Genomic DNA, 461,373 nt, shown 5'->3' with positions numbered 1-461,373 from the left:
CTCACCCAGGTCAACCGCTCCTTCTATTATTCATTTATCGCCAGTATGCGCAACCATAACAAGCTGATGGTCGGCGTTATCCTGATCACACTGGCATTGCTGGCCGCCATGCTTTATATACCGCCGGTAGCTGGATTTTTCAGTATCACGGCGCTGGATATACGCTCTTTGCTGACCTGTGCCGCCGTTGGCGCGATATCTGTATGGTGGTTTGAGCTCTGGAAATGGGGCAAAAGACTAAAAAATACGGCAACAGAAAATCAATAAATGTTATGAAAATATTTGCGACAAGGGTAATCCCTCCCGACGGACTGGAGCTATTACAACGTGCAGGCCTTACTGTTACCCAATGGACCGAAAAGCGCGGGCTCTCCGCAACAGAACTGATTACCCACTGTCAACAGTACGACGCGCTGCTGCTGGCCAGCGACAACCACATAGACCGTGCTTTCCTGGAGCAATGCCGTCACCTGAAAATCATCGCTTTATTATCTGTTGGATATGATAAGGTAGATGTAGCCGCCGCCAATGAACTGCGTATACCCGTGACCAATACACCAGGCGTATTAAGCGCCGCCACCGCCGATACCGCTTTCCTGCTGATGTTGTCCGTGGCCCGCAAAGCGTTTTTCCATTACAAACGTATCCTGCGCGGCGAATGGAATTTCTCTGAACCGACGGCCAATTTGGGTATTGACCTGGAAGGGAAAACGCTCGGTATCTGGGGACTGGGGAATATTGGTCATGTGATGGCCAAACGTTGCGTCAGCGCATTTGGCATGAAAGTGATCTATCATAACCGTGGCCGCAACGAAGCCGCAGAAAAAGAGCTGGGCGCCGTCAGGGTTTCTTTCGAAGAACTGCTGGCGCAAAGTGATGTGCTCTCTGTTCATACCGCGCTGACACCGGAAACTACCGGTATGTTCAACAAAGATGTTTTCAGACAGATGAAGCCGTCTGCTATTTTTATCAACGCTGCCAGGGGCGCTATCCACAACGAAACCGATCTCATTGCCGCACTGCAGCAGGGCATTATCTGGGGCGCCGGGCTGGATGTGACCAATCCCGAACCTATGCAGCCTGACAATCCGTTACTGGACATGCCTACTGTGGCAGTATTGCCACATATTGGCTCTGCCACCGTGGAAACCCGCAATGCCATGTCAGTGATGGCCGCCAAAAACATACTGGCCGCTTATGAAGGGACGCCGCTGCCCAACCAGGTCACCAGCCTTTAACGGCATGGCCGCTTCTTTCATTTTAAGTACCTTTAAGTAAATGCGCTTTTATGAGAAAAGTGGCTGTTATCGGCGGGAAACGTATCCCTTTCGTTAAATCCTTCCGGGAATATAACCGGGTTTCCAACCAGGAAATGCTGACGGCCTGTCTGCACTCCCTTGTCAGCACCTATCAGCTGGAAGGCGTCCGCGTCGGTGATGTGGCGCTGGGCGCGCTGCTGAACCGTTCCACCGAATGGAACTTTGCCCGTGAATGTGTGCTGGGCACCGCCCTCGATCCACACACGCCGGCCTACAACGTGCAACGCGCCTGTGGCACCAGCCTTGATGCCGCTATCCAGCTGGGCCTGCGCATCGCAGCCGGACAGATAGAAACCGGCATCGCCGGCGGCAGCGACACCAACAGCGATCTGCCACTGATGCTGCAACAACAACTGTCCTGGAAACTCACCGCGCTCAGAGCCGCTAAAACACTGGGCGAAAGGCTACGGATACTCAGCTCTGTCCGTTTCCGCGAACTGTCACCGCTCTACCCTTCCATTGTGGAACCGCGCACCGGCCTCTCTATGGGACAACATACCGAAAAGATGGTACAGGAATGGGGCATCAGCCGGCAGGACCAGGACGCACTGGCCTATACCAGCCATATGAACGCTACCCGTGCCTATATCGCCGGTTTCTTTGAAGGCCTGGTCATCCCCTTTAAAAATGTCAGCCGTGATACCATTGTCCGCTCCGATACCACGCCCGAAAAACTGGCTACGCTGAAACCAGCCTTTGACCATACCGGCAAAGGCACGCTCACCGCGGGCAACAGCACCATTTATACCGACGGCGCCGCCGCCTTGCTGCTGGCGTCCGAAGAATATGCACAGCGCAGACAATGGCCGGTGCAGGCCTACCTCACAGACGGAGAGACCGCCGCGGTAGACTATGTACATGGCGAAGGACTGCTGATGGCGCCTACGTATGCCGTAGCAAGGTTGCTGAAACGCAACAATCTGCGCTTACAGGATTTTGATGTGTATGAAATTCATGAAGCATTCTGCGGACAGGTACTCTGTACCCTCAAGGCCTGGGAAGACGCCGCCTACTGTAAGAAACTGGGACTGGACGCACCGTTGGGAAGGATAGACCGCAGTAAACTGAACACCAAAGGGGGCAGTGTCGCCATCGGTCATCCGTTTGCTGCCACCGGGGCAAGGATTGTGGCACAAACGGCCAAAATACTCCAGGAACGCGGCGAAGGCAGGGCACTAGTGTCTATCTGTACCGCCGGTGGCATGGGCGTTACCGCGATCCTGGAGCGATAATCATCTATTATTGTAACAATTTGGCCAGCTCCTGCTGCAGCGCTTCGCCACGCAGGTTGGTAGCAATGATCTTTCCGTTAGGGTCTATCAGGAAATTCTGTGGGATGGAACGGATCATATACAATGCCGCAGCATCTGCTTTCCACCATTTCAGGTCACTTACATGATGCCATGCAAGACCGTCCTTTTCAATCGCTTCTGTCCATTTATCATGCTGTCCTTCACGGTCAAGGGATACGCCCAGCACCGTAAAGTTTTTGTCTTTATACTGCTGGAAAGCTTTTACCACATTAGGATTTTCCGCACGGCAAGGGCCGCACCAGCTGGCCCAGAAATCGAGCAGCACATATTTGCCTTTCAGGTCAGACAGTTTCAGCGTTTTACCATCCGGCGTAGTGGACGCAAAATCAGGCGCTGGTTGATTAATACCCAGTTTAGCTGAGGCTTTCAGCAAGTTCTGAACTGACAGCCCTAAAGACGATTGACGCAATGCAGGGCTGAATTTCGCAAAACGTTTTTCCGCAGCAGCCACATCTTTTACAGGGCTGCCGAGGTTTTCCCTGAAGTTGGCCAGACTGATATAATAGTCCGGATGTGCGTCGATAAAGGCATTCACCATTTCTTCCTGCTTATCAAACAGTACGTCCATACGCCTGCCACGAGCCATCATGCCGGCTGTATCTGTTTTGCCTTCAGGCGACTGCATCAGCTGCATGTATTCCTTGCGGGCGGAATCGATTTGCCGTCTTACGTCTTTCAATTGTTCCTGCAACTGTTCTTCCTGTGCATTGATCAGTGCTCCTTTAACGAGACTTTTCGCCAACAGGTTGCCGCCGCCTGTAGTATCTTTCACAGTCAGGGTAACTTTGTCGCCAGGTGCCAGATACAGCACCTTCACCCCACGGTAGATCTTGCTGTCTTCTTTTTTGGAGACACGTAACATTGCCTGAAGAGTGTCTTTCAACGGGTAGGATAACGAGAAGGCGCTTTTTTCCACTTTAGCGGAATCCAGCGGTGTAGAGCCTTTCATCAGATAGACATACTCATTGTTGAAAACAGGCGGTATTTTACCTTTGATCGTTACTCCTGTCTTTTGAGCGTACAGGTGGGTCATGCCTGCCATAGCAGCGCATACGAGAAAAACTTTTTTCATCAGTTGGTTTATGGTTGGTTGTGGCCGGAAAAGTATTAAAAAAACGGGAGAAATGATTTACCGTTCATCCCTATGGCGTAGTCTTTGTGACCGTTTTGGTAAAATCATGTGCTATGGCAAAAGAACGTAAACCTGCTGGTCAGCCCGATAATAATGAACATCATAGTGAACGGGAAGAGACCGGTGAATTCCATCAGACAGAAGAAACCAGCAACTATGGAGTTGTACAGCCCAACTCACCGGGCCAGGTGGACCAGGAAGACCAGGAAGAACTCGAATTCGACGAAGACCTCGATGAGCATTCACAGGAAGAAATTGATGAAGAAAACCCCTGAAGGAATTACGAATTACGAATTACAAATTACGAATTACGAATTACGAATTGTAGTCCTTTATAACTGAACGCTTATTAGTAATCGTTCTGTAAGTGAACTTACAATTCGTAATTCGTAATTCGTAATTCGTAATTCGTAATTCGTAATTCGTAATTATATTTTGTGAAGCTGGAAATAACCTAAATGCAGTTCGTCTTCCGGTACAGGTTCCGCTACCTGCGTAACTTTCAGCTGATACAATGTTCTCACCGGTTCTGGTAAGATATCTTTTACCGGAATGATATCATCTACATCTACTCCATATTTATCATCAACATGAGAAGTGGCAGCAGGGGAAGCATCGGAAGAAAAACCGGTGTGTTTATAAAAAGCGGTTTCTTTTGCTTCCCGGATAGCGGCGCCGATATCTTTGCTTACACTGAGCATCTTATAATGATACTCTTCCATTTCTCCCGGCTTATATCCACCAAGGTTCAGGAAATACAGCTGTTCCGGGTTATCTACCACTTCCTCACGGGGCACTACCGTAATATGATAGTTGCCAACGCTGGTCACTTCGCGCCAGGCATCAATATGCAATTTATCGCCGGCTTCGGGCCAGAAGGCTTTCATGGCTGGCACCAGGTCGCTCAGTTTATGCGCGATGCCGAAAAAAACGTCGTGTTGTTCCGTATGACGGCCGGGCGTTGTACAGCCCAGCAATAACATATATAGTTTCAGAGGTTCCATTAATAAAAGTTTTAACGAAAGCGCAAAACTACGAAATCATAGTTACCTGCAATGTTTCCCCTGCATGCAGGGTCACCGGCTGTTGCAACGTAACGGTCACGCGGCCGTTCTCGTGTGTGAACGTAGCAGGTAACTGCCGCGCACCGGCTTTTACCGCTACGGTGGCCGGCCTGGCCTGTTCAAAACAGCAGGTCAGCAATGACAGTCTCCCGTATTTCAGTGCCAGCCGGTATTCTCCACGGCCATGCTGTTGTTGCTGCGTAAAGGTGCCCCAGCCTTCAGCCGTAACAAAAGGCGCTTTGAATTGCTCCTTTTGCAGCGCAGGTGCAAAGCGGATGTACTGATGCGGGCCATGATAGGCAAATCCGCAGGCAGTGATAAACGTACCGTAACTGGTCATGGCGCGGGCGTAGTGGTCGCTGCACTCAATTTCATTGAACGGATTGCGTTTGGCCGCATGGTAACGGTCATGTACCGCTTTGGTGAGCGTCAGCGCTTCGATGGTCATGCCTTCGGCCATCATATGTGAAGCCACCTGGTGCTCAAAGCCGCTCATGCATTCATTGAAATATCCCAGCTGCCACGCGTCTTTCACGCCGAAAGGATATTCTTCCTTATATGGATTCGTATTCATGATCATGCCCCCTTCGCCCGGCAGGGCATAAGGACGGCCGCCCGGATGGGTGGCCAGGTATGGGCCTACATCTTCCATAAAATTATATTTCCACAAAGCCCGCAGGGCAGACAAGGTTTTTTCTTTGTCCAGTACCCTGTCCATACCTACCTGGAACGCCCAGCTCTGGCCATACACCTGGTCGATGTGACAGGTATTGTAGCTGCCAATAACGGAACGGCCCTTCACCTTGTCCGGCTGATGAATAAAGTATTCTCCGTTGTACAACTGTGATTCCATATTCCGGCGGCCTTTTTCCACATAGTCTTTACAGGTGGCGGCAAAAGCAGTATCGCCCGCTTCGGTGGCCATGAGGGCGGCCGCCTGCACCGCCGCGATGCACAGTCCGGCTATCCAGGCTATTTCCCCGTCCCATATGGCATCCAGCGTATTCTCCATGGGCGTGTCTTCCAGGCCGTCGCCATTCCGGTCCTGCCGGATGATAAACTGCGTGGCCTTTTTTATCTGCGGCCAGTTTTGCCGTAAAAAACGGTCATCAGTCGTCATTTGATGTTCCCGGTAAATACGCAGCACGGTGCCTGCCTGTCCGTCGATGGCCGGGCGTTTCTCTGCTTCTCCGCGGAAAAGGATGCCGCCATCGGGCTGCATGCCGATGCCCAGGTCCACCCGCTGCCGCGTGTCCCGCTCCAGCGCAGGGAATATCCTCCCTACTGCCTGTGCATATTGCCATACATGCGTACACGTGCCTTCGCAGGAGCCTACGCCCTCCCAGGCATAGAAACGGCCCGATTGAAAGCGGTGCGCGGTAGTGGTGGCGAGCGTGGAAATATTCATAAAGGTGCGTTCCATCAGCCACCAAGGCAGCGACGCATCGTACCAGGTGTTTTTCCAGAGGCGACTGTCGCCGGTCAGCCGGGCATGATGCTCCCGTACATAGTTTACTACCGCCGCAGCGTCGGAAAAGTGATTGGCATAATACCGGCCTTTGCCCTGTATGTCTTTAAACGAAAGGTTCGGAAAGTACCAGCCGATGGCAAAGTCAGTACGTATATCCTTTCCCGGTAGCAGGCGATATTTTACCATTACGCCGGCGGTCAGTTTTTCGTTGATGCCGTGTACGGCGGCCTTATCACGGGACTGGCTAAACGAAGCTGCGGTCAACGGTAATTCCAGTTGTGTAGCGATATTCGCTGTTGGATCAAGTGCGGCCAGGCAGAGGTTACCATAATCAGGGCTTTGCAGCAATGCCGCACCGGCAGCATCTTTGGCCCGTACGGCAGACAATACGCCTTTCCAGCCTTTGCCACCGGTAGCAGTGTTAATACGCTCATGCAGCTTGTCTTCCGCATGATATATGGCAGCCTTGTTTTCCAGCCATCCCAGCAAAGTGGCCTCCACCGGCACTTTGCCTTTATTCCGGATATGAAAGGAAAGCAGCGTGACCGGCAAGCCGGAATCATCTTCCTGCAATGGTATAAAAGGAGAAAATGCTTCCAGCGTTAGTTCCACCGGTAGCGCAGGGTCTGTATAACGGATGGTCGCTATCGGGTAAGTGGCTTCAAAAGCTATCTCCGGCCAGCTGGCTTCGTCCAGCGGCCGGATGATGGTTTCTTTTCCGATGGTGAGCTTGATCGCAATGCCCTGGTCCAGTGGACGGATATCTTTGGAAGGCTGAATGTAACAGGCGCCATCCCGGGAACGGACTTTTTTCGCCTGCCCGAGCACCGCCTCTTTCCAATCCACTTCTTTAGGCTCGATGCCTTCCTGGTTCCTGTTGAAAATATCCCACAGCCACAAACGGCCGTCACCACCAAGATATACCGTACCGCAAAGAATACCGCCCACCGGCATACCGATGTATTGCAATTCGTTCCTGCTTTTCAGGTAGGTAGTGGTTTGGCCACGGTCATATAAAGACGCCAGCCATGCCGTGTCCGGCTGTTTTGCCAGCAACAGGCCGCCATCCGGCACAACCGCCCGGCCCAATGCGGGTATCTTTATCAGCATAGTGCCGGCCATGGCCAGCCCGATATTCTGCAGGAATTTTCTGCGTGCAAGTCCCATAGGAGATCAATTGGTCAAGAGCAGAAAGATAATGAAATCAGGAAGGAATATTTTTCAAATATGCGGGTGTGGTGTAAGGCTCAAAAGGCTAAACTGAGTACCATGATCCACGTCCTACCCCATGTTTTTGAAGGTGTTTGCCATCAACAAGGTTTTCCAAATGCCGTTTTACTGTGTTACGATTAGCATTCGTCAATACTACAATTTCGCCGATTGATAGTCTTCCCTGGGATTTTACCAGTTCCAATATTTTCAAAGACAGGATTGGTAATTGTCCTAGTAGCAATTTCTCACGTTCTACTTTTACTTTCAAGCGATTTTTTTGCTGCTGCAAAGCGTGAAGAAAAAATGATAACCAGGGCATCCAATCTGGAGTATCCGTCTTTAATGAACTTTGAGTCTTCCTTAGTGAAAGATAATATGCATCTTTGCTTTGCTCAATAACGGCTTCTAATGAACTAAATGGAACATAAGCGTAACCGGCCCTCAATAACAATAACGTAGTCAGAATACGACTTAGCCGGCCGTTCCCATCCTGAAAGGGGTGAATAGCGAGAAATACAACTGTGAAAACAGAAATAATTAATAAAGGATGAAGTTCTTTATTCTCAAAAGCTTTCATTGTCCAGTCGACAAGCTCCTCCATTTTCAATGGGGTATCAAAAGGGGTCGCAGTTTCAAATATCACTCCTAAACTTTTACCATTTAGATCGAATGCCTCTACATGATTGGTAGATTTTTTATAATTGCCCCGATGCCACTCATCTTTACGGCTATACTTTAAGAGATCGCGATGAAGTTGTTTAATATGGCTTTCTGTTGGCGTAATATCACCAGCGCTTTCAAAGATCATATTCATAACGGCTGCATAACCTGCCACTTCTTCTTCATCGCGTGAGCCAAATTGTTGAATTGAAAGATTGCTCATTAGGATTTCAACCTCCTTATCTGTTAGTTTAGCACCTTCAATACGAGTTGAAGAACCAATACTTTCAATCGTCGCAACCCGTTTCAAACTATAAAGGCGATCCGGAGCGAGTTGTCCCAGGGCTTGCCAGGCTCCCTTAAACTCATCAATTTCAGCAATAAGTGATAAAATCTCAGGAGTGATAAAAATTTTTGAGACAGCGTGATCGAGACCCATAAAAATACCCAATTATACCCATAAAAATACCCAATTATACCCATAACAACAAATAATAAACGTAACGGATAAACACATTTAATAATTTATCGACATGAGGATAACGACATTCAATTTTTCTTCTACATTGTTCAATACGGATAAGTCATCAGGCTAATTTACGGTTGTGTGAAATGCAGCTCGTTACCCAGGAAATAATAGCTGACATGTCCCGAAGCTTCTACTGCCCGCAGGAAGGCAGGTAGCTTATTTTTTTCCAGTGGGCCGGTCACTTCAACATGCGCCATTTCGGGTGCATCGAAGATCACCTGTACAGCAAACCAGCGGTCCAGAATAGGTTTCAGGTCACGTAGCTTCTGGTTGCGGATAGCATAACCTTCTCCTTTCATCCATCCGCGGATAGTAGTAGTATCAAAGGGTGCGGTGCGGATGCCATTGTAATCGCCATAAACACATTCCATGCCCGGCTTCAGCGTCACGGCCTCATCAGATGCGCCCTGGACGGTCACGGCGCCCTGTACCAGCGATACCCTTACCCGTTCATCATCATAGGCGTTCACGTTAAAAGCTGTTCCCCTTACCACGATGGAGGTGTTGGGAGTATGCACTTCAAAAGGTTGTTGTGTATTAGGCGCTACTTTAAACCAGGCTTCCCCTTCGAGGTACACCTCGCGTTTATGGTCGGGAAAACTGAAAGGGAAACGCAGTTTGGAAGCGCAATTGAGCCATACTTCTGTTCCGTCTGACAGCGTGATGCGGTAATCCGCTCCGGGTGGTATCAGCAGGGTATTGAGGGCATAACCTTTGGCGTTACCGCTGTAATGCAGTCCGGTAGAATCGTTGCGCAGCTGTACCTGTCCCACCTGCCATATCTGAAAGGCGCTGTCGCCGGTGAGTGCCAGCGAAGCGCGGCCCGGCACCAGCAGTTGCACCGCATTTTTCACCGGCACAAAGTCACGCGTCCGTGCAGGAAATATGCTGTCATGCTGATGGGTATGATAAATGAAAAAGCTGCCGGCGGCCACCATCAACAGTAAAGCGGCAGCGGCCCACACAAACCACTGCCCTGAGAGGCGGCGTGGCGGCGCTGGAGGAGCTGCCTGCCGTGCTGCCTCCTGTTGCAACGCGTCCCATGTTTCACGGGCAAGCGGATCACTGTCCAGCAACTGTTTCAGCTGCTGTGCTGCAGATTCGGAAAGGGTACCGTTCCGTTGTTCGTCAAACAACGCCCGTATCAGATCACTACTGTTGGTGGCCATTAACATCAAAATAATAAAAAATAAACACCTGCCGGCGCATTTCTTTCTCCGCGGTGTTAAGCATGTTCCCGGATAAAGGCGAGCGCCCTTTGTTCTGACCAGTAGTAGGGCTCATTAAAAGTCACGAAGCCTACATGGCCTCCATTAAACGGTGTTTCCAGGAAAAAAGTATCGCTGTGACGCGCTATTTCGTAGGGGTAACAGGCAGGGCTGAGGAAAGGATCGTCTTTCGCATTGACTAACAGCGTGGGAATACTGATCTGCTGCAACACCCGCAGGGAACTACACTGTTCCCAGTATTCGAGGGCATTACGGAAACCGTGCATAGGCCCGGTATAGCGGTCATCGAACTGCCGGAAGCTGCGGATCTGCTCAAAACCCTCGAGGCTGATGCCATCGGGATATTGCTGCTTTTTCAGCTCCAGCTTTTCTTTCAGGTTACGAATGAACCGCTGCATGTAAATGATGTTATGTTTCTTTTCCAGTTCAGCGGAACTGCCTTTCAGGTCAACCGGCACCGAAATAGCCACCGCAGACCGGATCACCGGCAGGATACCACTTCCCCGCTCACCGATGTATTTCAGCGTGACATTGCCTCCCAGGGAAAAACCCACCAGGTGAACAGCCTTATACTTTCCCAGCGACACCAGGTATTGTATCACGGTATGCAGATCGTCCGTTTCTCCGCTGTGATAAAACCGCAGCAGTTTGTTGGGTTCCCCGCTGCATCCCCGGAAATTCATGGACACTGTATCAAAACCCGCTTCATTAAAAATATGCACCATCCCCAGCACATATTTCCGGGAGGCGTTGCCTTCGAGACCATGCAAAATCACCACCACCCTGTCGGCCCCCTGTTCGCTGAAATCCAGGTCCAGGAAATCGCCGTCGGGCGTCGTGATACGGCGCCGCTGATAGGCAGCCGGCCTCACCTTCCGGAAGAGGGAAGGATAGATGGTCTGCATATGACGATTGCGTAAAAGGAAAGGCGCTGCGTACTCCATCACTACTTTTATATCAGGACACAAAGATAAACAGTAAATTGCCGGTGATTATCATAATTTTATCATCATCCTGATATCATCCCTGTCGGATTAATTCATTTATCCTGTAACAGCAAATCATCATGGCGACCACCGGGCTAAAGACATTGGGCATCGAGAAAATTTTCAATCTCCCCTACCGGCAGGAGGATTTTAAACTGATGGTGCATGCGCCCATCAATATGCCTGTGATAGACGAAGCGCATAAACATGATTTTTTTATGCTGCTGATCATCGGCCACAAAGGCAGCGGCACCCATACGATCGATTTCAGGGATTATAAAGCAGCACCCCGTACCGTTTTTTTCCTGGCGCCCGGCCAGGCCCACCAGTGGGACCTTTCCGCCAGCACTACCGGTTACCAGGTGATGTTCTCCGGAAGTTTTATGTTGCAGAAAGGGCCGATGTGGCCGTTTTTCACACCTTCCGCCCATCCCTCGCTGAAGTTAAGCCCGGAACAATACGTCCAGCTCGATGCCGAGTTGCAGCTGATGCTGAAAGAAACAGCCGCCAATATCACGCAACACCGGCTGCAAATTATCCTGTTGCTGCTACAGCGCTGGTATGCGGTCGCTTATCCTTCCGAAACAGCCGCTGCCGGCAACCGGCTCATCAACCGTTTCCTGCAGCTGCTGGAAAAACAATATGCGCAACACAGCGAAGTGAGTTACTATGCCGCTAAACTACATGTCACCCCCAGTTATCTCAACACCGTCTGCCGCAGGGAATCCGGCATCACCGCCGGTGAATATATCCGGGAAAGGTTACTGCTGGAAGCCAAGCGCCTACTCATACTGACAGATATGGACGTCAAGGAAATCGCCTTCTCCCTCGGCTTCAACGACACCTCCTACTTCTCCCGCTTTTTCAGGAAGTATACCTCGCAAACGCCGTTAGACTTCCGCCGGCAGGCCGGACATCTATAAAAAGTACCCTTCATTCAATAATGAGTACCATTTTACCCCTTTCATCAATTTTACTTTTGCAGTAAAGGAATAATTGTATGGAAAATATGATAACACTGCCTGTCGAAAGGAAAGGCAGCCGGATATCAAACACGCTTGTAATACTGATGGCCGTCACCTGCGGAATGGTGGTAGCCAACATCTATTACAATCAGCCGCTGTTGCTGATGATGGCCGACACCTTCGGTGTCAGCGACAGCAAAGTAAGCGTGATTGCCACCATTACACAGGTGGGATATACGCTGGGGTTACTGTTGATCGTACCACTGGGAGATAAAACAGAAAGACGTAAACTGATATTATGGAAACTTGCCGGCGCCACGCTTTGTATGTGGGTGGCGGCAGCGTCCATGAACTATTATATGATGGTGGCCGCCAGCCTGTTCATCGGCTTCTTCTCTGCCGTGCCGCAGCTGTTGCTGCCCATGGCCGCCACGCTGGCACCGGATGAAGCCCGCGGCAGAATTGTCGGTAAAGTGATGAGCGGACTGCTGATCGGTATCTTGTTGTCCCGCACCCTCAGCGGTATCATCGGCGCCCATTTAGGCTGGCGCGCGGTGTTCCTGCTGGGCGGCGGCATGATGGCACTTCTACTGATGGTGCTTTATCGCCTGTTGCCTGCTGATCCGCCTACCTTCACTGGCAGCTACGGAAGCCTGATGAAATCACTGGTGTCACTGATAAAGACCTATCCGCCGTTACGACATGCAGCGCTGACCAGCTTCCTGACATTCGGCGCTTTCAGTGTGTTCTGGACTACGCTGGTATTTTTGTTGGAAGGCGCTCCTTTCTTTTATAAAAGCGATATGGTAGGACTCTTCGGCCTGATCGGCGCCTGTGGCGCACTGGCGGCACCGGCGGCCGGTAAGTCTGCCGACAGCAGAGGGCCGCAGTTCCCCCTGCGTATCGGCGTATTGGCCATGCTGGCCTCTTTTGTGATCATGGGCTTCTCCGCCGCTTCACTCACAGGGCTTATCATCGGCGTTGTCCTGCTGGATATCGGTCAACAGGTAGCGCATATCTCCAACCAGTCCAAAGTGTTTGCACTGCTTCCCGAAGCGCGCAGCAGGCTTAACACCGTGTACATGACCAGCGCCTTCTCGGGTGGCGCCCTCGGCTCACTGCTGGGCGCGCAGGTATGGAGCCACTGGCAGTGGACCGGCGTCTGTGCCCTCGGTGGCGCCTTTGTACTCGCCGCGTTTTTACTGAATTTTCAACAACGGAATAATACATCCTCATGAAAAAAAATATCTTAACAGTTCTCTCATTACTCGGCGTGATGACGGTCTCCGCACAACAACCCGCGGACCTGGTCATCTCTCCCGTAAAAGTGATCGATATCAAAACCGGGAAAATCACACCGGACCAGGCCATCATCATACGGCATGACACTATTCTGGCCGTTACCTCCCTGCAACGCGCACGACAATACAAGGCCACACAGACTTTCGACGGCGGCAACCAATACGCTATGCCTGGCCTGTGGGACAATCACATGCACTTCGGCGGCGGCGATACCCTTGCAGATGAAAACAAAAACTTCCTGCCGCTGTATCTCGCACATGGCATCACCGCTGTCCGCGACTGCTCCGCAGATATCAGCGCACAGGTATTAAAATGGCGTGACGAAGTAAACAAGGGATCATTGCAGGGGCCGACTATTTTTACGTCCGGCCCCAAACTGGAAGGATATAAATCCGTATGGCTCGGCGATATTGAAATAGGCACCACCGCAGAACTGAACCATGCGCTGGACTCACTGCAACGTATGCACGTAGATTTCGTGAAAATCACCGACAATACCATTAAACCGGAACTCTACCTGGAAGCCGTGAAAGCAGCCCGTCAACGCGGCATGATCATTTCCGGGCATGTGCCTTATGCACTAACGTTGCAACAGGTGACCGACGCAGGCCTTAGCTCTGTGGAACACCTGTCATACGTCTGGAAAGCAGGCGTAAAGGACGAAGCAGCCCTTTCCCACAGCATCGCCAATGGCGACATCAAAGGCCGCGATATTAACCGGTACATACTGGCCCATTTTGATACCACCGCCGCGCTGAAGGCCTATCGCCACATGGCAGCCAAAGGCACGGCGGTTACACCTACCCTTTCACTCGGTCAGGTCCTGGCTTATTTTGACCAGGACGATCATGCCCACGACCCTTACCTGGCCTATATCGGCAAAGGATTACAGAAAACGTATGAGATGCGGGTAAAGAGAGTAATGAAAGACGACAGCGCCGCTATCGCCTACCGGAAAGAACTATACGAAAAAGAATCCGCTATTCTGCCATTGCTGCAAAAAGCAGGCGTCATGATCATGGCAGGTACCGATGCAGGTTACCTGAACTCCTTCGACTATCCCGGCATCGGGCTTCACCGGGAGCTGGCACTGATGGTACATTTCGGGCTTACACCGTTACAGGCGTTGCAGGCTTCTGTGATCAACTCTCCCCTGTTCCTGCATCAGCAAGGCTATGGAGCGCTTGCCGCCGGTAAAAAAGCGGACATCCTGCTGCTTCGTGCCAACCCGCTGGAAGACATTCTCAATACAGAAAAAATAAATGCCGTAGTCACGAAAGGCCGCCTGCTGGACCGCTCCGCGCTGGACCAGCTGCTCAATAAAGTGAAAGCGGACAACGCCCGCTGATTTTCCCTGCTGTCGTACATACCAGGCGAGGCTACCTGAAGGTGGCTTCGCCTTTTTTATTTGATCAGCGTAAAAAACCTGCTCCAGCGGATATAAAAATCCTTATACGTTTTGTGAAAGCTGAACCATATCACCCAGGCTTTGCCGATCAGATGGTCTTCCGGCACAAAGCCCCAGAAACGGGAATCGATGGACTGGTGACGATTATCACCCATCATCCAGTAGTAGTTCATTTTGAAAGTATAGGCTTTTGTTTCCCTGCCGTTGATAAATATTTTATCCCCTTTCACCTCCAGCTGGTTGTGCTCATAGTTGACGATGACACGACGGTAAAATGGTAGTACACAGGTATCCAACTGCACCGTGGCACCTTTTTTAGGCACGTACACCGGTCCGTATACATCCTCGCTCCAGGCGTATTTGTCAGGGTCTCCGGGGAAAATGCCTTTGCGTGTTTGTATTTTGGGATCTGCATAGATGGTATCGCCCCATTTCTTTACCAGTGCCACTGCCTCTTTCGTAAGATCGTAGGTATAATAACGACTGGAATCTGTTCCCAGGCCATATCCGCCAGACAGGCCAAGGTCCTTTTCCTGTTTATCATTGAACGGTTTACCGCTTCTTGTTTTCACCCGGTAGCTAGTCAACGCGTTCGGTGGCTCAAATCCGGATTTGCCATTTACGAACAGCTGTCCGTCTGCCACCATGATGGTATCGCCACTGATACCTACACAACGTTTGATCCAGGTCTCACGTTTGTCTACCGGCCGGTAAATGGGATCGCTGTAAAACATTTTGAGCGTGTCGGGCGTCATGTTCCGTTTCATCACATAATAGTCTGCGTCATCACCCGATTTGCTGTACAACGCCGTGTCACCGCAAGGATAGTTAAACACGATCACATCGTTTCTTTCTATGTCACTGAAGCCGGGCAATCTTCTGTAAGGCCATTGTATCGCGGTGGAATAGGCTTTTGTGGTTTTGGTAAAGGGCAGGGTGTGATTCGCAAACGGGAACGCCAGTGGCGTCATGGGAATACGCGGACCATAGCTGATCTTACTAACAAAAAGATAGTCGTGGATTAACAGGGTCCTTTCCATAGAGCCGCTGGGGATCATAAAGGCCTCAAACAGGAAAGTCCGGATCAGTGTGGCCACCACGACGGCGAAAATGGCCGCATCTATCCATTCCCTGACTTTTGATTTCTTTTTTTGGGGTCCCCCGGCCGTTTTCCTCTTCCAGAAAAATAGCTTCATCGAGTTGGCTTTAGGATAATGAGTTGTCTAAACAATTTAACCAATTAAAACCATATCCGGATAAAAATTATTTAGCCGAAAACCCGCTGCAGTAAAGCAGCAGCAACATTTTCCGTGATGATAAAACCGTTTTTCTTAATTTCGGTCATTATCCACGTTGCAAACAATATTATTACATGCGTAACTCACGACGTTCGTTTATTCAACAGGCCGGACTACTAGCTGCCGGCATGATGCTTCCCGGCCATCTTTTTGCACAGACGGAAAAAAAAGGCCTCACCCGCAACATCGGGCTGCAATTGTACACGCTGCGCGACCAGCTGGACAAAGACGTTAAAAGCACCATCATCCGCGTAGCGCAGATCGGTTATAAAGAAGTGGAGACTTATTACGGCTATCAGGGTGAAAAAGACAAAGGCACTTTCTGGGGCCTCAAACCGTCGGAGCTGAAAGCCCTGTTCCAGGAATACCAGCTGGCCACTCCCAGCGGGCACTATCAGCTCAACGATTACCTGACCCGCGGCAACGGCAACCCCGCTGCCCTGCAACCACAGATCGACCTCGCAGCGGAACTGGGCCAACAGTATTTTATTGTGCCCGTACTGCCGCTTTCCCTGTGGGACAAAAAACTGAAAACGGACGATTATAAGTTCATGGCCGACCAACTGAACAAAGCCGGCGAACTGTGTAAGAAATCAAATCTTCATATCGGTTATCATAACCACTACTGGGAATTTAAAAAACTGGCAGACAGCGCCACCACCGGCTATGAGGTGATGCTTAAAAACACAGACCCAAAACTGGTGTCCTTTGAGCTGGACCTCTTCTGGGCCGTGAAGTCCGGCGTAGACCCGCTGAAGCTCTTCTCCGAAGCGCCCGGCCGTTTCGTAGCCTGGCACGTAAAGGACATGGATAAAAAGAACACTGCCAGTCTCACTGCCGCCGGCAATGAAAACAAGACATCCATGCAGTTATTGTCCGGCGTGTCTTTCGCAGAAGTAGGCACCGGCAGCATTAACTTCCGGCAGATCTTCGCCCAGGCGAAACAGGCCGGTGTGCAGCATATCTTCGTTGAGCAGGACAAAATCACCATTGATCCGTTTGACAGCATCACCACAAGTTACAATTACGTGAAAAACGTATTACTGAAATAAATTCCTCAGCCCCGGGCTAAAGCCCGGGGTATCAATCCCACCAGCAAAGCGGCATATAGTATGCCGAGCAGTACCCAGGACAATGTCATGGAAAACTGCCCGATTATGGCCGACATCCCCACCACACAAGCGATCAGGCCACTCGCAAAAATAATCTGCCAGGTAAGCCGCATCCGCATTCCGATACTTAGTAATATTCCCAGCTGCGCTGTCATCGTCAATGTGAAACAAATATGTACCGGCCAGTCATCGCGCCAGTTTCCCCCACCAGCCACCAGCAGCCTTATCCACCAATACTCCATTTCATACAGCCGCGATTCAAAGAAACTTCCGAAATACAACAGCAGGCTGCAACCTACCAGGCCTGTTTTTACCATGGGGACCAGGACGTTTTTCATAACATTTTTTTAATTCAGATGCCACCCCGCGGCTTTTTCCATAATGACGTACTTTCGCATTTCAAACAAAGCGTACCTAAGATATGTCGATGCATGAAATAGAATCCCTGGTGGAGATGTCCGTTTACTGCCTGCACGAAAGCCAGGATAATTCCCTGGACCGCAGAAGCCTTTTTTACAGCCTGTATGAACTGCAGTCGCAGTTTGATACCGGCTTTACCCATTTCCGGGTGATGGACATCCTGACACAACATCGTTTCGTGTATACGTTCCCGATAACTGCGCATCCTGCTTATGCCCAACACCAGGCATTCCTGGACAGCCTTGCCGCTGCCCGGAAGTTCAGCTTTATTTATACCGAACCGGAAAACGAATGGGACGCGGAAACCAACCCGGTAGCCGGTTACGCCCACTTCGACCAGCAACAGCAGCAGTATATCCTCTACTGTGATGCCGGTTCCACCCTGTGGGAGGCTTTTGTGGCCAACGGCACGCTGCAGGGCGCCGACGCTGTGCCGCCCCAGCTGTTCGATGTGTTCACCATGGCCCGCATCATTGCCGACTACGCCGCGCAACAACAATACCGCGATGTGCTCGCCAGCTGGTACCACCTGTTGCCCTACATGGTGATGGCCGCCGAACAGGAAAATGAACCCATCGACCAGGAAGCCCTGAAAACCATACTGGGCCACGTAGTCGCCAACGACGCCATCTATGAGGAAAACCTGCCACCCATCGACGAGCTGCCCGAAGGTGGTGAACTCGGCAAATTCTGCGAGTGGTGGTACGCTCCCGCCAAAGGGAAAATGAAAACAGCCGCGGAACTGGACAAAGACATAGCCCTGGACCTGGACGCCGTTCCTTTCACACAGGAAGTGGAGAAAACCGCCGCCTGGTATGACAACGAGGTGCGCAACCTTCTCGAGGGCATTCATCAAAGCATTTCCGATATGGAAGACAACGGCTATGATGAAGCCGCCCAAAAAAGTATTGAAACACGCCTGTTACAAGGGCTGCAATACGCCATCAAAGGCCTTGAGCTGGCCCCTGATGAACCCGGTCTGCTCGTCAATATGGGCTCTCTGTACATGCTGGCCGAAAACTATGAAGAAGCGCTGGCCTCCTATAACAAAGCGCTGGCCATTGCTCCGGACAACAGTTATGTACACCTCAACCGTGCCATCCTCTTCTATCAAATGGAAGATGTGCCCATGGCCATTGACTCGTTTGAAAAAGTGCTGGCCCTTGAACCAGGCAATGAATTTGCCCAACAATGGCTCTCCCATCTCAAAAACAATGGATAATATCCTCTCACAAATAACAACAGCACTCGGCATCACCCTGCCGGGTGCCTATGCCCGCTTCCTCGAAACGGAGCAACTACGGGAAAGCCGCCTCGTCACCGATCTGGTAAACCTCTATGGCACCAATGATATCGTGACCCGAAACCAGGACTATGAGGTACAACGTTACCTTCCCGGCTATCTCAGCATTGCAGACGACAGCGGGGGCTGCGGTATCTTTCTCAATACCGCGCAACCTTCGTTAACCGTGTACATCACCGGGTACGGCGCCCTGGACCCGGGATGCATGGACGTTCTCAGCGACGATTTCCTTCAATGGGCACAACAAGGCTATTCCCTGGAAGTATTACGGGAAGCCCCGGCTTTTATAGCCGCCCGCCAGTCACCGGAAAACCTGCTGCGCAACGAGCGGATCAAACTCCACCAGGCCCTTTCAGCACTGGAAGCTGAAAAATCCCGGATGGACCTCAAAACCTACCTCCTGCGGAAACGCCAGCTGCAACAGGAAATACAGGACTTTGAAGCCCGGAATGGCAAACCATAGTCCCGGGCCTTGGGACTAACGCCCCGGATTACAACCGGTAAAGGCTTCCATTGCCGCATCTCCTCTCCAAAGGTTCTGGCTTTTTTACCGATTTATCATGTTATCTTTGACGACCCCGGTTGCCATTTCTTTCATTACACTGTTATACCCGTCATTCATTTTATAGTAGTGACCTCGCCGGGGGCCAAATAATTGATTGATAAGTATCTGGACGCAGGATGCAGCACGACGTAGCACAGGAGACGATATTATTTGACCGGATCTCGGAAGGGGACGAAACAGCGTTTGAAGCACTGTTTCATCTTTATGTGCCCCGCATCAGGCCTGTCATCTTCCAGATTATCCAGGAAGAAGCGCCGGTAAAAGATATCATCCAGGAAGTATTCCTCGGCCTGTGGATGGGACGGGATAAGCTGTCCGCTGTCAGCAGCCCCCGTAACTGGATCTTCAAAATGACTTACCACCGTTCCTACAGCTGGCTCCAAAAACAAGGCGTCCGCGAAAAAGCCCGTCACCAGCTGTCCTGGAGCGAAGATGAATATACCAACGTCACGGAAGAAAACCTGTCCCTCTCCGAAACATCCCGCTTAATACGGGAAGCCATCGCTCAGCTGCCACCGCAGGCCATGAAAATATACCTCCTCAGCCGGGAAAGCGGCCTGAAGATCGCCGAAATTGCAGGCCAGCTGGACATCTCCGTGCAAACCGTCAAAAACTCGCTGGTACGCTCCCTCCGTGCCATCCGTGAATACCTCCTCAAACATGGTATTAGTATCCCTTTGATGCTGCTTTCTTACAGCCTCTCCCACTTTTTTTAAATTTTTTTTCAGACAGATAGGTACTATCGCATTGTTCACGGTACGTATAGGCAGGGACACCCCTGCAACCGGGTCATCCCGCACCAAAATCCAACGTTCACGCGATACTAAAACCACGTCATTGCCAGATACTGAAAGACTGATATATCTATTGTCACAGGCCCGCAAACGCCTCGCCACGCAGGAGGAATACACGGAACTGCTGGAGATGGTCCAGGCAGACGAAACGGGCATGGTCAATGCGCAGATAGAAGCCTTCCACGGCCCCACGGCCCCGGACAGCAACAACCCTGCGGAATGGCAACAACTGATGACCGATATCCTCGCGGCCGACAAGTCGCGGCCCGCCACCCGCATAAAACCTCTCCACTGGAGATGGATGGCCGCTGCCAGCCTGTTACTGCTGGCCTGCGCCGCCTGGTGGCGGTTGCAACCGGCTAAAGCACCGGTGCCGGTACACGCACAAGCCACACCCGATGTGGCCCCCGGCGGCAACAAAGCCATACTCACCCTCAGCGACGGTTCTCAAATAACACTCGACAGCGCCACCAACGGCGTACTGGCGCAACAAGGCAGCAGCAAAGTCACCAAACTGGCCAACGGCCAACTGGTATACGATGCCTCCGGCAGCAGTCAGGGCAAAATACTGTACAACACCATGAGCACACCGCTCGGCGGACAATACAGCCTTATCCTCCCCGATGGTTCCAAAGTATGGCTCAACGCCGGTTCGTCTATCACCTATCCCACCGCCTTCGCCGGCCAGGAAAGGAAAGTAAGCGTAACAGGCGAAGCCTTTTTTGATGTAGCAAAAAACGCTGCCATGCCCTTCCGCGTCGCAGCTCACAATACCACCGTGGAAGTATTAGGCACTCATTTTAATATCAACGCCTATACAGACGAAGCCACCATCAATACCACCCTCGTGGAAGGCGCCATCAGAGTGTCTGCCCACAACCGCCAAATGGTGCTGAAACCAGGCCAGCAGGCCAGGGTGGGACATACGGACGTACAAGTGGCCGACCAGGTGGACCTGTCCGCCATCACGGCATGGAAAGAAGGGTACTTTTCCTTCACCAACGCGGATTTACCGACTGTCATGCGGGAACTGGCCCGCTGGTACAACCTGGAGGTCAGCTATGAAGGAAAAATACCGGAGCGCGTGTTTAACGGGGAAATAGGCCGCAGCCTCACCCTCGCACAGGTGTTGAAAGGGCTGTCCAAAACAAGGATCAAATACAGAATAGAAGATGGCCACCGGATTATTATCCAGCCATAACCTTTATAAAGAACGATGAAAAACAAAACAGGAACAATGATCAATTCAGGCTAACATAGAGGCATTCCCATGTACTTTAATGAAATAAGCCGGGGATAAAGATTGGCGTCAGAACCCCGGCCTTAGTTCAGTTAAACCAACAAACAAGTCGGTAAACATTCTTCATTAATTCAACCAAACATTGCAAAAGTATGCAAGTAAAGGCTATTTGTAATTCCGGACCCGGTTGTCATCCAAAAAAGGCCGGGCTGTTCAACAAACTTTTGTTAGTTATGAAGCTAACTTCTCTACTGCTCCTGACGGCTATTTTACAGGTAAGCGCTGCCACCAGCGCCCAAACCGTCACCTGGTCCGCCCGCGCGGCCAGTCTCCAGAAAGTGCTGAACGTTATCCGCCAGCAAACCGGATATGCGTTCTTCTACGACCGGGAAGACCTGAAAAACACATCACCGGTAACCGTGGAACTGAAAAACGCGTCCCTGCACACCGCAATGGACATCGTGCTGCAACACCAGTCCCTCAGCTACGAGGTACAGGGAAATACGGTATTCATCACCCGTAATGAAAAAACAGAAAAAAATATAAAAGCGGAAGTAAGCAACACCCCTCCGCCGGTAACCATCTCCGGCAGGGTGACAGACGAAACCGGCACAGGTATCCCGGGCGCTTCCGTAATGGTGAAAGGCACTACCAAAGGCGCTATCACCAACCCCAACGGGGAGTTCCAGATCGCCGGCGTGGATGAAAATGCCGTGGTGACCATCACCAGCATCGGCTACACAGCGCAGGAAATAGCCCTGAAAGGAAAAACACATCTCAACATCGTCCTCCAGTCTGATGTGGCTTCCCTGAAACAACTGGTAGTAGTAGGTTACGGCGTCCAGAAAAAAGCCAACCTCACCGGCGCTGTCTCCAGCATCGGCAGCAAAGAACTGGCCAACAGGCCCGTTACCAGCGTGAGCAACGCGTTACAGGGCACCATGCCCGGCGTGACCGTAATGGCTGCCAGCAGCGGCCAACCCGGTGCCGACGGCGCTAAAATCCGTATCCGCGGTATCGGTACGCTCAATACCACCGATCCGGTGATCGTAGTAGACGGAGTAGTGACCAACGTGGCCAACCTGAACAATATCAACCCGGACGATATCGCCTCCATGTCTGTGCTGAAAGACGCCGCCTCCGCGGCCATCTACGGTTCCCGCGCGGCCAACGGCGTCATCCTCATCACCACCAAACAAGGCAAAAAAGGCGCACCGCAACTTAGTTACAATGCTTACGTAGGTAAACAAAAAGCGACCGGCCTGCCTGACTTTTTGCCTTCCTGGCAGGTAGCTGAACTGGAAAACCAGGCGTCCATCAATGAGGGCGGCGCAGCTAAATATACGCCGGCGCAAATCGCCAAGTACAAAGACGGTTCCGACCCTTACAACTACCCGAACACAGACTGGCTCGGCCTCTTCTACAAAGGCAGCGGTATCCAGCAAAACCATTACCTGGGCCTCACCGGCGGCACCGAGAAAACACAATACGCATTGTCCCTCGGTCTCTTCGATGAAAACGGCCTTGTAAAGAAAACTAACGCCAAAAGATATACGACGCGTCTCAACCTGACTTCCGAAGTGGCCAACCACGTGAAAGTAAATGCGAACATTGGCTTTACTTCTACCGGTCAGCAAGAACCCTCCAATCCTTACACCGGCGATTTCCAACAGCTGGTAAGACAGATCAACAGGATCAACCCGCGTATACCTTATAAATATGCCAATGGTCAATATGGCTCCATTGGCGACGGTAATCCCATGGCATGGCTGGAAGGCAACAGCCTGAACACGTATTCCTACTATGATCTAGTAGGTAACGTGGGCGTGGACTGGGAGATCGTAAAAAACCTGCACTTCAAGCCCTCCCTGGCTTATATCATGAAGATCAACCACATTAAGAAGTTCAGGGCTGATCAACAATATTACAATGCCAACGGGGACAAAACCTTCTACCAGGGCCCCAGCTCCGTTACCGATCAGAATAACTTCGGCAACACCGTTACCCAACAGGCATTGCTGGAATACGCCAAGTCCTTCAACAAGCACAACTTCAAAATACTGGGTGGTTTCTCCCAGGAACAAACAAAATACTCCTTTGATGAAGGATACCGTAAAGGCTATCTGAACAACGAACTGACCGATCTTAACCTCGGTGCTACTGAAGGACAATATGCACTCAACTACGGTTATCAACTGGGCCTGCGCTCCTGGTTCGGCAGACTGAACTATGACTTCGACGGTAAATACCTGCTGGAAGCTAATCTGCGTTATGACGGATCTTCCCGCTTTGCAAAGAGCAACAGATGGGGCACTTTCCCGTCTTTCTCCGCCGGCTGGAACATTGACAGAGAGGCGTTCTTCGAGGCGCTGAAACCAGTGGTGTCCAACCTGAAGCTGAGAGCTTCCTGGGGCATGCTGGGCAACCAGTACATCAAAGGAATAGATGACGCAGCTTATCCTACCTACCCGTACTATCCCTACATATTTACCGTTGTCGGCAACCAGAACTATGTATTAGGCGGACCGGCAGCCGGCGTAGTGCCAGGCGTGGCCCCGGTTAACGGCGCCAACCCGGACATCAAATGGGAAAGCACCACGGAAACAGGCGTAGGTATCGATGCAGGTTTCTTCAACGGTAAAGTGAATTTTTCTGCGGACTATTTCCATAAAATGACCAATGATATCCTGCTCGCCATTCCTGTAGCTGCAGCGTACGGCTTCAAAGCGCCTGCCCAGAATGCAGGCTCTGTGCTGAACCGCGGCTGGGAATTTGTGTTGAGCTATGCGGATACCAAAGGAGACTTTAATTACAGCGCCGCTTTCAACACCGCGTTTATTCACAACGAAGTGACCGACCTCCGTGGCTCCGGCCCTATCATTAACGGATATACCTTCCAGCAGGTAGGTTATCCTGTAAACTCCCTCTATGGTTATATCGCAGACGGTATCTTCCAGTCAAAAGATGAAGTAAAAAATTCAGCTACCCAGTTACCTACCACAGCACCTGGCGATCTGAAATACCGCGATATCAACGGTGATGGCAAAATCACCGGAGATGACAGGCAATACCTCGGCAGCTACTTCCCGAAAGTGACGTTCGGCCTGAACCTCAGCGCTTCCTGGAAAAATATTGACCTCGGTATCTTCTTCCAGGGTGCTACCGGTGTTAAAAACTACATCGATGCAGGTAAAATCGGCGCTGTCGGTGGCAACGCCAACAAACCGACTTCCGCATTGCTGGACACCTGGACAACAGACAACCAGAATGCATCCCTACCACGCGCCTGGTATAACTATAAACAAAATGATCCCAGCGGTACACCTTCTTCCTTCTGGGTGAAAGATGGTTCTTACCTGCGCCTTAAAAACCTGCAGGTAGGTTATTCACTGCCGGAAAAAATGATCAAACGCATAGGACTGACCAAACTGCGCTTCTACTACAGCGGCCAGAATATCCTCACGTTTGACCATCTCTACAAATGGATAGATCCGGAAGCGTCTATCACCAGCAGCATCTATTATTACCCGCAGGTGAAAGTGCACACTTTTGGCGTGAATGTTAGTTTTTAACCGTTACGAAAAATCATGATCATGAAAAGAAACCTTCTCTATATACTGCTTGCCGGCGTGCTGACACAGACCGCCTGCCAGAAAGATTTTCTCGACAAATCGCCTTCCGATGGTTACAGCAATGAATCCCTGTGGACCACCGAAGCTGCTGCATCCGCCGCGCTCAACGGGTGTTACAAAGGATGGGAAACCAGCACCAACATCCTCTACATGGATGCTGTAAGTGATAACAGCTACAGCCAGTGGGCGTGGGACAATTTCCAGCACCTGGGCAACGGCACCGCCACTGCTACCGATCCTCAGGTGGTAAGCCAATGGGATTATGTCACCATCCAAAAATGCAACTGGTTTATTGAAAATGTGGACAAAGCCACTATCGGCGATGACCTGAAAAATCGTTTCAAGGCAGAAGCCCGCTTCCTGCGCGCATACCGCTATTTCCTGCTGTCTCAGCTCTATGGCGACGTTCCGCTGGTAACCAAAAATATCAGCGTAGCTGAAGCCAACAGCATCAGCAGAACTGCCCGCGCAGATGTCCGCAAATTTATCACCGATGAACTCGCAGCCATTGCACTGATACTGCCTGATAAATACTCTGGCAGCGATGTGGGCCGCATCACCAAAGGCGCCGCTTTGTCACTGAGGGCACGCGTGGAACTGTTTGACAAAAACTATGCTGCTGCCATTGAAGACTGTAAAAAAGTAATGGCATTGGGATATAGCCTCTACCCCAACTACACCGATCTTTTCCGTCAGGATAAGAAAAACAACCAGGAAGTGATCCTGGATGTTCAGTACAAAGCCAACGAGAAAGACAATGCCAATACTGACCTGGGTATCCTGCCTTCCTCTGGTTATGGCGGATGGGCTTCTCTCAGTCCTACCCAGTCACTGGTAGATGCTTACGAAATGACCAACGGCAAAACCATCGACGATCCTGCTTCCGGCTATAGTGAAGACAATCCGTACGCCAACAGAGATCCTCGTTTAGCCGCCAACGTTGTATATCCCGGATTACAGTACAGCGGCAAGTTCTACGACCCGATCACTTCTGGCGGCGCCGACTATTACAGCGAAGGCAACAACTCTCCTACCGGTTACCTCGTAAGAAAGTTTGTTCCTTTCCTGTCTGACTTCCCTGACATGTGGAATACCGGTGTGAACATCATCGTGATCCGTTATGCGGAAGTACTGCTCACTTATGCTGAAGCACAGATAGAATCCGGCGTGATGGACAACAGCGTATATCAGGCACTGGACGATATCCGCACCCGCGCCGGCATGCCTGTGGTAGACCGCGCTGTGTACAACAACATCGCGTCCCTGCGTACGCTCATCCGTCGCGAACGCCGCGTGGAACTGGCGCTGGAAGGCCTCCGCTGGTATGATATCCAGCGCTGGCAGATAGGCACCACCGTTAGGACCGGCACCGTATATGGCACCCGCCTCGGCACTGTAGACGCCGGCACCGGTAAAGTGACGCTGACCGGCAACCATGTGGTAGTTGAGCAGCGTAACTTCAATCCGCAAAGGGATTACCTCTGGCCTGTTCCGCAGAAAGAAAGGGACATCAACAAAACCCTGGGGCAAAATCCTGGTTACTAAGAATTTTTTGACGTACAATTTTGATAAGAAGACCGAAGCGATTTAAACTCGCTTCGGTCTTCCTCTTTTTACCATCCCCAAAAATCGTAAATCGAAAAATTCCTAAATATTTGTACCTTATTGCTGAATAAAACCCTTGTGTATTATGTCACAAGCACCAAACGAAAACCCGTCCCGCCCGGGAAAAAAGGACAAACACGAAGCCAGGCGTGACTTCCTGAAGCAATCCTCCGCATTGATGGCCCTGGCGCTCACCCCGCCGCTGGTCGTAAAAGCAGGGGAACATGATGAAGCGATCGCCGGCCTGTTTGAAAAAATGCCGCTCAGCCTGGAAATCAACGGGAAAGCTTACCAGCTGTCTGTTGAGCCCAGGGTGACCCTGCTCGACCTCCTCCGTGAACAGTTGAACCTGACAGGCACCAAAAAAGGCTGCGACCATGGTCAGTGCGGCGCCTGTACAGTACATGTCAACGGTCAGCGGATCAACTCCTGCCTTACCCTCGCCGTGATGCAGGAAGGGAAAAAAATTACCACTATCGAAGGTCTTGCTCAGGGAGATACCTTACACCCTGTACAGGAAGCTTTTATTAAGCACGATGGCTTCCAGTGCGGTTATTGTACGCCCGGCCAGATCATGTCGGCCGTGGCCTGTATCCGCGAAGGGCATGCAGGTTCTCCGGAAGAGATACGCGAGTTCATGAGCGGAAACATCTGCCGCTGCGGTGCCTATGACAATATCGTAGCAGCTATTACGGAAGTAAAACAGGGAGGGCATATCGTATGAACCAGTTTTCCTATGTAAGGCCTGCCAGCCAACAGGCCGCTATTGACGCCATCACCAGAGACAGCGCTGCCAGGTTCATCGCCGGCGGCACCAATCTGCTCGACCTGATGAAAAACGGCGTGCTGGCACCGGAGAGGCTGGTAGACATCAACCGGCTGCCGCTGAAAAACATTGCGCTGAACAATAATATCCTGCATATCGGCGCCCTGGCGCTCAATAGTGAAGTGGCGGCGCATCCGCTGGTAAAAACACATCACCCGTTGTTGTCACAGGCACTGCTGGCCGGCGCTTCGCAGCAGCTACGCAACATGGCCACCATCGGCGGCAATATGATGCAGCGCACCCGCTGCAGCTACTTCTACGATATCACTATGCCATGCAATAAACGGACGCCCGGCAGCGGATGCAGTGCTATCGGCGGTATAAACCGGATGCATGCTATCTTCGGTGCCAGCGATCAGTGTATCGCCGTACATCCCAGCGATATGTGCGTTGCCCTTACAGCCCTCGATGCCACTGTGCTGGTGGCCGGCCCCAAAGGCAACCGCAGCATTCCCTTCGGTGAATTCCACCGGCTGCCCGGCAATACGCCCGACAAAGACAACAACCTCAGCAAAGGCGAACTGATCACCGGTATAGAAATACCAAACAGTCCCTTTACTAAAAACATATATTACCTGAAAGTGCGTGACCGTGCTTCCTATGCTTTTGCCCTTGTCTCTGTGGCCGCAGCACTGGACATCAGCAACAACACAATACGCGGCGCCCGCCTGGCAATGGGTGGCGTGGCCCACAAACCCTGGCGCCTGCACGAAGCGGAAAAAACACTGATTGGCAAAACACCGACGGCAGATAACTTCCGTATAGCCGCTACCGTGGCCACGCAGTCGGCCCGCACTTATCCACACAACGCATTCAAAGTGCCCATGGCACAAAACAGTATCGTCACCGCCTTACAAAAAGCAGCTGCCGTATGAAAAAGCAAGCAGTAGGACAATCCATGGACCGCGTAGACGGACGCCTCAAAGTAACCGGAGGCGCCCGCTACTTCGCTGACCATCAGCCGGAAGGCATGCTGTATGCCGCATTGGTATGCAGCCCTGTCAGCAGCGGCCGTATCACCGCTATTGACGCTACAAAGGCGCTCAGGGCGCCCGGCGTGGCGGATGTGGTGTCTCACCTCAACGCACCGCCCGTTCCCGGTTATAAAGCCGAAAACCCCAATCCTAAACAGGGGCTTAAAATATTCCATGACGACCATATCTATTCCAACGGCCAGCCAGTAGCCATTGTGGTGGCCAATACACTGGAGCGGGCGGTATATGCCGCCACGCTGGTGAAAGTCACCTATGCGCAGGAAGTACATCAGACAGATATGGCCCGCAGCATGGACCTGGCCTTTCAGAACAAAAACATGAAAGACTACCTGCGCGGCGAGGCAGATACATGGAAAAAAGCGCCGGTCAACCTGGAAGCGGAATATAATATCCCCATCGAAGTACACAACCCGATGGAACTGGCGGGCATCATCGCCCACTGGGAAACACCCGATAAACTAACGCTCTACGCCAAAACACAAGGTGTAAAAAGCGTACAACAGTCATTAAAAACACTCTTTCAGCTGCCGGAAACCCAGATCACCGTACACTCGCAGTTCGTGGGCGGCGCTTTCGGCATGGGCCTCCGCATGTGGCCCATGGAAGTGGCCACTATCATCGCTGCAAAAAAAATACGCAAACCAATAAAACTGGTCATCACCCGCAAAGACATGTTCACCCTGGTGGGCTATCGTCCTGCGGCTAAACAACGTATAGGCATTGGCGCTACTGCCGATGGCAAACTGACCGGCATCACCCATGAGGCCGTGGCCAACACTTCACCGTATGAAGATTTTACAGAAGGGATTGTGAACATAACCCGCATGATGTATGCCTGTCCCAATGTAAACACACACTACCAGCTGGTGCCGCTCAACCTCAGCACACCGGTATGGATGCGTGGCCCCGGTGAAGCCACCGGCGCGTTCGCGCTGGAATCCGCCATCGATGAACTGGCCCATAAGCTACAGATGGACCCGTTACAGTTGCGCATCATCAATCATGCCGACACAGACCCGGAAAAGAACCTTCCATACTCCAGCAAATACCTGAAAGAAGCCTACGAAATGGGCGCCGCTAAAATAGGCTGGCAGCAACGCAGCCAAACTCCCGGCAAACTGGAAGAAGACGGCTGGCTGGTAGGCTATGGTATGAGCAGCGGCGTATTTGGCGCGGGTCGTGGCAGAGCTACCGCCAGCGCCACCCTCAAAGCCGATGGCACCCTGGTGGTACGCAGCGCCGCCGCAGATATCGGTCCGGGCACCGCCACCGCCATGGTACAGATAGCCGCCGATGCTACCGGCATCGATGTTAAAAAAATAAAATTTCTGCTGGGAGAATCGGAATACCCCGAAGCGCCCCGCCAGGGCGGCTCTTCCACGGTATCCACCGTCGGCAGCGCCGTGAATGACGTATGCCGCAACCTGCAACAGAAACTGGGCGAAATGGCCATCGCCAACGTCCCGGCATTCAAAAACCTGAAAGCGGAAAACATTCAGCATGAAGACGGCCGGCTGGTAGCCGGCAACACCCGGCTGGATTATGCCGCAGTGCTGCAACAGCAGCAGCTGCCGGAAGTGGTGGTCACCACCACCTCCCAGGCCGGCGACGAACGGAAACAGTACGCCATGTACTCCTTCTCTGTTCATTTCACCAAGGTACATGTACATCCGGCCACTGGCGTGGTACGGATCAAACACATCGTCAGCGTGGCCGATTCAGGCACCGTCGTAAACAGTAAAACGGCCCGCAGCCAGATGATTGGCGGCGTGGTAGGCGGCATCGGCATGGCACTCACGGAAGAAGCCCTGATCGATCACCGCTTCGGCCGTTATGTCAACAACAACTATGCGGACTACCATGTTCCCGTGAATGCAGACACACCGCCAACAGACGTGCTGTTCATCAATAAAAAAGATCCTGTTATTAACCCGATGGGTGCCAAAGGCATGGGCGAAATAGCCCTGATAGGCTTTGCTGCCGCTGTTTCCAACGCGGTATTCAATGCTACCGGCAAACGGGTCCGCGACCTGCCCATCACTCCCGACAAACTGATTTAATACCATGCAGAAAGAGCTGGAAGATATTGTGAAGGCGTACCTTGCCGCCGTTGAGCAAGGCCTGCAAACGGCCCTCGCCACCGTTGTACATGTAGAAGGCTCGGCCTACCGCCAGCCCGGCGCACGCATGCTGATCACCGAAAACGGAGCGCTGACAGGCGCTATCAGCGGCGGCTGCCTCGAAGGCGATGCGCTGCGCAAAGCCCAACTGGCCATGATGCAACAAAAACCCATGCTGGTCACCTACGATACGACAGACGAAGATGATGCTGCCGTTGGCGTGGGACTGGGCTGCAACGGCGTTATACACATCCTCCTGGAACCGCTGGGGCCACACCTCGCCATGAACCCGCTCACGCTGTTGCAACAACATGCCGGCAGACGCGATACAACGGTCATGGTTACACTGTTTAATCTCGAACAACGTTCCGCTCCGCAGCCAGGCACCTGTATACTCGTCACCGACGGCGGTGAAAGACAGGTCCACCTTGAAGACGGCCCGCTGCGTACCGCCGTGCTGTCAGACGTATGTGCGGCCTTTTCGGCGCGGCGCTCCGCCGTGAAAACATACGACAATGGCAGGGAACAAATCACCGCGCTTATCGCCTGGCATCCACCGGCATTACAACTGCTCATTGCCGGCGCCGGCAACGACGTACAGCCACTGGTGAAAATAGCGGCGATATTGGGATGGCATACCATCGTGGTGGACGGCCGCCCGGCTTATGCCCAACGGCAACGTTTTCCGGAAGCCACCCGCGTGATTGCCGCTAAACCGGTAGAAGTGCTGCAACACCTGCAACCCGATGATTATACCGCCGCCGTACTGATGACACATAACTACAACTACGATATCGCCCTGCTTACGGCACTGCTGCCACACCACCTTCCTTATACGGGCGTCCTCGGCCCCGCCAGGAAACTGCAACGGATGCTACAGGAAATGGAAGATGCCGGCACCGTGGTCTCCCCTGAACAACAGGCACGTATATACGGCCCTGTTGGACTGGACATCGGCGCAGACGTACCGGAAGAGATAGCCCTTTCCATCATCAGCGAAGTAAAGGCTGTCATGGCCGGCGCACCCGGCGATTCCCTGCGCAACAATCCGTCCGCTATCCATCAGCGCGCCCGGCAACAGATTATCCAAAAACAGTTATAATGAGGCATACAGGTGCGGTCATCCTTGCTGCCGGCGCCTCCCGGCGTTTGGGCACACCCAAACAGCAGGTGCGCTTTCAGCAACAAAGCCTGTTGCAACGGATCATCCAAACTACGCGGCAGACCACCGCCAACCCCGTGGTAGTGGTGCTGGGCGCCTTTGCAGATACTATCCTGCCCGACCTGCAGGATAGTGAAACCAACATCGTCATCAACACTGACTGGGAAAGTGGCATGGGCAGCTCTATACAAAGCGGCGTGCGGGAACTGATACGTATAGACCATAACGTTAGTGACGTCCTTATCCTGCTGTGCGACCAGCCTTTTATCACCCCAGTCCTGCTGGAAGAACTGATCACCACTCACTACCGGCAAAACAAAGGCATCACCGCCTGTAGCTATGGCCCTGCCATTGGTACGCCCATAATATTCAGCAGCACCTTTTTTCCTGGCTTACTGGCGTTAACAGGACAGGAAGGCGCGAAAAAAATTATCCTGCAACACCAACAGGATGTAACAACCATCCCCTTTCCCGAAGGCATCATAGATATCGATACCCCGGAAGATCTCGAAAATCTCCGCTAACCCCATCATTATCAATCATCGAAAAAAAACATCAGGCCGTTGTATTTTTTATCAGATCTTTTTTCCTACATTTGTCTACAGAATTAGTAGACTAATAAAATCTACCATTATGGAAAATCATCATCGATATCTAAACCTGCGCCTGCAAAGGCTTCTGTCAGCCAGTCAACCTGCTGCCGGCTCCTGTTGTTGTTAATCCTGCTCCCCTCTGCTGCGGTCTTCCCCACCAACTTCCGCACGTATAGCATCATTTCAAATCTTCATTTTTTACTGTTACAAAATCTGCTCGTAATGAAAACGAACAACCAACCCGTATTTCATCTGGGGAAAACTGTCACTGCGCCACAACTGAACTACTTCCAGCAACATGGTATTATACAGTTTAAGAACTTCCTCGACAAAGAATCGTTGTCTCTTATTTTAAGCGAAGTGGCACAGGTACAGGATTTCCTGCTGCGCAACCAGGTACAGAAAGTAAACGGTATCCCATTGAAATTTGGCAGCGACATCAACGGTGCGCCACTGGTACAACGTATCGCATTTGCTTCTCATTACAGCAATGCGCTTCGCGAACTCCTGAAAGATGAACGCCTGCTCGCATTGACCAACCTGCTATCGCCCTATGACGGCCGCATCGGCGAAAATGAAAAAGACGGCCTCGTCATCAATCATTATGTAAATACCGACAACAGCCAGTTCCGGCAGTTAGGATGGCATACCGACAGTCCCCGTGACCTTTTCCTGGGATCACGGATACTGCCTATGCTCAACGTGGGCATCCACCTGGACGACTGCCCCCTGGAAAACGGCGGCCTGCGGGTGCTTGCAGGCACGCACCATCAAAGTCTTTTCCGGCTGCTGTTCCGCAAAAAATATTTCATCGATCATACGCCGGACGACCGGGAAACAGGCTTCGATATTGAAGCCGGCGACCTTACCGTGCATGACGGCCGGCTATGGCACCGTGTGCAACAGTCACCTTTCACCGGCGAAAAAAGCCGCCGCAGGGTGATGTACATCCCCGTGGTGACCGGCGCCTATCAGCCAAAACATGCTCAGTCCCCCACGCCATTTTATCACAAACTGGCGCAGCTGAAACAGCATCTCTACGGCGGAAAACCGCAATGGGCCGCTGTTAAGGCCGCCGAAGGCAAACTCGCAAAAGTTAACAGTACTGCTATCTAAAATATTATACGTATGTCTTACGCATTGGTAACCGGCGCAGCCAAGGGTATTGGCAAAGCCATTGCAGCCGAACTGGCACAAAGAAACTATCACCTGCTACTGGTAGACCTCGACGATACATCTTTGCAGGAAACTGCGACAGCATTAGTGGGGCTTTATCACGTCCATGTACACACGCTCCATCAGGACCTGTCGCAACCGGATGCACTGTCGAAAGTCACGGCATGGAGCAGCCGTTGGCACGAACAGTTAACGGTGGTAGTGAACAACGCCGGCTATGGTATCAACGGCGCTTTTGAAAATCTTTCCCTCGAAGAACAGTTCAACATCATCGATGTGAACATCAAAGCACAGGTGGGATTATCATACGCCTATATCCCGGTACTGCGCCGGTTTCCAAAATCATGGTTGCTCAACCTCGCCAGCACCACTGCCTATCAGACCGTCCCCTATCTCAATATCTACGCTGCTACCAAAGCCTTTGCGCTGTCGTTCACCAGAGGCCTGCGCTATGAGCTGCGCCACTCGCCTGTTTCGGTAAGCGCATTGAGCCCGGGCAGCACCGATACTGATTTCGTGAACCGTGCCCGCATGGGCAATAACACCCGCAGAATTGCGGACCGTTTCAACATGACGCCGGAAAGCGTGGCTAAAATAGCAGTGAACGGATTATTTAAAGGCAAAGCGGAAATTGTGCCGGGGTTCATCAACAAACTGAATGCATTCCTGCCGAAATTTTTCCCCAAACCACTGGTAGAAAAAATTGCCGGAAACATTTATGAACAACGGGAAGAAACACCGGCGGTAGCCATTACAACAGCCTGATCTGTAATGCCGGAACAGCTTTTGCACCCTGTTGCATATGGCAAAAAAGGGTACTTATATCGGCACTTCCGGCTGGAGCTATAAACACTGGAAGGATATTTTCTATCCTCCTGAATTAAAGCCGGTAGAGTATCTGGCGTTTTATGCACAGTCATATAAAACAACAGAGATCAATACCAGCTTCTATCATCTGCCCAAACCAGGCACTGTGGAAAACTGGGTACATAAGGTACCAAAACGTTTCTGGTTCTGTCCGAAACTCAGCCGGTACATTACACACATAAAACGGCTGCTGGACCCGGCAGAACCACTGGAACGCTATTTCAGTATATTCGACCCCGTGAAAAAGAGCCTGGGACCGGTATTAATCCAGCTACCGCCGTCCCTGGTTTTCGAACCGGAACGGCTATACGTATTTTTTGACCTCCTGAAAACCGTCTACCGGGATTATGAGTTTGCGCTGGAAGCCAGGCACGACAGCTGGTTACAGGAAGACGCCTTTAAGCTGCTGGAGAAATATAATATAGCGTGGGTCATCGCAGATTCCGGTGGCCGCTGGCCGTTTGCAGAAAGAATAACGGCAAAGCATATATACATCCGTTTCCATGGCCCTAACGGCCACTACGACACGGCCTACAACCATAAAACGATGACTGCCTACGCAGCCAAAATAAAACAATGGCATGATGACAAACACGCCGTATGGGCCTTTTTCAACAACGACGGTCATGGATATGCACTAAAAAATGCGACCGAGCTAAAATCTTTGCTACAAGTCTGAGAATATCAAAACAGCAAAATCATTTATACTCCACTTGTTCATTCGTGTAATACGTCTTACCGCCGGATGAAACATGCTGTATCGCTGCGCCACCAGGACTTTCCGTCAGCTTGTGGCTATGCACCAGCATATAGTCGCGTACTTCTCCGTTGATGATGTCAGGATGATGTTTGCGAATATTTTTCTCCGCGTTGGTCAATACCTTATGGATGGCTTTGTGCAACGATTTTACCGCCGCTGAAGGAATCTGGTTGGCAACGGAAAAAGGTGAGATACGCGCTTCCCACAGGATATCGTCTGCATAGGCGTTGCCGATGCCAAGAATGTTTTTTTGATCTGTCAGGAATTTTTTGATGGCCGTTCTCTTTTTGGCCAGTGCGGCTTTCAGCCACGCTTCGGTCAACTCTTTGGAAAGTGCATCAGGCGCCTCTTTGGGGTCAGGGTCCAGGAAGATGTTTGCCTGGCCCTGATAATCCGTCAGGGCCAGGCCTTTGCCATCTTTGAACAACAACGTGCAGATAGTATGTTTCTGCTCGTTTTGCCGGTCAAATAAATATAGTTTGCCATGCAGCATCAGGTGCATCCCCAGCACATGGCCATTTTTAAATTCGAAATGCAATTCCTTGCCCACACGCCGGATAGATTCCAGACGCTGCCCTTCCAGTGCAGCCTTCAGCTCTTTTTCAGGCGTACGCAGTTTCTTTTTTACGACCACCTCAATTGTCTCCAGCTGTTTGTGCAGCAGGGTTTTTTCCAGGTTGTGGCTGAACACGTTCAGGTCAGGTAATTCAGGCATGGCAATTTTTTTATAAAAGTAACGATTCGTTATTGCTGCAACAATTGGTCCGCAAAACGCCATTTGGTTTTAAAATCCGGTGTCAGTTGCTGGTTGGTGATAATAGCCCTGAACATCTCAATGGGGATGGCATTCTCATGAAGGAAAGCGTCGTGGAACTGTTTTTCCGTCATCTTTCCGCTGTCAATCAGCTCATGGTGCAAAGCCCGCAGCTGCAGCCCGCCCATCATGTAAGCGATCTGATACAGCGGGCCATAGTCGCCTTCAAAGGAGCGGCGCACTTCCGACGATGCGCTGAAACGTTCGTGGCCTACACGGTCAACGAGGAAATCGATACACTGCTGAGGAGTCCATTTGCCCAGGTGATAATTCAGGGAGAAGATAATGCGGGCGCAACGGTGCATGCGCCAGAACAGCGCGCCTACTTTCTGTTCGGGCGTACTGTGGAAATTTTTGTTCCACAGGAGCATTTCCCAATATAACGCCCACCCCTCTACGGAGAAAGGCGTGCTGAACATACGGCGGTAGGCTTTATTACGTTTGTTCATAAAACCCTGCAGGTTGTGGCCGGGTATCAGCTCGTGAAACACGGTGGCATGGGAAAATGCATAGTTGTTGCTGCGCAGGCTCATCGCCCGGGTAGCTTCATCCATATCATCTGTCGGGTAGGCTACCAGGATGGATTCGCCTCCCAGGAAAAACGGCGCAAAGCGTTGCTGCTCTTTAGACAGCATAAACATGCGCCAGGCTTCTTTGGCCAGTGCCGGTACTGTCACCAGGTTGCTGTCTTCCACAAATTTAATCGCCTCGTCTGCCAGCCGGTGTATCATTTCCGGTTGCCTGCCAGGTTCCACATGGTTTTCTTTCACCTTTTCCAGCGCCTTTTTCCAATCCTTCCCAAAACCCAGCGCAGCAGATGCTTTCAGCATTTCCGCATCACACCAGGCGAACTCTTTGTTGGCCATCTCCACCAGTTCTTCGGGAGAATACGGGATCATCTCGTACTGTAGTTGTTTGATGAGCGCTTCGCGGCCGATGGGGGTGCCTTTGATGCCGGAGGCATCCAGTGTTTTATCGGTTTTATCTGCCAGTTCATGACCCAGAAAGCGGCCGTACAGGCCCAGCAGGCTGTCTGTTTGCTGATAAGGCTGTTTCACCTGTTTGGTAAACGCAGGCTCGTAGCCATAATAGAAAGTATATACGTTTTTGAGGCCGTTACGCAGGTCATCTACGATCTCTGCTGCCTGGCGGGCCTGTGCCGGCGTCAGGGAACTTTTATTCTTCAATGCGGCCTGTGCAGCGGTGATTTGTTGCTGCACCGCGGCAAGGTCGGCCACGATCCTGGGCACGTCAGGATTGTCGCCGCGACGGCGCTTCACCTGCATGGTCATCAGTGTTTGCGCAAAGGGAATGACAGCCGGTTGCAGCACCTTGTACAATGCCTCATTTTCACTGATCTCCTGTAGCTCCTGTCCTATCTTGCGCTTCAGCAGGATATAGTCCACCTGGTCGCTCACCGGCAATGACGCAAATGACAATGATGCCAGCGATGCCAGTGTTTGCTGATAATACGTGCGCATACGGTCAAAATACTCCGGGCTGTACCGGAAAATGTATACCCGGTGCAGATCATCTACGTCTGAGGCCATCTGCTGGATCAGTTCTTTAACAGGCTCACCCGTATTAGCATGGGTACGGGCAAAAAGGAACAGCAAGGGAATAAGGACCAGATATCTTTTTATCATAACGCAAAAGCTGTTTTAAATCTGACATTAAAGATAATCATCCACCCTTGGCATCCTATGCTGAAATTGTCCCGTTTTTCACCAAAATTGCTCCATATCAACATTTTTTATGTATGTCAACATCTTGTTAAAATAGCCGGAAGCGAGCTGGAAGAGCCTTTTTTAGGGCAACATATCCCGGCGATATTCGTTATTTTCGTTTGATATGGATTAATCGTTATTCTCTAACCTTGATAAATATTTTACGGAGTGACATTGAAAGTGAAGAAGTTTATTAAACCGTTAATTTTTATTGCAACCATCGGTTTTTTTGTATTCCTGATTACCACCCTTACCTCAGCTGAAAAAAATCCTGCCACCGCATACCGCACCCTCAGACCGGCAGTGAACGACTCACTGCAGGAGGAAAGTTTGTATGAAAGCATGCGACTGGATACTACCGGCTTGTCCCGGGAAGCATTCGAAAGCGCACTGCAAGGCTACAATCAACTTGAAGGTAAAGGCAGGCTCAAAAACCCGGACATTCTTTCCATTATCGACTTTTCGCTGCCCTCCAGCAAAAAGCGGCTTTTTGTGATTGACATCAAAAACAGACTGCTGCTGTTTAACACGCTGGTATCTCATGGCAGGAATTCAGGTACGCTGCTGGCCAGCACCTTTTCCAACAAAACGAACAGCTACAAGAGCAGCCTGGGTTTTTATGTGACCGGCGACACCTATAACGGGGAGCACGGTTATTCCCTGCGCCTGGAAGGTGAAGAAGCCGGCATCAACGACAACGCGCTCAGTCGTGGGATCGTGATGCACAGCGCCGCCTATGTCAACGAAGCACTGATCAAAAGCCAGGGTTATATCGGCCGCAGCCTTGGTTGCCCGGCCATTCCGGAGGGCGTGCACCGCAAAGTCATTCAGCGCATTGCCAATGGCACCTGCCTGTTTTTGTACAGCCCGGACAAATACTACTCCATGCATTCCAGGATGCTGGTAAAAGACAGTGTGAACAGCTAAAACATTTTTTGTTTCATCACCGCATCGTGGCCGTAAACGTCCCGTACCAGATGTAACGCACCCTCCTCATCCGCCCAGGCGGTGAAGTAAGTGATAATCACCGGTACCGGATGTTTTACGGCCACATATTTTTGTTTACTGCTGTTCATGGCTTCATCGATTTTTTCGTCGGTCCATTGAGGTGAGTCCTCCAATATAAACCTGGCCATGGCGACAGGGTCTTTCAGCCGTATACACCCGTGGCTGTAAGCACGGTCGTCCCGGTTAAACAATCCTTTTTCGGGGGTATCATGAAAGTAGATATTAAAACTGTTGGGGAACAGGAACTTCACCCGTCCCAAAGCGTTGCGGGCGCCCGGCCTTTGCCGTACCACCGGTAATCCGTTCACATGCCCGGTGATCTCCATGTTCTTACGCGCCAGGTAGCCGCTGTTACGCGACATGGCCGGCAATATTTCCTTCCGCACAATGCTGCGGGGTATGTTCCAGTAAGGACTAAACACCACCTGGTTTAATTTCCCGGAAAACATCGTCGTGCTATGCCCTTCTTTCCCCACTACTATCGGCATGTCGAATACCTTTTTACCATCGTTGGTCACATGCAGCATAAAGGCCGGAATGTTCACCACGATCAGCTTTCCCTGCGGGGTGGCGGGCAACCACTTCATCCGCTGCATATTGATCAGCAACTGTTTTAAGCGCTCCTCCGCAGGCACGTTCATGGCGCGGATGACCGTGTCATTGACCACCCCGTTTTCCGAGTAGCCGTGACTGTTACGAAAGCGGTTCACAGCGGCCTCCAGTTCGTCCGTGAATACATCACTGCTGTCTTTTTCCTTTAGCTCCCCGGTTATCGCCAGCCTTTGTTTTATGGAGATGATCACGGGAGATGACTGCCCTTTTTTTATAGCCCGGGCCGATGAATCCACGGGCTTCCATCCGCCATTTTTGACGATATCGCGGTACTGCCGCAGGGCAGGCTTCAGGCCTGCGATGGCCGGGTACTGTTTCTCGCTGGTATGCAGCATGGAGTCCGCCATCTCCATCATGTCTTCTTTCTGCATGGGCACCATGTGCTCCATTTGTTCCACGCTGCCGCCGTTCTGCCGGAAATACCGCACCAGCCGCCACGTAAGCATCAGTTCCGTTTGTATCATATCAGGATCGGTCGCCTTCGCATGCAGCGTGTCTTCTTCCAGCAGCCGGTCCAGCTTATTGTTTAACGGCTTATCGCCGGTAGTGTCCGGGCTTTGGTTGAACAGGCTGCGGAAGGCGGCGGCTTCTTCTGTAAGGCCACGGCTGTCTATCCAGGCAAACTGATAGTTACGCGCGTTATAAAAACTGCGCAACCGGTTGGCCACGGCATCGGTCAACTGCCGCTTGTTAATAAACTGCTCAAGGGCGGTGGTGTCCAGAAAAAGGTCATTATAGGCTTTTTCGGCGGTGATCGCCGTGTTCCTGGGGGTGAGCACGTCAGCGGTCGCAACGTCGGCATGCTCAGGCGCTGAAGGGCTATTGCAGCCTGACAGGAGATATACCAGCAGGGTAAGCAGAAAAAGGTATCTCATGCCTTTTTCATATCAAAATAAACACCAGAACGAAAAAAGGCTGCAGCCGGCGGTATCGGCGCTGTGGCTGTGGCTGCAGCGACACAAAGCGTGGAAATCAATTACGAATTACGAATTACGAATTACGAATGAAAGGCTGTTGTATAAAGCGGCTACTAAATAACCTCTCCATAAACGAACCTTTCATTCGTAATTCGTAATTCGTAATTGGCTACGCCATGGCAGGGTCACTGATACTCTCCGCACCGGTTTCCACCCGGCCGGCAAAACGTTGCTCAAACTGGTCATGCCCCTCCACTTTTAGGGTGAAGTCATACCAGTGCTGACTTTTGCTGTTATCAATGATCATGGCGGCCTGTGTATTGGCGGCAATGGTTTTGCGCACCACTGCTTTGCCATAGGCATTATCAGTAATAGTCACTGTAATGGCTTTGTTGCTGCGGTTGGCGATATGCAGGTCTGCATTACCGGTAAGCTGTTTGCGGTTACGCAGTGAGCGCTGGTACTCGCAGGTAATGTCTACCTGCGGGTCCTGGGCGTTACCGGCGAATTCACGGTAAAAGCCATTGGGACCATACGTACGCAGGCGATATTGTTCACCTTCAAAAGAAGACAAAGGCCAGGCGTCTTTCAGCTGGTCGCCGGCCGTTACGGCATAAGACCAGGTCCGCACCGGTTCCATTTCACGGCTGTCTGCCTGCAGGTATTTGCCGGGCGCATACACGTTGAACGGCGAGCCGGCGGCTTTTTTGCCAAACACCTCATTGGAAGCGGCGAAGCTGATGTCAAATGTTTTTTTGTCAGCGCCCAGCTTACCGTTTACATACAACTGGTAAGGCAACGCACAGGACACACGGGTACCGGCTTCCTGCCGTGGCATCCATTCTGCCTTGGCCGGATTGGTATTGATTTTCTCAATTTCGGCAGCGGTGAGTTTTTTGAACTCGTCCGGCAGCTTTTTGAAACGCGCGTTGTAGACGCTTTCGATAAACTCATTTCTTTCCTGGAAAGGCACCTTCACTTTTTCGCCGTTGAACGGGCGGAACACAGACGTGAGGTCGCCACATACGGTACGGCGCCAGGCGGAAATATTTGTTTCTTTAATAGCCTTACCGGTTTTATGTTGCAGGAAATCTTCCATAAACTGAAGGATGGAAGTATGGTCAAACACCTGTGAGTTCACATAACCGCCACGGCTCCAGGGAGAAGCGATCACCAACGGTACGCGGTATCCCAAACCGATAGGGCTTTCCCGCACGGAATTTTTCCCTACGTGGCCTTTGGCCTGCTCCTGTTCTTTGGTGACGTATTCCACCGCGGTGTCTATCCCTTTGGAGACAAGGCCTGTACCGGGTTTGAAGGGCGCAACAAAAGGAGGCACATGGTCAAAGTATCCATCGTTCTCATCGTAACAGAGGATAAAAATGGTCTTCTTCCATACTTCTTCTTTCTGCGTGAGAATGTCCAGCACTTCAGACACGTACCAGGCACCATACCATGGAGAACCGGGGTGGTCGGAGAATTCGCCGGGGGCTACGAGCCAGGAAACCGCAGGCAGCTGGCCGTTATGCACATCGGTGCGGAACTGATGCAGGATATCGCCCTTGGGCACCTGTACAGATCTTTCCACATCGCCATCTTTGTACTGCAGCGTTTCCAGTTCATGATAGTCCTTGTCCGCAATGTTGGTGGTAAAGGCTTTGTTGTGCAGTTGCTGCGCCCGTTGGGCCAGTTTGGCGAAGTTGGCGGCGGTAAAGGTTTCCGCATCTTTCTTCGCTTTCTCCAGTTCCTGTTTTTTCTCATCCAGCTGCTGCTGCATTTTTTTCGCTTTCTCTCCTTCAGCAGCAGGAATGGCCGCTGTCAGCTTCGCGATTTCTTCCGGCAGCTGTTGTATGCGGCGTTGCAGATATTTTATGTGGCCGGTGGCAAACCGCACATTAAAAGCGGCAAACCATTCGATGGGATTGTCTGTAAAATTGGCGAGCATGCCGTCTTTTTCCCCTTCGAGGCCTGCGGCGCTGATTTCATTCTGATAAATTTTCCAGCTGATGCCATTGTCTTCCAGCCGCTCAGGGAAAGTGGTCCAGTGAGCTTCAGCGCCGTAGTCCACATCTTCGTTCCATACGTTGGCTTTGGCGCTGGCTTTCTGCTCATCACGCAGGGTGCCGGTCCAGAGATACAGACGGTTGGGCGTAGTGCCGGTCAGCGAGGAACAGAAGTTCTGGTCACAAACCGTAAAGGCGTCTGCCATGGCGTAATAAAAAGGGATATCCACACGGTTGTAGTAGCCCAGCGTCAGTGGCATCGGCGCCCAGTCCTTATTGCCGGACTGTTTTACCTGTAGCCATTTATCATAACGGCCGTTGTTGTGTGCATCTACCTGGTTGGCCCAGGAATGCGGCAGGCTGCTCATCCAGGTAGCTTTGGTGTCGCGGATGTTCAACCGGAAAGGCGCATATGTTTCGTTTTTGTCGTTGGTCTGCAGCCATACGAGATTATTGTTGGGAAGGCGGATAGCGCGGGGGTCATTATATCCTCTTACGCCCCTGAGGGTGCCATAGCAGTGGTCAAATGACCTGTTCTCCTGCATCAGGACCACGATGTGCTCTGCATCGCGGAAGGTAGTACCGGGATGGGGGTCTATGGCCAATGCACGCTGGATGGACCCGGGCAGGGTCCCGGCTACGCCGGCGGCACCAGACAGCAGGGCTGCTTTCTTGATAAAATCTCTTCTGGTGTTCATGAAATACTTTTTATTGTTCAGCTGTAAGCATCCAACAGGATTGCTTTAAGCGGGTTAAAATAACAAAAAGTATGTTATGCCACAATTAACAAAGGACGAAAGGTCAGATAAAGGCAATAAAAAAGGCTCCCGCATTGCTGCGAAAGCCCTTCATATTAAGTTCAAAAAATTTAAGACACGTTATTGGATGGTATGATCACAATTTTGAATTTCATGGTCACATTAGGCTTCTGGGCAACTGTATTGTTAGGCCCGCGAAGTTCTACCACCAGTTTACCAGTAGTGTGAATCACATTGTAGGATTCGTTGTTGAACACTTCCGGTAAAAGCTCGTAGAGCTCATAGCCTCCGTTCTGCTGACGGGCGATAGACACCACCACGCCATCATTCTGATTGGCGTTCTGGTCGAGTTCCGGGAGGTTGTTGAATTGAATGAAATACACACCGTTATTATCCAACGTCCATTGATCAGGCGTCATGGTGAAGAAGATCGTCTTGTTGGGAATAACAACTTCATTAGTGGTTTTGGTACAACTGGAGAATACCGCGGCAATCATGAGCAGGGGTAATAAGTATAGCCATCTTTTCATATACAAGGTGTTTGGTATGGATTTATTCAAATACAATGCCATAAATATTCCTCCTATAAATGGAGAAATCCTGATATTTGTAAAAAGCTTCATTTTTTTAATCTGCGTTGTATGTTGTATCGTTTACCGCAGGAATTTGGCAGTTTTCCGGGCATGTGTATTAACCGCGCCGGTAAATCTGCCCTGGCATGGTTTAAACTGGTGGAACGCCAGGCCAAAGCCGAAGGGTTCCTTACCGGAAATACCCTCGTATTCATCATTTCAGGCAGTAAACACATCCATCTGCCGGACGAGGAAATTGTAGCGGCAGCAGGCGATCTGATACTGCTCAAAAGAGGTACTTACTTCATGTCTGCCCTGCTGCCGGAACCGGAAGGCACCTTTCAGGGCCTGATGCTTTGTGTGGATGATCATATCCTCCGCTCTTTCCTGGAGGAAATGGACGACATCAAAAAAGCGCGTACAAATATCCCCATGGTGTTGCCCTGCTCTGAACAGCTGGTCAATGTGCGCAACAGTATCATCGGCTATATGGAACGGCCCAACGAAAATACCCGCAAACTGCTGGAGCTGAAAATACAGGAAGTATTCCTGTTATTGCTTGCAGGCCCTCATCGCGCGCAGGTACTGGCTTTCCTGCATCACATGTTCGATACCAGCACGGAAAATCTCACCCTCACTATCCGTGAACATTTGCTAAAACCATTGTCTCTTCAGGAATATGCCGCCCTGTGCGGATTAAGCCTCTCCGCCTTCAAAAGGGAATTCGCCAAAATATACCATGCGCCGCCTAAAAAATGGATCAACGATGAACGGCTGAAACATGCCGATTACCTGCTGCGGAATACACAGAAAAATGTGAATGAAGTAGCGGACGAATGTGGGTTTGAAAGCGCCTCCTATTTCATCAAACAATACAAAAGCCGCTACGGCGATACGCCTAAAAATGCGCAACGGGCCAAAATTGCTATTTTCTGAACGCTTTATGTTATCGTGCTGCCCCGGACCGCCCCTACCTTTGCCTTAAACACTCAACATTATGAAAACAATTCATTTGCTGCTTCCTTTGCTGGCCGCCGCCGGCAGCAGCTTTGGCCAGATGCAGCAGCTTAACCGCACGGCCATGAAAGCCCCTGAAAGTGTATACATTCACGGTAGCGATTATTACATTTCCGACACTGGTGGAGACCCTACCAAAAAAGACGGCGACGGTGTGCTGTACAAAATGAACAGCCAGGGAGAAGTCAAAGTATTCGCCAGCGGACTGGACTCGCCCAAAGGCACATGGATTCTGCATAATATCCTCTACACACCAGACGTGGACAAGCTCAGGGGATTTGACATATCTACCGGCAAAGAGGTCTTCACGCTCGACATGGCGGCCACCGGCAGCGTAATGCTCAACGATATCGCACCCATGAACGATTCCACCGTTTTTGTTTCTGCCACGGACATCAACAAAGTATACCTCGTACACCTGGGCGCACATCCCCGTTACGAAGAGCTGACATTCGACAATCCGGTAAAGGGCGCCAACGGCGTTATTTATGACAGTAAACGGAAACGCCTCTACGTATGCGGCTTTGGCTCCGCCGGCACGCCCAATGGTGAAATAGGCTACGTAGACCTGGCGCCGGCAAATAAAAAGTTTGTCCGCCTCACAGACCGCACCGGTTACTACGATGGCATCATGCTCACCAACCACAATACATTGCTGGTTTCTGACTGGGTGGCCTTTGAAAAGAAAGGAGTGGTCCTGGAAGTAGATCTCAAAACAGGAAAAACCACCACGGTCAATAAAGAACCCATCCCCGGCCCTGCCGATTTCACACTCGACAAAAACGGAGACGTGGTCACGCCTGCTATGATGGAAGGCAATGTCCTGCGCTTCTCTCCCGGGAAATAACGTGAACGAATATATTAAAACAAAAAAGGAGCAGGTCGTGGTCTGCTCCTTTTACTTTTTATAAAACACAAGCCAGTAATTACAATCGTACCTGCACTCCCAATGATCCGCCAATGTATGCGCCGTCAAACTTATCGTTTCTGCGATGTTTGGACCAGATGTAGTAAGGCGCCAGATCTTCGCCCACACCGTCTTTGGTATGTACCCAGTTAAAAGTAGGGCCGGCAAACACTTCTATGTTGTTGCCAAAGCGGTAGGCCGGGTAAACGCCAAAAGTACCTTTGTTGAAGACCACTTTATGAAAGTCGGTATTGGTGGTATGAACAGCTTCGATGTTAACGCGGAAGTGGGAGTTCACAAACAGGTGCGCGCCTATACCACCCTGAAATGCATAACGCGTAGCAGAATCATTTTTGAAGTTATATCCTACGCCCAGAATACCATACAGCACACGGCCACCGGACTTGAAGGCAAGGATCGTGTTGGATGTTTCATCGATGCTGAGGCTGATTTGTTTTTCGCCATGTTTCACGATGTTGATCAGCGCAATTGAATAGTCACTGCTATCGGCAATATTCAGCAAACCTGCTACCTGTACGCCTTTCACTTTTTTAGCGACGTTCAAAAGACCTCCTACCTGTACATTTGCATCTTTGGTCACATTAATAGCGCCCGCTATCTGTACCTTAGCGGAGCGATGGCTGTTGATAAAGCCCGTAACAGCCTCGCCCACGCTGTCGGTATGGTTTATAAAACCGGATATCTGTCCGCTGGTGGGATCGCTTTTGTATGCGAAGTTCCCAAAACCGGCCACCTGATATCCGCGGTGCATCTCTCCTCCCAGGTTAATGAAGCCCGTCGCCATTACACCCTGCGAAGTTTGTTTTACCGAGTTCATAAACCCTGAAATAGCGGCGCCATTCTGCAACAGGCCGATATGATTGGAAAAGCCGGCCACGGCGGCTCCTGTGGCACGTCCCTTGATAATGTTGGACACACCGGATATAGCAGCGCCAGTTTCGCCCCCGGACAGGCCGGCAATGGCATGCAGTGAAAAACGGTTGGTGTATTCGGCAGCCTGTGTGCCGTTGGTGCTGAGTGGGTAAACAATGCCCACGTGTGCTGGTCTGACAGCTGATTGTCCCAGTACCTTAACGGTTAAACTGATAACGGTCAGGAGGGATAAAACGGTAATTCTGGTCAAGGTATCTGTTCTCATATCTGTGTGTATTAATGCGTATTGATTAACGACACGTCAGAAAACAACTACCCCTATGCCAGTACAACAAAAATCAGAAAATAGTGATGCCGGCCTGCCATCCTATCCATCCATTGCCGGAATCCCCGAGCTTGAAAGGATGATAGGCTGGTCCCGGAATTTCAGGCAGGTAGCCCGGTTTGGGGTTCCACTTATCATACACATGAAGTGACAAAGAAGGTCCCGCAAAGATGGATATTTTATCAGAGATACGATAATTCAGCGAAGGGCGTACACGGATCAGCTGCGAGAAGTCTTCATCACTACCTGTATACGTGTTCTGAGCGGTGATCTCCACGCCGAGGAACAAATGTTTGTTGAAGTTGAATTCTCTTCCGATACCATATCCGAAAGAATATACTTTCCTGTCGCCGGTGTTCATCCCTGCGACCAAAATGCTGTACAGCTTACTGCTACCCGTTTTCCAGGCAACATTATAATTAATGACGTCACCGGTGTATATCGACAGCTTATGATAACCATGTTTGACGATGTTAACAAGACCGATAGTGTAACCGGAAGAAGTATCTGCGATATTGACGAGGCCAATCTGCACGCCTTTCAGATGTCTGGCATAGTTAAAAAGGACGCCGAGTTGCACACCTCTCACAGTACCATGACTGATATTGCCGAGGTCTGATATCTGTGCGCCATTGACATCACGGCCGGCATAGTTGTACACGCCGCTTATCTGTGCGCCGGACATGTTACCGTACGTGTGGTTACTCACGCCAGATACCTGCCAGCCAGCTACATTGCCTTTAACAATGCCCACTACGCCCTGTGCCTGCACTCCTTCCATGTCGCCGTGTATCTGGCCCACAACACCCGAAATCTGTACGCCGTTGGTGCTTCCCTCCACGATGTTGCTCACACCGCCTACCTGCACGCCACGCATGGAATCCAGCACCTGGTTGTGTACACCGGCCAGCTGCACGCCGTTGGTTTTTCCACCTACCACATTGAGAACACCGCCTATCTGCACATGCTGCATATTACCTTTCACTATATTGAACACGGTGCCCAGTTCAAAACCATCTACACCTGCGGTATAACCGCCAATAACATTGATTGAGAATTTATTGACCACCTGGCTGCTCATCCTGCCATGGGAGCCCAGTCCGGGCGTCAGTGAGGCCTGATAAGGTTTGTCTGCGAAGAAACTGCCGATGTTGAGGCTCTGCATTTTCTGACGGGAAGACAATATCGTGCGGCCCCACCAGGTCTTTTCCACCTTCGTATTATGGCCGGTGATTTCCACCACCCTTAACTGATAACTTACCGGTGAAATATTCACAGCCACTTCCTGGTCCTGCCCTCCATGCACCGTTACAGAGGTGTCGGTATACAGGTCCTTACTAATGCTGATGGCTGCGGTAGGGGTTTTATCCCGCAACCGCAGCCTGAAATATCCGTCGTTGTTCGTTAAAGTTGAAATGAGTTGCTGTCGTTCGTACACACTGGCATTGGGTACCCGTTGCCCTGTTTTACTGTCCGTGACGAACCCCGTGATCTGATAATAATTTTGTCCGGGAGATTTTTTAAAGAGAATGATATAGTTGCCCGATTCCTTGTAGAGATATTCTCCGTCCAGCAGCTGGTCAAGGGTTTGCCGGACCGTTTTGTTTTTTACCGATATGCTGACCAGGCTGTCTTGCGGGAGAATGTTGCTGATATAGGAGAAATAAAAACCACCCTGTCGGGAAATGATATTTAATACTTCCGATAACTTTTGTTTTTTCGCCTCCACCGTCACGGTCTTGTTGAGCAGGCCTTGTGCCTGTGTGTAAAACGGAAGGGTGATGATCAGTATCAATATTGTCAATGTTCTGCTAAACGGCATACACTTCAGCTACGATTATTTCAGGGTGATATTGGTTCCATTTTGTTCTACGGTGATACCGTAGGTGAGCCCGATGATATTCAGGGTACTGTCGAGCGAACTGTTACTGAAGGTAACGTTGATCGGCAGATCGCGCTTGCCGGCATTGGCGATTACGATATTAACACCGTACGCTTCATTCAGTATGTCCACCAGTTTCCACAATGGGGTATTGTTACATACGAATGTTTGAGTGCGGTAGTAATTATACAGCTCATCAGTGTTTTGTTGTTTCACCGGCGCGGCGTCCTGGTCTGTGACAACAGCTTTTTCGTGGTGCTGCAGTTGTACGCTGTGATGTTGTTTGGTTACTTCTACTGCGCCTGTTTCCACAATGACTTCTGTTTTACCGTTGGTGCTTTTGATGTTGAACGATGTGCCGAGTACCTTTACGGTCACGTCATTTACGGTGATCACAAAAGGGCGTCCCGGGTCCTGTGCCACATTGAAGAAGGCTTCGCCTTCCAGTTTCACCTGTCTTTCTTTACTGAAAGAGGTAGCATAACTGATAGAAGATTGTTTGTTCAGGGTAACGAATGATCCGTCGGGCAATGTGTCCAGTCTGACAGCATTGCTGGCGTAGATGGTATGTTGCGGGCGGGACGATTTCATGAACCAGAACCCTGCTGCTCCTAGCAGTACCAATAAAGTGGCTGCTATGGCCAGGTTACGGCGCCAGGTAGAGAAATCTGTTTTGATCACGCGGGCGCCGCCTGCGTCTTCGCTGGCGCCAACCCTTTGCTGGAAACGTTTCCAGGCGTCGTCTTCATTAACGGTGCTGACAGCGGCCAGCTTTTTACTTTCGTTCCAGATGAGCTGAAAATGTTCGTAATATTTGGCGTTGGCCGTATCGGCGGCCATCCATGCGTCCACCGCTTGTTTTTCTACCGGTGTGGTGATGCCCAGCATATATTTCACCAGCAGATCATCATTTATATGGTCAGTTTGCTTTTTCACGGTAGAAGGTTTAAAGATGGAGCAATATTAACAACAGGGGAAGGAAATCCACCAGGTTGAGCCGCAACAGCTTCAAGGCTTTGCCCATCTGGTTCTCGACTGTTTTTATCGAGATATCGAGTTTATCAGCGATCTCCTGGTATTTTAATTCTTCGAAGCGGCTCAACTGGAATACAGTCCTGCATTTTTCCGGCAGGTCGCGTAGCGCTTTGTCCAGTTTTTCTTCCAGTTCCCGCATGGTCACTTTGCCGGAAGTATTGCCGGTATCCCTGTTATTGCTCATTTGATATTGGGTATGTGCCTGATGCGTAGCTTTTACTTTCTGATGGCGCAGATAATTGATGCTCTCATGATATACTGCCCTGTACAGGTAACCGGAGATGGTTTGTTTGATCTTAATATCTCCTGATTTCTCCCATAGTTTGCAGAATACGTTCTGCACCATTTCCTCCGCCATTATTTCATCTTTCAATATGGTGCAGGCATAGGCGTGCAAGCCTTTAAAATGGGTTTTAAATGCCTGTTCAAAAGTTAATACGTCTTCTTTTTCCAGTAACGAAGTATCACCTGGATGTTGCAACTCCATGCGTAGGTTTTGATAACTATAGTCAAAGATAAGTCCTTCTGCCAATTGAAATGCTTTCATAGACGACACCCATGTTGGCTGTTACCCCTACGGGGAAACAAAAAAATTCACATAAAAGTGCCTGGCAGCAGCATCGCAAAAGTGCGGAAAAATACATTAACATTAATATTAAATTGTTAACAACGGGATATCAGCCCGCAAAAAAACACCCATCCAAGAGAGAGCGGTATCCGGTTAAATTATCAAGAGAAATGGCCTCATAAGCCCACACAACGACAATTTAACATTCTCTTATATATCTATTCCATAATATTGCTGAAAACTATATCATGAAATATTTTTGCGCTGTCACTTTGATGCTGCTGATGAGCACTGCAGCATTTTCGCAAAAGACTGCCTATATCAATTTCCAGCAACTGATTGCTGCTATGCCCGAGACTAAACAGGCGACTGACACACTGCAAAAATATCAGCAGGAGCTGGCGAAAGACGGACAATACCTCGTTGCGGAATATACGCGCAAACTGCAGGAATATGACAGTCTTGGCACCAAATGGAGCCAGCAGGTGAAAGAGTCGAAAGAAAAAGAATTACAGGACGCGCAGGCAAGCATCCAGGATTACCGCCAGCGGATGGAAGAGAAATTACAGCTCAAAGACCAACAGCTGTTAGTACCAATCATGGACAAAGCAAAAAAAGCGCTGAAAGCGGTTGCTGCTGAAAAAGGCTACACGCTGGTAATTGACAATTCCAAGGATGAAGTATTGATAGGCGCAGACGCCGACGATCTGATGACACCGGTGAAAGCCAAGCTGGGACTGAAATAGCCAATTTTCAAACCCTTAAAATTAAAACGGGCTGATTTATTTATTGGGTTCGTTGTAGCCATTTGAAGATACTCCTCTCCAACCGCCATTCGGAAAAAGTAACTTTTCCTGCAACAGCCCAATAAATAAACAGCCCGTTTAATTTAATAACCTTTACATCTCGGTATTAGATGTGGAGCCCATGCGCCAGCAGTGTTTTCCATTTAGGATTGCTGCGCACGTATTCTGCTACTTTCTTGCTGGAAGGGACCATCCGGATATTCTGTGCAGAAATTTCCTCCATCACTTTGCCCAGCATCATCGGCAGTACGCCTTGTTTTTCCAGTGTCGGAGGCACTTCTGCGCCTGTCAGGAAAATGCGGCTACCATTTCTCTCATAAATAACCTTTGCCATCTGTCCGGCGATATGCGCCTCAAACTGTCTGGCTTCTTTGTTGTCGATAATTTTGAAATCCTTCATGACTGTTCATTAGTTTATACACTTCAATGTTTCAGTAGCGTACTAAAGGGAAGTATTTATAAAGGGAAGTTGGATAAGATAGTGCTGCGAATGGTATTAAAATACCCTAAAAATGCCTGTTCATCCTTACAAATGTACGAAAAAAATACGATACTCCCGTGAAACATTTACATCTATGTTAAACTAATATTTAAAATGACTGACAGGCAGGCCTTTAAAAGGCAGCTTGGCGTGAAACACGTTTCCACTCATAGGATAGGCTTCAATCTGTTTGGGAGTCATATGCTCCCTCGCCGTCGTGATCAGCATTTCCTGCATGTCCGGCCCGCCAAAAACACAGCAGGACACATGCGGGGCAGGCACCTCTATTTTGCCCAATAGCTCCCCGTTGACCGGGTTCCAGCGGTATACGCCGCCACCGCCCCACTGGGCGATCCACAACATCCCTTCGCTGTCTATCGTCATCCCGTCGGGCGATCCCAGTTCCGCCGGAATGACCACGGCATTACGCAGGAAACGGATTTCCCCGGAGTTTACATCATAAGCAAACTCCTGTACCTTGTTGGTGACCGTATCATTAAAGTACATCCGGTCGCCATGCCATACCAGCCCATTGGAAATACTGACCTGCGGGATTTTGATTACCGGCGGGCGGTTATGGTCCAGGCAATACAAAGCGCCGTTGCCCTGCTGGTTGATCAGGTGCATGGTGCCTATCCACAGGCGGCCGGCGGGGTCGCACTTGCCATCATTGCAACGGAGGCTGGGGTTGCCGTCCAGAACGGCCAGCGTACGCCCTACGCCCTGCTCCGGTGAAAAACGCGCCACACGGCCATGAAGCCCCAGCAACAACTCATTACTGCCCTGCACCGGCACCATCATGCTCACGTACTCGCCTATATGATATTGGGTACGATGGCCTTTACTATCCATGATATAAAGAGAATGGCCCAGAATATCCACCCAGCACCATGCCGAACGTTCCGGCCACCAGAAAGCGCCTTCGCCCAATTCAAAAGGGCCGGCAGAAAATAATGTTGACTGATAAAGTTCCATAACCCCAAAATAGCAAAGAAATTATAAAATGTGCCTGTAATTCGTAATTTCACCCAATGAACATTGATACTTTCTCCAAACTCCAAAAAGAAGGATTGATCAGTGACGAGGAAATGCAACGTGTTACCCACACCGAAACCACCCGCCTTTTCTCCCTTCACTGGGAAATCAAAACAGCCCTGTACCTCGGCGTATTGCTGCTGAGCGGCGGCCTCGGCATCCTGGTTTACAAAAACATTGACACCATCGGCCACCAGGTTATTCTTCTTTTCATCGCTTTGCTATGCATCGGCTGTTACGCCTACTGCTTCAGGCATCGCCCTCCTTTCTCCCGCGAAAAAACGGAATCGCCCAATGCATTCTACGATTATGCGTTACTGTTAGGCAGCCTTACTTTCGTCACATTTATCGGATACCTGCAATACCAGTATACCGCTTTTGGTACGGCCTACGGCCTCGCCACCTTTATTCCCATGGTGGTATTATTTGCTACAGCCTACTACTTCGACCATCTGGGCATCCTGTCTATGGCCATCACCAACCTGGCCGCCTGGGCGGGTATCGCCATTACGCCATTCCAGGTGCTGTCGCAAAATGACTTCAGCAACCATTCGCTGATATATACCGGCGCAGTGCTGGGCGCAGCGCTGGTGGGCATGGCGGAACTATCGGAAAAACGTGATTTCAAAAAACACTTTGCCTTTAGCTATCGCAATTTCGGCGTGCATATCTTCTTCATCGCCACCATTGCCGGCATGTGCATTTTTGAAAAATGGTATTTTCTGTGGTTCCTGCTGGCGGCAGCAGGCGTATACCTCACCTGGTACCGCGCGTTCCGCGACCACTCTTTTTATTTCATACTGCTGGCGGTGCTGTACGGCTACATTGCCTTTACGATCCTCCTGACACGCACGGTGTTCCATCAACTGGGCGATATCTACGGAGGCTTCCTCTATGTGATAGCATCTTCAGTAGCGATCATCTTCTTCCTGGTTAACCTCAGCAAAAAAATCAAACAACAATGATTGCCTGGCCTACTACTACCCTCGATAATTTCGATATACAAAACGAGGCAGCCAAAGCACACCGGCAGGGCTGCATCAGCACCGAAACGCTGGAAGCTGTACGTGCCGCACACCCGGCTAAACTGTACACGCCCCACCCGATTACCCGTGTCGGCTTGTTCATCCTCACTACCATCGTGGCAACTTTCACCGCTGGTTTTCTCGTACTGCTGTCTATCACCAGCGAATCGATGTCCGTTTTCCGGGTGATGCTGGTCATAGCCTCCCTCCTGTGTATAGGAGCGTTGGAATTTGCGATCAGCCAGAAAGGCTCCTATCGGTCAGGGATAAACGAAGCGCTGTTGTGGAGCGCTGTCGGGCTGCTCTGCACCGGCATATTCCTCGAATCCCATAATACTTCTGAGAAGACCGTCGCCCTGGTGGTTTTCGGGCTTACCGTGCTGGGCACATTGCGCTACGCGGACATGGTTTCTTCTGCTGTAGCTTACCTGTCTTTCCTGCTGCTCATTTTCTGGCAGGCCCTGTATATTCCGTACGGCTTACAGGCATTGCCCTTTCTGCTTATGGCCTTGTCGCTGGCGGTTTACCTGATCGCTACCAAAATGGAAAAACGCCCGGCCCTCCGCCATTATGCCGATTGCCTCACACTACTGCGGGTACTATCGCTGATAACACTTTATATGGCGGGCAACTATTATGTAGTAAGGGAAACGACCAACTCCATGTTTATGCTGGAACTTAAGCCCGGCCAGGGTATCCCGGGCGGATGGATTTTCTGGATACTCACCGTTGTTATTCCGCCGCTGTATATATTCCTGGGCGTCAGGAAAAAAGATGCGGTGCTGCTGCGTACCGGCATTATTTTAATCGCTATGATCGTCTTTACCATCCGTTATTACCACAGCGTAATGCCATTGGAAACAGCTATGGTCATTGGCGGACTGGTGCTAACCGGTGGCGCCTGGGCATTGATCAGGTACCTGCATACGCCTAAAAACGGGTTTACCTATGCAGCTTCTGATGAACCTGGCATGGCAGACCGGCTGAAAGTGGAATCGCTGATCATCGCGCAGACGTTCACGCCGGGAGCACGGCCCGCAGACACCGGTACCAATTTCGGTGGCGGTTCAGGCGGTGGCGGCGGCGCCAGCGGTGATTTCTAAAAAACAAATGAAACTATGGATAAACGGCGCATCGGCAACGGTGCGCTTTTTTTATGGAGAATACCTAAAAGCACAGGACATAAAAAAAGCCTGACCATATTCATGATCAGGCTTTAGAGCGGAAGACCGGGCTCGAACCGGCCACCCCGACCTTGGCAAGGTCGTGCTCTACCAAATGAGCTACTTCCGCAATTTTGACTAAGAACTTTTTTTGACGGATGATGCTGTTAAAGCATTCCGGCTTGGAGCGGAAGACCGGGCTCGAACCGGCCACCCCGACCTTGGCAAGGTCGTGCTCTACCAAATGAGCTACTTCCGCAGGTGTTTTAAAACATAAAACTTTTAAGAACTTCCCGACTGTCGGCGCTTTCGGCGTGTTTGTTTTGCCGTGTGGCGTTTTCGTTGGGATTGCAAAGATAGGAAACGGACTGAAAACACAAAATATTTTTTCAAAGTTTTTAAAAAAATAGTTGCACACAATTGTAAATCATCTCCTAAAAACCAATACCATAGCCCATTTCAGAGAAACAAAAATTATTACAATTTTATACCGTATTCAATCGTGCAAGCGGTTTTACTGCTTTCTTTTTTGATTTTTTCTGTTTGCCCCACCACACATAGAAGCCTGTCACCGGCAGCGACGCACAGATAAAACTGATCACAAAGGCAATAATTTTCCCGGGTAGTCCGCCAATAGCACCCACATGAATATCATAATTCATCGCGATCAGTTTCTCCCCACGGTTCTTCTTTTTGTATTCGCTGTGCCCTACCATTTTACCTGTGTACTGATCAAACTGGTACTCGTCACTGCCAAAATAAATATCCTTTCCGCGGTAACCGCCAACAGTGTGCACTCCTTCCGGATACGCGGCCGGATATACGAAAACACGGGTGGCATCTTTTAACAGGGGCTGAGCGGTGGCAAAAGCGATATCCAGCGGATTGCCGGCGGCGGTAGCCGTGGCCGGGCCGGAAGCGACCTGTTTCACGGCCGGCGGCGTAGTAGTGCCCGCAGCAGCCACGTAAACGGCCTTTTCGAACCAGGTAAAGGCCCATACCATCCCCGTAAGGGCCAGTACCAGCGCTATGATGAGGCTGTAAAAACCAAGCACATTATGCAGGTCGTAATTGACCCGTTTGAAACCGGCTTTCCATTTAATCCTGAAGCTCTGGTCGCGGGCGGCCTTGGTCCAGCGTTTCGGCCACCACATCACCAGCCCGGTAATCAGCAAAATAACAAAGATGACCGTGCTCCAGCCCACTATCGGTTGACCGTAGCGGGTATTCAGCAGCAGGCTCCAGTGTATCATCTTCACAATGGGGAAGAAACTGTATTTGTAATTGATACGGCCGTTAATAGCGCCGGTGTAAGGATTTACCAGCACTGATTCATAATATTCCACACAGCCGAAATAGGTAAATGCCGTATCGTTGGCTTTATAGGCCATGAATTCCCAGGCACGGTCCGGCAAGCGCCAGGTGGTCACAGAAAGGATAGGTTTGTCACCCAGCGCCTGCTGCGCACGCGTCCGCAGCTCGCTCAGTGGCAGGACCTGTTCCTGCGGCGTCACAAACATCTCCTTATGGTAAATCATTTCATTGATCTCCCGCTGGAAAACAAACAGACAACCGGTGACGGCGATGATCAGCACAATAATGCCGGAGGCCAGCCCCAGCCACAGGTGCAGTTTATCGACGACCAGTCTTGCCACAGATTTTTTACCAGGTTTGCGCGCTTCTTTCTTTTTCCGTTGGACCATTGTTATCATAAAGCCATGCGGGGATTATCCGACGCTACAAAATTCCCCGCTTATCGGTTAACAGGCTACTCGCATCGGGAATATAATTTACGCGAAAGGGAAAAGCATCAAACGACAAGACCCAGATAAAATCAGGCAAAATCGTCAAAAACCACCAAAAACAGGGGCAAAATCAGAAAATTCCGGAAAATCAGGAGGGCTGAAAAAGAAAAACCTCCCGGCAAAACCGGGAGGCTGGATAATTATGTTTGGCAGTAAATAAGCGATCGCCTATGTTACTTATTTATATTTTGGATTATACAAGGAACTTTCCTGAACAGTCACATCAGGTTTGCCCTGGTATTTGTGTTTATACAGATTGTAGCAACCTCCCAGCATAAATGCCACTAAACAAAACAGACCCACATAATAAAAGAAACGGGAGCGGGAAACCCTGTCGCGGGTGATGTCATTCTTATTTTCTACGGTATTGTGTTCCATATTCAGTTTATTTCCGGTGCAAACCTAACAAATATTTTGGATTTATTTATTTAGTTATCGGGATATTTTAGCAAGAAAAACGGGCATATTCCCTGATTGTCATATCAGGTCCCTGAACTTCTTCCTCCGGAGGAAATAGTAGCGCCAGATCATAATTCCGTGGAAAACGCCCTTCATCTTCATCAGCTTCACTTCCGGCAGTTCGTATTTGTTGACATATGTTTTCCGCCAGCGGTAATAGTCGCGGTATGCGCGATAAATAGCCACCATGTCCTTTGGCTTGCCGGACACCAGGCTTTTAACACCAGCGAGAATATCCAGGAAAAAACGCTGGAACAGCACAATCCAACGGTCTTCACTATGCAGGTTTTTCCACAACATCATGAGGTTGTTGCGGAAATTAAGATAAAGCTTGCGTGGATTGCCTTGTGGCAAACTGCCGCCCCCTACGTGGAACACTTTGGAATCAGGGCAGTAACAAACGCGGTACCCGGCCCTTTGCAGGCGCCAGCAGAGGTCCACCTCTTCCATATGAGCAAAAAAATCGCGGTCAAAACCACCTACCTCCCGGAAACAGGCAGACCGGATAAAGAGCGCAGCGCCCGTAGCCCAGAAAATGTCCTGCGCATCATCATACTGGCCCTCGTCTTTTTCCGTGGTGTAGAGGATACGGCCACGACAGAAAGTATAGCCCAGCACGTCCATCCACCCACCGGCAGCGCCGGCATACTCAAACTCGTCCGGCTGGTGGTAAGCCCGCATCTTAGGCTGACAGGCAGCTATACGGGGATCGGACTCCATCAGCGCCACCACCGGCTCTATCCATCCCGGCTCCACCTCCACGTCCTGGTTCAGCAACACATAAATATCGGCCTCCACATGTGCCAGCGCTTCATTATAACCACCCGCAAAACCATCGTTGGAAGGATTACGGATAATCCGTACCGACGGGTAATGCGCTTCCACAAACGCCACACTGTCATCAGTAGAAGCGTTATCGGCCAGCACCAGCTGTAAATTACCATAAGTAGAGCGGCACACAGACGGCAGAAACTTCTCCAGGAAAGCCTTTCCGTTCCAATTTAATATAACGACAGCAACCGACGGCAATATGTGCAAATGATATTACGTTTATGCGTGAATAATAAAATAAAGAGATGCAAATATGCAACAAAGGATTCTAATATTTGCTAATCGTCCCGAATCATCAAAGCGGAATAAGGCTTAAATTAGTTATATGTTTAGACAATACATCGGGTGGAAGTTCGTACTGGCCTCCATAGCAGTGCTCATTATCGTGACCACGATATGGTTCGTCAGCAACCTGACAAAAAAAATACAGGATGAAGAACGGAAAAAGGTCGCCACCTGGGTAGAGGCCAACCGGGAACTGCTCAAATCAGCCCCCGACGCCAACCTTAACCTGGCCACGGAAATAGTGACCACCAACACCACCATCCCGCTTATCCTGACCGATGAACAAGGACATATCCTTGACAGCCGCAACATCGACTCCATGCGCATTGCACAAAACCCTGCCTACCTGCAGGAACAGCTGCTGATATTCAAAAAACAACATCCGCCCTTTATTATGGAGGTGGATGCCCGGCATAAACTATACAACTTCATCTATTACGGCGACTCCCTGATCCTGAAACAAATACGCTATTACCCCTACATACAGCTGGGCGTGGTCACGCTCTTCATTGCCCTCGTGCTCTTTGCCCTCTCCAGCACCAACCGCGCCACCCAAAACCAGGTATGGGTAGGCCTCGCCAAAGAAACCGCCCATCAGCTGGGCACCCCCCTTTCCTCCATGGAAGCCTGGCTGGAAATACTCCGCGAGAACGAAGCCAATACCATGATGGTGACAGAACTCGCCAAAGATGTGGACCGCCTTAAACTCATCACCGACCGCTTCTCCAAAATAGGCAGCGTGCCTAAACTGGAAGAACGCAACGTACTGGAACAGATAGAAAGCATGACCGCCTATATCCGGAAAAGAGCCCCGCAGAAAGTACGCTTCACCGTTCATTCCACCGAAAAGGAATTGCCCGTGATGATCTCCCCGCCGCTGTTTGACTGGGTGGTGGAAAACCTGCTAAAAAATGCGCTTGACGCCATGGAAGGCAGCGGCCGTATAGATATCAGTATCGAAAACCACCCCACCTTCGTGACCATCGATATCGCCGATACCGGCAAAGGCATTCCCAAAATGCATTTTGAAAAAGTATTCAAGCCCGGCTTCAGCACCAAAAAAAGAGGATGGGGCTTAGGGCTGTCTCTGGCTAAAAGAATCATCGAAGAGTATCACAAAGGGAGGCTTTTTGTAAAATCTTCAGAAATAAACAAAGGCACTACTTTCCGCATCCTGCTTAGGAAGTAGCCGGTTTTACCCCCGCCGGGAAAGACACATTTTTGAGAAAAAGCATAAATAAATTTGCTTATTTCTAAAAAGCCATTATTTTTGCAGCCCATTCTACCAGAAAAGATGCGAAGGTGGCGAAATTGGTAGACGCGCTACTTTGAGGTGGTAGTGCCTGAAAGGGCTTGGGAGTTCGAATCTCCTCCTTCGCACCAAACAAAAAATCCCTGCTCGGTGAGCGGGGATTTTTTGTTTTTGACAGCAGCGCTCACCTTTGCAGCAGTTGGCCATCACCGTAACAATTTTCCATTTGTTTTCCTGGCATGCCCATAAATACACCTGGTCCGCATCAGCTAACTGACAGCCAGACGCGCGGCCGCAGCTTAACTTTACAAAAAAAACAACCCATATGAAAAAGCTGCTCTTTTTAACCACTCTGTCCCTCTTTTTGGGACTTATTCCTTTTTCCACTGCACAGGATGCAAAAGCCACGGCCTATGTCAGGAAAGCCACCCAGGAGATCTGGTTCAATATCACCTACAGCTACAACGGACAATGGGTTAGCCGCGGACACATCACCATTCTGAGTTCCACCAGCGGAAGTCAGACCTATACTTTCTTCGCAGGAGGAATTGTCTTACAGGCAAACATTGGAGATTATTATTCTATTGTTTCAGATGACCTGTCACCTGCAAGTGGAGGCGGAATCATAACAGACACCAACATGAATGTCACAGTATCATAATCCAGGCCTCCAGGCATAAACGGCTGAATACCATTTTTTTAAAAACGATGTTCAGTCGTTTATCCACCCTTTCGCCGGCACCTCATTTCTTAACAATTCCATCATGATTTCTTAACGCCCAGCTAATAATAAAGAAGGAACTTAGCAATAGCCCCAGACAGGAAATTTAACTATCTTATTGAAAAACCTTATTGCTATTGTTTGTGCCGTTTATCCAGACCGGAAGGAAGTCATGTTCCTTCCTTTTTTTATTCGTACCCGCCAAACCTTTCTAAACCCTATCTTTACGTAATTTTTGTACTGAAATTATGGGAACATCTATTACCTGTCCCAATTGCAGACACCAGTTTGTCATGGAGGATGCATTTGCTGCAGACATCGAGAAGGAAATGAGGGGGAAAATGGAATCTGAATGGCGCAAGCGCCTCGATTCCCTGCAGGCCGAAAAGACCAGCCTGCAAACAGAAAAAAACCGCATGGCGCAGGAGCGCCAGCAGATAGAGATACTCCGGCAGCAGCAGGAACAGGAAGTTATCCAACGCGTACAATCGGAAAAAAAGCGCTTACAGGAAAGCCTGGCTGAAGAGCTGCGCAAATCCATCACTGCAGATTTCGACAACCAGCTGGCCACCCTCCGTGAAGCCAACCAGGAACAGGAAGCCCGGCTGCGTGAAGCCCGCAAACAGGAACTGGAATTCCTCCGGAAAGAACAGGAACTGAAAAATAAAGAAACGGAACTGGAGCTGGACCTGCAGAAAAGGCTGATGGAAGCCCGTGGCGAACTGGCGGAGAAAATACGCACGGAAGAAGCAGAACGCAATAAACTGAAAGATACCGAATACCAGATGCGCATGCGCGAACTGGAAAAACAACTGGAAGACCAGCGTAAACTGGCGGAAGAAATGAAACGCCGCGCAGAACAGGGCTCCACCCAATTGCAGGGCGAAGTGCAGGAACTGGTGCTGGAGGAAATGCTCCGCAGCACCTTCCCGTTTGACGAGGTCACACCGGTAGGCAAAGGGGTGCGTGGCGCCGACTGTGTGCAACTGATACGCAACTCCTTCGGTCAGGAATGCGGCCGCATTATCTACGAAAGCAAAAGGACCAAAGAATTTGCACGTGATTGGGTAGAGAAACTGAAAGCCGATATGCGCAGCCAGGGCATAGACGTGGCCATCCTCGTTACCCAGACCATGCCCCGCGATATGGAACGCTTCGGCGAAAAAGAAGGTATCTGGATCTGTACTTTCGCAGAAGTGAAATCACTCGCCTATGTGCTGCGGGACAGTATCATCAAAATCGCCGGGAGTATCCGCACACAGGAAAACAAAGGAGATAAAATGCATATGCTGTACGGCTACCTCACCAGCACAGAATTTGCTGAGCAATGGAAGGCTATCCGGGAGGGTTTCATGGCCATGAAGCTCTCCATCCAACGCGAGCGCGATGCCATGGAAAAACTATGGAAAGCCCGCGAAAAACAGCTGGAAAAAGTACTACTCAACGCTGCTCATATCAAAGGTTCCATCGAAGGTATCGCCGGCAGCGACTCCGTAGATCTCAAACTACTGGAAGACGCTGCTGATGAAATATCAGACAACCTTTAAACTCAATCGCTTTCTAATTGTCTCATTAACCTATGAAAAGCCAAACGAAGAACGTGTACGACACAATTATTTTTGATCTGGGATCAGTACTGATCGACTGGAATCCCCGTTACCTCTACCGCAAAATATTTGCGACAGAAGCAGAAATGGACAGTTTTCTGCAGAACATCTGCACATCCGACTGGAATGAAGAACAGGACGCCGGCAGAAGCCTGCAGGAAGCTACCGAAATGCTGGTGGCCAGCCATCCGGCACATGAAGCCCAGATACGCGCCTACTACGGCCGCTGGAAGGAAATGCTCAACGGAGAAATCCCGGGATCTGTACAACTGCTCCGCCAACTGAAAGACAGCGGTAAATACAAATTATATGCACTCACCAACTGGTCCAACGAAACATTCCCCCTCGCCCTGGTGGAATTCCCCTTCCTGCAATGGTTTGACGGTATCGTGGTGTCCGGCCGCGAAAAACAACGCAAACCCTCTCCCTCTTTTTATCAGTTACTGCTCAACCGTTATCAGGTAGATGCAGATCACGCGCTGTTTATCGATGACAATCTCCGCAATGTAAAAGCGGCGGAAGCACAAGGTATCGACAGCGTCCATTTCGTTCATCCGGAGCAGTTAAAAGATGCATTAGTTTCCAAAAACATATTAAATTAGTCATCTTTGTTAAAAGCTCATTTTGTTAACCCAATTTTCATTTTAAGATTCCCTTAACAATTAACGACTAAACTTCCTGTAACATCTTTCTATCCAAAGCGTTGAATAATAGGAATAAACGGAAACTTCCCTGCAGCCGCGTGCCAGCCGGCGTTATATGTTAACATTTGACACGCATTCCGCTGTTAACCTTTACGGAAGAGACCTATCATAAAAATTAATACGCGAGGATATGAAAAGAACAATGTATTTACTAAGTGCTGTTGCCGCTCTAGTGGCAATGATTTCCATCAGCAGCTGCCGTAAAGACCCCTTGAAAGACATGACAGACGAGGAGTCCAGGATTTATATCACCAACCACGACAGTACCGTTGATTTTACTTCCTATTCTACTTTCAGCATCGTTGACTCCGTGGCCGTGCTGAGCAGAAACAGTGATTCTGCCAAAAAAGCACTGACCACCTACGACCAGCAACTGATTGCTTCCGTAACGGCAGCCATGAAACAGAGAGGTTACACACTGGTGGACAAATCCGCCAAACCTGATCTGGGCATTAACCTTACCCGTATCGACAACTCCTATACAAGCATCGGTTGGAATCCAGGCTGGTGGGGCGGCCCGGGCTACTGGGACGCAGGCTGGTGGGGTTATCCCGGCGGTGGCTGGTACTGGCCTTCTTACTACACCGTGTACCAGGTAAACGAAAGACAGACAGCCATCGATCTCTTCGATCTGAAAAACGCCAAAAACGACAAGTTCAACGTTATCTGGAATGCGCTGTGGCGTGGCTCAGGCGTGTGGAACACCAGCAACGTAGACCCGATGGTACAGGCTTCCTTTGCACAATCAGCTTACCTGAGCAAAAGCAAATAAAGTCCATTCCGAAAATTTTAAATTGATAGAGAGATGAAAAAGATAAAAAACTGGCTGCTGATTTTTGCGGGATGTATCGCTGCACAGGCTGTGTCTGCGCAAAGCCGTCCGCCTTTGTCCATAGACCTCAACTATTCCATTGCCCAACCTTTTGGTTCTGTAAAGGACTATGCCAATAAAACCAGCTTCCGTGGCTGGTCCGCCGGCCTGTCCTATATGCTGAACGACCGCCTGTCTGTGGGCGTTCGCAGCGGATTCCAGGATTTCTACGAGAGACTGCCCCGCGCGGTATATCCAGATAAACAAGGAGACGTATCTGCGGTACAGTCCCGCACCTTGCAGGTAATACCGTTGCAAGCCACTGTGGGCTATGCCTTCACGCCTGCCACCAGCACAGTTATTCCTTATGGTGTGCTCGGTATTGGCGCGGCTAATATGAACTATGAAAAATACTGGGGCGAGTTTGTAGACAAGAAAAACAGCTGGCAGTTCATGGTCAGCCCGGAAGTAGGCATCAACGTGCCTTTCGGCCGCTACTCACCGGTCATGTTCAACGCCAATGTACGGTACAACTATGCGCCGTACAAGTTCAACGAGATCACCAGCTTTAATAGCATTCAGGGAAATATTGGTATTAAAGTACACATACACTAAAACTTTTTTTATCCATATTCATGAAAGAGAAATAGTGAGAATGTGCCCCGCTTCGTTTATACGGAGCGGGGTTTTTATTTTATGGCACAAAAAAGTACCGGCTGAAACCTTTGCTGTAAGCCTCTTTGATGCTGCCATCCGCAGCCTTGTAGATGTACAGCGCTTCCAGTCCGTACGCCGGATGTTGTGCTATAAATTTCAATCCTTTTTCCACTCCCATTAATATCAGGGGATTATCAAATGCATCTGCGGTAAAACAATCTTTCGCTATCACGGTCACGCTGATGATGTGATTGTGCAAGGCCACGCCCGTCACCGGATCAATGGTATGCGCAAAACGGGTACGCCCCTGGTCAAAAAAACGGCGATAGTTGCCGCTGGTGGCAATACCTTTATCCTTCAGTTCCACCATGGCCTGTATCGGTTCATACGTGGTGTCGCCGGGCGATGGCCGCTCAACGCCAATACGCCAGCTTTTACCCTGCTGGTTCACGCCTTTGGCACACAGCTCCCCTCCTACGTCCACGAGATAATTTTGAATGCCCTGCTGCTCCAGGAACCTCCCCAGCACATCTACCGTATATCCCTGCGCAATACCATTACAATCTATCTGTACACCTTTTTTTGTTGTAGTGAGATGATCACCTTTTACGGATAAATAACGGTAACCCACATACGATAATGCCTTTTTGATGCTGTCTGCCGGCGGTACACCTTTGAAAGAAGGTTTGGTCACACCGAACCCCCAGAGATATACCAGCGGTTTCACCGTAATGTCAAAAATGCCGTTGGTCGCTTTACTGGCATAGATAGCTTTATCCACTACGTTCCGCATATGCTCGTCCATTTTCACATCGCCGGAGGCGTTGAATTGGTTGATGAGGGAACCGGGCCTGTACAACGACAGCGACTGGTCAATCACCGCAAACACTGAATCAATACGGCCCTGCAGCGACGTCGTGTCCGGAGCCAGGTATTTCACGATGTAATAGGTGCCCTGCGCCTTTCCTTCACAAGCCACCAGTTTCAGCGGTCGCTCCTGCGCCTGTATTGCAGCCACAGTACACACGCTCATCAAAAGCAATAAAATCATCTTCATAAAAAAACAGATAACATGGATAACGGGCAGGTAAGATAATATTTTGTGGCGGGGTTTTCCTTCGGAACTATTATACAGCAGTATCCGGCGCAGGAACAAAAAACAACAGATAAACTACTACCATGAAGGCCATGCCGGCCGTTGCCAGGAAAGCGGCCACCGCTCCAAACTGGAACCATATCCAACCGGTGAGGGAACTTGCCGCCATAGTGCAAATACTCTGAAAACCGGTAAAAGTACCGATAGCCGTGGCCGTATCGGCTTTGCTCGTGATATTGCTGATCCAGGCTTTAGAAATTCCTTCCGTAGCTGCAGCATACAATCCGTATAGTAAAAACAAGCTGCCGTACCAATACCAGTTTCCGGTAATGCTCATTCCCGCATATACCAGCACAAACAACACCAGCCCTGCTATAAATATTTTTTTCAGGCCGATACGGTCTGCCAGTATGCCCAGCGGGAAAGCCGCCAATGCATATACGAGATTGTAAAAAATATAAATGCCAATAGTGGCGGTATCACCCAGACCGGCCTGTTTTATCCGCAACAGCAAAAAGACATCGGAGCTATTGCTTAAGGTAAATATCAGCAAACCCACTACCAGTTTGCGGTATATGGCAGGACTTTCTTTCCAGTAACCTAAAAAAGCAAAAAAACGGACAGGCTCGGTTTTCTCTTTGGGAGTAGCAGAACGTTCTTTGAGGTATAACGAAAAAACGATGGCCAGTAACCCGGGAATAAAAGCCAACAGGAACATATTGCGGTAACGGCCTGGGTAATAATAGAGGAACAACAGCGCCAGCGAAGGCCCCAACACCGCGCCCAGTGTGTCCATGGAACGGTGAAAGCCAAACACACGGCCTTTGGTAGCGGTGGTTGCCTCATCAGACAACAATGCATCCCTGGCGCCTGTGCGGATGCCTTTTCCCAGTCTGTCAACAGCCCGGGCGAAAAATATCCAGAGCGGGTAAACAAAGACCGCCATCATTGGTTTGGAGACGGCACTCAGACCATACCCCAGGCGAATAAACGGCGTACGCCTGCCGGTATGGTCTGATAACTTTCCGAAATATCCTTTACTTAAACCGGCAGTGGCCTCCGCGATGCCTTCCAGCACACCGATCAACAATACGGAAAAGCCGATGCTTTGCAGGTATATCGGCATAACGGGATAAAGCATCTCACTGGCAATGTCCGTTACCAGGCTAATACAGGATAATATCCAGACAGTGCGTGTCAGGTAAGTCATATTGCCTCCAGTTTACCTGCTCATAAAAACATGCCGTTATTTAAACGCGTCAAAGCCGGTAACATCCATACCTGTGATCAGCAGGTGGATCTCATGCGTTCCTTCATAGGTAAGCACGCTTTCCAGGTTCATCATATGCCGCATAACAGGGAATTCACCGGTGATGCCCATGCCACCTAAAATAGAGCGGGCATCGCGGGCTATTTTGGTAGCCACTTCACAGGAGTTGCGCTTGGCCATGGAAATCTGTGCCGGCGTGGCTTTTCCTTCATTCTTCAAGACCCCGAGGCGCCAGTTGAGGAGCTGCGCTTTAGTGATCTCCGTCACCATTTCAGCGAGTTTCTTTTGTGTAAGCTGGAAACCACCGATAGGGCGGCCGAACTGGTTACGTTCCTTTGAATAACGCAGGGCGGTGTCGTAGCAGTCCATCGCGGCGCCGATCACGCCCCATGCAATACCATAGCGGGCAGAAGAAAGGCAGCTGAGCGGCCCTTTCAGTCCTTTTACCAGTGGCAGAATATTTTCTTTGGGCACTCTCACGTTATCGAACACCAGTTCACCGGTAGCGCTGGCGCGCAGGCTCCATTTACCTTTCGTTTCCGGTGTGGTAAAACCTTCCATGCCACGTTCCACAATGAGGCCGCGGATAACGCCTTCGGGGTCTTTAGCCCATACCACCGCTATTTGTGCAAATGGCGCGTTGGATATCCACATTTTAGCGCCGTTGAGGATCACGTGGTCGCCGTCTTCGCGGTAGTTGGTGATCATGCCTGCCGGATTGGAACCGTGGTCTGGCTCGGTGAGGCCAAAGCAGCCCATCCATTCGCCTGAGGCCAGTTTGGGCAGGTATTTCTTTTTCTGTGCTTCACTGCCGAAAGTAAAAATGGGGTACATTACCAGCGAGCCCTGCACCGAAGCTGTGGAGCGGATGCCGCTGTCACCCCGTTCCAGCTCCTGCATCATCAGTCCATAGGCAATATGGTCCATGCCGCCACCGCCGTATTCCTGCGGGATAGTAGGGCCAAAACAGCCAAGTTCGCCAAGCCCTTTTAAAATCTGCGAAGGGAATTCGGCACGCTGGCAATAATCTTCAATAATGGGCGAAACCTCTTTCTTTACCCACTGCCTTACTGTATCGCGGATTAACAGGTGTTCTTCTGTCAACAAACCATCTACAGCATAATAATCCGGTGACTGGAATAAATCTTTAGACATCTGTTCATGTTTAATAACCCAATATAACCAATTACGACTTACGAACGGCGGGTGGCGCGCCGCCTATAACGGTAACGGCTAATGGCGGGCCTCGCTAACACATTAGGAATCAATCATTCATCATCATTTCTTAATTTAATTCTAATTCACAATTCGTCATTGATTGTCTACCTTCGGTGAAAATACCCGTATGGCAAGCAAAGTTATTCCTGCAATTTTTCTGCTGGGATTTCTGGTTATCGTGATAGTATCTTTTCATCCCGCTACTTTGCAATCACCATCTGTCCATGAAGCCAGGAAAGAGACAAGCGTCAACCCGAACATGAAACGTTACTGGATGGTCTTTTTGAAGAACGGCCCACACCGCGATCAGCCGGCAGTAGCAGCCGCCGGTATTCAGTCCGCCCACCTGCAGCATATACAACAACTGGCGCAGACCGGCAAATTGCTGGTAGCAGGCCCTTTTGATAATGATGGCGATATGAAGGGAATATTTATACTGGATTGCAGGGACAGTCTGGAAGCGGAGCAGCTGGTGAAGGAAGATCCGGCGGTACGTGCGGGGAGGTTGCGTTTTGAGGTGCTTCCGTGGTGGACAGAGAAGAACTGTGTATTCAAATAACTGCCTGAGTGGCGGTTAACTTTCAGCCTTATGGAAAAAATTTTCACAGCAGGCCAAAAGCTAACGCCAACGGCTATTGTCAGTATCAGAGGCTGACAGTTGTCTGATTGAGGTAAGTGGCCATTTCCTGCTGGTATTGCAGGGCGGCATTACGGGCATCGGTGGCAAAGTCTTCACCGTTGCCGGCATAGATAATACCACGGCTCACGTTGACGAGCAGGCCGCAGTCTTTGTTCATGGCCTGTGTGGATATTTCCTGCAGGCTGCCTCCCTGGGCGCCTACGCCCGGCACCAGGAAAAAGTTGTCTGGTGCCATTTTACGGATATAGCCCAGTTGAGCGGATTGGGTAGCGCCCACCACAAACATCAGGTTGTCCGGGGTGCCCCACTCCATCGCTGTTTTTATCACTTTTTCAAACAGCAGCTCATCTCCCGCCTGTTGCAGCTGGAAGTCCTGGCTGCCTTCATTGGAAGTAAGCCCGAGGAGAATGGTCCATTTCTCCGGGAACTGGAGGAATGGCAATACGCTGTCTTTCCCCATATAAGGAGCTACCGTAACGGAATCAAACTTATACGTATCAAAAAAAGTTTTGGCGTATTGGGTGGAAGTATTGCCGATATCGCCGCGTTTAGCATCGGCGATGGTAAAGATACCGGAAGGGATATATTCTACCGTACGCTGCAGGCTTTCCCATCCGCGGATGCCCATACATTCGTAAAAGGCCGTATTGATTTTATACGCCACGCAAAGGTCTTTGGTGGCGTCAATAATTGCCTTGTTAAAGGCAAACACCGGATCTGCGTGAGACAGCAGGTGTTTTGGAATCTTTTGCATGTCTGTATCCAATCCTACGCACAGATAAGATTGTTTTTCCTTAATAAGATTCACCAATTCCTGTCGATTCATAGTCGGTTTATTTGGGGCGCAAAGTTAAGTAAAACTTAAGCATTGCAGCAGTTTAAACATATTATGATTACCTCTAAAATATTTTACTGTGTGGTAGTTGTTGTGGTCGTTATGCTTTACCGACAATCATTTCGGAGGAAGATTCAACTAAAGATAAGGAAAAAAAGAATGAAGATTTTCCAAAAAAAACAGCGAAAATGCCGTGGCGACACCACTTCATTTTCGCTGTCAGGTATGACATCTAATTATTTGATTATTTAATCCTTAAAATAATTAAATAATCAAATATCTAAATGAACAAGTATTATACGATCACATCCACAATTTTGGTGGGTGCAATATTAGCGTTACGCATGGCTATGCTTCTGGCAGCGGCGCCGGCCACGTCCAGGAAGGCTTTGCGGGTAATTTTATCATCGCTGGCCATAGCGGGCTGACCGCTGTCGCCGCCTTCGCGGATGCTTTGTACCAGCGGGATCTGGCCCAGGAATGGTATTTCCAGGTCTTCCGCCAGTTTTTTGCCACCTTCTTTTCCGAAGATATAGTATTTGTTCTCCGGCAGCTCTGCCGGTGTGAAATAGGCCATATTTTCCACCAGTCCCAGGATAGGCACATTAATCTGCTGGCCGTTGAACATGGCGATGCCTTTCTGTACATCTACCAGTGCCACGTCCTGCGGGGTGGTCACCATCACCGCGCCGGTTACCGGTACGGTTTGTACCAGCGTCAGGTGGATATCACCGGTACCGGGAGGCATATCGATCACCAGATAGTCCAGCTCGCCCCAGTATACATCGGTGAGGAACTGGCGGAGGGCGCTGCTGGCCATCGGGCCACGCCAAACCACGGCCTGTCTTTCATCGATCAGCAGGCCGATAGACATCACTTTAATGCCAAATTTCTCTATCGGCTGGATCATGCCTTTACCTTCCACCTCTACCATCATCGGTCTTTCGCCACGGAGGCCAAACATAATGGGAACGGACGGTCCGTAGATATCAGCGTCCATCAGGCCCACACGGGCGCCATCACGGCCCAGTGCCAGCGCCAGATTGGCCGCCACGGTAGATTTGCCCACGCCACCTTTACCGGAAGCCACGACAATAATATTTTTAACGCCGGCCAGTACACCTTTACCTTCCGTACGGCGCGAGCTCACATTGGCCGTCATCACCACTTCCACTTCCGCGTCCTTGCTCACCATCATATGAATGGCATTGACACATGCGTTCCTGATAAGATCCTTCAACGGGCAGGCCGGTGTTGTCAGCACTACCGTAAACTTCACCTTATTGCCGTTTATCTCTATATCTTTTACCATGTTCAACGTCACCAGATCCTTTCCCAGATCGGGTTCTTCGACGTTGCTCAGGGCCTGTAAAATCTGCTCTTTCGTCATCATAAATTGTTGTTAAAATTCGATTCCTGCCTGCAAAGTTAACCCAATTGGAAGTTAATTTACAAACTCTTCTTCGCGTTCATCCGTCGCAGGGAGACAAGTAAATTAAATTTCTATATCTTAGGGCCGGCATGCATCACAAAAGATCCTACATACTGTCACTTATCCTGGTGTTCCTTTTATCTCCTTTCCTGTTGAAAGCCCAAATTGCGGATTTCAGGGACAGCGTAATTCAAATTTCAGGGATCACCATGACTGCTGACAGCCTGCGGGCCGTACCAGCCGTCAGCGTCCTCGTCAGAGGCCAGGGCCGCGGTACCATTTCCAATTCCGCCGGCGTCTTCTCTATCGTGGTTTTTAAAGGTGACACCCTCACTTTCAGCGCGGTAGGTTTCAAAAAGAAAGACTATAAAATACCAACCACACTCAAAGGCAATAATTTCTCCCTCATACAACTGATGGTGGAGGATACTACCTATCTTCCGGTAACCATCATCAAACCCTACCTCAACCGGCAGGAGTTTGAAAGAGCGTTCGCCAGCATGGACATCCCGGACGATGCATACGAAATAGCCCGTAAAAACACGGAAAACGCCCGTCTCAGGGCCATGACCCGCTTTACGCCCGTCGATGGTGCAGAAGGCACGAACATGTACCTCAACAAACAGGCGCAATCCCTGTACTACGCCGGCCAGCCACCACCACAAAATATTTTCAACCCTCTCGCCTGGGCACAGTTTATCCAGGCCTGGAAACGGGGTGATTTCAAACGAAAAGACGATTATTAATTACGAATAACAGATTAAGGGCTGTTTTATGGAAAGGTTATTTGGTAGCCGTTCTGTAAGACAGCCCTTCTTTCGTCATCCGTAATTCGTAATTGTTTATATTGCTCTATAATTCAGAACCAAAATAATCTCCATGCAAAAAGTAGCGGTTATAGGCGCGGGCACCATGGGCAATGGTATAGCGCACGTATTTGCCCAGAATGGCTATGCGGTAAACCTGATAGATGTATCAGCTGCAGCTCTCGAAAAGGCCATACAGACCATCAGCAAGAACCTTGACAGACAAGTGTCCAAGGGCACTGTTTCCGAGGTACAGAAAGCACAAACGATCGCCAATATCAATCCTCTCACTTCTATTCCTGATGGCGTAAGAGACGTATCGCTCGTAGTGGAAGCGGCTACTGAAAATGTAGCGCTGAAACTGAAAATATTCCAGGAACTCGATGAGCATGCACACCCAGACGCTATACTGGCCACCAATACCTCTTCCATCTCCATCACCAAAATTGCTGCCGCCACCAAACGGCCGGCAAAAGTAATCGGCATGCACTTTATGAACCCGGTGCCTGTAATGAAACTGGTGGAGATCATCAACGGCTATGCTACAGATAAGAGCATCACACAGGAAATTGTGGCCCTCTCCGAAAAGCTGGGCAAAGTGCCCTGCGTGGTGAACGACTATCCCGGCTTCATCGCCAACCGTATCCTCATGCCCATGATCAATGAAGCCATCTATTCACTTTTTGAAGGCGTGGCCGGCGTGGCAGAAATAGATACAGTGATGAAACTCGGCATGGCCCATCCGATGGGACCACTGCAACTGGCAGACTTCATCGGGCTGGACGTATGCCTGTCCATCCTCAATGTGTTACATGATGGCTTTGGCAATCCGAAATATGCGCCCTGCCCCCTGCTGGTGAACATGGTCACCGCCGGATACCTGGGCGTAAAGAGCGGGGAAGGTTTCTATAAATACACCCCTGGCAGCAAAGATCTTGTGGTTAGTCCCCGGTTTTAATTCCCGAGTTACAACCCAACAAACATAAAGGGCTTTCTTATAGAAATGTTAATAATTAACCGTTCTATAAGAAAGCCCTTCATTCGTAATTCCTAATTCGTAATTTGTAATTGATTTCGTGATTTTGTCCGGTTTTGGACGTTCGGCTTTCGTGTTCGGACAATCTTATCGACCTATCTGCTGTATAACTTATTCATTTTCAACAAATCTATTTCTGGCATATTCTTTTATCGTCCCTCGTTATCACCCTAATATTACAACTATGTTGAAACGTTATCGATTCTTCTTAATTGCAGCGGCCGCCGTGGCCACCGTGCTGTTATTAAAAAGAGCATGCGTTAAATTGGACACCCCGGAAGCCTCCCAATCGCCTTATCTCTGTTTTGAACTGTTTGCCGATTTTCATCTGACAGGGAAACATGCTGCCGCTATTTCAACGTCTTTATCTCCAGTCCGTGAATGTCGCGAAGGCGTAAAAGGCACAACTCTTCGTTCGCCCGGGGCACTCCTATGTCCATAGTACAAAAGAGCTGCAGTTCCTGCGCCAGCACGGTGCAATTATTTTGTTTCACAACGATCATCACGTCATTCATGATGGTGTAGTCGAAAGTGAGATGATATTTTGATTCTATGTTCTTCTGGACCGCCGGCACCAGCTGCAATACCATGGCAGCACTCATCTTATAGGCATTGATCAGCCCGGGAACACCCAGCAGGGTACCGCCAAAATACCGCACCACCACGATCAGCACATCCGTCAACTGTTTACTGTCTATCTGCCCGAGGATAGGTTTGCCCGCAGAACCGGAAGGTTCTCCGTCATCATTGGCACGAAACTGAAGTCCGTCCGTACCTAAGCGGTAAGCATAACAATGGTGGGTGGCTTTGGGATGCTCTTTTTTCACTTCCATCAGACAATCCTTCACCGCTTCAGGGGTCTTCACGGGAAACACATAAGCCAGAAATTTGCTGCCCCTGTCCTTGAATTCAGCAACAGCGGTTTTATCAATCGTAAAATAAACCTCCATCTATATATTTTAGAAAAACCAGAATATTCTTTTTTAACCACGACGGTAAATGTCGATACGGTCACCTTCCAGGTGTAAAGTCTCTTCCACCGCAGCCTGTCTTAGTACCGGCGCCGGCAGTCCATCAGACAGTGTATTCGTTCCCGTTATAACGCGCGCTTCGTCCCAAAGGTCTGTTTCCAGGAAACGTTGCAACACGTAAGGGCCGCCTTCCACCAATACGCTCTGTATCTGGCGCTGGTGGAGGTGTTGCATGAGTTGTGGCAGTAATGGCGCCGTAAAATCGAGTGTCAGCAGGTCTGCTTTTTCATCCGTTGTTTTTTCCGCCGTGATAAAGATGGTAGGAATACTGCCATCCCACAGGTGATGTGTTCGGGGAACCGCCAGCGTTCTGTCGATGACCAGTCGCACCGGGTCCTTACCGGGCCACAGCCGCGTATTCAGTTGAGGGTTATCGAGGATGGCCGTGCGGGTGCCTACCAGAATAGCCATCTCCTCACTGCGCCAGCGATGTACCAGGCGGTCGCTCCAGTGGTTGGAGATACGCACCGGCGCGCCGTCGGGACCGGCCATAAAGCCATTGCGGCTCTGCGCCCATTTCAGGATGATATAGGGCCGTTGCTGCTCATGAAACGTAAAGAAGCGGCGGTTGATAGCCCTGCAGGCTGTTTCCAGCACACCGGTATGTACTTTTATGCCTGCCTTTTTCAGTTTTTCGATCCCTTTGCCGGCCACCGCAGAGAAAGTGTCCACACAACCGATCACTACTTCCGGGATTTTTTCTGACACGATCAGATCTGCGCAGGGCGGCGTTTTACCATGATGCGCACAGGGTTCAAGGCTTACATACATCGTGGCCCGCTGAATGAGGGGCCTGTCTTCTGCCGTAACGCTGTTCACACAGTTCACTTCCGCATGTGCCTGACCATATTGCCGGTGGTAACCTTCCCCGATGATACGGCCCTGATGCACCAGCACCGCCCCTACCACCGGGTTAGGCGCCGCATGGCCACGACCCATGGCGGCCAGCTCCAGGCACCGCCTCATAAAAATTTCATGGTCTGTGCTATTCATGATACCCTGTTAAAGTAATATTTTTGCCAAAATTACGTTTTTAGCCGACGGAAAATGCCAATCACCTCCTGGTTTGTATTTTCCGGCTGATTCTTAAATCATCAAATTTGACAATACAAACAGCCTTTACCTATATCACAGGTGCCATAGGCGATTTATACGATGCGCGCGAAGCCGCCAATATAGCCCATATTGTGCTGGAGCATATAACGGGCATGAATAAACTGGACCGCCTTGTGCATAAAGCCAAATTATTGACGCCTGATCAGAATACCCGGCTCAAAAGCGCCATAGAAGCCCTGCAACGGATGGAGCCGGTACAATATGTCACCGGTTCCGGCTGGTTTTACGGCATGGAGCTGGCTGTCAACCATCACGTGCTGATCCCGAGGCCAGAAACAGAAGAACTGGTAGCCTGGATCATACAGGACCTGGCAGGGCATCCCCACCCGCATCTGCTGGACATCGGCACCGGCAGCGGCTGTATCCCGCTGGCATTAAAACAGAACATCCCCGCTGCTGTGGTATCCGCGATCGACATCAGCGAAGAAGCCCTGGCCGTTGCCCGTGGAAACGCTGTCAGGCTGCGGCTGGAGGTGGAATTCTCCTGCCTCAGCGCCCTCGATGAGCAGCAAATGGCCACATTGCCGGCCTTCGACGTGATCGTCAGCAATCCGCCCTACATCACACAAAGCGAACAGGCCACCATGCAGCAACAGGTATGGGGCTTTGAACCGTCCATCGCGCTTTTTGTGCCGGACAATGACGCGCTGCTGTTTTACCGGCATATCGCCCGTACCGCGCTGCAGAAGCTCAACCCGGGCGGCGCGCTTTACTTTGAGATCAATGAATCACTGGGACAGGAAGTAGTGCAACTGCTGCAATCACTGGGGTTCAGGGAGGTAACGCTCCGGCAGGACATGTTCGGCAAAGACAGAATGGTAAAGGCAATTACGAATTACGAATTACAAATTACGAATTGAGGGCTTTCTTATGGAAAGGTCATTTTAAGTAACCTCGCTATAAGAAAGCCCTCAATTCGTAATTTGTAATTCGTAATTCGTAATTATTTTTTAGCTGTTGCCAGCACCACTTTTGCGCCTATCTGCTTGGCCACCTCCATCACGTTCACCACATCTTCTATCGGCACTGATTTTTCAGCATTGATCACAATGGTGGGATCTACCTTTTCATTGGCGACAGCCGGGGCCAGCGCTTGTTTAAGGCCTTCAAAAGGCACTTTGGTGGTGCCTACGAAGAACTCATGTTTTTCGTTGATGCTCACCACCACCGTTTGTTTGGCTTTGGTATTGCTCTGGGCTTTAGGCAACATCAGCTTGATGACGTTGGGATTGGCCAGCGTGGAAACAATCAGGAAGAACAACAGCAGAATGAAAAGGATATCATTCAGCGCCGAGTTGTGCATTTCCACGTGTTTCTTATTTCTCCTGCGTAAATTCATGAGCCGTGGTTTTTAGCGGGTAGGTTCCTGCAGGATATCCGTAAATTCCGCTGCAGAGGCTTCCATCTTGTTAACAACCTTATCTATCTGTGCATTCAGGAAACTGTAACCGATAAAGGCCACAATACCGATAATCAGGCCCGTAGCGGACGTGATCATCTTCACATAAATACCGCCCGCAATAGTGCCCAGCGTAATATCAGAGGTGATGGAGATGTTGAAAAAGGTCTGGATCATACCCGCGATGGTGCCCAGAAACCCGAACATCGGTGCAATACCCGCGATGATGGAAAGGATCACCAGGTTTTTCTCCATCCGGTAGATCTCCAGTTTGCCCACATTCTCCATAGACTTCTCAATAGACTCGATCGGCTTACCGATACGCTGAAGACCTTTATCGATCATCCGCGCAATAGGCCCCTGCGTGTTTTTGGCGAGGGAACGGGCGCCCATAATATTGCCGGTGGTGATCTGGTCACGGATCATCGGCATAAAGTTATCTTCCAGGCGGCCAGCCTTTGCGATGGTCAGATACCGCTCCACAAACACAAATACGGCAATGACGGAGAGAATACCCAGCGGGATCATGAGTACGCCCCCTTTCATGAGCATATCTATCAGATGTATCTGTGGTGCCGGCGCCGCAGCTGCATTGGTGGCCTGTGCCAACGAATCGGCCTTCGAAAGCAATGTATCCTGCAATAATGTGATGAGCCCTAGTATCATGTGGATTTTCTTCTATTAACGGTTAAAATAGTAAAATAATTACGAATTAAGAATTACGAATGACAAACGGAGACTTTGTCATGCATCATTCGTAACCTGTTATTTGTAATTGATCAGGCCTTTTCCTCCCAAACTTGTGCCAGATATACAATTGTCTGCACTGCTTTCTGCATGTCCTGGATGCTGACATACTCCTGTTTGCTGTGGAGGGCCATCTCGCCGGTAAAAATATTAGGACAGGGCAGTCCCATGAAAGACAGGCGGGAACCATCGGTGCCGCCACGGATGCTCATCTTCAACGGCTGTACGCCGGCGCGGCGGATAGCTTCCGCCGCATGGGCCGTTACCTCCGGATGCAGGTCCAGCACCTCTTTCATATTGCGGTATTGTTCAGTGACTTTCAGCCTGGCGGTAGCATTGGGATAACGCTCCAGCACTTTTTCCATCTGGCGGCGCAGGAAAGCCTCGTGTAATTCCAGGTTGGAGGTTACGAAGTCACGGATAATAAAATCAATTTCTGTCTTCTCTACGGTACCGCTTATACGTACCGGATGAATGAACCCTTCCCTTTCTTCTGTTGTTTCGGGAGAAAGACCGTCTTTCGGCAGGGCATCCACGATTTCACCGGCAATCTTGATAGCGCTCACCAGTTTATCTTTCGCTGAACCGGGATGGGCACTTACGCCATATACCGTGATACGTGCGCCATCGGCAGAGAAGTTCTCATCTTCCAGTGAGCCCAGTTCACCGCCGTCCATGGTATAACCAAATTGAGCAGCGAGTTTTTTCATGTCCACTTTTTCCACGCCACGGCCTACTTCTTCGTCGGGCGTGAAGAGGATACGGATAGCGCCGTGTTTCACTTCCGGATGTGTCATCAGGAAATGGGCCGCGTCCATGATCTCCGCTACACCGGCTTTGTCATCAGCGCCCAGCAAAGTGGTGCCGCTGGCTGTGATGATATCGTCTCCTTTTTTGGAGGCCAGATAAGGGTGTTCACGGGGGCTGATCACCACGCTGCTGTCATCAGGCAATACAATATCTCCCCCATCATAAGCACGGTGCACGATAGGTTTTACGCCCGTGCCGCTACTGTCGGAAGACGTGTCCACATGGGAACAGAAACAGATGACCGGCACCTGTTTGTCGGTATTGGCGGGAATAGTGGCATATACGTAACCATGTTCGTCCAGTTCTGCATCTGTGACGCCCATCTCGTGTAATTCCTTTACCAGCAGGCGGGACAGGTCTTTCTGCTTTTCAGTGGTTGGAAAGCTCGTGCTTTGCGGATCGGATTGTGTATCTATCTGCGCGTAACGAATAAAGCGCGTATCAACAGTGTATGAATAATTTGTAAACATATTGCAAACGTAAGGAAAAAACCGGTGCCCCCTTTTGCCGTAAAATTTTCTGTTTTACCATCTCTCACAATAGTTGATTTAGTAAAATATTCTACAAAAAGATAAAACTCTTATACAAAACACCAATTTTTTCATTTTTAATAAAACAAACATACAATAATGATAGGTTTGTCGGGAATAAAAAACCATCCTGTATATGATTACCAATATTCCAGGCTACCCGAGAATAGGCAGCCAGCGAGAACTGAAGAAAGCCTGTGAAAACTACTGGGCAGGTAAAATTTCCCTGGAGAAACTGGAACTAACGGCCAGGCTTCTACGAAAAGAACACTGGGAAACCCTTCACCAGTCTGGCATAGATCTGATCCCATCCAACGATTTCTCTTTTTACGACCAGATGCTCGATATGAGCATAGCCCTGGGCGTAATACCAGAGCGTTTCCAGGAGCTGCGCCGCTCTTTTGCTAATCCCAACTGCCTGGAACTGTACTTCGCCATGGCCAGGGGTTACCAGAAAAATGGCTTCGATCTCACCGCCGTGGAAATGACCAAGTGGTTCGACACCAACTATCACTACCTGGTGCCCGAATTTGATGCCAGCCAGACTTACAGCCTGCAGTCACGCAAGGCCGTCCATGAATTCACCGAGGCGCTGCAACAGGGTATCCGCACCAAGCCCGTACTGATAGGGCCTGTCACCTATATTCTTTGCGGCAAAATAAAGACAGCCGGCGTAACACGGGCCGCCTTGTTACAACAGCTGTTGCCCGCCTACCTGGAACTGCTGGCCGCGCTCCGCGACGCCGGCGCCGACTGGATACAGCTGGACGAGCCCAGCCTGGTCACCGACCTGGAACCCGCCGATAAAATACTGTATCAACTGGCGTATACCGCTATCCGTGAGGCATTCCCTGATCTGAAACTGCTGCTCACCACCTACTTCGGTGCGCTGGAAGACAATACGGACCTGGCTTTGCAGCTGCCGGTGAACGCATTGCATATTGACCTCGTTCGCGCACCAGAGCAGCTGGACGCTGTTCTCCGGGCCCTTCCTGAAAACATGCAGTTATCACTCGGCGTAGTGGACGGCCGCAACATCTGGAAAAACGATTATACCGCATCGCTGTCGCTCATCAACCAGGCCGTACAGGCCATTGGCCGGGAACGCCTGATGCTGGGCACTTCCTGCTCGCTGCTGCATGTGCCTTACAACCTCAACGATGAAACAACCCTGAATACCGACATCAAACAATGGATGGCTTTTGCAAAACAGAAAGTGGAAGAAGTCATCTCCCTGAAACAAATCCTTGCCGGAGACACCAGGTTGCTGACCATCAACCAACAGGTGATGGAACAACGCAAAACCGCGCCGGGCATTCATGTGCCGGCCGTAAAAGCAAGACTGGCAAGTATTACAGCTGACGACTTTTCGCGGCAACATGAATTTGCCGAACGTCAGCCGCTGCAGCAGGCCAAACTGCAGCTACCGTTACTGCCTACCACTACCATCGGCTCCTTTCCACAGACAGTGGAAATACGGCAGTTGCGTTCCAATCTCAAAAAAGGCCATATCACAGCAGCACAGTACGATCAGGATATCAGCGCCGCTATCCGCGAGGCTATCTCCTGGCAGGAATCACTCGGCCTCGATGTGCTGGTGCATGGCGAGTTTGAGCGCAATGACATGGTGGAATATTTCGGGGAGCAACTGGAAGGTTTTGCTTTCACCCAAAACGGATGGGTGCAGAGTTATGGCTCCCGTTGCGTGAAGCCGCCGGTCATCTATGGCGACGTATGGCGTCCGCAGCCTATGACCGTTGCCTGGAGCCAGTTTGCACAGTCGCTTACCCACAAGCCGGTCAAAGGAATGCTCACCGGCCCGATCACCATTTTACAATGGTCTTTTGTAAGAAACGACCAACCACGCATGGATACAGCGTTTCAGATAGCGCTGGCTATCCGCGACGAAGTGAAAGACCTGGAAGATGCCGGTATTACAGTTATCCAGGTAGATGAACCGGCGCTGCGCGAAGGACTGCCCCTGCGTAAAAGCAAGCAGGACGCGTATCTCCGGCAGGCCGTCGACGCCTTCCGCCTGTCGGTAGCACCCGTGCAGGACACCACACAGATACACACGCATATGTGTTATGCAGAGTTCAATGATATTATTGCGCATATTGCCGCAATGGACGCGGACGTGATCACCATGGAAACATCGCGCTCTCAGATGGAGCTGCTGGAAGCCTTTGCGCGCTTCAGCTATCCGAATGAAACCGGTCCGGGCGTATACGATATCCACTCCCCCCGTGTGCCGGGCGTAGCAGAGATGGGCAAACTGCTGCACAGGGCAGCCACACTGCTACCGGTGCGCAACCTCTGGGTAAACCCCGACTGTGGCCTTAAAACCAGGAAATGGCCCGAAACGGAAATGTCATTGCGGAATATGGTGCAGGCAGCCCGTGAAGTGAGGAAACAACTGGCGTGATTTCATTCCTTCAGCATTTCGTACATTTGGTACATGCTGAAACATGAAATTGTCCCCTGCCCTCGCTGCAACCGGGCTTTTGAATGCCGGGTCAACAGTATTCACCGCTGCCAGTGCAGCGATGTACCGCTCACATTGGAAGAACGTTTCAGGATAAGCGAAAAATACCAGGGCTGCCTCTGCGAAAATTGTTTACGCGAGCTGAAGGCTGTCATGCAAGAGCAGCCTGACGCTCCACTATAAATCATAACATGGCATACGAAGAACAGATCGAGAAATCCGTTACACGCATTTTCAAAGCGGTATTTCCTAACACGGTAAACCATTACGACACGCTTTTCGGCGGCACCGCCATGCATCTTATGGACGAAGTGGCCTTTATCACCGCTACCCGTTTTACAAAAATGCGCACCGTCACCGTATCATCAGACAGGATCGATTTCAAAAAACCTATTCCGCATGGCACCATCATTGAATTGGTAGGCACTGTCATTCATGTGGGCAACACCAGCCTGAAAGTAAGGGTGGACATCTATGTGGAGCAAATGTACCTCGATCACCGGGAACATGCTATCTGCGGCACTTTCACCTTTGTAGCGATCGATGAAAATAAAAAGCCGATACCTATTAAAGTACCGGCTTAAAAATATTGTTATTTGGTTATTTGATCATTTTAATATTGAAATATTTGAATGATCAAATAACCAAATATTATACGATTTCCACGAGTTCCAGATCAAACACCAGGTCCTGACCAGCCAGCGGATGGTTAGCGTCCAGGGTGATAAATTCAGAACCTACAGCAGCTACTCTCACCTGGAACACATGGCCTTCAGGATTGCTCATCTGCAGTTCCATGCCCACTTCCGGGTTCAGATCAGGAGGAATATTTGCTTTAGGGAATTCCATGATCATTTCATCATTCTTCGGACCATATGCCTGATCAACAGGGATATGGATGGTTTTCTTCTCTCCCGGCGTCATATCCAGTACACCATTCTCAAAGCCTTTGATCACCATGTGGGCGCCTACTTTGAATTCCAGCGGAGCTCTGCCCTCTGAGGAATCAAACATGGTCCCGTCAGTCAAACGGCCCTGATAGTGCACCTTCACAGTATCCCCGTTTTTAACAGCTTGCATAAATTAGTTGTTTATAGTGAATAATAGCCGCAAGATACTAAAACAGACCATATCTCATCAATTTTTCTCACTGCCATAAGGGTTTTGCCGTATATTAAGGCCATGAACCGTCTATTAATCATCTGCACGCTTTTATGCGGCCTGCTGACATCTGCGCAGGCACAGTATGCCTCCCATGTTATACCGGGAGCCGCACAAACCAACCAGTACCTGCCACTGCTGAAAAACAAACGGGTGGCCCTGCTGGTGAACCAGACCGCCACTATTGGCACTACACACCTGGTAGACACCCTGCTGAAACTGCAGGTGCATATCTCTAAAATCTTCAGTCCAGAACACGGTTTCCGCGGACAAGCCGATGCCGGCGAAAAAGTAGGCAACAGCACCGATAAAAACACCGGGCTGCCGGTCGTATCACTATATGGCCAGCACCGTAAAGCCACTGCTGCGGATTTGCAGGACGTGGACGTGCTCATCTTCGACGTGCAGGACGTAGGCGCCCGCTTTTATACGTACATCTCTTCCCTGCAGGAACTGATGGAATCTGCCGCAGAAAACAACAAACCCATCATTGTGCTGGACAGGCCTAACCCCAATGGCGATTATGTAGACGGACCTGTACTGGACACCGCCTTCCGCTCTTTTGTAGGCATGCAGCCCATTCCAATCGTACACGGCATGACCGTAGGCGAATACGCTCAAATGCTTAATGGCGAAGGCTGGCTGAGCAAAGGCGTTAAATGCAAACTGACCGTCGTCCCCTGCGAAAATTACACCCATCACACGTATTACAGTCTGCCGGTAGCACCTTCCCCCAATCTGCCTGATATGGCCGCTGTGAACCTGTACACTTCGCTCTGTTTCTTTGAAGGCACGCCCATCAGCCTGGGACGTGGCACAGACAAGCCTTTCCAGCTGTTTGGCTCACCCCTGTTCCCAAAGAAAGGATTTTCCTTTACGCCCCGCAGTGTGGCAGGCGCCAAAAATCCACCGCTGAAGGACCAGCTGTGCTACGGATTTGACCTGAGCAGGTCACCGGAAGCATCTCCTGCGAAAGGCCGTAAAATAGCGCTCAAATGGCTGTTACAGGCATATGCGCTGTATCCTCAGAAAGATAAATTCTTCAATGCCTTCTTCAATAAACTGGCGGGCAATGCACAATTACAACAGCAGATCAAAAGCGGCGTATCAGAAGCCGACATCCGCAGGAGCTGGGAACCCGGACTGCGGCAGTTCAAAGCCATACGCGCAAAATACCTGCTGTACGAGGAATAATTCATTTACTTTTGCGTCATATGGACAAACAGCTTCGCATCGTTTTTATGGGGACGCCTGATTTTGCAGTAGCATCCCTCGATATACTGGTAGAGAATGGATTTAATATCGTTGGAGTGATCACAGCGCCCGACAAGCCAGCCGGCAGAGGCCTGCAGATGCAGGAAAGCGCCGTTAAAAAATATGCTGTCAGCAAAGGGTTGCCCGTATTGCAACCGGAGAAACTGAAAAACCCGGAGTTCATTGCCCAACTGACGGCCCTCAAAGCGGACCTCCAGGTGGTGGTGGCCTTCCGTATGCTGCCGGAAATTGTCTGGAACATGCCGCCTGAAGGCACTATCAATGTGCATGCTTCGCTGCTGCCCAACTACCGCGGCGCCGCACCTATCAACTGGGCGATCATCAACGGAGAAAAAGAATCCGGCGTGACCACCTTCAAACTGCAACATGAAATTGATACCGGTGATATTTTACTGGCAGACAAGGTAGTGATCCGCGATGATGAAACAGCCGGAGAGCTGCATGATGAACTGATGCATACCGGTGCCCGCCTGCTGCTGAAAACAGTGCAGTCCATTGCCGCCGGTACCGCCAAGGAAACGCCGCAGGCCAACATCGCGGCCGCTGATATCAAACACGCGCCTAAAATATTCAAGGAAACGTGCCAGATCAACTGGCAGGACCCGCTGGATAAAATATACAATCTTGTGAGGGGCCTCAGTCCCTATCCTGCCGCATGGACCACCATCCAGGATAAAAGCATGAAGATATACAAGGCGCACAAAGAAGCGGGAAAACCGTCCGTTGCTCCCGGTGAATTCGACACAGACCAGAAAACATATGTGCGGATCGCGGCGCCGGACGGATACCTCTATCTCGATGAAGTGCAGCTGGAAGGCAAGAAACGCATGGATATCTCCGCTTTCCTGCGGGGGTACCGGTTTTGACGCCCTTACATACATGACATAAACGAAAAGAGCGGGATATAATATCCCGCTCTTTTCGTTTATGTCCGGTGTTGTCCGGTGATTAATTATCATAGCTCAGTTCACAATAGAAACGGGCGTCCGTAGTGCCCAGTGCCTGCATAGCGCCATCGCTCAGTTTCACGATGAGGCCGGCGTTGGATTTCATTTGCGGGATCACGTCCAGCACCTTTGCATAGATCGCTTTACCGTTCAGCGGATTGGTCACTTTGATAATAGTGCCGCGGGCCGCGGTGTTATGCAGCGCGTAGTATTTACCTACCGCGTTGCTTTTAAACCAGGTGCCGGGGCCTTTCTCTGTTGTGGCTTTTTTACCGCCGTTGGTCTGTTGCTCATACAGTTTTTCGAAGTCGCCGTTAGCTACCACCGGTGCTGCCGTTTTAGGGGCAGGCGCAGGTGTTGTTGTTTCCGGCGCGTCTGTTACCGGGCGTGCTTCGGGTTCTTTCTTCACTTCTTTGCGGGGAGCTTCTGTAGCAGGCGGTGTTACAGGTTCTGCCGGAGGTGTCTGTTCCTTCGGTTCGTTTTTCACCACTTCCTTGCGTGGTGCCGGTGCCGGTGCGGAGGCCACAGCGCCGTTACCGCCTTTCAGGTAGCCGACAATGATGTAACCGTCTTTTTTCAGTCCATCGCCCTGGAAGTTGTTCCATTGGCGGATGTTGTCCAGGGGTACTTTGTTGTGGTTAACACTCACGCGGTATAAAGTTTCCTTATCGGTCACCTTGTGATACACCGGTGTTCCGCTGGCATCCGCTTTCTGGGAGAAATTGGAAGCTGTCAGCGGGATATGCAGCAGATGTCCTAACTGCAAACCCTGATCCATCGTTATCTTGTTGGCGGCAGCAATTTCTTTGGGGGGCACGCCATAAGCACGGCTGAGGCTATAGAAGTTCTCTCCTTTTTTAACAACGTGAGAGATGTAAAGAGCCGGTGTGGTACCCTGTACCAGCAGTGTGTCCTGCGCTTTTACCACTCCTGCACTTAAACCAAACAAGGCAATTGATAGAATCGATTTTACCATACTAACTCTTTTTATGATTGAATGACCGTCCTCTTTCGGGCAACGAATATATGCGATAAAATTGACAAAAATATTTAATAAAACAAACGAAAAAATATGCTTTTTGTTGTTTGCCATGATGTGGCGGGGTTAATCGCAACACACCGGCAAACACTTGTTGGCAGCCTATTTCACAAATATGTAACAGCGGGAACAAATAGCGCGGGCATTTTTTACAGCCCGCTGATATCTTTCAAAATACGGAGTTCTTTAGGATAATAATTATTTATGCGGTTGGGCAGTATTTTGGCCCATCCCAGGGGCATCTGACCGTAGCGCATCAACGCCCAGCCTCTGACAGGCGTATCGATGCCCGGGTCTTCCTTGCGGAGGTATTGCAACGCCGCTTTCAGTTCCAGGTCCACCACCGGTACTTCCGCCGCTACCATGGGGCTCATGGCCAGCTGGTGGTCCGGGATCAATTCCTTCTTTCCCGGCTGACCGGCTTTAACGCCCGCTTTGCGAATATACAACTGTTGTTGCAAGAATGCGATTTCTGTTGCCACCAGGGGCGACAAAATCAACATTTCATCCTGATGGGGCAGGTAACTATACCCGTCGGGCAACTGTATCCAGGAAGATAACAACTCCCGTTCCTTTGCACTGACAACGCCCTGTTTCGTCTCTTTGCGTTTTGCCGTGTGCGCCATGTCCCGCTTGCGGAAACAGCTGATAAAAAAGCCTTCGCCTTTCAGCCGGTTGGGATAAAAACGGTAACCGGTACAATTTCGTTTATCCGTTACCGTTGGTACTATCTGCCATGCTGACGGTACGTTCAGCGCAATATTTTCCAATTCAAAATGATCGGCCAGCCAGTCCAGTATTACTTCATCTTCTTCTTTTGAGAAAGAACAGGTCGAATAGATGAGTATACCATCTTCCTTCAGTGCAGGCAACACATCGGCCAGAATCCGCTGCTGGCGCTGGCTGCATAGCTCCACATTTTCAGGGGACCATTCAGGTATCAGTTCAGGGTCGCGGCGGAAAAGGCCGGAACCGGAACAGGGCGCATCAATCACGATCAGATCAAAATACCCCGGCAGCCGGCTGAAATCGCGCGGGTCGTTATTGCTCACCACCACATTGGCCGCTCCCCACTTGCTGAGGTTATCCGCCAGCAAAGCCGCTCTTGGCTTGATCACCTCATTGGCCACCAGCATGCTTTGTTCATTGAGCAACGATTGCAGCAAGGTAGATTTACCGCCCGGCGCCGCACAGAGGTCCAGCACCTTCAGTGGGCGGCTGAGGTCAACTGTTGTCCGCACCGCATGTTCGAGGAACATGGAAGAGGCTTCCTGCACATAATACGCGCCGGCATGAAAGTAAGGATCGAACGTAAAGGAAGGCCGCTGTGACAGGTAATACCCGGCAGAACTCCAGGGTATCTGCACAGCATCGCTGGCTGACAAGGCAGACAGGATATTTTCCTGCGTTTCCGCAGTACGTACTTTCAGTGGATTAAATCTCAGGGAAGTGATTTTTTCTGCTGCGGCATGCACCTGCTCAAACGGCGCCCGGTCAAAACCGGGAAGGCCTTCCAGAGAAGCGATCAGTGCTGCGGGTAAATGATTGGACAATGCTCTTTTTCCGCGAAATTACGAATTACGAATTACGAATTACAAATTGAGGACCCTCTTTTAAAAAGTTACTTAGTAACCGGTGTATAAAACAGCTCTCAATTCGTAATTCGTAATTCGTAATTTGTAATTTACACTTGTTTGATTTCTGCCACCAGCTGCTGCAATACCTGCTTGGCATCACCAAACAGCATGGATGTTTTTGGTTGAAAAAACAACTCATTTTCGATGCCCGCGTAACCAGGCTTCATACTACGTTTATTCACGATCACCAGTTTGGCATTTTCCACTTCCAGAATAGGCATTCCGTAAATGGGACTGGCAGGATCGCTTTTAGCGGCGGGGTTCACCACATCATTGGCCCCCAGTACCAGAACAGCATCAGTAGTAGGCATTTCCGCGTTGGCGTCTTCCATCTCCAGCAGTTTCTCGTAGGGCACGTCCGCCTCCGCCAGCAACACGTTCATATGACCGGGCATACGTCCCGCCACCGGATGGATCGCATATTTCACTTCCACCCCTTTATCTTCCAGCAGTTTTTCCAGTTCATGACAGGCATGTTGCGCCTGTGCCACAGCCAGGCCGTAACCTGGTACGATCATCACTTTGCTGGCATAAGCCATTACCACGGCCGCATCCGACAGGCTGATTTCCTTGTAGCTGCCCTGTTCCCCGCCACCTGCCGCCGCAGCGGCGGCACCGCCGCCAAAAGAACCGATCAGCACATTTTTCAGGGAGCGGTTCATCGCCTGGCACATAAGAATGGTCAGGATAGTGCCCGCAGATCCCACCAGGATGCCACCGGTGAGCATCACCGGATTGTTGTAAAGGAAACCGCCGCACGCGGCAGCTACGCCCGTAAAGGAATTGAGCAGTGATATTACCACCGGCATGTCGGCACCGCCTATCGGCAATACGAAGAGGATACCGTATATGAGCGCACAGGCCAGCACCAGGTAAAACAACAACTGAAAACTGAGCAGGGAATGTTCTGCCGCCGCTTCCACGCGTCCGTTGACAGTCCAGATCAACACCACGGCGCCCAGCAGCACCACGGCCATCACCACGAGGTTCACGATATGCTGCCCTTTAAAAGCAAAATCCTTGATACGGCCGTTCAGTTTTCCCCAGGCTATTACGCTGCCGGCAAAAGAAACGGCGCCAATGATGAGGCCGAGCAGAATGATCAGCAGATGCCCGCGTAAATCGTGGTCCATTGCCCGTGAAGCTGCCGCCCATATCTCACCTATCGCGCGTCCCAGGGCATCGCCGTCGCCAGAGATGTCCACATTTACCGTAAAATCGGGATGCAACAGATGATCAAACTCCACAATGGATATCAGGGCCGCGCAGGCGCCTCCCATACCGTTGAACATGCTCACCATTTCGGGCATGGCCGTCATCTTCACTTTTTTGGCGGCCATCACACCGATAACGGTGCCTATCAGGAGACCGGCCGCTATCCAGCCGTAATTATGCAGGTGTTTCCCTTCAGATTTATAGAGGAAGATAGTGCCCACAATAGCGAGCGCCATACCGGCTGCCGCCACCAGATTGCCCTTGCGGGCGGTATCCGGTTTGCTGAGCATTTTCAGGCCAAGGATAAACGTAACAGAGCCGATCAGGTAGATGATGGATAGTACACTGAGTCCCATAAACATTGCGCTTTAAACCATTATTTCTTTTTCTTTTTGAACATCTCCAGCATACGGTCTGTTACCACAAAACCGCCCACTACATTGACCGTACCGAGAATTACCGCCAGGAAGCCGAGTATCAGCGCGAGGTAGTTATCTTTCTCTGCCTGTCCCATGACGATGATCGCTCCAATGATCACCACGCCATGAATTGCGTTGGCGCCGCTCATCAGCGGCGTGTGCAATACAGACGGCACCCGTGAAATCACCTCCACGCCAAGGAAAATGGAGAGGATCACGATATAGATCAGCTCTATATGTTGTTGAAAAAAAGATAGAATATGTTCCATGCTTGCGGTATTTGATTAGTCGGTACGGTCCCCGCCATCAGCCTTGTACGCTGCTGGTGGCCGGTTTTGCGCTTTTCAGGCGCTCGTGAACGATCTCACCATTGTGGGTGATGCAGGCGCCCCGCACGATGTCATCCTCGAAATTCAACTGCAGGTTTCCCTCTTTGGTCAATATGAGCTTCAGAAAGTTAAAGACGTTTTTAGCGTATAATTTGCTGGCATCTGCCGGCATGGAGGCGGCAAGGTTGGAATCTCCGATGATGGTGACACCCTGATAGTGTACCGTTTCATTGTTCCTGGTGAGGGCGGTGTTACCACCGGTGGCGGCGGCCATGTCTACGATAACAGCCCCGCTGCGCATCTGGTCCAGCATAGGTTGAGTGACCAGTACCGGCGCTTTTTTGCCAGGTATCTGGGCGGTGGTGATCACAATATCTGCCTTGGCAATGCTTTCGGCTATTTTAGCCTGTTGTTTCTGTTGATAATCCTCGCTTTGTTCTACCGCATAACCACCGGCAGCGGAGGCGTCTGCGGCGCCGTCCACTTCCACGAAGCGGGCGCCGAGGCTCATCACCTCTTCCTTCACGGCCGGGCGGGTATCAAACACTTCTACCACCGCCCCCAGCCTTCTGGCGGTGGCAATGGCCTGGAGACCGGCCACACCGGCGCCCAGTATCAGCACTTTGGCCGGTGCAATACTGCCTGCGGCCGTCATAAACATGGGGAAATAACGGGAATAGGTATACGCTGCCAGCAATACCGCTTTATACCCGGCAATATTGGCCTGGGAGCTGAGCACGTCCATCACCTGCGCCCTGGTGGTGCGGGGAATGGCGTCGAGGCTGAGCGCAGTGATCTGTTGAGATGCCCAGAACGCCACCTCTTCCGGACGGAACAGCGGCTGTAATACGCCCAGTATCACCTTTCCGGCAGGTATCTGCGCAGCCAGCTCCCGCGGAGGTGGCTGCAACGTAAAAATGATGTCTGATTGGGAAATAATGTCAGCGGCAGTTTTGATCTGCGCGCCCGCCTGCATATAGGCGTCATCGTTATAGAAGGCCTGTGCGCCGGCACCCTGCTCCACCCACACGGTTACCGACATCTGCTGCAGCTGTTTCACGATTTCAGGCGTGAGGGACACCCGGGTTTCGCCGTTTTTTTCTTTTAAAATTCCTGCAATCATCTGGTGGAAATTTATAATGGAATTTAAAGAAAAAACGGCAACTACGGAACAAAATCGTTGATTAATTTTTCTTCAGCTTGTCCGCCAGTGATGCGGCATGCTGTATCAGCGCAGGTAACGCCACGCCCTGCACAAAGTTGCTCCGCAGCAGTATGCCGGGATAATTATGCTCCATGGCGGCAACAGCGCTGCGCAACTTTGCATGTCCGATGTTCAGTTGCGGGATCGCCTTCTGCATAAAACTGAAATGCTGCATCACAGGAGCGGCCTTCAGCCCCAGCAGGGAACGGATTTCTTTCACTACGGTTTCCTGTAACTGCGCTGTTCCCAGCTCATCGAAATAATGTTCCTGGCGGGAACCGCCTGTAAATACGGTCAGCAGCAGCTTTCCGTCGGGCGCTTTATGAGGGAAGATGGCCGAATTACAGATGGCGCCAAGGAAATGCAGCTTTTCCGCATGTGGCACAAGGAAACCAAAGCCTTCCAGCGGCTGCGGCAGGGCAGTGGCATCGAAACCCAGATGTAGCACGCCCATACGCGGATAATACACCTGTTGCAGCAAAGCAGCGAGGCTTTCATCCAACCCCTCCAGCTGTCGCCCTGCGGTATAAGCGGGCGTGGTAAGGATGATACGGTCTGCCTCCAGCACGGTCTCACCGCCCTGCTCTTCTGCGATCACCTGATAACCACCCACAGCGGAAACCGCAATATTTTTTACGGTACAATGAAAACGTACCGGTGTCTGTAACTTTTCCTGTAAACGCCTGGTCAGTGTTTGATTGCCACCAGCCAGACTAATGATCTTACGGCCGGCCATCACACCTTTTTCTTTCATCAGGCCTTTGGTGACGCTGCCATATTCCCTCTCCCAGCGCGGCAAAGCCGGCAACACTGCTGCAATGCTCATCTGGTCGGGGTTACCGGCATAGATACCGGACAATATCGGGTCGAATAAATAATCTGCTATTTCTTTGTTAAACCGGCGTTCCACAAAATGTGTCACCGTCTCTTCCTCCTGTACCGGTGCGGGTTTACGGAAACGTTCGGTAAACAGGCGCCATTTGCTGCCACGGCTGATATAGTCAGAACCCATGATCTTGAACGGGTGAGGCGACACAGCATGCAAACGGTTGTTTCTCACCAGGAAGCGGTTTTTGCTGGCAGCGGCGGCAGGCAGTATCTCCTGCTCCAGCCCTATCTCCTGCAGGAACGCCATCGTTTCAGGCGTAGCAGCAATGGTATTCGGACCAGCGTCCAGTTCAAAACCTTCCTTGTTGAATGACTGTATCACACCGCCGCTATGGCCGGCTGCTTCGAGCACCTGGTAAGGTATGTCTCTTTTTTGCAGCTCATAGGCGATGCTCAGGCCGGAAATACCGGCACCGATGATCAAAACGGGTTTCTGTGGCATATGGAACAAGATTATACGGTTTCCGCTTGCATGATCTGGTTACAGTACTTCACGATAGCGCTGACCCACATGGGATGTACATTCAGACAGGGTATCATCGTAAAACTGTCGCCACCATTGCTCATGAATGAATCTTTTCCTTCTACTGCAATTTCTTCCAGTGTTTCCAGACAGTCAGATACAAATGCCGGGCATACGACCAGCAGCTTTTTCTTTCCTTCCTTTGGCAATGTCTCCAACAGGCCGGCAGTGTAAGGTTTCAACCATTCTTCCCTGCCCAGGCGCGACTGGAAGGAGATACCCCATTTTTCGCGGGGCAGCCCCAGTTTAGCCGCTACCAGTTCTGCTGTAATCGTTACCTGATGCCGGTAACAGTACTGATGTGCCGCTGATTTCACATGGCAACAATCTGTCACCTTCAGGCAATGGCTTCCTGTAACATCGCCTTTGCGGATATGCCGCTCCGGTACACCGTGGTAGCTGAACAGCACGTAATCATAGCTCTGTTGCAGGAACGGGCGCATACTTTCTGCTACCGCATCGATGTAGGCAGGCTCATCATAGAAAGGAGGAATGATGGAAAGCTTAAACTTGTATTTTTTCTTTTTGTAAATTTCCTTTGCATACTCCGCCGCTGTTTCATAGGAAGACATTGCATAATGCGGATATAAAGGCAACACGATCACCTCTTTCAGCTGCGGGTTCTTTTTTAGCAGATTGTCAAAAGCCACTTCCGGATGCGGGTTTCCGTAACGCATGGCTACTTCCACCGGTACGTCCATATCATGTTGCACGGCCGCCTGTAGCTGTTTTGTCAATACGATCAGCGGGGAACCATCTTCCCACCAGATGGAGGAATAAGCTTCGGCAGATTTCTCAGCACGGCGCGGAACAATGATCCCTTCTATCAGTATTTTACGGAACAGCCATGGATAATCAATCACGCGCTTGTCCATCAGAAACTCCAGCAGATAACGTTTTACATCAGGAACGGCCGTACTATCGGGCGAGCCCAGGTTCATCAGAATAATGCCAACTTCAGATTTAGATACCATGTGCTTTATAAATTGCTGCAAAAGTAAATAACAAATCCACACAAAATGCTTTTTCGGAAAGGGGCCTGCAAGCCGTGCTGCCGGCCCAAATGTCATGTGTTTGTAATGTATACGGTGATATTTTTCGTATATTCGTGTTGTCATCCGCCACAGTACCCGAAGCATGCAAAACCTGATAAAAATCATTTTTTCATCGTAATGAACACCAGTAGGAGAAATGACACACTAATGACAGCCTAATCCCGTTTGTTTGCGGCGTATCCAAGTATTTTTGCAGCCGGAAGCTTATTCAACAACATGCAGGTCAGTCACTCAAAAGAAATAGCAAATTTTCATATCGTTGGGATCAACTATAAGAAAACAGACGCTGCTATCAGGGGATTATACGCCATTAATCAGGCCCAATACCAACAACTCCTGGAGCATGCCAGGACTGTGCAATTAGACGATCTCTTTGTACTTTCCACTTGTAACAGAACCGAGATATACGGGTTCGCCAATACACCTGGCGACCTGTTAGATCTGTTGTCCCGCGAAACAAACGGCGATCGTGTACAGCTGGAAGAACTGGCCTACATCAAATCCGGTGAAGATGCCATTCGTCATCTGTACCAGGTAGGCACCGGCCTCGACTCCCAGATCCTGGGGGACTACGAGATCATCGGCCAGATACGTATTGCCGCTAAATTCGCCAAAGCGCAACAATGCCTCGGCAGCTTCCTGGAAAGACTGGTCAACAGCGTATTACAAGTCTCCAAACTGATCAAGACGGAAACCGGCCTTAGCAAAGGCACTGTATCAGTAGCATTTGCCACGGTACGCCTGCTCGAACGCCGTTGCCCTGACATCCGCAATAAAAAAATCGTACTGGTAGGTGTAGGCAAAATAGGCCGCAACACCTGCAAGAACATGATAGAATACTTAGGCGTAAAAGAGGTGACCCTCATCAACCGCACCCTCCAGGTGGCGGAGGATTTCGCCGGTCAGCACGGACTGCGTTACGCGCCCTATGAAAATATGGTCGCTGAAATGCAGGCCGCCGATGTGGTGCTCGTGGCCTCCAACGCTCCCGAACCTACGGTACTGGCATCTCATTTCCATCAGTCTTCTCCCAAACTGATACTCGATCTCTCCATTCCCTTCAACGTAGAATCAGCAGTAGGCGATCTGGAACACATCTCCCTGATCAATGTCGACGAGCTCTCCAAAGTACAGGACGAAACCCTGCAAAACAGGCTGGGCGAAGTTCCCAAAGCCCTCGCCATCATCGAGGAGCATATGGCAGAATTCCTGTACTGGTACAAAATGCGTAAACATGCCGTTGTACTTAAAGCTGTAAAAGACAAACTGCAGGAGATCCATACCCGCGAAATACAACAACAGAAAAACGGCTCCGGTTATAAAGTGGAAGATATGGAACAGGTATCTTCCCGTATCATCCAGAAAATGATCAATCTCATGGCAGGCAAGGTCCGCAAGGAAACCGACAAAAGCGACCTGTATATCGCCATGATCAACGATATTTTTGAGACAGGCGTCAAGCAGGACTAATCATCATGGACAAAATTATCAGGATAGGCACAAGAGAAAGCCAGCTGGCCTTATGGCAGGCACACCAGGTTAACGACCTGCTCACCGCACAGGGCTATAAAACAACGCTGGTGCCCATCAAAAGCGAAGGCGATATCGACCTCGTTACGCCACTGTACGAAATCGGTGTACAGGGCATCTTCACCAAAAGCCTCGACCTGGCGCTATTGAACAACCGCATCGACATTGCCGTTCACTCTTTCAAAGACGTGCCCACACAGCTGCCGCAACAGATCGTACAGGCAGCCGTATTAAAGCGCGGACCGGTAAAAGACCTGCTGGTATATAAGAACGATACGTCTTTCCTCGATCAGCCGGACTATGTGGCCAACATCGCTACCAGCAGCGTACGCCGCAAAGCACAGTGGCTGCGGAAATACCCGAAACACCAGCTGCATAACCTGCGCGGCAACGTCAACACCCGCCTGCAAAAACTGGCAGCGGAAAACTGGGACGGCGCCATCTTCGCCGTGGCCGGACTGGAACGGATCAATGTACGCCCTTCCAACTCCATCGACCTGGACTGGATGCTGCCAGCCCCCGCACAGGGCGCTGTAGTGGCCGTATGCCGCGAAGACGACACCTTCTGCCGGGAAGCCTGCGCTGCCTTCAACGACACGGAAACAGCCCTGGCCACTTTTATTGAACGCGAATTCCTGCGTACCCTGATGGGTGGATGCACCACCCCTATCAGCGCGTATGCTCAAATACAAAATAACACCGTACACTTCAGCGGAGAACTCTGCAGCCTCGACGGCTCCCGGTTCTTCAGCATCAGCCGGGAAGCTTCAGTGGAACAGGCACAATACCTGGGCCAGTCCGCAGCGGAAGAAATCATGGCCCAGGGCGGCGCTGAAGTAGTAGCTGAAATCAGAAATGCCCGATAATGTCAAATACCGCGTACTGTGTACCAGACCCTTGTCTGGTAACCTGATCACCGAAGCGGGCGATCACGGTATTGCTATCGAAGTACAGGATTTTATCCAGATAAAACCAATAGCAAATAATAATCTGCTTGGTGATGAAAATATGAAAAGCGTCCTGGGCAATCCGGATATTCCGCTTGTTTTCACCAGCGCACATGCTGTAAAAGTATTTGTCGACTATTACTGGCATCAGGGCAGCACCTTCTATCTCATCAGAAATCCGTTTTGCTGTATAGATGGCAATACCAAAGCCCAGCTGCAAAAATGGTTTCCACACAATCCGATATTGGCGGAAGCGCCCTATGGCAAAGACCTGGCAGCCGCTATCATTGCATTAGGCAATATAAACGAAGTACATTTTTTCTGTGGCAACCAGCGCAGGGATGAACTGCCACAAAGCTTAAGGGATGCAGGTGTTGCGGTCAACGAATACGTGATCTACGACAACATCCCCACTCCCACTGTGGTGGCCGGCGAATACGACGGCATCCTGTTTTTCAGTCCCAGTGCGGTAAAGAGCTTTTTCTCCGTTAACAGGCTGGCACCCAACACTGTTTGTTTTGCGATTGGGACCACCACAGCCGCCCAACTGGAAGATTATACCGATAATAAAATCATCATGGCCCCTCATACCGATGCGGAATCCATGGTGAAAACAGCTATATTTTACTTTAACAACATTAACTGCTACGAATGAGCGCATTGAAGAATGATTTATTGCTGAAGGCCCTTAGAGGTGAAACTGTTTCCCGCACACCCGTATGGATGATGCGTCAGGCAGGCCGCTATTTACCGGATTATATCAAACTGCGTGATAAATATAGCTTCTTTGAACGCTGTGAAAATCCTGAACTGGCCACCGAAATCACCGTGATGCCGGTTGACCAGGTAGGTGTGGACGCCGCCATCATTTTCTCCGACATACTGGTGGTGCCGCAGGCCATGGGCATGGAAGTGCAACTGGTAGAGAAAGTAGGCCCCCTGCTGCCGCAACCGGTAAAAAGCGCGCAAGACCTTCAACGTTTATGCGTTCCCGATGTACACGAAAGACTGCATTATGTGTTCGATGCCCTGAAGCTCACCAAACAAACCCTCGCCGGCCGCGTGCCGCTGATCGGTTTTGCCGGCGCTCCCTGGACATTGCTCTGTTATATGGTACAAGGCAAAGGCTCCAAAACTTTTGATGAAGCCAAAGCCTTCTGTTACCAGCAACCTGCCGTAGCCCATCAGCTGCTGCAGATGATCACCGATACCTCCATCGCCTACCTGAAAGCACAGGTGGCCGCCGGCGCAGACACCGTTCAGATATTCGATTCCTGGGGCGGCCTGCTCAGCCCACAGGACTTTGAAGTGTTCTCCCTGCAATACATCCGCCAGATCGTGGCAGCGATGAAAGACGTTTGCCCGACCATCGTATTTGCCAAAGGCGCCTGGTTTGCGCTCGAAGACATGGCCGCTACCGGCGCCCATGGCCTCGGCATCGACTGGTGCATTAAACCGGAACTGGCCCGCCAGTTTGCCGGCAGCAACATCACCCTGCAGGGCAACTTCGATCCGGCCAAGCTGCTGGCGCCTATCCCTGAAATTGAAAAATCAGTGAAGGAAATGCTGAAAGGCTTCGGCCGTCAGCGTTATATCGCCAACCTCGGCCACGGCATCCTGCCTAATGTACCGGTAGACCATGCCAAAGCATTTGTTGAAACTGTTAAAGCACACGGCTAAACATACCATGAGCATCAAAAACGAATTCATCGCCTTTATACGGGACCTGCAGGATGAGATCTGCAACGCCTTTGAAAAAATAGATGGCAAAGCCACCTTCCGGGAAGACCACTGGGAACGCCCTGGCGGCGGTGGCGGCCGCTCCCGCGTGATCGCCGATGGCAACGTGTTTGAAAAAGGCGGCGTCAGCACCTCCGTGGTACATGGCGACCTGCCCGAAGTGATGGCCCAGCAGTTTGGTGTCAGCAACAGCAAATTCATGGCCTGCGGCATCTCCCTGGTCATCCATCCGCTCAACCCGTTCGTACCCACCGTGCACGCCAACTTCCGTTACTTCGAGCTGTACGACCAGGAAGGACAACTAAAGGACAGCTGGTTTGGCGGCGGCGCCGACCTTACGCCGTACTATCTCGAAGAAAAAGACGGCAGCCATTTCCACCGCACTTTCAAAGAGGCCTGCGACGCCTTCGGCACAGACCTCTACCCGAAATACAAACAACATTGCGACGAATATTTCGTGAACAAACACCGTAATAACGAAGCCCGTGGCATCGGCGGTATTTTTTACGACTACCTCCGTCCCAATGCGGAAAAAACAGCAGAAGACCTCTTCGCCTTCTCCAAAGCCAATGGCAAAGCTTTCCTGAAAGCATACCTGCCCATTGTGGAGAAAACAAAAGACATCCCCTATACAGAAGCCCACAGAAACTGGCAGGCGTATAGGCGAGGACGTTATGTGGAGTTCAATCTCATTCACGACCGCGGCACGCTGTTCGGACTGAAAACCAATGGCCGCACCGAGTCCATCCTCATGAGCCTTCCGCCCGTGGCCCGCTGGGAATACGATTTCCATCCGGCGCCCGGAAGCCCTGAAGCCCAACTGGTGGAATGGCTGAAGCCCCGCGACTGGATTAATATTTAGGACAACAGATGATCCACTATCATCTCAAAATAACAAACACAAAAACTTACCTAAGATGATCAGAAGAAACAGAATCATGAGAGTATCCCCTGCCATTCGTGCAATGGTAGCAGAAACAATATTGCGTCCCAGCGATTTCATCGCCCCGCTGTTTGTAACTGAAGGAGAAAATGTGCAGGAAGAGATCAGCTCGATGCCCGGCTATTTCCGGTATTCACTGGACCTCACCATCCGCGAGGCCAAAGAATTATGGAGCCTCGGCATCAAAAGTGTATTGCTTTTTGTGAAAGCGCCTGATAGTGTTAAAGACAATAAAGGCACCGAAGCGGTTAATCCCAACGGATTGATGCAACGTGCCATCCGTGGCATCAAGGATGCTGTTCCGGACATGGTGGTGATGACAGACGTAGCGCTGGACCCTTACTCTTCCTATGGCCACGATGGTATCGTGGAAGGCACGGAAATCGTGAACGATCCCACCGTGGAAGTACTGGCCCGTATGAGCCTCAGCCATGCACAGGCCGGCGCCGACTTTGTGGCACCCAGCGATATGATGGACGGCCGCATCCTCGCCATCCGCAATATCCTTGAACAAAACGGTTTCGACAAAACCGGTATCATGGCCTACAGTGCCAAATATGCCTCCTGCTTCTACGGTCCTTTCCGTGATGCACTGGACTCCGCTCCCGGCTTCGGCGATAAAAAGACCTACCAGATGGACTACGCCAATTCCCGCGAAGCGATCAAGGAAACACTGATGGACATTGAAGAAGGCGCCGATATCGTGATGGTGAAGCCCGCCATGGCCTATCTCGATATCATGCGCATCATTAAAGACCGTACTACCGTTCCCGTTAGCGCGTACCACGTGAGCGGCGAATATGCCATGATCAAGGCAGCAGCTGCCAACGGCTGGCTCGACGAGAACAAGGCCATCCTGGAAAGTATGACCAGCATCAAACGTGCCGGTGCCGACCTGATCGCCACCTACTTCGCTAAAGATGCAGTAAGACTGCTGAATGCTTAATTCAGTATCTTGCAATAAGAAAATAAAAAAATAACTAAATAAAACAGTTTCCTTTCATGTACAGCTACAGCAAAAGTGAAATGTTATTCGGGAAAGCCAAAGAGGTTATCCCCGGCGGCGTAAACTCCCCCGTGCGTGCATTCAAAAGCGTAGGTGGCGTACCGGTATTCATGCAACGCGCCCAGGGCCCCTTCATGTATGATGTGGACGGCAACAGGTATATTGATTATATCAACTCCTGGGGCCCAATGATCCTCGGGCACGCTTATGAACCCGTAGTAAAAGCCATCCAGGAATATGCCGCCTTCTCCACTTCCTTTGGCGCGCCTACAGAACTGGAAATAAAAATTGCGGAGCTCATTGTGAGCATGGTGCCCAATATCGACATGGTACGTATGGTGAACTCCGGTACCGAAGCCTGTATGACCGCCCTCCGGCTGGCCCGTGGCTATACCGGCCGCAATAAATTCATCAAATTCGAGGGTTGTTACCATGGGCATGCAGATGCATTCCTGGTAAGCGCCGGCAGTGGCGTGGCCACGCTCGGCATCCAGTCCGTTCCCGGTGTGACCGCTACCGTAGCAGACGACACGCTGACTGCCCCTTACAATAATCTTCCTGCGGTAGAACAGCTGATCGCCGGCAATCCGGAGCAGATCGCTGCCATCATCGTGGAACCGGTGGCCGGCAACATGGGCTGTATCCTGCCCCAGCCGGGCTTCCTGGAAGGACTGCGCCAGCTCTGCGATGCCAACGGCATCCTGCTCATCTTTGATGAAGTGATGACCGGCTTCCGCCTCGCCCGCGGCGGCGCACAGGAACTGTTCGGTATCCGTGCCGATCTCGTTACCTTCGGTAAAATCATCGGCGCCGGTATGCCTGTAGGCGCTGTGGCTGGCCCCAAAGCTATCATGGAGAACCTGGCCCCTGCCGGAAAAGTATACCAGGCAGGCACCCTGAGCGGTAACCCTATTGCCATGATCGCCGGCTATACGCTGTTACAGACACTGAATGAAAATCCGGTGATCTACCAACAGCTGCAGGAAAAAGCAGATTACCTCGTCAGCGGCCTCCGCGAAGCATTTGGCGCATCCGGCAGCGTTTACCAGATCAATACCCTGGGATCTATGCTCAGCGTACACTTTACCGAATATCCGATTATTGACTTCACCAGCGCCTCCGCTGCCAATAACGAATTGTTCAGACGCTTCTTCCATGCCATGCTCGAACGCGGCGTATACCTGCCACCATCAGCGTTTGAAAGCTGGTTCATGTGTAATGCGCTGACCACAGAAGAACTTGATGCCACTATCCAGGCAGCCAAAGCTGCTATGCAGGCCATCAAACAATAGTTAACAATTAAATCCTGTGCAGAGTGGGAGGGTTGGCTTACGCCAACCCTTTTTTACGCCGTTTTCAAAAAGGTAACATACCGGTTATCAAATAACCAAATAAGCAAATCAAAAAATAGGATTATTTTTGTGCGTAATGAGCATGCCGTCACCCATACTCAAACGTTGGATGTTTGTTTGTCTGCTGATGATAACACAGCTGACAGCAAGCGTGCTGCCCTCGTTGGCAGCACACAAACACCTGTTGTTTGAACAGATCTACCGGCAGGCCGCACTGGAAGACTCAATCGAAGACCTTGCCGCCAAACTGCCTCCCCAGCTGGAAGCAGATGATGTGGACGATGGTCACGAATGTATACATGCCACCAAACACCGCCGTAAAACACGGTACTATCTCAGCGCTTCTTCCCAACAATTCAGTATCGCCACCCGGGTGGCCTATATAGAGGGCGACAACCTTTCTCCCTATTGTCTTATCAAAGAAAATCTGCCCGGCGAATATGGCCGGCAAAAGGCTTTTTTACCCGCCTACTACAGTTTTCTCTTCCGGTTTACTCCATTCTGAGGACTTCCCCCCTTTCGTTTTACTGTTTTTCTTTTTTCTTTTTTTAGGGAGATGACAACCATCGCCGCTATTGACGCGGAATGAGCCTTCCTATGTGTGAACTAAACTTTCCGGCTTCCACCGGAAACAATACTATTATATCTATGCGTCAAAATACAGGGATTTACGCTTCGCTGCTCGCGTTATTCGTGGCAGGCTGCGTTACCAAAGGAGAAAGTACCGGAAATGAAGAACTGAAATCACTGCCTGTTACCAGTCTTGTGGTAAAGGACACCATACTGCACCGTACATATGTTACCGATATACAAGCCGTTCAGAACGTGGAAATACGTGCCCGTGTGAGTGGTTTCCTGGATAAAATTTATGTGGACGAAGGACAGGAAGTGAAAAAAGGACAACTGCTGTTTGGCATCAACGATGCGGAATACAGTGCAGAGCTGACCAAAGCCAAAGCCGTCCTCAGTAACATGGTAGCGGAAGCAAAATCCGCTTCGCTGGAACTGGAACGGGTGAAAATGCTGGTAGAGAAAAAAGTCATCGCGGCCTCCGAGCTGGAAGTGGCCAAGGCACGCCTTGCCGCTGCCCAGGCTAAAATCGATGAAGCCCGCTCCGCTGAAAGCAATGCAGCCATGCGCCTCTCCTACACCAGTATCCGCGCACCTTTCGACGGTATTATCGACCGTATACCACTGAAAAAAGGAAGCCTTATCAGTGAAGGCGCCCTGCTGACCACTGTGTCAGACACCCGTGAGGTATACGCTTATTTCAACGTATCCGAAACAGAATATCTCCAATACAGCAAAGCCATCGCCAAAGGCGACAACAGCTACAACCAGGTACAGCTGGTCCTCGCCGATGGCAGTGATTATCCGAACGTCGGCAAAATCGAAACCATGGAAAGCGAATTTGAAGAGAACACCGGTTCCATCGCTTTCCGCGCCCGCTTTTCCAATCCCGCCAAGCTCCTGAAACATGGCGCCAGCGGCAAAGTGCGGCTCACCACGGAAATGGACAGCGCTATCATCATCCCGCAAAAAGCGGTGTTTGAAATGCAGGACAAAAACTATGTCTTCGTGGTAGACGCTTCCAACAAGGTAACGATGCGGAATTTCGTTCCGCAGGCCCGGTTCTCTCATTTCTACATCGTAAAATCCGGCCTCAAACCCGGTGAACGTATCGTATGCGAAGGCGTGCGCAATATCCGCGACGGCGTACAGATCGCCCCCCGCACGGTGCCGATGGACAGTCTGCTGAGAATATAAATCACCCTGCTTATTAGCTGTAAAAGAGAGATCAATGTTTGAAATATTTATTAAAAGACCGGTGTTGTCACTGGTCATATCGCTTATTATCACACTGGTAGGCCTGCTGGCGCTTTTCACGCTGCCGGTCACCCAGTTCCCCGATATCGTGCCTCCCTCGGTGACCGTGACGGCCAAATACACCGGCGCCAACGCCGAAGTATCGGCCAAAGCAGTGTCCACCCCGCTGGAACGCGCTATCAACGGCGTACCGGGCATGACCTACATGTCGTCCGTGTCCAGCAACGACGGTATCACCGTTATACAGGTGTTTTTCCAGGTAGGCACCGACCCCGACCAGGCCGCTGTAAACGTACAGAACAGGGTGGCCACCATCATCGATGAATTACCCGAAGAAGTAATCAAAGCCGGTGTTACCACCGAAAAAGAAGTGAACAGTATGCTGCTGTATCTCAACGTGATGAGTGAAGACACCTCACTGGATGAACAGTTCATCTACAACTTCGCCGATATCAACGTATTGCAGGAACTGAAACGCATTGACGGGGTAGGCCGCGCTGAAATCATGGGCGCCAAGGAATATGCCATGCGCATATGGCTGAAGCCAGACCGCATGCTGGCCTACAACGTGTCTTCCGATGAAGTCATCGACGCTATCCGCAAACAAAACATCGAAGCCGCTCCCGGTAAAACCGGTGAAAGCTCCGATAAAAATCCCCTCCTGCTGCAATATGTGCTCCGCTATACCGGCAAGTTCTTTGAACCGGAACAATACAAGCAGATCGTACTGAGGGCCGGCGCCGACGGATCGGTGCTTCATCTCAAAGATGTGGCAGACGTGGAGTTTGGCTCCCTCACCTATAGCATGGTGTCCAAAACAGACGGCAAACCATCGGCCTCCATCATGCTCAAACAAAGGCCCGGCTCCAATGCCCGCGAGGTGATCAACAATGTAAAGAAAAAGATGGAAGAGATGAAAAACACCTCTTTCCCTCCCGGCATGACCTACAACTTCAACTATGACGTTTCCCGCTTCCTCGACGCCTCTATCCATGAAGTGGTACGCACCCTCTTTGAAGCGTTCCTGCTCGTGTTCATCGTGGTGTTCATCTTCCTGCAGGATTTCCGGTCCACGCTCATCCCCGCACTGGCAGTACCGGTAGCCCTTATCGGCACGCTCGCTTTCATGCAGATGATGGGCTTCTCCATCAACCTGCTTACCCTCTTCGCCCTGGTGCTGGCCATCGGTATTGTGGTGGACAACGCTATTGTAGTGGTGGAAGCAGTACACGTGAAGATGAGCGAAGACCATCTCCCGCCCATGGAGGCCACCATCGCCGCGATGCGCGAAATCAGCGGCGCACTCGTGGCCATCACCCTCGTCATGTCGGCGGTGTTCGTGCCCGTGGCCTTCCTCTCCGGACCGGTAGGCGTATTCTATCGCCAGTTCTCGCTCACGCTGGCTATTTCCATCGTGATATCCGGTATCAACGCGGTAACGTTAACGCCTGCACTCTGCGCTATCATGCTCAAAGCCACCCACGGCAAACCGCGTAAAAAGAGCCTGTTGCAGCGTTTCTTCAACGGCTTCAATAAAGGATACAGCGCTACGGAAAATAAATACGCCAGACTGGTAAGCTTTATCGCCGGCCGCAAAATCATCACACTGATTGCCCTCGCCGGCTTCTTCGTGGCCACCTGGGGCGCCAGCGCTATCCTGCCTTCCGGCTTTATCCCTACTGAAGACCAGGGCATGATCTATGTCAACGTAACGGCCCCTCCCGGCGCTACGGTAGAACGTACCGAAGAAGTGCTGGACCAGATACAGGCCCTCGCAGCACAGCTGGACGAAGTAGAATCCGTGTCCACCCTCGCCGGCTACAGCCTCGTAAACGAGGTGGCAGGCGCCTCCTACGGCATGGGCATGGTCAATCTCAAACCATGGGATGAACGTAAAGCTTCCGTCAACGATATCATCGCCAAACTGCAAAAGTTGTCTGCCGGCATCGCTGACGCCAGCATCGAATTTTTCCCGCCGCCAACAGTACCCGGTTTCGGTAATGCCAGCGGCTTCGAGCTGCGCCTGCTGGACCGCAGCGGTGGCGGCGATCTGCGGCAGACCGCCCAGATCACCAACAACTTCATCGAAGCCCTGAAAAAACGGCCGGAAATAGGCAGTGCCTTCACCAGCTTCGATGCAGAGTTCCCGCAATACCTCATCCACGTGGACCAGGGCATGGCTGCCAAAAAAGGCGTCACCACCGACAATGCCATGAGTAACCTGCAAACGCTGATGGGCAGCTATTATGCATCCAACTTCATCCGCTTCGGGCAGATGTACAAAGTGATGGTGCAAGCCGATCCTTCCTTCAGGACCAAACCCGAAGACCTGCTGAAACTGCATGTTAAAAACGACCGTGGAGAAATGGTATCCTATGCCGATTTCGTGAAACTGGAACGGGTATACGGACCGGAGCAGCTTACCCGCTACAACATGTACACCGCCGCCATGATCAATGGCGACGCCGCCCCCGGCTACAGCAGCAGCCAGGCTATTGAAGCCGTACAGGAAGTGGCCGCCAAAGAACTGCCCAGGGGCTTCAGCTACGAATGGAGCGGTATGACCCGTGAACAGATCCTCTCCGGTAACCAGGCGATATACATCTTTGCCATCGTATTGGTATTCGTATACCTGCTGCTGGCCGCACAGTACGAGAGCTTCCTGCTGCCTTTGCCGGTACTGCTCTCCCTGCCTGCCGGTATTTTCGGCGCTTTCATCTCCCTTAAACTGGTAGGACTGGAAAACAACATCTATGCGCAGGTGGCGCTGGTGATGCTGGTGGGCCTGCTCGGCAAAAACGCGATCCTCATCGTGGAATTTGCGATCCTGCGCAATAAACACGGCGCTTCTGTTCTCGAAGCTGCCAAAGAGGGCGCGGTGTCCAGGCTGAGGCCTATCCTGATGACCTCCTTCGCCTTTATTGCCGGCCTGATCCCGCTGTGTATCGCTTCAGGCGCAGGCGCCATGGGCAACCGCTCCATTGGCACCGCTGCCGCCGGCGGCATGCTGATAGGCACCCTCTTCGGTGTTATTATCATCCCCGGCCTCTATGTGCTGTTTGCCTCTATGATGCCGAAAAAGAAAGTTGAACTGAAAGCTTACACCAATGAATAAACGAATATATCAATATGCGCTGGGCGCCTGTCTGTTGACGGGCGCCGTCGCCTGCACCACACAGAAAGAACTGCAGCTGCCGGAACGTATATCCGCTTCCGTTACTACCGCTCCGGCTGCTGACACTATATCACTGGCGAGCTTTGACCGCATTTTCCAGGACCGGTACCTGAAAAATCTGGTTGACAGCGCGCTGCAAAACAACTACGACCTGCTGGCCGCCAGCCGCCGTATTTCTGCCGCACAGGCCAACCTGATGATGGCCCGGAACGCATGGCTGCCTTCTGTCAATCTATCATTGACAGCTGGTGTTGACCACTTTGCGGATTATACGATGACCGGCGTGGGCAACTTCGACACCAACAAATCGCCCAATATCAATGACGATCAACGGGTATCCGATCCTACGCCTGAATACTTTGCCGGTATCAGAAGCTCCTGGGAGATAGATCTGTGGGGTAAACTGAAACAGCAGCGGCATGCCACCATGGCGCGCTTCCTGGCCACCAGCGAGGCTCGCCGCCTGCTCACCACTCAAATCGTGGCCGGTATCACCGGCCTCTATTATGAGCTGCTGGCCATGGACAATGAACTGGTGATCATCCACCGCAACATCAAGCTACAGGAAGCAGCCGTGGCCACGGTACATATACAAAAAGATGCCGGTCGCGCTACCGAGCTGGCCGTGCAACAGTTTACCGCACAACTGCTGAGCACACAGGCGCTCGAATTTGGCGTAAAGCAGGAAATCGCATCCATCGAAAACCAGCTGAACGCGCTGATGGGCAGACTGCCACAACATATTGAGCGCAGCGCTGTATCAGACCTGGTAGATACCGCCAACCTGCCTCCCGCTGTTCCTTCCGGCATCCCGGCAAATCTGTTGCTGCACCGTCCGGACATCCAACGGGCCGAACTGGAGCTCAGCGCCACCAAGGCCGACGTAAAAGCCGCCAGGGCCGCTTTTCTCCCGGGACTCACCATTACACCTTATGCCGGCTTTAACGCCTTTAAGGCAGGACTGCTGTTTAAATCACCCGCCTCCATTGCCTGGGGCGCACTGGGAAGTGTCACCGCTCCCATTTTCAACAAAAAACAGCTGAAAGCACAGTACAACATTTCCACCGCTAACGCCTATACGGCATTTTACGAATACCAGCAGGCGATTGTGAACGGTTACCAGGAAGTGGCCACTGCACTTAACAAAGTAGAGAACCAGCACCAGGCATTTTCCCTCAAATCCAAAGAGGTGCTGGTATTACAGCAGGCCGTGTCTACTGCCAATATCCTGTTCACCACCGGCTACGCCAATTACCTGGAAGTGATCACCGCCCAGAAAAGCGTACTGGAAGCGGAACTGGCGCTGGTAAACACACGAAAAGGCGTGTACCAGGGACTGGTATCGCTATACCGGTCTTTGGGCGGCTCCGGCGCACGTTAATACCGGATTGTTTTAGACAGATGATAAAATGAAGATCAGAATGGCGGAAGGAGAATGGATGAGTGTGATGAATAAAACCTTCTTTTACCGGATGACAGTGTGATATTGGTTTGACCCGGAAGGTTTTATAGAGCGAAGCCCCTGGCCGTATGGCCGGGGGCTTTTTATTTTCACCTTTTAAAGAGGTATTATTTCTTTTTGTGAGAGAACAGCCAGCGGAAAAGGTCCGGTTCCACGAACACATTGTCCCAGCTATTATGGCCTACGCCGGGATATTCAGTATATCTGTAGTCCGCATGGAGGGATTTCAGTTTGGCATCATATGCACGGGAGCCTTCCACCGGTACTACACCGTCAGCCCCGCCATGGAATATCCAAACCGGCACTTTACGGGCAAAACGGTCGGCAGCCGCCACGTTGCCTGCGCCGCAGATAGGGAACGCCGCCGCAAACAATTCAGGTCTTTTGGTGATCATGTAGAATGTGCCCATGCCTCCCATGGACAGGCCGCCGATATATACTCTTTTCTTATCGATTTTTCCGCTGGACAACAGGCTGTCCAGCAGCACATTGAGCGCTGCCGTGGCCGGCGGAGCGGGGGCGTCCAGCGGAAAGTCCCCTCGGATGATTTTACCGGTGCTGTCCCGTTCGAGGCTCATCGGCGCCCAGGTGCTGCCCGTAGGGCATTGCGGCGCCAGTACAAAGGCCGGGTATTTGTTGCGCAGAGAATCCCGCAGGAACATGGTACCGCCATGCAGCAGTTGCGCGTTGTTATCATATCCCCGCTCACCGGCGCCATGCAGGAAAACGATCAGCGGATATTTTTTGTGCACATCGTAGTTGGCCGGTGTCAGCAGGCGGTAGCGCAGGGTGTCGCCATGATGGTAATAGGTTTCATAGCTGAACGCGTCGAGGTCCTGCGCCTGGCTGCATACAGCGGCCAGCAGGAGGCAACAGCAAAAAAGGAGGTATCTGCAGTAGTTCATATGAGGAATTTGTTTCCTAATATACTACCTGCGCAGCGGTATTTTTTAAATTTTTTTAATATTTCAGCGTGAAATGCTGTTTCACTTTGAAATCCTTCCGGAAAAAGACCAGCCCGATGAAAAACAGGTCGATGGTCATGGTCACCTGCGGATGCTCCTGGATAGTATGCCAGGCCGCTTCCATGTCCGGAGTCCAGTGGATATCATCAAAAATCAGGAGGGAGTGTTCATGCACGTATTGCAGGCATTGCTCAAAGTAGGCCAGTGTAGGCTCTTTGCGGTGATTACCGTCGATGTAGACCCAGTCGGGCCGTTGTATCTGGCGGAGCACGTCCGGTAATACCGTATCAAAATTGCCTGTCACCTGCGTGATATTATCGAGCTGCAGCGTATCAAAGTTTTTGCGGGCTCTGGCGGCGATATTGGGGCAGCCTTCAATGGTGTATACACGCGCATCGGGCGCCGCTTTGGCCATATAGGCGGTAGAAAGGCCCATTGAGGTGCCTAATTCGAGCAGCTGCTTCGGCTGAAGGTATTGGACCAGCCGGTAAAACAACTGCCCGAATTTAGGCTGTTTAGCGGCATAACGGGTTATGTCGCTGACTTTCCGTTCGTTGCCCGAAGAAATAAGGGAGCCGGCCCCCAGATCGGTGACCTGCAGGGTTTCGGTGCTGGCCAGCAGTTGTTTGCGCAGCTGTTCTATCTCGCCGAAGGCGGCATGACGGGTTTTATCCAGCAATACGTCTTCTATAAGGGAGAAAACGAACGGGGAATGGACATCATGACGGTTCCCGGAGGTAAAATAATACCGGATATATTTGGTAGCTAATCGATACTGCTGCGCTAAACTCACTGACTATACGAATTTTTTAATAAATCTTTCCTTTAAAAAGGCCCCACATATGCAAACGGTGCTGCAAAGACACCCTTAACACACCAAGGCCATAGATGGCGCTCCGTTTGAAGTTGATGCTGGACGCTTCTTCAAAGTACTTGGTGGGGCAGGTTATTTCCGCAATATCGTATCCTTTCATGAATATCTGCGAAATCATTTCATTATCAAAGACAAAGTCATCACTGTTGGCCATGTAATTGATGTTCTTCAGCACTTCTCCCGAAAAGGTGCGGTAACCGGTATGGTACTCGCTCAGCTTCTGACCGATCAGAATATTCTGCGTCAGTGTGAGCATACGGTTAAATATGTATTTGTACATGGGCATTCCGCCTTTCAGCGCGCCTTTGCCCAGGATACGGGAACCGAAAACAACCGGGTACAGGTCATTGGCGATGATGCTGCACATGGCGGTGATCAGCTTGGGCGTATACTGATAATCGGGGTGAAGCATCACCACTACGTCCGCTCCCAGCTCCAGCGCCTTGTTGTAACAGGATTTCTGGTTGCCGCCATACCCCTTGTTATTGTCATGGCGTATCAGGTGTTTAATCCCTAATTGTCTTCCTACTTCCAGGGTGTCATCCTTACTGGCATCATCTACCAGTACCACATCGTCCACGATGTCGAAAGGGATTTCCCGGAACGTCTTTTCCAGTGTAAGTGCTGCGTTGTAGGCTGGTAACACAACCACTATCTTTTTGTCATTCAGCATGAAAAGTGGATCAAATTTGGGTGCAAAGGTAAGTCACCTGCTGATAATTCAAAATATATTGCTCAAATGCCCATGTGTACCACCTATCATGATTTAATTTTAACTATTATTAATTATTTATCTTTGTAGCTTGATGATTTTGGCATCATATTTTCTAAAATTTTTGTTAACAAAAAGCAAAAAGAACATGTTAAAACACCTACCAACGGAAATGAAGCATGGTAATGGTCCAGAGGCCACCTGTAATTATTCATTGCCGTTAGTACAGCCCGGAAAAAATTCCCGGACTTTCAAATGGATGAAAGTGCTGCCTGCACCCTTTATCTTTTTGTTAACCTTTCAGGCCGCACAAGCCCAGGACCCGGAGTTAAAAGCCATCACCTCTCCAGTCATCAAAACACAGGACACCACTATAAGGAAACTGGTAGAAGAAATGCAGCGCATCACGGACAACGATAAAACGAACTCCAATGCTATTCAGGCCTTGCTGCAGGGTAAAGAGATCGATAATATGAGCAAGTACGATCTCATCAAAAATAATATCATCAACGCGAGTGAAACTTATTACCTGCTCAACAAAAAGATCATTGACCTGAAATCGCGTACCACCACCAATAACCTCGATGTATTCATTACCTCGCTCAACAACCCCGAAAGCAAGGCTTTAGGGTTTTCACTGAGCGACCGCATCGTGGAACTGGTGGAAAAAATCATCCTGAAAAACAAATCAGACAAGGGTGAAAAAAATTCCAAAATAGTGGAATCCACCAAATCCATTATCAACAGCCCTATCTTCCAGAGCTTCACCTCCCTGACACCACCGCTGGCCATCGCCAATTCAGTGATGAACTTCCTGCACAGTGTCAGCGTGAACAATAAACAGATCAATCAGAAGTCACTGCAGGATTTTGAAAAAGAACTGAATAAATATGTAGTGTACTATACAGCCCTGAACGATGCCAACCAGAAGTTTGAGTACGGCCTCAACTTCAATAAGGACCAACTCAGCCTGTTGCAGGACAACCTGTTCGACCACCTGTCGTTTACCGCTACTTCCCTGAAGTTCCCCGCTCCGCAGAAAGGCGCAAAACCGCTGAGCCAAACGATGAACGAATATTTCTATGAGTTCAAAAAGGAAAAGGTGGTAGATTATTTCGGACAGCTGGAAGCCAAATACACTAAAAACAAACGTATCGACTATGAATCGTTGCTGCGGGAAAACCCCAATCTGAAAGAGGTGAACAACCAGCTGGAAGACCTGGTGCTGCAAACCAAACGCTTCGAAAATCTTTACAACGAATACTTTACCCTGCTGGACTCTTATTACACCAAGGTGAACAATTCACTCAAGATCGCGCAGGACAACGGACTGGCCGAAAAAAATATTATCGACAACAAACAGGCAGAGTTCCGTAACCTGAAAACCGATGCCGTACAGGAAATCCAGGCATCTATCAACATCCGTGAGCTGTACAGCAATACTGAAAAAATCAAATATCGTTATCGTATATTCTAATTACAAATTACGAATTACGAATTACGAATTAAGGGCTTTCTTAAGGAGCGGTTACTTACTAACCGCTCTGTAAGGGAGCCCTTAATTCGTAATTGCCTATCTATAGATTTTATCAATACCTTTGCAACATGACAACGGTTCAATTGGAGTACATCGTTGCGGTAGACACCTACCGGAGCTTTGTGATCGCAGCGGAAAAATGCTTCGTTACACAGCCTACGCTAAGTATGCAGATACAAAAACTGGAAGATGAGCTGGGCATTAAATTATTTGACCGCAGCAAACTGCCGGTGGTGCCCACTGAAATAGGCATTGCTGTAGTGGCGCAGGCCAGGATCATCCTGAAAGAAAACGCCCGTATCCGGGAAATTATCGCAGACCAGAAAAAAGAAGTACAGGGCAACCTGAAAGTGGGCATTATCCCTACCCTTGCACCCTATCTCCTTCCCCGCATCCTGACGGGGTTCATGAAGAAATATCCCAAAGTAAAACTGGAAATATGGGAATACCCCACAGAACAGATCATTCAACAGTTGAAGCAGGAGCTGCTGGACTGTGGCCTGCTGGCCACGCCGCTGCATAATCCCCACCTGGAAGAGCATCCGCTGTTTTATGAGTCCTTTGTGGTGTATACCGCAAAAAGCAACCCGTTGTATGAAAAGAAAGTAGTGCGTGCAGAAGAACTGGAACTAAAAGACGTATGGCTGCTGAATGAAGGGCACTGCATGCGTAACCAGGTACTGAACATCTGCAAGGACAAGTTTACCATGGGCGAGCATAAAAACCTGGAATACAATACCGGCAGCGTGGAAACACTCAAACGGATGGTAGATCTGAATGAAGGATACACTATTTTACCGGAGTTGTCACTGCAGGACCTTTCCAGCCGCCAGCTGAATATGGTCCGTTATTTTAAAACGCCCGAACCGGTGAGGGAAATCAGTCTCGTTACCCATCGTCATTTTATCAAACAGGCCCTGATAGAAGCCTTTAAAAAAGAGATACTGGCGCATGTGCCGGAAAAGACCAAAGCGCAAAAGAATAAAAAGGTCATCGAAATAAACATGTAAGATTCAGGGATTTTTTGATTTACGATTTTTTGATTTCTGCGAGTTAAAAGCGAATAAATAAAAAGACCGAAGCAAATAATAATTGCTTCGGTCTTTCTATTTATTCATCTACGAAATCAAAAAATCGTAAATCAAAAAATCCCTGAATGCTATCTTGGCTTGTAGTACTTCATGGCTTCCGGCATCAGTTGCTGAAGCTGTTGCACACGTCTTGCATCGCTGGGGTGGGTGCTCAAAAACTCAGGTGGTTTCTGGCCGTTGCTCATGTTGGCCATACGTTGCCAGAACGGAATGGACTCCTGTGGGTTATATCCTGCCATGGCCATAAATATAACGCCGAGATGGTCCGCTTCCAGCTCATTCTGGCGGGAGAAGGCCATAATACCCAGGTTACCGCCTACGCCAAAGGCCTGGTTAAAGAGGTTTACAGCAGTGGGATTTTTGCCCAGGGCTACAGAGCCGGCCACCTGGATGCCTTGTGCCACCAGTCCCTGGCTCATGCGCTCATTACCGTGACGGGCGATGGCGTGGGCAATTTCGTGGCCCATTACGCAGGCCAGTGCCGTTTCGTTCTGGGTAACAGGCAACAGTCCTGTGTACACCACCACTTTACCTCCCGGCATACACCAGGCATTCACTTCTTTACTATCTACCAGGTTAAATTCCCATTTATAGTCAGCAATCTGGTTGCCCATGCCGTTCTGGTTCATATAAGCGGTAACGGCGCCGGCAATACGCTGTCCTACTCTTTTTACCATTTCCGCGTCTCTGTTGGTGCTTTGGGACACAACTTTGTTGGAAGAAAGAAATGATTGGTATTCCTGAAGTGCCATGGATTGCATGGTGCTTTCGGGGAGCAGGTTTAACTGGCTACGTCCTGTTATAGGTACACGGGTACACGCCGCTAACAGTCCGATGCCGGCAGTAAAGATAAGTGCGATCTTTTTCATGGGTGAATCAAATTTATAATGCAGAAAAGCTATAATGCAGAAAAGCATAAAGCAAAAAGCGTGCACACTTCAGTTGGCCGGCTTTTTACTTTATGCTTTGACGTTTATTCCTAAAAAGTTGAATTAATGTTTTTCTTTTCTGTTCCTGAACAGGGGAACTTTACTCTCGTTGCCTTTCAACAGACGGGTAATATTTTTCTGGTGTGTTAATACCACCATCAAAGCCACAGCGATAGCAAAGATGCGATAGTAAATTTCAGGTTCATTAAAGATATACAGGATCAGGACAGGAAATGCGATGCTGGCAATGATAGAACTTAAAGATACGTAACGTGTCAGGAAGAGGATCATCAGAAATACACCCACGCAGCACAAGGCCACCACCGGCTGAATGGCCAGTACCAGGCCGAACAGGGTAGCGATGCCTTTACCGCCCCGGAAGTTGGCCCAGATAGGGAAAATATGCCCAACCACCGCAGCCAGGCCCAGTCCGATCTGGAGGTTCACCAGCTGTGTCAGGTGCTCGGGATCATGATAGTAAGATGCAAGATATGCTAACCGTACAGCCAGTACACCCTTCAACATGTCTACCACCATCACAAAAGTTCCTGCTTTGGGGCCCAGTACCCGGAATGTGTTGGTAGCACCGGCGTTGCCGCTGCCATATTCCCTGATATCCATCCCGAAAACGCCTTTACTTACCCATACAGCTGTAGGTACAGACCCGATCAGATAAGCACAAAAAAGCAATAAAATTTCTGTCATCACTATAAGTTAGGATTGCTAAGATAACAAATTCTGTGTTAAAATTAAGCAAACATTAGAAAAGTTTATAACACAAAAGTTGGATTATCAGCACTTTTCATATAAAATTTTAAACTATTCCTTGCTACCCGCCTTCAGTTTCAGTGCCAGCCAGTTGTCTTTCTCAATTTTTTCCAGGAGCGTGAAGCCGGCCGGAACTGCCGAAGCCAGTATTTGCTGTTCGTCTGACGGCATAATGCCGCTCAACAGGAGGATGCCATCAGGTACCAGCAAACGGCGCATATCGTTCATAAACCTCAATAACACGTTCAGATTGATGTTGGCCAGGAGAATATCATATGTGCCCGTCACCGCGTCCAGGTTATCAGCCTGCCATACGGTCGTATGTTGGGTATGATTGGTTTGTATATTCTCCAGCGTATTGTTCACCGCCCACTCATCATAATCGATGGCATCGGTTTGCGCAGCCCCCATCATATCAGCCAGAATAGCCAGAATGCCCGTACCAGTCCCGAAATCGAATACTTTCTTTCCTTCAAACGAAAGGTGTTGCATCAACCGTATCATCGAAGAAGTAGTGGCATGATGCCCTGTACCAAACGACATTTTGGGCGTGATCACAATCTCATAGGTTGGCGCCGGCGTAAATGGCGGATGAAAACCGGCCCTGATGCCACAAAATCCATCTACCAGCACAGGCTCAAAATTGCTTTCCCACACTGCATTCCAGTTCGTCTGCTGAATCGTCTCTTTCGTATAGGTTATACCGTAAGATACCAGAATCGACTGCAATAACGCCTCATCAAAGTCAGCTTCCGGAATATAGGCGATCAGTTGGTCCGCTTGCTCCTCAAATCCCTCATAACCTGTATCTGACAGCTGCGCAATCAGCAGGTCGGCCTGTTCAGCGCTGGCCTGCAGCGTAATAGCAATATGTGACATATGCGGCAAATATAATCATTTGCCCGAAACATCCGCCAGCACCGGGAAATAGTAAGAAAATATTTACCATGGGCCAATTTATAACATTTATTATTAATATTACTATATTTGACATATAAAAATTAACCAATATTACCTATGAAAACATTACTGCTCCTGCTCACAGGTATCGCCTGCTCATGGGCCGCCACAGCACAAATAGTGATTAAAGTACAGCCGCCCTCAGAGCCGTTCAGAGACTCCATCGTATATCAGGGAGATAACGCCATCCTTATCTTCGACCGGCAACATCTGCTTGATTACATGATCACTATGGACACCACCCTGCGCAACAACAAAAACAGCAATAAGGTATTCCGTAACATTCAGTTTGCCCGGCTCAACAATAACGACATGGCCAACCACTTCCTGAAAGCCTACTGCTTCGTGGAAGATACGCTCAACAAGGAAATCAGCTTCCGCACAGACAAGATGAACCTGCTATGGGCAGAAGACTGTGGCATCCTGATGCCCTATGTGGAAGAAATATTGCCCGACCTGCTGGCGACCGGCAACCTGAAAATAGTGGAACGGGGCAGCAAAATCGTACAGCCGGCGTACAAACTCATCTTTGAGCCCATTAATAACAACAACTACCGCGTGTTCCGCATGAACAACGGCAAGGAGATTTTCCGGGAAAGCACTTTCTGCGTGGAACAGATCACGCATCGCTAAAAGTCCCGGGGCTGAAGCCCTGGGTTACAATTCAGTTTTTTCTGATAATGGGCTGTTTTGTTTGTGTTTAAGGACATTTAGTGGCGAATAGGGATATATACAGCAACCATTTCATACTTTCTTAAAATGAAAAAGCAGCTACTAGACAGTAGCTGCTTTTTCATTTATCTAATTTCAGTTATAAACTATTCTTCGTCGAAGGTAGGTTCCTGTGGTTTTTCAGGATAGTCCTGACGTTCCGGGCGAGGGCCACGGTCTTCACGGGGACCACGATCTTCACGAGGGCCGCGTCTGTCGCCACGGTCACCGCCGCCGCGCCTGTCGTCGCGAGGGCCACGGTCACGTCTGTCACCACGATCTCCGCGGTCACGGCGTTCGCCGCGATCACCTTCTTCGCGTTCTACATAACCTTCTGGTTTCGGCATCAGTACTTTACGGCTCAGCTTGAACTTACCGGTTTTAGGATCGGTACCGGTGAGTTTCACTTTTACCTTTTCACCTTCAGCCAATACGCCTTCCATTGTTTCGAGACGTTTCCAGGACACTTCGGAGATGTGCAGCAGGCCTTGTTTGCCAGGCATGAACTCTACGAAAGCACCGTAAGGCATAATGGATTTTACTACAGACTCGTACACCTCTCCTACTTCAGGAACGGCCACAATGCCTTTCACCCATGCCACGGCTCTGTCGAGGCCGTCTTTCTGTGCAGAGAAGATGCTTACTTCGCCGGTTTCACCAACTTCTTCGATGTTGATGGTAGTACCGGTTTCGCGTTGGATCTCCTGTATGATTTTACCACCCGGTCCGATCACAGCGCCGATAAATTCGCGGTCGATGATGATCTTCTCCATACGTGGTGCGTGTGGTTTTGGCTCAGGACGGGCAGCAGGTACAGCAGCGTACATGGCTTCCACGATGTGCAGGCGTCCTTTCTTGGCCTGGGCCAGTGCAGAGCGCATTACATCCATGCTGAGGCCATCCACTTTGATGTCCATCTGGATGCCCACGATACCGTCACGGGTACCGGTTACTTTAAAGTCCATATCACCGAGGTGGTCTTCATCACCCAGGATGTCGGTCAGTACCGCCCATTTGCCATCAGAAGCACGGGAGATAAGGCCCATTGCCACGCCGGAAACGTGTTTCGGCAGTGGAACACCTGCGTCCATCAGTGCCAGTGAACCGGCACATACGGTAGCCATGGAGGAGGAACCGTTAGACTCAAGGATATCGGACACTACACGTACAGTGTAAGGGTATTCGGAACCAGGCATCATTTGCTTCAGGGAGCGCATGGCCAGGTTACCGTGCCCTACTTCACGACGGCCGGGGCCGCGCATCATTTTCACCTCACCGGTGGAGAATGGCGGGAAGTTGTAGTGCAGGATGAATTTAACGTAATTGGAGACAGCAGCGCTTTCGATCAGCAGCTCATCTTCCGGAGTACCCAGGGTAACCGTAGTGAGAGACTGGGTTTCACCGCGGGTGAACAGGGCAGAACCGTGCGGGGAAGGCAGAATGTCTGTTTCCATCGCCAGCGGACGTACCTGGTCCAGAGAACGGCCATCCAGGCGGACAGACTCGTCCAGGATCATGTTACGGATCACTTCTTTTTCCAGCGCGTGGAAATATTCACCTACCAGTGGCGCATCTTCTTCCGGCAGTTCACCGAGGCTTTCTTTCAGCTCGTCAGCGATCTTTTTGAACGCATCGCTGCGGTCATGCTTGGCAGAAGCGGATTTCGCTACCTGGTAAATTTTATCTTTCGCAAAAGCGGTCACTTTTGCTTTCAGCTCTTCGTTTTGATGAGGCTGTGCGAATTCACGTTTGCCTTTCACGCCTTTCAGGTCGCGCAGTTCTTCCTGGGCTTTAACCTGTATTTTGATAGCGGCATGTGCAGCTTCAATAGCAGCGATCAGGTCTTCTTCCTGGCATTCCTTGCTTTCGCCTTCCACCATCATGATGTTCTTTTCAGTAGCACCAATGATGAAGTCCATGTCGGCTTTCGCCAGATCAGAACGGTTAGGGTTGATCACATATTTACCTTCGATGCGCGCAACGCGTACTTCGGAGATGATTTCCTGGATGGGAACGTCAGAAACTGCCAGTGCAGCAGATGCAGCCAGACAGGCCAATGCGTCCGGCATTACTTCAGCATCGGAAGAGATGAGTGTAACCAGTACCTGTACTTCGCAGAGATAGTTGTCGGGGAACAGGGGACGTAATGCACGGTCAATCAGGCGGGAGATCAGGACCTCAGAATCGGATAGTCTGCCTTCGCGTTTGAAAAAAGATCCGGGTATGCGGCCGGCAGAAGCAAATTTTTCCTGGTAGTCAACAGTAAGCGGGAAAAAAGACTGGCCGGGTTTAGGTTCTTTATTCGCTACCACCGTGGCCAGCAGAATTGCATTCCCCAAACGCACCGTTACCGCGCCGTCAGCCTGACGGGCCAACTTGCCGGTCTCGATGGTCACGATACGACCGTCTCCTATATCGAATTTCACTGAGATAGGTGTCAGATTCATAAAAAAGTGAGGATTAATTAGATAACGTTATCCATTTACAATCACAAGGATAACAAAACGTATACATACAAAAAAACTATTCCCAACATAAAAGTTGGGAATAGCGCTATAATTAAGTCATGGTTACTTCCTGATACCTAACTTCTCAATGAGGGCACGATAGCCGGTGAGGTTGGTTTTAGACAGATAAGCGAGCAGACGCTTTCTCTGACCTACCATTTTCATCAGACCACGATGAGTGGAGAAATCTTTTTTGTTTTGTTTCAGGTGACCGGAAATGCTGTTGATACGCTCAGTCAGCAGGGCAATTTGCGCTTCCACGGAGCCTGTATTTTTCTCGCTTCCACCAAATTCCTTAAAAATATTGGCTTTCTTTTCAACAGTTAAGTAAGACATCTTTAATAATAATAAGTAATAATAATGTTTTTTGTCGCTATTTTTCCGGTGCAAAGGTAATTTAAAAAATACGAATTACCAATAAAGCCGGAATTTATAATTAATTCCGAATATTTTATATCTGTAAGCTACTTGAAATCAATCAGGCAGAAAAATTCAGGGCGGCATTATCTGTTACATGCCCGTTTTCAGTGCGTAACACACGTGACGGGAATTTCTGCAAAACGATATAATCGTGCGTGGCCATCACAATAGCGGTGCCCTCCCGGCAAATACGGAACAACAGCTGCATAATACCATCAGAAGTCTCAGGGTCCAGGTTACCGGTAGGTTCGTCCGCCAGGATCAGCCGCGGCGAATTGAGCATCGCCCGCGCAATATCTATACGCTGCTGCTCTCCGCCTGACAGTTCATAAGGCATCTTAAACCCCTTGGTGCCCAGCCCTACCTTGTCCAGCACATCCGCAATTTTATCCTCCATCTGCTTGTTGTCCTGCCAACCAGTGGCCCGCAACGCAAATTTCAGGTTGTCATGCACGTTACGGTCGGTCAACAGCTGAAAGTCCTGAAACACCACGCCCAGATTACGACGCAGGTAAGGCACCTTCTTCCAGTCCATCTTCTTCAGATCAAACCCCACTACCTGGCCCGTTCCGTCCTTTAAAGGCAAATCCCCGTAAAGGGTCTTTAACAGACTGGACTTGCCTGTCCCCGTTTTACCAATAAGATATACAAACTCTCCTTTATTCACCGTGATATTCACATCAGACAAAATCAAAGAATTTCCCTGGTAAATACTGGCATTCGTTAACTGGATAATCGGCTGTTCGGGTGTCATGTACTTGTTCTGTTTAATGCTAAACTGCGTTATGGCGACAAAAATAACCAATTAAAAAATAATTCGTTGCGTCTTCCGGCAACAAAATTTAACCCATGATGGTCATGCCCGTACTTATCCTCCTGGTAAACGAAGAACGACAGGCATCCCCCTCCTCAAAAACAGCCGCCACGAATAAACACTTCTTCCTAAAAACTAAAAAAATAGTTTTCAAACTAAAAACTTAGTTGTAACTTAGGAACAATAATCCACCAGCCATGAAACAACTTACCAAAGCGGAAGAACAGATCATGCAGGCGCTCTGGCAAACGGGGCCTGCCTTCGTGAAAGATATCATCGAGGCCCTGCCGGAGCCCAAACCACATTACAACACGGTGTCCACCCTGGTGAAAATCCTGATCGAAAAAGGGTTTGTGGACTTTAAGGCATTTGGCAAATCCCATCAGTACTATGCCCTGATCACAAAAGACGCCTATAGCCGTAAAACACTCAACAGCCTGGCCAAAAGCTACTTTGGCGGCTCCTTCAGCAACATGGTTTCCTTTTTTGTGAAGGAAAAAGAAATGAGTGTCAACGACCTGGAACAGCTGATAAAACAAATCAAAGACCACGACAAACAATAACAACAGGACCGCTCACCTTTATCATCCGATTTAAAAGCATTCCACATGACAGCGCTTATCTACCTGGAGAAAGTCGTACTGTGCAGCGCCTTGCTATATGGCTATTACCATCTGGCCCTGCGTAACAACCGGTTTCACCAATGGAACCGTTACTACCTGATGCTCATTACCCTGGTATCGTTGGTCACCCCGCTGCTACAGATCCCTCTTCCGGACAATAATGAAAAAACGTCCGCCGTGCTGACTTACACCAGCAAAATGCTCACCCTGCGGGAACCTGTCGCCGCCACCCCCACAACCGATCCGACCACTTATTTACGTATAGTCCTTACCGTTATCTACGCTTTGGTAGTGGCCTTTTTCCTGTATCGTCTGCTCTCCGGCGTCCTGAGCATCCGGAAACTAATACGGCGCAGTACCGTGCAGGAAATCCCGCCCTTCCGTTTTGCCCGCCACCCACAGGTACAGGCGCCCTTTTCCTTCTTCCGGTATATCTTCTGGGACATGGACTCCAGCCTCGATACGCCGGACAACAAACAGGTGCTGCAACACGAGCTGGTGCACCTGCGGGAGAGACACAGCATCGATAAAATATTACTGGAAGTGATCACCTCCATTTGCTGGATCAATCCCTTCTTCCATCTGATAAAAAGGGAATTGTCCCTTGTGCATGAATTCATCGCTGACAGGAAAGCAGCCGGTAACGAAGTGACTGGTTACGCCGAAAACATTCTCCGGAACGCCCTTAACAGCCGGCAGTTTTCAATTACCAACGATTTTTTCCATCCGCCAATAAAACGACGAATTTTTATGCTCACACAATTCCACCAACCCAGGTTCAGTTATTTGCGCAGAATACTGGTGCTGCCTGTTGCGGCCACTATTTTCTGCTCACTTGCCTTTGTGGCCGACCAGCGCCCATCCGCCATTCGGGCGCTGGTGCCCACCGGCAGCATATTAAGTCCAAAGGCGCAACCGGCAGGGCCTGCGCAGGCTGCTCATACTACCGGCGACACCGTCCGTCCAAAACCCGGCGCCGTTCCATCCGTTACCGTGGTTACGGTTGATCCCTCACAGCTCTCCGTCCGCCCCGCTTACCCGGGTGGCGACGAAGCGCTGGCCATCTATCTGAGCCGCAACATCCGCTACCCAAAAGTGGCTTATGATAAGGGCATCCAGGGCACAGTTAAAATTCACTTCATCATTGATGCCCGCGGTAACGTTACCCATGCAGAAGCCACCAATAGTCCTTTGGGAGCAGGATTGGAAGAAGAAGCCATCCGGGTGGTCAAAGCCATGCCCACATGGAAACCGGCGGAGAAAGACGGGCAGAAAGTAGCTGTGGATTACCAACTACCGATACGGTTTCAACTGGAAAAGAAGCTGGGAACTGTTGTTATCGGTGAAAACAATCCTTCAGCAGGCGCGGCTAAAAATCCCCAGACAGGTTCAGACGAGATATTCACCTTTGTAGAAAAGCCACCTACCTATGATGGCGGTGAAGATGGGCTGGCGCGCTATCTGTCAGGAAATATCCTGTATCCAAAGGAAGCACAGGCAAAAGGGACCAGCGGCACGGTATTCGTCCAGTTTGTGGTAGACAAGGAAGGATTCGTTAAAGATGTTCATACAGTGGGTGCCCCGAAGGGCAATGGACTGGAGGAAGAAGCTATCCGTGTGGTGAACGCCATGCCCCGGTGGCATGCGGGTCAACAAAACGGCAAGAATGTCAATGTGCAGTTCAATCTGCCGATACGTTTTACGATACAGGAAGAATCGAAACATCAACACCAATAATCCATTTTTGCTAAAACTAAAACAACAACGCCGGACCTGAATGGTCCGGCGTTTATTTTATAATCTTAAAGCGATTTTTTACTGGTAGATAAAAGTGCCTGCCGGCGCTTTTACAGTGACCTGTTTCTGTGCGGCAGCTTCCACTCTTCCGATGATCTGTGCATCGATATTAAAGCTTTTGGAAATACTGATGATATCTGCCGCGATAGCTTCCGGTACGTACAATTCCATCCGGTGGCCCATGTTGAACACCTGGTACATTTCCTTCCAGGAAGTGCCGGACTGCTCCTGGATCAGGGTGAACAGCGGCGGAACGGGAAACAGGTTGTCTTTGATCACATGCAGGTTTTCGATGAAGTGCAGCACCTTGGTTTGGGCGCCACCGCTGCAATGTACCATGCCGTGTATCTGCGGACGGAACTGTTCCAGTACTTTTTTGATCACTGGCGCATAGGTGCGGGTGGGCGACAGTACCAGCTTACCGGCATCTATAGCGCCGAAGCCGGGAATATCAACTTTATCTGTCAGTGCCTTTTTACCACTGAACACCAGTTCAGCCGGGATACCGGGATCATAGCTCTCCGGATATCTGGCCGCCATGGCTTTATTGAACACGTCGTGACGGGCGCTGGTAAGGCCATTGCTGCCCATGCCGCCGTTGTATTCCGTTTCGTAGGAAGCTTGGCCGTAGGAGGCCAGTCCCACTACCACATCACCAGCCTGAATACGGTCATTGGAGATCACATCGCTACGTTTCATGCGGGCTGTCACCGTAGAATCCACGATGATGGTCCGTACCAGGTCGCCTACGTCTGCGGTTTCCCCGCCGGTGGAATAGATGCTGATACCGTGTTGGCGCAGTTCAGCCAGGATATCTTCGGTGCCGTTGATGATAGCAGCGATCACTTCGCCAGGCAACAGCTGTTTATTACGGCCGATAGTGGAGGATAACAGGATATTATCGGTAGCGCCTACGCAGAGCAGGTCGTCCATGTTCATGATGATAGCGTCCTGTGCAATGCCTTTCCATACGCTCAGATCGCCGGTTTCCTTCCAATACATGTAGGCGAGGGAGGATTTGGTGCCCGCGCCATCTGCGTGCATGATATTGCAATAAGCATCATCACCGCCGAGAATATCCGGCACTATTTTGCAGAAAGCCTTCGGAAACAGGCCTTTATCGATATTTTTAATGGCATTGTGCACATCTTCCTTGCCAGCTGAAACACCACGTTTGGCGTAAATATTATTATCCACCGGAAATCAAATAAATATGAAAATAAAGTAACAATCTGGCTGCAAAAGTAACAGATTCCGTGCATAATGCCCGCTGAATGTGTTAGATTTGCATGGCATTTTTGATGTTATTGAATTATATGCAGGTTCACAGGGACTTAAAGCATTTACCGGAATTCCGTAATGCGATTATCACGATAGGCACTTTTGATGGCGTACATGCAGGGCACCGCTTCATTATAGAACAATTGGAGCAGGCCGCTGCGGAGTGTGACGGAGAGACCGTGATCGTCACCTTTGACCCGCATCCGCGGGAAGTACTGATGCCCCGCCCCAATAATATCCGGCTGCTCACCACCCTGCCGGAAAAGATCGCCCTGCTGGAGCAGGCCGGTATTGATCACCTGGTAGTGGTGCCTTTCACCAAAGCTTTTTCTGAACTCTCCGCCCGCGAATACCTGGAAGACTTTCTGGTAGCGCGTTTCAAGCCACATACCATCATCATTGGTTACGACCACCGTTTTGGCCATAACCGGGAAGGTGGGCTGGAACTGCTGGAAGCGGAACAACAACAATACGGTTTCCGGCTGCTGGAGATCCCACAGCAGGTAGTCAATGATCTCACTGTAAGTTCCACCAAAATCCGTAAGAGCCTGCAGGAAGGCGAGGTATTACTGGCCAATGAACTGCTGGGATATCCGTATTTCCTGAGCGGCACCGTGGTACATGGCGACAAAATGGGCCGGCAGCTGGGTTATCCCACCGCCAACCTTCACCTGAACGACGAACGGAAACTGATCCCGGCGGAAGGCATTTATGCCGTAAGGGTAAAAGCCCCCGGTCATGAGGACCTCCTGCCCGCTGTAATGAGCATTGGCTTCCGTCCTACCTTCAACGGCACAGACCTCCGCCTGGAAGTACACTTGTTTGATTTTAATGAAGACCTCTACGGTCAGGAGCTGACTGTCTATTTTATAGCGTATATCCGCGCCAATCAGAAGTTTGACGATATTAAAGACCTGGTCGTACAGATGGACAGGGATTCTGCCCAGTCCAGAGAGATATTGGGAGCAAAAGCCTAAAGCTCTTCTCCCAGGAATTCGATTGGTTCCTCTTTCTTTGGCGGTTTCAGTAATTTATAGGCCCTGTAGAAGAAATAGCAGGCCAATGCCAGTCCGCCCAGCAACATTCCCCCAGACTGAAGCACATAGCTGGTGGTATAACCGCCGTTTTTCATGACAGGATGGAGCTTGACCATCATCCATATAAATGTGGCGCTGGAGTATAGTGCATAAAACCCGGCTATCAGTACCACTATACCAAGTATTATACGTAATACGGGATGCATCTCAGATGAATTTAATCAGTTCATTATTTTATACATCAGTTCCTTCATCAGTTCTCCGTCCTCCACACCTGCATCGTTGATACCGATGCTGCGCAGATTATAGTGTTGCAGCAGCAGGATAGCCTTTTCTGCGTTCTCGGGGCCATACTGGCGGGCCGCAGCCATATAGTCCTTCACAAAAAACGGATGCACGCCCAATGCCGAAGCTATTTCCTTTTCGCCGCCTTTCACGCCGAAGATGAGGTTCACTTTTGCGAAGAAGTTATAGAGGGCGGGCAGCGTCATCTGGATGGGCGCCGCTTTAGGGTTGGCCGCAAAGTAGGAGATGATGCGGAACACCTTGTCGGCGTTCTTTTGTCCGAGGGCGTTTTGCAGTTCAAATACGTTGTATTCCTTGCTGATGCCTACATATTTTTCGATATCGCCTTCATCGATTTTTTTGCCTGCCGGCAGATTGACCAGCAGTTTGTCTATTTCGTTGGCGATGCGGGAAAGGTCGTTACCAATATGGTCTACCAGCAGGATGGCCGCTTTCTGCGTGATGGCCAGTTCGCGGCTGCTGACATAGGATTCCACCCATGCCGGGAGCTGGTTATCGTACATTTTTTTAGTAGACAGCAGCACGCCTTTTTCCTTGATCAGCTTGGCCATTTTGCTGCGGCCGTCTATTTTGCCCTGTTTGTGGGCCACGACAAACACCGTAGATGGCATGAGGTTTTCAATATAGCCTTCCAGTTTGAGCAGGTCGCGCATGGACTGGGCTTCTTTTAGCACCACCACCTGTTTTTCGGCAAACATGGGATAGCGGCGGCAGGCGTTGACCACGGCAGTCCAGTCAGTGTCCTTGCCATATAATACGGTGAGGTTAAATCCTTTCTCTGCTTCATCCAGCAGGTCGTGTTCCGCGTAGGCAGTCACCTGATCGATAAAAAACTCTTCCTCACCTTCCAGCCAGTAGAGGGGCCGGAATTTCTTTTGTTTCCAGTCGCGTATAATGTCCTGATATTCCATGATCTGTTTTTGTGGGTTTGCCCGGTTATTTCACCAGGGTTACCTGTTCTTCCTTCAACAGGGGCAGTCTTTTAAACCGGAGCAGTAGCTGGGCCACGGCTGTTACATCTTTCTGGCAGTAGGCCACTATTCTTTCCAGGTCGTGGTTTTCCCAGTATACCTTCCCTACCATGCTGCCGTCGATATCGTCTTTGGGCGTTTCTATGCCCAATACAGCGGTGAGCAGTTTCAGGGAGATGTAATGCCTTGCATCACCGAAGCGCCAGAGCTGGAGGGTGTCCAGCATGGGCATTTCCCATGGTTTAAAGCCGTGAAGCTGCAAAGGTTTGGGCAAAGATAACTGATGAATAACAGACCGGCGGCAAATAAAAGGGATATCAAATTCTTTTATGTTATGCCCGGCAAACTGGAAGTGGGGATACTTCGTATGAAACTTATCCACTAATGCTAAAAAACCATTGAGCACAATTGCTTCATCGTCATTATAAAACGATTTCATCCGCAAATGATAGGCATTATTTTCCAGGCTGAAGAAGCCGACGGATATACATATAATTTTTCCAAATTCGGCGTAGATCCCAGCCCTGTCAGCGTATAGTTCCGCTTCATTTTCGGATTCTGGCGCAGTTTTTGCCATTTTCTCTCCCCAGAGCCGTTGCATGTTATCCGGCAACTGTTCCAATGCCGAGGTAGCCGGAGTTGTTTCTATGTCCAACAACAATAACTGATCTAATCCTGTATTAGGTAACACGTTTTGAAGACTTTTATGCGTTTGAGAAAATATATTCTATTATTATAGTAATTTTGAATAATGATTTTTAACCATATAACAATTAAACATAAAACAAACAACTATGACTGAGAACACTTTTAACACACCTGCACCGGGTTCACCCGGACCAGAAAAACCGCGCAGCCGCAATGGCCTAATTTACGGTATTTTAATTGCGGCTCTGGCAGGTACCTGGATTTACATGCTGTACGACAAAAATAAATCCAGTGAACAACTCGCACAAAAAACTGTTCAGGTAGATTCCATTTCTTCATCCCGTGATGCCTTACAACAGGAATATAATGCTGCCAACGCCCGTCTGGACGACCTGGTTTCCCAGAATACCCGTATGGACAGCCTGGTGAAAACCAAGGATAAAGAAATTCAGGATATGAAAGCGCGCATTTCCAGTATCCTGAGCAATAAAAACGCTACACAGGCGCAGTTGGCCGAAGCCCGTCGCCTGATTGAACAACTCAAATCCAGCATCGAAGGTTATCAACAGACCATCGAGCGCCTGGAAGGTGAAAAAATTGTACTGGCAGGTGAAAGAGACGTAGCCCGTAAAGAAAGGGACTCTGTGGGCGTGGTAAAAGACAGCCTGAACAAAAAAGTGGACCTCGGCTCCGTATTACATGCTTCCAATATCCAGCTGCTGCCGCTGCGCATAAAACACAACGGCAAAGAAGTGGAAACTTCCAAAGCTAAACGCGCAGACATGATGCGGGTGAGCTTTGACCTGGACGACAACAGGATCGCTCCTACCGGTGACAAGGAAATTTTCGTTGCCATCACTGCTCCTGACAATACCCCGCTGGCTGTAGAAGCACTGGGTTCTGGCAGGTTCACTCTGGAAGACGGTACCGAAAAACTGTACACCACCAAAAAAACCGTGGCTTACACAACTGGTCAGAAACAATCCGTTACCATGGACTGGAAACAGAACTCTGACTATAAAGTAGGTGACTACACCGTTGAAATCTATCACAACGGTTACAAGATCGGCCAGGGTAAAGTGACGTTGAAAAAAGGCGGTCTGTTTTAATCGGACCTGATAAAGAGATATAAAAAACGGGCTAATCCAAAAAGTAAATACTTTAGGATTAGCCCGTTTTCTTACATGTTTGTTGTAGCCAGAACAAAGTTTAGTTTTTCCCTCCCCTTTCCACGCTTTTAATATCCTCCTCCCGGTTCTTTTTAAAATCAAAATGATGGAAGTCATTGGTGGCAGGCACCTTGATGGTGTAGCTGTCCAATATATCTATCTCAATGGTGATATCATCCGTTTTCAGGTCGATAATATGCCCTCCTGCATCTTTTTGGGCAGACAGATAATGAAAGTGATAACCGGAGATATTCGTGTTGTCCATAAAGTAAGGCAGGCGGTAGCCAATCAGGTCGCCCTGTACTTCCTTAAATTCAAAGAATTGCTGCTTGCCGAGCATTGCCGCCAGCGGTGTATGGTCATGCTCCAGAACAGGAGGAAAAGCCCTGGTTTTGATATAGCTGAACTTCCCGCTGATGTGGACGGCGTACATACCATTCACATTGGTAAGGATGCTGTCGAGATAATGGAAAAGCGCGGCTTTGTCCAGCGTTTGGTGCAGGGAGATTTTTTTATCTGCATGAAAGAAATTAACCATACAGAAAGGCGTCAGCTGTTTGTCGTTTACCAGGAAAGTTTTGCCGGTGTATTGGGTCTGATAGGTCTTTCCCTGATAGATCATTATTTCTCCGTCCAGCTTGTCCGGCGCTCCCAGGCCAAAATCACCATGTTGCAGAAGGGCTTTATAAGGATAAAAACCATCATACAGGCCACCGATGAGCGCAGAACCGACCCCGGCCGTAAAAAGGGAATGATGGGCCGTGTCCGGAGAAGTGTTTTTTGGGGCACTTTTGAGGACCGGCCTTGCACTTTGCAGGCTACCGGCCAGCAGCAGGAGTAAAAAAGTAAGACGCATGATAATTGAGTTTTCAGGGATTAAATATAGGGCGAAGGTATAGGAAACAAAATACCTGTACATGCAGCTTGTCAATAACATGATGCGAACGTTTCCTCTCTCCGATCAAGATTAGATTTCTTTCCAAAGCCTTCACCAGTGCGGACCACTGATAATTTTTTAACCGTTCTTAATTGTTAACGATTAGTTATTGATAAAAAGTTATATATAAAAATAAAATTAAATTAACGTTCTTTGCGACTATAATTACAAAATAGCCTAAGGCCACCCAAAATGGTGAGGATAACCGGGACCAATGCTTTTGAATCGAGGATGTGACCTGAGTAAATGTACCAGCTTTAACCCGTTTGATGTCATGAAAACGATCTGCGATTTCAGAATTTGTTATGCCCTGAATCGTGGTCATTTATGCGAACAGGAACTCTGATACAGGAATTACATTCCCCTCTTTTTGTGCGCCGATGCTATTTGACAGGACCAGTTCAGCAGCCCAATTAAACCATAAGCATGGAAGACATGAACAAAATAGTGTACGTTGTAGATGATGATGAAATTTTCCACTTCATTATCAAAAAGATGTTGGTGCAACAGGACGATAATCTTGTCATTACTTCCTTCCTGTGTGCAGAAGAAGCCCTGGAGCAGTTATCCAGTAATCCACAACGCACGCTGCCTTCTCTTATCATCCTGGACATGAACATGCAACGGATGAACGGATGGGATTTTATAGAGGCATACCGCGGACTGAAATCATCACTCAAAAACAATATTCCTATTATCATGTGCTCCTCTTCTGTGGACGTGCGTGACATGCAAAAAGTACAACATACCCCTGAACTGATGGCGTATATTACCAAGCCACTGGACAAGAATAAAATGAAGGTTATTGAAGAATACCTTTAGTCCTTACTTACTAACTACTATTCCAACTAAAAAAGCAAAGACCTGAGCAGTTGCTCAGGTCTTCGTTTTTTATGCCTTATTTATTTTCTTATGCAAAGACTGCATTGTTGTACATTTCTTCGCGCAGTGTTTTCACACGTTCATCGGCCAGGTACTCGTCGAAAGTCATCATACGGTCGATGATGCCTTTAGGCGTCAGCTCAATGATACGGTTCGCCACAGACTGCATAAACGTATGGTCATGTGTTGTGAACAGCACAATGCCTTTGTAGTTGATCATGCTTTCGTTGAAAGACTGGATAGACTCCAGGTCCAGGTGGTTGGTAGGTTCATCGAGGATCACCACGTTAGGGTCCTGCAGCATCATACGGCTCACCATGCAACGTACTTTTTCACCACCGCTCAGCACAGAAGTTTTCTTCATGATCTCATCGCCGGCGAAGAGCATTTTGCCCAGGAATCCGCGCAGGAAAGGCTCGTCCACGTCTGTAACGTGAGCAGGCACGTATTGGCGCAGCCAGTCCAGCAGGTTCAGGGACGGATCTGTAAAGTAAGCGGAGTTATCGTTTGGCAGATAAGCGTTGGTAACGGTGGTGCCCCACTCTATTTTACCGCTGTCTGCTGCCACTTCGTCCTTGATAACCTGGAAGAAGGTAGTCAGTGCCAGGTGGTCTTTAGACAGGAAAGCGACCTTATCGTTTTTATTGATAGAGAAGGTAACGTCAGTAAAGAGTTTGCGGCCGTCCACTGCTTTTTCCAGTTTTTCCACATTCAGGATCTGGTTACCTACTTCACGCTGTTGTTTGAAGATGATACCCGGGTATTTACGGTTAGAAGGCTGAATATCTTCAATAACCAGTTTTTCGAGGGCTTTCTTACGGGAAGTGGCCTGTTTACTTTTGGAAGCGTTGGCGCTAAAGCGGGCGATAAAGTCCATCAGGTCTTTCCGCTTATCTTCCATTTTCTTGTTTTTATCCGCGATCTGGCGGGCCATCAACTGGGAAGACTCGTACCAGAAAGAGTAGTTACCGGAGAAGATCTGGATTTTGGCGCGGTCCACGTCTGCCACATGCGTACATACCGCATCGAGGAAGTGACGGTCGTGGGACACCACGATCACGATATTTTCGTAGTCGGCCAGGAAGTTTTCCAGCCATCCGATCGTTTCCACGTCCAGGTCGTTCGTGGGCTCATCCAGCAGCAGGATGTCCGGGTTACCGAACAGTGCCTGGGCCAGCAGTACCCTTACTTTCAGGCTACCGGGGATATCTTTCATGAGCACGCTGTGGAATTCTTCTTTCACGCCGAGGTCGCCCAGCAGTACACCAGCATCGCTTTCAGCCGTGTAACCGCCCATTTCACCGTATTCCGCTTCCAGTTCACCGGCGCGCATACCGTCTTCCTCAGAAAAATCTTCTTTGGCGTATATCTCATCCTTTTCCTTGGCGATCTCCCACAGCTTCTTGTTGCCCATCAACACTGCATTCAGTACCGTAACCTCATCAAACTCAAAGTGGTTCTGTTTCAGTACGCTCATGCGCTCGCCGGGAGTGATTTCCACGGTGCCTTTGTTCGGCTCTATTTCGCCGGACAATATCTTCAGGAAGGTAGACTTACCTGCTCCATTAGCCCCAATCACACCATAACAGTTCCCTTTTGTGAAATTGAGGTTTACTTCGTCAAACAATACTCTCTTTCCAAAAGAGAGCGTTACGTTTTTAACACTGATCATGCTGGCTATGTAAATTTTGAAGCTGCAAAGGTACGAATACTATAACTGGATTCCAAGTTAACAGATCTATATCAAAATCAATATTTAACGGTTGATTTTTAAGGGTTTGTATCCATATAACCTTTCTGTGCGTATCTTTAGCACAAAAAAAACACGGCAATGACAAGTTATAACCAGGTATTTGAAAACAACCGCCAGTGGATAGCCTCCAAACTGGCCACCGACGCGGAGTTCTTTGAGAAAATGGCTGACACCCAGACGCCGGAGTACCTTTATATCGGTTGTAGCGACAGCCGGGTACCCACCAATGAAATCATGGGACTGGGCGCCGGTGAAGTATTTGTGCACCGCAATATCGCCAATGTGGTACCCAACACTGATCTCAATGTAATGGCGGTCATCAATTACGCTGTAGTGCACCTGGAAGTGAAACACATAGTAGTATGCGGCCACTATAACTGCGGAGGCGTAAAAGCCGCCATGCAACCCAAAGACCTGGGCATCCTCAACCCGTGGCTGCGTAACATCCGTGACGTATACCGCCTGCACATGGATGAGCTCAATGCTATTCCTGATGAGCACGACCGTTACAACCGCCTCGTGGAACTGAACGTACAGGAACAGGCTATCAACGTCATCAAAACAGCCGCCGTACAGAAATCCTATCTCGCCAAAGGGTACCCTGTGGTACACGGATGGGTATACGATATCAAAAACGGCCAGCTGAAAGACCTGGAAATCGACTTTGAAGGCGTACTGCACGAAATTCAGCGGATATACGACCTCACCGGCTCCGGCATGATGCAGAAAGACAATAATAACCAATAAAGCATACTACCATGGGGCCTATTGGTGTTTTTGACTCCGGCTACGGCGGGCTCACCGTGCTGAAAGAAATCATCGCGGAACTGCCGCAGTACGAATACGTTTATCTGGGAGACAACGCCCGGACGCCCTATGGCGGCCGTGGTTTTGAAACCATCCATGCCTATACGCTGCAGTGTGTGCAGCAATTGTTCGACATGGGCTGCCCACTGGTCATTCTTGCCTGTAACACCGCCTCTGCCAAAGCACTGCGCACCATACAGCAGAAAGACCTCCCGCGGATAGCGCCCGACAGGCGGGTACTGGGCGTGATACGCCCCACCACCGAAATGGTAGGCACCCTTACCCAAACCGGCGAAGTGGGCATTCTGGCCACCAAAGGGACCGTTGCTTCCGAGTCCTATCCGATAGAAATCAAAAAATTCTTCCCGGAAGTACAAACCTATCAGCTGGCCTGCCCCATGTGGGTGCCGCTGGTGGAAAACAACGAACACGAAAGCGACGGCGCCGATTATTTCGTCAAGGAATATCTGGATAAAATCCTCTCCCAGTCGACAAACATAGACACGCTGGTACTGGGGTGCACCCACTATCCCCTGCTGATGAAAAAAATACGGCAGCACCTTCCTGGCGGCATCACCGTCCTGTCGCAAGGCAAAATTGTGGCCCACAGCCTCAAAGACTACCTGAAGCGGCATCCGGAAATGGAATCCCGCCTGAGCAGGAACAACCTCCGCCGCTTCTTCACCACCGATGATCCGGCCATCTTTGATACGATGGCAGAAATCTTCTACGGCAAAACGGTGCAGTCTGAAAAGCTGATGCTGACCGTATAGCCGGTGACGTTATAAACGAAAAAAGACGCTGAGGGGCATCCTCAGCGTCTTTTTTCGTTTATAACCTTTGTGTACCTATTTCGCGAGCTTTAGCAGGAAAGCGTATTCCAGCGCTACTTCCTTCAAGGCTTCAAACCGTCCGGAAGCGCCACCGTGGCCTGTTTCCATATCCGTATGCAACAGCAGCAGGTTATGGTCTGTTTTCAGCTCCCGCAGTTTGGCCACCCATTTCGCCGGTTCCCAGTATTGTACCTGTGAATCGTGCAGACCGGTGGTCACCAGCAGGTTGGGATAGGCTTTGGCCGTTACATTATCATACGGGGAATAGGACTTCATGTACTCATAAGAGTCTTTGTTTTTAGGGTTGCCCCATTCGTCAAATTCACCGGTAGTGAGCGGAATGCTTTCATCCAGCATGGTAGTCACCACGTCAACGAACGGCACCTGTGCCACCACGCCATGGAACAGGTCGGGCCGCATATTGATCACGGCGCCCATCAGCAGACCGCCGGCGCTGCCGCCCATAGCATACAGCTGGCCCGGATTGGTATAGTTCTCCTTTACCAGGAAGGCAGCACAGTCGATGAAGTCAGTAAAGGTGTTTTTCTTTTTGAACATTTTACCATCTTCATACCACTGACGTCCCATTTCCTGTCCGCCGCGCACATGCGCAATAGCGAATGCAAAGCCGCGGTCCAGCAGGCTGATTCGGTTGGAGCTGAAGGCCGCGTCCAGGCTGTGGCCATAAGACCCATAGCCATACAGCAACAACGGACCTTTGCCGTTTTTATGGAAATCCTTTTTGTAGACGATGGAAATGGGAATTTTAGTGCCATCTGTAGCAGTGGCCGTCAGTCTTTCAGTAGCGTAGTTTTTAGGATCGTAGCCACCCAGCACTTCCTGTTGCCGCTTCAGTTCCTGCTTGCCTGTTTCCATGTTATAATCGTACACGGAGGTGGGCGTAATCATGGAGGTGTACTGGTAACGCAGCTCTTTGCTGTCCATCTCCGGATTGATACCGAGGTAGGCGTCGTAGGCCGGTTCTGCAAAAGAAAGGTATTTGTCTTCGTGCGTTTTATCATTGATCACACGGATCTGGGTAAGCCCGTTCTTTCTCTCTTCCAGCACCATAAAATCTTTGAACACATCGATACCGCTTAACAGCACGTCACTGCGATGAGGGATCACTTCTTTCCAATGGTCACGGCCGGTCTGGTCCAGCGGTGCTTCCATCAGCCGGAAATTCAGCGCGTTCCAGTTGGTCACGATATAGAACTTATCGCCTTTATGATCGATGTCGTACAGCATGTCTTTGGTGCGCGGCTGGAAAACGGTAAAGGCGCCATCAGGTTTGGAAGCATCAAGGACGCGGCTTTCGGAAGAAAGGGTGCTACCGCTGTGGATAACGATATATTTACCGGATTTTGTTTTCTGTAAACTGAGGCTGAAGGTTTCGTCTTTCTCATGATATACTTCCTTGTCCGCATCGTTACCCAGTAAATGTTTCATGACACGGTCGGCCCGGAGGGTAACGGTGTCCTTCAGGGTATAAAAGAAAGTCTTGTTATCATTGGCCCAGCAGGAACCGCCGGTAGTTTCGGGGATAGCGTCTTTATAGGTTTCGCCGGTTTCCAGGTTCTTCACATAGATGGTATAACGGCGACGGCTAACCGTATCAACGCCATAGGCCAGCAGTTTAGTATCGGGGCTGACGCTTAGTCCGCCTACCTGGCAATAGGCATGGCCTACAGCGAGGTCGTTCACATTCAGGATGATTTCCTCGTCTGCTTCCAGGCTGCCTTTTTTGCGGCAGTAGATGGGATATTCCTTTCCTTTTTCGTAGCGGGAATAATAGTAATAACCGTTTTTGAGATAAGGCACGCTCATATCTGTTTCTTTGATACGGCCTTTCATTTCTTCAAACAGTTTTTCACGCAGTTCTTTTTCGGGGGCCATGGTGGAATCCAGGTAGGCGTTTTCGGCATTGAGCCAGGCCAGTACTTTAGGATCTTCCCGGTCGTTCATCCAGTAATAGTTATCAATTCTGGTATCTCCGTGTATCGTCAGTTCTTTTGGTATTTTTTCCGCAACGGGTGGCTGGAGGTTATCCTGATTAGTCATATTTTTTTTCTTTTCGTGACAAGACATTAACACAATTCCTGTAAGTAAAAGTAAGCATACCTTCTTCATGGAAACAGGTTTTACTCAATTTAAGCAATTGCCGATATTTTCTGCATAAAAAAGCGCCATGGAAAAAATACCATGACGCCCGTATGTTGATAATATGTTTTGATTTAAGCCAGCACTTTCATTTTTACAGGGTCCCAGCGGAGCTGTTTTTTGCTGAAGTAGCTCTGGTTGGTGACCAGTGCCGGGCCTGCGGCCCGGAGGCCGAAGGTGGCATCCTCTACTACGGCCTTGCCTGTACGCATGGATTCAAAGAAATTTTTGAAGTGGTCCAGCCGGTCGTCATAACCTGCGGGTGCTGCGTAATTGCTGGAAGTCTCCACCGGCTTGCCGCTGTTGGCGCCGTAGCGGGCGTTGTAATCTTTCACATATTCGGCCTGTTGTTTTTCGGTGAAAGTGCGGAAGGTGTCCCATCCGCCGTAGCCGGGCGCTTCGGGCAATTTATGTTTTTTGATTTTGAAGTCGTTCCATCCCATTTCCATCACGCCTTCTGTGCCGATGAGGCGAGTGTACTCACCGCCGCCGCTACCGTCAGCGAAGTTCACACGGAGCGTCATCTGGAATGCGGGATGTTCTTTTGTTTCAGGGTAATCGAAGATGGCCACTACCACATCGGGCACGTCGCGGCCGTCTTTCCATTGCACCAGGTTGCCGCTGGCATAGATGCTGGTGGGACCGAGTGAGCCGGTGATGAAGTGCAGGCCGGAGATCAGATGCACAAACAGATCACCGGGGATGCCGGTGCCATATGCCTGGTAGTTGCGCCAGCGGAAGAAACGTTTTGCATCAAAAGGCACTTTAGCGGTATCCTTCAGGAAGGTATCAAAATCCACTGTAGCAGGGGAAGCATCAGTAGGAATGGAATACTGCCAGGCGCCGAGTGCGCTGTGGCGGTCCATCCGGGCCTCCACCACGTTCAGCTGACCAATTTCGCCGGCCTGGTAACGTTTACGCGCCTCCGCCATAGCTATACTGCTCACCCGCTGGCTGCCTACCTGGAACACCGCTTTGGTGCGCTGCTGGGTGGCAATCACTTTATGTCCTTCTTCTATCTGCTGTACCATGGGTTTCTCGCAATACACGGCTTTCCCGGCTTCCATTGCGGCGATGGAGATCGTATCATGCCAGTGGTCCGGCGTAGCCACGATGATAGCGTCAATGTCTTTCCGGTGTAAGAGTTCGCGGTAGTCGCGGGTGGTGAATATCTGCGGGCCATATACCTCCTTTACCCGGTCCAGGTGGCCGGTATAGAGGTCGGCCGCCGCCACGAATTCCACGCCGGGCACTTTGATGGCGGTGTCCACATCACCGAAGCCCATGATGCCCATGCCTACACAGGCAACACGGATTTTATCATTGGCGGAAAATGGTTTCTCCGGCTGCAGGATGGTCACCGGTTCATTTTCCTTTCCCAGGGCCGCCAGCTGGCCGATGCCCAGCAGCGCCGCAGTGCTGCCGATATGTTTGATAAACTTCCTACGGGATTGATCTGACATATTCCAACAAGATTTTAATAAGATTTTAAAAGCAGCACTATGATAATAAAAAATATCAGCAATCATACATCCGAATTATGAGCGGTCAATAGCGCGTTTCGGTGGACTGCTAAAACGCTTCAGCGTGTTTGCGAAAACTTAATACAAACTTCATAATTCCTTCATAAAGACTTAACGGCCTCTATAGTGCTACAGTGCTGGAAGAGCGGTTATTTCGCCCCGACAAAACAATGCTGTATGAAGATATTTTTACCATTACTCATCTTTATCATGTCGGGCTTTGGTGCTATCGCACAAACAACCACCGGCGTGAAAGGAACTGTAACCGACAAACAAACCGGTCAGCCGCTGACAGGCGCAGCGGTGAAGCTGAAAAACGAACATTACTCGGCCACCGGTACCACCGGCCTGGACGGTAGTTTCGTTTTCCGCAATGTACCGGCAGGTGATTATGAAATCAAGGTAAAAGACCTCGGACATCATGAAGTGGAAAAGAAAATCCACTGCGAAGGACAGGTGAGCAACCTGAACATCGAAATGGAATCTAAAGACGTAGCCTTGAAAACCCTCACCGTTACCGGCAAAGGCGACAAAGGCAGCGAAAAAAGCGCGCTGAAGACCGTGCAAAAAGCAGACATGGTGCTCAACGCCGTATCTGCCGCCGCTATCCAGGTATCACCTGACATTACCATCGCCAACGTAATGCAACGTATTTCCGGCGTATCGCTGGAGCGCAGCAACAACGGCGACGGACAGTACGCGATCATCCGCGGTATGGACAAAAGATACCAGTACACCCTGATCAACGGTATCAAAATCCCCAGCCCTGACAACAAGAACAGGTATGTTCCGCTCGACATCTTCCCGGCAGACCTGGTAGACCGCCTCGAAGTATATAAAGCCATTACCCCCAATATGGAAGGCGATGCCATCGGCGGCGCCACCAACATGGTGATGAAAGACGCCCCCAAACACTTTATGCTGAATGCCAACGCCGCTATCGGTTACGCACAAACGCTGTTTGACAATGACTTCACCCGTTTCGACAGAAGCGGCTCTGCCAAAACATCTCCGCGTATCAGTAACGGCAATAACTACGAAGCCAACATCAACGATTTTACCAACAACCCGCTGCACCTGAATACCGGCAAAGCCCCGGTAGCCAGCGTATTCGGCATCAGCGCGGGCGGCCGCAGCAAAAACGGCAAACTGGGCGCCATCGCAGGTATCAGCTATCAAAATACCTATCGTTCCAACAATTCCCTGTACCTACAGACAGAAGTAGACAAAAACGATAACACCCCCGCTTTTACCTCCGCCAAAAACAGGACCTATTCCATCCAGCAACAACGGACAGGCATGCACGCCAAAGTGGATTATGAGTTCAACGATGATCATCAGATATCCTTATACGCAGCATATATGAACCTGGGCCAGAACCTCTTCCGTTTCAGCTCCGACACCAGCCTCGAACTGGGCCGCACCGTACCGGGTTCCGGCAGGGTAAGCAACAACTACCGCAGCGAACGCAGCGTGCAACAGATCAGCAACTTTACCTTACAGGGCGACCATAAACTGGCCCGTCACCTGCATATGAACTGGTCTGCCGTTTATTCCAAAGCCACCGCCAACGTACCTAACCGCACCGAACTGAATGTGAACACCGGCGTAACCCCGCAGAAAGACAATACCCTGAAACAGGAGGCTGTACTGCTGGACGCGTTGCAAGGCGTTACCCACGAATGGGCCCGTAACTCGGACGAAGACAAAAGCGGTTACCTCAATTTTGTGTACACGCCCAAAATTGCCAATATAAAAACAGAGATCTCTGTAGGGGGTATGTACCGCAACAAACAACGCCATAGTTACTATGACGAATACACGCTGCGCCCTGACTCCACCACACAGGCTTTCAACAACGACATTGACGCGCACAAACTCACACTGTTCAACAGAGTAGGTGCGCCCGACGACGCCCTGAACTATGATTTTACAGAAAACGTGGCCGCCTATTACGGACAGGTGAAGTTCCAGATCGGCCGCCTGCAAACCCTCGCCGGCGTTAGGGTAGAACATACCAATGCCTCCTGGGAATCTGCTGTGCCATCTTCCGTGGAAGGTAAAACCGGTACTGTTAAATACATAGATGTGTTACCCGGCATCCACTTCAAATACATGCCGGACAGCAAACAAAACGTCCGCCTCTCCTACTATTCCGCTATCAGCCGTCCTGGTTTCTATGAGATGATCCCTCACCGCGGTGGCGACCCTGACGTGGATTATCCCGAAGTAGGCAACCCTTACCTGAAAAGAGCCACCTCCGATAACTTCGACCTGCGCTATGAATACTTCCCCAAAGCGTTGGACCAGCTGCTGGCCGGTGTATTCTACAAACGCATCAAAGACCCGATTGAATCTGCACTGGTACAAAACGGCCGCAGCATCAACCTCATGAGCGGTAACTTCGGTACCGCCACCAACTACGGTTTTGAGCTGGAAGCCGCCAAGTACATCCGCAAATTCGGTGTCCGCCTGAACTATACCTATACCAACTCTTCCATCACCAGCAACAAAATGCAGTGGTACCGTGAAGACAACGGTAACATCACGCAGAAAACCATTAGCCAGGAACGCCCGCTGCAGGGACAATCCAAACATATCGGCAACCTCTCCGTGCTGTACAAAGACGCGCATTCCGGCCTCGACGCACAACTGGCCATGGTATATACCGGCGAACGCATCGACATCGTATCCCAGTTTTACAACAACGATATCTGGCAGAAAGGCTTTGTGCAACTGGATTTCTCTGCCGAAAAAAGGATCTGGAAGAAACTGTATGCCTACGCCAAAGTGGGCAACCTGCTGAACACGCCTTACGAGCTGTTCATCAAGAGCCCTAACACAGAAAAATCTGCCGCCGGCGTACCGGAGCAGACCGTGGGTAAAAATGTATTTGTCCGCAAAAACACTTACGGCCAGACTTACCTGCTAGGCCTCCGTTTCAAACTCTAAAACTTTACGAACATGAAATTACATCACTATATACTTGCCGCAGTCACCACAGGTACCATCCTCACCTCCTGCCATAAAGAGGCAGACGTGATGGTGTCCAAACCGGTGATCACCCCCAGCAAACCCATTACCTCAGACACCTTGTCCGGCGCTATTCAGGGCACACTGCTGGCCGGCAAAACCTACTATTTCGCTACCGACATCACCATCAATGACGGCGATACCCTCTTTATGCAAAGCGGCGTAAAACTGATTGCCCTCGGCGACGGCAGCAGCCAGCTGAAAAGCCCGCAGATCACTGTGAACGGAAGCCTGATCAGCCTCGGCACCAAAGAGGCGCCCAACTATATCACCGTATCAGAAGAACTGCGTACCACTGATAATGCTTTCAAAGGGATCTGGGGCGGTATTCAGTGTACACCTGCCAAAGACAAACAAGGCGGCGACCTTATCCTGAAATGGACGCACCTGGAGTTCGCCGGCGGCCCCGTAGCTATCGGTAACGATGTGTACAAAGCCGGCGACCCGCGCTACATGATCTATTTCGCCAACGTAGACAAAAACTTCATCCTGGAAGACTGCTGGATCAGAGGCAGTAAAGACGACGCTATCCGTACAGATGGCGGCCGTATCAGCATTCTGCGCAATACTTTTGAAATGTGCGGTGAAAAAGGCGGAGAAGCACTGAACATGAAATCCGGCACCGTTGGGGATGTAGCGTACAACGTAGCCATAGGCGCGGCCACCAACGCTTTCAAGGTGTCCAACTCCGGCGATAAAACCGTGCAGGCCAATGTATACATCTACAATAATACCATGATCAACTGCGGCTTCCGGCAAACGAAAGAAGGCCGTGGCGGCGGTATCAACTTCGAAGCTTTTGCCAAAGGAAAAGCATTCAATAATCTCTTCATCAACTGTCGTGTAAGCATGCGCGTAGTAGGCGGCGCCGGTACCGGTGCGGACCTCGCCAACCTCACATATGGCAACAACCTGTTTTACGGTAACTCCTATACGCTGTGGAACCAGTTCAACGCCACCGACGGCGTATCTGTTTTCACCGCTACCGACATCCATGGCGACGTCAAACAAAACAACCCTGTATTCTATGCTTTTGATGTAGATCAATTTGATTATACGACGCTGGGCGGCACTGTGAAAGCAATGCCTACTTCCTGGAAACAACAGCCGTTGCCACTGTTACAACAGGGCACTTCCAACTTCCGTGTGAAACCCACCTCCCTGGCGGTAGGAAAAGGTAACACCCAGTTCGCGCCCATGAACATCACGACGGTCAAAACAGCAGCTGCTGCGGATGTAATGCGCCCCGGTAAAGACATCGGCGCTTATCAACAGGATGGCAGCGGTAACCAACACTAATATTGGGTTATTTTCTAGATTTGGTTATTGGATTTACGGATTTTGGAATTTTTTGACTTTGCGATCTTATATGAAATATGGAAAAATAGTAGCAGTAGCCGGCATTGTTGCCGGCTTTACTGCCTGCAACAATAAACAGCATAAGCCTATACCGGCGCCGGCCGCCGATGCAGTGAAGCCGGTGGTGGTCACCCCTGTCACACAATACGACAGCGATGATCCGGCTATCTGGATCAACAAGGCCGATAGTAGCAAAAGCCTGATCATCGGCACAGATAAAAACACAGACGGGGCTTTATATGTATATAACCTGGATGGGCAGATCGTGAAAAAGATAGCCGGCCTGAAACGCCCGAACAACGTGGATGTTGCGTATGGCCTGCTGCTGAACAATCAGCCAGTGGACATTGCCGTGACGACAGAAAGAGAGACCAACAAGCTGCGCATTTACCGCCTGCCGGAGATGGAGCCTGTCGACAATGGCGGCCTGGAGGTATTTACCGGCGAAAAAGAACGCGGCCCTATGGGCATCAGCCTGTACACACGGCCTACAGACAAAGCCATCTTTGCTATCGTCAGCCGTAAATCCGGCCCCGCACAGGGTTACCTGTGGCAGTACCAGTTGACCGACAACGGCAAAGGGCAAGTAACGGGAACGGTTGTACGTAAATTTGGCACCTACAGCGGCAAAAAAGAAATTGAAAGCGTGGCAGTAGACAATGAGCTGGGGTACGTGTATTATTCAGATGAACAGACTGGTGTACGCCGGTATCATGCAGATCCCGCGAAGGGCGATCAGGAGCTGGCGTTATTTGGCAGCGGTGAGTTCAAAGCTGACAATGAAGGCATCAGTATTTACAAAACCGGCGACAGCACCGGTTTCATTCTTGTATCCGACCAGGATGCCAACAGTTTCAATGTTTACCGCAGGGAAGACGTGAAACCAGCGTTACTGGCGAAGATACCTGTATCTGCTATCAACAGCGACGGGTCTGATGTTGTGAATGTGAACCTTGGCCCGAAATATCCACAGGGCCTTTTTGTGGTGATGAGCACGGACAAGACCTTCCATTATTATGACTGGCGTGATATCGCCGCGAGGATTAAATAACTGATCAACAGGTCCATAAAAAACTGCGCAGGTAAAGTACCTGCGCCGTTTTTGCATTATATAGTCAAGACTGTTATTTCTCAGAGCCAAAGCCTGCGCCAATGAACTCCCTGTTGAGACGGGCGATATTGGTGAGGGAGATCTCTTTCGGACATTCTGCTTCGCAGGCGCCGGTGTTGGTGCAGCTACCGAAACCTTCCTTGTCCATTTGAGCCACCATGTTGAGTGCGCGGGTCTGACGTTCAGGATCGCCTTGTGGCAGCAGGGCCAGTTGGGAAACTTTAGCAGACACGAACAGCATGGCAGAAGAGTTTTTACATGCAGCCACGCAAGCGCCGCAACCGATACAGGCTGCCGCAGCAAAAGCCAGGTCAGCTTTGTGTTTATCAACCGGGAGGCAGTTAGCGTCCTGTGCGTTGCCGGTGTTTACAGAGACGTAACCACCTGCTTCGATGATACGGTCAAATGCTGATCTGTCTACGGTGAGGTCTTTCAGTACCGGGAAAGCACCAGCTCTCCAGGGTTCAACGGTGATGGTATCACCGTCTTTGAAAGCGCGCATATGCAGCTGGCAGGTAGTGGTACCAGCCCAAGGACCGTGCGCACGGCCATTGATGTGCATAGAGCACATACCACAGATACCTTCGCGGCAGTCGTGGTCAAATGCGATCGGTTCTTTTCCTTCGTTGATCAGTTGCTCGTTCAGCACGTCAAACATCTCCAGGAAAGACATTTCGGAAGAAATATCTTTTACAACATATGTTTCAAATCCACCCTGAGCATTTTTGTTTTGTTGTTTCCACACCTTTAAGGTGAGGTTCATGTTATAATGTTCCATATTCGCTGGACAATTATTTTATTTTACAATCCTGGCCCCCTGTAAAGCAATGGGCCAATACCCTTATTTATAGCTACGTTGAGAAGGAATTACCTCTTCAAATTTCAGTTCTTCCTTGTGCAGTTCGAACTGACCGGGGCCTTTGTATTCCCAGGCAGCCACGTAGCTGAAGTTAGCATCGTCACGTTGTGCTTCGCCGTCCGGTGTCTGTGATTCTTCACGGAAGTGGCCACCGCAGGATTCGCGGCGTTGCAGTGCGTCGATGCACATCAGTTCGCCCAGTTCCAGGAAATCGGCTACACGGCCGGCTTTCTCCAGTTCAGGGTTGAATTCTTTTTCAGCACCCGGTACGCGCACATCTTTCCAGAATTCAGCGCGCAGGGCTTTGATTTCTTCGATGGCTTCTTTCAGACCTTGTTCGTTACGTGCCATGCCGCACTTGTCCCACATGATCTTACCGAGTTTTTTATGGAAGTGGTCTACAGACTTGGACCCTTTGATGCCCATCAGTCTGGAGATGGTTTCTTTCACCTTGTTTTCAGCTTCCACGAAGGCCGGGTGGTCTGTCGGGATAGCTTTGGTGCGGATTTCGTCTGCCAGGTAGTTACCAAGGGTGTAAGGGATCACGAAGTAACCATCTGCCAGGCCCTGCATCAGTGCAGAAGCGCCGAGGCGGTTGGCACCGTGGTCGGAGAAGTTGGCTTCACCGAGGGAGTACAGGCCGGGAACGGTGGTTTGCAGTTCGTAGTCTACCCACAGGCCGCCCATGGTATAGTGTACGGCAGGATAGATACGCATGGGTTGTTCGTATGGGTTTTCGCCGGTGATTTTGGCGTACATATCGAACAGGTTACCATATTTTTCTGCTACTACTTCTTTACCCAGTTTGATGATCTCTGCTTTAGAGAGATTGGAGAGCTGGCGTTTACCGGCTTCGATGTTGCCATAACGTTCGATGGCAGCGGCGAAATCGAGGTATACGGCCTGTTTGGAAGTACCTACGCCATAACCGGCATCACATCTTTCCTTTGCAGCGCGGGAGGCCACGTCGCGGGGAACGAGGTTACCGAAGGCAGGATATCTTCTTTCCAGGTAGTAGTCTCTTTCCTCTTCCGGAATATCGCTGGCTTTGCGGTTATCGTTTTGTTTTTTGGGTACCCAGATACGGCCGTCGTTACGTAGTGATTCTGACATGAGGGTCAGTTTGGACTGGTGATCGCCGGATACGGGGATACAGGTAGGGTGGATCTGTGTAAAGCAGGGATTGGCGAAGTAAGCACCGTTTTTGGTGGCTTTCCAGGCTGCAGTTACGTTAGAGCCCATTGCGTTGGTGGACAGGTAAAACACGTTACCATAACCGCCGCTGCAGATCAGTACCGCATGACCGAAATGACGCTCCAGTTCACCGGTGATCAGGTCACGGGCGATGATACCGCGTGCTTTGCCGTCGATCTTTACGATTTCCAGCATTTCGTGGCGGGAATACATTTTCACGTTACCCAGTGCCACCTGGCGCTCCAGGGCGGAGTAAGCGCCCAGCAGGAGCTGCTGACCGGTTTGACCGGCAGCGTAGAAAGTACGTTGTACCTGTGTGCCACCGAAAGAGCGGTTGCTCAGCAGTCCACCGTATTCACGGGCAAAGGGAACACCCTGGGCCACGCATTGATCTATAATATTGCCGCTTACCTCTGCCAGGCGATGCACATTGGCTTCGCGGGCGCGGTAGTCGCCACCTTTTACTGTATCATAGAACAGGCGGTAAACGGAGTCACCGTCGTTCTGGTAGTTTTTTGCAGCATTGATACCACCCTGGGCAGCAATACTGTGCGCGCGACGCGGACTATCCTGAAAGCAGAATGCTTTAACCTTATACCCCAACTCACCTAATGAAGCCGCTGCTGAAGCGCCGGCCAAACCAGTACCAATCACGATCACTTCGAGGCTGCGCTTGTTGGCAGGGTTTACCAGTTTACAATGTCCTTTATAGTCTTCCCATTTAGTATTTAACGGGCCGGCTGGAATTTTTGCGTTCAACATATATCCTTACTTTACAGAATTATTTTTTTAAATAGATAACAATCGGGATCAGGGCAAAGCCAACAGGGATCAGGATACCGAAGATCCATACACCTACAAAGTTGATCAAACCGTTGTATTTTTTGTGGTTCAGACCGAAAGTCTGGAAGGCGCTCTTAAAACCGTGGATCAGGTGGAAAGAGAGGCCGATCATGCCGATCACATAGAGGATTACCAGCCATACGTTCTGGAAAGTTTCATAGCTCAGCGCATAGAGGTCTTTCAGTGGTTCTTCGATACCGGGATAAGTGCGGGTAGGCATTTCAGCATAGTGGAATTTGCCCCAGAAGTTAGCCAGGTGAATCACAATAAAGATAAGGAGGATGCTTCCCATGATCGCCATCTGACGGCTGAACCAGGAAGATGTCTGGTTGCCCGGGTTGATAGCGTACTTCACCGGACGGGCAGCCCTGTTGGAAAATGTGAGCTTCAGTGCGATCAGGGCGTGAATAATGATCACTACTTTAAGGCCCCAGGCAATGAACTGAATCAGGCTGTTATGTCCCATGAACTGGGCATACGCGTTAAATGCCTTGCCTTCGTCGTTGTACAGCAGCTGAAAGTTACCTGCCAGATGCACAATAACAAAACTGCAAAGAAACAAACCGGTAGCACCTACCAATAACTTCTTACCGATAGATGTATTAAAAAACTGTGACCACTTCATAAGTAAAATTCTAAGCTTCCTTGTATTAAAGTTGATTGAAATGTCGGGCAAATTTAGCGCAGGAAAAACAAAAACCAAATGATATTTATCAGGTTTTCACACGCATTTAAAAAATAATAAATACATAAATTAACTGAAAATCAATCATTTTATGCATATTATCTTTCATTTTGTACTGAAAATATAATATAAATTATTCCAAACGTTTTAGCATGATGTTGTCTATCATATTATACAAATGCAGTGGTTGATATGTTCGCCATTTGTCATCATCGAGCAGGTGGACATAATGATGCAGGCGGGCTTTTTCAAACTCCTGCCTGGTTTGTTCAGGCATATTCAGTGCAACGATCCATCCTCCTTCGTCTCTGATGTCCTCCCACCATTCTTCATAATAACAGTCATCGGAAGAGTGGAAGTTCATCACATTTTCAGCGATGAGGATAAACTTGTAGATGCCTTCCGCGATGAGTACATCGATGATTTCACGTTTGAGGGTCATGATATCATTGTCGATGGCATCATTCCATTCTCCCAGCAGTTCGATAATGGCGAAGTTGTACTGATAGTCAGCGAAGAGGATTTTCAGGTACAGGTTACGGGACCCAAAGTCGTCCCACTGCGGGTGAACATAGTAATTGTATACCGTATTGGAGAATTCGAATTCACTGTACTCCCTTCCATAGAAGGGTGATTGTTCGTCTTCTTCAGCGGCGTACAGGTGCCTCCAGTTATAATATGGTTCGATTGTATGCATGCGTAGTCTCCGGCTACAAATGTCAGATTAAATCAGGCTTTGGCAAAATCGTCCACCGCTTTTTTAACGCTGCCGGCCTTCAGCAGCAGCTGCTGCGCTTGTTCATAATCTGTGATGGACAGTTTTTCCATCAGCATTTTCACGCCTCTGTCCACTAATTTCTCATTGCTCAGCTGCATGTTTACCATTTTGTTATCTTCTACCCTGCCCAGCTGGATCATCACTGCCGTAGAGATCATATTCAGCACCAGTTTCTGTGCGGTACCGCTTTTCATGCGGGTGCTGCCGGTCACGAATTCCGGTCCCACTACTACTTCCACGGGAAAATCAGCTGCTGCAGATACGGGCGTATCAGGGTTGCAGCTGATGCTGCCGGTAATAATACCGTTGCTGCGGCATTTATCGAGCGCGCCGATCACATAGGGCGTAGTACCGCTGGCAGCGATGCCTACTACTACATCTTTATCGGTGATATTAAATTCCTGCAGATCTTTCCAGCCTTGTTCGCGGTCATCTTCGGCAAATTCCACGGCTTTGCGGATGGCTGCGTCGCCACCGGCGATCAGGCCAATTACCAGTCCTTGTGGCACACCGAACGTAGGCGGACATTCAGAAGCGTCCACAATGCCCAGGCGGCCGCTGGTGCCGGCGCCGATATAAAACAAACGTCCCCCCGCCAGCATCTTGTCTGCAATAGCTGCCACGAGCTTTTCAATCTGTGGGATGGATTTTTCCACGGCCACGGGAACTGACCGGTCTTCGTTATTGATGTTGGTCAATAATTCCGTCAGGCTCATCTTTTCGAGGTGACGATAATTTGAAGTCTGTTCAGTTACTTTTACAAATGCCATATATGATCTGTTGTAGAATTGATTAACGATGATATTCAATAAGCCCTTCCATGGGAGTGCGCAGGATTTTGCCGAGTGGCAGTTCATACAGTTCGCACAGTTCTTTCAGAATGTCCCGGAAGTGCCAGGCGATGCCGCCGGTGAAGTGCAGGGAGGTGGTCCAGCTCTCCCGGTACTTATACAGATGGTTGAAGAAAAAGTCATTCAGGCCGTCTTCAAGGATATTTTCAATCAGGAAGTGGCCCCTGTTTTCTGACAGGAACGTGGAATACGTTGACAAATAACGATTGGCCAGTGGCTTACGGTATACGTTCTCGAGAATTTCGTCTTTATTGGTTTGATATTTCTGGTCAAAACGGGCCATCAGCTCTTCATCGAAGGTATTGTACAGATAGTATTGCAATACTTTTCTGCCGAGGTAGGCGCCGCTGCCTTCGTCGCCCAGGATATAACCCAGGCCCGGATTGTTTTTCACGATGGTGGTCCCGTCAAAAAAACAGGAATTGGAGCCGGTGCCAAGGATGCTGGCGATGCCCGGCGTACGGCCGCACAGCGCGCGGGCGGCCCCCATCAGGTCGTGGTCGACACCTACAGTAGCCGAGGGCCAGACAGCCTTCAGGCACGCTGTTACCAGCTGAGTGTTCTTTTGCTGGGCGAGACCGGTACCATAAAAATACACCTCGTCAATCACCGTACCGGCCGGCAGCTGGGGAATAAGCTCCACCTCCATGATCTGCCGGATCTGTTCTGCTGTCTGAAAATAGGGGCTTACACCCTGGGTGTTGTAGATCCCCGGCTCGTGGTCTCCCAACAAGGCCCATTCCGTCTTTGTAGATCCGCTGTCAGCGATCAGCTTTGTTCTTGCAGCCATCCTGTAATTTATGAAATTAAAGAATCGTAAGCGTTTGCTCCTGATTTATGCTATTTTTGTCACAATTTAAACAAAAGGGTTTCATAAAAACAAATGCCACCCCAGAGTTTAAGCTATGATGATGCATGCACGCAGCAGATTTCCTTCCGCCTGCGGCTTATATTACATGGTTAGATTGGTCATAAATTAGCGGGATAATAATCAAATTATGTCAAACAGGAAGCTGAATGTTTTTTTACCTCTTCTCTTTGCGGTAGTACTGGCCATCGGGATGTTCCTCGGCCATAAAATGCCCGGGTCCAACACCGGCGGTACGACCGTCTTCTTCACCAAACCCACCAAAGGGCCATTGCAGGAAGTGATGGACCTCATCAGAACAAAATATGTAGACACACTGGATGCCGATAAAGTACAACAGGAAGCTATCGATGGCCTCCTGAGCCATCTCGACCCTCACTCTATCTATATCCCCCCTTCCCAGCTGCAGGCCGTGAATGAAGATTTGGAAGGCAACTTCCAGGGCATCGGCGTGGAATTCAATATCACTGCCGATACCGTGAATGTGATATCTGTGCTGAGTGGCGGCCCTTCAGAAGCAGCCGGCGTACAAACAGGCGACAAGATCCTCAAAGTTAATGACAGCCTGGTGGCCGGTAATGGCATCACCCCCGATAAAATCCGTAAACTGCTGCGCGGCCCTGCCGGCTCGCTTGTCAACACCACCCTGTTGCGCCAGCAGAAACAAATACAGGTGCCTATCAAAAGAGGCGTCATCCCTATCTACAGCCTGGACGCCAGCTATATGGCCGCTCCTGGCGTAGGCTACATTAAAATCAACAAGTTCTCCGCCACCACCTTCGATGAATTCATGCAAGCCATGCGTAAGCTGGAAAAACAAGGCATGACAAAACTGATCATCGACGTACGCCAGAACCCGGGCGGGTTCATGGACGCGGCTGTACGCATCGCAGATGAACTGCTGGGCGACAATAAGCTGATCGTTTATACAAAAGGTAAAGATTACCCTCGCACCGATTATAAAACCAAACGCCCCGGCATGTTTGAACGTGGCGCACTGGCCATCCTCACCGACGAAGGCTCCGCTTCCGCCAGTGAAATACTCGCCGGCGCTATACAGGACTGGGACCGCGGCGCTGTCATAGGCCGCCGCACCTTTGGTAAAGGCCTCGTACAGGAACAATATGATCTCGACAACGGCGGCGCGCTCCGCCTCACCGTTGCCCGCTATTATATCCCTTCCGGCAGAAGTATCCAGAAACCTTACGGCGACGGCACTTCTTATGACGAAGATATCCTCGAACGTTTCCATCATGGTGAACTGGTGAACAAGGACAGTATCAAAATCACTGACACCGTTCCTTATAAAACGGCCTCCGGGCGCCGTGTATATGGCGGCGGCGGTATCACTCCCGATATCTTCGTGCCGTTTGACACTTCCCGGTTCTCCCCGTCACTAACGGCGATCTATACACGTAATACCCTGAGCAACTTCGCTTACCAGTATTATACCAGCAACAAAGAAGCCTTCAAACGCTACAAGGACGCAGAAGATTTCACCAAAAACTTCCAGACCAGCCCGGCATTGTTTGACGAGTTCAAGGCCTATGCACAGAAAGACAGCATACCTGGCCTGCAACACCTCAACGGCCATGACGACGCCGAGATCAAAACCCGCCTTAAAGCCATGCTGGCGCGCCAGCTGTACCGCACCGAAGGGTTCTATGAAACGATCAACGCTACAGACCCGGTGGTAAAGAAAGCACTGGAAGAACTGAGCAAACAAAAATAAAAAGATAACAACAGCATAAAAGCGCATCGCCCGTTGATACAATATCAACGGGCGATGCGCTTTTTATATATTCTCTTTTTTTGCCTGGTTGTTCCGCTTAGCGGTTCGGTTTGCGTTCCATCTTCGGCAGAGACATGGCAATCAGGTCATTCATCACATTCACAGCTTCATCGAGATAGATGTCTTTAGTCCTTACCTTGATCCAGTCCTTGTTACGGGCGATCTTGGAGGAATCGTTGCCGAGTTTTTCCATATCTGACCTGATGTTAACGATACTCAGTTCTTTCACTTTATCGTTTACTGCGTCATATTTTTTCAGGGCAGCGGTATTTGTTTTCTGTTCAGCCTTGAAAGTTTGCAGGTTGAGAGAATAGGTTTCCTGCTTCTCCAGCTTCTTCAGGGTGTTCAGATTTTCGGTGAGCAGCCTGAAAGCGGGGCTGGTAGCCATTCTCTTCTCGCTGTTCTTTTTAAGTGCTTCAGTCGGCACCGGATTGATCCAGGGAGTGAAGGAAGCGCGGGGAATTTCATCCCATACCAGCGCATCGCTGTCTTTGCGTTCAGCCACATCATAATACGGGTCCGGCAGTACAACATCAGAAGCTACGCCTTTCAGCTGGGTGGAACCGCCGTTGGCCCGATAGAATTTCTGCTGGGTAAGTTTCAGGGCGCCGAGGCTGCCACCGTCTTTTACCGGATAGAAGTCATCGAGGTTGAACAGGCGTTGTACCGTGCCTTTGCCGAAGGTCTGGCCGCTACCGATGATCACAGCGCGTTTATAGTCCTGCATGGCTGCTGCCATGATCTCAGAAGCGGAGGCGCTGTATTCGTTGACCATGATGGCCAGCGGGCCGTCGTATTGAACATTTTTGTCACGGTCGCGCAGCACCACTGCGTCACCGCCTCTGGAACGCACCTGCACCACAGGGCCTTCCGGAATAAACAGGCCGGCCATCTGTACCACGTCCTGGAGGGAACCGCCGCCGTTGAAGCGCAGATCGAGGATGATGCCTTCTACTTTCTCCGCTTTCAGTTTGGCTACTTCTTTGGCCACGTCTTCCGCGCTGCGGGCGCCGTTGCGGTCGTTGAAGTCTGCATAGAATTCTGGCAGATAGATGTAGCCGATTTTATGCTGGCCATTGATGATGGCGGATTTGGCGAAGGTTTCTTCTGTTACGATCTCATCACGAACAATGGTAATGTCTTTAGTGGTACCGTCCACGCTTTTCACGGTCAATTTTACCGGCGTGCCTTTTTTGCCACGGATCAGTTTCACGGCATCTTCCACAGGATAGCCGGCGATATCAACCGGTTCTGCGTTCCCCTGGGCCACTTTCTGAATTACGTCGTTAGCTTTCAGCTGACCTTGTTTCCAGCTGGGGCTTCCGGTGACGATGCTCACCACTTTAATACGGTCGCCCTCTTCTTTCAGCTGGGCGCCGATACCGAAGAATTTGCCGGCCATCTGTTCTTCAAAGGCACGTTTTTCATCCGGCGGGAAGTAATCGGTATGCGGGTCCATCGTGGTGGTGATGGCATTCACGTATAAGTTGAAACGGTCGTTGTCGTTTTGTCTGTTCTTCAGGCGCTCAAAGTAACGGTCATACAGTTGTTTCACCTTTACGCGGGCTTCGCTTTCCAGCTGGGCGTCGGTCTTGGTTTTAACGCTATCGCCGTCCTTGGCTTTGTCTCTCATCTCCTGAAGATCTGTGAGTTTTTCCAGTGTGCGGTATTTCAGCACTTTGCGCCATGCTTCTTTCCGGGCGTTTTCATCTGCCGGATAGTCCAGCTTTTCCGGGTCGAGGGTCACTTTCTCGTCCACGGTGAAATCGAACGGTTTGGAGAGCAGTTCCGGGTAGATGCCGGCCGCTTCAGCCACCCTTTGTTTGATGAGGGTGTTGATATTGCGGAAACAGTCTACCGGCGCGCCTTTCAGCTCGTCGTCTATATGTGTGGCCAGTGGCTCCAGACGGGTAATGTCAGATTTCAGGAAAAATTTCTTTTCCATGTCCAGGCTGCGCACATATTTATTGAAAACTTCTTTGGAGAAGGCATCATCAATAGCTTTGGGTTGGTAGTGGCCTTCCTTCAGCATCTGGCCCACCAGGTTCATGATGACTTCGTAACGGCCAGGGGGGTCGTCTGCATGGCCCAGCTTGTTAAAAGCCAACACACCGGCGGATATGCTGAGGAGCACGACCGGGATAATCACTTTCAGTCTCATATGTATCTCTATTAACGTAAACGTTGTCTGATCAAATATAAAATAAAATCGTCCGTTGCCACTTGAAATTATTTCCTTTTAACAAAAAATTGGGCCAAACGGTCGCGCAGACGGGCGAAGGGTCAGATCGTGCGTGGAATGGGGTCGGGCAAACGGGCGACAGTCAAGGGCGGGAAGGCTTACAGGAGAAAGGCGCAACGCTCAACAGCGCTGCGCCTTTTCAGCATGATCAGTCTTTTACCAGTTTGTATACGGCGCCTTTAAAGCCGTCTTTGGTAGACATACTTGTGAGCATATAAATTTCTCCCTGCTCATCTTCTCCCCAGCTGAGAATGAAGGGGTTATCAGCAGGACGATTGGACAGTTCCAGGTCTGCCCGTTCCCATTTGTTTCCCTTCGGCACCAGCACAAAGGTTTTCCCGTTGTAATCGCCGAAGATGTACAGGCCTTTCAGGGCAGGAACCGCATTGCCTCTGTACACATATCCGCCGGTGATGCTGATGCCCAGATCGTGGTCGTACTCGTGTATGGGAGGCGTCAGTTTGTTGCGGTCGGCATCAGCAGGAACGTTGAAATCATGGTACCCTTCCATGATACGCCAGCCGTAGTTGCCGCCTTTGGTGATGATGTCCACTTCTTCGTATTTGGCTTGTCCCACGTCGCCGGCAAACAGTTTACCGGTAGTTTTATCGAAAGAGAAACGCCATGGGTTGCGCAGGCCATAGGCCCATATTTCCGGTTTTGCGCCGGCTGTTTTCACAAACGGGTTGTCTGCCGGCACTTTATACGGTGTACCATTCACGTCTATACGAAGTATTTTTCCCAGCACGGTGCCCAGGTCCTGCGCATTGCCGATGGTGCCGTGTTTGTCGCCACCGCCGCCACCGTCACCGAGGCCTATGTACAGGTACCCATCGCGGCCGAATACCAGCTGACCGCCGTTGTGGTTAGACTCCGGCTGGTTGATTTCCATTAGTATTCTTTTGGACGCCGGGTCGGCCACATTAGGATTGGTGGCCGATGCGGTAAATTCCACCAGCCTGCTTTTATGGTCCAGCACCCGTTTCACCGGATTGGGCACCGGTGCGCTGTAATACACATAGAATTTGCGGTTCTTTTTGAAGTCGGGATGAAAAGCCATGCCCAGCAGCCCTCTTTCATCATAGGCCGGGTTGACTTTCACCATATCTGAACTGACGTCCAGGAAGGGTTCGGGCAACTGGTTGCCTTTTTTATCTACAATCCATACTTTCCCTTCTTTCTGGCAGAAAAACAGCCGGCCGGTACCATCATGGGGAACGGCCATATTGACCGGGGAAATGAACTTGTCCGTTACCAGTTGCAGCCGGGCTTTTCTGGCGGGGGGCGCTGCTTTGTCCGGCTCACCGGCCAACACAGCATGGGTGAATAACAGGGGAATAAACATCCCACATAACAACCCTTGTATTTTCATATCGTGCGGAATTTTGAAGCAATAAAAATAGCAGATTATTATCCCTTTACTGATGACTTTTTGCTTTTTCCCTCCTGCTTTTTACCTTAGCAGTAAATTACACCCGCTTGGACACAACGGCCTCTACACCCAGAAACGACCCATACGCATCGCTACGTTACAAGGAATTTAACTATTATCTGGTCATTCGCTTCGCACTTGTGTTTGCACTGGCCATGCAGTTCGCCATCATTGAATGGAAAGTATATGCTTTATCACACGACCCTTTTTCCCTTGGGTTGATAGGATTGTCAGAAGTGATTCCGGCTGTGACGCTGGCGCCTTTTGCCGGACATCTGGTAGACAAGCGGGAAAAACGGGGATTGTTGCTGAAATGTGTGATCGCCTATCTCTTTATCAGTACCGGCCTTTTTCTGCTGACGTGGGACAAAGCCGTGGCGGGCCTCTCCACCCAACTGATTTTATTATCGATCTATTTCCTGGTATTTACCGGCGGTATTGTGCGGGCCTTTGTCAGTCCTTCCAATTTCTCCCTCATGTCTTTGCTGGTGCCGCGTGCGTTATATGCCAACGCCTCTACCTGGAGCAGTTCCGCCTGGCAGATCGGGGGCGTGCTGGGGCCTGCATTGGGCGGGCTGTGTATCCACTGGTTTGGAGTACACTGGTCGATGTTGCTGGTGGTGGCTATTTTCCTGGCGCCGCTTTACAGCCTGATTCAGATCAAGCCTAAGCCGATTTACTATAAAGAGAAAGGGGAGACTTTCTTACAGGGACTGACCAGCGGGATGCGTTTTGTATGGAACACAAAAGTGGTGCTGGGCGCTATGGCGCTGGACATGTTCGCCGTCTTGTTTGGCGGTGCGGTGGCCATGTTGCCGGCTTACGCCACTGACGTGCTGCATGTGGGTTCGCTGGGATATGGACTATTGCGTTCCGCGCCGGCTGTCGGCGCATTGATCACCATGTTTATCATTGCACATAAACCGTTGGTCAATAAGCCGGGTATTAAACTGCTGGCGGCCGTATTTGGTTTTGGCCTGAGCATCATTCTCTTTGGCGTGTCTACCAGCTTCTGGCTGTCTATGGCCGCCCTGCTGATCAGCGGAGCGCTGGATGGCATCAGTGTTATTATCCGCCAGACGATACTTCAGTTGAAAACGCCGGATGACATGCGGGGCCGTGTGGCTTCTGTCAGCTCCATGTTCGTAGGTTCCTCCAATGAGCTGGGAGCTTTTGAGAGCGGCTTTATGGCGCGGCAGCTGGGACTGGTCACCTCTGTGGTGTTTGGTGGCTGCGTAACGCTGGCGGTGGTGGTCACCACCTATGTTATCAGCCCGGCCATGCGGAAGCTGGACCTGAAACCGTAGCCATTTTCCGATTTTTTGATTTACGGATTTTTTGATGTCCGCTATATTAATCCCCGAAATCCGTAAATCGTAAATCACTAAATCTTCATCGTGTCTTTCAACTTTTCAAGTATATAGAACACTGCAGGACAGATCGTACTGTTTTCGTAGGTGATATTGGGGCGTTTGAAAAAATCGTAGCTGTCAGTATAGGGGTAGTTGGCGCAGTCGCCCGGGCGCACGTCATAAATGCTGCAGCCGTTATCTCCCCCTAAAAACGGGCAGGGGCTTGACTTCACCACATAATCCTCATCTTTGTCAATACGGAGGTAAGTATCAATAAAAGCGCCTTCTTTCATGCCCAGGTATTTGGATATCCTTTTGATGTCCGGAGCTTTGAAGCGCGGGCTGATAGATTTGCAGCAGCGGGCGCAGTCCATACAGTCGATATGGCTGAACGCCTCATCATGAAGTTCCGGCAGCAGTTTCTCCACCCCTTTACCGCGGCGTGTCTGCAACTTCTGCAGGAATTGTTTATTGGCCTTTTGTTTGTCTTTGGCCTTCTGTTCCCAGTCTTCTAAAATCTTGCTCATTGGCGCAAAGATAAGCAAATACCCGGTGGACAAAATTATGACAGAAGCCACATGGCGGGCAGTATCATTTATCACTGTTTTCCCTGTCTCCGGCCCGTTGTTTGGCGATTGCTTAAAATCTGCATAGCTTTGCGCATTCTATTTCAAACTACCTGCTTACATCATGAATCTTTTTGATATCCAACAAATTGAATTCGTGCACCGTCACATTGGTCCGAATGAAGCTGAGAAGACCCAGATGCTGGAAACCATAGGTACAGCCAATCTGGACGAGCTGATCAACAAAACTGTTCCCGGCGCCATCCGCATGCAGCATCCGCTGGCAGTTCCGGCTGCGATGAGCGAGAGCGATTACCTACGCCATCTGAAAGAGGTTTCCCTGAAGAACAAAGTAATGCGCAATTACATTGGCCAGGGCTACTTTGACACGATCACGCCTAGCGTAATCCTGCGTAACGTATTCGAGAACCCAGGATGGTACACGCAGTACACCCCGTATCAGGCGGAGATTTCCCAGGGAAGACTGGAAAGCCTGCTCAACTACCAGACGATGGTAAGCGACCTGACAGGGTTACCTATTTCCAACGCGTCACTGCTGGATGAAGCCACTGCCGCTGCAGAAGCAATGACCATGTTCTTCAACGCCCTCAACAAAGACCACGACCACGTAACCAGGCCTAAGTTTTTTGTAGATACCAACGTTTATCCCCAGACACTGGACGTTATCCAGACCCGTGCCACTCCCCTGCACATTGAAGTAGTGGTGGGTGATTACAAAACAGCGCAGTTCGACGCCAATTACTTCGGCGCGCTGATACAATACCCCAATAATGTGGGTGCTGTGGAAGATTACCAGGATTTCATCCAGAAAGTTCATGCAGTGGGCGCTTTTGTAGGCGTGGCCACTGACCTGCTGGCACTGACCCTGCTGACCTCCCCGGGAGAACTGGGTGCTGACGCCGCTTTCGGTTCCGCACAGCGTTTTGGTGTTCCTTTGGGCTTTGGTGGTCCTCACGCTGCCTTCTTCGCAGTGAAAGACGACTTCAAACGTTCCATCCCCGGCCGTATCATCGGTGTGAGCATCGACGCGCAAGGCCAGCGTGCCCTGCGTATGGCGCTGCAAACCCGTGAGCAGCACATCAAACGTGAAAAAGCCACTTCCAATATCTGTACCGCTCAGGCCCTCCTGGCTAATATGGCTGCTATGTACGCCGTATACCATGGCCCTGAAGGACTGAAGAACATCGCTACCCGTGTGGCGCTGCTCACTGCTGCCCTGGCAGAAAAATTACAGGCAAAAGGACTGAAGCTGGTTGCCGGCAATTTCTTCGACACCATCGTGATCGAAGGCGCCGCCAATGTGAAAGCAGCCGCTGAAGCAGCCGGTATCAACCTGCGTTATTTCGCTAACGGCCAGGTAGGTATCTCTATCGATGAAACCGCCACTATTGCCGACATCAACGATATCCTCGGTGTATTTGGCGCCGGCAGCACAGACGCAGCCAGCATCTCCAACGGTAAAGCCGCTATCCCTGCAGGCCTGGAGCGCACCTCCACTTACCTGCAACATCCGGTGTTCAACAGCTATCACAGCGAATCGCTGATGATGCGTTACCTGAAAATGCTGGAGAACAAAGACCTGTCCCTGAACACGTCCATGATCTCCCTCGGTTCCTGCACCATGAAGCTGAACGCTGCTTCTGAAATGATTCCGCTGAGCTGGGCCCACTGGAGCAAAATGCACCCGTTTGCCCCGAAAGAACAAGCTGGCGGTTACCTGCAGATGACTTCCGAACTGGGCGAATACCTCAGCAAAATCACCGGTTTCGACTCCTGCAGCCTGCAACCTAACAGCGGTGCCCAGGGCGAATATGCCGGTCTGCTGGTGATCCGTCAATACCATGAAAGCAGAGGCGAAGGACACCGTAACGTGATGCTGATCCCTATCAGCGCCCACGGTACTAACCCCGCTTCCGCAGTGATGGCCGGTTTCAAGGTAGTAGTAGTGAAAGCGCTGGAAAACGGCTACATCGACGTAGAAGACCTGAAAGCCAAAGCCTCTTTACATTCCAAAGATCTCGCCGGTATCATGATCACTTATCCTTCCACCTATGGTGTATATGAAGAATCAGTGAAAGAAATCTGTGCTACCATCCACGAACACGGTGGCCAGGTTTATATGGACGGCGCCAATATGAACGCACAGGTAGGCCTCACTGCACCGGGCATCATCGGCGCAGACGTATGCCACCTGAACCTGCACAAAACCTTCGCTATCCCTCACGGTGGCGGCGGTCCCGGCATGGGCCCCATCTGCGTGGCAAAACACCTGACGCCGTTCCTGCCAGGTCACGTGGAACTGAACAATGGTAAAGTATCCCACGCGGTATCTGCAGCACCGTTCGGTTCTGCCAGCATCCTGCTCATCTCTTACGCTTACATCCGCATGCTCGGCAACACCGGCGTAAAACAGGCTTCTGAATATGCTATCCTGAACGCCAACTACATGAAGGCGAGACTGGAAAAAGCATATGATATCCTGTACACCGGCGTAAACGGCACCTGCGCCCACGAGTTCATCGTAGACCTCCGTCCGTTTAAAGCCTCTGCCGGCATTGAAGCGGAAGATGTGGCCAAACGCCTGATGGACTACGGCTTCCACGCTCCTACCATGAGCTTCCCGGTACCGGGCACCATCATGATCGAGCCTACCGAAAGTGAGGACAAAGGTGAACTGGACCGCTTCTGCGATGCCCTGCTGGCCATCCGCGAAGAAATCCGCGCAGTGGAAGAAGGTACCGCCGACAAACAGAACAACGTACTCAAAAACGCGCCACATACCCAGCATGTGATCACTGCCGACGAATGGACCCGTCCATACAGCCGTCAACAGGCAGCTTTCCCGCTGGAATACGTGAAAGCCAACAAATTCTGGCCTTCCGTAAGCCGTGTGAACAACACCCACGGCGACAGAAACCTGATCTGCACCTGCGAACCGGTAAGTGCCTATGAGGAATCTGTAGCGTAACAGCTTATTTCAATACATAAAAAAAGCTGCTCCTTTTCCGGAGCAGCTTTTTTTGTATCCATAACTTTCTATTTTCCTGCTTTATGGTTGCGCAGCTGACTGAGGAAGACGGGTGTCATTCCCAGGTAAGACGCCAGGTACTTTTGCGGCACACGCGCAGCAATGGCCGGATACCGCTCCAGGAAAGCCTCATACCGTTCTGCAGCGGTATGGCTGATATTCTGCAGGATACGGCGGTTTTGTGCCAGATAGGCATTCTGGTGCAGTATCCTGAAGAAACGTTCAAACGCAGGTATTTTTTGATAAAGGGTTTGCAGGGCCTCCCGTTCCAGTTGCAGCACACAGGAAGGTTCCAGCGCTTCAATGCTTACCTGCGAAGGAGTTTGTGTCAACAGGCTTTCCAGGTCAGTGATCCACCAGTCTTCTATTGCAAAATGCAGTACGTGCTCCACGTCGTTGCGGTCTGTGATATAGGACCGCAGGCATCCCTGTACAATGAAATACTCGTACCGGCAGATGTCGCCCGCCTGTAATAACCACTGGCGCCGTTGCAGCCGCCGTGGTTTCAGCAGGCTGACAAAATACTGCTGTTCTTCCGACGTAAGCTGTATATGCCGGGCCACATGTTGCAGCAGCAGCCCGTATAAGTCTTGCTGGTCCATTATTTATTGCTGGTTTAGTACCGGTTCCAGCACTTCAATTTTACCATCTATCGGCTGTGTAATATCCAGGCCGAGTATACGGGCCACTAACGGGTACACATGTATGTTTTCGAAAGTGGCGATGCGTGTATTGGTTTTGAAGGCCGGCCCCCATGCCATGAAGATAGCATTCATATCGGTAAGGTTGTTATCGAAGCCATGGTGGCCCGGGTACATTTTCTTTTCCGGGCTGCCGAACGCATAATTGGCTTCTGCCACCACCACGATGTCTCCGATGCGATTATACACATCTTCCTGTCCGTAGTGCCATCTTTCCGGTGTTTCTTTTTTCAGGTATACGGTGTAGTGGTTTTCATGCTGCTTCAGGAAATCGTACGCCGCTTTGATTTCCGCTTCGTTATTGCCATAGAGCATTATTTTCTCGTTGGTGGGCGCAATGCGGAGCGGCTTCAGGGCAGGACTGTCCGGCAGGGAAAGGCTATGTTCAGTATCTACCCGCAACATGCCATGATCAGATACGATGATAAAATTGACCGGCAGGTTCAGTTTATTCACTGCCTCCTGCATGCGACCGATGGCCGCGTCCACGAACTGAACGGCGTTCCTTACGCTGTCGCTGTCAGGGCCGTAGCGATGCCCCATATGGTCCACTTCAGGGAAGTAAAAGGTAATGAGATGCGGACGTTGCTCTGCCGGCAGTTGCAGCCAGTTCACCACCTGTTGGATACGCTGGTCGATGCTTGTTTTTTCCTGGTACTTATAATAATAAGTGGGGCGAATATTTTGAATAGCACTTTCGGAGCCTACCCAGAAATAGCTGGCGCTGATCATCTGTTGTTTTTCCGCCAGTACCCAGAGGGGCAGTCCGCCATACCAGGTGCCGTCTTCCACTGCATCGCGGTTACCCACTTTATAGATGGCGTCGCGTTTCCTGTCGTAGAACAGGTTGTCTACCAGGCCATGGTGCGCCGGGTACATGCCTGTGGCCAGTGTATAGTGGTTGGGGAATGTCAGTGAAGGAAAAGAAGGTTGCATAGCAGTAGCCCTTACGCCCTGGCCCGAGAGGCGGAGCAGGTTTTGTGCATGGTATCTTTCTGCGTAATCATACCGGAACCCATCGATGGAGATCATGATCACGTAAGGTTTTGTTTGCTGGGAGGCGCTGTTTTTCCGTCCTTCTACTGTCAGTTGAGTGGTGTCCTGCGCATACAGGCCTGTTGTTGTAAGGAATGCAGCCGCAAGTAAAATCAAAATCCGCTTCACTTTCGTTGTTTTAGTTTATATGACAAGATGATGGGGAATAATAACAGGATGGGTTAAAAACGCGCAAATTAGAAAACTTATTCCATATGCGGTCGAACCAGGAATTATATAAACGTTAATGTGTGATTTAGATTATATGATAATATTTTGTCCAAAAACTGATCATCTAACTAAAATAACAGCAAAATAACAATCATTATTTAAAATATTATATATATTAATTTAATTAATTGATTGTTTATCTATATATTAGCCAACTGAAAAACCATCGAAACTATGTCCGACTACACCTTTATTACAACTGAGGAGAATTTTTTACTACAACAAGCGCTGAAGCGGAACAAACAGCAGTTACGGAAATTTGCGTTAATAGGTTTTATCGTGTTATTGGTAGCGGCAGTGATACCGCAGATTTACCTGTACACCCACAATACGCTGGGCGATGCGGATGAATCCTTGTTTTCCTATAAGAACGCCTGGTTTTGGGTATGGATGATTTGTTTTGTGATCGCACTGGTGTTTGCACTGATCAAAGTAACGGATATCCGGTATTGGGCACTGAAAAAAGACCTGGTAGCATTGCAAAAAGCCACCCTGCAGGCCCCTATGGAAGCGGTATACCTGGAGAACAACGATACACAGACCAACATCATGATAAAGCTGGACAACCAGAAAAAACGCCTGTTTTACTGGATGCGCGGCGCCCTGGAAGGTTACCGTGCCGGTCAGGAAGTGGAAATCACTTACGCCCGTTACTCCCGCGTGATCATCGCGATCAATAAGAAATAGCTTTAACCTACACCTAAAACCGGTACGTTGGCCCGTCCTACGTACCGGTATATCTCCCCAACTTATCTACCGCCATTACACCGGACCAATATGACCATTAATCCTTATCTTAGGAAGGCTTATTGAGCCCCCTGCATGCCTTACCGGAGTACATATGTTCTTTATCTCTTTGCAGCTATCCTGCTGCTCACCCATTCCTGTCAGTGTAAAAAAGAACATGTGGACCCGCCGCAGCCGCCGGCACCACCGCAAGACACCTGGCTGGTAACATCCATCAGCCTCAACGGCATTCCGAAAGACAGCTTCGTATACAACGATCAGCAACAGCTGGTGCAGCACTGGGACTACAATACTTCCTACCGGCAATGGCAGAATTACGTTGTTTTCGGTTATAACGCTGACGGCTATGTGAAAATGGCACGGTATTATAACGAGAACGATAATACGACGAAAAGCCTGAGCCAGCAGGATTCCCTGGCATGGACATCCGGCAAATTGTGGGTTTACACTACCCGCTACCGCGACCTGGGCGCCGGCATATCCGGATATGACACTACTTTATTACTGGTGAACACTAACCGGCAATTCACGCTCTCCGGTTCAAAGGATACCTTTATTTTCAACCAGGGCATTTACGGCGATATGGTACGATTTAAAGAATACACCTATCTGCAACAGGATGTCCGGCAATTCACCGGGCATAATTATGTCAATGTGATCGGCGCTCCCACCATACTGGAAGAATACCGCTATACCATGACCTATGGCAGCCAGGTAAATGCGCTCTACCGCTTCCTCGTAAAGAATCCGCTGCTGATACAACTCGTGACCGCCGATCTGCAGAACACCTGGAAAGGTTTTCCGTACCTTGCCAGCGAACATTATGTCAACAGTGTCCGGTATGAAGATGCTGCCGGCACGCAAACTACGCTGCCTGTCACCTACACCCCCTTTGATACTTCCGCTTATCCCAAAGAACAATTGATAGGACAAAATACATCCATCAGCTACCGGTACCAGATTATCAGGGGTAAATAATATAATGATTAAACATTATCTTACATCCGTTTATCCACGCTGTATGTTATACCAACAACGATATTACCGGCTTTTTCTCCTGGCCATCCTGTATTTGCTGGCGCCCTCGTGCCACTGCAAAAAGGAACATATCGACCCGGCACCACCCGTACAGCAACAAGATAACTATCTGGTGACCGCCATCCGGATAAACGGTATCCCGAAAGACAGCCTTGTATACAACAATCAACTGCAACTCACGGAACGCTGGGATTACAATACCTCCTATCGCCAATGGCAGAACTACACCACTTTCCTGTATAACGCTGACGGCTATCTGAAAATAGCACGTCATTACAATGAGAACGATAATACCCTTAAAAGCCTCTCCCAGAAAGATTCCCTGATGTGGGCCCCGGGCACGCTCACTATCTATACTACCTTTTACCGGAACCTGGGAGATGAAATATCCGGTTACGATACCAGCCGGTATTTACAGGATGATGCCCGCCGCTTCACCCTGATTGGTTATACAGACACGCTCCCGTTTGTCTTCGGCAGAATGATGAGTTATGAAAAATATTTCTACGATCAACGGGACATCCGGCAGTATCATATCGTCAACTATGTGGAACCTATTGATCTTCCGCCCACAACAGAAGCCTACCAGTACGATATGACCTACGGCAACCAGTCGAACCCGCTATACCCATACCTGGCTAAAAACCCGTTGTTGCTGCGCATGGTCACAGCAGACCTGCAAAACAACATCTGGAAAGGCTATCCGTTCCTGGCCAGTGAACATTATGTGACCAGCATCCGGTATGAAACTGCCGCCAGCGCGTCAGTAACTATTCCTGTAACCTATTTTACACCAGACACCATGCATGATCCGCAAGAACAACGGCTCGCCTCCGGCACAACCATCAGTTACCGGTACCGCGTAGTTAAACAATAACCGTAACCCACAGGGCAGTGCCAGTCCGCCTGCCTGTATTTTTAATATTCACCCTTATACTTTGTCATGAAGAAAACCAACACCTTAGGGCGCTATGCCTGCGCCGCTGTAGCATTGTTATTCCTTGCAACCGCCTGTAGCAAAAGCGATAACTCAGAACCTATACCGGTAGACCCGGTGAAACCCGGCCCGTTCCTCCTGGAGACAGTTACCACTACTACCAGCAGCGGCACCAAAACAGACAGCTTTGTGTATAACAACAAGCATCAACTAATAGCCATTTACATTCCATCCAGAATGAGACCGGAGAACGGACAAAGCTTCGAAATGACGTATGATGAAGCCGGCAGAGTTGCTAAAACCATAAACAATTCCAAAAGTGGAATTATATCTGTCGGTAACCCGAACTGGAAAGGTGGAAAAGTTTCCATTTTTGAACAACATCCTGAATGCTCAAATTGTGTTGATCAAAGCTGGTCTTACGAGTTCAATAACCTGGGGCAAGTGGGCCTGATCGGTTCTAAAGATTCCCTTTTCTCCACGGATGTTGTCCGGTATTTTGAGTACACGTACGAAGGGAAAGATGTTGTCAAAGAATACCAATATCCTGGCGGGCCTAAAGTGCATGACCCCGCACGCGGATATACGTATACCTATAAGTATGACAAGGGCAACAATCCTTTTTATACCATCTACAAAAACAATCCCTATGTTCACTTCTATTCCGAACTGACCAGTGTAGATGTTATGCCAAGCGAACATAATCTCAGTTATGCTGACCATGCAGGAACAACGTACACTTACGAAAACAGTTATGACGAAAAAACAGGTCTGCTGATGACGCAAAAGGTAACTATTACAAATTCATCATCTGTTTCCTACAAAAGCGCCAGGTTCAAGTACATCGAAGTAAAATAATAATACCATTCTTCTGGTAAGGGCCGAAAGGCCCTTACTTTTTTTATCTTTGATGTCCATAGAAATCTGTCATTCATGAACATCGAACAATTCTGCGAATACTGCCTTTCCCTTCCGGGTGTTACGGAAGAATTCCCTTTCGGAGAACAAACCCTCGTGTATAAAGTCGCCGGCAAAATGTTTGCCCTTACTGACCTGGAAGAATTCAGCAGCGTCAATCTGAAATGTGACCCGGACGAGGCCGTGGAGTTGCGCGAACGTTATGAAGGCGTGACACCTGGCTACCATATGAATAAAAAGCACTGGAACACAGTAGATATGCACTCCAATATCTCCAACAAACTGATACTGGAATGGATTAAAAACTCCTATGACCTGGTTGTGGCCAGTTTGCCTAAAAAAGAACGGGAAAAGCTGGCCCGGTAACCGCTCACCCTTTTCTGCGGTCATATTACCTGACTTTTTGCTACTTTAGCCCCCGTCTAAAACAAACCGTTTATGAGAAAATGGCTGCTGCTGGCCTGTGCCGCGCTGTTCGTCTTTCCTGTAGTTACCAAAGCTGTTAACCAGGACTCCCTCTGGATGTATACCCATTACACCAAAAAAGAAGTGTACATTCCCATGCGGGACGGGGTAAAACTGTTTACCTCCATCTATCTTCCTAAAGACCAGTCGGAGAAACATCCTATTCTGATGACGCGCACCCCTTACTCCTGCGCACCTTACGGCGAAACCAATTTCCGTCCGCTGTACAGAAACCATTATAAACAATACCTGAAAGAAGGCTATATCATGGTGGTCCAGGACGTGAGAGGCACCTGGATGAGTGAAGGCAAATTTGTGAATGTGCGTCCCTTCAACCCCAACAAAAAAGGGAAAAATGATATCGATGAAGCCAGCGACACCTACGACACCATCGACTGGCTGGTGAAGAACCTGTCCGGCAACAACGGCAACGTGGGCATCTTTGGTATCTCCTATCCGGGCTTTTATTCCACTATGGGCGCATTGAGCGGCCACCCTGCACTGAAGGCGGTCAGCCCGCAGGCGCCGGTTACAGACTGGTTCATCGGTGATGACTTCCACCACAACGGCGCGTTCATGCTGTCAGACGCCTTTTCTTTCTACACCGTATTTGACCATCCTCATCCGAAGCCTACCACCGTTGGGCCTAAAGGCATCGAATACTACACCCGCGACAATTACAAATACTACCTGGAGACAGGCGCATTGCCTAATTTCTCCAAAATCATCGGCGACAGCGTGGCCTTCTGGCACGAGATGTATGCCCATCCTACTTACGACAGCTACTGGCAGGCGCGTAACGTACGCAACTTCCTGAAAAACGTAAAACCCGTGATGCTGGAAGTAGGCGGCGTATTTGACGCGGAAGACTGCTTCGGCGCCTGGAACACTTACAAAACCATCGAATCCGAAAGCCCCAATACCAACAACCGTATCGTAATGGGACCATGGTACCATGGCCAGTGGGCATCCAACGACGGTACCCATCTGGGCAACGTTCGCTTCGGCAGCAATACATCAGAATACTACGCCAACAACATCGAAATTCCTTTCTTCAATTATTACCTGAAAGGCAAAGGCCAGGCGCCGGATATCGCTGAAGCCACTATCTTCTTCACCGGTAAAAACGAATGGAAAAGACTGCCTAAATGGCCTCCGGCCGATATGAAGGAACAACCCGTTTATCTGCAACCTGACGGTAAACTGGCATTCACGCAGCCCACTGCTGCCAACAGCTTCAGCGAATACATCAGCGATCCGTCCAAACCAGTGCCTTATACGGCAGATGTACATTTCAACCGCACGATCAATTACATGACCGATGACCAGCGTTTTGCTGCCCGCAGACCTGACGTGGCGGTATTTGAATCTGAAGTGCTGGACAATGACATCACCCTCGCCGGTCCGGTTATCGCTGACATCGTGGCCAGCACCACCGGTACTGACGCCGATTTCGTTGTAAAACTGATAGACGTGTTCCCTGACGATTTCAAATACGAAGAAGACGCCGCTTCAGAACACCGTCGCGTGCCTTCTTCCACCTATCCCATGGGCGGCTATCAGATGCTGGTACGCGGCGAGGTGATGCGCGGCAAATTCCGCAACAGCTTCGAAAAACCGGAAGCTTTTGTTCCGGGCCAGCCAACACCGGTGAAATTCACCCTGCCTGACGTAGCGCATACCTTCCAGAAAGGACACCGTATCATGGTCCAGATACAAAGCAGCTGGTTCCCGCTGGTAGACCGCAATCCGCAACAGTTCATGGATATCTACAAAGCCACTGATAAAGACTTCAAAAAGGCTGATATCAAAATCTATCATGATGCTACTCACGCATCTAAGGTATTGTTGCCTATAACGCAGTAAACATTTATCATCGATATAAAAAGAAACCCGCCTGATAATACGTCAGGCGGGTTTCTTTTATATTAATGTTGACTATCAGGCTTTCACAGTTTACCACCGCCGCCCCATTCGATCCAATCTGCCGCTGCGCCGTTCTGTGTTTTAAGGCCTATCTGCAGAAAACCATATCTGCTGACATTATAACGAAGGGCCACCCGCAGGAACCAATCCCCTTTTTCGCTGTCGCGACGCCACAGGTACGTGCCTGCCTGCGTAACAATATCAAAACGCTGTAGATGAAGCGTATGGCCGATATGGGCGCCCAGCAGCATCTTATCGAAAGTGGACACCTTTCCGTATTTCTCTGCGTAAACCAACCCCAGGGAACCGTCATAGAAACCGTCAACGCCTGCTCCGAAACTGCAAACATGACTGTAGAGGTAACTCCAGTCCAACACGGCAGAGGCAGTGCCATAAAAAGCATCAACACCATAACGGGAATCCGGCTGTACTACCCCGAAGGCCCCGTAAATGCTCCAGTCCTGTTTGTGCTTCACTTTGGAAAGCGGACTGTCAATATAGGTGGGGCGGATACGCGCTACAAACGTAGGATCGATCTGTTGCTGTACAATATTGCGGATGGTATTGTAATGCACTCTCAGACCAGCATGCACACCAGGCATATTCAGGCCCAGGTTAGGCGTGTGTGTGCGGCCATTGGAAAAGTGGGTCAGGTCTAACCCGTATACCAAATCGAATAATTCAGACAGCCGCCATATGCCGCTGACGTTCACATTAAAATAAACGTCTACTTTGGAACTGATAGCATCGTTTAGCGGGTTGGTGTCCTTGTTATAGCCCTTCAGGTCGTACGTGAGGCCCAGGGACAATCCTGCTTCAAAATGATGCCGCTTCCGGCGGGCGAAGGGCGCGTAAAAGAAACCATATACGCCACTGGGGTTGCCGAGAACGGTTGCATCGCCAATACTGCCGGTATAGAAACCGATGCCATAACTCGGGCAGTTAAGGGCCCGCTGCCATTCCTGTTTGCCGGTAGACATCCAGCCCATCCGGACTTCTACGGACTCATAACCATGTTCCAGTATTTTGGACATCTCATCGCCATTATACAGGTGGCTGCCGGTATGCAGCTTCAGTTCTATGTATTTCTGCCTGCCCAGATTGGGGTTGGCCTTGGCCTTTGACCATAAATCTGTTGAATCCTGTGCCTGCAGGCTGCCTGTCAGCAGCGCCGCTACCATTGTTATAATATAGAATCTCATAGACGCCTGAACGGTTAACATACGGGTTTTATTTTTACGCCAACAAAGCAAGGCTCCCTTTTGTTGTACGAGAGCAAATAGCTTCTAAAAGGTTAATTCCTTAACTTGCGGGGACTTTAGCAAAACCTTATTTGATTCAAAGTTATTGACAACCACAAATTTATGTACAAAAAATACATTTTCACCGGTGTTCTTGGCCTGTTGGCCATGCAGGGATTCAGCCAGGCTAAACCGGCGCCCAAAGCGAAACCGGCATCCCATACCGCTGTAAAACCTGGTTTATTGAAAAACAGGATAGACTCCGTGAGCTATGGTATTGGCGTTAATATCGCCGAAAACCTGAAAGCACAGGGATTAAGCAATGTCAACACTACCCTGCTGGCCAAGGCTATTCAGGATATGTTGACCAATAAAACATTAACATTATCTAAAGATCAGAGTGAGATGAGCATCAGCAATTACCTTCAGCAACTGAAAGCGGAAAAAGTTGCCAAAAACCGCGAAGCCAGTGATAAGTTCCTGGCTGAAAACAAAGCAAAGCCGGGCGTGGTAACCCTCCCCAGCGGTCTTCAGTACCAGATCCTGAAAGAAGGCAATGGTCCTAAGCCCACTATCAACGATAAAGTAAAAACGCACTATCATGGTACCCTCATCGATGGTACAGTGTTCGATAGTTCCGTAGACAGAGGCGAACCGATCTCCTTCCCGGTGAGCGGCGTTATCAGAGGCTGGACAGAAGCCCTGCAACTCATGCCTGTAGGCTCCAAATGGCGCCTCTTCATCCCTTCAGACCTCGCCTATGGCGACCGTGGCGCCGGTGCTAAAATCGGCCCGGGCGCAGCGCTGGTGTTTGATGTGGAACTGCTTGACATCGTAAAATAATTACGAATTACAAATTACGAATTACGAATTGAGGGCTTTCATATGGAAAGGTTACTAAGATAACCGCTCTATATGAAAGCCCTCAATTCGTAATTCGTAATTCGTAATTCGTAATTCGTAATTCGTAATTTGTAATTTGTAATTCCTTATGCTTTATACACCCGCGGGCGGCGCTGTTCCAGCAGCATAAAATCGGCCAGTACCATTGCAGTCACCGCTTCCAGTACCACAGGTACGCGCAGTGCGATGCACAGGTCGTGGCGTCCTTTTACACTGAAGGTCTCCACCTGTCCGCTGGCGATGTTCAGCGTTTGTTGCTCTTTCGGTGTGCTGGACGTGGGCTTCACCGCGATACGGAATACCAGCGGATTGCCGTTGGTGATACCACCAACAACGCCGCCGGCGTTGTTGGTGGCTGTTTTGCCGGTTTTGTCGAGGATAGGGTCGTTATGTTCCAGTCCTTTCATTTTAGCGGCAGCGAAGCCTGCGCCGAATTCGATTCCTTTTACAGCAGGAATAGCGAATACAGCATGCGCCAGAGATGACTCCAGGGAATCAAAGAAAGGTTCTCCCAAACCGATCGGCAGTCCGTCTACCACACATTCCACAATACCGCCTACAGAGTCTTTTGCTGCGATGGCCGCTTCCAGTCCTTCTTCCGGGTTAGCATAGCCACCTACTTCGGTGATGGTGGCTTTCACCTGTATACTGTCACCGAGTATTTTTTTAGCGATCACGCCGGCGGCCACCAGGTTGAGCGTAAGCCTGCCACTGAAGTGGCCGCCGCCCCGGTAGTCTTCAAAGCCGCCGAATTTCTCGGTGGCCACAAAGTCGGCATGACCGGGCCGTGGAAACTCGCGCAGCTTTTCATAGTCTGTGCTGCGGGTGTTGTTATTTTCAAAGAGGATGGTTACCGGTGCGCCGGTAGTATGATCGTTGAATACGCCTGACTTAATAAAGGGCAGGTCTTCCTCCTTGCGGGGGGTAGTCCCTCTGGAACCGCCTTTACGGCGTTCCAGGTCGGGTAAGAAGTCTTCCTGTTGAAGCGGAATGCCGGCCGGCACCCCGTCGATGTTAACGCCCACGCTGGCGCCATGCGATTCACCGAAAACGTTCACCCTGAATAATCTGCCAAAACTGTTCACACACTGATGATTTAAAATTGAATAAAAAGGGGCCTTAGCTGTTGGCAGCCACGGCTATTTTACCTCCCAGCAGTTGCAGGTGGTCGTAGAATTCAGGGTACGACTTATTCACTGCTTCTGCGTTTTCGATGATCACCGGACCGTCGGCCGTAAGGGCCGCTACGGCGCAGGCCATGGCGATACGGTGGTCATTATGGGAATGTACGTGCGCACCTTTGATGCCGGTACCACCATGCACCAGCATGATGTCCCCTTCGAGGTCTATGCGGATGCCCATTTTGCCGAATTCTTCCTGTAAAGTAAGGCCGCGGTCACTTTCCTTGTGGGCGAGGCGGCTTACGCCTTTAATTTTCGTAGTGCCGTTGCAGTTAGCTGCCAGCGCCACGAGCGGTGGGAACAGGTCCGGACAATCCGTTGCATCTATTTCGAAGGCATTCAGCCCGTTTTGCTGGATATTCACGGTAAACACTCCCGGCAGAATGTGGGCGCCTGCTTTTTCCAGCGCTTCCAGGATGGCTTTGTCTGACTGCGCGGAAGCGGTATTGAGGTGCTGCACTTCTGCCTTACCGGCCACCGCAGCGGCTACCAGCAGGAAAGCGGCGCCACTCCAGTCACCTTCTACCGTATAGTCGGTAGCGTTATAGGACTGTTTTTTACCAAAGCGGAACTGCTCAAAGTTTTGTTCTTCCACCTTTACCCCGAAGTGTTCCATCAGTTGCAGGGTCAACGCGATATAAGGCTTGCTTTTAAGATCTTTTACGGTGATGGTCACATCTTCTGCTGCTGAGCCGTAGGCCATGAGCAGGCCGGTGAGGAACTGTGAACTGAGAGAGCCGTCGATGGTAATGTTTTTCGGCTGTAACGGGCCCTGTATATGCAGGGGCAGTTTGCCATCCTGGGTGGAGCATTTCACGTCCAGCTGTGGCAGCACTTCTTCGAAAAAGTGCATGGGGCGGGTAGTGAGGCTGCCATGCCCAACGATGGTGATCGGAATAGAAGCCAGTGCAGCGATAGGCGTAAACATACGGATACCGAGGCCGGATTCTCCGCAGTTGATTTCATCGTAGAATGGTTTTACGCCATGGCTGGTGATTTCAAAATGATCTTCTCCCCTTTTGATCCTGGCACCGAGATTTTCAGCTACCTCAAGTGCTGCCAGGCAATCGTTGCTCAGGCCGGGATTACGGATGATGGTCGTGCCATTTGCCAACAGCGCAGCGGCTACGGCGCGTTGCATGGCGCTTTTGGAAGGATTGGCCGTAACGGTGCCTTTAACAATGCCGGGTGATACAGTAACTTGCATATATATGTGTCGTCCGCCTTTAGATGTTTAGAAAATAATTACAACGCCTGCAGCAGCAGTTGCAGGTCTGTGATAGGAACAGGCATAGTGGTGGCCGTTCCTATTTTCTCCAGCAGCACAAAATGGATGGCGTCTTTTTCCCGTTTTTTGTCCAGCTTGAAGATATCAAACACCGCTGCTTTGTCGGAGTTAAAAGCTACCGGCAACTGATAATCGGTGATCAGTTTTATCAGGCGCAGGGTTTGTTCGTTGGGAAAGCCCATCAGTTGTTCAGAGAAACGGGCCGCTGCCACCATACCGATGGCCACTGCTTTGCCATGAGCGATATGCTCCAGTTTTTCTACGGCGTGTCCCAGCGTGTGACCGAAATTGAGCCAGCGGCGCGGGCCGTTTTCAAACTCATCTTCCAGTACTACTTTGGTTTTGGCTGTCACTGATTTTTCCACCAGGTATTCCAGCACTGCCACATCCCTTGCCAGGGCCTTTTCCCGGTTTACTTCCAGGTAGTCAAACAGTTCTGCGTCCATGATGCACGCATATTTGATGATCTCTGCGAAGCCGTTGTGCCATTCTTCTGCAGGCATGGTCAGGGGCAGGGCGTAGTCGAAAAGGATGAACTCAGGCTGGCGGATAGTGCCGAGCAGGTTTTTTTGTTTCCCATGGCTGACGCCATTTTTACCGCCGATGGAGGCATCTACCTGTGCCAGCAGCGTTGTAGGCACAAACCCGAAGGGAATGCCTCTCATGTAGATGCTGGCCGCGAAACCTGCCACATCGGTGATCATACCGCCACCAATGCCGATAAGGGTGGTTTTGCGGTCGGCCTCATATGCAATCAGTCCGTCGATGACTTTTTCCACGGTGGCCATGTTTTTCACGTCTTCGCCGGCAGGCACCACTATCTTTTTCCAGTCGTGCAGGTGATGGCCGTGCAGTCTTTCCACATTTTCATCGATCACGATCACAGACCGGTGACGGTCTACATGGTTTCCCAACTGCAGCAGGCTTTCTCCCATCAGATAGGTAGTGGCCTGCTGCTGAAAATTATTGGTTAGCTTTTTCATTCATTGATTTTAGCGATCAGTAAATGATGCTGTTATTTTTCTTCGTTCATCACCCTGTTCTGACGGTTGATGGATTCCAGGTGCACCGCATCGAAGTATTTCAGGATGAATTCTTTGGTGAGGCCCAGTTTCTCGCCTTTAGCGATGTTGCGCTCCAGGATTTCGTTCCAGCGGTTGGTTTGCAGGATGGTGATGTTATTTTCTTTCTTGTACATACCGATTTTCTCAGCGATTTTCATACGGTTGCCGAGCAGCAGCATGATTTCATCGTCCACCTGGTTGATCTGCGCGCGCAGTTTTTCGAGGGCGGTATTGAAATCTTTTTTATCGGTGTGTTCTCTTCTCCACACGATACCGTCCAGCAGTTCAGCCAGTTTTTCAGGAGTCACCTGTTGTTTGGCATCGCTCCAGGCGTTGTCGGGATCTACGTGTGTTTCGAGCATCAGGCCATCGTAGTCGAGGTCGATCGCTTCCTGGGAAACTTCCTGCAGGATATCGCGGCGGCCGGAGATGTGGCTGGGATCGCAGATCATGGGCAGTTCAGGCATGCGGCGTTTCAGCTCGATAGCGAGGTGCCACATGGGGGCATTGCGGTATTGGGTATTGCCGTAGCTGGAGAAACCGCGGTGGATGAGGCCTACTTTGTTAATGCCTGCTTTCTGGATTCTTTCCACAGCGCCGATCCACAGTTCGAGGTCCGGGTTGATGGGGTTTTTGATCAGCACGGTGGTGTCCACACCTTTCAGTGCATCTGCCACTTCCTGTACAGAGAAGGGGTTCACTGTGGTTCGGGCTCCTACCCACAGGATATCCACACCAAAGTGCAGCGCATCTTCCACCTGTTTAGCGGTAGCTACTTCCACAGCCAGCGGCAGGCCGGTCAGTTCGCGGGCTTTCTGCAGCCATGCGAGGCCTTTGGTACCGATGCCTTCGAAAGAGCCCGGACGGGTGCGGGGTTTCCAGATACCGGCGCGCAATACGTCCACTTTACCGGTTTTTTGTAATGCCAGCGCGGTGGCTAAAACCTGCTCTTCTGTTTCAGCGCTGCAGGGGCCGGAGATGATCAACGGCTTTTTATCAGATGAAGGATCTGAGAATTTGGTTTTGGATAATATTTCTTCCATTGTCTGTACCATAAGTATTGAAGTTAAGTAGATTGTTAGAATTTATGTTTATTTCAGGATTTTCCTGATTTTGTTTGATTTCTGGATCAGCTTGTAGAAGGTGTCGTAGTCTTCATTTTCAAGCAGTGATTTCATCTGCTGCAGCTGGTGGATGTGTTCATCCAGTACGTCGAGGACGTTGCCCCTGTTGTGTTTGAAGATGGGCACCCACATGTCCGGTGAACTTTTCGCAAGCCGTACGGTAGATTCAAAACCGCCGCTGGCCAGTTCAAAGATGCGGCCCGACTCTTTCTCTTTTTTGAGTACGGTCAGTGCCAGTGCAAAAGAGGTGATGTGGGAGATGTGTGACACGTAAGCGGTATGCAGGTCGTGTTCTTCTCCGTTCATATATACGGTGCGCATCTGCAGTTTGTCGACCATGTCCTCTACCATTTCGAGGGCGTCATCATCACTGTTTTTCACATCACAGAGCACCATTGTTTTGTGGGTGAAGAGGTTGCGTATAGCGGCATCGGGGCCGGAATACTCGGTGCCGGCCATCGGGTGGGCCGCTACAAAACGGCCGCGATTGGGATGACCGGCAACGAGTTGCAGTATTTTTTGTTTGGTAGAACCCACGTCCATGATGACCTGGTTAGGGCGTACTTTGTCCATCAGTTCAGGCAGCACCTGTAATACCGCATCTACCGGGATGGCCAGTATCACGAGGTCGGAGCATTGCAGCGCTTCATTGAGCGGCATGCCGTCATCGATGATGTTCAGTTCTTTGGCCCGTTGCAGGTGCTCTGCGTGCTGGTCTACCCCGATGATCTTATCTGCCACTCCTTTTTCCCGGAGGGTGATAGCCAGCGAGCCGCCGATCAAACCTGTGCCTATTATCGTTACAATCATTTTATCACAGTTTTTATACGGTCAATAGCGTCCTGGAAAACCTTTTCATCCTGACAGAGGCTTACCCGGACATAGCCGTTGCCGTTACTTCCGAAAATACCGCCGGGCGTAATAAACACCCGTGCTTTCTGCAGCACCTCATCGCTGAGCGTGTAGCCGTTATCGTAAGTATCCGGAATGCTTGCCCATACAAACATGCCTACCTGGTTTTTATCGTAGGTGCATTGCAGCAGGTCCAGCAGCTGGAATACTTTTTCGCGGCGGCCGCGGTATATTTTGTTGAGCTCATCGTACCATTCACGGCCCAGTTGCAGTGCTTTTACAGCGGCCATCTGCAGGGGCTGGAACATACCGGAGTCCATATTGCTTTTAAAGCGGAGCACATCAGCGATCCATGCCGCTTTGCCCACCAGCATGCCTACACGCCAGCCGGCCATGTTGGAAGACTTGCTGAGGGAGTTGAGCTCCAGCACTACGTCACGCGCGCCTTCAAACTGTAACAGGCTTTCCGGCTGTTCATTGAGGATGAAGCTGTACGGGTTATCGTGACAGATCAGGATGTTGTGCTGTTTGGCGAAAGCTATCAGTTTCGCTGCAAATTCCCTGTTTACTTTAGCGCCGGTGGGCATATGGGGGTAGTTGACCCACATGATTTTCACCCGGCTCAGGTCTTTTTTTGCCAGTGCATCGAGATCGGGGAGCCAGCCGTTTTCCGCCACCAGGTCGTAGTCCACCACAGTGGCGCCGCTCAGGTTTACCGCAGAGCGGTAGGTAGGGTAACCCGGGTTAGGGATCAGGGCTTCATCGCCGGCCTGCAGGTAGGTCATGCAGATATGCATGATACCTTCCTTGGAACCGATGAGGGGCAGCACTTCCGTGTCGGGATGGAGGTCCACTCCATAGAAACGCTGGTACCAGTCGGCCATGGCCTTACGCAGTGCAGGGATACCTTTGTAGCCCTGGTATGCGTGGGTATTGGGCAGGGCCGCCTGTTCATGGAGCGCCTCCACCACAGACGGGTGCGGGGGCAGGTCCGGGCTTCCGATACCCAGATTAATGACTTTGGGACCGTTTTGGTTCATTTCGTCTATTTCCCTTAGTTTTTTGGAGAAATAGTATTCTTCTGTTCCCTGTAATCTTTTTGCAACCTGTATTTGCATATACCTGATTTCTGAATCTGATTAATGTGTTTTGCCTTTTCTGTAGATGCCCAGCACTTTGAGATTTTCGGTGAGCGGCGCTATTTTTTCCAATCCCTTTTCAAAATGTGCCGGATTTTCAAACTCCATGTCGGCGTGGAAGTAATAGTTCCATTCTTTTGCAGGGATGGGAAAAGACTGCAGCTTGGATAAGTTGATACCAGCATCCGCTATTTTGGTCAGCACCTTGGCGAGTGTGCCCCGATCGTGGCTGGTATGAAAGTAAACAGAGGCTTTATTGGCGTCCGGCGCAACGGGTACAGCGGTACGGGACAGCGCCAGGAAACGGGTATAGTTGTTTTTGTTGGTCTGGATGTTGGGGGCAATGATATCCAGCTCGTAGATTTCAGCCGCCAGTTTACCGGCGATCGCCGCCACGCTTTTCAGTTTTTTCTGCCGTACGTGTTTGGCGCTGAGCGCGGTGTCCTCTGTTTCCACCAGCTTGATATGCGGGTGTTTCTCGAGGAAGTCGATACACTGCAAAAGAGCCATTGGGTGCGAATGTACTTCGCGGATATCTTCCAGTTGCTGCCCTGGCAGCACCATCAGATGCTGGTTGATCTGCAGGTAAACTTCGCCGGTCACATGCAGGCCGGAGTTTTTGAGGAGGCTGTAGTTCGGTAAAATGCTGCCTGCGATGGAGTTTTCGATGGCCATGATACCTGCGTCCACGCCGGGGTCCTGCTTTACCTTACGTACCAGTTCGGAAAAGGTGGCACAGGCTTCAATATCGGTCTGTTTTCCGAAGAAACTCTGAGCAGCGATCTGGTGGAAAGCACCTTCAAACCCTTGTATGGCAATTTTCATGTGTATGGAGTTGATTTTTTATTGTTTTATAGTTGCTGTAGCAACTAGCTATTTGAAATAAGAAGGGCCCCGTCTCCGGGACCCTTTGCTTTATTTTACCTGTATGTAAAGTATTTTATTGCAAACGAGTCCCCTGCTTCTTCGCAAAAAAGAAGTAATAAAAATAATAAGTGTTAAAGTGACGGTTTGACATATACAGTATTTTGATAATTAAAAAGCCTCCCGTTTTCGCGGGAGGCCTTTTTGTAGTTTCTTTTATGTTTTTACTTACAAACGACCTCCCTATTCCTGGTACCAGAAATAATAGAAGCCAAAAAATCCGAAAGTCGCTTGTGTAGTCATATGCTCTTTTTGAACGTGTTACAAAAATACGGCACGATTTTAATTATCCAAGCGTCTGATATAAAAAATACATTTTTTTAAATAATAAGCAGTTATTATTGAATTAAATCTAAAATTGCAGAAAAAGAGGGACAGTAGCGTATATAAAAACGGTGGGAAGGTCGTCTTTTTAAAAACACAATTAGCAAGCTCATCAATAAATATCAGGGGCACAAAAAAAGACCGCTATGGCCATAGCCATAGCGGTCATATAAAATTTAATCAGAGATTGCTAATTAGTGTTTAGCAGCAGCAGAGTCAACTTTAGCAGCAACGGAGTCAACTTTAGCAGCAGCAGAGTCAACAACAGCAGCAGCACCAGCAGCAGCAGAATCAACTTTAGCAGCAGCTGAATCGATTACAGCGCCAGCGTTAGTTGCAGTAGAGTCAGTAGCAGGTTTTTCACCACCGCCGCAAGCTACAGCGAACAGACCGAAAGACAGAGCCAGGAAACCAAGTTTAATTACGTTCTTCATCGTACAAATAATTTAAGGTGTTTTTTGAATGATTTACCCTTTATACCGGAGTAACCCAAAAGGTAACCCAAACTTTTAAAAAATTTTTTTTTCGGTACTTTGGGTTACCAAATGCCTAATAATAGTATTAAGAGTGAAGCAACATCAAGACATAACAAGAGACAGGGAATTATTGCTGGGATTGGCAAAGAGCGATGATAAGTCATTGGAAACCATCTACTCAGAGAATTTTCCAGCCGTGCTGCGTATGATTTTACAGCACAACGGCAGCGAAGACGACGCCAAAGATGTTTTCCAGGAAGCCATCATCATTCTATATGAAAAAGCCTGCGAAGGTAGTTTCAACCTGACCAGCCGGCTAAAAACTTTCCTTTATTCGGTTTGCCGCCACATTTGGCTGAAAAAGGTACAAAGCACTTACGGGCTTTATGCACTTCCACCGGAAATGGAGGAAACCATTCCGGCCGCAGAGGTGGTAGATGAACACAGCACCAAAGACGAACAGTTCCGTATTATGGAAAGTGCGATGGGCAGCATTGGCGAACCCTGCAAGACTATTCTGGAAGATTATTATATACAGAAAAAGTCCATGCAGGAAATAGCAGAGAAATTCGGCTATACCAACGCCGAAAATGCCAAAAATCAGAAGTATAAGTGTCTGATGCGCCTGAAGAAGTTATTTTTTGATCAGTATAATACATCCTTATAAGCAGCAACGGCCATGAAAGATGACATGAATTTATTACGTGAAATTGAACGTTACCTGGAAGGGGAAATGAGCGGACAGGAAAAAGCCGTTTTCGAGGAACTGCGTAAAAACAATCCGCAAGTCAACCGTCAGGTGGAGGAGCAGGAGTTTTTTCTGCAGCAGCTGCAACATTTTGGCCAGCGCCAGTCGCTCCAGGCTAAAATGGACCACATTCACCGGCAACTGGACATGCCTACCCTGCGTAAACAAGCCCGGGAAGAAAACCTGGCCGCCAAAAAGGTATCTGTCCGCCGCCGTACCATTACCAACCTGGCAGCCGCCGCCTGTATCGCACTGGTGACGTCCCTGTCTACTATCGCAGTACTGCAGAACGCTGCCAAAAATAAATCCACAGCCCAGTATGAGGACGTCAGAAGAGTACTGAACAATATCCAGCGCTCCCAAAATGCACTCATCAATGATATCAATAACAAAAGCAAGGCACCGGTTAATCCCGGCACCTACGGCGGCACTGGTTTTGCCGTGTCCGGCAATGGCTACATCGTCACTAACTATCATGTAGTGGCCGGCGCGGATTCGGTATATGTGCAGAATAATAAAGGTGAGGCTTTTAAAGCGGTCAGCGTTTTTGAAGATATCTCCAGCGACCTGGCGGTATTGAGAATTGCCGACTCCTCCTTCAAAGGCCAGCCCCTGCCCTACGCACTGAAACCACAGAACGCGAAACTGGGCGAAGAAGTTTTCACCATGGGCTTCCCCCGCGATGAAATCGTTTATGGTAAAGGTTATATCAGCGCTAAAACCGGTTTCAACGGCGATACCACGGCCTATCAGGTGTCTATCCCGGTTAATCCGGGCAACAGCGGCGCTCCCCTGTTAGACGGCCAGGGCGATGTGGTAGGTATCGTTACCGGCAAACAAACCACTTCCGACGGCATCGCCTTCGCGGTGAAATCGGCTCACCTGAAACGGTTGCTCGATGAAATGCCGAAAGATAAAAACATGAAAAAAGAAATAACCCGTAAGAGCCATCTGGAAGGGTTAAACAGATTAGACCAAATCAAAAAACTGGAAGAGTTTGTATATATGGTGAAGGTCTACAATTAAGTTTGAACACTATAGCATATAAAATCAAAAGGGTGAAGACTTCGGCTTGTTCTTCACCCTTTTTCTATGTCTTTATTTTTTGATCCAGGCTTTGTATTTGTCTGTAATCCAGTACAGCAGGTCGTTGTGGCCAATGGTCCTCATGGTTTCGTAGTCCGGATAGTTATCCCGCATGAAGAGCTGCAATGAATCCCCTTTCAGTCCGGTAACCTGGCTGACCAGCACCGGGGTAAAGCGGGAGTCAATATATTTCTCTTTTTCCATCTCCTCGTAATTCTTCTTGAACTGCCTTTTTTGTTTCTCGCTCTTGGAATATCGGGTAAACGGACTGAAAACGATACCGGCGCCTTGCGGGGTACTTCCTCCAGCCAGCGGCTTATTGGGCAAATCCAGCAAATAACCATACTGCCGGCGGCGCTCCATAGAGTCCAGCTGGTAAGGTGTATACTGAGAAGACACTTCCACTCCTTTCAGGAAACGGCTGGCCACCACCAGTTTCACATTAAGTGTCTGGGTACCGGTCGTCTGCGTCACCTTCACGGTATCAGGCAGATAACCTACGAACGTAAAAACGATCTTGTCGTTCCGGGTAGCGTCTATCTTATAAAAACCACCCTGATCAGATAGGGAATGCCTACCTGTGGTCAGGTTGGTAATAGTGGCGTATGGCAGCACCAGTTTGTTGCTGTCTGAAATCTGTCCGGTTACGATGACCTGTGCTTTTGCGGCAAAAGGGAACAACATCCCGGCGATGCAACCCAGCAACAGAATACGCATGTGAGCCTTCATAAATTGTTTGTGTTTTTAATCCTGACTATCCTTCCTCTCCCTGAACAACCAATACTGTGTGTGTATTGTTCATATCCATTCCGGCCCACAATTTAAATAAATTGAGGCGGTTGTTAAAAAACAATCCTCCGGCCAGGTGACCGGAGGATGCTCCTATCCTGAAGTGAAGCTGTTATCACACAGTGATTTTTATTCTGGTATCAAATGTCCGGTCTTCGCCGGCTGCCAGGGTTACCAGTCCGATACCATTGTTAAAGGCATTGGGCGCGCCGCTCAGGTTTTCCACTGCAATACTGTTGCGGTGTGGCGGTATGTACACCTGTAAAACAGGGTAATGATCTCCCGGGAAAAAATCTATTTGGATATTTTTCACCGGATCGAGCAGGGAAGCCAGTGGTTGTGCCTGTGAGAAGTCCAACACGAAAGAATTGTCCAGCTCCACTCCCGCCAGCTTTTTGCCTTTCACAAATTCAGTGTAGGGCAGCACTTTTCCTGTCGGGATCAGTTTAGCGTCAAATTCTACGATTTCTTTGGAGGCGAAGGTGAGCACCAGTTCATCTACCGGCGTACCGGTGGAGAAATAAGGATGCCAGCCGTCCATTACCGGGATGGACGTTTGACTGCGGTTGATAACTTTAGTTGTTACACGCAGCTCGTTGCCTGGCAGTAGGGTGTAAGTCGCCTGGCAGTCGTAGCTGAAAGGATAACCGGTATCTTCTTCGCGAAAATTGTAAGTAAGGGTAACAGACGCCTCCCGGGCGGAAGCCTGCTGTTCAGCCACAGTAAACTTTGCATCATACAACAGGCCATGGATGGCGTTTCCGGGCGCTATTGTTTTTTCGATGCTATAGCTGCTGCCCTGCCATTCGTAAGCCGCATCTTTCATACGGCAGGCGAAAGGGCTCAGTTTTACGCTTTTAAAGCTGACATGCAGGTTTTCCCGAAGGTCTTCGAGGCTGCTGTAGCTGTCAATCAGGTTGATCAGTTCACCCTGGCGGCGCACCTTGAAAGCGTGCAGCAACGCGCCATGCGCGGGCACGATCTCTACCTGTGTGCCGCTTTGTTCGTCAGTAAGGGCAATGATATCAAATCCTGCCTCATGAAAAGTGTTGATTGTCATTGTTCATTGTTTTGTTCGCACAAGGGCGTTCCACAAAGAGAGCAAAGAAATACCCTTTGTTTTTCTTTGTGAAGACTTATAATTAAATACATCCGTTAATTATATTTTCCAGCCATTCCTGCTTTCCGCTGATCTGGGCCGGCTCTCCGTTGGAGGTGGCGATGTTGCGCAGATCTTCCAGGGTGAGCTTACCTTCTTCGAAGGCTTTTCCGTTGCCCGTATCGAAGGAGGCGTAGCGGTCTGTCCGGAATTTTTTATAGGCTGTTTTAGTGAGTACTTTTTCAGCGATGATGGCTGCTCTGGCGAAAGCATCGATACCGCCGATGTGTGCGTGGAAGATATCTTCCAGGTCGGTGGAATTACGGCGGGTTTTAGCGTCGAAGTTAACGCCGCCGCCGGCAAAGCCGCCCGCTTCGAGGATGATCAGCATGCTTTCCACCAGCTCGTTCAGCTGGGTGGGGAACTGATCGGTGTCCCAACCGTTCTGATAGTCGCCGCGGTTGGCATCGATGCTGCCCAGCATGCCTGCGTCTACAGCCACCTGTAACTCATGCTGGAAGGTATGTCCGGCGAGGGTGGCGTGGTTTACCTCGATGTTCAGTTTAAAATCCTTGTCCAGTCCGTAATAACGCAGGAAGCCGATCACAGTCGCGCTGTCATAGTCGTACTGATGTTTGGTGGGTTCACAGGGCTTCGGTTCAATGAAGAAAGTGCCTTTGAAGCCCTGTTGACGGGCATAATCGCGGGCCATGGAGAGGAAGCGGGCGAGGTGTTCCTGCTCTCTTTTCATATTGGTATTGAGCAGGGTCATATATCCTTCGCGGCCGCCCCAGAAAACATAGTTTTCTCCTTTGAGGGCGATGGTGGCGTCGAGCGCGTTTTTCACCTGTGTACCGGCATAAGCCAGTGCCGCAAAATCCGGATTAGTGGCTGCGCCGTTCATATAGCGGGGATGACTGAACACGTTGGCCGTGCCCCAGAGCAGTTTTACGCCGCTGACATCCTGTTTTTGTTTGGCATAATCCACGATCTGCTGCATTCTGCGCTCGTATTCCGCGAGGGTAGCACCTTCGTCCACCAGGTCTATATCATGAAAGCAGTAGTAGGGCAGCCCCAGTTTGGTGATGAATTCAAAAGCCGCGTCCATTTTGTCTTTAGCGCTTTGCATGGGATCGGTGGACACCAGCCAGGGGAAATGTTTGGTACCCGGACCGAAAGGATCGCCGCCGGTGCCGCAGAAGGTATGCCAATAGCATACGGCAAAGCGGAACAGTTCTTTCATGGTTTTACCGGCGATGAGACGGCTTTCATCATACCACCGGTATGCGAGCGGGTTGTCTGATTCCGGTCCTTCATAGGCGATCTGGCCGATGCCTTTGAAGTACTCGTGGTTTCCAAGTGTAATGCTCATAATAGTGGATTTTAAAATATCGTTTATGATTCACCGTTAGCCAGCAACGAACGCAGGCTGGTCAGCCAGTGGCTGTAAGCTGCGGCGTAACGTTCCTGCTGCCGGCTATCCGGTTCTATTACAGCGAGACATTCCATTCCCCTGAAGGCTTCATGGACAGACAGGTAACCTGCACCTGTTGCGGCCCCTCTGGCCGCTCCCTGTGCGCCGTCTGTATTATATAGTTCAATGACCACATTGGCCGTATTGGCAAAGGCTTCGCGGAAGAGCGGACTGAGGAACATGTTAGCATGACCGGCCCGTACGCGGTGTATGTCAAGGCCCATGTTTGTCATGATGTCCAGTCCATAGTTCAGTCCGAAGACGATGCCTTCCTGTACAGCTCTCAACATATGTGCCCTTTGGTGGCGGTTGAAGTCGAGGTGGCTGACGGTAGCGCCGATGCTTTTGTTGCCCAGTATCCTTTCTGCTCCGTTGCCGAAAGGGAACACCAGCAGGCCGTCGGCGCCCGGCGGCGCCTGTGCGGCCGCTTCGTTCATGTCAGCGTAGCTGATGTCGCCGATCATGTTCCGCAGCCAGGAATTGGCGATACCGGTGCCGTTGAGGCACATCAGCACGCCATCGCGGGTGTGCTGTGTATCATTATTCACATGCACAAAGGTGTTAACACGGCTTTCCCGGTCAAACGTATGCTGATCATGCACCGCATAGATCACGCCGGAAGTACCGGCCGTGGTGGCTGCTTCGCCAGGTTCAAGCACATTGAGTGAAAAAGCGTTGTTGGGCTGGTCGCCGGCGCGGTAGGTGACGGGTGTGCCGGGCAGCAGCTGTAAAGCGGTAGCAGCGGCGGCCGTCAGCTGGCCTTGCACGCCGAAAGTAGGGACGATCGTAGCCAACAGCTGCGGGCTGATCTGGTAGTGGTCCAGCAGCGTGGTACTGACAGTATTGCCCGGGAAATCCCAGCAGGTGCCTTCTGAGAGGCCAGACACCGTGGTGGTGGCTTCCCCGGTGAGTTTGAGGGCGATAAAGTCGCCGGGCAGCATTACCTTATGAATCCGTTCGTAGATATGCGGCTCATTTTCGTATATCCATCGCAGTTTGGAAGCGGTGAAATTACCGGGGGAATTGAGCAGGTGCGAGAGGCACCAGGATTCGCCCAATGCGGAGAAGGCTTTGCGGCCAATGTCCACCGCGCGGCTGTCGCACCAGATAATAGCGGGGCGCAGCACCTGCATGTTTTTATCCACACATACGAGGCCGTGCATCTGGTAGGCGATACCTATTCCTTTCACCAGGGCCGCATCGAAAGTATATTGCCGGCGCAGGAGTGCGGTGGCGTTCACCACCTCCTGCCACCAGCTTTCCGGGTCCTGCTCGGCCCAGTCGGGATGCGGGACCAGGATAGGCATCTCGCGGGACGGACTGGTGGCCGTTGCCAGGCAACGGCCGGTGTCTGCGTCCAGTAACGCCGCTTTGATAGAAGAAGAACCTATATCGTAGCCGATAAAATACATACCCGTTGTGAATAACGATTACCAGTAAACGGTATACAGCGCAATGAGGATACCGATGATAAACAAAGCGCCGATGGTAAACGGCATCGCTGTTTTAAACATACTGCTGTCGATTTCCAGTCCTTTCGGATTGTTTTTACTGGAAGGATCGGCCAGGGAAATGATGATCATACCTACTATACAAATCACGAACACAACACCCATACGATCAATGAAGGCCATTTCATAAACACCTGCAGCGTTAGGAGCGGCCCATCCAAACTGGTAGAGCGGTTGCAGGTCTACCCAGTTAGGCAGGAACTTCAGCACAAAAGACATCAGCAGACCAACGATCATGGCAAACAGCGCGGCGTTAGAAGTGGTGCGTTTCCAGAAGAAGCCCATGATGAACATGGCAAACACACCTGGCGACACAAAGCCGGTATATTCCTGGATAAACTGGAAACCGCCTTTTTTATCGATGCCCAGGAAGTTAGACAGGATAATGGCCAGTACCATAGCAACGATCACTGTGGTGCGGCCCACCTTTACCACTTTCTGTTCATCAGCATCTTTATGATATATCTTCTTATAAATATCTAACGTAAAAATGGTGGAGATACTGTTGGCTTTACCGGCCAGCGAAGCTACCACTGCAGCTGTAAGGGCCGCAAAAGCGAGGCCTTTCAGGCCGCTGGGCAAGAGGTTGAGCAATACGGGATAGGCATTGTCCGGGTTCAGGGAACCACCCTGCATCATCTCTGTGTGGAACTGGCCCTTCTGGTACAGCACATAAGCCGCAATACCCGGCAGCACCACAATGATAGGCATGAGCAACTTCAGGAAACCGGCAAACAACAGACCGCTGCGGGCTGTTTTCAGGTCTGCGCCCAGCGCACGTTGTGTGATGTACTGGTTACATCCCCAGTAGTTGAGGTTCACAATCCACATACCGCCTATGAGTATACTTAATCCCGGCAGGTCGAGATAGTGGGCATCTGTCTTTTTAAAGATCATGTGGAAATGATCGTCGGCATGTTGGTGCAACAGGCTGAAACCCTGCATTACGCCGCTGCCGCCGAAATGTTTTGCCACCAGGTCCAGCGCCAGATAGGTAGTAGCCAGGCCGCCGAGGATCAGGAAAAACACCTGTATCACATCGGTATAACCGATCACCTTCATGCCACCCAGTGTGATCAGCACTGCAAAGAAAGACAGCGCTATCATACAGACATAAAAATCGATACCGGAAATTTTGTTGATGGCCAATGCGCCCAGATAGAGGATGGACGTGAGGTTTACCACCACATACAACAGCAGCCAGAACACCGCCATGATAGTACTCACCGTTTGGTTGTACCGGCGCTCCAGGAACTGGGGCATGGTGTAGATCTTGTTTTTCAGGTAGATGGGCAGGAAAAAGACCGCCACCACAATCAGCGTGGCCGCCGCCATCCATTCATAGGTGGAGATGGCCAGGCCCATGGAAAAACCGGAGCCGGACATACCGATAAACTGTTCCGCCGAAATATTGGAGGCAATCAGGGAGGCGCCGATAGCCCACCATGTCAGGGAGCCTTCTGCCAGGAAAAAGTCTTTCGAGTCTGTCGTCGCTTTCTTTTTCTTCTGATAGATATAATACCCGTAGCCGGCCACTATTACAAAATATACCAGGAATACCAGGTAATCGACGTAGTGAAGTAAGTTTGGTTGCATAAATGTTCAAACGTGGTTTGTATAATAAATTTGGCGGATCAATATAGTGAAATAAATGTATTAAATACGCTTATGCACCATAAAAAGCTAAAACTAAAAACCGCAGATCGACTGCGGTTTCCCCAAGAGATCAAATCTATACATTTAAAATTGCTATCAAAACACTTTAACAAAAAAACGGAGAGGCGTGCGGGTTAGATAGCTTCAGCCGCCATGGCAGCGATTTTATCTCCTATCAACGACCCGATGGCCACGCCCATGCCGCCCATACGCACACCCAGAATAATATTTTCCGAATAAGCCCGGACGATAGGTTGTTTGGTACTCCCAAAAGCCATGATGCCGGTCCACCGGTCAGCGATGGCGAAAGGCCGGCCCGGGATGATCAGGTGGCGCAGCATTTCTTCCAGTTCGTGCTGGATACGGTCGTTGTAGCGAAACTCTGTAGAGGTTTCTCCGGAGAAGTCCAGCTGCCGGCCGCCGCCGAGCAGTATGCGGCCATCCAGCTCCCGGAAATAAAAATATCCTTCTTCGAGGTGGAACACCCCTTTAAAAGGCAGTCCGGGCAATGGTTCAGTGATGAGCACCTGTCCCCTTCCGGGGGTTACCTCCAGCTCGGGCAGCAACTGGCGGGTGAAGGCATTGGTGCAAACCAGCAGCTTCCGCGCCCGGAAGACCACTTCCTCCTTCAGCAGCTGATGGGCGACCACCACATTGACCCCGGAGCGGAGGTCTTCCATGCGGGTAACAGGGCATCCCGTTTTTATTTCCACCCCTGAGGCTATGGCTTTGTCGATGAGCGCCCGCATCATTTGCCCGGTATGTAGCTCCCCTTCGTAGTGGTTGCGCACCATGGCTTTCACATGGGCCGGCGCAAAACCGAATGAGGCTATTTTATCGCTGACGAGGGAAAAGGCAGGCGCATCATCCAGTACGCCGGCCAGCAAGCGGTTGATCTCGTCCAGCTGGTGCAGGGCCCACTCTTCGCGGGCGCCGATCAGTTCGTAGCTGCCGTTTTCCCGGTAGCCGATCCGTTCGTCGCCAAGGCGGCGGCGGAGCAACTGCAATCCTGTCCGCCGCATAGACACGAGGTCCAGCACTGTTTCAGACGGCATCGTCTGCAAGTCGGCCAGTATTTCGGTCAGGCTGCCGATACAGGCGAAGCCGGCGTTTTTAGTACTGGCACCGGTAGGCAGTACCTCCCGTTCCAGCACCAGCACACGGGCGTCCGGCTCCCGCTCCCGCAGGCTGATGGCGGCGGAAAGTCCCACGATACCGCTGCCGGCAATGATATAGTCGTACTGAAGCAGACTTTGTTTCTCCCAATAACTTAACATCCTACTAAGTTAAACAATTGGGTAACAGGATGGCGGTCAGCATAAACCTCCTTAAAAATCAGTAGTTTCGAAATCTTAAATCGAGAGAGCATGATTGAAACCAAAGCTTACGCGGCACAAAGTGCTACCACTCCCCTTGGCCCCTGGAATTTCCAGCGTCGGGAAGTAGGTCCTCATGATGTACAAATAGAAATCCTTTATTGTGGCGTATGTCATTCGGATATACACCAGGTGCGGGACGAATGGGGCGGTTCCATATACCCGATGGTGCCGGGCCATGAGATCGTGGGCCGCATTGTGAAAGTGGGCGACCATGTGACCAAATTCAAAGTAGGCGATCTGGGCGGCGTAGGCTGCTTTGTGGATTCCTGCCGGGAATGCCATCCCTGTAAATCCGGAGAAGAGCAGTACTGTGAGAAAGGCAACGCCAGTACCTATAACGGCACGGAGATGGACCGTAAAACGCTCACCTATGGCGGTTATTCCACGCAGATCGTGGTAGACGAACAATATACCCTGAAAGTGTCTGACAAACTGCCGCTGGAAGGCGTAGCGCCCCTGTTGTGCGCAGGCATTACCACGTACTCTCCGTTGCGCCACTGGAAAGTAGGCAAAGGGCATAAAGTGGCCGTGCTGGGCCTGGGCGGCCTGGGACACATGGCCGTGAAACTGGCCAATTCCATGGGCGCCGAAGTGACCATGCTGAGCACATCGCCATCCAAAGAAGCGGATGCCAAAAAACTGGGCGCACATCATTTCGCTCTGATCAAAGACAAGGAGCAAATGAAAAAACTGCGCAACCATTTTGATTTCATCATTAATACGGTATCTGCACCGCACGAATACAACGACTTCCTGAAATTGCTGACGCTCAATGGCGTGATGATCTGTCTGGGGATACCGCCGGAACCTTCCGCCGTACCGGCTTTTCACCTGATCATGGGACGCCGCAGCATTGCCGGTTCACTGATCGGTGGCATCCGCGAAACACAGGAAATGCTGGACTACTGCGCCGAACATAATATTGTGAGTGATGTGGAAGTGATCGATATTAAAGATATCAACACCGCGTATGACCGTATGATGAAAGGAGATGTGAAATATCGTTTTGTGATTGATATTGCGAGTTTGAAAAAATAGCGTTTAAATTATCTTGTAAGAAGCAGGTATATTGCCTGCTTCTTATTTTAGTAAAGTAACCTACCCCAACATTAATCCAGCTCTTCCGTAACCTGCCGTCCCCAACCTTTCCGTATTTTTTTCCGCTCCGTATATTCCTTATATTTATAGTACTATTCTCATTGTTGTACCTGCCCCTGGCTCCAAACCATATCAGATGCTTGTCAGTAACAAACATTTCACCCCGGTGATTGGACTGGACATCCATATTGTTATCCTTTTGGGATTTCCTGTACCGTTACCCCATCCTTTTATCGGACTGGTCATTGATCCGATGGATTATGTTCCCTTCATTGGGGCCACCACCCGCATTAACCATGTACCACGGGGAAAAAGCGACACCAATGGGATGCTGATCTTTCTGTTTCATATTCCCATGGGTGGACCGTTTTTACTGGCACCTATGATCGGCCATGATTCCGTTAACTTCTTTGGTAGTAAAAAAGTAAAAGTTGAAGGTAATCTCATGAGTCCATCGGGGCATATGCTGATGACCTGTAATGATATTGGTCTGCCCTTGTCTATTACGCCCGGGAAAAAGTTTAAGCCGATTCCCAGCCTCTATCTTCCGACCTCCTACTCGATCCCATTATCATTTGGGAAACCGGTAATGGTAGGCGGGCCTTATGTTCCGGACTGGGCGGGCGTGTTACTGAACCTGATCATGTCATTCGGTTTTGGCGCCTTGATGAAAGGGCTCGGCAAAGCCGGCAAAAAGGCGCTGACGAAATTCAATCACGCCCTGAAAGCGAAAATCGGCAGTAATAAACTGAGCAAAGCTCTTTGCAAGAAAGGATTTGAGCCGGTGGACCTGGTGCAGGGCATTGTGATATATGACGGCACCGATTTTGAGTTGCCTGGTCCTATTCCGCTGAAATGGGAGCGTTCCTGGAACAGCGACAGCTCTTTTGAAGGGCTGCTCGGACATGGTACGCATTTGTGCTACGATATGCGGGTATACGAATTCCCCGATGAAGACGCCACGGTGGTGTTACTGGGCGACGGCCGCAGCGCGGTATTTGATGCCCTTCACTATTCCGGTGACAGTAACTACAACCGCCATGAACGGCTGTTGCTTACCCGCGACAACATGGAGGACTATACATTATTCAGCTATGAAAACCGTTATACTTATACCTTCCGCAAGTTACATCCTGCTGACAAACACTACCGGCTGATCAATATTGCTGATGAAAGAGGATTTATGATCAGCTTTCATTACAATGGTGCCGGGCATCTGGTGCGGATTATTGACAGTGTTGGCAGACATCTGCTGACAGAACGTGACGACGCCGGCCGCATTATCCGCGTGACCGCCCGTCATCGCGGAGAAAGCCGGGAGCTGGTGCGTTACGCCTACAATGAGGCCGGAGATCTCACTGAGCTGACCGACGCATTGGACCAGACGACATACATACATTATCATGATCACCTGATGATCAAAAAAACCGATCGCAATGGTAATTCTTTCTACTGGGAATATGATAAGCTAAGGCGCTGTATTCACACCACCGGAGACAAGGGGTTACTGGAAGGCAGGCTGGAATATCATCCTGACAAAGGCTTCAACCAGATACGCAATACAAAGGGCATCACGACCTACTATTACACACCGGATTTTGTGGTATCACAGATAAAGGACGCGTTGGGACATTCCACTTTTTTTGAGTATACAGAAGAAATGGAGTTGTATCGTGTTATTGATCCGGAAGGTAACGTTACCGGGTATACGTATGATGAGCGGGGTAACCGGACAAGTGTAACGCTGCCTGATGGCAACACACAAACCATACACTATGATAGCGCCGGCAGGGTTATATTGGAGGAAGATGCTACAGGCAACAACAACACCTATATCTACTATGAACAAAATGGCCAGATACATACTACCACTGAGGCAAATGGCCGCATTACCATACATCGGTACAATGAACAAAACCTTTTGTCTAAGATTGAAACAGAGGATGAACACATTAACATATTAACCTATGACGCCGATTTTAACCTCACTGGTATCTGCATGCCTGATGGCAGTCAGACCTCATGGGCATATGACACCTGGGGGAGATGCATAACAGTTACCGGCCCATTGCAGGATGAACAGGAATTCCGCTATGATATTCTGGACAGGGCTATAGATATCAGACTGGCAGGAGGCAATCACATACAGCTTCAATATGATGCTTATGACGACATCACGTTGTTACAGGACAAAGAACATGAGATACACTTCTCCTATACCCCTTTGGGCAACATCAAAAAACGGGAGGAAAACGGTGTCAATGTTCATTTTATATATAATCAGGAAGAAGAGCTAACTGGTATAGTAAACGAAAAAGGGGAAACCTTCCGCGTTATCCGTGATGCCAATGGGAACATCATCAGTGATGTTGGCTTTGACGGGCTAATTCGGCACTACAAACGAGACCATTCCGGAAAGATCATTCGTATTCAGCGTTCCGGCAGCAAATGGACCAACCTTGAATATGACAGCAATGGAAAAATAGTCCGTGTGGAGCATCAGGACGGCTCCTGGGAAACATTCAGCTACAACCGCAGTGGCGATCTTATTGAAGCCATCAATCAGCACGCTACCGTTCGTTTTCAACGCGACAAACTCGGACGCATAATTTCCGAATGGCAGGACGGTCATCTTGTAAACAGTGGCTTCGATGCCGCTGGCAATCGCATTGCTGTCAGCAGCAGCCTCGGCGCCGATATTCACTTTAACTGGAATAATACCAATAATCTCTCAGGTATTTTTGCCCGTACCTCCAACCAAGAGGACGATTGGAGCGCACAGATCCAAAGAAATCTGCTTGGTCAGGAAGTCGCACGCTATCTGCCAGGGAATATAAACAGCTATTGGCAGTATGACAACCGGGGAATGGCAACTTCACATGAAGTTAGTGTGAATGGCCGAACCACCCGCCACCGCCAATACCTTTGGGATGGTCACAACCGGCTAAAACAGATACTGAACATACTTAACCACGGGTTAAAAAAATATGGCTATGACGCAGATAACCGGTTATCATGGGCGCAATATGAAAATGGTCAAACAGGCTACCGCAATCCCGACCGCACAGGTAACCTCTTTGATACTCCTACAAGGCAAGACAGAAAATATAGCGCCGGTGGTAAGCTGTTAGAGACTAATCAGGGCCATTACAGCTATGATGAAGAAGGCAATCTTATCTGTAAAACAATAACATCCGGCAACATCCCTGCCACATGGAAATATAGCTGGTATGCCAATGGTTCGCTGGAGACTGTTACCCGTCCTGATGGCGTCGTCATATCTTTCCGCTATGATGCACTGGGACGCAGAACAGAGAAAACGATGAAGAACAAGATTACCCGATTCGTTTGGGATGCCGATGTGCCGCTTCATGAATGGTCTTATCCAGAATCAGAGCGCCCGCATGTAACCGTCAACGAATACGGGGAAATGGTTTTAAGCCACCCCGAACCGATACCTTCCGATACGCTTACCACGTGGGTGTTTGAAGATGGAGGGTTCAGCCTGTCAGCTAAAATAACCGGACAGCAGCGGTATTCCGTGATCACAGACCATCTTGGCACTCCTTGTGAAGCCTATGACGAAAATGGTAATAAAGTATGGGCAACAGATCTTGACATCTATGGGCAGGTGCAATCGCTGCAAGGAGACAAATATTTTATCCCCTTCCGCTATGCTGGTCAATATCAAGATGCAGAAACAGGACTTGCTTATAACCGCTTTCGGTATTATGATGCGGAGACCGGTATGTATATCAGCCAGGACCCATTAGGACTTGCGTCTGAAGAGCTGAATTTTTATTCTTATATTAGAGACCCTAACTTATGGATTGATCCTTTTGGACTCAACGGCACTCTGGGCGCATGGGGTGAAAAAGTAGCCAGTAAGTACCTTGAGAAAGAAGGCCATACCATTCTTGGATCAGTTCAGAATGCATCTGGACACGGCTTTGATCTGGTAACCAAAGCACCTAACGGAAAAATTAATGTGATAGAAGTAAAGGCCAGCCAAAGCTCCTGGAGGAGCAAAAGCAACATGTCCACCTGGACAAACAGGAACATCAACAAAATTATGGGAAATACCAATGGGCATTGGGGTAGCAAACCCGCTTACCAAAATAGGTTGATGCGAATGATTGATCAAGCCAAACGGGCAGGTCAATTAGAAAATAAATTGGTACAGATTAATGTAGACCAACGCTCGATCAGAATAAAATGTAAATAATCGCTAATGCGGACTTATAACAAGGTAATTCAAAAAATCATCGACCACTACGGATATGGCCAGCCTATTGACTTTGAACAGGCCAACAGGGATTTTATGGAAGGCTATGTTTTCTCCTATAAAAACTTCAAAAAAAACAAATATGATTTCCGCTTGTTTTATGGAGTACTGACAGATGTTCAATCTAATGAATCCCACCATATTGCAGCCAAAAACCTCCTCTTTCAGGGAAACCCTCTCTGTTGGAAATATTTTGAACGGACAGCCCTTTTCTGGACCATGGCGCATGCTGCCGACGAATATATCGATCACATACGCGATGCTTTTTATTATGCGTTGTATATGGAAAGAAACGACCTGTTGAAAATACTGATCGAAAAATCCATCGATTATCTCAACATGGACGTGTATAAAACAAGTAAAGAGCATAAAAACCAACAGGTATATCCCAGTACACAACTGCTGCATTTTCTCGTGGAAAAATGGCTGGGACACAATCCTGTCAAAGAAAGAGTGTTTATCTTCGGGAAAGAGGGATATGGTATCTATCAACAACTGATTGATCATTGGAATGACTATAGCGTGCTGCCTGCCTCCTACTGGAACGAACTATGTGACCATCACCTTAACAGCGTAGGCGTTCAGCGGGCAGAAAAACGAGAATATGAGGAGTTTCTGGGTCCGGGACTAATTCCCATGGAATTCATCAACCTGTTTAAAGTAAGACGCAAATTGGGGCTGGATGTGCCGGTTATCCACCATCCGCTTTTTGAAACACCCATGGCAGTGGAACCGCTAATTCCCAGTGGATATGACGAACGTTTTGATGTGAAATATCAATTAGTCATTCAGACAATTAAAACCCAAAAGCAATACAACTATACAGACATAGAAAAAATCATTCGGGAAGAATACGGAGATGGCGAATTTTTCTATTGATTTAAATCAACCGCATGTTAACAGAAGCCATGAACACCTACAACATCGCCTTGTATACCATCAAGGAAAAAGGCTACGCCATAAGGTTGGAAATGGATGAGGCGAAAGCAGAAATCACTTACCGGACAGCCTCCAAAAAAGATATGCGTATTTCTGCTTTTAACCCCTTATCTTTATTAGCATTAGTGGTAGTGCACGAACAATATGGCGCACATTGGAACCAGGTATCCACCGGGAACTTATATGACGACATATTATCAGATGACTGATTTTTAAAGCAGCTAACTATTCCAACCATGAAATTAAAAACAGACGCCTTACACTCCCTGAAAGACAAGCTCCTCAACTGGCAGCAACTCTCTGAGCAGGAACTGGAAACATATATAAGGGAATTTGAAAAAATACCGCGGGCCGAAGTATCAACGTTCTATACGCCGGTATTGTCCGACAACGAGCTGGGAGCTATACTGGTGGCTATTGGCATACAGTTTCCCGACAATGTGAAACTGCAAATCAACGTTGTGTCTGCTTTAGGTAACATGGTATGGCGGTATGGACTGACACCTACCGATGCCATGTTTGATTATCTGGTGGCCGCGTCCGGCAACAGGAAAGTCAACTTTTATGTAGCGCTGCATATCCGTGTTTTTCCGCAGTATCAGACATGGGCGAAAAGATGGGAATACCTGTTGTCTGTCCCTGACATTGCACCCAGGAAAAAAGCCATCGTGGTTTTTTATGATACCGTAAAGCAGCAGCTGGAGAAAAATGATCCCATGACACTGGAAGTGAAACTGGTTATCATCAAAAAGATCCAGGCCATGCTGAATGAAGAGGATTTGCACCCTTACTTAAAAGACGAATATCTGGCCACCTTGAGCGCAATAGTGGAGCAATAAAAAAGCCCGTTCATAAAAATGACCAGGCTTATATTACTCTTAAAACAACTATTTGTCAAACTCTAAACAAGATAACCAAACAGGTTATCATCTTTATTCAGTTCGGTGAACTGAAAATTATATTTCCGGAAGTTGGCGATGAGGGTATCATAATCCTCCCTGCACTTCAGTTCTATGCCTACCAGTGCGGGGCCTGTTTCCTTATTATGTTTCTGAATGAATTCAAAGCGGGTGATATCGTCGTTAGGCCCCAGGATATGGTTCAGGAATTCCCTGAGTGCGCCCGGGCGCTGTGCAAAGCGTACAATAAAGTAATGCTTCAGTCCTTCGTACAGCAGTGAGCGTTCCTTTATTTCCTGCATGCGGTCGATATCGTTATTGCTGCCGCTGATAATGCAGACTACTTTTTTCCCCTTGATTTCTTCCGCATAGTCCTGAAGGGCTGTGATAGAGAGCGCGCCGGCAGGTTCTACCACGATGGCGTCTTCATTGTACAGTTTGAGGATAGTGGAGCACACCATACCTTCCGGCACGAGGTGCATTTCATCCAGCACTTCGCGGCATATTTGGTAGTTGAGCGTCCCTACTCTTTTTACCGCAGCGCCGTCTACAAAACGTTCAATTTCATCGAGGGTCACCGGGCCGCCATTTTCAAAGGCGCGGAGCATGGAAGGGGCGCCTTCCGGTTCAATACCTATGATGCGGGTTTTAGGGCTGTAAGTCCTGAAGTAGGTGCCGGTACCGGCAGCGAGGCCACCACCGCCTACGGGGACAAACAGGTAATCGATGTTGGTCTGGTCTTCCAGAATTTCCACTGCCACGGTGCCTTGCCCTTCAATAATTTTAGCGTTATCAAAAGGGGGAATGAAAGTCATCCCATGGGCAGCGGTGAAGGCCTGTGCTTCTGTGGAGCAGTCATCGAAAGTATCACCGGTGAGGCGTATTTCGATGTTATCGCCCCCGAACATATTGACCTGATTTACTTTTTGCTTTGGTGTGATGATCGGCATGAAAACCACGCCTTTGATGTTCATGGCTTTACAGGCATAGGCAAAGCCTTGTGCATGGTTGCCTGCGCTGGCGCAGGTAACGCCTTTGGCCAGCAGATCGGCGGGCAGGCTGCTAATCAGGTTGTAGGCCCCGCGGAGTTTGTAGGAGCGTACAATCTGCATATCCTCTCTTTTCAGATATACATCACAGTTATAGCGACGGGAAAGCGTAGCGCTATAAGTCAACGGCGTGCGGTTCACCACAGGCTTCAATTTCACCGATGCATCGAGGATATTGAGCGGGCTAACGCCAGATATTAAGTTAGAGGACATATTTTTTTGAATTACGAATTGCGAATTACGAATTACGAATTACAAGACGTAATTCGTAATTCGTAATTCGTAATTGATTAAGCGTTTGGTCTCAGCTTACGAACAGCTGCACCCGCCTGCCACATTTCGCTTTCGCGCAGTTCTTTCAGTTCTTCGTTCAGTTTCTCGCGGTAATCCGGAGTGCTGTTGGAAGCGATAGAACGGGCAGCTTCTTTACCGGCGGCTACGCTGGCGTACAGTTCGTCAAATACCGGCTGGGTAGCGTCTTTAAATTTCTTCCACCAGTCGAGCGCACCACGCTGAGCGGTAGTAGAGCAGTTAGCGTACATCCAGTCCATACCGTTTTCAGCAACGAGCGGCATCAGGGACTGAGTCAGTTCCTCTACGGTTTCGTTGAATGCTTCAGACGGAGAGTGACCGTTTCTGCGCAGTGTTTCGTATTGAGCAGCGAAGATACCCTGGATACAGCCCATCAGTGAACCACGTTCGCCGGTGAGGTCAGAGAATACTTCTTTCTTGAAATCTGTTTCAAACAGGTAACCGGAACCCACGCCGATACCCAGTGCTACTACGCGTTCTTTCGCGCGGCCGGTAGCGTCCTGGAAGATAGCGTAGCTGGAGTTCAGGCCCTGACCAGCCAGGAACAGGCGGCGCAGGGAAGTACCGGAGCCTTTGGGAGCAACCAGGATTACGTCTACGTCAGCAGGCGGAATGATACCGGTCTGCTCTTTATAGGTGATACCAAATCCATGGGAGAAGTACAGTGCTTTACCAGGAGTCAGGTGTTGTTTCAGGGTAGGCCACAGGGTGATCTGACCTGCGTCGGACAACAGGAACTGGATGATAGTACCTTTGGCAGCAGCTTCTTCGATATCGAATAAAGTTTCGCCCGGAACCCAGCCATCAGCTACTGCTTTATCCCAGGTTTTGGAATTTTTACGCTGACCAACGATAACATTGAAGCCATTATCTTTCAGGTTCAGTGCCTGGCCGGGGCCTTGTACGCCATAACCGATAACAGCGATAACTTCGTTTTTCAGGACTTCCCGTGCTTTTTCCATTGGGAATTCTTCCCTGGTTACTACTTCTTCGAGTACACCTCCAAAATTGATGGTTGCCATGTTTTGTGTTTTTAGCTTTTAGCTACTAGCCATTAGCTATTAGCTGTAAATTTTAAGTAAATGAATAAAGGCTTGTTTATGTTGCGGCTATCGGCAGCTTACGCTTCCGATGAGGCCTGCAGTTCTTTCAGGTGTTCGTGGAAGCGGCGGCTCCATTTCACAATGGCCACTCTTCCGCTTTTGGAATATTCTATCAGACCATAGGGCTCCAGCTTTTTAATGAAGTCTGTCAGCTCCTGCTGGTGACCGGTTTTCTCGATCACGAAATAGTCTGCCGTGATCGTCAGGATACGCGCATGATGGTCGCGGATCAGCCGTTCGATATCACCGGATTCCAGTGATTTGGTGGAAATCTTATACAATGCCAGTTCCTGGTACACCACTTCATCTTCCTCGTGTACAAAGGCACGGTGAATTTCAATCAGTCTCTCGATCTGACCGACCACCTTATCCAGTTTTTCACGTGTAGACATCACCGTTATAATAAACTTGTACACGCCGGAAATCTCTGTCTCAGCAGTTGTCAGGCTGGTGATATTGATCCCTCTGCGGGTAAATATAATGGTGATACGGTTGGTAATACCTATACGGTCTTCCGTATAAACCGTGACTGTATATTCTTTTTGCATAAAAACAGCTTGGGCATCCTCCCTCCTTTTTTTGGCCTTTGGCCGGGCAAAAAGAGAGGCAATTCTTGTAAAAAATTTATTTACTTGTCTGTTGATCGGGTAGTACTATTCCAGTCTGATAGTGGTAACAGGCGTGCCGGCAGGAATCATCGGGAACACGTTGTCTTCTTTTTCCACCACTACTTCCAGCAGGTAAGCGCCGTCAGTGGCCAGCATTTCATCAATGGCAGCGGAGATATCTTCTCTGGCAGTGACTTTTTTGCCCGGGATAAAAAATCCTTTGGCGATCTGAACGAAGTCGGGGTTGACCATTTCAGTAGAAGAATAACGTTTATCGAAGAACAGCTGCTGCCACTGGCGTACCATGCCGAGGAAGTTGTTGTTCAGGATCACGATCTTCACGCCTATTTTGGATTGGTAAATGGTGCCCAGCTCCTGGAGGGTCATCTGGAAGCAGCCATCACCGATAACCGCCACGACTTCTTTTTCCGGTGTGCCCATTTTAGCGCCCATGGCGGCTGGCAGTGAGAAGCCCATGGTGCCCATGCCACCGGAAGTGATGTTGGTATTTGGATTTTTGAAGCGGTAATAACGGGAAGCGATCATCTGGTGCTGCCCTACGTCTGTTACCAGCACCGCTTCTCCTTTTGTTTTTTCAGAGATCAGGCGAACTACTTCCGCCATTTTCAGTTCACCGGTTTCAGGATACAGTTCATTATGCTGAACCTTATCATATTCCTTTTTGTCGGCAGCCCTGAATTCTGCGAGCCATTCGTCATGTTTAGCGGGCTGTACTTCCTTCAGCAGAGCCTGCAACGCGGTTTTAGCATCTGCATGCAGGGCCACGTCCGCTTTGATGATTTTATTGATTTCGGCTGCGTCGATTTCGATGTGAATAACTTTTGCGTTGGCCACATAAGTGCTCACGTCGCCGGTTACACGGTCATCGAAACGCATGCCTACTGCGATAACGGTATCACATTCACCGGTGAGGATATTCGGTGCATAGTTGCCGTGCATGCCCAGCAAACCTACGTACAGCGGGTGATCTACCGGAACGGCAGACAAACCGAGCAGTGTGGAAGCCATGGGTATCTGTGCTTTCTCTGCCAGCGCTATCAGTTCTTTCTCAGCGCCGGACAACAGTACGCCATGACCTACCAGCAGATAAGGTTTCTTTGCCGAGTTGATCAGTGCAGCCGCTTCTTTCACCGCGTCCAGTCTCAATTCCGGTACCGGCTGGTAGCTACGTATATGCGTGCACGGTACATACTCATATTCACATTCACCCACCTGTGCATTTTTGGTGATATCCACCAGCACGGGGCCCGGACGGCCGCTGCGGGCGATATAAAAAGCTTTGGCGATAGCGCCGGGAATATCTTCCTGGCGGGTCACCTGTATATTCCATTTAGTGATAGGCATGGTGATACCGATCACGTCTGTTTCCTGGAAGGCGTCGGTACCCAGCAGGGAAGCAGCCACCTGACCGGTGATGCATACCATGGGAGTACTGTCCATATAAGCGTCTGCAAGGCCGGTGACCAGGTTGGTAGCGCCCGGGCCGGAGGTGGCGAAGGCCACTCCTACTTTACCGGAGCTGCGGGCATAACCCTGGGCCGCATGTGTAGCACCCTGTTCATGCCTTACCAGGATATGATGTACCTGGTCCTGGAAATCATACAGGGCATCATAGATAGGCATGATGGCCCCGCCGGGATAACCGAAGATGGTGTCCACCCCTTCGGCGATGAGGGAACGGATCACAGCTTCTGAGCCGGTAATAACAGGCTTTGCAGACAACCGCTTATCAGCTTTCTCAGCTTTCATCGGTAACACATCCTTCTGTAGCATTTTTAACAAGTTTTGCGTACTTAAATAAGATTCCATTGGATACCTTCAATGCCGGAGCGGTCCACCGGGCCCTGCGGGCAGCCAGTTCTTCGTCGCTCACTTTCATATTGATTGTATTGTTCACTGCATCTATTTCGATGATGTCACCGTCTTCTACCAGCGCGATGTTACCGCCTTCGAATGCTTCCGGTGTAATGTGGCCTACCACGAAACCGTGAGTGCCACCGGAGAAGCGGCCGTCGGTGATCAGTGCCACGCTTTTGCCCAGTCCCACGCCCATGATAGCGCTGGTAGGTTTCAGCATTTCAGGCATACCGGGTGCGCCTTTCGGGCCTACCTGGCGGATCACCACCACGTCCCCCTGTTGCACTCTTCCGGACTGAATACCGGCGATGAGCTCAAATTCACCGTCGAACACGCGTGCAGGTCCTGTGAACTGTTCGCCTTCCTTACCGGTGATTTTGGCTACGGAGCCTTTTTCGGCGAGGTTGCCGTATAATATCTGGATATGGCCGCTGGCTTTCAGTGGCTTCTCCGTAGGAACGATAATTTCTTGTTTGCCGAAATCAATATCCGGAACGCTTTCCAGATTTTCAGCGATGGTTTTGCCGGTCACGGTCATGCAGTGACCATGCAGGAGACCTTGTTTCAGCAGGTATTTCATCACTAAAGGCACGCCACCGATATTGTGGAGGTCTTCCATGAGATATTTACCGCTTGGCTTCAGGTCAGCGATCAGCGGGGTTTTGTCGCTTGACTGCTGGAAATCTTCCAGTGTCAGCGGCACGCCCACGGATTTCGCGATGGCGATAAAGTGCAGTACGGCGTTGGTGCTGCCACCCAGGGCCATGATCACGGTGAGGGCATTTTCAAAAGCCTCTTTGGTCATGATGTCCCTTGGTTTAATATCTTTTTCCAGGAGCAGGCGGATGTATTTGCCGGCGTTGGCGCATTCTTCCTTCTTTTCCTTGCTCAGTGCGGGGCTGGATGAGCTGTAAGGCAGGCTCATACCTAATGCTTCGATAGCGGAAGACATGGTATTGGCCGTGTACATACCGCCGCAGGCGCCGGCGCCGGGGCAGGAGTTTTGTACGATGCCTTTAAAGTCGCCTTCGTCAAGCTTGCCGGCCATTTTCTGGCCCAGCGCTTCGAAAGCGGAGATAATGTTCAGGTCCTGTCCTTTGTATTTACCGGGTGCGATGGTACCGCCGTACACCATGATGGACGGGCGGTTGAGGCGGCCCATGGCCATCAGGGAGCCGGGCATGTTTTTATCACAGCCGGGCACGGTGATGAGCGCATCGTAGTACTGCGCCCCACAAACAGTTTCAATGGAATCAGCGATCAGATCGCGGCTTACCAGGGAGTAGCGCATACCGGGCGTACCGTTGCTCATGCCGTCGCTGACGCCGATGGTGTGGAATGTCAGGCCGACGAGGTCGTTGGCCCAGACGCTTTTTTTCACATCCTGTGCGAGGTCATTGAGGTGCATATTACAGGTATTGCCATCATAGCCCATGGAGGCGATGCCGACCTGCGCTTTCTTCAGGTCTTCTTCAGTGAGGCCGATACCGTAGAGCTGTGCCTGCGCAGCGGGCTGCGTAGGGTCCTGTGTAATCGTTTTGCTGTATTTGTTTAATTCCATTGCTGTTGTTATTACCCGGATTACCAGCTGTTTATAGTAATCCTATTTTAAAAATCCATCACAAATTACCCGGTGAGGCCGGCAAATTCAAACCAAATATTTTCGGTAAACCGGTCTTCAAATCTGCCTCCGGTTCTTCCAAACCCTTTACTGTTGCGGATTCTCTGTTTTTCGTTTTACAAAGTTCAAGGGAAGCTTTTAGTTTTTAGCTGTCAGCATTTAGCACTGACAGCTAAAATACTAACAGCTACTGCTATGCCAACTGCGCTTCGCGCTGGAAGGTTTTGTCGAGCACTTTCGCTTTATATGCCTGTTGTAATACTTTTCCGAGGGAAGAAGCCCATGGTTTGCCGAAAGCCTGTCCGTCGATAGATTCGAGGCCTACTACTTCTGCAGCGGTACCGCAGAAGAAGGCAGCGTCAGCTTGTTTTAATTCATCGATGGTGAACAGTTTTTCTTCGATCGGGATTTGCAGTTCGTGGCAAAGTTCGATAACGGTGGCGCGGGTAATGCCGGGGAGAATGTTACCGGGAGGGGGAGTGAAGATCTTTCCGTCTTTTTCAAAGAAGATGTTAGCGCCGGGGCCTTCCGCAACATTACCATTCATATCCAGCAACAGTGCTTCATCGTATCCTTTTTGTTTTGCTTCCTGTGAGGCCAGTATCGAGTTTACGTACAGGCCGGCCGATTTGGATTCTATCTGGAACGCTTTCGGGTTCGGTCTTTCGTAAGAGGAGGTCATGATGCGGAGGAGTTTTTCACCGAGGTAAGCACCCCATTCCCATGCGCAGATGAGTATATTGGATTCGCTCGCTGCTTTCAGGGTCATGTTCGGCGGACAGAACACCAGCGGACGGATGTAGGCTTCCTCCATGTTGTTCATCTCCAACACTTTGTAACAGGCCGCGATCAGTTCTTCATTGTCGAATTTGTAAGGGATGTGGATCAGTTCGCAGGAGCGCTTCAGACGGTCGAAGTGTTCCTTCGCTTTAAAGATCTTTACTTCTCCGTTGGCTGTTTTATAAGCGCGGATACCTTCAAATACGGCGTAACCGTAGTGGAGCGATTGACCGAAAAGGTCTGTGGTGGCGGCTGTTGCTTTCAGATACTGACCGTCGAGATAAAGAAAGGTGTCGTTGTTGTAATAGCTATACATAAAATTGAATTATTAGCGTCAAACTGTAGTGGTCAAAAAAAAAGCCTTCCTCTTTGCGGAGGAAGGCGTATATCGATTTTGATTATGCACGTGTACCTATCCTCCGAAATGGTGGCTAATAATGACAACGACGATAATCACGACCTTCGTGATAGCCCAGTTGAGCTGAGGTACGATGTGATTAAGTTTTATATTGTCTTTATTTACCCACATAAGGAGGTGATGATTGTTTGTATCAGTACAAATGTATTCGTGAAAAAAATAAAAAACAACAAAGGGCAAAATATTTCGTCAAAAATTAATCCCTTTATATGTTTTTGAAAATATTCAAAAAAAGAAGTCGATTATTAATTCATTTCTAACAAATTACTAAAACCGGTTATCAAATACTAACAACCAACTGATACCGGGAAGCAGGAAGAAACGGGAAAGGCGGCAAAAAAAATCCCGGTGCGGAAAAGCACCGGGACTTTGAATGATTTCATTTGATTGTTCACTAGTCTAAACCTGTTCACCGACATGGAGGCATTTGTTGATAATAGCCTGCAGGGTGTCTTCTTTTTCGATGAGGCGCTTCAGCAGTACGAGCTGGTTATGTGCGCGATCAAAGTTGTGCCGGGCGTACTTGATCGGGTAATACACATCACCGTTGAGATAATCAGTGAGGAACCGGATACCCTGCATGTAGATCATGAACTTTCCTGCAAAGAAGAGTTGTTCTTTTTCCACTTTGGTCAAAGTGCCGCCTGTTTCTTCGAGATATCCCTGCATGAGGGCTTCAAAGTATTCATCGCGGATAACGATCTGGCTTACATCAGGCTCTTCTTCGGAAACGGGGCAGACATAGGTGCGTACCATGTCTCCGAGGTCTGAGATGATTTTTCCCGGCATCAGTGTATCCAGGTCACAAACGCAGATACCTTCATATGTGTCTTTGTTGAGCAGCACATTATTGATTTTGGTATCATGGTGCATCAGATGGTCCCTGAATTCGGGATTGGTTTTCAGCTGTTCGTACGTGACTGCGATGTCAGAGTAGCGGAGGAATTCGTCAATCAGCTCTTCTGCTGCTGCCTTTCTGTCTTCCCTGGCGTTACGGATGGCTTCCTGAAAAGCGGCATAACGGAGGGTGAGATTGTGAAAGTTCGGAATTGAAGCTTTAAACGGCTTCAGGTCGATGCCCGAAAGGTAACTGGCAAGGCGGCCAAACTGTTTGGCGGCTTCATATGCCTGCTTTGGGTTATCTGCCTGGTCTACCGTCACAGAACCGGCAATAAACGGAATCATGCGCCAGTATTCATTGTCCATTACAAAGAGCTCTTCCCCGTTGACCGTGGGTATGGGCGTAATGAACAGATACGCCGGATGATGTGTGGCGAGATAATCGGCTGCCATTCTTTGATTAGCGGCTATTATCCCGGGTTCCTTGAATACGTTCACATTGATTTTCTGTAGAACATATTTACTGCCGTCCTCCTTCTTTTCGAGCAGAAAAGTGTTGTTGATGTGTCCTGATCCGAATCTTCGGACGTTTAATCCTTCAGGCTCCAGTCCAAAAGCCTGAAGGATTAATTTGTTGGGTGTTATTTCCATAAATTGTCGGGATATGCTCCGTTTTTAACCAATTCTGACAGACTGGCCTGAACACCGGGTGCATCTTCCTTGTAAGTAACCCCAAACCATTTCGCTGTGGTAGGCAGCACTTTCACCTTGCCCAGGTTACGACGGATAAATTCGTCGGCCACGATCGGAATAAAGAACTCCGATTTAGGATTGGTGCCGTTTTTCTCCAGGAACTCGTTGAACAGCGACTGGCTGATGTCAAATACGCCGGGATGGAAACCCCAGAAGTTCATGGAAACCGGTGTTTCAGCACTCAGCGGATGTTTGCTGCCATCGGCTTCTTCATAAACGATCTGGCCATTGTCAGTATAAATTTTTGTTCTTTCATTGATGGCTGACAGGAAACCGGCGCCGTCTACCGCGCAAACACCGCGGGACACGGAACCGTGCTCGCTCACTGTTTTGCCCAGCTCATAACCTACTACGCTGTAGATGTCCGCTTTGGCTTCACCCTTCAGGAAAGCAGCCATTTTTACGAAAGCGTCCGCGCCGTAAAAATCATCTGCATTGATCACCGCAAAAGGTTCATTAATAGCGTTTTTGGCGCACAGAATAGCGTGCGCAGTGCCCCAGGGCTTGGTACGATCGGCCGGGATCGGGTAACCGCCGGTGAAAGAATCCATGTTCTGAAACACGTAATCCGTAGCCACACGGCCTTTGAGCTTAGGTTCAAAGATCTCTTTAAACTCAGTGGCAAAATTTTCCCGGATAATAAATACGATCTTGCCAAAGCCGGCACGGATAGCATCGTAAATAGAGTAGTCAATGATAGTCTCTCCACTGGGCCCGAAAGCCTGGATTTGCTTCAAACTGCCATATCGACTGGCCATACCGGCCGCTAAAATCAATAAAGTCGGTTGCATTTTTTTGATATTATTTTATAATTTTCAATGGTTTACCTGAAAATATCGGCGTTAAATATAATCATTAAACCTATTTTCACGCTTTCTTTTTGTGGACAACACATATTTTAATGATTAATCTAAACGGAACAATGAAAAGACTACTTGTGCTGGGAGCCTGTGCCATGCAGCTTTCTATGACCGCTCATGCGCAACAGAAAACCAATCCGGACGACATCAAAGACAAAATGCAGTGGTTTGCCGACGCCAAACTGGGCATCTTCATCCACTGGGGCATTTATTCGGTAAAAGGAATTGATGAATCCTGGTCATTCCACAACAAAAAAATCTCCTACCCCGATTACATGCAGCAGCTCAAAGGCTTCACTGCCAGTAATTACAACCCGCAGGAATGGGCCGACCTTATCAGGGAATCCGGCGCCCGCTACGCGGTCGTCACCACCAAACACCATGATGGCGTGGCTTTGTGGGACAGCAAATACAGCAAGCTCGATGTTGTCAACAGCACCCCTGCCAAAAGGGACGTACTGACTCCGCTCTACACCGCTTTGCGGCGCGACAGTATCAAATGTGGTGCCTATTTTTCGTTGATCGATTGGAGTTATGCCGATTATCCACAATTCCTGAAAGACAGCAACCGCTATGATATCAAGACACAACCCGCACGCTGGCAGCGTTTCCTGAAATACTACGAAGGCCAGATGGAAGAAGTGATGACCAAATTCAACCCCGATCTCTGGTGGTTTGATGGCGACTGGGAACACTCCGCAGAAGAATGGGAAGCCGGCAAAATGCGTAAAATGCTCACCACCCATAACCCCAACACCATCATCAACGGGCGTTTACAAGGCTATGGCGATTATGACACACCGGAACAGAACTTCCCCGTTACCCGCCCCCACTACCACTGGTGGGAACTGTGCATGACCATCAACAACAACTGGGGATGGCAGCCACAAGACACCAACTGGAAAACACCGTTCGAAATCATTACCATCTTCGTGGACGCAGTGGCCAACGGCGGTAACCTCCTCCTCGATATCGGCCCTAAAGCAGATGGCACCATCCCGGCAGAAGAAGTAAACATCCTGAAAGAACTGGGCGCCTGGAACAAAAAGAACGGCGAAGCCGTTTTTAACACCATCGCAGGACTGCCGCTGGGCCACTTCTACGGCCCTACCACCCTCTCCAAAGACTCCAGCACCCTGTACCTCTTCCTGCCCGGCAAAACCAGCGGACAAGTGGTGATCAAAGGCCTGAGCAACAAAATAGAAGAGATCAGCGTAGTAGGCAACGGCGCCCAACTGAATCATAAAGTAGTCGGCAAAATCTCCTGGAGCCCCGTACCCGGCCTCGTTTACATCGATGTGCCCGAAAACGTGCAGGATAAATATGTCACTGTACTGAAAGTGAAACTGGATAAACCAGTTAAGCTGTACCGCGGCAAAGGCGGATTTCTGACGAATGAATAATCGTTATTTTTGTTCCCAGGGCTGAAGCCCTGGGCTACGTTTTGTTTCAGGCTTTCCGGGAATACAGGTTCCAGAACTTAGGGTTTTACTTTCTAATGTAATATAGAAAGGCTTAAAGCCGTTAGTGACAGACATGGGCTATAACAGCTGAAGCGCAGGGGCTCTGCTTTCTGAAATATCAAGTCATCAACGATGGCATTCATCCACTGATGAGCATGAAAGGCTTAAAGCCATTGATTTTAGACATACTCTGTAAAACAGAACTAAAACACAACGTAGCCCAGGGCTTCAGCCCTGGGAATTTTGGCAGATGAACATCGCAAATATCACGTTAGACACGCTTGCCCCTTCCTGGCTGCCGGAGCAGCTGGAAGCGTCCATACTGCGGCTGGACAAGCTGGACCCGAACATCTCCGGCAATAAATGGTTTAAGCTGAAGTACAACCTGGAAGCTGCGCGTAGCGAGGGCAGGCAGCACATCCTTACTTTTGGCGGGGCTTATTCCAATCATATCGCCGCCACTGCCGCAGCGTGCCGGGAGGCAGGATTCCGCTGCACCGGCATCATCCGGGGCGAACGACCTCCGGTATTGAGCCATACGCTGCAAACGGCGCAGGACATGGGCATGCAGCTGGAGTTTATCAGTCGCGAAGCTTACCGCGACAGTCGTCTGTCTTTTGAAAACCGTCCGGACACTTACATTATTCCGGAAGGCGGGCACAATGCAGCAGGCGCCCGCGGCTGTGAAGAGATACTCTCGCTCCTTCCTACAGCCCGTTTCACGCATATCCTTTGTGCCGTGGGGACAGGCACTACGCTTGCCGGTCTTATCAACAGCGCCGCGGCCACACAGACCGTTACCGGTATTCCTGTATTAAAAGGCGCCGGATATCTTGAAGCAGAGGTCCAGGCGTTGCTACGTCCCGGTCAAACCAGCCACTGGCAATTATTACATGACTTTCACGGAGGCGGTTATGCGAAGGTAAAACCGGCACTTATAGATTTTATCAATACTTTTTTTGCAGAAACCGGTATTCCGACAGATATCATTTACACCGGAAAACTTGTCAAGGCTTTCCGTGAATTAATCCATCAGCGCTACTTTGCTGATAATAGCAAAGTATTATTAATACATACCGGCGGACTGCAAGGCAATCTTTCCCTCCCTCCAGGCGTTCTTTCCCTGTAAAAACTGTTCATTATATTTGAATGGTAGTGTATTTTTGCCAACTTTAAGAGCTCACGGATTTTTTTGTATGAAGCAGGTCGCGCGTTTAACATTCGCCATAGGATTTTTTTTATCGATAGCACTCGCAGGTAAGGGCCAGGAAATGCTGCCCCCGGTATTACCTGATTTTTCGGCCACCATTAAAACCGGTAAAATTCAGTTGGACTGGATATCCGGGTTCATGGAGGTAAAAGAGATCGGCATTCAACGTTCACTGGACAGCGTGCTGAACTTTAATACCATTGGCTACGCCAGCTATCCTACGCAAACACGGAATGTGTACCTGGACAACAAACCGTTGCCCGGCAATAACTATTACCGTCTTTTCATCCTGTTCAACAACGGGCGGTTCATCTACAGTAAAACCCTGTTGGCCCTGCCCGACAGTACCATCAGGTCTGATATGAAACTGCAATACGCAGACATCAAGGATGCTGCCCGCAATCCCAACAAGCCAGATGAGAACAAGGAGCCCAAGGTGGTATGGCACCCCTCCAACTATATTTACACCACCGCTGATGGCAATGTCAACATCAAACTGAATGACGCGCCGCAGAAAAAATATTCCGTCAAATTCTTTGAGCCTAATGGCACCTTCCTGTTTGAGATAGAACAGGTGAAAGGACCTTCCCTTATTCTGGAAAAAGCCATTTTCATGCATGCCGGCTGGTTCAATTTTGAACTGTTTGAAGATGGCCGCCTGAAAGAGAAATGGAACTTTTTTATTCCACTGAACTACCGCATGTAATTTGACTATTTAACTATTTGATTATTGTGTCAATGAAAAAGCCTCGGAGATGATACATCTCCGAGGCTTTTTCATTACAATACAGTTAAATATCGAAATAGCCAAATGACTAAATGATAGCAGCGCCAAATACTTCAGCAAAATGTTTTTTCAGCTTTGCCTTCACTTCCTCTTCCGGCACCTGGCGGCCCAATTCCTTGTCCAGTGAAGCCACTTGTTTATCTGCGATACCGCATGCAATGATGTTATCGAAGTAATGCATATGTGTATTCACATTGAGGGCAAAGCCGTGCATGGTTACCCAGCGGCTGCAGCGTACGCCCATGGCACAGATTTTACGGGCTTTGGCTTTATCGTGCGGATCGAGCCATACACCTGTTTCTCCCGGTGACCGGTCGCCGGTGACACCATATTCCGCCAGCGTGCGGATCACTACCTCTTCGAGGTAACGCAGGTACTTGCCGATATCCGTGAAAAAATTTTCGAGGTCGATGATGGGATACCCCACTATCTGGCCGGGACCGTGGAAGGTAATGTCGCCGCCGCGGTTGGTCGGCACGAAGCCTATCCCCTGTTGCTGCAACTCTTCCTGGCTCAGCAGCAGATTTTCCATGTGCCCGCTTTTACCCAGCGTATATACCGGCGGATGTTCACAGAAAAGAAGGTAGTTGGTGGTTGGTTTCGGCCACTGGTCGGGTGTTTGGGCCTTCAGTTGCACATTTTCCTTCAATAGCTGTTCCTGGTAGTCCCAGGCTTCCTGATAATCTATTTTGCCAAGGTCCCTGACGATAATTTCCTGCTTTTCCATACTGAAAAGTGCTTACACTCCTATGCTTTTTCCGGACTGAATGGTCCACGTTTTAAAGAGAAAAATCTCATCCTGCAAAGATATAAAACAAAGTGCTAAGGCGTATCAATACGGCAGATGATGCCAGGCATTACAGGATGCTTCTTCATTGGGCATCCGGAGGCCTGGTGAAGGCCCCAGGCTCCCCGACCTGCCGCAGATGTCATTTTTCTGTAATGTCCGGCCGGGGACAGGCCTCCCCGGCTTATTTGCCGGATGGCTGTTATCACCAGCCCCGTTGAGGATCTGTAATATATCCGCTCTTTTTGCGTGTTTAATAAAATACACAAGCGATGTGTCTCAGTGAGCACTACCCGCATTTTATTTACCTTTGCCAAAATTTTCTGTAATGGCTGAAGAATTGCTGGAACTGGAAGACGAGCTGGAAAACGGGGAGGGCAGTGAGGAACTGTATGAAAAGATCAACATGGTGGTGGACAAGGGCCAGGAGCCGGTCCGTATCGACAAGTTCCTGACCGCCCGTATTGAAGGCATTACCCGCAACAAGGTCCAGAACGCACTGGACACGGAGATGGTGTTGGTAAACGACAAGCCCGTTAAAGCCAACTACAAGATCAGGCCGCTGGACAGGATCATTGTATTCTCCAACAAAAACCCCGAAAGCACAGAAGTGCTGCCGGAAGAATTACCGCTCAATATCGTTTATGAAGACGATGATGTGCTGATCATCGACAAGCCCGCCGGCATGGTGGTACACCCCGGTTGCGGCAATTATACCGGCACGCTGGTCAACGGCCTTTCCTGGTACCTTGGCGATAAAACACAGGCCACCACTCCTGAAATCCCACGTTTCGGGCTGGTGCACCGCATCGATAAAAACACTTCCGGCCTGCTGGTAGTGGCCAAGTCTGAAAAAGCCATGACCGACCTGGCCAAACAGTTTTTTGACCACACCGTTCACCGTCGTTATATAGCCCTGGTATGGGGTGATTTTGAAGAAGACGAAGGCACCGTAGTGGCCCACGTTGGCCGTCACCAGCGCCTGCGCAAGATCATGGACGCCTATCCCGACGGGGAGTACGGCAAAGAAGCCATTACGCACTACCGTGTACTGGAACGTTATAACTATGTCACCATGGTAGAGTGCCGCCTTGAAACAGGCCGTACCCACCAGATACGTGTGCATATGCAACATATCGGGCACTCCCTTTTTAATGATGACACCTACGGCGGCAACCGCATCCTGAAAGGGACTATTTTCGCCAAATACAAACAGTTTGTGGAAAACTGCTTTGAGATCATCCCCCGGCATGCGCTCCACGCACAGCAACTGGGCTTTATCCATCCCCGCACCCGCAAACAGATGTACTTTGAAAGCCCGCTGCCAGAGGACTTTACACAGGTGCTGGAGAAATGGCGCCGGTACACTACCGCCAGGCCATTACAGGAAGAAGAAGGCAAACAACAAAAATGGGAAGATTAAAATAATAAAAGCCTCCGCAGACAATGATCTCCGGAGGCTTTTTATTTCACGCTAAATTATTATTATTAATTTATATATTTCGATTATCTTAGCGGCCATTACCATGTCAACAACATGAGAAGCCGCCAAATACGTCGTCCCTTTCGCATTCTGTTTCTGCTGCTGGCCCTGCTGCCGGTTGCCCTAAAAGCCAGAGCCGTCAATCCTTTCACGGCATCGTCCACCTGTGTGCAGGACAGTGTGTTTTTCGTGATCAAACAACCGGCGGGCATCGACTCCGTGAAATGGTATTTCGGCGATCCCCCTTCGGCCCAAAAAGACACATCAAACAAGATAAAAGGCGCTTTTCACGTATACCAGCAAACAGGCACCTACACCGTTACCCTGGTTGCCTGGCGCAATGGCGTACAGGACATCACCACACAACCTGTTACGATCGTCACCCCGGTGATCTATGACTTAGGTCCCCAGGACGTCACGCTTTGTCAGGGAGGCACCATGACCCTTAGCGCGCCCATTATACCCGGCGCTGCTTACCTGTGGCAGGACAGTTCCACCGCCCCTACCATCCTCGTAGATACATCGGCGACCTATAAAGTGAAGATCAACGGCTGTCTGATACCCGATTCCGTCAACGTGTTTTATACCCCCATACCTAAGGTAGACCTTGGCCCTGACCTTGTATTGTGTTCCGGCGAACAGCTGCAGCTCGACGCCACCGCACAGAACTGCACCTACCTCTGGAGCACCGGCAATACCACACCTGTACAGGACGTACGGACTTCCGGCACCTACAAAGTACGTGTATTCCCGAAAGGATGTGCCGAGATAGATGATGAGATCACCATTACGTTTACCGGTCCGCCCTACCCATTCAGCCTTGGGCCGGACACGCTGCTATGCCCGGGCGAATCCATTACGCTGGCGCCTTCCGTTCCGGAAGCTACCGCCTGGAAATGGAGCAATGGCGCTACTACGCCGTCTATCACGGTCAACTATGAAGCAAATATCTGGGCGCTGGTGGAGATCAATCATATCTGTAATGTGGTAGACACCATTTTTGTGAACTTCAACCGGTTGCGTAAACTCAACCTGGGTAACGATACCACCATTTGCACCGGTAATTTCCTGGTGCTGACAGCCGATTTCGGCAATGGTTTATACCGTTGGCAGGATGGTTCCGATCAGGCCACGTATTATGTTACCAAACCCGGCAACTACTTTGTACATGCACAAATAGGGCGGTGTGAATCATCGGACACCATACACGTGTCTTTTAATGATACATTGCGCGTGAACCTTGGACCGGACACGCTGCTGTGCCGTGACGAAGTATACCAGATCCCTGTGGTGGGCGCGGGCGGCGCGCCTTTCAAATGGCAGGACAGCACCAGCATACCGCAATATATTGTGCGGCAGCCGGGCATCTATTCGCTGCTTGCCTGGAATGCCTGCGGCAAGAGCGTGGATTCTGTAAAAGTGGATTATCACGATTGTGAGTGCACCGTACATTTCCCGAATGCGTTCACACCCAATGGCGACGGGCGCAATGACTACTTTCGGCCACGGTACCGGTGCCCAATAGAACAATATACCCTGAGCATCTACAACCGGTGGGGGGAGCGGGTGTTTTATACCAATGACCCGCAGATAGGCTGGACCGGCCGCGTGAAAGGCCTCCAGGCAGATCTGGGCACCTATGTATGGATTGTGGACTATCGCGAAGTGTATACCCGTATTCCGGTACATAAGACCGGTACGGTGACGGTTTTATACTAATTACTCCCCGGCTTTAAAATCATAGAATTTAGCCACAAAAGCGGCTGTCTCCCGCTTTTTGAACGCCACGTCCCAGGTGCCGTTGTAGGTCACCAGCGCGGGTATCAGCAGGCCAAACTGTTTGGTCATCTGTACGTTCATCTTCACGTTGAAGTCGAACAGCATGGTTTTATAGGACAGGGCGTATTTACGGCCTACTATTTCAAAGTTTTCCTTATTGAACCAGGTGATGAGCTCATCTATCACCACATCACCACGGTCTATCCGGCTGAGGTCCGGCTTCGCTTTGGCGGTAAACACGTAACAGGGTGTTCCGTCCACATAGTTTTCCGCGCTGATGGAGAAGTCGTAGAACCGCATTACATCACGGTCGAAGATGGCCACTTTGGGGCCTACGATAGGCACGCCCTTTACGGGTTTGCCGGGATTGAAGATAAGCTGTTTAAGCTGTGCTTTATGCCGGGCCATGGCGCCGCCTGCGTTTTCGGGCGTTTCGCCGTTGCCGTCCACGCATACGGTACCCTGAGTAAAGAAGAGGTTACCATAGAGTTCAGCTGTATAGTAGTTGTAATTGCCTTTGCGGGTGTAGAAGTCGCCGGTGACCTGCTGGTCGAGCACTTCCATGTTACGGCAGCGGCCTTTTACGTGCTGGGCGGTTTTGCTTTTGAGAGAAGCCTGCACCTGTCCTTTTTTATCGAGGATGCGGATATCATTATCAGCATGAAAGCCTACGATATGCAGGTTTTTGAAGGCGCGGTAGAAGGTGGTGTCTTCTTCCACCCTTTTAATGAAACTATTAACGTCGAAGCCTATACGTTTAGCTTCCACGATCACTTCGTCGAGGTTAACGGTCATTCCCTTATAGCGGGCGGTGTCCTGGGCGGCCAGGTGTGTCAGTTGCAGGCAGCACGCAACAACGGTTGCGGCTATACTTTTCCAAAAATGAGACATGCCTGCAATTTAGGAAAAAGCTGTAAGCTTTCCGGTGTTAGGAATTCGTTAAAAAAGCAGCGGAGACAACAGGGATGCCGATGGCCCTGCTATCTCCGCTGTAGTCAGTGGTGTAAACGGGCCGGCAGCCGCTGCTGCCGGCGGTTTATGTTATCAGCCCGGGATTTTTCCGGCCACGTACATTTGCTCCATGGTTGGAGAAACGGCGCCACCTTTCTTTTCCAGGGTTACGGCAAACATTTGTGCTTTGCCGGTGATCTTCATTTTCTGCAGGAGGCTTGCGGTATCGCCCATTTCAAACACGCCCATGTCCACCGGTTTGCCATCCACGATGGCCCACAGCTGGTATTGTTTGTCTGCGGCCGGTTCTGGCAGGTTGTTGACTTTCAGGTATACCTGTTTGTTATCCTGGTTCCAGAACACCGTCGCTACGGCTGTCGGGAAGGCAGGCGTACCAGGCATGGCCACTTTCATGACTTTCGGGTTTTCCATGATTTCCATGGATTCAGTGAGTTTTTCCAGTCTGGTCTTGTACTCATTGGTTTTGGAGATGATGGAGTTTTGCGACAGGAGCAGCGACTGGTATTTGTCTTTGTACTCCCGGAATTCCTTCCATCGGTTGAAATAAAAAAAGTTGAGGATGACGCTGCCAATGAGCAGTACGGCGGCTGCAGCAGCGATCCATTTCCAGGAAACACCTTTGGTTTCCGGAACGGACAGGACGTTGGTTTGTTCCATGGGCGAGGTTTTAGTGAGTTGTGGTATAGCAGCATTGGTTGTTGCTGTATCCGGTGTAAGGGAATCTGTATGAATGAGGTTTAAGAGGCGTGTTTTGATGCTTTCAGGCGGGGATACGGACTGGAGCTTCACATATTCTTCCATGTTCCGCTGGCAGGTAGTTACCGCAGCGGCTACTTCGGGGTATTGATGCATGGCAGCCTCCAGCTCCCGGCTTTCCATTTCGGAAGTCAGGCCGGCAGTATACAATTCTATCAGTCCGGACGATATGATGAATTGGGCGTCCACGCAAAATGTTTATTTGTTCAAAATGTTCCTTAGCTGGATGATGGCATTACGTAGTCTGGTTTTCACCGTACCTAAAGGAATATCGAGTGCCCTGGAAATTTCCTCCTGGGTACAGCCTTTGTAGTAAGCCAGATCGATAAGGGTACGTTGTTCTTTGGTCAGTTTGTCCAGGACTTTGGAGAAACCGAGATGGTCGATGGACTGGTACACGGTTAACGGGCCACCGTTTAGATGTACGTCATCCGTGATGTTTTGGATTTTCTGTTCCAGTTTATATGCTTTGGAGCGAAGCACATCAATGGCGGTGTTGCGGGCGATATTCAGCATCCAGGTAAACAGGCGCCCTTTGTCTTCATTGTACTGGTCCGCATACCGCCATATCTTCAGGAATACGTCCTGCAGTACGTCTATAGCCTGGGTATGGTCGTTCAGTACCTTTACGACCACGCCGTAGAGAGCAGGCGAATAGTGATCATAGAGGAAACTGAATATTTTCTGGTCACGGGCGTGAAGGCCCTGTACCAGTTCTGCTTCTGTGTATGTTACGTGATAATCCAAGACAGACCGCCAGGTTTGGTTGATCGGTGTATTTGGTTGAATTCATTCCATGACATCATAGGTAGCGCCATCTGCGACTTAAAAATCAATATAGACTACCTTACTAATCCGTGTAAACTGTGCCGAGCGTGTAAACTAATGGTTTTCCGAGGTATTTATTATCAGCAATTTACGGATTAATCAATTACAACCCATAGTTATTGCTTACTATTTCCGGATTTTGGCAGACAGCTGTAGCTGTTCCATGGTTGGCTGCGTGCTGCCGCCTTCGTTCTCGAGTGTGATGGCAAAGCCTTCTGCGGCTTCCGCCGGTTTCATTTGCTGGATTTTTTGCGCCTCCTGTGCGCCGCCCTGGAATACGCCGGCATCCACGAGTTTTTTATTATGGATGGCCCACAATTGATATTGTTTACCCGCCGGCGGCATGGGCAACGCCTGTGCAATCAGGAAAACGGCCCTGGAAACGGGGTTCCAGCAAACCGTCACAACCTGTCCGGCAGTAGGGCCAAAGCCTTCCAGCTTGATCCATTTGAAAGCCGGGTCTTTGAGCATGTCCAGCTCTTTCTGCAATTCCTGATGAGCAGTAAGCGACTGGCTTTCCTTTTGGGCGTCCAGCTTTTCTTTGGCTGCTACCAGCGACTGATAGCGGCTTTTATAATCTGTAGAGCGACTGAAGAAAAAGAAGTTGAGCACAACGCTTCCCAGGAACAGGAGGATAATAGCCGCTGCTATGTATTTCCAGACTTTTTCAGCAGAAGATTTACGTCCGTTGATACGTTTGACCGGTGTTTCGCGGGAAGTAGCGGCGGGGGCCGGCGTACGCAGTTCTTCCGGCAGGCGGGCGTTGCCTTCCGGCGTTTCCTCGTCCCTGATGATATCCAGCAAACGGTCTTTGATGCCTGCCGGCGGTGCCATGGCATACAGCTGTACAAACCGTTCCCTGTCCAGTTGCAATTCCTGGACAGCGGCTTTTACCTGAGGGTATTGTGCGACGATCGTTTCCACCTCGTTTTGTTCTGCATCGGGTAGCAGCCCAAACACATAACTCTCCAGGATACCGGACGATATGTAACGTTGTACATCCACTTTGTACTATAATTGTTTTAATAGGATTCTCAACTGCATAATCGCATTGCGCATTCTGGTCTTCACGGTCCCCAGCGGTATATCCAGGGTTTTGGCAATTTCTTCCTGTGTGCAGCCTTTAAAATAAGCCAGATCAATAATAATACGCTGATCTTTGGGAAGACCTTCTATCACTTTTGTTAATCCAAGATGATCAACAGACAGGTGTACGGCCAGTTGTGGCTCATACATCAGATTAGCGCTGGTTACGTCCTGTACTTTTTGATCAAGTTTGTGAGCTTTTGACCTTAAACTGTCGATTGCGGTATTCCTGGCAATGTTGAGCATCCAGGTAAACAGGCGGCCTTTGGAGGGATCGTATCGGTCTATGTTCTTCCAGATCTTAATGAACACTTCCTGGAGCACATCTCCTGCGGAAGCATCATCCGTAACTATTTTGAGTGCCACCCCATACAACGCGGGGGAATAATGGTCATATAAATAACTGAATAACTTTTCATCCCTGGCTTGCAGTCCCTGAATGAGCTCTATTTCAGTATATGATAAGGTAGTTCCCAAAATGGATACGGATGGTTGTCTTTACAATACCAAAATAACGGGTTTTCTTTACATTACAAAATTATTTCCTATTTAGGAAAGGTCATTTTGTAGTCTACCCTTATCTTTCCTTTGGTGATATCATCCAGTTTGCTTTTCAACATCCTGCGTTTCAGCGGCTTGAGATGATCGATGAACAGCTTGCCGTCGATGTGGTCATATTCATGCAGAATGACGCGCGCCGTAACACCACTGAAGGTTTTTTGCTGCGGTTCAAAATTTTCATTCACATAGGAAAGGGTCACGGTCTCGTCGCGGTATACGTCTTCCCGTACTTTAGGAATGCTCAGGCATCCTTCGTTGTAAGCCCACTCCTTGCCACCGGTTTCCACGATGTGCGCATTGATAAACACTTCCTTCACACCTTCATCTCCCGGATAATCGTTTTTTTCATCGTCTTCCAGGTTATCGATGATCTGTTTGCTGTCTACCACAAACAGACGGATGGATTTGTTTACCTGAGGGGCCGCAATGCCTACTCCGTTGGAGCCGTACATTGTTTCCCACATATTGGCAATAAGTTCCTTCAACTGGGGATAATCGGGCGTAATATCTTCTGCTACTTTTCTCAGTACCGGATGCCCGTATGCAACAATTGGCAATATCATGATCTTGTGCTGTTTTTAATTGATCTGCAAAGGTACGACATTTGGTTATTTTGGTATTTTGATATTTGGCTATTTTAAAGGGTTTCCGCTATTAAATATCTAAATATTAAAATAAAAAATAAATAAATATCTAAGTGCCTAAATTTTATTTTGCAGGTATTCCTGTAAAATGATGGTGGCACTGATTTCGTCCACCAGGCCTTTATTCTGACGGTCCTTTTTCTTCAGGCCGCTGTCAATCATGCTCTGGAAGGCGATTTTAGAAGTAAAACGTTCGTCTACCTTCTTTACCGGCACCTGCGGGAAGTTCTTCCGGAGGATACGGACACACTCTTCCACCAGCGGCGTGGCATGCGTGGCATTCCCATCCAGGTTCTTAGGCTCACCGATAATGATCGCCTCCACTTCTTCCGCTGCGAAATATTTTTTCAGATAAGGAATCAGTTCATGGGTGGGAATGGTGGTAAGCCCGCTGGCAATCAGCTGCAACGGGTCTGTTACGGCCAGTCCGGTCCTCTTTTTCCCATAATCAATAGCCATTACACGTGCCATATCATTTACGGATTTTTTGATTTAGGGATTTCTTGATTTGAGTTTGTTGTGTTGAAATTTGTTGATCCGACCGGATTTGTGATTGGTTTATCTCCCCCAATCGCAAAATTCGTCAATCAAAAAATACCTACATGAGCAGCATGTCTGCGATGACAAAAACGGCAAACACCACGCTGGCGATACCGTTGGTGGTCATAAACATCACGTTCACCCGGCTCAGGTCATTGGGCTTTACCAGCAGGTGCTGGGATATCAGCATGACAATGAACACGGCCGCGCCTATCCAGAAAAGCCAGTGATAGTGGCCATATATACCGATGGTGATCACCAGTGCGGCAGCTATCACATGCAGCAGCTCTGAGAAACGCAGGGCGCCGGAAAGGCCCAGCCAGGCGGGGATAGAATTCAGCTGTTGGGATTTGTCAAAATCCTCATCCTGTAAGGAATAAATAATATCGAAGCCCGATACCCAGCACAGCACCAGTACGGACACCAACACCGGCAGCAGGGCAAACTCGCCGGTCACGGCCAGGTACGCTCCTATAGGCGCCAGCGACAGGCCCACGCCCAATACCAGGTGGCACAGGGCCGTAAAACGTTTGGTATAGCTATATCCCAGCACTACCATCAGCGCAATGGGCGACAGGAAAAAACAAATGCGGTTGATAAACCAGGTCGTCAGCACGAACAACATCACGTTGATCAGGATGAAGAACATGGCATTTTGCGGGGAAATAACACCAGCCGGGATCTCCCTTTTGGCCGTCCGCGGGTTTAGTTTATCAATGTCCATGTCCAGCCAGCGGTTAAACGCCATAGCGGCGCTGCGGGCAAATACCATGCACAGCACCACCAGCCCGAAGGTAGCCCAGCTGAAACTGCCCCCTCCTTTTGTAGTGGCCATAAAATAACCTGTCAGTGCAAACGGCATCGCAAAGATGGTATGACTGAACTTTACCAGCGACAGATACTTGTTAATAGTAGTAATCATATGTAAACAGTTGAGCCAACAGCTCTTAAATATAATCTTATCGATACTGCATCAATGGCCGGCGGCGGCCTTCAGTTTTACAAAGATATCCCAAACTACAATACCGGTGCTGACAGAAATATTCAGGGAGTGTTTCATGCCTGACTGGGGTATTTCGATGCAGCCGTCCGCCACTTTCATCACCTCACCGTCTACCCCGCTCACCTCATTGCCGAACACGAGTGCCACCGGCTGATCTGCGGGAGGGGTAAAAGCATCGAGCATCACGCTGCCGGCGGCCTGTTCAATGGTAAAAACAAGGTAACCGGCATTTTTTAATGCCTGCACCGCTTCCATGGTAGTTGGGAAATATTGCCAGTCCACCGTCTCGGTGGCACCAAGCGCCGTTTTGTTGATGTCCCGGTGAGGAGGCACGGGCGTATAGCCACACAGCACGATGCCCTGTAACAGGAAAGCATCAGCGGTACGGAACACTGACCCCACGTTATGCATACTCCGTACATTGTCCAATACCAGTACCACCGGTGTTTTATCTGCCGCCTTGAACTCGTCCACCGTTTTACGGCCCAGTTCATCCATGCTAAGTTTTCTCATGATCTGCAAAGATAACCGGATCGGATGAGTTTTATATATTTGCGCCATGGCAAAAAGTAAATCAGAAGAAACGCCACTGATGCTACAGCATAAGGCTATCAAAGACAAATACCCGGATGCAGTACTTTTATTCCGCGTGGGCGACTTTTACGAGACCTTCAATGAAGACGCCGTGATCGCTTCCCGGGTACTGGGCATTGTGTTAACCAAAAGAGCCAATGGATCTGCTTCTTACGTTGACCTGGCAGGTTTTCCCCATCACTCGCTGGACACCTACCTGCACAAGCTGGTAAAAGCCGGGCACCGTGTGGCCGTCTGCGATCAGCTGGAAGACCCTAAAACCGTTAAAGGCATTGTAAAGCGCGGGGTGACCGAAATGGTGACGCCCGGCGTGGCCGTTAATGACAAACTTCTGGAAAATGCCAGCAACAACTTCCTGGCAGCCGTTCATTTCGATAAAAACGTGACCGGCGTTTCCTTCCTTGATATATCCACCGGCGAATTCATCATCGCCGAAGGCAGCATTGAATATGTGGACAAGCTCCTGCAGAGCTTCCGTCCGGCAGAAGTAGTGTTTGCCCGCCAGCAACAGAAACATTTCAAAGCCACCTTTGGCGGCCGTTTTTATACTTACAACCTCGACGAGTGGATCTTTACCACCCAATATGCAGAAGACATCCTGCTGAAACACTTTGGGACCCACTCCCTCAAAGGGTTTGGCGTGGAAGGTATGGATGCCGCCATCATAGCGGCTGGCGCTACCATGCACTACCTGAAAGACACTGAACACCCGCATCTGCAACATATCACCCGCATGCAGCGTATCAGCCAGGAAGATTTTCTCTGGATGGACCGCTTCACCGTTCGTAACCTGGAGCTGCTGAACAGCAGCGTGGAAAACGGTCATACCCTGCTCAAAGTACTGGACAATACTTCCACGCCGATGGGCGCCCGCCTGCTTAAACGCTGGCTGGTATTCCCACTGCGCGACATCGCCCGGATCAACGAGCGCCTGGACACCGTTACCTTTTTCATTAAAGAAACAGAACTGGCCCAGAAACTGATACATCACCTGAAACTGACCGGCGACCTGGAGAGACTGGTGTCCAAAATCCCGCTGCGTAAAATCAACCCACGGGAAGTGATGCAGCTGGCCCGTTCCCTCGAACAGGTACAGGCCGTACAAAACCTGCTGTTCAAAAGCGAAAACGACTACCTGTTACGCCTCAACGAAAAACTGGACATCTGTGCTCCCATTCTCAACAGGATACTGAACGAAGTAATGGAGAACCCGCCGGTGCTGGTCAACAAGGGCGGTGTAATCCGCGATGGCGTCAACGCGGAACTGGACGAGCTGCGTGCCATCGCCACGAAAGGCAAGGACTATCTCCTGCAGATTCAACAGAAAGAGTCGGAAGCCACCGGCATCCCATCCCTGAAGATAGCCTTTAACAATGTTTTCGGCTATTACCTGGAAGTGACCAACACTCATAAGAACAAAGTCCCTGATACCTGGATACGTAAACAAACGCTGGCCAACGCCGAACGTTATATTACCCCGGAACTGAAAGAATACGAAGAAAAGATCGTAGGCGCCGAAGACAAGATACTGGCACTGGAAACACGGCTGTTCGACGAACTGCTGGCTGCCCTGCAACCCTTTATTGAGCCGGTGCAGCAGGACGCGCAGGTGTTTGCGCAGCTCGACTGCCTGCTTTGTTTTGCCCACAATGCCCTGCAATACAAGTACCGCCGGCCGGTGATCACTGACGGTTATCAGCTCGATATCCGGGAAGGCCGCCACCCGGTGATAGAAAAAGGATTGCCCGCAGGTGAAAGTTATGTGGCCAATGACATCCAGCTCAACAAAGACGATCAGCAGATCATTATCCTGACCGGTCCCAACATGAGCGGTAAATCCGCCCTGCTGCGGCAAACCGCCCTGATCACCCTGATGGCGCACATGGGCAGCTTCGTGCCCGCTACCAGCGCCGAGATCGGGCTCACAGACAAAATATTTACGCGTGTAGGCGCTTCCGATAACCTGAGCGGCGGTGAATCCACCTTCATGGTAGAAATGAACGAAACCGCCAGTATCATCAACACCATCACGCCCCGCAGTCTGGTGATACTCGATGAAATTGGCCGTGGCACCAGCACCTATGACGGTATTTCCATCGCCTGGAGCATTGTGGAGTACCTGCATGACATGACAGAACATCGACCCAAAACATTGTTTGCCACGCACTATCACGAACTGAACGAGCTGGAAAATAAACATGCGCGGGTAAAAAACTTCCATATCACCAATATGGAGTCCGGCAATAAAATCATCTTCCTGCGCAAACTTGCGCCGGGAGGCAGCCGGCATAGCTTCGGTATACATGTGGCCCGCATGGCCGGCATGCCACCCGAACTGATAAACCGGGCCAATGAAGTACTGGCCAACCTGGAAGAAAAACATATCGACACTTCCTTACAGAAAAACATCAAAAACATTGCGACGCCTACCCAAAAGCTGCAACTCAATATTTTTGATGCGCACAGCGATACATTCCAGCAGATCAGGGAGAAACTGGGCACGGTGGACATCAACAGGCTTACACCGGTGGAAGCACTGCTGAAGCTGAGCGAGATTAAAGAGATGATCAATTAAAAACAGATGCTGAACTGTGGACACAGCCAGCCACATTTATAATCTGATAAGTGATAGTAGCAGCAGCCGGCTACCACCCCGGTGCTGCTATATCTGGTCCTATGCTTGCCAAATTAGGGTTAACGTTACCATGCCGGTCTTTCACCGGACGGTAACCATATAGCGAGTTTCGTTATTTTAATATGATATAACAAATGGTGATTTGCAGTAATGAACATTATTGCCCGGATGCCTTCCGGAAAAAGGATTCAACATTGATCACGAACAATTAATAGCCCAACAACTTAATAAAGATATAATTCACTGACTCTTAAGGGAGTGGTTAAAAACTACCCAATTACCAAATTTACGGTTTAATTAGAGCCGTATTTGTAGTAGTTCTTCAAAGTCGTAGTCATAATATTGCCAGGCTGTAGAAGTATTACTACAAAAATGAAAAAGCGGCTGCCCCATATGGGACAGCCGCCTCTTATTTACCGGCAAAGTTGCCGTATATACGTACTTGTTATAATCCTATTTTTTATCCCACCATACGCGGCCGGTAAAATCGTTGTCGGCGTTGCCGTATTCACCGGTTTGCTGCATTTCGGTGATAGCATTTCTCCAGTTAGTCTGGTTAGCGATGGTTGGCTGTGGCAGGGCCCAGCGACGAGGAATCACGACAGTCTGGCCGGCCACCTGCATTGGTTCAAACGGCAGGATACCGCCCTCTTTCGGGATACCTGTCCTTTTCCAGGCGCCCCATGCTTCCCAGGGGGATTTGAACAGGTTGAGGAAGTTCTGGATATTGATTTTTTCCAGGAGGACATCGTTGGTACCGGTGAAGGCTATCGCATCGTTCGCTATGTATTTTGTTATCGCAGCAGCGTCCAGCGGTGCATAGTCGCGGATTTTAGCTTCGCGGGCCATGTCATCGTATGCTTTGATGGAAGCCTCTACACCATTGGCATAGTAAGTGGCGGCAGTACCGGAGATAATGCCTCTTACTGCCAGTTCAGCCAGCATGAAGCATTGTTCAGCATAGCTCAAAATTGGCTGCGTATAGCGGGCGCCGTTATTGTTGCCGTTTTCGGCGTCCAGGTCAAACAAACGGCGTTGTACAGCAGACACGGTATCCACGGTGCGGGTGACTTCCTTGCCGTTGAAGGTCATCGTATAACGTTTTACGTTAAAGATCACAGAATCCGCTTTTACGCTTCTTCTGTCCGGGCTGGCAGGCAGACCGAAATAACGGCGTTCGTTATATTGCATGGAAGGGAAAACGCCACCTTTTACGAGACTGTCCACCAGTTCTTTGGTATAGCTGTTTTTCTCATAGAAGATGCCCAGGCGGGGATCGTTGTTATTGTACATGTAGTCCAGCATGTTTTTGCTGGCAGACAATGGGTTGTTGTCCATTGCCCAGTTACCGGCACGGGCGAAGCTTTGATCAGCGGAGATGAATTTCCATTCATCTGCATTGCTTTCGAAGAGACCATTTTTAACGGCCATTGCGTCTGTAATGATAGCTGTCGCTTTATCCGGTGTCCTTTTCAGCTGGCGCATAGCCAGTTTGATACGGAGTACGTTACCTGCTTTCGCCCATTTGGTGATGTCGCCTGAATAAAAGATTTCAGCGTTACCTGGAGAAGCCTGGCCGGAAAGGCCGCTCTGCAGGGTAGCAACCGCCGCTTTCAGTTCAGCATCCCAGATAGGGAACAGTTTCTCCTGCGTATCGTAGGTAGGTGTATAGTTTGCATCAGAGCGGGACTGGAATGCATTGGTATAAGGTATGCTACCGTTAGCATCGGAAGCTCTCCAGGCGCTGTACACCTTCAGGATTTTGGCGATGGCCAGTACGTTGCCATACTGTGCGCGTTCTGCTTCCGATTTTTTGGCCACTACTGCTTCCATTTCCACCAGGTTACGACCAATGCCTTTATAGAAGGCATTGTAGAAGTCGTTGGTGTTGGTTGGGCTGAAAAGGCCGGTGGGAGAAGATCCGGGAGCTGCCACACCAAACTGCATCCACTTCATCTGATAGGTGTATGCATCATAGAACCAGTCAAAGTCACGGTCTACAATACCTTTTTCAGACTGGGTGATCAACATTTCCGGTGGTACGTCCTGGCTTACCTGCGGATTGGTGTTGAGATCTTCAAAGTTTTTGGTACAGGCGCTCAGCATCATACCAGCTACTGCTACGCCTAATCCCCATTTATTTACATTTTTCATGTTTGTCAATTGTTAAACGGTTATTAGAATCCTACCTGTACAGTCAGGCCCATGTTACGAACAAATGGAACAGCGCCGTACTCGGAGAAGGCAGAAGTTTTGTTGTTACGTACTGCTTCCGGGTTGATGTGGTCCGGCAGGTTGTTGAACAGGTAACCGAGGTTACGGCCCACCAGGGATACGCGCAGACTGTTCAGTCTCCAGCGTTGTACCATTTCGGTAGGCAGGGAGTAACCGAGGGATACTTCACGCAGCGCTACATAAGAAGCGTCGAATACGGAAGCTTCGCGGATACCGATACCCCAGTCACCGATCATGCCATAGTATTGGAATGGTGTCAGCGGCGTTACATAACCTTTTTCATATGCCTGTTGGTAAGTCATACCATCGAGCACCACGTTCTGTCCATCTTTGGAGATAGTGGTCCCTTTCTGGAACACCGCGTCCGGGATCATACCGTCGTTGCGTTTTACGCCTGAAGCATCTGTGAAGGTGATACCACCATGTTCGGTGTCACGACCCTGCATAGTGTTGGCAGTAGTACCACGGCCGGTACCATACTGGTGGGAAGCAGAGAAGAAGTCACCACCGATACGTGCCTGAATCAATACACCGAGGCTCCAGTTTTTGTAAGTGAAGTTGTTCTGCAAGCCCAGGTTGAAGTCAGGCATAATGTTACCTACGACTGCGTTACCACGTACAAATTTGTAAGGGAAATCGCTGCCACCCAGCGTGATGATTGGTTTACCGTTGGCATCGCGGGTATAACCGTAGTCTGTTACCAGGTTACCGTAGCTACCGCCTACAGAAGCGATGGCTTTCACGCCCTGGTCTTCGTTCAGTTGCAGTTGATCTACACCCGGAGTAAGGCTCACGATTTTGTTTTTGTTGCGGCTACCATTCAAGGTTACGTCCCAGGTAAAGTTCTTGTTCTGGATAGGCGTACCGTTGATGGACAGCTCAATACCTCTGTTGATCATGCTACCGGCGTTGATATAACGTGAGGTAACACCGGATTCAATCGGCGTAGGCAGATTGATGATCTGGTTGGTGATGTTGGTGCGGTACCAGGCGAAGTCAAAGCCCAGACGGTTGTTGAAGAAGCGAACATTGGCACCGAGTTCCCAGCTTTTGGAGATGGAAGGTTTCAGGGCCATATTCGGCAGGATGTCTGAGTTGAAGATGTTTACCAGCGGCAGGTTTTTACCGGAGGAAGCACCCTGGAACAGGCCGGTGGTATAATAGCCGGTGTTGATCTGATAAGGATCGAGGTCACCGCCCACCATCGCGTAAGAGGCGCGCAGTTTACCATAGCTGATCCAGGAAGGCATTTCTTCTTTCAGTGTCTGGGTGAATTCCCATGCAGCACTTACGGAAGGATAGAAGTAAGAGTTGGTAGTATTTCCTTTGCTGCCTGCAGGATAAGTCAGTGCAGAAGACCAGTCGTTACGGCCGGTCACGTCCAGGAACAGTTCATTATTGTAAGCCAGGCTGGCTGCGAAGAACAGTGAGTTGATACGTTTGCGGAGCAGCGGATCATTTTTCACGACCGGCGCGTTTACGCTGTTGGTGATATCATACAGGAAAGGAATACGCAGACCACCGTCGGAGTAGTTGTTGTATTGTTTACCGATACCACTGTTCCATGTTTCAGCGCCCAGGTTCAGGTTACCATCGAATTTTTTGCCCAGCTTAGGGGTGATGATCGCCATACCGGTGAAGGTGTACTGTGATTTGTTCACACCTGCGATAGAATAGAAACCATCAGAACCTTTGAAGAATGCGGCGGTACCTACTTCTTTACGTTCGTCAGTAGACTGCTCACTGCTGAAGTTGGCTTTACCAACGAATTTCAGCCAGTCGGTAGCTACCGCGGTGAGGGAGAAGTTACCGGTCACCAGGGATTCTTTACGGGTCCAGCTGTTATAAGCCTGCTGATAGAAATAGTCAGCGCCCGGGTTGGTGCTCAGATTAGCACGGCCGCCGTTAGGTCCGAGGTAGTTTTCCGGTTTGCTCCAGATAGAAGGATCGTAGTTGCGCGGGAACACATACACCCATTTACGGCCGATGTTGTAGCTGGTGTAGTCACCACCCTGACGGTCGGGGTTCAGTGTTTTGGAGGTAGCGTAAGTTACGCCCGCATCTGCGCTCAGCACTTTGGATATCTGGGAGGAACCACGGAATGCGAAAGTATTTCTGCCGAAGCTGTTGTTCGGAGAAACACTGTTGTTGTCCAGGTGGGAGTAAGACAGGCGGAAAGTTCCTTTGTCGTTACCACCTTCCATGGCCACGTTGGTATTAAAGTATTTACCAGTCTGGTAAAGATCTTTAGCGTTGTTGGGTTTAGGAGTGAACGGTACGCTCATGCCGTTGGCCAGTTGTACCATTCTGCCGTCCATTTTAGGACCGAAGCTATAACCGCCGGCAGTGTTATCGTAAGAACCGTCAATACCCTGACCATAGCCGTTTTGCAGGTCAATAGCGCCGCGGTATACTTTTTCGATCTGAGCGGTCTGGCTAACGGTAACGCCTATGCCTTTTCTTGCATTACCTTTTTTGGTGGTAATGAGGATGGCGCCGTTGATAGCACGGGAACCGTAGAGGGCTGTTGCAGCAGCGCCTTTCAGTACGGTAACAGACTCATAATCGTCCGGGTTGAGGTTTTTCAGTACGTTACCGAAGTTTACGTCAGCAGCACTTTCATCGTTTTCGAAGATCACACCGTCCACAATGAAGATAGGCTGGTCTTTACCGTTCAGCGATTTAGCGCCGCGCAGCACGATACGCGGAGCAGCAGCAGGGCCGCCGGCAGCAGCGGAGATATCCAGGCCGGCCACTTTACCCTGTAATGCAGATACCGGGTTGATGGAGTTGGTTTTGGCAACATCTGCACCTTTCAATTCTGTTACCGCATAACCGAGTTTACGTTGTTCACGTTTCAAGCCCATCGCGGTAACCACAACTTCGTTCAGGTTTTTGTTGTCTTCTTTCAGAACAACGGTCAGGGAGGTTTGTCCGTTTACCGGTACTTCCTGGTTGATAAAACCGATGTAGGAGAGTATCAGCGTGGCGTCAGGGCCTACCTGTACTTTAAAGGTACCGTCAGCGCCAGACATGGCACCATTGGCAGTACCTTTCTCCTTTACCGTAACTCCCGGCAAAGGCGTTCCTTTTTCATCTTTTACGGTTCCCGTAACAGCTTTTTTATCCTGCGCCCATGCAGCAAAGCAACAGCATAAGAAAAGCAACGTGGTGAGAAGAAATGATCTTCGCATAGCTTCCTTTTGGTTTAAATTATAACAAGTGATCAGTCACATGATAATGCATGGCAAACCTCTTCACCAGCAAATGACTGCAGAAGGCAGTACAGTAGGCAGGTAAGACATAGTTTCCGTTTCCGTCGTTAAAATGGAATTACTCCATTGGCTATTTCATTGTTCACTGTTCCCGTATTGCTTACAGTAGTAAAACGTTTTAGCAATGTATCTTAAAAAAAAACCCGTTCTCCCGTACATCTCATTTTTCATTTCACAACAAGTTTTGTCAGCATAGATATTGGTTTCAAACTTAGGGATAATTATGAGAAGTGCAAAAAAGATTTAACAATTTTTTGATGTTTGGTTAACAACTCGTTAAAAGTATTAAAATAATATAGCTAACAAGGAAAATAATATCAGTCCGCTGCTATATCAGCCCGGGACAAAGGTGACAGTGGAAAATGTTTGATAACCAAAAGCCCGTCCGACGAGTCAGACGGGCCTTTTATTTTTCAGCGCCGTTATTTATTGACAGCTTCTATCGTGAGCCTGGCGGCGGTTTCATCGAAAGGCTCCCGGTAACCGGCCAGAAATTTCCGCGCGGCCTCCTGTGCTGCAGGATCACTGCTCAAAGCCTCCAGGAACTGCTTTTTGCGCATATTCACCTTCACCGGCACCCGGTCTTTCACCAGGTAATAGGTGTACGACTTTTTGTATTCATCGTAGTTTTTACCCGTTTGCACCATCCCTTTGTCCACAAAGTCCGCCGGATGAAACGTTACCTTAGCTTCTTTTACCAGCCTGTATTTGCCAGCTGCCAGTTGCTCTACGAACTTATTCACGCCTTCCACCTGCATGGCAACGAACGCATTTGCCTCCGTTCCCTTTTTAAAATGAAATGCCTGCACATTGTTGACGTCCGGCACATAGGCCTTGCCATCACCACCTTTCACGATCACCATATTTTTCTCCAGGTCAATATTGGCATCATATACCACCGAACGGGCCACCGGCCTGTTATCCATCGAATCAATCCACAACCGGCCCCAGTCGGGATACAAATAAGGACTGCCAACCGTATTCTCTTTCGGACTGAAACTAAACACGGAACTAAATTTGACGCCCATATTATTGGACACGGCATTCCGGAAACTAACGGTCTGGGAAAGCCCCAGGGAATCCTGCGCCTGTAGCGACAGGCAGGCTAATACAAGAATGGCTGAAAGCAAAATGTTTTTAGTCATGGCGTTTTTTATTACGGTGAAAATAATACGCGGTCAGGGCTTGTCCCACCATACAGGCGTCATAAACACGTCCGGGCCCTGGGCTGCGTTGGCCGCTTCCACATTGGCCCTGTTCACATCATAATCATTCCTTGGATAACGCAGCCGGCGGGGTATCTGGCCATTGGTCTCGTTGTTTTTATAGTTCACCGGCTTCAGCACCGGGAAGCCGCTGCGGCGCCAATTGGCATACGCTTCATACTCATTCAGGAAAGTAGTAATATAATATTGTGTATTGATCGCTTCCAGTTGAGCCGCCAATGGCCCTGCCAGCGCCGCTGCCTGGGCGGTGGCATATGTGGTTGCAGCGGCGTCGTCATACACAATGGAAGAAGAATACAGGGTCCACTGCCATATGCCCGACTTTACCCCTGTGGTAAAGAATGTCACCGGATCGCCGGCAATCCAGCCACGGGCGGCAGCTTCCGCCAGCATCAGCTGCACTTCCGAATAAGTAATGAAAATATCGGGGGAAGTGGGCTGCGCTATGACCTGCTTGGGCTGTGAATAATGCGCCAGGTTGGCATCTCCGGTAGACCCGATGCCAAACACCGGGTCCGAGGTGTTATCAAATCCGCTGGGAAGCCCCTTCTGCAAGGCAGGATCATCAGACCCGCCGGGAGTGGAATCAGCCTTAGGCAGTTCGGAAATGATCCGTAAACGCGGGTCTGCCTTTGTTTTCAGCAGGTCCACAAAAAACTTCGACAGTTTGATGCTCTGGTTGTCTTTCCCTGTTTCCGCCCTGCTGCCGGGATACACCCCGATAACGTGACTGTTGGGATTATCATAGTCTCCGGCAGCATGCTGGATATAAAAAGCATCCGTATTGGCAGTAAACACGCCACCAGCCAATGCTTTCTGTACCCAGGCCTTACCAAGCGAGGGGTCTGCCTTTTTGGAAAGCCGCAATCCCACGCGCAGCAACAGGGAATAAGCCAGCTTTTTCCACTGCGCGGGAGAGCCGGCGTATCCGGAAATATCCGAACTGCCGGGCGTGGTCTTGGTGGCATCCAGCTGGGTGGCCGCATCCTGCAACTCGGCGGCAAAGCCGGCATATATAGCGTCCTGCGGATCATAGGCGGGGGTGAAGTTCTGATCTATAAAGCCTTTGCCGGCAGCGGTATAGGGCACGTTACCATATAGGTCCGTAAGCCGCTGCAGCATGATCACCCGGGCAATCCTGGCCATGGCAGTAAAATTGGCCTGCGAAGGATCGGTCTTCGTTTGCTCTATCAGCGTGGTCAGTATTTTTACGCCGTTCGGATAAAAAGAGTTAAACGCCGCCCCACTGTAGCCGTCGTTGTACAGGTACTTATCCCCCACGTAGGTGAGACTGGTGGAAGACAGGTGCTGAATCATGGGGCCGCAATAAATCAGATTGGCACGCCATGCTTCAAACTCTCCACCGGAAACGAACAGCAGTCCCCTTGTCAGCAGAATGCCCGGCGCCACTACAGGAGCGGCAGTGGGGTCGGTATTGATCTTTTCAAAATTTTTAGTGCAGGATATCAGCGACAGCCATAACAGCAGTACTACTGTTCCACGTGTGTATATTGACTTAACCATGATCGAAGCGATTTAGAATTTTACATTCAGGTTCAACCCGTAGCTTCTGGACTGTGGATAACCCAGCAGTTCAGCGCCCTGTCCGGCACCGTTGCCGTAGGTGGATTCCGGGTCCACATTGGGTACGTCCTTATAGATGATCCAGAGGTTTCTGGCCACAAATGACAGTGAAGCGCCGGTGAACGGTGTTTTGTTCAGGATAGCGGAAGGCAGGCTGTAAGTCAGTATCACCTGGCGCAGCTTCACGAAAGCGCCACTGTAAATAAACGGCTCTGCGATGTTGAATGCAATGTTCTGGTAATAATCCTGCGCATCTACGACCTTGTCCACATATTTTGAGGGATCGTTCGGGTCCTGGGCTTTGATGGTAACACCTCCGGAACGTCCGCTAAGCGTGGCTTTCTGTAAACCATAATAATACGCGTAGTCGTTGGTGCCGGAGTATAGTTTATTGCCCCAACGGGAATCTATCAGGACACCCAGCGAAAACGCCTTATAGGTAAAGGTGTTAGTAACGCCGAGCGTATAGGGCGCCACGCCTGTACCGAAGAGGGTAAGCGGGCCTTGCAGCGGCTTGCCGGCAGCGTTGAACAGAATATTTCCCTGTGCGTCACGCTGGAAGCTGAATCCCTGTATCACGCCAAACGGCTGGCCCGGCACCTGCTGAATGGTGACGTTGAAAGTACGTACGTCGGCTACTTTCAGGGCATTCAGTTTACCGTCCAGCTGAATCACTTCGCTTTTGTTGTATGCAAAATTGGGGGTGATATCCCAGGTAAAATTCTTACTACGTACAGGCGTTCCTGTTATCATCAGCTCTACGCCTTTGTTACTTACTTTACCCACATTGATAAAGGCGGTATTATACCCGGAAGCATTGGATATAGTGGTCTGTACGATATCGTCTTTGGTTTTGCGGGTATACCAGGAGAAATCCACTGACAACCGGTTATCGAAGAAGCGGGCTTCGAAGCCGGCTTCAAAGCTGGTATTGACGTACGGTTTCAGGTTAGCGTTGGGTACCGAATAGCTGCCGTCCTGCGCTTTTTTGATGTCTGCCACGGGGAGACTGCTAGTGCCCAGCACCAGCGGGTTTTGCACCTGGTAGGCGAGCCTCAGGCGGTAAGGATCGGTATCACCGCCCACCTGCGCCCAGGAAGTACGCAATTTGGCGTAATTGATCCATTTGGGCATGGTAAAAGCATCGGACAACACAAAGCTGAGACCAGCTGACGGGTAGAAGATACTGTTGCTGTTAAGCGGCAGTGTGGAAAACCAGTCGTTACGGCCAGTGAGCGTGAGGTACAGATAACTCTTGTACGACAATTCAGCGGACCCGTACACAGAGTTGATCTTTTTCTCGAAGATATCGTTGGTAACGGTTTTTGTTTGCAGGTTGCTTTGATCGTAGAAGTAGGGAATATTAAAGGTGTTTCCGGTGAGGAACAATTTATCGTTTTTATTGTGCATCACGTTAGCGCCTATAAAGCCGGATATGCGCCATTTCTCCGCGAATCCTTTCTCCACGCCCACCATTACGTCCGCATTCAGCTCGTAGAAGTTCTGGCGGGCCTGGTCATTGATCTGGCCGCCGGGAATATAGGCGGTACCGTTAGGTGTCACCGCCTTATTGTCGCGGTAGAACATATCGGCGCCAATACGACCTTTGACATAAAGCCAGTCCAAGATATCGTAGCGTAGCTCGGCGGCATTGATAAAGCGGTCTTTTTTATCTGCCTGTTCAAAATCGTATGCCGCGAACCAGGGATTAGTGACAAATACGTTATCGTTCCACCGGTATTCATTGCCATCGGGGGAGAGCTTACTGTCCTTCAGTGTTTGCACGGCCAGGGACGTGGGCAGCAGGTAAAGCGAGTAGTTGGCGTTGCCTGGGGAGTCAGACACGCGTGGCCTGTTGGTTGTCCGCTCGCGGATATATTTAGCATACACGTTGAGGTGAAGCTTTTTACCAAGCCAGGCGGAAATGTTCAGCGAGAGGTTATCACGCCGGATGCCTGAATTGGGGAGCGTGGCTTCGTTTTTCATGTCCGTAGCTCCGAAGCGCCAGGTCACCTTGTCGTTTCCGCCGCTGGCAGCTACGGAGTTGGTGAACGTGTAACCACTGCGATAGAATTTTTTGAAATTGTTCTTCACCGCGCTATAGGGCCTGCTGACACCATCGTACTGGATAACAGAGGAGCCGTCGAGCGGGGCGCCCCAGCTGAACAGACCGGCGGCGCGGGCTTCACCGACAGTCTGTGGTTTCAGGCCATTGAGGCCCATGCCGTAATCATACTGCCAGTCGAGGCTTTCCACAATGGGGCGGTCAATAACAATATTACTGCTGAATTCCACCCCCACGCCCTTACGGCTGGCGCCGCCTTTGGTGGTAATGAGGATAACGCCGTTGGAAGCGCGGGATCCGTACAACGCCGCTGCTGTACCGCCTTTCAGCACTGAGATGGTCGCAATGTCATCGGGGTTGATACTGGAGATGCCATCGCCGGCATCTGTGCCGCCGTATTCCGTGGCAGCACCCAGGTTGTCATTATTGATAGGAATCCCATCTACCACGATGAGTGGCTGGTTGTTCCTGTTTTTGTCGATGGAGGTATTTCCGCGGAGGATGATGCGGCTGGAACCTGCGGGGCCGGTGGCCGTGGAAGTGACGTTGAGGCCGGCCACTTTACCGGAGAGGGAGTTAGCGATATTGGTGCTGCGCGCCTGTGTAAGCTCCTCCCCTTTCACTTCCGACACCGAGTAGCCCAGCGCCTTTTTTTCCTTTTTGATACCGAGTGCCGTCACCACCACTTCACCGAGGCTTTTTTCATCTGTTTTGAGGGTAATCGTCAGCTGGGACTCGTTACCGACCGGCACTTCCTGCGGCAGATAGCCAAGATAGCGGAAGACGAGGGTGCTGCCTGGCGGAACAGAGAGGGAAAAGTTTCCGTCCGCGTTGGTAACGGTGCCTTTGGAGGTGCCTTTCACGAGGATATTAACACCGGAAAGGGGTTGACCGGTATTGTCCGTCACCTTGCCGGTAATGGCCTGTTGTGCCCATACCACGGGGGTAGTCAACAACAATAACACGAACAACAGCACATGAGTAAAGTTCCTGATCATGTTTAATGCGATAAAAGTGAAGAAATAAACCGGAGATGGTTTTGGTTGAATAAGTCGTGCCTGGGGTTGACGGGGTGAGAGGCCGTAAAACCGTGAGCCGAATTATTTAACAACAGGACATCACTTTTTGTTCCCGTAAGTATCGCAGGAACAGGCGTATATGATCAGGAACGGGGTTTTATTTTTTTCCGGGATCAGAAGAAGCCCTGACGATCAGCGAAGGTTCCAGCACAATCTGGCGTGGGTTTGCAGAAGGATGGTTGAGTTCCTGCATGAGTACTTCCACGATGTTTTTTCCAATCTCGGTGATAGGTTGGGCCACGCAGGTAATAGACGGGCTGTGGAGGCGGAAGAGGTCATGGTCATCGAAGCTGGCCACGCCTATTTGCGGCCCTATGTCCCATCCGAGGGAGCGGATGCTTTCGATGCCGTAGATACCGAGATAGTTGGTGGCGAAGAACACTGCGTCCAGTCCTTTGATGGATGTCAGGAATTTTTTGATTTCTGTGTTGAAGGCTTCGCGTTCCAGATCAAACGGTATTTTTTTTACCTGGCTTTTATTAAAAGGGAGATGATGATCTTTCAGTGCGGCAGTAAATCCATCGAGGCGGTCTTTCATCTGTATCTGATCAGAGGTGATGGTGACGATCGCGATTTTTTTATAGCCTTGCTTAGCGAGGTGGCTGGTCACGTTGTAGGCGCCCTGATAGTTATCTACTACTACATAGTGGGAGCTTACATGTGGAAAATAGCGGTCCATGAGCACTACCGGTTTGGAAGTGGCTTTCAGCTGTTCTATTTCCTTGTCCAGGTTTTTGGTGGGGGTAACGATATAGGCGTCTACCTGGCGGTACTTGAGTACTTCCAGGAGTCCTTTTGCTTTTTCGGTATTGTCTTCCGTACTGCCATAGAGCACTTTATAGCCGTGTTTATCGGCTTCATCCTCCATTACTTTGGCCAGGCTGGCGAAGAAGTTGTTGGCGATGTCCTCCACGATAAGGCCAATGGTTTTGGTTTTTCCGGTACGGAGGCCACGGGCCAGCTGATTTGGTTTGTACTTCAGCCGGGAAGCTATCTTTTGGATTTTTTTGCTTACCTGCTCGCTGATCCGTTTTTCTTTCGCTTTGCCGTTGAGCACAAATGAGACAGTTGTGGGAGAAACCCCTGCCTGTTTTGCAATATCTTTAATAGAGATTCCTTTCATAGACAACAAATGCTATATCGATTTAGCCCACCGTAATTTACAAAATGAAAGCTGAAATTTACATTCTTGTGCCAATTATTCCAAAAAAGTTGCTAAATCTTATAAACAGAGATAAGCGGCGGGAATATGACATTTAAGGGTCATTTTCCCGATAATGATATTTTTTTAACCAATTTTTAATAATTTGGCAACATTCATAGGACAATGGCAGTACTAAATAGGGTATTGTCAGGTAACACCAGTTTAAAAATTAATACTTGAATGAAACCCATTCTTATTAAAGTTGGGGCTTTTGCCGATAATCAGATCACCATCATAGAGCGATGTGATCCGTATTTTAACACGCCTTTTCACTTCCACCCGGAATGTGAGCTGGTGTTTGTTACGGAGAGCCACGGGAAGAGGATTGTCGGGGACAGCATCGAGAGCTTTGAAGAGGGCGACATGGTGTTTCTGGGGCCGCATATCCCCCACGTATGGTATAATGAAGAGGAGTACTATAAGGGTGACGAAAATCTGAAAGCCCGTTCTGTCGTGATCTATTTTCCAAAAGACATTTTTGGAGAGAAGTTCTACGGTTTACCGGAAACCAAGGCCCTGAGCGAGCTTTTCCATCGCGCGCAGCGCGGAATGAAAATCATAGGGCCCACCTACGACAAACTGAAGCCGGAGATCCTCTCCCTGCCTAAAAAAGAGGGGCTGGACCGGATCATATCCCTGCTCAACATCCTGAAGACGCTGTCAGAAACGCGCGATTGTTATTATCTGGCCAGCACCGGGTATTCCCATGCCTACAATGTGAAGGACAACCATAAAATAGACGAGGTATTCAAATACGTGATGAACAATTTCTCCAAGGAAATCTCATTGCAGGACGTAGCCAGTATCACCAACCTCTCACCGCAGTCATTCTGCCGTTTCTTTAAGAACCGCACCAAAAAATCTTTTGTACAGTTCCTCAACGAAGTACGTATTGGCCATGCCTGTAAGCGCCTGACAGAAGAGGACTGGTCTATTGCAGAAATCGCTTATTCCTGTGGCTTTAAGAACCTGTCTAATTTTAACCGGTTTTTTAAAGAGATCGTAGGAAAAACGCCAAAGGAATATAAGAATGAATTGAGGCTGAAGGAAGCCTGATAACTTGGTTATCTGATTATTTTTTTATTGGGTTATTGGATTGTTTAGCAACCCTTTGTTATGCCTGTTGTCGTTACTGCCAGAGAGCATCAGATAATATCTACATAACAAAATAGCTAAATAACAAAATTTCTTCTTACTTTCATCGACAGTAATTCAACCAAAACATCTAATTGCTACTGTAATTCAATGTTCAGCAGTTATTCAGATAACCAGTTAGTGTCGCTGCTCAAAAGCGATGACAGTGCTGCCTTTAATGCCATCTATGACCGCTACAGTAAAATGTTGTATCTCTTTATTTACAGCAAACTGGAAGCGGGAGAGATCAGTAAAGATGTACTGCAGGACCTGTTTGTTTCCCTTTGGGAGAAACGTCATTCCCTTGTACTGAAGGAATCGCTGAAATCGTATCTCTATCAGGCGGCCCGGCACAAGATCATCGATATTTACCGGAAGAACGCCACCTATCGGAAGTACCTGCAGCAGCTGATTGAACATTTTGACGCACAGCCGCACTCTGTGGAGGACGCCGTGGATTACAAAGCCAGATCACAGGAATTGTTTGAGGCGATCAATCACCTGCCGGAGAAGATGAAGGAAATTTTCATGTTAAGCAGATTTGAAAATCTCTCTATAGAACAGATCTCTACCCACCTGGGCCTGTCCCAGCAGACGGTAAAAAACCAGATCACCAAAGCCCTCAAAATATTACGGGCCAGCTATGCGCAGACAGACGTTATTTTACTCGTTATTTCCTTGATTTTTACCGCCAACCGTTAATTTTCATAAAAATACTGCTGTATTGCCATGGTACTAATTCCACGTTACCACGACTTATTATCATCCAAAAACGCTATCAGGTGGACACAGAACAGATAAAAATATTGCTGGAGCGATATCAACAGGGGGACTGCTCACCGGAGGAAGCGAAAATCATAGAACAGTGGTTTGAACAGATCAATGCCCACCAGTCTTCCATTGCAGACGAGCATACGCTTGATCTGGAGCTGGAAGAAGTGAAGCTGCGTATCCAGGAACAGATCACGCCGGCGCCCCGTGTGCGCCGCATGCGGCCATGGCTGATATCCGGCGCCGCTGCTGCTGCCGTTATACTGGCAGCAGGCCTGTTCTGGTTTAACAGCAACCGGCACGCTGCCACTCCCACTGACGCACCGCTGGCCCATCACCCGGCCACCGGCAGCAACCGCATGGTCAGAGACGGCTTTGTGGAAATCACTACGCTCAAAGGTCATCAGGAAAATATCAAACTGGAAGACGGCAGCACCGTGGCATTGAATGCCAACAGTAAACTGCGTTATCCGGAACATTTCAGTGCCGGCGAAAGAAGCGTATACCTCGACGAAGGTGAAGCCTTCTTCAGCGCCGCACCCGACGCCAGCCGCCATTTCGTGGTACGCACTCCCGAACTGGCCACCACCGCATTGGGCACCAGCTTCAATATCCGCGCCTACAGCGCCGAAAACAAAGTCACCGTTGCCCTGCTTACCGGCAAGGTAAAAATAGACCAGCTAAAGAGCAGCCAATCCAACGGCTCCATTGTGCTGCTCCCCAGCGAACAAATAAGTTTCGACCGGCAATTGCTGAGCATGATCAAATCATCCTTCACCAAACCGGAAGAAGTGACCAGCTGGAAACAAGGCTACCTCGTATTTAAAGATGCACCCTATACCGAAATAGTGACCGGCATAGAAAACCGTTATGGGGTGACCGTTGTCAATGAAAGCAATAAAACAGCATGGAATTATACCGGCAATTTCAGAAATGAAAGCCTATCCGAAGTAATGGACATTATCTGTATCGCCAAATCCTTATCATATACCATTAAAAAAGACACCGTTTATCTTGTAAATAAAAAATAGACTCTATGAGGGTAAAGCCTTACCCCATGACATGGTTGATATGCATGGGGTTAATGCTGACATTGCTGCTGGCCGGTAGCTTGAACACCCTGAGTAGCGCGTTTGCCCAAACACAGCAGCCGCCATCCACGATTGTTGTCAGTATCCAGGCAAAAAACAAAAACCTGGAAGACGTGATGACCGAAATATCGGTCAAAACCGGACTGAACTTCCACTACGATAAAACTGATCTTAACCTGAAAAAAAAGGTTACGCTCAACTGCACCAAAACACCCGTAGAAGACGTTCTGGCGTTGTTATCAGCACAAACCGGATTGAAGTTTACCCGTATCAACAACAAAATAATAGTAGGAGCCGACATTGACACAGGTGGCACACAAACCGTTGACCTGTTAAAGCACGTTTCACTGGAAAGAACAATCACCGGTACCGTACGCGATAGTAAAGGCACGCCGCTTCAGGGAGTAACCGTTCAAATCAGGAACAGCAACAAAGGAACACAAACAGACGCCGACGCAGGGTTTAGCATTGACGCCAGCCCGGGCGATGTTTTGTTATTCAGCTACGTAGGATATCTGACACGCGAAGTAACTGTAGGCACCAACAGTCAACTTAACATCACGCTTCACGACAACATTAAAGCACTGGGGGAACTGATCGTTACCGCCCTGGGCATACCAAAAAAATCGAGGGAACTGCCTTATTCCGCCCAGCAGCTGGACGGCGACGACGTATCACTCGTTAAAGACGCTAATTTCATGAACAGCATCGCCGGTAAAGCAGCCGGTGTATGCATTACCCGCAATGCCTCCGGTATCGGCGGCACCGTCAGGGTAGTACTGCGCGGGAATAAATCCACCCGCGAAAACCAGCCTTTGTACATCGTTGACGGCGTACCTTATGCCAACTACACCCCTTCACAGCCACAGGACGTATGGGGCCAGGCCAACAATACCATCGGCGGCGGCGGCCGCGATGGCGGCGATGGCATCTCCAATATCAACCCGGACGATATCGAAAGCATCAGCATCCTCAAAGGCGCCTCCGCCGCCGCCCTGTACGGCAGCCAGGCCGCCAACGGCGTTATTCTCATCATCACCAAAAAAGGCAAAGCCGGCAGAAGCCGCATCGACGTGTCATCCGACTTCACCATCGAAACACCGTCATTGCTGCCGAAGCTACAATACCGTTACGGACAAACACAGCCGCCCTATGATTCCGTCAACCAGCCCAAGCCAGGTTCCCTTGGCAGCTGGGGCGCTCCCGTACAGTCGCCCGATCATGTAAAAGACTTCTACAATACCGGCGCCACCTGGATCAACACCATCTCCTTCAGCGGCGGCACTGAAACGGCCCAAACCTATTTCTCCTACGCCAACACCACCAACAAAGGCATCCTCCCCACCAATAAGTTCAACCGGCATACCATCAATTTCCGCGAAACCCTCCGGCTGCTCAACAACAAGCTGGTGATGGACGCCAATGCCTCTTTCCTGGCGCAGTCATCGATCAACCGCCTGTCGTCCGGACTATACTACAGCCCTATTTCCGGCCTGTACGTGTTCCCGCGCGGCCTCGATTTCGACGCCTATAAAAACCAGTTTGAATACTATGATGCCAAACGGAGCCTGTACCTGCAGAACTGGTGGAACATCCGCAGCGACAAAGGCTGGATAGGACAGGACGACCAGCAGAACCCCATGTGGGCCCTGCTGCGCAACCGCCGCCTGGACGCCCGTTACCGGGGCATGGCCTCCCTGGCGCTCAACTATCAGCTCAACAACTGGCTCTCCTTCAAGGGACGCGCCAGCTTCGACAAATCGCTGGACCAGTACGAACTGGAAGCCTATGCCGGCACGCAGCGCGTGCTTTCTGACTCCAATGGCCGTTACATACTTGAAAAGGAATTCAATACGCAGTTATATGCCGATATCATGGCCAATGCCAGCGGAAAAGTAAATTCCTGGCTACACCTCGCCGGTAATGTGGGCGCCAGCATCACCGATCTCAAAGCGCATGAACGCTCTTTCAACGGCGCCAATCCCAATGCAGAGCCGGGCCTTAACTACCCCAATAAATTCTCACTGTCCAATATCGCTGAAAAATCACTCGACGCACGGCATTCCGTGGAACAGAAACAGCTGCAGGCCATCTTCGGCAACGCCCAGCTGGGCATCAAAAACTTCCTGTTCCTCGATCTTACCGGACGTAATGACTGGTCCAGCACTTTTGCCTTCACTCCCACCCTCAACAAAGGATACTTCTATTATTCAGCCGGCCTGTCGGCCATATGGACCGATATGTTTAAAATGCCGAAGGTCGTCAACCTGCTGCGCACCCGTCTCTCCTACGCTAAAGTAGGCAATGACATTGCCAGCTATGCTTCCAACCCTGCACCCTTCACCATGCAGACCACCGCCGGCGTCAGCAGGGTGCTGCTCAATTTACGTACACCCTATCCCGGTATACACCTGGAGCCGGAAGACAACCATTCCTTTGAAGCAGGCCTGGAAGTACACCTGTTCAACAACAGGCTCAATGCAGACATCACCGTCTACAAAAACAACAACTATAAACAATACATGGAAGTGCCCGCCCCTCCCGGTTCCGGATTTATGACCTATTACCTCAATATGGGCAATATCCAAAACAAGGGACTGGAAGCATCTATCAGCGTAACACCTGTACAGGAAAAGGGTTTCAGCTGGACCAGCACCATTAACTTTTCCACCAACCGCAACAAGGTATTGCAGCTGAGCAACAACAACATCGCCGGCGCCGATACCAGTAACATGTTCACCCTTACCGACTTCGGTGTGAACATGTTCGGTTCCTTCATACAGGAAGGCGGTTCCTGGGGTGATATTTATTCCAACAAAGAACTGAAACGGAACAGCCAGGGCCAGATCATCGTGGATGAAAACGGGAAGCTGTCCACCGTTCCCGCGTTTAAGAAAGTCGGTAATCCGAACCCTGATTTCATGCTGGGATGGAACAACAACATCTACTACCGCAATTTCACTGTCGGTTTTCTGATAGACGCCCGTTTCGGGGGTAAAGTGATGAGCGTTACACAGGCCGTACTGGACTACTACGGCGTGAGCGAGGCAACCGCCAAAGCCCGCGATAACGGCGGTGTGACACTCAACGCCGCACTGGCGGACGGCACGCCCTACACCGGCAAGATAGATCCTGTTAACTATTACACCATCATCGGCGGCCGTTCCGGCATCGGGGAAATGTATATGTACGATGCCACCAATATCCGGCTCCGGGAGCTGAGCCTCAGCTACCTGGTACCACTCAAATGGAAATGGCTGCGCACTATGCGGGTAGGCGTTATCGGAAGGAACCTCTTTTTCTTTAAGCTTAACGCACCTTTTGACCCGGACGTGTCGATGGGCTCCGGCAATGGCCTGCAGGGTGTAGACGTATTTGGACTGCCGCCCTTACGCAGTATGGGCATTAACCTGAAATTCGGATTGTAAAACTAACTACCATGCACAAACGGTTCTGTAACTTCTTACTGGTTATCGCCCTCCTGGCATTGGGCAGTGGTTGTACCGGCAAATTCACCGATATCAACAAAAACCCTTATGATTTTACGGAGGCAGACCTGAAAGGTGATTTTCAGCTGATGGGCGCTCCCATCACACAAGCCCAGCTATACCTGATACATTACAATGATCCTCCGACAGCGCAGCTTCAACAGAACCTCAACGCGGATATTTTTTCAGGGTACATGATGTCGCCCACGCCGTTTGAAGGCAATATCAACAATATGAATTACGGGCTGCTCTATATCTGGAACAACTATCCCTGGAACGAAGTGTACCACTGGGTGATGAAGCCCTGTGTATTTGCACAGGAGAAGTCCGGTGACAAGTATCCTGACTTTTATGCCTGGGCCACCATCATGAAAGTGGAGGCCATGCACCGTATCAGCGACACCTACGGCCCTATTATCTACAGCCATTTCGGAGATACCAACAAGGAGAACACGTTTGAATACGATTCCCAGCGGGATGTGTACTATCGTTTTTTTCATGACCTGGACACCGCTATCAACCTGTTGACAAACTACGTCAATGCCGGTAATCCACAACGCTTCCAGGCGTTCGACCTCGTATACAAAGGCGATTATACCAAATGGATAAAGTTCGCCAACACGTTGCGGCTGCGGCTGGCCATCCGCATCAACGGCGCAGATAAAGACAAGGCCCGGAAAGAAGGTGAAGCAGCGTTGAAACATCCGTTGGGTTTGTTGCAGGATGCCAAAGAAAATTTCGCCGTAGATATTTCTCCCGTCACCCATCCGCTCAACATCATGTGTTATACCTGGGCAGATCTGCGCATGAGCGCGCCGATGGAATCCATCCTCACCGGGTATAATGATCCGCGGCTGCCCCGTTACTTTGTGCATACCGATGAAGGCGCAAACGTATACCGTGGCATCCGCAACGGCATACGTATCTCGCTGAAAGAACAATATACCGGTTATTCCAAGATCACCATGCTGGACAACAAAATCCAGTACATGGCCGCAGCAGAAGCGTGGTTCCTCAAAGCAGAAGCATCGCTGAACGGTTGGGACGGCGCCGGCAGCGCCGCCTACAACTATGAGAAGGGCGTCAGCACGTCATTCAGCCAATACGGTTTAACGACAGTCAACGACTATCTGCAAAACGATACCAGCAAACCAGCGCCTTATGTAGATCCGGTCAACAGGGACAACAATGTGCCCGCCGGCAACAAACATCTCAGTACCATTACCATTAAATGGAACGAGGGAGCATCGGACGAAGAGAAGCTGGAGCGTATTATCACACAGAAGTGGATCGCCATGTTCCCCGAAGGGACTGAAGCATGGAGCGAATTCCGCAGGACTGGTTATCCGAAATTATTTCCTGTCGTCATCAACAACAGCAATAATACCATCAATACCGAGAAGTTCATTCGCCGCCTGCCGTTTCCGCAGATTGAGCAGGTCACTAATCCCAAAGCATTGCTACGCGCAAAAAAAATGCTGAATGGTGACGACAATGGCGGCACGCAACTATGGTGGGACACCAAATAAATTACGAATTACAAATTACGAATTACAATTAAGGGCTTTTTTATGGAGAGGTCAGTAAGTATACTTTCCATAAGGAAGCTCGTAATTCGTAATTCGTAATTCGTAATTCGTAATTCGTAATTTTTTTTTATTTACTGTAGTACCATTTCAATTAACATACGACTTCCTTCCTGTAGCGCTTATGATGCGCTCATCCAAATGAAAACATTAGCGAGGTAATATCATTCAAAATAAAAGTTTCATGTAAGAAAAACAGGCACGACAAACTATAACGGAAGCAGCGCCGCAAAAGCGCAAGGCGTTTCCGAAGGGGATACCTGTGCTAACAAACCACGTCAACTTATAAAAAACAAGTGGTAAAGGATGGCTTTCGCCATGCTAACGGGGAGTGTATTTTCCAGAAAGCACGTGACAGCGTAATGTATCAGCAGGCACGCGATACAGGCAGATCTTATCCACAACATTTAAATACCAATTATTAACCAAAAAAAAGGCAAGTATGAAAAAAAACCTACGCCTTATGAAAGTGTGTGCTGTAACGGGAATGGCGCTCACTTCCATATTAGCAGACAATGCATATGCGAAGGCTGCCGGCTATACTTATACGCCCACAGCTTCATTCCGTAGCATTTTACAGGAAAAGGAAATCAGTGGTACGGTGCGTGATTCTAAAGGCGCGCCACTACCGGGTGTTTCCGTTCAGGTAAAAGGTACTACCAAAGGCGCACAAACCAATGCCAACGGCCAATATCATCTCAATGCCAAGGCCGGTGACGTATTGGTATTTTCCTCTATCGGCTTCGGTTCACATGAAGCAATCGTTGGCAGCAGCGCTACGCTTGATGTAAGACTGGATGACAACGTAAAAGGACTGAATGAGCTGGTAGTAACCGCTCTCGGTGTGAAAAAAGCCGCTAAATCACTCACCTATTCCACACAGCGTTTGGGCAATGAAGAGCTGACTACCGCCAAAGACGCGAACGTCATGAACTCTATCTCCGGTAAAGCCGCCGGTATCACGGTGAGCAGGAGCAGTTCCGGTGTAGGAGGCTCCGTTAAAGTCACCCTCCGCGGTGCAAAATCAGCTCAAAGCACCAACCAGCCACTGTATGTAATTGATGGTATTCCGATGACCAACTACTCCACCCAACAGCCTAACAGCACCTGGGGCGGTGACGGGACCACCACCTTTACCCCTGGCCGTGATGGCGGTGATGGTATTTCCAACATGAACCCCGACGACATCGAAAGCGTGTCTGTACTGAAAGGCGCGTCCGCATCCGCGCTGTACGGCAGCCAGGCAGCCAACGGTGTTATCCTCATCACTACCAAAAAAGGTAAAGCCGGTAATGCCAAAGTAGAATTCTCCAGCGGTTTCACACTGGACAAAGTAGCCTACAAACCAGCGCTCCAGAATTCCTACGGCGCCACCAAAGACGGTTCCACCCAAAGCTGGGGCCCGGAGATATCCAACGCCCATGACAACGTATCTGACTTCTTCCGTAATGGTAATACCTGGATCAACTCCATCAACTTTACCGCCGGCAATGAGAAAGCACAGACATATTTCTCCTACGCCAATACCAATGCCAAAGGCGTTATTCCGGGCAATGACCTCAACCGTCATAACTTCTCTTTCAGAGAGACGGCTAAATTCCTGAATGACAGGCTGACGCTGGACGGTAACGTGAATATTATCAGCCAGAAGCTCGACAACGGCCCCGTAAACGGCTTGTATTTCAACCCGCTCACCGGTCTGTACCTGTTCCCAAGAGGCCGCGATATGGCGCCTTTCAAAAACAGCTACATGAAATTTGACGAGACCCGTCAGATTAACCTGCAGAACTGGCCTTTCAATGAAGACGTTCAACAAAACCCATACTGGATCGTTAACAAAAACACCAGCCAGGCCGTACGTAACAGAACGCTCTTCAACGCCAGCGCCAAATACGACTTCAATGACTGGCTGTACCTCCAGGCCCGTGGTAATATGGACCGTACCAACGATACCTACGATGGCCAGTTTTATGCCGGTACCAACGGCGTACTCTCCGGCGCCAACGGCCGTTATATCATGAGCAATCTCACCACCACACAGTTCTATGGTGATTTGATCCTGAACCTGAACCGCAACATCGGCAACTTCAAACTGAATGCCCTGTTAGGTACCAGCATCAACGATACCCGTACCAAAGGCATGAACGCTGACAGCTACCTGGGCGATCTCTATGTGGCTAACTTCTTTACCCTCCAGAACATGACCACAGGCAGCCTTATCCAGACCGTACCGGAGAACCACAGCCAGCTGCAGGCAGCCTTTGGCAACGTAAACCTTTCTTATAAAGACCTGGTATTCCTGGACCTCAGCGGACGTAACGACTGGTCTTCCAATCTGGCATTCACTGGAAACGGCTCCTACTTTTATCCCTCTGCCGGCCTTTCTTTCATGCTCCATCAGCTTTTCAACATGCCGGAACCTGTTAGTTACGCCAAACTGCGCGGTTCATATGCTGTCGTAGGTAACACCGTTCCCTGGTATGTGACCAACCCGCTCAACAGGCTTGGCCAGGTGGGTGGCACCTTCCTGTTCAACAACCAGGCGCCTTTCAAAGAACTGAAACCGGAAAAAACCAAATCCCTGGAAATCGGTACAGAATGGCGTTTCCTGAACAACAGGCTGAACTTCGACTTCACCTATTATAAAACCAATACCACTAACCAGTACTTCCAGATCGCCGTACCGCCGGGAACAGGTTACTCTTTCCGCTTCATCAACGCCGGTAACATCCAGAACAGCGGTATTGAAGTGGTATTAGGTTACAACGTTATCCAGTCAGGCAAGTTCACCTGGAACACCACCCTGAACTATTCCAAGAACAAGAACGAAGTCATTGAGCTGGCAGACAACATTGATCAGTTTATCCTGACACCGGCCGGTTCCAACACCTTTGCTTCCATCATGGCCAAAGGCGGATCTTACGGTGATATCTATGGTAAAACACTGAAAAGAGATGAAAGCGGCCGTGTGATCATCGGTTCCGATGGCACTCCGCTGGTAACGTCTGACCTCGTGTTTGTAGGCAACTCCAATCCAAAATGGCAAGGAGGCTGGAACAACCGTTTCACTTATAACGATTTCACGCTGAGCTTCCTGATCGATGGCAAATTCGGCGGTAAAGTAATGTCTATGACCGAAGCGGTACTGGACAAATACGGTGTATCTGAAAGAACAGGCGCTGCCCGTAAAGCCGGTGGCGTTACTATCGACGGTATCAATGAAAGCACCAAACAGCCCGTTACCAAAGTAGACGCCGAAAAATGGTACGGTACTATCGGTGGTCGTGACGGTGTGAGCGGCGAGTACATGTACGACGCTACCGTAGTAAGATTAAGAGAGTTGTCTCTCGGTTATGGTGTTCCTTCCAGAGCGTTGGGCCACGGCTTCGTAAAAAGCCTCCGCTTCTCCCTGGTAGGCAGAAATCTCTGGTATATCTCCAAAAAAGCGCCTTATGATCCGGAAATCGCCCTGTCTACCGGCAACGGCCTCTCCGGTGTAGATATGTTCGGTATGCCCGCAACCCGCAGCTTTGGCTTTAACCTGAATGTTGGTTTCTAATGATGTTCACCTTTAATTCAACACAGATGAAAAAATTCAGCTTCAAACTATACAAGCCGGTGGCAGTCATCGCGCTGGCGGCAGGTCTCCTTGGCCTCAACGCCTGTACCAAAAACTTCGAGGAGTACAACACGGATAATACCGGTTTGACCGAAGACGCGCTGAAGCCCGACTTCAACTATATCGGTGGTTTCTTTCCGCAGATACAGTCTTCCATCTATTTTAACTTCAATAATACCAACGGCGACTTTCAGCTGCAACAAAACCTGATGGGCGACGTATATTCCGGTTATCTGATGCCGCCAAATAACTTCCGCGGCAACATCAATAACATGACGTACTCCCTGGTAGACGGCTGGAACGCCTCCGCCTTCAACCTGGCATACAACAACGTGATGGCCCCTATCTATGAAGTAAAGAGAAGAGGCGCCGCACAAACAGCACCTGAATTCTGGGCCATTGCTCTCATCCTGAAAGTAGAAGCCATGCACCGGGTGACCGATATCTACGGTCCTATTCCTTACAGCAGCTACGGCAGCGGCGGCACCTCCTCCTCTTACGATAAACAACAGGACGTGTACACCCGCTTCTTTAAAGAGCTGGACACCGCAGTGACTACGCTGAACACCTATGTAGCAGCACATCCCGGCGTATCCCTCTTTGCCAAGTTTGATATGCTGTATGGTGGCGACTACAAACAGTGGATCAAGTTCGCCAACTCCCTCCGCCTGCGCCTCGCTGTCCGTATTGCCGGTGTAGCCAAAGACAAAGCAAAGGAAGAAGGTGAAAAAGCCCTGAATCCTGCCAATGGCGGTGTGATGGAAATCAACAAAGACAACGCCACCGTTTCCGGTTTTGGCTTAAAAAACCCACTGTACACCATCGTTACAGCCTGGACAGACAACGCCATGAACGCATCCATGGAATCGATCCTGGTAGGGTACAAAGACCCACGTCTTCCGAAATATTTTGACCATGCCACCGCTTATCCCGGAACCTACAAAGGTATCCGCATTGGCAGCCTGGTGACCGCCAAACCGGATTACACTGGTTATTCCATTCCTGCCGTGGCAGAAAACAAAACCTTCAAAGCCACCACTCCCCTTCAGCTGATGACCTCCGCTGAAATATGGTTCCTGCGCGCAGAAGCGGCCCTCAACGGCTGGGCCAATGCAGGCGGCACACCAGGTGAACTGTATGAAAAAGGTATCCGTACCTCTTTCACACAATGGGACGCAGATCCGGTAGCTGTAAATGCTTACGTGGCTGATGCCTCCAGCAAACCAATCGACTACGTGGACCCCCGCAATGCTACCAACAACCATGCGGCAATGTCCGATATCACCATCAAATGGGACGAAGCTGCCTCTCCGGCTCAAAAACTGGAACGCATCATCACCCAGAAATGGATCGCCATGTATCCGGAAGGACAGGAAGCCTGGACTGAATTCCGCAGGACCGGCTATCCCAAACTCTTCCCTGTAGTGAACAACTACAGCAATGGGACCATCAACACAGACATACAGATCAGAAGGATACCATTCCCCAACACAGAGTACACTTCCAACAAAGCCGAAGTGGAAAAAGCCATACAGCTGCTGGGCCCCGGTGCTCAGGATAACGGTGGCGTAAGACTTTGGTGGGATTTACCGCACTGATTATGTTGATATACTTATTTTGAATCGCGTGCATAAAAAAAAAATGCCGGTCCTATCGAGGACCGGCTTTTTTTTGTCCTAGGGCTGAAGCCCTGGGCTACGATGTGTTGATGACTATTCAGCAGATGCCGGAATGAAGTGATGATATGGCTTTGATGATTTAAGGTGATATAGCTGATTACAATGATATAAAGGAATGAAGCCGCAGGCTGCTTTTTAATGTGTATACAATACACATTAAAAAAATTTTGTTTCCGATGGTACCATCTTGATGTTGGCCCGACTTCCAGGCTGATAACGAAAATAGTTCTGATAACACGTGATGAAAAACATGAAGTACCTATAACTGAAAGTATTTGCGGTTCAATTGCAATTCTGGTGTACAGGGGGCGTACTACGTCATCAACAAACAGACAAACCTATGCCAAAAGTCATTGTCGCCCGTGCCAGTCCGGGACTGTACAAAGCAACTGATTTCGCTTAGCATTCAACTTAGGTCACATGAAAATAATCCGGCCGCTTGCAGTCCTGCTTACGGCCGCTTTTTTTCAACAAAAACGACAATCACATTTTTCATAGATCAACAGGACATATTAGCAAGTTAAAAAGCCGCCCCGTTCCCGGGACGGCTTCATATTTTATGCCTTGATACCGATTATTGAAAGAAGCGATGAAAGAAGAGCATCTGGTAGTGAATGGAGTTGGCCCAGTAGTCCCAGTCATGCTGTCCTGGCCGTTCTATATAATCGTGATCGATTCCTCTTTCCAGCAGTTTCTGATGTAAAGCCCTGTTCACATCGATGAAAAAATCCTTTACGCCACAGTCAATGATCATGGGCAGCGTACCAGGCTGCAGTTTATTGAGCTGTCCCATTACCGTATAGACGGTCCAATTAGCACCGTCTTTTCCCGCTTCACCCAGCAGCTTTACAATTTCCCAGCTTTTGGGAAATGGCCTGAAATCCACGCCTCCGCTAATACTGCCGGCAGCACCAAACATCTCGGGATGCCGGATGGCCAGGTACAAAGCGCCGTGTCCTCCCATACTGAGCCCGGTGATAGCGCGGTGGCGCGGATCGGGCAGCGTCTGGTAGTGCTGGTCAATGTACGCCGGTATTTCCTTTCCTACATAAGTCTCAAAGCGCATGGAGCTATCGCGGGGACTGTCAAGGTACCAGCTCATGAAAGCGCCGTCGGGGCATACGATCATGCATTGGTAAGTATCTGCCAGTTCCCTGATGGCGGGCACTTTAGTGACCCAGTTAGCATAATTGCCGCTATAGCCGTGCAGTAAATACACTACCGGGTAGCGCCGTGTGCCTTCCTTGTAGGACGCGGGTGTTACCACCACGCATTTGTAGCTGCGGTGCATTGCCGCACTGGGAATACTGACCGTGTCCACATTGCCCGCCCGGAGCGTTTGCAGGCCGAAAACCAATAGTAAGAGGGTGAGCGTGTATTTCATCAACGTTATTTATTAAGGGCTTTTTTCATCGGGTTATCGCCGGTAGAAGCGCCTCTCACGCCCGCACCATCCTTAAACATCTCAAACCGCGACGGAGCGGCTTCCCTTGGCCAGCTGTTATTGCTTTCATCGATATCAGCTGTTTCGCGGAGCGGGTCCAGCTTCAGCGATACTACCTTTTTATCTTTCGCAAATACCTTTGTTACCTGATTTTCATTCTTACGCCAGATGTAAGCTGAAATACGTTCCGTTTCCTTGGTGCCGTCAGCAAATGTCCATTCCAGGATGAGCGGCATCACCAGTCCGCCTATGTTGGAAAACGTCACTTCATAGAAGTTCTTTTTGCTGTCATACATTTCTTTCTCCGCTGGTGTCAGGTTGTTATAGAACTGATCATAAGCGGCTTTATCTTCCGGTGCTACTTCAAAGCGGTTCCATTTGCTGTAGAAATCCTGCAGGCTGGTATCCTGGTCCACTGCAAATTTAATACCGGCGGCTTTATTATGCTGGCGGGCCACATGGTCGATATTGCGCTCATAGGCTTCTTTAGACTGCTGGCTGCTTGCAGCCGGATTTTTGCTGGCGAGGTTATACCATTTCACGTTGTCGATGGAGATGTCCACCGGTTCGATGGTGAAGAACCATCCGCGCCAGAACCAGTCCAGGTCAACTGCCGAAGCATCTTCCATGGTACGGAAGAAATCAGGCGGTGTCGGATGTTTAAAGGCCCAGCGGCGGGCATATTCCCGGAAAGCGAAGTCGAACAGTTCACGGCCCATTACCGTTTCGCGCAGGATATTCAGTGCTGTGGCGGGTTTAGCATAAGCATTCGGGCCAAACTGAATTATGTTTTCGGAATTGGTCATAATAGGCTCCAGCTGGTCTTTCGGCATCTTCATATAGTCCACGATCTTATGAGCGGGACCACGGGAAGAAGGGAAATTGCTGTCCCATTCCTGTTCCGCCATAAACTGGCAGAAAGTATTAAGGCCTTCATCCATCCAGGACCACTGCCGTTCATCGGAGTTGACGATCATGGGGAAGAAGTTGTGCCCAACTTCATGGATGATCACCCCGATCATACCATTTTTGGTAGATTCAGAGTAGGTGCCGTCTTTATCGGCACGGCCATAGTTAAAGCAGATCATCGGGTATTCCATGCCATTGGCTGCCTCTACGGAGATGGCCACCGGGTAAGGATACGGGATGGTGTGGCTGGAGTAGGATTTGAGCGTATGCGCCACCACTTTGGTGGAATAACGGCGATACAGCGGATAAGCTTCAGGGCCATAGTAGGACATGGCCATCACCTTATTGCCTTCCACATTGGTGGCCAGTGCGTCCCATACGAGGCGGCGGGAAGAAACCAGCGCGAAGTCACGCACGTTCTGTGCTTCATACACCCATGTTTTGCGGCTGCCTGCTTTGTTCTGCATGGCTTTCGTTGCTTCATCGAGCGTTACTACTTCGACGGGCTCTTTGCTGCTCTGTGCCTGTTGCCAGCGCTGGTATTGCGCAGGGGAAAGCACTTCTTTATAGTTCTGGCATTCGCCGGTAGCGCCTACGATATGATCGGAAGGCACGGTCAGGCGTACACGGAAATTACCGAAGGTGAGGGCAAACTCACCTCTGCCGGTGAATTGTTTGTTCTGCCATCCCTGGAAGTCGGAATACACCGCCAGCCGGGGATACCATTGGGTGATGGTATACAGGTAGTTTTTATCTTCCGGGAAATATTCATACCCACCGCGGCCGCCGGTGGTCATACGGTCGGAGAGGTTGTACCACCATTCCACTTTGAAGCGGTATTTTTCGCCCGGCATCAGCGTTTTAGGCAGGTCGATACGCATCATGGTCTGGTTGATGGTATAAGGCAGCGCCTTACCGTCCGCATCTGTCACCTTTACGATTTTCACACCCAGATCGCCGGTCGGCGGCAGGATACCGCGGATGTCGCGCAGGGACATCTTATCAGTTATTTTGCTACCATCGAAGCTGCGGTTGTCACTTTTTGGATCATGCTCGTTTTCATCCAGCTGCAGCCAGATGTAAGTCAGCGGGTCCGGTGAATTATTGAAATAGGTGACTGTTTCAGCGCCGGTGAGCCGCTGTTTGTTGTCATCCAGTTCAGCATTGATTTCATAATCTGCCCGCTGTTGCCAGTATTTTGGTCCCGGTGCGCCGGAAGCGGAGCGGTACATATTGGGCGTCTGAAGCAGGGTGCCCAGCTGCTCAAAGCGGTTACCGTGGTTAGATCCCGGATTCTGTGCATGCAGCGTCATCGCAGTACTGCATAAGATGCCCAGGAGGTAAAGATTTTTTCTCATAGAGGATTTTACGGTTTCAGATTTAGATTTTAGTTATTTCAACAGCTCCCGCACACCCTGGACCACCATCAGAAAGGCGACACCAAAAGTGGCGGAAGATAAAAACATGTTCCAGTCGCGACGGCCTACCCGTCCGATATTGACAATGATGCCGGCGGCCAGCATCACCACGGCCACAATCAGGATCTGGCCGAATTCCAGCCCTATATTGAATCCCAGCAGCGGTTTAACGATGTTGGCCTGGCCACCCAGCAGGCTTTTCAGGTAGTTGGAAAACCCCAGTCCGTGTATCAGCCCGAAAAATAAAGCATAGAAGTAGTTGAGCTGCAGGTGCTGCGGCGCTTCATCCTTTCTTAAAATATTGGACAGCGCTGTAATACAGATAGTGACCGGAATCAGAAACTCGACCAGCGAACTGGACACCCGGATAACGTGCAACACACTCAAAGCCAGCGTAATAGAATGCCCGAGAGTAAAGGCGGTCACCAGGACCAGCAACTTTTTCCATTCGTTCACCACATAAATAGCGCTCAGGGCAATCACGAAAAGTATATGATCATAACCTTCCCAGTTGAGAATATGTTGCCACCCCAGCTCAAAATACATCAGATCCATTGCCCTTCTTTTGTCTAAATTTGGTAATTATAGAAAGTAAAAATTAATTTTCCCAAAAAAATTAGTCTAGTGGGGTTATTATTATGTAAATGGTGGACAGTGGCCTGGATGGCCATTCTGCACCCGTTCTATGTGAGTGTTACAGAGATTACGCACAACGCTGCCAAAAAGGAGCTGGAAGTCAGCTGCCGTATTTTCGCTGACGACCTGGAAAATACCCTCAAAGTACAATACAAAACATCTTTCGATATCATCAAACCCGTCAACCGGCAACAGGTGGACAAAATGATCGCCGAATATCTCTCCCAACACCTGCAGGTAACCCTCGACGGGAAAAAAGTACCGCTGCATTTTCTGGGCTATAAGATAGAAGAAGATGCCGTCTGGAGCTTCCTCTCCGCCGATAATATCCCCGCGCCCAAAAAAGTGGCCGTGATGAATGATCTGTTATATCAGCAACACCCTTCGCAGATCAATATGATACACGTGATCGTGGGCGGGAAAAGACAAAGTACTAAGCTGGATAACCCCAGGGCCAGCGCGGTGATGGAGTTTTAAAATTTGAGTTATGCCGAATATTCATCGCCGGTAAAACGACTGCCACTTATACCATTCTTCCGGAAATAATGACTACCGTACCCACAACAGTCGCAGCCGGTTTCGGAGGTGGTGAAAAATTGGTAATAAATCCCGAAATTTGGAGCATTATTCTAAACCAAAGCCAAATAAATGACTAGTAAACAAAAAGAGTTGCTGACTTTTTCTGAAAAGATCCAAAAAGGTGCGCAGAAAGCGGTCAGGAAGCTGGTTGAGGCCAGGGCGGCGAATAACAAAACTCTTGTTATAGGCGACAAGGAAGGGAATGCAAGCACCGTTGCCGCCAGGGATTTACTGTCTTCTATGAAGTAACCTGTCCTCCGGCACCTCCCTCTCCAAATATCATTTATCCTAGGACGGCTATCAATCTTTATTTTAAAGGATAATGGATGACCTTTCTTTATTCAACGGCCTATCAGTTCATCACTATAAAAAATATCCCGGCAGACCGGTTATTGTTTTCCTTCACGATTCATTGGGTTGCACAGCCTTATGGCGCGATTTCCCACAACAATTAGCAGATGCCACCCAATGCAACGCGCTCATCTACGACCGCCTTGGTTACGGCCTGTCAGCACCAATGCCTGCCGGAGAAAGGCCCGTCAGCTACATGGAAACAGAAGCAGATGTGCTGTACGCTTTGCTCACTCATCTGGAAATGGACCAGGTGGTCCTGTTCGGCCACAGCGATGGCGGCTCTATCGCCTTGATCACCGCCGGCAAATACCCGGAACCGATTAAGGCCGTTATCTGTGAAGCGGCGCACATTTTCGTGGAAGAAATAACGCTGAAGGGTATACGTGATGCGATGCATGCCTACCAAACCACTACTCTGCCTCACCGCCTGCAAAAATACCACGGCGATAAAACAGATACCCTTTTCCGGGCATGGACAGAAACATGGACGCGCAGCGATTTCAGGGACTGGAATATTGAACATTTTTTGCCGGCTATAACCTGCCCGCTGTTGTTTATTCAGGGTGAAGCAGATGAATATGGAACGCTGGCGCAGGTAGAAAGGACTCTCAGCCAGGTGAGCGGTAAAGCGGTGCAGTGTATTATACCTGACATTGGACATACACCGCATAAAGAAGCCCCGGCGTTGACGCTCGGAGCTGCTAAAACATTTATTAAAAAGTTGTAAAATACCAATTATGAAAAGTCCATTTACAGGAGGCAACGCAAGGTTAGAAAAAAGACCTATGACAATGGAATATCGACAAGACTTTTTTGATATTTCTTATCATTATTATGTTTGTGAAGATACAGGTCAACAATTCACCAATGATGAAATCGATACCCTGAATCAAAACCAGGTCCTCAAAAAATATCAGGCCAAACATGGCACTGCCAACACCTAACTCCTGTTATCCACAAACTTCACCGGTTTCCTGCTATTCTCCGGGAACTGCATCCGCATAATATCCTGCTGGCTGCAATACCTCACCTGTGGTATCACCCGCAGTTTCGCCTGTAGGTAAGATTTGATCTTACGGTCCATTTCTTCTGATTCCTCTGTAGGCCAGACATGCATCAATATCTCATCGGTGCCCAGTTCGTTGGAATACACTTCTACCACAAACTCTTTTACTTCTTCCATATCGTTGAGCAGGTCGAACAGAGCGGGCGGATACAACGTGGTACCTTTGTATTTGATCATCTGTTTTTTTCTGCCGATGACGGGAGACAGCCGCAGCGTATGTCTTCCACAGGAGCATGTTTCCTCATGGTACTGGCAGATATCGCCGGTTTTATAACGCAGCAGCGGCATGCCTTCCACGCCCAGTGTGGTGATGGTCACTTCACCTTCCTGGCCCGGGGCAACGGGCTGGTTGTTCTCGTCCAGCAGTTCCACGTAGAGCAATTCAGGATGATGATGCCCGCCTTTACCGGCTTTGCATTCGGTGAAGGCCGTCTGCATTTCAGTGGAGGCATAGGTGGAATACAGCCGGATATTCCACTGCTCTGTGATTTTCTTGCCCAGTACGTTCAGCGAGAAATCGGTATTGCGGATATTTTCACCGATACACACTGCCTTGCGGACAGAGGTTTCGTTGATGTTGATATGATGTTCTTTAGCGTAGGCGATCAGTTTCACGATGAAGGAAGGCACGCCGACGATCGTCGTGGGTTTGATTCGCTGAATATTCTCCCACTGCATGCTGGGCACGCCCGGGCCTACACGCAGCACGCCGGCGCCCAGTTTGCGGATACCGTTGTAATACGCCATGCCGGCCATAAACTGGCGGTCCAGCGTAAGCATCAGCTGGAAAATATCGCTGTCGGTACCATCGGCGCAACAGAAAGAGATATACTCATTATAACTGAGGCGTTGCAGGTCTTTTTCGGTAAGCGCAATAATCACCGGACGACCTAACGTGCCGGAGGTAGTAGTATATTCCGCGATATGGCTTTTGTCCACGCAGAGAAATTCCCAGTTGTGCTCCTGCAGTTCCTGTTTTGTTACGGGAGGTATCAGGCTGAAATCCTCCAGTGAACGCACCTTCTCAGGATGTATATCGTGTTGTTTGAACCAGGACCTGTAGAAGGGAGAGAACTCACGCAGATAACCAAGCAGCCTCATGACTTCCTTCTCCTGGAATGCCCTGATGGCGGCTTTTGACTGTAGTTCTATATCGGGAATGTACATATGTTAGGATATTCAGCTTTCAAGAATTACCATTGCCACGGCCGCATTTTTTTCGTGTGACAAGGACACCCATATTTTTTTAACGCCCAGCGATGTATAGCGGGGATTGTCTGTCAGCAGGAACAGTTCCGGTTTTCCGGCGGCATCGTTGCGTATCTCTATTTCATGGAAGTTCACTCCGCCATTGCCCCAACCGGTGCCCAGCGCTTTCAGGAACGCTTCTTTGGCGGCGAAACGGGCGGCATAACTCTCCTGCGGCGATGCCTGCTGCTCGCAATAGGCGATTTCCTGCGGCGTAAACACGAGGTCGCGGAAACCGCTGCCTTTGGCCAGTTTCTCCGCGATACGCGTTACATCAGTGATATCTGTGCCTATACCAACAATCATTGTTTTGACAGTTTAGCATTGCATTTCTCCAGTTGCTTACGGATGTGCATCTCCTCTCCTTTGGTAGCTATTACTTTGGTGAGGGCTGTTTCATAGTATTGTTTGGCTTCCGCGAAGTTACCCTTTTTGAAATGGTAATCGCCTGCCAGCACATAGGTATGATAAAACTCCGGATTGGAGGCTATCAGCGCTTTGGTATCTATATCTTTACCATCCTGCAGCTGCGCCTTCAGCTGACGGTATACCTGGAATGACGTGTATTCGTTGGTCAGCAGGAAACTATCGGCAGGCACGTTCTGCACGCTGTCATATACTTCGTGATCACTGTCGAGGCCATGCATGCTGAAAATTTTGTTCAGGTCATATGCCACAAACTGCCCCAGCTGCCACGGTGCGGCAGACACCCATACCATTTTTTTCTTCGGCTCAAATACGATGGCATGGTGCGCAATGAACTGGTTGATCGCCTTTTCGTTGCCCAGGCCAATATTGGCGCCATGCAACCCTTTGCGGTCACGCAGGATGCTGATGGTTTTTTGCACCGTATTGGGACCGTTTTCTTTCAGCAGCTCGTTTAAACGTTCATAGCGGTATTCGGAAGCACTTTCTTTGATCTGCAATTTGTTGGACTCCAGGATGCCGAGTGAATCACCCTGAAAATGGTTGGTACAGGTGATGAAGTTCTTTTTAGGATCGTAGAGGTCCATGCCTTCGGGTGTTTTTTCTATCAACACGGCTTTATTGTCTTCTGCGGAGCCAATGAGGAAAGACTCAGACACGAACATCTTCCGCTTTTGCGCAATGGCCCAGGCTTCCTGTATGTTACGGGCGTATTGCAGTATTTCCCTTGCTACCAGCGATACGGGCGTGGCAGCGCCGGTAGGCACGCTGGTTTTGGCGGCATTGATGGTAACGGTGAGCCCTTTGTCGTTCATGCCGGACACCACGCCGGTAAATCCGCCCCAGGTAACGAACATGAAGTTATGCCCTTTATCGGGGTGATAAAATACCACCATTTTATCTTCGGCGAACTTATCGCCCATGTAGAAATCGAAGTTGCGGCCGATGATCAGGTTACTGTCAGCAGAGTTGCTGTTCCACGTACCGAAGGAAGTACAACCCACCAGCATCATACCTTGCAGGGCATGACCGATATCATGTGCGCCGTGATAGTTCATCAGTCTTTCATAGTTGCTGCCGATAAAGTCATAACCTTCAGCTGCGGAGAAAGACTCCCCATAAATCTCCTCTTTGAACTCTTCCGCTACGTGATCGCTCAGGTTTCTGTTGAACCAGCCGATGAAGTATTTCAGAAAATGGAGATACGAAGTAGAAGGGATCATTTTGCGGATCTGTTCCACAAAAACATCTTCCTGGTGACGGATCAGCTCCCCGGATAATTTGCCGTTGATCACCCCTCTTTCAAAAGGCGCCCCCTCTACATACATTTCATACAGGCCGCTGTTGCTTTTGCGGAACCAGTTGTTGCCGATGGTCCAGGCGGTACCGTCCAGCGCCTTGCGTTGCAGCTGTAAAGCCGATTTATCGGCGATCTGCGGCGGTGTCATGCGACTGACAGACACCAGGTATATGGCCAGCACGGCAAATAACAACAAGATGGCGCCGATAGTAAATAACAGCACCCTTGCCAGTCTCCGCCATCCGCTTCTTTTTTTCTTTTCCACTTTTATTTAAGTATTGACTGATTAATTTCTTCTACCAAAAATTCCATTCCCAGTAGTTCGGCTGAAGTGATCACACTGCTCATGGTCACCCCTAAAATACCATGCAAGTTCAGGTTTTGCCCTGTAAGATACAAATTAGACAACCGGGTACGGGCCGAAACCATTGTCCGTAGCGGGTCTTCACTATCTTTCAACACGCCGTACATGCTGCCGTCGCCGGTACCGATATAATCCCGGTAAGAAAGCGGTGTGGCTACATAATACGACTGCACACAGTCACGGAAACCAGGGAATTTCTGCGCCACCGCCGCGATGAGCTGTTCTGCCTTTTGTACCTTAAAAGCTTCATAGTCAGCGCCTCTGCTGGCTTCCTTCCTTTCGGTATTAAAAGTATGCTGCCACGGTGCCAGTTCGTCGTAATGCATATACGTCATTACAGAAAGGCTGTCAGCATAGGTTTTATGCCGGGAGCTGGCAGACACGTATATGGCATAGGTCTGCGGCCACTGGTCCGGCGTACAGTCTATCCCCGCCCACGCGTTGTCTGTGGCATGATGATAGTAGTTATGGTTAAGGTAAGGAAAGGTGCCGGGTTTCAGTACTACATTCAGCACAAAAGCACCGGTGGAATTTTCCAGGTTCTGCATGCGGCTGCGGTAGGCTCCCCGCATGGCGTCGCTTTCGGTGATGGCTGTAGTCTGCGCAGGATGCAGGTTGGAAATAAAATAATCGCCGTTCACTTTTTTCCCGTTCTCCAATACCAGGTGATCTACCCTGTCGCCCTGGCCAACAATCTTCAGCACCTCTGTGTTACGGATGATCTCTCCGCCGTTTTCCGTGATGCATTTGCATAACAGCCGGGCAATCTGCGAACCGCCATCCACACATTTCCAGGAACTCTGCATATAGCTGTTTAACACCAACGCGTGTACGTAAAAGGGTGTTTTGCTCTTCACGCCTGCGTATAACAGGTTATTGCCTGCCAACACCTGTTGCAACCTGTAATTGCCGGTGATGCTTTCGATCACGCTGGCGGCATTCAGCTGCAGGACACTGCGTTTTTCTTCATAGTCGCCGAGCCGCAGGTTATACAGCGGGAACTTGCTGCACACTTCGCTGATCTTATCACAATAGGCATGCAGCGCATCTGTTTCTTCCGGAAAATCGGCTGCCAGGGTACGGATAAAATGCTCCCGTCCCTGGGCGATCCGGTATACTTTATCTTCCGGGCCAAAGTTGATATGATCGAAGCCATCTGCATCCATTCGTTTCAGCTTCAGCTTGTCCATAATGCCCAGATAAGAGAAAATTTTGTACAGGTTCTCCCCTTCTCCCAATCCGCCGATGTAATGGACACCGGAATCGAAGATGACTTTATCGCGGGAAAAGGTTTGCAGGCAACCGCCTGGCTGGCGGTTTTTTTCGTATATGCGTACTTTATAACCATTCCGGCTGAGGATGGCTCCACATACCAGTCCGCCAAGACCACTGCCGATAATGATCACATCATAGTTGTGCATAATTTTTTTGGGGGGATTTTTTAATAACAAATATTACGTTGGATGTATAACGGGTATTGTCAATTTCCTCTGCTACTGCGCCATATTTGCCTACCAGACTGCGTACATGCGCAGCTGAAAAGAAGGATAGTTCCTTGTTCTTCGTCTTATTAAATCCTATTACCCGGGTTGATAAAAATTCAGTAAATCTTGTGCCTTCGTGCCGTTTGGCTTTGTCGGCGTCGCCATCCCTCACCACGATCACGCCGTCGGGCGACAACCTGTCGATGCATTGTTGCAACAGCTGCTCCTGCTCATCAGGCTGCAGGTAATGCAATACATCACTTAAAATGAAGGCATCATATTTCTCGAACGGTGTGGCCGAAATGTCACCGTGAATGAATTGCAGGTTCTGTGGTTTGGCATAACCATGTGCGGCGGTGATAATTTTTTCCTCATCATAGTCGATACCGGTGATCTCACGGCCAGGTGCCGCATACGCCAGCATATAACTCATAAAACCGTATCCGCAGCCGAGGTCCAGGATACGGCCTTCTTTCGGCAGCAGCTGGTGAAACAGCTCATAATTACGTTCCAGGCTGGTTTTTACTTTCATGTACCATTCCAGCACCGGCCCTTTATAGATAAAGTTGTATTTCAGCTGTTCACGGAAATAGGAAGGCACTTCCATCTCCTGGCGCAGGTTTTCGTATTCGTGTTTAAAGTACCGGCTGATAGATTTCGTACGGGCGCTGTAGTTATCGCCCCAACGTTGGTCCTCCGGGGTAATACGCGGGAGGTACTTCACGGTCACATGACCGTCTTTCAGCAGGAAGTCGCCTTTACTCATCGTATAGGCGGTACCGTGGATAACGATCGGCAGGATGTCCAGCCCCAGCTGTTCGGCGATGTAAAAAGCGCCTTTGTGGAAACGTTTGATCACCGGGTCAGGGGAACGGGTGCCTTCGGGATATACTACGATGGAATACCCTTCGGCCACACGTGCTTTCAGTTTTTCAATGGCCCCTTCCGCACCATCGGCTACCGGGTAGTAATCGGCCAGCCGCACTACGGCGCCAAATACCGGCGAACGCCATACCCATTGATTCGTGAGCAGAATTACTTTGGGATGCAGCATGGTAGACACGAGGATATCGAGGAAAGACTGATGGTTACTGATGATCACGGCCGGTTTCTGCAACTGCTCATTATCCGGATTGATAATGCGTTTCTTCACGTTGGTCATGATGTACAACACACTATGCGTATAGGCAGACAGGATACGATGGTACAGCAGTTTACCCTTTTCCTTGTTGACAGGGTTCAGACGGATCAGGATGTTGCCCAGCAGCGTCATGATCAGGCAGCCGGTAGTGAAGTAAGTGAATGAAAATACGGACAGCACCCATCCCTTTAAAGTCCAGGGGGCATATCCTTTCTTCACACGGTTGGTGATCAGCCAGTTGAACAGTACCGGTATCATCACCTGCGAAATCAACACCACTGTGCTGATACCAATAATAGAGATCAGCGCAATAGATTTCAGCGACGGATGCCTGGCGAAGATCAGTACGCCCAGCCCCAGGATAGTGGTGATGGCCGACAGGAAAATAGAGGACTTGAAAGAGGACAGTGTTTTCCTGCCGGTTTTGTATTCCTGCAGCAGCCCGTCCATCATAAATATGCTGTAGTCATCTCCCAAACCAAAAATAAATGTGGAAAGGATGATGTTGACAATATTAAACTTGATACCGAACAGTCCCATAATGCCCAATATCCACACCCAGCTGAGCGCCATGGGAATAAAGGTGATCAGCGCCAGCTCTATGCGGCCGTAGGAGAGCAACAAAGCCAGGAACACCAGCATGGAAGTCATCCAGGCGATGCTGTTGAATTCATCCCTGATTACTTCCACCAGGCGGTTGGCTGCATATTGTTTGTCCAGTACGGTCGTATGTGCGTGCTGATCGAGGGCGGCGTACACTTCTTTTTTACGCGCCGGGTCTACTTTCAGCAGGGTCACAATAGACGTACGGCCATTCTTTTCGATGATAAAATCGCCCAGGGTGCCTTTACGGAAAGTCTCCAGGTCTTCTTTTGCCATAGGCTGATAAGGCGTATTCAGCAACGCGGCAAACTTATCGAACGCCGTGGCGCTAAAACCAGCTTCAGCACCATGACTGCGGAGCCAGGACAGCAGCTGTGCCTGTTTTTCCGGGGTCCAGTAGTGTTTCCAGCGTTCAATACGGGCCTGTTGTTCTTTCTCAGACAACAGCAGCGTTTGCACGCCGGCGTATTTTTTCACTGTACCATCCGTCAGTAGTTTATTGATAGCGGGTGTCAACTGCTCGGTATTTTCAAGCGCAGATTCCAGGTTATCACCATCAGACACCACGTACACAGATTGCGCCGTATAGGCGTTGATGTTATTCAGCTGCGCTTCCGCTGCTTTCAGTTCCGGCGACATGAAATTCATCTTCATCATGTCACTTTCAAAAGACACATTACGGGCCGTAAAGAAAAACACGATCGTCAGCAGGAAAATAGCGCCCACCAGGTATTTATTGCGTTCCGGTTTCAGCGCGGAAAAGCGGTCCAGCCAGTTATCGTGATGCTCCGCCGGTTTGCTGCTCTTTTTGCCCAGCACAATCCAATGCGGTAAAAATATCAGGGAGAACAATGCGGCGCCTACCAGGCTGAGTGCGGCAAACAGCCCCACATCGCGCAGCATCGGCGAACCTAAAAACTGTAAACAGAGAAAACCGCCGATAGTGGTGAAACTGCCCAGCGTCATGGGCGTGGCCAGATCGGCAATCACTTCGCGGATATCATCAGTATGACGATAGTGGTTGAACACATGCAGGGAATAGTTGACCGCAATGCCCAGTACCACTGCGCCGGCGCCTAACGCCATCACGGCAATATGTCCTTTGATCAGGTAAATACAGGCAAGGGAAAACAGTCCTCCGAAGATCACCGGCAACATGATCACTACCGGCGCACGTTTCTTCCGGAAAAACAGCGCTATCAGCGCTACCAGCAACACGATGGTAATACCCTGCGTAAGCAGCGTGTCCTGCCGCAGCTGCGTGGCGTTGCCGGCGGAAACGGCCGTGCCGCCAAAATAGCTGATGCTCACATCCGGATATTGGCGGGACAGACTGTCTTTAATATTATCCAGCCCAGCCAGGAACCTGGCATTGATTTTCGTAGCACCGGGAGGGTTAGCCGGCGTAATAAATATCATCAGATGACGGTGGTCTTTCGTCATCACATAATTATCGTACAACTCAAAATGATCATCGTACTGAAGGTGCTGCAATTTTTTGATGCCTATCCAGGAAATGCCGACCGGATCTGCCTGTATCACCCGTTTCAGCACCAGTCCGGCAGGAGAGATCAGCGTATTGTAATCATATTGCAGGGAACGTTGCAGTTGCTCCGGTGCCAGCAGGCTGTCAATTTTCGTATAGTCGTTAGGTTCCAGGAAAACAGGCAGGTTTTTCTGGATGAGGTCCATCATGCCCATTATTTGCGCATCTTCCGTCTGGCCTTGTATCTGCCGGATATAAGGCGATAACTGGTTCCCTGCGGAGGCCACCAGCGAGGCGGCGCAGGCGGTAAGGCTGTCCGGCGCCGGCACTTTGGCAGTGTCTTTCTGTGACAGCGTCACCACCAGCTTGTCCGCAAATTTGGAATCCTGGAACACCTGTTGCAGCTTGTCCAGCTTCCTGTCCTGCGGCAGTATTTTGGTAATGTCTTCTTCCAGCCTGATACGTGACGCGAAAAAGCCAACCAGCACAAAGCTCACGATGGTACAACACCACAGCGCCAGCTTATGCCGGTCAAAAAAATTATAGATCGCTACGAAAAGACTGCTCATATGTAAATCAATTACGAATTACGAATTATTGATTACGAATTGGGGAGCCACACGTAACAGATAATTCGTAAGTATTTATTTGTTTTTTCTGAATATGGCCAGTAAGGCATAACTGATAGCCCATGCTGCCAGTCCTGCGGCGATAGCCAGTGTAATGGCGCCGAAAACGTACTGGAGCAGGTTATCCCCTACTGCGGCTATGGAAAAATGTTTATCAAACAACAGATCTTTGGCTGATCTCCCCATCCAGACCTTTCCTGCCAGGAAGCTGAAAAAGATCACAAAGGGGGTTAACGGCGGCGTGCTCACATGGGCAGCAAGGAACACCAGCGCTTTGTTGAGCTTCAGTTTAACGGATACCAGGAAAGCCACCAGCAGCTGGAAACCCCATATCGGCACAATACCCATGAACACGCCAAAGCCAATGGCCGCAGCTTTGCGCGCATTGGACTCTTCGGCATTCAGTATTTCTTCTTTCCACATCTTTTTCCAGTTCTCCTTTTTCAGCATCCACAGAAAAAAATCCCTTGGTTTGATATACAGGAAAGTAATCAGTACGAGTACGGTATTTAATACGCTGATGCGCGAAAAATCCCGGAACGGGCGGAAGTGGGATATCCTTTCGTCTGCCGGCGGATAATACACCTTCACCGGCGTCCAGTCTATCTTTACGCCTTTCCATGCGCTGCGCACCAGTACTTCTATTTCAAATTCATATTTGGAGCACCACCAGCGGGTACGGCCCATGCGGCGCAGCGGGTACAACCGGTATCCCGATTGTGTGTCCGGCCCTTTCAGGCCTGTTTCCACATAAAACCAGAAGTTGGAGAACTTGTTGGCAAAAGTGTTTTTGCCAGGCATGTTTTCTTCATTCAGGTTACGGGCGCCTATCACCAGGGTGTCCGGATGTGTGCTGATCTTTTCCAGCATGCCGGGCAGATCGGAGGCAAAGTGCTGTCCGTCTGCATCCATGGTGATCACGTAATCATAACCCTGTGCCAGCGCATATTCGAAACCACGGCGAAGGGCAATGCCTTTCCCACGGTTAGGGCTATACGACACTTTATGTATGGCGGGGTATTTCTCAAGAATGGTGCTGGTATGGTCGGTAGCGCCGTCATTCACGACAATCACGTGTGAGGTGTAGGACAACGCTCCTTTCACCACCTCTTCCAGCGTTGTAGCGTTGTTGTAGGTTGGAATGAGCACCGCCGCGCGATGACGCTCAAAATGTTCGTTATGTGTATTACTGGCTGTCACTTATTTAAATACTCCCTGAAATTTCATAAATGTGGTGGCATCCCTTTTCAGGGTGGCATTCACTTTCCATCCTCCGTTCTCTTCTGCCTTGTAAGTCAGGCTTACATCCACCAATGGCTGCTGTACCGGGTCTATCATGTTCAGGAACTTCATCAGACCGGCTTTCTGTAGCAGTACTTTTTGCTGTACGGCGTCTTCCAGCGTTTCGGTAACGATCTGCATCATACATACGCCGGGCACGACCGGTTGCTCCGGAAAATGGCCACCGAAAATAGGATGCGCCGCATTCAGTTCCAGTGTGAGCGTTACCTGGCCTTCTTCATTTGCAACGTTCCTTATATTGTAAAAGTTTCCTTTCAGCATTTTGATATTTTGATATTTAAATATTTCTGTCTTCGCTTTGACCAATCCGTAATTATCTATGTGTTTTTTGTAGCGAAATATTGAACCGGAAGTTCTGATGCACAATACGGATGGTGTCCGGCGTACCCTGTGTATAATGCTCCATCCATACTTTCACAACAGGTTTGCGTTCGGAAGATTTTTCGATACGCACCAGTTGCGTGCAGGCGCTATCCGTGATATAGTAGTTATTGCCTTTGGCGGTGGGCACTACGGTATAACGGTACCGGTTATCCGTTGCCACATGCGCCTGACGAAGGTCCGGCCGCAGGAGCACCAGTTCAAAATCCTGGCGCAGCGTGGTCACGACTGCCTTCTTGTCCATCTTGGGCAACAGGTAATGTTTCGTAAATTTTCCCTGTTTATCAAATTCGAAATCAAAAAACTTAAATCCCATTTCGTTGGCAAATACCACCCGGAGGCTGCTATCGGGCATCTGCTTAAAAAACAACAGTCCGCTCAGGTGATGTTTCAGGATATTGACCTGTGTACTATACAGCGTGGCATCGAAAGCAGGGCTGAACTGTCGTATGCAGTCCACATTGCCTTCGGTACGTTGCAATCCTTTATACACGGAGGTGCATCCAGTCAGCAGGGCGACTGACAGTACGCTATTTAACCACAAATACCGCATCCGGAATATTCGCATTCACTTGTTTATGTAAAAAGCTGATGTTCGTATCATCACCGGATGGTTCTGCCATGGTGATGCCCGACACTGTAAAATCTTTTTTGTCCACCACCAGGGTGATCATCTTGAAATAACCGGCCATGGCCTTGTTCACAGGCACCATCTCCAGGCGGTAGCTCTGTGCGTTTTCGTATGCTTTGGTGGTAAAATCTGTATTGTCCAGCACGGTGCCGCGTACACAGTCCACCGTTATTTTATTGATCTGTTCAAACAGTTTGTTGTTTTTGCCGGATACTTTACTTTCTTTCTGGGCGTCTTTGATACGGATGTCTTTTCCATTCATGACCAGCAGGTAGTAAGAAGGCTGCTGGTATTCCATGCGGACTTTATTCTCCCGCTTGAACCAGAATTTCCCTTTCGAAGTGATTTTATCGGAGAGCATGCTCAGGTTTTTCTCCTGCACAAAATCGCACTGAATGCTCTGCGTCTGTTGAGCGGCCCTGGCGAACTCCTTTTTTACGGCCGACAGGTCGGCGACCGGTTTAAAACCTGACTGCGCCTGCAGTTGCAACGACAGCAGTGAAATCATGCATATCATTATCCATTTACACATAAGCTGGCACTTTTAACATTTTATCCATTCTTTCCAGCCGGTACCCTTCCGCTTTGATGGCGCTGATCAGCCGGGGCAGGATACTGGCAGTGATGCTGCAGGTGTCATGCAACAGGATGACCGCACCGGGATGCAGTTCCGACATGATTTTCTGCAACAATTTATTTTCATCTGTGGCCATGGTGTCCATAGAGCGGATGCTCCAGCCCACGGGCAGATAATTGTTTTTTCTGATGGCCCTTGCCAGGTTGGGATTGGTGACCCCATATGGCGGGCGGAACAGGCGCGGTTGCAATCCTGTGGCGTTGATGGTCACAGTGTCCATCTTTTCCATGTCTTTTCCCATGGTACTGCTGGTATACATATCAAACCAGAAATCATGCGAATAGGTATGGTTACCGATTACATGACCTTCTGCGTGTATACGTTGCAGTAAGTGGGCATTGCCTTCGATATTTTTCCCGATGCAGAAAAAAGCAGCTTTCACCTGGTGTTCATCGAGGATATCGAGGATCTGCGGCGTATGCGTCTCTTCCGGTCCGTCGTCGAAGGAGAGCGCCACCACATTTTCAGTAGTGGGCGCGGCACAGATGGTTTTGATGAAGAAATCCGAGCGGATGTTCATTGCGCCCCTGATATAAAAAGGCAGTAACAACAGCAGCGGCAATACCAGCCACCAGAGCGATAAGGGGTACAGGCCGGACAATCTGATGCCCAGCACTACGGCCACGCCTGTGAGAAGGATGATATTTGCGGTCCGGTTATTCAACATGAGAGAGCAAAATCAGGGAGTGATGGGTGCCCTGATGATGGTTATACAATAATATTTTTTTAATGCTGCCGGGTGCTTTACCATAGAACATCGCTGCCTCCGGTACTGCCTGGTCTGCCAGGATACCATTGGCCAGCCACATGCCGAAACCAGCCGCAGTCGGGTATTCACCGCAGAGGTGTTTGAAGCTCGCTTCCGGATGTTCGGGGAACAATGCTTCCACTACTTCTTCATAGATGTCGTCCTGGTCAATGTCGCCGTTTCTGCCGGTAATCAGCAGGTCAATATCGTTGGGGGTGCAGCTATTGTCTTCGAGGAACTTCATGATATGGCCAATCACCTCTCCTTCCCACATGGGTTTGTAAAGCGTGCTGATGCCGGTCAGTTCAGCCGCCGTATGTTCTCCCGGCTTGGTTCCGAGGGTGAAGAAAGCGGCGCCTTCTCCCGCGATAGTGCCACGGGTAGGGCTTTTCAGCAGCTCCATGGTTTTCACCGGTTCTTTTTTATACAGCCCGAAGCGGGACAGTATCTGATAGCTGTGCTGGGTGAGCTCATCCAGTCCGCCGACCAGTATATTTTGCGCGCTGCCTTCGCGTAGCATCATCACCGTGTCCAGCAGGGCATTTTCGAAAGAGAAGCCGCGGTGCACGAAGGTGTTGTTATAGCCGTGGCAGCCCAGCAGCAGCGCTATCTGTCCGCCTACGGTATTGTGTGTGCTTTGGATGAAGGCAGTCGGCGTCAGCATTTCCTCCTGTTGATTCACCATTTTGGTCAGGAACACGCCGGTGTCGTCGAGGCAACCGTAAGCAGTGCCGGTCACGATGGCATCAGGCTGGGTGATACCGGCAGCCTGCAGGCTGAGATTGGCCGCGCCCACGCCCATTTTCACCACACGGCTCATGCGGCGGATCTGTTTTACATCGATCCACTGTTTATAGTCCGGGTCTACTGTTGCCAGCCTTACCTGTTCGTATTCGCGCAGACCGGCCAGCAAAGGTCCTCCTACCGCCGTTTCCTGCGGAGAAATACAACCGGTGCCGTTTATATAGATCGTCAACATACTCTCATTTAATCACTAAAAGCTGGAAAAAACCAGGCTGGAACAGTTACCACCAAAACCGAAGGAGTTGGACATCACATGGCGGAGGTCATTGCCTTCAGACCAGGTGGTGGCCGGTGTAAACGGCAGTTCCTTCATCTGGTGCTCAAAACGTGCATTAGGATAGATAATACCTTCTTTCACGGAAACAGCCGATAATACCGCTTCAATACCGCCACTGGCGCCCAGGGTATGCCCTGTGAATGATTTGGTGGAGCTCATGGCCGGGAAATGCGGTGCAAAGATGCGGTTGATGGCAATGCCTTCCGACACATCGTTGTTGCCGGTACCGGTACCGTGCAGGTTGATATACCCTATCTGCTGTGGTTGCAGGCCGCTCATGTCCAGCGCGCCTTTCATCGCCATGTAATTGCCGGTGCCGTCGGGCGACGAGGCCGTCTGGTGGTAGGCGTCATTGGCATTGGCGAAACCGCTGAGGCGGCACCAGGGCTGCAGCTGTGCAGCCAGGCTGTCGGACACCAGCACCACGTAACCGGCGCCTTCGCCCAGATTAAGCCCGGTGCGGGTTTCATCGAAAGGGCGGCAAGGCTGCTGGTCGAGGATCATGAGGGTATTAAAACCGTTGAGCGTAAAACGGGTCAACGCGTCTGTACCGCCGGCTATCACTACGTCCACGATATTATTGCGTATCAGGCGGTAGCCGTACATCAGCGCGTTGGCGCCGGAAGAGCATGCCGTGCTGATGGTAGACACATGATGCCGGATGCCCATGGCATCGGCCACTATTTCGGTGACGCTGCCGCATTCATGGTGCATCACCTGATGCAGACGGCCTTTACGGTTGTCTGCCAGATATTCCGCGAAAAAGTCTTCCGTTTTGTCCATACCGCCAACCGTATTGCCGGACACAAATCCGACGCGGTAGCGGGAGATATCGTCCAGTCCGGACGATTGCCATGCTTCCTTCGCGGCGATCAGGCTGAGCAGCGCGGTACGGCTGATATTTTCCGGTAACCCGGCCATATCCGCCAGCGTCTCATTATCTGCTTTTACCTCCGCTACCGGGAAAGTATGACGGTGCACAGATGACAGGTATTTCATGGCACCCATGCCTGGTTCCATCTCACGGAAAGCCCGCAGGCATTCACGCAAGTTCAGGCCTATGCCGCTGATGACGCCGCCACCCGCTATCCACACCTTTTCACTCATGCTTTGGCTGTTTGTTGAGCTACAATAAATTCCGCCATGGAACGGATGGAGTAAAAAATCTCCGGTCCCTGTTCTGGATTGGCGATACGGATGTTATAGTGCTGTTGCAGCAATACGATCAGTTCCAGCGCATCGATAGAATCGAGACCCAGCCCTTCTTTAAACAACGGTTCATCGTTACCGATGCTTTCCGGTGTTACTTCCTGCAAATTCAATTGTTCGATGATCTGTTTTTTCAGATCTGCCATCAGCTGTTCCATTACGATGTTGATATTTTGTTATGTAGATATTTTATAGCGTTCGTTCAGTGCCTCGGCTGTTGCCGGACTGGCCTGCCCCTTCGGCGTTTTCTCCAGCAGGAACAGGGCCACTTCGTAATCGTCGCCCATCACTTCCACCCAACCGCAGAGGCAGGCCTGCAACGGCGTGGTGGCGAGCAGTTGCGCAGGGTAACTGCTCATCAGTTCTGCATCAAAATTTTCAGACACGAAGAAGATATTCTCTCCTTTAAAACCATGCCGGATGCAGATTTCCCCCATCACAATGTTGGGGAGGGTATATACGAAAAGGGCCGGGCTGGCGATATCCTTCACGGTGGCATAGTAGCGGATGTCGGTATCCAGGCTGCCACTGCGGTTAGACAACACCATTCCCACTGCTTCAGGCGGCAGTGCCTGTACAGGGGCATGTTTGAGCAGCACTTCCGCCGCCAGCCATCCCAGTTTACTGAGAGCGTCCATCTTATGGAACTTGGGATACTGCCCGGAAAACCGGTCATATCCTGCCCGCAGCCATTCCTGTAAGTCCATGCTCCGGTCGGCTTCCCACAGCAACGCTCCGTTTAACCAGATACCGTGATGCCGTATGATACAACTTCCTGTAATATATGCTTCCGCGCTATTCAATCTCTGAACTGCTTTTTAATTTTTCTGTTAATTCTATGGTCCGGGCCAGGCGTTTCAGTGCCGTGTCGTGGTTTTTCACAAACGGGTTGCTCATGTCCCAGACATATCCTGCCAATACGGAACAGATTTGTCCTTTGATCACCGGGTCGGCGTCTTTTTTAAAGAAAATGGTGTCCAGCGTGCCTTCGTACCATGCCATGACATAGGAACGGAAGGTATTTACTCCCTGCAGGGTGGGCTCCATGTATTCTTTTTCCCAGTCCACTTCTTCTCCCCGCAGTTTTCTGATCACCAGTTTAGCGGCGGTCTGGCTGGAAACGCAGGCCAAAGTTACGCCAGAAGAGAAAATCGGGTCCAAAAATTCTGTCACGTTGCCGGTCAGCACAAAACCATCTCCATAAAACTTATCGGTGGTGGCAGACCAGGACTGGAGCACTCTGGGCTCAAATACCAGTTCCACGTCACGGAAACGTTCGCGGGTATAGGGTTCTGCTTCCAGCAGGGCACGGTATACTTCCTCGTCGGTACCGGGATATTGCGCAAAAAACTCCGGATCGCCCACAAAACCGACGGAAGTAACGCCGGTAGAGAACGGGATGATCCAGATCCAGACGCCTTTTTTATGCACCACCGCTGTGATACGGTTAGGTTCATCGGCCATAGAGCGACGTACGTCTTTTGTATGAGCGAAGAGCGCTTTACGCGGCTGAAGGTTGGAGTTTTTTTCCAGGTTGAACAAGCGGGGAATTACCCGGCCATAACCGCTGCCATCCACGATGAAGCGGGCTTCGATGGTGGATCTGTTCCCGTCTTTGTCTTCTATGGTGGTCACGGAATCGGACCCGTTAAAACGTATATCCGTTACCGTAGTTTCGTAAGAAACCGGTACGCCCATACTTTCCACGGTATCTGCCAGTGTTTTATCGAAATCGGCCCTGGTCACCTGCCAGGTCCAGGTCCAGCCGGGGGTGTATTGCTCTTTGAAAGTAAAGTCACAAAGCGCGTCGCCTTTAACGAACTTGGCACCGAATTTTTCCTGAAAACCTTTGGCTTTAATGGCATCGATGAAACCGGCTTCATTCAAAGCGTCCATACTGCGTGGCAGCAGGCTCTCCCCGATCACGAAGCGGGGAAATTTCATCTTTTCAACGATTTTCACTTTGTAACCTGCCTGGTGGATAATAGACGCCGCTACTGTTCCGGCAGGTCCCGCACCTATCACTAAAACATCTACTTGTTCAGTTTTCATACGGTAAAACATTTACGATTTAGGAATTTGGGGATTTCCGATTTTGGGGATTCTGAAATCAAAAATTCCAAAATCAAAAAATCGAAAATTGTTTTTATGGTTTTCTAACTTTTAACAGCGTGTAATTCAGTCCCATCTTATCATTCTCTTCCGCTACCACCAGCCCGGCATCGGTGATGCACTTAAAGAAATCGTCCGTGTGGTACATCTGGCTGTTACCATTTGCCATGGCGGTAAAATACAGGGACGTCTGCTGAAGGCAGAAAGCGGCTGATTTAAACTGCTGGCGGTTCCAGAACGGCTCCAGGATATAGATGGTACCGTTGTCATTGAGCGCTTCGCGGCAACGGGAAAGGATGGACACGATTTCAGCTTCAGAGAAGCAGTCGAGGAACTGGCTCATCCAGATGGCGTCAAATCCTTTAGGGAAAGGGATTTCCTCATGCAGGATGTTAGCGATATGGAAATGCACACGGTCTGCCACGCCGGCATCTTTCATTTTCTGCTGCGCAATATTGGCCTGACCGGGGATATCGAAGATGGTCACTTCCACTTCGGGGTCTTTGGCGGTACATGCCAGCGCCCATTTACCGGTATTGCCGCCGATATCGAGCAGGCGTTTGGGTTTGTTTTCAAAAACGATGTCCAGTGCGCCGGGTGTGGCGAGGTCGGAGTAGTAGTGGTCAAAGTCGAACCAGCTTTTGCCTACCGCAGGAGGCAGTAGGGACAGGCCGGGGTAGATAGTGTCCCAGGGGCCCAGTTCTTTCAGGCCTTCCGGTTTACCGTTGCGGAGACTGTCTTCCAGGTGGTACATGCCTTTATAGCAGATATCCTGCGTAAAGTCCATGTTGATGCGGGTCAGCTGATCATGCAGGATAAAATACCCGGTTTTGGTCAGCGTATATTTTTTATCGTTCACGATCACCAGTTCCATGCCCAAACCGGCTTCCAGCAATACCCTCACTGCGTAGCGGTTCATATTGGTTTTTTCCATTATCTCCTCAATGGTGATGCCCGCAGATCCGCTGTCACTCACTGCTTTCAGAATGCCCATGTCGCGCAGCGCCCTCGTAGCCTGGAAAGCTATGGGAGCGAAGGCCAGCCACAATGCTGCTTCTTTTGCCTGTAATGCTGTTTTCGTTTCCTTGTTAAACATAAATCTTGAAAAATTACGAATGACGAACTACGAATGACGAATTAGGATTGACTTATGAATGAGCATTGGCGCCCAATTCGTCATTCGTCATTCGTGATTCGTAAGTACTGAATATCATGGCTGCATTGCAACCACCGAAGCCGGACACTGTTTTGAGGAAGTGGCGGGACGGTTGTTGGCGCAGGGTGTTGCTAACGTTGACAGGCATACTGACACCGGGTGTCTCGTATCCTTTGGTTGGCAGTATAACGCCGTTTTTCATGGCTTTTACACTGATAATGGCTTCTACCAGCCCGGCGGCGCCGAGGGTGTGGCCATAGTAGCCTTTGAGGCTGTTGACCGGCACTGCTGCCAGTCCTGCGTGATGCAGGGCTTTGGCTTCCATCTCATCGTTGTAGAGCGTGGCGGTGCCATGTGCTGATACAAACCCGATATCTTCCGGTTGAAGACCGCTGCCTTTGAGGGCCAGTTGCATGGCAGCAGCCAGCTCCAGGCCGGTGCGGGAAGGGCCGGAAATATGATTGGCGTCGTTGCTGATAGCACCGGCGCCCAGTACTATTGTGGCGTGGCGGGGGTCTTTGCTGAGCACCATGGTGGCCGCTGCTTCTCCCAACGATACGCCCGTACGGTCAGCATCGAAAGGCCGGCAGGGCACTGCGCTCACCGCCTGGAAGGATTGAAAACCGGACAATACAAAGCGGGTGAGCACATCGGCGCCCGTTACCACTACGTGATCGTATTTGCCGGAAGCGATCAGGCGTTGACCGGTTAAAATAGCCACCAGTCCGGATATACAGGCGCTGCTGATCACCATTGGGGTATTCACGGCACCAAGGCGTGCGGCTATTTTACGTGCCGTAGCGGCAGGCTGCAGCTGCTCAGGCGGAGGTACCACACCTTCCTCCTGCTGCTCCAGCAATTCAATGTTTCCTTTTGTGGTGGAAATAATCAGCCCTGTGCGGGGATCTGACAGGCTTATGGCTGTATGTGACAACGCTTCCGTAACGGAAGCGATCACCAGCTGTTCAAATTTCGTATAGTCTTCAAGGTTAAGCCCGCGGATAGCTCTCTCCAGCATATCATGGGGCATCATGGCACCATGGAAGGGCGCAGGGCCATAATCTTCACGGTCCTGTAAACGGATGCCGCTATTGCCCCGGATGACCTGTTCAAAATTTTCATCCGTATTCACGCCCAGCGGCCCAACAATATTATCTGCAACTACAAAGACCATCATCCTTTTCTATAGGTGGTTATTCAGGTGTCTTTTTTTCCATTCGTTAAAAAAAGCCGGTGTGGTCAACTGCAGCAGTTCGGTGTCTTTGTCCAGGAACACCTGCACAGTAGATCCTTTTGCGATGATTTCACCGGTAACGGGATTGGAAAGCACATAGTTAAATCTGATCTTCGCCGCGAGGTCGTCCACGAAGGTGGTTTCCACCTTTACGCGATCGCCATAACGCAGCGGGCGTTTATAGTCGCACTGTATATTCACTACCGGCGCTGTAAATCCGGCATTAAAAATATCCAGGTAACGTAAAGCGTACTTTTCACCGAAAGCCTCTCTTCCGTCTTCAAAATACCTTACATAGTGGCCATGCCAGACTATGCTCAGTGAATCCACTTCGTTAAACTTCACCGGGAATTCGGTGCATTCGGTTATTGAGTCCATATCTAGCTATTTTCGGATTTTTTGATTTACGATTTTTTGATGTCTGGATTGATAAAAGAGAAAAGCATAGCGATTTTTACCCGCTCTTATAACCCCGAAATCAAAAAATCGTAAATCAAAAAATACCTAAATGGTTTATCCTTTCTTCTTCGGTGCTTTTTTGGCTTTTTCTTCTTTAGCCACCACCGTTTTAGTTTCTTTCTTAGGCGCCGGTGCTTCTTCTACAGGATCTGTTGCGTCGGCATATTTTTCTTTCAGCTTTTTGTAGTCGATATGTTCCAGTACTTTGTGTACAGTGTAGGCCCAGTAGTTGCGGAAGCCGAAGCCCTGAGCTTTGCCGGTCATACGTTCTGTCATGAGCACGTTGTGGGTCCCCATGTCCACCACCGTTACATACATGGCGGCTTCTTTTTCTGTTTTGCTCATGGCTTCCATCACAAACAGCACACCGATACCTTTTTTATCGCCGAATTTGTAGCCTTTCACCAGTTTGGTGACATCTTCCGGCTTCAGGTGGTTGTAATCACCGGGATTTTCAGACTTCATTTTGTCAACATTGACTTCTGCGTTTCTGGCGTTGGTTTCGCTAAGGTCGAAGTCTACAGAGGAACGATGGAAAGCGCCTTTCACATCGTATTTTTTAGGCTCATTTCTGATAACGTCGTTGATACCGGTGAAATGGCGGTTGATATCGGTGGCGGCGGCGTCACCAAGCAGGCGCGCCTGGGTGAAATCAACGCCCAGCCAGGTAAAGGGAGTGTCCGTGTTTTCCAGAAAGTTTTTCAGTTTCTGGGCGTGCGTAACGCTGATAAAACAGCTACAGATAAGGATGGTCAGGGTAAAAACTCTACGGATAATCATAACTTATTTATTAAGTGGATTGATGAAGATTTTCATTTCGCACTGTGCAATAACTCTGCCATTGTAGCATACTTGTCCAGCCACCATAGTAGCGTTGAACACTTCTCCCTTAATTTCGGTGGTGGTTTCGATGGTTTGCCCGGCGGGGGGCAGTTCCAATATCTCGAGGTTATTCACGGCGCCGATAAATCCCAGTGGCACGGGACTGTTTTCCTGTTTGGCGATGTAACCAATACGGGCGGCGGCGGTTTGGGCTATATTTTCCATGAGGCCGGGAGGCATGAGCACTCCGTTTTCCACGAATACGTTATCGGGAGCAATATGCAGGGCGGTACGGGTTTTCGGGCCGTCCACTTCCACAATGCCACTGATCATGACAATCGGTGTGCGCTGGGGAATGTAAGCGGTAATATCGTCTGAATGAATAAACATCTGCACAAGTTATTATTTATAGACAAAACACGAAATAAATCGAATTATTCGACATTACGGCGCGTAAAAACACGGATTATTCCCAAAAATCATAATAATTGAACCACTGTTCCGGGTAACGGCGGATCTTTTCTTCCAGCAGGGCGGTAAAATCGGCCACAGCTGTTTCCACGCCCTGCTGACGGCGCCCATGGTAGGAACGGGGCTCGGTGGCGTAAAAATGATAATGGGTGGCCGTTTCCTTGAAGGCAAACACCACGCATACGGGTACCCGGAAGGTGGCGGCCAGCAGGAAAGGGCCCATAGGAAAACGGGCGTCATGGCCCAGCAGCGGGGCGGTCACGGTTTTATTGCCCGGCAAAAAACGGTCGGCATGCATACACACCAGCTCCTGGTTGCTCAGGGCTTCGTTAATGGCATAGATATGCGACAAATCATCCCTGATCACGATGATATTCACATTTCTGTCGCCGGTCACGGAAGAAAGATATTCCTTGATACGCTGGTGCTCCCCATCGAACATGACAATATTGATACGGGTCTGCAACCGTTTAAACAGGTGCCCGGCCACTTCCCAGTTGCCCAGGTGGGCGCTCAGCAGAATTCCGCCGCGCCCTCCGGCCACCATCCCGCGCAGATGATGTTCCCCGTCAAAATCGAACGAAAACTTGTTGGCCATATCAGCCATGACCACGATCTTATCGATCAGCGTCTGGCCAAATATATAATAGTTACGATACAGGCTGCGTAAGGACTTCCACGTGCCGTAACCTATTTTGGTATGAAAGTATTGATAGATGGGTTTGGAAGAGCTCCAGGAAAATAAAAAATAATAAAAAGCGACAAATCTCAACAGAAAATAAGCAGGGTAAACACCTCCATATCGTAATATGAAAATAAAAATACTGTAACCCAGCTTATTTCCTTTCGACTTTCCCTGCCAGGAAGGCATTATACCAGTTCTTTTTGTTGAACACGAGCCGTTACATAATCGTAGAAATCCTGGAAGGTAACGATAGACTGGAAGTCTTCCGGTTTAACTTTAAAACCGAAATTATCTTCTATCACCACCACCATGTCAATATAATCCAGGCTGTCCAGGTCCAGCGTGGATTTGAGGTTCGCTTCAGGTTTAATGTCAGTGGGGTTCGCTTCAAACTCCTCCACCAGAAACTTGTTCGTAACAGTTATTATTTCCTTGATATCCATAAAATGTGCGAATCAGATATAGGTCGTTTTAAAATAATTTATAGCGGTTAATCTTACCCAATCCTGATTTTATCCTCCAAAGTTAAAAAACATTTACATTCCCTCCCATTTTCTGACAATGAGAGACGAATTGGTCCCTCCAAAGCCGAAAGAGTTGGACAAAAATATATTAAATTTTTTATCAATTGTCTTTGTGGCAATATTCAGTTTAGCGGCATCTCCGTCCGGATTTTCCAGATTGATATTGGGGGCGATAAAATCGTTTTGCATCATGAGCATGGAATAAACGATTTCGCTGGCGCCTGCCATCCAGCATTCGTGGCCGGTCATGGACTTGGTAGAGCTGACGAACGGATTGGAGGCGCCAAACACTTCGTAGATAGCGCTTGCCTCGCTGGCATCGCCGGCGGGCGTAGAAGTAGCGTGCGCGTTGATATATTCGATGTCCGCTGCTTTGAGGCCGGCATCCTGCAAAGCGATTTGCAGGGAACGTACCGGTCCGTCCACAGTGGGATTAGAGATGTGGCTGCCATTGGAAGAGAATCCGTAGCCCAGTACTTCACCGAGGATGGTAGCGCCTCTGCGTTGGGCGGATTCCAGGCTTTCGAGGATCACGGTGGCTGCGCCGCCGCTGGGCACCAGGCCGTCGCGGTCGCGGTCAAACGGCCGGGAAGCCCGGGCCGGGTCATTTTCGCGGACAGAGAACGCGGCGATGGCATCGAAATTACCCATGGCATATACGTTCACTTCCTGTGCGCCGCCACAGATCACAGCGTCCTGCATGCCGTTGCGGATAAACATATACCCGAGGCCGATAGCATGCGAACCGCTGGCACAAGCCGCGCTCACGGTGAAATTGACGCCCCGCAGTTTGAAAATAGTGGCCAGGTTCATGTTTACGGTGGAGTTCATAGTCTGGAACACAGAGCCGGAGCCTACCAGCATGGTGTCCTTTTTCTCCCGCATGATGTCTGTAGCCTCTACCACCGGTTTGGCCGAGCTGTCGTTGCCGTACAACAGGCCTACCGGGGTTTTGTCAATATAGTCCTGGTCCATTCCCGCCTGGGCAAGTGCCTCACGGGTGGCCATATACGCGAATTCTGCCTGTTCGGGCATCATCAGCCTTGACCGGCGGTCCAGCAGCCCTTTCAGTTCGGGGCGCACGATATGGCCGGTCAGGCCGGAACGGTAGCCAAAGGCTTTACGTTCCTGGTCCAGTACAATACCGGATTTGCCCTTATACAATGAATCCCTTACCTCCTGCATATCTTTACCGATGCAGGAGTAGATTCCCATTCCAGTGATCACTACTCGGTTCATGTACAAACTGCTTTTAAGTATGGAGACCTCCGTTGATATTCAACACTTCTCCCGTGATATAGCCGGCTGCTTTGGATGCGAGGAACGCCACGGCTTCGGCCACTTCTTCGGGCGTACCGAAGCGGTTCATGGGCACCTGCGCCGCCAGTTCTTTTTCATTCAGTTCTGCGGTCATATCTGTTTTGATGAAACCCGGAGCGATGGCATTCACGGTAACACCCCTCTTGGCCACTTCCTGCGCCAGTGCTTTGGTGGCGCCGATCACACCTGCCTTGGCGGCGGAGTAGTTGGTCTGCCCGGGAAGCCCTTTAATGCCGGATAATGAAACCATGTTGATGATACGGCCATAACGCTTCAGCAGCATCGCATTCAGCACCTGTTTGGTCACATGGTAGAAACCATTCAGGCTGATATTCAGGACATTGCTCCATTGTGCTTCGTTCATCCAGAACATCAGGGAATCTTCCCGGACGCCGGCATTGTTCACGAGCACTTCAATGGTATGCTGATCTTTATTTTGTTCCATCCATGCGCCCAGTACGTTCTGTACTTCGGCGGCCTCACCTACGTTGAACTGCAACAGCTCCCCGCTGCTGCCTTTTGCCTTTACCGCTTCCAGGGTTTCCTGTGCAGCGGCTTCATTGCCTTTATAATTGATCAGGACATGGTATCCCAATTCAGCCATTTTAATACATACTGCCCTGCCAATACCGCGAGAGCCTCCTGTAACTAAGGCACACTTCATGAATTTACGAATTACGGATTACGAATTACGGGCTTGCCGTATTTATGTTGCCTGTGCCGGCAGGAAATCAGAACATTTTTACCGGCTCATTACATAACAGGTACTCCTTGATCTTGCCCAGGTCTTTGTACATCGGGCTGTCCTCAATAAATTTAGGATAAATTGCCCTCACTTCCTGGTACACTTTACGGGAGAAACCAGCCAGCCTGTCCTGGCATTGCAGGTAATCTACCGCCTGCATGATGGTCAGCGTGTGAATGGCCAGCACCTCAAATGTGTTGGCGATCACTTTATTGGCCATCAGTGCGGAGTTACAGCCCATGCTCACGATGTCCTGGTTATCGTTGTTATTCGGTATGCTGTGTACGTACATCGGGAAAGACAGCGTCTGGTTTTCCGCTACGGTAGAAGTGGCGGTAAACTGTGCGCCCTGCATGCCGAAGTTGAAGCCCAGTTTGCCGAGGTTCATAAACGGCGGGAACTTGTGGTTCAGCTTTTCGTTCAGCAGGTAATTGAGCTGCCGTTCTGCCAGCATCGACAAGCGGGTGGTGGCGATCTTCAGCTTGTCCATCTCCAGTGAGATATAATCGCCGTGGAAATTGCCGCCGTGAAACACGTTTTCCAGTTCGTGGTCCACTACCGGGTTGTCGCTCACGGAATTGAGCTCCTGTATCACTACTTTCTCTGCCTGTATGAGGGTGTCATATACGGGGCCCAGGATCTGGGGCACGCAACGCAGGGAATAGTATTCCTGTACTTTATCTTTGAATATCTCTTCTTCCAGTTCTTTGTAGAGGTGGTCCGGACGATGACGTACCATGCGGCTGCCCTGGAGGACTTCACGCATTTTAGCCGCCACGGTGTTCTGGCCTACGTGCATTTTCACGGCGTTCAGCTCTGCTGACAGGTGGTCGTCGAATGCTTCCACGATTTCGTTGATCATGGCGGAGAGGGTCACGGCCCATCCCAGCAGCTGCCGGGCCTGTATCAGGTTAACGAGGCCTGCGCCTGTCATTGCGGACGTACCGTTGATGATGGCCAGTCCTTCGCGCACGTGAATACCGATGGGCTTTAATCCCAGACGGGCAAACACTTCCGCTGTAGGTTGCATTTTATCTTCATACCATACTTCCCCTTCACCGATCAGTACCAGCGCCAGATGGGCCAGCTGTACGAGGTCGCCGCTGGCGCCCACGCCGCCGTGTTCAAACACACAGGGGTATACGTTTTTGTTGATCAGGTTTTTCAGCAGGATGGCCACTTCCGGATGGATACCGGAATGCGCCTGCATAAAGCTGCTCAAACGCGCTATCATCAGGGCTTTGGTGATCACCGGGGAAAGCGGTTTGCCCGCGCCGGTGCTGTGGCTGCGGATCAGGTTATATTGCAGCTGAAAGGTATCACTGTCGCTGATACGGTACTGGGCCATAGGTCCAAAACCGGTGTTGATACCATAGATCAGCTTTTTGGCAGAAAATTTCTGCAGAAACAAAAAGCTGGCTTCCACCTGCTGTAATGCCGCTGCTTCCAGGCTCAGCTCTTCGCCGGCGTAAAGCACTCTGTACACCTCATCGAGGGTCAGCGACTTACTTCCTAATACAACCATTTTATATTATATTATTTATTTATTTATGTGAAAAAGTGCTCAAAAATAGTACAAAGATGGATTTAATCAAATAAATCCACCCGGACATTCACGAATTACGGGTAAGTACGCATGCGGCAAATACTTGCTTTGGGGGATGGTTGGTTTTACTCTTCGTCGGTTTGCACAGGCGGTGTCACCAGTACCTTGTCTATACGGTGAGCGTCCATGTCCACAATTTCAAATTCAAACCCGCGCCACAGGAATTTTTCCCCTGTTTTGGGAATATGTTCCAGGTGATGCAGGATAAATCCGGCTAATGTGTCAAAGTCCTGCTCAAATTCGGTCATCCATTCTTCCTTATCAAATTCGGCCAGGAAATCGTAAAAAGGTATCTGCGCGTCTACCAGCCAGGAGCCGTCGTCGCGACGCACCATTTCATAATCGTCCACCTCTTCTGTTTCCGGCATATCACCCACGATGGCTTCGAGAATATCGTTGAGCGTGATCATACCCAGAAACGTGCCATATTCATCCACGATAAAAGCGGCATGGACATGTGTTTCCTTAAACTTTTCCAGTACCTGGTAGGCGGTATTGTTTTCCGGCACAAACAGCGGCTTGCGGATAATCTGTGCCAGCGGCATGGACTTGCCCGTTACCGCGTACAGGTCTTTGATGGACACAATGCCTTTGATGCTGTCTATCTGCCCTTCGCATACGGGGTATACGTTGTGCAGGCTCTCATGGATCTTTTGCTGGTAGGCGGCCGGTGTTTCATTGATATCAAGCCAGGTGATGTCGTTACGGTAAGTCATCAGCGACGTGATGTTGCGGTCGCCCAGGTGAAATACCCTTTCAATGATTTCCTGCTCTGTTTCTTCGATAGCCCCGGAAGTAGTGCCTTCGCTGATGATCGCTTTGATTTCTTCTTCTGTCACCTGCGCCCCTTCGGGATGCAGGTTAAATATTTTTACCAGCACATTGGTGGTGGAAGTTAACAACCAGATAAAAGGAAAGGTAAGCCAGGAAACGACATACATAGGGCTGGCCATTCTTTTGGCGATGCCTTCGGGACGGGCGGCACCCAGTCTTTTCGGCACCAGTTCTCCCAGTACCAGTAAAAAATAAGTGATGACGATAACGACGATAACGGTGGAAAGGACGCTGCTGTAGGCAGCTACCGCAGGATACTGGTTAAGCCAGACTATGACCTGCTCTCTGATGGTACCGCCGGAATACATACCGATGAGGATACCAATGAGTGTAAGACCGATTTGAACGGTAGAAAGAAATGTGTCCGGATTGTTGGCCAGCTTCAGTGCGGCCTTTGCTTTTTCATCCCCTTTATTGGCTTGTTGTTCCAACCGGCTCTTGCGGGCCGAGACCAACGCCGTCTCCGACATTGCGAAAATGCCGTTAACTAAAATAAGGATGAGGATAATGACGACGACTTCCATGATTTAAAGTCTAAAACTAAAAAATTATTCAAATATCAACGTAAGAAATGCAAGCACCAGCCCCGTTGCGATGGCCAGCACTTTTTTACTGCTTAATTCGTGATGTTTGGTACCACTTTCATAAAAAATGGTCGTGGAAATGTGCAGGAATGCACCTATCACCAACGCCACCACGTATAATAAATAATGCGATACAATATCGAAGCGGTTGCCCATCCACCAGGCGAGTATGGCCGCCACCGGCGTTACCACGGCAAAAGCCATCAGGATCTGCCAGAGCTGCGCTTTGGTTTTATGGGCATGGATCATCACCGTGATCAGTGTCAGCGCTTCCGGCACCTTATGCGCGGCCACGCCCATCATGAGCGAAGGCAAAGCTGACTGGTCTTCATATTTGAAGCCCAGCGGGATACCTTCCATGAATGCGTGAATGGACAAACCCAACAGCAGCGGCGTGACAGCGATGTGGTGATGGTTTTCACCCGGTAAGTGGGTATGGCCATGTTCCATGCCGTGTGACAGCTGCTGCAGAAATACCTGCAGGAAAAAACCCAGCACAATGTAAATACCTGCGCTATGGCCCAGTTCATGGTACACTTCCGGCAGCAGGTGCATGATCGTCACCCCAAACAGGAAAGCGCCGGTGAATGCCAGCAGGTAAATGGTAAAATTAGCATTGATACGCCTGATCGTCATCGGGATAACCCCACCGGCGAGCGTAGCCAACAGTATAAGTATCAGATATGTCCAGTTCATGATGTTTGTTCAGGCTCCAGTCTTATGCGGCGCTGGAAAAAACTGCCGCTCAGCAGCCCGATAAGGCCGCCCAGCACTGCACCACCCAGCACATCCAGCGGATAGTGCACTCCCACGTATACCTGCGCATAGCCGATAACAGCCGCCCACAGGAAAAATAACAGGGCATACCGGCCCAAAGCTGATTTTAAAGTTAAGAAACAAAACGTCGCCAACGCAAAATGGTTCGCAGCGTGGTTGGAGGTGAAACTGCCGCTCATAGGGCAATACACGACCAATACCCGCGCATAGTGCGACACAATAGGATCGCGGCAGGGCCTGAGGCGGCCAAACGCCTCTTTAATGTACAGACTGCTCTGGTCTGCCAGCGCAAATACCAGCAGAAAAAAGACAATCCAGAAAAAGCCCCTCCAGCCGTAGTTAATGGTGACGAACAATGCCAGGAACAGGTACAGCGGCGCCCATACATATGGCTCCCGCACAAAAGGCAGGACCACATCCAGTACAGCATTATGCCATTGCGCATTAATATGTAAAAATAAGCGCAGGTCCTGTTTCAGGATACTTTCAAGCATGGCTAAGGTTTTTGAGCAATGAGGACCATACGTGGCGAACGCTGTTCGTCATAGCTGTTAAAATGATAGTCCCCGAATATTTCACTGATCACAAGGCCCTGTTTGGCGAACATACGTTCAAAATCCGCGCGGGAGAAAGCGTTCACGCTCTCCGCGAAAGTGGCCCTTCTCATGAGGTTTTTATCGAGAATATTGATTTTTTTGAGGAATTTATGATTTTTCACCTCCCGTTGGATATCAAACACCACGTTCTCTTTTTCCTTCACTTCATCGTACACCAGGTGTTGTTCCACATAGGGGCTGTTGAGATAGTCGAGCACCAGTTTGCCGCCGGGCCTGAGCGCGTTGGCCAGTGTACGCAGCGCGTTGTCGTTGTCGCGCTGTGATTCAAAATAGCCGAAGCTGGTAAAGAAATTAAACACCACATCAAAGTAGTTGATGCGGAAAGGCAGGCGCATATCATGCTGGAAAAAGCTCAGGTGTTCATTTTCCAGTTTTTTGGCGATGTTGATGCTTTCTATGGAGAGATCGATACCGGTTACGTCATATCCCTTGTCTGCCAGGTATTTGGCATGACGTCCTTTTCCACAGGCCACGTCCAGCATTGACGCGTGCGCAGGTGGTTGCAGGTATGCCAGCAGTTTATCGATAAATGCAGCAGCCTCCTGCTCGTCACGGTTGTTGTAGAGCAGATGGTAGTAAGGGGAATTAAACCAATCTTTAAACCAGCTTTTGTCTATATCTATATCCATAATCATGCAATCAATGCCAGCGGGCATATATTACTTTTTGTTATTAAACATCAAATATCGCGTGCTTTCGTAGAAGCCCCGTGTTAAATTATCCAGATTTTTTGCTGTGTCCGGCTGTTGCGCCTGTATGTTCTTCAGCGGATCGCCTTTCAGGTCGTACAAAGCCGTGGCATGGGTGGCCATATTGATTTCGTACAGGTACTGGTCCCCTATTACGCTGTAGTAGGGCTGCTGATTGCGCAGGTAGGTGATGAAGGCGTACTTGTTGTTTGCCCGGGTGCTGTCGAACAGGTTGGTGCCCAGCGTATAGTTTTTATACGGCAGGCCCACCAGGCTGGCCATGGTAGGGTATACGTCCAGCAGGCTGCCGGGCGTGCTGACTACCTGGGGCGCCACATGGGCAGGACTGTACATGAACGCTGTTACATGCACGCCGCCGGTGCTCAGTTCATATTCCGGCATTGGCATAAAGGAATATGGATTGAGGATACAGTTATGGTCACCAAAGAACATGAAGACGGTATTGTTTAGGTAACCGTCTTTCCGGGCCACATCGATGAGGTGGCCTACGTTATAATCTTCATACCGCAGGGCATTGAACTGATCGAGTGACACGAAGCCGGATTTTTTGAATTTCTCCATATCGATATCTTTCTCCGTCAGTTTTTTAAAATCCCCTGCCCCGCTGGTAGTGGTGTATGGCGGGTGGTTGTCTGCCAGCTGCAGGAAGGCCACGAACGGTTTTTTCTGGTCGTTGCTGGCTTTGAAGATCTCACTGGCCTCTGTGATCAGGTCATAGTCGGAGATGCCCCATACATCGGCTTTGGCGGACTTGTACATGCCTTCTTCATGGATGCTGATGCCTTCCACGTTGTTGGTGAACACTGCGCGGATATTGGCCCAGTTGGTATTACCGCCGAGGAGGTACAGTTTTTCGTAGCCTTTGAACTGGTCCATGATAATACGCTGGTCCAGCATTTTAGGATGGCGGCTGGCTGTTTTCACGGCGGTGATGTCCGGCAGGCCGGTGGTGACGCCGAAAACGGTTTTAGCCGTGCTGATGGCCGGCACATAGAAATTTTTAAAGAGGATGCCGCTATCGGCCAGCCGTTTCATATTGGGCGTGGCCTGCATGGGGTTGCCGTACATGCTTGTAGGCGCGGCGCCGGTAGATTCCAGCATCACCAGCACTACGTTGAGCCTGGGTTTGGTGGAGTCGCCGGGAACGGTGCGGACATATTCCAGTTTCTCCGCATCGGCCTTGTCTACTTTGAGGTAGTTGGCGATGTACGGATAATATTTTTTGGTAGCGTTGATATCGTAGGTATCTCCCTCTACGGAGAAATTGGAGGCGAAATACAGGATGGGATTGAGCCCCAGGCTGGTGATGCCGTTGTCGCGGGTGAACATGGCCTGGCTCCAGCGCAGCGGGAAATAGGCGAAATTACCATAGATGCCGGCGGCTATGAGCAAGGTAAGCGCCGTTACGTAACCGGTGAAAGGCCAGTTGCGCAGGTATACCGGCGGTTGCGCCGCAAAACGGTTCCAGGTGCGCCGTTGCAGGCGGAAAACGAGGAACAGGAAAACGAAGATCCCCAGGGAGCCACGCAATACGGGGTAGCTCTGCCATACCATCCGGGCATTGTCGGCCCGCTCTCCTTTGGCGAGGAAGCGCATAATGGAAGGGTCCAGCCGCATGCCGAGGTAATCGTAATGTCCCAGATCGAGGATATATAATAAGGTAAGGACGGTAATAACGATGAAGAAGTAAATGGACACTGCTTTACGTATCCCTTTCGACGTAAAGAAGCCGTTACGGGCGATGATAGCCGTTAAAGCCACCGGTATTACCAGGATAAGCGCCAGCCGGAGGTCGAACCTGACGCCCAGGAACCATGCTTTGGCGACAGCACTGCTGCTGGTAATGGTGGTTTTAAAGAAAAACAGGTAAAAGATGAGCCTGAACAACACCATCAACAGAAAGAGATAGAGTGTTTGAACAAGCACATAACGAATATACCGGGGTATATTCTTCCAGAAGTATTGCATGCAACGTATAGCTGTTTTTTTAAAAGCGTAGCTGCAAATATAATGAAAACTGAACGGGGAAAATGGTCGATCTGTCGGCAAGGCTGCTCATCTTTTCATAATTAGGAAATCTGGAACGGTTTTTTTTATATTTGCCTTCCTTAAAAAATTGAATCTCGTGGCACTGATCAAATCAATATCCGGTATTCGCGGAACCATAGGCGGCAAGCCCGGTGAAGGACTCTCTCCTCTGGATGTGGTAAAATTCACCGCAGCTTACGGTACCTGGCTTTCCCGCCAGACCGACAACCGCAAAGTGGTAATAGGCCGTGATGGCCGTATTTCCGGCGAAATGGTGAAAAACCTGGTGGTATCCACGCTCAACGGCCTGGGAATCGATGTAGTTGATCTCGGCCTGTCTACTACGCCAACAGTAGAAATTGCTGTAAAAATGGAAAATGCCGCCGGTGGTATCATCCTTACCGCCAGCCATAATCCGAAAGAATGGAACGCCCTGAAACTGCTGAACGCGGAAGGCGAATTCATTTCCGGCGAAGACGGCGCAACACTGCTCGACATTGCGGAACGTGAAGACTTCACCTTTGTGGACGTGAACAAACTGGGTTCCTACACACAGGACGATTCTTACCTGCAGAAACATGTAGACCTCGTAGTAAACTATCCTCTGGTGGATGTGGCTGCTATCAGGGAGCGTAATTTCAAAATAGTGGTAGACGCCGTTAACTCTACCGGCGCCCTGTTCGTACCGCCATTGCTGAAGGCTCTGGGCGTAAACGAAGTGGAAGTGCTGTTCCCGGAAGTGACCGGCAAATTCGCCCACAATCCGGAACCGCTGGCAGAAAACCTGACCGCGCTGTCCAACGAAGTGAATAAATCCAACGCTGACCTGGGCATCGCTGTAGACCCGGACGTAGACCGCCTCTGCTTCGTTTGTGAAGACGGCAGCATGTTCGGTGAAGAATATACACTGGTGGCCGTGGCTGACTATGTGCTCAGCAAACGTCCAGGCAATACCGTTTCCAACATGTCCTCCACACAGGCGTTAAAAGATGTGACGCTGAAAAACGGCGGACAGTACACTCCTTCTGCCGTAGGCGAAGTGAACGTGGTAAGGAAAATGAAAGAAACCAACGCTGTCATCGGCGGTGAAGGCAACGGCGGCATTATTGTGCCGGACCTGCACTATGGCCGCGATGCGCTCATCGGTATCGGTCTTTTCCTCACCCATCTGGCCAACAACAAAAAAAGCATCAAAGCGCTGCGCAACAGCTACCCTGATTATTTCATCTCCAAAAATAAAATCGAGCTGGACAAAGGAGTAGATGTAAAAACCATCTTCGAAAAAATCAAAGGCAAATACAAAAATCAACCGTTAAACACGGAAGATGGCCTGAAAATCGAGTTCGATAAAGACTGGGTACACCTGCGCACCTCCAATACAGAACCGATTATCCGTATCTATGCGGAGAGCCAGAATGAGACCACGGCTGATAACATCGCCAAAAGGATCATGCAGGACATCAAAGAATTTATGTAGAATTTTTGATATAGATTATAAAAAGAAGACCGAAGCGGATAGTCCGGCTTCGGTCTTTTTTTATTTCCTACAAATAGCGGTTAGATCAGCTCTTTCAGTTTAGCGATCACCTTATCTATTTCTGTTCTTGTATTGTTTTTGGAGAAAGAGAAACGCACGGCGATCTGGTTAGGATTGCTGTTGATGGCGCGTATCACGTGAGAACCTGCGTTGGCGCCGGATGTACAGGCACTGCCGCCGGAAGCGCAGATACCGTTGATGTCCAGATTGAACAGGATCATTTCGCTTTTCTCTGATTTTGGGAAAGACACGTTCAACACGGTGTAAAGGCTGCGGCCTTTCAGATCGCCGTTGAAGGTGACGCCCGGAATATTTTTTTCCAGCTCCGCCGCCATGTACTGGCGCAGGTCGTTGATATAAGCACTGTGTTCAGCATGGTGCTCAGTGGCCAGTTCCAGCGCTTTCGCGAAACCGATGATGCCATAGAGGTTCTCCGTGCCGGCGCGCATGTTGCGTTCCTGGCTGCCGCCCTGGATGAACGGGCTGATTTTCACGTTCTCATTGATGTACAGGATACCTACGCCTTTAGGGCCATGGAATTTGTGCCCTGCAGCGGTAATGAAATGTACCGGTGTATTGCGCAGGTCAAACGGATAGTGCCCAACGGTTTGAACGGTATCGGAATGGAAGATGGCATCAAATTCTTTGCAGAGCGTGCCTACAGCGTGCAGATCGAGCAGGTTGCCGATTTCGTTGTTGGCGTGCATCAGCGTTACCAGGCACTTGCCACCGGCCTGCTGCAGCAGTTCGCGGAGATGGTCCATGTCGATATGGCCGGATGGCAATATTTTGACAAAAGACAACCCGATACCGCGATGGTGATGCAGGTACTCTACCGTATGCAAGGTGGCGTGGTGCTCTATCGGGGAAGAGATGATGTGTTTACATCCCAGATCGTTGATGGCAGCATTAATAGCGGTGTTGCTGCTTTCCGTTCCGCCCGACGTAAAAAAGATTTCTCCCGGATGCGCGTTCAGGATCTTAGCCACTGATTTGCGTGCATTTTCTATGCCCAGCCTGGTTTCTCTTCCGTAGGAATAGATAGACGAAGGGTTTCCGAACTTTTCCGTCATATAGGGCAGCATGGCATCTAATACCACCGGGTCCAGAGAGGTGGTTGCTGCATTATCAAAATAAATTCTTTCCAATGTTGGTGGTTTTTGATTAAGGCTTTTTGTAATGGTGCCATCAAAGTTCCGAAAAATTTGAATATTTTGATAGGCTGATATACAACTGTTTACTGTTTATATCTTCCTATTGCTGTGTTGACCTATTGAATAAGTCGGATATCATCTACATAATAAATTAGTTATCAACATTAATCACCATTAAATATATTATTATATAAATAATATATAATAAGATTATACTGGTGAAATGTTCAAATTTCACCAGTAAATATCCTAATATCAAAATAACCGAATATCAAAATGATCAAGAGTTCCTGTTGATCAGGTCATAAAACCGGTCGCGGTAACCATCACTGATAGGGATGGACTGGTTGGCGATCATCACCGTGTTTTTTTCTACCGAATTGATTTTATTGAGCGACACGAGGTAAGAACGGTGCACGCGGATAAACTTATCGGCGGGCAGGCGGGTTTCGAATGACTTCAGGCTGCGCAGCGTGAGCACAGGCAGATTGGGAGTATAGATTTTCGTATAGTCTTTGAGTGCTTCAATGAAAAGAATGTCTTCAAGATTGATCTTGATGATTTTGTATTCTGTTTTGATAAAGATATAGTCACTGACAAAAGTGGCCATATCGAGCGGGGCGGCCTTCTGCTGATTGGCCGTAAACGCTTCATTGGCTTTGGCGGCGGCTTTCAGGAACCGTTCAAATGGTACTGGCTTCAGGAGATAATCTACCACATCGAGGTTAAAGCCATCCAGCGCATACTCACCGTATGCGGTGGTAAAAATGACCATGGGCGGATATTTGAGGGACTTAAGGAACTGTATGCCGGTAATATCCGGCATTTTGATATCCAGAAAAACCAGGTCCACCGGTTCTTCCTGAATAAAGCGCAGGGCATTGGCAGCGTTTTCAAACTTGCCGGCCAGCTGAAGGAAGGGCACTTTGCGGATGTAGTCTTCCAGGATTTCCAGGGCCAGGGGCTCGTCATCCACAGCGATACACTTTATCATTTTTTCAATACTATTTTAAGATCAACAATAAACTGGTTTTCTGTTTCCGTGATAGTGATGTCATGGTCTCCGGCATAGAGCATGTCCAGTCTTTTCCGTACGTTTTGTAATCCGATACCGCCTCTTTCGGATACCCGCTCTTTAAAGAGGCTGTTTCTGACAATTATTCTGATCATATTTTCTGCAATAGTGATATCGATGTTGATAAAGGATTCTTCCGCATAGCTGATGCCGTGCTTAAAGGCATTCTCCACAAAGGGCACCAGCAGCATCGGTTCTATCAGGAAACCGGACGCACTGCCTTTTAATTCATATTGGATGTCAATGTCCTGCGGCAACCGCAACCGCTGTATATCTATGTAATCCTGTAGGTATTTCAGTTCGTGTTCCAGTTGTACTTTGTCTTCATTGGACTCATAAATCATATACCGCATGATGGTCGACAACTTCAGGATGGCATGTTCCGTTTGGCCGGATTGTTTGTGTGCCAGTGAATAAATTGTATTCAGGCAATTAAAAAGAAAATGCGGGTTGATTTGCGACTTCAGAAATTTCAGTTCTGCATTCAGTTTTTCCACTTTCAACGCTTCCCGTTGTTTTTCACTTTCAAACCACTCTACGGCAATTTTGATGAACCCGCTCATAAACAACATCAACAGGGCGAAAAAGCCGGAGCGGCGAAGCACTTCCGGGAACAACAGGTAATCCCAGAAAGAGACTTTGCCTTCCACTATCCGGAACCAGCGTGGCGGCGGCAGCGGCAGCGTAGACATCGCCGGCCTGGCCATTACGGTGACATGCGGCTTTCCATTGCCCAGCGGCATTGCTAAACTGCTGGCTGTTACCTGCGCTCCCTCCCCCTCTCTTATCTCGTACCGATGGTTAAACGGAGGAAAGGCCTTCGTTGTTACATCGTTCACCAATCTTGCCTTATCCAGGCGCATGGCCATCATCGCCGGACGGCCCAGGTAATTCCGGAAAAAATAAAAATCCAGCGCTGCCTGCTGCATGGTGATAAACACCACCAGTACGATCACGGTACAGAGATATTTTACAATCTTCTGCCGGTTGAAATACCGGGGTATCAGCACATAAATATTCAGGTAAAAAACAGCGATCAGAAAGAGGTTGTCAATCAGCTCCTTGATGAAAAAGGTTTTATGCAGAATCTGAATGCGGTAAATGAAAAAGGGAAAGAATAAAAAACACACCCATGCCAGGATGTGCAGGGATACGACGACCGGACGATTCTTTAATATACGTTTGAAATGGAGCATCATTGTAATTGATGCGATAAACATACAACCGTATCCGGTATAGCTTGTGTTAAAGTTTGTTAATCCTGGTATAAGGGATTGTTAAAATTAAATTAGTATTAAAACGAAGTTAAAAAGTGTACCAATAGGGAATCCCACCCGGTTCTAACTGCTTAAAACCAGGCGGGACTACAACCCTGAACAGACAACATTCTATTATTGCAAGCCAGCTACCTGCATCTTTGATAATTCCGTTAAAGTCATGGTAGGCCGTTGATGCGCCATCAGCTTCTCCACTACCGCCTGCCCCACTTTTGCCGCATCTTCTTTGGACCGGAAGGGCCTGTTCCCCGCAATGCCGGGGATCACATCCTGGTAGATATAGGAATGGTGGTCTGCCATTACTTTATATCCCCAGCCACCACCTGTTTCAAAAGGCACCACCGTCAGCTGTATCATATCCTCCTGCTGTGAGGAATCCCGATAATACCGGTATCCTGCTAACAGCAGCAATAACAACACGGGGACCAGCCAGGATAATTTTCGTTTAGTCATATTGGTTATATGCGGCTGTAGGATCAAATTCAAACATATTATCAAATGGCTGGCTGGAACTGGTGCCCAGCACCACAAAGCCCCTGTCTTTCACCGTAAAGCCGGTGGCCCCGTTGCGAGCAGCGCCTTCGAAATCTGTTTTCTGCACCCACAGGTCAGTGCCCGGGTTATATTCCCATACGGCGCTGGACAGGCCGGTTTTGGTACCCGACACGATGTATCCCAGGCCACGCATAGCGAAAGACGCGGCGCCGCTGCCTTTGAAATTATAATTGTCATCGAAGCTCTGGTCTGTCACGTTATCGATAGAGCGTAACGTGGACCATGTTTCGGTAGCACCGTCGAATGCATAAAAATCGCTGACATAGCTGCCATTGGCCGTGCCCATGCACACATAGGCCTTATTATTGATCACAAAGGCATTGCCATCCTGTCTTTTGCCGCTGGTAAGGCTTTGCACCTGTGTCCATGCATTGGCCCCGGGATCATAGCGCCAGTTGTCTTTCAGCCAGTTGCCGTCATATCCGGTAGCAATGTATCCTTTATCATTCAGTGCAAATGCGACTGCGCCATACCGCGCACTGCCACCAAAGTCAGCCTTACGGCTCCAGGTGTTGGCAACGGGATCATACTGATAAAAGTCATTGAGCTTGTTGAGGCCGTCATACCCCGTTCCGATGTATCCTTTGCCGGCCATAGACATACCTACGGCACCGCTGCGGCCCACGCCCGGGAATGCCGCTTTCTGTGTCCACTGGTTCAGGTCAACATCAAACACCCAGAAATCCTGTAACCTGTTGGTGCCATCATAACCGGTACCTACATAAGCCTTGTTATCTATCACAAAGGAAGCGGCAGCACTTCTGGCCACCCCTTCAAACTCAGAACGTCTGATCCAGTTGCCTACTTTCGTAGTCGTGGAGGAGTCCTTGGAACAGGCCACCAGGGAAGCGACCAATAATAAACTGTAACCTTTTAAATAACGCATTCGCATGTTCGTTTTACTGTAGCCAAAATTATCCGTGAGAGCATTCCGGCAAACAGGAAATAGACATTCTCCTCTTTTTAGCTGACGGATACCGCTTTTTCATCTGCCAGCAGTAATCTTTTGCGTTTAGCCGTGATACGGGCGCTTTTGACGGCACAAAGAACAGATCAATGGATTCATCGATGAATAATGCCCATTGGCATATTACAGCAACGGCAAGTATCGATCCTGTCTAAAATTGCGCACCATGAACAACGATTTTTTTTCACGCAGAGAAATAAAAGGGAAGCAAAGGTTTTTTGTTTCACGCAAAGGCGCAAGGCAGCTACGCAGCATAAGATATATGCTGTTATTGGTATTGCTGGCCGGGATAGCCGCCTGTCAGAAAGCAGGTTTCTCCTATGATAATGTGGTGGACAACCAGCAAACCGATTATATCCTTACCGACACGCTGTCAGTGGCCATGAAGACCATCCTGTATGACTCCGTGCCTACCTCCGGTTCCGGCCTTTTGCTGATAGGCACTAAGTCAGACCCTTACCTGGGGTCCGTTACCGCCGGTTCTTACTTTCAGGTGATACAACCTACAGGATATGACATACCCGCCAACGGCTCCGCTTTCGATTCCCTGCGGCTCATCCTGCGCCCTTCCGGTTATATTGCCGGCGATTCCCTTCAGCCGCAAAGCCTGCAGGTATACCGGGTAACGCAGACCATCCAGTTCGCCAAAACCTTCTATAGCCTATATAACAACAGCAGCTTCGCCACAGAAAACACACCGCTGGGAACATTCTCCGGTATTATCCGGCCCAAGACGGACAAGAGCGTGAGCATTCCCTTGTCCGATGCGCTGGGCAGCCAGTTATTCACCATGCTGCGCGACAAAAGCCCGGAAGTCAGCGCCGGGCCCAACTTCCTGGATTTTTTCCGTGGCCTGAAAATAGTGCCCGGCCCCGGCAGCGCCGCCCTGATGACTTTCCTGGCACAGGACACCTCGCTGACTATGCGCCTGTATTATCACATCAACGAGATCGTCACGACGGTGAAGTATGTTGATTTTAAGATGAATGCCAGCGAGCTGCAGTTCAACCAGGTCACGGCCAACCGCAGCGGTACGCCTTTGGAAAAATTACAGGTGCCGGTCAGGGAGCTCCCTTCTTCCGCCACCGGCAATATGTCTTTCACGCAATCACTGACCGGCATAGGGACCCGCATCGATCTCCCTTATCTCAAAAACATGCAACAGCTGGGGCAGTTTTTTAAAATCATGAAAGTGATACTCACCGTCTATCCCGCCGCCGGCACCTTCAACGGTAGCAGCCAGATACCCGCCAGGGTGGCCCTGTGCCAGGTGGACAAGACCAACACCGTGACCGACACCCTTTCCTATGGCAGCCTCACGGTAGACAACCAGTATAATGAGAACACCTACTATTCCTACGATATCACCAACTACTGCAATACACAGCTCACCGCCGACGACAACGGCGCACGCGGGCTGTTTCTCACCACGCCGGGGGGCGCCGGCAGAAACAGTTTCGACAGACTGGTGATCAACGACCAGCAGGCTCCCAGGAAAAAAATCAAGGTACAGGTCTATTACCTGCTGTATAAATAACGGACATGACTATGCGCAAAAAAATATATACCTGTGTGACCGCGCTGCTGCTTCTCGCCGGCGCAGCAAAAGCACAACACGGCCTCAATTCCATTTATACCGCCTATGGCATTGGCGATCTCGAAACAAGGGATTACAGCCGCAATTTCGGCCTCGGCAGCACCGGCATAGGCCGGCGCAACAGCGGCTACCTGAACGAGCAAAATCCGGCCTCCTATAGCGCGCTGCCGACACAAAACTTTATGTTCGACGTATCACTGAAAGCGCAGTACCTCAACTATTCCGGTGACAAAGTAACACAAACAGCCAGCGACCTCAATTTCAAACGGCTGGCCCTCGGCTTCAAAGCGGCCCGCTGGTGGGGCATCGGCGCAGGCATTACACCATTCAGCACGGTAGATTATAAACTGCTCAACAATCAGTTCATTACCGGCACCGGCAATCCGGTGACAGCCACCACCACCGGCACCGGCGGATTAAACAGGGCTTATATCTCCAACGGGTTTCAGCTCAACAAACATTTCTCTGTCGGCGTGTCTACCGGCTTCCTGTTCGGCCCTATAGATATCAGTCAGACCGTAGGCTCCGACTCACTGGCCACACAGCACAACCAGTACACCTTTAAGCCCAATTTCACTGCGGGCGCGCAGTATGTGACCAAAGTGTCCAAAGACTGGCAACTGGGCCTCGGCGCCACCTACCGCTTCGAAACACACATGAAGCTGCAACAGAAACTCAACATCGTCAACCAGGACAATGTGCCTTATTATACTGAACAATTGGCCCCTGGCTCCTTCACGCTGCCGGCCGAATTTGGCGGCGGCCTCTCCCTCACTAACGGCACCATTACCTGGGTGGCAGATTACCGTCATCAGCAGTGGAATACGCTCAATGACAAAGGGCTGAACTATTACTATCAGGACGGGCAACGGTTTTCCACCGGCATAGAATACGCCATGAGCCGGCAATATTACAACCGGCCTATAGAAGGGCTGATACTTCAGGCAGGCTTCAGTTACAACAAGTCCCCGCTGGTGATCAAAAACACCACCATACACGATGTGTCCGGTACGCTGGGCGCTTCACTTCCCAGCAAAACGGGGCAGTTGCGTTACTACATAGGCCTGGAAGCCGGGCAGCGGGGCAGCACCAGCAACGGGTTGATCAAGGAAACATATGTGAATGCGGTATTTAACTTCAGCCTGCGTGATATCTGGTTCCTGAAGCGGCTGAACCAATAATCAGGCATCGGGCTGTAACAGTTCCCGGAACCAGTAGCCGGAGTCTTTAATGGTACGCTGTTGCGTTTCAAAATTGATATGTACTAATCCGAAGCGGGCGCGGTATCCTTCCGCCCATTCAAAGTTGTCAGTGAGTGTCCAGGCGAAATATCCCTCTACCGGAATGCCTTCCCTTTTGGCTTTGAGCACTCCACCGAGATATTCAGCGAAATACCGGATACGGTCTGTGTCACGAATGGCGCCGTCTTCCGCGCGTACATCGGGGAAAGCGGCGCCGCCCTCTGTGACGATCAGCTTCTTCACCTTGTCATAGGCGGAGAACTGTTTGAGCACTTCATACAGGCCGTTGCCGTTGATTTCCCATCCCAGCGCGGTGACAGGCACATTGCGGGCGCGGGGCTTCACTTCCGATATGTTGACCACCGGCATAAAAGCATTGTATTTCACCACCAGCGGGAAATAATTCTGCACCCCGATAAAATCGAAGTCAAAAGCCAGCTTGTCCCAGTCGCGCCACAGCGCATATCTTCTGCCAATGCGTTTCAACAGCGGGAAATCATCTACCGGATAACCCATGCCCAGCGAGGGTTCCAGGAACATGCGGTTAAACAGCGCATCTGCCTTGCGGGCAGCCTGCAAATCTTTTTCATTATTGGTAAACGGGATGATCTGCGAGCAGGACAGGGCCGTACCGATATTGGCGCCTGCCACCTCCTCCCTTACCACACGGCCGCCTTCCGCCTGTGCCATCACCGCGTGGTGCACTGCCGGCAGAAACCAGGACAGGCCTATCTTTCCCGGTGCATGCACGCCCAGCATATATCCCAATGCCGTGAAGCCGAATGGTTCGTTCAGGATGATCCAGTTTTTCACTTTGTTGCCAAAAGCGCGGGTACATACCCTTACATAGTTTTCAAAGGCAAACACCACCCCGCGGTGGCACCATCCTCCTTTGTTTTCCAGCGCCTGTGGCAGGTCCCAGTGGTACAGGGTCACATATGGCTCCAGTCCCAGCTCCAGGCAGGCGTCTATCACCCGGTGGTAAAAATCAATACCTGCCTGGTTAACAGCGCCGGTGCCGCCGGGAATGATCCTGGCCCATGACAGGGAGAAGCGGAACACACTGAAGCCCAGCATTTTTGCCAGCAGGATATCCTGTGTATAACGGTTATAGAAATCGCACGCCACCTGTGCATGTGTTTTATCGCGGATTTTTCCTTTGCGGCGGGAGAAGGTGTCCCAGATGGAAGGCCCTTTGCCGTCGAAGTCGTGTGCGCCTTCGTTCTGAAACGCAGAAATAGTAACGCCCCACAGAAAATCATCCCCGAAATCCTTCCGGGTGAAAGGGATGGCCGATTGTTGCATATTAGCTGAATAAAAGTGCAGTCGGGCTGCACCCGATCAGCATGCAGTTTACAATAGTTTACGTAAAAAAATCATTATTTTATTGTTAACTGCTTTCCCCGGAAAACCCTTGCTCACATTATTCCCTTGTGAGAAAAAACTTTTCTTATTTTGTGAAGATGACCAGGCATTTGATATATCTCAGTATGATGACAGCGGCGATAGCCGCCTGTGGAAGCGGCAGCAAAGCACCCGTTCAGCAGGATTCGGTGGCAACAGTTGCCAGCGGGCCGGACACCTTAAACCGCATGGTATTGATACCTGGCGGCAGTTTCAGCATGGGTGCGGACGACAGCACCGGCATGCCTGACGAATATCCCAAACATACCGTGAAAGTAGACAGTTTCTGGATGGACGAACACGAGGTGACCAACCGGGAATTTGCCGCTTTCGTCACTGCCACCGGTTATGTGACCACCGCTGAGAAGCCTATCTCCAAAGAAGAGCTGATGGCCAGTCTGCCGCCGGGCTCACCGGAGCCTGACAGCAGCATGCTGGCGGCCGGAGCGCTGGTGTTTACCCCACCGGACCACCGTGTGCCGCTGAATGACGTATCACAATGGTGGAGTTTTGTTGCCGGTGCCAGCTGGCAACATCCTGAAGGTCCTGGCAGCGATATCAAAGGCAGGGAAGATCATCCCGTTACACAGGTCTCCTGGACCGATGCCCAGGCTTATGCCAAATGGGCCGGCAAACGCCTGCCTACGGAGGCAGAATGGGAATATGCCGCCAGGGGCGGTCTTTCCAACCAGGTGTATCCCTGGGGCGATGAAGCGCTTACTGCCGGCAAACCTAAAGCCAACACCTGGAATGGGCATTTCCCCTATGATAAGACTACTACCGATGGCTTTTCCGGTACCGCACCGGTAAAATCGTATAAGCCTAACGGTTATCAATTGTACGATATGGCCGGCAATGTGTGGGAATGGGTGGCAGATCTGTATGATGCCAGCTATTATGCGCAGGTGGAAAAAGACGCTGCCAATCCTGCCGGACCGGCCAAAGGTTATGATCCTGAGGACCCGGGGCAGCAAAAACACGTGATCCGCGGAGGTTCTTACATGTGCAGTGATGAGTATTGCCGGGGTTACCGGGTATCTGCCAGAATGAAGACCACTCCGGAATCAGGGCTTGCCAATCTGGGTTTTCGTTGTGTGAAGTCAGTGTCGAACGGCCGCCAGTAGGTTGCGGTAATCACCGTTAAACCGTTTCCCATTGATAAAAAAGGTAGGCGTGCCATTGACGCCGCTACGGATGCCGCTTTCAAAATCGGCTTCCACTTTGCTGACGAGCAGGTTGTCCTGCATGTCTTCCTGAAACTGCTCCAGGTTGAGCTGCAGCTGTTTGGCCAGTTCAGGGAACAGGGTATCGGAAAGTTCCTGCTGGTGCAGGTAAAGGGCATCATGCATTTGCCAGAACTGTTGCTGGCGGGCTGCGGCTTCTGCGGCCAATGCCGCGTCCATGGCATATTCATGCGATTCCGCCAGCGGAAAATGGCGGAAAACAAATTTGATATTACTGAGCGCCTGCAACATATCGCGGACCACCCCAAAAGCTTCTCCACAATAGGGGCATTGAAAGTCGCCATACTCCACAATCTCCGTGGGGCCTTGTTGGTTACCGGTGACGTGGTCACGGCTGGTAATGGGAGGTGTAAGCATAAAGGAGAATTACGAGTTACGAATTACGAAGGGCATCAGGCAGTTTTCGCCATCGTTTCCAATGCCTGCAGAATGCCGTCAGCGCCCGGATTTTCGCCGATGGGTGACAGATAGCTCCATTGTATCACCCCTTGATCATCAATGACAAACAGCGCACGCTGGCTGACACCATCCTTATAAACACCATATTGCCGGGAGACAGCTCCTTTTGGTTCAAAGTCGGCCAGCAGGTCGAAATGCAGGTTCCTGTCCTTTGCAAAAGCCTTATGACACCATTCCCCGTCTACTGAGATACCAAAGAGCACAGCATTGTGGCGTTCAAAAAAACGAAGCATTTCGTTATACAACGCCATCTGATCGCTGCACACCGGGCTCCAGTCTGCGGGATAGAATGCCAATATTACATTTTTTCCCCGGAGGTCTGAAAGCGTTATCTTTTTGTCCGGAGACGCCGCGAGCGTAAAATCGGGTGCTTTATTGCCTTTCTGTAACATACACAACAATTTATCCGGGTGCTTTAATATAACGTTGAGGCCCGGAGAAAGTTGTCTTCCAACAAAAATGCCACGGTGGCGAACCGTGGCTTTTTGCTAACATAAACAGTATTGCCTCTACTTCTCATTTATCGGCACTTGGACTGCTTTATTCTTCGTGTGTGGTGACTTTTTTCTCCACCGTACCTTTTTCTGCTGCTCTGCCGATGACGATGATTTCCTCGTTTTTACCGCCAGTAGACACTTTTTCAACCGTGCCTTTTGTTGGATGGCCGAGCAGTACAATTGTCTCTGTTTTGGCGGAACCGCTGCCTCCAGTTGAGCTGCTGGCAGATACAGAACTGCTGGTAGAAACAGAACCGGAAGTAGCAGTAGCTGAACCAGCTGAATAGCTGTTGGTAGCTACAAAAACGGCGCCTGTGGCAGTATTACGCACACTTGTTACCTGGCCCTGACCGGCAGTGACAGTAGTGGCTTTGCCGGCAACAGCGGTCGTTATAATACCACCAAAACGTTTTTTATTATTGGAGGAAGCTAACCAGGGTTTGGTATAAATCGCCACAATACCGTTGCGGGCATCTTCACCATATTGGGCAATTACTTCATCAGTGATAATGGCGCCTTTAAATACGTTGACAGATTCAATGTCGTCCGGCGGGAGCGAACCCATTTCAGCTTTGCTGATCAGCCTGTCGTTCAAAAGGATAACCGGTCCGGGCTCTGCGGAACCTCTTACGATAACAACCGGCGCCACTTGTTGTACAGGAGCAGGATCGGCATCAGGTTGCGGAACCGGGGCAGGTTTGTTGCTGGTTTTAGGTGGTGTGTTTTTGGCGGAAGGAGTAGCTGTGTCCATGGCGACGTTGATGTTGGAACCGTTTTTTTGTATGGGAGCTTCCTTAGGTACTTCCACGACTATGGGTTGACCGGCCGCGGTTTTCTCCTCTTGTGACGGGGTTGCGGAAACCTTGCTGTAGTTCAGCGACAATACCACGCCTCCCACTACTGCGCCCAGGGCCACATAGCGAACCAACTGGATAGTGGATGATTGTTTCCTGTTCATCATAATGATCCTGTTTTTTAAATGTGAGAAATTAAAATTGTTTGCGATGGCCGTCGCATATGGGATCCCACTAACTTTTATCAGGCTGTATTGATAGGCTTTTTTGTCTACGCCCTGTCTTAACAGACAGCGGTCGGTAATGAATTCCAGGTTCTCGCGGATGGCCGTTTTCATCAGCCATGCACCGGGGTTGAACCAGTAGAAGATATTATTCAGTTCACCCAACACAACATCTGCACTGTGCCATTGTTGAACGTGTACTTTTTCATGGCAGAGAATTCCCTGTCTTTCTTCCGGCTGATGAAGCGCAGGATTGATATAGATATGGCGGAAGAAAGAAAACGGGTTCACCTGTTGTTTTACAGCTCTGACCGTTACGCCATCAACGGTGGCGGGGCTGGAGCGGCGGTGTATTTTCCACAAAGACAGCAGTTGTATCGCGAGGCGTATAGTCATCGCTGTTACCCCCGCCCAGAAGAGGTACACGAGCAGCGTCCACACGGAAAACTGTTCAGCCGGGGCTGTTAACGCGCTGAGGTCCGGCAGGTAGGCGATGCCGCCTGCAATGGTTTCATGCCGCTCTACAAACGTATTGACAGATACCAGCGGGAACAGGGAAGAACAGACGATGCCCGACAGCAGAAATACACGATTAAGCGTATAAAAGGTCAGTCGCCTCAAGCCCAGCCAGTAAGCCAGAAAAAACAAGGTCAGCGCTATATTGGCTTTGAGCAGATATATCAGGATGGCAGGTATCATTGCTCCGGGTTTTAGTTATTTACTATTCTCAATCATTTTGATGATCTCCTTTAATTCGTCCGGGCTGATCTTTTTTTCTTTAGCGAAAAAAGAAACCAGCTCCTTATAGGAGTTCTCAAAATAGTCCTTCACAAAACCACTCATGAATTTGTTCTTATAGGTAACTTCAGCGATCACAGGCGTGTATTCATATACGTTACCCACCTTTCTGCTTTCCAGATATCCTTTTTTCTCCAGGTTCTTAATGGTAGATGCCAGCGTAGTATACGGCGGCGCCGGTGCCGGATGGTTCTCCAGAAAATCCTTTACAAATCCCTTCCCCGTTTTCCATATCGCCAGCATGGCTGCTTCCTCCTGTTGCGTGAGTTTTTCCATATAGCGTGATTTAACTTTCTACGAATGTTTCGTAAATCTACGAAAGTTTCGTAAATAGAAATATATTTTTTTGAGAAATTGGGAGATTTTGATATAAATAATTCATTATCAATGATAAAAAAATAAAAACACGGAGTGCCAGGGCTGAAGCCCTGGGCTACGTTTTGTTATTCGGGTTGTTTTGATGAATTGGGTTTGAGGAAGGGAAAGGCATCGATTAATTTTCATGTGTGTTGTACAGTGCCTGGGTAATGCAATTAATCCATGACCATGCGCTAAAAATGTCTATTTCTCTTAAACAAATACATTTTACCGGGAAAGATCAAAACCAATTGTGACCCGGGGCTTCAGCCCTGGGACTTCCGGCAACAAAAAGGGCTGACCTGTTCAGGCCAGCCCGGTATACTTTGTTTTAAACCTTCGGAGTGATTAAGGCAGTACCTCGGTTAATTTCTTTTCGAGGTTTTCGCCACGCAGGTTTTTAGCAACGATCTTTCCTTTGGGATCGATCAGCACGTTCTGCGGGATGGCGCGTACACCATACAGTTCAGCGGCAGCATTTTTCCAGCCTTTCAGGTCGGAAACGTGTGTCCAGGTGAGTTTGTCGGCTTCTACGGCAGCCAGCCATTTGTCTTTTTTATCATCGAGGGAAACACCCAGGATTTCGAAACCTTTGTCTTTGAATTTGTCGTATGCTTTTACCACGTTAGGGTTTTCTGCACGGCAGGGACCGCACCAGCTGGCCCAGAAATCAACCAGTACATATTTTCCGCGGAAGGAAGACAGGCTGATATTTTTACCACCAGCATCTGCCTGTGCAAATTCCAGCGCAGACTGGCCTACAGCCGTTTTACGGGCAGACTCGAGACGTTTGGCGAACTCTTTACCGGAAGGGGAGTTTTTCGCTTCTTTGCTCAGTTTTTTGAACAGTGGCGTTACTTCAGCTGGATTGATATCATAACCGGCCACCTGGTTCAGCACATACAGTGCTATCGGAGAGTTGGCGTTTTTAGCGAAGAAATCGTTCTCGATTTTTTTCTCTTCTGCGTCCAGTGCATCGTAAGCTGCTTCCAGTTTTTTGATACCTTCTTCGTCTTTATTTTTGGCCAGTTCACGGTACTGTTGTTGCAGTGCCGCACCTTTCTCGTTGACTTCTTTCAGTTGCTCCTGCAGGTGTTTATAGTCCTCATTGGCAGGAGAGCCGCTGACAGTGGCTTTGCTGATAGAGTCAGTGGTAGTCACCATGATATTGCCTTTATCCAGAAATACCGCCAGCAGATCACGGCCCATGGAAACCGGTTTTTCGCCACCGCGCTGTACCAGCATCAGACTGGCCAGCAGTGGTTCTTCCAGCGTACCGGAGAAAGTGAACTTACCGTCTTTTATCTGGGCGCTGTCGGTTACCATTTCTGAGCCTTTGCGCATTCTGAGGAATACGGTTGCGGGCGTTTTTTGTTCAGAAATAGTTCCCTGGATAGTATATGGTTTGCCTGCTGCTCCGGCTTTTTTCTCCTGGGCAAACAATGTTACGGCTGGCATCAGTAGGGCGATCCCCACAAAATATCTCTTCATTGGTTTTTAATTTTTTTGACGAATAACAAATTTGATAAATCAGGCTCGGATTGACAACCTGATTTTGATAAGCGGCTATTTCAGCACTTCCTGGAGTTTCTGTTCCAGTTCCTCTCCACGCAGGTTCCTGGCCAGAATAGTACCGTCAGGGCCTATCAGCATATTGGCAGGAATGGACTGAATACCATACTGCACTGCTACTTCATTGCCCCAGCCTTTCAGGTCAGATACCTGTGTCCAGGCAAGCCCATCCTGTTTTACAGCCCTCAGCCAACGGTCACGGTCGTTATCAAGGGATACGCCGAGGATGGTGAAGTTTCTGCTTTTATATTTGTTATACGCTTTTACCACATTAGGATTCTCCTGTCTGCACGGACCGCACCAACTGGCCCAGAAATCCACGAGCACATATTTCCCTCTGAAAGAAGACAGTTTAACCGGGTTGCCTTTCTCGTCTTCCTGGGCAAAATCATCTGCCGGAATATTCACTGCATTGGCTTTCAGGCTTTTTATGTAGGCGGTAACACTGTTTCCGTAGGCACTTTCGCGGATGGACTTGTCCAGCGAGTCAAACAGCTGTTGAAACTCGGCCGGCTCCACACGCGAACGCAGTTCGTTCATCATCAGCCAGATGCTGGCAATGCTTTTAGGGTGCGCTTTAATAAAATCAGTACCGGTTTTCACAATGTCTTTGCTGAACTGGTCGGCTTTTTTACGGAAAGCATTTTTTGCCGGCTCATCTTCCGGGTTGATTTCACGGGCCTCCTGGTTGAGGTCCTGGGCACGTTTGATCAACGGGTCAAATGCTTTCTGGTAGGCCTGCATGGCCATGGTATTTTCATTGCCCTTTACTGCCGATGCCAGCGGAAAAGTGGCCAGGGTAGTGGCAAAGTGGATCGGTTCACCACCAGACACAAATAACATGGGATAGTTCACATCCTGTATGATCAGGGCATACACGGAAGGTTCCTTACCAGCCTTCACTTTGAAGGTAAACTGCTCATTTTGTATGGTCAGGGAGTCATCCGGATTATTATCCTGGTCGTCGAACAGGTATATCTTCTTGCCATTGGCCCCTTTCACCGTTCCCGACACCTGCTGGGCATAAACACCCGCAGATAATAAAGCACCTGCGGCTAACAGGAAAATTCCTTTCATTATAATTAATTTTAATTAGTTAGTTAGGACGAATATAAACAATTACGAATTACAAATTACGAATTACGAATTTGGGGCTTACTGGCAGGAAAAAGCGTCTTTACAAAAAATACATATGTAAAACACTCTCGCTTACCAGTAAGCCCCAAATTCGTAATTCGTAATTTGTAATTGACTATTTATGTCTTTCTTTTAACACCTTTATAACGTCTCCCAGCGTAAAACCTTTGGCCTGCAGTAAAACGAGGTAATGAAACAGCAGGTCCGCCGATTCATTGAGGAACAGTTCATCGTTATCGTCTTTGGCTTCTATCACCACTTCCACGGCCTCCTCGCCTACTTTCTGCGCTACCTTGTTGATGCCTTTGGCAAACAGCTGGGAAGTGTACGACTTATCGGAAGGATTATTTTTCCGGTCTGTAATGATGCTTTCCAGGCGGGCCAGGAAATCGTTGCTGGTGTTCACTTCATTCCAGCAGGTGTCTGCGCCGGTATGGCATACGGGGCCAACGGGATTGGCTTTCACGAGGATGGTATCAGAGTCACAATCTACCTTCAGGTCTTGCAGCAGGAGGAAGTTGCCACTCTCCTCTCCTTTTGTCCACAGGCGTTTTTTGGAACGGCTGTAGAAGGTGACTTTGTTTTCAGCCAGGGTTTTGTCCAGCGCTTCCCGGTTCATATATCCGAGCATAAGCACTTTGCCGGTGGCGGCATCCTGGATGATGGCCGGTACCAGGCCATCGGCCGATTTTTCAAAATCTATTTGCATGATAAGCAATTTCAGCGGTGGTTAAAAGCGAACATTCACTCCTTTCCCATACAGGAAGGTTTTCAGTTCCGGAATTTCAATTTCTTTATAGTGGAAGATGCTGGCGGCCAGCGCTGCATCTGCCTGTGCGTTTTCAAATACGTCCACGAAGTGTTCCATGGTGCCTGCGCCGCCGGAAGCAATCACCGGCACGTTCAGGTTTTGCGACAGCTGGGCGGTGATATCCAGCGCAAAGCCTTGTTTGGTACCGTCATTGTTCATGGAAGTAAGCAGGATCTCGCCTGCGCCGCGATTGACCGCTTCTTTGGCCCAGTCGAACGCTTTACGGTCTGTTTTCACACGGCCTCCGTTCAGGTACACGTACCAATCGCCATCTTCAAAGCGCGTGTCAATGGCCAGCACGATACACTGGCTGCCAAACTCCCGTGCCAGCAAGTCCACCAGCCCCGGATTTTTGAAGGCGGCGGTGTTCACGGAGATCTTGTCGGCGCCGGATTGCAGCAGCACATTTACGTCTTCCACTTCGGCAATACCGCCGCCTACGGTAAACGGAATGTTGACATGCCGTGCGATGCGGGTAACCAGTTCTGCCAGTGTTTTTCTTCGTTCATTCGTTGCCGTTATATCGAGGAACACCAGTTCATCCGCTCCCTGAGATGCGTACAGCGCGCCCAGTTCAATAGGATCACCGGCATCCCGGATATTTTCAAAATTGATACCTTTTACGGTACGGCCGTCTTTGATATCCAGACAGGGTATGATACGTTTGGTCAGCATACGTCAATAATTTTAGAGGAATGATTTTAATTCCGCTGTGGAAATTTTTCCTTCGTAGATAGCTTTGCCGATGATCACGCCATGGCAGCCTATTTCCTGCAGGGCGGCCACATCACCGATATTGCTCACGCCGCCGCTGGCCACGAAGCTGATAGCCGGGAATTCGCCAAGGATTTTTTTGTACAGGTCGATGGAAGGACCGGCCAGCAGGCCGTCTTTAGCGATATCTGTACAGAAGATATTTTGCACGCCCCGTGCTATGTTGGAAGCCAGGAAATCAAATACCGACAGGCCGGTCGTTTCCAGCCATCCGCCTACGGCGATCTTCTCGTCTTTCACATCGGCGCCCAGGAAGATCTTATCTGCCCCGAACCTTTCCACCCAGCTAAAAAACAGCTCGGGCGATTTCACCGCCACGCTGCCAATAGTGGCCAGCGCCGCCCCACATTCATATACGATCTCCAGGTCCTTGTCAGTTTTGATGCCGCCGCCAAAATCTGTTACCAGCGATGTTTTACCGGCAATATTTTCCAGTACTTTCCAGTTGACCACCGCTCCTTTTTTGGCGCCGTCGAGGTCTACCAGGTGCAGGCGGCGCACGCCCAGCGCTTCAAATTCCTTCGCCACTTCCAGTGGATGCTCGTTATATATTTTCTGCTGGCTGTAATCGCCCTGCGTGAGGCGCACACATTTACCATCGATGATATCGATAGCGGGAATGACCTCAAAACGTTTGGCTACAGGCTTTTCCAATGATAGTTCCATGCGGATGAAATTAATACCGTCTTTTACAAAATAATTGCCCCGGGTGGTATACCCGAGGCGGTCGTAAAAAGATACTGCCGTGTCACGGGCGTTGCACCAGAGGAGTTGGATGTTTTCTTTCCGGCAGATGTCTGCCAGGTGCTCCAGTATGGCTTTCCCATAACCTTTGCCCTGTGCTGCGGGCAGCGTGGCCAGTTTACGGAACTGCGCCTCTCCTTTCCCGGGAAACAACGACACTACCGTCACCAGTTGCCCGCCTTCAAATACACCAAAGTGCAGGCCGTCAGCATCATGTTCCACTGTCACCGCGCTCAGTGTTGCGTGCGGGTACAATACGTCCCTGCGCACCTGCAACAACGCGTCGTCCACGCCGATCCTTCTGATTTGCATCTTATAAGTTCAAAAAGTTTTCGATGATACGGGAGCCGTGTTCCGCCGATTTTTCGGGGTGGAACTGCACCGCATAAAAATTATCTTTCTGTAACGCAGCGCTGTAGTTGATCACATAGTTAGTGATCGCTACGGTGTCTGCGCCCAGTGCTGCATAATAACTGTGCACAAAATACATGTAGCTGTTTTCAGGCACATGTTCAAACATCACGCTATGCAGACCGGTAATATTGTTCCAGCCTATCTGTGGTATCTTCAGCAGGTTCTCCACCGGAGAGGTGAAACGTTTTACCTCCACGTCAAACACACCGAGGCATGGCGTATCATTTTCTTCCGAATGGCGGCACAGCAGCTGCATGCCCAGGCAAATGCCCAGCACCGGCTGTTGCAGGCTGGTGATCAGCTTATCGAGGTTACGCTCTTTCAGGTACCGCATAGCAGTACTGGCTTCACCTACGCCTGGGAAGATCACCCTGTCGGCCGACAGGATCTCTTCCGGATTATCTGTTACAATGCCATTCACACCTAAACGGTCCAGCGCAAACTGCACGGAGCGGATATTGCCGGCATTGTATTTTATGATGGCTGTTTTCATATTTAGTTTTTGATAGCGCCGATAAAAGTACGAACTGTGCTGTCAATATCCTTGCCTTCTCCCAACGCTTTAATAAAGGCAGTGCCGATAATAGCGCCATTGGTGTAACGGCAGGCGGTGTCGAAAGTTGCTTTGTCTTTAATCCCAAATCCGATAAGCACCGGGTTCTTCAGCTTCAGCTGCTGCAGGCGTTCGAAATAGGCCTGCTGGTGCGACATGTCTTTGTCTTTACCGGTGGTGGAAGAAGAAGACACCGCATACAGAAACCCTCTGCTCAGGCTGTCCAGCTGACGGATACGTTCATCGCTGGTTTCGGGTGTGACCAGGAAGACCAGGCATACATTGTATTTTTCGAAGACAGGTTTGTATTCCGCTTCGTATTCCGCTTTGGGCAGATCAGGCAGAATCACGCCATCCACGCCTACTTCCGCGCATTTTTTCACAAACGCTTCCACCCCATACACCAGCACAGGATTAAAATACCCCATAAGAATAACAGGGACGTGTATACGTTCACGAAAGCCTTCCAGCTGTTCAAACAGTTTATGCAGGCTCATACCGTTTTTCAACGCCTGAGTACCGCTGTCCTGGATCACGGGGCCGTCGGCCAGCGGATCTGAGAAGGGTATGCCCAGTTCAATGAGGTCTGCCCCGTATTGTTGCAGGGCCGTCATTACCGGCAGGGTGTCATTCAGTTCCGGATAGCCGGCGGTGCAATATATATTCAGCACACCAGTTTGTTTGGCAGCAAACAATTGGTCAATACGATTTTGCATACTCCAGATTATTTATTCATGTGACGGATATAGGTATTCAGGTCTTTATCGCCGCGGCCGGAAAGGCACACCACCACTACATCATCAGGATTGAAGGGCAGGTCTTTCAGTTTGGCCAGCGCATGGGCTGACTCCATCGCGGGGATAATACCTTCCAGTTTGCACAGCTCATAAGCGGCAGCCAGGGCTTCATCATCGGTAGCGTCGAGGAACATGGCGCGGCCTGTTTCGTACAGATGCGCGTGCATGGGCCCGATACCGGGATAGTCCAGTCCTGCGGAGATAGAGTACGGCTCGGTGATCTGGCCATCTTCTGTCTGCATGAGCAATGTTTTGGCAGCGTGGATGATACCTATTTTACCCAGCTGCGTAGTAGCGGCAGAGTGGCCGCTATGTACGCCTTTACCACCGGCTTCCACGGCTACGAGCTTCACCTCTTCTTCATCGAGATAGTGGAAGAATGCGCCGGCGGCGTTACTGCCACCACCGATGCAGGCCACTACGTAGTCAGGAAGTTCACTGCCGGTTTTTTCGAGCAGCTGTTTCCGGATTTCCTCGCTGATCACTGACTGGAGGCGGGCCACCATGTCGGGATAGGGATGCGGCCCGGCAGCGGTGCCGAGAATATAGTGGGTATCTACCGGGTTGTTGATCCAGTCACGGATCGCTTCATTGGTAGCGTCTTTTAAGGTTTGACTGCCGCTGGTGGCTGCCACTACGGTAGCGCCGAGCATCTTCATGCGGGACACGTTGGGCGCCTGTCTTTCGATATCGATGCTGCCCATATATACCACACATTCCATTCCCATCAGCGCGCATACGGTGGCAGTGGCCACACCATGCTGACCGGCGCCGGTTTCAGCGATGATACGTTTCTTGCCCAGTCGTTTCGCCAGCAGTATCTGCCCGATGGTATTGTTCACCTTATGGGCACCGGTATGGTTCAGATCTTCCCTTTTCAGGAAAATCTTCGCCTTATATTTTTCTGACAGGCGTTTTGCGAAGTACAGCGGGGAAGGGCGTCCTACATAGTCCCGCAGCAGGGCTTCAAACTCCTGCTGGAAGGTAGGGTCGCTGAGCACTTCCATATACTTTCGTTGCAGTTCATCCACGTTGGGGAACAGCATTTCAGGAACATAGGCGCCGCCAAATCTGCCGTAATAGCCATTCTTGTCCACCTGGTACCTGGATTTGCTGGTATCAATTGCAATGTCCATGGAGAATATTTTTATTTGATTATTTTATTATCTGGTCATTTTCTTATTTCCGCAAGGAACAACTTCACTTTTTCCATATTCTTGACGCCGGGCGCTTCTTCGAATTTACTGTTGATATCTACGGCAAAAAGCGCAGGCAGTTTCAGTTCACTGATGATCTCCGCGTCTTCCGGCGTAATGCCGCCACTCAGCAGGAACGGATGTTCAAAAGGATATTGCTGTAAAAGCTCCCAGTTGAACCGTTCCCCGGTGCCGCCGTAACCCTTTACAGATGCCGTGTCAAAGAGGAAATAATCCGTTACGGGTATATAAGGCGTCAGCAGCGTTTGCCAGTCAACGTTATCACCTATACGAAAAGCTTTGATCACCGGCACTGTTTCCCGGATGGCAGCGCAGAATGCCGGCGTTTCATCGCCATGCAGCTGCACCATGTCCAGTGCATAGTCGGCCACGGTGCGTAGCACCTGTTCCGCGGTGGCATTTACAAACACGCCTACCTTGCGGATACCGGCGGTTTCCCGCACGGTACGGGCATCTATTTTATTGGCGGCAAAACGGGGGGACTTTTCATAAAAGATAAATCCCGCGAAGTCTGCCTGGTTATCTGTCAGTCCCTGTAAGTCGGCCGCTCTGGTGATTCCGCAAACTTTAATACGCATGGTGTTGATTATTTAGCCTGCAGATCGTTTAATGTCTGTACAAAATTCTCGAAGGCACGGGCAGGGTCTTCCTGTTTCATGAAGTGTTCGCCAATCAGGAAACCCTGGAAGCCGGCGGCTTTGAGCGTGACGATCGCAGCAGGGTCGTTGATGCCGCTTTCCGCCACCTTGATTTTGTCTGCCGGAATTTTCGGCGCCAGTTCACAGGAGCGGTTGAAGTCCACCTGGAAAGTGATCAGGTCGCGGTTGTTCACGCCTACGAGATGGGTATGTTCCGTTACCTTTTCCAGCTGTGCTTCGCTGTGTACTTCCAGCAGCACTTCGAGGCCGAGGTTGTGCGCAAACTGTGAGAGGTGCGCTACCTGTGCGGCGTCGAGGCATTCCGCGATGAGCAGTATCACATCAGCGCCGATAGCTTTTGCTTCGAGGATCTGGTATTCATCGATCACAAAGTCCTTGCGCAGGATTGGTATCTGGTTGAAGCTGCGTGCCTGTTGCAGGTCATCGGAGGAACCGCCGAAATATTTCTCGTCTGTCAGCACAGAGAGGCCGGAGGCGCCGTAACGGGTATAGGCCGTAGTGACCTGCTGCACTGTTACTTCGCCGTTGATCAGTCCTTTGGAGGGGGAGCGCCGTTTGAATTCCGCGATGATACCGGTTTTTTCCGGGTTTTGCAGGAAACTGCGGAGCGATAACGGCTCCCTGTCAAACACAGAGGTCTGTTGCAGTTCAGCTGCGCTGCGTTGTTGTTTGCGGGCCGCTACTTCCACCTGTTTATGGGCGACTATTTCTGCTAATATATTTTTCATCAGCGTTATTGTAGTTCAATCAGTTTTTTGAATGCTTTGTGGGCATTACCGGATTCGAGGGATTCCACGGCAGCGGCAAACGCTTCTTCATAAGAGCTGTGTTTACCGAGGCTGTAGAGGCCCATAGCGGCGTTGGCCAGCACGACAGAGTTCTGTGCCCAGGTGCCTTCACCTTTGAGTATTTTCATAAAGATCTTAGCCGCTTCTTCCACGGTGTTGCCACCATAGATATCTTCCGGATGCACCTTACGTTTGCCGAGCTGTTCCGGCGTCCAGTCCTGTTCTCCTTTGTTGGTGATGACTTTGGTATCTGCGGTCAGCGATATCTCATCATAACCATCGAGGCTGTGCACGATGACAAACTTTTTGTCTGTCTGCTGGAACAGGTAGTTGTACACGCGGGCCATTTCGAGGCTGTACACGCCAATCAGCTGGTGTTGGGCAAAGGCCGGGTTCACCAATGGTCCCAGCATGTTAAAGAACGTGCGGATGCCCAGTTCGCGGCGGATACCGGCCACATTTTTCAGGGCCGGATGGAACAGGGGCGCGTGCAGGAAACAGAGGCCTGCCTCTTCCAGTTCTGTGCGGAGTTTGGCGTCGTCGGCTTTAAACTTGTAGCCTACCAGCTCCATGAGATTGGAGGCGCCGCTGATGGAAGACACGCCATAGTTGCCGTGTTTGGCCACTTTACCACCTGCGCCGGCCACGATAAAGCACGACAAGGTAGAAATATTAAAGGTATTTTTTGCATCCCCGCCGGTACCTACGATATCGAGGACATCGTAGCCGTTCAGTTTCACAGGGATACACAACTCCAACAGGGCATCACGGAAGCCCAGCAGCTCATCGATGGTGATGCTGCGCATGAGGAACACGGTCATGAAAGCAGCGAGCTCGCTCTCGTTGTACATGCCTTTGGAGATGTTGATGAGTATATCTTTAGCCCCTTCGCGGGTAAAAGTTTTATGTTCGAACAGGTAGTTAAGTATCTTTTTCATACCAGAATGATGTATTTAAAATGATCAAAGAGAAGAAGGAAAACTGCGATGGTATTATAGTTCCAGCCAGTTTTTCAGTATCTGTTCTCCCTGTGGCGTGAGTACACTTTCCGGATGGAACTGTACACCGCTTACATCGTACTTGTTATGCTGCAGGGCCATGATAAAGCCTTCCTCATCTTCTGCTGTCAGGGTTAAATCAGCAGGAAGGGTGGCTTTGTCGATCACCCAGGAGTGATAGCGGCCGGCCTGTATATCGCGGGGCATGCCTTTAAAGAGGCGGCCCTGGTCGGACACTATTTTCACATTGGTGGCCACGCCGTGGTAAACCTCGCTGAGGTTGATGAGCGAACCGCCGAAAGCCTGTCCGATGGCCTGTAAGCCGAGGCATACGCCGAAGATGGATTTAGACGGCGCATATTCCTTGATCAGCGGCAGCAGCAGGCCGGCTTCTTCCGGAATACCGGGACCGGGCGACAGGATGATTTTATCATAAGCGTTCACTTTCTCCAGTGGAATTTCATCGTTGCGGACAACGGTCACTTTGCCGTTTACCAGCTTCTCCACGAGGTGAACGAGGTTATAGGTAAAAGAATCGTAATTATCGAAAACGAGGATGTTCATGTCAGATGGTTTGTGCCAGCAGGATGGCTTGTTTTAATGCATTGAGTTTATTGTTTACCTCTTCCAGTTCGGAAGAAGCCACCGATTTGGCTACTACACCGGCTCCTGCCTGATAGTAAAGGGTATTCATTTTACTGAGGATGGAGCGGATCATAATAGCGTGGTTGAAGTTGCCGTTAAAGCCCACCCAACCGATACAGCCGCCGTAGAAGCCACGGGGCGTCGGTTCCAGCTGGTCAATGATCTGCATGGCGCGATACTTGGGCGCTCCCGAAAGGGTGCCTGCCGGGAAGGAAGAAGCCAGCAATTTAAAAGGATTGGTGGCGGGGTCTACTGTCCCTTTCACTTCGCTTACCAGGTGTATCACGTGAGAGTAGTACTGTACCTGACGGTAAGTAGACACTGCTACGTTGGTAGCATTTCTGCTGAGGTCATTGCGTGCCAGGTCCACCAGCATCACATGTTCCGCATTTTCTTTCGGGTCCTGCAGCAGTTTATCAGCGAGCAATTTATCCTGCTTGTCATCACCAGTACGGCGGAAAGTGCCTGCGATCGGGTGGATAGCAGCGGTACCGTCCTTGATCACAATCTGTGCTTCAGGAGAAGAACCCATTAATTTATAATCGCCGTAATCGAAGAAGAAGAGATAGGGGGAAGGATTGATGGAGCGGAGCGCGCGGTACACATTAAATTCATCACCGGAGAAAGAGCGTTTAAAGGCGCGGGAGAGAACAACCTGGAAGACATCTCCGCGAAAACAGTGTTGTTTGCCCTGTTCCACCATCTGCATATATTCCGCGTCCGTCATGTTACTGGTTTCATCCCCGGTGGTGGCGAAAGGATAGCCGGGGGAATCCTTGTGGCGGATGAGTGATTCAACCAGGTCAAACTCACTGTCGAGCCCTTCTATCTGATTTTCGCAGAGGTAAAGTTCATCTTTGAAGTGGTTGATGGCGATCACATATTGGTAAAACCGGTACCGCATCAGGGGTATCTGTGCATTACCACCTTTTTTCTTTTTATCGAATTCTATGGTTTCAAAGAACTGCACCGAATCAAATGTACTGTATCCAAACAGCGTTTGGGCGAGGGGTACCGGGTGATTGCCGTTGAAGGAGAAGCTGCCCAGGAACTTCTGTAATTCGTCCAGTACTTTCTGGGTGTCTTTCAGTTCCTTCTTTTCCACCGGCAGATTGGGATATTTAAATTCAAAGTGGCTGGTGGAAGTTACCTCGATGCCTGCAATAGGCTTGATACAGATATAGGAATAGCTGTTTTCGCTGGCGCGGTAGTCGGTACTTTCCAGCAGGATAGAGCCGGGGAACTTGTCGCGCAACCGCAGATAGATGCCTACTGGTGTGAAGATGTCCGCCAGCATCTGTTTGGATCTCGTTTTTACTTGAATGGTACGCATGATATTCAGGGTGAAAGTGTTTGCTGTTTGTTAGAAAAAGGATGTGCCTAAAAAGCCGAAAGGCCCGCTGTGTAACAGCGAGCCTTTCCAAGTATATTTCAGACGAAACATGGCACTGTAACACAGATCAGGAATTGATTCCGTGCCACCACCAATGTTTATTTGTCATGTTATTATTCATAGCGAGACAAAATTGGAACATTTTTATAACAAATGCAAATTTTTTTTTCGTCTGCTACAACATACCCTTGGTGCTCGGCAGCTGCATATTATAGGGATTGCGTTTTACCGCCATCCGGATAGCTTTGGCGAAACATTTAAAGATCGCTTCTATCTTATGATGTTCATTTTCACCTTCCGCTTTGATGTTAAGATTGGCTTTAGCGCCGTCGGAGAAGGACTTAAAGAAATGGAAGAACATCTCTGTAGGCATCTCCCCTATTTTCTCCCGTTTAAATTCAGCGTCCCATACCAGCCAGTTACGGCCGCCGAAGTCGATGCCCACCTGCGCCAGGCAGTCGTCCATGGGCAGGCAGAAGCCATACCGTTCGATGCCGCGTTTATCGCCCAGCGCCCGGGCAATGGCTTCACCGAGGGCGATGCCGGTATCTTCAATCGTATGATGTTCGTCTATATGCAGATCCCCTTTGGCCGTGATGCTGAGATCGATGGAGCCGTGGCGGGCTATCTGGTCCAGCATGTGATCAAAGAAACCCAGGCCGGTATGTACGTTTGCTTTACCGCTACCGTCCAGGTTAATGTCGATGGCAATATCGGTTTCATTTGTTTTTCGTACATGCGTTACCGTTCTCAGGCCCAGTTTCAGGAACTCATAAATCCGGTCCCAGTCGGTAGATTCCAGTGCGATCACTGATTCGAGGGCCTGCAGGGTATCACTGATTTCGGTGCCGCCGAGGTTATTGCCTTCATTGAGCCAGATCGCTTTGGCGCCGAGGTTCTTGGCCAGCTGCACATCGGTGATACGGTCACCGATCACGAAAGAATTGGCCAGGTCATAACCATCGGAGAAAAAGCGGGTCAGCATACCGGTACCGGGCTTGCGCGTAGGCGCATTGTCTGCCGGGAAACTGCGGTCAACGAATATTTCGCTGAAGGTCACCCCTTCATTTTCAAATGCTTTGAGGATCATGTTCTGAGCAGGCCAGAACGTATCTTCAGGGAAAGATGCTGTGCCCAGTCCGTCCTGATTGGTGACCATCACCAGCTCATAGTCCAGCTCGGCCGCAATACGGGCCATGTTCACAAATACTTTCGGATAAAACTCCACTTTATCCAGGCTATCGATCTGATAGGTAGGCGGCACTTCTTTGATAAGGGTACCGTCGCGGTCTATAAAGAGCACTCGTTTCATGCTGATACCGGTGTTTCAGTTTTCAGGTTAAAAGTTTTTAATGCGTCGAGCAACTGCACATTTTCTTCCGGTGTGCCTACGGTGATGCGGAGACAGCCCATGCAAAGCTCTACTTTGGAGCGGTCGCGCACCACGATGCCACGTTCGGTGAGGTACTGATAGATGCCTTTGGCGTCGGTAGTCTGCACCAGAATAAAATTGGCGTCGCTGGGATATACATTCAGCACCTGCGGCAGCTGTTCCAGGCCGGCAGAGAGCAGGTCACGTTCTATCACGATGTCGCGTATCCATTCATTGACGCGCGCTACGTTGTCCAGCGCCTGCAAGGCCAGTTCTTGTGTAGCCTGGCTGATATTGTACGGCGGTTTTACCTTATTGAAAACATTGATGATGTCTTCGCCGGCGAAAGCCATGCCTACGCGGAGGCCGGCCAGTCCCCATGCTTTGGACAGGGTTTGCAGCACCACCAGATTGGGATATTCTGTCAGCTCCTGTATAAAGGACTTCTGGCGGGAGAAATTGATGTATGCTTCATCGATCACCACGATACCGTCGAAATTATTCAGCAGTAACTCTATATCGGACCGGTTGATAGAATTACCGGTAGGATTGTTAGGAGAGCAGATAAACACCAGTTTGGTATTTTCATCCACTGCCTGTTGCAGCCCTTCGAGGTCCAGCTGAAAATCGGGGGTGAGGCTTACTTTGCGGATGGTCACGTCGTTGATGTGGGCGCTCACCTCGTACATGCCGTAGGTGGGCGGGCACAGCACCACGTTATCGCGGCCACCGGGATTGCAGAAAGCGCGGTACAGCAGGTCGATAGGCTCATCGCTGCCATTGCCGAGGAAGATGTTCTGCGGCGGCACACCTTTGATTTCGGCCAGTTTGTATTTCAGCGGCCATTGCATCGGGTCAGGATACCGGTTATAGTTCACCGGCAGCGGCGACCCGAAGGCGTTTTCGTTGGCATCCAGGAATACGGACGCCTGCCCTTTGAATTCATCCCTTGCGGAAGAATACGGCACCAGTCTTTTTATATTTTCCCTGAGCAGGGATTCCAGATTAAACATCTTGATATTTTAATATTTTAATATGTAGTTATTGCAATCTGACAGACACGGCGTTTTTATGTGCGTCCAGTCCTTCTGCCGCGGCCATGGCTTCAATAGTGGGCCCGATTTGCTGAAGGCCCTGTGGTGTTATCTGCTGGAAGGTAATTTTCTTTACAAAACTATCCAAAGACACGCCGCTGTAGGCGGTGGCATAGCCGTTGGTTGGCAGGGTGTGGTTGGTACCGGAGGCGTAGTCGCCTGCGCTTTCCGGCGTATAGTTGCCCAGGAACACGGAGCCCGCGTTGGTTACCTTATCTGCCACGTTGAGCTCGTTACGGCAGGCCAGGATCAGGTGTTCAGGCGCATACGCGTTGAGCATCTCCATAGCGGTATCAAGATCCTGCACCAAAATCATCTTACTGTTGTCCAGTGCCGCCGTAGCGATGGATTTGCGGGGCAGCTTGTCCAGCTGCGCCTGCAGGGCTTTTTCCACGTCTGCGATTACTTTTTCGCTGGTGGTGACCAGCACCACCTGGCTATCCGGACCGTGTTCCGCCTGAGAGAGCAGATCAGCTGCCACAAAATCGGGCACACAGCTGTCATCCGCCAGCACTGCCACTTCTGAAGGACCGGCAGGCATATCGATGGCCACGCCTCTTTTGTTGACCAGCTGTTTGGCGCAGGTAACGTATTGGTTGCCCGGACCGAAGATTTTATATACCCTGGGCACTGTTTCCGTGCCATAGGCCATAGCACCGATGGCCTGTACCCCGCCGATGGTGAATACCCGGGAGATGCCCACCAGTTGAGCCGTATACAGGATAGCCGGGTGCAACGAAGGCGTACAGAGGATGATCTCCTTACAACCGGCGATGGTAGCAGGAATGCCCAGCATCAGGATGGTAGAGAACAGTGGCGCAGAGCCACCGGGGATATACAGTCCTACTTTCTCAATGCCTACCGGTTTGCGCCAGCATTGTACGCCGGGCATGGTTTCGATGATCTGTGTTTTTTCCTGTTGTGCTTTGTGGAAAGTAGCGATGTTTTTAGCCGCCTGCTGAATAGCCGCTTTCAGCGCAGGTTCCAGGGCCGCTTCCGCTGCGTTGAATGCTTCTGGTTTTACTTCAAGGTCTGTCAGTTGCACCTTGTCAAATTCAGCCGCATATTTTTTCACCGCCTGGTCGCCATTCTGCTGTACATCGCGAAGAATGGCTTCCACTTTGGCTTCCAGCGCTGAAGTATCCATCACCGGGCGTTGCAGCAAAGTGTTCCAGCTAGCTTTATCGGGAAATTTTATTGTTTGCATGTTTGTTGTTGCTTTTTATCAGATCACCATTTTTTCTATGGGCACTACGAGGATACCTTGTGCGCCGGCGGCTTTCAGGCTTTCGATGATGTCCCAGAAATCATTTTCATTGAGCACGGAGTGAACGGAGCTCCATCCTTCCTGTGCCAACGGCAATACTGTAGGGCTTTTCATGCCAGGCAGCAGGCCAATGATATCATTGAGTTTTTCATTGGGCGCGTTGAGCAGGATGTATTTGGTGTTTTTAGCCCTTTTCACCGCCTGAATGCGGAACACCAGTTTGTCGAGCAGCTGTTGTTGTTCCGGTTGCAGGTTGTGGCAGGCAGCGAGCACCGCTTCTGATTTAAGGACGGTTTCCACTTCTTTCAGGCCGTTCATGAAGAGAGTGGAACCACTGCTGACGAGGTCACAGATCGCGTCTGCCAGGCCAATGCCGGGCGCTATCTCCACAGATCCGCTGATCTCGTGTATTTCAGCTTTGATACCGTTGCGTTGCAGGAATTCCTGCACGATCACCGGATAACTGGTAGCGATGCGGGTGTTCTCCAAATCCTTTACAGAATTGTATTCAAAGGATTTAGGCACCGCCATGGACAGGCGGCATTTGCCGAAGTTCAGTTTCTCAACAATGTTGACCTGTTTTTTCTTCTCCAATACTACGTTTTCGCCGACGATACCAATGTCTGCCACGCCGTCTTCGATGTATTGCGGAATATCATCATCACGGAGGAAGAACACTTCCAGCGGGAAGTTGCTGGCTTCCGTTTTCAGTTTGTTAACACCATTGTTAATGTCGATGCCGCATTCCTTCAATAATTTGATGGAATCATCGTGCAGGCGGCCGGATTTCTGGATGGCGATCTTTAGTTTCATGATGTGTAAAAATAAAAAAAGGGCTTACCGTGTGGTAAGCCCCTGATGATGAGTCTAATATGGTTGTATACACATTATCATCCCAGCCTACCTGCTTGGTAAGAATGATGGTGATGATGGATATGTACGTTGATAATCATAATGTCGGGTACAAAAATAATAAGTAAATCGGGAAATCAAACTTATTTTTTTGTTAATCACCATTTAATTTTCAGTCCATATTCTTTTTTAAGCGTCAGCAAGGCTTCCGCGTTGCCGATGGCGTCATCAACAGGGTGATGGGTGTGTTTGGTCCGGCGCAGGTGTTTAAAATTCTTAAAGGTATCCTTTACCATTCCCTTGTACAGGCTGCCCAGGTTCTGGGAGCTGTGGCCGAAGGGATTGCTGCCGGTAAAATGATGAAAATACCAGCAGATGAACATCCAGTCGAACCCGTTGTTATCGCTGATAAACACGGGCCTGTCCTTACAGTTCCTGCCAAGCCATGCGGCGAAGGCCGACATGACCTTCCGGGGGTCATCGAATTGCAGGGTTTCTTCCCGTGTATGTCCGGACACGGCCAGCGCTTCAGGGACATAATTATCCGAAATAGGTTTTAACTGCCCGTAGAACGTGGTGTTCAGGGCCTCATCTACCAGTACGGCGCCGAAAGAGATCATGGAATAGTCTCCGGGGATGGGGCCGTCTGATTCTACATCTACCATTATGTAAGCCATAGGTTGATCGTATTAAAGCTGTTAACAAATATGCACCGGCAAATGCATTCTCTTTGTGGCACGGCGCTGTGGCACACGAGGATCACATCTCCCTGATGCTGTTCTCATAAAAAATCGACGGAATAACTGAAAGTAAGCGGGATATAGCTGCGGGCGTGGGGCTATGTTGGTTAATCCGGGAACTTAAAAATCCTGTTCCTCCGTACAAATTGCGTTACAAATATAGAAATAATTTCCATATTCTGAAATGCCTTCGCAGCGGGGCGCTGCCGGATTTCAGCCGGAAAATTTTTACGGTGCGCCTGTTTTAGCAATCATTTCCCTCATCCGGTTGATTAGCCGGCAGTTAGCATCCAATGGGGGTTACGGGCTTTGCAAATGATCTGTTAATGTATTTCTTAAACTAAATTATTTAGCTTTATTTTGCTAATAATATTAGTATTCATTTAAAGCGATAGTTGTATGGAAGCAATGAAGTGGAGTGAGCCTGACATGACCCTGCCATATTTTGATACCAGTATTGCCGCGGGGCTTCCCTCACCTGCCTTTGACAGCGAACAGGAAAGGATCGATCTTTCCCGTATTATACCCACAGATGCCCGCAACGCCTTTATTGTAAGAGTAAAAGGCGACAGTATGAGCGAGGCGCATATTCCGGATGGCAGCCTTGCCGTGGTAGACCGGTCCATCCGGCCTTCTACCGGCGATATTATCGTTGGCACGCTGAATGGCGAGTTTACCATCAAGCGGCTGGTAAAAGCGGGGCGCAACTGGGTATTGCATCCGGATAACCCGTTTCACAAACCGGTGATGATCACGGACGACGCGGATTTCCAGGTATGGGGCATTGTAACGGCGGTAATTGTGGACATGCGTAAATAGCGAAACAACAACTTATGCATCATCCGTTAACGTTATTGTCGGCAGCGCTGTTATCCGCGCTGCTGGAAGAAGAATACCACTTCTTTGTCCGCCAGGGTTATCCTGCCGGCATTTCAGCTGCTGATACCCATATCCGGGAAGCATTTCTGATTACACCATATAAAGACATTGCCAGCGCCAACGCACATTTCCAGCATATCCGGTTCGACCGGCGCAAGTACATCTACCAGACCTCTCATCCGGAAGAAGAGGAAAAGTTGCGCCATGCCGCCACACAGCCTGCGGGCTACAAAATATATCTGGCCCTGATAGACCCGGAGCATGAAATCCCGGACCCACAGCTGGTACAGCATGTGAAACATTATATCAGTCAATATACCACCTGGCCCACGGAAGATATCTGTATCCAATACGCCCTGCAATACGGGGAACTATATCTCTCCCTGAAATATGGAGATGAAGAAATAAAAGTACCTTTACCGGCAATAGAAAGCTACTAAAATAATGTGTTACGATATTGCGCTGAATGCCAACCTGCAAAAGATCCTGAAGCGGGTGCCCCTGTTGCAGACAGGCATCAACCTGGATTTCGACTTTGCGCCCACTTATCATAAGATAGGCATGTCTTTTCCACAATGGCCTGTTATTGTGGACAACAACGGACCGCAGCTGGACAGGTTCACCTGGGGGCCCATCCCCAGGCTGCTGGACACCGCCGAAAAAGTGAAAAGACAACGGCAAATGTACCTGAACGCCCGTAGCGAAAAAGTTCCGGAAAGCGGCACCATGTGGAACGCTATCCGACACCAACGCTGCCTCGTACCGGTAACGGGTTTCTTCGAATACCGGCAGATACCCGGCTGGAAAAACAAAGTAGCTTACTATATCCATTCCCGTGAACAGGAAATTTTCTTCATCGCCGGATTATGGGCCTACTCCAACTCCTGGGACGTGGACAAACCTGAACGTATCCCTACCTTCACCCTGCTCACCCGCGCCGCCAACTCCGTGATGCAGCAAATACACAATGGCGGTGATAATGCCGGCAGAATGCCGCTGATGCTACCGGATGACCTGGCGCTGCAATGGATCAAAAAAGACCTAACAGACACGGATATACGTAATATTATTCAGCATGAATATCCGGCAGAACAACTGGAATACTGGCCGGTGAATTCTGTTCGTAAAGTAAAGCCTGATGATGAAACGGTGATTGCACGGGTGGAATATGAAGGGCTGCCGGCTGTTGTATAATACAAGGAGATTTGATCGTCTGACAACAATTGCATCAAACAATCAAATCTCCACTATCATCTATTACCATTATCTTCACGGTGCCAGACAGAAAGCAATAGACGCAGACGCATCATACTGGCTCTGACGCCCTACCCCATTAATCACCGTAGACGCCACATACAAAGACTCGGCAAACGCCGCTACGCCAGGACAGGCGCCCAGCATGTCTGCCACGCTTTTAGTAAACGTTTCTGTATGGAAGGTAGCCGGAAACAAAGCACCGGACGTGCCAAAATAACCATGGGCACCTTTGATGATACCAAAAGACCAGGTAGCAAATCCCTGCGGGTGAGAAGCCGTCCAATGTAACTTCACCATATCTGCGGTATTGGTGTATTTCAAATAACCACAATTCGGATCTGCCGGCGTAATATTCAATAACGGTATGTCCATACTGGCCACACACTGATCATTATTCACCAGCAGCGCATTGCTCATGGAAGACAACAACACGTGTGATCCATCGTAAAATTCCAGTTTAAGCGTATGTGCGCCGTTAGGCACAGACACACTGTTCAACAGGCAACCCAGATCGGTATTGTAGTACACGAACGCAGGATTGTGAACGCCGTAGAAACCATTGACATCAGGCTTTTGCAGCTCGATGATATCATAATGGCCATTCACGGGATTGAGGCGGAGATCATTCCACGAATCAAAACGCGGACTGCCATCTACCAGCACTTTATAGTAACGCACATTGTTGTTCCAGGCATTATAATGATCGATATTCACCGGCAATGTGCCACCAAAAGGCGAATCTTTGGGGAACTGAAAAGGATAGGCCGGTTGGGTGGTAGTATCAGCTTTACCTGCGGCTGTGATGAGGTTCCAGGGCACATAACCGATGCCTTTGTAGAGCCAGTTGCCGGAGGTGGCGGTCAGCGTGTACTGGTCCACTTCATCATTGCAGCATACGCAGTAGTTGCCCGGCTGTATCACCGCGATACTGGACGGACGTGAAGCCGTACCACCGATGAACACATTAACATTACCGCTGGTTTGGGTAACGTCTACCGCGGAAATGCGATTGGCCGGGTCACGTTCTGCTACCAGCAACCGGGTTTCAGTGGTGTCTGCCCAGGTCAGGAAGAAGGGGGCTGTCAGTCCGCCCGCGATGAGCGTTTTAGTACCGGTGGCCAGGGTAATGCGGCTGATACCGGGCGTTCCGCCCTGTTCAGTTACATAGGCGGCAGACAGGTCTGCGGTAAGCGTTAATCCCACCGCGAGGTTAAGGCCGCTGTACAAAACTGTTTTGGCACCGGTGTTCAGGTCTACACGTACCAGATTACCAGGATTGGCATATTCCACTACGTAAGCCTGCATATGTGCTTCGTCCAGCCACAGCTGCTGTGGCGTATTAAGGCCGGAGCATACCACAGCCGCCGCAGAACGGTCTGCTGTAGCGAGGTTTACTTTCAGCAGGTTACCGGCGCGTTCTGTTACATAGGCCGTTTGTTCATTGGCTGTCACGGCAATATCTTCCGGCTGATTGTATCCGCTGCCGATATGCCTGTAGATGGGGTTTAACCTGTAAGTGACCCATTGCACGGTAAGATTATAACCGTAAGTGATCACCTTTAATTTGCAATAGTTACCTTCTTTTGTCTGTACACAAAAGACATCACCGTTGACCAGTTTATTTGTGGCATCGTTATTACCAATCACGGGCGTATTGCTGTAGGCGTAGGATTGCAGGGAGGCGGCCGTTACCAGGTTAAAATCAGTAACGCCCAGATTGATGATACCGGCATTGCCTTGTGGCACCATTTGTCTTTTGACGGCATCGATCTGTTCCCAGAAAATATCAGCGTTGCCTCCCATGGGAACATTGGTACCGGTTTCACAGTCAAACGACCAGGTGCCTTTTATATCAACAGTGCCCTGGGATACCACTGTAGCGGCGGCAGGAGAAAGATCAATAGTGGAAATAAAACCGCCGTATTCGACGAGGATAAGCTGGTTCCTGTTTTTCAGGTAGCGCGATCCGATAGCGCCAGCCAGACTTGCTGCTAACTTTTTCATGATGTTGGGGTTTAAGCACAACGAGGTATTGCACAGGCGTACCTTGTAGTTTTTGGAGTTTTTGGGGTAAAGTGAACTGTATGCCGTTTTCCGGAAACTGCGATACGAAATTACAGCTTCAGCAACACAAAAAGCGTTCTGTAAATACGCATTCTGCGATTACGTATATACACGCAAAGCATAATATCAGAGAGAAGCCCTTAACCGGAGACGAAAAGGCACTTCCATATGCGCTACCGAGCGCTCCAGGACCAGCCGGGCGGCCAGTTCCCCCATCTTCTGAAAATCAGTGGATATGGTGGTAATACCATTGAGAATGATACGTTTCAGCGGTGTTTCGTTGTAGGAAATCACGCCCACATCTGTTCCAACTGTCAACTCCAAAGCGTTGATCTTCTCTATCAGTTTTACCAGGTCGTCTTCCATCAACGTAATATATACCTCGCCTGTATTCACCGGCTCATCTGCTGCATCGTGCAGGATTTTATAGGAGAAGGCATAGTCCTGGCAAAAGCGGGTGAATCCGGTCAACAGTTCCGACGGGATGTAACAGTCATCAGGAAAGATGATCTTCAGCGTATGATACTTGCTCAGTGCAGGACGTGCTTCCCGCAGGGCATTGTAAATATCTTCTTCAAAATTTTCATACACCGCGCCAAAATCACCGGTGATACCATCTACTTTTTTATCCAGTATCACCAGTTTGTCTTTGGGCAATGTATTGATGATCGCATGCGCTTTCTCTCCTCTTTCTGTGAAATGAGGGATGATCACGTAATAGGAATAGTCTTCTCTTTTATTGGTCAGTAATTTTTTGAACAATGCATAATCATTGTTGTAGACATAAAAATCCACGGCCACCTGATCGCCCAAAGCCGCCATGAAAGCATCGTACACGATTTTCTTGTGCGCACTGAGTTTATTGAACAACAGAAAAATACGTGGGATAGCCGGTACTTCATTATCGGGAATAAAGTATCCTTTGCCAGGCACAGACCCCAACACACCTGTTTTCTTCAGGTAACGGTAACCCTTCTCCGCCGTATCGCGGGAGATATCCAGTTCAAAGCTAAGCTCATTGATAGACGGCAGCACGTCCGCCGGTTTGATTTGTCCGTTCTCCAGTCCTTTCAGGATGGAATTGGCCAGCTGCAGGTATTTCGGCGTGGCGGAGTACTCGTCTATCACAATCAGGTCTATCAGTCTGGGTGCTTTCATATCTCAATAAGTTTCAAAAACATATTTACCTTTTATGTTCGTTGAAAAATACATGTAACCATTCTCTATGCCAATCCAGGACAGCCCTCTTACGGGAATAAAACCACCGCTGACAAATGCATCCTGGCCATTCACCTCCACCTTCTGTCCGTCTTCATAAGGGATGGCCACGGCCACCTGCGTTGCAGGCAGCACATTCAGTTCCAGCTTCATGCCGTAATCAGTTTTGGTATACTGCACGGCTATACGTCCTTTGATGGTTTCATGGGCGCAGCCGGCAACAGTGAGCCCGCCGGGCATTGGTTTTACGAGATAACGTTCATAACCGGGCCTCAGCGGTGCTATCCCACATGCATATTGCGACAGCAGCGTAAGCGGACCGCCGGACCAGGCGTGGTTATTGGTACCGCCTTCGTTGTCATCAAACAATTCATTGAGCGTGGTGTACCGGTTATCGATCATTACCTGGTACCGTGATTTCATTCTTTCCAAAGCTTCTCCGGGCGCATTCATGGCAAACAGGCTTTCCAGCACATATTTTTCCATATATGGGCTTGCATGGCGCGTCGTTTTCAACAATTTGATAATGGCCGGATAATCTGTCACCCGGGCGATGCCGGCTATGACAGCCATTGCGTTGGCACGGTCGTCTGTTTCTCCCTGATAATCAGGAGAACGGTAAACACCGTTCCGCAGGCAATATTGCCGCGACGCCTCAGTCACTTTCTCTATTTGTTTTTCGAGCTGTGCTGCATACGTTTTATCCTCACTCAGTGACGCCATGGTCACCACCGCCTTTGCCGCAACAATATACCAGGCGTTGTCCAACAATGAAGCATCGATATTAGTGCCCCAGTCCGGCAGGTCCCATCCGCCTTTGCGGTGAATGACCATGCCGCGTTCATCCGTTTTCCACAGTGACAGGTATCTTTTGACGGCGGGATAGACGTACCGCATCATGGCCGTATCGCCGGTGTACAGGTAGTAGGTTTCCATACCATGGATAGCTGCGAGTATCTGTTGCGGCAGTTCCTGATGCCAGTTGCCGGCAGGAATAGGAGCATACAGACTGCTGTCCGGCGCCTGCCAGTCCACCAGATTTCGTATAGCCTTTCGGGATAGTTGGTTCGCGTTCGTGTCCAGAGCGTAGAACGTCTCTCCTATTTCAGTGGCCACATCGCCCCACCAGAGGGCCCTTTCCCTGTCGGGGCAGTCGAAATAATTATCCCGCATGTTTACATACAAGGTGCGCTGGGCTTTCCGCCACAGTGTATTCAAAGCTGAGTCATTTGAGTGGAAAGATCCCGCCAGCCTGGTATCGTAGCCGCTTTCGCGGTATTGCAGGGAGAGAACTTTCACTGCCGGCGGCATTACATATTTTACGAAATGGCCGTTCATCCAGGCAGGGGTTTCGAATGACTGCTCCCCTTCCCTGGTGATATATTCCGTGCGCACACTGGCCAGTTCGGGATCGCCGGCGGTGAGGTAATTATCTGTCAGCAGCTGTATTTTCAGGCCTGCCGGCGCCGTGACGGTAAATGCCGGCGTTACCTGCGCATTATAAGGCAGGCGGCAGATCAGCGTATCGCCGTTTTTCAGCGGTCCTCCGATATAGTTTTTCAGTTCAGTTTCCCGGAAGAAGGGAATATCCCTTTTTACCAGCTGATGCCAGGGCGCCACCGGCGGCGCACCGAAGTCAGTCACCGGCTGCCACGTTTCAGCACCTGCTTTGCCTGCATCAAAACCGACGTTGGTTTCCGCGAGGCGGAAGTTGGGCTGTATGCCGTCAGGGTTATAATATTCTTTCATCCGGCGGGCCTTCCAGGACGTATTGCTATTGAAGGCCGTGTCTTCACATTGAAACAACAGCGCATTACGACCGCTGTTCTTGTGGGCAAACCCTTCTTTGCCCCAGAACCATGTGATCACGGTGATGGCATTTTCCCCCTTCTGCAGGAAAGGTCCGATATCTATCTCATCGAAGTAGGTGTCCTGCGAGTTGGGACCGCGTTTGAGCTGCCCTTCCCGGAGTACTGTTCTCTCATTGATCACCAGCATATATTTGCTGTCAGTAGCGATACGGGCGATCACCTTTTTTTTCTTTGTGGTACGAACCGCTTTCTGCGTATAGGTGGTCCATTGATTAGGGGTGGAAAGCGTGTCCAGTCCTATCCATCGGGCAGTCCATTGTTCCTGTGCCAGAGAGAACAGTGGCATCAGCAATAACAATAGCGGTATGTATTTTTTTTTCGGCATATCAGGCGTAGTGTTTCAGTTGCACCAGGTCAGCAGGCACAGATTGGGTATTCCAGCTGTCATGTATTACCAGCGCGGCGCCCATGGCGGAAGCCTGGGACACTGTGGCTGCATACACCTCCATTTCCGGAAAAGCCTTTGCCAGCAGTTGCATATAGATGTTATTGCGGGCAAAGCCGCCATCTACAAATAATTTCTTTACTGCTGTATGTCCCAGTACCAGCCGGGTGGCGTGCTGTTGTTGTTTTACCAGCATCATGACCAGATGGTGATAGGCCGCTGTGCTGTTTTCATAACGCGACATTTCCAAAATACTAAATTCCGGCGATTGTGCTAACTGCGCCGTTACCTCCGGATCATAGGGCAGTACTTTATAACTTTGATGATCTTCTCCAAAAAATCCTGCTATCTCCTGCGCAGCTGTTTCATGCGTATGCCCGGCAAACAAACGGGAAGATTTTACCGGCAGCCCGTCGTAGCGGATATAACAGAGGCAGTCCTGCTGCAGCTCTTCCGTGGTAAGGGGTTCATGATTGAAAGGGTTCATGCTGATGCACCACGTGCCGGTAGACAGCAGCACAAACGGCTCGTGGAACTGTAACAGGTAAGGCACCAATGCGGCCGAACTGTCATGTATACCTACGCCCGCCTGTAAAGCATGATGCGCTATATGCACGGGGGTAGTCCTGGTGGCAGGAACGATCGGCGGCAACTTATCGAGCCAACCTTCCCTATCCACCCATGTGTGGTACTGCTTGCGGGCAAAGTCCCAAAGCCCGGTATGACAACCAATGCTGGTCATCTCTGAAAATACCTGTCCCGAGAAGAGGTAACCGAGGAACTGCGGCAGGTGCAGGGCATAACGGGTACGGCTAAACAGCAAAGGCTGCCGGTGACGTATACGGTACAACTGCAACCCTGCATTGAGACTGTCCAAAGCAGGTGAAGCCGTTTCATGGGAGAAGCGTTCACGGTCGCCATAAGTGGCATAAAATCGGTTTGACAGCTCTTCCGGATATGGTTTCAGGTAATTGTACAGCGGACCGGCCGGCGCGCCGCTTTCATCGATATACACAAGACTGGCGCCATAGGCGGACACATTGACCGCTTTTACCTCAAAGGCCTCCATGGCCAATACAGCGGCCAATTGCTGCCGCATATTGTTTATCAGCAGGTGTAAGTCCTCACAGGGGTCGCCGGCTTCATCTGTGGTTTCCTGCATACAGGTCTGCTGCTCAAAGACAATGTGGTATTGTTCATTGAGCAGCAACAGTTTTTTATTGGTTTTGCCGATATCAAAAACAGCTATAACGGGAACGGGCATGTGGAATTTATTTAACCGGCAGATGAATTTACAACCCGGTAGCGACGGCAGTTTTCCCTCTTTCGCGTACCAGTTCGTCGCGCACTTTTGTTTGTCTGAAAACCGCCAGCGGGTCCAGTGCGCCGCCGGCACGGAGACGGGCTTCCGCTATCAGCGGCCGCACATCTGTACGGAAAGCATTTTGCAGGATCTCCTGCGCCAGTACCGTATCGTGATTATTTTGCGCGGCGGCGAGCTGCTCACGGTCCACCAGCAGGGCCTGTGCATAAGCGATGCGGATAGCCTCCACGGATTGCAGCAGGTCTTCCAGCGGGTCTTTTACATTATGGCTTGCATCGATCATCCAGCCCATATCTGTGGCGTGCTGCATATGCCTTGCGTCCATGCCGTCTATCAGTTCGTTGAAAATGAGAAACAGCTGATAGGGCCGTATGCTGCCGACTGTCAGGTCGTCGTCTCCATATTTGGAGTCGTTGAAGTGGAAGCCGCCCAGTTTACCTTCACGAAGCAGCAGGGCCACAATCTGCTCGATGTTGGCATTCGGCAGGTGGTGTCCCAGGTCCACGAGTGTAAAGGCTTTCGGCCCCAGCTTGGAAGCATATAACAGCGACTGCCCCCAGTCGCCCACCGTAGTGGAATAGAAGTTAGGCTCAAAAGCTTTGTATTCAATCAGCAGTTTCCAGTCGTCCGGCAATGACTGATAGATTTCGCCGAAGCTTTCAAGTGCGTAATCGAATGCGCGGCGGAAATTGAGTTGGCCGGGAAAGCAGGAGCCGTCGCTCAGCCATACGGTAAGGGCTTTGGAGCCCAGTTCACGACCGTATTGAATCACTTCCAGGTTATGCGCCACCGCCTGTTGGCGTGTATGCTTGTCCGTGTGAGCGAGGGAACCGAATTTATAGCTGTGCTCCTGCCCTGGCTGGTCCTGGAAGGTATTTGAATTCATGGCATCGAACGCCAGTCCCAGCTGGGAGGCCACTGCACAGATATGTGCCGCATTGGCCGGGATGTCCCAGGGGATGTGCAGGGACACCGCGCCGCTGCCGCGGTTGAGCGTATGCAGGAGGCCGATGTCTTCCAGTTTCTCTTCCAGCGAGCGGGGTTCTCCGCCGCCGGGGAAGCGGCCGAAGCGGGTGCCGCCTGTGCCCAGCGCCCAGCTGGGGATGGCCACCTGGAAGGCGGTCAGTTTGCCGATGATGTCTTCTGTATGGGGTATTTCCTCCCGAAGGGACTGAAGCCTGCGTTGGTGCGTCGCCGTGAGTGGATCATTACAGGCCGCGATCCGATGTTGGTCTATCTGCATACAAACGGTTTTTTATTATCTGACAAAAGCAGCGGCAATACCGCCGTCCACGTTGAGCACGTTGCCGGTAGATTTATGAAGCAGTCCGCCTGCCAGTGCAAAGCAGGCGTTGGCAATATCTTCCGGCAGGATGATTTCATTCAGCAGTGTGCGTTTGGCATAGAATGCGGGCAGTTCGGCCACTGTGATGCCATAGGCTTTGGCGCGGCCTTCCGCCCAGGCGCCTTCCCATATTTTACTGTCGGAGATGACCGCATCCGGGTTGACAACGTTAACGCGTATACGATCTTTTCCCAGCTCTGCGGCGTTGAGCCTGCTAAGGTGCAGTTGCGCCGCTTTGGCCGAGCCGTAGGCCGCATTGTCCGGGCCGCTCATCAGGGCATTTTTGCTGACGATATTGATCACATCGCCACCGAGCTGTTGTTTGCGCATCACCTCCACGCCGGCTTGCGTAACGAGGAACTGCCCTTTTACGAGCACATCGTAGAGCAGGTCCCAATCCGCCTCCGTATGCGCTTCCAGTGGTTTGGAGATAGAGAGGCCGGCACAGTTCACGATCAGGTCCACCCCGCCGAAAGTCAGTGCCGCCTGTGTGTAAGCCTGTTGGATAGTAGCCGGGCGGGTCACATCCAGCAGCGCAGCGGTGAAAGCGTCTTTGCCCACCTGCTGTTCAAACTCCCGGCTGGCGGTTTGCAGGCGTGTTTCATCATTATCGCTGATCACTACTACCGCACCCTCCGCCACAAATTTCCGGGCGATGGCCTTACCGATGCCACCGGCGCTGCCTGTCACCAGCGCCACGCGGCCGCTGAGGGCTTTAGGCTTAGGCATACGTTGCAGCTTTGCTTCCTCCAGCAGCCAGTACTCGATATTAAAAGCCTCCTGCCTTGGTAACGAAATATACTCAGAAATTGCTTCAGATCCACGCATCACATGGATGGCATTGATATAAAATTCTGCCGCCACGCGGGCCGTCTGTTTATCTTTGGCAAAGGTGAACATACCGATGCCGGGCCACAGTATCACCACCGGGTTGGGGTCGCGCATAGCCGGACTGTCATCATGTCTGCACTGCTGATAATATTCCGCATACATCTGCCGGTAAGCTTCAAACAGCGGCGCTATCCGGCTTTTCACCGCCGGCAGGTCGTGCAGGTCTTCTTCCGGCCCGATATCCAGTACCAGCGGGGAGATTTTAGTCCGCAGAAAATGGTCCGGGCAACTGGTGCCCATAGGTGCCAGGCGATGAAGGTCTTTCGCATTGATGAACTCCATGACGTCAGGCACATCCGTAAAATGTCCTACCATCGATTGATAAGAGGAGGCGAAACCCCGCAATACCGGTGCCAGTGCGGCTGCCTGGCTGCGCCGTTTTTCTTCCGGAAGGTGTGGTATCACCGCGCCGCCAAAAACAGCAGGCTGCTGAGATACTTTCGCATGGATATAATCCGCCGCTTTATCGATCACTTCCAACGTATTCAAATAACATTCGAAGGCAGTATCTCCCCAGGTAAACAGGCCATGGGAACCAAGGATAATACCCCGTATACCCGGATGGTCGTGCAGGCATTTCCGTAGTTGCAGCCCGAGATCGAAGCCCGGGCGCTGCCAGGGCACCCAGCCGATAGTGCCTCCGAACAGTTCCTGTGTGATCTGTTCCCCGTTTTTCGCCGCAGCGATAGCTATCACCGCGTCCGGATGCAGGTGGTCGATATGTTTGAATGGCAGAAAAGCATGCAGCGGGGTATCGATGGACGGAGGCCGGGAAGCAGGGTCATACAGGCAGAGATTAAACAGTTCCACCATCTCGTCTTCGAAGGCGATGCCCCTGTATACATTTTCCAGGTTGCGAAGGCGGTCTGTGTATAACGCAGCGAGGCCATTACGTTTCAGGGTGCCGAGGTCGCCGCCGGAGCCTTTTACCCACATCACCTCCGTTTCCCTGCCGGTAAGTGGGTCCGGCACCACGGCTTTACAGGAAGTATTGCCACCGCCATAGTTGGTAAGGCGCAGATCGGCCCCCAGCAGGTTAGAGCGGTATATCAGCAGTGCTACTTCATCGCCGGCCATAGCAGCGGCAGTAGCATCGTCCCATAAATAACTGACATTTTTAAACTGTGTTCTTTCCAGCGACATACAAATATTTATTTAAGAGAGTTTCCGTAACCAACGATTAATACAGAAAGGAGAATAGTGAGATTACCCGCGATAATGGTAGCTTTAGCCCTGCTACTGACGCCTTTCCATTCTTTGAGCACCAGTCCCCACATGTTGGCGATCAGGATGATAAAAGCCATGTGCAGTATCCATGAACTGGCGCCGTTGCCCAGTTTACTTTCGCCCATGCCGTAAAAGAAAAACTGCAGGAACCAGGTGGTGCCGGCCAGCGCCGAAAAAAAGTAGTTGGCCACCAACGGTGTTTGTTTGTTGGTATAATCCCTGTACGAGCGGTTACGCAGGTTCAGCAACAGGCACCAGACCAGGTTGGTGGTGAGGCCGCCCCAGAGTAATACCACATAGGTCACATTGTTCTGGTACAGCGGGTCCAGTCCGCGTGTGACAGCCATTTCCGCCATACTTTTCCCTGCTTCTATCCCATAGACAAAACAGGAGCTGAGGATACCCGATACCACGCCTACTATCAGGCCTTTTATCACGTTGAACTCCGCCACTGTCTTTTTCTTTTCTTCTTCCGGCAGTTCCTTTTCCTTCATCATGCCTGCTTTTCCGCAGATGCAGATGCCTGCGAGGCATACCAGCATGCCGGTAAGGACCACCTGTCCCCAGCTGCTGCCGAGCATATCCGACAGCGATGTTTTCCCTGTTGCGGGGACGATGTTGTAGTATATCGCCGGTACCAACGCTCCGAACACCGAGCAGCAGCCGAGCATCACGGAGTTGCCCAGTGACATGCCCAGGTAGCGGATACCCAGTCCGTAAGTGAGGCCGCCGATGCCCCACAGCAGCCCGAACACGTAGGTCGCTGCCAGCGTGCGCCAGGAAGCCTGTGCAATGAATTCAGCGAATCCCGGCAGGGTAAGCCACGCCGCTACCGGCGGTACTATCAGCCAGGAGAACAGGCCTCCTGCCAGCCAGTACGATTCCCATTGCCAGCCTTTTACTTTTTTGAAGGGCATGTAGAAGCTGCCCGAGGCGAAGCCGCCTATGAAGTGGAATATGATACCTGCGATTACAGCCATGTGGAATTTTTGTATCTGTTTTTACTAAAGTAGATAAATCAGCGGGCCGGGCTGTCATGGACTGTTATGGGACGACCATACGGTGTTCTGTGATACGCGAAGTATCACCTGGATCGGATTTCGATCATTTACAAGTGGTTAACATTTGGAGGGATGGATTGGCGGATATTGCAGGTAACTAAACATTTTTTATATGATTATAAATATGCCCAAGCCTTTTCAATTACGCCAGGAGCTGTTATTATCTCCGTCAGCGTATGTCAGACTTTTTCAAAAAGACCCTCAATCTATTCTGGCAACAAAGTTTGTACCGCCGAAGCTGGGAAGTAATGAAGTGACTGGATATGTTATTGTAAAATTCAAATCGTTAACCCATGTCAGAAAATACCTTTCAACCAATCGATCATCAAAAACAAGATGAGTTATTGACGGAAACCGCTTTGTTAAATCTTCTGGAAACCCAAAGGGAAGAGTTGAAACTCCGCCAGGAAGAAATGCGGCTAAAGTCGCAGGGACAACAAAACGACTATGAAATTTCCAGGGAAAATCTGCGCTTGCAGGCAGAATATCTCAGATCTGCGCCCAAATACATGCTTCGAAATCGGATATTAGTTTTTATTTTATTGGCCATCCTTGTATTGGTTATAGCCAGTGTTTTTGTCTATTGCATATATCTGGATAAAGAAGAGGTTTCGATGCGCATACTTGAACATATCACCACTACTACACTTGGCGTTGGGGGCGGATATGCCTGGGGGAAAGGCCAGAAACCGAAAAGAGAGGAAGCTGTTCCAGGCGAGTTATAGAATTCCTGTTTCAAACGAAGTACAGACAGGCAAAACGATCATCGGAAAAACGAGCTGTCTAGTAATACTTGACAGCTCATTTCCTCAAAACTATCAAATATTTTTTTTTAAATATACCTTTGCGAATCATCCATAATATTTTTAACCCAAAAGAGAAAAGTCATGTTTCACATCACTACCACGGGCAATCAGCCCGCCCTTGTCTATCAAACGGACACAGAACTTACCTCTGTCGACATACAGATAAAACACAACAATATCTGGCTCACGCCAAGGCAGATAGCGACATTGTTTCGGCAGCCCGAAAACGACATCCGTCTTCACATTAATTATATTTATCTTGAAGGAGAAGCTGAGGAAGCAGCCACCAGCAATGGCGCAGATAACTATGCGCTGGACATAGCTATTGCAATAGCTTATCGCATTAAATCCCGGCGGTGCATTCAATTCCGGATGTGGGTGAACCAGACCATCAGCAAGCAACTGACACAGCCGACGACCACCTTCCCTGCCGCGGAAGACGAAACCGCAGCCTTGCAGCGCGTGTTGACCGATTATGCATATGCGTTAGACATACTGGACCAATATGACCATCAGCGTCTGCAAACTACTGGCACCACAGCGGACAATCGCTTCCACATTACCTATCCCGCAGCCATGGAGGCAGTCCATGGCCTGAAGGATAAATTTGGGGGCAGCAGCCTGTTTGGCAATGAAAAGGACGACTCCTTCCGCAGTTCCCTGGCGGTCATTTATCAAACATTCGACGGCAAAGAGTTATATCCCGGCGTAGAAGAAAAAGCAGCGCACCTTTTATATTTCGTGATTAAAAATCACTCCTTTTCAGATGGCAACAAGCGAATCGCTGCTTTTCTGTTTGTCTGGTTTATGGCAAGAAATAATTTGCTTTACCGGGGAGACGGGTCCAAACGTATCGCGGACAACGCACTCGTAGCCATGACACTGATGATTGCAGAAAGTAAAGCCGATGAAATGGACATGATGATTAAAGTAGTGGTTAACCTGATCAATACTTTGAATTGACAAGGATTCAGGCCTCTTCCACCAGCATCTGTTTCCGCAGGTTCATGATCGCGTAGCGCACCCTTCCAAGAGCTGTATTGATACTGATACCGATGGTTTGTGCTATCTCTTTATAACTCAGGTCTGCATAATACCGTAAAATCACGGCTTCCCGCTGTACCGTCGGCAGCTGGTCCAGCAAGGCCCCTATCTCCTGGTTGGTTTCGTGCGTTATCAGGTGATGTTCTGCGCTATGCTCCATCAGATCAAGGCTGTCGCCCATTTCATCATTATAGGGCGCTACCATGGTTTTGCCCCAGGCGCTGGCCTTGCGGAAATGGCTGATACAGCAGTTATGGGCAATCCGTACGGCCCAGGCCAGGAAACGGTTGTTGTCAGCATATTGCCCGCTGTGCAGGGCATTGACAATCTTGATGAAGACTTCCTGAAAAATATCTTCTGCGAGGTCACGGTTGCGTACCAGCAGTACTATTGTTGTATACAATCTGTTTTTATGACGATGTACCAGCGTGGTAAACGCATGGTTATCGCCATCAATATACAGGCGAATTAGTTCGTGGTCGGTAAAATCAGAATACTTGTTCATACACAGGTTTCAAGCGTTAAAAAATAGGTTCAGGAAACGGTCTCCCTCGACAGGGAGACCATTATTTCTATATGCTGGAGGCTATGAGTAATAACCTAGTCTTGCAGGTTCAGCGCCTGCCGAACCTGGCTATAATTTTTCCAGTCCAGATTGCTGGCAGAACGGGCTGCCACACCGCCCGGCACAATCACATAGCGGTACTGATAACGTTTACCGGTTGATGTTGTCTGGGTACTGGGATTACCATTTGAAATAAGGCTGATGGATTTGGAAGCCGCCACATACCGGATCAGCGTTCCGAATTCATCGGTGTAAGGCAACAGCACAATGCTTTGCTGCGAAGCTGTACCCAGGTTGATATACACATTCACCAGGGCATTCGCCAATACAGCGGAATCCAGTTTAGGCGCATTGATGGCCGCGGCGTACAAAACAGTGTCCACGGTACCATCAGGATTGGTGACAGTTTGAGCTCCCTGGAAACGAACATCCAGCCAGCCGGAATAAATAACGTTGGCAGAACCCGGATCTCCGGGATCGCCTTTAGGGCCTTGCGGACCTTGTGTGCCATTGTTACCGGCAGGACCAGCAGGGCCGGCAGGACCATCTTTAGAACAAGACATGAAAAATACTACAGCAGAAAGGACCAGTGCATAGGGCATGAAGCGCTTTACTTGTTTCATCATTTCAATTTTGGTTTAAGTGTTTATTTTGATTGATTTTTTCTACCATACATTCCGCGGACAGGTATCCCCGTATTTATTACCCAGCAGGAAACCGATCATGATCTCATGAGAGCCTTTGCTGACGGTATTCAGGGAAGATGCCGTATAGTCGTAAGAGTAACCGATGTTAAAAGTGGAGTTGATGTTCACCCCAAACATGCCTGCCACGCCGTCGTGCAGCCGGTAAGACGCCCCCGCCCAAAAGCGGTCACGGAACATCATGCGGGCATTCACATCCACGCTGACCGGCATAGCGGTAATAAACTTCACCATCACGGAAGGCAATACATTGATATCGTCGTTTATCCATAAGCGATAGCCCGTCGTGAAAAAGAGATGAGGCACCAGTTTACCGCGGTACACGCTGTCTCCCACCAGCTTACCGTTGTCATAGCCGATATTCTGGGGAATGATATTCTGCGCAGAAAGGCCTGCAAAAAAATCTGCTGAATACAACCACAACCCTGCGCCGATATCAGGGCGCCAGCGGTTCAGGATCCCCGTGCCGCCAATGGCCGGATCGTTAGGGTCCAGGAACCCCACTTTACTGGCATCGAGGCTCACCTGCTGCATACCGAGCGATAGACCTGCGCTCAGACTGGTACGTGGCGACAGGTTGATATGATGTGCATAGGCGGCGCTGATGGAGAAGCGGTTAAGCGGTCCTGCTTTGTCATTCAGGATTGTCAGGCCGGCGCCGGGGTGCGGCGGCGGTGTCGTATAGTCACGCCAGTAAGCCTTGCCCCGTGGGTTCTCGCCCGGCATCTCAAAGCCGGTAGGAGACGCATTGCTGTAATCCGATTTGCGCAACGGCCCGTGCACCGTCAGATAGGTGGTCACCGGCGCACCATTCAATCCTGCCCATTGATGCCGGTGGCTCAGCCGCAGGTCCCAGTAGTTTTCTATTCCTGCCACAGCAGGATTGATGATGAAAGGATTCATGATATACTGTGTGTAGTGCGGCTGTTGTTGTGCCTGCGCCCACATCGTCATCAATCCCATCAGACCAGTTAACACAAACTTTTTCATGACTCAATGTTTTAGGTTAAAAACAGGCCCGCATTACTTCTTCGTTATCGTGAAAGTGGTCCTTCTGTTCTTCTGTCTTCCTTCGGGGTTATCAGACCCGTCAGGCAGTGTATTGGGCTCTATTGGCATGGATGCGCCATAACCCTTGTGGGTAAGGCGGTGAGGGTCTATTCCTTTTTCCACGAGGTAGTCTACGCAGCTCTTGGCGCGGGCTTCGGAAAGACGCTGATTGTAACGCGTGCCACCCTTGCCGTCAGTATGCGCGCTCAACTGTATCTCCATTGTCGGGTTGGCCTGCAACAGCGTTACCAGCTTATCCAGGGAGGCAAATGATTCTTCTTTGAGCGTCGCTTTGTCATAGTCGTAGTATACATTTTCGAGCGTCACCGGCGATGGTGGCGGCACTATCGGCGTCAGGCACAGCTCCGGCGCTGTGATGGCCACGGTATCTTCATTCTGCGGCACCCCGATGTGTTGGGTGCCCTGCCGGTAACCCGCCGCGTTGGCAACGGCCACCAGCGGCTGGTATTCATTCAGCGTAAAGGCGTAACTACCATCGGCACCGGTACTGCGGGTGGTGATGACCTGGTGACTAACGGTATCGATGATACGTACTTCCGCACCGGCAACAGGGGTATTGCTGTTACATGCCACTACGATGCCACTGAGCTGCCGCGCCGGACGGGTCTTGTGCAGGAAGAAAAGTTCCAGGCAACATTCGGCCGCCCTGTCTGTCCCCAGCAGCACATCATCGAGAAGGTTACGGTTGTTGCTGCGGCTGGCGAAGTAAATGTCATCTTTGACGGAGTTGACCGGATATCCCATGTTCACCGGCGCCTGGAAGTTGCCCGGCTCTCCTTTGCTGCTGAAGAAATCGTACCCGCCCATACCGGTGCGGCCGTCAGTGGAAAACACCAGCGTACGGGTGGCAGCGTGATAATAAGGCGCCTGTTCGTTATCTGCTGTATTGATGACCTCACCGAGATTGACGGTGCTCGCAGGCTTACCGGTTTCGTCCAGCGTGGCGCACCACAGGTCAAATCCGCCCTGACCGCCGGGACGGTCGCTGGCATACAACAGGTGTTTGCCGTCAGGCAATACAAAAGGCTGTTGTGTGTTGCTGCCCGGCACATTGATCACAGCGTCCAGTGGCGCAGGTTCGCCCCAGTTATTCCCGTTTTTCCGGGATACCCAGATAGCGGTGCTTTTTTTACCGTGATCTATCTGCCAGCGGGTGATGAACAACTGCTGTCCGTCAGGGCTGACACTGACAGCGCCCTGGTGCAGCGATTCAGGCTGTGCAACCGGCAGCAGCCGGATGTTGGCAGCCTGCCCGTCAGCATAATCTGCGGTGTACACCCTGTTGATGAACCCTTTATTTTTGGCGGGGTCCGGACGGGTGGAGGTAAACAGCAATGCGCCATCTGCCGTCCAGAGCGGCGCATAGCTGGCTCCGGTGGTATTCAGCGCAGCCGGCGCCTTACGTATTTCATAGAGGGAAAGGTCAGACCGTTTTAATTGGGCATTGATAAATGCGAGGTTATTGACTTCCCGTTCAGCGGAAGCACTGTAACTGTCTTTGCTGCCATAGCCCTGCAGAAAGCTATGGAAGGCTTTCTCCGCCTCCTCGTATTTACCGAGGGCACGGAGTGAAACAGCATAGTAGTAGGCTGCCAGCGGGAAATTTTTTCTGTCCGCTTCCAGTACGTTTTCGTAGTGAGGCGCTGCTTTTTCATAGTTATGCAGATTGCGGTAACTCTCTGCCAGTTTATACACAGCCTGCTGCTCACTGCTCACCGGCACCATGTTCTTACGGCTGGCATTCACTGCCGCATAAGGCTTATAGGAATCCTTTCGGAAGGATTTAGTTCTGGTGCCGAGGTATTTTTCATAATACTGGATAGCTGAATTATAATCTTCCTTTTTGTAATATTGATCGGCGGCTTTCAGGTAATCGTAGGTAAACTGCGCCTGTAGCGTCATAGCGACCAGTAACACGGATGCTGTAAAGAATATTTTTTTCATGAGATGTCTGTTACAAGTAGAGATGAATTACAAACGGGGACATACAAATTCCACTTCCGGTGTCTTCACCTTCCTCCGTCCGATAAATGTGAGTGATACTTCAAAGCTGTTGGAACCGCGGGCCATTTTGCTCAGGTCTGATGTGTTGATATCATAGCTCACGCCCAGCATCATGGTCTTATAAATAAAACCGGCATGCGTGGTCACAGCATCTTTGTAACGGTAGTTCAGTCCAAGGAGAAAATCTGTTTCCGGCGCGGCTTTCAGCTGTCCATAGGCGCCGATCATCTTTTCCTGCGCCGGTCCCTGTGCCATAAACAGGAAGTTGGGCGTAATGCTCAGTACGTCCGACAACGTTAGTTTCACGCCGCCATGCACGTTGAAGCGCATCGGAAAACGGGCATCGCCCTTCGCGGCAAACTGGTCCTGCGGACGGGTAAGATGTATCACGGAGAAGCCGCCGTAAATGTTGAACTTCTTGCCTGGAGTAGCGTCATAGTAGAGTGCGCCGGCACCTGCATCAAACGAAAGAGAAGAGGTCCTGGTCAGTATATCCGTTACCGGGTTGCCGGGATTGTAGCCGGTCACCGGGTTCCATTGCTCACCAAAGGTGAGCTTGGAAGGATCAAAACGGCGCTGGATAAATCCCAGCTGCAGACCGAAGTTGAGCTGATGATAATGCGCGGCGTCCAGCTTTACGCCCGTATAGGCGGCGCTGATATAACCGGTGGTGTAGTTATAGCCACCATCGCCGGCGGCCTGGTTCAGTACACTGGCGCCGAAGTTGATATTCTTCGCCGTGGGCACTTCCGCCGTGATGCCGTATGTTTTAAAGGGGCTGATATTTCCCCATTGGGTGCGGTATATCGCAGCAATACGGTAGTCGCCGTCGAAAGCACCGGTGAGGGCCGGATTAAGCCACGACGGATAGGTATAGTACTGCGAGAAATGCGGGTCAGCCTGGGCCATCGCCCTGGAGCAGGCGAAGAAGGCTGTCACTGACATGAGCCATGTTGCAATTTTAGTTCTCATTTTGTGTCCGTGTTTTATGTGAATAATGTTCGTTATCTGATGATGGCCACATACCCTGAAAGCGGCGCAAATCCGTTACGCAGGGTGATGACATAATAATAAGTGCCTACCGGCAGCGGATTGCCTTTAAAGCGGCCGTCCCACGGCTGTGCATAACCACTGGATTCGTATACCCGTTGACCGTAGCGGTTAAATACTTCCACTTTACTGTCAGGATAATCGCTCAGGTTATAGATCACCCATTTGTCGTTGATGTTATCACCGTTGGGAGAGAAAGCATTGGGTGGTACCACCGGTTTCAACACTTTCACAGACATCTGGTCCGTGGCGGTACAGTTGTGTTTACCGATCGCTGTCAGTGTATAAATCTGGTCGTGCATTGCCGGAATAGTGGGCGACAACAACGTTGGGTTGGGGAAGTCTGCGGCCGGCTCCCACCGGAACTTCAGGTTCACGGAATCATTGGCCGTAGGCCTGAAGGTGATCACTGTTCCCTGCGGCACCACAAATGACTGGCCAGCATCGATGACAGGTTGCAGGTACACCACTACTTTGCTGCTGAATGGCGCGGAGGTACAACCTGCGGCATTCGTTACTTTCAGCTGTACGCCATATTCGCCGGGGGAAATATATTTTTTCACCGGGTTCTGCGCGGTGGAAGTAGAACCATCGCCAAATTCCCATGCCCAGGTGGTGATATTGCTTTTATCATCAGTGCTCTGGTCAGTGAAAGTGTTATCTGTACCCTGGCACAGTGTGTCCGGCGCCACTTTAAAGGAGGCCACCGGCTGACCGAAGAAGGCTTCCATCCGTTTGGTGGCCTGTGCGTTACATCCGAAAGCGGAAGTAGCGGAGAGCACCACGTCGAACGGACCGTAGGCGGTGTAGTTATGCAACGGGTCCTTTAATGCAGCAGTGGCGCTGCCATCGCCGAAATTCCACTGCCAGGTGAGGGCTGAGTTGTCTTTGATAGTGGTCAGATTGGTGAACTTCGCGCTACCTTCCGGCATACACACGGAAGCAGGCAGCTGGAAATTCACTTCCGGCAACGGATGTACGGCCACCGGCATGGAGGCGGTGTCGCTCACACACTGTTGATCGCTCACAGCCACCAGCTTCACGGTATAATTGCCATCGGCGGTATAGAGCACGTTAAACGGACTATTGTTGGTGGCCTGCGTTTGCTGGCCTTTGCCATCATCCCACTTCCAGGTGGTGATAGCGCCGCCGCTGATGGTGGACTGGTCCGTGATCACCGCCGGCTGACCAAGACATACGCTGGCCGTAGCGGTAAAGGCGGCCGATGGTTTCGGATATACGACCACGTTAGTGGCCACTGAATCCGCGCAACCGGTGCTGGCGTTAAACACGTACCAGATCTGATGGGTTCCCGGTCCTGCTGCGGAAGGCGTGAAATTACCGGAGGAGTCGGTCGCTGGTCCTTTGTAGTAACCATTGCCGGTCACCCCGTTCTGTACGGTGGCATTGGCCACTTTGATGCTGCCTTTCACGTTCACGCATACACCGGTCACCGGTGCATAGGCCAGCTGCGGCTTCAGCTTAAAGCTGGCTGTGACGGTGGTATCTTTCGTACAGCCTTTATCGGTAGTTACCTGGTATTTGATGGTATAAGTGCCAAACTTCGTATAGGCGTGCGAAGGTGAGGCCAGCAACGAGGTATTGGGATTGGTTGGCGTGGCGTTGGCATCGCCGAAATCCCAGCTGTGGCCCGCGAGTGTCTGTGCGTCCGGCACAGTGGCGGTGCTGTTAAACTGTACAATGCCATCTACCGGCAGACAGTCACCCGGGAACGCGAAGGCTGCATGCGGCTTCGCATATACGGTAATGGTCTTGGTGGCGGTATCGCTGATACACAGATCGCTCACTTTCACCACATGTTTGACGGTATACGTTTTATAGCCGTTATAGGTCATGGATTCCGGCGCATTGGTAGCGGCTTTCTTCACGGAGTCGTTGCCAAAATCCCAGTACCACTCTTTTAAGGGTGCTGTTCCGCCGTAGGTGGAGTTGTCTGTCAGTTTTACCGGCGCGCCTTCACACAGCGACGGTACGTCACTGGCGAAATTAGCCACCGGTTTGGCGGCAGCTGTCACCTGGAAGGCGGTGTCGCCCACGCAACCATCGGTAGAGATCACCGTCAGTTTCACATTGGCCTGTCCCGGCTGGAACACATGATGCACTTCGATGCCGCTATCGAGCGCCGGACCAGGGAACTCCCACTTCCAGCGGCCTATCTTATAATCCGGCTGATTGTTCTCTCCTTTGAAGATGGCGCTGTCCAGCGTACAGCCGCTGTAGGTATAGCTGGATATCGCACGGGGCTTGGTCTTTACGGAAATAGTATAGCCTACCTTTTCGGTATTGGTACAGTTTTCAATGGATGGATGAGTAGACATCACCGTGATATCAAACTCACCGGTGTTGGCGAATTTATAAGAGCCCGGCAAAGTATACTTATAGTAAGTGATACCGTTGATCACCACGGTGGCCACCGGCACAGGATTATTCACCGTCACGTCAGCATTAGGCGTGATAGCGGCTCCCAGCAGGCTCAGTTTCCACACCATTTTGGTAGGCTTATAAGCCATGAGGATAGATAGTTCTACCGGTGTTTGTGTACAGGTAAAATCATTGGTTGCTTTAGAAGTATCAAGTTCGTTGTGAATAGAACCCACTGCGTTGAGGTTGTTGATCAGCGTACCGGCATTGTAACCATAACTTTCCACGCTGCCCAGTCCGTAGGTGGTGGCGGTAAAAGCGGAATCACTGGTCACGATACACTGCGCCTGTGCGGCATTCCAGCGTTTTACCACGACGGAATAACCCGGCATATTGGGATGCGGATATGAAGTGTTGTACAGCGGACTGCCATCGATCAACAGGGAGGTGAGACCGCCTGTCGGAATGATGAGCGTCAGGTAATTGACTGTGATGAACTCACGGTTGTTGCGATAGAAGCCTGTCCGTTTAACCGCCTGTTCTATTGGGCTGAGGTAAACCATCTCCGGATCACCCAGCGGATCACTATTGCCGCAGGAGCCGGATGACGGCATGTATTGTGCTACCAGTATAGGTTTATCGGCCTCAATATAATCGGCCGTTTTACTATTGAACTCATAGTAGGAATTAGCGATCAATGGGCCAGGCATACTGCCGCCATTTAATTTTACAATCGTTGTCGGATCTTTCACCACTACTTTATACATCGAGGTCTGATTGGAAGTAGGGGTGGCAGAATGCGAGTAAGGCGCGGTCAGGTAACGTTTTCCCCATGCCTGGAAGGGGAACACCTGCTGGATATTATTATCACCGCTGCCGCCGCTATTAGTACACGACTGGGCGGTACGGCTACTGCCGGAGAATACCGCTACCGGGTAACATTCACCGGCGGAGTTGCCGATGGACTTCACCGTGGTACCGGTCAGTTCACGGCCTTTGGAGCCGCCGAGGGAAGCACCTACCAGTTGGTAAATATCGCCGCGGTTAAGTGTTACGGTGAACGGAACGCCCGGCGCACGGCCGTTACGCGTCAGTACCGAAGGTTTTATTTCCACCACGGTATTGTTCTGGTTGGCCACCACGAACATCCAGGAAAAACAATCGGAGGCATAGTCCTGCTGGCTGTTGACAGAAATATAGGAGTAGCCCCATGTTTCTTCCGGCATCAGCATGGTAGCACCGGAAGAGGCGCTGCCAAAAATATGGGCATAGGCTACGATAGGCACATTACTCTGAATGTGGATGGATTTGTTGGTAAAGGTACCTTCACCGCCTGTACCGCCGAATGATGGCGGTGGTGAATACAACCGGGCATCGTTGGCGCCTGTTTTAGGTATCAGGTCTGTTGCAATAACCGTGTTGGCAGGGATGTTATAGGTCCTTGTCCACGCGGTGCCGGTGATGCTCACTGTTACCGTAGCGGCCTGTTCGGCGCTCAGGTACAGGATCATCTCCTGCGTGTTGCCCCCTCCCGGTTCCATGAACTGGTGATGTCCGTAGCCAACCCAGAAGTCTTTCCCTTTGTTGGAAAGATTCTGGGCGTGCGAACTAAAGGCTACGAACTGCAACACTAACACAGATATGGTTATGAGACATCGCTGTAGCCGTTGGCTGACAGGATGAGAAATGATTTTGGTTAACATCTTGTACAATTTTTCATCTTGAAATGATTATTGTTTGATGATCATCTTTGACGTTCTTGTCCCATCTTCAAATAAGGCCCGTAACATGTAAGAACCCTGGGCCAGTCCGGAAACCTGTACCATATGGTCTTTCCCCGGTGTGGCTATTCTCCTTACCTGTCTGCCGTCCAGTCCGTAAATGACCAGCTCGCGCAGTTCTTTCACTGACTTCACATGTACGGACACAGAGGCCGGATTGGGATAAGCAGTGATAGACCGGGCGCTGTTAAGCAGACTGTCTATCCCCTGCCGACAGCTGTGGGCTGCTGCATGGGTTATTCCCCCATGCAGCAACGCAGCTGTAATTATGAAAGCAAGCAAGTACTTCATCTTTCTTTCATTTTTTTGGTTATCGGATCAGGTTGATCACACCTTTTTTCTCTACACTGGAACCGTCTTTCAATACCAGGTGACATACATAGATGTACACGCCGGAAGGCATTGTCTTGCCTTTGTAAGTACCGTCCCATCCTATATCCTGGCTATTGGACTCAAACACTTTTTCACCCCACTGATCGAATATGGCGATGTGTATTTTGTTGATGATATAACCATACACTTTCAGCACGTCATTCTTACCGTCGTTGTTCGGTGTAAAGGTGTTGGGGATGTAGATACCATCCGGCAGGGTTTTGCCTTCGGCCGGATCAGATATTTTGTCCTCACAACCTCTCACTTTCACGAGGAGTTTCACGCTCTGTGATGGCTGCAGACCGGTGATCGTATGCTCCAGTCCTTCTCTTCCGGACGATGGTTGTGTCCAGGTAAGACCGCCATCGGTAGATACTTCGTAGCTGGTGGCATTGGGCACCTTGTCCCATTTGAAGCGTATCATGTTTACGCCTACGGTGTCCACTCTCACCACCGGTGTGGTCAACAGCGGCAGCACATGTACCACTGCTTTGGCACGGCTTGCGCCCGGACAGCCATGATTGATAGCTTCGAGGTAGTAGGTACCGCTGACGCTCACTGCATTGATCGTGTATACGTTACCGGTAAAGAGCAGGTTACCTCCTGTCGGCGCATCGTACCAGTTGTACAGCACGCCTGCTTCCGGATCTTTTACGGCCAGTGACACATCACTGCCGGAGCACACGGTCATGGAGTCTTTCACGATAGCAGCAATGCCCGGCGCATATACTTCCACTTCTTTCGTGGTATCACCGATACATCCTTCTGCCGCTACGATGCTGAGTTTCACTTTATGGATGCCGGGATATCTGAATTGTTTGGTCGTATCCTTCCGGTAACCGTAAGTGGTATCACCGAAATTCCAGTTCCAGCTGTTGATGCCCACATTGTTGCTGGTAGTGGCGCTGCCGGTGAACTGGGCCACATCGCCCACACAACCGGAGTATGCACTGGTGAAGTCCACCACCGGCGCTGGTATTACTTTCATGGAGAGGATGGCCTCAAAGCTGTTGTTACAGCTTTCGATGTCCGGATGGGAAATCAGGATAGGCACGTTGTAAGTACCCGGTGCAGAGAACACATATTCGTCCGGCAGCACAAAACGGTAGTAAGTACGGTCATTAGCCACCAGTGAATCTTTAGGTACCGGATTGGTCTGCACCACGTCCACCGCAGGTGTCAGGTTCTTTACAGCGCTCAGCTTCCAGGTGAGTGTGGTGGGTTTCACCGGTATCAGCATGGAGAAGCGGAACGGCGTTTTCGCACAGGTGTACGTGTTATTGCCACTGGACGGGTTCAGCACGTTGCTGAAGGCCGGCAGGATATTGAGGTTCTTCACCAATGTTCCGGCGTTGTAACCATAGCTTTCCACACTTCCCAAGCCGTAAGTGATAGCGGTGAAGGCCGAGTCAGCGACAACATTACATTGTGCTGCGGCGGCATCCCACCTTTTCACCACTACCGTATAGCCGGGATGGTTAGGATGCGCGTAAGTGTGGTCAAACAGGTTGCTGCCATCGATCTGTAAAGAACTCAATCCGCCTGTTGGTATGATGAGGGTAAGATAGTTGGTGTTGATAGATTCAACGGTATTGCGGTACAAACCGACTTGTTTGATACCCTGTTCGAGCGGGCTGAGGTAGATCATTTCCGGATCACCATCACCCCATGTGTTATCACAGGAGCCGCTGGACGACATGTATTGTGCCACCATTACCGGTTGATTGGCTTCGATGTAATCGGCGGTATTGCTTTCATACTGATAGAAGCGGTTGTTGATCAGACCGGTCAGTGCCACGCCATTACGTTTCACGATAGTGGCCTGGTCTTTCACCAGTACGCGGTAGATGTTGGTCATAAAGCTGGCAGCGTCATTATCGATAGAAGTAGGCGCCGTCAGGTATTTTTTACCCCATGCCTGTGACGGGAAGTTTTGCTGGATGAGGTTATCACCAGAGCTACCCGAACTGCCGCCACATCCGATACCGGTACGGCTGCTGCCGGAGAAGAAGGCCAGCGGGAAACACTTACCGTCGCTGTTCACAATGGAACGCACGTGGCTGCCGGATACGTCGAACCCTTCAGAACCGGCTTGCAGTGCGCCCAGTACCTGGTACACTTCACCTTTGTTCAGCGTGACGGTAAACGTCTGGTTGGCCGGACGGCCTGCCAGCGTAGGCACGCTGGGCGTTATTTCCACGGTGGTGTTGTCATAATCCGCCACCACATAGAACCAGGAATAGGTATCTGTACCGTAATTCTGCCTGGAAGTCAGCGCATAGTAATCGTAGCCATAAGTACCTACCGGCAGCAGCATGGTGGCGCCGGAAGAGGCGCTGCCATAAATATGCGCATAGGCCACAATAGGCACATCACTTTCGATGCTGATGCCTCTGTCGGACCAGCCTTCTTCCAGCAGACGGGAGTCGTTCATACCGCCTTTGGGCAGTGTTTCCGTCGTGATGGTTTTATTGGCCGGTATGTGATAGGTACGTACCCATGAAGTACCGTTTACGCGGACTGTCACGTTGGAAGAGTCTTTCGCGTTCAGGTACAGCACCATCTGCTGGCTGTTGTCGCCGGTGAAGAACTGGTGATGGCCATAACCTACCCAGAAGCGGGTGCCCCTGTTGGAGCTGTCTGCGGGCTGCAGCTGCTGCGGTGCGTTAATACCGCCATTCAGTCCGGTGAATTTGTCAAAATAATGCAGCGTGCTGTCAACGATCACATTGGCGATATCATCCACCTTACTGAGCGTGTCTGTCTTCCACTTGTCCGTGCTGTCGGTCATCGCCAGGCGGATGTCTTTCTGGCGTTTGATATAACCCTGCCAGGGATCGAGATAGAACTGCTGGATATTGAAGTTGTACACGCCGCTGGACGGGGTAACGTCCACGTCTGTGTAGAAATACATGAAGTCCGTGCCCGGGGCGATATTCGGCGGTTTCACGCCGGAATAGCGGCGTACGGTCATATTGGACGGCAGGGTGGCATTGTTCCAGGTGATCTTCGTCACGGTATCGGTACCGAACATGAAGGTCTGGGTAACACCTGCTGCCGGTGCGGCCGGGAAGGCCGGTAATGCCGGAGGCACGGAAGTAGGCAGGAATTCATAGGCGCCCATGTCTGGCACGCCTTCCTGCAATGTCACCGGTCTTGGGTTACCGTCGATGTCCTTATCGTTGCCAGGCACCTGCACGCCACGGCCATGGATGGCCCACACTTCCGGATCTGTGAGCACCGGATGCAGGTCGTTAACCCCTGTAAACGCCGGTTTGTACACGATCGCGTTGGCATCGAGGCCGCTACCGGTGCGGTAGTCAGCCAGTGTAGCGTAAGACGCTGCCGGCGTATTCTGTCTTACCAATACAGTACCGGTAGTGTACAATGTATTGTAATCGCTGTTCAGATAGTTCGGATTAGCGACATACATGGTACGGCCTGCATCGGAAGAGAAGATGTTGTTTCTCACTTTCACCGGAGAAGCAGAAGAAGACGTATGCGAGAAGTAAGCCGCATAGTTATTGTTACTGCTGGTGGAAGTGTTCAGGATACTGTTGTTAAGATAATTCAGGTTCTTGCCATACTCACTGTAAAGGCCGTACGAATTGGTAGCAGTAGTATGAATGCTGACCACGTTGTTGCTAACAGTAGTAGTATTGGAAGATGTCATGGTGATACCTCTCAGTTCACCAGTGTTAGCCGTGCGGGCAAATATTTCATTGCCGGTCACCAGGCCGGGCGCTGCTGCTCCCGGATCGCAATAGCTGAGGTAGATCGCATATCCTTTGGAAGCGGTATTGTTGATATTGATTTTATTTCTGGCAACGGTGATAGCGGTATCACAATCGCCCGCATAAACGCCATATGTTGTTGAAGCCAGGGCTCCATTCAGGTTGATGGTGTTTTTACGCACGGTCAGCCTGTTGACATACGATGCATAAACAGCATAGTTATACGAACGGTTGATGGTATTGCTGTCGATGGTAACGCCCGGAGACATTAATTCGCCATAGCTGTTTACCCAATACACGCCGTTAGCGCCTTCGGTGAAGGTATTGCCGGTGATCACGTTGCCCAGGCCGGTACAGTTGCTGGCGTACACACCGGCGCTGTTGGTACCTGTGGACGTAGATACAGGCAGGGTGATGGCACACAGCTGCAGGCTGTCATAAGATGCTTTCTTCGCAAATTCAACGGCCCTTGTGTAAGTAGTGCCTGTTGGTTTAAAGGTGATTTTCTGCCAGGTCACATAACTCACACTGTCAAGCTTCAGCACATAGTTCAGCGCGGACGTACCGGCGTAGCTGATGGTCACATCTGCCGCATTCCCGGAAGCACTGCTGAAGGTCACCCTGTTGACAGCAGAAGCACCCGGTATATTGCGCATGGTCAGTTGCTCGGTATACGTGCCGTTGGCGGCGAGGAACAACACCGGTCCTGCGATACCGCATTCCAGTTTGGAGACAGCAGCTGCAAAAGACTGGAAGTTGGTGGTGCTGGTAGGTTGTGCCGGGTTGATGGTGTAAGTGCCGGCCAGCAACGGATCATTGAGGTTCACCATTACCGGTGTGGAGTACGCGGTATCACGGTTGCTGCACACCACCGCGCAACGGAAGTATTTCTCAGCACCGGCGATGGTATTGAAAACACTCACGTACTGGGTGTCGCTCACATATTTCCACGGACCGGTAGCGGTAGCGGACACTTGCCACTGGTAAGTCTGATGCCCTCCTTTGCTGTTGCCCACGAGGTCCAGCTTAATGGCCGTACCCATACAAATCGGCGTGGTAGGGTCTACCGTTGCATTACCTGCTAACGGTGGTGAAGTACATTCAGGGATGCTGATTTCATACGCACCTATGTCCGGTGTGGTAGTACTGCGGACGGTGCCCAGGATGTCGATGGCGACGCCTACCGGGCGGCCGCTGTTGTCCAGCGGGGAAATCACCGGTGCGAAATTACCTACGGAAGGATCGGCAAATACCGGCTGAATAGCGAGGGAGTTGCTGTCCAGCTTAGCACCGGCACGCCAGTCGGCGAGGGTGATGTAGTTGTTGCCGTTGTTACCGGTGTAAGCGGTGTTACGGCTGCTTTTTACGAAGATATCGTTGTAATCGGATTTAAATTCCGCAGTAGAAGAGATATAGATAGCTGTTCTGTTACCGCTGCCGGCACGACTGATATCAAGGATGTTATTGAGGAATTCCACTCCCGCCACGGCGCTGGTCTGATACATACCGGTGGTTTCCGCGCTGCCGGTGTTAACGGCGTCGTTCAGCGCAACGGTATTGTGGTAGTACAGCACAAAGTCACTGCTGTAGTTATAGAAACCACGCTGCGTACCACTTCCACGGATATCGTATATCACGTTGTTGATCACTTTCGCCGGGTTGGTAACGATAGCATCGGCGCTGCTGAACTCAATACCATAGAAGGAGTTCGTGGTGGTTGTGGCAGCATTGAAGAGGCCATGGATACGGTTGCCGCTGATAACGGTGCCATCGCCTTTGCTGTTCACACTGATGCCATAGTTGGAGTAAGACACGCTGCTGCGTGACGTCCGGAAGATGTCGTTGTGGTCTACTACGGTATTCTCTGCGTTAGTCAGGTATACGCCGTAGGAATAGAATTCACTGATGGCGTTGCTGTCGATACGGTTACCGGAAGGCGAACCTGGTGTTGTACCATAAACGATCACACCGTAATATCCTCCGTTGATATTATTACCGCGTACCAGGTTGTTATCGCAGAGGTTATTGGAACCGCTGCTGGTGCTGGCGTCACCACCATTGATCACAACACCGGCCATACCGGAGCTGCTGGAGGTGTTATCGGTAAGGATGCGGTTATGCGTGATCTTGTTGTTGTCCGCATTGGCCAGCAGGTGTACGCCATAACCGTTGGTACCGCCGCGTGCATCTATCACGAGGCTGTCGAAGGTCACGTAGTCAGCGCCACGCAGTTTGATCACGGCTCTTTCGTTATCATCGTTCGGCGCAAACTTGATCGTATTGCCGTTACCGTTAAAGGTAATGGTGTTGGTGGCGGACATACCGGCGATGGAATCCAGTATCAGCTGTTCGGCATAAGGGCCTGAAGCGGATACCACATTGAATATCACCGGACCGGCGATACCGCATTCCAGGGCAGCTTTGGCAGCGTTGAAGCTGACAAAGTTAGTCGCGCTGGACGGTGCGCCTTTATTGATGGTGTACGTACCGCCCGGGAAGGCCGGGTTTACTGTCAGCAGCACCGGAGTGCTGTAGGCTGTATTGCCCGTACAGGTCACCGCCACACGATAATACAGGGTAGCCGTTGCTGTTATAGTAGTATCCGGATTGGTCATCGGGTTGCCGATGTTGGTATAAGGACCTCCCGCTACGGCAGCTGTTTGCCATTGGTAAGTTTGTCCCAGACCGATGCTGTTATTAATTAGACTGAGCGACACTTTACGATTAACGCACACCGGTGTAGTGCTCACAGTGGCGTCGCCGGGTGTCGGCGGCGTAGTACACGGACCAGGCGTAAACTCGTAGGCGCCGATGTCAGGCGTAGTGGTGCTGCGGGTATTGCTGTTAATATCGACGGTGATACCTGCAGGCAGCCCTTTGTTATCTATAGAAGCGCTGGTAGGCTGATAGTTGCCGGCGGCAACACCTGCAAACAGCGGGTTGGATGACAAGGAGACAGTATCCTGTTTGGAAGCCGTTTGCCAGTCGAGCAACGTGCTGCGGTTGGCCGTATAGTAGCCTGTAAAGCTGGTACCGCCTTGTGCGGCCATATAGTACAGGTTATTATTGGCGTGGATGGTACCGGTGGTGGTATTGAAGTATACCGCATATTTGCTGCCACCGCCGCCGCGGGTCACTGCGATGAGGTTATTGACAAACTCAATACCATCGGCCTGGGAAGTCTGATAGAAACCACGGGCCGTATAGGTAGTCGCGCTGGTGGAAGCTCCGTCCAGCGCAATGGTGTTATGGAAATACCATACGTTGTCGGAGCTGGAGTTATAGATACCGTAGGCATCGCCTTTACCGGTGAAGTTATACACCAGGTTGTTGGACACTACGTTCTCCAGTTGCGACAGCGCGTCCGTGCTGGAGAAATAAATCCCGTAACTGCCGCTCACGCTGGCAGGTGCGCCGCCAAAAGGGTTGCTGATGCGGTTACGGGTGATATTGGCTTTGGTATTCAGATTGGAGAAATAGATACCATAGAAGGTCGACACGTTGGACCGCGCCGGCCTGCTGATGATATTATTCTCCACTAACGTGTTAAATGATCCGCTGGCATTTACCCCGGAATTATAGAATTCAGTAATGGTATTGTTGGTGATTTTGTTGCTCATGTTCGCCATGGTACTGCTACCGGTGAGCACAACGCCATAATAACCGCCGACAATTTTGTTGGAGGTGAAAGTGTTGTTATCACATTTCGCGTCACCGGAGGTGGTGGGCGATGTATAAGAGCTGCTGATCACGATACCAGCGTAACTGCTGCTGCTGGTAGAAGTGGAATCCACCAGTATGGTGGAGTTGCTGATAGTATTAAAGTCTGCGTCGTTGGTCAGGAACACGCCGTAGCCGTAACCGGAGCTACCGCTGCCCATCGCTTTGATCACGAGGTTATTAAAAGTGAAATAATCGGCATCGTCCAGCTGGATAACGCCTCTGTTGGCAGAGGTGGCGTTAAATTTCAGCGTATCGCCGTTACCGTTAAAGGTGATGGTATTGGTAGCTGATGCGCCGGGCACGGGTTTCAGCAACAGTTGTTCCGTATAGGGGCCGCTGCCGGCCACCACGTTGAACACCACAGGGCCGTTGATACCACATTTCAGGTAGTTATAGGCATCGTTGAAAGAGGCGAAGTTGTTGCCGGATGTGGGCAACGCCTTATTGATGGTAAAGTTGCCGGACACCAGTGTAGGCGATGAAACGCTTACAGCCGTAGAGGTAGCGCTCTGTGTGCTGGCAGTACAGGTGACGATACAGCGGTACCAGCTGGTAGCTTTTTGTGTGGTCGTCAGCATGCTTTTATCAGCGCCGGTGATGTTGGTCCAGGTAACATTATCAGCAGACTGCTGCCACTGATAGGTGAGCCCGGAAGCTACGGTGGCGCCATTGAGGCGCAGGTCGAAAGTACCGTTGAGACATACGCTGCTCGTGCTGGACACCGCATTGCCGGCGGTAGGCGCACCGGTACAGGCAGTGGCGGGAATCCAGGAGAACGTGATGTTCGGACGGGTGGTCATGGTACCGGTATTGTCGGTTTCAATGGTACCGCAGAGGTTATCTTCGTTATCGGCGCGATAAGTATGCGAGCCGTTGAACGCCAACCCGGTGGTGAAAGCCACTTCCGGGTTGTGGGAATAGAAGGTGCCTGTATTGGAGGCGGGTGAGCCGCTACATACTTCCACTACAATATTGTCTGTTCCGTTCCAGAAAAAATTACTGGCGAAAGGGAAGCTGTTGACGCCATTGAGGATGGTATAGTCTGCCGGCGCGCGCACCACAGTGGTACCGGGCACCCAGCTGGTTTCGCTCAGGGTGCTCACGGTAGTAGTGCCAATGCTGATGCCGTATTGTTCGATCAGATCGGCATTGTTCAGGTTTTTAACAACGAACTTAAGGCCGGTAATATATCCCGGGGCCATACCGGCAGCGGTAAGCTCTGCTGCCGTAAACAGGTACTGCGCCCTGTTGCCCTCATAGTAGTCCTGTAACGGACAGGGATATCCGATATCACTGTTCCCCGTGGTACCGGTACCGATGCTGATATCGGTCTGCGCCAGCAGACGGCTGCCCAGCATCAGTAGCATACCTGCCACGAGGATGGTTTTGTGAATAAACGAAAGCGTATAATTTCTCATATAGAAAAACATTTGCTGGTTTTCAGATAGGGTTAATCTTTTATCAGAACACCCAGGTAATCCATGACTTACCATCTTTAGCGCTGACCATGTCATAAGTGGTGGCGCTGGTCTGTACAAGGAAAAAACCTGTCTGGTCTGCCATCAGCGTACGGGTACGCAGCAACGGCGTTGGGTCCGGAGGCAGATCGCCAAAGAGCCTGCTGTCATGGAAAACAACACGGCCATCATTGGTGAAAGTGGGTGCGCTGTGTATTACGCCGTACATCAGCGTCAGCTGTCCTTCTTCGGGCACAATGATGCCAAAGGCATCAATGCCGGAGCCCTGGCCGCCGGCTTCGGGCCAGAAAGTGGCCGCAACGAAGTCCGGAAGTGCGCGCAGGCCGTAGGCATCGTCTACACCGTTTACATGGAAGCCCTGATCGGCCACCCAGTAACGGCGCTGTGCCAGGGCAAACTGATACCAGCGTTTAGGCGCGGCAATGTCCATCGCCAGCGGCCTGACGGTTTCTGATATACTGGCAGGCTGACCGTTGATAGTACCTTTTACGGCACCGTCTTCAAACCTGACGTTCTCAAAGCTGCTGATGGTATTGGTACCGTCCGAGAAGGCCGGTGACAGCGCAATTCCCTTCGACGTATAGTAGTAACCGGTAGTAGCGGTTTTTACCTCCCCTCCCACTACCCACGTAAAGGTGATGCGGTGCGTCAGTGTGTTCACCTGCACATCGTAGCGGGTGTTGCCGAGGGTAAGCTTGTGGAAATAGGTCAGTATTTTCCGTACGCTGTCGATGTTACGGTTGATATGCTGCTGGTAATAATCCGTCTGCTCCTGTTGCGTGGCTTTCACCAGTATGGCGCGGCTTCTGTTGAAACGGCCGGTCAGCACCATGGTGTCGCCGGTCATGCCATTGATGGAAAACTCAAAGTCCGATCCCAGCCCTCTGCCATAGTCGCCGCCATTCTGGCTCCCGTCAGGGTCGCAGAGCACGTGCAGGTAAGAGTAGGTGTCGAACAGCAGGCTGGGCTGCTGCAGGGCTTTAAGCCGCCAGCTGCTTTCTTTGGCAGCAACAGTGGAAGACTGCTCAAAGTCGCTGTACATCTGCACCCGGTTGGAATCATTGAACCGGAAATAAAAGCTGTACACCGATTTGGGCGAACCACCGGGATATACCAGCGCTTTCCAGCCATAAGGAGCGTGTGTCAGTATCTGCTGGTACCGTTGTAAGGTATCGTTGAGCCGCTCATCGGGCGACTTGTCAAACATCGGGTCTGACTCTTTCTTACAGGAATAGATACCTGCAAGGACCAGTAATAAATACAAAAGTTTCTTTCTCATACCCATAAACGGTTAATACAATAGCTTGTTGATTTCTCTTCTGGTGCGGGATTGCAGGCTATAAAAATCGATATGCCATACAGTCTGGAAATAGCTCACCACCATCGCCTCTTTTCTGCGGAGCCTTGCTTTCGCATCGGCCTGTGACGTGCCATTGATGCTGTATCCCGGAGGAATACTGTTGACGATCCTGTCAAATCCGGTCCTGCCTTCTACCAGCATGGTGGATATCATCTCCACAAAATCATCGTCATAACCAGACATGGCATAAGGAGTAACAAAGCCGTCCTTATAGGCTGACATATCATCGATATTGTTCCAGTTGGCCGTATACAGGCCGGCACATATCCGTTTGAATTCTACCGGGTACATCACTGTCTGGTGGAGGATATGACCGAATTCATGCTCTATTACATGGAACATCTGTTTTACATTGGCAGAATCACCGGGTTTGTAATCGGGCATATCGCGGGTCACAAAATCGTTGACGAGGTACAGCACCACTTTACGGCCACCTTCAGCGGTACCCAGGGTGATAGTGCCGTTTTCATTCCAGCTGGCGCTGCCACTGAGGATAAAGTACTTGGGGCAGTAGCGGCGGAAGAACAGGTCTCCCGCTTCCGCGATGTAAGTGCTCATCCATACTTTTTTGATGGCACTCATCACGGGGATGATCTTCTCCTCACGGGGAGGCACCAACGTTTTATTCAGTTCAAATTCAAACTGGTCCCATTTATATTTTACAGCTATGTTATACGGCACGGTGAGCGTATCGAAGAGCCACCGGTCCAGCGGGCCTTTCACCCAGGTATCGCCTCCCAGTCCGGGAATGTCGTCTACCTTGCCCAGGTCATCCTTCTTGCTGCAGGACATCAGCAACAGAAAGGACAAAGCGAGAAGAAAAAGTTTCATACAAAAGCGATTTTTATTTGGTTGATAATTATCTCGGATTTAATGCGATGCCGGATGTGGTGGCGGACTGCGGGATCTGGAACACCCAGCGGTTGTCTCCCGGTTTCAGCTCCAGTATCTCGCCTTCACGGGTGGTATGCACGACGGACATTTTATAGCGTTGCAGGTCAAACCAACGCATGCCCTCCTGCAGGTATTCCGCCCGTTTGAAATCGAGGATGGTATGTATCAGCCCGTCCTTTTCATTACTGATACCATAAAAATTCCGGATGGACGTAGTGGTGATGGTGTGCACAGACGGATCGTAGTTGCGGATACGTTTGCTGGCAAAGAGGTTGAGGTCTTTCAGCGCAGCAGCGGATTTGCCCAGCTGTGCATTGGCCTCTGCCCGGTTGAACAGCACTTCTTCTGTGGTGAACAGCGGCACCATTACATAAGGCTGACCGATAGTGGCGTTCACGGAGGATTTCACGAAGTATTCCGTCAGCTTGGGCACGAAATAATTCTGGGAGCCATAATAGTATATCGGGTAAGCCCAGCGGCCGCCGGTAACATTGTATCCCAGGACCTGCAGCTGCCTGGCGTTGTCAAGGTCATAGCGGTATTGTCCCACGCTGCGGCCATAGAGCGATTGTGTTTCCACCAGCAGCAGGTTCGCGTTCTCTTTGGCGTTGGCATAGAGGTCGAAGATCTGTTCCGGTGAAAGGCTGCTGTAGGTAGTGTTCCAACCGCGCATGTTGCTGGCCACATCGTTGTTGGCGAATGCCTGATCTGCGTACTGTACCACCTTTGCGTAGTCTCTTTTATAGAGATAGAAACGGGTGGCGAATGCATAGGCGGCGCTGCGGTTAAAATGATAGCGCGGCACCTTATAAGTATCGTCACTGATCAGCGGCAATCCTTCCAACAGGTCTTTCTCCACCATGTCATACACATAAGCCACCGTTTTGCGGTCGTATTGTTTGATCACCACTGTTTCAGGGACGGTCACATAGGGAATACCGGGGTCATTGGCGGCCGTGGCAGGATCATACATTCTGGAGAAAATATTCACCAGCATAAAGTGCGCGTAGGCGCGGGCCACCAGCGCTTCTCCCCGCTGCGTGGCGTAGGCTTTTTTGTCAGCGGCCTTGTCGCAGGCTTCCAGCGCCTGGTTAGCGGCAGCAATAGCTACGTAGCAGGCCGTCCAGTAGGCTTCAGGGGAATCCTGTTCGATGGACTGTATGTCGCGGAACAAATACGCGTCCTGATTGGGGCGACTGATAACACCGGCGCCTTTATCAGCCACGTTGTCCGTCATCGCTTCGCACATCGTCACGTAAGACGATTGCGGATAAGCGGTGCCCAGCAGCTTAGACACCTTATCAGGTGTGCTCAGGTCGGTCCAGGTGCTGTCAGGCACCTGCTCCAGGTACTTGCGGCAACTGCCCAGTGTGAGGAGGCCTATTGTCAGTGCGGCTGTCACAAAGGGCCTTATAAAACGTGTAGTCGAAACAGTTATATATCTCAATTCCATAGGTCCATTTTTAAATACCAACTTTTATTGACAGGGTGAATTGCTTCTGAATAGGCTGTGCCACGCCACCGGAGTTGAAAAATTCCGGGTCCTGGCCATGCAGCTTCTTATCGGCATAGATGAGCCACGGGTTGATAGCGGCGCCGCTCACAGACATGCTGTTGAAGCCTACGCGCCGGATGAGGGAAACGGGTAGCTGATAGGTCAGTGACACGGTTTTCAACCGGATAAAATCACCTTTGGCCACCCGTTCAGTGGAATAGTTGTAGTTGTTATACGGATAAGCGCCGCGGATCAGCGTCTGTTCATAGGCATCCAGGATAGATGGCACGCGGGTGGTGTTCTCATCTCCCGGCATTACCCAACGGTCATAAAACTCTTTGGGCATGGCGTCCAGATCGGAATAGGCGGTTTTAAAAGCCGGATACAACCGGATTTTATTGCCCCACTGATAGGTAAAGAAGACATTCAATGAAAGGGCTTTATAACGGAACGTGTTGGAGAAACCGCCTGTCACCGGAGGGTCTACCGGTCCTTCATATACCAGCTGTGCTGTTTTAAGGTCCTGCAGGTTCACGTCCGGGCTTACAACACCGTCCTGGTTAACGAAGGAGGGCATGCCTGTTTTCGGAGAAAGGCCTTTGTACTGTAAAGAAAACAGGCTATGCACCGGATATCCTTCTTTGTTGCCGCCCTCTGCTACTACCAGATCAAAAATGGCCGGGATATTTTTGGCATTGGTGATCTTGTTGGTATTGTAACCGAAAGTGATATTGGATTTCCAACCCCAGTCCTTTTTACGCACTACATCCCCTCCGATCAGCAGTTCCACTCCTTTCGAAGTCATGTCGGCATAGTTGGCCGCTTTGTACATTTCGCCACCTATGCCGGATGTTTTGATGATACTGATAAGGTCGAAGCTCTTACGTGTATAGAGATCAAGAGAAACGTTAAGCCTGTTGTTGAAGAATCCTGCGTCCAGTCCGAGATTGGTCGTGTAGAGCTTTTCCCAGGTGAGATCATCATTTTGCAGATGCGCGAGGCTGATCACGGATTCCACTTCATTGAGGTGCGGCCTGCGGGTGTTGATGGTCTGGAAAACGATGTTGGAATTAGTGGCGGGGCCCATGCTGGCGGTAAGGCCGTAGCTGGCGCGCAGCGTGAGATAGTTCAGCCAGTTCACTTTCTGAAGGAAAGGCTCCTGGTCCATGTTCCATGAACCGGCCACGCTCCAGGTAGGCAGCCAGCGGGCTTTGCGGGACTGGCCCAGCCTGTTGGAACCGTCATACCGGCCGGTAGCGGTGAGGTTGTATTTGTTGTTGTAAGCATAGGTGCCGGACGCATAAAAAGCTGCAAAACGGTCATAGTCGCGGCCCATGCTGTAATATGGGAAGTTGGACTCAATGGTTTGTTTCAGGATACGGTAATCCACAAACGGCGTTCCGCCGTTTTCATATTGATAGCCGTAGCCGGTATTGGACGCGCTCTGGCGGTCGGCATACTTTACCTGTTGTCCTACCAGCAGATTGATGTTATGCTTTTGTGCGAACGTATCTGCATAAGTAAGGCCATTACGGAAGTCGAAGTTCATGAGCTGGTCTTCCGTACGGTTGTAGAAGCCGCCGGCTGGCAGCACGATGACAGGCTGTGCGTCCGGATCGTCAGGATTGCGGTAGAGGAACTTGTTGTTCCGCGCGATGGTAGCGTTGCCGGCAGCACGATAGGCGTTGGCCATGTTCGCGTTTTCGGTGATCTGGTGTTCGCGGGAAGATTTAACATAACGGATAGCGCCGGTGAATTCATACCGGATGTTGCGGGTGAGCCGCCAGCCGAGGTCGCCCTGGAGGCGCAGGTCCATCATGTTCAGGTCGAGGGAGTTGTTGCGCAGTTCATTGATGATATTAAATGGTGCGAAATTTCTCCGGAAATATTCCAGGTTGCCGTTCTGGTCGTAGGCAGTGAGCGTACGGCTTGTATTGAGCGAGTAGCTGAAAGGATTGATATCAAAATCGCGGTCATACTGCCCTTCTACCGGGTTACTGCTACGGGTAAGTGCTCCCGGTGCTTTTTGCTGCCGCACCGATGCCAAAGCGGAGAAACCGGCACTCAGCCGGTCAGAGAATTTATAGGTATTGCGGTAATTGAGGGTGTAGCGGTTCACTTTATCGGCCAGTGTCCAGCCGTTGTCACTGTAGAAGCTGGTAGAGAAATAGGATTGCGACTTGTCCGTACCGGAAGAGATACTGAGGGAGTGTTCCTGTACGAAGTTGTTACGGAACAGCAGGCCAAACCAATCGGTGTTGGCATTGGCATAACGCAGCAGGAAAGCTTTCATGGCCACAGGATCGTTCTGTACGGGGAAGTTGCCGCTACCGTCTGCGTCCAGTGATTCATACAGTTTACCGAAAACACCGATGTCACCACGGGAAAGGATATCCGAAGTGAGGATACCTTTACGTTCCAACTCCGCCAGCACAGACATTTGCTGGCCGGAGTTCATGATATTAAAATTGTTATAGTTTGGTTTCAGCTGCGTGCTGAAGTTACCGCTGTAGGCGATAACGGGCTTGCCTGCACGACCTTTTTTCGTTGTGATCACCACTACCCCGTTCATCGCGCGGGCGCCATACAAGGCAGTAGCGGCCGCATCTTTGAGGATATCAAAACTTTCGATATCGTTGGCGTTGAGGCCTGCTACCGCAGAGCCCAGCAAGGTGGTGGGGTCTCCGCTGGAGAGCTGATCATTGGAGATATTCACCACGTCTTCCAGCACCACGCCGTCTACCACCCAGAGTGGCTTGTTGTCGCCGTTGATAGACGTAGCGCCACGTACCCTTACTTTCGGCGCTGTACCGAAAGTACCGGACACGTTCTGTATGGCCACACCGGCCACGCGGCCTTCCAGCATGCGGCTTACGTCTGTGATGCCGTCTATCTTCACATCTTCACCTTTGAGGCGGGTGGCGGCGCCGGAGAATTTACTTTTATCGATGCTCTGAAAGCCTGTCACTACGACTTCCTGCAGGCGTGTCGGTTTCTCTTTCATCACGATGGTGATGCTGCCGTTTTTAAATTCGCTGGAGTGTACTTCTTCCATTTTATAGCCGGTGAAGTTGAACACCAGTATAGCATCACCGGGTACGCGGTGAATTTCGAATTCGCCTTTGGCGTTTGTGGTAGCGCCTCTGGAGGAGCCTTTCACCAGTACGGTCACACCTGGCAGTGGTTCTTTCTTTTCAGAGATCACGGTGCCTTTCACATCGGTAAAGCGGGGTGTTACCTGGCGTGGCGTGCTGACGGTGGTGAGCGATGTGAGTTTTTTGGAAGCGTCGCGCCTGATCACGATGCGGTCGTAGATCACGCTGTAGGACAAGGAATAGGGTGTTAATATCTTATGCAGCAGGTCGCCTACTTTTTCATTGTGAGCGGAAATGCTGACTTTGTTGGCATTCAGTACCTCGTTGCCTACGTATACAAAAGATACTTCCGCGAGGTTACTGATTTTCTCCAGTGCATCTTTCAGTACAACATCGTGCAGGTGGAGGGTAATCTTTTTGTCAAGCGCATCCTGAAGGTCCACGGCGCCCGCCTGTAGGTGGAACAGCGACAGGAAGAGCGTCAGACAACAAATGTAGTATCGGGTTTTATTATGCATATTGAATTAATGTTTGTTCATTCCGGGTAATAGGAATCCTGATCCGGTTTTGCTGGAAAACCGGGCAATAAAGGGCCTTCTGCTGTGCAGTATTATTTTTTAGTGTCTATATGACAATTATTAACCGGAAGAGAAAGAGACAGTATGGTCCATAAACGCAATTTAGTTTGGTTGTTAAATGAAAAAATATCGGGAATGTATTGGCAATAGGGGCCCTGTTGAGAGAATACCAGCGTATTCAATCAATGGCAGATAACCAGGGATGAGAACCATTTCCAGGCTAAAAGTTACACAGGATAGCTTACCAGCAATACAACTTTTATTTCTCTAAAATAAGTCAGGTCAATAGCTACAAAACAAGTTTTCCATCTTGCATATTGATTTTGGTTAACGGTATTTTCTTCTCTAATCGGTTATTTAGTGGCAATTGCCATCAACTATTACATATCCGTTTCCGTTGGCATCCTTTTTAATTTTGGCGTTGAGGGACCCGGCGATGATGGTTAGTGTTTTCTGCAAATCATCTGTGGTATTAAAGTCTCCAAAGACGGGGCAGTGTTCCATTTTACTATCGGTGCTGACCGGCACGTCATAAAAGCGTTGCAGGTCGTTGAGCACAGCGGACAATGGCTGTCCCTTGTAAGTAAATACGCCGGCCTGTTTCTGCCGGAAAAAGCGTGCATCATCAGTAGCATCTACCAGTTCGAGCCCTTTGGACGCGGCGTGATAAACGGCGCTCTTGTTGGCACTAAGCACCAGTTGATGCTTCGGGTTGGTTTCACCGCTATGGGTATTTACCTGAACGCTGCCGGATATTACCACCACTTTTGCTACACCGTTGTTACGGGCTTCCATATTGAAGGAGGTGCCCAGTACAGTAGTATTGATGAAAGCAGAGGATATTACAAAGGGATGTTTGCTATCCTGCTTCACATCAAAGAAGGCTTCACCGTCGAGTTGCAGTGTTCTGTTTTTTTTTCCAAAGTTCTCGGGATAGGTGATGCTGGAACTTTTTTCCAGATATACCAAAGATCCATCAGGCAGTGTGACTGTTTTATTTTGTGTTCCACTGTTCATGACCAGTTGTTTCACCTGTTGACGTACCAGCAGGTACCAGGATGCGCCTGCCAGCAGTACTACAGCGGCGGCAGCCGCTATTCTGCGTCCATACAGCGTGAATACGTTTGGCCGCGAAATACCGGCACGACGATGTATTTTTTTCAGCAGTTGAGCCGATAGCCGTTCATCCAGCAGGTCTTTTATTTCAGGGCCTTTTGCCTGAAAGTACTCTTTGGCTACCGCTTCCAGATCAGACAGATCGTTTTCTTCCAGGTACTGTAGCATCCATTCCTGCTCTGTGGCAGACCAGTTCTTCGTATGTAGCAGTTGTCTGAGGTATTCCTTTCTGTTGTGCACTATCGTGACGGTTTAATTTAAATACGCAGGTTGATAAAAAGTGGGTGGGTGAATCCCAAAGAAAAAACATATTTATTTTATCCTAATTCATTTCTTATCAGAAACTTAATTGGAAGCGTTGTGACAGGTAAAGAAAAAAAGAAACAGGACGATGTATTTATGATCGCCATTACGGAGCATATAGTCATTTAGTTTGACCATCGCGGCAGAAAGATGTTCTTTAACGGTATTACGGGAAATATTGAGTTCGCTGGCTACTTCATCATAGGTTTTACCTTCCAGTTTACAACGGGTCACAATGGTCCTCTTTTTGGGAGATAGTTGCGCAATAGCTTGCTCAAGCAGGCTGTACTGTTCTTCGTCCATATTTTTCCGGTCGATCATCAGGTGGTCTTCCGGCTCGAGATCGAGCAGATTTTTATGCAGCGCCTGCTCTTTCAGTTTGCGGCGCACCCAGCTGACAGACAGGTTGAAGCTGATAACAAACAACCAGCCGCCGACGGACTGCTCTGCCTGTATTTCGCGGCGTTTTTCCCACAATCTGGCAAACACTTCCTGTAAGATGTCTTCAGCAACGGCAACATCTTTCACAAATTTGAGAATATTGCGGTATACGGCCTGGTGATAATTCCCATATAGGCTGTCAAAAGCGCTCACGTCACTGTCGCGGAGCCGTAAAACCAATTCAGCATCTGTTGTGTTCATATCTTTTCTTTTATATAAATCATACCGTGGAATACAATTTATATGGCTAAAGAAAAAGCCAGGTTTCCCATACAATGGCCATTCATTCGACCGTATAAATTAGTAACAAATATTATTATTTAATAATTAAATTCGTATTAGTTATAATTATAAATTGTTATATACGTAGTTAGAATTAATAGCAAAAAACCATTGCGAAAATACGGCGTACCTTTGGGGTGTAACCATGCAAACTATCCGATATGACTACGCAGAAAACACCCATAGGACCCCTGCGTGAAGATGACATCCAACCGGATGATGTCATCAATCATCAGCAGGAACCGGTACCTCAACGAGGTAACCAGGACGAGCAATCACGCAGCGAAGACACTTCCGAAGATATCCTGAATGAGGAAGAGGATGATCTCGAAATCGACGAATTAATGGAGGAAGAAGATAGAAGGGACGCTGCAGCAGAGGAGGCGGAAAAAGACAGGGAACAGGAAGAGGAGAACGAGATCACGGATGAAGTAAGTCATCTACGAATTTATTGATACGGATTTTGGCGTTTATTTAATCGTTTCAACAATATCAGATAATTGAATGACTATCTAAATTCCAAAATCCGTAATCAACAAATCCTTACATTTTTATTTTCTTAAAAGCGCCGTGGCACACCATAACACGGGCGCCTGACCATGCATGTCACCAGTAATACGGCCGCGATCGAGATAATATTGGCGGTCATTCTTTTTATTGGTGCCTTCACACACCTCCCGCACATCGGCGTTGTCATCGATGTACTTCACCAGCGCCAGCCATGCCTTGCGCGCTGCAGCGCCATAGGTGGCCGCATCCAGCCAACCGTTTTTCACACCGGTGATCATGGCAAAGGTAAACATACCTGTGGCAGACGTTTCCGGCCATGCTTCCGGGTCATCGATCAACTGGCGCCACATACCGTCCGGCGCCTGGTATTTCAGCAGGGAGGCCATCATGGTTTTATATCCTTTCATGATACGCTCGCGGTCAGGATTGTCTTTAGGCAGGGAACGCAGCAGTTCACTCATGCCGGCAGCCATCCAGCCGTCACCGCGGCCCCAGAAGTACGGCACGTCCGGCGCATGGTAAAAGAGGCCATTGGGCTGCTGCAAGGAATCCAGATAAACCACCATCTCGCGCGCAGCACGGTTGATATATTCCTTATCGCCGGTGGCGCGGTAAGCCTGCGACTGCACAGCGGTGATCATGAACATATCGTCAATCCACATACGCGTTTGCCAGGTAAGGCCACGGTCTTTATACCCCTGTGATTCGGGCTTTACATGCGGACCTTCCGGTGTGCCCCACTGTTTGTCCGCAATGGCTTTGCCCATATCGAGGTAACGTTTGTCTTTTGTTTGTATATACAGCTCCAGCGGCACTGAGCCAAAAACGGTATGGTCCACATGGTCCGCCTTAGGCACCAGCGCAGCCTCCGTGGTGAAAAAAGGTTCAAAACGCTGCACCAGACTGCCGGTCAGTGCCTTATCATCGCTTGCCCGTGCAAACGTTAGCGCACCATACCACGCGCAAACTTCAGGATAGGTGATTTGTTTCGGAGACGTAGCCCTTCCGAAATTAGGATGCGGCGTAGCTACAAAACGTTCGGCCACTCGCTTGCCAATCTCCTTTGGTGTGCTGCCTTTCGGGAAATGCGTCAGGTTCGCATCTGCAGATTTCTTTTGTGCTGTGGCCATTTCTGTGTTGATCACCAGCAGTGTCAACAGGCCTGCCATCATTGTTTTCATATGTGGATTGTTTTTCTTTTCAGTGGTTTCTAACGGGAAAATCTATACGACGAATGACGCCCGTGGTTTCCGTCAGCATGGTTTTCCAAAATACATCATCGGGATGAAAAATGCTATTGTTGTTTTAAATCCCAGGGCTAAAGCCCTGGGCCACGATTAGCGGCTATCGTTTATAGGGAATTGTTTCGGCTCTTCAAGTTTCCAGTGTTCCTTCAAAACGGAAGGAGCCCTCCATTTAAACGACTAAGCTAATCGCAGCCCAGGGCTTTAGCCCTGGGACAAGCGTCATTGCACCGCCTGCGTTTCATAAGCAGTATAAAACGTATCGATCGCTATTTTCACCGGCTTATAGGCCGTTCTGAATTTGAAGGATGTGCCTGCCTGGTAGCCGGGCAGTTTCAGCGATGCCCGGAATTCCAGCGGATCGCGGGGACCGGCCGGCAGGCTGTCGGCCACCTGCACAATTTTGGTTTCCACGCCGGCGGTATTGGTATATAACACTTCCACGCTCTGCACCTGGTTATTTACGCCAAACCACCAGATGGTCGTTTCCTTTTTGGTGGCGTCGTATTTGGCGATGCGCACCGGCCGGTTGGACAGCGTGGCCAGATAGGCGTCACCGTAAGCGTTGCCGATCACCTCTTCTTTTACGGAAGAATGGCCGGCATTGTCATAGGTATACACCTGGAAGGTATAGATATTCTCCGGCAGCTTGTCCAGCAGCAGCCGGATGGTATCGGTGCCGCCTGTACGTTTTACGGGCACTTCAGTCGAATCACTACGCTGGTTCCAGTATACACGGCATTTGGTGATCTTCGGGTCTGATATCAGGTACCAGGACAACAACACCCTGTTCTTGCCCGGAAATACTTTCAGGGAATCCACTTTACCGGTATAAATGATCTCTCCTCCGTTCAGAAAATTTTTGTAGGTGTCGTCCATTTTGCTGCAGGCTGCCAGCAGCACCAACATAGCCCCTAACAGCCATCTGCCTTTGTTATGTTTCATGATAACTGTTTTAATTATTTTTTGATTTGTCCCCAGATGGATATCTCACTGATATGAAGATGCCCTATGATACCGTCCACGGCAGCCCAGCTGTCGATGTGTTTCCAGGCGATGTAACGTACCGCCGGCGAACCGATCGGCAGCTCATACTCCTGCCCTGCCGCAGCGGCGTCAATATCTTCGTTGGAGTTCTGTCCCAGCGGCAGCCCGGAAGGCTTCTCCATAATCTGGTGGTCCAGTTTCACCCAGCTGTTCACGTCTGTGGGGGTATTGGTGCCCCAAAGCTCCCATTCATGCGGGTTACCGTGGTTGTAGATATAACCGGCCTGCCGCTGCCAGATCTTATAACGGCTGATCACCGCTTTCACGCCAAGGTCAATCGGCACCCAGATAGGCACATCCTTGTTCTCCGTGGTGTGGTACCCTTCGTTGCCGATGATACCGTTCCACATGTTTTCAATAGGCCAGGACGACAGGTTGCCCGGCTCCACGATCTGTACGCCAGGTGTCTTGGGCAACGGCGCTACCTGTGGTATCGGGTACTTTTTCTTCATGGCGCTGGCGAACTTCGATTTGTCCAGCTCTTCTTCGTATATGGGTGTCAGTTCGAACCGGAGGGTATCGCTTTTGTTGTCCCAGCGGTCCTTGATATAGATACCGAACTGTTGTTTCACCGGCTGCAGCCCGCGTACCGTGAATTTCCCGGAATCCAGTCCGTAGTAGAAGTTGTTCACGTTGCGCCATTCTTTGGCGGCAGGGTCATACAGCAGGGTAACGATGACGATCTTTCCCTTGTCCTCATTGCTGAACTTCACCTGCAGGCCACCGAAGGCTTCTGCCACATCCAATGATTTGTATACTTTCCAGATGGCCGGCGGCAAAGGTTTCACCTTTATCTGCACCGGGGTGGAAGCTACTTCCGCACGGCTGACCGTGTACAGGGTAACAGTATGTTCAGCGGTGTCGCCAAAGCCTTCCACCCGTACTGATCTTTTGAAATAGGAAGACTTCGCTTCTTTTTTTACGCCGTTGATTTCAAATTCTGCCCGTACATAAGACAGGTTCTGGTCGTCGGGAAGGGAATAGGATATCTCCGCTGCACCCGCCATACCTACGGCGCTGGGGTTCATGACCGGATTGGGCTGTGCTTTATCATCGGAGATAGGTCCCAGGTGATCTTGTTTGCAGGCGCTACATACGGCCAGCAGAAATAAGAGGATATGAAAATATTTCATTTCAGTAAGTTTTAGCATCATGAAAAAGATTACCAGCCCGGGTTTTGCACCAGGTTTTTGTTGATGATCATCTCCCCGTTTTCTATCGGCCAGAGGTAGTCACGCATGCCGAAGCGCTGGTTGAACAACAGCACTTCCTTATAGTAGGAAGGCGCTGCGTTCTGAGTGATGTCCCATCCTTTGATCGGGTTATTGAGCGCGATGTGGGCGGTCCTCCATCTTCTCAGGTCCCAAAACCGCTGCCCTTCAAAACACAATTCGATGCCTCTCTCCTGCTGGATGATCTCCCGCATGCCTTCTTTGGTGGTGTATTTCGTAGGGTTCTTGGAGAAGTTGGTCCATGCTTCTTCCACTGATTTAAGGCCTGCCCGCGCCCTTACCTGGTTGATCCACTGGGTGGTGCCGCCTCCGGGGCCATTCACTTCATTCAATGCTTCGGAGTACAGCAGGTACAGGTCTGCCAGCCGCATTTCAGGCCATGGATAGGCGACCAGTCCGCTGGCTATGTTGCCATCGGTGGCGGCGCTGCTTTCTATGTTCACGGTTTTCTTCACCCAGTAGCCGGTCACGGAATAGTTGCTGATACCTCTCCTGGAAGCTATTTCCGTGGCGCGGCCTTTCACGAAATACAGGGCGCTGTCTTTGTTGTAGTTTAATATCCAGTTGCCAAACCACACTGCCCGGTCAAAAGCCACGTCGGCGTAGAACCGTGGCTCACGGTCATAATGCAGCTCTACTGTCTGCTCTCCTGTTTTGATATAGTATTTATCCGGAGCGGCTGCTGTTCGCAACGTATAACGTTTGCTGTAGTCCCAGGTTTTGTCTTCGGTAATAGGCACGCCGTTTTTGGAATAGAACATCTCGATCATCTTCAGCGTGGGCGCAATGATGCCTTTAGGCCCGGAGGTGCTGGCGCCGTTGGCGATCAGCGGCATAGACCAGCGTTGAATGTCTCCTGCGGTGCTGTTGGTGTTGGGCCAGATCACTTCCGTGTTGTTCTGTTTATCGGTCATGGCTGCACGAATATCCAGCTGGGTCTGCAAGGTGTCGTTAATCTTGTAGCCGAAGTTGCCCGGGAAGTGGTACAGCGTATACCCGTTAGCGTGACAAAGCTCAATCGCTTCCTTGCAGGCTTGTGCGGCGCGGTTCCATTTTTCTGCGTTATAACCGGCAGAGAACAGCTGTACGCCGCGGTTGTCTACCATGCGGCTGTAATCGGGGTTACCGTTGAAAAACGGACTGGCGGCGGTCACCAGCACCTTGGCTTTCAGCGCCAGCACGATGCATTTGGTGATCCTTCCCAGTTCAGTGTTCTCCGTGCCTTCCAGTTTGGCGGGCAGGAACTCGTTGCCGGCCGCTTCATCCAACAGCTGCACGATGTAGTTGATACAGGTGTCTACCGGTTGACGGTACACCTGTACTTCTTCCGAACCGGCGGAAACAGGCAGATTTTCTTTGATCAGCGGAATAGGGCCATAGCAGCGGAGGAGGAAGAAATGATAGTATGCTTTCAGGAATTTCACTTCTGCGATCCATCTTTCACGCTCGTACTGACGCAGCTCCCTTACTTTGTCAATATTGGCCAGGAACGTGTTACAGTCGCGGATGCCGATGAACAGGGAGGTGCCGCGTGAGGTGCCGCTCCAGTAGTTGGCCAGCGGGCTGGTCATGCTTTGCAGGCCTTTGGCGATATTGAAATTGGTGGGGTCCACATCACGGATGGGATCATCGTACCATACTTCATCGGCGCCGTTGAAGGCCACGTTATCATTAAAATGCCCGTTCTTAGGCATATAGGAAAAGCAGGTGAACAGGTACTTTTCTGCGGAAGAGCGCAGGGTAAAAGCGTTGTCGATCGTAGGCACGTTGTCCGGCACCACATCGAGGTACTTGCTGCAGGAGCAGAAAGCGCCTATCCATACGAGTGCGATCAATATTTTATATCTCATGATTGAATTTTTATAAGTTATCAGAAGCCGACCATCAACCCGAAATTGACTACCCGCTGAATCGGGTAACCGAGGCCTTTACCACCCATTTCGATATCCCACAGTTTGAATTTGGAGAAGGTGACCAGGTTGGTAGCATTGGCGTATATACGCAGATTAGACATGTGAATACGCTGGATAAGACGCTGCGGCACGGTGTAGCCCAGCTCCACCTGTTTGAGGCGCAGGAAGGCGCCGTTACGCATGAACCAGGTGCTGCTCTGGGTACTGTTGGTATTGAGCACAGGGCTGAGGCGGGGCCAGAGCGCGTACAGGTTACGGTTCTCTTCTGACCAGTGGCTGTCTGCATAGGCCTTCAGCAGCTGTGTTTCGGAGGTCACGGCACCGTTGTCGTCCACATCGATAAAAGGTGAGGTGGCATTTACATCGATCCAGAAGGAAGAACGGGCGGAACCCTGGAAGAAAGCGGAGAAATCCACGCCTTTGTATTTGGCGCTGAAGCCGAAGCCATAGATAATTTCCGGTGTGGTAGGATAACCGATAGGCACCATATCGCTGGGCGTGATCTGGCCGTCGCCGTTTACGTCACGGAATTTGATATCGCCTCCCATGGTTTTGAAGTTGCCAAAAGCCTGCTGGGGAGAGCTTCTTACTTCCTCATCATCGATAAAGAGACGCTCCGCGATATATCCCCAGCGTTGAGAGATCGGGTAGCCGACGTGGTAACGGTACCATTCATCGTAGCGTGGCTCTTCGTAGGCCTGGAATTTATTGCGCGCGAAGGTGAAGTTGCCGCGCATGGTCAGGAAAAACTCTTTGCCGATGTTGGTATTAAAATCTGCCGTAAAGTCAAAAGCATTGGACTGTGCTTTGCCCACATTGGCTTTAGGCGTAGCCTGCAGCCCCATGGTCTTGGGCGTGGAAGCGCGGTCCATCAGGATATTGTAACGTTGTTCGGTAAAATATTCCGCGATGATGTCCAGCTTATTAAAGAGGCTTATCTCCAGTCCGAAAGTGGAATTCCTGGCGGTTTCCCAGGTGATGGCCTGGTTATCGTAACGGCCAATGGAGATACCGGAACGGTTGTAGCCGCCATTCACGCCGAAAGTAGCGCCTTTCTTGCTGTCGTTCATGTTCACATTGGAGAGGTAGAAGAAGCGGTCATCTTCGTTACCAATGGCGTCGTTGCCTACGAGGCCATAGTTGGCCCTGATCTTCAGCTTATTGACCACCCTCTCCAGCGGTTTAAAGAATTTTTCGTTGGAAACGAACCAGGCCGCGCCTGCGGAGGGGAAGAAACCGTAGCGTTCTGTTTTATAGAAACGTTCGGAACCGTTGTAACCGAAATTGAATTCACCGAAGAAACGATTATCGTAGGAATAGGTGGCACGGCCGGACAAGCCCAGGTTGCGGGAAGGCAGCGATTTCTGTAACAGGTTCACAGAAGGATTGGAAATATCATCGATCGTCTGGAGGTTATTGCGTGCAATGAAGATGAGCATGCCTGCCAGTCCGTGTTTATCGAAAGTACGGTTATAATCCACTGCGGACTCCAGATAGAAGGTAGAAGCCACGGTCCTTTTACCGGGCACATAGTTCAGGTAATCCGTGCCCTGGTCCGGGTTGATATCCCGCAATACGTAGGTGTTGTTGAGCTTATCGTAGTTGTTGGCCGCATACCAGAAAGGGGTATACTGGCGCGACACGTCGAAGTAAGCCTGCCGGTTGGTGTTCATCATAGCGCGGACAGACAGGCCTTTGGTGATGAAAGAGGACAGGTCTTGTTTTACTTCAAACTGTGCCAGCATGAGGGAACGGGAGTATTGTTTATATCCTTTCACCATGTCGGCGTAAGGGTTCAGGTATTCGCCGTTGTTGAAGTTGCCGAAGAGCGGGTGGGAAACAAACTGGTGGGCATCGTCTGCGGGGTAATAAGCCGGGAATAGCACCTGGTTGGACCAGAGCATTTTCTGATAGAGTTTTTCGCCGCCGTCTATCGGGCCTTTATATTCATCGAAGGTGCCATGGAGGCGTACCATGGCGCTGGTGGACTTGGTGACGCGGATATTGACGTTGGAGCGCAGCGTATAGGTGGTAAGGTCGATGTTGTTGTTGAAGTTGTTGCGGCCGTCCACGTTGAGGATGCCGTTATCTTTCGTATAGCCGCCGGACACAAAGTAGGTGGCTATTTGTCCGCCGCCGCCGAGGTTGAAGTTAGCGCGTTTGTTGACCGTTTGTTTTTTAAAGAGCATCTCTTTCCAGTTGGTAGTAGGAAATACATCTTTATTGGTACCTGCTTTGGTGTTGTCTATTTTGCTCTGCGGATAGGTTACCGGTGCCAGCGGGTTGCGGGTGAGCACTGCTTCGTTGTTCAGCTCCATGTAGGTGATGGGGTCTGCCAGTTCCACGTCGCGGGTGGGTGCAGAGATGGAGTTTTCCAGGCGGAGGTTGAATCTGGCTTTGCCTTCCTTGCCTTCTTTTGTGGTGACGAGGATAACGCCATTAGCGCCGCGGGCGCCGTATAGCGCGTTGGCCGTGGCGTCTTTCATGATGGAGAAGCTGGCGATATCGTCTGTGGTGAGGCGGGCCAGTTCTGTCACGTCATATTCGATGCCATCGATGAGGATGAGCGGGCTTTTTTTGTAGCCGAAGGTAGTGGCGCCGCGGATAAAGAATTCCGCGTTGTCCATGCCTGGCTCTCCGCTGCGCTGGTAGGCGATTACGCCGGCGAGGCGGCCTGCCAGTGCCGTGGTGAGATTGCTGGAAGGTACTTTCAGTTCCCCCGGATTGATGGTGGTGATAGAGCCGATGACAGATGCTTTTTTCTGTTTACCATAGGCTACAACTACCGTTTCGTTCAACTGGCTGGAAGAAGGTTTCAGTTGTACGTTGATGACGCCGCGGCTGGTAAGTGGTATTTCCTGTGGCGTATAGCCTACCATCGTATATACGATCACGGTAGTATTCTCCGGTACCGCGAGGATGTACCGGCCGTTCATATCGGTGGTGGTACCGATGTTGGGACTGTTTTTTACGAGTACGGTGACGCCTGGCATGGGAGAGCCGGCGGTATCCGTTACCAGTCCGCGCACTTCTTTTTTAAGGCTTTTTTCCGTGACGGTGCCGGTTGTTGTCTTCTGCTGTGCAGGTGTTTTTCCCGGCAGGATTACCAGCAACAACACCCCTATGCAACATAGGAGAAAGAGAAATCTGTTTTTCATGTGAAATTTATTTAGGCAGACCATTAGCCGTGGGCATAGGTCTCTCAGGCAGGGCACTGCGATAGCTCCCGCTGGTAATTAAACTGCTTTGGTTGATGTCAGTGTTGTATTATTTTTATTGTGGTACTGGTAAATTTTCGTACATGCGTACTGGTTTTATGGTTGATAAATAGTTAGCAGAAAAGAAAATTGCAATCGTTTGCATTAAAATACCCGGGAAAAGCACGACTACTGCTATCTTCCCGATCAGATTAGCAGCAGTTAACTATTTGAGATGCAATCGTTTGCATTAAAAATAGTCAAAAAAACGTCTTTAGTCAGTCATCATTTGTCAGCAAAAAAACTGTGGGTACGTGGTCGTCTTCAGGATTTCATAACGCTCGTCAGTACAAGGATCAGCTTTAGTTCAGTTAGTGGAAATACAGTTCTGTGTTGATTTTACAGCACGCTTCGGGAGTCACGGTTGTCTGTTTCCTGTTCGCTCAAGGTCATTAAATTTCGGTTGAATCTTATAACAAATATGGAGAAAAATAGTATAGGTTGTTCATTTGATTTTAACAAAGACGCATACTTTTTTCGCTGCGAGGGTAAAACGTACGCTTAATAAAAAAGAACGGTGCCTTCTTTAGTGAAGACACCGTCTGTTATTTATATAATCTCTTTTAACGACGCAATGAAAAAGTCTATTTCATCTACGGTGTTATAGTAATGCGGTGATGCCCTCACGGCCCATTTCACTCCTTTTTCGTCGAAGTCAAGCAGTCCAAAGGCACGGTAGCTGGGCACCACATTGATCTTTCTTTGTAGCAGCTCCTGCACGATATGCACCGGATCATTACCATCTACATGAAAAGTCACCAGTCCGCCTCTTTCCGGCCCGCGGTCCAATACCCTTACCTTATCAAGTGCTGCCAGCTTCTCCCTCGTGATGGCAGCCATCAGCCGTACCTGTTGCCAGATGCGTTCTTCTCCGATATGCAAACAATATTCAATCGCCGCCTTGGTGCCTATCACGGTGGAATAGGCAAATTCCCAGTCCTCGAACCGTTTGGCATCGGGCTGTTGCTGATAGGTGTCTTTGCTGGTCCACTCTGCGCCCCGCATGTCGATGAACATCGGTTCCAGGCCGGCCTGCAAGGCCCTGTCGCTGATAAAGAGCGCCCCGGTGCCACGGGGGCCTCTCAGGAACTTACGGCAGGTCATGCTCAGAAAATCACATTGCAGCGCTTTCACATCCAGCTTCATTTGTCCGGCGCTCTGGCAGGCATCCAGTATATACCAGGTTTTACCGGGATGTGTTTTTGAATACCCTTCGTAGATAGCGGCGATGTCTTCAACCGGCTGTACCAGTCCGGAGTTGGTAGGAATATGTGTAATGGCCAGCAGCCGTGGTTTGTAATGATGCAGCTTTTCCTGCAGGTCGTCCAGGTCTACCCCGCCGATGGCGGCATTGTTAATATGCACAATCCTGACGCCTATCCTTTTCTGCAAGGAAAGGAACTGGATCTGGTTGGACACGAAGTCATCGCGGTCTGTCAGTATTACATCATCTTTTTCAAAAGGCACGGCCGACAAGGCCCTGGTATAAGCGTCCGTTGCACTGGCTGTAAACGCGATATTGGACGGCCGGCAGTTCAGCAGCAACGCACATTGCTGGTAAAAGCCTTTTATTACCTCTGCCTGTAAAGCAGAAGCCTCATAGCCGCCGATGCGGGATTCCAGTGTGAGATGGTCCAGTTGTGCCTGTGTCACCACATCGGGCATCAGGCCTGACCCCGCGTTATTGAGGTGTACTACCTGCCGGGTGCCGGTAGTCTCGTCTCTGAACCGGCGTATTTCTGCTGTTGAAAATACGGTATCTGCCGGGGTATGTATGGTCATGGTATTATTGTTTTTCTCTATGCAAAAATACCAGCGCGATTCCGACTAATTTCTGCATTATCTGCACATAACCGGCATATTTTGCCTATTTTCCTCCTATAAACGGGTAAATTATGTTTCAACTGGATGATTATGATAAAGCATTGCTCCGGCTGTTGCAACAAAACAACCGGCTGACCACAGAGCAGCTGGCGGAGGAAGTCAACCTCAGCCAGAGCGCCGTACAGCGGCGGCTGACCAGACTGCGGAACGAAAAAGTCATTGAAGCGGATGTGGCCATCGTTTCCCCCCTGGCGGCGGGCGTAGGCATTACCTGTGTAGTGGACGTGGTATTACATGAAGGCAGCTCCAAGTCAATAGATAAATTCAAGGCCGCCATGAAAAACTGCGCCGAGGTGGCGCAGTGCTATTATGTTACGGGTACATATGATTTTGTGCTCATCGTGCATACGCGGGATATGGCGCATTTTGAGGCGTTCTCCAAAAAACATCTCATGGACAACCAAAACCTCAAACATTTTTATACCCACGTAGTGATGGACAAAGTGAAGGTGAGCTACAATCTTCCTCTTTAGCTTACAGCTTTGTCTTGCCGCGTCTTCCGGCAGCCATGCCCTGCTTGGCCCACTTACGCATCTCCTTCTCGTCCGTATAGGCCGATTCCGGTGCGCTGCGATAAGGTTCGTACGTAGGCGTTCCGTCTTTCTTAGCGCCGCGCAGCCACTCGCTGCCGGCAGCGTCCCATACGAGGTCGCTTTCATCATCCGTCCGGAACCAAAGCCGCTCTCCCGCCACATAAGCGAAGAGAACACCTTCCAGATAAATAGCCTGTCCCTGCATAATTGGCCGCGTACTGATAGGACCAATAGGCTGCATACATTTTCTCACCCAGGAGATCAGTTGTTCTTCGTTCATGGCGCGAAGGTAAGAAAAGTTCGGAGGATGGCCGGACAAGCCTCATCCATGCTTTTCTTTATTTGCTTTCAGCCACCTGGAGAAAATTAAAGTGTATGCAGCCAGCGACCTCTCTAATATACATCAAAACATAAAGGCCCACCTTAAAGAGGCGGGCCTTTATGTTTTGATGTATATTCCTACTTATTATACTTCACCGACACATGCGACAGCCTGCATGTCGCGGTAGCCGCTATCGTCCCGCCGGTAGCAGCATTCGTGGTACCGGCATTTTTATTTGCCACCCGCAGCCGGATATACAACTTATCTTGCCCCGATGCCGCCTGCGGCAACTGGAAATTTAACACCTTCTGCCCCGCCACCTGCGTCAGCAAAGTGTTAGACCAATTGGCCACGTCCTGGAAGGTGAAGTTGCCCAGGCTGTTCCAGGTGGTATTATCCACCGACCATTCGGCGACAAAATTACGTGGGCCGCCAATATCGCTGTTGCCTTCCACCTGTAACGACACCGGGGAACTGATACCCGTCGTGGATACCTCGATGATCCAGGACTCGCCGGTATTGGCAGTAGCGTTCCACCAGCCTTTGCAACCCCAGCCGCCATTGCTCACAGCGCCTTTGTTGGTAGTAGGTTCCTGCAGCAGACCGTTGTAATCTGTCGTAGGGGTGATACCGTTAGTAGTGAAATCGAGGTATTTTTTGCCACTCTGGTAGATACGGCCGTTGCCCAAATCCGGGGTCAACGGGTTCTGCGACTCAGTAGGCGTAGCGGCATATTCTGTTTTAAACCGGCTCCATTCCACGAGCACATTGGAGAAACCGTTGCTGCGGTCTTCGTTGAGCGCAATATCTTCCCGCTTCAGGTGGCGGATGGAGTACCGGCCGATATCTCCGCCGTAGCGGTCATACTCTTCGTGTACCAGTACGCCGGTGATGGAACCGGAGCCTTGCGGTACCCGTTTACCATCACGGCGGTACAGCACATCGAGGTTGGTCAGCATGTTCAGGCTGCTGCCTTGTATGTCACGGATATGGGTGGGGTAACAGTCCATACGCGCTACGTACCCTTCGTTGATATTTGTGAATGCGCCACTGGGAACAGAGATTTCCACATCTTTCAGCTTCACATAAGTATAAAGATCATTATCTGTTAAAGCGGAGATATATTTTTCTTTAGGTTGAAGCATGCCGGTGCCCACATCTTTTTTCATGATGTGTATTACATCAATGCCGGAGATGATGGTCCGGGAAGGGTTTTGTAATTGCTGTACCGTCGCGCCCTTCAACCATATCTTCACCCGGTCGTTGAAGTTGAAGATATTATCACCGGGCGTTTTAGTCTTGAAGTAAAGACCGTTGCTGCCGTCCGGGCTTTGCACGTAAACGGCTATACTGTTTTCGGTTTTATCAAGACTGTGTTTGTCGGTAGATTTATTAAGGTTCTGCGCGATATTAGGATGCCCTTTATCGCTGATCACCACGCCTTCCACAAAAATATTTTCGTTGACCACACCATTGGCCAGGGACTGTTTTACATAGGCGAAATCCTTCTGCACAGCGCCTTCGTAGCTCATGCCCGGCTGTTGTTTGATCAGCATGCTGTCTTGGGTGGTGGTGCCTAATGCATCGAGGTAACTGAGGCGGAGCATTACCGTGCGCGCCACAGGCAGCTGGTTTGTATCTACTTTAAAGAACAGATAACCGTCTTTTACCTGAAGACCGGACACCCAGTTGACAGCTCCCGTAGCGTCGTAACCGTAGCTGATGGCCATCCGTTCCAGCGGTACATTGGTATTGATACCGGATTTGTAGGTGCCGCCATTGGCGATGGCCTGTGCCGTTTCATCGGTGATGGCCAGCGCCGGCGTAAGCCCCTTTTGCTGCAGCACGATGGTATCTGATTTACCACCCCCTTTTACTACCAGTTTGGCAGCGCGTGGCAGCTGGCCGCTGTTGTCGGTGACTTGCACCAGCGCGTCGCTTTTGCCATGCCCGCTGGTGGTTTGCAGTTGCAGCCACGGCGCTTCGTCTGTCAGTTCCAGTTTCCAGTCGCCGTCAGCGTACACAATAAAGCGGGTAGTATCGGCAGCAGCGCCCAACCGGATAATGCGGGCGTCGATCGCCAGCGGCGTGCTGAAACGATAGTCTTCGCTTTTACGGCAGGCTGCAACGGCCACCAGGAAAGCTGCTGCCAGGAGTGTATAACAGTTGAATAAATTTCTTTTCATGACAACATTTATTTTTTCAGCTCCATGTACACCGGTTTGTGGTCGGAGTACTTTGCAGTGAAATCATCATAGATAAAGTGACAGGTCTTTAGTTTCTTCGCCAGGTCTTTACTGAGATAGATGTAATCGATACGGGACGTACTGCGGATGATATCCTTGCCTCCGGTGGCACGTTCCAGCCTGTCCTGTTCAAACAGTGCGTCTATAAACCCGGCGTCCAGCATACGTTGTTGTACTTCAAAATCGATACTGCCGTTGTCCAGGTTTTCGATATTGGGATTTTTTTTCACTGCATTGAGATGCGCCAGCTTGATCCGGTTGGTGTCCAGCCGGGCCATGTCCTGTGCGGTATTGGAATTAAAATCCCCCATGAGTATCCAGCCACGCTTTTCTTTCGTTTGTTCCACATTGGCGAGGATATTGGCGATCTCTTCGCGGCGCTTGCGGAACTTATGCGGATTAAGGTGCAATACCACGATATTATAGTCCAGCACATTCGCCATGATAAAGCCATGGGTCATGTTTTCATTCACTTTGCGGATATTGGTGATCGGGTACCGCGAAGTAAGACCGGTAGGATAACCATTTTCCTTTACGATCACGGCATAAGGATGACCCCAGGTAGCGGCCAGTTCCTCCAGTGTTTTTTGGGTAAACTTGTTGCACTCCTGCAGCGCAACGATATCCGGGTTGAATTGTTTCACCCATTGTACAAACACTTCTTTTCCTTTGGTGGTGTCAGTGACCATGCCTTCCAGGATATTATAGCTCAATACTCGAAAGGGCGCCTGCGCCTGCGCGCCGGCTATATACAGGCATAAAAACAGCGATACTAAAAAACGGTTCATGATAAATTATTTATAAGCTGGATTAGTTAGAATACCACCGGAACGCAATACTTCCTTGTCCGGTATCGGATAATATTCGTGATAAGGCCGCAGGTTGTTTTTGATGACTTCATACTCTGCGCCGGCTGTTTCGCTGACTGCTTTATAAAAAACGCCCCACCTTACCAGGTCCCATTTGCGGCCGTATTCGCCCATCAGTTCTCGGGCCCGTTCTTTTTTCACTTCCTCGAAAAACTCCGTTTTTCCAGGATAAGCCGGAAGCTTCAGTGCATCATAGGCGCGGCCTTTTACTTCGTTCAGGCATTGCAGTGCGAGGCCGGCATCGCCGGTTTCGTTGGCTGCTTCGGCCAGCATCAGCAGGGCGTCGGCATAACGGAATACTTTCTGGTTATTGCCATCTGCGATGTTGTCCATGGCAGGGCACCAGAACTTAGGCCCCATCCAGGCTTTGCCGGTACCGTTGTTCTGCATAGGACGCTTGAAATAAGCGCCATTGTAGCTGTAGGCCAATATCATCTCCCTGCGCGGATCGGCGTAATCGTATAGCTTCATGAAATATTCAGTAGGTGTCACGGAGTTAAAAGGATTCGCTTTGGTGCCTAACTCGGGGATGTTCACGCCGTCGTAGGTGCTGGTACCGGAAGCCTTGGTGGGCGTAAAGAAGGCGGCCACGTTGGTGGTCTTTTTCAGTCCGGTGGCCGACCAGGTATATTGCACTTCAAAAATGGATTCCGGCGTGTTTTTATTGCGGAACCATGTATCCTGTAACGGGTATTGCGCCAGCTGTCCGTATACCTTCCGGATGGCTTCCATGGCATCCGCACATACCTGGTACTGTTTGTTCCACAAGGCCATCTTACCGATAAGCATATACGCCATAGCGGCAGACACCCGGTTCTGCGGCACTTCGGAAGTACGTGCCTGCGGCAGCTTCGGTGCATATTCCTGTAGCTCTTTGATCAGTTTGTCCCTCGTTTCTGTGGCGCTCATTCGTCCCAGCTTCATTACCTCATTGAGGGCAGTCAGACTGTTGACATTCTGCGTATAATAAGGCACATCATTGAACGTGCTGGTAAGGATGTAATAGTACAGGGCCCGCAGCACTACTCCTTCAGCTTTCAGCGGCGGCTTCCTGTCGGCCGGGATCGTGGCTTTCTCAATACCATCAATAGCGGCGTTGCAATACATCACGCCGTTGTAACAGGCAGTCCAGACGTTATCTCCCATACCGGGATTGGCGGGAGATATTTCAAACTTGGCATCCAGTTGCGAGGAATTGAGGAAAGCCAGGTCTGTAGAACCTTCCAGCGGAATGATCAGATCGGAGATATAGATGCTGTTGAGCGGCATATAACAACCGTTCAGCGCAGCGATACATTGATTTTCGTTTTTGAAAAAATCACCGGGGCTGACAAAACTGCTGGGCTCTTCTTCCAGCAACTTCTTACAACCGGTAAACCCTGTGGCTCCGGCCAGCAACAGCAAGGCAACGATATAATTCAGTTTTCTTTTCATACCCAATACTTTAAAATTTTAGTTCAGCACCGAAAGTGATCGTACGGCTGGAGGGATAAGCGCCGTTGTCCATGCGGCGCATGGTAGAACCGCCGCTCTGTGTGGACACCTCCGGATCATAGCCGTTATAGTGTTTCCACAGTACCAGGTTGTTACCGCCCAGCGACAGGGAGATGGACTGCAGCCGCTTACGGGTGATCTTGCTCAGGTCAAAAGGATAGGCGACAGAGAAGTTTTTAAACCGCAGGAAAGTGGCGGAATGCACAAACCGGTCGTTGGGAATGTCGTCTTTTGAATCAGCCCGCGGATAGTCGGAATTGGGATTCCGCACAGGATGCCAGGCATTTACCATATAACGGTATTGGTTGCTTAGGTAGGTACCGGTGCCCATAAACAGTTCTGTTGGATTGTAAATCTGTCCGCCTACGCTGTAGTTGAAATAAAAAGAGATCATCAGCTTTTTAAATCTCACCGTGTTCTGAATACCGCCATAGAAGTCAGGGTCAGCATTTCCGAGATACACCATATCGTTGTTATCGAGGACGCCATCATGGTTCTGATCGATGTAACGCTGACGGCCAGGTGAATAATAACTTACTGCGGCCGATGCATATTTTTTATCTTTTTTGTCCTGGTCTATCTCCGCCTGGCTTTTCCATACACCGGCGTATTCCATGCCCCACAAGGCATTCAGCGGCTGTCCTTTCACATAGCCGTACATCATGTACTGTGCGCCATAGGGATTGTCATATACAGATACCCTGTCCAGGCCGCCGATATCTTCCACCAGCTGCTTGTTGCGCGCGATGGTGAAAGTGGTGGACCACGAGAAATTTTTCCGGCGGATGTTTTCCGTGTTCACCGTCAGTTCTATGCCTTTGTTGGAAGTCTTCCCGATATTGGCCAGCCTTGAACCAAAGCCGGTGTGCGTAGGCAGCTGGACGGTCAGCAGCAGATCGGAGGTATTGCTTTTATATACTTCCAGGGAGATGTCTACCCTTTTGTTGAGGAAAGATAAATCCAGCCCGGCGTTGTAGGATGTAGTCTTCTCCCAGGTGAGGCCTTCGTTCTCAATACGTGCCGGATAGTAAGCCACCGGCTGTGTACCGCCGAACAGATATCCGGATGATGTGGAATTAAGACGGGAAAGCGACTGGTACCTGGAAATAGCGTCGTTGCCGGATGTACCCGCACTAAGGCGAACAGACAGTTCGCTGATATCCCTGAAACGGCGCATAAACGGCTCGTTGGCGATATTCCATTTCACCGCGGCAGAAGGAAAATAAGCCCATTTGTGGTCTTGTGAAAAGTTGGAAGCGCCGTCTGCACGACCGGTAGCTGTCACATAATATTTGTTGCGGTAGTTGTAGTTGATACGCGCCAGGTGCGACATACGGCCCAGGTTTTCCAACGAGGAACCGATGTTGATCGTTTCTTTGGAAGGTAAGGCACCCAGGTCGTTGGTGCCGATATCATCAATAAAATAACCATTTCCGCTGGCGGACATGTTATTGAATTTTTTCTTCTGGACAGTGAAGCCGTACATCGCATCGAAGTTGTGTACACGGTTCCAGGTGTTTTTATAGGTAATGGTATTCTCATTCAGGATATTGTTGTCGAAATAGCTGCGCTTATAGGCGTATGCACCGGTATTGGCATTGGCGCGGGACGGCATGGTGGACGGAATGAACTGGTTGTCATTCTTGCTATAATCTGTATACGATACGGTAGACCTGATCAGGATATTTTTTATCGGGGTGATTTCAATATATCCCATAGAGCTCAGGCTTTTTTCCAATGCATCGTTTTGTTTAAGCTCCACATTGGCCAACGGTGAATCGAACAGGGTACCGCTGTACCACTGGGTGTTCCAATCGTTGAAACTGCCGTCCGGCTTGTATGCCGGCATGGTAGGCGACAAAAAGATGGTGGACCTGTACCATAACGTGCTCGTACCTACGTCGGCGTTATTGAGTTTGCGGGCGATCTGCGAATAGTTAAAACGCACGCCTGCTTTCACATAGCGGCTGATGGTCCTGTCGAGGTTAAGCCGCACCTGGTAACGTTTCAGGCCGCTGTTTTTAATGATGCCCTGGTTGTCGTTGTAATTGGCGGAGAAATAATACTGCGTGGCTTTGTCACCGCCGTTGGCCGACAAGGTATAGTTCTGGTAAGGCGCTACGCGGGTGATTTCTTTGGTCCAGTTAGTACCTTCTCCCAATGACAACGGATTGGGGTAAGGATATTCTTCCAGCGGCTTTGTAGGGTTGGCAGCATTGGCGAAATAAAAACGGTCGTTTTGCAGTTGCGCGAACTCTGTGGCGTTCATCAGGTCCAGGTAGCGGGGCAGTACAGAGCTGCCGAGATCGGAGCGGAAAGTGAAATTTGTTTTTCCTGCCCTGTTGGCGCCCGATTTGGTGGTGATGATGATGACGCCGTTGCTTCCGCGCGAACCGTAGATCGCGGTGGAAGACGCATCTTTCAGCACATTGATGGAAGCTATATCAGAAGGGTTCAGTTCATTGAGGCTGGTGATGCCGTCCATCAGTCCGTCTACGATGTAAAGCGGTTCGTTACTGGCGGTAATAGAACGGGTGCCGCGTATACGAACGGAGGTGCCGGAGCCTGGTTCACCATCGGCAGAAACGATTTCCGCCCCGGCGATACGCCCCTGTAACATCTGGTCCACGCGGGTAACGGGAAGGCCTTCTATATCTGCGGGGCGTACGGTAGATACTGCGCCGGTGAGGTCTTTTTTAGCAACAGCGCCATAGCCGATCACGACCACCTCGTTGATATCTTTTTTGGCTGGCGTCAGTTGTATGTTCAGCGGCTGTTGTTCATGGGCAAGTACCACTACTCTCCTTTCAAATCCGATGTAAGTGATAAGCAGCGATGCGCTTTTTGCGGCTGTTATGGTAAACTCTCCCTTCTCGTTGGTCTGCACGCCATGAGTACTCCCGGCAACAGCCACTGTAGCGCCGGGAAGGGGATTCCCTTCGTTGTCCAGCACTTTCCCTTTTACTGGCGGATCTTTGGCGGGCACGTTGCCTGGTGGTTCCGGTGCAGTTTCCGGCGGAGTTTTGGTCTTTTCCTTGATGGTAATGGTTTTGGCGCTGATCTCGAAATCTATCGGCTGATCAGCCATGACAGCGTGCAGGAACTCCGTGATGTTCATATTTTTCACGGTGATGGTCACTGGTTTTGTTCTGCTCAACATGGCCGTGTTGTAAAAAACGACGTAGCCGGTTTGTTTTTCCAGTGCCTGAAAGATCTCTTTAAAAGAGAGATTTTTACCCGAGAGGGTGATGGACTGGCCCAGGGTACGCGCCTGTACCTGGAGGCACAGGATAGCAGACAATAGCAGCATACATGGCCACAGCGTGCGGCTGCGGGCCTGCCGGCTATTGTTCTGCCGGGGCATAGGGCCTGGCGGAATAGTAGGTCTTGGTGTGTAAAGCTGTTTGGACATCATTATGGTGATTTCAGAATTTAAAGGTTCATTACAGGCATACGGCGCCCTGCTGCGCTCCCGGGGCGCAGGAATGGCTGGTATGACAATCTTCTTCGCTTCGTTATTGTGTGACGATTAGTTTTCTTCCCTCCAGACGATAATGTACGTTAGATATTTCCAGTATTCTCAATACGCTGCGCAGGTCCAGTTCTCGCTCCATCTTACCGCCGAAGCGGATATCCGGAACACCGTTCTCATAGATGACAGTGATATCGTACCACCGTTCCAGTTGGTTCATCACCTGCTGAATACCGGCGTTATCGAACTGGAACATGCCTTCTTTCCAGGCTGTCACCTGGCTGGTGTCAGCAGCCTGCGCTTTGATATCGCCGCCGGCCACAGTGGCCTGCTGGCCAGGCTTCAGCAACATTTGCCGTTGTGCCGCCAGCACCTGTACCCGGCCATGTAACAATGTAGTGGTAACGGCCGGTTCATTAGTATAGGCGTTGACGTTAAACCCGGTCCCTAATACCCTGATCTCGCTCTCCTGTATGGTCTTTACCCGGAAAGGCCTTGTAGCAGCCTGTTTCACCTCAAAATAGGCTTCGCCGTTCAGTTCCACCACCCGTTCCGCAGCATGGAAGCTGACAGGGTAACGCAATGAACTCGCGGCATTAAGCCATACTTCAGTGCCATCGGGCAGGATAAGGTGGAAGAGTTTTCCACGGGGAGTAGACAGCGTATTGTAAGCCTGACCGGCATCTTTATTATTACTGTAAGCCAATGTATGTTGCCCCAGATGGATCACGGCGCCGGCTGCATTACGGATGCTGCCCTGATGCAGGCTGTCCAGTATTACCTGGCTGCCATCGTCCAGTGTGAGAACGGCGCTTTGCGCAGTAGGACGTATGTCCTGCAGGGCCAGTACCGGAACGGTGTCAGGCGTATGCGCAACAGGGCGGCGAAGCAGGTACCACGCGGCGCCTGCCAGCAACAGCAGCGATGCGGCGGCAGCCCACCAGCGCATACGTACCGTACGGCGGGCAGTGCGGGGCTTTGTACCGGCCTGCAGGATGATGGCCAATACCTCCTGTGCGCGATGCGCAGGCATGGCCTTCTCGTCGCCGGAAGCGGCGATCACCTCGTCCAGCAACTGCATCAGCGTTTCGTCGTGCTGCGACCGGGCAATCAGCTGCATCAGCTCCTGCTGCTCGGCTTCTGTGCTGGTTTTCTCCAGCGATTTGCGGAATAAAAATTCAAATCGGGACATCCTGCGGACCGGTTTTGTGCCGGGTATATCAAAAGAAATCCCTCAAAAAGAAAAATGGGTCAGTGGAAAACAGAAAAAATCTGCTTCATAACAATTCCTTAATAATAAGCAAGGTGGCGTAGGTGCCCAGATGATAACTACAGTAGGTACGGATAAAGTGCATCGCCTCTGCCAGATGGCGTTTCACGGTCTCGGGTGAAAGGTTCAGCGCTCTGGCCGCCTCTTCCCGCTTCATGCCGTGCTCTTTGATCAGCTGGTAAACTTTCTGTTGCTGCGGCGACAAACGGGACACAGCATCATGTAAAATCTGACGGTATTCTTTTTCCAGCAACGGCTCGCTGGACGAAGCCACCGGTGGCAACAACCACTCTTCCTGGTCGGAAATAGCGTGGCTGGTAGCCTGCTGCGCCAGCTGTTTCAGCGTCTTGAACACACGGTTACGGGTAATCGTAAACAGCCAGGCGGTAAAGTATTCCAGCTCCGGCAATTGTTCCCGTTTTAACCATACCTTCAGAAATACGTCCAGCACTATCTCCTCCGCCACCGCTTCGGAGCCGGTGATCTTCCAGGCAATAGTGTATACTTTATTACGGTACCGATGAAAAAGCGTCTCGAATGCTTTTTCATCTCCGTTGGCAATCGCCCGGAACAGGTTGTTCTCAGTATGTAGCTCGTGGGCGGTCATCCAGATAGATTTTGGTCACAAATATAATATGGCGGTGCTTTTATCACTTTCTCCTAATGCCCGCTGCGACTGGATTTCATAATTAAATAACATTTAAACCCAATTACAAATTACGAATTGAGGTTTTCCTTCATTCAATATCACCAACGGAACGCTCAAAATATAAAACAAGATTTTTAAAAACTTTAAAATACACAACCGGATAAACAAAAGCAACCAGGCGACCTTAAAAATCATTTGGGGCATGTACGAACAAATTATCTGTTCATACATGCCCCAAATTCGTAATTCGTAATTCGTAATTCGTAATTCGTAATTATTACCAGCCTTTATTCTGTGGCAACAGCTTCGGATTCAACGTCAGCTCCTGTGTCGGGATAGGATACAGGTACATTTTATCGTTCCACACCCTGGCGGTGATATCAGGATATACCCGGATATAACCGTTGGCGTCCAGCACGATATCTTTAACCTGGCCCTGGTTGGGGTACTGCGCTTTCACCTCAGGTCGCAGTTTCATGCCCAGAATAGATTCAGGGTTCTCGATAAGCTTGCCGGCATTCCAGCGCAACAGGTCGTCAAAACGGAAACCTTCTGCGCCCAGCTCTACTCTCCTCTCCCGGCGTATTTCATCCAGCAGCACAGGCAATGCAGGGAAATCGGATTTCGGGTCTTTTATCAGTGCAGCGATCTGCATGGCGGGCATGCCTACCCTCGCACGCAGTTTGCTGATCGTCTGATCGATCACGGCCTGGTCACATTCGTTCAGTTCTGCTTTGGCTTCTGCGTATACCAGCAACACTTCTGCATAACGGAAAATAAACAGGTCCAGCGTGGATTGGTTGGCGTTCCACTGCTCCAGGCTGGAAGAACGGCCTTTCACGCGCTGGTAGCCGGTGCTTGTAACGCTGGTGCCTATACGCGGCAGAGTGATAATATCCTTGTTGCCGCTGGCATCTACCTGAAATACAAAACCCGGGGTGGCAATCAGCTGCCCGAAACGGGGATCCCGGTTGGTGATCTCCGCCTGGATGGAATCATCTCCCTTATACAAAGGGCTGAGCGCAGTGGGCAGGCCATCAGTACACAGGAAAGAGCGCACAAAACTTTTGCTGAAACCCGTATTACCTTCTCCCAGCTGGCGGGTAAGATTGTGCATGAACACATCCTTGATAAAACGTTTGGGCATGATCGCTTCCTTGTTGCCCAACAGTTCTTCCTGTATAAACAGGTTATAATAATCGGTGGCGGGATGCCCGGTGGTATACAGATCGTACAAACCACTGGTCATCACCAGCTGCGCAGCATTAGCAGCTTCACGCATCATCGGCTGATCATCACCGAGGCTGTGATATTTGCGGTAGCTACCTTCCCACAGGCAGATACGCGCTTTCAAGGCGGCGGCGGCAAATTTATGCAGACGGCCCTTTTCCGCACTGCCCGGCGCAGGCAGGTTGGCTACAGCAAAGTTCAGGTCTGCCAGCACAGAGTCCATCACCTGTTTGTGCGGTGTACGCGGCAGGTCCAGCTCCGGAGAGTTTTCATTCAGGTCTTTGGAAAACCAGGGCACATCGCCATAACGTTTTACTTTCTGCCAGAAATACAATGCACGGAAGAAACGGGCTTCGGCGGCATATTTGTTTTTCACATCGTCACCTACGGCGGCACGCTGATAACGCGCCAGGAAGTAGTTGGCGCTTCGCTCGTTTTTCCAGCTCCACTCACCTTTGTCATCGTCTTTTACGATGGGCACTATGTACTGGCCCGACAAAAACGCGTCTTTGCTGCGCGGCACCATGTCATCGGAGTTATTGTCCGAGTTGTTGTCCATCACCGGCAATGTGCTGTAAAAACCGTTGCAGTACAACTTCAGGTCAGACTCGTTCTTAAAGAAAGTCGGATCACTGAAAGCATCGTCGGGGTTCAGGTCGAGGAAAGAATCACGCTTGCAGCCGGTCAATGCCATGACTGATAACGTTAACGCATATATGATATTTCTTTTTTTCATCATCATCATGTTTTGGATTGATTATAAGCCCAGTTGCAAACCGAAAGAGATGGCCCTGTTGAGCGGATAGTCTTTCGCGTCAAATATTTCCGGATCGTATGCTTTGTGCAGTTTGGTCACTTCAAACAGGTTCTGCGCAGACACGTACACACGCAGTTTCTGCATCCGCATGGCCCGCATGGCGGAAGCCGGCAACGTGTAGCCAACCGACAGGTTTTTCATACGGGCATAAGCAGCGTTCTGCAGGTATTTCGTTTGTGCCTGGAAGTTACCGCCACCACCGAAGCGCTGGCGTGGGTAGTAAGCGTCAGGATGATCGGGGGTCCAGTAATCCAGCTGATATACCATAGGTACGTCCCATTCGCTCTTGAAGCCCCAGAAGGTGTTGCCGTCCAGCATCACGTCGCGTTTGCCTACGCCCTGTATGAGCATATTAAAATCGAAGTTTTTATACTGTACGGAGAGATTCACGCCAAACTGGTAACGGGGTGTTTTATTGCCAATCACTTTGCGGTCACCCGGATCAACAGCGGTGTTCTGGCCACTGGTGATTTTTTTGTCGCCGTTCAGGTCTTTGAATTTGATATCGCCGGCCAGCCATTTGCCGTTCCAGAGGTTGGACTGGTCGGCACCGGCAGCTTCCGCGTCCGACTGGAAAAATCCGTCTGTCACATATCCCCATATCTCGTCCAGTTTCTGGCCTACGTAGTAGGTACCACTGCCAAGTGTTTTGGTAGGATTGAGGTCGTAGCGGGTGATGGTAGCGGAATAATCAGACAGTGCCAGGTTTACTTCATAGGAAAGGTCATCGTTGATCTTATCTCTCCAGTTAACACCCAGTTCCCAGCCTTTGGTACGCATTTCGCCGGTATTTACTTTAGGAGCGGAAGTACCGAGGATACCGGGCAACGGATAACCATTCAGCAGCATGTCTTTGGTATCGCGGATATACCAGTCGAAAGTGGCGCTGAGACGGTTTTTCAGCAGGGTCACGTCCAGGCCGAAGTTGCGCGTGCTTACTTTTTCCCAGGTAAAATTCTGGCTTACCAGACCGGGCACGCCTACGTATACACCTTTCTGGTCATCGAAAATATAATCCACTTTACCACTTGGCATGGTAGGAATATAGGGATAGATGTCTGTGTTGGCGTTCTGGTCGGGGTTCAGCGCCTGGTTGCCCAACGTACCGTAGGAAGCGCGCAGTTTCAGATCGTTGACAACGTCCAGCAGCGGTTTAAAGAAGCCTTCTTCAGATACGCGCCAGCCGGCAGATACGGACGGCAGGAACACATAGCGGTTGCTGGCAGGGAAACGGGAAGTACCGTCATAGCGACCGTTCACTTCCAACAGGTACTTGTTGGCATAGTCATAATTCAACCGGAAGAAAGAGCCGGCCAGCGCCCAGCTGTACTGGCGGCCATCGGCCAGCGGACTGTTGTCGTTGTTGAGGTTGATGGCTGGCATGGTCTGATCGATCAGGTTTTTCACTTTCACGTTAAACCCTTTCACCTGCTTCTTTTCCTGGTTGTAGCCCACCATGGCTTTCAGGAAATGCTGGCCAAACTGGCGGGAGTATTCCGCATAGGCATTCAACGCTGTATAGTAGTCGTTGTTATTGCTTTCTTTTACGCTGCTGGGTTTACTCCAGGGGAAAGTGCCCAGCAGTATGCCGTTGGCGCCGTACTCCTGGTACTCTTTATAATGTTGCTGGTTGTTGAGGCCATAACTGTTCCACGTATAGTCGCCCACGATACGCAGGTTTTTGAGTGGTTTCAGTACAAATCCGCCGGTGAGCCACAGGTCATTGGCGGTTTCTTTGGTGCGGCCGTTGAGAGTGGCGAGGGCTACGATGTTGGTAAAGGAGCCCTGTCCGGAGAAGTGGCCGTCGGGGTGGTAAACAGGCATGATGGGGCGCAGGTCGCCGGAGATCCAGCCGGATGAAAGGCCGCCGTGACTGGCAGGAGTGGGTTTGTTGCTCTCTGTTCGGTTGAGCATCATTTTCATATTCAGCTCCAGCCAGGACGTTGCTTCTGTATTGAGTTTCAGGCTCGCATTGTATCTTTTAAAATCTTCGTTGGCCACTTTCAGCAGGCCTTTCTGATCGAAATAGCCGAGGGAGGCCACGTAGCCGGTTTTGCCCTGGCCGCCGGAGATAGACACGTTATGGTCCATCATGGGCGCCCATCCCGGGTAAAGTTCTTTTATCCAGTCGGTATTGCCTACGTAGCGGTATTTGGAGGGATTGGCAGGGTCCACATATACCGGCAGGTTGTTGGCAGGATCTTTAAAGTATGCCGCAGCACGAACAGAATCTTCTGTGGTAAAGGGTTCGGAGGCAGCGTTGCCGCCGGAGAGCTGACCGGTGCGATCGGCTTCACGGTGCATACGGATATAATCCACTGAATTGAGGTATTTCGGCATGCGGGTGGGGCGGGTAATGGTATAGGAAGTGGAATAGTTCAACCGCAGCGGCGCATCTTTACCCGGCTTTTTGGTAGTGATGAGGATAACGCCGTATGCGCCTCTTACGCCATAGATGGCAGCGGAAGCCGCATCTTTCAGCACGGTGACGTTAGCCACGTCGGCAGGATTGATGAGGTTAGGGTCCATCTGTACACCGTCTACCAGCACCAGCGGGCCACCGCCGTTGATAGATGTATTACCGCGTACGTTGAAGGTGGCGCCTTTGCCCGGAGCGCCGTTGTTCAGGTTCACATTTAAGTTGGGCACCATGCCTTGCAGGCCCTGCGCCAGGTTTACCAGCGGGCGGCTTTCAAGTTTTTTGCCATCCAGCGTGGCTACGGCGCCGGTGAGGTCACCTTTTTTCTGGGTGCCATAACCTACTACCACGACTTCGTTGAGGCCCTGGGTATCTTCCTGCAAAGTGATGTTAACAGTGGTACGTCCATCCAGGGTAGCCGTCTGCTGGATGTGGCCGATAAAGGAAAACACCAGGGTCGCATTGTCCGGCGCATTCAGTTCGTATTCGCCATTAGCGTTGGTAACAGCGCCGGCGTTGGCACCGGAGACTTTTACCGTTACGCCTGGCAGGGGCTCGCCTTTCGCATTGACCACCTTTCCTTTGATATGTTTGTCGCGGATTTCGTTGCCGGCGCGGGTGACCACCACAACGTTATTGTCCAGCACTTTATAGTGCAGGTTACGGGGCAACAGCAGGCGGTCCAGCGCTTCAGTCACCGTTACGCCGCTCATATCAACAGATACGGGGGGCACATCTTTCAACTCATCATTATTAAAGAAAAAACGATAATTGGATTTTTTCTCCAGCATGATCAGCATTTTATCCAGGAGCGTGGCCTCTGCCCGGATACTGATCTTTTTCTGGGAATAAACACTGGCCGAAGCCTGCGCTACCAGTAGCAGCAACAACGTGGTGAACTTCATAATCAATAACATCTGCTGGACCCTTGCCCATACGGTGGGAGGCCCCGACTTAGTAAATTTTTTCATACCTTGGATTTGTTGAGTTGATACAATAGGAGTCCCTGAAACCTTCGAACGTAAAAGGTCTCCTCATGCTTGACAACGGGGAATGTGCGCGCATTTCCCGTTTTTTTTAATAAAGATGTTACAGGTGGTTATCAGGTAAAGCCTGACAGTACTTTCATAACTAGCGATTTAGACTTTGATTAATGAATAATGACTTTTCCTGCGGTGACGTTATAATCGAATTGTTTGGTCTGTTTTAACATGCCCAGCAGCTGGTCCAGCGATTCACCCTGTACGTTACCGGTAAAGGAGGTCTGTAACAATGCCTGGTCATGACATTCTATTGTAATGCCATACCATCTTTCCATTCTTTTTATCAGTTGTGAAAAATGCTCATTACGGTATACAAATCTGTTTTCCACCCAGGCCGTTTCCGCTATCAGGCTACCGGTATGTTCCTTTTCAATGCTTTCCAGTACGATCAATGGTTTCTGGTCGTCCGTCCGGGCTGCCGGCGCGGGTTTCGCCACAGTGTCCGTGATGACGTTGGCCACCAGTAATTTCTGCCGCGGGCTTAACGTGATATGTTGTTTGCCTGCATCTTTCACGGTCACTTCCACCGCGCCGCTGATGAGGGCTGTTTCCGTATGTGATTCATCTGTGTAGGCCCTTACATTGAAAGTGGTGCCCAATACTTTTATATCAACCGTATTAGTGTGGATGACAAACGGATAGCTGGCCATTTTGGTCACATCAAAATAACCTTCCCCGATGAGCTTCACTTCCCGTCCGGATTTGGCGAAATTACTGGGATAAGACAAGGTGCTGCCGGCGTTGAGCATGACCAGCGTGCCGTCCGGAAGGGTGATGCGTGTTTTGGAGCCGGGCCGTGTTTGCACAGTGCTCCACACCACCGCGGGGGAAGTGGCGGTACGCAGGTACGTCATGGTGGCGGCGCCCAGCAGCAACGCCAGGAAAGCGGCAACGGCTATCGCCCGCCAGCGGCGGCGTGACACCTGCATATTGTCGTCCGTCATCTCCGGCACCGGTGGTGTTTCCTTATTTTCAGCAGCGACGATGTCACCCATGATGCGGTCCAGCAGCATTTCCTTCCTTTCGAGTGTAGGCTTGCCCGTACTTTGCAGGGATATTTTGTCCAACAGCTCCTGTTGCCGGGCCACCTCAGGGGTGGCTTCCAGCAGGACTTCCAGCTCCATCTCCTCTGCGGCCGACAAAATGCCTGCCGTCCGTTTAGCTATCAGTTCCCAAAGCCTTTCATGTTGTTCCATTAAATTGACATGTTACGGTGGTGTAACAGATAAGACAGTATTTTGGAGAAATACTATGAAGCGCGGGAGAAATTTTTTTATTTTTTTTTATTCCATCCAGCCGAAATGCTGACGGATATCGATCACCTCACCCAATTTTTTCAGGGCGATGGCCATCTGGGTGTTCACCGTGTTGATCGACACTTCCAGGATTTCCGCCACCTCACGGTATTTGAGGCCATCTTCCTTTACAAGGCGGAAGATGAGTTTACAGCGGGCGGGCAACAGGTTGATGGCTGATTCTATCTTCCGCAGGTTTTCCTTGCTGATCAGCATATCCTCCGGGGAGGCAGCCATGGCATTAACAGCCACCTGGATATGCTCACCTGTCAGTATCTCCGGCATCCTGCCGGCGCTGGTGCGGTAGTTGTAAGCAGTATTACGGACAGCAGTGTACAGGTAGGTATTGAGGTTACGCACCGCAGGCAGCGAGGCGCGGTTCTGCCATATCTTCACAAATACATCGGACACGGCTTCTTCTGCTTCTTCACGGGAAGGCAGCAACGATGCAGCAAAAACAATCAGCCGTTCGCTGTACTGCAAAAACAGCTGGCGAAAGGCTAGTTGGTCATTGTCCCTGTATATTTTCTCTAACAGATCCTGCATCTGCAAATAATTGTGAATCGCATTCCCTCAACAAAGATGGTATTGGTAAGGTAGCCCAGTCCGGTTATCCACAATACCTGAAATTTAGCGGATACTGATACTGGATTAACAAGCTATTTTCAGGGAGACAACCAGCTGTCAGCCGCCCGCAGAAAGCAATTCCTCAGGTATAACAAGCAGCATGCATTTTCCCGTTCCTGCATGCGGCGTTAAAAACAAAAGGGCCGGCCTGATCGGCCAGCCCCTGAAAATCGGATATATCTTAGGACAAACTGTTATTTATAAATATAAATTTCAATCTTCCCGTCTTTGGTGACAGCTCCCCTGTACATGCCTTCCGTGTTAAAAGGCATGGCCATATTACCGTTTTTGTCCAGCGCAATGAGGCCGCCATCGCCGCCCATATCGCCCACTTTTTTGATAACGGTTTTACCGGCATCCTGCACAGACAACCCTTTATATTCCATCAGCGCAGAAAGGTCGTAGGCCACCACGTTGCGGATGTAATACTCGCCCCAGCCGGTGCAGGACACGGCTACGGTATTATTATTCGCATAAGTGCCGGCGCCAATGATCGGCGAATCACCCACACGGCCGTATTTTTTGTTGGTCATACCACCAGTGGAAGTAGCGGCGGCCAGGTTTCCCTGTTTGTCCAGCGCTACAGCGCCCACCGTGCCGAATTTATTATCCTTGTTGATAATGCCCAGCTTCGCGGGATTCGTATAGGCGTTGGATTTGGCCGAAGCAAGCGAGTCTTCTTTCAACGCTTTTTGCAGGCCTTTCCAGCGGGACTCAGTACGGAAGTAGGAAGGGTCCACAATTTCCAGTCCGGCTTCTTTGGCGAACTTCTCTGCTCCGGGGCCGATCATCATCACATGTTCAGATTTTTCCATCACTGCACGGGCAGCACTGACAGGGTTCCTGATCACTGTCACACCAGCTACGGCGCCCGCCGCCCTGGTTTTGCCGTTCATGATGGCCGCATCCAGTTCGTTACGGCCGTCGTGGGTGAAGACCGCCCCTTTTCCGGCGTTAAAAAGAGAATCGTCCTCCAGTACCCGTACGGTGGCCTCTACCGCATCGAGACTACTGCCGCCGGATTGCAATACGCCATAACCCTTCTCCAGCGCCCGCTTCAGCGATGCTTTATAAGCTTCCTCCATCTCAGGCGACATGTTCTTTTTCAGGATAGTGCCTGCGCCGCCATGGATCACCAGTACATACTGTCCTACTTTTTTCTGCGCTGACGCCATATTTCGGGACATCATCAGGCAACAGGCCAGTAACAAATAGCAAAAACCTCTTTTCATGTAAAGTGTCATTTTATAAAATCATCAAATCTGCCTGGTTTTCAGTACCCCATTTTCCACCCACCACCAGTACCAGGTGCCGCCGGCCGGCGCCGTGGTATCACCGGCAGACAACGGGAAACGGCCATTGCCGGTCGCGGAAGCAGGTATTTCATATACTTTAAGGGCCTGTCCGTTACAATTCCATTGTAAAGGCTGTCCTTTCACACAAAGTTCAGGTTTTTTGAGGCTATCCGCCTGGATAAAATATGCTTTGCTCACCCCAAAAACCGTTGCCACGCCATGCTCGTCAATGCAAACGGCCGTCTTCTCGTCCGGCGCAATACCCATCGGGAAAATACCATAATCTGTGATAATACGGCTCATAAAAGTTACATGCCTGCCCTGCCGGCCGCGTTTCACATAATGCTGGTCGCTGATTACGCCGGACAGATAAGGTGCATGCAGGAAATCATTGTTATACACTTTTACCAGCGTATCGTATGGATTGGCCAGCACGCTGTCAGACACCGCACTACCACCTTCGCCGCTGTAGTACAGCCCGCTGAGCACAGCGCAACCGGCGCTGGTACCGCCTACCGGCGCCTTTTTCTCTGTCAGCAGATAGTTGATGGCCTCCGCTGTCTTAGTGCCTCTCCAGTTGTTCATATAACGGGACTGGTCGCCACCGGCGATAAACAACATTTCCGCATTCCGGATAATACGTGCTACCGTATCATTATTCGCCAGTTCCCGGCTGGTGATATTAAGCGTTTCGACGGAATTCACCTTGCCCAATGAATCGATGTCCACGTTATAACCGGCGTTCGCAGAGGCAGTAAGCACTACCACATCGCCACCGCCGCTGCGGGCTATCATCCAGCGGAAAGCGCCGTCCACATTGCCGCCGCCACCTATCAGCGCCACGCCTCCCGTTACCGGTTTAATCACATCGGCCGTATCACCCACAATACCAATAGAAGCCGGACGGCCGGGAATCGTCTTAGGAGCTTTGTCCCCCCCGTCACAAGCACTAAAACATATAGCCGTTATCGTTAACAGGCCCATTATCTTTATTCCGTTCATTTACTGATCGTTTTACATTTTGTGGATACCTCAAATTCGTAATTCGTAATTCGTAATTCGTAATTCGTAATTCGTAATTCGTAATTCGTAATTCGTAATTCGTAATTCGTAATTCAATAAGGTTTATTCTGCTCCATGTTCCTGTTAGCCTTGGTTTCGGCGTCCGGTATCGGGAACACATAACCGCGCTGTCCCGGCTTCAGCAGCACTGCTCCCAGCGCATTCACCGCGTCTTCCGGTTCACGTGTTACAGGTAAGGAACGTCTCCTCAAGTCAAACAAACGATGCCCTTCAAACGCCAGTTCTTTAAATCGTTCTGTATAGATGGCAGTGATCAGCGCATCTTTATCGGCAAACACCTGCGGTGTATAACCGTCAATACGGGCGGCACGCAGACCGTTCAGGTCATTGGCGGCATCGCCGTTCTGGCCCAGCTCCGCCGCGGCCTCTGCACGGACCAGGTACATCTCTCCGGTACGGAACACCTTCAGGTCTGCCAGCCCGGGGTTACCACTACTGCCGGTGTATTTATTGACCAGGTAAGCGGATTTACCGGCGCCACGGCTGTCATCAAATTGTATATAAGCCGGGTAACGCACATCATTGTCTTTGTCAAACAATTTAATCAGTTCAAAGGAGGGGACGTATAAGGCTACACGCTTTTTGAAATAAACACCGCCGATCAGGTCATCGTCGGTACCGGGCATCTGCTTCAGTTTCCAGATGACTTCCGATTCATCGGTATCTTTCCAGATGGCGGCGAACTTGTTACGTGCCGCCAGCGGCATGGCCTGGATAGCTTCTGTGGCATAGGTGACGGCATCGCTCCATTTCTTTTCGTACAGGGCTACCCGTGCCTGTATCGCTGACACTGCTGCCAGGGTGATATGGGTATTATCATCAAAGGAGGCAGGGATCAGTTTCTTCGCGGCTTTAAGATCATCTTCAATACGCGCCATTACTTCCGCAAAAGTATTACGGGCGGGGGAGCTGACTTTGGAAACGTCCATATAAGGCACGCCCAGCGCATTGGGCGTATAGTCCTGCGCGTAACTCTGCAACAGCTGGAAGTGGCAGTACGCCCGTAATGCCAGCAGCTCGCCCTGATATTGGTCGCGCTTCGCTACTTCATCGCCTTTGGCAGGCACCTGTGGCAACGCGGCCAGCACACGGTTGGCACGGTCTATCGTAACATAGTATTCATTGAAAGAAGCGGTAATGGTGCCGTTGCCCGGGTCTATCTGCCAGCGGTAGGAAGCTACGCCGCCACCGGTACCGTTTTCGCTGGGCAACGTACACTCGTCTGTTACCAGCGATACGTTGTAAATGGTATTGTAGGTAAGCCGTGAGTAAGCGCCCAGCAGGCCGCCATTAAGATCGGCGACGTTGCGAAAAGTCCTTCCCGGATCAATGATATTGTCTGTGGGCGACAGGTCCAGTTGTTTGTTGCACGAAAGCAGGCATACCGGCAGCATCAGTGCCAGGTATTTAACAGTATGTTGAATATAACGGATCATGAACAGCAGGATTTAAAAGTTAACATTCAGGCCGAAGGTGTAAGTCCGCGCAGCGGGATAGTCGAAACGCCCTTCACCATTGTTGTTTTCCGGGTCAAAGCTTTTCCATTTGGTCCAGGTGATGAGGTTCTGCGCCTGCGCAAACACCTGCACGCCCTGTATAAATTTCAGCTGCGACAACAGCGCCTTCGGGAAGTTGTACCCGATGCTCACATTACGCAAACGGAGATAAGAGGCGTCCTGGATATCGCGGGAAGAGTAACCGCGCCTGGCGCCGAAACGGGGCAGGATGGCGTTGTCGCCAGGTTTCTTCCACCGGTCGTACAACATGCGTATAGATTGGTTGCTGCTGCCGAAGGCCGGGTTCTCGGTATAATAATCTTCGTTGAGATAACGCATGGTCTTATCTGCAAAAGTGAACAACGCGTTCAGGTAAATACCTTTATAGGTAATGCCGGTGTTGAAGCCGCCGGTGAAAGGCGGAATATAAGTACCAAATTCCGCTACGCTCAACGCGGTTTCGTTATAATCGCTGGTGGTTTTGCCGGAACGGTCATAATACAGCGGATCGCCGGTCTGCGGGTCTACGCCGGCCCATTTAGGCGCGTAGTGCGAACCATAAGGCAGGCCCACCCGCACAATTTTTGAATCGCCCTGTGTGAATTCGCTGGCGCCGCCCAGATCGGTGATCACGTTTTTATTGTAAGCGAAGTTAAAGCCCACATTCCAGGTGAAATCTTTCCGGCGGATGATGTCTGCCTGCACGTCCATCTCGATGCCGCGGTTGCGCATGGCGCCGGAGTTGAGGAACATGCTGCTGAAGCCGGAAGTGATGGACAACGGCTGTTCGATGAACAGGTTGTTGGTGATTTTATTGTACACGTCTGTCACCACGCGGATACGGTTGTTCCAGATGCCCAGGTCAAAGCCGACATTCAGCTCTTTGGCATATTCCCAGTCGTAGCCCGGGTTACCAGGTTGTGATGGCACAATGGCCGGACGGCCGGCATACTGGTCGGTGCCGTAAGTGCGGAAATAAGCGAAGGGCCCGAGCGTGGAGAACGGATTAGCGGAAGTGCCATAGCTGGCGCGGAAACGCAGGTTGTCCACAAAACTCACGTCTTTGAGGAAATTCTCTTTCTTCACTTCCCAACCGATGCCCACGGAATAGAAACCATGCCACCTGTTGGAAGGAGGCACGGTAGAAGCGCCATCATAGCGGAAGGAGGCGTTAAGTGTATATTTTTCATCAAAAGTATAACGGCCCACAGCGATGTAGGAAGCCAGTGCGCTGCGGGTACGGCTGCCGCCTACTACCGGCGCAAAAGGCGAACCTGGCGTAATGGCAGCAGGCGTGGCCGGCAGGCGGCCATCCAGATCAAAGCCGGTATAGTTGAATGCACGGTAATTGTTCTTCGTGAATTCAAAATAACCGGACACTTCAAAGTCATGACGGTCAGCGATATTTTTGGAATAGGTCAGGCCGGAAGTAGTGACCAGTGTGAAGTTACGGGTAGTCCCTTCTCCAAAGCTGCCTTTTCCACCGTTATCTACTTTATAACCGGAATAAGAATCCGGGTTCACATAACGCTCAGTGGTGGTTTCCCTGAAATCCAGTCCCAGTCTTGTCTTAGCCACAAGCCCTTTGGCGATGGTGAAGTTCAGCGAGGTACCGATGATGCTTTTCAGCTGGTTGTCTTTGTTACTGGTGTTGAGCAGCGCCTCCAGGGCGTTGCTGCCTTCCCGCAGGTCATACACGGGATACACGTCGTCGTTCCAGTTGGTGACCAGCGTGCCGTCTGGCAGGTAGGGATATTCGTAAGGCAGTGCGTAATAAACGGCTGCCAGCGGATTTGAGCCGCTGCTGGAAGCTTCCCGCTCAATAAAGGAAGATTCGGAATAGGCCAGTCCTACGTTCACGTTACCGGTCAACCGGCCGGCGTTGAAGTCCACATTGTTCTTCAGGCTATAGCGTTTCAGGCCGGAGCGCAGCGCGATGCCCTGTTGATCGAAATAGTTGAGCGAGCTATAAAAGCGGATATTGTCATTACCGCCGCTGGCACTGAGTTGATGCTCCTGGAACTTGCCTGTGCGCAGGAATATCTTGCGCCAGTCGGTATTGGTATTACGCAGACTGTCGAGTATATGATCGGCCTGTCTTTTTTCTTCCGGGGTTTTGGTGGCGTAGTCAGGGTTCCTGGGGGAGAATTCCCAGCCCGGGCCGATATTGGAACCGGTTTCCAGTCCTATCTCTTCCTCAAACTGCAGGTGCTCTGCGGAGTTCATCATTTTGAACTTCGGCGTGGTCATATTGGAGAACCCGTACTGTGATTTATAAGAGAAAGACAGTTTGCCTGCCTGGCCTTTTTTGGTGGTGATCACGATAACGCCGTTGGAGCCGCGGGAACCGTACAATGCTTTGGCCGAAGCGTCTTTCAGTACAGTTACGGAAGCAATGTCTTCGGGGTTGATGCCCTGGAACTGTCCGGCTTCAATAGGGATGCCGTCCATCACGTACAGCACGGAAGAGCTGCCGTTGATGGTGCCTACGCCGCGGACAGTCACTGTGGCGGCGGTCCCCGGCTGACCGGAGCCAGCGGATATCACCATACCGGGCACACGGCCCTGTAGTATCTGTTCGAAGCTGGCCATGGGCACCTGGGTGATTTTATCGCTGCCTACGATACCGGCGGAAGCGGTGGACTTGTCGCGGGCATAGTTCGTATAGCCGGTAACTGTTACCGCGTTCAGTGTCTTTACATCTTCTTCGAGGGTGATATTGATTTCGTGGCGGCCGTTGATGTCTACCTGGCGGGTGGTATATCCTACCAGGGAGAATTGCAGGGTACGGACCTGATCGGGGGCGGTCAGGGTGTAACTGCCGTCGGCAGCGGTGAGCGCGCCGGCATTGGAGCCTACGGCCCTGACAGTAACGCCGGGCAGCGGCAGGTTATCGATGCCACGCACCTTTCCGCGGATTGTCATATCCACAGCGGGTTTATTATTGGCATCTGCGGCATACAGCACCACGAGGCCGTCTTCCCGCTGGGACCAGGCCAGGTTGGTACCGGCCAGCGCCTGTGTCAGCACGGCATCAAGCGAGGCGCCCTTAGCGGTAACAGACACTTTGCTGTTTTCGGGGAGTGTTTTATCATGGAAAACAAACCGGTAAGAGGTCTGATGCTCCAGTGTTTTCAGGAACTGCCGGATACTGGTTTCCCTCACCTGCAGGGTGATCGTTTCCTGGGCCAGGCATACCGCCTGCACCTGCAGACAGGTCAAAAAAAGAAAGATTGTCAATTTCATAGTGAGCAGCAGTTTGCCGGCGGGAACAGCCTTCCCTTTCCATTTCAGGAATACAAGTTTTACCATACCTTTGATGTTGGTTTAGTTAATGATCGTTCAGGACATTATCTGGCCTATTTCAGGGGGAGTGGTGCGAACACTTCCCCTTCTTTATTTTGGTTGTTACTGGTTGATATTTTTATTTGCTGATGATGATCGTATCGTTTACCATTTTAAAGTTGAAGGGATAGGACAGCTGCAGGGCGTCCAGTGCTTTCAGTACAGTTTCACTCTCAAACGTACCGGAGTAGCGGTATTGTTTTACGGCATCATCTGCAAAGGCGATGCGGATACCGTACCATTTCTCCAGTTTGCCGGCGATATCTGCCAGCGGTTCATTCTCTATCTCCAGCCGGTTGCGCACCCAGGCTATTTCCCGGGCTTTATGGTTGACAGGGTCGGCATCCAGCGGTAATACCTTCAGCACCGGCGCAGCGGTTGTTTTCCCTGTCGCGGTGCCTGCTATGGTCAGTTTCTGATTCGGTTGCAGTACTATTTTCTGTGCAGGTCCCTGCGCACAGGTGATCTCTACGCTTCCTCTGAAAAGGGACGCCTCCATCAGGGGATGGCCCGTATAGGCGCTCACGTTAAACACGGTGCCCAGTACTTTAATATCGAAGGCGCTGGTATGTACCATAAAAGGCCGGTGCACGTCCTTTACCACATCAAAAAAGGCTTCGCCGGTCAGTGTCAGGTCACGGTTCACACGGTTAAATCCTTCCGCCAGCTCTACCCGGCTGTTTTTCCGCAACACCAGCGCGGAACCGTCGGGCAGTATCACCGATTTGCGCGGTTCATCACCGGCGGAAATGACAGTGGCTGCAGCCATTTCGGAGGACATGCGTGCAGCACGCTGCTGACGGCTGAAGAAATAGCCGCCGGCGGCCAGGATAACGGCCCCGCCTATCACAGCGGCGGCATATCGTATATAATGGTAACGGTTGACCGGTGTCGGCTCTTCAGGCAGTGCCGGCAAGCTCCCTTCCAGCGCGTGTTGCAGCCGCTCGTATTGCGTAAGTCCGTCCCGGAGATGCTTCAGCTGCTCCACGCGCCCGCCCTGGCGGGCAGACAACAAAGCTACCAGCTGACGGGCCTCTTCCAATACGGCCGTTTTACCGGGATGCTGCCGCGCCCATTCGGCCCAGAAAGCGATGTCCGCTTCATGCTCCTCCCGGCAATAACGCTGGAAAGATTCATCACAGGCAAAATCTATTGCCTCGTAATCCTGGAAGTTCATGCAGTTAACCCTTTTTTATACAGACGGCAGGATTCGCCGTTTTTCCTAGACAAAAAACATTTTTTTTCAGGAAAGTTTTTTCCGGAGGGTTTTAATAGCGTCGTAGATAGTGTTGTAGGCCGTTTTCACGGTTTGGGAAGTCTGTGCGGCGATTTCTTCATAACTAAGCCCTTCGAAAAATTTAAGGCGCACCAGCTCTGTCTGCCGCGGGGTGAGGGCTTTCATGGCTTCGTATAGGCGCCGTTTTATTTCATCGTCCTGCTGCACCCGGATGATGATCTCTTCATAGGACAATTCATTTTCGGCTTCTTTGCCGGTCATACGGCTGATGGCGTCGTGCATGCGTGCCTGATAGGCCAGCTGGTCCAGCAGTTGCCGTTTCAGGGCGGTAAACAGATAGGCGGGCACGTTAGTAACAGGTTTCAGCTGCGCCTGTTTGCTCCAGAGCTGTAAAAACAGCTGTGTGATACAGTCTTTTACCAGCTCATCATTGCCACACAGCTTCAGCCCGAAGCGCAGCAAATGGGAATAGGTGCTGTTGTACAGTGCAAACAGGGCCTGTTTGTCGCCGCTCCGCAGTCGCTCCCATTGTAGGCTATGATGATCTTCTTCGGTTGACATGGGCTGGTTTTAAGAATATAATGCCGGCAGGCGGCCAAATTATATTTTTTTATCCGGATTTGCCAGCCGCGGCAGATCAGTCAGGATAAACAGACCTGTCAAATTATCCAGTAGAGTATTGATCAAAAAAAATCCGGCTCCTGTACAGAGCCGGATTTTTATAGAAACAGATGAACGGTCATTATCCTAATACATGATGTGCCAGCACTTTCTGCACTTCATACACATTCACGGATTTATTGAATGTTTTCACAATACTGGGCTGTACCTCACTGCTCACCCAGATCTTCAACTCCGCGTCCAGGTCAAAGGTACCGGCTGTTTCCACGCTGAAGCGGCTGATGCTTTTGTATGATACACTTTTGTATTCCGTTTTACTGCCGGTAATACCTTGTTTATCCACCAGTATCAACCGTTTGTTCGTGAATATAAAAGTGTCCCTGAACAGTTTAAAGCCCAGCTCGATCACTTCAGTGTCTGTCAGTAATTTACCGTAGTCTTTCACCAGTTCCTGTTGACTAACGGTGCCTGCATTGCCCAGCAGCGCTGAAAAAAATCCCATAGGTAATATTTTCAGGGAAGATAGAAAAATAAACGGACATCATCCCTGCACCACTGCTTTCAACATCTGTCCCGCAAAATCCTCAAACTTCCGTTGACCGGCTACCACTTTGTTTTTCTCATAATCGGCATACAGCCGGCCTTCCCTGATGCTGACGCCCACCTGGGCAAGCAGCGATGCCATATGCGCGGAGAAACCATTCTGCATGGCGCCCTGCTGCAAAGCTTCATCCGGGAACGGCACCCATTGTACCGGTTGGGATGTCAGCCGCCCGAAGATGGCCGCTATCTCGTTTCCTGTTTTCTCATCGCTGGTCATATTGCGGAACGACTTACCGGTAAATGTCAGGCCTGAAAGCAGTGAGGTGGCTGCATCCGCAATATCATGGGGGTGTACCAGTCCTAACCGGATATCTCCCGGAAAATTATTCCCGATGATCTGTTGTTGTAAGATCATCTCCAGATTACCATAAAAATTGGTGTAAAACATACCGGCGCGCAGGTGAACGATATGCGTGTCCGGCAGCTGGTTGAGAATTTGCTCCACCTGGTGGAAAGCGCTGGACAAGCCGTTGCCCGCGGGCACATGTGCCCCGATGCCACTCAGGTTCACGACGTGTTTTATGCCCGCATCAGCCAATGCCTGGCGGTAGTTGGCCGCAATAACAGCCACATCTCCATAATAATCTTCAGATGCGGCCAGCGGTGGAATCATGGTATATACGGCATCTGCCCCTTTGAAGGCAGTGGTTAAAAATGCAGTGTCTTTTACAGAGCCTATGGCAGCTACAGCGCCCATTGCCGCTATCTGTACAGCTTTATTGGCATCCTGACTGATAATGGTAACCTGATGTCCTTTGTTGATCAGATTAACGGCTAATTGTTTGCTTACATTTCCTAATGATCCTGTGATTGTAATTTTCATAGTAGTTGTTTTTTGTTTGATGCAACAAAGGTATATTTGTACATACTTTTTAACTAGTACTTACCCTAAAGTATGTACCATGACAGCAATTAAAGAAAGCTCTACTATTCAGGCCAACAAGCAGTTGGCATATCAGCAATGCCCCGTCACCTATGTGATGGAGAAGATTGGTGGGTATTGGAAACCCATTATTCTGTTTCATTTATTGTCCGGGCCTAAACGTTACGGTGAGCTGAAAAGGGCGGTGCCAGGCATTACGGAGAAAGTGTTGATACAGCAATTAAAACAACTGGAAGCCGATGAGTTGATCAACCGGAAAGCGGAGCCGGTCATCCCGCCGCATGTGACCTACAGCCTCACCAAATCAGGAAAGGGCATGCGGGACGTGCTCTGGGCAATGGCCAACTGGGCAGCCAATGACAGTAAGGAGTCCGGGAAAATTTTCAGAAAAAACATGAAGGATTTTCCGGTCTGAAGATGAACGGTTAACTTTGGGATTCAACTCCCACAACCCAATCCATCTATGCAACACAAGATTGTCCGGAGCCTGTTTTTATTGATAACAGGACTTTGTACTGCCGGCATGGCCCATGCCCAGAAAGTGCAGGAACCTACACGGATAAACCCCGAGTGGAACCAGCCGCAGCAACCATTCAGAATAGCAGGCAACCTCTATTACGTAGGTACCTATGACCTGGCCAGTTACCTCATCACCACCGCTGCCGGGAATATCCTGATCAATACCGGCCTGGCTGCCTCGGAGAAAAGCATCCGGGATAATATCGAAGCATTGGGCTTTCATTTCAAAGACATTAAAATACTGCTGACCATGCAGGCCCACTACGACCATATGGGCGCCATGGCAGCCATACAGGAAAAAACCGGCGCCAAATTTATGGTCGATGCCGGCGATGTTAGCGTGTCGAAAACCGGTGGAAAAACAGATTATGAACTGGGGAAATATGGTGCCACCTACAGGCCGGTAAAAGTGGACCGTGTGTTACATGATAAAGATACGGTCAGCCTCGGAGACATGAAGCTGGTCATGCTGCATCATCCTGGCCATACCATTGGTTCCTGTAGCTTCATCTTCGATGTAAAAGACGACAACCGCACCTACAAGGTACTATTGGCCAATATGCCTACCATCATCATCGACGGTAAATTCTCGGCGGTAAAAGGTTATCCGGGCATGGCCAAAGACTACGGCTATACGCTGGACACTATGCCCAAGGTCCGGTTCGATCTCTGGCTGGCGGCACATGCCAGTCAGTTCGATCTGCATAAAAAACATAAAGACGGAGATCCGTATAACCCCGCCGCTTTTGCCGGCAGGGATGATTACGACAAACAACTGGCGGACCTCAAAGCTGCCTATCAAAAGAAACTGTCAGCGGAATAAGAAATTAGTGGCCCCAAAAGATTGGACGGCTTTTAAGATGATGGCCTGGGTTCGATAATTAATTGGACTCAGGCCATTTGCTTTAAATTTTTTCAGGCGACAGTTCGACCGGGTATTGTCTTTTATTTGCGGCAAATGAGCTGGTAAGCGCCGGGAGTAATGCCTTCCGCGTTTTTGAAAAGGCGTACGAAATAGTTGGTATCATTGAAGCCGCATTGTATGCTTACCTGGCTTACTGAATGGCTGTTGTTGGCCAGCAGTTGTTTGGCCAGTTTGATTCTCTCTTTGTTAATGTATTCAAGTGGGGTGATACCAAACTGTTCTTTAAACCATTTGAAGAAGATGTTGCGGCTCAAATATGCTTTTTTACAAAGGGTGTCGACCGCTATTTTTTCTGTGAGATGTTCATGAATATAATGTAATACGAAATGCAGGCGGCTGTTGTTGCTACTGACCGCATATTCATCTGAAACCTTTTGCAGGTGCTGACTTTGCAGTATCCTGACCAGCAGCTCCTTCATGCTCAGGTCTGCATAGATATCCTTGCCCAAATCTGAGCCGTGGCAGATGCGCACCAGTTTATTGATGGTATCAGCTACATCAGCATCGTTATCAAAATGGTATTTGCTGAAGTGCAGTCGCCATTCGCTTTTCTCTGCATGATCGCTGTTATAATGTTCATTCAGGTATTGAAGCGTATTGCGGATATAGGCATTGTCCACAGTAAGGGCTATACACTGCGTGGGGTTGTCAGGTGTAGCTTCCGGAAAATCGATGATCATGGTTTCATTGGCCGGTACAATCACAGATTCGCCGGGTACGTATTCAAAGGCCGGCTGCTCTTCCAGGTGCATGATCTTTTTGCCCTGCACCATACTGGTAATAACGAAATCGCCAAAAGATAAGGGTACCTGGTACGCCTGTTGATAACTCTCGAAGATATTCAGTTCACAGTTTTTCAGGTTGTAGATACGCCGGTTCTCCACCTGTTGCTGCAGGAATTTCGGATGGGTAAAATCAATATGGTTTAAATACTTTCTCGCCGGCATTACCATCATATTTTACTATCTACAATTTACTGAAAATATTCTGTGGGCCGTAAAAGACAGGTACGATTGTGCTATAGATAAGTACGAAAGTTTCCGGTCAACCCCGGCAGGTTTAGCATATTAGCTTATTGTTTCACGTAAATCGTTCCGTTATGAAAGATACCACCACTACCGCCGCACCGGCTTCCGATGTGGCTAAAAGACCCGAATTTAAAGCCAGATACGATCATTATATAAACGGGCAATGGGTAAAACCAGCCAGCGGGGAATATTTTGACAATATATCACCCATTGATGGTAAAGCATTTACACAGGCCGCCCGCGGCAATGCCCAGGACATAGAGAAAGCCATAGACGCCGCCCACCAGGCTTTTGCCAGCTGGGGCAAGACAGCGCCCACTTACCGCAGCAATCTGATGATACGGATAGCGCAGGTGATAGAAGATAACCTGGAATACCTGGCCACCATAGAGACGATTGATAATGGTAAAGCGATCCGGGAAACACGTGCCGCCGACCTGCCGCTGGTAGTGGACCACTTCCGTTACTTCGCCGGCGTGATCCGCAGTGAAGAAGGCAGCATCAGCGAGCATGATGAAACCACCGTCTGCATCAATATACACGAGCCTATCGGCGTAGTAGGCCAGATCATTCCCTGGAACTTCCCCCTGCTGATGGCTGCCTGGAAGATAGCCCCCGCACTGGCTGCCGGCTGCTGCGTAGTGGTAAAGCCCGCAGAACAGACCCCTACCAGCATTATGTGCCTGATGGAACTGATCGGCCACCTGCTGCCTCCCGGTGTGCTCAATATCGTTACCGGCTTCGGCCCCGAAGCAGGCAAACCACTGGCATCATCGCCACGCGTGCAGAAAGTAGCCTTCACCGGCGAAACTACCACCGGCCGGCTGATCATGCAATATGCCTCCGAAAACCTGATACCGGTCACCATGGAGCTGGGCGGCAAAAGCCCGAATATATTCTTCGAATCCGTAGCGGACGCAGACGATGAGTTTTTTGACAAAGCCGTGGAAGGCGCCGTAATGTTTGCGCTCAACCAGGGCGAAGTATGTACCTGCCCGAGCCGTATCCTGGTACACGAAAACATCTATGATAAGTTCATGGACAAAGTCATCAGTCGCGCTAAGGCCGTTAAAATGGGCAATCCCCTGGATGGCACCGTAATGATGGGCGCACAGGCATCGGAGGACCAGTACAATAAAATCCTCAGTTACCTCGAAATCGGTAAACAGGAAGGGGCGCAGGTACTCTGTGGCGGTGAGGCCTTTCATCAGAACAGTGGTTTGGAACACGGTTATTATATCCAGCCCACGCTCTTCAAAGGCCATAATAAGATGCGTGTTTTCCAGGAGGAGATCTTCGGGCCCGTCAGCTGCGTGACTACCTTCCGTACCACCGAAGAAGCCATCGCCATTGCCAACGATACGCTGTATGGCCTCGGCGCCGGCGTATGGACCCGCGATGCGCATGAACTGTACCAGGTGCCCCGTGCCATCCAGGCCGGCCGCGTGTGGGTCAACTGCTACCATGCCTACCCGGCACATGCACCGTTCGGCGGATATAAAAAGTCTGGTTTCGGCAGGGAAAACCATAAGATGATGCTCTCCCATTACCGGCAAACGAAAAACATGCTGATCTCTTACAGCAAAAACAAGCTGGGATTCTTCTGATAGTGACATGACATCCACCTAAGTAATACGAATATGAGTGTCGCCCGTGTTATCGCTACCGAAAAGGCCGTCGCGCTGGTCCATGAGCTGCAGCGCAGCCATGGTCCGTTGATGTTCCATCAAAGCGGCGGCTGTTGCGACGGGAGCCAGCCCATGTGTTTCAAAGCAGGCGAATTTATTACCGGCAGCAGTGACGTATGCCTTGGAGAAGTGGAGGGCTGCCGGTTTTATATGCATCGCGACCAGTTTGAATACTGGAAACATACCCGGTTGATTTTGGACGTCACACCCGGAAGAGGCAGCAGCTTCTCGCTGGAAATACCACTGGGTGTGCGATTTTATATCAGGTCGGAAATTTTTACAACAGATGAGCTGAATGATCTTGAGCCCGTAATATAGTATATCGCAGGCGGGCCGTTTGACGGCCTGCTTTTTTATTTTTTATCAGCGTATCTAAACAAATTGGTAAACTGTCGTATTTTTTTCCCCATACATTTTCAAAACGTTCTCATCAACTGCTGCTTTCAAATCCCTACTGGCCGTAGCCGCTGATAGTTCAGTGTAGTGCTTCATGTAATCTTTCCTCGTAAAAGTTGCGCTGCCAATGGCTTTTTGAAAACCTGCTATCCGGTCATTTACAGTCAATTTCACAGGTCTGACTTCCGCTAGCTCATCGAGCGCTTCTTCAATAACTGACAACATAAACTCAATGAACACAGTAGATTTTCCGGTCTTATCAGCGATACCAAGTGCTTTATAATAGTCAGTTTGCCGTTTTTTTACGATATGCTCTATAGGCAGAAATTCAAATACCGGATATTGCTCCATTAAAATAACAGTCTGCCAAAAACGTCCCATTCTGCCATTACCATCCATAAACGGGTGAATGAATTCTATTTCATTATGGAAAACACAACTTTTGATCAACGCTAATTCGTCGGTATTTTTCAGATAGGTAAACAAATCATTCACCAATGACTTGACCATAGGTCCCGGGGGGGCTACATGCGTTACTTTGGCTCCTTTCACGATACCAACAGCCCGATTCCTTAATGTCCCCGGAGATGCGACTAATCCGGACATCAAAATCCGATGCGCTTTTAAAAACGACGCCTGGCTGACAGATTTAAATCCGGGTAAACTATCATACAGTTTAATGGCATTCATGACCTCGAGTATGTCCTTTTGTGGGGCCAACACCCGTTTATTATTCAAAATAGCGGTTACCTGTTCTTCCGAAAGCGTATTACCCTCGATTTCGAGAGAAGACTGTATGGTCTTTATCCTGTTTGCCTTGCGTAGTGTGGCTGGCACCCGCTGCAGGTGGGTGGCGTTAATGGCTCCTATCTTCTCTGAAATTGAGACAATCAGCTTCAAAATGTTATCGGTAATATCGTATGGCGGTTTCATTTTCTCAATTTGATAGTATCATTTGATAGTATCAAATGATACTATCAAATGTAATACATTTTGGTGCAAAAAGAGCAGGCTAATTATCATTGCCCTCATGGGCCGTGAGCGTTTTTCCCCTTCTATTATAATCCGGCTTGACTCAAAAAAAATTTTCTACAGCAAAAAATCCCGCAGAACGAAGAAGGACCGTAATAAGAAGCAAAATTAAATGATAAATATTTTATCATTATAACATATTATTTTCCATTAACATTTGATTTACAAAGTGCAGAAAGATGGTGTAGTACATTTGTATCAACAACAAACCATTATATGAAAAACTCACGATCATCCTACGAATCAAAAGAAATAAAGGAGCTCTCCAGAGCCATGAAAAAATACTCGGCAGAACTGGCCAAAGACCCTAAAGCAGCTAAAGCCTTTTTGGTTGCAGCAGGTATTATCACAGAAAAAGGAAATTTCAGGGCACCATATAAAGGCTTATGTATTCTTCTAGACCAGGCTTAATAGCCGCTTTTCATGGATGTGATGAAAGTCTCGCTCACAAAGTAATATCGGGGCAAGTCGAGCTCAGAAGTAGCCATAATAAATATGATTGGATAGGTCATGGCATCTATTTCTGGGACAGTAGCCCTTCCAGAGCATTTGAGTTTGCAAAATTCCTGGGCCAAAACAGGAGAAAAAAGTCAATCACGCGGCCAGCTGTAATCGGTGCTGTTATTGACCTCGGATTATGTTTGGATTTACTCGATTATCAAAACTTAGCGTTATTAAAAACAGCCTATAGTATACTACGCGAGTCCTGTAGTGCCATTGGAAAAAATATGCCAGCAAATAAGCCAGCATTGGGGAATCAGGAGTTATTACTGCGCGAATTGGATTGTGCAGTAATAGAAATGGTACACCAATTTCAACGACATCAAAATATTCCGCCATTCGATTCTGTCCGGGGAGTATTCTGGGAAGGGAAGGAATTATATCCCAATGCAGGCTTCCGTGAAAAAAACCATATTCAGATCTGCATCAGAAATCCTAATTGCATCAGAGGCTTTTTCCTTCCACGGCAAAAAGTCCACTGGCCTTGAAATATACTTATCATATGACCTTGGTGGTACAAAGAAAAACTCAAAGTTAATAGCTTTCATTACCTCCAAGCCATCTCCGCCAACCCCATCTTTCCTTGTCCTCCCAAACCCTCAAATAATCTCCCGCCTCCCGTAGGGGTAAATTTCCCGCTCCCCGTCGTATTACAGCATGCTTATATTTTAAGGGAATTCCCACATCATCATTGAAAAATCCATCTATCATGAGAAACATCATTCCCATTCTCTTAGCCGTTTTGTTTTGCTCCTGTCATAATAACGATGATCTGCCCGCTCCTGAAACACCAGACCAGGAAACAGGCACTTTCGACGAAGCCAACATAGACAAAAACAAAATCATCTCACTGGAAAACGACATTAACAACGGCAAATACAACATTCACAGCCTTATCATCCTGCGAAAAAACAAACTCATCTACGAACAGTACTTTGCAGGAGACGATGCCGTATTTCCAACGCCGGTAGGGAAAATACCGCATACACGTGACAGCCTGCATGACTGCCGGAGCGTCACCAAAAGCATCGTATCTGCCTGCGTAGGCATCGCGCTGGCACAAGGAAAAATCAAAAGCGTGGATGATAAGATCTTCGATTACTTTCCAACCTACCGGCAGTATGCTACCGGCGATAAAGCCGATATCACTATCCGTCACCTGCTGACGATGAGCTCGGGGCTGGACTGGAACGAGCGCGTGTCTTATGATGATCCTGCCAACGCCGAACGGCAAATGCTGGAAGCACAAGATCCCACCGGCTTTGTATTGCAATGTAAGAGCGCTGCCAAACCCGGCACCGTTTTCAACTACAGCGGTGGTAACACCCACCTGCTCGGACAAATCGTGGAACGGACTACGGGCATGAGCATACGCGATTTCGCCAGCCGATATCTTTTTCAGCCGCTGGGCATCACAAACTTCCTCTGGAGCGCACGTGCCGACGGTATATACTGGATGCCTTCAGGGTTGCGTATGCGCCCGCTGGACATGGCACGCATAGGCCGCCTCTATATGCAGCAGGGACAATGGAAAGGACAACAGCTCATCCCCGCAGCATGGATCACCCAATCCACCAAATGGATCGTTGATTCCGATGAAAAGAACGTTGGCTACGGCTTCCAGTTCTGGTGCTCCAAACCACAGGTGGCAGGTCAACCGGTGGACATGGTCCAGGCAGAAGGCAACGGTGGCCAGACCATCGCCATGATACCTTCACTGGACCTGGAAATAGTGATGACAGCCGGTTACTACAACGACGTAACAGATCAGGCGAATCAGGTGCTGGTGAGAGATGTGTTGGGCGCGGTGAAGAAATAAGGAAGTGATATAAACACAAAAACCGCTCTGAGAGCGGTTTTTGTATCTGTTGCCCGACCTGGATTCGAACCAAGACAAAGCGAGTCAGAGTCGCTTGTACTACCGTTATACTATCGGGCATTGTCAATTCAGGAACGCGAAGGTATAACATTTCCACTAATTGTCAAATTTTTTTTGAAAATCTAGAAATTAAACTCCCGCGACTGCATATTCACCCTGAATCCTACGGTATAAAAGAAAGTGTTCGACTTAGGCTGGTCCTGCACGTTATAGGTACGATAAGTGGCATTCAGGTCAATGAACATATTCTCAAAAATCTCCCATGATGCACTCAGCGCGGCCATAGTGCTGTTCACCGGGATACCGCTGCCGATATGGAACCCGTAGTCCCGCGGCCGCGTGTTGTAACTACGAAACACATCACTGCCGAAGTTTATCCCGGCAGAATCCAGTCCCTGCACGTGGTACATCAGTTTACCGGTAAGATACAGCCGCGGCCACGGCTGATAACGGGCAACACCGATAAACTCCTTCAGGTTGGCACCCAACGGATGCGCCAGCGGCTGATTATAATGCACCAGGTTAGTGGTACTGTCGTAATTGGTGTAGGTAAATGGCCGTATATAGTTGACTTCCGCCTGCAGATCAAGGTTACGTACACCCAGGGCATTGATATATTTGGCGCCCAGCTGCACGCCTTGTTTGTTGACAAACGAACCGCGACTGTAATGCAACACCTCTTTCGTGACAAATTCATTGATCAACAGCTGCCCGTACAACTGTACCGACCTGGCAATATTGGCTTTAAAATCAAAGCCCACATTAGCTTTGCCGGCTGCACCCAGCTGTTGTTCCACCGACCGGTAAAAAATAACCGGATTGAGGTAACTCAGCTGTAGACCATTTTTCCCGTCTTCCATCACGTTTTCATAGAAACCGAGGTTCAGCCATTTGGTTACCTGCAGGCTCAGGTGATGCATCATCATATAGTTGCGGGGCCGCATCTGGCGCCCGTCTGAGCCGTAAGGAGGGAATGGCGCAATGGTCTGCGCAAAAATATTCTCATAGTCAAACTTCCAGATACGGGTGCTGATACGCAGGTACAGGAAATTATTGCTGAAATCGCTGAGGAAAAGGCTTCGGAAGCCGTTGCCGATAAACAGCTTATCGTAGGCAAACTGGATATCAAAATATTTGGCGGCGTTGAGGGAGATACCACCCCGCGCATCGAAGTAGTCGTAGCCGTTGTGGTTGTAGTTTTTGTAGAAACCCGCGCCTGGCACGGCATCAAAACGGGTCACAAAATCACGCACATAAGCGGGGTCACGCTCCTGGTTATCTGTCAGCACCGTATAAAAACCCAGCTTACCGGCGATATTCCCTCTCAGCACCAGTCCGCGGCTGTTGACGAAAATACTGCCGGTACCATCGTTGGCGCCGCCGTATTGCAGGTTCAGCAAAGGGTTAATGGACAGTTTGAAATTGCTCGTATTGACGGCATACAAGGATGCAGGCGTGCGGTAGAAATTTTTCAGCACCGGCTTTACGGCAAAGGAATCAGCGTAGGCTGGCGCCCATTCCCAGTTATCCATCAACAGGTGACGGATGTTGTAACGGTCGGTGGTTGTCAGGGTGAAAGGCAACATACCGGCCCTGTCCAGCGAATCGAGGTACAACGCCCGCTCAGTTACCTTCCGGCGGTCATACGGCTTCACGGTGGTAAAGCCTAGCAGGGTATCGTTTTTGGTGAGTACGTCCAGCCTGTCCAGCAGCTGGTATTGTTTGTTGCCCAGGTTGATATAATCCGACTGGGCAAAGGCTGGCCGGGCCAGCAGGGTTCCCATAAGGGTCACACAGTATAGCAGGTGTTTCATGAGCAAATATTGGCCGAAGGTAGCCCCACTTTCGACTAATGTTCATTAGATTAGGATTAGAAATATGACATCATATTTTTAAGTAAATTGCCCTATGCGATTACCTGTTCTGCTGACTGCCCTGCTGTTGACCGGCACATTTTCCGCCTCTTTCGCGCAGGCCACCAAAGACAATACTGCTGTCAAACCCATTGTATTGGGCCATGTCACTTCCGGCAAGATCACGGAAGCATCCGGTATTGCCTCCAGCAGCACGCTGCCGGGTTATTACTGGACGCACAACGACAGTGGCAACAAACCGGAAGTTTTCCTGCTGGACCATCAGGCCAATCTCGCCTGCACGGTCAAACTGGATGATGTCAGCAACCGGGACATGGAAGATATTGCAGAAGGCATGGGCCCCGTGAAAGGCAAACATTACGTGTATGTGGCGGATATCGGCGACAACAAAGGGGCACGTAAACATATCCGTATCTATCGCTTTGAAGAGCCCACGGCGGTAACAGAAAAATCGCAGCATATCCGCCCGGACGTGCTCACCCTCAAATACCCCAACGGCCCAAGGGACGCAGAAACACTGCTCATCGATCCTATCGGCAAAAAAATCTATATCGTCAGCAAAAGAGAATCAAAAGTCAGCCTTTATAAAACCAACAACCTGCTGTTTAAAGACGGCGACAAAGCCCAGCTGCAGAAACTCATCACCCTGCCCTACACGTGGGTCACTTCCGGTGATATCTCCAAAGACGGCCGCCATATTGTGATTAAAACACTCACAGATATCTACTACTGGCACCGTAACCCTAACGAGACCGTGGAACAGGCCATGGCAAAACCCGCACAACTACTCCCCTACACAATCGAAAAACAAGGCGAAGGCATTACCATCACGCCCGGTAACGATGGTTACGTTACCGTCAGCGAAGGAGAAGACGCTCCGGTGTACTTCTACAAGTGGAAATTCTGAGAACCGTAACCGTTGCTGAACCGCTATTTCAGTACTGTTTTTTATAATTGTATACGTGGCAAATAAGCGCTGCCGCGTGACCCTGTAATAAACCCTCAAAAACCAGGCTGTCCGTTAAAACAGGAAGGCCTGAGATAAACCATTTTACTATGCCAGCTAAAGCGTTCACCACTATTCTTTTGCATGTTCGGGGGGCGCCCCCGCTTTTTCCGATACCCCAAAACACGCCGGTATAACCGAAACGCACTACTTACTACCCCGTCCTCAAATAACTATTCACCATCAATCGATGTTATCTCATGCAAAAGAAAGCCATTATCATCGGTGCAGGGCCTGCCGGCCTTACTGCTGCCTATGAACTGCTCCAACGCACAGATATAATGCCCATCATCCTGGAAAAAAGCACAGATATTGGCGGCATTTCCAAAACGGTCAACTATAAAGGCAACCGTATCGATATAGGCGGACACCGGTTCTTCTCGAAGTCCGACCGCGTCATGGACTGGTGGATGACCGTCATGCCGCTCGACAAAGAAGCGGCTGAAATATTCACCATCAGCTACCAGCAAAAAACAAGGGAAATAAAAACACCACAGAAAAACGGGGAAACAGACACCCTCGTCGCAGAAAACCCCGACCTGGTGATGCTGGTCAGAAAACGCCTGTCCCGCATCTACTTCCTGAAGAAATTCTTTACCTATCCTATACAGCTGTCTATCGATACGCTGCGCAAACTGGGCATCATGACCACCATCCGGATCATGATCTCCTACCTGTACGCACAACTGTTTCCCAAAAAACCGGAGAAGTCGCTGGAAGATTTTATGATCAACCGCTTCGGGAAAACACTTTACCTGCTGTTCTTCAAACACTATACAGAGAAAGTATGGGGCGTTCCCTGTAATGAAATATCCGCTGAATGGGGCGCGCAACGCATCAAAGGCATCTCTATCGGCAAAGCAATTGCCCATGCCGCCAAAGCCGCCTGGAACGCCAGCAAGCCCAAAGACATCAAACAGAAAAATGTGGAGACAAGCCTCATTGAACAGTTCCTCTATCCCAAACACGGCCCCGGCCAACTCTGGGAAGAAGTAGCCCGCCAGGTGACCTCGCAAGGTGCCACACTGCTGATGCAACACGATGTGGTGGGCATCCGCACAGAAGGCAACCGTATCACCGCCATCGAAGCACTGGACAAAACCACCGGCGAAAAAACCGTGCTGGAAGGAGACTATTTCTTTTCCACCATGCCGGTACAGGAACTGGTGGCCGGCCTTAAAGCCGATGTGCCGGCCCATGTCCGCGAAATAGCTGCCGGCCTGCAATACCGCGATTTCATCACCATCGGTATCCTGCTGAAAAGCCTTAGCTTCGAAGATGCTAAAACACACCACCATCAACCTATCACACTCAACGACACCTGGATCTATATCCAGGAAAAAGATGTGAAAGTAGGAAGGCTGCAACTGTTCAACAACTGGAGCCCCTTCATGGTGAAAGATCCGACCACCACCTGGGTAGGCATGGAATATTTCTGTAACAAAGGCGATGACTTCTGGGAACTGACCGATAACGAAATCAGGGAAACAGCCATACACGAACTATGCAAAATAGGGCTGGCCCGAAAAGAAGATGTGCTCGATGCCACCGTGCTCCGTATGGAAAAAACCTATCCGGCCTATTTCGGCACCTATACCCGGTTCGATGAAGTACGCCACTATCTCGACACCTTCGGCAATCTCTTTCTGGTAGGCCGCAACGGCATGCATAAATACAATAACTCCGACCACTCCATGCTGACAGCCATGGTGGCGGTAGACAACATCGCTGCCGGTATCACCGATAAAGCCAATATCTGGTCTATCAACACCGAACAGGAATATCACGAAGAGAAAAAATAACAACCCGTTAACCAAAGCGAAGGTCATGCAAGGCAATCCCTGTATGATCTTCGCATTTTTATGTGCATTTTTTCGCATTCCGGTTTTGGTAATTCGTAATTGTCTATATTTATCCTGTCATCAACCAAAATAGAGAGCCGTTTATAGTTTTTCATTTGGACAATAAACCATTAAATAGTGAACTCGATTTACTATTATTAGTATCGCAAGGCGATGAAGCCGCATTTGCCCGGTTGTTCCATGCCTACCACCAAAGACTCGGCGCCTTTGTATTTCAGCTCACCGGCTCCCTGTCCATGGCGGAAGAAATTGTACAGGAAGTCTTTATCCGCATCTGGGAAAAGCGCGATAAACTCAGCCAGGTAAGCCATTTCCATCCCTATCTTTATACAACGGCTAAAAACTATACCTTCTCTTTCCTTAAGAAACTGGGCCGCGAACTGGAACACAAACAACAGTGGGAAATGACTGTCACCGCCGATACCGGCAATCCGTTTGAAGAAACCATGGATGCCCGCTATCGCCGCATCATTGATGAAGCCATTGAAGAACTGCCCGCACAAAGACAACGGGTGTATCTGCTCAGTCGTGATGAAGGCCTGCGACAGGCTGAAATCGCAGAACGGATGGCGATCTCCCGGGAAACCGTGAAAAAACACATGGTGCTCGCGCTCCGGGCCATCCGCAGTTATGCGCTCACACATCCGGAAACGAACCTGTTACTGCTGTTGTTCCTGCCTAAATAATTATTTTTCCTTCGGGAGATGACCACCCGGCTTTTCTTTTTATATCGATTTTCTTCCGGAAGATGACCAACCCGGCTTTTACTTCTTATATATCGATTTCCCTTCGGGAGATGACCACCTGCTGCTCCCTGAAAATTTTTTTTCTACCCATTACCTCTTTTTATCCCTTCCCGCTGTCTATATAGACAGACGCACTTTTGCAGATGGACAACAACAGATTAAAATACCTGTTAAGCCAGTACACCACCCGTACGGCCACTTCCGCTGAACTGGAAGAGCTGAAGACATTTCTTGGCTCCGATGACCAGGACGCACAGCTCGAATGGATGATAGAAGAGGCATGGGTACAATCCGCTGAAACAGACCGACCGGTATTCGACACCCAGTCAGATACGATGCTGGCCCGTATCCTCTCTGCAAAAGTTATCAAACCCTCGTTAGCTAAAACGTTTTATAGAAGCTACAGGGCCGCAGCAGCCATCCTGCTGCTGGTACTGGCCGGCGCCACCATCCTCTTTACGCGCCAACGTAAAAAACCAGCGCCGGTAGCAGCAGCACAGCATAAAGTTTTTCAGCCCGGCTCAGATAAAGCCATCCTCACGCTGGCCAATGGTCAAACCATAGAACTGGACAGCAATATGAACGGACAGATAGCACAACAGGGACAGGTAAGCCTGCAAACCAATGCCGGCCGGCTGATCTATAAATCACCATCCGCCCCGGCCAACGCCACTGTCAGCTGGAATACGCTCCGTACCCCTAAAGGCGGTCAATACAGCCTCGTACTCCCCGACGGCTCACGGGTATGGCTCAACGCAGCTTCATCGCTGCAATACCCCACCACCTTCACCGGACCAACAAGGCAGGTGACCCTCAACGGGGAAGCCTACTTCGAAATCCAACCCAACGCTGCCCAGCCGTTTTTTGTCACCACCGGCGAAACAGCCGTGGCGGTACTCGGCACCAGCTTCAACATCATGGCCTACAACAATGAGAATAACATCAAAACAACACTTTTACAGGGATCTGTCAAGGTAAGCCGGCAATCGGCCCATCATCTCCTTAAACCAGGACAACAATCACTGATCAACGAAAACGGCACCATGGAAATCATCGACCATGCCGATACCGACCTCGCTGTAGCCTGGAAAAACGGCCTCATCTCCTTCAGAAGCGCCGATATCCGCACTATCATGCGACAGGTAGAACGCTGGTACAATATTGAAGTAGTGTTTAAAGGAGAGGTTCCCACCCGTACCTTCACCGGTGACATCCCAAGAACAGCAGATCTGTCGGCACTTTTACGCTTGTTAGAAATCAGTAAGATTCATTTCAAACTGGAAGAGGAAAAATTAATCGTCATGTAGTAAAACAACTTTAGCATTATTTAAAACACAACCAAAATCAAATTGTACGACATGCACAAAGGTCCCTAAGAGATCTGTGCCGGCACGGTATAAAAAACCAGGAGCGCTCTCACCCGCCCCTGGTAAAATGCCTGAGCCGGTGTGACACTTCTCTGTATCCAACTTTATCAACTCAAACATCCCAAATGTATGAAATATTGCCAGCATGCAAGGCCCTTCCGTGTGCCAGGGCTACGCTCAACCATGCCTGACCGTTCACTTGTTACAGGCAAATCCGGTGCACATCTCACCTTCAAAAAAAGACTGATCATGCAACTCAAAATAGTCACCTTGTTGCTGACAGTAGCCTGCCTGCAAATCAGTGCCAGGTCTATGTCACAACAGATCACACTATCCCGGAAACATGCATCTCTCCTGAGCGTTTTTGAAGACATCAAAAAACAATCTGGATACAGTTTCTGGTATGAAGACATCATGCTGAAAAAAAGCAAACCGGTAGATATACAACTGCAAAACGCCTCGCTGGAACGCACCCTGGCAGCCATCTTCCAGGACCAGCCCTTTTCGTATGAAATCATCGGCAAAGTGATTGCGCTGAAAGAAAAACAAACCAGCGCAGAAACAAAGGAGCCTGCCCCGGAGTTTACACAGGACAAACGGAAAATAACCGGTACCGTAAAGGACAGTACCGGCACCCCTATCCCCGGTGTTACCTACCTCGTAAAAGGAACTAAAACCGGTGGCGCCACAGACGCCTCCGGACACTTTTCCGTTGAAGCGCCACAGGGGACCGTGGTACTGGTGTTCTCCTCCATCGGCTTCCAGCCCACCACTGTTACCGTGGGCAGCTCCAACACCGTCAACGTGGTACTGCACGCTGCCTCCAGCGGCCTCAATGAAATGGTGGTGACCGCCCTCGGTATCAAACGCCCAAAAGGCACACTGGGATATGCTATCAGCACCATCCAGGGTGAAGAACTGACCAAAGCCGGTACCACCATGAACCCCTTCCTCGCTCTCTACGGTAAAGCTGCCGGCGTAGGCGTGAACATGGGCGCTTCCGGTCCACAGGGCGGTATCAAAATCAATATCCGCGGCGCCGCCAGTATGAACCCCGACCAGAACATCCGCCCGATGTTTGTGGTAGACGGTGTTATCCTCAGCGACCGTAAAACATCTATCGGCGGTTCCGTAGGCCAGGGCTTCGATTACGGCGCAGGTATCAACGATATCAACCCTTCCGATATCGAATCCATGGTTATCCTCAAAGGCGCGAAGGCTACCGTACTGTATGGCAGCGATGCGGCCAACGGCGTGGTGCTCATCACCACCAAAAGCGGCCGTAACAGCACCGGTATGGGCATGACCGGCTCTATCCAATACACCAACGAGCAACCGGTATCTTACCTGAAACTGCAGGACCAGTACGGCCTCGGTGACAATATCTACGATACCGTGTATGCCACCGTGAATGGACAGAAAATCAGGACCATCCCTAACAAACGCTTTAGCTTCGGCCCTAAATTCGATGGCGCCAACGCGATGTTCTACGATAGCTCCATAGTAAAAAATTCACCGCACACCAACAACTTCCTGTCGCTCTTCAATACCGGCCGTTCCACTACCGGTAACGTGGCCATCGCCGGCAGCAACGACAAAGGAAGCGTGCGTGCATCTTATACCAACTACTACTATAAAGACATCAACGGCGACAACTCCTGGCAGAAAAGAAACACCTTCAGCTTCAACGCCAACTACAAAGCCTCCAATCTTGCCAGCTTCGAAGTGATCTCCAATATCTACAACATCACCAGCATGAACCGCCGCGGTTCCAACGATGGTTCTGTAGCCTGGGGCCTGCCGCTGGATTACGATTATAAGCTGATCTACCCCTTCTATACCGATCAGACGGGATATAAACGAGACCTCTCCCTCGCCGGCGTGCCTACCGCGTTCTCCAACCTGGGCGCCTTCATGTGGGACCGCTCCCAAAACTCCCTGAAAGACGATAAGGTGCATATGATCACGTCTGCCAAAGTAACGCTGAACTTCACCCCGCACCTCTTCCTCGTGGGACAGGCCGGACTTGACTATGACAACACCAATTACACCACCGAAAAGAGCGTGACCAGGATACTGCCCAGCGTTGCCGACGGTTCTTTCGGTATCGCCAAAGAAAACGCTACCGTACAAACCTACCAGGCGTTGCTGAACTACAACCGCTCGTTCATGCAGGACAGGCTGCACCTGTTTGCCTACACCGGTGGCGCCTACCGCCTGCGGTCTTCCGACTACCTCGGCAGTTCCACCATCGGCGGTCTCAACTTCGCAAACCTCTACTCTTTCAACAACGAATCCGGTACGCCGTCTGCCGCCAACCTGTATCAGATCAGAAGCTTCAACCGTGGCAACGACGTGTTGTACAGCTGGCTGGGCTCCGCGTCCCTCTCCTGGAAAAGCGAGCTTACCCTCGAATTACAGGGCCGTATGGACTGGAACTCTACCCTGCCTCCTGAAAACAACAAATACTTCTATCCCGGCGTAGCCCTTAACTGGAACTATACCGAACGTTTCGCTATCCCTGGTATGAACAGCGGTACCCTCCGCCTGTCATGGGCCGATGTGGGCAACGGTACCAACCGTTACTTCGCCAACAACCTCTATAGCTTCACCCGGTTGTCCAATACCACCGCGCTCTCTATCACACCGCCGGATGCCATCCTGCCCGGCGCACTGAAACCGGAACGTAAAAGAGAGTTTGAAATCGGTATCAACAACTCCTTCTTTAAAGACAACCGCCTGACGATTGATTTCTCTGCGTATAGCAATCACCGTTACAACCAGATCTTCAACCTGCCTATCTCTCCCGCATCCAGCTCTACAGGGCTTAAAATCAACGTGGGCGACGTGAAAGCATGGGGACTGGAACTGGGCCTCACCGGTACGCCGCTCATCGGTAAAAACTACAGATGGGACATCACCGTGAACGCTGCCAGCCAGGGTTCCAAAGTAATGCGTCTCTATCCAGGCGTAACCAACAACCCGATCTCCAACCTGATCAACGGCTCTGCTGCTTCCATTCACGCGGATGAAGGACGCCCGTACGGCGAAATCGTGATGTACGACTACCTCCGCGATGATGCCGGTAACAAAATCGTAGGTTCTAACGGCATGTATTCACTCAACAACCAGAAGTCGATCGTTGCCGGTAACATCATGCCTAAATTCTACGGCGGTATCATCTCAGACTTCAACTACAGGAACTTCAACCTCCGCATCGGTCTCGATTACAAATCCGGCGGTACCATCTTCTCCTATACCAACAACCGCCTCACCGGCGTAGGTGAACTGGAAAGCACCCTTCAGTACAGGGATGAAGCACACGGCGGCCTTGCTTATTACTATGACGCCAGCGGTAATATGGTACCATGGCAGCATAACCAGCCTGCTCCTGCCGCCGCGCAAAACGGCCGCGTATACCACGATGGTATCGTTCTTCCGGGTGTAATGCTGGACGCCAACGGCAAGTCTGTTCCTAATACGCAGATGACCAATGCCAGCAGCTATTACATGAGCTATGCCAACGACCTGGCCACTTCATTCCCGCCAGACCGCCTGTACAAAAACAACTATATCAAAGTAAGGGAAGTAGCTCTCTCCTATGAAGTACCACGCGATTTGGTAAAACGTGCGAAACTGCAAAAACTGGTTATCACCGCTGCGGCACGTAACCTGTTTTATCTCTATAAATCCATTCCCAACATTGATCCGGAAGGCGCGCTGGGTGCAGACTCCTATGTAGAAAACAGCATCTATCCAACACTGCGCACTTTCTCCCTGGGACTGAACGTTGCTTTCTAACGCATAAAAAAACACAACATGAAAAAATCATTCTTGTATATAGCCATGATGGCGACCGCCACCTTCACCGCGTGTAAAAAAGATGTGGAGAAACGGTTCTATGATCCGGACAAACTGAACGCCACCGTTACCGACGTAGTACCGGGGTTGTTCACACAGCTGATCACCAACAACAAAATATTTGTACAGGACTACGGAGAATGGTACTACCTCCTCAATGGCGGCACCAGCATTACCGGCTATGAACAGGTGGCACAACGGTACATCTCCTATCGTTACGATTGGTTCAGCAGCTATAACGACCTGGTAAGCGGCAACGGCTTCGATGATTTTCCCATCTCCGGCCAGTCTTATTTTCAGAACAGTTATACCAAACTGAAAAACTATGAAGTCATTAAAGACTCTGTGGAACTCCGTACCGGTCAACTGAAACAGGATGGCGATGTATACCTGAAACTGGCCACCTTCGTGAAGTTGTACCAATGCGGCAAACTGGTGGATTTCTTCAACTCCATCCCCTACTTCGACGCTTTTCAGGGCGTAAAAGGCGGTGCCCAATACCTCTTCCCGAAGTATGATGACCCTAAACAGGTGTACCAGTCAATCATCGCTGACCTGGGCGGATTAGTCAACACACTGCCGACAGCTTTCAGCCAGATGTCCGCTCCCGCTAAAATAGTTTTCCAGCAACAGGATTACGCGTTTAAGGGAGATATCAACAAATGGGTGGCATTCATCAACTTCACCCGCCTGAAAATGCTGGTACGTATTGCCGGTGTGGATGAAGCATATGCCAAACCTTTGATACAGGAAGCATTAGGCAAACCGCTGCCTACCACCGATCTTACCTGGACCATGTGGTACAAGATAGATGTACTTGGTGGCGGTACCTGGCAACGTGGTCTTTATGAAAACACCTATGCGGCTTTCATTCCCAATATCATCATGAAACGGTTGAACTACGGTGACTCTACCTATCAACCCGGTATTGACGACCCACGCCTGCCGGTACTGGCGATGCCCACCAAATTCAAAGACTACCGTGGTGTATCCGCCAATATCGAAGAGCAGACAGCACTCTATAACAGTGGGCAGAAGTATTACGCTTTTGCTGATAACCTGGCTTCCTCACTGTCTACCAATGCTAAATCCATGTATAGCCATATCACGCTGCACCGTAATGAAAATCTGCCGGTGTACATGGTGACATTGGGAGAACTGGACCTGCTGTTGGCGGAGATTGCGCTGAAAAACCTCGGCAATACCGGTAAAGCCGCTGAAGAGCATATCAAAGATGAAGTGGTGCATTCCACTAACTTCTGGTACTATCTCAACCAGCTCAGCACCTATGGACGTGGCACACTGGATTCCGTACTGTATCCTTCCAAGCCAACAGACGCTATTGTCTACGGCTGGGGCGATAATATCAAAGCCAAATTCCTGGCAGCGCCTACGTTGGAAGACAAAATGGAAATCCTGATGCAGCAAAAATACATCCACCTCAACCTGCTGCAACCTTATGAACTCTGGGCGGAGCTGAGAAGGACGCGTCACCCGAAACTGGAGCCTTTCACCTGGCATGCTTCCGTATGGAAACCGATGCCTGAGAGAGTACACTATCCTACCGTGGAGCTGACCAACAATCCGGATAACTTCGCGAAGGTGGCCAACGAAAACAATACCACTTCTCCGATCTTCTGGGTACCCGCAAACCAACGTGGCGTTGTGCCTTACTGGAACAATTACAACTACCAGTAAACTATAGCTGATCACATAAAAATCCCCCATTGATAAAATATCAATGGGGGATTTTTTTATCTATACCCAAAATGTTTAACTATCCCTGAGCTTCAACTGTAGCGTAAGACGCGTTAGCCACCAATTCCGCAATGCGGTTGGAAATACCGGCTTCATTATCATACCATGCCACTACCTTCACCAGGTTGCCGATCACCCTTGTCATGGTGCCGTCTACGATAGATGAATGGGTATTGCCCACAATATCAGCAGATACAAAAGGTTCTTCCGTGTATTCGAGGATACCTTTCAGATCTGTTTCCGCCTGTTGTTTGAACAGGGCATTGATTTCCGCAGCTGTAGCCGTTTTTTTCAGTACGAGTGACAACTCAGCGATGGAGCCGTCAATCACGGGCACACGGTAAGAGAAGCCGTCCAGTTTGCCTTTCAGCGCGGGCAACACATCACCGATAGCTTTCGCTGCGCCGGTGGTGGTAGGTATAATAGACTGCGTGGCCGCTCTCGCTCTTCTGAAATCCTTATGCGGGCCGTCCTGCAGCATCTGGTCCATGGTAAAGGCATGTACCGTGCTCATAAAGCCGGATTCTATGCCGAAAGCCTTATCCAGCAAAAACAGCGGAGGGGCGATACAGTTAGTGGTGCAGGAAGCGGTAGACAGAATTTCATCTGTCGCCTCTATAATATCTTCATTCACGCCTGCCACGATGGTTTTCACACCGCCGGAAGCCGGTGCCGTGATCAGTACGCGGCGGGCGCCGGCGCGGATGTGGGCCTGTGCCTGTTCTTTATGGGTAAACCTTCCGGTTGATTCGATCACCATATCTACATCCAGTTTGCCCCAGGGCAAATTGGCGGGATCTTTTTCGTTGGTCAGCAGTATTTTTTTTCCGTTAACGATCAGGTGTTGGTCTGTATGGGAAACAGTGCCGGGAAACTTCCCGTGGGCGGTGTCATATTTGAAGAGGTGGGCCAGGATGTCAGCACCCATCAGGTCATTGATGGCTACTACTTCCACATTGTCTTTATGCTGTAAAGCTCTGAGGGTCATTCTTCCGATACGGCCGAATCCATTGATAGCTATTTTCATCGCTTGAATAATTTTGGTTACAGTACAAAAGTACCCCAACCGTCACTTGTCTCAAATGACGAAAAATATACAGTTTCTGCCACATCAATGGTGGAGGGAGGTACGGAAATTCCGGCGATAATCGCTGGGCGACACGGAAAGATGACGAAGAAAGACCCGCCGCATGGACACCATGCCGCCAAGGCCGCATTTTTCAGCGATCTGTTCTATGCTGAGATCACTCTCTTCGAGGTATTTGCGGGCCGTTTCCACCCGTAGTTTTTCCACAAATTTAGCTGGTGTAAGCCCGCACTCTTTGAGGAACACACGGGCGAAGTTACGGGGGCTCATATTCGCGTGTGCTGCGAGGCGTTCCACGCTCAGGTCTTCATGCAGTGTCTGTACCATCCAGGGCCGTAATTTACCGGCGAGGGTATTGGCCAGCTGGTGATGATCGAGCAGGTCACCGAATTGTGTCTGGTACCCGGGTTTCCTCAGGTAGATGACCATCTTTTTAGCGACCAGCGCCGCCAGGTCGCGGCCATAATCCTCTTCCAGCAGGGCAAGGGCCAGATCGATACCGGAGGCCAGGCCCCCCGACGTATATACGTTCCCGTCACGGGTATAAAAAGGATTGGTATCTACCTGGACATCGGGGTGCTGCTCCTGGAAATCCTGGCTGTATTGCCAGTGGGTGGTAGCGCGGCGGCCATTCAGCAGCCCCGCCCGCGCCAGCGCGTACGCCCCGATACAAACGGAGCCAATACGGCGCAGGCGGGGATACACTTCTTTCAGCCATTTATAAAAATCGTGGCGGTTGTATTCAAAAAATTCAGTGCCCAAACCGGCTATCAGCAACGTATCAATAGGCCGGTCCAGCTCTGCTACCGTTACCGGGCATACCACTTCTACACCGCTTTGCGTTTTCAGGTGATGGCCCTCTCCCGGCGAAGCCAGCAGTATCTCATACCCTTCCTCCGGCTGCTGCGGATCATTGCGGAGTATTTTAGTGGCCTGCGCGAAAACATCGCAGGGACCGGCAATATCCAGCAGGGACGTACCTTCCATCGGTACTATGACGACCAGTTTTTTGGATGCAGACATCTGATATTTTTTCAAAAGTACACAGAAAAAACGGCCTATTCAGGTACTACCCGTTTCAGCAGCTGCTGCGCCGCCTTCTTCACGGTACTGCTGCCCTGCCAGGCGTTCAGCAGGTTTATCACCTCCGCATTACGGATATTGCTGTTATTGATGGCCAGTACTTCCGCATATACTTCCAGCAGCTTTTTCAGGTCTTTTACCGGCGTTTCTGTAAACACAGACAGGCAGGCCGTCAGCAGCATTTCCAGTTCCTCATTTTGCAGGCGGCTGACCTGCGTTTGTGCGCTGATCAGGTCGGTGAGCCGTTTCATGGGCGCCCAGGCCACCCGCTGCTGCAGACCGATCATCCGTCCCAGTTTTTCACTGCTGATGCGGTCAGGCAGACGGCTGCTCCAGTATTCGGTAGCGTACCCCTTCACGGTTTTATCAGCGTGCAACATAGACAGGGCAATAGAGAGATACCTCATTTCTGAAAGCGGGATGTCCAGGCTGTGCAACGTTTTCAGCGTGTTTAACACGATACCTGTTTCGTTCACCTCATAATACCCGGAAGAACGCTGACAGGATTGCAATACCCTCGCCAGCAGCACATCCGGATGATTAGGCGTCAGCAACAGCAGCCTGGCCACATCCGTAATCGAAACAGACATGTATTGTCCCACGCCATTCAGGTATTCCTGCAACAATGGTGTGCTTCCCTTGAGAATATCGCCCTCCGGAAAGGTAATGTTCATCACCAGTTCCTCTGACATATACCGGTCATATTCTCTCTTTTCTGCGTTGTATTTGCCATAGGCAAGGTACGGCTTGCCACCTGTTTTCCACTCATAGGCGCCGTTGAGCAGTGCTACCGGCAAGCGGTTATACGAAAATGCCGCAAAAGCCTCATAAGTGGTGAACGGCGCCTTGGTCAGTCCGACCTGCATCCAGGCAGCTTCCATCGTGAAGGGCCCCTGCGGCAAAGCAGCGGCATTCAACAGGAAAGTAAACAACTGCTGATATTCGCCGGCCGGCCACTGCTGCACTAACGTCAGCGCTGCGGCAGTATCCTGCAAGGCACACCGCGCGATCGCTGTCTGTAAATCCAGTACGTCCGGCTGTACGCCGGCAGACAGGTATTGTGTCATGCGTTGCACCAATATCACCGGGTCTATCCAGCCCGGTTCGTGCGTAGGCGTGGAAAGCAATGGCAACGGATCTTTCTCCCGGATCTTTTTCAAAGCCAGTATCAGCAATTTCCGGTGAGGCATATATACTGCCGTCTCTGTACGTGAAGTCTTCCAGTGCTCCAGCTCAGGCATCTCATGCCTTATACGCCACCAGTGCTGGGCGCCTTTGGCGTCATTCAGTTTTGCCGTATAGCCGGCATCGTTATCTGCCATCCATTTGCCATAGTTCAGAAAAAAAACAGCAAGGGTAACATCCAACAGCCCCATGTTGCCGGACGGCCGTTTCAACACGGTAGCGGCCCGTTGCAACGCAGGCTCCAGCTGCCATAACATCTCAGTGGTCATGGTATCCTGCGCCGCCAGTAACATAGCCGGCAACAGATCAAAATGCCAGGTGACGTTATTTTCAAAAACCTGGCTGGCAAAAAACACCAGGTCTTCAGTAACAATACGGTTATGTTCCCCGATCAGCGGCAATCTCTCCGTTTCTTCGTGCGCTGCGGTTTCCACTTCTTCATGATCTTTCATCAGCTCCTGCAAAGCATGGCGCGTGCTGGCGAGCATACTGCCTGCATATTGGGAAAGCTGCTCACTTAAAGCAGCATCATTTTTATCAGCCCATTGCAATATCAGTTTCGCGGCTTTGGCCTGTAAATCTTCCTCTTTGGAAAGGAAAGCCGCACAGAGCTCCAGACAAGCCTGTGGCTTAATTTCCGGGTGTATTTTACCAGCCTTCTCCAGTATCTGGATGGTGGTGGTGATAATATTCTTTTTATCAGTCGCCATCACCTGCGGCAGATGGTCCAGCAATGCCTGATGATCAAACGCTTTTTCCGTGGCCAGTACCTTCAGATAACCCAACGCTGCGTTGACAGCTTTCGTTTGTGGAGAACTTAACGCCTGTAGTAACAAAGGCTGTAGCTGCATCAGCTCTGCTTTCTCAGGCTTCAGCAATGTCAACAGGTCCACAAACCAGCCGGCCTGTAGTTTATTGAAATTCCGGTTAACGGCTTTCAGGCATTCTTCCAGTACCCGCATCCGGTCGATGGTATCATCGCCGGTGTACTGCTGAATAAACCCTTTCCAGTTGGGCTCCAGTTCACCCGTTTTTTTGCTGTTCGTCCAGCTGTCACTGAAATGTATATTGGATGGATATTCGAACAGGTACCAGAAGTGTTCTGTCAAAGTAATGGGGAACTCAAACAAACGTGCAGGTTCGTACAGCCGATGGTTCCCGTTAATCGCCATCGGCAGCCTGCTTACTACCAGTGCAGGCGTTAACGTAAGTAATCCGCGGGCGTGCAGGTCCAGCATCTGCCAATAATTCACATCACCAGGTAAGGTATCCTTTTCAGCCATTTCCTGCATCCATCCATCGAACCAGTCTGGCATATACCAGGAGATAACTTTCTCCAGCAAACGCTCGCGGAACAACGTAAAATGGAAATTAGAACGCTGAAATGCATTACTGTCGTAACACACAAATGCAGCGATGGCCAACATCTTCGCCTGTTGTGCTGTCATTCTGCTCTTCCAGCCGTTGGAACCAACTTCCACAAACGCTGAGTAATAGGCCGCCAGTTTGGTCAATCCCGGTTTAAGTGCTTTTTTTTCATCAGGGGTTAAACGTTGTAAAAATGGCACGATATCCTGTTCGCGCTCCATGGTCAACAACTGCTCCAGTTCTTCCAGATGTGTCATACAATCATTTTTCGGGTTAAATGTCAATTGATCTTTTTTCGTACAGCAAGAATATGTTTGCAAGGGCCGCGTTCCCCCTGGTGTTTGGCAAACCAGGTACAGGTACAGCGCGCCATATCACCATCGATCATCACGGTATGAGTAACGCCACTTCCGGCAACACGGGCTTCCACCTTATCTTGTTGCCGGGAGATGATGGCCACTTTATCTTCCGCTAACAGCTGCTCCGCGTCTTTCATGCGCGGGTTCAGGCTCATGATCCTGTTGAGCTTAAATGGCAGGCGGCGGTAAAAATATACGTTGTCGTCCAGGTCAAATCCCAGCAGCCCCATGGCAGCAAGACGCGTTGTCAGCTGGTCTATCTCTTCAAAACCCGCCTGCTCTTCCACCGCCAGCAAAGTGGCATTAAATTCCTGGTTCACATGCCCGTACTTGTCCATCGCGCTGATGAGGCGGTCCGGCACATCAGCAATGAGTGAATCCAATGCGGCGCCCTCACCTGAAAAGCCACGCCAGGCCTCACGCGACAGGCTAAGGCTAAATCTTACGTTACCAAAATACAACTGCCACGTAGTGCTCTGCATGTCCGGATGCACAAATACCTGCAGTTCGTCAGCCAACGGCAACAATGGCTCCAGTAAGCGCAGCCGGTGTATGCCGCCCACACAAACAGCATTGGCCGCTTTCACCGGGGAAAACGCAGGCCTGTTGCCTCGCACGGTCAGGTAATAATCCGTTTTCACAGCGCCGGCCGGAATGCCCTGAAACAGCTGCCGCAGCTGCACCTTGTTCAAAGTATGCACTTTCTCTGACGCCGCCAGGAACAGTTGCACTGTTGTCAGGCCTTTGATCCATTTCACCGGCAACGGCACTTTCTTTTCTGTAATACGCTCCGTAGGCTGGCTTTGTACGCTGATTTCCCGCGCATTCACCGTCAGCTGCAAAGTATCGTTCCTGCTGACAGCATGCAAGGCATTGATCATCGGCTGATTGAAATCCACGTTCACCGTACCGCTGGCTGGAAAACTGCCGCTATGGCCTCCTGGCAGTACGTCCACCCGCGCATATACGCCTGCACATTGGGAAAAACCTTCAAACCGAAGTTTCTCCGCACCAGTGGTCACAATCGGGTCTTTCATCATGGCGGCGGTAGCGGGCGTAAGGGTAAATGATGATCTCACCACATTCGACAAAGCTATCAGGCAACGGGCCGTGATATAAGGCTGTTCCAGGCTTCCCTGGAAAAAAGCCGGACCGGTGGCCTTTTCTGTCTCACTATATCCCGCCAGCAATAAACGGGGCGCTCCCCCGGCAATAAAAACCGATGGAACTGGGTAACTGTAACTGATAGTGTTCGTCTCGGGTATCATGTCAATGGTAAAATGGAACATTCATTTCTATCCTGGCATTTCGGATATAGGCAATATGTGTATCTGAACAAAAATAGTGTAAGGATCAATAACATATGCCCTTTATTGCCACATCTGCAATGATAATTTTTTTACCATCTGTTTTTTATATTTTTACCTGGGAGATCATGATCTCCATATTAACCCTGTCAATTCAGCTATAAATGCCCAAAAGCCTTTACCTCAGAAGAAAACATTCCGGGGGAGCAATCAACAAAAAAGGAAACGATTACGAAACTTGTTTTGCCTGTTTTAAAATAATGCAGCTAACGGAAAAGTTCAGGTCCCAATTAAACAGCATTGTAGTATCCAGTCAGGGAAGAGGATATGTCGATGATTTATGGATACAAAATCTAATCCCCGGGGAACCGCATGAAACTTGTTATCAACTTAGGACCTCGCATACGCTGCATTGGGGTAAAAGAACAACTCCGGGTACTTTATCATACGACTTTCACCAGCAAAAAGATAATCTCACCAAAAAAGGGGTTAATTTTTGTCTGGAATTGGTCGTATCCAAACGAAAAGTACACAAGTCTATGCATTACAATCTAGCCAAAACACTAACCAATGTGTGTACCGTGTATCACTTTCCGTGGTCCAATACAATTGATAGGCAAGTGGTGAATTGCAGAGTATTCAGGCAGGCAGCAACAGCACTTTGTGCATCCACCGATACAGATAAACTCCAGTCATTGGTCTCCCATTTTGTAGGAGCCTGGGTTGCGAGTGGCGGGCAAAACGTTTCCCTCGATCACTTACTGGCTAAAATTGAGTCAAGGGGCGCCTATATATTTCTCAAATCTGCTACCGTACTTACATTATCGCCGCAATTAGTTGCTATCCTCGATGTTATCCCCAACTTCAGGTACCAAATTGTACAGGGATACCTTGCTTACTACTATGGGGACTATGATAGTGGCTTTGTGCCATATATGATTAATTCTCAGGAATTTCGTAATATTGAAAGTGAGATTATTGCGGAACATCCGGCCACATTCAACGAACTGGAACCTCTAATCCTTTCATAATGCGCCAGTTAAGCACATACGCACAAAATTCATCCAAGGTAAAATCACTGTTGGACATGCTTTCAGACCTGAATACCGGGATTGAAGACTATGCCAGTGCCTTTTACCAGCTTGGAGGCGCGTTATCAAACATCATCCGGGACACTCAAAAATTATCCTCCCAAAGCACTATTACGCTCGCCTGCTCATCTGAAGATGCGGACTGGTTATCTAAAGGTATACTGGATGATCTGGAACAACATACCGCAAAGATCAACCTGGCTGTATTCTGGAACACCCGCGCAGATGCTTTTGAAAATAAAGACTATCCTGTTGCTCCGATTATTAAAAAGTATATTGAATCGTTGGATGATGTGGACATTCTCATTATCTGCAAATCAATCATAAACACGTCTTGTGTTGTTAAGACAAATTTGACTTATCTGATAGAAAGAATTAACCCGCAAAAAATAATCATTGCATCTCCGGTTCTCTTCGAACAGGCAATACCCAACCTTAAAAATGAATTCGCTCAACCTATCAGCAGCAAATTTGAGTTCCTTTACTTCGCAAAAGATACCGAAGTAAACAGTCTCGGCGAAGTTATTCCAGGGATCGGCGGTTCAGTATATCAACGCCTGGGACTTGAAAATACCCAACAAAAAAACAAATATCTTCCGGGCATTGTGAAAACAAGGCGTGCCAATCATCATACCTCCTGTTAACCCAGCCAGACAGCTTGAATTTGCTATTCAAATTTTCGCTTAATGTACCCTGTTATGCCGGGAAAAAACTAATTTCGGGATACATTATCCATGCCACTATTTGAATAATGAAAAACGACTATGAAACTTACTGCCTATTCCGATAAACCCGTCTCTTTTTTTAATACGATCTGTCTGCTGCTGGCTGTGCTATCGCTTACCCTTGGCATGGCAGTGTTTTACCTGATTGATTTTGCACCGGCTTTTTATCTTGAGTTGTTTGTCGGCATACTGTTTTTCTGCCTGCCATTACTGCATCGGCGCATCGGTATAGATAGGGTTATCCTGATATTTTTTGTGGTATTGGACGCTGCGCTGGTGTTTTATGGTATCGTGCTGGGACCTATCTCCGAAATACACCTGCTTGCCGCCTTCCTCATGGGTGCTTCTGATCTGCTGATGACCAGCAGGAAAACACGGAACCTGTTCTGGACCTATGTTGGCGCAATGGTCGTCCTCCTGGAGCTGAATTATACGTTCCACTGGTTTAAACCTATCGCTTTCAGCCACAACAGCATGCTGGCTATCCGGCTGATCGTTGTGCTGACCGGTACGGCGCTCAATGGTATCATGCTTTATTTCTATATCAAACAGGTGCGAACCATGATGGCGGAACTGAAAAAAGCGTCCGAAGCCAAAACAAAATACCTGCGGGAAACCAATCATGAAATCAGGACGCCGCTGACCTCTATCATGGGTATCGCCGAGGGGCTCAACGAAAAAGTGGCACAACTGAATGACAGCTCGCTGGTAACTGCTATCCGTAAGGAAACGGAACATCTGCAGGTGGCGTCCCTCCTGATCAGGGAAATTATCAATAATCAGCTGGACCTCGCCAAGATAGAAGAAAATCAGTTCAACGAAGTAAAAAATGAGAGCTTTAACCTACGGGAATGCATCAACGAATGTATACTGATGCAACGCCCCATCGCGTCTTCCCGGAAAATCAATGTGGTATTGAACTACGATGCCCAACTACCGGAATATATCCTCTCCGACGATACCATCCTCAGCAAAATCATCAACAACCTGGCGTCCAACGCGCTGAAATACGCCGCCAAAAACACGGTAGTGCGCTTCAATGTATTAAAAGCCGGTGAGCAAATCCATATTGAAACACACAATATCAGTTCGCTGAATCCGGAACAACTCAATGAAATCTTCCTTCCCTTTGTATCTCACGCCAACAGGGAAAACAAATCGGAAAGCACCGGACTGGGACTGTCTATCACCAAACAACTGGTGGAAAAAATCAATGGCACGATTACCGCCGATGCTTCCGGCAGCACTACCAGTTTCACGTTGAGCATCCCGCTGAAAGAAGGTCATAAAGTACAGGAGGCAGGTCATGTTGAACCGGTAAAAGAAATATACCAGGACTATATTATCCTTGTACTGGAAGATGATAAACTCAATCAGGCCGCTTTCCGCGCAGCGATTAAAAGCATGGGCGCAGTGCCCTACTTTGCGGAAAACGGGGCTGAAGCCCTGGAATTGCTGAAGATGATCACACCAGACCTGATCATCACTGATGGTAAAATGCCTGTCATGGATGGAAAAAATTTCCTCCGGGCATTGCGAGCCAATGATAATGACGCCACCCGCTATATCCCCGCTATTGTTTCCTCCGGAGAAACATTCCTGCAGGAACAGGAGGAATTTATAGCAGCCGGCGCAACGGACTTCCTGTTAAAACCCTTTACTAGAAAAGAATTGGTGGATATGATCCGGAAATACCTGCCAAGCATAAAACTGATGAAACCTTTTATGTAACCGGTTTATTCTGCTTTCAGGCTGTTTACCGGATTGACCAGCGCCGCACGGACCGTCTGATAGCTGATAGTACAGATGGTGATGACCAATGCACCACCGGCCGCTATTACAAATACGCCAGGCCCGATATCGATGCGATAGGCGTACTTGTCCAGCCAGTATTGCAGGCTGTAAAAAGCTACGGGCACAGCTATACAACAACCAATAAACACCAGCAGCACAAAATCCTTCGATAACAACATCCACAGCTGCACGATGGAAGCTCCCATCACTTTACGGATGGCAATTTCACGGGTACGCTGCGCTGCCATAAATGCTGCCAGGCCAAATAAGCCCAGACAGGAAATAAAAACAGCCAGCGTGGCAAAAACAGCGGCCAGCTTACCGGACAGCACCTCCAGCTTAAACTTCTTATCGTAACTATCAGCTGTAAACGTATAGTCGTAGGCGTATCCCGGATTATATTTATTGAAAACAGGAGTGATCTTCGCCAGCGCTGTATGTACATCGGCCTTGTCTGACAAGCGGTACAACAAGGTAGCGGCATCATCTTCCTGGTGGGTGAACACTGCTGGTTCCACTGGTTTAAACGGAGATTCCATCACTGCATCTTTTACTACACCGGCAATGACTACACGCACCTTCCCCCGCCAGCTGATATGCTGACCTGTTACCGGAGCAGTAAGTCCCATCCGCTTTACCGCCGCTTCATTGATGATCACATAACCCGAATCTGCAGCCTGCAATTCATGAAAATCCCGTCCTTCCTTCAGCTGCATGCCCATTGCTGAGAAATAGCCCGGTGATATCCCAATTTCCGACACCACCAGCGGCTGATTGCCCTGCCGGCCGTTCCATTCTTCCACCACCGTGCGTGACCAGATGGACGTTACCGGATTGGAAGCCCTCACCACACTTTCTACCATACCGGTCTGCAACAGTTCCTCCCGCAGCGCGCGATAGTTCTTCTTCATATCCTCGCTGATATAAGTGTAGAGCAAACCGGAAGTGTTGTAACCTACCGGCCGCTTTTTGGCATATTGTATCTGTTGATAGATAATGATAGTACTAATGATCAATGCCACCGACGCTGCAAACTGCGCTACTACCAATACTCTACGGGGAAGTACCGCCGACCGGCCCGCCTGATGACCGCCCTTCAACACCTTTACCGGTTCAAAGGAAGACAAGTAAAAGGCAGGCCTGCTTCCCGCCAACACAGCGGTAACAACAATGAACAACAATAATATGCCCCATGCCGGCAACTGATGATAAGGGATAGACAATTCACCATCAATCACGCGGTTAAAAACCGGCAACGCCAGTTGTAAAACACCAATGCTCAATACCGCGGCCAGGCTGGTAAGCAGTAGCGATTCCAGCAGGAACTGCAATACGAGGTCACGCCGCCCGGAGCCAATAGCCTTACGTACGCCCACTTCCCGGGCACGCTTTTCTGACCGGGCTGTCGACAGATTAATAAAATTGATGCAGGCAATCAGCAACACCAATATCCCTATCAGGGTAAACATCCGCACATAAGTGATAAAACCGCCACTCTCCTTCCCATTCTCAAAATTGCTGTAAAGCCGCCACCGGTCCATCGGATGCAGGAAAACCTGCTCTGTCCTGCGAGGACTGTAACGATGAATGATATCTTTTATCTGTGCCGACACTTTTTCGAAAGACACGCCCGGTTCCAGCGCCACAAAAGCCTGTGAAGAGTTATCGCCCCAATCGTTACGGGCATCCTGCATCCAGGGCTGGGTTTGTACCAGGTAAGAAAAAGGTATCAGGTACTGAAACTGCAGCGTGGAATTGGCCGGTACGTCCTGAATAATGCCGGTCACCTTTAAATCGTGCTGGTTATCGATACGGACAATCTTGTTGATGGCGTCTGTTGTCCCAAACAACGTTTTGGCAGTAGTAGCACACAACACAATAGAATACGGGTCCTGTAAGGCTTTGGCGGCATCTCCTTCCAACATGGTAAAACGGAACATCCGTAAATAATCCTCGCTCACACCGCTGCCCCTGATATAAAGTTTTTTGTCTCCGGCAATCAGCCCATGATTGATAGGCCAGTCTGTTACGGCCACATATTTAATACCGGGGATATCTTTCCGCAAGGCATCTACCAGCGGAAGCGATACCGTACTCACCGTTCTCACGCCCCCATTGTTGTCAGGGTTGTTCTTCATCACCTGGTAAAGATGTTCATGACCAGGTAAAAAACGATCATAGGAGTATTCGTTTATCACCCACAGGGTGATCAGCAAACCCACGGCCATACCGGTACCCAACCCCAAAATATTGAGCGTGCTGTAGACTTTATTGTTAAGTACATTACGCCAGGCGGTTTTTAGATAATTACGAAACATGGGGGACGTTTTTTTGAAAGATACTTCCAGGGCACCAATAAAATGCCATTGCAACAAACAAATGATAATCAATACACTACAGAAAGTTCTGTTGTCCGGTTTTAACGCACCCTGTTCGTTTATGGACAATTGGTTTTGATAACGGGAAATAAAAAAACCGCTACATATTTGTAGCGGTCTTGAGATTTTTGAGAGTTTTCAATGGGAGGTAGTTACTCTCTTTTTTGTTGCCCAACCTGGATTCGAACCAAGACAAACAGAACCAAAATCTGTCGTACTACCATTATACTATTGGGCAATCACCAATGGGTCGCAAAAGTAGAATTTTTTTTATAAAAAACAACTATCGAAAAAAAATTCTTTAAAAAAAGGCTGAACGGCCCTGCCGATCAGCCTTTTCACACTGGTTGGTTTTTGCTTATTCTCCGTATATCTCTTTCAGTTTCTTGTCCAGCTCATCGCCTTCGCTGCCGTAACGCCCTATGATCACGCCTTTGGGATCGATCAGGATTTTTGTGGGCAACGAATGAATACCATATTTGTTTGAAATATCATTAGGATTATCCTTCAACCGGGACATGTCAAGGCCTCTCAGCACATGTTTCCAGGGCAGGTCGTCTTTGGCTACGGCTGCTTTCCAGGCGTTCTGGTTTCTGTCGTCGTCAGAGACGCCGATGATTTCCCAGCCTTTGGACTGGTAACGTCGGTACAGTTCTTTGAGATGAGGATTTCCTTTGCGGCAGGGCACACACCAGCTGGCCCAAAAGTCGAGCAGCACATATTTGCCTTTGTAGTCGTGCAGTGATAGTTCTTTGCCTTGTATGTCCTTTGCGGTAAAATCTGTGGCGATAGCCCCCGGCGAACCATGACGAAGCATGTTGATCTCATCGGCGATAAGTTTGGCGAAGGCGGTCTGTTGTGTGGTTGCGCCCAGTTTATCATAGTAGTGCTGCAGGGTGTCCAGCGGAAGGTCTGCCACATGGTAGCGCAACAGGTAAGCTGTCAGCACGGACGTAGGATATTTCCGGAAATAGTGATAGTCTGCCTGGTCATTTGCCTCAAAAAAAGGCGCCAGTCTTTCGCGGATAGCGGCGGCGGCTTCGTGATCTTTCTCATTCCGCATGGAATCCAGCCTCGATTGATGTTGCTGTTGAATGAGCGTTTTATCCTGCTGTAACTCCTCTACGCCGGCATTGGCATTGTTCCCGGTCACTTTGGCCAGACTGATTTTATTTCCTGCGGCGGCGAGCTGCTGCGTGCCGGGCGTCAGCACCACCAGGCCGGGACTCGCGTCCCGGTTTGCATTGCGGACATAAGCTACAGCCGTACCGGCAATTTCCCCTTTGAGTGTGAAGCCGCCATTTTTCAACGCAATGGAATCAAAATTTCTGTTCCCGGCAACATCTTCATAACTCACGTAAAGTTTACCGTCAGGCTGGCCGGCAATTTTCCCATGCAGCACGAAAGGTTTTTTCTCCTGGGCATAAGTGAAGGCGGTAAGCGCCATACACCCGATGATAGTGGTGGTGATCTTTTTCATATGACGGATTAAAACGGATTTTGAGTAAGATTGGGATTGACAGTAACTTCTGTTGCAGGGATCGGGTAGATCATACTGTTGTCTGTGGCCGGAATGTTAATATGACTGCCCGGCACTGTGCTGCCGGCATAATCCCGGATAACCGGCAAACCGTTGCGCAGCAAGGCGGCGCGTCGACGGCCGTTCTCAAAGGCAAACTCCATTCTTTCTTCATCCAGTACCACCTGCAGCACATTAGCCCGGCCATGAAGATCGGACAGCTGATACAGGCCACTACCGGTAATGCCTGCACGCTTACGCAACAGGTTCACATCGTCCAGCGCTGCCTGTGGATTGGCGGCAGCATTGGCTTCTGCGCGTATCAGGTACATATCGGCCAAACGATAAATTACCGGTGAACTTACCGCAGGGTTGCCGTTCTGTATGAACTTGTTGGTGAAATACCTGTCACCGCTGGCGGTAGGCAACTTAGTATAAAATGCCAGCCTCACATCCCCCGTTGTTTCGTTGAGTAAACTCAGCAGGGGCACGGAAACCGCGGCATACTTTGTTTGCGTATAACTATAGCCCAGGCCATAGAACCCTTTGCCCTGCCCGTCCACGCTTTTAATGGTAAAGATGGTTTCTTTGTCTGCTGCGCCGCTGTGGTCTGTAGAGAAATAAGTGAGATAATTGCTGCCGGTCACCAGCGAATATTGATTACTGTTGATGACCTTTTCCGCATAGGTGAGCGCTTTGGCATTATCCCCTGCATTCAGGTACAGATCGGCAAGGGCAGCCCAGCAAGCGGTTTTGCCGGCATAGGCGTTGGACTTCGTTTCAGAAAGCATGCCGGCTGCTTTTTCATAGTCAGCAGCAGCAAGCGCATACACTTCTTTCACGGTATTTCTGAACGGCAGCAAGGCCGGATCAGTAGAAACCATATAGGGCACTCCCGGATTGCTGCCTCCGTTTTGCACATATGGCCTGCCAAATGCCTGTACCAGCTGCATATGCAACATGGCACGCAGGAAAAGGGCTTCCCCCTTTAACTGCAACAGATTGGGCGCAGCATTGTCTGCTATGGCATTGATCACCATATTGGCGTGATAGATAGGTTTATAAGCGTTCTGCCACGCCTGGATGTCCATCATGGAAGCGGTACGCTTAAACGAATAACATTCAATACCGGCGGTAGTCGCGTTATTCCCGGCTTTCATCACTTCCACGTTATCGGTGCTCAGCTCTACCAGGTTCAGGTAAGGACCGTAGTACTTATAGTTGTTCACCAATGAATACACGCCACTTAACGCCGCTTTCAGGTTTTCATAACCTGTCAACGCCTTTTCAACATCCAGATCGGTTTTAGGCTTGAGGTCCAATGCACTTTTGCAGGAACAGATCAGCATAAACGAAGTAATACCAATGATGCTTAACCGTTTTATATTCATAGCCATTTGTTTTTACGGTGTTTAGATTAAAATGTTACCTGTACCCCTGCAAGGAATCTTTTGGGCAAAGGGATCTTGCCTGCATTCTCTTCTCCAAAGTTGTTCTCCGGGTCCATGCCGGTGAACTTCGTCCAGGTGGCCAGATTGTCTCCGGAAACAAAAACATTGATTTTAGATACGCTCAGCTTCTTCGCCACCTTCTCAGTGAATGCATAACCCAACCTCACATTTTTCAACCGCAGAAAGCTGCCATCTTCCACATATCTGGATGTAGGGAAATAATCATCGACCTTGTTGCCGGCCCTCGGCAGATCAGCGATGTCACCGGGATGTTGCCATCTTACCTGCCCCGCCGCAGGAGCGGCGTTGTTGCTTTGAACGTCTGCACCGTCCAGGTCAAGGTTAGCACGGGTACGGTTCAGCATTTTAAGGCCACCAAAATAACTCAGCATCACGCTCAGGTTAAAATTTTTATAGGTGAGATTATTCGACATACCGGCAATGTATTTGGGATTGCTGTTACCCAATACCTGCAGTGTGGCTTCACCGGGATTGTTGGTGTAGTTTACTTTTCCGGTAAAGTTGCCGCTGGCGTCTTTTTCCAGCATTTCAAAGCGGGACGCCCCTGTGTTAGGGTCTACACCAGCAAATACCGGCATGTAGTAACTTCCCATCGGACTGCCCACTATGTCTGCGGTACCGCTATATTGACCTCTGTACAGCAAACTGGCGCCTGACTGCAATCCCAGCACCTTGTTGGTATTGTACGCAAAAGTCAGGTCTGTGGACCATTTCACGGCTGTGTTCTTAAACTGCCGGGTGTTCATCGTTACTTCTACGCCTCGGTTGCGGATGCGGCCAATGTTACGGTAATAGGTATTACCGCCACTGGTAGCCGGTGGTGTAACACTCAGCAGCAGCCCTTTATTCAGTTTGTTATACAGGTCCACTGAAACGGTTACCCTGTCCCGGAAACCCGCATCAATGCCGATATTGGTGGTGTACTGCATTTCCCAATGCAGATCAGGATTTCCTTGTGAGTTTTGCAGGGTGCCGCTCTGACGGTCATATATATCGGTGCCGGTTATATAACGGTACAGAGTGAGATACTGATAGGCCCCCAGTGGCAGATCATTCCCCGAAACACCATAGCTGAGGCGGAGCTTCAGCAGGTCGATATTTTTTGCGCTACGCAGGAAGTTCTCTTTATTTAATTGCCATGCGCCGCTGAAAGCATAGAAATTGCCATACTTGTTGTTTTGTCCGAACTTGGATGAGCCATCCCTTCTGAAGCTGGCCGTGGCGAAATATTTTCCGTCATAGCTATAGTTTAATTCGGAAAAAAGAGACAGGTAAGCTGTTTCACTAATGGTATTGACGAACGTCAAGGTAGCAGGGTCTCCCGCACTGATAGCGCGTATACCGGGCTTCAGCCCGTTTACGGAAGCGTTGTCGTTTTTAACAATCACCTGGTTAAACTCAAATGCAGCCAGGCCGGAAATATGATGCCGGTTGAAGGATTTATCAACCTGCAACATCTCTGTGGTGATAATATTATTGGTATTGCCGGGAGCCAGGGAATAGTAGCCGCCACGTGTGTTGAAAAAACTGGTGGGGTCTGCCGGATCAGAGTACCTCTCCCTTTCCATGTTAGTAAAGCTGTACCGGTTGCGTGAACTAAAACTAAGCCAGTTGGTCAGCTTGTAACGCAAATTCAAATCAAAAGCGCCAATGGTAGCTTTGGTAGTGGCATCGCTCAAACCCTTTCCATACATAGGGTTGAAGTTACTACCGCTGTACCAGCCCTTTTCATTAGGGCCGCCAACTTTGGGGGTGCCATCACTATAAAAAGGCGTGTCCCATGGCATAATATTAAATGCATCGCTGTAAGGTGTATAAAAGCCGCCCGACTTACCATTGGAATTGGAAATGCTGGCATTGGTGGAAAGAGACAACCGTTCTGTAGCCTGAAAATCCACATTAAAACGAAAGTTATATTTCCGGTAGCTGTCCGTTACCAAAGGAGCCACTTCATTAAAATAATCGCCGGAGGCGTAATACTTCACCCGCTGGTCGCCGCCGGAAATCCAGACGTTGTAATCCTGTGTCTGGCCGGTCCGCAGAAACAGATCGGGCCAGTTGGTATCATATTTCAACACACTGTCAGGCACCATGGAATGCACATAATTATTGACCGCTGTCTCACTGGCACCAGGATTGGCATCCATATACTGGTTGCGATAAATCTGCTGCTGCAGATCGAAGCGCTCCCGGCTGTTCATCACCCGGAACTTTCCACGGGACGCTTTGTTGGCGCCATAGGTAACACTGGCCCCGATCTTCGTGCCAACACCGGCACCGCTACCGCGTTTCGTTGTGATCACCAGTACGCCGTTGGCGGCCCTGGACCCATATAACGCTGCGGAAGCAGCATCTTTTAATACGGTAACCGAAGCCACATCGGCAGGAGAAATATTGCTCAACGGATCTCTGTCACTGATATATTCCTGGATAATACCATCGATCACTACCAGCGGCTGCGTGGCATTATAGCCCATAGAGCCTTTACCACGGATGACAATAGTGGAGGAGGTATTGGAACCGGTATTGCTGCCACTGAGCGATACGTTCATACCGGCCACTTTGCCCTGTAAATTATCGAAGATGGATTGTGTGGTAGTGGTTTGCAGATCTTCGGCTGTCACCTGCGATACAGCACCGGTAAGCTCTCCCAGGCGTTTGTTGCTATATCCTGTGACCACTACCTGGTTCAGCGCACGTGGTGTTTCCGCTAACGTTATATATAACGGCCCGCTAACGGTATCTGTTTTTATCTGCCGGCTGTCATAGCCGATGAAAGAAAAATCCAGCTGCCGGTTTTTGGCGGCATACAATTGAAAATAACCACTGCCGTCTGTTACAGCACCATTACCAGTACCTTTCACCCGGATGGTCACACCCGTCAACGGTGTGCCGGAAACGGTAGTTACGATGCCATTTACCAGTTGGTTATCTGCTGACTGGTCAGGTGTGTTATCCTGATGATTCCGTTTTGCAGGCTGCAGGGTAGTGATATACACATTTTTCCCCTGAATACGCCAGTTGTACTGTTTCCCCAATACAGCCTGCAACGCTTCCTGTAGCGACACCTGTTGCAGGTCCACAGAAATGTGCCGGCTCAGGTCTACTTCTGTATCACTGTAAAAAAATTCATAGGAGGTCTTCTGTTGAATCTCTTTTAAGACAGCTTTAACGCTTCTGTCTTTCACTGACAAAGTAATGGTGGTTTTGGGCGACTGGGCGCTCACAGTTGCTGTTCCTGCGAAAACAGTCAGACAGCAACAGAGCAATACGGCATGGAAATGTAGTGACCAGCCCTTGTGAAAAGGCATAGGTGTCCCCTTTAGTTTCATCACTATTAATTTTGGTTAATAAAAATCAGCTGAGTGCTAAATACCCACAGACTATTTTTTTGTTACGGTTATGGTTGATCCCTGCAACGAAAACGAAAATTGGTTGGTGCTGTTATTTAACGACTGAATGCATTCTCCCAGTCCCTGTTCCTTATTAATATAACAAGTAAAATACTGTCCTGTTAGTTGTTGTTCATCTGCCTTTATATCGATATCATACCATCTTGAAATGGCCTGTAATATGACTGTCAGCGGTTTATTGCGGAAGCGTATCCATCCGTCTTTCCACGAAGTGAAATCTTCTGTGTCCACCGGTGTTATCTGTAGCTGGTCACCGGTCACAACGGCCTGCTGGCCTGGCTGTAATACCTGCTCTTTCCCCACCGCCTGCACTTTAACTTTTCCACTGACCAGCGTTGTAAGCCCTTGTTGTTCTTCTTCATAACGGCGGACACAAAACGCCGTTCCGAGCACTGTTATTTCCTGCCGGCCTGCATGCACCACAAAAGGTTGTTCCGCTTTGGCTGCCACTTCAAAATAAACTTCCCCCGTCACCGTTACCATGCGCTCATTACCTGTAAAAACAGAAGGGTAATCGATGCTGGACTGGGCGTTCAGCCACACTTTGGAGCCGTCAGGCAATTGCACCTGGTAATTGGCCCCCCGTGGGGTACGAAGGGTATATTGCTCCGGTTTCCCTGTCGCCACTTGCATACGGCCATTGCGGACATCTACACGGTTGCCCCCCATCATAAAACTGCTGTCTTTTCCCTGCAATGATACTTCTTCCCCGCCTGCCTGTAAGATGGCAAAATTGCCGGCAGGTTTCTGTTGGGCAACGGCCAGGACGTCTACTGCCGGCGCCGCCTTTTTTGTCCGCTGCATAAACCAGTAAGCGCCTGCTGCCAGCAGTAAAACAGCTGCAGCGGCGCGCCAGCGCATCAGAACATAACGCTGTCGCACTGCTGTTGGCGCAGCTTCAGCTTCCTGCGTAACACGCGCCCACATGTTGTCGGTGTCAAAAGTCTGTTGCAAACGCCAGGCTTCCACCACTTCACGCAATTGCTCCGGTTCTTCCAACAGTACAGCCCTGGCAGGGTCCTCCTGTAACCAGGACTGGACCACAGGATCTTCCGGTTGAAGCTCTCCGCTCAGTATTGCCGATAATATGTGAATGTCTGCCTGTTCCATGGATGAAGGGCCGTTGTTATGATGACACGAATAGTTTTAAAATGTACTACGCCTGTATGGGATTTTTTTTGAAAATTTTTTTACCCCGCCAGCAAATCCAGCACCAGCAGGCAGATCAGCTCCCAGAGAATATTATTCCTTAATATATCATAGGCTTTCGCTACCTGGTTTCTGACGGTAAATACAGATATTCCCAGTTCTTCCGCCACTACTTTATATTTCTTTTGTTCCAAACATACTTTTTCAAATACAATCCTGCATTGCTGTGGCAACCCGGCAATTACGCGTTCCAGCTGTTGTACGCGATACTGCAACTGCAATTCCCGCTCTATGGCGTCTTCTTCTGCCGGCATATTTTCCGGCAGCGCATCATTGGAAATAAGATGGTTGTCCCTTAAATAATTCAGACAGGCGTTATGTACGGCCCGGTAGGCGTAGCGCCGGGGAGGCGCCTGCATACTGATCTGGCTGCGCTTTTGCCATAAACGGGAAAAAAAATCCTGGACGATATCCTCCGCTGCCTGTTTATCCTTTACAATACGGAAGGCATAGGTACACAAACCCGCCGCCGTACTTTTAAAAAATCGTTCAAAAGCGGCCGGATCGCGTTGCAGTTGCTCCCAGGAATGATTCTCCGATTGGTCCAGTTGGTTCAAATTAATATTGGAAAGGAATACTCCAAATATATAAATTAAAATCAAAAGCCCCGCTACCCTTGGTGGGCAGCAGGGCCAGGTTCTTTATGGATGTACAAACACATATATTACTGCCGGGACCGGCAATATAACGCAAAAGGATATACGAATAGCTATTTTCCGGCAGTAGCGCCAACACCAATACCTACAGCCAGAAGGTCTTCCATGCCGCCGGCGAAACCGTCTTTCACCTTATATTTTTTACCGGCATATTTACGCAGAAAGAAAAAGGCGTAAGATGCAGCCACAGCGGCCGCGGCGCCTATAAGCTCGCCCCGCCAGGCTTTGTCTCCGCTGGCCTGGTACAGGGTGGCCCCCGCCAGGCCGCCGGCTGCGGCCCTCCCCGCCAGTACACCCGGGGCGATACGGTCTTTTATACCGGGCACTTTGTCGACTACCATTTCACCGGCAGCAATCGTCTGCAGGCCACGCATCACATTTTCCCGCTGCATAAAACCCAACGGGCTGCCTTTCAGCTGCCGCGACGGATGGCGGTTGGCATACTGGCTCGCAAAAGCGGGTCCCATGGCACTGCGCATGCCCGACACCATACCCAGGCCAACGGCCCGTACTAATGTGGAAAGAATGGAATTTTTCATACCGGCATGGACACAATCATTGTGCCACGCATGCCGGCGCCGATGTCCGCGTGCGGAGAAAGGCCCGCAGCAGTACAGCCATGATGGCCACCACACCAAAAACCATCCCTACCCATGGCGCATAAGCCACACTATGTGTCGCTATCACCATGCCGCTCACGGCGGTGCCCACCGACACCCCGAGATTACCGGTAGACACGGACAGGCTGTTGGCAAATTCCAGCGCGTCCGGTGCAGATGAGATCATATTGACCGCTCCCGCCAGAATGGACGGCGCGTACAACAGTCCCCACAACGCGATGACACCTGTCACCGCCGCACCCTCATATCCGCACCATGCCAGGCCAAACGGAATGATGATCGTGCCACTAAGCAACAATAACGTCACCGTCACCATATGCCGGCCAATCACTTTTCCCGTCAGCCAGTTGCCCGCCACACCGGTAATACCGAACAACAACATCATGCTGCTGATCATCGTCCCGCTCATCCGTTTCTCCTGGCCGAGATAGTCCGCGAAATAACTATAGGTGCTGAACCAGGCGGCGATCATCATAAAATTGATAAAAGAAGTAAGCAGGAAATCTCCCCGTTTTAAAATCATCAGCTGATCACCATAGGATTTTTTCTCTTTCAACGGCATGGGCGGCAGCAGCAACCAAATACTCAGCCACGCGACGATGCTCACCCCTGCCTGCATCATAAAGGCTGTCTGCCAGTTGAAACGGCCCGCCAGCCAGGTGGACAGGGGCACTGTTGTCACAGTGGCAATACTGATGCCGCCCATGATAATAGCCATCATGCGGTGGGACTGTTTCGGCGGCGCCACTGCCACCGCCGCGGCTATGGCGTTGGATATAAACACCGGTTGCAGAAAAGCCGGTAGTATGCGTAACAACAGCAACAGCCAGAACGGCGGCGCCATCACAGATCCCAATGTGGAGAGCACAAACAATCCCATTGATGATAACATCAGTTTCTTCCGGTCCACCCCGGATGTTAACAGCGTCACCACCGGGCCGGTCAACGCAATTACCAGCGCAAAGGCGCTCAACAATACACCTGCCTTGTCAATAGTAATATGATAGTGGGCCGCTACCTGCGGCAATATCCCGATAATGCCAAATTCTGTAGTGATAATGCCAATTACGCCCAGACAACCGATATATGCTAATTTCTTCATGGAATATGTTCCTTTTGCCAACGAAATTAAATCGCAGATCTATCCGCAGCAGCAGCTACAGTCAATTGTATGCAACTAACAAAAAGGTAAGCCGGTAGTAAACTGAAGATGAAAAACAATGGTGGAGCAGAAAGGTATATATCAGAATAATAGATATAAAAATATGGAAATCAAATCATTACAGCACCTGTAGATCTTTTGTAGATACCCTTCATCACGGCCTGTAGACCCACTGTAGTATCTACAAAAGCAGGAACGATTTTACGCCGCCCTACCTTTGTGCTGTTTCCATTTTATCCTTTTATCATTTTTTAATTATCAACACATCAGCGCAACTATGAAGACAAAACAATGGGCTATCGTCGCTTACATTACGATCATCGGATGGATTATCGCATATGTAAAAAATAAGGAGAGCAAAGACACTTTTGTTAACTACCATCTGGAACAGGCGCTCGGCCTGGCAGTAGCAAGCCTGTTATGGTCTGCGGCCGCGGGCATCCTGTTGAGCATTATCCCCGCGCTGTCTGCGGTTTTCTCTGTACTGGGCCTGCTGCCGCTGATATTTATGGTATTTGGTATTATCAATGCCAACAGCGGCGTACAAAAGCCGGTACCGGTTATCGGAAGGTTTTTTGAAAACCGTTTTGTTTTCCTCCAACAATAGACTTGCCCGAACAATTCATCCATAACCCCGGTTTCATCCAAACCCCATTTCATCCAGGCCCCATTTCATCCAAACCCCAGGTTCATCCTGCCCCCAAACTCATCCGGCCCCAATTCCTTTAACCCGCTGCGTCTTCCGTCAGCGGGTTATTTTCTCTCCAGGCCATCAGGTAGGCATCCAGCCCTTCTTCCTTGCCCAGTCCCAGCTTTTGTTTGATACGGTACCGCGACATCAGGATACTTTTTGGTGCTACGCCCAGGTGTGAAGCAATTTCCTTGGTAGACAATCCGATCGATATGTAGGAACAATGCTTCAAATCCAGTTTGGTGAGACTGTTGCCGGCTTTTTCCTGTAGCTTCCGGAAGAATTCCGGGTGGATATTCTCAAATTCCGTGCGGGTAGTCTCAAAATTTTTGTCCATCCGCTTGTGCGTCTCAATCATACGCGTGATCTGTTTGGCCAGGTCAGGTTGTACGGCTTTCTCTTTGAGCTTTTCCTGGAGCGATTCCAGCAGCTCATTTTTCTGTTCCACCTGTAAGGTGCCCGCCAGCAGGTCTTTCTGCAATTGCTCCTTCTGGGTTTGTATCAACTGTTGTTCCGCCTGCAGACGTGCGGCTTCCTCCGCCTGTAAGCGGGCCTGTAATTCTGCTTCCTGCTTTTCCAGCTGCAGGCGCAGGGCCTCTTCTTCCTTCAGGCGTATTTGCAGCACGCCGTCCTGCTTTTCCTTCTCCAGCAGCTTCTGCTGCTGTATGGTCGACTGCAAACGGAAATGGTAGGAACGGAACAGGTACAACAACGCCACCAGGCAGGCTATGATCAATCCGATATATACAATATTTAGTTTGCGGTTAAACGCTGCTTTTTCCTGCAACGTCACCAGCTCCTGCTCCCGTTGCCGCGCCTGGTACTGGGCTTCCAGCTTTTTGGCGATGGCCATACGGTCCACATCAAAGGCTTTGGCGTAATACTTACTGTATTCCCGGGCATATTCCAGCGCCTTGGGCAAGTCGCCCTTCTTCTCTGCCACCTCTGACAAAGCTTCCATCAGGTGGGCCATCAGCCGGTTGTCCGGCGCGGGATAGGTTTTCAGCGCTATCAATCCGGCCAGCAGCAGGTCTGATGCCCGGTTGTAGTTCCCGTCATTTGAGGCGAAGGTGCTCATCATACCATAGCAGCTGGCCACCACTTCCTGCTGATCGGTCTCTTTACCGATCTTCAGGGCAATGTCCAGGTAATGCTGGGCGCTGTCGCGGTAGGTACGCGGAAAATACTGGTCATACAAATTGGCGGTGTTCAGTGCCAGCAGCGCGACCATACTATGAAAGCTGATACTTGGCGCATTGGCTTCATAAATGGCAATGGCCCTGCGGTTGTAATAAAGAGCAGAATCCAGCAACTCCCGTTTGCTGTTATCACCGTTAAACTGGTATTCAAAACTGGTGGCCATGGCCTGGTAACCATTACAGATATCGTCCGGGTCAGAACGTGTCAGGGCAGAAGCCAGGCAAGCTTTCGCATAGCGGTACTGGGTTTCAGTGTCATTCCAGTCGGCATAAATAGAGGCCAGGTTATAATATACGTTGGTTTCGTAGATGTTGCCGGGCAGGCCTTTGCCCAGCTTCAGCGACTCCTGGAAACTTTTCACGGCTTCATGAGGCTTCCCGGTACGGTTTTCCAGCCATCCTTTGCGGTACCATACACTGGCCAGTGTCAGCTGGTCGCCCGACTCGCGGGCAAACAGGAAGGCGCTGTCCAGGTGATGCGACGCCAGGGCCGTGTCTTCTGCGGTATATTCCAGCGACACCAGCGCGGAATGCGCCAGTGCTTCATATTTACGGTCTTTAAGTGTACGGCTCATCTGCAAGGCCGTTTGTGTACTGGCAATGGCATCTTTCCGGCTGCCGTCCACCAATGCCCTTCCCATTCTGATCCGGGTCATCACCTGCTCTTCCGGTGTAAGTCCCGGCTGTTGCAACACCTTTTGCAGGGAATCCCGTACCGTTTGTGCAAAACTACCGGCCGTCAGCAGGGAGAACAGGGCTACAAACACTATTGTCAGCCTCAATTTTAGGATATGGTTCATGCGTCAAAAATACAACTTGTAGAGGTTTTGTAGATAGGTAAAAAAACAGATTGTAGTAGGCATGTAGATGCTACAAATGCCGAAGATCCGCTACAGGTAAGTACTTTTGCTTCACAGAGTTCATTTGCAGTGACCATGAAAAGGATATTGGATTGAAAAACCTCCTGCCTCACGCTGAACTCCACGAGCGAATAATTAACCGGCCTGGTCCGTTGTAGTTTACCCACTCTTTTTTAACGGATTAAAAAAGATAATGCAGCAGTGGTTCCCCCGCTGCTGCATTTTTAGTTTATCGAAAAGGCTGATGCCTATTCCTCGTCTTCCCGCAGCCGTTCATCGGTGTAAGTGATCTTCGTTCTGCCATGCGGCGTAGGCTGCCCTTTCTCGTCCACACTCACAAACACGATCTTGTCGATGGTCAGGATACTCTTCTGGGTGATCTTGTTCCGTACCTCACAGGTCAGCGTCAGCGATGTCCGGCCAAAATGTACCGCCTTAATGCCCAATTCCACAATATCCCCCTGACGGGCAGAATTGATAAAATTGATTTCCGACATGTACTTGGTCACACAACGGTTTGTCCCTAACTGAATAATGGAATAAATGGCCGCTTCTTCATCGATCCACCGCAGTAAGCTGCCACCAAACAAAGTACCATGCGCATTGAGATCTTCTGGTTTTACCCATTTGCGTGTGTAGAAATTCATGCATCCTCGTTTTTAAAGATGTAAAACTAGGTAATTTTCTTAACTGCTTCCTCCGCTGTCAATTGCGCTTATTTACATTATATATCCGCCTGAAACAGCAATTTTTTCGCCTGTAATCCAATATGCGTCATCAGAACACAGGAAAACAGCCACTTTCCCGATATCCGCCGGCTGCCCCAGTCTGCCTAAAGCAGTATTGCCTATAATCTTCTCGCTAAGACCACTCTCAAATATGCCGACTTTATGCGCTCCTTCTGTTTCCGTCAAACCCGGAATAATGGAATTCACCCTGATATTTCTACTTCCCAGTTCCTTGGCGAACACGCTGGTCAGCGCATCTACCGCTCCTTTGGTGGCGGTGTAAACGGCCGTACCGGCATCAAAATTCCTTGTTCCCATAGAACCTATGTTGATGATATTACCTCCATCCTTAAAATACTTCAGCGATTCCCGAACAGTCAGTATCGTTCCCAGAACATTAATATCGAACTGCCGACGGAACACATCCTCCGTTATGTCTTCTATGCTGCTAAAAGCATAAACCCCTGCATTATTCACTACGCCGTCTATTTTTCCAAATTCATTCATCGCTTGCCTGAACAACTGTTGAACGTCCTTTTGCTTTGATACGTCCGCCCGGATGGCCACTGCCACCCCGCCTTTTGACCGGATGAAATCTACAACTGTACCAGCATCAGTTTCGTTCGATACATAATTGACCACAACACTGGCTCCTGCAGCAGCCAGTTCTTTGGCTATTCCTGCCCCAATTCCTTTCGATGCGCCGGTGACAATAATTACCTTGCTTTTTAGTTTCAGTTCCATATTCTAGTGATTTAAATGTTTGAAGCAAAAGTATAGGACTAGTACCTTCAAGGCAAGTATGTACTTTTTTGTATCTTAGTATCCAAAAAGAATCTATTACTGATAATGAACTAGTTGTATGGAAAATAAATCAGAAACCTGTCAGCCGACTTGTTCAGTTGATTATGCTTTCAGGCGCATAGGAGGAAAATATAAGGGCAGGATACTCTGGTATTTGCATGAACATAAGACATTACGCTATGGCGCGCTCAAACGGATACTTTGTGATGTTACCACAAAGATGCTGACGCAGACTTTACGGGAATTGGAAACGGACAATTTAATCAATAGAAAAGTCTATCACGAAGTACCTCCCAAAGTAGAATATTCATTGACAGAAACAGGGAGAGAGTTAATTCCTTTTATAGAATATCTCAGACAATGGGGAGACCGGCAAATTGAAAAAGAGAATAAAAACAGTCAGACATATCAACTATAATGCAAAAACGAGAAAACCCGCTCAATGAGCGGGTTTTCTCGTTTTTTGTTGCCCAACCTGGATTCGAACCAAGACAAACAGAACCAAAATCTGTCGTACTACCATTATACTATTGGGCAATCACTCCGTTGTTTGGGATGGCAAAAGTATAACTTTTTTTATTTCTGCAAAAAAAACTTGCAATATTTTTAAAATATCCTTCTAAATCCAATGTGGTAAAGCTTCTTAACGGATAAGACCTATTACTTTTTCTGTTATTTGTTCCGGCTTGATCCATTCCATGCAGGCATGATCGCCTCTGAAGCAGGGTTTATTGCCAAAAACAGAACACGGCCGGCAAGTCAGATCTGTGATCTGTACAGCATGCTGCTCAGACTGTCCATAGCCCATAAAACCGGCATATGGATGGGTAGCGCCCCATACGGAAACCACTTTCACCCCATACAGGGAGGCCAGATGCATATTGGCAGAATCCATGCTGATCATCAAATCCAGCTGGCTGATAAGCGCCAGTTCCTCTTCCAGCGTAAAACAGCCGGCAACGGACATAGCCTGTGGATAACGTGCCGCCAGCTCATTCAGCTGCTCCACTTCTGCCTTGCCGCCGCCAAAAAGCAATACGCGGCAGGTCCCGCCTTTAACCAGGGCTGCCAGCGCCATTTCCATTTTGGCCAGCGGGTACATTTTCTCCCGGTAGGTGGCAAAGGGTGCCAGTCCTATCCATGACCGGGCGTCTTTGACGCCGGTAACAGCCAATACCCGCTCCGGAAGCGGCTGTGGCGCAAATACCGGTTGTGTGCCCATTGTACAATGCAGGCCCAGCTGCCGGAAAACGATCGCATAACGCTCTATAGTGCTGGTTTGTGGCTCTAAAATCTTGTTTTCCTTCCTGGTAAGCGCTTTTTTACCTGCACGCCCCTTGTCGATAGCCGCTACCGGCTTGCCTGTCAGGCGGAAAAAAGTACGCACGATCCGCGACCGCAGCACATTATGCAGGTCAGCTACGGCATCAATCCGGTACTGGCGGCTGATACTGCGGAACAGCCGGTACAATCCGGGCACGCCTTTATGCGCTCCCTTTACATCGGCCGGAAAAAATACCAGCCGCGGAATCCCTGCACACAGGGCACCCCAGTTTTTGTTGGTCACAAAAATGATCTGTACCTGCGGATTTTCATCCAGTACCTGTTTCATGACCGGTATGGTCATCGCTACGTCTCCAAGGGCGGATAAACGGGTGACCAGTATAGTGGTAGTAATTGCCAAGGAAGCCGGTTATTTTTCCCCCTTGTATAACACAGGGTTCAGTGAAGGATCGTTATACATCTTCATCTGCTTGTACACTTTCATGTACTTTCTGCCTGCTGCAATGTCTGCCAGCAGCGTTTCTATCGCAGTGCTCAGGTCTGTGCGCTGTTCCAGCAGGATGTTCAGCTTACGCTGACATGCCTCGCGATGCTCCGGTGTGGCGTCAGCACGGGTGGCCTCTTCCTGCATATGATATATTTTCAATGCCAGGATAGACAAGCGGTCTATCGCCCACGCCGGGCTCTCTGTATTGATAACCGCATCTGCGGCTGGTTTAATGTCTTTATACTGCTCCAGGAAATAACTGTCAATATACTCTACCACATCGGTGCGTTCCTGGTTGGAACGGTCAATCCACCGCTTGATTTCCAGCGCCTCTACGGGGTTGATCTGCGGATCACGGATAATATCTTCCAGATGCCATTGTACAGTGTCGATCCAGTTTTTCATATACAGCAAATGCTCGATGCTGCTTTTTTCATAGGGATTGCTGATAGCCTGATGCACATCATTGTACCGGTGATAATCCTGTATGCTCCGGTCAAATATACTGTTGGAGGTGGTTGTAAACATGCTGCAAAAATAACCATCATTTGATTATTTAATTATTTAATCATTTGAATATTTTAAACAAGCCTCTGTCCATCCAATAGCTGAATAATCAAATAATCCAATATCAAAATAAAAAAGAAGCGCATGGTAGAGACCATACGCTTGTTGTAAAAGATTGTCATGTGAATGTTCGAGAATGCAAATCGTGTAGGCTTTTAATGGTTATCTTGGGGTTGAGATACCTTTCTATCGCCTGATATTTTTCATACTCTATGAGAATGATGTCCATAGAACACCATTGTTGGCAATAAATATTTTTCTGGTAATTTCTTTAGATGTAGAAATATATATAATACTCCGATGGCTTATATTATTTGAGGGTCCATAAAATAACATACAACTGTCTAACAAATACTCCAGGGCATACATTTCATAGTTCAATAAAAACTGATGCTGCATGCAGCGTTTACTCCGTTGTGATGTGGCAATGCCATTTTTTTTCTAGCTTTTTTTGCTATAGGGTTTTCTGCAATCCAGTAGGGTCCAACTCCACAAGTCCGTCCAATTGTCTTAGTGCAAATTAAGAGGGGCCACTGCTAATAAAACCGCAGTGGCCCCGAAATCTTATACAACGTTCGTGTTAAATTTTCCTTTTTGTTGTCCTTTTTAGCTAGGAGAGCGCTTTTCCCTTGCTTCTCATGGCCAGAAAATACAGGGGAATACCCAATAAAATAATCCCCAGACCAGGCAAAGTGTAGTTAGTTTCGAAAATCAGCAGCAGTGCCGCCAGTGAAAGCGCCACTATTACATATATCATCGGCAGCACCGGATAACCGATGGCTTTATAAGGCCTTTCCAGTTCAGGACGCTTCTTTCTCAGGATAAAAATGCCCAGAATGGTCAGCACATAAAAGATCAGCACCCCGAATATCACCAACGCCAGCAAGTCGTTGTAGCGGCCGGTAAGGCACAGCAACGATGCCCAGAAGCACTGTATCCACAACCCGCGGGCGGGCACAGCGTTTTTGTTCAGCTCTCCGGCTTTGCGGAAAAACAGTCCATCCTGCGCCATCGTATAATATATACGGGCGCCGGACAGGATCAGCCCGTTATTGCAGCCGAAAGTGGAAATCATGATCATCACGGCGATAATACCGGAACCAATGCCGCCAAAGATCTTTTCAGCCGCTGCTACGCCTACCCTGTCATTGGCGGCGAAAGCGATGTCATGCAGCGGCAATACCGCCAGGTACATCAGGTTGCAGCTTACATAAATAATAGTCACGATCAGGGTGCCCAGAAACAACGAACGGCCAATATTTTTGGCGGGGTTCTTAATCTCAGCGGCAATAAAGGTCACGTTGTTCCACGCATCGCTGGAAAACAAAGACCCTTTCATGGATACGGCGATAGCACCAAAGAAAGCCAACCCTGACAAGGACTTGATGATAGTGTCCCCATTTACGGCCTCCATGGAAAAATGGTTCCACGGGTCCTGCCAGTTAGCATTCCAGATCTCTGCTTTAGCGCCCAGCAACAGGCCAAAAACGATCAAACCAAAGAGGGACAAGAGTTTGGCCAATGTAAACACGGTCTGTATCACTTTGCCGTGTTTTACGCCACGTGTATTGATATACGTGAGCAGGATGATGGAAACGATCGCCACCAGCTGCGCAGCCGATATCTGGAATATGGGCTTTAGCTCCGCATTGAATGACAAGAGAATATTTTTCTCGCTGAATCCCGGTATCAGGTAAGCGGTAAACTTGGCGAAAGCCACAGCCACAGCGGCGATGGTGCCGGTCTGGATAACACCGAACTGCGTCCATCCAAATAAAAAGGCGATGAAAGGATTGTAAGCCTCCCGCAGGTATACGTATTGTCCGCCTGCTTTGGGAAACATGCCGGATAACTCACCGTAACTGAGTGCCGCAATAAGCGTAACCACGCCCGCTAATACCCACATGGCGGTAACCCATCCGGCGCCGCCCACACTACGGGCTATTTCTGCAGTAACAATAAAAATACCGGAACCTATCATGGAACCGGCTACTATCATGGTGGCGTCTAATAAGCCAAGCGTAGGCTTAAATGAATTGTTTTGGTTGATGTCCATATAACGGTAGAAATTAAAAAATCCCGGCTCTTTTGGGGAACCGGGACTATAAGGTAGACAATTTTTTTAATGTTTGCCTGTTATTTTCTTTATTTGGCAGCGGGTGCTTCAGCGCCTTTCTCATTCATGCCTTTGATCACATCAGCAGTCACGTCGAATGCAGGGTCCGCATACAAAATGTTGCTCTGACCGGTACGGTAAGAGAAGATATAAGAATAGCGTTTGTCAGCATTGAAGGATTTCAGGAAATCGTCCAGTCGCTTCTGCAGCTCTTCGTTGAATTTGGTTTCGTTCTGGGCATATTCCGCACGCATGTTCTGTGCTTCCTGCTCCAGTTGTTGTTGTTTGGCCATCAGGGAGCGTTGTGCGGCCTCACCCTGCTCCTGTGTGAGCGTGGAAGCCTTGCGCTGCAAGTCCTGATATTCTGCCTGCAAAGCCCTGGCCTTGGCTTTCAGCTGGTTGTCCATACCCTGTTGCTTCTGCTCCAGTTCGGACTTCTTTTGTTTGAAATATTCAAAATGCGCTTCCAGAGAATCCAGGTCTACGTAAGCAATTTTGAAACCCGCTGCCGGAGCGTTAGTACCTGCTGCGGGAGTGGCGGCAGGCGCATTGTTGCCAGCCTTGTTGCCGTTGCAGGCCATAAATAAACCGGCTGCTAATGCCGCCAATAATCCTTTTGACACGAATTGTTTACAAGTGCGCATGTTGATAGGTAGATTTAACTCCTTTTAAGGTTTTAAAATTGAAGGGCTAAAATAAAGCTTTTACCGGATTTTCAAATCCGGATTCCCATTTTTAACGAAGCTTTTTGCTACAGCCTGGAGCGCTACAGCCCTTTTCCTGTTAATTATGGGTGATCGTGAAGGTCTTGAACTTGTCCGAACTCAACGTATTGCCAATAGTGATCAGCGTATAGACCTTCCCGTGTTGTGACGGAAAATCAAGCTTGTTGGGAATAGCAGTGGTGTCATCAGTTGGCCGGAAATTAAAATGATAGGTACTGTCCCCAAACAGTGTGATGTACTGGGTGAACTGCATAAATCCAAGCCCCCTGAAGAACTTGTTGTTTTGGGAAAACAGGTCCATCGTAACGGCCTGCCCGTTAGACCGGAAGGCGTAATTGAGGCTTATCACCCGGAGTTTCATACTGTCTGCCGCCGCCGGAGGGTTCAGGTCGTCTTCCAGGGTACGGAATGCAAGCACTTTATTGGCAGAGTCATATCCCAGGTAAGCCGAGAAAAAACGTTTGTTACGCAGATTGATTTGCCCCACCCGAATTGTATCGCGCGGATTGCTTGTGTCCACCATGTAGATGGTATACAATTGCGCCCGCATAGACTGATAAGGGGTATGCTGTCCAAAAATGACCTTAGACCCCACTTTGGCGCTATCCAACCAGATATCATAGGCTTTGTCCGGGACGCCATTAAAAAACATAAAGCTGGAAGAGGTCACAGGAATGGCAGAATCACTATTTTTCTTACAGGCCGTCATCACTATCAGCCATCCCAATACTACAATAAGCAGTTTTTTCATGAATTTCCGGATCGTTTTTAAAACCGGATGTAAAGTACTAAAAAAGAAGAAGCCCTCATCGATTTTCATCAATGAGGGCTTCCTCTTTTATCTTGTGGCCCTGGGTTTCAGCCCGGGGAACAATTTATTCTTCTTCGTCAAACTGGAACACTTCTTTGGAAGATGCCAGGATGTCGTATTCTTCTTTGGAACCTACGATCATGTTTTCAAATTCACGCAGACCTGTACCAGCAGGGATCAGGTGACCGGTAACGATATTTTCCTTCAGACCGGTCATATCGTCGATCTTACCGTTGATCGCTGCCTGAGACAGTACTTTCGTGGTTTCCTGGAAGGACGCAGCGGAAATCCAGCTACGTGTACCGAGAGACGCTTTGGTAATACCCTGGAGCAGCGGGCTGGATGTAGCCGGTTGTGCATCACGGAATTCTACCAGTTTCTTATCGGCGCGGCGCAGCAGAGAGTTTTCCTCACGTACCTGACGCAGGGTCACGATCTGACCAGCTTTCAGTACAGCGGATTCACCGGCTTCGGTTACCACTTTCTTATCGAAGATCATGTCGTTCTCTTCGAAGAAGTCGAACCTGTCTTCGGTATCGCCTTCGAGGAAGCGGGTATCTCCGGGATCTTCGATGTTTACTTTGCGCATCATCTGACGAACAATCACCTCGATGTGTTTGTCGTTGATCTTTACACCCTGTAAACGGTATACTTCCTGAATTTCATTTACCAGGTATTCCTGTACGGCAAACGGACCTTTAATGGCCAGGATGTCTGCAGGAGTAGTAGAACCGTCAGACAGGGAAGTACCGGCCTTCACGAAGTCACCGTCCTGTACCAGGATGTGACGGGTCAAAGGCACCAGGTATTTCTTGATCTGACCTTCACGGCTTTCGATGATGATCTCACGGTTACCACGTTTGATGTTACCAAAGGCTACCACACCGTCGATTTCAGAAACGATGGCAGGGTTGCTCGGGTTACGTGCTTCAAACAGCTCAGTTACACGTGGCAGACCACCGGTGATGTCTCGCAGTTTACCAATGATACGAGGGATTTTTACGATTACCTGACCAGCTCTCACATGATCACCTTCAGAGATCACAATGTGGGAACCTACCGGCAAGTTGTAAGATTTCACCTCTTTATTACCATCTACATAGATAGACGGGATCTTGTTTTTGTCTTTGGTTTCGATAACCACTTTCTCGCGGTGACCGGTTTGTTCGTCCGCTTCTTCACGGAAGGTGATACCTTCAATGATGCTGTCGAAACGAATGTTACCCGGTATTTCGGACACGATAACGGCGTTGAATGGGTCCCAGGTACAAATCTGGTCGCCTTTCGCTACTTTCTGTCCGTCTTTCACCAGCAGGGTGGAACCATAAGGAATGTTGTTGGTTACCAGCAGACGGTCATTTTTCACGTCCATGATACGCAACTCACCGGTACGGCCGATAACCACCTGTACTTTCTCACCTTCGTTGTTTTCGTAGGTGGTAGTACGTAAGCCATCGAACTGGATAGTACCGTCAAATTTAGCCTGGAGGCCGGATTCAACGGAAGTGGAACCCGCAACACCACCCACGTGGAACGTACGCAGTGTCAACTGTGTACCAGGTTCACCGATGGACTGTGCAGCGATGATACCTACCGCATCACCACGCTGTGCAGTGTAACCGGTAGCGAGGTTCTTACCGTAACATTTCACGCACACGCCACGACGGCTTTCGCAAGTCAGTACGGAACGGATCTCTACGGTTTCGATCGCGCTGGATTCAATTCTATGAGCAATATCCTCGGTAATTTCTTCACCGGCACTTACCAGCAGCTCCTCGGTGTGAGGATCAAACACGTCGTGCAGGGAAGTACGGCCCAGGATACGGTCGTACAGTGTTTCGATCACCTCTTCGTTGTCTTTCAACGCAGCGGTCGCAATACCACGCAGGGTGCCGCAATCCTCTTCGTTGATCACCACGTCCTGCGCAACGTCTACCAGACGACGGGTCAGGTAACCCGCATCCGCCGTTTTCAACGCCGTATCCGCAAGACCCTTACGGGCACCGTGGGTAGAGATGAAGTATTCCAATACGTTCAGACCATCCTTAAAGTTGGACAATACCGGGTTTTCGATGATCTCAGAACCGGTAGAACCACTCTTACGCGGCTTGGCCATCAGACCCCTGATACCAGCCAGCTGTTTGATCTGCTGTTTGGAACCACGCGCACCGGAATCAAGCATCATGTACACAGAGTTGAAGCCCTGTTTGTCTGTTGCCAGTTCACGGATCAGGGTTTCTGTCACCTTGGTATCCACGCGGGACCAGATATCGATGATCTGGTTGTAACGTTCGTTGTTGGTGATCAGACCCATGTTATAGTTGTCCCAAACTTCGTCCACTTCACCGGCAGCAGCATCAATCATTTCCTGCTTAACTTCCGGAATGATCAGGTCATTGATGTTAAATGACAGACCACCACGGAACGCCATGCGGAAACCTAATTGTTTGATGTCGTCCAGGAATTTGGCAGTTTTTGGAATATCTGTGTATTTGATGATATCACCGATGATTTCACGCAGTGACTTCTTCGTCAACAGGGCATTTACATAACCTGCTTCCTTCGGTACGAACTGGTTGAACAGTACGCGGCCTACGGTAGTTTCGATGAGTTTGTTCTCCAGGTTACCTTCAGCAGTTCTCACCGTGGTTTTTACACGGATGTGAGCGTGCAGGTCAATTCTGTCTTCGTTCAGTGCAATGATCACCTCTTCAGCAGAATAGAAAGCTTTGCCTTCACCTCTTACCACCACATCGCCCTGGGTTTTCTTACCCTTGGTGATGTAATACAGACCGAGTACCATGTCCTGTGAAGGCAGGGTGATCGGCGTACCGTTCTGCGGGTTGAGGATGTTGTGGGAAGACAGCATCAGCAGTTGGGCTTCCAGAATAGCAGCATTGCTCAACGGCACGTGTACCGCCATCTGGTCACCATCGAAGTCGGCGTTGAACGCAGAACACACGAGCGGGTGCAACTGGATCGCTTTACCTTCCACCAGTTTAGGCTGGAATGCCTGAATAGACAGACGGTGCAGGGTCGGAGCACGGTTTAACAATACCGGGTGACCTTTCAGCACGTTTTCCAGGATGTCCCAAACCACCGCTTCTTTCCGGTCTACCAGCTTTTTCGCTGATTTCACGGTTTTTACGATGCCTCTTTCTATCAGTTTACGGATGATAAACGGTTTGAACAGCTCGGCAGCCATATCTTTCGGCAGGCCGCACTCATGCAGTTTCAGTTCAGGGCCTACCACGATAACGGAACGACCGGAGTAGTCCACACGTTTACCGAGGAGGTTCTGACGGAAACGGCCTTGTTTACCTTTCAGCACATCGGAGAGGGATTTCAGCGCACGACCACCTTCCGCTTTCACCGCATTGGATTTACGGGAGTTGTCGAACAGGGAATCCACCGCTTCCTGCAGCATACGTTTTTCGTTACGCAGGATCACTTCCGGTGCTTTAATTTCGATCAGACGTTTCAGACGGTTGTTACGAATGATCACCCTGCGGTACAGATCGTTCAGGTCGGAAGACGCAAAACGGCCACCATCCAGCGGCACTAACGGACGCAGTTCAGGCGGTACTACAGGGATATATTGCATCACCATCCATTCAGGACGGTTTTCTACGCGGCTGTTGGCGTCACGGAAAGCTTCCACCACGCTCAGACGTTTCAGCGCTTCCGCTTTACGTTGCTGGGAAGTTTCAGTAGCGGCCTGATTACGCAGCTGGTAGGAAAGGCTGTCCAGATCAATACGGGCCAGCATCATTTCCACCGCTTCAGCACCCATTTTGGCAATGAACTTGTTGGGATCTTCATCCGGCAACAGCTGATTGTCTTTAGGCAGGGTGTCCAGGATGTCGAGGTATTCTTCTTCAGTGAGCAGGTCACCGTAGTTCATTCCTTTTTCCTGTTTCGCGCCCGCCTGGATTACTACATATCTTTCGTAGTAAACGATGGTCTCCAGCTTTTTGGAAGACATTCCCAGCAGGTAACCGATCTTGTTAGGGAGCGATTTGAAATACCATATATGTACAACAGGCACTACCAGACGGATGTGGCCCATTCTTTCGCGACGTACTTTTTTCTCCGTTACTTCCACCCCACAGCGGTCACATACGATACCTTTATAACGGATACGTTTATATTTTCCGCAATAGCATTCGTAATCCTTTACAGGCCCGAATATTCTTTCGCAGAACAAACCATCACGTTCCGGCTTGTAAGTACGGTAGTTGATGGTTTCAGGTTTCAGCACCTCACCGTATGAACGCTCCAGGATTACATCCGGAGAAGCCAGACTAATGGTGATGCTGTTAAAATTTGATTTAGGACGATTTTCTTTTTTGATAGCCATCTGTTATTAGCTTTTAGCTGTTAGCCGTTGGTGTTAAGCCAGCGACAAAAATTTTATTCCTGCGAAATATCCAAGCTATCAGCCATTAGCCGGGGGCTAATGGCTGGTAGCTAAAAGCTCTTAGTCAAATTTCAGATCAAGACCCAGACCACGCAATTCATGGATCAATACGTTGAAGGATTCAGGCACACCGGCTTTCGGGATGTTGTCACCTTTAACGATGGATTCATAGGCTTTGGCGCGACCAACGATATCATCGGATTTGATGGTAAGCAGTTCCTGCAGAATGTTGGCTGCACCGTATGCTTCCAGTGCCCACACCTCCATCTCACCAAAACGCTGACCACCGAACTGGGCTTTACCACCCAGCGGCTGTTGCGTGATGAGGCTGTACGGTCCGATAGAACGGGCGTGCATTTTGTCGTCCACCATGTGGCTCAGTTTGAGCATGTAGATCACGCCCACGGTAGCTTTCTGGTGGAAGCGGTCGCCGGTCTCACCATCATACAGGTAAGTGTGGCCAAAGCTTGGCAGTCCTGCCTCATTGATATAATTGGCTATTTCTTCAGTAGTAGCACCGTCAAAGATCGGAGTAGCGAAACGCATACCCAGTTTCAGACCGGCCCAGCCCAGTACGGTTTCGTAGATCTGTCCGAGGTTCATACGGGAAGGTACGCCCAGCGGGTTCAGTACTATGTCCAGCGGTGTACCGTCTGCCAGGAACGGCATGTCTTCGTCACGCACGATCCTTGCTACGATACCCTTGTTACCGTGGCGGCCCGCCATCTTGTCCCCTACTTTCAGCTTACGTTTGCTGGCCAGGTATACCTTCGCCAGTTTCAGTACGCCGGCAGGCAGTTCGTCACCAATGGAGATGTTGAATTTCTCACGTTTGTAACGGCCCAGCTCTTCGTTGTACTTGATGTTGTAATTGTGCAGCAGGGTATTGATCTGGTCGTTGGTCACCTCGTCGGTGGTCCAACCCAGCGGGTTCACGTTCATGAAATCAATATTCACCAGGTTTTTCTGGGAGAACTTGGAACCTTTGGAGATCAGTACTTCACCGTAAGTGTTGGTAATGCCCTGGGACGTTTTGTCTTTCAGCAGTACCAGCAGTTTGCTCATCAGCACTTCCAGCAGGTCTTCAGTGTTCTTCTGGTGTATTTTCTCCAGTTTTTCGATGGCCGCTTTTTCGCGGGTCTTGGAGTTTTTATCTTTCTTAGCGCGGCTGAACAGCTTCTTGTCGATCACCACGCCTTCTGTGGACGGAGGTGCTTTCAGGGAAGCGTCTTTCGCATCGGATGCCTTGTCACCGAAGATCGCTCTGAGGAGCTTTTCTTCCGGAGAAGGATCAGATTCACCACGCGGTGTGATTTTACCGATCAGGATGTCACCTTCCTTAATGTGGGCGCCCACACGGATGATACCGTTCTGGTCGAGGTCTTTGGTAGCCTCTTCGCTCACGTTCGGGATATCCGGGGTCAGTTCTTCCTCGCCCAGTTTGGTGTCACGTACTTCCAGTTCGTATTCGTCAATGTGGATGGAGGTAAAGAGGTCTTCACGTGCTACACGTTCAGAGATTACGATCGCATCCTCAAAGTTGTAACCTTTCCATGGCATGAACGCCACTTTCATGTTACGGCCCAGTGCCAGTTCACCGCCACGGGTAGCGTAACCTTCTGTGAGGAAGTCGCCGATTTCCACGCGCTGACCTTTCTTCACGCAAGGTCTGAGGTTGATACAGGTACTCTGGTTTGTTTTAACGAATTTGGTCAGGTTATAGATCACCAGGTCGTCTTCGAAGCTCACCAGTTTCTGCAGCTCGTCACGCTCGTAACGAACATGGATTTCTTTGGCGTCCACGAATTCGATCACGCCCTTGCCTTCTGCGGTGATTTGCAGGCGGGAGTCGCGTGCTGCCTTTGCTTCCAGGCCGGTACCCACGATGGGCACTTCCGGGTTCAGCAGTGGCACGGCCTGACGTTGCATGTTTGATCCCATCAACGCACGGTTGGCGTCATCATGTTCGAGGAACGGAATCAGGGAAGCACTCAGACCTACGATCTGGTTTGGCGCCACGTCCATGAATTCCACTTCCTGTTTGTCCAGGATCGGGAAGTCACCGGTTTCGCGGGATTTTACTTTATCGTTGAGGAAGTTGCCTTTGTCATCGAGCGGAGCGTTGGCCTGTGCGATCTTCACGGTATCTTCTTCTTCCGCGCTCAGGAACTCTACCTTCTGCATGTCTACCTTACCGGAATTTACTTTGCGGTACGGTGTTTCGATGAAGCCCATTTCATTCACCTTCGCGTGTACGCAAAGGGTGGAAATCAGACCGATGTTCGGGCCTTCCGGTGTTTCGATCGTACACAGACGGCCATAGTGGCTATAGTGAACGTCACGCACCTCAAAGCCTGCTCTTTCACGGCTCAGACCACCGGGACCGAGGGCGGAGATACGGCGTTTGTGCGTGATCTCAGACAGCGGGTTGGTTTGGTCGAGGAACTGTGACAGCTGGGAGGTACCGAAGAAGGAGTTGATCACGGAAGACAGGGTCCTCGCATTGATCAGGTCCACTGGTGTAAACACCTCGTTGTCACGTACGTTCATACGTTCGCGGATGGTACGGGCCATACGGGCCAGACCAACGCCAAACTGAGCGTACAGCTGTTCACCCACGGTACGTACACGACGGTTGCTCAGGTGATCGATATCGTCGATCTCTGCTTTACCGTTGGTCAGTTGTACCAGGTACTTGATGATGGAAATGATGTCGTCTTTCGTCAGCACTTTCATGTCCAGCGGAGTAGACAGACCCAGTTTCCGGTTGATTTTGTAACGGCCTACGTCTCCGAGGTCATAACGTTTGTCGGAGAAGAATAATTTATCGATGATACCCCTTGCTGTTTCATCATCCGGCGCATCGGCACCGCGCAGTTGGCGGTAGATGTGCTGAACGGCTTCCAGCTCGGAGTTGGATGTATCCTTGTTTAATGTGTTGTAGATGATGGAGAAATCGCCGCTCACCTCTTCTTTCTGTACGAAAACGCTCTTCAGGCCCATATCCACGATGGTCTCGATGTTCGCTTCGTCCAGAATGCTGTCACGCTCGAGCATAATCTCGTTACGCTCGATACTTACCACTTCACCGGTGTCTTCATCCACAAAGTCTTCCACCCAGCTTCTTAAAACACGGGCAGCCAGCTTTTTGCCGGCGTATTTATCAAGACTTTTCTTGTCTGCTTTTACTTCATCAGCCATACCAAACAGCTGCAGGATGTCCTTATCGGTTTCATAACCGATGGCACGCAGCAGGGTGGTAACAGGGAACTTCTTCTTACGGTCAATGTAAGCATACATCACATTGTTGATGTCGGTTGCAAACTCCATCCAGGCCCCTTTGAACGGGATCACCCTTGCAGAGTAGATCTTCGTTCCGTTCGGGTGAACAGACTGACCAAAGAATACACCAGGAGAGCGGTGCAGTTGGGAAACAACTACGCGCTCAGCACCATTAATAACGAAAGTACCTCTTGGGGTCATGTAGGGAATGTTACCTAAGAACACGTCCTGCACAATTGTCTGGAAATCCACATGCTCCTCATCATTACA

The 461,373-nt window shown here is 50.0% G+C and carries 370 protein-coding genes and 6 tRNA genes (2 of these 376 only partly in view); 132 read left to right on the top strand and 244 right to left on the bottom strand.

The genetic code is table 11. From position 1 onward, the window contains the following. The 3 genes in view from HGH92_RS18190 to HGH92_RS18180 are tightly spaced (at most 50 nt apart) and all read left to right on the top strand, a layout consistent with a single transcriptional unit that may run on beyond the window. A protein-coding gene (locus tag HGH92_RS18190; protein ID WP_168872181.1) for a cation-translocating P-type ATPase crosses the window boundary here: on the top strand, window positions 1-267 show its final stretch. 2,250 nt of this gene lie to the left of the window's left edge; only the last 267 of its 2,517 coding nucleotides appear in the window; the start codon falls outside the window, past its left edge; it ends in the stop codon at window positions 265-267. Window positions 268-272: 5 nt separating this feature from the next. Next, on the top strand, window positions 273-1,238 hold the full coding sequence (locus HGH92_RS18185; protein ID WP_168872180.1) for a 2-hydroxyacid dehydrogenase: 966 nt from the start codon (window positions 273-275) through the stop codon (window positions 1,236-1,238). 50 nt (window positions 1,239-1,288) lie between these two features. Then, a complete protein-coding gene (locus HGH92_RS18180; protein WP_168872179.1) occupies window positions 1,289-2,551 on the top strand; it encodes an acetyl-CoA C-acetyltransferase in 1,263 nt (420 codons plus the stop codon). Window positions 2,552-2,558: 7 nt separating this feature from the next. On the opposite strand, the gene HGH92_RS18175 is transcribed toward HGH92_RS18180, so the two are convergent. Next, entirely contained in the window at window positions 2,559-3,704 is a 1,146-nt protein-coding gene (locus HGH92_RS18175; protein ID WP_247654971.1) for a TlpA disulfide reductase family protein, read from the bottom strand. A 113-nt stretch (window positions 3,705-3,817) separates the two neighbouring features. Between HGH92_RS18175 and HGH92_RS18170 the strand changes: the two genes are divergently transcribed. Beyond that, the gene (locus HGH92_RS18170; RefSeq protein WP_168872178.1) at window positions 3,818-4,039 is read left to right on the top strand and encodes a hypothetical protein; all 222 of its coding nucleotides are present in this window, start codon (window positions 3,818-3,820) and stop codon (window positions 4,037-4,039) included. A gap of 153 nt (window positions 4,040-4,192) precedes the next feature. On the opposite strand, the gene HGH92_RS18165 is transcribed toward HGH92_RS18170, so the two are convergent. The 5 genes from HGH92_RS18165 to HGH92_RS18145 all read right to left on the bottom strand — a co-directional run bounded on the left by HGH92_RS18165 (window position 4,193) and on the right by HGH92_RS18145 (window position 10,873). Beyond that, window positions 4,193-4,768 (bottom strand): DUF1543 domain-containing protein, encoded by a 576-nt coding sequence (locus HGH92_RS18165; protein ID WP_168872177.1) that lies wholly within the window; start codon window positions 4,766-4,768, stop codon window positions 4,193-4,195. Window positions 4,769-4,796: 28 nt separating this feature from the next. Continuing rightward, window positions 4,797-7,466: a GH116 family glycosyl-hydrolase gene (locus HGH92_RS18160; RefSeq protein WP_168872176.1), complete on the bottom strand. Its 2,670-nt coding sequence runs from the start codon at window positions 7,464-7,466 to the stop codon at window positions 4,797-4,799. Window positions 7,467-7,554: 88 nt separating this feature from the next. Then, a complete protein-coding gene (locus tag HGH92_RS18155) occupies window positions 7,555-8,610 on the bottom strand; it encodes a Fic family protein (RefSeq protein ID WP_168872175.1) in 1,056 nt (351 codons plus the stop codon). Between the two features lie 158 nt (window positions 8,611-8,768). Continuing rightward, window positions 8,769-9,869 (bottom strand): FecR family protein, encoded by a 1,101-nt coding sequence (locus tag HGH92_RS18150; RefSeq protein ID WP_168872174.1) that lies wholly within the window; start codon window positions 9,867-9,869, stop codon window positions 8,769-8,771. A 56-nt stretch (window positions 9,870-9,925) separates the two neighbouring features. Further along, window positions 9,926-10,873 carry a YheT family hydrolase gene (locus HGH92_RS18145; protein WP_168872173.1) on the bottom strand — a complete coding sequence of 316 codons (948 nt, stop codon included), beginning with the start codon at window positions 10,871-10,873 and terminating at the stop codon, window positions 9,926-9,928. A gap of 122 nt (window positions 10,874-10,995) precedes the next feature. On the opposite strand from HGH92_RS18145, the gene HGH92_RS18140 reads away from it, so the two are divergent. From HGH92_RS18140 to HGH92_RS18130, 3 genes are all read left to right on the top strand, one after another. Beyond that, entirely contained in the window at window positions 10,996-11,838 is an 843-nt protein-coding gene (locus HGH92_RS18140; protein ID WP_168872172.1) for a helix-turn-helix domain-containing protein, read from the top strand. Between the two features lie 77 nt (window positions 11,839-11,915). Next, window positions 11,916-13,118: an MFS transporter gene (locus HGH92_RS18135; RefSeq protein ID WP_211092667.1), complete on the top strand. Its 1,203-nt coding sequence runs from the start codon at window positions 11,916-11,918 to the stop codon at window positions 13,116-13,118. Further along, window positions 13,115-14,530, top strand: a complete 1,416-nt coding sequence (locus tag HGH92_RS18130) for an amidohydrolase family protein (protein ID WP_168872171.1) — start codon at window positions 13,115-13,117, stop codon at window positions 14,528-14,530. Before HGH92_RS18135 ends, HGH92_RS18130 begins: the two co-directional genes overlap by 4 nt. Window positions 14,531-14,586: 56 nt before the next feature. Here the strand turns inward: HGH92_RS18130 and lepB are convergent, their stop codons facing one another. Beyond that, entirely contained in the window at window positions 14,587-15,786 is a 1,200-nt protein-coding gene (lepB, locus tag HGH92_RS18125) for a signal peptidase I (RefSeq protein ID WP_168872170.1), read from the bottom strand. Between the two features lie 176 nt (window positions 15,787-15,962). On the opposite strand from lepB, the gene HGH92_RS18120 reads away from it, so the two are divergent. Further along, window positions 15,963-16,940, top strand: coding sequence for a sugar phosphate isomerase/epimerase family protein (locus HGH92_RS18120; RefSeq protein WP_168872169.1), 978 nt, complete (start codon window positions 15,963-15,965; stop codon window positions 16,938-16,940). A gap of 5 nt (window positions 16,941-16,945) precedes the next feature. Here HGH92_RS18120 and HGH92_RS18115 read toward each other — a convergent pair whose 3' ends face one another. Then, a complete protein-coding gene (locus HGH92_RS18115) occupies window positions 16,946-17,338 on the bottom strand; it encodes a hypothetical protein (protein WP_168872168.1) in 393 nt (130 codons plus the stop codon). An 89-nt stretch (window positions 17,339-17,427) separates the two neighbouring features. On the opposite strand from HGH92_RS18115, the gene HGH92_RS18110 reads away from it, so the two are divergent. The 15 genes from HGH92_RS18110 (at window position 17,428) to HGH92_RS18040 (ending at window position 34,977) form a co-directional block, all read left to right on the top strand. Then, complete coding sequence (locus tag HGH92_RS18110; RefSeq protein ID WP_168872167.1) at window positions 17,428-18,642, top strand: tetratricopeptide repeat protein; 1,215 nt, start codon at window positions 17,428-17,430, stop codon at window positions 18,640-18,642. Then, window positions 18,635-19,186 (top strand): hypothetical protein, encoded by a 552-nt coding sequence (locus HGH92_RS18105; RefSeq protein ID WP_168872166.1) that lies wholly within the window; start codon window positions 18,635-18,637, stop codon window positions 19,184-19,186. Before HGH92_RS18110 ends, HGH92_RS18105 begins: the two co-directional genes overlap by 8 nt. A 218-nt stretch (window positions 19,187-19,404) precedes the next feature. Continuing rightward, window positions 19,405-20,004, top strand: coding sequence for an RNA polymerase sigma factor (locus HGH92_RS18100; RefSeq protein WP_168872165.1), 600 nt, complete (start codon window positions 19,405-19,407; stop codon window positions 20,002-20,004). 121 nt (window positions 20,005-20,125) lie between these two features. After that, window positions 20,126-21,283: a FecR family protein gene (locus HGH92_RS18095; RefSeq protein ID WP_168872164.1), complete on the top strand. Its 1,158-nt coding sequence runs from the start codon at window positions 20,126-20,128 to the stop codon at window positions 21,281-21,283. Between the two features lie 272 nt (window positions 21,284-21,555). After that, the gene (locus HGH92_RS18090) at window positions 21,556-24,894 is read left to right on the top strand and encodes a TonB-dependent receptor (RefSeq protein ID WP_168872163.1); all 3,339 of its coding nucleotides are present in this window, start codon (window positions 21,556-21,558) and stop codon (window positions 24,892-24,894) included. Window positions 24,895-24,915: 21 nt separating this feature from the next. Beyond that, window positions 24,916-26,499, top strand: coding sequence for a RagB/SusD family nutrient uptake outer membrane protein (locus HGH92_RS18085; protein WP_168872162.1), 1,584 nt, complete (start codon window positions 24,916-24,918; stop codon window positions 26,497-26,499). Between the two features lie 145 nt (window positions 26,500-26,644). Further along, window positions 26,645-27,283 carry a (2Fe-2S)-binding protein gene (locus HGH92_RS18080; protein ID WP_247654970.1) on the top strand — a complete coding sequence of 213 codons (639 nt, stop codon included), beginning with the start codon at window positions 26,645-26,647 and terminating at the stop codon, window positions 27,281-27,283. Beyond that, the gene (locus HGH92_RS18075) at window positions 27,280-28,260 is read left to right on the top strand and encodes an FAD binding domain-containing protein (RefSeq protein WP_168872161.1); all 981 of its coding nucleotides are present in this window, start codon (window positions 27,280-27,282) and stop codon (window positions 28,258-28,260) included. The genes HGH92_RS18080 and HGH92_RS18075 overlap by 4 nt, the downstream gene beginning before the upstream one ends. Next, window positions 28,257-30,440 (top strand): xanthine dehydrogenase family protein molybdopterin-binding subunit, encoded by a 2,184-nt coding sequence (locus HGH92_RS18070; protein ID WP_168872160.1) that lies wholly within the window; start codon window positions 28,257-28,259, stop codon window positions 30,438-30,440. Before HGH92_RS18075 ends, HGH92_RS18070 begins: the two co-directional genes overlap by 4 nt. Before the next feature lie 4 nt (window positions 30,441-30,444). Then, window positions 30,445-31,602 carry an XdhC family protein gene (locus HGH92_RS18065; protein WP_168872159.1) on the top strand — a complete coding sequence of 386 codons (1,158 nt, stop codon included), beginning with the start codon at window positions 30,445-30,447 and terminating at the stop codon, window positions 31,600-31,602. Beyond that, window positions 31,602-32,186 carry an NTP transferase domain-containing protein gene (locus HGH92_RS18060; RefSeq protein ID WP_168872158.1) on the top strand — a complete coding sequence of 195 codons (585 nt, stop codon included), beginning with the start codon at window positions 31,602-31,604 and terminating at the stop codon, window positions 32,184-32,186. Before HGH92_RS18065 ends, HGH92_RS18060 begins: the two co-directional genes overlap by 1 nt. A 170-nt stretch (window positions 32,187-32,356) precedes the next feature. Continuing rightward, window positions 32,357-32,431: a hypothetical protein gene (locus HGH92_RS34355; RefSeq protein ID WP_410493980.1), complete on the top strand. Its 75-nt coding sequence runs from the start codon at window positions 32,357-32,359 to the stop codon at window positions 32,429-32,431. Window positions 32,432-32,477: 46 nt separating this feature from the next. Then, window positions 32,478-33,371, top strand: a complete 894-nt coding sequence (locus HGH92_RS18050; protein WP_168872156.1) for a phytanoyl-CoA dioxygenase family protein — start codon at window positions 32,478-32,480, stop codon at window positions 33,369-33,371. A gap of 12 nt (window positions 33,372-33,383) precedes the next feature. After that, window positions 33,384-34,196, top strand: coding sequence for an SDR family NAD(P)-dependent oxidoreductase (locus tag HGH92_RS18045; RefSeq protein ID WP_168872155.1), 813 nt, complete (start codon window positions 33,384-33,386; stop codon window positions 34,194-34,196). A gap of 37 nt (window positions 34,197-34,233) precedes the next feature. Then, window positions 34,234-34,977, top strand: coding sequence for a DUF72 domain-containing protein (locus HGH92_RS18040; RefSeq protein WP_168872154.1), 744 nt, complete (start codon window positions 34,234-34,236; stop codon window positions 34,975-34,977). A gap of 19 nt (window positions 34,978-34,996) precedes the next feature. Here HGH92_RS18040 and HGH92_RS18035 read toward each other — a convergent pair whose 3' ends face one another. Further along, a complete protein-coding gene (locus tag HGH92_RS18035) occupies window positions 34,997-35,773 on the bottom strand; it encodes a DNA-formamidopyrimidine glycosylase family protein (protein WP_168872153.1) in 777 nt (258 codons plus the stop codon). A gap of 29 nt (window positions 35,774-35,802) precedes the next feature. After that, window positions 35,803-37,518 (bottom strand): DUF885 family protein, encoded by a 1,716-nt coding sequence (locus HGH92_RS18030; protein ID WP_168872152.1) that lies wholly within the window; start codon window positions 37,516-37,518, stop codon window positions 35,803-35,805. Window positions 37,519-37,767: 249 nt separating this feature from the next. On the opposite strand from HGH92_RS18030, the gene HGH92_RS18025 reads away from it, so the two are divergent. After that, entirely contained in the window at window positions 37,768-38,526 is a 759-nt protein-coding gene (locus HGH92_RS18025) for a murein L,D-transpeptidase catalytic domain family protein (protein WP_317166425.1), read from the top strand. Here the strand turns inward: HGH92_RS18025 and HGH92_RS18020 are convergent. The 3 genes from HGH92_RS18020 to HGH92_RS18010 form a co-directional block, all read right to left on the bottom strand. Beyond that, complete coding sequence (locus HGH92_RS18020) at window positions 38,523-40,094, bottom strand: murein L,D-transpeptidase (RefSeq protein WP_168872151.1); 1,572 nt, start codon at window positions 40,092-40,094, stop codon at window positions 38,523-38,525. The genes HGH92_RS18025 and HGH92_RS18020 overlap by 4 nt on opposite strands. Before the next feature lie 211 nt (window positions 40,095-40,305). Further along, window positions 40,306-42,837 carry a phosphocholine-specific phospholipase C gene (locus tag HGH92_RS18015; protein ID WP_168872150.1) on the bottom strand — a complete coding sequence of 844 codons (2,532 nt, stop codon included), beginning with the start codon at window positions 42,835-42,837 and terminating at the stop codon, window positions 40,306-40,308. Window positions 42,838-43,007: 170 nt separating this feature from the next. Continuing rightward, window positions 43,008-43,427: a hypothetical protein gene (locus HGH92_RS18010; protein WP_168872149.1), complete on the bottom strand. Its 420-nt coding sequence runs from the start codon at window positions 43,425-43,427 to the stop codon at window positions 43,008-43,010. 111 nt (window positions 43,428-43,538) lie between these two features. Between HGH92_RS18010 and HGH92_RS18005 the strand changes: the two genes are divergently transcribed. Together HGH92_RS18005 and HGH92_RS18000 are read left to right on the top strand one after the other, a co-directional pair. Continuing rightward, the gene (locus HGH92_RS18005; RefSeq protein WP_168872148.1) at window positions 43,539-44,405 is read left to right on the top strand and encodes a helix-turn-helix transcriptional regulator; all 867 of its coding nucleotides are present in this window, start codon (window positions 43,539-43,541) and stop codon (window positions 44,403-44,405) included. A gap of 61 nt (window positions 44,406-44,466) precedes the next feature. Then, window positions 44,467-45,333 (top strand): hypothetical protein, encoded by an 867-nt coding sequence (locus HGH92_RS18000; RefSeq protein WP_168872147.1) that lies wholly within the window; start codon window positions 44,467-44,469, stop codon window positions 45,331-45,333. 79 nt (window positions 45,334-45,412) lie between these two features. On the opposite strand, the gene HGH92_RS17995 is transcribed toward HGH92_RS18000, so the two are convergent. The 4 genes from HGH92_RS17995 to HGH92_RS17980 all read right to left on the bottom strand — a co-directional run bounded on the left by HGH92_RS17995 (window position 45,413) and on the right by HGH92_RS17980 (window position 50,076). Beyond that, window positions 45,413-46,552, bottom strand: a complete 1,140-nt coding sequence (locus HGH92_RS17995) for a hypothetical protein (protein WP_168872146.1) — start codon at window positions 46,550-46,552, stop codon at window positions 45,413-45,415. 73 nt (window positions 46,553-46,625) lie between these two features. Then, on the bottom strand, window positions 46,626-48,434 hold the full coding sequence (locus HGH92_RS17990; RefSeq protein WP_168872145.1) for a carboxypeptidase regulatory-like domain-containing protein: 1,809 nt from the start codon (window positions 48,432-48,434) through the stop codon (window positions 46,626-46,628). A gap of 15 nt (window positions 48,435-48,449) precedes the next feature. Beyond that, on the bottom strand, window positions 48,450-49,430 hold the full coding sequence (locus HGH92_RS34200; protein WP_168872144.1) for a FecR family protein: 981 nt from the start codon (window positions 49,428-49,430) through the stop codon (window positions 48,450-48,452). Between the two features lie 10 nt (window positions 49,431-49,440). Further along, window positions 49,441-50,076 carry an RNA polymerase sigma-70 factor gene (locus HGH92_RS17980; RefSeq protein WP_247654969.1) on the bottom strand — a complete coding sequence of 212 codons (636 nt, stop codon included), beginning with the start codon at window positions 50,074-50,076 and terminating at the stop codon, window positions 49,441-49,443. A gap of 269 nt (window positions 50,077-50,345) precedes the next feature. Between HGH92_RS17980 and HGH92_RS17975 the strand changes: the two genes are divergently transcribed. Further along, the gene (locus HGH92_RS17975) at window positions 50,346-50,843 is read left to right on the top strand and encodes an OmpH family outer membrane protein (RefSeq protein WP_168872143.1); all 498 of its coding nucleotides are present in this window, start codon (window positions 50,346-50,348) and stop codon (window positions 50,841-50,843) included. Window positions 50,844-51,009: 166 nt separating this feature from the next. Here HGH92_RS17975 and HGH92_RS17970 read toward each other — a convergent pair whose 3' ends face one another. Both HGH92_RS17970 and HGH92_RS17965 read right to left on the bottom strand, forming a co-directional pair. Beyond that, window positions 51,010-51,303 (bottom strand): GNAT family N-acetyltransferase, encoded by a 294-nt coding sequence (locus HGH92_RS17970; RefSeq protein ID WP_168872142.1) that lies wholly within the window; start codon window positions 51,301-51,303, stop codon window positions 51,010-51,012. 183 nt (window positions 51,304-51,486) lie between these two features. After that, window positions 51,487-52,359 carry an SMP-30/gluconolactonase/LRE family protein gene (locus HGH92_RS17965; RefSeq protein WP_168872141.1) on the bottom strand — a complete coding sequence of 291 codons (873 nt, stop codon included), beginning with the start codon at window positions 52,357-52,359 and terminating at the stop codon, window positions 51,487-51,489. A 56-nt stretch (window positions 52,360-52,415) separates the two neighbouring features. Here HGH92_RS17965 and HGH92_RS17960 point away from each other — a divergent pair, with 56 nt between their 5' ends. Beyond that, window positions 52,416-53,384 (top strand): DUF2157 domain-containing protein, encoded by a 969-nt coding sequence (locus HGH92_RS17960; RefSeq protein WP_168872140.1) that lies wholly within the window; start codon window positions 52,416-52,418, stop codon window positions 53,382-53,384. Then, the gene (locus HGH92_RS17955; RefSeq protein ID WP_168872139.1) at window positions 53,381-54,547 is read left to right on the top strand and encodes a hypothetical protein; all 1,167 of its coding nucleotides are present in this window, start codon (window positions 53,381-53,383) and stop codon (window positions 54,545-54,547) included. Before HGH92_RS17960 ends, HGH92_RS17955 begins: the two co-directional genes overlap by 4 nt. A 117-nt stretch (window positions 54,548-54,664) precedes the next feature. On the opposite strand, the gene HGH92_RS17950 is transcribed toward HGH92_RS17955, so the two are convergent. From HGH92_RS17950 to HGH92_RS17930, 5 genes are all read right to left on the bottom strand, one after another. After that, window positions 54,665-54,737: transfer RNA gene (locus HGH92_RS17950), tRNA-Gly, on the bottom strand. A gap of 53 nt (window positions 54,738-54,790) precedes the next feature. After that, window positions 54,791-54,866, bottom strand: a tRNA-Gly gene (locus tag HGH92_RS17945). Window positions 54,867-55,092: 226 nt separating this feature from the next. Continuing rightward, on the bottom strand, window positions 55,093-56,319 hold the full coding sequence (locus HGH92_RS17940; RefSeq protein ID WP_247654968.1) for a PepSY-associated TM helix domain-containing protein: 1,227 nt from the start codon (window positions 56,317-56,319) through the stop codon (window positions 55,093-55,095). A gap of 270 nt (window positions 56,320-56,589) precedes the next feature. Next, window positions 56,590-56,790, bottom strand: a complete 201-nt coding sequence (locus tag HGH92_RS17935; RefSeq protein ID WP_168872138.1) for a hypothetical protein — start codon at window positions 56,788-56,790, stop codon at window positions 56,590-56,592. A gap of 99 nt (window positions 56,791-56,889) precedes the next feature. Beyond that, window positions 56,890-57,909, bottom strand: coding sequence for a glycosyltransferase family 2 protein (locus HGH92_RS17930; protein ID WP_168872137.1), 1,020 nt, complete (start codon window positions 57,907-57,909; stop codon window positions 56,890-56,892). Window positions 57,910-58,027: 118 nt separating this feature from the next. Between HGH92_RS17930 and HGH92_RS17925 the strand changes: the two genes are divergently transcribed. From HGH92_RS17925 to HGH92_RS17895, 7 genes are all read left to right on the top strand, one after another. Then, window positions 58,028-59,176, top strand: a complete 1,149-nt coding sequence (locus tag HGH92_RS17925; RefSeq protein WP_168872136.1) for a sensor histidine kinase — start codon at window positions 58,028-58,030, stop codon at window positions 59,174-59,176. A 107-nt stretch (window positions 59,177-59,283) separates the two neighbouring features. Continuing rightward, window positions 59,284-59,370, top strand: a tRNA-Leu gene (locus HGH92_RS17920). Window positions 59,371-59,564: 194 nt separating this feature from the next. Continuing rightward, on the top strand, window positions 59,565-59,900 hold the full coding sequence (locus HGH92_RS17915) for a hypothetical protein (RefSeq protein ID WP_168872135.1): 336 nt from the start codon (window positions 59,565-59,567) through the stop codon (window positions 59,898-59,900). Window positions 59,901-60,253: 353 nt separating this feature from the next. Next, window positions 60,254-61,507 (top strand): DUF2130 domain-containing protein, encoded by a 1,254-nt coding sequence (locus HGH92_RS17910; protein WP_247654967.1) that lies wholly within the window; start codon window positions 60,254-60,256, stop codon window positions 61,505-61,507. Window positions 61,508-61,539: 32 nt separating this feature from the next. Further along, window positions 61,540-62,169, top strand: a complete 630-nt coding sequence (locus HGH92_RS17905; RefSeq protein ID WP_168872133.1) for an HAD family hydrolase — start codon at window positions 61,540-61,542, stop codon at window positions 62,167-62,169. Window positions 62,170-62,401: 232 nt separating this feature from the next. After that, entirely contained in the window at window positions 62,402-63,043 is a 642-nt protein-coding gene (locus HGH92_RS17900) for a DUF4136 domain-containing protein (RefSeq protein ID WP_247654966.1), read from the top strand. A 33-nt stretch (window positions 63,044-63,076) separates the two neighbouring features. Then, the gene (locus tag HGH92_RS17895) at window positions 63,077-63,697 is read left to right on the top strand and encodes an outer membrane beta-barrel protein (RefSeq protein ID WP_168872132.1); all 621 of its coding nucleotides are present in this window, start codon (window positions 63,077-63,079) and stop codon (window positions 63,695-63,697) included. A 79-nt stretch (window positions 63,698-63,776) separates the two neighbouring features. Here HGH92_RS17895 and HGH92_RS17890 read toward each other — a convergent pair whose 3' ends face one another. From HGH92_RS17890 to HGH92_RS17880, 3 genes are all read right to left on the bottom strand, one after another. Further along, window positions 63,777-64,796 (bottom strand): FAD:protein FMN transferase, encoded by a 1,020-nt coding sequence (locus tag HGH92_RS17890; protein ID WP_168872131.1) that lies wholly within the window; start codon window positions 64,794-64,796, stop codon window positions 63,777-63,779. A gap of 70 nt (window positions 64,797-64,866) precedes the next feature. Beyond that, the gene (locus HGH92_RS17885; RefSeq protein ID WP_168872130.1) at window positions 64,867-66,045 is read right to left on the bottom strand and encodes an MFS transporter; all 1,179 of its coding nucleotides are present in this window, start codon (window positions 66,043-66,045) and stop codon (window positions 64,867-64,869) included. Window positions 66,046-66,081: 36 nt separating this feature from the next. After that, on the bottom strand, window positions 66,082-67,260 hold the full coding sequence (locus HGH92_RS17880; RefSeq protein WP_168872129.1) for an acyl-CoA dehydrogenase family protein: 1,179 nt from the start codon (window positions 67,258-67,260) through the stop codon (window positions 66,082-66,084). Window positions 67,261-67,450: 190 nt separating this feature from the next. On the opposite strand from HGH92_RS17880, the gene HGH92_RS17875 reads away from it, so the two are divergent. Continuing rightward, entirely contained in the window at window positions 67,451-67,882 is a 432-nt protein-coding gene (locus HGH92_RS17875; RefSeq protein ID WP_168872128.1) for a YciI family protein, read from the top strand. Between the two features lie 85 nt (window positions 67,883-67,967). Here the strand turns inward: HGH92_RS17875 and pyrF are convergent, their stop codons facing one another. Both pyrF and HGH92_RS17865 read right to left on the bottom strand, forming a co-directional pair. After that, complete coding sequence (pyrF, locus tag HGH92_RS17870; protein WP_168872127.1) at window positions 67,968-68,789, bottom strand: orotidine-5'-phosphate decarboxylase; 822 nt, start codon at window positions 68,787-68,789, stop codon at window positions 67,968-67,970. A 304-nt stretch (window positions 68,790-69,093) separates the two neighbouring features. After that, window positions 69,094-70,191, bottom strand: a complete 1,098-nt coding sequence (locus tag HGH92_RS17865) for an Mrp/NBP35 family ATP-binding protein (RefSeq protein WP_168872126.1) — start codon at window positions 70,189-70,191, stop codon at window positions 69,094-69,096. A gap of 128 nt (window positions 70,192-70,319) precedes the next feature. Between HGH92_RS17865 and HGH92_RS17860 the strand changes: the two genes are divergently transcribed. Further along, on the top strand, window positions 70,320-70,976 hold the full coding sequence (locus HGH92_RS17860; protein ID WP_168872125.1) for a carboxypeptidase-like regulatory domain-containing protein: 657 nt from the start codon (window positions 70,320-70,322) through the stop codon (window positions 70,974-70,976). Between the two features lie 127 nt (window positions 70,977-71,103). Next, a complete protein-coding gene (locus HGH92_RS17855) occupies window positions 71,104-71,994 on the top strand; it encodes a 3-hydroxyacyl-CoA dehydrogenase family protein (protein WP_410493979.1) in 891 nt (296 codons plus the stop codon). Between the two features lie 428 nt (window positions 71,995-72,422). On the opposite strand, the gene HGH92_RS17850 is transcribed toward HGH92_RS17855, so the two are convergent. Together HGH92_RS17850 and ribD are read right to left on the bottom strand one after the other, a co-directional pair. Next, window positions 72,423-73,022 carry an IMPACT family protein gene (locus HGH92_RS17850; protein ID WP_168872123.1) on the bottom strand — a complete coding sequence of 200 codons (600 nt, stop codon included), beginning with the start codon at window positions 73,020-73,022 and terminating at the stop codon, window positions 72,423-72,425. 33 nt (window positions 73,023-73,055) lie between these two features. After that, on the bottom strand, window positions 73,056-74,096 hold the full coding sequence (gene ribD / locus HGH92_RS17845) for a bifunctional diaminohydroxyphosphoribosylaminopyrimidine deaminase/5-amino-6-(5-phosphoribosylamino)uracil reductase RibD (RefSeq protein WP_168872122.1): 1,041 nt from the start codon (window positions 74,094-74,096) through the stop codon (window positions 73,056-73,058). A 107-nt stretch (window positions 74,097-74,203) separates the two neighbouring features. Between ribD and prmC the strand changes: the two genes are divergently transcribed. Continuing rightward, the gene (gene prmC / locus HGH92_RS17840) at window positions 74,204-75,079 is read left to right on the top strand and encodes a peptide chain release factor N(5)-glutamine methyltransferase (RefSeq protein ID WP_168872121.1); all 876 of its coding nucleotides are present in this window, start codon (window positions 74,204-74,206) and stop codon (window positions 75,077-75,079) included. A gap of 83 nt (window positions 75,080-75,162) precedes the next feature. Here prmC and HGH92_RS17835 read toward each other — a convergent pair whose 3' ends face one another. From HGH92_RS17835 to pepT, 3 genes are all read right to left on the bottom strand, one after another. After that, entirely contained in the window at window positions 75,163-75,558 is a 396-nt protein-coding gene (locus tag HGH92_RS17835) for an ExbD/TolR family protein (protein WP_168872120.1), read from the bottom strand. Window positions 75,559-75,570: 12 nt separating this feature from the next. Further along, a complete protein-coding gene (locus tag HGH92_RS17830) occupies window positions 75,571-76,284 on the bottom strand; it encodes a MotA/TolQ/ExbB proton channel family protein (protein ID WP_168872119.1) in 714 nt (237 codons plus the stop codon). 113 nt (window positions 76,285-76,397) lie between these two features. Further along, window positions 76,398-77,645, bottom strand: a complete 1,248-nt coding sequence (gene pepT, locus HGH92_RS17825; RefSeq protein ID WP_168872118.1) for a peptidase T — start codon at window positions 77,643-77,645, stop codon at window positions 76,398-76,400. Window positions 77,646-77,841: 196 nt separating this feature from the next. On the opposite strand from pepT, the gene metE reads away from it, so the two are divergent. The 3 genes from metE to HGH92_RS17810 are packed head-to-tail and all read left to right on the top strand — an operon-like array spanning window position 77,842 to window position 80,774. Next, the gene (gene metE, locus HGH92_RS17820) at window positions 77,842-80,130 is read left to right on the top strand and encodes a 5-methyltetrahydropteroyltriglutamate--homocysteine S-methyltransferase (protein WP_168872117.1); all 2,289 of its coding nucleotides are present in this window, start codon (window positions 77,842-77,844) and stop codon (window positions 80,128-80,130) included. 33 nt (window positions 80,131-80,163) lie between these two features. Next, window positions 80,164-80,373 carry a cysteine-rich CWC family protein gene (locus HGH92_RS17815; RefSeq protein WP_168872116.1) on the top strand — a complete coding sequence of 70 codons (210 nt, stop codon included), beginning with the start codon at window positions 80,164-80,166 and terminating at the stop codon, window positions 80,371-80,373. An 8-nt stretch (window positions 80,374-80,381) separates the two neighbouring features. Beyond that, complete coding sequence (locus HGH92_RS17810; protein WP_168872115.1) at window positions 80,382-80,774, top strand: acyl-CoA thioesterase; 393 nt, start codon at window positions 80,382-80,384, stop codon at window positions 80,772-80,774. A 67-nt stretch (window positions 80,775-80,841) separates the two neighbouring features. Here the strand turns inward: HGH92_RS17810 and HGH92_RS17805 are convergent, their stop codons facing one another. Continuing rightward, window positions 80,842-81,270 (bottom strand): peptidylprolyl isomerase, encoded by a 429-nt coding sequence (locus tag HGH92_RS17805; protein ID WP_168872114.1) that lies wholly within the window; start codon window positions 81,268-81,270, stop codon window positions 80,842-80,844. 102 nt (window positions 81,271-81,372) lie between these two features. Here HGH92_RS17805 and HGH92_RS17800 point away from each other — a divergent pair, with 102 nt between their 5' ends. Both HGH92_RS17800 and fmt read left to right on the top strand, forming a co-directional pair. Next, complete coding sequence (locus HGH92_RS17800) at window positions 81,373-82,545, top strand: exo-beta-N-acetylmuramidase NamZ domain-containing protein (RefSeq protein WP_168872113.1); 1,173 nt, start codon at window positions 81,373-81,375, stop codon at window positions 82,543-82,545. A gap of 20 nt (window positions 82,546-82,565) precedes the next feature. After that, window positions 82,566-83,492 carry a methionyl-tRNA formyltransferase gene (fmt, locus tag HGH92_RS17795; RefSeq protein ID WP_247654965.1) on the top strand — a complete coding sequence of 309 codons (927 nt, stop codon included), beginning with the start codon at window positions 82,566-82,568 and terminating at the stop codon, window positions 83,490-83,492. An 82-nt stretch (window positions 83,493-83,574) separates the two neighbouring features. On the opposite strand, the gene HGH92_RS17790 is transcribed toward fmt, so the two are convergent. The 7 genes from HGH92_RS17790 to hemH form a co-directional block, all read right to left on the bottom strand. After that, window positions 83,575-84,549, bottom strand: coding sequence for a LysM peptidoglycan-binding domain-containing protein (locus HGH92_RS17790; RefSeq protein WP_168872112.1), 975 nt, complete (start codon window positions 84,547-84,549; stop codon window positions 83,575-83,577). A 212-nt stretch (window positions 84,550-84,761) separates the two neighbouring features. After that, window positions 84,762-86,165 (bottom strand): methyltransferase RsmF C-terminal domain-like protein, encoded by a 1,404-nt coding sequence (locus HGH92_RS17785; RefSeq protein WP_168872111.1) that lies wholly within the window; start codon window positions 86,163-86,165, stop codon window positions 84,762-84,764. A 131-nt stretch (window positions 86,166-86,296) separates the two neighbouring features. Next, entirely contained in the window at window positions 86,297-87,820 is a 1,524-nt protein-coding gene (locus tag HGH92_RS17780; protein ID WP_168872110.1) for an NAD(P)(+) transhydrogenase (Re/Si-specific) subunit beta, read from the bottom strand. A gap of 20 nt (window positions 87,821-87,840) precedes the next feature. Then, a complete protein-coding gene (locus tag HGH92_RS17775) occupies window positions 87,841-88,152 on the bottom strand; it encodes an NAD(P) transhydrogenase subunit alpha (RefSeq protein WP_168872109.1) in 312 nt (103 codons plus the stop codon). A 37-nt stretch (window positions 88,153-88,189) separates the two neighbouring features. Then, on the bottom strand, window positions 88,190-89,335 hold the full coding sequence (locus tag HGH92_RS17770; protein ID WP_168872108.1) for a Re/Si-specific NAD(P)(+) transhydrogenase subunit alpha: 1,146 nt from the start codon (window positions 89,333-89,335) through the stop codon (window positions 88,190-88,192). 61 nt (window positions 89,336-89,396) lie between these two features. After that, window positions 89,397-90,746, bottom strand: a complete 1,350-nt coding sequence (gene hemG / locus HGH92_RS17765) for a protoporphyrinogen oxidase (RefSeq protein ID WP_168872107.1) — start codon at window positions 90,744-90,746, stop codon at window positions 89,397-89,399. An 11-nt stretch (window positions 90,747-90,757) separates the two neighbouring features. Next, window positions 90,758-91,801, bottom strand: coding sequence for a ferrochelatase (hemH, locus tag HGH92_RS17760; RefSeq protein WP_168872106.1), 1,044 nt, complete (start codon window positions 91,799-91,801; stop codon window positions 90,758-90,760). A gap of 297 nt (window positions 91,802-92,098) precedes the next feature. On the opposite strand from hemH, the gene hemA reads away from it, so the two are divergent. The 11 genes from hemA (at window position 92,099) to HGH92_RS17705 (ending at window position 105,783) form a co-directional block, all read left to right on the top strand. Next, window positions 92,099-93,352, top strand: coding sequence for a glutamyl-tRNA reductase (gene hemA, locus HGH92_RS17755; protein WP_168872105.1), 1,254 nt, complete (start codon window positions 92,099-92,101; stop codon window positions 93,350-93,352). Window positions 93,353-93,357: 5 nt separating this feature from the next. Further along, entirely contained in the window at window positions 93,358-94,278 is a 921-nt protein-coding gene (hemC, locus tag HGH92_RS17750; protein ID WP_168872104.1) for a hydroxymethylbilane synthase, read from the top strand. Beyond that, window positions 94,268-95,014, top strand: coding sequence for a uroporphyrinogen-III synthase (locus tag HGH92_RS17745; RefSeq protein ID WP_168872103.1), 747 nt, complete (start codon window positions 94,268-94,270; stop codon window positions 95,012-95,014). The genes hemC and HGH92_RS17745 overlap by 11 nt, the downstream gene beginning before the upstream one ends. Beyond that, complete coding sequence (gene hemE, locus HGH92_RS17740; protein WP_168872102.1) at window positions 95,011-96,039, top strand: uroporphyrinogen decarboxylase; 1,029 nt, start codon at window positions 95,011-95,013, stop codon at window positions 96,037-96,039. Before HGH92_RS17745 ends, hemE begins: the two co-directional genes overlap by 4 nt. Before the next feature lie 7 nt (window positions 96,040-96,046). After that, window positions 96,047-96,961, top strand: a complete 915-nt coding sequence (hemF, locus tag HGH92_RS17735; protein WP_168872101.1) for an oxygen-dependent coproporphyrinogen oxidase — start codon at window positions 96,047-96,049, stop codon at window positions 96,959-96,961. 55 nt (window positions 96,962-97,016) lie between these two features. Then, a complete protein-coding gene (gene hemB / locus HGH92_RS17730) occupies window positions 97,017-97,988 on the top strand; it encodes a porphobilinogen synthase (RefSeq protein ID WP_168872100.1) in 972 nt (323 codons plus the stop codon). 56 nt (window positions 97,989-98,044) lie between these two features. Continuing rightward, on the top strand, window positions 98,045-99,340 hold the full coding sequence (hemL, locus tag HGH92_RS17725; protein ID WP_168872099.1) for a glutamate-1-semialdehyde 2,1-aminomutase: 1,296 nt from the start codon (window positions 98,045-98,047) through the stop codon (window positions 99,338-99,340). Window positions 99,341-99,476: 136 nt separating this feature from the next. Next, the gene (locus HGH92_RS17720; protein ID WP_168872098.1) at window positions 99,477-99,905 is read left to right on the top strand and encodes a hypothetical protein; all 429 of its coding nucleotides are present in this window, start codon (window positions 99,477-99,479) and stop codon (window positions 99,903-99,905) included. Between the two features lie 143 nt (window positions 99,906-100,048). Then, window positions 100,049-101,167 (top strand): efflux RND transporter periplasmic adaptor subunit, encoded by a 1,119-nt coding sequence (locus tag HGH92_RS17715; RefSeq protein ID WP_168872097.1) that lies wholly within the window; start codon window positions 100,049-100,051, stop codon window positions 101,165-101,167. Window positions 101,168-101,201: 34 nt separating this feature from the next. Beyond that, a complete protein-coding gene (locus HGH92_RS17710) occupies window positions 101,202-104,342 on the top strand; it encodes an efflux RND transporter permease subunit (protein WP_168872096.1) in 3,141 nt (1,046 codons plus the stop codon). Beyond that, window positions 104,335-105,783, top strand: a complete 1,449-nt coding sequence (locus HGH92_RS17705) for a TolC family protein (RefSeq protein ID WP_168872095.1) — start codon at window positions 104,335-104,337, stop codon at window positions 105,781-105,783. The genes HGH92_RS17710 and HGH92_RS17705 overlap by 8 nt, the downstream gene beginning before the upstream one ends. A gap of 188 nt (window positions 105,784-105,971) precedes the next feature. Here the strand turns inward: HGH92_RS17705 and HGH92_RS17700 are convergent, their stop codons facing one another. The 3 genes from HGH92_RS17700 to HGH92_RS17690 are packed head-to-tail and all read right to left on the bottom strand — an operon-like array spanning window position 105,972 to window position 108,376. After that, entirely contained in the window at window positions 105,972-106,769 is a 798-nt protein-coding gene (locus tag HGH92_RS17700) for a prolyl oligopeptidase family serine peptidase (RefSeq protein WP_168872094.1), read from the bottom strand. 55 nt (window positions 106,770-106,824) lie between these two features. Continuing rightward, the gene (locus HGH92_RS34195) at window positions 106,825-107,622 is read right to left on the bottom strand and encodes an O-methyltransferase (protein ID WP_168872093.1); all 798 of its coding nucleotides are present in this window, start codon (window positions 107,620-107,622) and stop codon (window positions 106,825-106,827) included. 16 nt (window positions 107,623-107,638) lie between these two features. Next, window positions 107,639-108,376, bottom strand: coding sequence for a glycosyltransferase family 2 protein (locus tag HGH92_RS17690; protein ID WP_168872092.1), 738 nt, complete (start codon window positions 108,374-108,376; stop codon window positions 107,639-107,641). Between the two features lie 187 nt (window positions 108,377-108,563). Here HGH92_RS17690 and HGH92_RS17685 point away from each other — a divergent pair, with 187 nt between their 5' ends. Then, window positions 108,564-109,892 (top strand): hypothetical protein, encoded by a 1,329-nt coding sequence (locus tag HGH92_RS17685; RefSeq protein ID WP_168872091.1) that lies wholly within the window; start codon window positions 108,564-108,566, stop codon window positions 109,890-109,892. A 128-nt stretch (window positions 109,893-110,020) separates the two neighbouring features. Then, complete coding sequence (locus tag HGH92_RS17680; protein ID WP_168872090.1) at window positions 110,021-110,962, top strand: hydrogen peroxide-inducible genes activator; 942 nt, start codon at window positions 110,021-110,023, stop codon at window positions 110,960-110,962. A 149-nt stretch (window positions 110,963-111,111) separates the two neighbouring features. Here HGH92_RS17680 and HGH92_RS17675 read toward each other — a convergent pair whose 3' ends face one another. The 3 genes from HGH92_RS17675 to prmA form a co-directional block, all read right to left on the bottom strand. Continuing rightward, the gene (locus tag HGH92_RS17675; protein ID WP_168872089.1) at window positions 111,112-111,912 is read right to left on the bottom strand and encodes a M48 family metallopeptidase; all 801 of its coding nucleotides are present in this window, start codon (window positions 111,910-111,912) and stop codon (window positions 111,112-111,114) included. 123 nt (window positions 111,913-112,035) lie between these two features. Continuing rightward, window positions 112,036-112,677, bottom strand: a complete 642-nt coding sequence (gene plsY / locus HGH92_RS17670; protein WP_168872088.1) for a glycerol-3-phosphate 1-O-acyltransferase PlsY — start codon at window positions 112,675-112,677, stop codon at window positions 112,036-112,038. A gap of 114 nt (window positions 112,678-112,791) precedes the next feature. Further along, window positions 112,792-113,619, bottom strand: a complete 828-nt coding sequence (gene prmA / locus HGH92_RS17665; protein WP_168872087.1) for a 50S ribosomal protein L11 methyltransferase — start codon at window positions 113,617-113,619, stop codon at window positions 112,792-112,794. Window positions 113,620-113,757: 138 nt separating this feature from the next. Here prmA and HGH92_RS17660 point away from each other — a divergent pair, with 138 nt between their 5' ends. Continuing rightward, window positions 113,758-114,333 carry a hypothetical protein gene (locus tag HGH92_RS17660; protein WP_168872086.1) on the top strand — a complete coding sequence of 192 codons (576 nt, stop codon included), beginning with the start codon at window positions 113,758-113,760 and terminating at the stop codon, window positions 114,331-114,333. A 185-nt stretch (window positions 114,334-114,518) separates the two neighbouring features. Here HGH92_RS17660 and HGH92_RS17655 read toward each other — a convergent pair whose 3' ends face one another. The 3 genes from HGH92_RS17655 to HGH92_RS17645 all read right to left on the bottom strand — a co-directional run bounded on the left by HGH92_RS17655 (window position 114,519) and on the right by HGH92_RS17645 (window position 118,092). After that, a complete protein-coding gene (locus HGH92_RS17655) occupies window positions 114,519-116,858 on the bottom strand; it encodes a polyribonucleotide nucleotidyltransferase (protein WP_168872085.1) in 2,340 nt (779 codons plus the stop codon). A gap of 123 nt (window positions 116,859-116,981) precedes the next feature. After that, the gene (rpsO, locus tag HGH92_RS17650; protein WP_168806334.1) at window positions 116,982-117,254 is read right to left on the bottom strand and encodes a 30S ribosomal protein S15; all 273 of its coding nucleotides are present in this window, start codon (window positions 117,252-117,254) and stop codon (window positions 116,982-116,984) included. A 142-nt stretch (window positions 117,255-117,396) separates the two neighbouring features. Then, complete coding sequence (locus HGH92_RS17645; protein ID WP_078667319.1) at window positions 117,397-118,092, bottom strand: cell division ATP-binding protein FtsE; 696 nt, start codon at window positions 118,090-118,092, stop codon at window positions 117,397-117,399. 257 nt (window positions 118,093-118,349) lie between these two features. Here HGH92_RS17645 and HGH92_RS17640 point away from each other — a divergent pair, with 257 nt between their 5' ends. Both HGH92_RS17640 and HGH92_RS17635 read left to right on the top strand, forming a co-directional pair. Further along, a complete protein-coding gene (locus tag HGH92_RS17640; protein ID WP_168872084.1) occupies window positions 118,350-118,715 on the top strand; it encodes a BlaI/MecI/CopY family transcriptional regulator in 366 nt (121 codons plus the stop codon). A gap of 45 nt (window positions 118,716-118,760) precedes the next feature. After that, complete coding sequence (locus tag HGH92_RS17635) at window positions 118,761-120,512, top strand: M56 family metallopeptidase (protein WP_168872083.1); 1,752 nt, start codon at window positions 118,761-118,763, stop codon at window positions 120,510-120,512. Between the two features lie 78 nt (window positions 120,513-120,590). On the opposite strand, the gene HGH92_RS34190 is transcribed toward HGH92_RS17635, so the two are convergent. Further along, a complete protein-coding gene (locus HGH92_RS34190) occupies window positions 120,591-121,769 on the bottom strand; it encodes an AIR synthase related protein (RefSeq protein WP_168872082.1) in 1,179 nt (392 codons plus the stop codon). Window positions 121,770-121,888: 119 nt separating this feature from the next. Here HGH92_RS34190 and HGH92_RS17625 point away from each other — a divergent pair, with 119 nt between their 5' ends. Then, window positions 121,889-122,830 (top strand): bifunctional riboflavin kinase/FAD synthetase, encoded by a 942-nt coding sequence (locus tag HGH92_RS17625; RefSeq protein ID WP_168872081.1) that lies wholly within the window; start codon window positions 121,889-121,891, stop codon window positions 122,828-122,830. On the opposite strand, the gene HGH92_RS17620 is transcribed toward HGH92_RS17625, so the two are convergent. The 3 genes from HGH92_RS17620 to HGH92_RS17610 are packed head-to-tail and all read right to left on the bottom strand — an operon-like array spanning window position 122,827 to window position 124,858. Further along, window positions 122,827-123,096 carry a hypothetical protein gene (locus HGH92_RS17620; protein WP_168872080.1) on the bottom strand — a complete coding sequence of 90 codons (270 nt, stop codon included), beginning with the start codon at window positions 123,094-123,096 and terminating at the stop codon, window positions 122,827-122,829. The genes HGH92_RS17625 and HGH92_RS17620 overlap by 4 nt on opposite strands. Before the next feature lie 15 nt (window positions 123,097-123,111). Continuing rightward, on the bottom strand, window positions 123,112-124,107 hold the full coding sequence (gene holA, locus HGH92_RS17615) for a DNA polymerase III subunit delta (RefSeq protein ID WP_168872079.1): 996 nt from the start codon (window positions 124,105-124,107) through the stop codon (window positions 123,112-123,114). Between the two features lie 25 nt (window positions 124,108-124,132). Continuing rightward, window positions 124,133-124,858: a ribonuclease H-like domain-containing protein gene (locus HGH92_RS17610; RefSeq protein ID WP_317166424.1), complete on the bottom strand. Its 726-nt coding sequence runs from the start codon at window positions 124,856-124,858 to the stop codon at window positions 124,133-124,135. Between the two features lie 103 nt (window positions 124,859-124,961). On the opposite strand from HGH92_RS17610, the gene HGH92_RS17605 reads away from it, so the two are divergent. Then, a complete protein-coding gene (locus tag HGH92_RS17605; RefSeq protein ID WP_168872078.1) occupies window positions 124,962-125,924 on the top strand; it encodes a hypothetical protein in 963 nt (320 codons plus the stop codon). A gap of 100 nt (window positions 125,925-126,024) precedes the next feature. On the opposite strand, the gene HGH92_RS17600 is transcribed toward HGH92_RS17605, so the two are convergent. Beyond that, the gene (locus HGH92_RS17600; RefSeq protein ID WP_168872077.1) at window positions 126,025-126,840 is read right to left on the bottom strand and encodes an acetolactate decarboxylase; all 816 of its coding nucleotides are present in this window, start codon (window positions 126,838-126,840) and stop codon (window positions 126,025-126,027) included. 507 nt (window positions 126,841-127,347) lie between these two features. Between HGH92_RS17600 and HGH92_RS17595 the strand changes: the two genes are divergently transcribed. Next, on the top strand, window positions 127,348-127,743 hold the full coding sequence (locus HGH92_RS17595; protein WP_168872076.1) for a response regulator: 396 nt from the start codon (window positions 127,348-127,350) through the stop codon (window positions 127,741-127,743). 88 nt (window positions 127,744-127,831) lie between these two features. On the opposite strand, the gene HGH92_RS17590 is transcribed toward HGH92_RS17595, so the two are convergent. Continuing rightward, a complete protein-coding gene (locus HGH92_RS17590) occupies window positions 127,832-129,475 on the bottom strand; it encodes an ABC-F family ATP-binding cassette domain-containing protein (RefSeq protein ID WP_168872075.1) in 1,644 nt (547 codons plus the stop codon). Between the two features lie 159 nt (window positions 129,476-129,634). Between HGH92_RS17590 and HGH92_RS17585 the strand changes: the two genes are divergently transcribed. Both HGH92_RS17585 and murI read left to right on the top strand, forming a co-directional pair. Next, window positions 129,635-130,303: a carbonic anhydrase gene (locus HGH92_RS17585; protein ID WP_168872074.1), complete on the top strand. Its 669-nt coding sequence runs from the start codon at window positions 129,635-129,637 to the stop codon at window positions 130,301-130,303. Window positions 130,304-130,314: 11 nt separating this feature from the next. After that, window positions 130,315-131,136, top strand: a complete 822-nt coding sequence (gene murI / locus HGH92_RS17580) for a glutamate racemase (RefSeq protein ID WP_168872073.1) — start codon at window positions 130,315-130,317, stop codon at window positions 131,134-131,136. Between the two features lie 75 nt (window positions 131,137-131,211). Here the strand turns inward: murI and HGH92_RS17575 are convergent, their stop codons facing one another. Beyond that, window positions 131,212-133,257, bottom strand: coding sequence for a S9 family peptidase (locus HGH92_RS17575; RefSeq protein ID WP_247654964.1), 2,046 nt, complete (start codon window positions 133,255-133,257; stop codon window positions 131,212-131,214). Window positions 133,258-133,430: 173 nt separating this feature from the next. Continuing rightward, window positions 133,431-134,819 carry a Gfo/Idh/MocA family protein gene (locus HGH92_RS17570; RefSeq protein ID WP_168872071.1) on the bottom strand — a complete coding sequence of 463 codons (1,389 nt, stop codon included), beginning with the start codon at window positions 134,817-134,819 and terminating at the stop codon, window positions 133,431-133,433. A gap of 237 nt (window positions 134,820-135,056) precedes the next feature. On the opposite strand from HGH92_RS17570, the gene HGH92_RS17565 reads away from it, so the two are divergent. The 3 genes from HGH92_RS17565 to HGH92_RS17555 all read left to right on the top strand — a co-directional run bounded on the left by HGH92_RS17565 (window position 135,057) and on the right by HGH92_RS17555 (window position 140,322). Further along, on the top strand, window positions 135,057-137,831 hold the full coding sequence (locus tag HGH92_RS17565) for a TonB-dependent receptor domain-containing protein (RefSeq protein ID WP_168872070.1): 2,775 nt from the start codon (window positions 135,057-135,059) through the stop codon (window positions 137,829-137,831). A 12-nt stretch (window positions 137,832-137,843) separates the two neighbouring features. After that, window positions 137,844-139,211 carry a hypothetical protein gene (locus tag HGH92_RS17560; RefSeq protein ID WP_168872069.1) on the top strand — a complete coding sequence of 456 codons (1,368 nt, stop codon included), beginning with the start codon at window positions 137,844-137,846 and terminating at the stop codon, window positions 139,209-139,211. A gap of 70 nt (window positions 139,212-139,281) precedes the next feature. After that, window positions 139,282-140,322: a phytase gene (locus HGH92_RS17555; RefSeq protein ID WP_168872068.1), complete on the top strand. Its 1,041-nt coding sequence runs from the start codon at window positions 139,282-139,284 to the stop codon at window positions 140,320-140,322. A gap of 73 nt (window positions 140,323-140,395) precedes the next feature. Here the strand turns inward: HGH92_RS17555 and HGH92_RS17550 are convergent, their stop codons facing one another. From HGH92_RS17550 to HGH92_RS17525, 6 genes are all read right to left on the bottom strand, one after another. Then, a complete protein-coding gene (locus HGH92_RS17550; protein WP_168872067.1) occupies window positions 140,396-141,160 on the bottom strand; it encodes a succinate dehydrogenase/fumarate reductase iron-sulfur subunit in 765 nt (254 codons plus the stop codon). Window positions 141,161-141,223: 63 nt separating this feature from the next. Further along, window positions 141,224-143,197, bottom strand: coding sequence for a fumarate reductase/succinate dehydrogenase flavoprotein subunit (locus HGH92_RS17545; RefSeq protein ID WP_168872066.1), 1,974 nt, complete (start codon window positions 143,195-143,197; stop codon window positions 141,224-141,226). A 19-nt stretch (window positions 143,198-143,216) separates the two neighbouring features. Then, window positions 143,217-143,903, bottom strand: coding sequence for a succinate dehydrogenase cytochrome b subunit (locus tag HGH92_RS17540; protein ID WP_168872065.1), 687 nt, complete (start codon window positions 143,901-143,903; stop codon window positions 143,217-143,219). 193 nt (window positions 143,904-144,096) lie between these two features. Further along, complete coding sequence (locus HGH92_RS17535) at window positions 144,097-144,660, bottom strand: hypothetical protein (protein WP_168872064.1); 564 nt, start codon at window positions 144,658-144,660, stop codon at window positions 144,097-144,099. 32 nt (window positions 144,661-144,692) lie between these two features. Continuing rightward, on the bottom strand, window positions 144,693-145,511 hold the full coding sequence (gene murQ / locus HGH92_RS17530) for an N-acetylmuramic acid 6-phosphate etherase (protein ID WP_168872063.1): 819 nt from the start codon (window positions 145,509-145,511) through the stop codon (window positions 144,693-144,695). Window positions 145,512-145,533: 22 nt separating this feature from the next. Beyond that, the gene (locus HGH92_RS17525; RefSeq protein ID WP_168872062.1) at window positions 145,534-146,382 is read right to left on the bottom strand and encodes an N-acetylglucosamine kinase; all 849 of its coding nucleotides are present in this window, start codon (window positions 146,380-146,382) and stop codon (window positions 145,534-145,536) included. Between the two features lie 208 nt (window positions 146,383-146,590). Between HGH92_RS17525 and HGH92_RS17520 the strand changes: the two genes are divergently transcribed. After that, the gene (locus HGH92_RS17520; protein WP_168872061.1) at window positions 146,591-148,192 is read left to right on the top strand and encodes a S41 family peptidase; all 1,602 of its coding nucleotides are present in this window, start codon (window positions 146,591-146,593) and stop codon (window positions 148,190-148,192) included. A 97-nt stretch (window positions 148,193-148,289) separates the two neighbouring features. On the opposite strand, the gene HGH92_RS17515 is transcribed toward HGH92_RS17520, so the two are convergent. Next, window positions 148,290-150,413, bottom strand: a complete 2,124-nt coding sequence (locus HGH92_RS17515) for a carboxy terminal-processing peptidase (RefSeq protein ID WP_168872060.1) — start codon at window positions 150,411-150,413, stop codon at window positions 148,290-148,292. Between the two features lie 229 nt (window positions 150,414-150,642). Continuing rightward, window positions 150,643-151,866 (bottom strand): PQQ-dependent sugar dehydrogenase, encoded by a 1,224-nt coding sequence (locus HGH92_RS17510; protein WP_168872059.1) that lies wholly within the window; start codon window positions 151,864-151,866, stop codon window positions 150,643-150,645. Window positions 151,867-151,973: 107 nt separating this feature from the next. Here HGH92_RS17510 and HGH92_RS17505 point away from each other — a divergent pair, with 107 nt between their 5' ends. Continuing rightward, a complete protein-coding gene (locus HGH92_RS17505; protein ID WP_168872058.1) occupies window positions 151,974-153,233 on the top strand; it encodes an MFS transporter in 1,260 nt (419 codons plus the stop codon). 77 nt (window positions 153,234-153,310) lie between these two features. Here the strand turns inward: HGH92_RS17505 and HGH92_RS17500 are convergent, their stop codons facing one another. Next, window positions 153,311-153,805, bottom strand: a complete 495-nt coding sequence (locus tag HGH92_RS17500) for a YkgJ family cysteine cluster protein (protein ID WP_168872057.1) — start codon at window positions 153,803-153,805, stop codon at window positions 153,311-153,313. A gap of 163 nt (window positions 153,806-153,968) precedes the next feature. On the opposite strand from HGH92_RS17500, the gene gcvP reads away from it, so the two are divergent. Next, window positions 153,969-156,833 (top strand): aminomethyl-transferring glycine dehydrogenase, encoded by a 2,865-nt coding sequence (gene gcvP, locus HGH92_RS17495; RefSeq protein ID WP_168872056.1) that lies wholly within the window; start codon window positions 153,969-153,971, stop codon window positions 156,831-156,833. 68 nt (window positions 156,834-156,901) lie between these two features. Here gcvP and HGH92_RS17490 read toward each other — a convergent pair whose 3' ends face one another. Then, the gene (locus HGH92_RS17490) at window positions 156,902-157,495 is read right to left on the bottom strand and encodes a Crp/Fnr family transcriptional regulator (protein ID WP_168872055.1); all 594 of its coding nucleotides are present in this window, start codon (window positions 157,493-157,495) and stop codon (window positions 156,902-156,904) included. Window positions 157,496-157,498: 3 nt separating this feature from the next. Beyond that, window positions 157,499-158,758, bottom strand: coding sequence for an ectonucleotide pyrophosphatase/phosphodiesterase (locus HGH92_RS17485; RefSeq protein WP_317166423.1), 1,260 nt, complete (start codon window positions 158,756-158,758; stop codon window positions 157,499-157,501). 276 nt (window positions 158,759-159,034) lie between these two features. On the opposite strand from HGH92_RS17485, the gene HGH92_RS17480 reads away from it, so the two are divergent. From HGH92_RS17480 to HGH92_RS17455, 6 genes are all read left to right on the top strand, one after another. Beyond that, complete coding sequence (locus HGH92_RS17480; protein WP_168872054.1) at window positions 159,035-159,547, top strand: hypothetical protein; 513 nt, start codon at window positions 159,035-159,037, stop codon at window positions 159,545-159,547. Window positions 159,548-159,682: 135 nt separating this feature from the next. Then, window positions 159,683-160,585: a hypothetical protein gene (locus HGH92_RS17475; protein ID WP_168872053.1), complete on the top strand. Its 903-nt coding sequence runs from the start codon at window positions 159,683-159,685 to the stop codon at window positions 160,583-160,585. A gap of 43 nt (window positions 160,586-160,628) precedes the next feature. Next, entirely contained in the window at window positions 160,629-161,522 is an 894-nt protein-coding gene (locus HGH92_RS17470) for a hypothetical protein (protein ID WP_168872052.1), read from the top strand. A 66-nt stretch (window positions 161,523-161,588) separates the two neighbouring features. After that, window positions 161,589-162,440, top strand: a complete 852-nt coding sequence (locus HGH92_RS17465; protein ID WP_168872051.1) for a hypothetical protein — start codon at window positions 161,589-161,591, stop codon at window positions 162,438-162,440. A gap of 75 nt (window positions 162,441-162,515) precedes the next feature. Next, window positions 162,516-162,866 carry an MmcQ/YjbR family DNA-binding protein gene (locus HGH92_RS17460; RefSeq protein WP_168872050.1) on the top strand — a complete coding sequence of 117 codons (351 nt, stop codon included), beginning with the start codon at window positions 162,516-162,518 and terminating at the stop codon, window positions 162,864-162,866. Between the two features lie 72 nt (window positions 162,867-162,938). Further along, a complete protein-coding gene (locus HGH92_RS17455) occupies window positions 162,939-164,831 on the top strand; it encodes a CocE/NonD family hydrolase (RefSeq protein ID WP_168872049.1) in 1,893 nt (630 codons plus the stop codon). Window positions 164,832-164,914: 83 nt separating this feature from the next. Here HGH92_RS17455 and HGH92_RS17450 read toward each other — a convergent pair whose 3' ends face one another. Continuing rightward, window positions 164,915-166,093, bottom strand: a complete 1,179-nt coding sequence (locus tag HGH92_RS17450) for an acyloxyacyl hydrolase (protein WP_168872048.1) — start codon at window positions 166,091-166,093, stop codon at window positions 164,915-164,917. A gap of 162 nt (window positions 166,094-166,255) precedes the next feature. On the opposite strand from HGH92_RS17450, the gene HGH92_RS17445 reads away from it, so the two are divergent. Further along, window positions 166,256-166,975, top strand: a complete 720-nt coding sequence (locus HGH92_RS17445; protein WP_168872047.1) for an FKBP-type peptidyl-prolyl cis-trans isomerase — start codon at window positions 166,256-166,258, stop codon at window positions 166,973-166,975. Between the two features lie 146 nt (window positions 166,976-167,121). Here the strand turns inward: HGH92_RS17445 and HGH92_RS17440 are convergent, their stop codons facing one another. The 8 genes from HGH92_RS17440 to HGH92_RS17405 all read right to left on the bottom strand — a co-directional run bounded on the left by HGH92_RS17440 (window position 167,122) and on the right by HGH92_RS17405 (window position 175,365). Continuing rightward, complete coding sequence (locus HGH92_RS17440; RefSeq protein ID WP_168872046.1) at window positions 167,122-168,120, bottom strand: chorismate synthase; 999 nt, start codon at window positions 168,118-168,120, stop codon at window positions 167,122-167,124. Between the two features lie 34 nt (window positions 168,121-168,154). After that, window positions 168,155-169,423, bottom strand: a complete 1,269-nt coding sequence (gene aroA / locus HGH92_RS17435) for a 3-phosphoshikimate 1-carboxyvinyltransferase (RefSeq protein ID WP_168872045.1) — start codon at window positions 169,421-169,423, stop codon at window positions 168,155-168,157. Between the two features lie 38 nt (window positions 169,424-169,461). Further along, window positions 169,462-170,487: a 3-dehydroquinate synthase gene (gene aroB, locus HGH92_RS17430; protein ID WP_168872044.1), complete on the bottom strand. Its 1,026-nt coding sequence runs from the start codon at window positions 170,485-170,487 to the stop codon at window positions 169,462-169,464. Between the two features lie 32 nt (window positions 170,488-170,519). Beyond that, window positions 170,520-171,623 carry a chorismate mutase gene (locus tag HGH92_RS17425; RefSeq protein ID WP_240976009.1) on the bottom strand — a complete coding sequence of 368 codons (1,104 nt, stop codon included), beginning with the start codon at window positions 171,621-171,623 and terminating at the stop codon, window positions 170,520-170,522. Window positions 171,624-171,659: 36 nt separating this feature from the next. Next, complete coding sequence (locus HGH92_RS17420) at window positions 171,660-172,502, bottom strand: prephenate dehydrogenase (protein WP_168872043.1); 843 nt, start codon at window positions 172,500-172,502, stop codon at window positions 171,660-171,662. Continuing rightward, window positions 172,499-173,662 (bottom strand): pyridoxal phosphate-dependent aminotransferase, encoded by a 1,164-nt coding sequence (locus tag HGH92_RS17415; RefSeq protein WP_168872042.1) that lies wholly within the window; start codon window positions 173,660-173,662, stop codon window positions 172,499-172,501. Before HGH92_RS17415 ends, HGH92_RS17420 begins: the two co-directional genes overlap by 4 nt. Window positions 173,663-173,683: 21 nt before the next feature. Then, a complete protein-coding gene (locus tag HGH92_RS17410; RefSeq protein ID WP_168872041.1) occupies window positions 173,684-174,508 on the bottom strand; it encodes a prephenate dehydratase in 825 nt (274 codons plus the stop codon). 617 nt (window positions 174,509-175,125) lie between these two features. Beyond that, window positions 175,126-175,365, bottom strand: a complete 240-nt coding sequence (locus HGH92_RS17405) for a hypothetical protein (protein WP_168872040.1) — start codon at window positions 175,363-175,365, stop codon at window positions 175,126-175,128. A gap of 133 nt (window positions 175,366-175,498) precedes the next feature. Here HGH92_RS17405 and HGH92_RS17400 point away from each other — a divergent pair, with 133 nt between their 5' ends. Next, window positions 175,499-176,074 carry an RNA polymerase sigma factor gene (locus HGH92_RS17400; RefSeq protein WP_168872039.1) on the top strand — a complete coding sequence of 192 codons (576 nt, stop codon included), beginning with the start codon at window positions 175,499-175,501 and terminating at the stop codon, window positions 176,072-176,074. A 24-nt stretch (window positions 176,075-176,098) separates the two neighbouring features. Then, on the top strand, window positions 176,099-177,181 hold the full coding sequence (locus HGH92_RS17395) for a S1C family serine protease (protein WP_168872038.1): 1,083 nt from the start codon (window positions 176,099-176,101) through the stop codon (window positions 177,179-177,181). A gap of 72 nt (window positions 177,182-177,253) precedes the next feature. On the opposite strand, the gene HGH92_RS17390 is transcribed toward HGH92_RS17395, so the two are convergent. The 6 genes from HGH92_RS17390 to HGH92_RS17365 form a co-directional block, all read right to left on the bottom strand. Beyond that, window positions 177,254-177,970, bottom strand: coding sequence for a carboxypeptidase-like regulatory domain-containing protein (locus tag HGH92_RS17390; protein WP_168872037.1), 717 nt, complete (start codon window positions 177,968-177,970; stop codon window positions 177,254-177,256). Between the two features lie 175 nt (window positions 177,971-178,145). Then, on the bottom strand, window positions 178,146-179,090 hold the full coding sequence (locus HGH92_RS17385; RefSeq protein WP_168872036.1) for an aldose 1-epimerase: 945 nt from the start codon (window positions 179,088-179,090) through the stop codon (window positions 178,146-178,148). Window positions 179,091-179,172: 82 nt separating this feature from the next. After that, the gene (xylA, locus tag HGH92_RS17380) at window positions 179,173-180,501 is read right to left on the bottom strand and encodes a xylose isomerase (RefSeq protein WP_211092666.1); all 1,329 of its coding nucleotides are present in this window, start codon (window positions 180,499-180,501) and stop codon (window positions 179,173-179,175) included. 23 nt (window positions 180,502-180,524) lie between these two features. Further along, window positions 180,525-182,015, bottom strand: coding sequence for a xylulokinase (locus HGH92_RS17375; RefSeq protein WP_168872035.1), 1,491 nt, complete (start codon window positions 182,013-182,015; stop codon window positions 180,525-180,527). A gap of 18 nt (window positions 182,016-182,033) precedes the next feature. After that, on the bottom strand, window positions 182,034-183,710 hold the full coding sequence (locus HGH92_RS17370; protein WP_168872034.1) for a sodium/sugar symporter: 1,677 nt from the start codon (window positions 183,708-183,710) through the stop codon (window positions 182,034-182,036). A 194-nt stretch (window positions 183,711-183,904) separates the two neighbouring features. Then, a complete protein-coding gene (locus HGH92_RS17365; RefSeq protein WP_168872033.1) occupies window positions 183,905-185,047 on the bottom strand; it encodes an NAD(P)/FAD-dependent oxidoreductase in 1,143 nt (380 codons plus the stop codon). Window positions 185,048-185,137: 90 nt separating this feature from the next. Here HGH92_RS17365 and HGH92_RS17360 point away from each other — a divergent pair, with 90 nt between their 5' ends. The 5 genes from HGH92_RS17360 (at window position 185,138) to HGH92_RS17340 (ending at window position 192,310) form a co-directional block, all read left to right on the top strand. After that, window positions 185,138-186,187 (top strand): NAD(P)-dependent alcohol dehydrogenase, encoded by a 1,050-nt coding sequence (locus HGH92_RS17360; protein ID WP_211092665.1) that lies wholly within the window; start codon window positions 185,138-185,140, stop codon window positions 186,185-186,187. A gap of 196 nt (window positions 186,188-186,383) precedes the next feature. Next, entirely contained in the window at window positions 186,384-190,472 is a 4,089-nt protein-coding gene (locus HGH92_RS17355) for an RHS repeat-associated core domain-containing protein (protein ID WP_168872032.1), read from the top strand. 6 nt (window positions 190,473-190,478) lie between these two features. Beyond that, complete coding sequence (locus HGH92_RS17350; protein WP_168872031.1) at window positions 190,479-191,411, top strand: hypothetical protein; 933 nt, start codon at window positions 190,479-190,481, stop codon at window positions 191,409-191,411. A gap of 14 nt (window positions 191,412-191,425) precedes the next feature. Continuing rightward, window positions 191,426-191,680, top strand: a complete 255-nt coding sequence (locus HGH92_RS17345; RefSeq protein WP_168872030.1) for a hypothetical protein — start codon at window positions 191,426-191,428, stop codon at window positions 191,678-191,680. A 27-nt stretch (window positions 191,681-191,707) separates the two neighbouring features. Continuing rightward, window positions 191,708-192,310, top strand: a complete 603-nt coding sequence (locus HGH92_RS17340; protein ID WP_168872029.1) for a hypothetical protein — start codon at window positions 191,708-191,710, stop codon at window positions 192,308-192,310. 62 nt (window positions 192,311-192,372) lie between these two features. Here the strand turns inward: HGH92_RS17340 and ilvA are convergent, their stop codons facing one another. The 8 genes from ilvA to HGH92_RS17300 all read right to left on the bottom strand — a co-directional run bounded on the left by ilvA (window position 192,373) and on the right by HGH92_RS17300 (window position 202,523). After that, window positions 192,373-193,632: a threonine ammonia-lyase IlvA gene (gene ilvA / locus HGH92_RS17335; protein WP_168872028.1), complete on the bottom strand. Its 1,260-nt coding sequence runs from the start codon at window positions 193,630-193,632 to the stop codon at window positions 192,373-192,375. Between the two features lie 77 nt (window positions 193,633-193,709). Next, window positions 193,710-194,753 carry a ketol-acid reductoisomerase gene (gene ilvC, locus HGH92_RS17330; RefSeq protein ID WP_078667268.1) on the bottom strand — a complete coding sequence of 348 codons (1,044 nt, stop codon included), beginning with the start codon at window positions 194,751-194,753 and terminating at the stop codon, window positions 193,710-193,712. Window positions 194,754-194,851: 98 nt separating this feature from the next. Then, window positions 194,852-195,382 (bottom strand): acetolactate synthase small subunit, encoded by a 531-nt coding sequence (ilvN, locus tag HGH92_RS17325; RefSeq protein WP_168872027.1) that lies wholly within the window; start codon window positions 195,380-195,382, stop codon window positions 194,852-194,854. Window positions 195,383-195,487: 105 nt separating this feature from the next. After that, window positions 195,488-197,236, bottom strand: a complete 1,749-nt coding sequence (gene ilvB, locus HGH92_RS17320; protein ID WP_317166421.1) for a biosynthetic-type acetolactate synthase large subunit — start codon at window positions 197,234-197,236, stop codon at window positions 195,488-195,490. Beyond that, window positions 197,202-198,881, bottom strand: coding sequence for a dihydroxy-acid dehydratase (gene ilvD / locus HGH92_RS17315; protein WP_168872026.1), 1,680 nt, complete (start codon window positions 198,879-198,881; stop codon window positions 197,202-197,204). Before ilvD ends, ilvB begins: the two co-directional genes overlap by 35 nt. Window positions 198,882-199,134: 253 nt before the next feature. Beyond that, a complete protein-coding gene (locus HGH92_RS17310; protein ID WP_168872025.1) occupies window positions 199,135-200,037 on the bottom strand; it encodes a branched-chain amino acid transaminase in 903 nt (300 codons plus the stop codon). Between the two features lie 501 nt (window positions 200,038-200,538). After that, complete coding sequence (locus HGH92_RS17305) at window positions 200,539-201,630, bottom strand: phosphotransferase enzyme family protein (protein ID WP_168872024.1); 1,092 nt, start codon at window positions 201,628-201,630, stop codon at window positions 200,539-200,541. Continuing rightward, window positions 201,621-202,523 carry an NDP-sugar synthase gene (locus HGH92_RS17300; RefSeq protein WP_168872023.1) on the bottom strand — a complete coding sequence of 301 codons (903 nt, stop codon included), beginning with the start codon at window positions 202,521-202,523 and terminating at the stop codon, window positions 201,621-201,623. The genes HGH92_RS17305 and HGH92_RS17300 overlap by 10 nt, the downstream gene beginning before the upstream one ends. 131 nt (window positions 202,524-202,654) lie before the next feature. On the opposite strand from HGH92_RS17300, the gene HGH92_RS17295 reads away from it, so the two are divergent. The 3 genes from HGH92_RS17295 to HGH92_RS17285 all read left to right on the top strand — a co-directional run bounded on the left by HGH92_RS17295 (window position 202,655) and on the right by HGH92_RS17285 (window position 205,971). Continuing rightward, window positions 202,655-203,995, top strand: coding sequence for an alpha-L-fucosidase (locus tag HGH92_RS17295; protein ID WP_168872022.1), 1,341 nt, complete (start codon window positions 202,655-202,657; stop codon window positions 203,993-203,995). 310 nt (window positions 203,996-204,305) lie between these two features. Further along, window positions 204,306-205,184 carry a 1-aminocyclopropane-1-carboxylate deaminase/D-cysteine desulfhydrase gene (locus tag HGH92_RS17290; RefSeq protein ID WP_168872021.1) on the top strand — a complete coding sequence of 293 codons (879 nt, stop codon included), beginning with the start codon at window positions 204,306-204,308 and terminating at the stop codon, window positions 205,182-205,184. A 67-nt stretch (window positions 205,185-205,251) separates the two neighbouring features. Continuing rightward, a complete protein-coding gene (locus HGH92_RS17285; protein WP_168872020.1) occupies window positions 205,252-205,971 on the top strand; it encodes a hypothetical protein in 720 nt (239 codons plus the stop codon). A 109-nt stretch (window positions 205,972-206,080) separates the two neighbouring features. Here HGH92_RS17285 and lipB read toward each other — a convergent pair whose 3' ends face one another. Further along, window positions 206,081-206,779, bottom strand: a complete 699-nt coding sequence (gene lipB, locus HGH92_RS17280; protein WP_168872019.1) for a lipoyl(octanoyl) transferase LipB — start codon at window positions 206,777-206,779, stop codon at window positions 206,081-206,083. A gap of 388 nt (window positions 206,780-207,167) precedes the next feature. Here lipB and HGH92_RS17275 point away from each other — a divergent pair, with 388 nt between their 5' ends. Then, window positions 207,168-208,262: an RluA family pseudouridine synthase gene (locus HGH92_RS17275; RefSeq protein WP_168872018.1), complete on the top strand. Its 1,095-nt coding sequence runs from the start codon at window positions 207,168-207,170 to the stop codon at window positions 208,260-208,262. A gap of 114 nt (window positions 208,263-208,376) precedes the next feature. Next, window positions 208,377-210,041 carry a gliding motility-associated C-terminal domain-containing protein gene (locus HGH92_RS17270; RefSeq protein ID WP_168872017.1) on the top strand — a complete coding sequence of 555 codons (1,665 nt, stop codon included), beginning with the start codon at window positions 208,377-208,379 and terminating at the stop codon, window positions 210,039-210,041. Here the strand turns inward: HGH92_RS17270 and HGH92_RS17265 are convergent, their stop codons facing one another. From HGH92_RS17265 to HGH92_RS17225, 9 genes are all read right to left on the bottom strand, one after another. After that, window positions 210,042-210,992 (bottom strand): hypothetical protein, encoded by a 951-nt coding sequence (locus tag HGH92_RS17265; protein WP_168872016.1) that lies wholly within the window; start codon window positions 210,990-210,992, stop codon window positions 210,042-210,044. It abuts the gene before it with no gap. Between the two features lie 153 nt (window positions 210,993-211,145). Beyond that, a complete protein-coding gene (locus HGH92_RS17260) occupies window positions 211,146-212,018 on the bottom strand; it encodes an anti-sigma factor domain-containing protein (RefSeq protein ID WP_168872015.1) in 873 nt (290 codons plus the stop codon). 9 nt (window positions 212,019-212,027) lie between these two features. After that, window positions 212,028-212,576: an RNA polymerase sigma factor gene (locus tag HGH92_RS17255; protein WP_168872014.1), complete on the bottom strand. Its 549-nt coding sequence runs from the start codon at window positions 212,574-212,576 to the stop codon at window positions 212,028-212,030. Window positions 212,577-212,783: 207 nt separating this feature from the next. Beyond that, a complete protein-coding gene (locus HGH92_RS17250; RefSeq protein ID WP_168872013.1) occupies window positions 212,784-213,662 on the bottom strand; it encodes an anti-sigma factor domain-containing protein in 879 nt (292 codons plus the stop codon). A 6-nt stretch (window positions 213,663-213,668) separates the two neighbouring features. Next, a complete protein-coding gene (locus HGH92_RS17245) occupies window positions 213,669-214,220 on the bottom strand; it encodes an RNA polymerase sigma factor (protein ID WP_168872012.1) in 552 nt (183 codons plus the stop codon). A gap of 68 nt (window positions 214,221-214,288) precedes the next feature. Next, window positions 214,289-214,867 (bottom strand): peptide deformylase, encoded by a 579-nt coding sequence (def, locus tag HGH92_RS17240; protein ID WP_168872011.1) that lies wholly within the window; start codon window positions 214,865-214,867, stop codon window positions 214,289-214,291. A 138-nt stretch (window positions 214,868-215,005) separates the two neighbouring features. Beyond that, window positions 215,006-215,419, bottom strand: a complete 414-nt coding sequence (gene ruvX / locus HGH92_RS17235) for a Holliday junction resolvase RuvX (RefSeq protein ID WP_078667251.1) — start codon at window positions 215,417-215,419, stop codon at window positions 215,006-215,008. Window positions 215,420-215,546: 127 nt separating this feature from the next. Beyond that, the gene (locus HGH92_RS17230) at window positions 215,547-216,410 is read right to left on the bottom strand and encodes a UbiA-like polyprenyltransferase (RefSeq protein WP_168872010.1); all 864 of its coding nucleotides are present in this window, start codon (window positions 216,408-216,410) and stop codon (window positions 215,547-215,549) included. Between the two features lie 51 nt (window positions 216,411-216,461). Then, a complete protein-coding gene (locus tag HGH92_RS17225) occupies window positions 216,462-217,004 on the bottom strand; it encodes an RNA methyltransferase (protein ID WP_168872009.1) in 543 nt (180 codons plus the stop codon). Between the two features lie 46 nt (window positions 217,005-217,050). On the opposite strand from HGH92_RS17225, the gene mutS reads away from it, so the two are divergent. Next, on the top strand, window positions 217,051-219,660 hold the full coding sequence (gene mutS, locus HGH92_RS17220; protein WP_168872008.1) for a DNA mismatch repair protein MutS: 2,610 nt from the start codon (window positions 217,051-217,053) through the stop codon (window positions 219,658-219,660). A 513-nt stretch (window positions 219,661-220,173) separates the two neighbouring features. Here mutS and HGH92_RS17215 read toward each other — a convergent pair. The 6 genes from HGH92_RS17215 to HGH92_RS17190 form a co-directional block, all read right to left on the bottom strand. After that, window positions 220,174-221,874 carry a SusD/RagB family nutrient-binding outer membrane lipoprotein gene (locus HGH92_RS17215; RefSeq protein WP_168872007.1) on the bottom strand — a complete coding sequence of 567 codons (1,701 nt, stop codon included), beginning with the start codon at window positions 221,872-221,874 and terminating at the stop codon, window positions 220,174-220,176. A 23-nt stretch (window positions 221,875-221,897) separates the two neighbouring features. Continuing rightward, window positions 221,898-225,149, bottom strand: a complete 3,252-nt coding sequence (locus HGH92_RS17210) for a SusC/RagA family TonB-linked outer membrane protein (protein WP_168872006.1) — start codon at window positions 225,147-225,149, stop codon at window positions 221,898-221,900. Window positions 225,150-225,652: 503 nt separating this feature from the next. After that, the gene (locus tag HGH92_RS17205; RefSeq protein ID WP_168872005.1) at window positions 225,653-226,375 is read right to left on the bottom strand and encodes a hypothetical protein; all 723 of its coding nucleotides are present in this window, start codon (window positions 226,373-226,375) and stop codon (window positions 225,653-225,655) included. A gap of 33 nt (window positions 226,376-226,408) precedes the next feature. Then, window positions 226,409-227,980, bottom strand: a complete 1,572-nt coding sequence (locus HGH92_RS17200) for a SusD/RagB family nutrient-binding outer membrane lipoprotein (RefSeq protein ID WP_168872004.1) — start codon at window positions 227,978-227,980, stop codon at window positions 226,409-226,411. A gap of 12 nt (window positions 227,981-227,992) precedes the next feature. Then, complete coding sequence (locus HGH92_RS17195) at window positions 227,993-231,103, bottom strand: SusC/RagA family TonB-linked outer membrane protein (protein WP_168872003.1); 3,111 nt, start codon at window positions 231,101-231,103, stop codon at window positions 227,993-227,995. Between the two features lie 178 nt (window positions 231,104-231,281). Continuing rightward, a complete protein-coding gene (locus HGH92_RS17190) occupies window positions 231,282-232,307 on the bottom strand; it encodes a LacI family DNA-binding transcriptional regulator (protein ID WP_168872002.1) in 1,026 nt (341 codons plus the stop codon). Between the two features lie 261 nt (window positions 232,308-232,568). On the opposite strand from HGH92_RS17190, the gene HGH92_RS17185 reads away from it, so the two are divergent. The 7 genes from HGH92_RS17185 to HGH92_RS17155 all read left to right on the top strand — a co-directional run bounded on the left by HGH92_RS17185 (window position 232,569) and on the right by HGH92_RS17155 (window position 245,675). Continuing rightward, window positions 232,569-233,444, top strand: a complete 876-nt coding sequence (locus tag HGH92_RS17185; protein ID WP_168872001.1) for an AraC family transcriptional regulator — start codon at window positions 232,569-232,571, stop codon at window positions 233,442-233,444. A gap of 189 nt (window positions 233,445-233,633) precedes the next feature. Then, window positions 233,634-234,224 carry an RNA polymerase sigma factor gene (locus HGH92_RS17180; protein ID WP_168872000.1) on the top strand — a complete coding sequence of 197 codons (591 nt, stop codon included), beginning with the start codon at window positions 233,634-233,636 and terminating at the stop codon, window positions 234,222-234,224. Window positions 234,225-234,304: 80 nt separating this feature from the next. Then, a complete protein-coding gene (locus tag HGH92_RS17175; protein WP_168871999.1) occupies window positions 234,305-235,324 on the top strand; it encodes a FecR family protein in 1,020 nt (339 codons plus the stop codon). A gap of 26 nt (window positions 235,325-235,350) precedes the next feature. Continuing rightward, window positions 235,351-238,812 carry a SusC/RagA family TonB-linked outer membrane protein gene (locus tag HGH92_RS17170; RefSeq protein WP_168871998.1) on the top strand — a complete coding sequence of 1,154 codons (3,462 nt, stop codon included), beginning with the start codon at window positions 235,351-235,353 and terminating at the stop codon, window positions 238,810-238,812. A gap of 11 nt (window positions 238,813-238,823) precedes the next feature. Then, a complete protein-coding gene (locus HGH92_RS17165; RefSeq protein WP_168871997.1) occupies window positions 238,824-240,401 on the top strand; it encodes a SusD/RagB family nutrient-binding outer membrane lipoprotein in 1,578 nt (525 codons plus the stop codon). 499 nt (window positions 240,402-240,900) lie between these two features. Next, window positions 240,901-244,017 carry a SusC/RagA family TonB-linked outer membrane protein gene (locus HGH92_RS17160; RefSeq protein ID WP_168871996.1) on the top strand — a complete coding sequence of 1,039 codons (3,117 nt, stop codon included), beginning with the start codon at window positions 240,901-240,903 and terminating at the stop codon, window positions 244,015-244,017. Between the two features lie 26 nt (window positions 244,018-244,043). Then, window positions 244,044-245,675, top strand: coding sequence for a RagB/SusD family nutrient uptake outer membrane protein (locus HGH92_RS17155; RefSeq protein WP_168871995.1), 1,632 nt, complete (start codon window positions 244,044-244,046; stop codon window positions 245,673-245,675). A 655-nt stretch (window positions 245,676-246,330) separates the two neighbouring features. On the opposite strand, the gene HGH92_RS17150 is transcribed toward HGH92_RS17155, so the two are convergent. Genes HGH92_RS17150 through HGH92_RS17140 form a run of 3 tightly spaced genes read right to left on the bottom strand, consistent with a single transcriptional unit; the run spans window position 246,331 to window position 250,082 of the window. Then, the gene (locus HGH92_RS17150; protein WP_168871994.1) at window positions 246,331-247,140 is read right to left on the bottom strand and encodes an alpha/beta hydrolase; all 810 of its coding nucleotides are present in this window, start codon (window positions 247,138-247,140) and stop codon (window positions 246,331-246,333) included. A 5-nt stretch (window positions 247,141-247,145) separates the two neighbouring features. Continuing rightward, window positions 247,146-249,467, bottom strand: coding sequence for a M1 family metallopeptidase (locus HGH92_RS17145; RefSeq protein WP_168871993.1), 2,322 nt, complete (start codon window positions 249,465-249,467; stop codon window positions 247,146-247,148). A gap of 33 nt (window positions 249,468-249,500) precedes the next feature. Continuing rightward, window positions 249,501-250,082 carry a HupE/UreJ family protein gene (locus HGH92_RS17140; RefSeq protein WP_168871992.1) on the bottom strand — a complete coding sequence of 194 codons (582 nt, stop codon included), beginning with the start codon at window positions 250,080-250,082 and terminating at the stop codon, window positions 249,501-249,503. Between the two features lie 69 nt (window positions 250,083-250,151). On the opposite strand from HGH92_RS17140, the gene HGH92_RS17135 reads away from it, so the two are divergent. The 4 genes from HGH92_RS17135 (at window position 250,152) to HGH92_RS17120 (ending at window position 252,040) form a co-directional block, all read left to right on the top strand. Continuing rightward, window positions 250,152-250,640: a DUF6702 family protein gene (locus HGH92_RS17135; RefSeq protein WP_168871991.1), complete on the top strand. Its 489-nt coding sequence runs from the start codon at window positions 250,152-250,154 to the stop codon at window positions 250,638-250,640. A 171-nt stretch (window positions 250,641-250,811) separates the two neighbouring features. After that, complete coding sequence (locus HGH92_RS17130) at window positions 250,812-250,991, top strand: hypothetical protein (protein WP_168871990.1); 180 nt, start codon at window positions 250,812-250,814, stop codon at window positions 250,989-250,991. 73 nt (window positions 250,992-251,064) lie between these two features. After that, entirely contained in the window at window positions 251,065-251,823 is a 759-nt protein-coding gene (locus HGH92_RS17125) for an alpha/beta fold hydrolase (protein WP_168871989.1), read from the top strand. Between the two features lie 10 nt (window positions 251,824-251,833). Further along, complete coding sequence (locus tag HGH92_RS17120) at window positions 251,834-252,040, top strand: hypothetical protein (RefSeq protein WP_168871988.1); 207 nt, start codon at window positions 251,834-251,836, stop codon at window positions 252,038-252,040. Here HGH92_RS17120 and HGH92_RS17115 read toward each other — a convergent pair. The 30 genes from HGH92_RS17115 to HGH92_RS16970 form a co-directional block, all read right to left on the bottom strand. Continuing rightward, complete coding sequence (locus HGH92_RS17115; protein ID WP_168871987.1) at window positions 252,037-253,329, bottom strand: phenylacetate--CoA ligase family protein; 1,293 nt, start codon at window positions 253,327-253,329, stop codon at window positions 252,037-252,039. The genes HGH92_RS17120 and HGH92_RS17115 overlap by 4 nt on opposite strands. 12 nt (window positions 253,330-253,341) lie before the next feature. Beyond that, the gene (acpS, locus tag HGH92_RS17110; RefSeq protein ID WP_168871986.1) at window positions 253,342-253,716 is read right to left on the bottom strand and encodes a holo-ACP synthase; all 375 of its coding nucleotides are present in this window, start codon (window positions 253,714-253,716) and stop codon (window positions 253,342-253,344) included. After that, entirely contained in the window at window positions 253,713-255,401 is a 1,689-nt protein-coding gene (locus tag HGH92_RS17105) for a C45 family autoproteolytic acyltransferase/hydolase (RefSeq protein ID WP_317166420.1), read from the bottom strand. The genes acpS and HGH92_RS17105 overlap by 4 nt, the downstream gene beginning before the upstream one ends. A 2-nt stretch (window positions 255,402-255,403) precedes the next feature. Further along, window positions 255,404-256,921 (bottom strand): phytoene desaturase family protein, encoded by a 1,518-nt coding sequence (locus HGH92_RS17100; RefSeq protein ID WP_168871985.1) that lies wholly within the window; start codon window positions 256,919-256,921, stop codon window positions 255,404-255,406. Next, a complete protein-coding gene (locus tag HGH92_RS17095; protein ID WP_168871984.1) occupies window positions 256,908-260,783 on the bottom strand; it encodes a trifunctional MMPL family transporter/lysophospholipid acyltransferase/class I SAM-dependent methyltransferase in 3,876 nt (1,291 codons plus the stop codon). The genes HGH92_RS17100 and HGH92_RS17095 overlap by 14 nt, the downstream gene beginning before the upstream one ends. Before the next feature lie 75 nt (window positions 260,784-260,858). Then, complete coding sequence (locus tag HGH92_RS34185; RefSeq protein ID WP_168871983.1) at window positions 260,859-262,043, bottom strand: DUF2062 domain-containing protein; 1,185 nt, start codon at window positions 262,041-262,043, stop codon at window positions 260,859-260,861. Next, window positions 262,044-262,406 (bottom strand): 3-hydroxyacyl-ACP dehydratase, encoded by a 363-nt coding sequence (locus HGH92_RS17085; RefSeq protein WP_168871982.1) that lies wholly within the window; start codon window positions 262,404-262,406, stop codon window positions 262,044-262,046. It lies immediately after the preceding gene. A 52-nt stretch (window positions 262,407-262,458) separates the two neighbouring features. Further along, complete coding sequence (locus HGH92_RS17080; RefSeq protein WP_168871981.1) at window positions 262,459-263,094, bottom strand: hypothetical protein; 636 nt, start codon at window positions 263,092-263,094, stop codon at window positions 262,459-262,461. Continuing rightward, a complete protein-coding gene (locus tag HGH92_RS17075) occupies window positions 263,057-263,689 on the bottom strand; it encodes an outer membrane lipoprotein carrier protein LolA (RefSeq protein WP_168871980.1) in 633 nt (210 codons plus the stop codon). The genes HGH92_RS17080 and HGH92_RS17075 overlap by 38 nt, the downstream gene beginning before the upstream one ends. Beyond that, window positions 263,682-264,461 (bottom strand): polysaccharide deacetylase family protein, encoded by a 780-nt coding sequence (locus HGH92_RS17070; protein ID WP_168871979.1) that lies wholly within the window; start codon window positions 264,459-264,461, stop codon window positions 263,682-263,684. Before HGH92_RS17070 ends, HGH92_RS17075 begins: the two co-directional genes overlap by 8 nt. Continuing rightward, window positions 264,451-265,521, bottom strand: coding sequence for a beta-ketoacyl synthase N-terminal-like domain-containing protein (locus HGH92_RS17065; RefSeq protein WP_211092664.1), 1,071 nt, complete (start codon window positions 265,519-265,521; stop codon window positions 264,451-264,453). The genes HGH92_RS17070 and HGH92_RS17065 overlap by 11 nt, the downstream gene beginning before the upstream one ends. Window positions 265,522-265,536: 15 nt before the next feature. Next, window positions 265,537-266,730: a beta-ketoacyl-[acyl-carrier-protein] synthase family protein gene (locus tag HGH92_RS17060; protein ID WP_168871978.1), complete on the bottom strand. Its 1,194-nt coding sequence runs from the start codon at window positions 266,728-266,730 to the stop codon at window positions 265,537-265,539. After that, window positions 266,727-266,990, bottom strand: a complete 264-nt coding sequence (locus HGH92_RS17055) for a phosphopantetheine-binding protein (protein ID WP_078667218.1) — start codon at window positions 266,988-266,990, stop codon at window positions 266,727-266,729. Before HGH92_RS17055 ends, HGH92_RS17060 begins: the two co-directional genes overlap by 4 nt. A gap of 18 nt (window positions 266,991-267,008) precedes the next feature. After that, a complete protein-coding gene (locus HGH92_RS17050) occupies window positions 267,009-267,635 on the bottom strand; it encodes a hypothetical protein (protein ID WP_168871977.1) in 627 nt (208 codons plus the stop codon). Beyond that, window positions 267,628-268,884, bottom strand: coding sequence for an NAD(P)/FAD-dependent oxidoreductase (locus HGH92_RS17045; protein ID WP_168871976.1), 1,257 nt, complete (start codon window positions 268,882-268,884; stop codon window positions 267,628-267,630). The genes HGH92_RS17050 and HGH92_RS17045 overlap by 8 nt, the downstream gene beginning before the upstream one ends. 94 nt (window positions 268,885-268,978) lie before the next feature. Continuing rightward, window positions 268,979-270,040 (bottom strand): class I SAM-dependent methyltransferase, encoded by a 1,062-nt coding sequence (locus HGH92_RS17040; RefSeq protein ID WP_168871975.1) that lies wholly within the window; start codon window positions 270,038-270,040, stop codon window positions 268,979-268,981. Window positions 270,041-270,092: 52 nt separating this feature from the next. Next, window positions 270,093-271,277: a beta-ketoacyl-[acyl-carrier-protein] synthase family protein gene (locus tag HGH92_RS17035; RefSeq protein WP_168871974.1), complete on the bottom strand. Its 1,185-nt coding sequence runs from the start codon at window positions 271,275-271,277 to the stop codon at window positions 270,093-270,095. Between the two features lie 6 nt (window positions 271,278-271,283). Beyond that, window positions 271,284-271,712, bottom strand: coding sequence for an acyl-CoA thioesterase (locus HGH92_RS17030; protein ID WP_168871973.1), 429 nt, complete (start codon window positions 271,710-271,712; stop codon window positions 271,284-271,286). Between the two features lie 135 nt (window positions 271,713-271,847). Then, window positions 271,848-272,573 carry a hypothetical protein gene (locus tag HGH92_RS17025; RefSeq protein WP_168871972.1) on the bottom strand — a complete coding sequence of 242 codons (726 nt, stop codon included), beginning with the start codon at window positions 272,571-272,573 and terminating at the stop codon, window positions 271,848-271,850. Between the two features lie 3 nt (window positions 272,574-272,576). Then, window positions 272,577-273,005, bottom strand: a complete 429-nt coding sequence (locus HGH92_RS17020) for a 3-hydroxyacyl-ACP dehydratase (RefSeq protein WP_168871971.1) — start codon at window positions 273,003-273,005, stop codon at window positions 272,577-272,579. A gap of 76 nt (window positions 273,006-273,081) precedes the next feature. Next, window positions 273,082-273,858, bottom strand: coding sequence for a lipid A biosynthesis acyltransferase (locus HGH92_RS17015; protein WP_247654963.1), 777 nt, complete (start codon window positions 273,856-273,858; stop codon window positions 273,082-273,084). A 98-nt stretch (window positions 273,859-273,956) separates the two neighbouring features. Further along, on the bottom strand, window positions 273,957-274,214 hold the full coding sequence (locus HGH92_RS17010; protein WP_078667209.1) for an acyl carrier protein: 258 nt from the start codon (window positions 274,212-274,214) through the stop codon (window positions 273,957-273,959). Window positions 274,215-274,307: 93 nt separating this feature from the next. Beyond that, the gene (locus HGH92_RS17005; protein ID WP_168871969.1) at window positions 274,308-275,534 is read right to left on the bottom strand and encodes a beta-ketoacyl-[acyl-carrier-protein] synthase family protein; all 1,227 of its coding nucleotides are present in this window, start codon (window positions 275,532-275,534) and stop codon (window positions 274,308-274,310) included. Window positions 275,535-275,547: 13 nt separating this feature from the next. Then, window positions 275,548-276,279 (bottom strand): 3-oxoacyl-ACP reductase FabG, encoded by a 732-nt coding sequence (gene fabG, locus HGH92_RS17000; RefSeq protein ID WP_168871968.1) that lies wholly within the window; start codon window positions 276,277-276,279, stop codon window positions 275,548-275,550. Window positions 276,280-276,346: 67 nt separating this feature from the next. Continuing rightward, complete coding sequence (gene hutH, locus HGH92_RS16995; RefSeq protein WP_168871967.1) at window positions 276,347-277,885, bottom strand: histidine ammonia-lyase; 1,539 nt, start codon at window positions 277,883-277,885, stop codon at window positions 276,347-276,349. A 146-nt stretch (window positions 277,886-278,031) separates the two neighbouring features. Further along, the gene (locus HGH92_RS16990; RefSeq protein WP_168871966.1) at window positions 278,032-279,324 is read right to left on the bottom strand and encodes a hemolysin family protein; all 1,293 of its coding nucleotides are present in this window, start codon (window positions 279,322-279,324) and stop codon (window positions 278,032-278,034) included. Window positions 279,325-279,348: 24 nt separating this feature from the next. After that, window positions 279,349-280,080, bottom strand: coding sequence for a ZIP family metal transporter (locus HGH92_RS16985; protein ID WP_168871965.1), 732 nt, complete (start codon window positions 280,078-280,080; stop codon window positions 279,349-279,351). Next, window positions 280,077-280,655 carry a phosphatase PAP2 family protein gene (locus HGH92_RS16980; protein WP_168871964.1) on the bottom strand — a complete coding sequence of 193 codons (579 nt, stop codon included), beginning with the start codon at window positions 280,653-280,655 and terminating at the stop codon, window positions 280,077-280,079. The genes HGH92_RS16985 and HGH92_RS16980 overlap by 4 nt, the downstream gene beginning before the upstream one ends. Window positions 280,656-280,657: 2 nt before the next feature. After that, window positions 280,658-281,407 carry a class I SAM-dependent methyltransferase gene (locus HGH92_RS16975; protein WP_247654962.1) on the bottom strand — a complete coding sequence of 250 codons (750 nt, stop codon included), beginning with the start codon at window positions 281,405-281,407 and terminating at the stop codon, window positions 280,658-280,660. A 30-nt stretch (window positions 281,408-281,437) separates the two neighbouring features. After that, window positions 281,438-283,456 carry an LTA synthase family protein gene (locus HGH92_RS16970; protein WP_168871963.1) on the bottom strand — a complete coding sequence of 673 codons (2,019 nt, stop codon included), beginning with the start codon at window positions 283,454-283,456 and terminating at the stop codon, window positions 281,438-281,440. Window positions 283,457-283,613: 157 nt separating this feature from the next. Here HGH92_RS16970 and glmM point away from each other — a divergent pair, with 157 nt between their 5' ends. Further along, on the top strand, window positions 283,614-284,993 hold the full coding sequence (gene glmM, locus HGH92_RS16965) for a phosphoglucosamine mutase (RefSeq protein ID WP_168871962.1): 1,380 nt from the start codon (window positions 283,614-283,616) through the stop codon (window positions 284,991-284,993). Window positions 284,994-285,073: 80 nt separating this feature from the next. Here the strand turns inward: glmM and HGH92_RS16960 are convergent, their stop codons facing one another. The 5 genes from HGH92_RS16960 to HGH92_RS16940 form a co-directional block, all read right to left on the bottom strand. Further along, window positions 285,074-286,201: a cysteine desulfurase family protein gene (locus HGH92_RS16960; protein WP_168871961.1), complete on the bottom strand. Its 1,128-nt coding sequence runs from the start codon at window positions 286,199-286,201 to the stop codon at window positions 285,074-285,076. A 286-nt stretch (window positions 286,202-286,487) separates the two neighbouring features. Continuing rightward, window positions 286,488-287,201, bottom strand: a complete 714-nt coding sequence (locus tag HGH92_RS16955; RefSeq protein WP_168871960.1) for a LytR/AlgR family response regulator transcription factor — start codon at window positions 287,199-287,201, stop codon at window positions 286,488-286,490. Beyond that, window positions 287,198-288,502 (bottom strand): sensor histidine kinase, encoded by a 1,305-nt coding sequence (locus HGH92_RS16950; RefSeq protein WP_168871959.1) that lies wholly within the window; start codon window positions 288,500-288,502, stop codon window positions 287,198-287,200. The genes HGH92_RS16955 and HGH92_RS16950 overlap by 4 nt, the downstream gene beginning before the upstream one ends. A 171-nt stretch (window positions 288,503-288,673) precedes the next feature. Continuing rightward, complete coding sequence (locus HGH92_RS16945) at window positions 288,674-289,012, bottom strand: DUF4907 domain-containing protein (protein WP_168871958.1); 339 nt, start codon at window positions 289,010-289,012, stop codon at window positions 288,674-288,676. After that, complete coding sequence (locus tag HGH92_RS16940) at window positions 289,005-290,000, bottom strand: Kelch repeat-containing protein (RefSeq protein WP_211092662.1); 996 nt, start codon at window positions 289,998-290,000, stop codon at window positions 289,005-289,007. Before HGH92_RS16940 ends, HGH92_RS16945 begins: the two co-directional genes overlap by 8 nt. A 247-nt stretch (window positions 290,001-290,247) precedes the next feature. On the opposite strand from HGH92_RS16940, the gene HGH92_RS16935 reads away from it, so the two are divergent. Continuing rightward, window positions 290,248-291,618 (top strand): DUF4270 family protein, encoded by a 1,371-nt coding sequence (locus HGH92_RS16935; protein ID WP_168871956.1) that lies wholly within the window; start codon window positions 290,248-290,250, stop codon window positions 291,616-291,618. An 11-nt stretch (window positions 291,619-291,629) separates the two neighbouring features. Then, window positions 291,630-292,859 carry a hypothetical protein gene (locus HGH92_RS16930; protein WP_168871955.1) on the top strand — a complete coding sequence of 410 codons (1,230 nt, stop codon included), beginning with the start codon at window positions 291,630-291,632 and terminating at the stop codon, window positions 292,857-292,859. On the opposite strand, the gene HGH92_RS16925 is transcribed toward HGH92_RS16930, so the two are convergent. Then, entirely contained in the window at window positions 292,860-294,224 is a 1,365-nt protein-coding gene (locus HGH92_RS16925) for a GH1 family beta-glucosidase (RefSeq protein WP_168871954.1), read from the bottom strand. A 158-nt stretch (window positions 294,225-294,382) separates the two neighbouring features. Here HGH92_RS16925 and HGH92_RS16920 point away from each other — a divergent pair, with 158 nt between their 5' ends. Then, entirely contained in the window at window positions 294,383-295,447 is a 1,065-nt protein-coding gene (locus HGH92_RS16920) for a formylglycine-generating enzyme family protein (protein WP_168871953.1), read from the top strand. Here HGH92_RS16920 and HGH92_RS16915 read toward each other — a convergent pair. The 22 genes from HGH92_RS16915 to HGH92_RS16810 form a co-directional block, all read right to left on the bottom strand. Beyond that, complete coding sequence (locus HGH92_RS16915; protein WP_168871952.1) at window positions 295,424-295,924, bottom strand: DsbA family protein; 501 nt, start codon at window positions 295,922-295,924, stop codon at window positions 295,424-295,426. The two genes, HGH92_RS16920 and HGH92_RS16915, sit on opposite strands and share 24 nt — an antisense overlap. A 35-nt stretch (window positions 295,925-295,959) precedes the next feature. After that, window positions 295,960-296,418 carry a peroxiredoxin gene (locus tag HGH92_RS16910; protein ID WP_168871951.1) on the bottom strand — a complete coding sequence of 153 codons (459 nt, stop codon included), beginning with the start codon at window positions 296,416-296,418 and terminating at the stop codon, window positions 295,960-295,962. Window positions 296,419-296,566: 148 nt separating this feature from the next. Then, entirely contained in the window at window positions 296,567-298,240 is a 1,674-nt protein-coding gene (locus HGH92_RS16905) for a M56 family metallopeptidase (RefSeq protein ID WP_168871950.1), read from the bottom strand. Window positions 298,241-298,255: 15 nt separating this feature from the next. Continuing rightward, window positions 298,256-298,615, bottom strand: coding sequence for a BlaI/MecI/CopY family transcriptional regulator (locus HGH92_RS16900; RefSeq protein ID WP_168871949.1), 360 nt, complete (start codon window positions 298,613-298,615; stop codon window positions 298,256-298,258). A gap of 429 nt (window positions 298,616-299,044) precedes the next feature. Next, window positions 299,045-300,187: a TlpA disulfide reductase family protein gene (locus HGH92_RS16895; RefSeq protein WP_168871948.1), complete on the bottom strand. Its 1,143-nt coding sequence runs from the start codon at window positions 300,185-300,187 to the stop codon at window positions 299,045-299,047. 75 nt (window positions 300,188-300,262) lie between these two features. After that, window positions 300,263-301,345 carry a TlpA disulfide reductase family protein gene (locus HGH92_RS16890; RefSeq protein WP_247654961.1) on the bottom strand — a complete coding sequence of 361 codons (1,083 nt, stop codon included), beginning with the start codon at window positions 301,343-301,345 and terminating at the stop codon, window positions 300,263-300,265. A 175-nt stretch (window positions 301,346-301,520) separates the two neighbouring features. Next, complete coding sequence (gene hisIE / locus HGH92_RS16885; protein ID WP_168871947.1) at window positions 301,521-302,114, bottom strand: bifunctional phosphoribosyl-AMP cyclohydrolase/phosphoribosyl-ATP diphosphatase HisIE; 594 nt, start codon at window positions 302,112-302,114, stop codon at window positions 301,521-301,523. Window positions 302,115-302,135: 21 nt separating this feature from the next. Beyond that, window positions 302,136-302,891, bottom strand: coding sequence for an imidazole glycerol phosphate synthase subunit HisF (hisF, locus tag HGH92_RS16880; protein WP_168871946.1), 756 nt, complete (start codon window positions 302,889-302,891; stop codon window positions 302,136-302,138). Window positions 302,892-302,903: 12 nt separating this feature from the next. Next, window positions 302,904-304,046, bottom strand: a complete 1,143-nt coding sequence (hisA, locus tag HGH92_RS16875) for a 1-(5-phosphoribosyl)-5-[(5-phosphoribosylamino)methylideneamino]imidazole-4-carboxamide isomerase (protein ID WP_168871945.1) — start codon at window positions 304,044-304,046, stop codon at window positions 302,904-302,906. A 1-nt stretch (window position 304,047) separates the two neighbouring features. Next, complete coding sequence (gene hisH / locus HGH92_RS16870; RefSeq protein ID WP_168871944.1) at window positions 304,048-304,641, bottom strand: imidazole glycerol phosphate synthase subunit HisH; 594 nt, start codon at window positions 304,639-304,641, stop codon at window positions 304,048-304,050. Window positions 304,642-304,643: 2 nt separating this feature from the next. Beyond that, window positions 304,644-305,417: a tryptophan synthase subunit alpha gene (gene trpA, locus HGH92_RS16865; protein WP_168871943.1), complete on the bottom strand. Its 774-nt coding sequence runs from the start codon at window positions 305,415-305,417 to the stop codon at window positions 304,644-304,646. A gap of 8 nt (window positions 305,418-305,425) precedes the next feature. After that, window positions 305,426-306,634: a tryptophan synthase subunit beta gene (gene trpB, locus HGH92_RS16860; RefSeq protein ID WP_168871942.1), complete on the bottom strand. Its 1,209-nt coding sequence runs from the start codon at window positions 306,632-306,634 to the stop codon at window positions 305,426-305,428. A 35-nt stretch (window positions 306,635-306,669) separates the two neighbouring features. Continuing rightward, a complete protein-coding gene (locus HGH92_RS16855; protein WP_168871941.1) occupies window positions 306,670-307,293 on the bottom strand; it encodes a phosphoribosylanthranilate isomerase in 624 nt (207 codons plus the stop codon). An 8-nt stretch (window positions 307,294-307,301) separates the two neighbouring features. Next, window positions 307,302-308,102, bottom strand: coding sequence for an indole-3-glycerol phosphate synthase TrpC (gene trpC / locus HGH92_RS16850; protein ID WP_168871940.1), 801 nt, complete (start codon window positions 308,100-308,102; stop codon window positions 307,302-307,304). A gap of 5 nt (window positions 308,103-308,107) precedes the next feature. Beyond that, a complete protein-coding gene (gene trpD / locus HGH92_RS16845; protein ID WP_168871939.1) occupies window positions 308,108-309,100 on the bottom strand; it encodes an anthranilate phosphoribosyltransferase in 993 nt (330 codons plus the stop codon). Between the two features lie 54 nt (window positions 309,101-309,154). After that, complete coding sequence (locus tag HGH92_RS16840) at window positions 309,155-309,724, bottom strand: anthranilate synthase component II (protein ID WP_168871938.1); 570 nt, start codon at window positions 309,722-309,724, stop codon at window positions 309,155-309,157. A 1-nt stretch (window position 309,725) separates the two neighbouring features. Continuing rightward, window positions 309,726-311,138 (bottom strand): anthranilate synthase component I family protein, encoded by a 1,413-nt coding sequence (locus HGH92_RS16835; protein WP_168871937.1) that lies wholly within the window; start codon window positions 311,136-311,138, stop codon window positions 309,726-309,728. Between the two features lie 235 nt (window positions 311,139-311,373). Beyond that, window positions 311,374-312,510 (bottom strand): bifunctional histidinol-phosphatase/imidazoleglycerol-phosphate dehydratase HisB, encoded by a 1,137-nt coding sequence (hisB, locus tag HGH92_RS16830; protein ID WP_168871936.1) that lies wholly within the window; start codon window positions 312,508-312,510, stop codon window positions 311,374-311,376. Beyond that, the gene (gene hisC, locus HGH92_RS16825) at window positions 312,507-313,583 is read right to left on the bottom strand and encodes a histidinol-phosphate transaminase (protein WP_168871935.1); all 1,077 of its coding nucleotides are present in this window, start codon (window positions 313,581-313,583) and stop codon (window positions 312,507-312,509) included. Before hisC ends, hisB begins: the two co-directional genes overlap by 4 nt. 28 nt (window positions 313,584-313,611) lie before the next feature. Continuing rightward, window positions 313,612-314,871, bottom strand: a complete 1,260-nt coding sequence (hisD, locus tag HGH92_RS16820; protein WP_168871934.1) for a histidinol dehydrogenase — start codon at window positions 314,869-314,871, stop codon at window positions 313,612-313,614. Between the two features lie 18 nt (window positions 314,872-314,889). Further along, complete coding sequence (hisG, locus tag HGH92_RS16815) at window positions 314,890-315,744, bottom strand: ATP phosphoribosyltransferase (RefSeq protein ID WP_211092661.1); 855 nt, start codon at window positions 315,742-315,744, stop codon at window positions 314,890-314,892. A gap of 197 nt (window positions 315,745-315,941) precedes the next feature. After that, complete coding sequence (locus tag HGH92_RS16810) at window positions 315,942-316,460, bottom strand: 3'-5' exoribonuclease (protein WP_168871933.1); 519 nt, start codon at window positions 316,458-316,460, stop codon at window positions 315,942-315,944. Window positions 316,461-316,922: 462 nt separating this feature from the next. Between HGH92_RS16810 and HGH92_RS16805 the strand changes: the two genes are divergently transcribed. From HGH92_RS16805 to HGH92_RS16795, 3 genes are read left to right on the top strand one after another with little or no spacing between them, the layout of a single operon-like run. After that, window positions 316,923-317,342: a LexA family protein gene (locus HGH92_RS16805; RefSeq protein ID WP_168871932.1), complete on the top strand. Its 420-nt coding sequence runs from the start codon at window positions 316,923-316,925 to the stop codon at window positions 317,340-317,342. A 14-nt stretch (window positions 317,343-317,356) separates the two neighbouring features. Next, window positions 317,357-317,842: a hypothetical protein gene (locus HGH92_RS16800; RefSeq protein WP_168871931.1), complete on the top strand. Its 486-nt coding sequence runs from the start codon at window positions 317,357-317,359 to the stop codon at window positions 317,840-317,842. Window positions 317,843-317,846: 4 nt separating this feature from the next. After that, window positions 317,847-318,596 carry an SOS response-associated peptidase gene (locus HGH92_RS16795; protein ID WP_168871930.1) on the top strand — a complete coding sequence of 250 codons (750 nt, stop codon included), beginning with the start codon at window positions 317,847-317,849 and terminating at the stop codon, window positions 318,594-318,596. Between the two features lie 75 nt (window positions 318,597-318,671). Here the strand turns inward: HGH92_RS16795 and HGH92_RS16790 are convergent, their stop codons facing one another. From HGH92_RS16790 to rhaT, 7 genes are all read right to left on the bottom strand, one after another. Continuing rightward, window positions 318,672-320,663 (bottom strand): hypothetical protein, encoded by a 1,992-nt coding sequence (locus HGH92_RS16790; RefSeq protein ID WP_168871929.1) that lies wholly within the window; start codon window positions 320,661-320,663, stop codon window positions 318,672-318,674. A gap of 186 nt (window positions 320,664-320,849) precedes the next feature. Beyond that, window positions 320,850-321,881 carry a GntR family transcriptional regulator gene (locus tag HGH92_RS16785; protein ID WP_168871928.1) on the bottom strand — a complete coding sequence of 344 codons (1,032 nt, stop codon included), beginning with the start codon at window positions 321,879-321,881 and terminating at the stop codon, window positions 320,850-320,852. Between the two features lie 3 nt (window positions 321,882-321,884). Continuing rightward, window positions 321,885-324,137: an alpha-L-rhamnosidase C-terminal domain-containing protein gene (locus HGH92_RS16780; protein ID WP_168871927.1), complete on the bottom strand. Its 2,253-nt coding sequence runs from the start codon at window positions 324,135-324,137 to the stop codon at window positions 321,885-321,887. Between the two features lies 1 nt (window position 324,138). After that, the gene (locus HGH92_RS16775; protein ID WP_168871926.1) at window positions 324,139-325,461 is read right to left on the bottom strand and encodes an FGGY-family carbohydrate kinase; all 1,323 of its coding nucleotides are present in this window, start codon (window positions 325,459-325,461) and stop codon (window positions 324,139-324,141) included. A 28-nt stretch (window positions 325,462-325,489) separates the two neighbouring features. Beyond that, window positions 325,490-326,764 carry a TIM barrel protein gene (locus HGH92_RS16770; protein WP_168871925.1) on the bottom strand — a complete coding sequence of 425 codons (1,275 nt, stop codon included), beginning with the start codon at window positions 326,762-326,764 and terminating at the stop codon, window positions 325,490-325,492. A 15-nt stretch (window positions 326,765-326,779) separates the two neighbouring features. Beyond that, the gene (locus tag HGH92_RS16765) at window positions 326,780-328,900 is read right to left on the bottom strand and encodes a bifunctional aldolase/short-chain dehydrogenase (protein ID WP_168871924.1); all 2,121 of its coding nucleotides are present in this window, start codon (window positions 328,898-328,900) and stop codon (window positions 326,780-326,782) included. An 8-nt stretch (window positions 328,901-328,908) separates the two neighbouring features. Beyond that, window positions 328,909-329,964, bottom strand: a complete 1,056-nt coding sequence (rhaT, locus tag HGH92_RS16760) for an L-rhamnose/proton symporter RhaT (protein WP_168871923.1) — start codon at window positions 329,962-329,964, stop codon at window positions 328,909-328,911. Between the two features lie 374 nt (window positions 329,965-330,338). On the opposite strand from rhaT, the gene HGH92_RS16755 reads away from it, so the two are divergent. Beyond that, window positions 330,339-330,770, top strand: a complete 432-nt coding sequence (locus tag HGH92_RS16755; protein WP_168871922.1) for a hypothetical protein — start codon at window positions 330,339-330,341, stop codon at window positions 330,768-330,770. 162 nt (window positions 330,771-330,932) lie between these two features. Then, window positions 330,933-331,814: a Fic family protein gene (locus tag HGH92_RS16750; RefSeq protein ID WP_168871921.1), complete on the top strand. Its 882-nt coding sequence runs from the start codon at window positions 330,933-330,935 to the stop codon at window positions 331,812-331,814. A 7-nt stretch (window positions 331,815-331,821) separates the two neighbouring features. On the opposite strand, the gene HGH92_RS16745 is transcribed toward HGH92_RS16750, so the two are convergent. The 14 genes from HGH92_RS16745 to HGH92_RS16680 form a co-directional block, all read right to left on the bottom strand. Beyond that, window positions 331,822-332,400: an RNA polymerase sigma factor gene (locus HGH92_RS16745; RefSeq protein WP_168871920.1), complete on the bottom strand. Its 579-nt coding sequence runs from the start codon at window positions 332,398-332,400 to the stop codon at window positions 331,822-331,824. Window positions 332,401-332,495: 95 nt separating this feature from the next. Further along, entirely contained in the window at window positions 332,496-333,086 is a 591-nt protein-coding gene (locus HGH92_RS16740; protein WP_168871919.1) for a hypothetical protein, read from the bottom strand. 39 nt (window positions 333,087-333,125) lie between these two features. Continuing rightward, complete coding sequence (locus HGH92_RS16735) at window positions 333,126-334,154, bottom strand: type IX secretion system membrane protein PorP/SprF (protein ID WP_168871918.1); 1,029 nt, start codon at window positions 334,152-334,154, stop codon at window positions 333,126-333,128. 33 nt (window positions 334,155-334,187) lie between these two features. Continuing rightward, window positions 334,188-336,179 (bottom strand): OmpA family protein, encoded by a 1,992-nt coding sequence (locus tag HGH92_RS16730; RefSeq protein WP_168871917.1) that lies wholly within the window; start codon window positions 336,177-336,179, stop codon window positions 334,188-334,190. 27 nt (window positions 336,180-336,206) lie between these two features. Continuing rightward, window positions 336,207-337,211, bottom strand: coding sequence for a PorP/SprF family type IX secretion system membrane protein (locus tag HGH92_RS16725; protein ID WP_168871916.1), 1,005 nt, complete (start codon window positions 337,209-337,211; stop codon window positions 336,207-336,209). Window positions 337,212-337,243: 32 nt separating this feature from the next. Beyond that, window positions 337,244-341,374, bottom strand: coding sequence for a PKD domain-containing protein (locus tag HGH92_RS16720; RefSeq protein WP_168871915.1), 4,131 nt, complete (start codon window positions 341,372-341,374; stop codon window positions 337,244-337,246). Window positions 341,375-341,401: 27 nt separating this feature from the next. Beyond that, window positions 341,402-341,743, bottom strand: coding sequence for a T9SS type A sorting domain-containing protein (locus HGH92_RS16715; protein ID WP_168871914.1), 342 nt, complete (start codon window positions 341,741-341,743; stop codon window positions 341,402-341,404). A 19-nt stretch (window positions 341,744-341,762) separates the two neighbouring features. Further along, window positions 341,763-350,699, bottom strand: coding sequence for a gliding motility-associated C-terminal domain-containing protein (locus tag HGH92_RS16710; RefSeq protein ID WP_168871913.1), 8,937 nt, complete (start codon window positions 350,697-350,699; stop codon window positions 341,763-341,765). Window positions 350,700-350,742: 43 nt separating this feature from the next. After that, a complete protein-coding gene (locus tag HGH92_RS16705; RefSeq protein ID WP_168871912.1) occupies window positions 350,743-352,038 on the bottom strand; it encodes a DUF4302 domain-containing protein in 1,296 nt (431 codons plus the stop codon). Window positions 352,039-352,050: 12 nt separating this feature from the next. Next, entirely contained in the window at window positions 352,051-352,950 is a 900-nt protein-coding gene (locus tag HGH92_RS16700) for a putative zinc-binding metallopeptidase (RefSeq protein WP_168871911.1), read from the bottom strand. Window positions 352,951-352,978: 28 nt separating this feature from the next. Beyond that, complete coding sequence (locus tag HGH92_RS16695) at window positions 352,979-354,466, bottom strand: RagB/SusD family nutrient uptake outer membrane protein (protein WP_168871910.1); 1,488 nt, start codon at window positions 354,464-354,466, stop codon at window positions 352,979-352,981. A 10-nt stretch (window positions 354,467-354,476) separates the two neighbouring features. Next, window positions 354,477-358,121 (bottom strand): SusC/RagA family TonB-linked outer membrane protein, encoded by a 3,645-nt coding sequence (locus HGH92_RS16690; RefSeq protein ID WP_168871909.1) that lies wholly within the window; start codon window positions 358,119-358,121, stop codon window positions 354,477-354,479. A 417-nt stretch (window positions 358,122-358,538) separates the two neighbouring features. Continuing rightward, window positions 358,539-359,537 (bottom strand): FecR family protein, encoded by a 999-nt coding sequence (locus HGH92_RS16685; protein WP_168871908.1) that lies wholly within the window; start codon window positions 359,535-359,537, stop codon window positions 358,539-358,541. Window positions 359,538-359,642: 105 nt separating this feature from the next. Then, window positions 359,643-360,242 carry an RNA polymerase sigma factor gene (locus HGH92_RS16680; protein WP_168871907.1) on the bottom strand — a complete coding sequence of 200 codons (600 nt, stop codon included), beginning with the start codon at window positions 360,240-360,242 and terminating at the stop codon, window positions 359,643-359,645. A gap of 242 nt (window positions 360,243-360,484) precedes the next feature. Between HGH92_RS16680 and HGH92_RS16675 the strand changes: the two genes are divergently transcribed. Continuing rightward, window positions 360,485-360,778 carry a hypothetical protein gene (locus tag HGH92_RS16675; protein ID WP_168871906.1) on the top strand — a complete coding sequence of 98 codons (294 nt, stop codon included), beginning with the start codon at window positions 360,485-360,487 and terminating at the stop codon, window positions 360,776-360,778. Between the two features lie 96 nt (window positions 360,779-360,874). Here HGH92_RS16675 and HGH92_RS16670 read toward each other — a convergent pair whose 3' ends face one another. The 6 genes from HGH92_RS16670 to HGH92_RS16645 all read right to left on the bottom strand — a co-directional run bounded on the left by HGH92_RS16670 (window position 360,875) and on the right by HGH92_RS16645 (window position 371,308). Beyond that, a complete protein-coding gene (locus HGH92_RS16670) occupies window positions 360,875-362,014 on the bottom strand; it encodes a glycoside hydrolase family 105 protein (RefSeq protein WP_168871905.1) in 1,140 nt (379 codons plus the stop codon). 285 nt (window positions 362,015-362,299) lie between these two features. Then, window positions 362,300-363,022: a DUF4998 domain-containing protein gene (locus HGH92_RS16665; protein ID WP_168871904.1), complete on the bottom strand. Its 723-nt coding sequence runs from the start codon at window positions 363,020-363,022 to the stop codon at window positions 362,300-362,302. A 14-nt stretch (window positions 363,023-363,036) separates the two neighbouring features. After that, window positions 363,037-364,257: a DUF5000 domain-containing lipoprotein gene (locus tag HGH92_RS16660; RefSeq protein ID WP_168871903.1), complete on the bottom strand. Its 1,221-nt coding sequence runs from the start codon at window positions 364,255-364,257 to the stop codon at window positions 363,037-363,039. A 29-nt stretch (window positions 364,258-364,286) separates the two neighbouring features. Then, window positions 364,287-366,206, bottom strand: coding sequence for a RagB/SusD family nutrient uptake outer membrane protein (locus HGH92_RS16655; RefSeq protein ID WP_168871902.1), 1,920 nt, complete (start codon window positions 366,204-366,206; stop codon window positions 364,287-364,289). 20 nt (window positions 366,207-366,226) lie between these two features. Continuing rightward, window positions 366,227-369,427 (bottom strand): SusC/RagA family TonB-linked outer membrane protein, encoded by a 3,201-nt coding sequence (locus tag HGH92_RS16650; protein WP_168871901.1) that lies wholly within the window; start codon window positions 369,425-369,427, stop codon window positions 366,227-366,229. 648 nt (window positions 369,428-370,075) lie between these two features. Then, window positions 370,076-371,308 carry an aminotransferase class V-fold PLP-dependent enzyme gene (locus HGH92_RS16645; protein WP_168871900.1) on the bottom strand — a complete coding sequence of 411 codons (1,233 nt, stop codon included), beginning with the start codon at window positions 371,306-371,308 and terminating at the stop codon, window positions 370,076-370,078. 113 nt (window positions 371,309-371,421) lie between these two features. On the opposite strand from HGH92_RS16645, the gene HGH92_RS16640 reads away from it, so the two are divergent. Next, the gene (locus HGH92_RS16640) at window positions 371,422-371,883 is read left to right on the top strand and encodes an Lrp/AsnC family transcriptional regulator (protein ID WP_168871899.1); all 462 of its coding nucleotides are present in this window, start codon (window positions 371,422-371,424) and stop codon (window positions 371,881-371,883) included. 1 nt (window position 371,884) lies between these two features. Here the strand turns inward: HGH92_RS16640 and HGH92_RS16635 are convergent, their stop codons facing one another. From HGH92_RS16635 to HGH92_RS16545, 19 genes are all read right to left on the bottom strand, one after another. After that, window positions 371,885-372,223, bottom strand: coding sequence for a TfoX/Sxy family protein (locus tag HGH92_RS16635; protein ID WP_168871898.1), 339 nt, complete (start codon window positions 372,221-372,223; stop codon window positions 371,885-371,887). A 179-nt stretch (window positions 372,224-372,402) separates the two neighbouring features. After that, the gene (locus tag HGH92_RS16630) at window positions 372,403-374,451 is read right to left on the bottom strand and encodes a DUF5689 domain-containing protein (RefSeq protein ID WP_168871897.1); all 2,049 of its coding nucleotides are present in this window, start codon (window positions 374,449-374,451) and stop codon (window positions 372,403-372,405) included. Between the two features lie 8 nt (window positions 374,452-374,459). Continuing rightward, window positions 374,460-375,299 carry an endonuclease/exonuclease/phosphatase family protein gene (locus tag HGH92_RS16625; protein ID WP_168871896.1) on the bottom strand — a complete coding sequence of 280 codons (840 nt, stop codon included), beginning with the start codon at window positions 375,297-375,299 and terminating at the stop codon, window positions 374,460-374,462. 6 nt (window positions 375,300-375,305) lie between these two features. Next, window positions 375,306-376,814, bottom strand: a complete 1,509-nt coding sequence (locus tag HGH92_RS16620; protein WP_168871895.1) for a RagB/SusD family nutrient uptake outer membrane protein — start codon at window positions 376,812-376,814, stop codon at window positions 375,306-375,308. A gap of 10 nt (window positions 376,815-376,824) precedes the next feature. Next, window positions 376,825-380,289 (bottom strand): SusC/RagA family TonB-linked outer membrane protein, encoded by a 3,465-nt coding sequence (locus HGH92_RS16615; protein ID WP_168871894.1) that lies wholly within the window; start codon window positions 380,287-380,289, stop codon window positions 376,825-376,827. A gap of 100 nt (window positions 380,290-380,389) precedes the next feature. Beyond that, window positions 380,390-381,538, bottom strand: a complete 1,149-nt coding sequence (locus tag HGH92_RS16610) for a FecR family protein (RefSeq protein WP_168871893.1) — start codon at window positions 381,536-381,538, stop codon at window positions 380,390-380,392. Window positions 381,539-381,623: 85 nt separating this feature from the next. After that, a complete protein-coding gene (locus HGH92_RS16605) occupies window positions 381,624-382,223 on the bottom strand; it encodes an RNA polymerase sigma factor (protein ID WP_168871892.1) in 600 nt (199 codons plus the stop codon). Between the two features lie 319 nt (window positions 382,224-382,542). Then, entirely contained in the window at window positions 382,543-384,240 is a 1,698-nt protein-coding gene (locus tag HGH92_RS16600; protein ID WP_168871891.1) for a RagB/SusD family nutrient uptake outer membrane protein, read from the bottom strand. Between the two features lie 12 nt (window positions 384,241-384,252). Then, window positions 384,253-387,702, bottom strand: a complete 3,450-nt coding sequence (locus HGH92_RS16595) for a TonB-dependent receptor (RefSeq protein WP_211092660.1) — start codon at window positions 387,700-387,702, stop codon at window positions 384,253-384,255. A 179-nt stretch (window positions 387,703-387,881) separates the two neighbouring features. Continuing rightward, window positions 387,882-388,970, bottom strand: coding sequence for a FecR family protein (locus HGH92_RS16590; protein WP_168871890.1), 1,089 nt, complete (start codon window positions 388,968-388,970; stop codon window positions 387,882-387,884). Window positions 388,971-389,057: 87 nt separating this feature from the next. Next, on the bottom strand, window positions 389,058-389,615 hold the full coding sequence (locus HGH92_RS16585) for an RNA polymerase sigma factor (RefSeq protein WP_168871889.1): 558 nt from the start codon (window positions 389,613-389,615) through the stop codon (window positions 389,058-389,060). Between the two features lie 275 nt (window positions 389,616-389,890). Then, on the bottom strand, window positions 389,891-390,928 hold the full coding sequence (locus tag HGH92_RS16580) for an isoaspartyl peptidase/L-asparaginase family protein (RefSeq protein WP_168871888.1): 1,038 nt from the start codon (window positions 390,926-390,928) through the stop codon (window positions 389,891-389,893). Window positions 390,929-390,952: 24 nt separating this feature from the next. Continuing rightward, the gene (locus tag HGH92_RS16575) at window positions 390,953-391,993 is read right to left on the bottom strand and encodes a cyanophycinase (protein ID WP_168871887.1); all 1,041 of its coding nucleotides are present in this window, start codon (window positions 391,991-391,993) and stop codon (window positions 390,953-390,955) included. 113 nt (window positions 391,994-392,106) lie between these two features. After that, window positions 392,107-393,510, bottom strand: a complete 1,404-nt coding sequence (locus HGH92_RS16570) for a RagB/SusD family nutrient uptake outer membrane protein (RefSeq protein WP_168871886.1) — start codon at window positions 393,508-393,510, stop codon at window positions 392,107-392,109. Between the two features lie 12 nt (window positions 393,511-393,522). Then, window positions 393,523-396,882, bottom strand: coding sequence for a TonB-dependent receptor (locus tag HGH92_RS16565; protein WP_211092658.1), 3,360 nt, complete (start codon window positions 396,880-396,882; stop codon window positions 393,523-393,525). A gap of 112 nt (window positions 396,883-396,994) precedes the next feature. Beyond that, complete coding sequence (locus HGH92_RS16560; protein ID WP_168871885.1) at window positions 396,995-398,092, bottom strand: FecR family protein; 1,098 nt, start codon at window positions 398,090-398,092, stop codon at window positions 396,995-396,997. A gap of 66 nt (window positions 398,093-398,158) precedes the next feature. Next, window positions 398,159-398,713: an RNA polymerase sigma factor gene (locus HGH92_RS16555; RefSeq protein ID WP_168871884.1), complete on the bottom strand. Its 555-nt coding sequence runs from the start codon at window positions 398,711-398,713 to the stop codon at window positions 398,159-398,161. A 181-nt stretch (window positions 398,714-398,894) separates the two neighbouring features. Further along, window positions 398,895-399,275, bottom strand: a complete 381-nt coding sequence (locus tag HGH92_RS16550) for a PH domain-containing protein (protein ID WP_168871883.1) — start codon at window positions 399,273-399,275, stop codon at window positions 398,895-398,897. Between the two features lie 39 nt (window positions 399,276-399,314). Further along, on the bottom strand, window positions 399,315-400,199 hold the full coding sequence (locus tag HGH92_RS16545) for an NmrA family NAD(P)-binding protein (protein WP_168871882.1): 885 nt from the start codon (window positions 400,197-400,199) through the stop codon (window positions 399,315-399,317). A 79-nt stretch (window positions 400,200-400,278) separates the two neighbouring features. Here HGH92_RS16545 and HGH92_RS16540 point away from each other — a divergent pair, with 79 nt between their 5' ends. Continuing rightward, window positions 400,279-400,674 carry a winged helix-turn-helix transcriptional regulator gene (locus tag HGH92_RS16540; RefSeq protein WP_168871881.1) on the top strand — a complete coding sequence of 132 codons (396 nt, stop codon included), beginning with the start codon at window positions 400,279-400,281 and terminating at the stop codon, window positions 400,672-400,674. Between the two features lie 48 nt (window positions 400,675-400,722). Continuing rightward, window positions 400,723-401,601: a subclass B3 metallo-beta-lactamase gene (bla, locus tag HGH92_RS16535; RefSeq protein ID WP_168871880.1), complete on the top strand. Its 879-nt coding sequence runs from the start codon at window positions 400,723-400,725 to the stop codon at window positions 401,599-401,601. Between the two features lie 122 nt (window positions 401,602-401,723). On the opposite strand, the gene HGH92_RS16530 is transcribed toward bla, so the two are convergent. Continuing rightward, window positions 401,724-402,650 carry an AraC family transcriptional regulator gene (locus HGH92_RS16530; protein ID WP_168871879.1) on the bottom strand — a complete coding sequence of 309 codons (927 nt, stop codon included), beginning with the start codon at window positions 402,648-402,650 and terminating at the stop codon, window positions 401,724-401,726. A 152-nt stretch (window positions 402,651-402,802) separates the two neighbouring features. On the opposite strand from HGH92_RS16530, the gene HGH92_RS16525 reads away from it, so the two are divergent. Both HGH92_RS16525 and HGH92_RS16520 read left to right on the top strand, forming a co-directional pair. Next, the gene (locus HGH92_RS16525) at window positions 402,803-404,338 is read left to right on the top strand and encodes an aldehyde dehydrogenase family protein (RefSeq protein ID WP_168871878.1); all 1,536 of its coding nucleotides are present in this window, start codon (window positions 402,803-402,805) and stop codon (window positions 404,336-404,338) included. Window positions 404,339-404,371: 33 nt separating this feature from the next. Then, entirely contained in the window at window positions 404,372-404,737 is a 366-nt protein-coding gene (locus HGH92_RS16520; RefSeq protein WP_168871877.1) for a DUF779 domain-containing protein, read from the top strand. 54 nt (window positions 404,738-404,791) lie between these two features. Here HGH92_RS16520 and HGH92_RS16515 read toward each other — a convergent pair whose 3' ends face one another. Next, window positions 404,792-405,748: a Fic family protein gene (locus tag HGH92_RS16515; protein WP_168871876.1), complete on the bottom strand. Its 957-nt coding sequence runs from the start codon at window positions 405,746-405,748 to the stop codon at window positions 404,792-404,794. Between the two features lie 315 nt (window positions 405,749-406,063). Between HGH92_RS16515 and HGH92_RS16510 the strand changes: the two genes are divergently transcribed. The 3 genes from HGH92_RS16510 (at window position 406,064) to HGH92_RS16500 (ending at window position 408,167) form a co-directional block, all read left to right on the top strand. After that, on the top strand, window positions 406,064-406,258 hold the full coding sequence (locus tag HGH92_RS16510; RefSeq protein ID WP_168871875.1) for a hypothetical protein: 195 nt from the start codon (window positions 406,064-406,066) through the stop codon (window positions 406,256-406,258). Next, window positions 406,234-406,836: a hypothetical protein gene (locus tag HGH92_RS16505; RefSeq protein WP_168871874.1), complete on the top strand. Its 603-nt coding sequence runs from the start codon at window positions 406,234-406,236 to the stop codon at window positions 406,834-406,836. Before HGH92_RS16510 ends, HGH92_RS16505 begins: the two co-directional genes overlap by 25 nt. A 221-nt stretch (window positions 406,837-407,057) precedes the next feature. After that, entirely contained in the window at window positions 407,058-408,167 is a 1,110-nt protein-coding gene (locus HGH92_RS16500; protein WP_168871873.1) for a serine hydrolase domain-containing protein, read from the top strand. Between the two features lie 49 nt (window positions 408,168-408,216). Here HGH92_RS16500 and HGH92_RS16495 read toward each other — a convergent pair. Together HGH92_RS16495 and HGH92_RS16490 are read right to left on the bottom strand one after the other, a co-directional pair. Further along, window positions 408,217-408,287, bottom strand: a tRNA-Gln gene (locus tag HGH92_RS16495). A gap of 62 nt (window positions 408,288-408,349) precedes the next feature. Beyond that, a complete protein-coding gene (locus tag HGH92_RS16490; RefSeq protein WP_168871872.1) occupies window positions 408,350-410,041 on the bottom strand; it encodes a hypothetical protein in 1,692 nt (563 codons plus the stop codon). A gap of 94 nt (window positions 410,042-410,135) precedes the next feature. Between HGH92_RS16490 and HGH92_RS16485 the strand changes: the two genes are divergently transcribed. The 6 genes from HGH92_RS16485 (at window position 410,136) to HGH92_RS16460 (ending at window position 420,641) form a co-directional block, all read left to right on the top strand. Continuing rightward, complete coding sequence (locus tag HGH92_RS16485; protein ID WP_168871871.1) at window positions 410,136-411,008, top strand: hypothetical protein; 873 nt, start codon at window positions 410,136-410,138, stop codon at window positions 411,006-411,008. A 299-nt stretch (window positions 411,009-411,307) separates the two neighbouring features. Continuing rightward, window positions 411,308-412,909: an NAD(P)/FAD-dependent oxidoreductase gene (locus HGH92_RS16480; protein WP_168871870.1), complete on the top strand. Its 1,602-nt coding sequence runs from the start codon at window positions 411,308-411,310 to the stop codon at window positions 412,907-412,909. Between the two features lie 155 nt (window positions 412,910-413,064). Beyond that, the gene (locus HGH92_RS16475; RefSeq protein WP_168871869.1) at window positions 413,065-413,655 is read left to right on the top strand and encodes an RNA polymerase sigma-70 factor; all 591 of its coding nucleotides are present in this window, start codon (window positions 413,065-413,067) and stop codon (window positions 413,653-413,655) included. Window positions 413,656-413,858: 203 nt separating this feature from the next. Next, window positions 413,859-415,022 (top strand): FecR family protein, encoded by a 1,164-nt coding sequence (locus tag HGH92_RS16470; RefSeq protein ID WP_168871868.1) that lies wholly within the window; start codon window positions 413,859-413,861, stop codon window positions 415,020-415,022. 189 nt (window positions 415,023-415,211) lie between these two features. Next, window positions 415,212-418,883, top strand: a complete 3,672-nt coding sequence (locus HGH92_RS16465; RefSeq protein ID WP_168871867.1) for a SusC/RagA family TonB-linked outer membrane protein — start codon at window positions 415,212-415,214, stop codon at window positions 418,881-418,883. 18 nt (window positions 418,884-418,901) lie between these two features. After that, window positions 418,902-420,641 carry a SusD/RagB family nutrient-binding outer membrane lipoprotein gene (locus tag HGH92_RS16460; RefSeq protein ID WP_168871866.1) on the top strand — a complete coding sequence of 580 codons (1,740 nt, stop codon included), beginning with the start codon at window positions 418,902-418,904 and terminating at the stop codon, window positions 420,639-420,641. A gap of 79 nt (window positions 420,642-420,720) precedes the next feature. Here the strand turns inward: HGH92_RS16460 and gap are convergent, their stop codons facing one another. From gap to HGH92_RS16440, 4 genes are all read right to left on the bottom strand, one after another. After that, entirely contained in the window at window positions 420,721-421,728 is a 1,008-nt protein-coding gene (gene gap / locus HGH92_RS16455) for a type I glyceraldehyde-3-phosphate dehydrogenase (protein ID WP_168871865.1), read from the bottom strand. Between the two features lie 84 nt (window positions 421,729-421,812). Then, on the bottom strand, window positions 421,813-422,811 hold the full coding sequence (locus HGH92_RS16450; RefSeq protein WP_168871864.1) for a GlxA family transcriptional regulator: 999 nt from the start codon (window positions 422,809-422,811) through the stop codon (window positions 421,813-421,815). Between the two features lie 35 nt (window positions 422,812-422,846). Continuing rightward, window positions 422,847-425,681 (bottom strand): DUF6493 family protein, encoded by a 2,835-nt coding sequence (locus HGH92_RS16445; protein WP_168871863.1) that lies wholly within the window; start codon window positions 425,679-425,681, stop codon window positions 422,847-422,849. 23 nt (window positions 425,682-425,704) lie between these two features. Beyond that, a complete protein-coding gene (locus tag HGH92_RS16440) occupies window positions 425,705-427,051 on the bottom strand; it encodes an SWIM zinc finger family protein (protein ID WP_168871862.1) in 1,347 nt (448 codons plus the stop codon). A 203-nt stretch (window positions 427,052-427,254) separates the two neighbouring features. Here HGH92_RS16440 and HGH92_RS16435 point away from each other — a divergent pair, with 203 nt between their 5' ends. The 3 genes from HGH92_RS16435 to HGH92_RS16425 all read left to right on the top strand — a co-directional run bounded on the left by HGH92_RS16435 (window position 427,255) and on the right by HGH92_RS16425 (window position 430,637). Continuing rightward, on the top strand, window positions 427,255-428,121 hold the full coding sequence (locus HGH92_RS16435; protein WP_168871861.1) for a hypothetical protein: 867 nt from the start codon (window positions 427,255-427,257) through the stop codon (window positions 428,119-428,121). Further along, window positions 428,121-428,825: a hypothetical protein gene (locus HGH92_RS16430; protein WP_168871860.1), complete on the top strand. Its 705-nt coding sequence runs from the start codon at window positions 428,121-428,123 to the stop codon at window positions 428,823-428,825. Before HGH92_RS16435 ends, HGH92_RS16430 begins: the two co-directional genes overlap by 1 nt. A 120-nt stretch (window positions 428,826-428,945) precedes the next feature. Further along, complete coding sequence (locus HGH92_RS16425) at window positions 428,946-430,637, top strand: hybrid sensor histidine kinase/response regulator (protein WP_168871859.1); 1,692 nt, start codon at window positions 428,946-428,948, stop codon at window positions 430,635-430,637. Between the two features lie 5 nt (window positions 430,638-430,642). Here HGH92_RS16425 and HGH92_RS16420 read toward each other — a convergent pair whose 3' ends face one another. The 9 genes from HGH92_RS16420 to HGH92_RS16380 form a co-directional block, all read right to left on the bottom strand. Beyond that, on the bottom strand, window positions 430,643-433,018 hold the full coding sequence (locus HGH92_RS16420) for an ABC transporter permease (protein ID WP_168871858.1): 2,376 nt from the start codon (window positions 433,016-433,018) through the stop codon (window positions 430,643-430,645). 227 nt (window positions 433,019-433,245) lie between these two features. After that, a tRNA-Gln gene (locus HGH92_RS16415) sits at window positions 433,246-433,316 on the bottom strand. Between the two features lie 120 nt (window positions 433,317-433,436). Continuing rightward, window positions 433,437-434,558: a TlpA disulfide reductase family protein gene (locus tag HGH92_RS16410; RefSeq protein WP_168871857.1), complete on the bottom strand. Its 1,122-nt coding sequence runs from the start codon at window positions 434,556-434,558 to the stop codon at window positions 433,437-433,439. Between the two features lie 8 nt (window positions 434,559-434,566). Continuing rightward, a complete protein-coding gene (locus tag HGH92_RS16405) occupies window positions 434,567-435,988 on the bottom strand; it encodes a RagB/SusD family nutrient uptake outer membrane protein (RefSeq protein WP_168871856.1) in 1,422 nt (473 codons plus the stop codon). A gap of 26 nt (window positions 435,989-436,014) precedes the next feature. Continuing rightward, on the bottom strand, window positions 436,015-439,380 hold the full coding sequence (locus HGH92_RS16400) for a SusC/RagA family TonB-linked outer membrane protein (RefSeq protein WP_168871855.1): 3,366 nt from the start codon (window positions 439,378-439,380) through the stop codon (window positions 436,015-436,017). A gap of 72 nt (window positions 439,381-439,452) precedes the next feature. Then, a complete protein-coding gene (locus HGH92_RS16395; RefSeq protein ID WP_168871854.1) occupies window positions 439,453-440,592 on the bottom strand; it encodes a FecR family protein in 1,140 nt (379 codons plus the stop codon). An 80-nt stretch (window positions 440,593-440,672) separates the two neighbouring features. Next, a complete protein-coding gene (locus tag HGH92_RS16390) occupies window positions 440,673-441,248 on the bottom strand; it encodes an RNA polymerase sigma-70 factor (protein WP_168871853.1) in 576 nt (191 codons plus the stop codon). A 152-nt stretch (window positions 441,249-441,400) separates the two neighbouring features. Continuing rightward, window positions 441,401-441,886, bottom strand: coding sequence for a hypothetical protein (locus tag HGH92_RS16385; protein ID WP_168871852.1), 486 nt, complete (start codon window positions 441,884-441,886; stop codon window positions 441,401-441,403). Between the two features lie 16 nt (window positions 441,887-441,902). Beyond that, a complete protein-coding gene (locus HGH92_RS16380) occupies window positions 441,903-443,069 on the bottom strand; it encodes an MFS transporter (RefSeq protein ID WP_168871851.1) in 1,167 nt (388 codons plus the stop codon). A 337-nt stretch (window positions 443,070-443,406) separates the two neighbouring features. Here HGH92_RS16380 and HGH92_RS16375 point away from each other — a divergent pair, with 337 nt between their 5' ends. Beyond that, window positions 443,407-443,736, top strand: coding sequence for a DUF4870 domain-containing protein (locus HGH92_RS16375; protein ID WP_168871850.1), 330 nt, complete (start codon window positions 443,407-443,409; stop codon window positions 443,734-443,736). Between the two features lie 118 nt (window positions 443,737-443,854). Here HGH92_RS16375 and HGH92_RS16370 read toward each other — a convergent pair whose 3' ends face one another. The 3 genes from HGH92_RS16370 to HGH92_RS16360 form a co-directional block, all read right to left on the bottom strand. After that, window positions 443,855-445,819 carry a helix-turn-helix transcriptional regulator gene (locus tag HGH92_RS16370; protein WP_168871849.1) on the bottom strand — a complete coding sequence of 655 codons (1,965 nt, stop codon included), beginning with the start codon at window positions 445,817-445,819 and terminating at the stop codon, window positions 443,855-443,857. 308 nt (window positions 445,820-446,127) lie between these two features. Then, entirely contained in the window at window positions 446,128-446,526 is a 399-nt protein-coding gene (locus tag HGH92_RS16365) for an acyl-CoA thioesterase (RefSeq protein WP_168871848.1), read from the bottom strand. Between the two features lie 72 nt (window positions 446,527-446,598). Next, window positions 446,599-447,351 carry an SDR family NAD(P)-dependent oxidoreductase gene (locus HGH92_RS16360; protein WP_168871847.1) on the bottom strand — a complete coding sequence of 251 codons (753 nt, stop codon included), beginning with the start codon at window positions 447,349-447,351 and terminating at the stop codon, window positions 446,599-446,601. A 118-nt stretch (window positions 447,352-447,469) separates the two neighbouring features. On the opposite strand from HGH92_RS16360, the gene HGH92_RS16355 reads away from it, so the two are divergent. Further along, window positions 447,470-447,829: a winged helix-turn-helix transcriptional regulator gene (locus HGH92_RS16355; RefSeq protein WP_168871846.1), complete on the top strand. Its 360-nt coding sequence runs from the start codon at window positions 447,470-447,472 to the stop codon at window positions 447,827-447,829. A 48-nt stretch (window positions 447,830-447,877) separates the two neighbouring features. Here the strand turns inward: HGH92_RS16355 and HGH92_RS16350 are convergent. From HGH92_RS16350 to rpoB, 8 genes are all read right to left on the bottom strand, one after another. Next, a tRNA-Gln gene (locus tag HGH92_RS16350) sits at window positions 447,878-447,948 on the bottom strand. Window positions 447,949-448,054: 106 nt separating this feature from the next. After that, a complete protein-coding gene (locus HGH92_RS16345; protein WP_211092657.1) occupies window positions 448,055-449,095 on the bottom strand; it encodes a glycosyltransferase family 9 protein in 1,041 nt (346 codons plus the stop codon). Window positions 449,096-449,104: 9 nt separating this feature from the next. After that, a complete protein-coding gene (locus tag HGH92_RS16340) occupies window positions 449,105-449,710 on the bottom strand; it encodes a DUF4254 domain-containing protein (protein WP_168871845.1) in 606 nt (201 codons plus the stop codon). Window positions 449,711-450,359: 649 nt separating this feature from the next. Next, complete coding sequence (locus tag HGH92_RS16335) at window positions 450,360-451,805, bottom strand: APC family permease (RefSeq protein WP_168871844.1); 1,446 nt, start codon at window positions 451,803-451,805, stop codon at window positions 450,360-450,362. An 89-nt stretch (window positions 451,806-451,894) separates the two neighbouring features. Further along, complete coding sequence (locus tag HGH92_RS16330) at window positions 451,895-452,509, bottom strand: OmpH family outer membrane protein (protein WP_168871843.1); 615 nt, start codon at window positions 452,507-452,509, stop codon at window positions 451,895-451,897. A 139-nt stretch (window positions 452,510-452,648) separates the two neighbouring features. Beyond that, window positions 452,649-453,341, bottom strand: a complete 693-nt coding sequence (locus tag HGH92_RS16325) for a DUF4397 domain-containing protein (protein ID WP_168871842.1) — start codon at window positions 453,339-453,341, stop codon at window positions 452,649-452,651. Window positions 453,342-453,465: 124 nt separating this feature from the next. Beyond that, a complete protein-coding gene (gene rpoC / locus HGH92_RS16320) occupies window positions 453,466-457,761 on the bottom strand; it encodes a DNA-directed RNA polymerase subunit beta' (RefSeq protein ID WP_168871841.1) in 4,296 nt (1,431 codons plus the stop codon). Between the two features lie 120 nt (window positions 457,762-457,881). Beyond that, window positions 457,882-461,373: the 3' portion of a DNA-directed RNA polymerase subunit beta gene (gene rpoB / locus HGH92_RS16315; RefSeq protein ID WP_168871840.1), read on the bottom strand. Its footprint extends 318 nt past the window's final position; only the last 3,492 of its 3,810 coding nucleotides appear in the window; its start codon lies off the right edge, out of view — the gene reads right to left on this strand; it ends in the stop codon at window positions 457,882-457,884.

Origin of the sequence: Chitinophaga varians (assembly GCF_012641275.1) — a bacterium.
GTDB classification, from domain to species: Bacteria; Bacteroidota; Bacteroidia; order Chitinophagales; family Chitinophagaceae; genus Chitinophaga; species Chitinophaga varians_A.
The sequence above is the reverse complement of the archived record's forward strand: the minus strand, read 5'-3'. Positions and strand labels throughout refer to the sequence as shown.

What these genes read in the sequence shown, in the direction of transcription:
- HGH92_RS17185 (WP_168872001.1), top strand. Translation starts at nt 232,569, where the DNA reads ATGAAACCCATTCTTATTAAAGTTGGGGCTTTTGCCGATAATCAGATC.
- HGH92_RS16665 (WP_168871904.1), bottom strand. Translation starts at nt 363,022, where the DNA reads ATGAAACATAACAAAGGCAGATGGCTGTTAGGGGCTATGTTGGTGCTG.
- HGH92_RS16645 (WP_168871900.1), bottom strand. Translation starts at nt 371,308, where the DNA reads ATGACCATACATACCCCGGCAGATACCGTATTTTCAACAGCAGAAATA.
- HGH92_RS17955 (WP_168872139.1), top strand. Translation starts at nt 53,381, where the DNA reads ATGATTGCCTGGCCTACTACTACCCTCGATAATTTCGATATACAAAAC.
- hemB (WP_168872100.1), top strand. Translation starts at nt 97,017, where the DNA reads ATGATCAGAAGAAACAGAATCATGAGAGTATCCCCTGCCATTCGTGCA.
- HGH92_RS16920 (WP_168871953.1), top strand. Translation starts at nt 294,383, where the DNA reads ATGACCAGGCATTTGATATATCTCAGTATGATGACAGCGGCGATAGCC.
- HGH92_RS16440 (WP_168871862.1), bottom strand. Translation starts at nt 427,051, where the DNA reads ATGATACCCGAGACGAACACTATCAGTTACAGTTACCCAGTTCCATCG.
- HGH92_RS17625 (WP_168872081.1), top strand. Translation starts at nt 121,889, where the DNA reads ATGCAGGTTCACAGGGACTTAAAGCATTTACCGGAATTCCGTAATGCG.
- HGH92_RS18140 (WP_168872172.1), top strand. Translation starts at nt 10,996, where the DNA reads ATGGCGACCACCGGGCTAAAGACATTGGGCATCGAGAAAATTTTCAAT.
- hemG (WP_168872107.1), bottom strand. Translation starts at nt 90,746, where the DNA reads ATGCCACAGAAACCCGTTTTGATCATCGGTGCCGGTATTTCCGGCCTG.
- HGH92_RS17540 (WP_168872065.1), bottom strand. Translation starts at nt 143,903, where the DNA reads ATGAAGTGGTCACAGTTTTTTAATACATCTATCGGTAAGAAGTTATTG.
- HGH92_RS16500 (WP_168871873.1), top strand. Translation starts at nt 407,058, where the DNA reads ATGAGAAACATCATTCCCATTCTCTTAGCCGTTTTGTTTTGCTCCTGT.
- HGH92_RS16900 (WP_168871949.1), bottom strand. Translation starts at nt 298,615, where the DNA reads ATGGAAAAACTCACGCAACAGGAGGAAGCAGCCATGCTGGCGATATGG.
- HGH92_RS17770 (WP_168872108.1), bottom strand. Translation starts at nt 89,335, where the DNA reads ATGATTGCAGGAATTTTAAAAGAAAAAAACGGCGAAACCCGGGTGTCC.
- fmt (WP_247654965.1), top strand. Translation starts at nt 82,566, where the DNA reads ATGGACAAACAGCTTCGCATCGTTTTTATGGGGACGCCTGATTTTGCA.
- HGH92_RS16990 (WP_168871966.1), bottom strand. Translation starts at nt 279,324, where the DNA reads ATGGAAGTCGTCGTCATTATCCTCATCCTTATTTTAGTTAACGGCATT.
- HGH92_RS16420 (WP_168871858.1), bottom strand. Translation starts at nt 433,018, where the DNA reads ATGTTTCGTAATTATCTAAAAACCGCCTGGCGTAATGTACTTAACAAT.
- HGH92_RS17355 (WP_168872032.1), top strand. Translation starts at nt 186,384, where the DNA reads ATGCTTGTCAGTAACAAACATTTCACCCCGGTGATTGGACTGGACATC.
- hemE (WP_168872102.1), top strand. Translation starts at nt 95,011, where the DNA reads ATGAGCGCATTGAAGAATGATTTATTGCTGAAGGCCCTTAGAGGTGAA.
- HGH92_RS18155 (WP_168872175.1), bottom strand. Translation starts at nt 8,610, where the DNA reads ATGGGTCTCGATCACGCTGTCTCAAAAATTTTTATCACTCCTGAGATT.
- HGH92_RS18150 (WP_168872174.1), bottom strand. Translation starts at nt 9,869, where the DNA reads ATGGCCACCAACAGTAGTGATCTGATACGGGCGTTGTTTGACGAACAA.
- HGH92_RS17020 (WP_168871971.1), bottom strand. Translation starts at nt 273,005, where the DNA reads ATGTTTATTCATTCAGACGATATTACCGCTTACATTCCCCAGCGCACA.
- HGH92_RS18040 (WP_168872154.1), top strand. Translation starts at nt 34,234, where the DNA reads ATGGCAAAAAAGGGTACTTATATCGGCACTTCCGGCTGGAGCTATAAA.
- HGH92_RS16735 (WP_168871918.1), bottom strand. Translation starts at nt 334,154, where the DNA reads ATGAAAAAGTTTGTGTTAACTGGTCTGATGGGATTGATGACGATGTGG.
- HGH92_RS17045 (WP_168871976.1), bottom strand. Translation starts at nt 268,884, where the DNA reads ATGAAAACTGAACAAGTAGATGTTTTAGTGATAGGTGCGGGACCTGCC.
- HGH92_RS16635 (WP_168871898.1), bottom strand. Translation starts at nt 372,223, where the DNA reads ATGAACGAAGAACAACTGATCTCCTGGGTGAGAAAATGTATGCAGCCT.
- HGH92_RS17910 (WP_247654967.1), top strand. Translation starts at nt 60,254, where the DNA reads ATGGAGGATGCATTTGCTGCAGACATCGAGAAGGAAATGAGGGGGAAA.
- HGH92_RS17165 (WP_168871997.1), top strand. Translation starts at nt 238,824, where the DNA reads ATGCACAAACGGTTCTGTAACTTCTTACTGGTTATCGCCCTCCTGGCA.
- HGH92_RS17195 (WP_168872003.1), bottom strand. Translation starts at nt 231,103, where the DNA reads ATGATCAGGAACTTTACTCATGTGCTGTTGTTCGTGTTATTGTTGTTG.
- HGH92_RS17790 (WP_168872112.1), bottom strand. Translation starts at nt 84,549, where the DNA reads ATGGTAAAATCGATTCTATCAATTGCCTTGTTTGGTTTAAGTGCAGGA.
- HGH92_RS18100 (WP_168872165.1), top strand. Translation starts at nt 19,405, where the DNA reads ATGCAGCACGACGTAGCACAGGAGACGATATTATTTGACCGGATCTCG.
- HGH92_RS17470 (WP_168872052.1), top strand. Translation starts at nt 160,629, where the DNA reads ATGTTATACCAACAACGATATTACCGGCTTTTTCTCCTGGCCATCCTG.
- HGH92_RS18000 (WP_168872147.1), top strand. Translation starts at nt 44,467, where the DNA reads ATGAAAACAATTCATTTGCTGCTTCCTTTGCTGGCCGCCGCCGGCAGC.
- HGH92_RS17500 (WP_168872057.1), bottom strand. Translation starts at nt 153,805, where the DNA reads ATGAGCAAGATTTTAGAAGACTGGGAACAGAAGGCCAAAGACAAACAA.
- HGH92_RS16630 (WP_168871897.1), bottom strand. Translation starts at nt 374,451, where the DNA reads ATGAAAAGAAATTTATTCAACTGTTATACACTCCTGGCAGCAGCTTTC.
- HGH92_RS16605 (WP_168871892.1), bottom strand. Translation starts at nt 382,223, where the DNA reads ATGACCGCCCACGAGCTACATACTGAGAACAACCTGTTCCGGGCGATT.
- HGH92_RS17515 (WP_168872060.1), bottom strand. Translation starts at nt 150,413, where the DNA reads ATGAGACTGAAAGTGATTATCCCGGTCGTGCTCCTCAGCATATCCGCC.
- prmA (WP_168872087.1), bottom strand. Translation starts at nt 113,619, where the DNA reads ATGTCACATATTGCTATTACGCTGCAGGCCAGCGCTGAACAGGCCGAC.
- HGH92_RS17970 (WP_168872142.1), bottom strand. Translation starts at nt 51,303, where the DNA reads ATGAAGGATTTCAAAATTATCGACAACAAAGAAGCCAGACAGTTTGAG.
- HGH92_RS17900 (WP_247654966.1), top strand. Translation starts at nt 62,402, where the DNA reads ATGAAAAGAACAATGTATTTACTAAGTGCTGTTGCCGCTCTAGTGGCA.
- hemC (WP_168872104.1), top strand. Translation starts at nt 93,358, where the DNA reads ATGGACAAAATTATCAGGATAGGCACAAGAGAAAGCCAGCTGGCCTTA.
- HGH92_RS16355 (WP_168871846.1), top strand. Translation starts at nt 447,470, where the DNA reads ATGGAAAATAAATCAGAAACCTGTCAGCCGACTTGTTCAGTTGATTAT.
- ruvX (WP_078667251.1), bottom strand. Translation starts at nt 215,419, where the DNA reads ATGGCACGTGTAATGGCTATTGATTATGGGAAAAAGAGGACCGGACTG.
- ilvD (WP_168872026.1), bottom strand. Translation starts at nt 198,881, where the DNA reads ATGGAATTAAACAAATACAGCAAAACGATTACACAGGACCCTACGCAG.
- HGH92_RS17690 (WP_168872092.1), bottom strand. Translation starts at nt 108,376, where the DNA reads ATGCTGAATGACAAAAAGATAGTGGTTGTGTTACCAGCCTACAACGCA.
- HGH92_RS17150 (WP_168871994.1), bottom strand. Translation starts at nt 247,140, where the DNA reads ATGAAATACACGCTCACCCTCTTACTATTGGTTTTCGGCCTGCAAACG.
- HGH92_RS17415 (WP_168872042.1), bottom strand. Translation starts at nt 173,662, where the DNA reads ATGCAAATACAGGTTGCAAAAAGATTACAGGGAACAGAAGAATACTAT.
- HGH92_RS16925 (WP_168871954.1), bottom strand. Translation starts at nt 294,224, where the DNA reads ATGCAACAATCGGCCATCCCTTTCACCCGGAAGGATTTCGGGGATGAT.
- HGH92_RS16515 (WP_168871876.1), bottom strand. Translation starts at nt 405,748, where the DNA reads ATGAAACCGCCATACGATATTACCGATAACATTTTGAAGCTGATTGTC.
- HGH92_RS17635 (WP_168872083.1), top strand. Translation starts at nt 118,761, where the DNA reads ATGACAGCGCTTATCTACCTGGAGAAAGTCGTACTGTGCAGCGCCTTG.
- HGH92_RS17620 (WP_168872080.1), bottom strand. Translation starts at nt 123,096, where the DNA reads ATGCATCCCGTATTACGTATAATACTTGGTATAGTGGTACTGATAGCC.
- HGH92_RS17040 (WP_168871975.1), bottom strand. Translation starts at nt 270,040, where the DNA reads ATGTTTAACAAGGAAACGAAAACAGCATTACAGGCAAAAGAAGCAGCA.
- HGH92_RS16975 (WP_247654962.1), bottom strand. Translation starts at nt 281,407, where the DNA reads ATGGATATAGATATAGACAAAAGCTGGTTTAAAGATTGGTTTAATTCC.
- hisC (WP_168871935.1), bottom strand. Translation starts at nt 313,583, where the DNA reads ATGTTTAATCTGGAATCCCTGCTCAGGGAAAATATAAAAAGACTGGTG.
- pepT (WP_168872118.1), bottom strand. Translation starts at nt 77,645, where the DNA reads ATGTTTACAAATTATTCATACACTGTTGATACGCGCTTTATTCGTTAC.
- HGH92_RS16745 (WP_168871920.1), bottom strand. Translation starts at nt 332,400, where the DNA reads ATGAACAAGTATTCTGATTTTACCGACCACGAACTAATTCGCCTGTAT.
- HGH92_RS16945 (WP_168871958.1), bottom strand. Translation starts at nt 289,012, where the DNA reads ATGACTAAACGAAAATTATCCTGGCTGGTCCCCGTGTTGTTATTGCTG.
- HGH92_RS17180 (WP_168872000.1), top strand. Translation starts at nt 233,634, where the DNA reads ATGTTCAGCAGTTATTCAGATAACCAGTTAGTGTCGCTGCTCAAAAGC.
- HGH92_RS17510 (WP_168872059.1), bottom strand. Translation starts at nt 151,866, where the DNA reads ATGAAAATACAAGGGTTGTTATGTGGGATGTTTATTCCCCTGTTATTC.
- HGH92_RS16580 (WP_168871888.1), bottom strand. Translation starts at nt 390,928, where the DNA reads ATGAAAAGAGGTTTTTGCTATTTGTTACTGGCCTGTTGCCTGATGATG.
- HGH92_RS17835 (WP_168872120.1), bottom strand. Translation starts at nt 75,558, where the DNA reads ATGAATTTACGCAGGAGAAATAAGAAACACGTGGAAATGCACAACTCG.
- HGH92_RS17455 (WP_168872049.1), top strand. Translation starts at nt 162,939, where the DNA reads ATGAGAAAATGGCTGCTGCTGGCCTGTGCCGCGCTGTTCGTCTTTCCT.
- HGH92_RS16855 (WP_168871941.1), bottom strand. Translation starts at nt 307,293, where the DNA reads ATGCGTATTAAAGTTTGCGGAATCACCAGAGCGGCCGACTTACAGGGA.
- HGH92_RS18030 (WP_168872152.1), bottom strand. Translation starts at nt 37,518, where the DNA reads ATGATAAAAAGATATCTGGTCCTTATTCCCTTGCTGTTCCTTTTTGCC.
- HGH92_RS17680 (WP_168872090.1), top strand. Translation starts at nt 110,021, where the DNA reads ATGACAACGGTTCAATTGGAGTACATCGTTGCGGTAGACACCTACCGG.
- murQ (WP_168872063.1), bottom strand. Translation starts at nt 145,511, where the DNA reads ATGGCATTTGTAAAAGTAACTGAACAGACTTCAAATTATCGTCACCTC.
- HGH92_RS17600 (WP_168872077.1), bottom strand. Translation starts at nt 126,840, where the DNA reads ATGCGTCTTACTTTTTTACTCCTGCTGCTGGCCGGTAGCCTGCAAAGT.
- HGH92_RS17215 (WP_168872007.1), bottom strand. Translation starts at nt 221,874, where the DNA reads ATGAAAAATGTAAATAAATGGGGATTAGGCGTAGCAGTAGCTGGTATG.
- HGH92_RS17490 (WP_168872055.1), bottom strand. Translation starts at nt 157,495, where the DNA reads ATGGACCAGCAAGACTTATACGGGCTGCTGCTGCAACATGTGGCCCGG.
- HGH92_RS18010 (WP_168872149.1), bottom strand. Translation starts at nt 43,427, where the DNA reads ATGAAAAGATGGCTATACTTATTACCCCTGCTCATGATTGCCGCGGTA.
- HGH92_RS17830 (WP_168872119.1), bottom strand. Translation starts at nt 76,284, where the DNA reads ATGATACTAGGGCTCATCACATTATTGCAGGATACATTGCTTTCGAAG.
- HGH92_RS17720 (WP_168872098.1), top strand. Translation starts at nt 99,477, where the DNA reads ATGAGCATGCCGTCACCCATACTCAAACGTTGGATGTTTGTTTGTCTG.
- HGH92_RS17905 (WP_168872133.1), top strand. Translation starts at nt 61,540, where the DNA reads ATGAAAAGCCAAACGAAGAACGTGTACGACACAATTATTTTTGATCTG.
- HGH92_RS16480 (WP_168871870.1), top strand. Translation starts at nt 411,308, where the DNA reads ATGCAAAAGAAAGCCATTATCATCGGTGCAGGGCCTGCCGGCCTTACT.
- ilvB (WP_317166421.1), bottom strand. Translation starts at nt 197,236, where the DNA reads ATGCTACAGAAGGATGTGTTACCGATGAAAGCTGAGAAAGCTGATAAG.
- HGH92_RS16325 (WP_168871842.1), bottom strand. Translation starts at nt 453,341, where the DNA reads ATGAAAAAACTGCTTATTGTAGTATTGGGATGGCTGATAGTGATGACG.
- HGH92_RS17995 (WP_168872146.1), bottom strand. Translation starts at nt 46,552, where the DNA reads ATGAGAACAGATACCTTGACCAGAATTACCGTTTTATCCCTCCTGACC.
- pyrF (WP_168872127.1), bottom strand. Translation starts at nt 68,789, where the DNA reads ATGAATCGACAGGAATTGGTGAATCTTATTAAGGAAAAACAATCTTAT.
- HGH92_RS17300 (WP_168872023.1), bottom strand. Translation starts at nt 202,523, where the DNA reads ATGCAACCGACTTTATTGATTTTAGCGGCCGGTATGGCCAGTCGATAT.
- hemL (WP_168872099.1), top strand. Translation starts at nt 98,045, where the DNA reads ATGTACAGCTACAGCAAAAGTGAAATGTTATTCGGGAAAGCCAAAGAG.
- HGH92_RS17055 (WP_078667218.1), bottom strand. Translation starts at nt 266,990, where the DNA reads ATGGAACAGCTGATGGCAGATCTGAAAAAACAGATCATCGAACAATTG.
- HGH92_RS16575 (WP_168871887.1), bottom strand. Translation starts at nt 391,993, where the DNA reads ATGAACGGAATAAAGATAATGGGCCTGTTAACGATAACGGCTATATGT.
- HGH92_RS17340 (WP_168872029.1), top strand. Translation starts at nt 191,708, where the DNA reads ATGAAATTAAAAACAGACGCCTTACACTCCCTGAAAGACAAGCTCCTC.
- HGH92_RS17350 (WP_168872031.1), top strand. Translation starts at nt 190,479, where the DNA reads ATGCGGACTTATAACAAGGTAATTCAAAAAATCATCGACCACTACGGA.
- HGH92_RS17450 (WP_168872048.1), bottom strand. Translation starts at nt 166,093, where the DNA reads ATGAGATTCTATATTATAACAATGGTAGCGGCGCTGCTGACAGGCAGC.
- HGH92_RS18045 (WP_168872155.1), top strand. Translation starts at nt 33,384, where the DNA reads ATGTCTTACGCATTGGTAACCGGCGCAGCCAAGGGTATTGGCAAAGCC.
- HGH92_RS17295 (WP_168872022.1), top strand. Translation starts at nt 202,655, where the DNA reads ATGAAAAGACTACTTGTGCTGGGAGCCTGTGCCATGCAGCTTTCTATG.
- HGH92_RS18160 (WP_168872176.1), bottom strand. Translation starts at nt 7,466, where the DNA reads ATGGGACTTGCACGCAGAAAATTCCTGCAGAATATCGGGCTGGCCATG.
- HGH92_RS17130 (WP_168871990.1), top strand. Translation starts at nt 250,812, where the DNA reads ATGACTAGTAAACAAAAAGAGTTGCTGACTTTTTCTGAAAAGATCCAA.
- HGH92_RS16720 (WP_168871915.1), bottom strand. Translation starts at nt 341,374, where the DNA reads ATGTTAACCAAAATCATTTCTCATCCTGTCAGCCAACGGCTACAGCGA.
- HGH92_RS17375 (WP_168872035.1), bottom strand. Translation starts at nt 182,015, where the DNA reads ATGTATTTTATCGGCTACGATATAGGTTCTTCTTCTATCAAAGCGGCG.
- HGH92_RS16970 (WP_168871963.1), bottom strand. Translation starts at nt 283,456, where the DNA reads ATGCAATACTTCTGGAAGAATATACCCCGGTATATTCGTTATGTGCTT.
- HGH92_RS17365 (WP_168872033.1), bottom strand. Translation starts at nt 185,047, where the DNA reads ATGTTAAGTTATTGGGAGAAACAAAGTCTGCTTCAGTACGACTATATC.
- mutS (WP_168872008.1), top strand. Translation starts at nt 217,051, where the DNA reads ATGGCAAAAAGTAAATCAGAAGAAACGCCACTGATGCTACAGCATAAG.
- HGH92_RS17025 (WP_168871972.1), bottom strand. Translation starts at nt 272,573, where the DNA reads ATGATTATCCGTAGAGTTTTTACCCTGACCATCCTTATCTGTAGCTGT.
- HGH92_RS17030 (WP_168871973.1), bottom strand. Translation starts at nt 271,712, where the DNA reads ATGGACTCAATAACCGAATGCACCGAATTCCCGGTGAAGTTTAACGAA.
- HGH92_RS16540 (WP_168871881.1), top strand. Translation starts at nt 400,279, where the DNA reads ATGACAGCAATTAAAGAAAGCTCTACTATTCAGGCCAACAAGCAGTTG.
- HGH92_RS16690 (WP_168871909.1), bottom strand. Translation starts at nt 358,121, where the DNA reads ATGCATAATAAAACCCGATACTACATTTGTTGTCTGACGCTCTTCCTG.
- HGH92_RS16370 (WP_168871849.1), bottom strand. Translation starts at nt 445,819, where the DNA reads ATGAACCATATCCTAAAATTGAGGCTGACAATAGTGTTTGTAGCCCTG.
- HGH92_RS17095 (WP_168871984.1), bottom strand. Translation starts at nt 260,783, where the DNA reads ATGAGCAGTCTTTTCGTAGCGATCTATAATTTTTTTGACCGGCATAAG.
- HGH92_RS16890 (WP_247654961.1), bottom strand. Translation starts at nt 301,345, where the DNA reads ATGAAAGGAATTTTCCTGTTAGCCGCAGGTGCTTTATTATCTGCGGGT.
- HGH92_RS16340 (WP_168871845.1), bottom strand. Translation starts at nt 449,710, where the DNA reads ATGTTTACAACCACCTCCAACAGTATATTTGACCGGAGCATACAGGAT.
- HGH92_RS16625 (WP_168871896.1), bottom strand. Translation starts at nt 375,299, where the DNA reads ATGAACCGTTTTTTAGTATCGCTGTTTTTATGCCTGTATATAGCCGGC.
- HGH92_RS17100 (WP_168871985.1), bottom strand. Translation starts at nt 256,921, where the DNA reads ATGCACAACTATGATGTGATCATTATCGGCAGTGGTCTTGGCGGACTG.
- HGH92_RS16430 (WP_168871860.1), top strand. Translation starts at nt 428,121, where the DNA reads ATGCGCCAGTTAAGCACATACGCACAAAATTCATCCAAGGTAAAATCA.
- HGH92_RS17480 (WP_168872054.1), top strand. Translation starts at nt 159,035, where the DNA reads ATGTCCGACTACACCTTTATTACAACTGAGGAGAATTTTTTACTACAA.
- HGH92_RS17205 (WP_168872005.1), bottom strand. Translation starts at nt 226,375, where the DNA reads ATGACTAAAAACATTTTGCTTTCAGCCATTCTTGTATTAGCCTGCCTG.
- HGH92_RS17445 (WP_168872047.1), top strand. Translation starts at nt 166,256, where the DNA reads ATGTACAAAAAATACATTTTCACCGGTGTTCTTGGCCTGTTGGCCATG.
- HGH92_RS16435 (WP_168871861.1), top strand. Translation starts at nt 427,255, where the DNA reads ATGCCCAAAAGCCTTTACCTCAGAAGAAAACATTCCGGGGGAGCAATC.
- HGH92_RS16730 (WP_168871917.1), bottom strand. Translation starts at nt 336,179, where the DNA reads ATGAAAAAAATATTCTTTACAGCATCCGTGTTACTGGTCGCTATGACG.
- HGH92_RS17895 (WP_168872132.1), top strand. Translation starts at nt 63,077, where the DNA reads ATGAAAAAGATAAAAAACTGGCTGCTGATTTTTGCGGGATGTATCGCT.
- HGH92_RS16765 (WP_168871924.1), bottom strand. Translation starts at nt 328,900, where the DNA reads ATGTCGCTGGAAAGAACACAGTTTAAAAATGTCAGTTATTTATGGGAC.
- HGH92_RS16770 (WP_168871925.1), bottom strand. Translation starts at nt 326,764, where the DNA reads ATGCAGATAGACCAACATCGGATCGCGGCCTGTAATGATCCACTCACG.
- HGH92_RS17210 (WP_168872006.1), bottom strand. Translation starts at nt 225,149, where the DNA reads ATGCGAAGATCATTTCTTCTCACCACGTTGCTTTTCTTATGCTGTTGC.
- HGH92_RS17915 (WP_168872135.1), top strand. Translation starts at nt 59,565, where the DNA reads ATGAAAAAGCTGCTCTTTTTAACCACTCTGTCCCTCTTTTTGGGACTT.
- hisG (WP_211092661.1), bottom strand. Translation starts at nt 315,744, where the DNA reads ATGAAACTAAAGATCGCCATCCAGAAATCCGGCCGCCTGCACGATGAT.
- hemH (WP_168872106.1), bottom strand. Translation starts at nt 91,801, where the DNA reads ATGGTATCTAAATCTGAAGTTGGCATTATTCTGATGAACCTGGGCTCG.
- HGH92_RS18065 (WP_168872159.1), top strand. Translation starts at nt 30,445, where the DNA reads ATGCAGAAAGAGCTGGAAGATATTGTGAAGGCGTACCTTGCCGCCGTT.
- HGH92_RS16800 (WP_168871931.1), top strand. Translation starts at nt 317,357, where the DNA reads ATGCATCATCCGTTAACGTTATTGTCGGCAGCGCTGTTATCCGCGCTG.
- HGH92_RS16915 (WP_168871952.1), bottom strand. Translation starts at nt 295,924, where the DNA reads ATGCTTACACCTCCCATTACCAGCCGTGACCACGTCACCGGTAACCAA.
- HGH92_RS16520 (WP_168871877.1), top strand. Translation starts at nt 404,372, where the DNA reads ATGAGTGTCGCCCGTGTTATCGCTACCGAAAAGGCCGTCGCGCTGGTC.
- HGH92_RS17805 (WP_168872114.1), bottom strand. Translation starts at nt 81,270, where the DNA reads ATGCAAGCTGTTAAAAACGGGGATACTGTGAAGGTGCACTATCAGGGC.
- HGH92_RS16365 (WP_168871848.1), bottom strand. Translation starts at nt 446,526, where the DNA reads ATGAATTTCTACACACGCAAATGGGTAAAACCAGAAGATCTCAATGCG.
- HGH92_RS16670 (WP_168871905.1), bottom strand. Translation starts at nt 362,014, where the DNA reads ATGAAAACAATGATGGCAGGCCTGTTGACACTGCTGGTGATCAACACA.
- HGH92_RS17405 (WP_168872040.1), bottom strand. Translation starts at nt 175,365, where the DNA reads ATGAAGAACGTAATTAAACTTGGTTTCCTGGCTCTGTCTTTCGGTCTG.
- HGH92_RS16555 (WP_168871884.1), bottom strand. Translation starts at nt 398,713, where the DNA reads ATGTCAACCGAAGAAGATCATCATAGCCTACAATGGGAGCGACTGCGG.
- HGH92_RS16680 (WP_168871907.1), bottom strand. Translation starts at nt 360,242, where the DNA reads ATGAACACAACAGATGCTGAATTGGTTTTACGGCTCCGCGACAGTGAC.
- HGH92_RS16510 (WP_168871875.1), top strand. Translation starts at nt 406,064, where the DNA reads ATGAAAAACTCACGATCATCCTACGAATCAAAAGAAATAAAGGAGCTC.
- HGH92_RS17225 (WP_168872009.1), bottom strand. Translation starts at nt 217,004, where the DNA reads ATGAGAAAACTTAGCATGGATGAACTGGGCCGTAAAACGGTGGACGAG.
- HGH92_RS17390 (WP_168872037.1), bottom strand. Translation starts at nt 177,970, where the DNA reads ATGAAGGCTCACATGCGTATTCTGTTGCTGGGTTGCATCGCCGGGATG.
- HGH92_RS16910 (WP_168871951.1), bottom strand. Translation starts at nt 296,418, where the DNA reads ATGTTACAGAAAGGCAATAAAGCACCCGATTTTACGCTCGCGGCGTCT.
- HGH92_RS17425 (WP_240976009.1), bottom strand. Translation starts at nt 171,623, where the DNA reads ATGGTACAGACAATGGAAGAAATATTATCCAAAACCAAATTCTCAGAT.
- xylA (WP_211092666.1), bottom strand. Translation starts at nt 180,501, where the DNA reads ATGAGCATTACACTTGGAAACCACGAGTACTTCAAAGGCATCGGCCAG.
- HGH92_RS18060 (WP_168872158.1), top strand. Translation starts at nt 31,602, where the DNA reads ATGAGGCATACAGGTGCGGTCATCCTTGCTGCCGGCGCCTCCCGGCGT.
- murI (WP_168872073.1), top strand. Translation starts at nt 130,315, where the DNA reads ATGGGGCCTATTGGTGTTTTTGACTCCGGCTACGGCGGGCTCACCGTG.
- plsY (WP_168872088.1), bottom strand. Translation starts at nt 112,677, where the DNA reads ATGACAGAAATTTTATTGCTTTTTTGTGCTTATCTGATCGGGTCTGTA.
- HGH92_RS16400 (WP_168871855.1), bottom strand. Translation starts at nt 439,380, where the DNA reads ATGCCTTTTCACAAGGGCTGGTCACTACATTTCCATGCCGTATTGCTC.
- HGH92_RS17345 (WP_168872030.1), top strand. Translation starts at nt 191,426, where the DNA reads ATGTTAACAGAAGCCATGAACACCTACAACATCGCCTTGTATACCATC.
- HGH92_RS17745 (WP_168872103.1), top strand. Translation starts at nt 94,268, where the DNA reads ATGCCCGATAATGTCAAATACCGCGTACTGTGTACCAGACCCTTGTCT.
- HGH92_RS18135 (WP_211092667.1), top strand. Translation starts at nt 11,916, where the DNA reads ATGGAAAATATGATAACACTGCCTGTCGAAAGGAAAGGCAGCCGGATA.
- HGH92_RS16380 (WP_168871851.1), bottom strand. Translation starts at nt 443,069, where the DNA reads ATGAAGAAATTAGCATATATCGGTTGTCTGGGCGTAATTGGCATTATC.
- aroB (WP_168872044.1), bottom strand. Translation starts at nt 170,487, where the DNA reads ATGAAAAAGCTAACCAATAATTTTCAGCAGCAGGCCACTACCTATCTG.
- HGH92_RS17200 (WP_168872004.1), bottom strand. Translation starts at nt 227,980, where the DNA reads ATGGTTAAGTCAATATACACACGTGGAACAGTAGTACTGCTGTTATGG.
- rhaT (WP_168871923.1), bottom strand. Translation starts at nt 329,964, where the DNA reads ATGGCTGTAATCGCAGGTATCATATTCCACTTCATAGGCGGCTTCGCC.
- HGH92_RS17890 (WP_168872131.1), bottom strand. Translation starts at nt 64,796, where the DNA reads ATGAAGATGATTTTATTGCTTTTGATGAGCGTGTGTACTGTGGCTGCA.
- HGH92_RS17070 (WP_168871979.1), bottom strand. Translation starts at nt 264,461, where the DNA reads ATGTTGAATAACCGGACCGCAAATATCATCCTTCTCACAGGCGTGGCC.
- HGH92_RS17160 (WP_168871996.1), top strand. Translation starts at nt 240,901, where the DNA reads ATGAAAAAAAACCTACGCCTTATGAAAGTGTGTGCTGTAACGGGAATG.
- HGH92_RS18070 (WP_168872160.1), top strand. Translation starts at nt 28,257, where the DNA reads ATGAAAAAGCAAGCAGTAGGACAATCCATGGACCGCGTAGACGGACGC.
- HGH92_RS17525 (WP_168872062.1), bottom strand. Translation starts at nt 146,382, where the DNA reads ATGGCTGCAAGAACAAAGCTGATCGCTGACAGCGGATCTACAAAGACG.
- HGH92_RS18165 (WP_168872177.1), bottom strand. Translation starts at nt 4,768, where the DNA reads ATGGAACCTCTGAAACTATATATGTTATTGCTGGGCTGTACAACGCCC.
- HGH92_RS17270 (WP_168872017.1), top strand. Translation starts at nt 208,377, where the DNA reads ATGAGAAGCCGCCAAATACGTCGTCCCTTTCGCATTCTGTTTCTGCTG.
- hisF (WP_168871946.1), bottom strand. Translation starts at nt 302,891, where the DNA reads ATGCTGACCAAACGTATCATACCCTGTCTGGATATCAAAGACGGCCGT.
- HGH92_RS17990 (WP_168872145.1), bottom strand. Translation starts at nt 48,434, where the DNA reads ATGCCGTTTAGCAGAACATTGACAATATTGATACTGATCATCACCCTT.
- HGH92_RS16560 (WP_168871885.1), bottom strand. Translation starts at nt 398,092, where the DNA reads ATGAACTTCCAGGATTACGAGGCAATAGATTTTGCCTGTGATGAATCT.
- HGH92_RS17860 (WP_168872125.1), top strand. Translation starts at nt 70,320, where the DNA reads ATGCATCACAAAAGATCCTACATACTGTCACTTATCCTGGTGTTCCTT.
- HGH92_RS16600 (WP_168871891.1), bottom strand. Translation starts at nt 384,240, where the DNA reads ATGATGATGATGAAAAAAAGAAATATCATATATGCGTTAACGTTATCA.
- HGH92_RS17595 (WP_168872076.1), top strand. Translation starts at nt 127,348, where the DNA reads ATGGAAGACATGAACAAAATAGTGTACGTTGTAGATGATGATGAAATT.
- HGH92_RS17305 (WP_168872024.1), bottom strand. Translation starts at nt 201,630, where the DNA reads ATGGAAATAACACCCAACAAATTAATCCTTCAGGCTTTTGGACTGGAG.
- acpS (WP_168871986.1), bottom strand. Translation starts at nt 253,716, where the DNA reads ATGATTGTTGGTATAGGCACAGATATCACTGATGTAACGCGTATCGCG.
- HGH92_RS17065 (WP_211092664.1), bottom strand. Translation starts at nt 265,521, where the DNA reads ATGTTGACGATCTATATAAACGGCACCGGTTGTATTTCTCCGCAGGAA.
- HGH92_RS17190 (WP_168872002.1), bottom strand. Translation starts at nt 232,307, where the DNA reads ATGAAAGGAATCTCTATTAAAGATATTGCAAAACAGGCAGGGGTTTCT.
- HGH92_RS18175 (WP_247654971.1), bottom strand. Translation starts at nt 3,704, where the DNA reads ATGAAAAAAGTTTTTCTCGTATGCGCTGCTATGGCAGGCATGACCCAC.
- ribD (WP_168872122.1), bottom strand. Translation starts at nt 74,096, where the DNA reads ATGAATAGCACAGACCATGAAATTTTTATGAGGCGGTGCCTGGAGCTG.
- HGH92_RS16795 (WP_168871930.1), top strand. Translation starts at nt 317,847, where the DNA reads ATGTGTTACGATATTGCGCTGAATGCCAACCTGCAAAAGATCCTGAAG.
- HGH92_RS16330 (WP_168871843.1), bottom strand. Translation starts at nt 452,509, where the DNA reads ATGCGCACTTGTAAACAATTCGTGTCAAAAGGATTATTGGCGGCATTA.
- HGH92_RS16775 (WP_168871926.1), bottom strand. Translation starts at nt 325,461, where the DNA reads ATGCCCGTTCCCGTTATAGCTGTTTTTGATATCGGCAAAACCAATAAA.
- lipB (WP_168872019.1), bottom strand. Translation starts at nt 206,779, where the DNA reads ATGGAAAAGCAGGAAATTATCGTCAGGGACCTTGGCAAAATAGATTAT.
- HGH92_RS16485 (WP_168871871.1), top strand. Translation starts at nt 410,136, where the DNA reads ATGCGATTACCTGTTCTGCTGACTGCCCTGCTGTTGACCGGCACATTT.
- HGH92_RS17570 (WP_168872071.1), bottom strand. Translation starts at nt 134,819, where the DNA reads ATGTCAGATCAATCCCGTAGGAAGTTTATCAAACATATCGGCAGCACT.
- HGH92_RS16620 (WP_168871895.1), bottom strand. Translation starts at nt 376,814, where the DNA reads ATGAAAAGAAAACTGAATTATATCGTTGCCTTGCTGTTGCTGGCCGGA.
- HGH92_RS16530 (WP_168871879.1), bottom strand. Translation starts at nt 402,650, where the DNA reads ATGCCGGCGAGAAAGTATTTAAACCATATTGATTTTACCCATCCGAAA.
- HGH92_RS16705 (WP_168871912.1), bottom strand. Translation starts at nt 352,038, where the DNA reads ATGAGAAAGAAACTTTTGTATTTATTACTGGTCCTTGCAGGTATCTAT.
- HGH92_RS16550 (WP_168871883.1), bottom strand. Translation starts at nt 399,275, where the DNA reads ATGGGATTTTTTTCAGCGCTGCTGGGCAATGCAGGCACCGTTAGTCAA.
- hemA (WP_168872105.1), top strand. Translation starts at nt 92,099, where the DNA reads ATGCAGGTCAGTCACTCAAAAGAAATAGCAAATTTTCATATCGTTGGG.
- HGH92_RS17075 (WP_168871980.1), bottom strand. Translation starts at nt 263,689, where the DNA reads ATGTGTAAATGGATAATGATATGCATGATTTCACTGCTGTCGTTGCAA.
- HGH92_RS17590 (WP_168872075.1), bottom strand. Translation starts at nt 129,475, where the DNA reads ATGATCAGTGTTAAAAACGTAACGCTCTCTTTTGGAAAGAGAGTATTG.
- HGH92_RS16640 (WP_168871899.1), top strand. Translation starts at nt 371,422, where the DNA reads ATGTTTCAACTGGATGATTATGATAAAGCATTGCTCCGGCTGTTGCAA.
- HGH92_RS16395 (WP_168871854.1), bottom strand. Translation starts at nt 440,592, where the DNA reads ATGGAACAGGCAGACATTCACATATTATCGGCAATACTGAGCGGAGAG.
- HGH92_RS17575 (WP_247654964.1), bottom strand. Translation starts at nt 133,257, where the DNA reads ATGACTAATCAGGATAACCTCCAGCCACCCGTTGCGGAAAAAATACCA.
- HGH92_RS17145 (WP_168871993.1), bottom strand. Translation starts at nt 249,467, where the DNA reads ATGAGAAAAAATCTTTACCTCCTGGGCATCTTATGCAGTACTGCGATG.
- HGH92_RS18185 (WP_168872180.1), top strand. Translation starts at nt 273, where the DNA reads ATGAAAATATTTGCGACAAGGGTAATCCCTCCCGACGGACTGGAGCTA.
- hisH (WP_168871944.1), bottom strand. Translation starts at nt 304,641, where the DNA reads ATGAAAACAGCCATCATAAAATACAATGCCGGCAATATCCGCTCCGTG.
- lepB (WP_168872170.1), bottom strand. Translation starts at nt 15,786, where the DNA reads ATGAAGCTATTTTTCTGGAAGAGGAAAACGGCCGGGGGACCCCAAAAA.
- HGH92_RS17585 (WP_168872074.1), top strand. Translation starts at nt 129,635, where the DNA reads ATGACAAGTTATAACCAGGTATTTGAAAACAACCGCCAGTGGATAGCC.
- HGH92_RS16660 (WP_168871903.1), bottom strand. Translation starts at nt 364,257, where the DNA reads ATGAAATATTTTCATATCCTCTTATTTCTGCTGGCCGTATGTAGCGCC.
- HGH92_RS17265 (WP_168872016.1), bottom strand. Translation starts at nt 210,992, where the DNA reads ATGTCTCATTTTTGGAAAAGTATAGCCGCAACCGTTGTTGCGTGCTGC.
- HGH92_RS17535 (WP_168872064.1), bottom strand. Translation starts at nt 144,660, where the DNA reads ATGCATACAATCGAACCATATTATAACTGGAGGCACCTGTACGCCGCT.
- HGH92_RS17285 (WP_168872020.1), top strand. Translation starts at nt 205,252, where the DNA reads ATGAAGCAGGTCGCGCGTTTAACATTCGCCATAGGATTTTTTTTATCG.
- HGH92_RS17775 (WP_168872109.1), bottom strand. Translation starts at nt 88,152, where the DNA reads ATGGAACATATTCTATCTTTTTTTCAACAACATATAGAGCTGATCTAT.
- HGH92_RS16610 (WP_168871893.1), bottom strand. Translation starts at nt 381,538, where the DNA reads ATGTCCCGATTTGAATTTTTATTCCGCAAATCGCTGGAGAAAACCAGC.
- HGH92_RS16930 (WP_168871955.1), top strand. Translation starts at nt 291,630, where the DNA reads ATGCGCAAAAAAATATATACCTGTGTGACCGCGCTGCTGCTTCTCGCC.
- HGH92_RS17060 (WP_168871978.1), bottom strand. Translation starts at nt 266,730, where the DNA reads ATGAGTGAAAAGGTGTGGATAGCGGGTGGCGGCGTCATCAGCGGCATA.
- HGH92_RS18085 (WP_168872162.1), top strand. Translation starts at nt 24,916, where the DNA reads ATGAAAAGAAACCTTCTCTATATACTGCTTGCCGGCGTGCTGACACAG.
- HGH92_RS16710 (WP_168871913.1), bottom strand. Translation starts at nt 350,699, where the DNA reads ATGAGAAATTATACGCTTTCGTTTATTCACAAAACCATCCTCGTGGCA.
- HGH92_RS18130 (WP_168872171.1), top strand. Translation starts at nt 13,115, where the DNA reads ATGAAAAAAAATATCTTAACAGTTCTCTCATTACTCGGCGTGATGACG.
- HGH92_RS16615 (WP_168871894.1), bottom strand. Translation starts at nt 380,289, where the DNA reads ATGATGTCCAAACAGCTTTACACACCAAGACCTACTATTCCGCCAGGC.
- HGH92_RS16675 (WP_168871906.1), top strand. Translation starts at nt 360,485, where the DNA reads ATGACTACGCAGAAAACACCCATAGGACCCCTGCGTGAAGATGACATC.
- hutH (WP_168871967.1), bottom strand. Translation starts at nt 277,885, where the DNA reads ATGGTTGTATTAGGAAGTAAGTCGCTGACCCTCGATGAGGTGTACAGA.
- HGH92_RS18115 (WP_168872168.1), bottom strand. Translation starts at nt 17,338, where the DNA reads ATGAAAAACGTCCTGGTCCCCATGGTAAAAACAGGCCTGGTAGGTTGC.
- HGH92_RS17675 (WP_168872089.1), bottom strand. Translation starts at nt 111,912, where the DNA reads ATGAAAAAGATCGCACTTATCTTTACTGCCGGCATCGGACTGTTAGCG.
- HGH92_RS18105 (WP_168872166.1), top strand. Translation starts at nt 18,635, where the DNA reads ATGGATAATATCCTCTCACAAATAACAACAGCACTCGGCATCACCCTG.
- HGH92_RS16755 (WP_168871922.1), top strand. Translation starts at nt 330,339, where the DNA reads ATGTCAGAAAATACCTTTCAACCAATCGATCATCAAAAACAAGATGAG.
- HGH92_RS17710 (WP_168872096.1), top strand. Translation starts at nt 101,202, where the DNA reads ATGTTTGAAATATTTATTAAAAGACCGGTGTTGTCACTGGTCATATCG.
- HGH92_RS18075 (WP_168872161.1), top strand. Translation starts at nt 27,280, where the DNA reads ATGAACCAGTTTTCCTATGTAAGGCCTGCCAGCCAACAGGCCGCTATT.
- def (WP_168872011.1), bottom strand. Translation starts at nt 214,867, where the DNA reads ATGATATTGCCAATTGTTGCATACGGGCATCCGGTACTGAGAAAAGTA.
- trpC (WP_168871940.1), bottom strand. Translation starts at nt 308,102, where the DNA reads ATGAAAAATATATTAGCAGAAATAGTCGCCCATAAACAGGTGGAAGTA.
- HGH92_RS17125 (WP_168871989.1), top strand. Translation starts at nt 251,065, where the DNA reads ATGGATGACCTTTCTTTATTCAACGGCCTATCAGTTCATCACTATAAA.
- HGH92_RS16545 (WP_168871882.1), bottom strand. Translation starts at nt 400,199, where the DNA reads ATGAAAATTACAATCACAGGATCATTAGGAAATGTAAGCAAACAATTA.
- HGH92_RS17960 (WP_168872140.1), top strand. Translation starts at nt 52,416, where the DNA reads ATGAACATTGATACTTTCTCCAAACTCCAAAAAGAAGGATTGATCAGT.
- ilvC (WP_078667268.1), bottom strand. Translation starts at nt 194,753, where the DNA reads ATGGCAACCATCAATTTTGGAGGTGTACTCGAAGAAGTAGTAACCAGG.
- HGH92_RS16595 (WP_211092660.1), bottom strand. Translation starts at nt 387,702, where the DNA reads ATGAAAAAATTTACTAAGTCGGGGCCTCCCACCGTATGGGCAAGGGTC.
- HGH92_RS18015 (WP_168872150.1), bottom strand. Translation starts at nt 42,837, where the DNA reads ATGAACACCAGAAGAGATTTTATCAAGAAAGCAGCCCTGCTGTCTGGT.
- HGH92_RS16570 (WP_168871886.1), bottom strand. Translation starts at nt 393,510, where the DNA reads ATGATCCGTTATATTCAACATACTGTTAAATACCTGGCACTGATGCTG.
- HGH92_RS17780 (WP_168872110.1), bottom strand. Translation starts at nt 87,820, where the DNA reads ATGGGACTCAGTGTACTATCCATCATCTACCTGATCGGCTCTGTTACG.
- HGH92_RS16385 (WP_168871852.1), bottom strand. Translation starts at nt 441,886, where the DNA reads ATGAAAAATTCCATTCTTTCCACATTAGTACGGGCCGTTGGCCTGGGT.
- hisIE (WP_168871947.1), bottom strand. Translation starts at nt 302,114, where the DNA reads ATGCAAATAGATTTTGAAAAATCGGCCGATGGCCTGGTACCGGCCATC.
- HGH92_RS17875 (WP_168872128.1), top strand. Translation starts at nt 67,451, where the DNA reads ATGGCAAGCAAAGTTATTCCTGCAATTTTTCTGCTGGGATTTCTGGTT.
- fabG (WP_168871968.1), bottom strand. Translation starts at nt 276,279, where the DNA reads ATGAAGTGTGCCTTAGTTACAGGAGGCTCTCGCGGTATTGGCAGGGCA.
- HGH92_RS17460 (WP_168872050.1), top strand. Translation starts at nt 162,516, where the DNA reads ATGAACATCGAACAATTCTGCGAATACTGCCTTTCCCTTCCGGGTGTT.
- HGH92_RS17880 (WP_168872129.1), bottom strand. Translation starts at nt 67,260, where the DNA reads ATGTCTAAAGATTTATTCCAGTCACCGGATTATTATGCTGTAGATGGT.
- HGH92_RS16695 (WP_168871910.1), bottom strand. Translation starts at nt 354,466, where the DNA reads ATGGAATTGAGATATATAACTGTTTCGACTACACGTTTTATAAGGCCC.
- HGH92_RS17685 (WP_168872091.1), top strand. Translation starts at nt 108,564, where the DNA reads ATGTTAAAACACCTACCAACGGAAATGAAGCATGGTAATGGTCCAGAG.
- HGH92_RS17655 (WP_168872085.1), bottom strand. Translation starts at nt 116,858, where the DNA reads ATGAATCTGACACCTATCTCAGTGAAATTCGATATAGGAGACGGTCGT.
- HGH92_RS16360 (WP_168871847.1), bottom strand. Translation starts at nt 447,351, where the DNA reads ATGGAACTGAAACTAAAAAGCAAGGTAATTATTGTCACCGGCGCATCG.
- HGH92_RS17085 (WP_168871982.1), bottom strand. Translation starts at nt 262,406, where the DNA reads ATGCTGAAAGGAAACTTTTACAATATAAGGAACGTTGCAAATGAAGAA.
- HGH92_RS16700 (WP_168871911.1), bottom strand. Translation starts at nt 352,950, where the DNA reads ATGAAACTTTTTCTTCTCGCTTTGTCCTTTCTGTTGCTGATGTCCTGC.
- HGH92_RS17885 (WP_168872130.1), bottom strand. Translation starts at nt 66,045, where the DNA reads ATGACTTACCTGACACGCACTGTCTGGATATTATCCTGTATTAGCCTG.
- hemF (WP_168872101.1), top strand. Translation starts at nt 96,047, where the DNA reads ATGAGCATCAAAAACGAATTCATCGCCTTTATACGGGACCTGCAGGAT.
- HGH92_RS17170 (WP_168871998.1), top strand. Translation starts at nt 235,351, where the DNA reads ATGACATGGTTGATATGCATGGGGTTAATGCTGACATTGCTGCTGGCC.
- HGH92_RS17800 (WP_168872113.1), top strand. Translation starts at nt 81,373, where the DNA reads ATGAACCGTCTATTAATCATCTGCACGCTTTTATGCGGCCTGCTGACA.
- HGH92_RS16935 (WP_168871956.1), top strand. Translation starts at nt 290,248, where the DNA reads ATGAACAACGATTTTTTTTCACGCAGAGAAATAAAAGGGAAGCAAAGG.
- HGH92_RS17555 (WP_168872068.1), top strand. Translation starts at nt 139,282, where the DNA reads ATGAAATATGGAAAAATAGTAGCAGTAGCCGGCATTGTTGCCGGCTTT.
- HGH92_RS17290 (WP_168872021.1), top strand. Translation starts at nt 204,306, where the DNA reads ATGAACATCGCAAATATCACGTTAGACACGCTTGCCCCTTCCTGGCTG.
- HGH92_RS16955 (WP_168871960.1), bottom strand. Translation starts at nt 287,201, where the DNA reads ATGATAAAGTGTATCGCTGTGGATGACGAGCCCCTGGCCCTGGAAATC.
- HGH92_RS16465 (WP_168871867.1), top strand. Translation starts at nt 415,212, where the DNA reads ATGAAATATTGCCAGCATGCAAGGCCCTTCCGTGTGCCAGGGCTACGC.
- HGH92_RS17140 (WP_168871992.1), bottom strand. Translation starts at nt 250,082, where the DNA reads ATGGATCTGATGTATTTTGAGCTGGGGTGGCAACATATTCTCAACTGG.
- HGH92_RS17705 (WP_168872095.1), top strand. Translation starts at nt 104,335, where the DNA reads ATGAATAAACGAATATATCAATATGCGCTGGGCGCCTGTCTGTTGACG.
- HGH92_RS17545 (WP_168872066.1), bottom strand. Translation starts at nt 143,197, where the DNA reads ATGTTGAACGCAAAAATTCCAGCCGGCCCGTTAAATACTAAATGGGAA.
- HGH92_RS18170 (WP_168872178.1), top strand. Translation starts at nt 3,818, where the DNA reads ATGGCAAAAGAACGTAAACCTGCTGGTCAGCCCGATAATAATGAACAT.
- HGH92_RS16905 (WP_168871950.1), bottom strand. Translation starts at nt 298,240, where the DNA reads ATGATACCTGCCATCCTGATATATCTGCTCAAAGCCAATATAGCGCTG.
- HGH92_RS17410 (WP_168872041.1), bottom strand. Translation starts at nt 174,508, where the DNA reads ATGAAAATTGCCATACAAGGGTTTGAAGGTGCTTTCCACCAGATCGCT.
- gap (WP_168871865.1), bottom strand. Translation starts at nt 421,728, where the DNA reads ATGAAAATAGCTATCAATGGATTCGGCCGTATCGGAAGAATGACCCTC.
- bla (WP_168871880.1), top strand. Translation starts at nt 400,723, where the DNA reads ATGCAACACAAGATTGTCCGGAGCCTGTTTTTATTGATAACAGGACTT.
- hisB (WP_168871936.1), bottom strand. Translation starts at nt 312,510, where the DNA reads ATGAAACGAGTGCTCTTTATAGACCGCGACGGTACCCTTATCAAAGAA.
- HGH92_RS16840 (WP_168871938.1), bottom strand. Translation starts at nt 309,724, where the DNA reads ATGAACATCCTCGTTTTCGATAATTACGATTCTTTTACCTATAACCTC.
- HGH92_RS16565 (WP_211092658.1), bottom strand. Translation starts at nt 396,882, where the DNA reads ATGGTAAAACTTGTATTCCTGAAATGGAAAGGGAAGGCTGTTCCCGCC.
- HGH92_RS16490 (WP_168871872.1), bottom strand. Translation starts at nt 410,041, where the DNA reads ATGAAACACCTGCTATACTGTGTGACCCTTATGGGAACCCTGCTGGCC.
- HGH92_RS17940 (WP_247654968.1), bottom strand. Translation starts at nt 56,319, where the DNA reads ATGATAACAATGGTCCAACGGAAAAAGAAAGAAGCGCGCAAACCTGGT.
- HGH92_RS17975 (WP_168872143.1), top strand. Translation starts at nt 50,346, where the DNA reads ATGAAATATTTTTGCGCTGTCACTTTGATGCTGCTGATGAGCACTGCA.
- HGH92_RS16405 (WP_168871856.1), bottom strand. Translation starts at nt 435,988, where the DNA reads ATGAATATAAAACGGTTAAGCATCATTGGTATTACTTCGTTTATGCTG.
- HGH92_RS17560 (WP_168872069.1), top strand. Translation starts at nt 137,844, where the DNA reads ATGAAATTACATCACTATATACTTGCCGCAGTCACCACAGGTACCATC.
- holA (WP_168872079.1), bottom strand. Translation starts at nt 124,107, where the DNA reads ATGGAATATCAGGACATTATACGCGACTGGAAACAAAAGAAATTCCGG.
- HGH92_RS17660 (WP_168872086.1), top strand. Translation starts at nt 113,758, where the DNA reads ATGAAAACATTACTGCTCCTGCTCACAGGTATCGCCTGCTCATGGGCC.
- trpB (WP_168871942.1), bottom strand. Translation starts at nt 306,634, where the DNA reads ATGGACATTGCAATTGATACCAGCAAATCCAGGTACCAGGTGGACAAG.
- HGH92_RS16410 (WP_168871857.1), bottom strand. Translation starts at nt 434,558, where the DNA reads ATGAAAAAGATCACCACCACTATCATCGGGTGTATGGCGCTTACCGCC.
- HGH92_RS17715 (WP_168872097.1), top strand. Translation starts at nt 100,049, where the DNA reads ATGCGTCAAAATACAGGGATTTACGCTTCGCTGCTCGCGTTATTCGTG.
- HGH92_RS17120 (WP_168871988.1), top strand. Translation starts at nt 251,834, where the DNA reads ATGAAAAGTCCATTTACAGGAGGCAACGCAAGGTTAGAAAAAAGACCT.
- HGH92_RS17385 (WP_168872036.1), bottom strand. Translation starts at nt 179,090, where the DNA reads ATGACAATCAACACTTTTCATGAGGCAGGATTTGATATCATTGCCCTT.
- HGH92_RS17815 (WP_168872116.1), top strand. Translation starts at nt 80,164, where the DNA reads ATGCTGAAACATGAAATTGTCCCCTGCCCTCGCTGCAACCGGGCTTTT.
- HGH92_RS16445 (WP_168871863.1), bottom strand. Translation starts at nt 425,681, where the DNA reads ATGACACATCTGGAAGAACTGGAGCAGTTGTTGACCATGGAGCGCGAA.
- HGH92_RS17465 (WP_168872051.1), top strand. Translation starts at nt 161,589, where the DNA reads ATGAAGAAAACCAACACCTTAGGGCGCTATGCCTGCGCCGCTGTAGCA.
- HGH92_RS16725 (WP_168871916.1), bottom strand. Translation starts at nt 337,211, where the DNA reads ATGAGAACTAAAATTGCAACATGGCTCATGTCAGTGACAGCCTTCTTC.
- HGH92_RS16785 (WP_168871928.1), bottom strand. Translation starts at nt 321,881, where the DNA reads ATGAAAGCACCCAGACTGATAGACCTGATTGTGATAGACGAGTACTCC.
- trpA (WP_168871943.1), bottom strand. Translation starts at nt 305,417, where the DNA reads ATGCAAAATCGTATTGACCAATTGTTTGCTGCCAAACAAACTGGTGTG.
- HGH92_RS16750 (WP_168871921.1), top strand. Translation starts at nt 330,933, where the DNA reads ATGTTTCACATCACTACCACGGGCAATCAGCCCGCCCTTGTCTATCAA.
- rpoC (WP_168871841.1), bottom strand. Translation starts at nt 457,761, where the DNA reads ATGGCTATCAAAAAAGAAAATCGTCCTAAATCAAATTTTAACAGCATC.
- HGH92_RS18145 (WP_168872173.1), bottom strand. Translation starts at nt 10,873, where the DNA reads ATGGAGTACGCAGCGCCTTTCCTTTTACGCAATCGTCATATGCAGACC.
- hisA (WP_168871945.1), bottom strand. Translation starts at nt 304,046, where the DNA reads ATGCAAATCAGAAGGATCGGCGTGGACGACGCGTTGTTGCAGGTGCGC.
- HGH92_RS17005 (WP_168871969.1), bottom strand. Translation starts at nt 275,534, where the DNA reads ATGAACCGAGTAGTGATCACTGGAATGGGAATCTACTCCTGCATCGGT.
- HGH92_RS16505 (WP_168871874.1), top strand. Translation starts at nt 406,234, where the DNA reads ATGTATTCTTCTAGACCAGGCTTAATAGCCGCTTTTCATGGATGTGAT.
- HGH92_RS17865 (WP_168872126.1), bottom strand. Translation starts at nt 70,191, where the DNA reads ATGATGACGAAAGAGCAGATTTTACAGGCCCTGAGCAACGTCGAAGAA.
- metE (WP_168872117.1), top strand. Translation starts at nt 77,842, where the DNA reads ATGATTACCAATATTCCAGGCTACCCGAGAATAGGCAGCCAGCGAGAA.
- trpD (WP_168871939.1), bottom strand. Translation starts at nt 309,100, where the DNA reads ATGAAAAAGATACTTAACTACCTGTTCGAACATAAAACTTTTACCCGC.
- HGH92_RS16375 (WP_168871850.1), top strand. Translation starts at nt 443,407, where the DNA reads ATGAAGACAAAACAATGGGCTATCGTCGCTTACATTACGATCATCGGA.
- HGH92_RS16835 (WP_168871937.1), bottom strand. Translation starts at nt 311,138, where the DNA reads ATGCGTACCATTCAAGTAAAAACGAGATCCAAACAGATGCTGGCGGAC.
- hisD (WP_168871934.1), bottom strand. Translation starts at nt 314,871, where the DNA reads ATGCAAACAATAAAATTTCCCGATAAAGCTAGCTGGAACACTTTGCTG.
- HGH92_RS17230 (WP_168872010.1), bottom strand. Translation starts at nt 216,410, where the DNA reads ATGATTACTACTATTAACAAGTATCTGTCGCTGGTAAAGTTCAGTCAT.
- HGH92_RS17310 (WP_168872025.1), bottom strand. Translation starts at nt 200,037, where the DNA reads ATGTATAGCTATTACAACAACGACACCTTTCTTTATCTCGACGGTCAG.
- HGH92_RS17700 (WP_168872094.1), bottom strand. Translation starts at nt 106,769, where the DNA reads ATGAACTACTGCAGATACCTCCTTTTTTGCTGTTGCCTCCTGCTGGCC.
- HGH92_RS17965 (WP_168872141.1), bottom strand. Translation starts at nt 52,359, where the DNA reads ATGGAACTTTATCAGTCAACATTATTTTCTGCCGGCCCTTTTGAATTG.
- HGH92_RS18180 (WP_168872179.1), top strand. Translation starts at nt 1,289, where the DNA reads ATGAGAAAAGTGGCTGTTATCGGCGGGAAACGTATCCCTTTCGTTAAA.
- HGH92_RS17550 (WP_168872067.1), bottom strand. Translation starts at nt 141,160, where the DNA reads ATGGAACATTATAACATGAACCTCACCTTAAAGGTGTGGAAACAACAA.
- HGH92_RS17935 (WP_168872138.1), bottom strand. Translation starts at nt 56,790, where the DNA reads ATGGAACACAATACCGTAGAAAATAAGAATGACATCACCCGCGACAGG.
- HGH92_RS17810 (WP_168872115.1), top strand. Translation starts at nt 80,382, where the DNA reads ATGGCATACGAAGAACAGATCGAGAAATCCGTTACACGCATTTTCAAA.
- HGH92_RS16790 (WP_168871929.1), bottom strand. Translation starts at nt 320,663, where the DNA reads ATGAAAAAGTTAGCAGCAAGTCTGGCTGGCGCTATCGGATCGCGCTAC.
- HGH92_RS17080 (WP_168871981.1), bottom strand. Translation starts at nt 263,094, where the DNA reads ATGCGAATATTCCGGATGCGGTATTTGTGGTTAAATAGCGTACTGTCA.
- HGH92_RS17275 (WP_168872018.1), top strand. Translation starts at nt 207,168, where the DNA reads ATGGCTGAAGAATTGCTGGAACTGGAAGACGAGCTGGAAAACGGGGAG.
- HGH92_RS16985 (WP_168871965.1), bottom strand. Translation starts at nt 280,080, where the DNA reads ATGAACTGGACATATCTGATACTTATACTGTTGGCTACGCTCGCCGGT.
- HGH92_RS18020 (WP_168872151.1), bottom strand. Translation starts at nt 40,094, where the DNA reads ATGAGATACCTTTTTCTGCTTACCCTGCTGGTATATCTCCTGTCAGGC.
- HGH92_RS17980 (WP_247654969.1), bottom strand. Translation starts at nt 50,076, where the DNA reads ATGAAAGCATTTCAATTGGCAGAAGGACTTATCTTTGACTATAGTTAT.
- HGH92_RS16895 (WP_168871948.1), bottom strand. Translation starts at nt 300,187, where the DNA reads ATGAAGAGATATTTTGTGGGGATCGCCCTACTGATGCCAGCCGTAACA.
- HGH92_RS16335 (WP_168871844.1), bottom strand. Translation starts at nt 451,805, where the DNA reads ATGGACATCAACCAAAACAATTCATTTAAGCCTACGCTTGGCTTATTA.
- HGH92_RS18080 (WP_247654970.1), top strand. Translation starts at nt 26,645, where the DNA reads ATGTCACAAGCACCAAACGAAAACCCGTCCCGCCCGGGAAAAAAGGAC.
- HGH92_RS17640 (WP_168872084.1), top strand. Translation starts at nt 118,350, where the DNA reads ATGAAACAACTTACCAAAGCGGAAGAACAGATCATGCAGGCGCTCTGG.
- HGH92_RS18090 (WP_168872163.1), top strand. Translation starts at nt 21,556, where the DNA reads ATGAAGCTAACTTCTCTACTGCTCCTGACGGCTATTTTACAGGTAAGC.
- HGH92_RS16590 (WP_168871890.1), bottom strand. Translation starts at nt 388,970, where the DNA reads ATGGAACAACATGAAAGGCTTTGGGAACTGATAGCTAAACGGACGGCA.
- HGH92_RS18120 (WP_168872169.1), top strand. Translation starts at nt 15,963, where the DNA reads ATGCGTAACTCACGACGTTCGTTTATTCAACAGGCCGGACTACTAGCT.
- HGH92_RS16425 (WP_168871859.1), top strand. Translation starts at nt 428,946, where the DNA reads ATGAAACTTACTGCCTATTCCGATAAACCCGTCTCTTTTTTTAATACG.
- HGH92_RS17925 (WP_168872136.1), top strand. Translation starts at nt 58,028, where the DNA reads ATGTTTAGACAATACATCGGGTGGAAGTTCGTACTGGCCTCCATAGCA.
- HGH92_RS18035 (WP_168872153.1), bottom strand. Translation starts at nt 35,773, where the DNA reads ATGCCTGAATTACCTGACCTGAACGTGTTCAGCCACAACCTGGAAAAA.
- gcvP (WP_168872056.1), top strand. Translation starts at nt 153,969, where the DNA reads ATGAATCTTTTTGATATCCAACAAATTGAATTCGTGCACCGTCACATT.
- HGH92_RS17010 (WP_078667209.1), bottom strand. Translation starts at nt 274,214, where the DNA reads ATGGATATCAAGGAAATAATAACTGTTACGAACAAGTTTCTGGTGGAG.
- aroA (WP_168872045.1), bottom strand. Translation starts at nt 169,423, where the DNA reads ATGCAAGTTACTGTATCACCCGGCATTGTTAAAGGCACCGTTACGGCC.
- HGH92_RS16980 (WP_168871964.1), bottom strand. Translation starts at nt 280,655, where the DNA reads ATGCTTGAAAGTATCCTGAAACAGGACCTGCGCTTATTTTTACATATT.
- HGH92_RS16585 (WP_168871889.1), bottom strand. Translation starts at nt 389,615, where the DNA reads ATGCAGGATCTGTTAGAGAAAATATACAGGGACAATGACCAACTAGCC.
- HGH92_RS16450 (WP_168871864.1), bottom strand. Translation starts at nt 422,811, where the DNA reads ATGTCTGCATCCAAAAAACTGGTCGTCATAGTACCGATGGAAGGTACG.
- HGH92_RS17115 (WP_168871987.1), bottom strand. Translation starts at nt 253,329, where the DNA reads ATGTACATTCCCGATATAGAACTACAGTCAAAAGCCGCCATCAGGGCA.
- HGH92_RS16655 (WP_168871902.1), bottom strand. Translation starts at nt 366,206, where the DNA reads ATGAGATATAAAATATTGATCGCACTCGTATGGATAGGCGCTTTCTGC.
- HGH92_RS17155 (WP_168871995.1), top strand. Translation starts at nt 244,044, where the DNA reads ATGAAAAAATTCAGCTTCAAACTATACAAGCCGGTGGCAGTCATCGCG.
- ilvN (WP_168872027.1), bottom strand. Translation starts at nt 195,382, where the DNA reads ATGCAAAAAGAATATACAGTCACGGTTTATACGGAAGACCGTATAGGT.
- HGH92_RS16470 (WP_168871868.1), top strand. Translation starts at nt 413,859, where the DNA reads ATGGACAACAACAGATTAAAATACCTGTTAAGCCAGTACACCACCCGT.
- HGH92_RS16940 (WP_211092662.1), bottom strand. Translation starts at nt 290,000, where the DNA reads ATGCGTTATTTAAAAGGTTACAGTTTATTATTGGTCGCTTCCCTGGTG.
- HGH92_RS17475 (WP_168872053.1), top strand. Translation starts at nt 159,683, where the DNA reads ATGCCTTACCGGAGTACATATGTTCTTTATCTCTTTGCAGCTATCCTG.
- HGH92_RS17520 (WP_168872061.1), top strand. Translation starts at nt 146,591, where the DNA reads ATGTCAAACAGGAAGCTGAATGTTTTTTTACCTCTTCTCTTTGCGGTA.
- HGH92_RS16805 (WP_168871932.1), top strand. Translation starts at nt 316,923, where the DNA reads ATGGAAGCAATGAAGTGGAGTGAGCCTGACATGACCCTGCCATATTTT.
- HGH92_RS17395 (WP_168872038.1), top strand. Translation starts at nt 176,099, where the DNA reads ATGAATTTATTACGTGAAATTGAACGTTACCTGGAAGGGGAAATGAGC.
- HGH92_RS17360 (WP_211092665.1), top strand. Translation starts at nt 185,138, where the DNA reads ATGATTGAAACCAAAGCTTACGCGGCACAAAGTGCTACCACTCCCCTT.
- HGH92_RS17605 (WP_168872078.1), top strand. Translation starts at nt 124,962, where the DNA reads ATGACTGAGAACACTTTTAACACACCTGCACCGGGTTCACCCGGACCA.
- HGH92_RS18110 (WP_168872167.1), top strand. Translation starts at nt 17,428, where the DNA reads ATGCATGAAATAGAATCCCTGGTGGAGATGTCCGTTTACTGCCTGCAC.
- HGH92_RS16950 (WP_168871959.1), bottom strand. Translation starts at nt 288,502, where the DNA reads ATGTTTATCGCATCAATTACAATGATGCTCCATTTCAAACGTATATTA.
- HGH92_RS17645 (WP_078667319.1), bottom strand. Translation starts at nt 118,092, where the DNA reads ATGACACCCGAACAGCCGATTATCCAGTTAACGAATGCCAGTATTTAC.
- HGH92_RS16715 (WP_168871914.1), bottom strand. Translation starts at nt 341,743, where the DNA reads ATGAAGTACTTGCTTGCTTTCATAATTACAGCTGCGTTGCTGCATGGG.
- HGH92_RS18005 (WP_168872148.1), top strand. Translation starts at nt 43,539, where the DNA reads ATGTTGTATCGTTTACCGCAGGAATTTGGCAGTTTTCCGGGCATGTGT.
- HGH92_RS17565 (WP_168872070.1), top strand. Translation starts at nt 135,057, where the DNA reads ATGAAGATATTTTTACCATTACTCATCTTTATCATGTCGGGCTTTGGT.
- HGH92_RS16780 (WP_168871927.1), bottom strand. Translation starts at nt 324,137, where the DNA reads ATGCCGAAAAAAAAATACATACCGCTATTGTTATTGCTGATGCCACTG.
- HGH92_RS16460 (WP_168871866.1), top strand. Translation starts at nt 418,902, where the DNA reads ATGAAAAAATCATTCTTGTATATAGCCATGATGGCGACCGCCACCTTC.
- HGH92_RS17850 (WP_168872123.1), bottom strand. Translation starts at nt 73,022, where the DNA reads ATGGAGGTTTATTTTACGATTGATAAAACCGCTGTTGCTGAATTCAAG.
- HGH92_RS16525 (WP_168871878.1), top strand. Translation starts at nt 402,803, where the DNA reads ATGAAAGATACCACCACTACCGCCGCACCGGCTTCCGATGTGGCTAAA.
- rpsO (WP_168806334.1), bottom strand. Translation starts at nt 117,254, where the DNA reads ATGTCTTACTTAACTGTTGAAAAGAAAGCCAATATTTTTAAGGAATTT.
- HGH92_RS17420 (WP_168872043.1), bottom strand. Translation starts at nt 172,502, where the DNA reads ATGATTGTAACGATAATAGGCACAGGTTTGATCGGCGGCTCGCTGGCT.
- HGH92_RS16650 (WP_168871901.1), bottom strand. Translation starts at nt 369,427, where the DNA reads ATGAAAAACAGATTTCTCTTTCTCCTATGTTGCATAGGGGTGTTGTTG.
- HGH92_RS17035 (WP_168871974.1), bottom strand. Translation starts at nt 271,277, where the DNA reads ATGATGGTCTTTGTAGTTGCAGATAATATTGTTGGGCCGCTGGGCGTG.
- HGH92_RS18050 (WP_168872156.1), top strand. Translation starts at nt 32,478, where the DNA reads ATGAAAACGAACAACCAACCCGTATTTCATCTGGGGAAAACTGTCACT.
- HGH92_RS16740 (WP_168871919.1), bottom strand. Translation starts at nt 333,086, where the DNA reads ATGATGAAACAAGTAAAGCGCTTCATGCCCTATGCACTGGTCCTTTCT.
- ilvA (WP_168872028.1), bottom strand. Translation starts at nt 193,632, where the DNA reads ATGTCCTCTAACTTAATATCTGGCGTTAGCCCGCTCAATATCCTCGAT.
- HGH92_RS16810 (WP_168871933.1), bottom strand. Translation starts at nt 316,460, where the DNA reads ATGGCTTACATAATGGTAGATGTAGAATCAGACGGCCCCATCCCCGGA.
- HGH92_RS17370 (WP_168872034.1), bottom strand. Translation starts at nt 183,710, where the DNA reads ATGCAACCAAACTTACTTCACTACGTCGATTACCTGGTATTCCTGGTA.